Below are 389,886 nucleotides of genomic sequence, written 5' to 3' on the forward strand. Positions count from 1 at the left end.
GCGGATGACGTCGACCGGCGCGAAGGCTTCGGGCACGCCGCCGACCGCCGGCGGCGGAGGTACGGACGGATTCCTTGGTTCGACCATGTGCTGTGCTGTTGTGCAATCGACGGCGTCAACCAACTCGGCCTCGGGCCGTGCTGGTTCCCCCGGATCTCCCGGCAGCTGCCCGCAGGCCGCCAGGGTGCCCGCCGTCAGCACTGCCGCCATCACCGGCCCAAGCCTCCGGCCCCGGCTTCCCTGCCGCCGCTTCCGCTTCACCGCGCCCGTCCCCCGATCACCGTCGATGCCGTCAGTGTAGCGAGGCGCTTCGGAAAAGCATCGCCGGCGCGGCCGCCGGGCAGAGGGGTGAACCTGCGCCGGAGCGTTCAGGAAAGACGGCGGAACTCGCCCGCCCGGAGCTGGACATAGATCGGCAGGGTCATCTGGATGTGTGAAACGCCGACCGGCTCGTCCAGCAGTTCATTGATGGTGGTTTGCCCTTCCAACTCGGTCACTTCGCCATCCATGACTCGAGCCTACGTCGACCGGACGCTCCCCGGACCAAGACACGCGCCACCTGCTGCTTGGTGCCGCTCCTGCCGGGCATCCATGACGCTCGGGAGGGTTCACGTATCGTCCTCGGGCTATGGCGACAGTTGCTGTCGGTGATTAGAGTCGTCGACATGGAGAAGGTTCCGTGGGCAGCACCGTCCGGTTCCTGATCCTGCCGCTGATGCTGTTGGCGCTGCTTGCTGTGCCTGGATCCGTCGCCCCGCGATCGTATCCAAGCGCTATTGCGGGACTCGGAGATTCAATTACCCAGGCCGCAAACGCCTGCTGCCGGCCCGGCAACTACCCGGCCAAGTCCTGGTCAACCGGCGACGGGCGGTCCGACGACATCCGCAGCCACTACGAGCGGCTGGCGGCGCTGCACCCCCAGATCAACAACAACAACTTCAACGACTCGGCAAGCGGCGCCAAGGCGGCAGATCTTCCTGGACAGGCGTCCATGGCCGTGGCCCAGAAGGCGGACTACATCACCCTGCTCATCGGGGCCAACGACCTGTGTGCCTCGTCGGCATCAGCGATGACGTCCACCGCCGATTTCGCCAGGCACGTCGCGGCTGCCCTCGAGGCGCTGCACCGCGGGCTGCCGCAGGCCCGCATTTACGTCAGCAGCATTCCCGACCTTCATCGCCTGTGGTCCGTTCTGCGCACCGATCAGGAGGCCAGTCGCGTCTGGGCGGCCGCCGGAACCTGCCCGTCCATGCTCGGCGCAGCGGTCACCGAGGACCAGCGGCAGGAAGTGGTTGCCCGCGAGCGGGCCTTCAATGAGATCCTCGCGGAGACGTGTGCACGGTACGGGAACTGTCACTGGGACCGGGGCGCCGTGTACGCCTACAAGTTCTCCGCCGACGAGATCAGCACCCTGGACTACTTCCACCCCGGCCCCGCCGGCCAGGCCGCCCTGGCCGAGCTGACATGGCAGGCCTTCCAGGGACACCGCTGAACCTGCATGTCAGCCACCGGGCACCCCAGCACGGCCCCGTACCAGATGCCCAAGAGACATCTACCCAAAAGCGCGGCTGGGTTAGCAACTCTGCTGCTTTTCGTGCGGGGACGCCGCTACTCGTAAGATTTTGAAGTTCTTGTCAGCAACATCCGCCCTGCTTGATGACTCATTTTCTGCGCGTGTTAGCTTGATCACCGTCCTTTCCGGCGGGCCCGCCCGGAAAGCTGAACCACCGCTGCTACCTTCCGGAGGCACAATGGGACTCAGCTCCCCCACGCATACAGACGACAGTGATGTCGCGCCCACACCCGCTGCAGAAACACGACGCGGATCCTTGCCAGGGACAGGGGCGGGCCGCACCTCCGGCGAGGCCGGCAACGAACTCAAGCGCGGGCTGAGCAGCCGGCACCTGCAGATGATCGCCATCGGCGGTGCGATCGGCACGGGGCTGTTCGTGGCCTCGGGCGGCACGATTTCCCAGGCGGGTCCCGGCGGAGCCTTGGCCGCCTATGCGTTGGTCGGACTGATGGTGTTCCTGCTGATGCAGTCGCTGGGGGAAATGTCGGCCAAGATTCCGGTGGCCGGTTCCTTCCAGACCTTTGCGACCCGCTTTGTCTCGCCGTCCTTCGGGTTCGCGATCGGCTGGAACTACTGGTTCAACTGGGCCATCACGGTGGCCGCCGAGCTGGTCGCCGCCGGAATCATCATGGACTTCTGGTTCCCGGGAGTCCCGGGCTGGGTGTGGGCCGGGATCTTCCTGCTCGTCTTGACCGGGCTCAACGCTCTCTCCGCCAAGTCCTTCGGGGAGTCGGAGTTCTGGCTCTCGCTGATCAAGGTCGCCGCGGTGGTGCTCTTCCTGATCGCCGGTGTGCTGATGATCGTCGGCATCCTTGGGGACAACTCCCCGGGCCTGAGCAACTGGGAGAACCGCGATGATGTGTTCCACGGCGGTTGGGTCTCGATCATCTCGGTCTTCATGATTGCCGGGTTCTCCTTCCAGGGCACCGAACTGGTGGGCGTGGCCGCGGGCGAAGCCAAGAACCCGCGCCGCGAAGTGCCGAAGGCCATCCGCACCGTCTTCTGGCGCATCATGCTCTTCTACATTGGCGCCATCTTCATCATCGGCTGCCTGATCCCGTTCACCGATCCGAGTCTGCTGGCCTCCGGCGAGGCCGATGTCGCAGTATCCCCGTTCACGCTCGTCTTCTCGCGCGCCGGGATTGCCTTCGCGGCGGCTCTGATGAACGCGGTGATCCTGACCGCCATCCTCTCAGCGGGCAACTCCGGACTGTATGCCTCCACACGCATGCTTTACGCCATGGCTCATGACGGCAAGGCCCCGAAAATCTTCCGACGTACTAATGCGCGCGGCGTGCCGATTCCGGCGCTCCTGGCCACCGCGGCCGTGGGACTTTTCGGGTTCCTCTCCGCGATCGTCGGTCAGGGCGCGGCCTACTCCTGGCTGCTGAACATGTCCGGCCTGTGCGGCTTCATCGTCTGGGCGGGAATCGCCATCTCCCACTACCGCTTCAGGCGCGGCTTCCTGGCCCAGGGCAACAAGGTCAGCGACCTGCCGTACAAGGCCTCCCTGTTCCCCATCGGCCCGCTGCTGGCCTTCGCCATGCTGGTCCTGGTCATCGCCGGACAGAACTACGAGGCCGTGCTAGCCGGGCGGGGCATGGAAGTGCTTTCCTCCTACATCGGGCTGCCGGTCTTCATCGCCCTGTGGCTGGCCCACCGCCTCATCACCAAGTCCACGATGGTGCCGCTGCTCGAGATGGACCTCCGGGCGCCCGAGGACCTCGAGGACGAACCCGCCGGCGCCACCCGGTGACCCTGCTGCCCCAGGGCTACCCAGGCGCAGCGGGGCGCCGGCGGTACCCAGGCGCTGTGGGGCCCCGGCCGTAGCCGCTCGCCACGTGATGCCCGGCAGCGGCCGGGCATCACCCGCTCGGCGCCGGGGCGGGTTCGTCGGCGGGAGTGGGTGCGGGGGCAGGCTCCTGGGCGGGCGCGGGTTCGGGCTGGGGCGTGCCGGTGGGTATCGGTGTCGGGGACGTCGTTGCCGTTCCGGGGTCGGGTTCTCCGGCGGGCGCCTCTGCCGGGGCCGGCGGCTGGTCGCCGCCGGTGTCCGCCGGAGGTGTTGCCTCCGGAGACGAGCCCGTGTCGGCGGTCTCGTCTGTTTCGGACGCCGCGTCGTTGCCTGCGCCGGCGCTGCCGTCACCGACGGCGGCGTCCTGTTCGATGATGCCGAGGATGCGCATCTTGTAGTCGTTCAGCCGGACCTGGATTTCGTCCAGGGGGACGTCTTCGAGCGACCGGCCGTAGGCGGCGATCTCTTCCCACAGGGTTGCCAGTTTCTCCATGCCGGCGTCGCTGAGCGGGCCGTCGAGGGTGAGGACCAACTGGCTGGCGAGCGCGTAGGTAAGGCACTCGACGCAGTTGTAGTTGGCCGCCGCGGAAAGGTTTTGGGGGACCACGACGTCGGCCTGGCCGAGGATCAGGACAACCTGGAAGCCGACGGCTACTGCCGTGCAGCCCCGGCAGGACGCGAAGGCGTAGGCCTCGTTCGTGGCGTCTACCGGCCCGTCTTCGGCCCACACCAGGGCGAAGGCGACGTCGTAGACCACGGAGCCGTCCTCAACGTTGACGGCAAGGGCCTGGTTTCCGTCCTCCTCGGGGGCCAGCGGCCGGTCGAACGGGAAGACCCAGGCCGGGGGTGTGCCGGCGCCCGCGTCAGTACCGGTGGCGCCGGAACCGCCGTCGTGCAGTAAATCCTCGCCGGTGGCCGCCGTAGCGGTCTCCTGCTGCCCGGCCTGCAGGTCGCGGGGAACGAGGACCATCGCCAGTTGCGGATCCTCCGCCGTCGGCAGATCAGTACCGGAGGGCCACGCCGCCACCGTTTGCCCTGAGCGGCCTTCGGCCAGCCCCGCCGGTGATATCGGAGCGACGGAAGCCGCCGCATCGAACAGGGTTCCGCGTTCGTAGGGCTGCACCGGGCGATAGGCGCCGTCGTCGGGCCACCAGGCCCAGGCCAAGCCGGCGAGAACGGCCGCGGCGGCGGCCATGGCGGTCACCCGCCGGAGCGGCCGGCCACGGGTTTTCGCCCAGACCGCCGTGCCAAGCTGGCGGGCCATCCGCAGCAGGATGTAGGCAATCCCGAGAATGGGAAGCGCGACGGCGGTGATCGCCAGGACGCGCACGGCCATGCCGGCGACGTCGCCGTCCGAACCGGCGGCGGCCAGCAGCCTTTGTTGGTCCAAGATGCTGGCCCAGGCCGTCCCCAGGATCCGGGGAAGCGAGACCACCATCATGAAGAGGCAGAACAGGAGCAGCGGAACCGTGACCAGGACCCAGGCGGTCACGACGGCCCTGGCCCAGGGCTTGAGCAGCTTGGGTTCGGGATCGGACCACCGCCAGGGCAGCAGCCCCAGCAGGGTGGGCTTGATCCGTTGGAACAGGTCGGGAACCCCGGTGGCGTCGGCGAGGATGTGGTAGCCGTCGAAGCGGACCAGGGGCAGCAGTTGGCGCACCATCTGCAGTATCTGGGTCACCACCACCAGCAGCAGCGCATCGAAGCCGGTGAGCCACCAGGCGCCTATCGTGCCCACGACGACGATGGCGTTGAAGTACAGGCCGCCCAGATCCGTGCGGAGCCGGCCGCCGCGTCCCAGCCGGTAGGAGTCTGTGACATCGGTGTAGAAGGCGGGCCAGATCAGGTACAGGCCCACGCCCATGGCTCCCGGGGTTGCACCGCCGCGACGCGCGCCGGCGGCATGGCCGAACTCGTGGAAGCCGGCCGAAAGGATGGTGATGGCGAACACCAGGAGCAGCAGCCCGGGGTTGGCGAAGGCTTGGTGCGTTGCCGAGCCGAGGCCCTTGACCATGAGCACCCACCAGCACGCCGCCAGGAAGGCCAAGGTCACGGGCAGGGCGATCAGCGGATGGAACAGGACGGCGAACGGAGCGGTCAGCTTCCGGGTCAGCGCGGGATCCGTGACCGTGTAGCGGAACCGCATGCCCAGCAGCGGGCTGGCCTTTTTGACTTCGGGCTGAGAGCCGTCCGCGAGCCGCAGCAGGCCCAGCGGCAGCAACTGCTTTTCCATCAGGGTCTGCACGTTTCCAGCAGTGATCAGCCTGCCGGACGTCTCGCCGGCGTGTTCGGCAATTTGGTCGAGGCTTCGGGAGCCGTCGACGCCTTCCAGGACCGCATAGAGGAGCGGGGTCAGCTGGAGCGTCTGGCCGTCCGCGCGCCGGACCAGCGCGGGCGGCTCCCGGTAGCCGGATCCCTGCGCCAGTCCGAGGAGCTGCACGCCCTCGGCCAGCGCCGGGACGTCAACCGAAGGGGCAGCCGACCGGCCGCCGGGCAGCGGGTCGCTCGTGGCCGGCGGCCGGCTCGGACTGATGCTCATTCAGGGACTATTGTTCGAGATCGGACTGCTGGCCGGCGCTGGCCTCGGCGCTGCCGTCGATCTGCTGGTTGATGATGGCGTCCTGCTGCGCCACCGCGACGGCATTGCTGTCGATCGAGCCGATATTGGCGGCAACCGCGGCGTCGATCGGCGCGGCAACGTTGGCGTTGGCTGCCACCGCGCCGTTGATCGGGGCGGCAATATCGGCGTCCGCGGCCAGATTGACGTTGACGTTGAGCAGGTTCCCGTCGAGGGTCGACCCGAGGCCTTCCGTGACGGATCCGGTGTCGGGCAGGGTCCCGTCGGGGAGGGTGCCGTCGGGAAGCGTGCCGTCGGGCAGCAGCGCAGGGGCAGTTGCCTCCTGCCCGGTGGTGCCCTCCTGGGCAGCGCCGGAATCACCGACGGCGGTGCCCGTCCCGGCAGAGGAACCGGCCGTTGTCCCGGCGTCCTCCACGGTGTCATTGCCCTGGTCGATGGTGCTGTCCTGGGTGGACTCGGCGGTCGCGTCGGCGGTGATGCCCTGGTTGATGATGACTCCCTGGTCGGACAGGGCCTGCGCCGTGGAGCCGGCCGAGAGGAGGTTGGCCGAGGCGGCGGCATCGATGGGGGCCGCCACGTTGGCGTTCGCCGCGACGGCCAAGTCTATCGGCGCGGCCGCATCGATGGCCAGGTCGAGATCGGCATTCAAATCCAGGATGGACGCGACTTCCTTGTCCGGCAGCGCGGTCCCGGACTCGGATTCGAGTTCCTCCGGCGATAGCGGCGTGCGTCCCATGTCGTTGCTCATCAAAATCTCCGTCTCCGGCGCAAGGCGCCATTCGTTCCAACCCGTTGTCGAAACCTGTCGATTCTTGTCAACGGCGCGGCGGTACCGGCGCCTTGGTCATCAGCCTTCCTCTCGACGACATCAACGCAAAGCATACTGATGAATCCATTTATTGTGTAGGCGCCCGGCGTTGGCTCGGACGCGCGGCTGCCCATGGGACCTAGGATTGGCAGCCAGCGGGCGGAGAGTGGCGGCCGACGGGATCGCGGATTTGGCAACCGACGGAACCTCGGAGATAGGCGGTCGGCGCGGCCCTGGAGCGGCGACTCGACCTGACGTTCGGTGACGGCAATTTGGATCGCGTCGGCACTGTGTGTAGCGTGTGAGACGAATCACCCACAACTGAATGCCTTTCGAACCGTGGCGGGAGAGTCCTCTCCGCACACCATCCGGGCAGGCGCCGTAGGAGCAAATCCTCCCCAGGAATCTCTCAGGCCCATGTACCGCCGCGGCTAGGCAACTCTGGAAAGCAGCCAGGCAGCAGCCTGGCTCACCGACGGTGCAAGCGGAACACAATCCGCGGAATCTCTCAGGTCAAATACAGAGCGGGGAGGAACCCAATCCCAGCCGAGCCTTCGGGCCGGCCCAGTCTTGGAGTTCCTCATGATTTCCTACCTGCAGCGTCGCGTCTTCCACAGACACCGCTCAAACACTCGGTTGCCGGCCTTGGCCCGCACCTTAATCCCGCTGGGGTCCTGCACATCGATTCGGTGCTCTACATCGGCGAGGGCGGGCTCATGACCCACGGGTCCATCTTGGCCTGTGCGCGATCCGCACGTGCTTCCGCCCCACGAAGCTTTACGGCAAACACAAAAATGGGCGCCCTGCAGCGACCGGGCGCCCTCCCCTCATCTCAAAAAACGGCTTAAGAAAGGCATCACAGTGAGCAAAGTCAACGCCGAACTACGATACTCCGCGGAGCACGAGTGGGTGGCCGCCGACGGTTCCGGCCCGTCCAAAATCGGCGTTTCTGCCGTGGCAACCGAGGCGCTGGGCGACATCGTGTACGTAGATCTCCCCGAGGTCGGTACCGTCGTGACGGCCGGCGAGATCTGCGGTGAAATCGAGTCCACCAAGTCCGTTTCGGACCTCTACTCCCCGGTGACCGGCGAGGTCATCGAAGTCAACGGCGACGCCGTGGCCGATCCCGCCGTAATCAACGATGACCCCTACGGCGCCGGCTGGCTGTTCACCGTCCAGGTGTCGGAGGAAGGCCCCCTGCTCTCCGCGGAGGAGTACGCCTCCGCCAACGGTGGTGAAGTAGCGTGAGCGCGGCCATGGCGGCGGTCGCCAGCACCAGCCTGAACGTGGACCTGGGTGTCCTCGATCCGGAAATTGCCGCCCAGATCGACAACGAGTTGCGCCGCCAGCAGTCCGGGCTGGAGATGATCGCCTCCGAGAACCACACCCCCGTCGCCGTCATGCAGGCCCAGGGCTCGGTGCTGACCAACAAGTACGCCGAGGGTTACCCGGGGCGCCGGTACTACGGCGGCTGCGAGCACGTTGACGTGATCGAGCAGCTGGCTATCGACCGGGTCAAGGAGCTGTTCGGCGTCGGCTTCGCCAACGTCCAGCCGCACTCCGGCGCGCAGGCCAACGCCTCGGTGATGCACGCCCTGATCAAGCCCGGCGACACCATCCTGGGCCTGAACCTGGCCCACGGCGGACACCTGACCCACGGCATGAAGATCAACTTCTCCGGCAGGCTATACAACGTGGCCGCCTATGGCGTCTCCGAGGAGGACCACCGGGTCGACATGGCGGAGGTGGAGCGGTTGGCGCACGAGCACCAGCCGCAGCTGATCATCGCCGGCTGGTCCGCCTACCCGCGCGAGCTCGACTTCGCGGAATTCCGCCGGATCGCCGACGCCGTCGGGGCGTACCTGATGGTGGACATGGCGCACATCGCCGGCCTGGTGGCCGCCGGCCTGCACGCCAGCCCGGTGCCGCACGCCCACGTGGTCACGTCCACCACGCACAAGACGCTGGCAGGCCCGCGCGGCGGCATCATCCTGACCAACGAGGCGGACATCGCCAAAAAGATCAATTCCGCGGTGTTCCCCGGCCAGCAGGGCGGGCCGCTCGAACATGTCATCGCGGGCAAGGCCGTGGCCTTCAAGGTCGCCGCCTCCGAGGAATTCACCGACCGCCAGCAGCGCACGCTGGCGGGCGCACGGATCCTGGCCGAGCGGCTGTCGCAGCAGGACGTCGCGGAGAAGGGCATCACGGTGCTGACCGGCGGCACCGACGTGCATCTGGTCCTGGTTGACCTGCGCAATTCGAAGTTGGACGGCCAGCAGGGCGAGGACCTGCTGGCGGCCATCGACATCACGGTGAACCGCAACGCGGTGCCGTTCGACCCGCGGCCGCCCATGGTCACCTCCGGCCTGCGCATCGGCACGCCGGCGCTGGCCACCCGCGGCTTCGGCGACGAGGGGTTCCGCGAGGTCGCCGACATCATCGCCGAGGCCCTCATCGCGGGGCCGGCCGCGGACCTGTCCGGCCTGAAGGCCCGGGTGGAAGCTCTGGCCCAGGCGCATCCGCTCTACCCGGATCTGGCACCGGTCTCCACGCCCACCGAAGGGCGCTGAGGAGCCATCATGGCCGTCGGCGTCTTCGACCTCTTTACCGTGGGCATCGGTCCGTCCAGTTCGCACACCGTCGGTCCGATGCGGGCGGCCGCCGTCTTCGCCGGGGAACTGGTGTCAACCGGCGTGCTGGACCGGGTCGCCGGGCTGCGGGTGGACCTGTACGGGTCCCTCGCGGCCACCGGCCGCGGCCACGGAACGTTCACGGCGGTGATGCTCGGGCTGGAAGGTTTCCAGCCCGAGCAGATCCTGCCCGACGACGTCGAAACCCGGCTGGCCGAGATGGCCTCGACCGGCGAGCTGCAGTTATGCGCGCGGGTCGAGGGCTCGGCCGGACGGGTCCTGGACTACCGGGTCGAGGACATGGTGCAGCATCCGCTCACCGTGCTGCCCCGGCACACCAACGGGATGAAATTCCAGGTGACCGACGACGCCGGCGCCGTCCTTCACGAGGCGACGTTCTTTTCCGTGGGCGGCGGCTTCGTAGTCCGCGAGGGGGAGGAACGAGCGGCAGCCCAAGAAGCGGATGCCGCCCAGGAGGAGCTCCCCTATCCCTTCCGGACGGCGGCGGAACTGCTGGAACACTGCCGCAACACCGGCCTGGGCATCAGCGACATCATGATGCTCAACGAGAAGGCCTCGCGCTCGGAGGCGGAGATCCGTGCCGGCCTGATCCACATCTGGCACGTGATGGAGGACTGCAAGGACTCTGCCATCAAACGCGAAGGTGTCCTGCCCGGCGGGCTGAACGTCCGGCGCCGGGCCCCGGCCTGGCATGAGCGGCTGCGCAAGGAGGACAAGGACCGGGACCACAAGTACTGGCAGGAATGGGTCAACCTCGTGGCGCTGGCGGTGAACGAGGAGAACGCCTCGGGCGGCCGCGTCGTCACCGCACCGACCAACGGGGCGGCCGGCATCATCCCCGCGGTCATGTTCTACGCCACGCACTACGCGCCGGGCATGGACAAGGCGACGCAGGCGGACAAGGAAGACGTCATCGTGAAGTTCCTGCTGGCGGCCGCCGCCGTCGGGGTCCTCTACAAGGAGCAGGCCTCCATCTCCGGCGCCGAGGTCGGCTGCCAGGGCGAGGTGGGCTCCGCGTCCTCCATGGCCGCAGCGGGACTGGCGGAGGTGATGGGCGGCAGTCCCGCGCAGGTGGAAAACGCCGCCGAGATCGCCATGGAGCATAACCTGGGACTGACCTGCGACCCGATCGGCGGCCTGGTGCAGATCCCCTGCATCGAGCGCAACGCCATCGGCGCCGCCAAAGCCGTGAACGCGGCCAAGATGGCACTCTGGGGCGACGGCACGCACCGCGTCTCGCTGGACGAAGTCATCATCACGATGCGCGAAACCGGCAAGGACATGAGCTCCAAGTACAAGGAAACCGCGATGGGAGGCCTGGCCGTCAACGTCGTCGAATGCTAGGCGCGCCCGGTCAAGCGAAGACCCGCGGCCGGCGGTATTGCCCCGTATTCACTGTCCCTTTTCGGTGTGGCCCTTGATGTCGATCAGGTGCTCCTCCATGGCATCGAAGGCCCCGTCGCCGTCGCGTGCCAAAACTGCCTCAAAAATGCGGCCGTGCCACATGACAGAGCTCCGGACGCGTTCCAGCGTCAGGAATTCGTCGGCACGCGAGGGGGCCATCAGGTCGTTGGACATCGCCAACAATTCGGTCAGCAGCGGGTTCAGGGACAGCCGGGCCAGTTCCGCATGGAAATCCAGATCGAGTTTTCTTAATTCCGCGTTCGAGGGCTGGGAGCGGGCCGCCTCTTTGGTGGCCGCATCGAGGATCGACCGCAATTTGGATACCTGGCCACGCGCCCTGATGGCCGCCCGCTTGGCGATCCCCGGTTCGATGACAAGGCGGAGATCCATGACGTGATTCATCGGGTCACCGGCACCGGCGCTGCCGCCCAGCGACGAGGAGCCGAAGGCCAAAAGCGGTTCGTCGGCTACGTAGGTGCCGCTGCCAGGGCGGCGATACAGCAGGCCGACCGCCTCGAGCTCGCGCAGGGCTTCCCGCACCGTATTCCTGGACAAGCGGTAATTCTCGGCGATTTCCCGTTCGCTCGGAAGTTTAGCTCCGGGGCTCAGGGTACCGTCCTCAATCCGGGTCCGAATTGCCTCGGCGAGAACGTCTACGCGATCGCTGAATACCAATAAGGGCTCCTGCCTCAGGCTGCGCATATTCGTCCTCTCTATGGGTACCGGTTAGCGGGTTTCCCCCTGACCGCACAAGTTCCGGCAATTAAAAGTGTATTTCGCGGCCCCACACCCTTGTGGTTTAGTGACTCACCTCACTATGCTACCCAAAGTGGTCCAACCACCCTACCGGTTCTGTGAACTAGCAGAGGAAGCCCCAGCAATGAATCAAGCAGCAATCTCAACGCCGCACCACCTGGCCACGGAGGCCGGGTGGGCCGTTCTTCAGTCAGGCGGAAGCGCGGTCGACGCCGCCATCGCCGCGGCCGCCGTCCTGTCCGTCGTCTACCCGCACAACTGTTCCATCGGCGGCGATCTGGTGGCGCTGGTGAAGGAACCCGATGCAGAGCCTGAGTGCGTGCTTGCCGTAGGCCGAGCCCCCGGAGCCGGCCGCCTGGCGGACATGAGGGATCGGTTTGGCGAGAAGATGCCGGCCCGCGGACCGGCGACCCTCACGGTTCCCGGAGCCCCCGCCGGCTGGCAGCACCTGCATGAGCGGTACGGACGGCTGGCGCCCTCGACCCTGCTCGAAAGGGCGGCGGAACTCGCCGGCGGCTATCAGCTGTCCCGGTCGGTGACGATGGCAGCGGTCAAAGCAGCAGCTGCCGGCGGAATAAGTGCCGACCTGGTCTCCGCGTTGTTTGGTTCCTCGTTTGAGCCGGGCAAGCGCGTGTCGAACCTGGCGCTGGCGGAAACGCTGCGCCGCATGGGTTCGGCAGGGTTTCAGGAGTTCTACCGGGGCACGACGGGCGAGTCACTGCTCTCGTTCATGCAGGGCCACCGCGCCGAATTCAGTGCCGACGACTTCGCATCGGTCGTCCCGGTCACCGCCGCGCCGCTGTCACACCGCGGCGAAAGCCACACCGTGTACACCAGCCCGCCACCCACCCAGGGCTTCGCACTGATCCGGCTGCTGGAGAACCTGTCCGCGGCCACGGGCCACGCGGTGACCTCGGCGGATGTCGTCGAGGCCATGCAGGTCAATGCCCGGATCTGCAACCACCTCCGGGACAACATCCTCAGCGAAGACTCCGAACCGTACTTCTACCGCGATTACGGCCTGGAGGACCTGCCGTCATCCGGAACTCCCGCACTCGCCGCGGCACGGGCCGATGGAGACACGGTCGGAATTTCGTGCGTGGACAGCACGGGGTTGAGCGTGTCCTGGATCCAGAGCCTGTACTCGGCCTTCGGCTCGTACCTGATGGATCCGGCCACCGGCGTCATCCTGCAGTGCCGGGGCTCTATGTTCTCGCTGAACGACTCGCAGCCGAACGCCTTCCGGGGCGGAGCCATGCCGCCGCACACGCTGATGCCGGTCATGGTGACCGACGAGCACGAACGCATCCGCTATATCCAGTCGACCATGGGCGGCAAAGCCCAGCCGCAGATCCACGCCCAGGTCCTGCTGAGGCAGTGGGCGGGCGAATCGCCGGCGTCTGCGCTGCTGGGCCCGCGCTGGATGATCGTGCAGGACGACCAGGGTGCCGATGTGGCCGTCATTGAGCAGTCCGTGGATGCCGGGACGCGGGAGCACTTGGCGGATAGTCTCGGCCGGACCCGCATGGAGCCGGACTTCACCGACGGGCTGGGGCACATGCAGCTGGTCACGGTGGATTCCGCCGGCGCTCCGGTGGCGGCCAGCGATCCCCGATCGGACGGATCCGGACGCTACGGACCGCTCGGATGACGCTGACGGAAAGGCGCCCGGCAAAGAGTGTCAGGCGCGGCTGGCTGCTTCCCGATCCGCTCCTCTTGACGGTGCTCTCGTTCGGCACGGGCTTCCTGGATGCCCTGACCTACCTCGGACTGGACCGTATTTTCGGTGCCAACATGACCGGAAACCTGATTCTGGTGGGGATCGGACTGAGCGGGGACTGGGCCGATTTGATCCACCCGCTGGTCGCCCTCCTCGCGTTCTGCGTCGGATGCATGGTGGCGGGCTTGTGCAACAGGCTGCTGGAGGCAAAGAAGCGGGGATCCCCGGCCCCACGGATGCTGTTCCTCACCACCGGGGTGCTCCTGGCCGTGAGCACCGCCCTCGCTTTCATGAATGGGGGCGGATCTTTGGGACTGGTCATCACCGCCCTCATCGGGGTGGCCATGGGTTGCCAGAGCCTCGCCGCGAGACTTCTGGCGGTCCCCGAGATCAACACCGTGGTCGTCACCTCCACCCTCTCGCAATTCTTCGCCGAGGCCGGAGCGGGCCGAACCTGGCGCAAACGGCGCGTTTCGGCACGCCAGCTGGCAGCCGTTGGAAGCATGCTGGGCGGCGCCATCGTCGGTGCGGCCGTCGTACCCTTTGCCGGCCTCACGGCCCTCGCCGTTCCCACCGCCCTGGTTCTCCTGATGGCTCTTTTCTGCCGGCGGCTGGAACCCCAGGCGTCCTGACACCTGCCCGCTGCGAGCCCGATCGAGAAAGGGGAAAGAACCAGAGGCTGCCCTGACGGAACAAGCCTCACGTCGATTGCACCAATTCTTCCAAGAACAGGAAATCCAAATGTCTGAGTACAACGCGCCAACCGGAGCGGTGAACCACGCCGACCGGATTGACGACGACGGCGGCAAGCCCGCCAAATGGAAAATTGTCGGCCCCGGGCTCGTCGTAGCGGCCACCGGCGTGGGGGCAGGGGACATGGTCGCCACCCTGGTGGCCGGCACCCAATTCGGTTACCAGCTCTTCTGGGCCGTCATCGTCGGTGTCGTCATGAAAATCGTCCTGGTCGAAGGCGCCGGACGCTACACCCTGGCCACCGGCAAGACCATCTTTGAAGGCTGGCTGACGCTCGGCCGCTGGACCACCTGGTACTTCGGCCCTTACATCATCATCTGGGGCTTCGTCTACGGCGCCACCGCCACCTCCGCGGCAGCGCTGCCGTTGGCCGCCATGTTCCCGGTGCTCCCGCTGTGGGCGTGGGCCATCCTGAACAGCCTGGCCGGCTTCGTCATGATCTGGTTCGGCAAATATGCCACCTTCGAGAAAATCACCGCAGTGCTGGTCGGCATCATGTTCGTCACCGTCGTGGGCCTGGCCATCATTGCCGTTCCCAACATCCCCGAAATGCTCAAGGGGCTGATCCCCTCGATCCCGGCCGAAGGCGGCCTCCTGTCCACCCTGGCCCTCGCCGGCGGCGTCGGCGGCACCATCACGCTGGCAGCCTACGGCTACTGGCTGCGTGAAAAGGGCTGGTACACCCCCAAGTGGATGCGTGTCATGCGCATCGATAACTCCATGGCCTACGTCATGACCGGCATCTTCGTCATTGCCATGCTGATCGTCGGCGCGGAGGTCGTCCGCTCGGCCGGAGTCTCCATCAGCGGGAGCGATGAGGGCTTGCTGGATCTGGGCAACGTCCTCAACGATCGCTACGGCGAGGTCGTCGGCACCACCTTCCTGATCGGCTTCTGGGCGGCGTCGTTCTCCTCCATCATCGGCGTCTGGAACGGTGTGTCCCTGATGTTTGCCGACTTCTGGGGCCACATGCGCAAGAAGCCCTCCGGCCATCCGGACACCCGCATTGGGGGCAAGTACTTCAAGTTCTATGTGCTCTGGCTGACCTTCCCGCCCATGCTGCTGTTCATCATGGGCAAGCCGATCGCGCTGATCCTGGCCTACGGCGTCCTCGGCTCGCTGTTCATGCCGTTCCTTGCCCTGACCCTGCTCGGCCTGCTCAACGGCAAGCGGATCCCGAAGGCGTGGGCCAACCGACTGCACACCAACATCGCGCTGGGAATCTGTGCCCTGCTGTTCGGCGTCCTCGGTATCCAGCAGCTGGTCAAGTCGATCGCCCCGTTCTTCGGCGGCTGACACCCAGGGTGAGCCGGGTCAACGGCCGCCCAGCCCCGCCGGCACGCCCGGCAGGATAGCCGGGCTTGGCCGCAACAGCAGGCCCGAGGCAAAGACGCCTCGGTATTCATGGGAAGTAGTTACATCCGGAAGGCCCGCAACGTCGCGGGCCTTCCGTCTGCCCCTGGTGCGGAATACGTGCGGCATCCGGCCACGGTCTCAATCGCTCAGAGGGCTGCCTGGCCGCCGCCGCTGATGCGGTCAGGCCAGCCAGCGCCGCCAACGTGACTGCTCCGGTTCCGGCGTTGGTTCCGGCTCCGGCTCCTCGCCCAAGGCCAGCGCGGCCTCGACGATGTCGTCCTCGGTGAGCGTCATGACGGCCTCACGATCGAGCGCATCGAAACTTTGTTCCCCGTCCAGCGACAGCCGCAGCGCCTGACGGTTGAGCGCCTGCTCGAACAACGTGCGGGCGAACCGTGCGTTGCCGGAGTCCTCGCCCGCGTGGAGCCCGGTGAAGATGCGGCGCAGCATCTGGTCCGCGCCCGGCTCCAGCGTGTACTCGTGTTGGGCCAGCATCCGGTGGAAGATCGTCAGGAGTTCGTCGATGGAGTAGTCGGGGAACGTGATCTCGCGGGCGAATCGGGAGCGCAGTCCGGGGTTCGAGAGCAGGAAGGACTCCATCAGCTGCGGGTACCCGGCCACGATCACGACCAGGCGGTGGCGGTGGTCCTCCATCCGCTTAAGCAGGACCTCGATCGCCTCTGGTCCGAAGTCCGCCCGCCCGTCGTCCGTGGCCAGCGCGTAGGCCTCATCAATGAACAGGACGCCGTCCAGCGCACGCCGGATCACCCGGTCCGTCTTGATGGCGGTCGCGCCGACGTACTGCCCCACCAGGCCCGAACGGTCGACCTCGACCAGGTGGCCTTTCTGCAGTAGACCGACCGCGCGGTACATCTCGGCCAGGAGCCGCGCCACGGTGGTCTTGCCCGTGCCCGGGTTTCCGAGGAACACCAGATGCTGTGATGTGGCCACCTCCGGCAGGCCGTGCGCCTTTCGACGGGCCTGGACCTGGAGCAGTGCGACGAGGGCCCTCACCTGTTCCTTCACGGTCCCCAGCCCCACCAGCGTGTCGAGCTCGGCCTGCACCTCGGACAGCGGCCGGGCCGGCCCGGGCCTCGCACCGATGCGATCCCCGACCAGATCGTCGACGCGCTCCGAACCGTGCAGCTTGAGCTGATCGGCCAGATGGCCGATGGTTTCGCGCAGGTCGTCGAGCGGATTGCGGCTGGCAGCCATGCACCCACTGTAGTACCCGGTTCCCGACCGGGGAGCGGTTGGCCTCACGAGTATCCCCCTTTGGCCATAGTTCACGCGACACCGGGTCTCCGTTTGATATGCGGGCACTGGCCGGAGAACAATGAGCAGTGCCATACAAGTGGCCGCAATGGAGGAGCATGGTTATCTAAGTCGCATTCCTTCCCTGCTCAGGGCCGAACCCTGCGCGCCTCGGCCTGACAGTCTCGCAAGCCGGCCGCACACCGCGACAAAGATGAGCGGGAACTTATGAACGCCATGTCCACCAAGGTTCATGTATGTCCCGTTAGCGGATGCTTCATCGAGACACTGCCGGGACATACTCACGGTTATCGGCGGATTACTTTTCGGTCCATGTCCGGGATGCGTACAGGGTAACTCCGCACTTGCAGCGGTAGGTGCGGAGCCGGGCGGGCCGGTCCTGCCCGGGCTCCCCGTCCGGCACGGAGGGCAGGATCACGAGAAGCTGGGCGTACCGGTCGCCTGCCAACAGACCCGAAAACAACCGGCAACGGACCTGAGGACCGGCTTTGAAACCTTCACCCGGTCAGGGAGAGTCGTCGAGCCGGGTTACTCGTAGTCGTAGAATCCTTTCCCCGTGGCAAGTCCCAACCGGCCCTTGTCGATGAAGTCGCGTTTGAGGATATTCGCGAATTCCCGGAGTTCCGGGTCCTCACTATGGGTGTTGAGGTTGTATGGGGTTTCCATGCCGATGATGTCGTGGATTTCGAAGGGGCCGAAGGGTGCGCCCGTGGCCCTGCGCCAGGTCGCGTCGATGACCGCTACGTCGGCGACGTCCCGTACGTAGAGCTTCGCGGCCGAGGTCAGGAACGGAACCAGTAGCGAATTCAGGATGTATCCAGGCTGTTCCTTCTTCAGCTTAATGGGGACCATGCCGATCTCCTCGGCGAATTCAGCAACGTCGTTCAGGTACTGCGCGGCAGTGCCCGCATGTCCCATGATTTCGCCGGTGTTCAGGCGCCAGACCTCGTTGGCAAAGTGCAGTGCCAGGAATTTTTCCGGACGGCCCGTGGCATCTGCGATGTCACTGGGCAGGAGCGTTGAAGAGTTCGTAGCGAACACCGTGTTCGTGGGTGCCACTGCTCCGGCCTTCGCCCAGACATCGCGCTTAATCTGCAGAACCTCGGGGACCGCTTCAATGACGATCTCGGCGTCCTTCAGGGCATCGGTCAGGTCGCTGGAGGTGCGGATGCGTCCGACGGCGGCATCGAGCTTTTCGGCGGTGGCTTCGGGCAGATCGCGCAGGTAGAGCGGCTTGAGGTATTCCCAGCGGACAGCCAGTTTTGCAAGTATCTCGTCGCTGAGATCGTAGGCGACGACATCTTTGCCCCGATAGGCGGCCTGAAAGGCGATCTGCGATCCGAGGACACCTGTGCCGAGCACGGTGAGGTTTTGCATGGTTTCTCCTTGTCGTGGGTGGCTGTGCAGGTTCAGTCAGCCGGGGCGTTGCCTGGGCGTGGTCAGCGGGAGATCAGGGGGTCAGAGCGCCTCGAAGAGGCCTGCGGCGCCCATGCCACCGCCGATGCACATCGTCACCACGGCGTACTTTCCGCCGCGTCCCCGGGTGGCGTGCAGTGCGTGCCCGGTCATGCGGGCGCCGCTCATGCCGTATGGGTGGCCGATGGAGATCGCTCCGCCGTCGACGTTGAACCGTTCCGGGTCGATACCCAAGGTGTCGCGACAGTGCAGGGTCTGGGAGGCGAATGCTTCATTGAGTTCCCAGAGGTCAATGTCGTCGATGGCCAGCCCGTGCCGGGAAAGCAGTTTCGGAACGGCGGTGACCGGGCCGATGCCCATCTCGTCGGGTGCGCAGCCGGTGACGGCGACACCGTGGAAGATGCCCAGCGGTTCAAGGTCACGGCGGGAAGCCTCGGTGGCGTCCATGAGGACCACGGCGGCGGCCCCGTCGGAGAGTTGGGAGGCGTTGCCAGCGGTGACGCTGAACCGGCCCGGGTGCTTTCCGTCCCGGTCCAGGACCGGGCTGAGTTCGGCCAGAGTCTTAGCAGTGGTGTTGGGTCGGTTGCCCTCGTCGCGGGCTAATGTCCCGGCCGGGGCGGTGGCGTTCCTGTCCGGGTGTTGGGACAGTGGGACGATTTCGGCGTCGAAGGCCCCGCGTTGTTGGGCTGCGGCGGTGCGCCGCTGGGACTCGGCGGCGTAGTGGTCTTGGGCCTCGCGGGAGATCCCGTAGCGGTCGGCGACGAGTTCGGCAGTTTCGAGCATGCTGGAGTACAGGCCGGGAACATTGGCTTTCAGCCAAGGGTCATGGGCACGGTGGGTGTTGAAGTGTTGGTTTTGCACCAGGGACACGGACTCGGCTCCGCCGGCGACGATAATGTCGGCGTCCCCGGCTTCGATCATGCGGGCTCCCAGAGCGATGGCCATGAGTCCAGAGGCGCACTGGCGGTCCACCGTCATCCCGGGCACCGTGTCCGGTAGGCCGGCTCGCAGGGCGGCCTGCCGGGCCAGGTTCATTCCCTGGCTGCCCTGCTGCAGGGCTGCGCCCAGGATGACGTCGTCGATTTCGGCGGGGCCAAGCCCGGCACGCCGGACCGCGTGCTCGATAGCGTGGCCGGCCAGTGTCTGGGCCGGGGTGTCGTTGTAGGCCCCCTTGTATGCCCTGCCGATCGGGGTGCGGGCGTAGGACACGAGGACGGTTTGGCGCACGGTGGCTCTCCTGATGGGTTTCGCGGCGGGTGGATGTCGGGCGAAGGCGTTTCAGACGAAGGCGGAGATTCCGGTGAGGGCCCGGCCGACGATCAACGTGTTGATCTGGTGGGTGCCTTCAAAGGTGTAGATCGCCTCGGCGTCCATGAAGTGCTTCATCACTTTGTTTTCCAACTTGATGCCGTTGCCGCCGAGCACTTCCCGGCAGTGGGCGACGGTCTGGCGGGCCTGGGAGGCGGCCATCAGCTTCACCAGGGAGGCGTGTTCCTCTTCCAGTGCGTCCCGGTTGGCGAGTCGGGCGGCCTGGACCAGCGCCCCCAGGGAGGAGGTGATGTTGATTTCGGAACGGACGAGCAAATCCTGCACGAGTTGGAACCGTGCCACGGGGCGGCCGAACTGGTGGTGGCCCATGGCGTGGGCCAAGGCCGCGTCGAAGGCACCGATCGCATTGCCCAGTGCCGTCCACCCGACCTCCAGCCGCGTGGATTTCAGCACTTCGGAGATCTGCCGGAACGAGCTGACCCCAGGCAGCCGCGCGGTGTCCGGGATGCGGACGTCGGTGAGGGTGATGTGGGCGTTCTGCACGGTGCGCAGGCTGTACTTGCCTTCGATCTTCTCGGCCAACCATCCCGGGGTGTCGGTGGGGACGATGAAACCGAGGAAGCGGCCGTCTCCGCCTTGCTCCTTCGCCCACACGATGGCTTGGTGGCCCCAGGTGGCGTTGCCGATCCACCGTTTGGCACCGTTGATCACCCAGCCGGCTCCCTCCCGGCGGGCCGTGGTGGTCATGCCGCCGGCGATGTCGGAGCCTGAGCCCGGTTCGGTGAGCGCGAACGCGCCGATCAGTTCGCCGGTGGCGACGGCCGGCAGGATGTGGGCCTGTTGGGAGGGTGAGCCGAAGCGGCGCACCGACAGGGCGAACAACGAGCCGCTGACCCCTACGAAGGTGGCCAGGGAGGCGTCCTTGCGGGCGAGTTCTGCGGTGAGCATGCCGCGCAGCAGGTGGCTGGGTTCTTGCCCGGTGTGCAGGTGCCGGCCCAGTTGGCCGGATTCGGCCAGTGACTGGACGAGTTCGACCGGAAATTCCGCGTTCTCCCAGGCACGGTTCAGCGCGGTGTCATCCACGCCGGCCAGATAGGAACGGAAGTCTTCCAATACTGCTTGCTCCGCGGGATCCAACAATGTCTCAAAGAGCAGCAGGTCGTGGGACTGGACGGTGGTTGTGGCGGACAAGCTCATCGGGAAACTCCTTGGCGGGTGCGCAGATCGGTTTTCAGCAACTTGCCGGTGGAGGTGCGCGGCATCTGTTCGATGAACTCGATCTGCTTGGGGATTTTGAACCGGGACAGGGCAGGCGCGACGGCTGCGCGGATGTCCTCGGCCGTGAGCTCAACGCCGGCTTCGGGCACGATGAAGGCTTTGCCGACCTCGCCCCACTGCTCATCGGGTACTCCGATGACGGCGGCTTCGGCGACACCGGGCACGTTCAGCAGGGCGGACTCCACCTCCGCCGGGTACACGTTCTCCCCGCCCGAGACGTACATGTCCTTGTACCGGTCCCGGATCCAGTAGTAGCCCTCCTCGTCCCGCACCGCTGCGTCCCCGGTGCGGAACCAGCCGTCGGCAAACGCGGCGGCGGTGGCCTCGGGGCGCTGCCAGTACTCGCGGATCACATTCGGTCCCACCGTCTGGATCTCCCCGATTTCCCCGGGGGATGCCGGCTCGCCGTTCGGGGCGATGAGGCGGACATCGACAAGGAACTGCGGCTTGCCGGCCGATCCGGCCTTGCGGATCCCGTCCTCGGCGGCAAGCTTGAGCACCGCCGGGGCGGTTTCGGTGAGGCCGTAGCCCTGCTGGACGGCCACGCCCCGCGCGGCCCACGCCCGCAGAATGCGTTCGGGCACCGGGGCCCCGCCGACGACGATGGTGCGCAGCGAGGACAGGTCGGTCTGGCTGAACAGGCGGTGGTGGGCCAGGGCATCGAGCATGGCCGGGACGGCGAACAGGCTGGTCACCCCCCGGCCCTGGATCGCGGAGAAGATCGCTTCAGGTTCCACGCGCCGGTGCACCTCGATTGTTCCGCCCTTGAGGAACGTTGGCAGCACGAGCCCGTTGAGTCCGGCGATGTGGAACAGAGGGGCTGCCGCCAAGCACACCTCGTCTGGGCGTATGTCGTTTTCGATCAGGACGTTGATGTCATTGAAGAACAAGTTTCCGTGGGTCAGCACGGCGCCCTTGGGACGCCCGGTGGTGCCGGAGGTGTACATCAGCACGGCCGGATCATCGAGACCGCAGCAGGCTTCCGGCACCGGGCGAGCTTCCTCTTCCGGCATCTGCCCGTAAGGTGTCCCCGCGCCGGTGCCATCGACGTCGACCAACAGACGGGCGGGTATCCTCCCGGCGATCATTCTTGCTGCTTCTGCCTGCCCTTGGCCGAAGAACAGCAGAGCGGCGCCGCTGTCTTGCAGGATGTACTCCGCCTCTGCCGGCGCGAGCCGGGCGTTGACCAGCACGCAGATTGCTCCAATCCGAGTGGTGGCGAACAGCGTCTCTAGGAGTGCCACATTGTTTGCTCCCCAGTAGGCCACCCGGTCACCCGCATGGACGCCCTGATAGGCCAACCATGCGGATAGCGACTCCACCCGATCGGCGAACTGTGCGAATGTCAGCTCCGTTCCCTCGAAGACCAAGGCCACGCGGTCTGGACTGAGCATCGCCCGTCGACGCGGCCAGGATCCGAGCCCCAGGTTTTGAAGACTCGACATGTCGTATGTTCCTTTCGGTTTGCTGACTGGGCGCCGGACACCCGGAAAAGAGGCGCGGGACGGCGATCGTGCGCTTTGGGCGCTTATGCAGCGCCTTCGCCAACGGGCGCGAGCCGGGCTGGTGTATCGGCCCAAAAGCCGGTGGTCAGGTCGGCGAACTCCTTGGCCCGCTCGATCTGCGGCATGTGCCCGACCTTGGGCATGGCGTGTGTGCGGGCGTGCGGCAGGTGTTCGCCGGCGGCGGCGAGATGGGCGAACGGGAAAATATTGTCCTGCTCTCCCCAGATGACCAGGGTCGGTACACGCTGGGCGGCCAAGCCTTCCATGAGCTCCTTGCGCCAGGCCTCATTGGTACCGCGGAACGTGCCGAGGGCTGCGGCGGTGTCCAGGAACACGCGGCTCGCGTGTGGTCGGGAGGCCAGACGGTACCCCAGCTGCACCCGCTCGTCGGTGACCTGCGCCGGGTCGTTGAAGAGGCTGAGTTCCAGCCGGCGTGACGAGGCGGGGCTGGGCTTGCTCAGCAGCATCTTGCCTAGCGGCCGGACTGACATCAGACGGACCGGCAGTGCGACCTCCCTGCCGAAACCGGCGCTGCCGGCGAGTACGAGGCTGCGCACCCGCCGGGGCGCGTCCACGGCTAGCTGCATGGCGACGGCACCGCCCAGAGAGTTGCCCACTATGTGGGCGGGTTGGGTGATGCCCACCGCGTCCAGGAAGGCGCCGAGGAAACGGGCCAGAGCGGGCAGTGAGTATGGCTCGCTCAGCGGTTCGGACCCACCGTAGCCTGCCAAGTCGACGCTGATGAGGCGGTACCCCTGACCAGCAATCAACTCATGCTGCTCGTTCCAGTCCTCAAGGCTGCGGCCTATGCCATGCACCATGACGACAGGGGTTCCTTCCCCCTCATCGCGGTAGCGGACCTGCCCGCCGTTTACTGCAACCGTTTGCGTGGCGGGAGCGTAGAACGCCTCCACTGATGACTCCCCGGCTGCCCGCCGCCGTTGAAAGCTCATGCTCCCGTCCTCCAGTTGACGGCCGCTTAGCAGCCGAATGTCCTTCATGTAGTTCTGGTGCAACCGCCAAGGCACCTGCGTGCCCTGCTTGGCCATCCCGTCCACTCCACGCCGGATGTAGCCGGCGTCGAGGTCCAGGAAAGGGCGTGGGGTCTCGCCGAAGGGGGTGAGCGGGGTGGCGGAAACGTAACCGTTCGCGTCCAGATGTTGCAGGAGGCGGCACGCATACCGACTGACCAGGTCAGCCTTCAGCGTCCAGGAGTTGTTCGTGTAGCCCGTGACCATGCTCAGGTTGGGCACTCCTGAGATCATCATGCCTTTGTAAGCAAACCGCTCGCCGACGTCGACCTTCTCGCCGTCGACGCTCACAGTCATGCCGCCCAGCCATTGAAGGTTCAGCCCGGTAGCAGTCACGATGATGTCTGCGGGCAGGTCCTCGCCCGATTCAAGTACGATCCCGTCCTTGTTAAGAGTGCGGATTCGCCCGGTGGCAATCGATGCTTTGTCACCCCGCAGTGCCGTGAACAGGTCCCCGTCCGGGACCGCGCACAAACGCTGGTCCCAGGGGTTGTAGGGCGGGTTGAAGTGCGTGTCGACGTCGTAACCGGCGGGGAGCAACTTGACTGCATCCTTGCGGATCTTGGCGCGAACCATGTCCGGGTTTTTGCGGCTCAGTGTGTACTTCAGGTGCAGGTTCAGCATGTTCTTCCACCGCAAGGCGGGATATGCCACGGAGGCCGGCAGCACGCGTCTCAGCACATCGGCCAGCGGATCGACAGCCGGCACCGATGCGATGTACGTGGGGGTGCGTTGCAGCATGGTGACGTGCGCTGCCTTCTCCGCCAGGTTCGGTACCAGTGTCACGGCTGTGGCGCCGCTGCCGATGACGACGACGCGCTTGCCCGCGTAGTCCAGGTCTTCGGGCCAGTGCTGCGGGTGCACGATCTGACCGCGGAAGCGCTCCTCGCCCTCGAACGCCGGCCGGTAGCCTTCGTCGTAGCGGTAGTAGCCGGTGGCGCCAATAACCCAGAGGGCCGTAAAGACAACTGATTCCCCGGTATCGGACCGTTCGGCGGTAACCGTCCAGCGTCCGTCGGCGGTAGACCACTCCGCACACAACACCCGGTGGTGGAAGCGGATGTTCCCGGTGATTCCGTATTCCTCGGCAGTCTCCTCGACGTACCGTTTGATCGATGCCCCGTCAGAGATTGCCTTCGGCTCCGTCCATGGCTTGAAGGCGTAGCCGAAGGTGTACATGTCCGAATCGGAGCGGATACCGGGGTAGCGGAACAGGTCCCAGGTCCCGCCGATGGCGCCGCGCGACTCCAGGACGGCATACCGCTTACCGGGACACTCCCGAACCAGATGGGCGGCCGCACCGATGCCCGACAGGCCCGCACCTATGATCAAAACGTCTACATGCTCTGTGGCCACGGCCATCGTCTCTCCTTTAAAGCGGGTGCTCGGAACGGTCCCCCAATGCGCGGTACCGTCCACGCGGGCTAGAGCCCGTATGATCTAGGACACACGGTATGTCTGTTGCAGGGCCGGGCGCATGACTGCCCGTGCAGCCGGCCTTGCCCGTCTGTGCAAGTCTGGGCGTCCGCCGCGAAGCCTGACCTTGGGGCCGGCAGCGGACGGCAAGTCCCGTGAGGGTGTTGAAGGAGACGATCCATGACAAAGGTGCAGACCTGGTCCACCGACCGCTTGCCGGAGAAAGCCCGGTTCGAAGCGTGGGCGGAGAAGATGCGCGCGCTGCACATGGACTGGGACCTCTCCACGCCGGTCGAGGATACCTATGCCGCCCGTATCCGCTACCGGGGGGCCGGGAACCTCAACGTCGCCGACGTGCGCTGCGCGGCGTTCGGGGGTCAACACGCCCCTTCATCAAACACCCCTGACGTCGTGGGCATCCAGCTGCAGCTCAGTGGGCGGCTGACGTGCACCTATGGAGATGACCGGTTCACGCTCAATCCAGGCGACCTGTTCCTCTGGGACAGCGACCGAAAAGGCACCTTCGACAGCGTTGGGCAGCACCGCCAGCTGTCGCTGCTCGTCCCGATGGCGCGGGTCCCGCAATCCATCGCATCGATGCTCGGGAGCAGTCGTCCCCTCGCCGCGCGGCCCGGAGCCGGCGCACTTTCCATTGCTGCAAGCCAGATCCGCGCAATCGCCCGCGAGCTGGACCACCTCAGTGATGATGCCCTGCACCGGACGGTGAACGGGCTCCTCGATCTTCTCGACACCGCGGTGGCCCCCGCCCAAGGCACAGCCTCCGGGCAGCGCGCGCAGCTTCTCGCGGACATCCAGCAGTACATCCTGGAGCGGCTCGACGACCGGCAAATGTCTGTCAGCTCCATCGCAGCCGCCCACTGGATCTCGGTGCGCACCCTGCACCTCATCTTCTCCGAGTCGGGGACACCGGTGGCACGATGGATACGCCAGCAGCGGCTGGAGCGCTGCCGCCGCGATCTGGCCGGCGCCTCGGGCTCCACGACGGTCACCGCTGTCGCCTTTCGATGGGGCTTCAGCGACACGGCCCACTTCAGCCGCGCGTTCAAGCAGGCCTTCGGCGTCCCGCCGACGGCGGTCATGCCGCGGCCGGAGTAATACAGTGGCATTGATGGTGCCACCGGCACATCAACGCCACCTTTCAATGGACTAGCCGCCCTGCCGGCCTAAATCCCACCAAGGCGTCGCGGTCCTTTATCCCGGGTGCCACCTCGCACCGTTGGGCCCCAAATCAGGACGAGCAGGCAGCGGCCACCACGCACCGGGGCGTCCGGGTCACTGATACAGCGGCTCTCCATTTCCGCCGTTCAGCCGCCTGGCCCTAACAACGAGACGTCGATCCACTCGAGTGTGTGCCCGCAGCCAGGTCAAAATGGCACTGATTGTCATGGCCCCTGCACTCACTGACAAGCGGATTGCGCCACGCGCAAATAAGACTGGAGCATCAGTTGTAAGTGAGCTGCATCACCGCAGAGTTTGGGAGGCCAAAGATGGCAGCAGAGTTGGATTTCATCGTCATAGGTGCGGGATCGGCCGGGTCCGTCCTCGCACGCCGGCTCATCGACGCCGGCAAGCGCGTGGCCGTGCTGGAGGCCGGCGGCGAAGACACCAACCCGGTGATCGCCGACGTGTTCGCGGCCGGTGCACTCTGGCACGGGCCGGAGGACTGGGACTACTACACCACGGAGCAGGAGGGGTGCGCCGGCCGGCGACTGCACCTGCCGCGCGGGAAGGTCACCGGCGGCTCGCACGCGCTGAACGCCACTATCTGGGTCCGCGGCGCGAAGCAGGACTACGACACGTGGGCCTACCTGGGCTGCCCGGGCTGGAACTGGGACGAGGTCCTGCCTGTCTTCAAGGCGATCGAGAACTACGACGGCGGGGCCTCCGACACGCGCGGCGGTTCCGGCCTGCTCGACGTCGTTAAGGACTTCCCACGCAACCCGGTCCAGGACGACATCCTCGAAGCCGCGCAGGAAGTCGGGGTGAAGCTCAACGAGGACTACAACTCGGGCGACGTCGAGGGCGTCTCCAAGATGCAGCTCAACGTCCGCAGCGGCAAGCGCTTCAACACCTGGCACGCCTACCTCAAGCCCGTCATCGGACATGAAAACCTCACGCTCATCACCGGCGCCCACGTCCGCCGGCTGCTGATCCAGGACGGCACCGTGACCGGCGTCGAGTACGAAAAGGACGGCCGGCTGCTCACCCTGGCGGCGGCAGAAACCGTCCTCGCAGCCGGCGCGATCAACTCACCGGAACTGCTGCTGCGCTCGGGCATCGGGCCGGCCGACGAACTGCGCAGGGCCGGCATCGAACCCGTGCTGGACCTGCCCGGCGTCGGGAAGAACCTGCACGACCACCTGCTCTCGCCGGTCATCTTCACGACGACAAAGAAGGAAGTCCCGCCCTCGCAGGTTGCCGCCGCGGAGACCCACCACTTCTGGAAGAGCAGTCCGGACCTGGCCGTGCCGGACACGCAGCCGATCCACTTCTCCCTTCCGATGTACTTCCTCGACGACATGACCGGCCCGGAGAACGGCTTCTCGCTCATCGGCGGCATCGTCCGCCCGCTCAGCCGCGGCGAAATCACGCTCTCCGGCCCCAACCCGGAGGACCCGATCCGGATCGACCTCGGTGCGCTGAGCACCGAAGAGGACGTCCGCGCCCTGGCCGCCTCCGTCCGCCAGTGTCGCGAAATGGGCCGCACCACCGCCCTGGCCGAATGGGGCCCCGAAGAGATCTACCCCGGACCGGAGTACTCGGACAGCGACGAGGACCTCGAGCGCTACGTCCGCGAAACCGCCGTGACCTACCACCACCAGGTCGGCACCTGCAAGATGGGCCTGGACGAACTCGCCGTCGTCGACCCGCGCAGCCTGAAGGTCCGGGGCCTGAACGGCATCCGCGTCGCCGACGCCTCCATCATGCCGCTGGTGCCCACCGGCAACACCAACGCCCCGTCCGTACTCATTGGCGAAAAGGCCGCCGAATTCATCACCGGCAACCACTTCGGCGTCGCAGACACGCAGAAACCGCAATGACATTGGGCTGGGTCAGCAGATGACGTTCTTTGGACCCACGTCTGGGGTCGGCCGTCGTTATCACACAGGCGGCGGCTGGGAATCGGGGCCGCAACGGCCGAATGATACGCAGCCGTCGCGTTCTCACGCATCCCTGCCCAGCCGGATCTTCCTGCCTGAAATCCACCAACCACGAAGGACACGACATGACCACCCAGTCAGAAACCCTGACGATCACCTTCGCTGACCTCCTCGCCGCGATCCAGCCGGCCGAGGGCGGTCGCGAGATCAAAGACCCTGCCACGGGGGAGCTCGTGGGCTGCGCACCCGAGCACACCACCGCAGATCTGGAAGCCGCGGTCACCGCTGCCCGCGCGGCCCAGCCGGCATGGGCCGCGCTCGGCCACGAAAAGCGCAGCGAGTACCTGAACCGCGCCGCCGACGCCGTCGAAGCCTCCACCGAAGCCCTCGCCGAGCTGCTCTCCCGCGAGCAGGGCAAGCCCCTGAACGGCCCCAATGCCCGCTTCGAAGTCGGGGCGTGTGCCGCCTGGCTGCGCGCTACGGCTTCCTTCGAACTCGAGCCCGAAGTGCTGGTCGATGACGAGGGAGGCCGGGCCGAGCTGCACTACCGCCCCCTCGGCGTGGTCGGTGCGATCGGCCCGTGGAACTGGCCGATGATGATCGGCGTCTGGCAGCTGGCTCCGGCCCTGCGCATGGGCAACACCGTGGTGATGAAGCCCTCGAGCTCCACGCCGCTGTCGGTCCTCGCGCTGGTGCACGTCCTGAACACCGCGCTCCCGGACGACGTATTGCACGTGATCTCGGGAGACCGGACCGTCGGCAACTTACTGGTCGAACACCCAGGAATCGCGAAGATCATGTTCACCGGCTCTACGGCCGCGGGCAAGGCGATCATCCGTTCCTCTGCGGATACCGTGAAGCGTCTGACCATGGAACTCGGCGGAAACGACGCCGGCATCGTACTTCCGGATGCAGACCCACAGGCGATAGCGCAAGACCTGTTCTGGGGTGCGTTCATCAACACCGGCCAGACCTGCGCCGCGCTCAAGCGCCTCTATGTGCACGAGGATATTTACGAAAACGTTGTTTCCGCCCTGGCCGAGGTCGCGAAGGCCATGCCCATGGGTGTCGGCCTGGACGAGAACAATGTGCTCGGTCCGCTGCAGAACAAAAACCAGTACGACATCGTCTCGAACCTGGTCCAGGCGGCCAAGGACTCCGGAGCCCGCATCGTCCTCGGCGGCAACCCCGAACAGGGCCAGCCGGGCTACTTCTACCCGACCACCCTGGTCGCTGACATCAACAACGACAACCCGCTGGTCGCCGAGGAACAGTTCGGCCCGGCCCTGCCGATCGTCAAGTACTCCAGCGTGGACGAAGCCATCGAGATGGCCAACGCCCTCGAGGTCGGCCTCGGTGCCTCCGTTTGGTCCTCGGACAAGGACAAGGCCCGCGAAGTCGCCGCCCAGATCCAGGCCGGCACGGTGTGGATCAACAAGCACGGCGCCGTCGACCCCCGTGTACCGTTCGGCGGTGCCAAGCAGTCCGGCTACGGGCTGGAATTCGGCGTCGAAGGCCTCAAGCAGCTCGGCCAGCCCCACGTCATCAGCTACTAGCGATCACCTGCGCGTGGGGCTGCCATCCCTCGGTGGCAGCCCCACGCTCGCCTAACACCCAAAAGCCGCCTTCTGGGTCTTGTCTCATAAGCCGGTCCCCCACCGCGACACTTACGGACCGCTCTCTGGGCGGCAAATTTCCATACAGGTACTGGCATTTTGGATTCGCGTATACACGGCCCGCAAAAAAGCCCGGTGAAGCTAGCCTAAACGCTTCAGTTGAAGGATATCCGCGCACATCATCGGCTACGCCCGCGTCGCAAGCAACGAGCAGGACCTCACCGCCCAAAGAAACGGGCTCGCCGCGCTGGGTGTGCCCGAAGACAGGATCTACACCGACCACGGGCTCACCGGCACCAACCAGGACCGGCCGGCCTCCGTGAAGCCCTCGCCGCCGTCCGCGCCGGCGATACTCTGGTCATCACCAAACTCGACCGGCTCGCCCGTTCCCTGCCCGACGCCCGCGACATCGCTGAAGAATTCACGAAGAAGAAAGTGAATCTGAACAACCGCGGATCCGTCCACGACCCGACCGACCCGGTCGGCCAACTGCTCTTCAACGTTCTGGCCATGGTCGCCGAATTCGAATCCGGCCTCATCCGCGCCCTCACCCGCGAAGGCATGCAGGTCGCCAAAGCCAAGGGCAGGCTCCGCGGCAAACAGCCAAAAATAGGAATCCCACCTAGTCTCCTTATATATAGGAGGACAACACACCATCAAAGAGATCGCCGAGCCGTTCAAGGTCGCCCGCAGCACCGTCTATCGGATTGTGCAGGGAACTACATCGACACCACCCGCCGGATCGACGTAAGCAGGATCCATCAGTTGGCATCTGCCAGCATCGTCATCTTCGAGAGCACAGGCATGGTCTCCCGCCCGGATGTCGTCTCCTCTTCGCAGGATCTCGTCCCCCGCAGCGCTGTCGTAATAAACAGCCAGAACAGAATGACCGTCACGGGTTCGTGACGGTCATTCTGTCTGCTGTGATGCTTCGTTTAGTTCTCGACTGGTCGTCGTTGTCGGTCAGTCCTGATCATTCTGGAGGGCGAGCTCCACCACCTTGTTGCTCCGCTGAGCCTTTCGGCGCGCTCTCGACCGCAGAATGGCCGTGATAACGAAAGACAAGACGACGACGAGGACAATGCCACCGGACAGAGGACGCGAGACGAAGACCAGCGGATCGCCATTAGAAATTAGCAGTGATTGCCGCACACCCTGTTCCAGAATGGGGCCGAGGACGAAGGCGAGCACCATGGGAGCCGGTTCCAGCCCGACCAGTCGCATGAGGTAACCCACCAGGCCGAAGGCCAGGAGCACCCACATGTCGAACATACTGTTCGACAGGCTGTACGCACCGATGGCAGTGATGACGACGGCAAATGATGCGAGCAGGCCTGCCCGCACGTTCAACAATCGCACGAAGACGCCGACCATGGGAATGTTCAACACCAAGAGGATGAGGTTTCCGACGATCATGGAGGCGATGACGCCCCAGAACATTGCCGGCTGTTCTACCATCAACATCGGTCCGGGGGTAATGCCTTGAATAAGGAGTGCGCCGAAAATAACGGCCATGACCACGTTGGACGGAAGCCCGAGGGTCAGCAGCGGAATGAAGGCAGTAGTGGCAGACGCGTTGTTGGCAGATTCGGGGCCGGCCACACCTTCTATGGCACCCTTGCCGAACTCCGAGCGGTTGCGGCTGACCTTTTTCTCGAGCGCGTAGGATGCCATCGACGAGACGACGCCACCGCCGCCGGGCATGAGGCCGATCAGGGCGCCGAGGACGCTGCCCCGTCCAATGGGTCCGGCGATCCGGCGAATGTCCTTCCGGCCGGGAAGGATGGCCTTGACCTTGGTTCCCACCGATTGCGCCTTCTCGGTCTGGGTAACGCTGAAAATAAGCTCGCCGAGGCCGAAGACGCCCATGGCAACGGCAACGAGGTCAAGGCCGCCGCTGAGATTGATGTCCCCCATGGTGAACCGCCCGTCACCGAATATGGGATCTCGGCCAATGGTCGCGAAAAATAGGCCCAGACTGGCGGAAACCAGCGCTCTGGCAACTGACCGGCTCCCTATGTAACAGGTTAACAGGATGCCGCAGGCGGCTATGACGGCGAACTCCGGCGGTCCGAACTGGACGGCCAGAGTCGCGAACAACGGCGCCAGAAAGAACAGTGACAACGTCGAAACGGTGCCTCCGATGAAAGAGGAGATGGCCGCTGAGCTCAGCGCAACACCGGCTCGCCCCTTCTTGGCCATTTCGTGGCCGTCGATTGACGTTACGATGTTCGCTGCCTCGCCGGGTACCTTGAGAAGGATTGCCGTGATGGTGCCGCCGTACATCGATCCGTAGTAGATGCCGGCCAGCATGATAATGGCCGACGTCGGGTCCATTGAAAAAGTGATCGGCAGAAGAAGTGCGATGGTGGCTGTAGGGCCCAGGCCGGGAAGAACACCGATAATCGTTCCCAACACAACACCGACCAGCACCCAACCGAGGTTCGCCAGGGTCATGGCCGCGGCGAAACCTTCGCCGATAGCAGTAAATTCCACGGTTCTTCCTTGCTCAGATGAGGACGCCGCGGGGGAACGGGACGCCTAGTAGGACTTCGAAAAGTATGTAGAGAACGCCGACCCCGACCACGCTCAAAAGCAGCGTGAGGCGCAAGGATTCGCCAGCCAAGTACTTCAACCACAGGACTAGGAAGAAGAACGTCGAGATGGCCATGCCGAGGAAGCCGAAGGCGACCAGGTAGATGGCCAGGCTAGCGAAGGCGACGAACTCACGCCAAAATGAGGTTTCAGGCATCGCCTCGGGGTTCAAGCCTCGTTCACGGATGATGGCGTCCACGAGGGCCCCAAACAACAGCACTGCCACGACCAACGGCCACAATCCGGGCCCAGGAATGCCCTGATCCCAGATGCCCATGCGGTAGGACTCGGCCGCAATCCCTACTGACACGGCCATCAACAGCGCCATCGTCGCGAGTCGAGCCAGACGTGCCCTCCGGGTCAACCAGTATGGAGGTGCTCCGTCTGATGCGCTTTCTTCTGTGATGGCGGCGGCCCATAAGGAATCATGGACGGCCGCCTCGCCGGTGTCCTTCATCAGAGCTTTGCCAAGATTTCGGCAATCTCGTCAAATCGCTGCCCCAAAGCCTCAGAGCCCACGAACTCTTCCGGAACGTATGCTTCGCCGGTTGCCCTGATGAAATTCTCGTTTTGGATGCAAGACTCGAGCGTGGTTTCCAGGGTGCCCTGCACGTCGTCCGGGAGACCCGCGGGTCCAGCCAGGCTGAACAACGTGTCGCTGTACACCAACTCCGGGTAGCCGGATTCCGCCAAAGTCGGTACGCCCATGGCCTCGACCGGTGCGGCCGCACCCGTCGCCAATGCCTTGTACTGGCCCGACTCGATGGCGTCGAGGAAGTCTTTCGAAGCGGCGTCCCAAACTGCGTCCACGCTGCCTCCCAGCACCGCGGTACGGGCCTGGCTCCCACCCTCGAAGGGTACGCTCTGGAACTGGATGCCGTACTCGTTCGCCCAACGACCGAGTTCAATGCCGAATGCCGTCGTGGCACCAGGGACCGCAATGCTGACCGAATTAGGGTTCTTCTCGGCAGTGTCAATCAGCTCGTCGATGGAGGAGTACTTAGAATCCGGTGCGACCGCAATCACGCTGGGCACCTGTGCCAGGAGCGCCAACGGTTGTATGTCCGAGGTTTGGAAGTCGATGTCGGACTGCAGAATCGGGCCGGCAACCGCCGAAGTGTTCGACACCAACCCCAGGGTCTGGCCATCAGGTTTCGATTGGGCCATAACACTGGTGCCGATTGTGCCGGCCGCGCCGGGCTGGTTCTTCACCACGAACGGCTGGCCCAGCTCATCGCTTAGGCAATCTGAAATTGCCCGGGCCGTTGTATCGCTCGGTCCGCCGGCGCTGTAGGGCACGATCACGGTCACGGGTCCCTTTGGGTATTCGCCGCCACCATTGGCTGCGGCACCGCAGCCCGCCAATGCCAGTGATCCCACCACCAGGCATGATGCCTTCACCAGTCTTTTGGTTGGTTTCATCGATATCTCCCTAATCCGCTGTGAGCGGTCACGTATGACCGAATAAGTTCTGTGATGCACCACACGCTAGATTGTGCGCCCTTGAATAGTCAACACAAATAAGAAATATCGCTCAATAGGGTGACACTTGACGGTAAGGGGATGAACTGGCAGACTCGCCGATATTCGCTTACTTATGACCGAATATCGGATATGGAGGAATCAGATGGGCTTGGAGAATGAGAACCCGATCGTTATCGTGGGAGCGGGTCCTGCCGGGATGGGGCTCGCGGCGTTGCTGGTGCACAATGGCTTGCCGGTGTTGGTGATCGAAAAGGAAGATCACATAAGCCGGGAATGGCGGGCATCTACCTTCCACCCTCCGACGCTCGAAGGGTTTGCTCCTCTGGGGATCAGCCAAAAGATGGTGCAGAGCGGGCTGGTGGCCGACCGATACCAGGTGCGCGACCGAAAACTCGGCCTTGTCGCGGATTTCGACTATTCGACTATCCGCCAAGACACCGAGTTCCCGTTCCGCCTTCAACTCGAGCAGTACAAATTTGTGGAGCTTGTGGCCGAGTACCTCAAGGAGCGGCCGCTCGGCGAGCTTCGTCTGGGCACCGAACTATCCGGGATCGACGACCGTCAGGACGGCCCCGTCGTGACGGTCAAGGGTCCAGGCGGTACCGAGCAGATCCAGGCCTCGTTCGTCATCGGTGCCGATGGAGCACGGAGCGCTACCCGAAAGATGCTTGGCCTGGGGTTTGAGGGTTGGACCTACGAGCAAAAATTCCTCTTGATCAGCACGGACCTTCCATTCGAGGACTACATTGAGGATTTGTGCTACGTGAACTACGTAGCCGATCCCGAGGAATTCGTCATGTTGCTGCGCATTCCCGATGTTTGGCGCGTCCTGGTCCCGGTGGCACCGGACGCAGACGAAAACGACATAACCTCAACGGACAACCTGATCAGGGTGCTGGAAGGCGTGACTGGCCAGAAGCTAGAAGATGGGCAGGCCAGCATCTTTGCCCACCAGCTCTACAACGTGCATCAGCGGGTCGCGGAATCCCTTCACGGTAAACGCACGGCCCTGGTGGGCGACGCCGCTCACGTTAACAGTCCCATGGGCGGGTTTGGCCTCAATAGCGGGCTGCACGACGCATTGGATCTGGCACCGCGGCTGAAGCGCCTGGTAGAAGCAGGATTCCCCGAGGACCTGGTGGCCAGTGAGCTGAACAGCTATTCCGACTCGCGACGGGCCGTTGCCCTGGAGCATGTGCGTCGCATGAGCCATGGGAACACACAAATGCTCATGCAAACCGATGAGGACGAGCGGGCCAAGGACCGTGCCCGTCTGGCCGCGATCGCCGGTAGCCCGAAATCGACCCGCGAATTCCTTCTGGATGCGACGATGATTAATGCAGTCCGAGAGGTCGGATTCGGACGAGTTGCCTCGTGACTATTAGGAGCCGGTGTGGAAACTGCAGGTGAGTGGGGAGACGTTCAGGGCCCGAACGACGTGAGCAGACTCAATGGGGGCGAAGGCGTGGAGATCAACCGGGCGATTTCGCAGACCCTTGATCGCGGCCTCCAAGTGCTGGATATCGTGGCGTCCTCGGCCAGCGGGGTCACGATCAACGAAATCGTTGAGCGCCTGGGTTCCCATCGAACGAACGTCACCCGACTCCTCCACACCCTGGTTCTTCGCCGCTACATCGTGCGTGCCGAAAACGGCACCTATCTGATAGGCCCACACCTGTTGGAAATGGCCCGGTACGTCGAACCGATGATGCGAGTGGTGGCGCAACCTGTGCTGCAGCGCATGGCCGACCAGCTGAAAGCCACAACTCACCTGACGGTTGCACAAGGGCAAGACGCGCACGCGATTCTGGTGGTGGAGCCACGCACCGCCACCTACCACATCGCTTATCAGGCCGGCACCCGCCGCCCCCTCACCCGGGGAGCATCAGGGTTCGCCATCCTAGCGGGCCGGCCTGCCTCGAAGGCGGAGCTTCCAGAGGTGGCACTTGCCAGAAAGAAGGGGTGGGCGGCCAGTTCAGGACAGATCGAACGGGGAACCTGGGGTATAGCCGCCGCCCTGACCCACCCCGACTATCGCGACTACAGCATCGGCGCCATTTACCTCGGTGTACCGGACGACCCAGACGAGGTGGCGGGCAAAGTCATGGCTGCCGCCCAAGAGATTGTCGACGCGATCGGCTGAACGATCCCCCCACCACTGGTGGGGCATACCAAGGAGAGAACCATGGGCCCTGAACGCAGCGCAGCGAGGTCCCCGTCGCGTCCTTGGTGGGCGAGGCATCCCAAGCCAAGCGCAAACTGGTTGGCGTGACGGCCACGCCTACAGAACGGTGCACCGGCTCAGTCGACGGCAGGTTCCTCGCCGCCGGCGGGCCGGCCTAAACGAAGGAAGGAAAGCTGTGGGTTCCAGCCTGACCGAACTCGTGCTAATACCGCCTCGGCGGAACTGCTCCTTGTTTCCGGACGCCGTGAAAAAGGTGCCTCATGCGTGGCCGCGCCAAAGGGCGGTCCGCCGCCAGTGAGTGACTGCGATGGTTCCCCCTGGCGGCGGACCGCCCGACTTGGGCAGAGGGACAGGGCAAAATCCGGCGTGGAACAGCTGGGCCGCTTGCTGGCTTCGCCGTATTGATGCTACTGCGGCGCGCTTGGCAGAACTGCGGGACCTGCCTCGCACCACCCGCGACCGCCTGAGCGGCGTTCCGATGCCCATCCAAACGACAGGGGGCTCCTCGTCGGGGTGGGCTGGAGCGGCGAGGAGGGCTACGTCCCCACCCTCGTGGCCAAGGCCCGATACCGCGACCGATTTATCCCCGCAAGAAATTCGCGGCCCAGAACAGTGCCGCAGTGGCCCACATCCTGCGATCGACCAACCCGTCCACCGCGCTTCCCTGAACTGGTCGAGGCCTGCGCTGTGCTCACACGAGCGCTACAGGACGCAGTCTGCGACTGGCCGCACCATGACAATCGGACCCGTCCACTTTTGCCGGATACCGTCCATCGGCGCGTGCCGCTCTCTGCCAAGCGTGTCCGTCCGCACCCGCCCGCCATACTTTAGTAGCGGTGCCGCCTGCGGCATGTGGTTCGGCATAAGTTAGGCAGCATGTTTCCCCACCCCCTGTTTGCGGCGGTTTGGGCGCGGCCACAGGTTCCCGCCCTTTCAGTCCGAACTCCGGCCACTGCCGGTGGTAGCTGGCAAAATTGTGCCGGTACATTCTCCAAAGTCAATGACCGACCCGTTAGGTCCGGGTGCGGTGGCGGTAAGGGTGACGGTTTGGTCGTCTTGCAGGAAGGACATCTCGGTTCCGTCGGCGAGCGTGATGGGTTCCTTCCCGCCCCACGAGAGCTCCAGAAAAGATCCGCGTTGATTCTTCTCAGGACCGGAGATTGTGCCGGAACCGAAGAAGTCGCCCGGGCGTAAGCTAGCGCCGTTTGCCGTCATGTGGGCAACCATTTGAGGAGCCGTCCAATACATCGTACTTACCGGGGGCCGCGAGATAGTCTCGCCACCGAGTACGACCTCCAAAGTGATGTCCAGTCCCCACGGTCCGATTGCGGAGTCGTCGAGGTACTGGGCCAGTTGGTGGTCGCGCGCCGGCGGTGCGACCCGGGCTGTCTCAAGGGCTTGGAAGGGCACAACCCAGAGGGAGATCGATGAGGCGAAAGACTTGCCCAGGTAAGGACCCAGGGGAACGTACTCATAGGCCTGGATATCGCGGGCGGACCAGTCGTTAAAAAGCACCATGCCGAAGAGGTGTTCGTTGGCTGCCTTAGTGAGCGAAACCTCCCCTGCAGGGGCGGAGCCACCGAGCACGAAACCGATTTCCGCCTCGATGTCCAGACGCCTGGAGGGACCGAAGCTGGGAGTTCCAGTCTGTTCGGGGCGCAGGCCCTTGGGGCGGCGCACGCCACGTCCGGAGGGGATCACAGTCCCGGCGCGGCCGTGATATCCGACAGGCAAGTGCTTCCAGTTGGGCAGCAGCGGGGCCTGGTCCGGACGGAAGATTTTGCCCACGTTGGAGGCGTGGTGCTCCGAGGCGTAGTAGTCGACATAGTCGGCCACTGTGAAGGGCATGTGCAGCGTGATCTCCTCGACTAGGTAGGAGTTGGATTCCACCGCATCAGCCAATCCGGCTGTGTTCACCACGTTCACGAGCCAAGTCCTCAATGCGGACCAGACCTCGTGCCCGGCAGCCAGCAGCACGTCTAGGTTTGAACCCAGCACCGCAGGGCGGGCCCTCTCCGGCAGCACCGGACCGGTGGCGTCTAGAGCGGAGGCCAGCGCACTCACGTCGATCGCCCGGTCCCCCAGACGTACCCCCAGGCGGGGATCGCCGGCGGCGGGCGAGAAGGAAGCGTAGGGCAGGTTCTCAGGGCCAAAGCCCTCGGTGGCGAATCGGGCGGCGGCAGTAGTCACGGGTGGAACTCCTTCATGGCAGAAACAGTGGATTGAGGCACGGTCCCCGTCCCGCTTCCCGACACGGGCGGGGAAGCGGGACGGGCACCTCGGATTAGATCAGGCCGCGTGGGAAAAGGCCGAGGCGCTCCAGGCTTTCGGCTGGCTCGCCCACGCTGCACGTCCCGAAGGATGTGAACGACTCACGCCAAGACCCGTCAGAGGACTTCGCTAGGTCCACCAGCGGAGCCGGGTCGGTCTGGCTCAGCAGGTCTACTACCTGCTCGGCTGGCTCATGGGTTCGGGCAGCCGAGGTGGCCAGCGCGATATTGAGGAAGCCATGGTGGGTGAACCCCGTGGCGGAGTCCGTGAAGCGCACGGCCTCATGCAGCCCCGCGGTGAGCTTGAACGGGATCCGTGCAGCCACGGCCTCGGTGATCACACCGCCCAGCTGCTCGGGAGTCGGGAAGAGTTGAGACTGGATCCCCCCGGTGCGGTACTTCAAACACAAGCTGGTACCTTTCAGGAGCTCCAGCGCACTGCCACTGACCTGGTCCGCGGTCAGCTCCACGTACACCGGGAGTTCCTGTTCAGCCGCTGCCTCGCGGATCTGCGCCGACCATACCGCTTCGTCCTCGGGGTCAGTCTTCAGCTCGATCGAGACCACACGCAGTTCGGGACTGACCTCTCGGGCGGCATCCAGTGCTGCCCCCAATTGGCCGGCCGGAACGACGACGGAGACATCAACTGACCGGCCCCCCCGGTCCAATCCCGCAGCGATCCCGCAGGCCGCCGACAGGTCCTCCAGTTTGAGTACTGCAGGACCCACCGCGCCGGAAAGCGGATTGGCCCACCGCGCGACGTGGTCAGTGATCGCCTTGTCCAACGGGGCGAGCCCCGGAGGGAATGTCGCGGCGTCGTCGAAGAATCTGATGAATTCGACTGGGACAGTCCTCTCAATTGGGAAAGCGGTCACCGGCTGACCTCCGAAAGCCAGCGGCCACCAGTCCAGGAAGCGGCATAGGCGCCGTCGTCCGTGGCCAAGGCAGCTTCGCCCAGCTCGAGTGGGCGGAAGGTGTCCACCATAACTGCCGTCTCGTCGAAGTAGTCAACGCCCAGGGAGGCCTCGATGGCTCCGGGTTGGGGACCGTGGGGGTGGCCGCCCGGATGAATGGAGACTGACCCCTTGCCGATACCGGATCCCTTGCGCGCCTCGTAGTCCCCGTCGACGTAGAACATGATCTCGTCCGAATCCACGTTCGAGTGGTAATACGGAACCGGGACCGCGAGCTCGTGGTAGTCAACCTTGCGGGGCACGAAATTGCAGATCACGAAGTTCTGCCCCTCGAAGACCTGGTGGGAGGGCGGCGGCTGGTGGACCTTGCCGGTGATAGGCATGTAGTTCCTGATATTGAACACATAGGGGTACAGGCAGCCGTCCCAGCCGACCACGTCGAAGGGGTGGTTAGGCAGGACGTGGATGCTGCCCTGGATGCCCGAGGTGCCGCGGCCGCGGTGCTTGATGTACAGTTCGACGTCTTTTTCCTCCCGCAGAAGGACTTCCGATGGGCCGCGCAGGTCCCGCTCGGAGTAAGGGGCATGCTCGAGCAACTGTCCGTACCGGGAGAGGTAGCGCTTGGGCGGGGCGATGTGCGAGTTCGCCTCGATGAAGTACAGCCGGGCATTCTCGCCGTCCCGCAGCACCCACCTGTGGATAGTCGCCCGCGGGATCACAATGTAGTCCCCCTCCGACACCTCCAAGGCCCCAAACTGCGTTTCGACCAGAGCGGATCCCCGCTCGACGTAGACGCATTCATCGCCGATCCCGTTCTTGTACAGCGGGGAGGTCTTGCCGACATGACCATAGGAGATCCGGACGTCGGCATTGCCCAGCACGAGCCGGCGGCCCGTCACGGCATCGACCTCCGGCACTTGGTCGGCATCGAAGAGGTCATGAAGCTTTAGGTGTCGCGGCAACAGTGGGTCGTTGGGAGTGAGGCTCTGGTCCGGCACCTCCCAGGTTCCGGCACCAACCAGGGCCGACGGAATGTGCCGGTGGTACAGCAGGGCCGAGTCAAGAGAAAACCCCTCCTCTCCCATGAGTTCCTCGTAGAGAACATCTCCGTTTTCGTCCCTCAAGAGGGTGTGGCGCTGCTGCGGCACGATCCCCAACTGGCGGTAGTACGCCATGGTCTTCTCCTTCTTGACGCTCGAGACTGGTCATTTAGTAAAGGTATGTACTACCCAGATAGTAAAGCCGTGTACCACTCAAGGGCAACTCTCACCTAGAATTGGACTGTGCCTCCCAGCGACTTTTCAGACCCGATCAGCCACAAATCCAGCGGACTGCCGGGCTATTGGGCGTTCGTCGACGCGGCACAGCGCCATATCTCCGAGGAGTTTCCAGAAGCGGATCTCACCGCAAACCGAGTCTTCCTGTCCCTGAACCGCGCGTCCTCCACCGTGATTTACGACTTCGAATCCACCATTCACCGGCCGGCCAGTGGCAGCTGGCCCACTTTCCGACTGTTGCTGGCGCTGTGGGTCTCCGGGCCCCTCAGTCCGAATGAGGCGGCATCAATCACGGGCATGAGCCGCGCAGCTGTATCGAACCTCACCGCGCCCTTGGTGAAAAAGGGCCTGCTGGAACGGCGTAAATCACTCAATGACGGCCGCTCGGTCACGCTGCATCTCACTGCATCCGGCACGGAACGCATCCGTGCCGACTTCTCCAGGCAGAACGAACGGGAGAGCCAGTGGGCGGGTGCTCTCGGCGAAGATGAACGCAACACTCTGGTTCGGCTACTCGAAAAGCTTATGGCCCAAAGAGGAGCCGTCGGGGCGCGGCAGCGAAAATAACTCCGGACGCAGAAGGGTCTCGGAGCGCGGCAGTCAGCCCCGGGGCGTCAGCCCCGCTCAATAGCTCCGATCTTCGTCCGGCCTTCCATCAGCTTTTCCAGGAGCATGGTGAGCAAATTGCGCTCGATCGGCGTCAACGTAGAGGCCCATTCAGTTTCCCGTCGGTTGTGGGCAGCAAAAGACTCCGCAATGGCTGCCTCACCCTGTTTAGTAAGGTCCAGCGTCACTGCCCGGCCATCACTGGGGTCATTTCTTCGGTCGATGAGGCCGGCTTTCCGAAGGCTCGATGCCAGGCTCGAAACCGTTGGACGGGGCATCCCCGACAGCCGCGCCAGTCGATGGGGGCTCAACGGCCCGGCAGTCCATAACACGAAAAGCAGCCGGAAGACCGAGTCCGTGAGCCCTAATGGCTTCAACGTCTGCACCTCCAGGTCGTAGATAACGACTCGCATAGCACGGTTCAATGACATCACAAGGCGACTCGCCTCCATGTCGACATCGCTGAGCGCGGCCGGAACAATCGTTTGGGCCTTTTCGACCAACTCCCAGTAATCAATTTCGTCATTATGGCCGCCGCCTGTTAAGTCCTTATCCACAGCGCCAGCGTACACGGCTGCACTCTGGCCTGCGTTCGCACGAAACAGGACCAAACTCCGTTCGGTTCGAATTACATTTTGGAGCGTCAGACTGAACCCAGAGAGTCGCCTGTTCCAGACTCACGTGCTTTTGCCCTGCGTTTGGCCGGGTGTCAGTCAAATCTGTGAAGAACCAAAGTAATACACACATTGACAACCCTTTGGATATAGTTCAGACTCGACGTAAATTCTTGTGGCCCACCCCACACTCGCAGTGTGAGGTACGTGTTCTTACCACTCCCATAGGCGGGTGGTAAGAACACGGCGGCAGAACCTTCAGGAGGAATCAGCTCATGTATTACCAATGGGAACAGTTCGCCGTTTCAGCGGTGGACCCCACCGACGAGGACGTCATCCACGATGTGGCCATCGTTGGCGGAGGCCCCGTGGGACTGTCCCTGGCCGTATCGCTGCGCAATCAGGGCCTGGACGTCATCGTCCTTGAAGCTAGGACGCAGGTGTCCGATGGAAGCCGTGCGATCACCATGAATCGGGAGAGCCTCGGCTTCTTCTCCCAGATTGGCGTAGCCAACGACTACCTGAAAATGGCCCAGATACGGCAGCGCAGCATCGTCCTTCATGGCAACGAGGAACTCTGGCGTACTGAGTTCCTCCCTGAAGAAAACGAGCGGTGGCCCTCGCTGGCCCTGCTGCAACAGTGTTGGCTGGAAGACATCCTGATTGGCAAACTGGGCGACGATGCCAAAGACATCATCAGATGGGGGCATTCGGTAACGGACGTTTCCCAACAGGATGATTCGGCGACTGTCCAGGTCGAAGTGCAAGGACATACCTACCAGACCCGGGCCCGCTATGTCGTTGGGGCGGACGGCGCCCGGGGCATCACACGCAAGTCGCTGAACCTTGAATACCGGGAAATCATCCCCAAGCGGGGTGCGGATACAAACTTCGTGATCTGCGACTTCACCATGGACCACCCCTTGGAGTCCGGGCGCCGCCTGTTCATCGGCCCGGACTACGCCCCCAATTCAATTTCGCTGTTCCATTCGCAGCCGTTCGATGTCTGGAGACTGGACTACGAGGTGCCGGGCGGATTAACGCCCGAAGAAGCCGCGACGCCCGAGGCCGCCGAATCCAGGGTGCGCCAACACTTGGCAATGATGGGCATCGACGCCGATCCGGAGATTCTCTGGGTCACGACGTATCGGGCCATGGGGCGCACCCTCGACAGCTACCGTCACGGCCGGGTCCTGTTCGTTGGAGACGCGGCACACCAATCCCCCATCTTCGGTGGTCGCGGCCTGAACATGGGATTCGGCGATGTCAACGCCCTGGCCTGGCGGCTTCCGCTGGCGCTAGCCGGCGAATCAATCCAGCTCGATCACTACTCAAGGGAACGCACCTACGTCGTTCGACGCATGCTCCAGGCCTTGACCCCGGTATGCCTGTTCATGACCAGCGCCGACGAACAATCCCGGCTCCTTCGCCGTGCGGTCATGGACCTGCTTCCTGAAGTACCACGGCTAAAGGAGCTAGTCGATGGTCATGCTGCGGCCCAGGTCTCCGAATTTCCCCTCGACGACGCAAATCCCGGTGGCAGCGGTCGCCCCTTGCGGGAACTAGTGGTGGCCACAGCTTCACAGGAATCGAAGTATCTGAGTGAGTTGCTCCCGAAAGGGCACTTCAGCATCACAATGATGCCTGGCCTAACCGGTCCTGACGACATGGTCTCACTGCAACTGCAAAGGATGGAAGCGCCTTCGGGCGGTGAAGCACATGCCGACGAACCGGAACTCCGCGTGGTCCTGGCACCCCGCCAGGCGGTCTCTGAACGCTTGGGGCTGAACGCCGCGGGCGATGTCCTCTACGGACGCCCTGACAGGATTGTCACTTCGGTCTCCCGTCCGGATCACAAATCCCTGGACGGTCTACCTTTGACGGATCTGCAGCACGCTTTCGTCCGCTTGTCCCGGCTCATGGCCTCCGAGGAGGGCCGGCACCTGGAGCCGCCCGTGATCCGCACGATGCTCCGAGATTCAGTTTTGGAAGGGGCCGAAAAATGACGTCGACCCCGTCAACGGTGGCACATCTTGACGACCTGCATCTCGGCTTCGATTTCGACGAGCTCACCCTATTCAATGCGTTGTCTGCCCGCGCCGCGGCGGACCCCGACAAGGTCTTCCTGGTGGACCTGGACACCGGTGCCGAATACACCTATGGCCGGATAATCCACGAGTCGGTCCTTTATTCGCAGTGGATGCAACAGAACGGAATGGGTCCCCGGACGCACGTTGCCGTCCAGTTGCCCAACGGGGTAGAACACATCCTGACCTATGTGGCGCTGAGCCGGCTCGGAGCTGTAGCAATTCCGCTCAATACCCAGGCTAAAGACGACCTGCTGGCCTACTACCTGTCGAACTCTGATGCCGCATTCCTCCTGCACGATGCCAACAACCCCTCCGCGGCCGTCACCGCCCGCAGGGAGAACGTCACTCCCATCGGGTTCTCCGGCCCCTGGATGGATTCCCCGACACCGTCGGGGACCCCAGGAGTTTCCCACGAGGAAATCTGTGCGGCCGGCGACCAGCAGGGGACGCCTGTGGAGATGGTTGACCCCACACAGCTCGGCTACATCAATTACACCTCGGGGACTACGGGTCCCTCGAAGGGCGTGATGATGACTCATGTTCGGGCGATGCTATGGGGGTTCAGCCATGTAATCTCGTTTGGCTACGAGTCCACGGATCGGGTCTACATATGCTTGCCCCTGTTCCACGTAAATGCGTTTCAGGGCGCGTTAAACTGCGCCATCGGGGCAGACTCTACCGTCTTCCTGCGCCGTCGCTTTTCGGCCTCGAAGTTCTGGGCGGATATCCGGGACAACTCGATCACCGCAACCAACCTGCTCGGCTCCATGGCCGCAATCCTTTGGAAGCGGGAGCCCGATCCGCACGACGCCGATAACAACCTGCGCATGGTCATGACCGTCCCGCTTCCGGCCTACGCGAAAGACTTCGAGCGCCGGTTCGGGCTCCGCTTCACGTCGGGCTACAGTTTGACCGACTACGGGCCGAGCCACGCATACACGCTGAATGATCCTCCGGAGAAGCTGGGATCGGCCGGCCGCCTCCGCCCAACCATGGACGCGAAGATCGTCGATCAGCGCGACCTTGAGGTCGGCGTCGACGTCAAGGGTGAACTGCTGATCCGGACGAATGCCCCGTGGAACGAATCGAGCGGATATTACGGCATGCCAGACAAAACCTTGGAGAGCCGGCGCAACGGCTGGTTCCACACCGGTGACCTCTGCCGCATCGACGCCGACGGCTACATGTGGTTTGAGGACCGGCTGAAAGACGTCATCCGGCGCCGTGGCGAAAACATCTCCGCTTTCGAGCTGGAATCCCTGGTTTCCTCTTTGAACGGGGTTCGGGACGTGGCCGCCATAGCCGTCCCCTCAGAGTTGGAGGAAGACGAGATCGCCCTGTATGTCGAGTGCCTGGATAATTCTTCCGCCGGCATCGCCGCATTGCAGGTCCAGTGCGAGGCACGGCTGCCGCGCTATATGCATCCCGAGTTTTACATTCCTCTACCCTCGCTTCCCCGCAATGCCAGCCACAAGATTGAGAAGTTCAAGCTCAAGGAACACTTCTCTTCGCTGGGCAACAAGCAGCAGTTTAGGAGGTTGCCGTGACTGTTCACGAGTGGGCGCACGGCCGCCGTGCGCCCGGCGTGACTGCCGAAACCAGGGACTATTGGGAGGGCGGCGCCCAAGGTGAGCTTCGCATTCAGCATTGCAGTGCATGCAGCATCTGGCAGCACCCGCCGAGCCCGGTGTGCCGGACCTGCCACGGACGGTCGAACCTCAGTGCCCGAGCGGTCAGCGGTGTGGGGCACGTGGCTTCCTGGACCCAGAACAACCAGCCGTGGTACCCCGGCCAACCAGTGCCCTTCCGGATTGGCTATGTCGAATTGATTGAGCAGCCCGGCCTGTTCGTCTTCGGCGGCCTCAGCGGGTTCAACGACACGGACCCCATCGGCCGGGCGGTGGAGACGTTGTTCCATCAGCAGGGCTCAGCCTGGCTGCCGGTCTTTCGCATCAACGAAAAAACAGAACAATGATCTCAGAACGTAACATCGCCGTCACCGGCATCGGGCTGTCTGAAGTGGGGCGCCCGGCGCAGTCCAGCGCACTCAGCCTCACCGTCGACGCGGCCCTTGAAGCAGTCACAGACGCGGGGCTGAACGTGGCCGACATCGACGGAATCTCGACCTACCCCGGGGCGTCGAACACCGGTCCGGGCTTTGCCCCCGTTGGCGCACAGGACCTGCGGCTCGCGCTGGGAATGGACGTCAGCTGGTATTCTTCCGCCGCACTGGACTCTCCCAGTCAGTTCAGCGCCATCGTCAATGCCATTGGCGCCATTTCCGCCGGACTGGCCCGACACGTCCTGGTATTCCGCACCGTCTCGGAGGCCACTTCCCGGCTTCGCGACAAACAGCGTCAGACCTGGGCCGGGACGTCGGACGAAATTTGGGGATTCTGGGAGTGGACCGCGCCCTATGGGATCGAATCGCCCGTCCCGTGGTACGCAACGTACGCGCAACGGTACATGCACGACCATGGGCTGACGGAGAAACAACTGGGTGCTTTGGCCGTCAACGCCCGCAATATGGCCGCAGGCAATCCGGCGGCCATCTACCGGGATCCACTGTCGATGGAGGACTACCTGGCGAGCAGGGTCATCTCCTGGCCGCTTCGACTTTACGATTGCGACGTGCCGGTCGACGGCTCGGTGGCTTTCGTCCTGTCAAAGGTGGACGACGCACGCCACCTCAACAGGCCGCCCCTCCGTTTCGAAGCCATCGGCACCGCCATGGGGTCCGGCGGGCTCCGGGACCCGCTGAGCCTTTCCTCCTTTGGCGCGGAGAAGGCCGCAGCAATGCTATGGGAACGGTCCCGAGTCCCCAGGAGCGCAGTCAGGGTGGCCGAGATCTACGACGGCATGAGTATTCTCACCGTTCACTGGCTCGAGGCCTTGGGCTTCTGCCCCCCCGGCGCCGTCGGCCCCTTCATCGAAGGCGGGCACAACATCGGCTTGGCAGGCGAACTCCCCCTGAACACAGGTGGAGGCCAGCTCTCCGCCGGCCGTCTACATGGACTCGGCCACCTACACGAAGCTTGCATCCAATTATGGGGCCGCGGCGGAGCCCGCCAGGTCCCCAACGAACCAGACGTAGCTGCCATCAGCATGGGTGCCTACGGGCTCGGCTGTGCACTGCTCATGAGGGAGGACTAAGAGTGGCCCACCTATTTGACCCTATCCACATCGGTACGGCGGAGCTACCGAACCGCATCGTGATCCCACCGATGTGCCAGTACTCGGCCACGGACGGGCTGGCCTCCGACTGGCACCTCATTCATGTTGGCAGCCTCGCCCTTTCAGGTGCCGGGCTGCTCATCATGGAGGCAACCGCAGTCGCCCCGGAAGGCCGCATCACGCATGACTGTCTGGGGCTGTGGCGGGATGACCAAGCAAAGGCTCTCGAGGCACTCGTCAAATCCGTCAAGGCAAACTCAAACATCCGCCTTGGCATCCAGCTGTCGCATGCCGGCCGCAAGGCCTCTTCACATAGTCCTCGAACATCCCGGTCCGGGCCACTAGGCCCCGGCCAGTCCTGGCCAACCATCGGCCCCAGCCCGGTACCCGTCTCCGACCGGTGGCCAACGCCGCATCCGATGACCGAGGCAGACATGGACCGAATCGTCACTCAGCATGTAGCGGCGGCCAACCGTGCTGTTGAGGCGGGGTTCGATCTCATCGAGCTGCACGCTGCCCATGGATACCTGCTGAGTTCGTTCCTATCGCCCCTGGCCAATCAACGTTCGGACGCCTACGGCGGCCTTTACAACAACCGTGCACGCTTCCCCCTTCGGGTATTCGAGGCCGTGCGGGCGTCCGTTCCAAAGGACGTGGCAGTCGGCGTCCGGATCAACGGAACGGATTGGGCTGAAGGCGGAATCACCCCGGACGAGGCCTGCAGCTTCGCCGGTGACCTCGAGGCCCGGGGCGCCGACTACATTCACGTCAGCTCCGGGGGGAACGTACGGGGAGAGATCCCTTTATCCCCCGGTTACCAAGTGCCGGCCGCCGAGCTGATCCGCTGCCGGGTCAGCATTCCCGTGATCGGCGTGGGGCTGCTCAACGATCCCCGTTTCGCCAATGAACTCATCAGCCGCGGGTCCGTGGACCTCGTCGGCATCGGACGCGGACACCTCCACAATCCGCACTGGGCGTGGACAGCGGCGGAGGACCTCGGGCACACATTAGAGGTCCCCTACCAATACTCCCGAGCCCGCCTTAGCACTTTCGAGCCCCCAAAGTCCTGGAGCCACCTGGCTCGATAAGCCAATAAACCCACACCTATCCACCCATATCGGAGGACTCATGCTCATCCTTCTGGCAGTCGTCATGCTGCTGGCGATCTTCGTGATCGCGTCAGTATGGAAAATCAACATGGGATTGTTGATGCTGTTCGCAGCATCAGTAATTGCTTTCCTTGGCAACGTATCCGCCGAAGTCATCGGCGAGTCATTTCCCAGCGGGACTTTCATCCTCATCGCCGGGATCACGTATTTCTTCGTAGTAGTGGAGTCCAGCGGAACGATGGACTACATCGTCGACTCGCTACTGCGGCTGGTGCGAGGATCGGTCGCGGTGGTTCCGTTCCTGTTCTTCGGCCTGGCCGCGGCCACCACGGCGATCGGAGCCTACCCGCCGGCCGTAGCGGCACTGATTGTTCCCGTGGCCATGCGACTGGCCAGGGATCACGGAATCAACCGTTTCCTCATGGCCATCATGGTGATCCATGGCATTCTGGCCGGAAACTTCGGCCCCCTTGCCACGCCCGGCGTGTTTACTGCAAAGGTGCTCACTGATGCAGGAATCGACCCGATCATCATGCAGCTGTTCCTGAGTCATCTGTTGGTCAACGCCGTCGTCGCCACTGTCGCCTACCTCGCCTTTGGAGGAATGAAGCTTGTACGTGCCAAGCGAATTGTCATGGCGAAGCCCGAGCTGGTCACTGTGGGCGCAGGAGGAGCGCACTCGGCTTCCATCGCCTCCCGGGGGTCCGGCGGCGAAGGCGAACAGGATGCCGCGGGGACCGGCGCAAAGCTGGCACATCCCCGGCCCAACCGGTATCAGCTGGCCACAATCACGGCTCTGATCGCATTGGTCGTGCTGGCTCTGGGCCTCGGATGGGATATCGGATACACAGCCCTGGGCCTCGGCCTCGCCTTGACCCTGTGCTTCGAACGCAAGGACAACTCCTTCGTTGGCAAGATGCCCTGGGGTGTCATCCTCATGCTGGCAGGCGTTCTGGTGTACTTCGGCGTGCTGACGGAGATCGGCGCTGTCGATGCCATCAGCAACTTGCTGGCGAGCATGGGCTCTGACGTCGCCTCCGTCCTGGCACTGTCATTCCTCAGCGGCATCATCTCGGCCTTCGCGTCATCGATCACCACCATCGGGGCATCTTTGCAGCTGGCCACCCCGCTAATCGGTCCCGAGATGAGCACCCTGTCAGTTGTCGGGCCGGTGACCATCTCCTCCACGATCGTTGACGCAAGTCCCATTGGCATCATCGGGGCGCTTTCACTCGCCTCCGTTGAAACCGAAGCCCGCCCGAAACTCATGCGATCCATGCTGCTCTGGGCTGGCGCAATGGTCCTGCTGGGCCCGCCGTTGGCCTGGCTCGTTCTCACCGTCCTGTAGAGACGATGCAGGAACGAACGACATGGCAGGCACAATTTCTCAGGAGCGACATGATTACTGATTTCCGCGGAACTGCCGCTACGACCGACGATGTCGTGGCCACACATCAGCTCTACGGTTTCCAGAGTCATGCCATTGATTCCGGAGACGCCCTAGGGTGGGCGGCCACGTTCACAAAGGACGGAATTTTCAGCTCTCCGACCTACCCGGCACCTGCCGAGGGCCGGAGGGCCTTGACCAGGTTTGCCGAACAATTCGCGGCAGACTGCCGCCTGAACAATCAAGTCCTCCGCCACGTGGTCACCAACATGCAGGTGAAACGGATGTCGGGCGATTCCCTCAAGTGTCTCGCCTACCTGCAAATCATCGGCACGAAGGCGGGCCAGCCGCCACAACTGCATAGGATCACTGTGATTGAGGATGACCTGGCCCGCACGTCAGAAGGCCTGCTGGTAGCTTTCCGACGAGTGCGGCCAGACTAATCAGCGGCTCCATGCCAGGGCCATTGGGACATCGCGCAGGAACTGTCCGTAAACCATGAAACAGTAACTGCGTTGGGGGCAACCAGCACACCTTGATGGAACCAGCCGGCTTCATCGGAGGACCCGATCAACTCGACAGCGTTACAACGTTGCCGGGACGTGAAACGGGCTGGTGTAGGAACGTCGAACCCTGCCTGATGAAGTTCAGCCGCCTAGGCGGAAGAGATCGAGTAGTACGTCACCACGGACAAACGAGGCGGTACAGGTGGGTAACGTCTCCCCCGCAGCATTGTTTCCGGCATAAATGAGTGGGGCCCGCGCGGCGGGCCCCACTTTCTATTCTCGAGAGCCCTGGAATATCTTCGCCGCGGTTGGCATGTCCCGCACGGTCCTGGCTCCTACGAACTCGAGGCAGGCCAATGGGCCAACGCCCCTGCTGCATCGGCCCGACGGCGCGGGATCAGCGCTGGGAGTTCGGCAGTAGCTGGGTGCACTAGACATGCATTGGCGCCATGGCGTTTCGAGATCTTCCGGGGACCCGCCATTCGGCTCATGGTCAACTAACACGTCAGGCTAGAGCACACGCCTATCTGACGTCAGATAGGGAGCTGGATTAGTGCCCAAAAGGGTCTGATTTCCTTTTCTTTGACATGTCTCAGCGATGGTTTAGGCCTCAACCTGACAGCGAGACATAGAGGCCGGGTAGTGGGTGTTTCCAGATCTGCGAGGCATCTTCCCTGCGGATACTTCAGTCCGGCATCAGCAGGAGATGTCCTCGTCGTCAGGTATGAAGATGGACTCGATGGGTTGGGCGAAGAGCCGGGCGATGCGGAAGGCCAGCGGCAGCGCGGGGTCGTAGCGGCCCGTTTCGAGAGCGTTGACCGTCTGGCGCGAAACGCCGAGCCGATCGGCCAGTGCCCCCTGGGTCAGTCCGTGGCCCTCTCGCAGCGTCTTAAGGTTGTTCTTCATCGCCGTCCCAGGACGGCACCGGTGGCGAGCCACCCGAGCATCCCCGCGCCGTAGATGATCCACCCCGTTCCGGTCAGACCGAGTCCGGCGATCTCGAGGAAGGCCAGGGTGATGGACGCGATCATGGCCACGGCGAATCCCCCGCCGAGCCCCTGCAACAGTAGGAACCGTTGGTAGTCGTCAATCCGCCGCACGTGGCGCAGGACGGCCCGCACGATCCACAGTGCGGGGATCACCGGCAGGACCGCCCAGACGAATCTCCAGGGGCTGCCGCCATCCAGGCCTCCCCAGAGCAGCACGGCGGTGAGCACGACCGCGTACGCGGCGATGCCCGGCCAGAAGTCGAGATGATAGGCGCGGGCAGAGCCCGGTCGCCCTCGCTGCGGTCACTTCTGTCAAGTTTGCTTGTCATACTCTGATCTTGCCGTGGACCTCTTATGGTGTCAAGGATACTTGTCACCAGCCGCAGCGCACGGTCACTTCTGCTTGTGCGACTTCAAAGGGGCAAAGGCACGCAACGCCCGTCACGCATCGCCCAGTGATCAAACGCTCGGTTCCTGGCTGGATCCCCACGGAGCGTCTCGATTTTGCGGTTCTCCGGACCGCGGTGGATGTCTCGGACGCCACCCTGTCCAAGCATGTGAAGACGCTGGTCGCCTCCGGCTACGTCGTCTCCCACAAAGCAGCATCCGCGGACCGCGGCGATGCGCGCCGGATCACGTGGCTATCACTCTCCCCGACCGGAAGGCGCGCATTCGACGCCCATGTACGGGCCCTCCAAGAGATTGCCGGCACAGCAATAATCTGATCCTGTCCCGTTAAAGGCCTCGTTGGGCCTGATCGAGAATTACCTGCGTGAGACGAATTGATAAGACAGGACAATTCCTGGCAATACCTGGATCAAAGCAAGCCGTAGACCAACCGCCGGCCGTCTTATCTAACAAGGGGTCGTTAGATAAGACGGCCGGCGGCGTCTTCTTGGGAAGAATTGACCTCTACCTGCAGGACCCCTCAACTTCGGTCCCTGCATCCGTGGTCTCCGATCGGCGCCTGTCGGCTGCCAGGATCCCATCTCGGACGGCGGCTTTGATGACTCCGTAGAGGATGTAAAAAAAGATGGCCGCAGAAACCACGTAGAGGACCAGGCCAGTGACGTTACCCATGCATCGAGCCTAGTCGGAGGCGTCAGCACCATGATGAAATGACCCGTCTCCTTCCTCAGAAGGGGCGCCCGACTTTCGCACTCGGCCTGTGACGCTCGGACCGCCACACTCGGTAGGGGGGTCAAAAGTCAGCAGGCCGAAAACGAAACAGTCGTTTTTGGCCCTGGGTAGATGCAACACCAAACCCGCTCGACCCAAGGACCTTTGACGAGACGAGCGGCCCGCTCATGGCTGGTAGCTACATCGCAGTCTCCTGATTGACGCAGCCCGTCGTTGAGCAGGTCTTAGACGCAATCGGCATGATATCCCCCTTGATCATTTGCTTCCCGCGCATAAGCCAGACACCAGCTAGGGCTCACCGTTGAGATCACAGGTTATGCGCTCCGTCAGAACGTTTAGCGCCCGCACTCTGAAGCGAAGCCGTGCCTCGCTCGTTTGCGTCCGCTCTCAGTGGTCACTAACGCCTTCTCCCTTATTTTGACTGAATATGATTCCGGCAAGGAGTTCCTACAGCTCGATCTAGGCCATTTCTCGGGTGATCGTGGCGGTCGATCTGACAGGGTCTCAAACGGTCGTTTTTGATGAACCACAACAAGGGTCAGCCGCGATAGCGTGAAGGATGCTTCCTTCTTTGCCTCCGGTCCCAGAGCCGCACGATCTAACTTTCAAGTTTGAAGGCGACAACCACGATATGCGCTGTTTTGCCTTCAAAAACGGACAGGAGGTCGGTTTGATTGCGGCCACTCGATATTCATCCGACGGCCGCTGGCACATCCGCTCCCTCAATAGTTATGACGCGGGCCGAGGCATAGGAACCTGGCTCGTCAATCGCCTGTGGACAAAGCTGGGTTCAGAAGAACTTACGGTCATCCCAGTGAACCAAGGTGAGACTTGGTGGCCTAGATACAAACGCCGACACCCGGGACGCGTTCACCTTTTGCTCGGAAATGACACCATGCCAGATGGGTACTCGCCAAGTTAAGACGTAGTCAAAACGGTTGATATCGACTCAGCCCCAATCGCCCTCCTCGCTGAAAACGTGAACGAGATCCACCGCTCCCCGCTGCTATCCAGGAGCGCACTAAGAAACGGTCACTTTTGATCATGCCGCTTCAAAATGAGGACAAGGGCGGCGAGGCGGAGCGATTTAGAGCTAAACGGTCGGACCGTCGACGTACACTAGCGCCTATGGAAAACGCAGTCATTCAGGGCGACGTCCTTGAGTGGGCGTTGGAAGACGCGGGGGTAGATAGAGAAAAGGTTCTCGCGTCCCTCGATGCCAAAGAAGTCCGGGGCGCGCGACTCTCTGGCCCCATTCCTATCTCACCCGAAGACCTTCAGCGAATTGCCCAAGCGACTCGTCGTTCGACCTACTTCTTCGCCCTCCCAAAGCCCCCGCGGCAGGAGAAAGAATCGGTTGGCGCAAATTTTCGCGCTCCGGCATCGAATGATGGCAAACCAAGACCTCTGAACCCTGACGAACGGGCTGCGGTCCGGCAGGCAAAGCGACGCCAAGACATCGCCGCAAAACTCTCTGCAAGCCTTGAATTTGAGGCCGTCCGACTCATGGGACTGCGACCAAATGAATCACCCCAACACGCCGCGGCGCGCGCAGCCGAGTGGCTTGGTTGGGACCGCAGAACACAGTACACACTGCTGAAGAGCAAAACCAAGGTCTTCGTCGCCCTCCGCGAAGCGCTGGAAGCGCACGGTGTACTCACAAATCTAATCAAGGTAGAGGGCGACTCTTTCCGAGGTTTCGCACTCCATCACTCGCACGCGCCCTTAATCTTCGTTAACGCAGCAGTCAAGAGTCCCGCAGCCCGGTCATTCACACTTCTCCACGAACTAGCCCACCTCCTGCAAGGCGTCGACAAAGCCTGCGGTAAACATGATCTGCAGTCCCGTACCAGCTCCGAATCTTGGTGCAACCGCTTTGCCGCTTCGTTCCTCATGCCTCGATCTGATCTACAGCGCTACATGGAGAAGCAGCTCAAAAAGGACTGGGTTGCAGCAGGAGATGAATATTCGCTGGGGCGTATATCCAACTATTTCAAGGCCAGTTGGTTCTGCGTAGCGATTCGCCTCAAGGAAGAGGGATTCGCTGATGATTCCCTGGTCAAGTACGTTTCTGGGGACTTTCAGGAGCAGGAAAAACCAGGACGCGCTCCCGGAAAAACGCGCGCTCAGAAACGTCTCGCGGAATTTGGTTACGGTTTCGCCCGGCTGGTTGATGCCGGGCTTTCCAGCTCACGCGTTTCTGAGATAGAGGCGCGTAAGCTCTTCCGCCTGAACGGTCCGGAACTTCGCTCCTTGCTGGTCCTCGGTCAGGGGTCCGACTAGACATGGGCGAAGTTTACGTATTGGATAGCTCCGCCATGGAGACGCTCAATTCCTTGGTCATGACCGATCATTCGATCTTCGACAAGTTGGACGAGCTCAATGAAGACGAGGCCATACTGTTTTGCGACACCGTCAAGGAGGAGTGTCGAACGCTGTTTCAAGGCGAAAAAATCGCCGTTTGGGTCAACCCCGTCTGGCGTACTTTTCGTGGACGTGGAGCTGTTGCCTATGCGGACTGCCAGGAGGTGCTTGCCGAGGTTGAAGACCTCTTGGATGACAATCAGGATGAGTCTGAGGCTCAGGCCCTGAGGACGATGGCCTTGGCCTACAAGTGGGCAGAGCACCATAATGTTGTCGTCGTCTCAGATGAGGAGACGACCTTGGAGGATCGGTGCACCGTTAGTGAAGCGTGCGATGCTCTCCAGCTGAAGTGCATGACAGTTGCGGAGTTCCTCGCACGGATCTAAATCTGGCCTGCTACGGCCTCTCGACCAATCCGTCCTCTTGCGGTGGGTAACGAATGTGCTGTTGCTGGATTTTTTCCAGATAGCCAGCCAGCCAGTCTATTTCGGCGTGGTTTCGCTCGCTTAGTGCTTTTAGGGATTCACGAACAAACAAGAGCATGGCGGCACCATGGTCAACTCGCACTTGGTCACCTTTGGGTAAACCAATGGGCTTCCAGGAGCCCGGTCCTGCAGTAGCGGGATCATTGAAAGGATACGTGTCTGATTCTCCAGGGGCCGGTGCGATGGGCATCACGACGCGGTACCCACCATCTGTCGATGGATCAGCCACCCCGAAAACGGCAGAATCATTCACCAGGAAAAACTCAGGCCGATGCTGAGGATCGAGGTCAAAGAACCATTTGGCAATGGTTTTGGGGGTTCCGCCGGCTTTGTGTGCGAAGACAGCGAAAGCTGGAACTTCGCCCGTCGAGCTCTTAAGCTTCCGGTGCTTTTGAACCTTCTTCGCGATGTCGACAACCTCCTCCGACGTAAGAGTAGATTTCACTTCGACGCAGAGCAGCACCGATTCGACCGGGAATAGCATCTCTTCTGTCTGCGCAAAGAGTATGGGGTGAACCGTATTGGAGAGAACCAGGGTATCGATTTGAGGTGACGCCCCACCTTCTGCATCGATAATCTCACCTGTCGCTACCCGGACCGACGGAGGAAGCATTCTCACAAAAAGAGCACCAAAGGAATCCTCGTTGGCACGCCCTCGTTCGCCGTTATGGTTGATGAGCCCCGCCATCTCGCGTGATTCAATGCCAAGACGTTTGGCTACGGCGGCCCAGTAGCGCTGTACCTTTGGCTCACCCGGTTCCTGCTTCACATCACTAGTCACCACTGCACCTTACAAGTTCAGCTCCCGGGGGTGGCACCTTGGCAAGACTCCTAAACGGTGAGAACTACCTCTTAAAGATGCAGGGCCGGCGTATGCCGACCCTGCCGGGTTTGCCTCTGCAAAGGAAATCTATGTTTCAGCGTAGCTGAATTGTTGGTGGCGCTGCCCACGGGCTGGGGATCGTCATTGTTCCTGGTACCGCCGCATCGCCGATCTCGAAGCCGCCGGTGGTTTGAAACCCAGCTGGGATGACCACTGCCGGGAAACGACCGGACAAGCAATTCAAACGACCCCTGAGATGGGATCATGAGGCATGGCCCCTGATCCCATCTCCGCGACCGAGCTCCCTGAGCGAACCTTTACTATTCATGCTCTTGATTCGTACACGTACATGGGTCTGTCAGTCTTGGCTGACTCTCTGGGCTTCAAGCCGGCACATATGCAGAAGCACATCCGCACCCTGCACGACAATCTGGTGCGAAAGTTGGCCGCAGGCGGCATCGACTACTCGACTTTGCGACACGCTCTCACTCCTCAGCGTGGCCGGCATGAGGTCGCATTCGTGTTCGATTCAACAGCCGCCGGCAGCGACTTGTACGGCCATGCGATCTCGCAAGCATGGCTGCCAGCGCTACGCGACCATGGGCCTGCGAAGACCTCAATCCAACTGGGCGACATCCTGCATCTGTCCGCCGACTTTGTCTGGGCCAAGCTAGACGAACTGCTTGTGCGTCGCCAAGATTTTCCCCGCTTGTCGTCGGAACAGTACTACGTGGTGTATCTCACAAACTTGTCTTCCCCGCAGCTCAGCAACCTCGACTCGGCCCTTCAATCGCGTACCGACGCGTATCTCGGCTACGTCGACTGTTCGTCCTGGAACCCACTGAAGGCAGGGATGCTTCTCCCTCAGTTCGGACTCCGTCATGGCAGTGTGATCGTCACGGCTTGTGACGACGAGGGCTATGCCAACCCACCCGGGTATCCGGTCGAGGAGTTCGGCTTTACGGTTCTTGGAATTGACGAGGACTTGTACGGCCCTCTTCTCAGCTACCGTCTCGATAACGGTGTGCCCGAGTGGGCAGATGAGGATAGCGCGATGGCGCTCAGCGTTCTGGGAGGCTCTCGCCGTCCGGCCGTCGAGATGAACCTCATTATTGATGAGTCGCGGATCGAGTATCTGGCAAAGGATCACGCCGGGTCAATGGAAACTGCCGGGCTGAGCGGGCTCGATCGGACGGAGCTTATCAACGCGCTCAGGAGCAAATTCGCCAATAATCTCATCTTCAACTTGCGATTCATCCCTGGGGCACGAGAGGGGGTTCCCGCACCCGAGTTGGACGCGATGATGTTCACCGTTCAAGTTGAGTTCCCCGATAAAGCCACGGCAGCCGTGCGGCGCTATCAGGTTGGTATCAAGTACCTGCCCGCGTCGCATACTGGTGAGCTTGTCACTTTTTACTAAGGATCGCCCCCTGGCCTTGGAAGACGCAGTCGCTTGAGCTGGGCGGGCGCTCGGCCAGCGGCAGTTCCGCAACCTGCTGCTCCAGACCCACGCGCCCGAATGTGCCGTCTGTCTCTTCGATCAGGTGGAAATCCTCGAAGCGGTACACATCATTCCGGACAGCAACGGCGGGCCCTCCTCAGTCGAGAAACGGGTGGCTGCTCTGCCCCAATCACCACCGCGCGCAACTTTAGCCAATGGGCCAGAACCACTCGCCACATCAGTTGGTCAGAACATGAGGCGCCTTGGGCTAGGCGTCAGGCCCCCGCACCTACACCCACAAACCGGAGGACGGATGAGCCGAAGCCTCTGGAGAGTTGAAGGTCAGCCCTACCTCAGGGACCCCCAAACTCGAACCTAGAATCAAGGGATGACCGAGCACACTATTATCTTCCTGACCATGGTTGCGGGTTGGGTGACAGCAGTCGCAACTGGTGGTTTGGTGATTGGAGCGTATGTTGCATGGGACAACGCCCGCGACGCTCTGCGACAGTCCAAAGCGGACAGTATCCGCCAGACGCGCCCCTACGTATACGCGGTCTTAGTGCCAGGACTGTGGGGCGAGGGCACTTGGGATCTCAAAGTACACAACACGGGCCGTAGCGCAGCCCGCGGGTTAACGGTTGATCTCATGGGTTGGCCCGACGAGGACGATCTGATCACAGGGGCGCTCCGGAAACTTTTCGAGGAGGAGCAGATTTTGCCTCCGGGGATTTCATACCGCGTCCTGTGGCGAATCAAGACCGAGTCAGGCTCAGCTACCGGGCCGCTGTCGAACCCTGTAAACGGTATTCCTGGACGAGCCGTCCTCACTTTCAGGTACACGGGCGAGGATCCGGACGAGCCCGAGTACGCAGACACCTACATGCTCAACCCAGACATCATCGAACCGATCACCCCGATGGCATTTTCCGGGCACGAGCCGCCCCGTGAACTAGAACTATCTGACAAGCAGCGTCACAAGATGCTCCAGCATCTAGTCGCCGCAATTGGGGAACTTCGGCGATGAGTGGAAGCCACGGATACTCAGGAGCGGCCCATGCAGTTCAGTGACCAAATGGCTCTGCTGGCCAACATCATCGCCACTGTTGGGGGTCTGGCCGGCCTCGTTTCGCTTGGCATTTCCGTGCGAGCAGAACGTCGGGCCGGAGCAGCTGAAAAGACTGGCGAACGTGCCAAGCAACGTGAACTCTGGAGCGAGCTGATCGTCAGCGTTCAAGCCATTCTGGGAGCCAGCACCGCTCACGTCGAATTCCACCCGCTGCTGGTTCGAGTCAGAACTGCCATGACGGAATTGATCGACGACTACCCAGACCCGCAAGGCGACATCATCGGGCGTTGGCTATCCGCCGAACATCGCGTTCTCAACATCTTGCTTGAACGAGCAATGCTGGACCTCCAAAAAGTCCCCGTGACGATAGAAGCCGTGGAAGCAGCACACCAGCGACCGAATGCGTGGACAACAGCACTTCTGCAAAACCTCCGTGTGGCCCGAAAGCAAGAGATAGGCCCGGAGTTCGAGCGCGAGCTTAGGAAACTAGCAGTGCATGCAGAGAAGACGGAGGAAGAGTTGTGGCCAGGCAGCGAACGGCCGAGTGGGGTGCCCCGCGTCCCAAGTGACTGATCCGGGCAACCAGATCTCCGCTGCCTCAACCCATTAATGTTAATAAGGGTGACCCGAAGTAGGTGATTGATGGAAGGGCCATCTGCGGGAAGAAGAACGATGACCCGCGTGGGCCGCGCAGCGGTCCAGATCGGCGGCCGGAGGGGATGTTTCTATAGACAGGGCAGGTCCTCACCCCGCGGCTTTTAGCCGCCGGCGACCTAAACGCCGATAACAGCGCATATGTTCGTTGGGGTGTCCCCCGGGCGGAATTCTCCGCGTGCACGAACGAACCGACTCCTGCGCGGCGGAACGGGACTGCAGCCACAAGTGTGACGGGATTCGGTGGTAAGAAACTGCATAGGGATGGTTGTTAGTTTGTGGGCAACTCGTCCAAGCGGTGAGCTTGTCTTCCCCAGGCCCAAAGGCGACGTAAGCGGGGTCCGGCGGGTGACATCGCTGTGGGCCTCCGCCGCGCAACGACGGAATGATCAAAAGGCCGGAGACAGGACCGCACAGGCCAATGACGGCGGTACAGGAACACACGGGCGAAAGCGGTGCTGCGAGGTCTAATGATCCGCCCCGGTGCCGACATGGGCACCTCCGCAGGCCAGGCTTTGCCGCCCGTTCACCCGGTCGTGGCGGAACAGGGACCGGTCAGTCATACGGAAGTCCTAGCTTGAGGGATTGCTTCCAACAGCAATCACCTGGCGAAAGGAATCTGTATGTCTTCCCCTGTCTCCCGGCGTCGTCGTGCCCTGACGGGCGGCACCGCCCTGGCCCTGCTGGCACCGCTGGCGTTCTTCGGCGTGCAGATCGCTTCGGCGGATCCGCCGAAGCACTCCGGCGCGGAGGGCAACCCGCCGGCCCATGCCCCCGCCAAGGGTCACCGCGGAGACAAGCCCGTCGATGACGGGGTGGACCCCACGACGTACGTCGGCGGTCCCGACGTCGTCACCGAGGGCGAGACCGGAGGGGATGTCCTGGACGGTGTGGTCTTCGATGACGCCAACCAGAACTCGGTCCGGGATAAGGGCGAGAAGGGCGTCCCGGGGGTGACGGTGTCCAACGGCCGCGAGGTGGTCCAGACCGATGCGGAGGGCCGCTACGAGCTGCCGGCCCGGGACAAGGACACCTTCTTCGTCACCAAGCCCGCCGGCTGGGACACCCCGGTCGATGAGAACAACATCGCGCAGTTCTCCTACACCCACGCCCCCAACGGCACCGCGGAGCAGGAGCTGCGCTTCGGCGGCCTGGAGCCCACCGGGGAACTGCCCGCCGCGGTTAACTTTCCGCTGACCAAGAATCCCTCCTCGGCCGGCGAGGACATACGGTGCCTGGTGCTGGCCGATCCGCAGGCCTACTCCAACCAGGAGATCTCGCATGCACGCAACGGCGCCCTGCGCGAAGCAGCGGCCTATGATGCCGCCGACTGCGGCGCCCTGTTGCTGGGCGACATCGCCGGCGATGACCTGGGCATGTACGACCGGGCGAAGGAGGCCCTGGGTCTGATGGGCATGCCCGTGCGCGCGATCCCCGGCAACCACGACCTGGACTTCGACGCCACGGACGCCCGGTGGTCGTTCGATACCTACCGGCAGCACTGGGGACCGGAGAACTACTCCTACGATGTCGGCGAGGTACACGTGCTGGCGCTGAACAACGTGAAATACCCGTGCACACCCGAGAACGACAACGCCGACGGCAAGCGGCCGGCCTGCGAGGACCCGGCCGGCGCCCCGGCGTACAACGGTCGCCTCGGGGAAGACACCCTGGCCTGGATTAAGAAGGATCTGGCCACCGTGCCCAAGGACAAGCGCGTCGTGGTCGCCACGCACATCCCGCTGGTATCCCACTCCGGCGCCGACAGCGCCCAGCACCAGACCGACGACGTCCGCACACTCTACGAACTCCTCGAAGGACGCGAGGCGTTGTCCCTGTCCGGTCATTCGCACTGGGTCGAGTCGATGGCCGAGGGAGATTCCCTCGGGGCGTGGGAGGAGGCCGTTGGAGTGAAGGCGGTGCCGTTCGACCACATCGTCGCCGGCGCCGTGTCGGGAGACTGGTACGCCGGGGACTACGACGTCGACGGCCAGCCGATGAGCTTCCAGGGCGACGGCGCGCTGCCGGGCTTCTGGACCTTCGACTTCTCCGGCACGGACTACCGGCACGCCTTCCATGCCACCGGCCGGGACGGCGACCAGATGGGCCTGGGCCTGAGCTCCCCGCACTACCGCCACTGGGCGCAGACCCTGATCGACTGGCGCGACGAACACCCCGTCACCTGGGAGAACAAGCACAAGGACGCGGTGCCCCCGCTGACCCTGGGCGATCTCGGGGACCAGAACATGATTACCCGCGACGACCTGGACGGGGGCACCTACCTGACCGCCAACGTCTGGGCCGGCACCACCGACTCCACCGTCACCGTCTCGATTGACGGCTCCGAACCCGTCACCGCGGAGATCACCCAGCCCGCGGCGGGTGAAGAGGTCCGGCGCGGCGTCGAGTGGTCCGACCCGTCCGCGCTGATCCGCCAGCTCACCAGCGCCCGGATGTCCTACCAGTCGACCTCGGGGAACCGGGAGGCCCAGGGCCTGCACCTGTACAACGGCCAGGTCTACGGACCCTCCGCACCGCGCCCGGTGGAAGGCAACCTCGCCGATGGGTCCCCGCACCTGTGGCGCATCCCGCTGTCGGCCGACCTCGAGAACGGCATGCACCTGGCCGAGGTGGCCTGGACCGACCGCTACGGCAACCAACACACCGAGACCCTCGCCTTCGAGATCGTCGACGAACGGCCACAGCAGGGCTTCCGGCTGGACACCTTCGGCGAGGACGTCGTGTGGTGATTCAATGCCGCTTGCGCTAGTCCCGCGGGTGCCTGACAGCCGTGCTCACAGGAACGCCGGGGCTACGGCGAAGACGGCGGTCAGGACGTGCCGTCGGCGGCGGGAGACGTCGTGCATCAGCAGCGGCGCGTCTTCGTAGGGTACGACGTCGGAGATTAGGTGCTTGCGGATCGTGTCACCGTGGGTGCCGAGCAGCTTGATGGTTTCGGCCGAGAGCCGCGCCCGGTCCCATTGTGCCGTGAGGCCGCGCGGCACCCTGCCGATCTGCGCGCAGCGCAGGTTGAGCCCGTTGTGGTGGAATTCCTCGCCCAGCCGCACGGCGTCGGCTCCGCTGGTGTAGAAGGCCAGGTCGATGATGCTGCCCTGCGGGCGTGCCGCGCGGAGGGCGGCGTGGAGCGCCTCGGGGCGACCCCGGCATTGAAAGACGACGTCGGCGCCCCGGTCCCCGGGACCATGGCGCCATCGTGTTTTCAGGATTTTGCCGGGGTCGTCATTCAGGTCGAGGGCCAGGAAGCCCAGCTCTTCGGCCAACTGCCGACGGCGGGCGTCGGAGTCCGCAACGGCGACTTCGCGCGCGCCGAGAGACCGGGCGAACAGGGCGGTGACCAGCCCGATGGGGCCGGCGCCGGTGACGAGCACCAACCGGCCGTCCACCCCGTCACCCAACGCGCGGACCAGGCCGCCGGTTTCATCTGCCGCCGCGTGCAGCAGGCCGTTGGCGCAGATGGGCCCGAAGTGTGCGACGAAGACGCCCAGCAGCGGATCAAGGTCGTCGGGCAGCGGCACCAGATGCTCGCGCAACGGGTCGGCCACATGCGCGGTGGCGTGGCCATAAGCCGTGGCGAGGATGTCCCCCTCGGCGAAGGCCGGAGTGCGGGATTCGGCGACCCGGGCGACCTCCATGTAGCCCAGCCGGCGGATCGGATAGGCGGCCTCGGCTGAGTCCTGCAGGAACAGGCCGAGCTCGTGATCCAGGCGGGACCGCAGCGCGGGGTGGTCGCCCTTGACGAAGGCCAGTTCCGTGCCGGCGGACAGGCCGGTGACGAGGGTTTCGAGCAGGAGCCCGCCGTCGGGGACGTCGGGCAGCCGCTCCTCGACGATCTCCAGGGCTCCTGCCGCAGGAATGACGAGGTTGCGCCGCTTCCTCATGGCGCTGCCCCTGCCGTGGCCGGCCGCTCTTCCGGCAGCTTCACCGGCAGCCCGGTTCGTGCCGATTCGGCAATGGCACAGCCGAGCCGGTGGCTGCGCAGGGCCTCGGCATAGGGTGTGCGGGTGCTTTCCCGTTCGCCGCGGACTGCTTCGATGAATTCCCGGTCGACGGCGATGCGCGGGTCCTCGGCACAGCCCAGGTCCGTGCGCGACGTGCCGTCGAAACTGCTCAGGCCGGCCTCGGACAGCTCAAGGTAGAGGCCTCGACTCACGATGTGCAGGGCCGCGCGGTGCTTGGCGGCCAGCACCGAGGTCGCGGCCAGCGTGGCCACGGTCCCGGTGGCAAAGCGGACGGTGGCCGCGGTGGCGTCGTCGACGTCGTCCGGCTCCGGCCCTGATCCGTCGTCCGGCGGATGCCCGGTCTCCGTGCCGCGGACCCCGGCGGCGTACACCTCGACGGCTTCGCCGAGCAGGAAGCGGGCGGTGTCCAGGACGTGGGTGAGCTGCTCGACCACCTGACCGCCGGAGCGGTCCATGCGCCCCCACCAGGGGACCGGCGGCCGTTTGTCCAGCCAGTAGCCGTTGGCCAGCAGGGCCGGGGCCTCCTCGAGCAGGCCGCGGGCATGTCCGACGGCGTCCATGCAGCGCCAGTGGTAGCCGGTGCCGGTGACCACGCCGGCCGCTTCCACGAGCGCTCCAATTTCCTCCGCGGTTTCCCGGCCCAGGCCGACCGGCTTTTCCACGAACAGCGGCAGTCGCCTGGAAAGCGCGGCCCGTTCGCCCGGCCCGTGCGCGAACGGCGGAACGCACACGTAGACGGCGTCCGCTTCCGTCTGGTCGAGGGCCGTCTCGGGATTGGTGAAGGCGGGGGCGTCCACTTCCCGCCCCAGCTTCTCGGCCGCTGCCGCATGCGCGTCGGTGACGCTGGTGATGCGGGCGCCGAGTTGCTGCAGGACGCCGACGTGCCGGCGCCCGACGGCGCCGGCTCCGATCAGGGCTACTTTCACGCTCATCTGGCCTCCTGGAGGAGTTGGTCGTACAGGCGCAGGTAACTGGCAGCCATCGCCTCGGGTGTCCATGCCGCTGCCGCGTCGATGCAGTCCTGCGGGCGGATACCGTCCAGTTCCTGCAGGAACCGGGCCATTTCCTGCTCGTCGGCGGCGAGGAAGCCGGTGCGGCCGTGGTCCACCAGCGAGGGCAACACTCCCAGCGGTGTCCCCACCACGGGGATGCCGCGGGAGAGGGCTTCCACCACCCCGGTGGCTCCGGGTTCGGCCCACCGGTTGGGGGCCAGCAGCACCCGGGCCGAGCGCAGGACGTGCTCCTTGGCTTCGCCTTCGACCCCGCCGATCCAGCGGTACCGGCCGCCGTCGAGCAGCGGCCGGACCTCTTCCCGGAAGTATCTGGCATCCGGATGGGAGGCCAGGTGGGGGTCCCCTTCGGCCAGCCGGCGGTCCAGCTCGGCCGGGTCGTTGATTCCGGCGACGGGGCCGGCGAGTACCAGCGGCAGGCCCGCCAGGCGGCAGATCCTGAGCGCGGCGTCCTGCCCCTTGTCGCGGGTAATGCGGGCCAGCACCAGGGCATGCCCGGCTTTCTCCGCGTGGACGTCCAGGGCGGGCGGAGCGGCCAGCGGGACGACGCCGATCGTCTGGCGCTGCAGCGCTTTTGGTGCGCGCTCCAGCTGGGACTGCGAGACCGCCGCGAACCGGATGCGGCCGCGGCCGTTGAAGGAAGAATAGAACGCGCGGTGCTTGGCCAGGTCCCAGTGCAGGGTCTGCAGCACCGGCGGCGCAGCCGGTCCCATGGCGGCGAACACCGCCGGTCCCACCACCTCCAGGTGGTCGTGCACCAGGTCCCAGGCGCCGCCGTCGTGCATGGCCTGGACAACGCCCTGCATGTGCGCGTGGGCGATGCCCGAGACCTGGTTGTAGGGCAGGGCGATCGAGGGGAACTGGGGTTCGTCGAGGGGGCACAGGTAGGCGTCGGCCTCGATGGTGCTCGGACCCACCGTGGCGAGGGTGACATGCGCGCCGGCGCGGCGCAGCTCCGGAATCAGGGTGGCGATCACCGTTTCGATGCCCCCGTACCCGCGGGGCGGAACAGGCAACCAGGGGCCGGCGTTGATGAGGATCCGCACGGCTCAGGCCACGTGCCCGGTGGCGAGCCGGTACTGGCCCACGTCCAGCATCGCCGGACGTTCGGACAATTCCACGGTGCAGCTCTGCCCGACGTAGTCCTCCCCCTCGCGCATGAACTGAGTCAGCTCGACGGCGGGAGGGGCGGCCGGGGCCAGGCCACGGCGGTGCAGCCGGGCCTGCAGGGTGAGCTGGATCTGCAGGGCCATCCGGGCCAGCTCGGCGTCCGTGGAGTTGCGGTGGCAGCGCTCGCCAAGGTCCACCTGGGCCATCCCGTCCAGGCCCACGGCTTCCAACACGTCAATCAGCATGCCGGTTTCCACCCCGTAGCCGGAGACGAAGGGGATGCGTTCGAGCAGGCTGCGCCGGCCGGCGTATTCGCCGGCCAGCGGTTGGACGATCCCGGCCAGTTCGGGCCAGAACAGGTTCAGCAGCGGGCGTGCCACCAGTTCCGTGACCCGGCCTCCGCCCGCGGGCATGATCCTGACCCCGTCGTCGAGCGGCCGGTCATAGTAGCTCTTGACGAAGTGGGTCCGGGGATCGGTCAGCAGGGGGCCGATCAATCCGACGGCGAACTGCGCATCGAACCGGCGCAGGTCCGAGTCCATGAACACCAGAAGGTCGCCGCTGGCGACGGCCAGGGATTTCCACAAGGCTTCGCCCTTGCCCGGAGTGCATCCGGTGCCGGGCAGAATCAGGTCCTGGTGGGCTACTTTCGCGCCGGCGGCCGCGGCGACGGCGGAGGTGTCGTCCGTGGAGTTGGAGTCGATCACGATGATCTCGTCCAATAGCGGTACCGCCTCCATAAGTTCAGTGCGCAAAGCGGTCACGATCGACCCGACCGTCGCCGACTCGTTCTTGGCCGGAAGTACCACGCTGATCAGCTGGCCGGCCTTGCGTTTCACGAGTTCGTGCCGGTCGAAGCTTTTGCCTTGATAATTTTTGGCGGAGAACCACTCCAGAACGTCTGCCCGCATTCCGGCTTCCTCTCATCGAGCGCCGGTTCATCCCCCAAGGCCGGCTGTCGGTAGGATCAAGTCGAAGCCTACGGTCCGGATCCTGCCCTGTGAATAGTTTCCGCGAGATTGGCAGGGGCGGCCGTCCCCAGGAAAGGGGGGCGATACCGGTGCGGGCGGCTCGGAAACGTCTGCGCAAGGCCGCGGCAGGCGGCAGCAGTGAGGAGAATTGATGCAGCAGCAGGTCCCCGCGGGCGGCCGCGTCCATCGGCCCCGCCTGGTGCTGTGGCGGCACGGCCAAACCGACTGGAACGTGTTGGAAAAGGCCCAGGGCCATGCCGACATCCCGCTCAATGCGACCGGCCGTGTCCAGGCCAAGCAGGCTGCCCGGCTGCTGGCAACGTTCCAACCCGATTTCATCTGGTCCAGCGACCTGGAACGCGCCCGCCACACTGCTGCAGAGCTGGCCGCGTTAACCGGGCTGGAACCGGTGCTGGACAAGCGGCTGCGCGAGTACCATGTGGGCATCAGGCAAGGCACGACCTTTGCGGAGTTCCGGGAACAGCATCCGAGCATCTATGAGAGCTTCTTCCGTGAGGAGAACTACCGGGTTCCCGGGGCCGAGCTGCCCTCCGAAGTGAACGGGCGGATGAAGTCGGTCATGCAGGACGCCGCCGCAGAACTGGGCCAAAGCGGCACGGGCGTCCTGGTGGGACACGGGGCCGCCCTCCGAAGCGGGCTGTTGGCCTTCTTCGACGCGCCGGCCCACATGCGCGAGATGTTTGCCGGCATGGCAAACTGCGCCTGGACGGTGCTTGAAAAGCACCCGGACCGCGGGTGGCAGGTCGTCGACTACAACGCCCAAACCCTGCCCGATCCCTCCTCGGCACTGGCAGACGACATGCCGGCCGAACACGATGACCAGGGGTAGGATCCCTCCGGCAAATCCGAAGGTTGAGACGAGGACATCCATAGATCCACCGCGCCGTCGGGCCCGCCGAGAGCACTACGGCGGACTGGTGGCGACATCGCAAAGACTGCACCAACCCGGGCCCGGCGGAGAAGCCACGTCCACGGCATCGCCAACTTCGGCGCGCTGGTTGGTCGCGCGGTGCCTCCGCACAACCGGGGTGGATGCTGGAACAAGCTTTTTACAAGAGGACCAGCGAAGGATACGCCCTATGCCGCGCATCATGCCGGCATGTCCACGGCCGGTGACCGGCGAACCGAGGGAGACGTTAAGAATGGCGCGCACAACCGGGGTTCACGCAGTGCTCCTGTCCACAATGCTGATGCTCACAGCCTGCGGAGGTGAAGCAGCGCCAGAAGGGACCGCCGAGCCGGCCGCCTCCCCTACCGCCCAATCGCCGCAGGCCACCTCGGCGGCCAAAACATACACCAACGACGACCTCAAGGAAGTGATCGCGGGTCTGGAAGACGCGCAGGGCCAACAACTTTCAATCATTCCGGCGGCCCAAATCGATCAGGGACTCGTGGCCGCGAAGGAATTGCTGGCCAACGCGACCATCACCCCTGAAGCCTGTTCCATGTTCGCGACCGAACAGACCCAAATACCCGACGGCAGCACCTACGCCGCTGGAGCCAGCCAATCGGCCGAAGAAAAGTCCCAGACCGTCATCACCCTCGTCGCCGTCAAAGACCCGCAAGTCGTCGCCGACCAGTTCGAACAAGCACAAAAATCCATGCAGCAGTGCGCCGACTTCGAAATCGAAGCGGAAGGACAGAAAATCAGCAGCAAGATCACCCCACTGGACGTGACCACAGACGGTGAGCAGTCCCTCGGCTCCATCACCACCCAGAAGTTGCCGAACGGGCAAAGCCAGCAGGTCATGTCTGTAGCCGGAGCGCAAGGACCGCTCGCGGCCACCGCAGTGAAAATCGGACTCGACATCGAGGAAGAAGCACAGGACGAACTCATCAAACTCGTCAACGACGCCCTGGCCCATGGCGGGTAACCCACATAGCCTTCAGAACCGAATCAAGACCCACATGCCTCATCAGCAACAAGCTGAACCCGGTCACTCATTGGGAATAGCCGGGTTCATCTTGGCGTGAATCACCATAACTACGGCTCCGGATATCGTTACACATAGCATTCCCGGTGACCGAACTCAAAATCGGAACCAGCCCGAATCCGGAGAGTGCGCCCCCGGGCATTCCAGATACTTTGGAAGACTCAAGCCCTACTCGAAACGTGGAGGGGAAAGTTATGCAAGCAAGAGATGTTCTGAACCAGGAGCAAATCCAAGCAAATCTGCTCCAGTTGCCGGAATGGCGCTACGGTCTGGGTGCCTTGCGGACCGCATTTCGATGTGAATCATCCGCAGCTGCCTTGGACCTGCTTTCCACCATTGGCGGGCTGGCGCAGGAATCCGACCACCACCCTGACGTGGACTGGCGGTTCGACACTTTGTTCATCACGCTAACTTCGCACGATGCCGGAGACAGGGTGACGGAGCGCGACGTAACGCTGGCCCGCTCGATATCGAAGCAGGCCCACGCCCACAGCGCCACGCCCCTCCCGGGACTCTTGCGCACAGTGGAGATAGCCATAGACACAGATGCCCCGGAAGCCATTTCGGAAGTCTGGCGAACTGCACTGGGCTACAAGATGCACGAAGACGGAAGCCTGATAGATCCCTACGGCAGGGGTCCGGCCATCTGGTTTCAGGAGTCTCAGAGTCCCAGTGCAAATCGTTTCCACCTGGACGTCACTGTCCCCTTCAGCGAGAGCACCTCGACTCTGGATGCCCTGGTAAGCATTGGTGCCACACTCGATGATGAACATGCACCCATGTGGGTAGTGGCCACCGATGCCCAAGGCAACCGGTTATGCATCAGCACTGAAGCCGGACGCGGCGACTAGACGGGTCGGTCCACGCTGCTATGCGGCCATGAAAACATTCCATGTCCGTCCGAGGGCTAATGCCCCGGCCACAGCGCCAGACGGGATTAAGTTGATATCCGAAGCCATGGACATCCGCTCCCTTCGCAGGACTGGCAACCATCAGAAGGGGTTGTCAGCACTGACCGTCACCACAGGAAAAGCCCGGACCGACGGCGGTCCGGGCTTCTTTTCTCCTGTCAGCCGCAGTCGCCGCCACCGCCGCCTCCGGCATCCCCTCCGTAGGCAGTGGCTCCAAACGCTCCCGTGCTGGCCGCATCCGTGCTAACGGGAGCCCGGGCACCCTTTACTGGCCGGCGGTCGGCGCGGGCACCCAAGACCACCCAAGCGATACACGCCGCACAAAGGATCGCAACGATGATGGCGAATTCCATACCTAACTCCTGTCGTTGAGCTCAGGGTATGGGCGGAATACGTTTAGGGCAACAGTTTCAGGACGGGACAATTAGTGACTGCTGCGCCCGCGGCCGGAGGCTAACCTCGGGGGCAGCATTCGGTCGGCCGCCATTCCGGTCACCATCGAGAATATTGTTTTGTGGAGGATGTCCACTGCTTTCTCCTCGGCCGTCCAGGTGATTGGTGGGGAACCGGCCACCGGTGGCGTTCTCAATTGTTTGGTCAAAGCCCAGTCGCATCACGGTGTGCCACAGGTTGGCATGCAGTCCGCAAATGCCCGTGATGGCCCACACTCCCCTCAAAGCACCAAGGCTGGCACCGGTGCAGTAATGCATCAGATGGTTCCACAGAAAGGGCTTGGCATCGTTGGCGGGCAGATGGCCACATTGAAAGTCCCGGCAATCAAGGCCTCCCTTGCGGACCGCGAAAACCATGGCTAGCGTTTACCGAACAGTAAGCCTGCTTATAAAAACAGGTTGAGCACCACAAGGCTGCCCCGATCGGGCACCCGGCCCACCATCGAGGAGACATCGATGCGCATCAAGGATTCAGTCGTTGTGATCACCGGTGCGTCAAGCGGAATAGGCCGCGCCACTGCCCTCCGTTTCGCCCGGAAGGGCGCCCGCGTCGTGCTCGCGGCCCGCCGGGCACAGGCATTGGAAACGCTCGCCGCGGAATGTGAACGTCGCGGGGCGCAAGCACTGGCAGTGCCGACCGATGTCAGCGACGCCGCCGCCGTGCAGGAACTCGCCGACCGCGCGGTAGCACGCTTCGGCAGGATCGACGTCTGGATCAACAACGCCGCGGTAAGCTTCTTCGCTCCATTCCTGAAGGCACCTGTCGAGGACTTCCGGCGCCTCATCGACGTCAACGTGATGGGCTACGTGCACGGGTGCCGGGCCGCGCTGGCGCAGATGCAGCAGCAGGGAGCGGGCGTGGTCATCAACGTTTCCTCCGTCGTGGGGGAAATTGCCCAGCCCTACACCTCCGCCTATTCGATGTCCAAGGCCGCCATCCGCGCCCTGGGTGTTAGCCTGCGCTCGGAACTGCGGCTCACCGGCAGGAAAAACCTTAGGGTCTGCACGCTTCTGCCGGCGACCATCGATACCCCGTTCTTCCAGCACGCCGGTAACTACACCGGCCGCAAGGCGCTGGCCATGCCGCCTGTGTACACGGCGGAACGGGTTGCCAAAGCCATCACCGTATTGGCGGTCTCCCCCCGCGCCGAAGCCGTCGTCGGGCCACTCGGACGGGTCATGGCCTTGCAGCACAGGCTCACCCCGCGCTTGATCGAAGGCGCCATGGCAGCCCAGGTCAACAGGACACATCTTTCGCGCAGTGAGCCGGCGCCCACGACCGCGGGAAACCTCTACGCACCTCAGCCCTCGCACCCGAATCCAGCAACGGGAGGCGGCTGGCACGGAAGAAGAAAAACTGCGCTCCGCAGGACAGGCGCCACCCTGCTCGTCCTCACCGCCGCCGGAAAGCTCACCAGCGCCCTTGCCCGGCGCTACCTTGATTCCGGTGGGCCAGCAACGCGGAGCGCGTAATTTCGCCCCGCATTGGCGGCGCACTGCGCGGTCAGCACGTTCACCCCTTGTCCCCCGCCCCTCCGGTGGCGGCGGTGAGTTTTCCGTAGGCAACAAGGTTGTCTTCGAACTTGCCGTTTTGCGGGTTGTACCCGTCGCAGGTGATCAGCCGAATCTCTGCCTGCCTGGTATTCCCGTACACCTGCAGGGCCGGGAAGTTGTCCTTGGCATAGCGTTCGATCACCGTCAGCCGGAAGACCGCGGTCGTGCCGTCCTCACGCTCGACCCTGACTTCGTCTCCGGGGACCAGTTCCTGCAGCCTGGCGAAAACGCCCGGCCCCCCGCCCAGGGCGTTGACGTGGCCCAGGAGGATCGAGGGCCCCTTCTCCCCCGGCGTCGGGGAATTGATGTACCACCCGGCCGGGGAACCGGCCTCTTCGGGCGGCACCTCCAAGGTCCGATCCTCCCGCTGTGCGAGACCGATGATGTCGCTGCGAAGACCAATCCGGGGAATGCTCACAGCTGAAGGCCTGGCTTTCTCCAACACGAGGGAATCGCCGCCTGTAGCGGGAACGGCGGTTTGGGGAGCGGCCGTGTTTCTGGCAGCTTGCTCCGGCTTGTGCCCCGATTCAGCCCCTTGGGCCGCGCGGGGAGCCTGCTCGACGGCGGCGCTCGAGGGTGCGGAGGGCGGCAGCGACCCGGTAGCGGAGGGTGCAGCGCACCCCGCATTCATGGCCAGGACAAGGGCCAACCCGGCGAAGAAGGGCGGCCCTGTCCTTGCCGTCTTCACGCCGATCAGTCCCTGGGAGCGGAACGCCTGCGGGCAACGGCCGCCGTCGCGCCGGCGGCAAGCAGCACTCCGAGACCTGCGGCGAGGGACATCGCGCTTCCGTCTGTTTGCGCGGGCGTATCGATGCCTGTGTCGGGGGCAGCACCAGGCATCGGCCCGGTCATCTGGGAGGCGACCAGGGTTCCGCAGGCCGCGGACAGCGTGGCAGCGAGCGGCAGCCCCGGGGCTTCAGGGCTCATTTTTTGCTGGGCAGCCGGAGGAAGCCTGTTCGGGTCCACGCCGTGGACCTCCACCGTTGCAGATCCGGCCTGGATCGCCGCTATTGTTGCCGGATCTAAGGTCAGGGTCCGCTGATAGGTGTAGGCGCCGCCGGCGGGGAAGCGGTCGTTTGCCACTATCGAGGCGGGGCTGGTGTCCCCCTGGACCGTCAGCGACGTACTGACGGCACCGGCATACGGTTCGCCCTCGGGTGAACTGACGACGCCGTCGCCGTCGGTGTCTGCTGCTGGCCCCGGGCATAACCCCTGGCCGCCGATGTGAATGTGTTGGCCATGTGGGAACGGCGCGTTCATCCAGATTTCCGCGGCGCCCGAGACGTTCATGCTGACCGTTGCCTGCTGTCCGTGTATCTCGATCATCGCTTGTCCGGCGGTTCCGCTGTTGTTGGCCGGTGCAAGGTCAGCCTGCCACACGCCGTCTTGGGCTACGGCCGGCCCGGCCGCGAATGCCATGGCGCCAAGCGCGACGGCAGGGGCAATGAGAAGAGTCTGTGCCTTCATGATGTAGGCCTCTCAGAAAATAGTAAGGGTGCTTACGGTTCTCCCGTGCGTCACACCCTAATCCAACGCCCGCCATCTGAAAAGCCCTCGGCTCAGCCTTCGTCGCAGAGCAGGTGGTGCCAGCTTCCCGCGAGGACTCCGAGCGCCTGGTCACGGTCGGGTTTTGATGTGCGGTTCGTCCAGAGGGTGGAGACGTAGTTCAGCTGGGTGAACGCGAGCGTCCCGCGGACGTGGTGCGTCTCCCCCGAGAAGCGGCCGGCCTGCTGCATGCCGCGGACGAGGTCGGAGACTACTTCCTCACGCCAGTCCATCACCAGGGCCCGTACTTCGCGGTCGACGGCGGCAGCCTCGTCGAGGACGTCCAGATAGGGGCGGAAGACGGGCCAGAGCGCCGCGCGCGACTCAAGCCAGTCGAGGATGCCCGCGAGCTCGCCCACGCGGACCACGTCCACGAGCTCGGGGGCCGTCGAGGCGTCGTCGGGTCCGCCGGCGCGGTCAAGGACCGCATTCACCCGGGCCATGAAGTCCTTCATCAGGTCGCTCCGCGAGGGGTAGTACGCGTAGAAGGTCACCCGGGTGGTGCCGGCAGCGGCGGCGATATCGTCGATCGTCGTGGCGGCGTATCCCTTCTCGATACAGAGTTTGAGCGCCCGTTCGACGATCCTGTCGCGGGTCAGCTGTTTCCGGGCTTCTCGCAGCGACGGCATGAGGCATTCCTTTCCGTGGCGCAGGGACGCCTATCCGGGAGAACGGCATCCCTGCTTCCGCTGGAACCCCGACGTATCGTCAGGAGCGGCACCTGCTCACAGCTTTGCCGGCGTAGCCGGTTGCAGCGCCGACGGACCGCTATTGGCGAGCCGCCGCAGTTTGGGAATGGGGATGCGGTAGTTGAGCGCCGCCGCGGTTCCGGGGCCGCCGTCCGCGCCGTGCCAGCGCAGCAGCATCGAGTCGGCCTCCCCGCCCGGCTCCAGGTAGTCGGGCGCCCCGGTCACCGGCGTGAAGCCGATCGCCTTGAGCGACAGGCCGAATCCTTCGGTCCAGAAGTACGGTTGGAAGCCGAGCTCGGGCGCCGCGTCGCCTTTGAGCAGGCCGGCAGCCGCGGCCTTGGCCTGGTCGATGGCGCTGGTCCACAACGGCACCCGCCCTACCCCCCGGCCGGTCGGGAAGAACGCCACATCGCCGGCGGCAACAACGTCCGGCCGGACCCGGCCGCGCGAGTCGGCGCGCAGCGCCCCATCGACGAGGAGACCCGAACCGGCCAGCCACTCGATGTTCGGCTCGTCGCCGATGGCCGTGACGACGAGGCCGGCCTCGAGCCGGGTGCCGTCGCCAAGGGCAACCCGCGTCCCAGAGCCGGAGTCAACCAATCGCGCCCTGCTGCCGCTGACGAACCGCAGCCCGCGCCGGACGGCGGCGGCAGTGAAGACCCCGGACAGGTGGTCGCCGAGTTGACGCGAGAGGGGCTGCACGTCGGAGACCAGCGTGACCTCGCAGCCGACGTGCAGGCAGCCCGATGCGACCTCCATGCCCAACGGCCCGCCGCCGACCACGATCACCGAGGGGCGGCCCGCGACCCGCTGCTTGAGTTCCACCGCGTCCTCGATCGTGCGCAGCGTGAGCTCCGGGAACGCGCCCCCGGGCAGCGGACTGGCGCTGAGCCGCTTGGCCCGTGAACCGGAGGCGATGACCAGTCCGTCATACGGCAGCTCTTCGCCGCCGTCGGTCCGGACGACTTTCGCCTCCGGGTCGATACCTGTGGCGCTGACGCCGAGAAGTTCGGTCGCTTCGTGGGTTGGCTCGGGCAGCTCATGGGCTTGCAGCCCGCCGTCGTCGTGCAGCAGCGCCTTCGAGAGGGCCGGGCGGCTGTACGGGTGGTGCGCCTCGGCCCCGACGACGGTCAACTCGCCGTCGAATCCGTTCGAGCGCAGCGAGTCGCACGCGGTGAGCCCGGCGATGCCATTGCCGACGACGACGATTCGCCGCATGGTCACTTTTCCGCCAGCCGCAGCGCCGCTACCGGGCACACCCGTACCGCGGCTTTCGCGGCGGCCAGTTCCGCCCCGTCGACCTCGGGGACGTCGATCACCAGTTCGCCGTCGTCGTCGAGGTGCATGAGCTTGGGCGCGGCCTCCTCGCAGAGTCCGTGTCCTTCGCAGCGGGGGCGGTCAAGTTCGATCCTCACACTGCCACCGCCTTCACGACGTCGAGGCGTTCGTGGCTGCGGGTGATGTTGCTGGGCACCCGGACCTCGTCCCCGATCTCCAACACCTTCGTCCTGCGGGCCAGGGCCTCGATGATCGCGTGGGCCTCAAGCTTCGCCAGGCCCTGGCCGGCGCACCCGTGCGGCCCGTAGCCGAAACTGAGATGGTCCACCGGGTTGCGCGTGACGTCGAAGACGTCGGGATTCTCGTAGTGCCGCGGGTCGCGGTTGCCGGCGCCGAACAGGATGCCCAGCTGGGCTCCTGCGGGTACCGTTGCCCCATCAATTTCGACGTCGCGGGTCGCGGTCCTGCCCCAGATGTGGATCGGGGGCCAGTAGCGCAGCACCTCGGCGAATGCCGCGGGCACGAGCTCAGGGTTCTGGCGGACGAGCTCGAGCTGCTCCGGATGGCGGCCGAAGAGTGCGACGATGTTTCCGATGGAGGCGATCGTGGTGTCGACGCCGGCGCCCAGGTACTGGTGGATGATATGCCCGGCGGCCCCTTCCGGGATGTCGCCGCGGGTCTCGGCGTCGAAGATGCCGCGACCGATCGACCCCGGGGTGAGGTCTTCGGCGGTAACGGAGGAGCACCAGCCGTAGAGCTCGCCAGCGATCGGGAAGTTCTCCTGGGTGCGGTGGTTCATGGGTCCGAGGACCTGCATCGCGGCCTGCCCCCAGCGCAGCATGTTGTCCTTGACGTGGCCGCTGAAGCCGATGAGGTCGGCGACGATTTCGAGCGGGAAGGCGCGCGCCAACGAGTCAATGGCTTCGAAGCTGCCGCTGGCGACGAGCTCGGCGACGAGCTTGTCCGCCTTCTCGTCGATGGTGACCTTCAGCCCGCGCAGGGCGCGCGGCGTCAGGTTTTCCGACAGGGTCGCGCGCAACTGGGTGTGCGTGGGCGGGTCGGAGGCCAGCGAGGTGCCCTGCAGTGCATCGTTCACCATCGGGTTGAAGCCGAGGCTCGTTGAGGAGAACGTCTCCGGATCGGCGAGGGCATCGCGGATGATGTCGTAGCGGGTCAGGACGTAGAGGTCATTCTTCGGCAGGCGGACTACCCCGGCCTGCTCGCGCAGGGCGGCGTAGGTGCTGTAGGGGTCGACGAGGACGTCGTCATCCCAGATGTCGATGTCTGCTTCGATCGGTGCGGTCACGGTGTGCTCCTTTGATCGTCCTGGGTGCGGGTTCGGAAGCGGACGATGCGGACGCCCATAGCTTCGGAGAGCCGCGCCTCGGCAATGAGGCGTAGAACACAGTCTGCCCGGAAGCTTTACAGTGTGTCAAGTGAAATTATGGCGTGCATCACCGAGCGACGCCTTGTAAGGTTTTCTGGCCCGCGCGGACCGTTGGGGAGAGGCATCCAGACCGGGAAAACGACGGGCGTGCCGAAAGCGCAGTGGAAATATAAGAGGGCCTAGGCGTACCCGCGCCCAAGCCCTCTTTGTACGTAGTGGTCAGTTACATCTGGACGGCGCCGATCTGCTGAAGCATCTTCAGCGTGTCGGTCGATCCCCAGTGCTCGACCACCTTTCCGTCCTGGACTCGGACGATGTCGACGCCGCTGAACTCCACTGTATTTCCGGTGGGAGCCGTACCCATCAGCTCGCCCTGGTGAGTGCCGGTGAGGACGACACGGGCTGCCTCCAGGTCCCCGTCGACCATCGTAGGCTCGATGGACTTCACACTGATGTCCGGGAAGGCCGACCTGAACGATGTGACGTAGAACCTGATGCCTTCCAGGCCGGGCGGCTGCCCGGGGAAGGGCTCTTCATGATCCGTGTAGTTTTCGCTGCCCAACTCGTCGATCAGGTCAAGATTTCCTCTCTCCATGATTTCCCGGTAGAACCGCTCGATCAGTCCTGATCCGCCTGCCATTTCCGATTCCTTTCCTTGTTGGAAATTCCCCCCGGTTGCAATGCTCCCACCGGCGACACTGCGACACGCCGGGGGATAACGGGGCCTTCCCCGTACCGGGATGTTTCGGGAACGGGCCGACGGCCAAGGGACTTAATCCCCACCCCTTGCGGACCGGCCGCAAAGGTATCGCTCACCTGTACCGGGAGGTTAGACTGCCACCGTCTCCGTGTCGTACTGGATAGGGACGATATGAAGCTGAGCCAGCGCCTAAGATCAGGTCCCGTCATCTCACTGGGCAAGGTTCCCGCTGCCTACGAGCATCTGCAGAAGTTTCAGGCCCTGGCCGAGGAGTACGGCGACCGTGCCACCGGCACCTCCGGGTACGAGGCAGCGGCCCAGTACGTCGAACGCCAACTCGCCAGCGTCGGCTATCGCAGCACGCGTCAGTATTTCACCTTCAAACACCGCGGTGAGCGGATGGAGACCTTCAACATCCTCGCCGAGACCGCATCCGGCAGCGACGAGAACGTGATCATGCTCGGGGCCCACCTCGACGGGGTGCCGGGCTGTCCGGCGATCAATGACAACGGCTCAGGGGTGGCAGCCGTGTTGGAGGCCGCCAAAGCGCTCGGCCGGCAGGAGGGCCTCAGCAATACGGTGCGCTTCGCTTGGTGGGGTGCCGAGGAGTACAAGAAAGAGTACGGGTCCCGGCACTACGTCAAGCACCTGGCCAAGAGCGACAGCGAGGCACTCGACAGGATCGCGGCCTACTTGAACTTCGACATGATCGCCTCGCCCAACCCCATCATCGGGGTCTACGACGCACGGGACCCCAAGCCCCATTGCGACGTGCCGGAAGGCTCGACGGAGATCATGGACGTCTTCACCGACTACTTCGACGCCCACGACCAGCCCTGGGTCGCCACCGATTGGGACATGGACTCGGATCAGTTGTCTTTCGTCAGGAAAGGTGTCGCCGTGGGCGGGCTGTACAGCGGAGACGACGAGAAGAAAACCACCAAGCAGGCCCGCCTCTTCGGCGGCACCGCCAAGCGGCCCTGCGATCCGAACTACCATCAGCCGGGCGATGACCTCAGCAACGTCAATCTGGAGGCGCTGAGCATCATGACCGCCGCGATCACGCATGCCGCCACCCGCCTGGCCCACGACCGCGGCGCCCTCAAGCCAGCGGGGCACCGGTAGAACCCCTCCCTATAGGGAGGAGACCCTAAAGCTGCTAGCCGTGCTCGACCGCCATGTTGGCGAAGCGTGAGTAGTGGCCCTGGAAGCCGACCACGATCGTCTTGGTCGGGCCGTTACGGTGCTTGGCGACGATGACGTCGGCTTCGCCGGCCCGCGGAGATTCCTTGTCGTAGATGTCCTCGCGGTGGAGCAGGATGACCATGTCGGCGTCCTGCTCGATCGAACCGGATTCGCGCAGGTCGGAAACCATCGGCTTCTTGTCCGTGCGCTGCTCGGAGCCACGGTTCAGCTGGGAGAGCGCGATGACGGGGACTTCGAGTTCCTTGGCCAGCAGCTTGAGGGCACGGGAGAACTCCGAGACTTCCTGCTGGCGGGATTCGACGCGCTTGCCGGAGGACATCAGCTGGAGGTAGTCGAGCACCACCAGCTTCAGGTCGTGCCGCTGCTTGAGCCGCCGGCACTTGGCGCGGATTTCCATCAGCGACATGTTGGGGCTGTCGTCGATGAACAGGGGCGCGTCATTCATCCGGCCCATGGTGGTGGCAATCTTGCCCCACTGCTCGTCCTTGATGGTGCCCTTGCGCAGGTCCTGCAGGCCGATGGTGGCTTCCGCGGAGAGGAGGCGCATGGCGATTTCGTTCCGGCCCATTTCCAGGGAGAAGAAGACCGTGGTCATGTTGTTCTTGATCGCGGCGGACCGCGCAAAATCCAGTGCGAAGGTGGATTTGCCGACGGCCGGCCTCGCCGCGATGACGATCATCTGCCCGCCGTGCAGGCCCTGGGTGAGCTCGTCGAGTTCATAGAAGCCGGTGGGCACGCCGGTCATGCCTTCGCCGCGGTGGCCGGCGGATTCGATCTCGTCGACGGTGCCTTCGATGATGTCCTTGAGCGGTACGTAGTCTTCGGCGGTGCGGCGCTCGGCGACGGCGTAGATCTCCGCCTGGGCCTGGTTGACGATGGCGTCGACTTCGCCGTCCTGAGAGTAACCCAGCTGCACGATCTTGGTGCCGGCGTCGACCAGGCGCCGGAGCACGGCACGTTCCCGCACGATTTCCGCGTAGAAGCCAGCGTTGGCGGCCGTGGGCACGGACTGGATCAGGGTATGCAGGTAGGCGGGTCCGCCGATGCGGGAGATCTCGCCGCGCTTGGTCAGCAGGTCGGAAACGGTGACGGCGTCGGCCGGTTCGCCACGGCCGTAGAGGTCGATGATGGCCTCATAGATGCTTTCGTGGGCGGGGCGGTAGAAGTCCACGCCGCGGAGCACTTCAACGCAGTCGGCGATGGCGTCCTTGGAGAGCATCATGCCGCCCAGGACGGACTGCTCGGCCACGAGGTCTTGCGGCGGCGTGCGGCCGAATTCGGAATCCCGACCTGTTGCCGAATCCGCGTGCGCTAACGACACCGCTGCCTGCTTTCTTTGCTCCTCGAACCGGATACCGCATCCCCTCAGAGTCAGAACTACCAGCCGGATCGGACCATTTCGTCGGATCGCCGGAGGCGCGCCTACTGCAATTCAGCGAGCGGGCTGCGAGTGGGATACTCCGCAACGGTAACCCCCTTCCCCCTTCCCACCAAGCGAGTTATCCACTCCCCCTGTGGATAAAATGTGGATCAGTGGGCGTGTCTTGTGCACAGCCTGTGCGCAGAGCTGTGGAAACAATAGTTGACTCGCGAGTAACCCTGCCCTGACCTGCGGAAACGCTATCCACGGGGTGTGGACAAAAAGAAGTTTGCTGTTGATTTTCCCGCCATTTTTGCTGTTGACAGAATCGGAATAGGCGCGTACGGGCAAAAGTTATCCACTGGTTATCCACAGCCGTGAATTACAGAGGTGTGATGCCCGTTTTCGCAGGCTGTTGGCGCGCGGGCCATGGTGCGGGACGTACGATTCAAGTATGGAATTTGTGGTGCCGTTGCTCATCGCCGTACTGGTGGTCGTGATCGGCCTGGTCATTATGCGGTTGCTTTCGCGTAACAAAGCCCGCGGGCCCCGCCCGGGTAGCGGATTGTCGGCGAGGCCGGCAGCTGCCACGACCCGGGAGGCCGCCGCGGCGGCCAGCGGGCGCTTGAACCAGCAGCAACACACAGCCGTCTACGCGCTGATCGCGCAGGGGCAGGCTTTTGCTGCGATCCGGGAATACCGCACCGCCACCGGTACCGGGCTCCGGGAGGCTACCTCCGCCGTCGCGCAGATGTCCGCGCACCCGCAGCCCTACACGGCACCCGGCCGGGAGGCTGCCCCTACGCTCCGCCCGGAGGACGAGGGGTCCGGGGAGGCGTCCCCGGCAGGCCCGGAGGACAAGGTGGCCCGGGAGGCGTCCCCGGCCCGCCCGGAGGACGAGGCACCGCGGCCGGCAGCCGCTGCGCACCCGCCAGAGGACGAGGAGCCCCGGGCGGCGGCCCCCGCCTACCCCGCGGAAAAGGTCGTGCCGCCGGCGGAGCCAGCCCCCGCCCCGCTTCCCGAACCGGCCGGATACCGGTACCGGGCCATCGTGTCCAAGGGCAACACCATCAGGGAAGTGGCGAGCACCCGCCTGAACGACGACGTGTTTCGGCGCATCCGCACCGCGGCGCTGGGGGGAGATCGCGACGGCGCCGTCCGGTTGCTGCTGGAGCACTCGGAGGCGACCGAGCTGGAAGCGCGTGAATTCGTGGATTTGATTGAGCCGGACGAGGAGCCCTAACTACAGGTCCGGAGCACCCGACCGGCGCCGCGACGGCCCGGGTCTTGGCGTGCTGGCAGCGGGCAGGGCTTTGGCGGTGCTGGCAGCGGGCAGGGCTTTCTGGAACACTTCAGCCATGGCCGAGAACAAGACTGCACCCACGGACGTACCCGTCGACGTGTTCCTCGGGTCGGTGGAGCACCCCGTGCGGCGCCGCGACGGCGAAACCGTGGTGCGCCTCATGCGGGAGGTTACCGGGCAGGAGCCGGTCATGTGGGGCCCCTCGATCATCGGCTTTGGCAGCTACCACTACAAATATGCCAGCGGCCGGGAGGGTGACGCCGCCGCCGTGGGCTTCTCGCCGCGGAAGGCCAACCTGGCACTCTACGGCCTGACGTACGCGCCGGGCTCCGCACCGCTGCTTGAGCGCCTGGGCAAGCACAAAACCGGCGCCTCGTGCCTCTACGTCAACAGGCTCGAGGACATCGACGTCGACGTGCTCCGGGAACTGATCGAGCTCGGCTACCGGCACATGACCACCGCGGACCACGAGTCCCTGCAGAGCCAGCGCTAGGGCGGCCGGTTCAGAGCTCCACTGTCCCGCTGATCACTGTCTCGACCGACCCGCCGACCCAGACGTCCGCGCCGTCGGAGTCGATGTAGACGCGCGCGTCCCGGCCCAGCGCCGTTCCCTGGCGAACGGTGTAGGCGGCGGGTGCCGCTTTCTCATCGATCAGCCACTGGGCCAGCGCGGCGTTCAGGCTGCCCGTCGCCGGGTCCTCCGCCGGCAGGTCCTCGAAGCCCATCAGCCCGCGGACTTCAAAGTCGACGGCGGAGCCGCCGGGATGGGCGCCGATCAGGCCGACGCCAAACGGTGACAGGGCGGCATAGTCGGGCACGACGTCGAGGACGGCCCGGGCGTCCCGCAACTGCAGGGCCTGCCACTCGGGACCGTTGTCCGCCCACTGGTGGCGCAGCACGTCGTCTCGCTCAATCCCCAACGCGGCACAGATCTTCGCGACGTTCTCCTCGGGGAGCGGCCCGGTCCGGCGCCGCGGCGGCGCAGCGAAAGCCAGCCGTCCGCCGTCGTGCTTGACCTTGACCAGGCCGGCCCCGCACTCCTGGACGATCGCTCCCCCGGCCTGCGGCTGCCCGCCGGCGGCGAGCCAGACGTAGGCCGTGCCCAAGGTCGGATGGCCGGCGAAGGGCAGCTCGCCGCTGGGCGTGAAGATCCGGACCCGGTAGTCGGCCTCGGGACTGTCGGGCGGCAGGAGGAAGGTGGTCTCGGAGAGGTTGGTCCAGTTGGCGAAGCGCTGCATCTGCTCGCCGCTCAAATCGCCGGCACCCGACACGACCGCCAGCGGATTGCCCGTGCACGGTCCGGTCGCGAAGACGTCCACCTGGCTGAACTGATGTGTGCTCACGTCCTACAGCGTACCGGGCGTTAAACGCCGCAGGCCGGGTCCTGGACGGACCCGGCCTGCGGCGACAGTGAGGCTGTTAGCCTGCAACGACCTTCAGGTCGATGACGGCGGAGACCTCTTCGTGCAGACGCACGGTCGCCTGGTAGTCACCCACCGACTTGATGTGCTCGGTCAGTTCGACCTTGCGCTTGTCGATGGCGCCGAGGCCGGCGGCCTCGACAGCGGAAGCAACGTCGGACTGCTTGACGGTGCCGAACAGGCGTCCCGACTCGCCGGCCTTGACGGTCAGCGTGACCGGCTTGGCGGACAGCCGGGCAGCGAGCTGCTGCGCGTCTTCCAGGGATGCGATCTCGCGAGCGGCACGTGCAGCCTTGATGGACTCCACCTGCTTCTCGCCGCCCTTGGTCCAGGTCAGGGCGAAGCCGCGGGGCAGAAGGTAGTTACGGGCGTAACCGTTCTTTACCTCGACGACATCGCCAGCAGTGCCGAGACCGGTCACTTCGTGGGTCAGAATGAGCTTTGCCATGTCAGTACTCTCTCCTCTTCGCTTCGCTTAGCCGCGGCCAGCGCCGGAGTAGGGCAGCAGGGCAACTTCGCGGGCATTCTTGATTGCCAGTGCGATCTTGCGCTGCTCCTGCACGGTGACGCCAGTCACGCGGCGGGCGCGGATCTTTCCGCGGTCAGAGATGAACTTGCGCAGCAAAGCTACGTCCTTGTAGTCGATGACGGTGACGTCAGCGGCCTTCAAGGGATTGGACTTTGGTTTGGGCTTGCGAATTTCAGCCTTAGCCATCGTGGAGCTCCTTTATCTTGTGGAGCCCGTGGATCTTTTCCACGGGATGGGGTTTGTGTTTAGAAGGGCGGTTCGTTGGAGTCCGGACCGTTGCCCCAGCCGCCGGAGGTACCGCCGGCCGGTGCGCCCCAGGGGTCGTCCTGGGGTGCGGGCTGCTGGCCGGACTGCTGTCCGCCCCAACCGCCCTGGTTCTGGCCGCCGCCGAAGCCGCCGCCGCCAAAGCCGCCGCCTTGGCCGCCACCGAAGCCGCCCTGGCCACCGCCGGAGCGCTGGGTACGGGTGACCTTGGCAGAGGCGTAGCGCAGCGAGGGGCCGATCTCGTCGACCTCAAGCTCCATGACGGTACGCTTTTCGCCCTCTTTGGTTTCATACGACCGGGACTTCAGCCGGCCCTGAACGACGACGCGCATGCCCTTGGTCAGGGTTTCGGCGACGTTCTCGGCAGCTTCGCGCCATACCGACGCCCGGAGGAACAGGGTTTCCCCGTCCTTCCATTCGTTGGACTGGCGGTCGAAGGTCCGCGGCGTGGATGCAACGGTGAAGTTCGCTACCGCGGACCCGGACGGGGTGAACCGCAGCTCGGGATCGTTGGTGAGATTACCGACGAGCGTGATAACGGTTTCGCCTGCCATGTTGCCTCCTGATGTCCTGGTCCCGCTTGCCGGCGGCGCGCGGGAATGTCTTCGTCAATGCCGCTCTCGGAAAGGGGCGGCGATCACGGCTGATTACTCAGCGGAGATCTTCTGCTCCTCCGGGCGGATGATCTTGGTGCGCAGGATGGTCTCGTTCAGACCAAGCTGGCGGTCAAGCTCAGCAGCAGTGGCGGGAGTTGCGGTGAAATTGACCACCGCGTAGATGCCTTCGGACTTCTTCTGGATGTCGTAGGCGAGCCGGCGGCGTCCCCAGATGTCCACCTTGTCGATGGTTCCACCATCGTTGCGGACAACGTTGAGGAACTTGTCGAGCGAGGACTCTACGGTACGCTCTTCGACCTCGGGGTCGATGATTACCATCAGTTCATAAGCACGCATTGTGAACCCACCTCCTTTGGGCTAAGCGGTCACGGTCTTTCCGTAACAGGAGGTTCTGTTGCGTTGCCTGCCTGCCACCGCCGGCGACTTCCGTGTGTTTTGGCTATTGTCACAGGAAATACCGGCCGGCGCCGACAGCACAGACTTACCAATGGTACCGGACGGCGGTCCGGGCTCGTGAATCCGCCGCCCCGACCGGTCCTCCACAGCGCCGGCGGCCGGAAGCGCCCCGGGGATCGGCGGCCGGAGCGCCCCGGGGATCGGCGCCGTCAGTAGTCCAGCCCCAGGCTGGGCACCACCAGTCCGGTCTCGTACGCGTACACCACGGCCTGCACCCGGTCGCGCAGGTGCAGCTTGGCGAGGATCCGCCGGACATGCGTCTTGACGGTCGCCTCCGAGAGGAAGAACCGGTGGGCGATCTCCGCGTTGGAAAGACCCTCCGCGATGGTCCGCAGCACTTCCAGCTCGCGCGGCGTCAGGTCATCAAGCAACGGGTCGCGCTGCGGCGGCGCGGCTGGGCTGCCGCCTGGGGCCAGGCCGCGCACATAGGTCTCCAGCAGGCGCGCCGTCACCCGGGGCGCCACCACGGCGTCGCCGGTGGCGACCAGGCGCACCGCCTGGACCAGTTCCGCGGGTGCCACGTCCTTGAGCAGGAAGGCGCTGGCTCCGGCCTGCAGCCCGGCGAAGGCATACTCGTCCAGGTCGAAGGTGGTCAGGATGATCACCCGCGCGCACAGCCCGGCGGCCACGATCTGCCGGGTGGCTTCGATTCCGTCCATGACCGGCATCCGCACGTCCATCAGCACCACGTCGGGCGAAAGGTCATGCGCCAACCGCAGCGCCTCGGCCCCGTCGGACGCCTCCCCCACCACGGCGACGTCGTCCTCGCCCTCCAGGATGAGCTTGAAGCCCATCCGCAGCAGCGGCTGGTCGTCCACCAGCAGCACTTTCACCGGCCCGGCCGGGCTCCCATCGACGCTGTCAGACACTCGTGTTTTCCTCTCCGGGCCAATACAGGGTTGCCTCCACCATCCAACCACCGCCGGGCCGCGGACCGGCGGCAACGCGGCCGCCGTAAATGGCGGTCCGCTCGCGCATGCCGTGCAGGCCCTGCCCCGCGCCGAGCGAATCGGCCGGCCCGTCCGGCCGGCCGTCGTCGGCCACCGTGATGTGCACGGCGTCGCCGTCGCGGATCAACGCAACGTGCACCCGGGACGCGTCCTTGGCGTAGCGCAGCACGTTGGTCAAGGACTCCTGCACGATGCGGAACACGGTGAGCTTGAAATTCTGGTCCTCGGGCAAGGCCGGTCCTGCCATGACCGTGCGCAGCGGCAAGCCCGCGGCCCGGAAGCCGTCCAGCAGCCCGGTCAGTTGGTCCCCCGACGGCACCGGCATCAGCGGGGCCGCGTCGCTTCCGTTCTCGCTGCGCAACACCCCCAGCACCCTGCGCATGTCGGCCAGCGCCGACCGGCCGGTCGCCGACAGCTGGTCCAGGACCTGGCCGGCGCGTTCCGGATCCTTGCGCGCGACGACGGCGGCGCCGTCCGAGAGCGCGATCATCACCGAGAGCGAGTGAGCCACGACGTCGTGCATCTCCCGGGCGATCCGGGTGCGTTCGGTCGCCGACGCCAGCCGGGCGTTGTCATGGGCCCAACGCTGGAGTTCGGCGTCGTGGAGCCGGTCCCGGCGCACCGTGACCCCGATGCCCGCGGCGATGACGTTGGCCAGGATCAGCACCAGGCCGGTGACCAGTCCGACGTAGCTCGGGACCTGTCCGAGGGCAATCTGCTTGACGATCTCCGGCGGCATCCGGACACCCATCCCCACCAGCATGGGCACGGCGGCGAGGACCGCTGCGATGATGGCCTGGACCGCCGACCGGGCGGTGGCGACCGTGTAGACGGCGAACCACATGGCAAAGGAGCCGCTGCCGGTACTGGTCAGCACCACGATCAGAAAGTCCACCAGGGCGATGGCGGCCAGCACCAGCAGCGGCGACCGGCGCCGCCAGATCAGCGCGGCGCCGCCGGCCAGCAGCAAAAGCAACGGCGGCCATTCGCCGGCGACCGCCGTGATCAGGGCATTCGGCAGGCCGAACAGCACGTGGATGCCGACCAGCACCCAGTCCATCACCACGGGGTGGGTGTGGAAGTAGCGCCGGATCGGTCCCCGGCGCCTGGACGATATTTCGGTGAAGGAGACGGCGGCCGTTCGTTCCGCCGCCTCCTTCACCGAGGCCTGATGAGTCACGCGTCGAGCCCGCCGCGCCTAGACGTCCCGCGTCTTAGTCGTGACCGCCGCCCCGGCCAGCAGCACCGCGGCCCAGGCGGCCATGACCAGCCCGCCCTGCCATTGGGTCAGGTCGCGCTCGGCCGTCTCGAGCATGAGCATTTGGCGTCCCGCGTTGGAGGGCAGGTAGGGCATCACGCCGTCCTGCACCCAGTCGAAGGGGATGATCTGGGCGACGATCGGCAGCACCAGCAGCAGCACGACCAGTGTGACGATGCCGCCGGCACTGTTGCGCAGCAAGGATCCGAGCGCCAGCGCCATCAACGCCACCACCGCCAGGTAAAGGCCGGACAACAGCATGGACTGGACCAGATTCTCCACGTCGAGCCCGAATTCCCGGCCGTAATTGGCCAGGATCGGCTGCAGCAGGAAATAGGTGGCAAAGCTGGAAGCAATTCCGACGACGGCCGCGACGACGGCGACGACCAGCGCCTTGGCGAACAGCGGCGACAGCCGGGACGGCACGGCCGTCATGGTCGAGCGGATCATGCCAGTGGAGTATTCCGAGGCGATCAGCAGCACGCCCAAGGACCCGATGATCAGCTGGCCGAAGTCGATCCCGCCGCTGGTCATGAGGTACAGGAGGGACGCATCCATGCCGGCTGCCGCCGGATCCTGGCCGGCGGCCTCCATCTGCTCCATCCCGCTGGCGACGCCCCAGCCGCCGAGCAGCCCGATGCCGACCATCACCGCGACGGTGGTGGCCAGCAGCACCCAGGTGGAGCGCAGCGTGGTGAACTTGATCCACTCGCTCTTCAGCGTCCGGGGGAAGCTCACGCCGGGGCCGGTGACCCGGCCGACCTGCGGGGTCAGGGTTGCAGCGCTCATGGTCACTTTCCTTCCTGGCCGACGCCGGCGGCGACGGCAGCATGCCGTCCCGACCCTGCGGTGACGGCGTTATCGTGTATATCGGCCACCGGGCCGGAGTGGTATTCAACCTCGTCCTTGGTCAGGTCCATGTAGGCCTCCTCCAGGGACGCCTGCAGCGGGGTCAGCTCATAGACGAGCACCTGCTGGGCGAGGGCCGTCTCGGCGATCGCCCGCGCCGGGACGCCGCTGACCTCCAGCAGTTCCGGTTCGCGGGCTTCAACGGTGACCCCTTCCCCGGCCAGCGCGCGGGTGAGGACGTCGGGCCGGTCGGTGCGTACGCGCACCCGCTGCGCCCGGTTGTTGAGGATGTCCTGGATGGGCGCATCGGCGATGATCCGGCCGCGCCCGATGACGATCAGATGGTCTGCGGTGACCGACATTTCGCTCATCAGGTGCGAGGAGAGGAACACCGTCCGCCCCTCCGCGGCGAGTGCCTTGACCAGGTTGCGCATCCAGAGGACGCCTTCCGGGTCCAGCCCGTTCACCGGTTCGTCCAGAATGACGGTCTGCGGATCACCGAGCAGGGCCGCCGCGATGCCCAGCCGCTGCCCCATGCCCAGCGAAAATCCGCCGACCCGCTTCTTCGCCACCGCACCGAGGCCGGTCAACTCGATCACGTCGCCCACCCGCTTGGTGGGGATGCTGTGGGTCGCGGCCATGGCCCGGAGGTGGTTGTACGCGGTCCGGGAGGTGTGCACCGCCTTGGCGTCGAGCAGGGCACCGACTTCTCGCAGCGGGGCCCGGTGCTTGGCGTAGTGCTTGCCGTTGACCAGAACGTCACCCGAGGTGGGACGGTCCAGGCCCATGATCATGCGCATGGTGGTGGACTTGCCGGCGCCGTTCGGCCCCAGGAAGCCGGTCACCCGGCCCGGCTGCACGGTGAAGGAGACGCCCTGCACTGCCGGTTTGTTTCCATAGACCTTGACCAGGCCCTGTGCCTCGATCATCTGAACCGTCCTTCGTGGATTGGAGTAGCGCCCGGATTCCCGGGGCCACTGAATACGTTACGGAGTGCCGGCCGGCCGCACACCGCACTGCGGGATGATCTTCGCGTCCGGCCGGATCGTCCTTACGGATGACGCTACGTGCCGTGGGCAGGCGCGCGTTACCGGGGGAGGCCCTGAGCGGCCCCTGACCGTTCCCGGAACGCTGCTAGGTACTGGAAGAGGTGCCGGCGTGCTGCCGGGCCCCCGTTGGCACGGGGCCTCGCCAACATTGCTCAGACCGCGACAGCGGCAGGGGGCGACTGGTACCGGCGGCTTTCCAAGCGCAACTCCAAGTCGTCCATTACCAGGGCGGCCAAGTCCTCCAACGTCTGAGTGTCGTCGTCACCGAAGTCGCGCGGCTCGAAGTCCAGCACGCAAAGGGTGCCCAGGTTGAATCCGTCCCGGGTTCTCAGCGGGACGCCGGCATAAAACTTCAACCCGAAGTCGCTGGCCACCAGCGGGTTGGCAAACGCCCGGGGATCCGCGGGCGCATTATTGATGATCCAAGGTCCGTGCTGCAGGATGGCCGAGGCGCAGAGTCCGGGTTCCCGGTCGATTTGCTCGATGTCCAGGCCGTGGTGTGACTTGAACCAGATGCGATCGTGGTCCACCACGCTGACAATGGCAATCGGGGCGGCGAGAAGGCGGGAGGCCAGTGCGGTGATGCGGTCGTACGCTCCGTCCGGCGGCGTGTTCAGGATCTCGTAGCGTCGAACCGCTTCCATGCGTTGAGCTTCGTCTACGGGGATTATGGAGGCGTCCACCCTATGCCGGCCCCGGAGGGCGAGCCCCAAATCAGCCAATGCCAGTGCCACCTCCCGCCCTGTGGGCCGTTCCTCTGGTTCACGTGCCATCATGGCGGTCAGCAACCCCGCCCACTCCGGCCCGAATCCTGCGGGGACGTCCGGATCACGCAGCAAACGGGCAACAGCCGACTCCAGCGGCGGGCCGGGAAAGGCAGCCTGGCCGGTAAGGCATTCCAGCAGGACCAGGCCCAGCGAATAAATGTCGCTGGCCGGGCCTATCGGTTCGCCCCTCGCTTGCTCCGGGCTGAGGTAGGCAGCTGTCCCGTAGACCCCCGGAACATGGGCATCATCGGAAACCACCATGGCGACTCCGAAATCGGCGAGCTTGGCGCGCAGGCGCGAGCCGTCGTCGTCGTAATTGAAGAGCATGATGTTGCCCGGCTTTACGTCGCGGTGGACCACCGAGGCGTTGTGGATGTAGGCCAGTCCCTCGGCCAATTCGCGCCCGATTTGGGCAACGTGGCGGGGCGGGAGGGCACCTTCGGCCAGCCGCACCCTCAGGTCGGCGCCTTCAATTAGTTCCATCACCAGATAAATTTGCGGATGTCCGGCTTCGATCTTGTCGATGCCTGCGTCCAGCAGGGTCACCAGATTCGGGTGGTTTAGCCGGGCCAAAAGCTTGATCTCCGCGTTGTCGCGGTGGAATTCTTCCTCGTCCATCGTGGGCCGTTGAATAACCTTGACGGCTACCTCCCGCCCCAAAATCTCATCTCGAGCCCGGTAAACCTTGGCGTTCGCTCCGGTACCTGCCAACTCCCTGAGCAGGTAGCGCCCGTCGAGCAGCATTCCGGATCGATCTAAATGAGGCGCCAACGTCTCCTGCTTCCCGGCTGCCTGTTTAACAGCACCCTTAGCATCTTACGGTGCAGCGGCGGCCCGTCGTGGTAGCGGTTGGGTTCATCCGCGACGCGGCGTCACGGTCACGAGTCGCGAGAGGTCGGTGCCCGGGGCGGCGAGTCGGTCCACGGTTTCGAAGACGAACTGTTGCATGGCCGCTGCCGCGGCCGAGGGCGGGACGTCGGTACGCCGGGCCAAGTTGACAGTCCGAGTCAGGTGGGGGCTCACCAGGCGGGTGCTGTCCAGCGAGGGGCGGTCGATGACCACCATGGCCGGAACCACGGCCACCCCCAGCCCCCGTTCCACGAACCGGAGCACTGCGTCCATCTCGGCGCCCTCGACGGCGATCGTCGGGGTAAGTCCCGCAGCGGAGAAGGCCGCGTCGGTGGCCACGCGCAGGTCGTAGCTGCGGTTGAACGCGACTTGAGGGATCTCCGCCAGCTCCGCCAGGGTGAGCTCGGCCCGGTTCGGGCGTCCGCCCCGTTGCTCCTGCCCGTGTCCTGGCATCGGGGAGCCCGCGGCTGAGATCACCACCAGTTCCTCGGAAAGCAGGGGGATCAGCTCGGTGCCGGCTACGGATGGTTCGGCCCCGCGGGTGACCATCAGGGCAAGGTCCAGGGCGTTCTCGTTCAGGGCGTCCACCAGGGAGCGCGAGCCGCCCTCTGTGATGTGCAGGTCCACTCCGGGATGCGCGGCCCGGAAGGCCGCCAGCACGTCGGCAACCAGTGAGACGCACAGGGTAGGCGGGGCGCCGAGCCGGACGTGGCCGCGCCGAAGCCCGGCCAGTTCGTCCATCTGCTCGCGGGCGAACCGCGCGTCGCCCAGCATCCGCCGCGCGATGGGCAACAGCACCTCGCCCGCGTCGGTCAGCGTCACCCCGGCCGGTCCGCGGCGGAACAGTTTGGTGCCCACGTCGGCCTCCAGCGCGGCGATCTGTCGGCTCAGGGACGGTTGGGCCAGGAAGAGCTCCTCGGCGGCACGGGTGAAGTGGCCGTTCCGGGCCACGGCCTCAAAGGAGGACAATTGCTCGAGTTTCATCATAGCCTTTTCGCATCAGTTCTATCCAGACAATGCATTGGACTCATGATACCCGCCTTCCTAGCATGGGAGATATGAGCACAAAGCACGCCGCCGAGCAACTGTTGTCCACCTCTGTCCTCGTCATCGGTACCGGTGGTGCCGGATTGCGCGCCTCGATCGAACTGGCGCAGCGCGGGGTCCAGGTGCTGGCGGTGGGCAAGCGGCGCAAGCACGACGCCCACACCACGCTGGCGGCCGGCGGCATCAACGCGGCGCTGGCCACCATGGATCCCGAGGACAGCTGGCAGCAGCACGCCGCCGACACCTTGCGCGAGTCCTATTTCCTGGCCGATCCGGTCATCGTGGAAACCGTGGCGCGCAATGCGGCCGGCGGCATCGAGGACCTGGAGAGGTGGGGAATGCCCTTCGCCCGGGAGGAAGACGGCCGGATTTCCCAGCGCTTCTTCGGCGCCCATAAGTACCGCCGTACTGCCTACGCCGGCGACTACACCGGCCTGGAGATCCAGCGCACCCTGATGCGCCGCGCGGCCGAACTGAACGTGCAGATCATCGACAGCATCTACATCACCCGCCTGCTGGTGGCGGACGGCACCGTCTTCGGCGCTTACGGGTTCGACGTCGTGGACGGCACGCCCGTGCAGATCCACGCCGACGCGGTGATCCTGGCCGCCGGCGGGCACACCCGCATCTGGCGCCACACCTCCTCCCGGCGGGACGAGAACACCGGCGACTCCTTCCGCCTGGCGGCCCTGGCCGGAGCCCGGATCCGGGACGCCGAGCTGGTCCAGTTCCACCCCTCCGGACTGCTGGAGCCCGACGATGCTGCCGGCACCCTCGTCTCGGAGGCAGCACGCGGCGAAGGCGGCATCCTCACCAACGCGCTCGGCGAGCGCTACATGGAGCGCTACGATCCCGAACGCATGGAGCTCTCCACCCGCGACCGGGTGGCCCTGGCCGGATATACCGAGATCGCCTCGGGCCGGGGAACCGAGAAGGGCGGGGTCTATCTGGACGTGTCCCATCTGCCCCGGGAGGTTATCCTGCAGAAGCTGCCGCGGGTCTACCGCACCTTGATCGACCTGCAGATGGTGGACATCACGACCACGAAAATGGAGATCGCCCCGACCGCGCACTACTCCATGGGCGGGGTGTGGGTGGCCCCGGAGGACCACGGCACCGGCGTGGACGGGCTGTACGCGATCGGCGAGGCGTCCTCGGGTCTGCACGGGGCGAACCGCCTGGGCGGGAACTCGCTGATCGAACTGCTCGTCTACGGACGCATCACCGGCGGGCACGCCGCAGAGTACGCCGCCTCCCGCACCACCGTCCGCCGGGACCCCTCCGCCGTCGAGTCCGCCCGCGCCGAGATGCAGGCCCTGCTCAGTGAGCGCGGGACCGAGTCGGCCCGGCGACTGCAGCGCGAAGTGCGCAACCTGATGACGGAGCACGCCGGCGTCGTGCGCACCGGGCAGGGGCTGCAGGACGGCCTGAACAGGCTTGCCGCCCTCGAAGAACGGGCGCGGCACGTCACCGCGCACCCGGACATCGCCGGGTTCGACGACCTGGCGCACGCCTACGACCTGCTGGGCTCGCTCCTCGCGGCCCGGGCCACGCTCGAGTGCGCCCTCGAGCGGCGTGAGACGCGGGGCTGCCACAACCGTGCGGACTTCCCCGAGATGGATCCGTCATTGCAGGGCAACTTCGTGTGGTCCCCGACCGAGGGAGTCAGCTTCGAGGCCCTGCCCCCTGCCCCGGACTCCTTCCGGTCCCTAGCCGAAGCCGACGCCGACGACTCGATGGCCGGCAAGCTCGTCGAGTAGCCCTGCGCGAAGCTACACCTGAGCCTTGGGGATCATGATCCACAGCGCGATGTACACCAGTTCCCCGACACCGACCAGTCCGAAAATCACGAACCCGAGACGCACCAGCACTTTCGGCAGGCCGAAGCGGGCGGCCAGGGCCGCGCAGACACCGGCGATCAGCTTGCCGTTCCGGGGACGAACCAATGCAGCAGCCATGGCCACAGTCTAGTAACCGAAACCGGTTTCCGAACAGCATCCCGCGACGGAAACGGCCCGGAGGCACCGATCTGCTTCCCGGCCGCTAGTCCGGCGCGGTCACCTCTTGCGGGCCGTGAACAACAGATACTCCCATTCCATCCGGCCGTCGCCGAGATCGTGCCGGCGGGCCAGTTCTTCGAGTTCTTCATCGAGGGCTTTGACCCGGTCGTGTTGATCCGCGATGTAGCGGAACGTGTTGATGGTGGGGCCATAGGTGGCCTTGAAGAAGTCGCGGAACTCCGCGGCGGTGGCGAACCTGTCGACCGGCAGCTTTTCGCGCCTGGCCACGACGTCGGTGGCCCGGTCCCCGAGCAGGTCCAGCACGTGCTGCTCGTTGCCCCACAGTGGCGGGGGTTGCGCCCCCGGAGGAGGCGGGGGTGCGTAAGGCCTCATCGTCGCGAACATCTGGCCGATGAAGCCTTCCGGAGTCCAGTTGGCGAGGGCGATCGTGCCGCCGGACCGCAGCACGCGGACGAGTTCGTCGGCACTCGCCTGGTGGTTGGGGGCGAACATGATCCCCACGCAGGAGATCGCGGCATCGAACGTACCATCGCCGAACGGAAGGTTCTCGGCGTCGGCCTCCTGCCAGTCCACGGAAACCCCTGCCTCCTCGGCCAACCGGCGCCCTTTCTCAAACAGCTCGGGAGTGAGGTCGGCCGCGGTGACCTGTGCCCCGGCCTGCGCCGCGGGGATGGCCGCGTTGCCGGAACCGGCGGCAATGTCCAGAACACGGTCGCCCTTCCGGATGCCGCTGGCCTCGACGAGAGCGCTGCCCAGCGCCGGGATCACCTCGGTGGCGACGGCGGGATAGTCGCCGAGGGCCCACATGGCCCGGTGCTTTGCCTTGATCCCCGAATCTACCGGTTGATTGCTCATGGCCCTTCCTCCTGCGATTGAAGGCCCCTCGTTTGGGGTTCTTCAAGGATGGGTCCGGGGCCGGATAAATTCCAGTGAAAAGATCCGGACGCGGCGGCCGCGGGCGGAACCTGCGCTGCCGCCGCACATCACGGGCCGAGGACCTCCGCGGCCTTCGCGGGTGGTGGCTGGCGGCGCCTGGGCACAGGGCCGGCGCTGTTGGCCGGTGGCGGGGCTACTGAACCGGTTGGAAGTCGCGTCAACCCCAAATACGGAGTCTCCGCGCGACCCTTTGAGGTCGGTAGTACCGTGGGACCGTGGCAGAAGACTCATTGCGGGCAGAAAACGCAAACCCCTCGCGGGATAGTGAACGGGGTGCCAAACATCCGGCTGGCCCGCGTTCGCTTGTCGCAGCAACGGCGGTGCGGCTTTATGCGACCAACGGCTTCGAGGCAACCAGCGTGGAACAAATCGCGCAAGCCGCAGGAATATCACGCAGCACATTCTTCCGCCAGTTTCGTTCCAAGGAGGACGTGGTTTTTGCCGACCATGACGAATTGGTGGACCAGACGGAGGCCTTCCTAGCCAGTGGCCACCAGGACCCCTGGTTGGCGGTCTGCGAAGCCGCCGCCTTCGTGTTCGAGCATTACGCACAACAGGGCGAGCTTGCCAGGCAGCGCTATGCCGTGGTCAATGCCATCCCCGCACTGCGGAATAAGGAGTTGGTCACCGTCTTCCGGTACGAGCGCTTGTTCAACGTGTACCTGAACCGGACGCTGCCGGGACTGGCACCATTGGACGGGATCCGTTTTGCGTCAGCCGTTGTCAGCACCAACAATTACTTCCTCCGCGCTTTATTGAAGGGCGACGACGGCCCTCCCGCTGCTACTGAACTGTGGGCGGAACTCAACAAGGTCCGGCGCATGCATGGCGTCTTAACCGATTCCTCGGGCAGGCCTGATGACGTAGTCGTTGCGGTCTTTCCTCGCTCGACGCCGGGGGCCGAGATCGCCCGAGAGATTCAGCGGCGACTTCAGCAAGAGTAGCGGGGCATGAAACGGAGTCTTACTTGACGTGAGACTCCGTTTCACATCAGACTGGTCAGCAGTCGACCTGTGAGGGAGCACCATGGGCCAAAAGCCGGCCGGTACTGAAGGCCAACCAGCACATCCTGCGGTGAACGCCGAGATAACTACCCGGATTGATACTGCTTATGTCGACCATGCCGGCTTCCGCTTTGCCATTCTGACCCTCGCGACTTCTGGCGGCCGCCCCGCGACGCTGAGTCCGGCATCATTGGCCGAATTAGAAGCCGTAATTCAGGCCTTGGATTTGTCCCGTGCCGACGCAGTTGCCCTGACCGGTACGGGATCGGTGTTTTGTGCCGGAGCTGACCTGAAGAAAATGGTCGAGGCCACCACGCGGGAACAGGCCGAAGAAGTGGCCCGGCAGGGCCTGGAAACGTTTGCCCTGTTGGCTGCCCTTCCGGTGCCGACCTTTGCCTTCGCCAACGGGATTGCGCTGGGCGGCGGACTGGAACTGGCACTTCACGCGGACTACCGCACTGCCGCCGACTCGGTGCGCGCTTTGGGGTTTCCAGAGGTCCGGCTCGGCCTTGTCCCCGGCTGGGGTGGGATCTCCCGCGCAACCGCGCTGCTCGGTCCCGCCGAGACGGCCAAGCTAGTGGTCACTGACTCGTTGGCAGGCAGGAATCTCCACGCGAATGCCGCAGCTGATCTCGGCTTGATCGATGCCGTACTTCCCGAGACCGGCTTCCTGGCTGCCTCATTGGATTTTGCGGCGGGCATTCTCTCGGGCGCCGCCCCGGCGCCCACGCGAGCCGGCCTTGCTCCGGCGCCCGAGTTCATGGGTGCGGAGGGGCAGACATCGTTGGAGGCCGTCCGGACGAAACTGGACGAGCGGTTGCACGGCGCTGCCCCCGCTCCCTACCAAGCGTTGGAACTGATCGCCGCTACGGCTGAATCCGCGGGCGGTTTCGGGCAGCAGGCGGAGATCGAGGTGTTCGGCAAATTGTTGCTCTCAGATCAGGCCCGCGCCAGCATCTACGCCTTCCAGCTCACCCAGTCCCTTGCGAAGAAACCGGCCGGCAGGCCCTCGGTCGAACCTCGGCCAGTACGTTCGGTCGGCGTGGTCGGCGCCGGACTGATGGCCAGCCAACTCGCCCTCGTCTTTGCACAACGGCTGCGTGTCCCTGTGCGAATCACGGATCTGTCGCAGGAGCGCATCAACGCGGCGATGACCTGGATACTCGCGCAGTTGGAGAAGCAGGTGGCGCGCGGGAACATGCAAGACGCGGATGCCCAAGCCATAGGCAACCTCATTAGCGGAGGCACCGACAAGGCTGCCTTCTCGGATTGCGATGTGATCATTGAGGCGGTCTTCGAAGAACTGGAAGTAAAGCGCGCTGTGTTCGCCGAGCTGGAACCGCTCCTGCGGCCGGAGACTCTGCTGCTGACCAACACCTCCTCTCTATCGATTGAGGCGATGGGCACGTCCCTGACCAGGCCCGAGCGGTTGGTTGGCTTCCACTTCTTCAACCCGGTGGCCGTGCTGCCCCTGGTGGAAATCATCTCCGCACCGAAGACGGATGAAGCTACTCTTGCAACAGCATTTGAGCTCGCTGAACGGCTGGGTAAGACACCCGTACTAACCAAAGACAGGGCGGGGTTTGTGGTGAACCGCGTGCTGACGCGGCTCTTTGACGAGGCCCTTTCCCTGCTCGACGAAGGCGCGGATCCGGCTGGAGTCGATCATGCTCTGGATCCACTGGGCCTGCCCATGACTCCACTGGAACTCCTGCAGTTCATCGGCCCGGCTGTGCAATTGCATGTCTGCGAGACCATGCACCATGCTTATCCTCAGCGCTTCGGCGTGAGCCGGAGTTTGGCCGCGCTCGTCTCAGCGGGGCTGCCTGGCTATCTGGACAACGAGGGGTGTCTTTCCCCGGCCGCGGCCGCCCTGCTGCCGGCCTCACATCCCGTCGATCCCGCCATAGTCCGGGGCAGAATTCTGGCTGCGCTCGCTGAGGAAGTTCAGGAGATGCTGAACGAGTCAGTCGTTGCGGGACCGGAACAGATAGACCTGTGCTTAATCCTGGGCGCCAACTATCCCTTCCACACCGGCGGCCTGACCCCGCTTTTGGACCGAGAAGCAGGCACGGGCTTCCATCCGGGGTTGCGGGTTCCTGTCCCAGCAGCCCCATAGCCCTTGACCGGGCCGGTCCGTGACGCCGCCGCCAAGTCCGTCATCATGCGACATGTTCTTCAGGCCGATGCGGGACAAAACCCTGCGCTGCAGGCGTTGCTGCGGGATCCCGCTCACTGCCCGCGCCGCAACGGTTGATCATTTTTGTGCCGCTACTACCTCAAACGGCGCTGTTCGCGGGCGGCCGGGGCGGTCAACAGCGAGGCGACCATCACCGCGGCCACGGCCAGCAGGGCGTTGCGGAGGCCCACCTGTTCGCCCAGAAACCCGAGGAAAGGCGGTCCGGCCAGGAACGCCACATAGCCCAAGGTCGAGACCACCGACACCCGCCCGGCGGCTCGGGCCGGATCGTCCGCGGCCGCGGACATGCCCATCGGGAAGCCCAGCGCGGCGCCAGCGCCCCAGAGCACGGCCCCGGCAAAGGCCAGCGGCAGGTTCGGCGCTAGCACGAAGAGCAGCAAGCCGGCCAGGGCGGTGCCCAGGCTGACCCGCAGCACGGCCACGCGTCCCCAGCGGTCGATGAACCGCCCGCCGGCCAGGCGCAGCAGCGTCATGGCGGCCACGAAGACCCCGAACATGACCGCGCCCGTCGCCTCGGTGGCGCCGAGCCCGACGACGGTGGCCTGGGCGATCCAGTCGTTGGCGGCGCCCTCGGTCAGGGCGGCCCCGAGGACGACGACGCCGATCAGCACCGTGCGCCGTTCCCGCCAGGCGGCGAAGCGGCCGGGGCGGGCCCCGCCGTCGTCGTCATGCTGGGGGCGGTGGGGCAGGAAGGCCCGCGGCACCACCCACGTGGCGGCCGCGACTACCACCGCCAGCACCGCCAGATGGGCGGCCAGCGAGACCCCGAGCACCGAGAGCCAGGCGCCGATCATGGCTCCGGCGAACGCGCCCAGGCTGAAGGCGGCGTGGAACTTCGGCATGATCGTGCGCAGCAGCTTCCGCTCCACGTCCGCGCCCTCGATGTTCTGCGCCACGTCCCACCAGGCCACGCCCACGCCGTAGCAGAACAGCGCCGCCGCCGCGGCGGGAAAGGAGCCGGCCGCCAGCGCGGCGGCGAGTCCGGCCGCGCTGGCGGCTGCGATCAGCCCGCCGGCCCGGACGCTGTTGGCCGTGCCGATCCTGGCGGCAAGCGGGCCGGCCAAGGGCAGCGAGATGACCGAGCCGAGGCCGAGGGCCAGCAGGAGCGCGCCGATGCTGCCGGCGCTGATGTCCAGCGTCGCCGCCGCGGCCGGGATGCGGGCCGCCCAGCTGGCGAAGACCAGTCCGTTGAGCCCGAAGATGGCGAAGGTCGCGTAGGTGGCGGCCCGGACCGGGCGGGGCGGTTTGCCGGGCCGGCGCTTCGCGGCCTTGCTCAGCTCGACGTTCTCCCCGACGCCGGGCGGTTCAGCGCTCCCGGACAACGCGTTCCTCGTCCCAGACCGGGGTTTCGCTCTCGTAGACCCTGCCGTCGGAGCCGAAGACCAGGAACCGGTCGAAGCTGCGCGCGAACCAGCGGTCGTGGGTCACGGCCAGTACGGTGCCTTCGAAGGCGTCGATGGCCCGCTCCAGTGCTTCGGCGGAATGCAGGTCCAGGTTGTCGGTGGGCTCGTCGAGCAGCAGCAGGGTGGCGCCGGACAGCTCCAGCAGCAGGATCTGCAGTCGGGCCTGCTGGCCGCCCGAGAGCAAGTCGTACAGCTGCTCCGCCTGCCGGGCCAGGCCGTAGCGGTCCAGGACGGCGGCCGCGGCCTCGCGGCCCAGGCCGGAGCGGTGGTCGTCGCCGCGGTGCAGGATATCCACCAGCGACTTGCCCAGCAGGTCCGGCCGCACGTGGGTCTGCGCGAAGAAACCGGGGCGGATCCTGGCCCCGAGTTTGACCGTGCCGGTGTGTGGCACGTCGGCGATCTGCACCTCGGAGACCGGCAGGTGCTCCTTCTCCGGGTCGGTGCCGCCGCCGGCCAGCAGGCGCAGGAAGTGGGACTTGCCGGAGCCGTTGGACCCCAGCACGCCCACGCGGTCACCAAACCAGATCTCGGTGCTGAACGGCTTCATCAAACCGGTCAGCTCCAGCTTGCTGGCTACCACCGCCCGCTTGGCCGTGCGCCCGCCCTTGAGCCGCATCTGCACGTTCTGCTCGATCGGCACGGCCTCGGGCGGACCGGCCTCGAGGAACTTTTGCAGCCGGGTCGTGGCGGCGTGGTAGCGGTTGGCCATGTCGGAGCGGAAGGCGGCCTTGTTCTTGTACATGTTCACCAGCTCCTTGAGCTTGGTGTGCTCCTCGTCCCACCGCTTGCGCAGTTCTTCGAAGCGGGCGTTGCGGTCGTCCCGGGCCTGCAGGTAGCTCTCGAAGCCGCCGCCGTGAACCCAGGCGGTGGCCCCGAGCGCGCCGGGTTCGAGCGTGACGATCCTGGTGGCGGCATTGGCCAGCAGTTCACGGTCGTGGCTGACGAACAGCACCGACTTCCGGGATTCCCGCAGCTTCTCTTCCAGCCAGCGCTTGCCGGGCACGTCCAGATAGTTGTCCGGTTCGTCCAGCAGCAGCAAGTCGTCCGGGCCGGCGAAGAGCGCTTCCAGCACCAGGCGCTTTTGTTCGCCGCCGGACAGGGTCGATGCGGTGCGGTGCTGCGCCCGGTCGAAGGGCATGCCCAGGGCCGCCATGGTGACCTCGTCCCAGACGGTCTCCTGCTCGTAGCCGCCGGCGTCGCCCCAGTCCGCGAGTGCCTGCGCGTACCGCATCTGGGTGGGCTCGTCGTCGTGCTCCATCATGGCCAGTTCGGCTTCATCCACGGCCCGCGCCGCGGCGGCGAGGGCCGGCGGGGCTGCGCCGACCAAAAGGTCGCGTACCGTGGTCCCGTCCCGGACCTGGCCGACGAACTGCCGCATGATGCCCATGGCGCCGGAGCGTGCCACCGCGCCCTCGTCGGGGGCGATGTCGCCGGCGATGATGCGCAGCAGGGTGGTCTTGCCGGTGCCGTTGGGTCCGATCAGCGCGGTCTTGGCGCCGTCGGCGACCTTGAAGCCGACGCCGTTGAGCAGCTGGCGGCCGTCGGAGAGGAAATAGGCGATGTTGGAGACGTCGAGATGGGCCACGGATCCAGTCTGTCATGGTCGCGGGCATACGAAATGGCCCAAAGTCAGGCCTCCCCATTAGCCAACTCACTTCGAGCCATTTCGTGTGCGGCATCGGATCCACCGCCCGAAGGCAGGTCCCCCCAACACGGATCCCTGGTGCCGCCGCCTCCGGTGTGGTCTCCCGTTCCGGTTGCTGACACCTTCAATCATGGTCCCGGCGGCTTCGGTTTGCCAGATCAATCCACCCTAGTTAGGAAAACCTAGGGTGCTCCCTGATTGGATGCCCGCTTGTTGCAATACCCCCCGCGCTGTGCTTGGTCTTCGTCGAGTGGCGCCGAGATGGCCAGTCTTGGCTCCTGCCATTGGATGCCCATTGACGGAGCGCAGGTTGTTGGGGCCGCCCATAAATTCGAGCCCATCGCGCGCCCAGCACCGGGCAGGCGACCAGGAAGGCAGAGTGTAACCGCATGTCGGGCCTCGGCACGAACTCGCGAGCTGAGGGGCCAGCGTGCCTGACCACAGGTTGGCGTCGAAAAGTGCCGAAGCGCCTGGTCGGCCAAGATACGCCCCCATCCTTAATCTGCTCATGTATACACATACATCCTGCTTCGGCTGATTCTTTCACAATTAGCCCGTCTGTGTATACACTGATTTCCATGCGCGCCAGTGACAGGGCTTACATTGCCCTTCGTGAAGACATTGTGGAGTGGCGGCTGCCCCCGGGAACCGTCTTGGGCGAGGTGGAGCAGGCCGCCCGGCTCGGCGTCTCCCGCACTCCGCTCCGCGAGGCGCTGGGTCGGTTGACCGCGGAAGGGCTGGCCACGCCTCACGCCGGACGCGGCGTCGTCGTCGCCGACGTGTCGCTGGAGAACGTCACCGAGCTCTTCGAACTGCGCACGGCGCTGGAATGCCAGGCCGCGGCTTTGGCCGCCGTTCGCGGTAATCCGAGCGAATTTCGTCAGCTGCAGCAGGAGTTCCTCGCGTCCGCGGAAGCGATGCGCGATTCTGCGCCGGATCCGCGGGCTTACTACGAGTTGGTCGGCAGGCTGGACACCGCCGTGGACAATGCGGCTGGCAGCACTTATCTGCGGCAGGCGATGGCCAACCTGCGCGTCCACTTGATCAGGATCCGCCGGCTCGCGCGGGACAACCCGGCCCGCTTGCTGGCCTCGGCGGCCGAACATGCCAACATCGCCGGCGCCATCGCCGACGGCGACAGCCAGGTGGCAGCCGCGGCGACCCGCATCCACTTGCACCAAAGCTTGGAACATTTCAAGGACGCATCCCCAAAACAACACCCCGATCAGCCCTCCGAAAGGACTGTCTCATGACCGTCAACCATCACGTGCGCGTCTACCGCAGTGAAGAGAACCTGCCGCGCGAGGACCAGCTAGCCCAGAAGATTGCCCGCGTAGCCACCGACCCGGTGGAGGTTTCCACCGATGTAGCCGAGATGATCATCAACCGGATCATCGACAACGCCTCGGTGGCCATCGCGTCCCTGAACCGCGGGCCGATTATCGCCGCGCGTGCGCAGGCGCTGAGCCACCCGGTCTCCGGCGGCGGTCACGGCGCCGGGATCTTCGGCACCAATGAGAAGACCTCGCCGGAGTGGGCGGCGTGGGCCAACGGCGTGGCCGTGCGCGAACTGGATTACCACGACACGTTCCTGGCGGCCGACTACTCGCACCCGGGCGATAACATCCCGCCGATCCTCGCGGTGGCCCAGCACGTGGGCGCGAACGGCCGCGACGTGCTGCGCGGCATCGCCACCGGTTACGAGATCCAGGTGAACCTGGTCAAGGCCATCTGCCTGCACAAGCACAAGATCGACCACGTGGCCCATTTGGGGCCGTCGGCCGCCGCCGGGATCGGCACGCTGCTGGGCCTGGATACGGAGACCATTTTCCAGGCCGTGGGCCAGGCGCTGCATACGACGACGGCGACCCGCCAGTCGCGCAAGGGCGAGATTTCCACGTGGAAGGCGCACGCACCGGCCTTCGCCGGCAAGATGGCGGTGGAGGCCGTGGACCGGGCGATGCGCGGGCAGACCTCGCCCGTGCCGATCTACGAGGGCGAGGACGGCGTCATCGCCTGGCTGCTGGACGGCCCCGACGCCTCCTACGACGTGCCGCTGCCTGCCCCGGGAGAGCCGAAGCGGGCCATCCTGGACACCTACACCAAGGAGCACTCCGCCGAGTACCAGGCCCAGGCCTGGATCGACCTGGCCCGCAGGCTGCACCGCGAGCACCCGGAGGCCACCGACGCGCAGAACGTGAAGTCGGTGCTGATCAGGACCAGCCACCACACGCACTACGTGATCGGCTCCGGCGCGAACGATCCGCAAAAGTACAGCCCCACGGCGTCCCGCGAGACGCTGGACCACTCGATCCCGTACATCTTCACCGTGGCCCTGCAGGACGGCGCCTGGCACCACGTCGATTCGTACGCCCCGGAGCGGGCGGCCCGGCCGGACACCGTGGCGCTGTGGCAGAAGGTCAGCACCGAGGAAGACCCGGAATGGACCCGCCGCTACCATTCGCTGGACATCGCCGAGAAGGCCTTCGGCGGCTCCGTGGAGATCACGCTGGCCGACGGGACCGTGATCACCGACGAGATCGCCGTGGCCGATGCCCACCCGCTGGGCGCCCGCCCGTTCGCCCGGGAGCAGTACGTGTATAAGCTGCGGACCCTGGCCAAGGGCATCGTCGACGATGCCGAAATCGACAGGTTCCTGGCCGCCGCCGAGCGCCTGCCCGAACTGGCCGCCGGCGAGCTGGACCAGCTGAACATCCAGGCCGCCGACGGGGTCATCGACCCCGCGGCCGGACCGAAGGGGCTGTTCTAAATGCTCTACGCCGCAACCACACCGGAGCAAAAGCGCCGGACACTGCGCGAGGGGCTGGCCTCCGGGCAGCTGCAGCAGTTCCCCGGGGCGTTCAATCCCCTCTCGGCGCGGCTGATCCAGGAGAAGGGCTTCGACGGCGTGTACATCTCCGGCGCCGTGCTGGCCAACGACCTGGGGCTGCCGGACATCGGGCTGACCACGCTGACCGAAGTCGCCACCCGGGCCGGGCAGATCGCGCGGATGACCGACCTGCCGGCCCTGGTGGACGCCGACACCGGCTTCGGCGAGCCGATGAACGTGGCGCGCACCGTCCAGGAACTGGAAAACGCCGGCCTGGCCGGCTGCCACATCGAGGACCAGTTCAACCCCAAACGCTGCGGCCACCTGGACGGTAAGAACGTGGTGGACCTGGAGACCGCCAGCAAGCGGATCCGGGCCGCCGCCGACGCCCGCCGGGACCCGAACTTCCTGATCATGGCCCGGACCGACATCCGGGCCGTGGACGGCCTGGCCGCCGCGCAGGACCGCGCCCGCGCCCTCGTCGACGCCGGCGCGGACGCCATCTTCCCCGAGGCCATGCGCACCCTGGAAGAATTCGCCGCCATCCGCGAAGCCGTTGACGTGCCGGTGCTGGCCAACATGACCGAATTCGGCAAGAGCGACCTGTTCACCGCGGACCAACTGTCCTCCGCGGGGGTCACCATGGTGATCTACCCGGTGACCCTGCTGCGCAGCGCGATGGGCGCGGCCGAGCGCACCCTGGACGCGATCAGGGCCGACGGAACCCAGCAGTCACAGGTCGCGGACATGCTCACCCGTGCGCGTTTGTACGAATTGGTGGATTATGAGGCGTATAACCAGTTCGACACCTCTGTATTCAATTTCCACGTGCCCGGCCGGCACTGACAAGACACTGACCACAAGACATAGGAGTCGAGCTATGAGCACAGATGTATCAACCGCAGCACCGCAGATCCGCAAGGGGCTGGCCGGCGTCGTCGTCGACACCACGAAGATTTCCAAGGTCAACGCGGAGACCAACTCGCTGCTGTACCGCGGCTACCCGGTCCAGGACCTGGCCGCGCACTGCAGCTTCGAAGAAGTGGCCTACCTGCTGTGGAACTCGGAACTGCCCGACGCGGTGCAAATCCACGACTTCACCACGGCTGAACGCGGCGGGCGCGCCCTGGATCCCGTCGTGCGGTCGGTGATCGATGCGCTGCCGGTTGATGCGCACCCGATGGATGTCTGCCGCACGGCGGCCAGCGTGATCGGCGCGCTTCACCCGCTGGCCGGAGATTCCTCTCCGGAGGCGAACATGGCCAAGGCAGTGGAGCTGTTTGCGGCATTCCCGGCGGTCGTCGCCTACGACCAGCGCCGGCGCCGCGGCCAGGAGCTCGTGGAACCCCGCGAAGACCTGGGCTACGCCGCAAACTTCCTCTGGATGTCCTTCGGCGAGGAGGCCGCCCCGGAAGTCGTGGACGCGTTCAACGTCTCGATGATCCTATACGCCGAGCACTCGTTCAACGCCTCCACCTTCACCGCCCGAGTCATCACCTCCACCCTGTCCGACCTGCACTCGGCCGTAACCGGGGCGATCGGCGCGCTGAAGGGCCCGCTGCACGGCGGAGCCAACGAGGCGGTCATGCACACCTTCGAACAGATCGGCATCCGGGCCGACGAACCCCGCGAGGAAGCCGCCGCCCGCGCCCGGACCTGGATGGAGCAAGCGCTGGCCGGGAAGCAGAAGGTGATGGGCTTCGGCCACCGGGTCTACAAGCACGGCGACTCCCGGGTACCGACGATGAAGGCGGCCCTGGACAAGATGATCGAGCACTACGGGCGGCCCGAAATTCTCGGCCTCTACGACGGCCTGGAACAGGCTATGGCCGAGGCCAAGGACATCAAACCGAACCTGGATTACCCGGCCGGGCCCACCTACCACCTGATGGGGTTCGACACGGAAATATTCACTCCGCTGTTCGTGGCCAGCCGCATCACCGGCTGGACCGCCCACATCATGGAGCAACTGGAATCAAACTCACTGATCCGCCCGCTCAGCGAATACAACGGAATGGACGAGCGCTCCTTCTAGGGAGCGAACAGCAGTGTGCGTCACAACAACTCATACTGCTGCCCACTAGCTGCGGTGGGGCATCGGACGATCACCCGGATCGTCAATCCTAACGCCACGATTACGATGCTCCACCGCCCATTAGCCGCCCTCTATCACTACGCAAAGAGCAATGACAGAGGGTGCCAGCCAAACACACCCGAAACCTGATGCAACCTCAGCCGAGGGCACTAACTTGGAAAGCAGTTCCTCATGGACAAGATTTCACACTTGACTGCCATGAAGCCCAGACGAGTCGAGGATTGGACCGCGCTCAAGGGCGTTTCTATCGATGTTCGTCTGAACGGCAGGACAATTTGTTCAGGCATTGTGGACGCGGTAACAACGGATGGATCCATTCTTTGGGTGCACCCTGCCGGGTCCGAAAGAAGGCTCTTCCAGAAGAGTAATTCCTATGAAGCCTGGAGCGATGAGCAATCCGCCCCGTTCGTCTACAGGATTTCGGGTAAGTCCCAGTAATAGCCCACAGAGTACCGTTTGGCCGACAATACAGGCCGGGCAACGAGAAGGAGCAAAAATGAGTACTACCGCCGCCGTAGCGCGTCAGGGTGTCCTGGCCGACGCCCTGGTCCCCAGCACCGCCCTGGCCAACACCGCGCTGGTCGTCGGCGGTGCCGGCCTGACCGCCGTGATGGCGCAGCTGGCCGTACCACTGTGGCCGGTCCCGATCACCGGCCAAACCCTGGCCGTCCTGCTGGTCGGCAGCACGCTGGGCCCGGCCCGCGGCATGCTGTCGATGGCACTGTACTGGGTGGCCGGCGTGGCCGGCATGCCGGTGTTCTCCGAGGCCTCGTCCGGCCTGGCCGCCGCCGTTGGCCCGACCGGCGGCTACCTGGTGGGCTTCATCGCCGCCGCGGGGCTGACCGGATGGCTGGCCAAGCGCAACTGGGACAAAAAGTTCCTGGGCGCCACCGTCTCCTTCCTCGCCGGCACCGTGATCACCTTCGTCTTTGGCATGGCCTGGCTGGCCATCTCCCTGGGCGCCGACCTGCAGCAGACCCTCGAGTGGGGCCTGTACCCGTTCATCATCGGCGGCATCGTGAAGTCGCTGATCGCGGCAGCCGCCATGCCCGCCGCGTGGAAGCTGGCGGCCCGCCTGCCCAAAGACTCTTCCCGCGTGTAGCGTTGGGCTGCCTGCGGCCTGAATACTCGGGCGCCCTAGGGTGCTCGGCGCAGCTCAGTCCTGCCGGTCCAGCACGGCCGCCAGTTCCTTGCGGGACGCAATCCCGAGCTTGGCGAACGACCGGGACAGGTGCCACTCCACCGCCTTGATGGTGATGAACAGTTCGGCCGCGATCTTGCGGTTCGTGAGCCCCTTGGCCGCCAGGGAGCAGACCCGGTACTCGGCCGGCGTCAGCCGGTCGGCCTTGTTCTCCGCGATCAGCGGCAGGTGGTGATCCTGCTGCGCGAGCAGGCGGGTCATGCGCCGGGCCACCGCGGCGGCCCCGATCCGGTTTCCCAGGACCAGCGCCTTGCGCGCCGCCGCCAGCGCTTCCGTCCTGAACACCGCCAGCGCGTCGGCCTGCGCCGGCTGCAGGCAGATCTCGGCCAGGTCGGCCAGGGCGAGCGCCAGCTGGTAGCGGCCCTCGTGGGCTTCGAGGAGCGAGATGGCTTCGCGCAGCATGACGACGGCGCCCGGCCCGGGCTCGGCCAGCGCGGCGGCCCGCAGCACAGCGCCGGTCAGGCGCGGGGCGCCGAAGGAGCGGACCTCCTGGAGCAGTTCGGCGGCAACCGCGGCGGCGTATTCGGCCTGCCCGGCACGGGCGGCGGATTCGATGGCGCTGCGCGTCCACAGGTTCAGTGTCGGGCCCAGGCCGGCGCCGAGGTCCATGGCGGTGGCGAAGTACTCGAGCGCCAGCTGGTGGTCGCCGTGTCCGGCGGCCACCACTCCGTGCAGCTGGAGCGCCATCGCCTGGACCAGCGGCACGCGTTCTTCCGCCAGCGGGACCCGTTTGAGCAGGGCGTCGGCGGCGGCCAGGTCGTCCCGGGCAAGGTAGATTTCGGCCAGCGTCACGCAGGCTACCTCCAGGTACGTCCGCCAGCCGGTGTCCGCCGCCTCCATGCTCGTTTCCAGGTCCATCTGGGCCAGCCGCAGCCGCCCCCGGTTCAAGTGGATGGCGCCGCGGCAGTAGGTCAGGGTGGCGTTCGCCATCGGCGAGGAGTTGGCCCGCGCCTCCGCGATGGCCGCGTCCAGCAACTCGAGGGCCGCGGCGTCCTGTTCCGAGCCGTTGAGCGCACCGGTTGCGTAGTTGATGATGTTCGACTCCGCGCCGACCTCCGCCAGCAGCTTTCCGCCGGCGCACGCCCGCAGGGCCAGTTCCCCGCTGCGTTTGGCATCGATTCCGGTCACGGTCAGCCGCAGCGCCTCCTGCACCAGCAGCAGCCGGTCGCTCGGGCCGTCGTGCGCCGGGTCCTGCGCCAGGATGCTCGCCAGCTCCTGGCGGTACTCCGCCGAGAACTGCAGCTGCTGGAACCCCGCCCCTGTCGCCAGCGCAACCACCCGCCGCCTGAGCTCGGTGTGCGGGTCGCCGTCGTTGTCCAATTCGCTCAGGGCCTGGCTGTAGTAACGCGCACTTTCCTCGATCCGGTTGATCGAATACCGGGCCTCGGCGAACTCCAGCAGCAGCTCGACGCGCGCCCGGGTGCCGCGGGTCATGGCCAGCGCCCGTCGTCCCAGGACCTCCGCCTGCGGGAGGTGGCCGGCGTCCTGATGGGCCAGCGACGCTTCAATCACGATCCGGCGCTGCAGCTCCTGTGCCAGCCCGTTCTCCGCCATGGCCCGTTCGATGAGCCGGACGGCGAACTCCGCCGCGCCGATCCGGCGGGCTCCCCCGGCGGCATCGAGCAGGATCTCGGCCGAGGCAGGGTCGGCGCCCGGTTCGGTCGCCAGGAGGTGGCCCGCCACCACGGCGCTCTCGCTGCCCTGTGCGATCAGGGCGGCCGCCGCCCGGCCATGCAGTTCGGCCTGCCGTTCGGGCTCCAGCGAGGCGAGCACCGCTTCGGCCACCAGGGCGTGCTGGATCCGCGGGCGGGGACGCAGGGCGCTCAGGAACCGCGCGGCGGCCAGGCGTTTCAGCACCGGGGTCAGGCCCGCCGCCGACAGCCCCGTCATGCGCGCCAGGAGTTGGTGGCTCGCGTCCTCCCCCAGGACGACGACGGCGTCCAGCACGGCGCGCTCGGTCGCCGAGAGCCGGTCGAGGCGGTCTTGAAGGACGGCGGCTTCCGCCTGGTCCTTGCCGATTGCGGCGGTATCGAGAGGTGGGCCGGCGCCGCCCTCCAGGAGCTCGTGGACATAGAACGGCGTTCCCCCCGCCGCCGCGTGGATGCGCGCCGCCACGTCGTGGTCGGCGGCGGGCCTGCGGCTGGCCGTCCACTCGGTCACGGCCTGGCGGTCCAGCGGTTGCAGCGGCCAGTGCACGCGGCCATCGGCACGGGCGGCACTGCCCCGGGCACCGCCGTCGTCGGCATCCAACAGCAAAGAGTCCGCCAGGATGCCGTCGCCGCGCTCCGCACCCTGGCCGGTACGCACCCCGCGCAGCAGCAGCAGCGGGACGTCGATCAGCAGGCCCGCCATGTCGGACAGCGACTGGAGCGAAAGTTCGTCCAGCCACTGGGCGTCGTCCACCACGGCGGCCACCGGTCCCTCCTGCGCCAGCGAACGCAGGACCCAGGAGGCCGAATAGGTCAGGGCGTCCTTGTGCAGCGGACCGCCCGCGTAGGTCAGGAAGGAATGCAGCACCCGGCCCTGCCCGTCGAACGGCGGGCCGTGGACCGGCACCTGCTGGGCCAGCGGCGCGAACCACTGCCAGAACATGGATCCTGGCAGCGAACGGCGGGCGGCGCCAGCCGCCCGCAGCAGTTTCCAGCCGCGCGCGGAGGCCTCGGCGCACACCGTCTCCAGCAGGGATGTCTTACCGATTCCGGACGGGCCGCTGACGGTCAGTTCGATGCTGCGGCCGGATTCCACAGCAGTGGCGAGGTCGCGCCACTGCGCCACCTCCCGGTCACGCCCAAACAGCCGTGTTTGTGCCACTCCTTGATCCTAGGACGCCGGAGGGAGAAATTCGACGTTTCAGCGCGGCTCTTCGGCCACGCAGCGGTTATGCAATTCGCCGATTCCCTCGATCCTCGTCACCAGCTGCGCTCCGGCGGGAATCCATTCACGCGGTTTCCGGGCCAGTCCCACGCCGGCCGGGGTGCCGGTGGCCAGCAGGTCACCGGGTTCCAGGGTCATGAACTGGCTGACGTAGGAGACCAGCTGCGCGCAGGAGAAGATCAGGTCCGACGTGTTGCCCGACTGCTTGGACACGCCGTCAAGCTCGCATTCCACCGCCAGCCCTGCCTCCGGATCCAGCTCGTCTGCCGTGACGACGACGGGGCCCACCGGAGTCATCCGGTCCCAGTTCTTGCCCTGGAACCACTCCGAGGTGCGGCCCTGCCAGTCGCGGACGGAGACGTCGTTCATCACCGTGTAGCCGGCGATCGCGTCCCGGGCGGCGGCGTCATCGGCGTACCGGATCCGGGAACCGATCACCACGGTCAGCTCGGCCTCCCAGTCGATCTTCGTGCTGGCCGCGGGCAGCACCACGTCGTCCACCGGGCCGACCAGCGCGTTCGGGTACTTGGTGAAGATCGTGGGGTATTTGGGGACCTCCTGGCCCACTTCCTCGGCGTGCGCGTAATAGTTCAGGCCGGCGCAGAGGATCTTGCCCGGATGCAGGATCGGCATGTCCAGCTCCGACGCCGCCGGCGCGGGGCCCCGCTCGCCGGGCAGGGTCCGCCAGTCCCCGCCCCTCAGCAGTTCGCCGACGTCCCTGGCCGGCAGGTAGTCGGTGGCGCCGCCGTCCTGCCGGAACGCCTGCGTCGTCCCGTTCCGCCGTACTGTCCCCAGACGCATCTGTACCTCCTTGCGGCAGCCGTGCGCCGCCGTCGTGATGTTGTTGGGCCCTGGCAGCAGGGCCTCCTTGCACGATATACGGTGGGGCGCGCCGCACGGGGAGCGTTCAGAGGTTCCTTTCGGACTGGCGCTCCGATGCTCCGCCTGCTTCCTCGGGCAGTTCGGAGACCGGCACCAGGACCGTGTCGTGGATCATCCAATGCAGATCGATGCAGCCGTCCCGCGCCTCTTCGAGGACATCGACCGAGGGGACGCGTCCATCGCGGGGGACGACGAAGGCCTCAACGTGCAGCACATGGCCCTGGTCGCGGACACGCGAGCCCGCTTCTTCCACCCATTCCAGTTGGCGCAGATAATCATCGATGCGTTCGATCAGCGGGTGGGGCTCCGAGTCGTCAAAGGTGGTGGCCCGGCTGTCCATCAGGTCGGTGACGGAGCCCCGCATGTTTTTGTAGCCGTCGCGCAAAATTCCCCCGGCGATGAACAGCGCCGCGGCGGCGTCGGCCCACCACAGACCGATCCCGATGCCGGCGACCCCGACGATGGAGCCGACGGCCGTCTTCCAGTCCGCCTTGTTCATGTCCGCATCGGCATAGAGGACCTTGTCATGCAGTTGCTCGGCGAGTTTTTCCTTGGCCCGGCCCAGCAGGACCGGAGGAACGGCGGTCACTGCCATGACGACCATCATGAGCCAGCCGAGCCAGACGGTGTGGCCCAGCAGCTGGACCGATCCGATGGGCGGGTGCTCCCCTTTCAGCAGGCCCATGCCGGAGTCGACCACCAGGAACGCGCCCATGGTGCAGAGGGCCACCGCGGCCACGAGATGCGCAATCCCGGTCGACCGGTGGTACCCGTAGGGGTACTTCCGGGTGGGCGGCCGGTTGATGATCTTCATCGCCAGCAGGAACGCGATGGGCGGGGCGAGGGAGAGCATGTCTTCGATCCAGGCCGCCTTCATCGCCTGCGAATTGCCCATGACCAAGGCGACCAGGGTGACGGAGACCGCCAGCACGGCGATGGTGGTCCACTGGAGCCTGATGGCGCGCCGGAGGGCCTTTTCCTGCTCATCGGGCAGCTCGGTCCGGCCGAATTTGGTATTCATCCCTGTCCCTTCCGGTCGAGAAGGAACTTTTCCAGTTCCCGCAGGAAGGCGTTTTCGCCCATCCTGGCGGCCATGACGTATTCCACTTTGCCTCCGTCGGGGGCGCGGCCCTCGGCGTAGGGCTGGGTCAGGGCGGCCTTGTCCGACCACGGCGATTTTTTCGTCAGGCCTCCGATGACGAGGTCCAGGTCGCCGCCTTCGAGCTGCCCCATCAGGGATTCCTCGCCGGCCGCTGTCCAGGCGATGGTCGCTTCGCGGGTCGCGGCGAATTGCCTCACCAGGTCCGCCTCCGAGCCCGCGGGCTCCGCGCCGTCCCGGACCGCCGTCCAGGGCGGGTTGTGCGAGACACCCACCCGGAGGGTACCCCCGCTGATGCGCTCCAATGTCCCCTCCGGGTCCGCCGGCACCTGCAGCCCGCAGGAGGTCATCAGCAGCATGGCCAGCACCGCAAAAGCCGCCTTCGAGAAATTGTTCAGCATACTTGGGACCATAGCTAAACCGGCGCCGTTTTGGGGACGCCCGGGACGGCTTGCCGACGTCGGGCCCGGTCGGCGCTTCCGCCGGGGTCGGAAGCGATTACAGGCGGGCTACCGGCCCTCGCGGCACCACTCGAGCAGGCGCTCCACGGGCCAGGTGGTGATGATCCGTTCGGCCGGGACGCCGTTTGCGGCCGCCCGTTCGGCGCCGTAGTGGAGGAAGTCCAGCTGCCCGGGCGCGTGGGCGTCGCTGTCGATGCTGAACAGGCAGCCGGCATCGAGGGCCAGCTGGATGAGCTCGTCCGGAGGGTCCTGCCGCTCGGGCCGGGAGTTGATTTCGACCGCAACGTTGTTCTCCGCGCAGGCGGCGAACACGCGTTCGGCGTCGAACTCCGACTGCGGGCGGGTTCCCCGCGATCCCTTCACCAACCGCCCGGTGCAGTGGCCCAACACGTTCGTGCGCGGGTTCTCGATGGCCCCGAGCATCCTGCGGGTCATGGTGCCCCGGTCCGACCTCAGCTTGGAGTGCACGCTGGCGACCACCACGTCCAGCCGGTCGAGCATCTCCGGTGACTGGTCCAGTTGGCCGTTCTCCAGGATGTCGGCTTCAATCCCGGTCAGCACCCGGAAGCCGTCCGCCGCAGCGTTGAGCTCCGCGACCAGCTCAAGCTGCCGGGCCAGCCGCTCCGCGCTCAGGCCGTTGGCAACCGTGAGGTTCGGGGAGTGGTCGGTCAGGGCAAGGTAGTCGCGGCCAAGCCAGCGGGCGGCATCGGCCATGGCTTCCGGCGGCGAGCCGCCGTCGGACCAGTCGCTGTGGCTGTGCAGGTCGCCGCGGAGGGCCTGGTGCAGCTCGCGCCCGCCCTCGGCCAGGGGTGTCGCGGCGCGCTTGCGCACCTTCGCCAGGTAGTCGGGGACCTCGCCGTCGACCGCCTGCTGGATCACCACGAAGGTGCTGGAACCGATCCCTTTCATGCTCTTCAGCCGGCCGGTGCGCGCCCGCTCGGCCAGCTCGGCGGGCTCCAGCCCGCCGGCGACGGCGGCCGCCCTCCGGAACGCCTGCACTTTGTACGTGGGCGCGAGTTCGCGCTCCAGCCAGAAAGCGATTTCGTTCAGGGCCGCGACAGGATCCATGGGACCATCTTCCACCGGCACCGCCCGCTGTTCCATGGCTTACGGCCTCAGGGACGGCACAGCCAGTCCGAATTGCTCCCGCAGGGCCAGCTCGGCGGCGCGGTAGCCGGCCATGCCGTGCACGCCGGGGCCCGGTGGTGTCCCGGCCGAGCACAAATAGACACCGTGCAGCGGGGTCTGCCAGGGCGTCCGGCTCAGCACCGGGCGCGCCGCGAGCTGCAGCAGGCTGACGGCCCCGGTTCCGAAGTCGCCGCCGACGTAGTTGGGATTGTAGGCCTCGTAGTCCGCCGCGGACATGCTGGCCGAATCCACCACCAGGTCGGTGAAGCCGGGGGCGGCGCGCTCCAGCGCAGCGGTGATGACCGGCTCCATGTCCCGGGTGGAACCGCCCGGAACGTGGCAATAGGTCCAGAGCACGTGGCGCCCGGCCGGCGCCCGGGACGGATCGACCACGGCGGGCTGAGCGGTCAGGATCACCGGGTCTTCCGAGTGCCGGCCGCGGGCAATGTCCCGCTCGGAGGCTGCCATCTGTTCCCGTGTCCCGCCCAGATGAACGGTGCCGGCCCGGCGCAGGTCCGGATGGGCCCACGGAACCGGCCCGGACAGGATGTAGTCCACCTTGGCCGCCCCGGGTCCGTAGCGGAAACGCTGCAGGGCGCGCGCATAGCGGGACGGGAGCCGTCCGCCGGCCAGCCGCAGCAGTTCGGTGGGCGAGGTATCCAGCATCACCGCCTCGGCGCCGGTCAGCTCGGCGAGCGACGCGACCCGGTGCCCGGTCTCGAGCCGGCCGCCGTGGGCCCGCAGGTCCTCGGCCATGGCGTCGATGATGGCCTGCGACCCCCGGGCGGGCAGCGGGAAGCCCACGGCATGGGCGAGCGCGCCGAGCATCAAGCCCGCGCCCGCCGACGAGAGGCGGCGCACCCCGCCGGGGGTGTGCGCGGCGACTCCGGTCAGCAGGGCCGGTGCGAACTGTTCCTTGAAACGCAGGTTCCAGGCGGGAGAGCCCTGTTCCAGCGTGCGGAGCCCGTACCGGAACGCCGTCACCGGCCTCGCGGGCACCTGGAGCAGCTGGTCCATGGTGAACTCCAGCAGCGCATCGGTCCGCGCGACGAGCGGTTCCATCAACTGCCGGTACGCGCCGCCGTCGGCCCCCAGCCCGGCCACGGTCCGGTCGAGGTCGCGGTGGGCCACCGCCGCGGCGGCGCCGTCGATCACCTGCCCGTAGGAGACCTCCGGCACCAGCAGTTCGATCCGCTGGTCCAGCCCGAAGTCCCGGAAAAACGGCGAGGCCGCGGCCATCGGGTGTACCGCGGAACAGACGTCGTGCCAGTGGCCCGGCTCCATCAATTCCACCGTGCGGGAGCCCCCGCCGGGCGTGGCTGCCGCCTCGAAGACCGTGACCCCGAGGCCAGCACGCGCCATAATCACGGCCGCCGCCAACCCGTTGGGCCCGGCGCCGACTACCGCTACGTCCGTCACGTTAATCTCCTTCCCGCTGGGGCTTCCACCTTGTGGCCTGCGCGGCCTCACCGGCAAGGCCCGGCCAGGTCGAGGGCCGCCGCACGGCATCTATGCCCGACGAAGAATGTTCGGCCTGCCCGTTCCCGACGGCGGCCGCCGGGCCGGCGCCCCTCCCCCTGGCGGCACCCGGCAACGGCAGCGTGAACCTGTCCGGCGCGCCGTCGTAGTCCCCGCCCTGCGGGTCGTCGGTGTCCACCCGGCGGACCGGGTCATGCTCCGGCAGCCAGATGGCACGCACCACCTTCCCCGCTATGTATGCCGTTGCTGCTATATGCGCGACGACCGCCAGCACGTAGTACGGCGTGTCCAGGTTGCGTGCCGCTTCGCCCCCGCTCGTCACCTGGCCCAGATGCATCCAGGTGGCCCACCAGTGCATCGCCTCGAAGAACTGCCAGATCAGGAAGTCGCGCCAGCGCGGATGGGCCAGCACGGCCAGCGGGACCAGCCACACCACGAACTGCGGCGAGTAGACCTTGTTGGTGAGCACGAAGGCCGCCACCACCAGGAACACCAGCGACGCCATCCGCGGGCGCCGCGGCGCCGCCCAGGCCAGGAGCGCGATGCCCGCGCAGGCGGCCGCGAACAGCAAGAGGGAGGCGGCGTTGATGAATTCGGGGCTGAGGACGGGCAGTTGCTGCCGTTGCGCCATCAGGTTGTAGGCGTACCAGAGGGACGAGTGACCGGCTTCGCGCTGCCGGCTGTAGTCCAGGAAGTGGAACCAGCCGCCGAAGTCGCGCAGCATGAACGGCAGATTGACCGCCACCCATACCGCGGCCGCCGCCAGCGCGGCCCGGGCCAGGGGGCGGTACCTGCCGGTCCGCACCGCCAGCAGCACGATGGGACCGAGGATCAGCACCGGATACACCTTCAGCGCGGCACCGAGGCCGACGAGCACTCCGGCCAGGACCGGGCGGCGCCGGGCGAAGGCGAGCATCGCCAGCGCCGCCAGCATTGCCGCCCAGAGGTCCCAGTTGATCGTCCCGGCGAGCACAATGCCCGGTGCCAGCGCCACCATCGCCGCGTCCCAGGGCCGCCGGTGGCTCATCCGCGCCGTCGCGATGACGGTGACCAGCCAGACCACGGCCACCAGGGTGGCGTTGATATCGAAATAGGCCAGGGCCCGTTCCGGGGACGCGCCCTCGCCGGGCACCCACCACGCCGTGGCCCCGGCCACCAGACCCAGCAGCACCGGGTACTCGAAGGAACTTCCCGCGGTGACGAACGGGATCACGCCGCCAGCCAGCCCGCGGGACTCGAAGAGCACCGGCCAGTCCGAGTAGCAGCCCATGTAGAAGTAATCTGGCAACTCCCACCCGGCCAGCCGGCATGGCGTCTTGACCAGGACGGAAAGCAGCGCCGCGAGCGTTGTCATGATGATCAGCACCCGCTCCACGGTGAAAAATCCGGGCGATACCAGGCCCGGGGCGCTGTGCCGGCCCAGTGATCCGCCCACCATTTCGGTGAACTGCTTTAGGAACGGGTCGTTGCGGCTGGGCACCACGATGCGCAGCGGCGTGCGGCGCGAAGAGCGGGACCCGGGCATGTTCCAAGACTACTGTCGGCCGCCCGGCGGCCGCAGATCCGGGCCCAGGCGGCAGGTTACCCGTTTAGTCCGCTGCTGCACGCCTTCCCGTAACCTGGTCCACCCCGGGCCGTTACCGGTGCTTCCTACCGTGACTCCAATGAGTTACAACGATCCCCGGGAAGTTCTGGTCGTCATCCCGGCCCGCGGCGGTTCCAAGGGAATCCCGTTCAAGAATTTGATGTCCGTGGCCGGCCGGAGCCTGGTGGCCCGCGCCATCGACAGTGCGTTGGCGGCCCCTTCGGTGACCGACGTAGTGATCAGCACCGACCATCCGGACATCGCGGCCGAAGCCGAACGCTGCGGCGCCCGCGTCGTCGTCCGCCCCGCGGAGCTTTCCGGAGACACCGCCAGCAGCGAATCCGCCGTGCTCCACGTGCTCGCCACGCTGCCCCGGCAGCCGGCGGTCACCGTCCTGCTGCAGTGCACCTCGCCGTTCATCGAGCCGGAGCACCTGGACCGGGCCGTCCTGGACGTGCTGGAGGACCGGGCCGACGTCGCCTTCTCCGTCACCGAGAGCCACGCGTTCCATTGGTCGCTTGACGACGACGGTGCCGTCACCGCCGTCGGGCACCACGCCGACGTGCGGCCCCGCCGCCAGGACCGCCGGCCGCAGTACCGCGAAACAGGGGCGTTCTACGCCATGCGCACCGAGGGCTTCCTCGACCGCGGGCACCGCTTCTTCGGCCGGTTGAAGCTGCAGGAAGTGCCGGCCGGGCAGGCGATCGAAATCGACTCGCCCGAAGACCTGGCCGTGGTCCGGGCACTGGCCGGCCCGGCGGGAGCCGCGGCGGCCGGCGCCGTCGACGTTGACGCCCTGGTCATGGACTTCGACGGCGTCCACACCGACGACCACGCCTTCGTGAACGCCGAGGGCGAAGAGTTCGTCCGCGTCAGCCGCGAGGACGGCATGGGAATCTCCCGGCTGCGCAGCACCGGAATTCCGCAACTGATTTTGTCCACCGAACGCAACAAGGTGGTCAGCGCCCGGGCCGGGAAGCTCGGCATCGACGTCCTCCAGGACGTCTCGGACAAGGCCGGAGCGGTCCGCCAATGGATGGCCGTGAACCGGTTGGATCCCGACCGGGTTGCCTACGTGGGCAACGACGTCAACGACCTGCCCGCCATGGGCGTCGTTGGTTGGCCGGTGGCTGTGGGCGACGCCCGCGCCGAGGTCAAAGCCGCGGCACGGACCGTGCTGCAGCATCACGGCGGCGAGGGCGCGGTCCGCGAGATCTGCGAACTCATCCTCGCCGCCCACAGCGGTGCCGGCGGCCCGCGCCGCCTTCAACAAGCCACCACAGTAACAACCAGAGAGAGTGCACAGATGACTACCGAAGCTACCGTTTCCGTCAATGTTCCCGCCGGTTCCCCGGCGCCCGTCGCGATTGGCGACGTGCAGGTCGGTGCCGGACAGCCGGTTTACGTGATCGGCGAGATCGGCATCAACCACAACGGCGACATCGAGATCGCGAAGCAGCTGATCGACGTCGCCGCCGAGGCCGGCGCGAACGCGGTGAAGTTCCAGAAGCGCACCCCGGAGATCTCCACCCCCGCGGACATGCGGGACAAGATGCGATCCACCCCGTGGGGCGAGATGACCTACCTGGACTACCGGTACCGGGTCGAGTTCGACATGCCGATCTACCAGAAGCTCATCTCCCACGCCGCCGACCGGGGCCTGCACTGCTTCGCCTCGCCGTGGGACGTGCCCTCGGTCGCGTTCATGGAGGAAGCCGGCGCGCTGACCCACAAGGTCGCCTCCGCCTCCGTGACCGACACCGAACTGCTCACCGCGCTGCGCGAGACCGGCAAGCCGGTGATCCTGTCCACCGGCATGTCCACGATCGAACAGATTGACAAGGCCGTGGAAATCCTGGGCACGGACAAGCTGATCCTGATGCACGCCACCTCCACCTACCCGCTGCCGCCGGAAGAGGCGAACCTGCGCATGATCACCACACTGCAGGAGCGCTACCAGGTGCCGGTGGGCTACTCCGGGCACGAACGCGGCCTGCAGATCTCGCTGGCCGCCGTGGCCCTGGGCGCGGTGACGGTGGAACGGCACATCACCCTGGACCGGACCATGTGGGGCTCGGACCAGGCCTCTTCGCTGGAGCCCAAGGGCTTCGAGGCGCTGATCCGCGACATCCGGATCCTGGAAGAAGCCATGGGCGACGGCGTCAAGCGCGTCTTCCCGGGCGAGCTGGCGCCGCTGTCCCGCCTGCGCCGGGTGGACGGCTAAGCACACGCCATGAACCAGCCATTACTGAGCGTCATCATCCCGGCGAAAGACCAGGCCCCTTTCATCCGCGACGCGATGACCAGCCTGACCCGCCAGTTCGATGATCCCTCGGTCATGGAAATCATCGTCATCGATGACGGTTCCACCGACGGGACCGGGGAGCTGGCCGCCGCCTTCACCGGCCGGCTCCCCGGCCTGCACATCCTTCGAAACGACGCCGCGACCGGCCTGGCGGCGGCCCGCAACAAGGGGCTGGACGCCGCCACGGGACGCTACATCGCCTTCCTTGACCCGGACGACTGGTACGCGCCCGGCCACCTGTCACGCATCACGGCGGAGATCAGGCAGCTGGGGGTGGACTTCCTGCGGGTGGACCACGTGCGGCACGCCGGGGGAATCCGGACCATTCATCGGGCGCCTCAGGCCGTGCGCGGCGTCGCCCTCGATCCCCGCCGGGACATCGGACCCATGGACGCCTCATCCATGGTGGACTACCCGTTCGCGCCCTTCGGCATCTTCGACGGCGCGCTGCGGGAGGCCGGGCTGCTGCACTTTGTGGACGGCCTGCATACCGCCGAGGACCGTCCCTGGATCTGGCGGCTGCACCTGGAGGCAACCTCCTATGCGGTTTCGGACCAGTTGGGTGCCTTCTATCGCCGCGGCGTCGCGACCTCCTTGAGCCAGATCTTCGACCGCCGGCAGTTGGATTTCCTGCGCAGCTACGCCGAGGTCTTCCGGCTGGTGGCCGCAGACCGCGAGGCAGACCGCTTCCGGCCCAAGGCTATCCGGCAATTCCTGGCCATCGCCTGCCATCACCTCGATCGGTCGGAGAAGATGACCAGGGCCGTCCGCCGCGAACTGACGTCCGGGATCCGGGCTGTTGTGGCCGGCCTCCCGGCCCCCGCCGTCGGCAGCTGTCTGGCGGGCATGGACAAAAACCGGCGCCAGAAGCTGGAAACAGCGATCGGACCAGTGAAGTGAAAGAACTTTTCGTCGTATCAACGCTCTATCAGGTCGTCTCACTGGCCGCGGCCGTCGACGACGGGACCGTTCCGGCCACCGGTGCCGAACGCATCCTGGTGCTGACCAACAATGCCTTGATTCCAGAGATCACCGTTCCGTTCCACGAGTCGCCGGGCTTCGCCGATGCCGCTCGGAGGTTCGACCGCGTGGTGGACCTCGGCAAGCTGCTCTGGCCGCGGCGGCCGGGGCAGTTCAATCCCCGCGAGCAGGACCTGGATCTGTGGCAAAGGCTGCTGCGCTCGGAATGGGACTTGGGCGACGACCCGGTCCATCTCTACGTCGAGTCCATCCAGGTCAACCCTGCGGTCGCCCTGGCCCGAACCTTCGCCCAGGCAACCGTCTCGGTACACTCGGACGGCCTGATGAGCTACGGGCCCACCCGCAACCCCGTCCCGCTGGCCGTGGCCCAGCGGCTCGATTCCCTGCTGTACGTGGACCTCGTCCCCGGGCTGCGCCCGCAGTTGCTGCGCGAGCATGATCCCAAGCTGCTGCCGGTGGATCCGGCCTCCCTGCGCCGCGCGATGGAGGAGCTGGACCGGTCGGTGCCGCCCCTGGTACTTCCGGGGTCCCAACCGGATGCCGCCGGCAGCGCGCTGCTGCTGGGCCAATACCTGGCCGAGCTCGGGATCCTGTCGGCCGAGGAAGAAGCGGCGCTGCACCGCGGGATGATCGAAAAGGCCCTGGAGCGGGGGATCCGGCACTGCATCTTCAAGCCCCATCCCAACGCCGGACCGGCAGCCCTGCGCTCCGTCCAGTCGGCGGCCGGGGACCTCGGGGTACGGCTGGAGATCCTGGAGTCCCCGGTACCCGCGGAAGTGGTGATGCAGCGCCTGCAGCCCCGGTTGGTGGTCAGCTGTTTCTCCACCGCCCTCATGACCGCCAGGTACCTGTTCGGCATCGAGGCGGCGGCCGTAGGAACCGAACTGCTGCTGGAGCGGCTGACCCCGTACGAAAACAGCAACCGCGTGCCGGTCACCATCATCGACGCGATCCTGGAGCGGAACTTCCACGCCCCGGACCAGGAGGCGGCAGACACTCCCCCTGCCGGCCGCCTGCAGCATCTGGTCGAAGCCGTCTCCTACTGCATGCAGGGCGATACGCTGGCAGCAGGCCGCCCGAGTGCGGAAACGTATCTGCAGCACATCCAGGACGGACCCCACATGCGCTATTTCAAGCGGCGGCGGCTGACCAAGCTTCAGCTGCCGGGCGGATTGCCGCCGGCCGTGGCCGCCCGCCCGCTCGCCAAAGTCGGGCGGCTGGGCCGGCGTGCGGTCCGCACACTCCGGCGGGCCGCCTCGTGAGGCGGGCGCGATGACGGAAACGGCGATCACCGCGGCCTTCCTTCCCCAGCTGGGACCGGCGGCGGACGGTTATCCCACCCGTCCACCCGTCGGGTCCAAGGCACAGCGCGGGCGCCGGAGCGAACTGGTGCGCCCGCGCTTTGGCCGGGCCGCCGTCTGGGCCGAGTCGCCGTTGCAGTTGCTCAGCGCCGTGGAGGCGCACGGTGCCGGCCTGCTCGGCCGGGACACGCTCATCTACCCGCGCAGCGATGCCGTCGGCATGGACAGCACCCTGCAGTCGCTGATGGAACAGGTGCCAAGCGGCGTCCGGTTCGCGCCGCCGGCGGCCGCCCTCCCGGCGGTGCGCAACAAAAAGCTCGACCGCTGGGTCACCGGCGACGCCTACTCCGGCAAGGTCCAGGCGGAACTGTTGCGCGGCGTGGGCGCGGACGAACTGGTCATCGTGGACGACGGCCTGGCGACGCTGAGCCTGCTGCAGATGCTGGTCAGCGTGCGGCCCGTCCCGCTGATCAGGCCGCGGGCTGTGCCGACCACCCGCCGCAAGGCGCTGGGCCTGGCCACCTGGTGGACCCTGCGGAGGATGGCCGGCCAGGGCCGGCTCTTGGTGTTCACGGCCTTGACCGTGCAGCCGTCGGTGGAGAAAAAGTTCCGGGCCCTCGGCGGGCATTTGGAACGGCACCGCTTCGAGTGGCTGGGCACTCAGCCAGTCACCGAAAACATCAGTGAGCCGACCATCGTGGTGGGTTCGGCGATGCCCGCCGACGGGCTGATCCGGGCGGAGCCCTACCTGGAGTGGGTGCGGTCGCTGACCGAGGACGGCCCGATAGCGTATTTCCCACACCGCCGGGAACAGCCGGAACTGCTCGGCGCCTTGGCGGAGCATCCGCTGATCCACGTCAAGGAACACACCATTCCGGTGGAAATGCGCCTGCGCGGCCTCCGGCCCGGGCAGGCAGTCCGCGCCCTGCCCTCCACGGTACTGGCCTCGCTGCGCCTGATCCTGGCCCCGTCCGGCGTGCCGCTGAAAGGGCAGCCGGTACCGGACGACTGGTGGCTGCCCGGGACAACGGAAGAACTGCGCCGGCACCTGAGCAGCTCCCTGCGGGACGGAGGCAAGTGATGGCCCCCGAGCCGCGGCATTCCGCCGCGCCCGTCGCCGGCGGGCAGCACCCGGCCCAGCCGTTCCGTCTGCTGGCAGTCGCCGACAGCGACTCCTACCTGAAGTTCGCCTGCGCCACGCTGGATTCCGTCGGCGCCGGGTGGGAGCGTGAGGTGCTGCTGGTGCGCTCCCCCATCCTTCCGACCCTGGAGCAGACCCAGGCAGCCACCGCAGGGACCTTCCTGGCCGGCAAGGCGCCGCGCGTGATTCCCGCCTCGGGCCTGCGGGCCGCGCTGGCGGGTGCCGACGTCGTGCTGGCGGCAGCCACCGGACCCATCGTGGAAGAGATCTTCGCCCAGGCGTCCCGAATGCCGCGGCGGCCCGCCCTGGTGTCCGCGCTGCCGGGAGTGGCCTTCCCGGCCACCCGCAAGGCGCTGAACTACCGGGCGCTCGGGGACGCGTTCATCACCCACAGCCACGCCGAATGCCGGGCGTTCAGCGACTTGGCCGACGCCATGGGGCTGCCGCAGCGGATCCTGGTGTCACGGCTGCCGTTCCTGGCCTCGGCCGGGCGTCCGGAGCCACAGCAGAAGCCGCTGGATTCGGTGGTGTTCGCGCCGCAGGCCAAGGTTCCGGTGGAGCGGGAGCAGCGCGTGGCCATCCTGCAGGCCCTTGCTGCGTTGGCCAGGCGCCGGCCGGAGTTGTCGGTGCGGGTGAAGCTGCGGGCCTGGGCGGGCGAGCCGCAGACGCACACCGAGCAGTATCCGTTCGACCAGTTGTGGTCTGAATTGGTGGCGGCTCGGGCGGTGGGCGGGCACGAACTGCAGTTCTGCACCGGCCCCATGTCGGACCAGCTGACCCCGGGAGCCGCCATGGTGACCGTCAGCTCCACCGCGGCGCTGGAAGCGCTCGACGCCGGCCTGCCGGTGCTCATCCTGGACGACTTTGGACTCTCCGAGCAGATGTTGAACAAGGTGTTCGACGGTTCCGGGCTGGTCGGCAACCTGAAGGACCTGGTGGCCGGCCGGTTCGGGCATCCCGACCCGCGCTGGTTGCGGGACAACTACTTCCACGCCCAGTCGGTGCGGCTGGACGAAGTGCTGGCCAACTTCGCGGCACGCGCCAGGGCCGGAAAGCTCTCGACCGATCCGGATCGCCTGGCCGCGGTGCAGCGGCGCAAGCTGCGCTCCAGGCTGCGCACCGTCCTGCCCGCGCCGGCCTTGAGGCTGGTGCGGCGGCTGCGCAACGCCCGGCGGCTGCCCGCCTGAGCGATTAACCCGCGCTGCGTACCGTCCCGGGAATGGACGCGCCCGGCAATGTGTTGAAACACGGCGTAGACTGGATAGGCTGCCCGCCATCGGCGCGGCGGCCATACAGAAGTGTTTCGAAGGAGAACCGTGGCAGAGAACCCCATCCGGGTAGCGATCGTCGGTGTTGGAAACTGTGCGGCCTCGCTGGTCCAGGGCGTCCACTACTATCGTGGCGCCGACCCGAGCGCAACGATCCCCGGACTGATGCACGTTGAGTTCGGCGCCTACCACGTCGACGACGTGCAGTTCGTCGCCGCGTTCGACGTTGACGGCAAGAAGGTGGGGCTGGATCTCGCCGACGCTATCGGCGCCAGCGAGAACAACACCATCAAGATCGCCGATGTTCCGGCCACCGGCGTCAAGGTCCAGCGCGGCCACACCCTGGACGGCCTGGGCAAGTACTACCGCGAGACCATCGTGGAGTCCGACTACGAGCCCGTGGACGTGGTCGCTGCCTTGCGCAAGGCCGAGGTGGACGTCATGGTCTGCTACCTGCCGGTCGGCTCCGAGAAGGCCGCCAAGTTCTACGCGCAGTGCGCCATCGACGCCGGCGTCGCCTTCGTTAACGCCCTGCCGGTCTTCATCGCCGGCACCCAGGAATGGGCCGACAAGTTCACCGCGGCCGGGGTTCCGATCGTCGGCGACGACATCAAGAGCCAGATCGGTGCCACTATCACCCACCGCGTGATGGCCAAGCTGTTCGAAGACCGCGGCGTGGTGCTGGACCGCACCTACCAGTTGAACGTCGGCGGCAACATGGACTTCAAGAACATGCTCGAGCGCGAGCGCCTGGAATCCAAGAAGATCTCCAAGACCCAGGCCGTGACCTCCAACACGTCGGCCGTGCTCGGCGACGACGACGTGCACATCGGCCCCTCGGACTACGTGTCCTGGCTGGATGACCGCAAGTGGGCGTTCGTCCGCCTGGAGGGCCGCAACTTCGGTGACGCCCCCGTCTCGCTTGAATACAAGCTCGAGGTCTGGGACTCCCCCAACTCGGCCGGCGTGATCATCGACGCCATCCGTGCCGCCAAGATCGCCCTGGACCGCGGAGTCGGCGGACCGATCCTCTCGGCGTCCAGCTACTTCATGAAGTCCCCGCCGGAGCAGTACGACGACGACACCGCCCGCGCGAAGGTCGAAGCCTTCATCCGCGGCGACTCCGACCGCTAAGACGCACCGCAAGAACCGGGGCCGGCCCAATGGGGCCCGGCCCCGGTTCTTCTTTTGCCAGCCGGCGGCGGCTTCCGGGTAGATTGGGCTCATGGCCGTCCCCTCCCTGTCCCCCGCCGGGGAGCTCCGAGGACCGACCCCCCTCCGCCGCCGCAACTACGCGCTGGACATCCTGCGCATCTTCAGCATCGTCGGCGTGGTTGTCATCCACTCCTTCGGCGAGCTGGCCGGCGACGACGACCGCCGCCACCAGCCGGACTGGATCTGGGCGGCGATCATCGACATAGCCTTCATCTGGGTGGTGCCGGTCTTCGTCATCATCTCAGGCGCCCTGGTGCTGGCGCCGCGGACGCACAAGGAAGGCGCGCTGGCGTTCTACCGCAAACGCGCCCTGCGGCTGCTGCCCGCCCTCGTGGCCTGGCACCTGGCCTACATCTTCCTGGGCAGCCGCCTGATGCTCGGGCGCGAACTCGAACCGGTCGCCGTGCTGGTGTCCGTCTTCGACACCCACGTGTACCCGCACCTGTACTTCCTGTGGCTGATCCTGGGCCTGTACCTGGTGGCACCGCCGCTTGCCCGCTACCTGCAGTGGGTGAGGCTACGGCGGGCCGCCGCCGCAACCGGCGGCGTGCTGGTCCTGACCCTCGCGCTGTTCAGCCTCCAAGTCGCCAGCATCCAGTACGAGTGGGGCTGGCAGTACCCCTGGAACATCCTGACCCAGTGGTTTCCCTACCTGGGGTACTTCATGGCCGGCTGGGTGCTCACCCAGGTGCGCCTCCCGCGCGGTGCCGCCGCGGCGGCGGGAGGCGCCGCCGTCGTACTCTCCGTTTTCAACATCTGGCACTGGATTAACCAGGATTCCACGCCGCTGCTGAACGTCATCACGCCGTCCAGCTACGTGGGGCTCGGTGTCACCGCGGCGGCGCTGTGCATCTTTGCCGCCGTGTACCACCTGCTGGCCGGATGGCAGCCGCCGGGCTGGCTGGGCCGGTTGCTCGTCCAGCTGTCCAACGCCTCGTTCGGCGTGTTCCTGTGCCACTACCTGTTTCTGACGTGGCTCACCTTCCACGTCTTCCCGGACCGCGAGCCGACGCTGCCGCTCCTGTTCCTGAAGTTCTCGGTGGCCACGGCCTGCTCCTTCGCCCTGACCCTGGTTGCGTTGCGGATTCCCGTGCTGCGGCGGCTGTTCTAGGCCGCAGCCGCCGCAGCTAGGCCGCAGCGGCGCAGACTAGAAGAGTCCGGTGATGACGCCGTCGTCGTCCACGTCCATCCGGCCGGCCGCCGGTTCCTTCGGCAGGCCCGGCATGGTCATGACGTCGCCGGTCAGCGCCACGATGAAACCCGCCCCGGTCTTCGGGATCAGGTCGCGCACCGTGATGCTGAATCCGCTCGGGGCGCCCAGGACCGCAGGGTTGTCGGTGAAGGAATACTGCGTCTTGGCCATGCACACCGGAAGCTTGCCCCACCCGTTCGCCTCGATCTCGGCCAACCGCCTGCGGGCCGGGCTGGTGAACTCCACGTGGTCCGCCCCGTAGATTTGCTGGGCGATGGTCTCGATCTTCTTCTCCACGGTCAGGTCAAGGTCGTACAACGGGGAGAACGACTGCGGCTGCTGCAGGACGTCCGCCACCTTCGCCGCCAGCTCATCGCCGCCGGGGCCGCCGCCGCCCTGGCCCCAGACATCGGCAATGGCCGCCTCGACACCCTTCTGCCGGCACCAGTCCAGCACCCAGTCGAGTTCTTCGGCGCTGTCGGTGGTGAATTTGTTGATGCCCACCACGGGCGTGACTCCGAATTTGAGCGCGTTGTCCACGTGGCGCTCCAAGTTGGCGATGCCGGCCTGCACCGCTTCCAGGTTCGGTTCCTTCAACTGCTCCTTCGGGATGCCGCCGTGCATTTTCAGCGCCCGGATGGTGGCCAGCACCACGATGGCGGACGGGGCGAACCCGCCGGCGCGCGCCTTGATGTCCATGAACTTCTCGGCGCCCAGATCGGACCCGAACCCGGCTTCCGTGACGACGACGTCGGCGAGCCGGCGGGCGGTCTGCGTGGCCAGCAGCGAGTTGCAGCCGTGGGCGATATTGGCGAAGGGGCCGCCGTGCACGAAGGCGGGCGTGCCGGCGATGGTCTGGACCAGGTTCGGCTTGATGGCGTCTTTCAGCAGCATGGCAAGCGCGCCCTGCACACCCAGGTCCGCCACGGTGACCGGCTTACGGTCGTAGGTGTAGCCGACGGTGATCCGGGACAGCCGGGCTTTAAGGTCGGCGAGGTCGGACGAGAGGCAAAAGACCGCCATGACCTCGGAGGCGACGGTGATATCGAAGCCCGCCTCCCGCGGCACTCCCTGCGTCGGTCCGCCCAGACCGATCACTACCTGGCGCAGGGCCCGGTCGTTCATGTCCAGCACCCGCCGGAACGTCAGCCGGCGCGGGTCGATGCCCAGCGCGTTGCCCTGATAGATATGGTTGTCCACCAGCGCCATCAACGCGTTGTTCGCCGAGGTGATGGCGTGGAAGTCCCCGGTGAAATGCAGGTTGATGTCATCCATCGGGAGCACCTGCGAATAGCCGCCGCCGGTTGCACCGCCCTTCATGCCCAGGATCGGGCCGAGGGAAGGTTCACGGATGGCCACCATGGTCTTGTGCCCGGCCCTGGCCAGGGCGTCCGCCAGGCCCACGGTGAGGGTGGATTTGCCTTCACCGGCCGGGGTAGGCGACATCGCGGTCACCAAGACCACCTGGCCGCGCGGTTCCTTGTGGCCATCCCCCAGCTTGGCGGGATCAACCTTCGCCTTGTAGCTGCCGTAAAACTCCAGAGCCTCCGCCGGGATGCCGGCGGCGTCGGCAATGGCGGTGATGGGCCGCAGAGTGGCGCGGCGGGCAATCTCCAGGTCGGTCAGCGGAGCCGGTGCAGACATCGTCGTCCTTCTTCCTCGCATGGGCCATACAGGCGGCAGTACCGCCACAGCCAACGTATCAGCCGAAAAGGCCGCCGTCACCGGTCCCTTCGGGGGAGTAGGCGAACCGCGGAATGGGGCCTGGTGAGCTGGCAGGAACCACCTCAGCGCACCGCCGCAGCAGTTGGATTGGTCCGGCTCTCGGTCAGAGCATCAAAAAAATGGCCTGCCGCGCGATGATCGCGCGGCAGGCCATCTCCCTGTTTATTTGCAGCCGTTAGCGGCGGACGGCCCGCCGACCGGACAAGCTTTCTGCCACACCGATCAGAAGTACCGCGGCAATGACGGCGACGATGAATCCAAGTACGTTCAGTTCAAAGATGTCGCCTGTGCCCAGCAGGTTTGCGATGACACCACCGATGATTGCTCCGACTATGCCGAGCAGCAGCGTGGCCACGAGCCCCAGGTTCTGCTTTCCGGGCTTGATAAGGCGGGCGAGTGCTCCGATAACCAGCCCTGCAATGATGAAACCGATCATGTTGCCTCCTCAGGTTGCGATGAACCCACCATAAGCATACTTAGTGATCGGACGCAAAACGTTTCATCGTGGCGGAAACGGTCAGGCGCCACTGAGACGACGCTGCCGCGCGGCCTCCGGGATGCCGGTTTCAATGAAACACCACGGCACTTGAGCCTCGACAAATGCTTGAAGGCGGAGGTGTTTAAAGGCCGAGGCCCGCGCCTGGAGCAACCCGGGCGCGGGCCTGAAGCTACATCGGGTCCAATGCGACTCATCGGATCCTCCTCGCGGATGTGTCCCCTACAGGACGGCGTATTTATTTGCACTTGCCTGCTGGACCTCAGCGGATGAGCTGGCGGTGCGACAGCAATTCGTCGCGCACCTGTTCCAAGCGCTGTTCGTCAACACCCACGTTCTGTATTCGTTCCCACAGCGAGACGCTCTGGCGGAGCTTGCGGATCATGGCATTCACCTCCTGCCTGGCCAAGAAATTCGGCATGCCCGCTGCCGCGGAGCGTTTCGGGCTGTCCGGCGCCGGCACGGCGAAGCCCGCACCCCCGGGCACGGCACCGGCGTCGCCGCGACCGTCGCCGCGGGTGTCAAGGCCGCGCAGGCTTCCGGCGGTGATCACCTCGCCGTGGCCGCGCAGCTCCGTTTCCCGGGCCTGCGGCGGCTCGGGTGGACGGACGGATCGTTCCGGTGCAGGCAGCACGGCTGCATCCAGCGGTTTCATGAGGGGTTCCTCTCTGGGATGGGCGGAGTTTTCTCCGGAATGGGTTGGATTTCGGGCAGGACGCATGGCGGTATCCAGGCGGGTTGCCGTTGTCGGGGCGGGGCCGGTGGCCGTGCTCGAAGCAGCAGCGGGGGTCGCCGCGTCGGCAGCGGGTAATGCGGTAAGGGTGCTCATAGCGAAGTCCTCAAGGCGGAAGGTGAGGCCTCCGCGCGGAGGAGCTAGAGAAGTGCGGCGATTGACATACGGCAGCGGTTCAAGACTTGAACCGGCCCAATCAGCGAAGTTCTACTGCGCAGAAATGGCGGAGGCGGGTCGTCGGAGCGCGGCGAAGGAGTTAAACACTCCGCCCGGCGTCTTGGTCATATTCACGATTCCCACCTCCCTTTCCTGATAGCGCCAATAGATACGGTCCGGGTTGAAGCTCCTGATTGAGAAAGTTCAATCGGACTTGTCCAAGGTACCCGATTGCTCCCGCTTCTGCCTAGCCACGCCCGGGAACTTATTGATCTTTTTCCCGCTCAACCGGCGTGTCGCCCGCAACACGCCGTAGAACGACGGCGGGGCCTCCCCTTGACGAGCGTAGGCTTCCCCTTTCGGCGACCCCCTCGTTCGCGTTCCGTCCGCCTTGGCCCGGTTTGCCGCCCGTTCCGGCGGCCAGGCAGGGTCCCTAGACTGGACCCGGATGCGAGCACCCACCCCCGGACGGGACGACGACATGGAAACTGGAGCTCCGCCGGGACCCGTGACCGGACCTGCGGCCCCGAAGTCCCCGGCCCGCATTGACGAGCTTGACGCCCTGCGGGCCTTCGCGCTGCTGGGCATCCTGTGCGTGAACATCTGGTACTTCGCCGACCCGTATGCCGTCACCGGCGGCTCGAACCCAAAGTTCCAAGCCGGTGCGGACACCGCGCTCCGCTTCGCGGTCAGCCTCCTGTTCGAGGCCAAGTTCTACGTCCTGTTCTCGTTCCTGTTCGGCTACAGCTTCGTCCTGCAGTGGGCTTCGGCCGTGGCGGACGGCCAGCCGGTCGTCGTCAGGACCGTGCGCCGGGCCGCCGGCCTCGTGGTCCTCGGGCTGCTCCACGGCCTGCTCCTGTTCCACGGGGACATCCTGCTGGCCTACGGCCTGCTGAGCCTGGTGTTGCTCCGCACCCGCGCGCTCTCCGCGCGGGCCGCTGCCGCGGCCGGAGTGGCGGTCATCGGCTGCATGGGCGTGTTCGTCCTGTTGCTGGGACTCATCGCGGCGGCCGCGGGGCCGTTCGACGGCAGTGCCGCGGCGGGCGCCGCGCCGGCGTTCGGGCTGGCCGGCTCTCCCGCCGACGTTCTGGCCCAGAACGCGTCGCTGTATCCGCTGACGCAGCCTAATGCCGTGCTCCTCCAGGGCCCGATTGCCCTCGGCGCGTTCTACCTCGGCCTGGCGTGTGCCAAGGGACGGCTGCTCGAGCGGGGCATCGCACCACGCACGCTCCGCCGCATGGCTTTCACGGCGCTGCCGGCCGGGTTGGCCGCTTCTGCGCTGCAGGCGTGGTTACAGCACGGCGTCGGCGGTCCCGCGATGACCGTGGTGGCCTTTGGCATTTCCACGTTGACCGGGCCGCTGCTGACGGCCGGTTACGTCGGAGTGCTGCTGCTGTCCTTCCGCACCGCGGCCGGACGCGCCCTGTGCGCCGTGCTGGCTCCCGCGGGCCGCCTCGCGCTGACCAACTATCTGGGACAGTCGGTGCTGATGGCCCTGGTCTTCACGGGTTTCGGGCTGGCGTTGACCGGCCGGTTGGCCCCGCCCGCGGTGCTCGGGGTGGCGGGGCTCCTCTTTGTGGCGCAACTGCTGGCCAGCGCCTGGTGGGTGAAGAGGTTCCGGTACGGGCCGCTGGAGTGGCTGCTGCGCAGCCTCACCTACTGGCGGCGTCCGGCCATGCTCCGTTAGCGGCTAGAGGTTCCAGCCCGCAATCGCGGGCGTCTTCTTGTCCCACCCCAGCCGGCAGACGGCAGCGGTATCCAGCACGAAGTGCCGGCCCTCGATGGGTTCCAGGCCAAGCCAGCGGGCCGCAAGCACGCGGAGGAAGTGCCCGTGTGCCACCAGCAAGACCTGGCGGGGCCCCGGCGGTTCGGGCGACGGGGTGGGAAGCGGGGCGGTGCTCCCACCCGGGGCTGGGATGGCGGGGTCGCCGGCCGGGGCGGCGGTGGCGGGGTCGCCAGCCGCAGCCGGGCCGCCGCGCGCGGCAAGGCCGCCGAAGGGTGAACCGGCCGTGCTGTCCAGCACCTTGGCGATCACATGATCGGCCCGGTCAGCCACCTCTTGCAGCGACTCGCCGCCGCGGACGCCGTGGGTCCAGATCAGGTACGAGGGATCCTTGGCCCGGATGGCCGCGCTCTGGAGGCCTTCATAGTCTCCGTAGTCCCATTCATGCGCTTCGGCCACCACCTCCGCTTCGGGGTAGCCCGCTAGTTCGGCCGTCCGGCGGGCACGCGCCAAGGGGGAGGTCAAGACGGTGTGGAAACGGACTCCCGCCAGCTTTACCGCGGCGTCGCGGGCCTGCTGGACCCCGGCCGGAGTCAGCTCAAGGTCGGCCAACCCGGTGTACCGGTGGTTGCGCGACCACTCGGTTTCGCCGTGGCGCATCAGCCACAACACCGGAAAATCATGCGGTTCGGCCGCGGCCATGGCTATGCCTGCTCCGCGTATTCCGGCTGCGTTCGCCACCAGGCCAGCAGTTTCGCTTCTGCCTCTTCCTGCGCCGCCGGGCCGTTCTCCAGCCGCTCTTCCAGCAGGAATTTGTAGGCGCGGCCGACCAGCGGGCCGGGCCGGATTCCGAGCAGCGCCATGATCTGGGCGCCGTCCAGGTCCGGCCGGACGGCGTCCATTTGCTCCTGCTCCTTCAGCGTGGCGATCCGCTGCTCCAGGTCGTCGTAGGCGAAGGCGAGCCGCTCCGCCTTGCGCTTGTTTCGCGTGGTCACGTCGGAGCGGGTCAGCCGGTGCAGCCGCTCCAGCAGCGGTCCGGCGTCGTTGACGTAGCGGCGCACGGCCGAATCCGTCCAGCCGGCCTCCCCGTAGCCGTAGAAGCGCATGTGCAGTTCCACCAGCCGGGAGACGGCCTTGATGGTCTCGTTGTCGAAACGCAGCTTCTTCATCCGCTTGGCGGTGAGCTTGGAGCCCACCACGTCGTGGTGGCGGAAGCTGACCGCGCCGGAGGGTTCGAACCGGCGAGTAGCCGGCTTGCCGACGTCGTGCATCAGGGCCGCGAACCGCAGGACGAAGTCCGGGCCCGGCACCGCGCCGTCGTCGTCCGTCTCCAAGGCACAGGCCTGCTCCAACACGGTGAGCGAGTGCTGGTAGACGTCCTTGTGCCGGTGGTGCTCATCGATCTCCAGCCGCAGCGCCGCGACCTCCGGCAGCACGTAGTCCGCCAGGCCGGTGTCCACCAGCAGGTCCACGCCGGCGCGCGGGTCCTTGCCGTTGATCAGCTTGGTCAGTTCGTCGCGGACGCGTTCGGCGGAGATGATCTCGATCCGCGCGGCCATGTCCGTCATCGCCTCCTCCACCTCGGGTGCCACAGCCACGTTGAGCTGGGAGGCGAACCGCGCGGCACGCATCATCCGAAGGGGGTCATCAGAGAACGACGCCGACGGCGCGCCCGGGGTGCGCAGCACGCCCGCGTGGAGGTCCTTGACGCCGCCATGCGGATCCACCAGTTCCAGCGACGGCAGCCGCAACGCCATGGCATTCATGGTGAAGTCGCGGCGGAACAGGTCGTCCTCCAGGGACGTCCCAAACGCCACCACGGGCTTGCGGGAATCCGGGTCGTAGGCCTCGGCCCGGTAGGTGGTCACCTCGATCATGTGCTGGCCCTTGCGCAGGCCGATGGTCCCGAAATCGCGGCCGATCTCCCAGAACTTGTCCGCCCACTTCCCGACGACGGCGATGGTGGCATCCGGATCGGCGTCGGTCGTGAAATCGAGGTCCGGGGAGATCCGGCCGAGGAACAGGTCGCGCACCGGTCCGCCGACCAGCGAGAGTTCGTGGCCCGCTGCCGCAAACAGTTCTCCCAGTTCGATCACGACGTCCGGCAACGGCAGGGACGGGACGTTGGAACCGGGTGCTGATGCGAACTGCGAACCAAAAAGGTGAACCATAGTGACTTAAGCGTGCCAGATGCCGGGCGCGATGTTTAACAAAGTCCCGGCGGCTCGGCCCCGGCATCATCGGCCCCTAACAAAAATCGTTAGAGTGGACTGCATGGCACACCCGGTTCCGAGCGCCCCGAAGCGCACCCCGCTGACAGCGTCAGTGGGCAGCGCCGCGCCCGGACACCATTCCCTGCCCACCGTCGAGGAGATCTCAGCCGGCGGTGTGGTGGTCGATACGTCGACCCCGGACCTGAACGTGGCCATCATCGCGCGCTTCAACCGCGGCGGCCGGCTCGAGTGGTGCCTGCCCAAGGGCCACCCCGAGGGCCGGGAGACCAATGAAGAGGCCGCCGTCCGGGAAGTCGAAGAAGAAACAGGGATCAAGGGCCGCGTGCTGGCCACGCTGGGCAGCATCGATTACTGGTTCACCGTCAGCGGCCACCGCGTCCACAAGACCGTGCACCACTTCCTGCTCGAGGCCACCGGCGGCCTGTTGACCATCGAGAATGATCCGGACCATGAGGCAGTGGACGTGGCCTGGGTTCCGCTGGCGGAGCTGGGCCGGAAGCTGTCCTTCCCCAACGAGCGGCGGATCGTGGACCTGGCCCGGGAAGTCCTGCCCGGGCACCTTTGAGCCCCGGCCGGATCTGGCGGTCCGGCCGTTTTCAGGTGAGAACATAGAGGACGATGTCCGAGACCCAGACCCCCTCCCCCAGCCCGTCCGTGCAGCAGCACAGCACAGCCAAGTCCAGTGCCATCATGGCGGCCGGGACCATGGTGTCCCGCGTTCTGGGGTTTGTCCGCACCGCTTTGCTGGCGGTCGCGATCGGCGCCAACACGACGATGGGCGACATCTTCGAGAAGGCCAACACCATCCCGAACATCATCTACCTGCTGCTGGCGGGCGGGGTGTTCAACGTGGTGCTGGTGCCGCAGATCATCAAGGCCAGCCAGAAGAGCGACGGCGGGGCGGACTTCGTCAGCCGGCTGCTGAGCCTGACGCTGCTGGTGCTGGCCGGGATCGCGCTGCTGGCAACGCTGCTGGCCGCGCCGATCATCTCCGCCCTGACCCGCGGCTGGACGCCGGTCATGCTGGAACTCGGCACCGTCTTCGCCGTGTGGTGCCTGCCGCAGATCTTTTTCTACGGGCTGTACGCCGTGGTGGGCCAGGTGCTCAACGCTCACGGCCGGTTCGGCTGGTACATGTGGGCCCCCGCCCTGAACAACGTCGTCGCCATCGGCACGCTGGCGCTGTACATCGCACTGTACGGCCGCTATCTGCCCGGCAAGGACAACCCGGAGCTTTGGACCAGCGCCCAGACGATGGTGCTGGCCGGCGGCACCACGCTGGGCATCGTGCTGCAGGCGCTGATCCTGTTGTGGCCGCTGGGACGGCTGGGGATGGGCCTCAAGCTCAAGCTCGGCTGGCGCGGCATGGGCTTCGCCGCCACCGGAAAGGTGGCCATGTGGAGCCTGGCCACCATGGTCATCGCCAACACCGCCTACCTCTTCTACGGGTCGATCGCCTCCGGCGCCACGGCCGCGCGCGCCGAGTTGGCAGGGCCCGGCGCCTCGGTCCCCGGCGAGTACGCCCTGAATACCGCCCAACTGATCGCCATGCTGCCGCATTCGGTCTTCGTCCTCTCGGTGGCCACGGTGCTGTTCAACCAGTTGTCCCGCCAGCAATCGATCGGGGCGGTGGACGACGTGCGGCACACCGTGAACTCGGGGCTGCGCACCATCGGCGTCGCCACCGTCTTCGGGGCCGCCTCCGTGGTGGTGCTGGCCGGCCCGCTGGCCCGCTTGTTTGCCGGGTCGGGCCCCACCGCGGCGGCCTCCGCCGCGTCGATGGGCCAGGTGCTGACCATCCTCGCGGCCGGCATGCCCTTCATGAGCATCTACTTCTTCCTGGGCCGGGTGTTCTATGCGGAGGAAGACGCCAAAACGCCGTTGATCATGCAGGCGATCTGCTCCGGCGCGTCGGTGGTCCTGGCCGTGCTGATCGCCTGGTTGATCGATCCCACCTTGGTGGTCTACGCGCTGGCGCTGCTGTTCACGGTGTTCCACGTGGTCTCGGCGGTCCTTGCCCACTTCTTTGCCCGCCGCCGGCTGGGCGACTACGGCGCGGGCCGCGTCGTGGATACCTACATCCGGCTCGGTTATGCCGGACTGGGCTCCGGGTTGGTGGGCGCAGCGGTCCTGTGGCTGTTCGGCGGTTATGCCAACGGCGGATTCGCATGGCAGTCCATCGCCACCGCCATGGTGACCATCGCCGTCGTCGGACTGGTCATGGCCGCTGTGTACCTGCTGCTCCTGCGCGTGCTTCGGGTCGAGGAGCTGCAGGACTTCCTGCGGCCGATACTTAAACGGTTGCCCGGACGCGCCTGACAGAAGCGGGTATCGGGTCCGGCAGCGGATAGCATGGAAACCAAATTATCCAGTCACGGGCACCTGCCCAGGACATTTCGCCGGGAGGAACTAGTGCCGCAGCCAGTTGATGTGGGCATGCTGCTTGGTGGCCGTTACAAGGTCACTGCCCAAGTGCTTGCGTCCGCCGAGAACGATCTGGTCCTGGACGGCATTGACCAGGTGCTCAACCGGCCGGTCAGCATCCTGGTGGCAGCGCCGGAGAATGCCAGCCAGGTCGCCATGAGCGCCCGCGAGATAGCCACCGGCGAGCGGGCGGGCAACGTCCAGGTGCTGGACCTCGGCAATGCCGACGGGTTCACCTACTTGGTGACCAACGAGGCCCAGGCGGCCGACCTGCTGGACCTAGTCATTCAGCAGGACGGGCCGTATGTAGAGCCCTTCTTCACCGACACACTCGGTTCGGAGATCTTCGGCCAGGCCCGTTCCACGGAGCCGGAGCCGTATGAGGACGAATACGAGTATGAGGACTACGACGAGGAGCCTCGCCAGAGCCTGCGCGAGAGGCTGAACAAACTTGACCTGCCCAAATTGGGTCGGAACGGCGGCGACGGGACGTCCAAGCCCCGGTTCGGAGCCCGTCCTGAGGCCCCGGCCCGAGGCGCCGGGTCCGCTGCGGGAGCTGCGGCCGCCGCAGCATCTGCCGGGGCGATCGTGCCGCCGCCGCCCTCCGCTCCCCCGGCCCCACAGGTCGCGAGCCCGGCCACGGCGCCGGTGTCGCGGCAGGCTCCGGCGGCCGGCCGGCCGGCTGCCTCTCAGGCTCCGGCAGGCAAGCCCAAAGTCAGCTTGTGGCCCGGCGACGACGACGACAAGCCGGGTGTGCGGTCGGCCGGCATGTTCCCGTCCGCCGCCCGCACCAGCAGCGAACCCGCGGTCGATGACTACGAGTACGACGAATACGACGACGAAGAGCGCAACAGCCCGAGGTCTTCCAGGTTGCTGGTGGGCGGGTTGCTCGCCGTCTTGCTGGTGATCGCGATCGTGGTGGCCGTGAGCCAGCTGAATCTGTTCCGCGGCGGCCCGGTCGCCGACGGCTCGCAGGGCGGAAACGAAACCGCGGCCGCCGAACCGGCAGAGACGGGCGCGGCAGAAGAAACGTCGGCTCCGGCCGACGAAGTCGTCGAGCCGGTCATCGCCGGCCTCACCCGCCAGGTTCCGGACTTGCCGGAACTCGACGTGGAGAACGACGGCAAACTGCCCGAAGCCATCGACGGCAACCCCGCCACTTACTGGGCAAGTTACCAGTACGCGTCGGACCAGTTCGGCGGCTACGCCGGAAACATGGCGCTGGTTGTCGAGCTGGAAGAGTCCTCAAGCATCAGCTCGGTGGTGTTGACCCAACTGAGCGGCACCGGAGGAAACTTCTCCGTGCTCCTGAACGATGAACCCACGTTGGACGGTGCCGACCAGGTCGCGCAGGGAAGCTTCACGGCACAGAAGACCACTATTCCGGTCCCTGAACAGGATGGCGCCGCGCCCAAAGCGCAGTACGTCCTGATCAACTTCACGCAGTTGCCGAGGCTGTCCAACCCCATGGGCGGCATGCCGTTCGGCATCCGCATGGCCGAGATCGAAGTCTCCTAGCCCGTTCAGGGGCGGCTGCGCAATAAGCTCGCCGGAATAAGCCGGGGGCACCCGCCGTTGAGACAAGTGCCGGGCTAACCGCCCCTTTGGGGTGGCCGGCCTTAGGGTTACATCAACATCAGAGGAAGAGGTTCGCAGGCAGTGAGCACAGATACCACACCGTCCGTCCGCGACGTCATCATCGTTGGGTCCGGTCCGGCCGGCTACACGGCAGCTGTTTACACCGCGCGCGCCAATCTCAACCCACTGCTCATCGCCAGCTCCGTAGAGGCAGGCGGCGAGCTGATGAACACCACCGACGTGGAAAACTACCCCGGGTTCCCTGACGGCATCCTGGGTCCCGAGCTGATGGAGAACTTCCAGAAGCAGGCCGAACGCTTCGGCACCGAGATCCTGTTTGAAGACGTCACAAGCCTTGAACTGGAAGGTCCGGTCAAGAAGGTCACCATCGGCTCGGGCGAAACCTTCCTGGCCCGATCCGTGATTATCTCCACCGGTTCCGCCTACCGGGAACTCGGGCTGCCGGACGAAAAGCGCCTGGCCGGCCACGGCGTCAGCTGGTGCGCAACCTGTGACGGTTTCTTCTTCAAGGGCCAGAACATCGCCGTCATCGGCGGCGGCGACTCGGCGATGGAAGAAGCACTCTTCCTGACCAAGTTCGCGGAGTCTGTCACGGTGGTCCACCGGCGGGACACCCTGCGTGCCTCGAAGATCATGCAGGACCGTGCCCTGGCCCACGAGAAGATCAAGTTCGTGTGGAACTCGGAAGTCGTCGGGCTTGAAGGCGACACCAAGGTCACCGCGCTGAAGCTCAAGAACACGGTCGACGGTTCCGAGTCGGTGCTGCCGGTAACGGGCGTGTTCGTCGCCATCGGCAACGATCCCCGGGTCTCCCTGGTCAAGGACCAGCTGGAACTGACGCCCGAGGGCACGATCGCCGTCGAGGGCCGGTCGTCCCGCACCTCCCTGCCGGGTGTCTTCGCTGCCGGCGACGTTATTGACCCCACCTACCGCCAGGCCATCACCGCCTCGGGCAGCGGCTGTGCGGCTGCCATCGATGTGGAACACTATCTCGCCGAGCGCGCAGACACCCTGGCCGACGTCGCCGAACCCGCAACAGTCTGAATCGGTTGTAAAAGGAGAAAAGCATGAGCAACGCAAAAGATGTCACTGACGCTACTTTCGACGCGGATGTCCTGCAGTCCGCCAAACCCGTGATCGTCGATTTCTGGGCGGAGTGGTGCGGTCCTTGCCGCATGCTCTCGCCGATTCTCGATGACATCGCTGCTGAGCATTCCGACAAGGTAGAGGTCGTCAAGCTCAACGTGGACGACAACCCCGCCACCGCAGCCCAGTACGGTATCACTTCCATTCCAGCCGTCTATGTCTTCAAGGACGGCGCGGTGGCCGCGACATCCATCGGCGCCAAGCCGAAGCAGGTCATCGAGCAGGAATTCGCAGAATTCCTTAGCTAGCCAGATGGAAAACGACGCTGCAGACCAGAGCCTGCGCCGTTCAGACATTAGTCGACGCGTAGTAGCCCTTCGTGAAGGGCTACTACGCGCTGGCGTTTCCATGGCCTATTTGGCGCCGGATCAAGTAAACAACCCCACGGTCTTTGACGACCATGTGGATGCGGCCGTACGCACCTTCCAGCAGCACCGGGGACTGATGGTCGACGGCGTGGTCGATCAGGAAACCGAGCGCGCCCTGGCGGAGGCACAGTTCAAGCTCGGGGATCGTCCGCTGATATTCACGCTGGACGCGTCGCCTCTTCGTGGCGATGATGTCACCGAGCTGCAGCGCCAGTTGTCGTTCCTCGGCTTCTACTACGGTCACATCGATGGCGAGTATGGCGAACGGACCTACCACGCGGTCCGCGAGCTGCAGTTAAATCTGGGGCTCGAACCTTCCGGCGTCGCGGATCAACAACTGGCTGCCTCGATGGAACGCATTAATAGGACGATCAGTCCGAGCCAGGCGTTCTCGCTCCGGGATTACGAACGGCTCAACCAAGCCTCTGCGGCACTGCGCGGCCGGACTATCGCCCTCGCCCCCGGCGCCGGCGATGCGCACTGGGCAGACAGCCCCGACGTTGCCTCCGGCAGCCGCCTGACCGAGAAGCTCGTCGCCGGAGACGTCGCCAGCCGAGTGAAGAAGATCCTGACCGAACTCGGTGCCAGCGTGGAAATCGTTGACAAGGAAACCAAAGGCGGTGGTTTGGACCGCACTTCGCTTATCAAGAGGTCCTCTCCGAGCTTGAGCGTTGCCCTTCACTGTGACTGGTTGCCGCAAGAGGCAGCCAACGGCGTCAGCGCGTTCTTTTGGGGACGTCCTGAGTCAGGTGAAGTCCGTTCTCCCATTGGGCACCGCGCCGGCGAACTTATCCTGAAGGAGATCGTGGCCCGCACCGGGTCTACCAACCTGGGTATTCACGGTCGAAGCTGGGATATCCTGCGGCTGCCCAGCACCCCCTCGGTGCAACTGGATCTCGGTTATTTGAGCAGCCCGTTCGACTCCCGTCGCCTCGCTGATCCTGTTTACCGGCAGGTCTTGGCCGATTCCATTGTCATCGCCATTCAGAGGCTGTATCTACTAGAAGAGGACGACGAGCCGACAGGCACGTTGGCGCTCGACGACGTCCTCCGCTTCAACCCAGGGACCTGACTCCCGCGCGCCTCACTCCCCTGTTTCACGTGGAACGCCGGCGATCTACGTTGCACACCTGGGTTTTACGTGGAACACCTGGGTTTTACGGGGAACATCCGCTGGCATCTTTTGCCTTGTCGGTCGTTTCACGTGAAACCCCCTCCCCGCGAGCCACGCCGCCGAACCAACACACGTATGCGACCGGTCTGAAATGATCCAAACGCATCGCCGTTGCCGGCCCGGCAACGAATCAACGAGAGTGATCTGTTCGTCACCTGCCGGATCTGCGCCTGTCGCTGTTAATTCTGGTGTGGCCAGAAATGGAAAGTCCGCGTGGGCGCGTCCGAGTCGTCGTTGCTCCTCCATCTTTCCTGGCGCCTCGCTCCTGATAGCCGGGCGGTGGAAACCCTGCGCCCAGGTGCGTGCCTCACCGGCCACAACTTTGAGAGTACAGAATCTCTCAGCATTTCCGAGTACAAGCACTCTCGACATTTCCCCAGGTCCAAGCCGACCTCCTCTTGTCCGAACAGTCCTTCAGTCAAGAGACGACCGCGCCGGCCGAGCCGGGCTCGGCTCCCGCACAGTTCCACGTGAAACCTCGACACCGAAGGACCGATTACGTTTCTAGATCACTGTCGCACTTGCAATGAATAGCACGTCCGGTCACCGTCCGGGTCTGGGTGGATACTGGGGTCGCGACTACATGCCTGCTCAAGGGCCTGGGCTGTTGTTTACATCTAAGTGCGGCAAGAAGCGGCACCCCGGCCCCCCCTTTTAGTGGACCGGCAGATCATCTCTTGTGACATTGAGAGGGAACGCTCGACTGAAGCAGCCGAGAACGAATCTGGGAAAGAATCCGCGCAAACCATATCGTTCGCGTCAGCACGAAAGCCGCGCTGTAAGAGAGTGCGTCGGCCAGCCAAGCGGTGCCGCTGCGAGGATTCCTAGCTGGGGGCCTCCGCACGCGTATTTGAGCAGCGGGATCGCCACTCCCGGTCTAACGCGACGCCAACGCTTTTGGCAGCACACGTAGAGATCGATCCCTTCATCCCCAAGGGGGGTGCTCGCTCGATCTCTCGGTTTCTGCCGGTCCGCCTCTGCCAACCTGCTGTTCAGCACCGTCGGTCAACGGAGCTTCCGTCGCGACACGACTGTCCTCCATATCAGCGCCTGGTGGGCCGGCCCCATCCTGAGCCCGATCGGGTCCGGCGGCTGTTGAGGCGCCGGGAGTCCTGAGTGTTTCACGTGGAACCCCACGTCTCATCCGATCGGCACCGGCACGTTGTGGCCTCGGGAGTCGGGTTTGGACGTCTAAAGCCAGTTTGGGTCGTTCCACGTGAAACATACGGGCTCACTCCTTGGACCAGAAGCCCCACAGCATGCAATGCCACGTGCCAGCCGCAACTCGGACGAATGCTGCCGCGGCAGCTGGCCACTGTTTATGCGTCGCAAACACAGAGCTCCCCAACAAGAAAGGGGGAGCTCCATGCGGAGGCTTCCGGCAGGATCAGTCGGTGGGCGTTGCGCCTGTCCACTGGTGTTGCCTGCGGCTAACGTCCGGGGTATGAGTCGAAGCTAGCTGTGGATCCTTGCCTCGCCCAACACATAGCCCGCAAACACCCAAGGCCCGCCAAACATGTGGATCCTGTCGCCGTGCGCACGAATCGGCCTCCCCAGCAGGAGCAGGCACTCGACCGGTCTCCTAAGCGCAGACGAGGACTACGTGCCCTTGATGCTCCACTTGGCGCTCTTGCTCTACGAGCCCCAGATTCACGTAAAACACGCAAGCCAGCTCTGGGAGCGAGCAAAGATAGATCCCATAACCGCTCCTCTTGTCGGATTAACGCAGCGCCTGGGTCCCGTCCGGTCAGCGATAGAGATGGCGTGCCGACCCTCCCCTACTTGTGGGACGGCGCTCCTCGGCTTGCAGCGATGCGCTACCGCCACGAAGGCGGTCCGCAGTGACGGGCGTGGCCGGTGTAGGCAGCTACGCATCGTCCAGAAGAGTAGAACTACTGTGCAAGTTTCACGTTAAACACTTCGCTCCGTCGCTCCGGCGCTTGAGAGAACCGGTGGGCCTCGCCTACCGCAGCACGTTCAGGAGTAGCGGCTCCCTGTCCCCCCACTGCGCGATGGTCCCCCGCAAAGTCTGGCCCGAAAGGTCAGACCCATGAAGTGCAGGCCGCTGCCCACTGCCTGCATTTCATACGTGCGTGTCCTGGAGGGTATCGTCTTCGCACTAGGAACACCGCCAGCCCTGCGCGCGTTTCCTCACAGGGCTGGCCAGCGAAACAAAGGACCCTAGGCCTCAAGCGGCACGCACTATTGGCAGTAGTAACGGCCAGAGGGGGCAGCCACCCGGTTCATGCGAGGCCGGAACTGGGGGCACTCAGGTCATGCACTTGCGCCCGGGTCTCGAGTTTCACGTGAAACACATCGGTCCGCCGCAGGTTATTCTGCTGCCGGGGACGGTCCGATACGAACGTCATCCTTTGAAGCGAGCGATAGAGGCCACACAGTGACGGCCATCCTGCACGGAAGCGGCCTTGCCGCTACATTACAGAACTACCAGCCGCGTGTCCTGAATGCACATCTCCCAGCGTCGGATCAATACGTGCCCATAGGCTCTGCGAGATCCCTGTCTTACCTGCAACCGACAAGGAGCTGTGTGTGCAGAAATTTGGCGCCCTTACGGGTTTAGAGATGAGGGATCCAGCCATCCGAGACACCCTGTGGGACAGAGGCACATGATCATGTGCAGCAAAGTTGTGCGTCCTGGTGAATCTTCACCCCCCGAAGCCCGGAAGAGCCCAGGTATCGTGGCTCCACGTCGCGCCTCAGTTTCACGTGAAACACCTTGCATCGAATCAGCCCAATGACACGGCTCCGGTCATGGAACCACCGCGAAAGGCCTCCGCCGGGAACACCCGAGACGGCGCCGGCGTCCGGCACTGCGTCACGACGAGCGTCGCACCCGGGAACAATTGCACTTAAGCGACGATCCCAGCCCCTAGGTGGGAAAGCGGACTAGGCGCTCCCCTGCCCTTCCCACTAACTTCCACGTCACTAGTGCCGCTGCAAGAAGCCGGTCCGGCCTAGTTCAAGCCTCCTGGCAGGATTGGTCCGCCACGGCTAAGCGCGGCCATTCCCTCGTGCTTGCCTTAGCTAGACGCCTGGCGGTCGGTTTCCAGATGCCCTTGGATCTCACCAAAGCAATGGGCTCCGTCCTTGCGGAACGGAGCCCATGTTTCACGTGGAACGAAGGCTAGGGCGTCGCCGGGTTCAGCACGTCCATGATGCGGTTCAGGTCATCGACGCTGGCAAACTCGATGCTGACGCGGCCCTTCTTGGCACCCAGGGTGATCTTAACGCTGGTGTCCAGGCGGTCCGACAGGGAACTAGCCAGATAGTCTAGCCTCTCGTGCCGAGCTCCCTCCCGCGGCTTGCTTTCGCGTTTGGGCCGTCGCACGCCGTCGCTCAGGGAAACGATTTCCTCGGTCGCACGAACGGAAAGGCCCTCGGCGACAATCTTTTGCGCCAGCTTCTCCATTTCTCCAGGATCAGTGAGTCCCAAGAGGGCGCGCGCATGACCAGCGCTCAACACGCCGGCAGCAACCCGCCGCTGCACCAGCGGAGGGAGCTTCATCAACCGCAAAGTGTTGGACACCTGTGGCCTTGACCGACCGATCCGATCCGCAAGCTCATCATGCGTGCAACCGAAATCATCAAGCAACTGCTGATAGGCCGCAGCCTCTTCCAGCGGATTCAGCTGGCTGCGGTGCAGGTTCTCAAGCAGGGCGTCCCGTAACAGGTCATCGTCGGAGGTGGACCTGATGATCGCCGGAATCGTTTCCAGGCCAGCAGCCTTGGTGGCCCGCCAGCGGCGTTCGCCCATAACCAACTCGTACTGTGCGCCACCGTCATCGGAAGGACGCACAACGATCGGCTGGAGGACGCCGATCTCACGGATCGAATGCACCAGCTCCGCCATGTCTTCCTCGTCGAAGACCGTGCGAGGCTGTTTGCGGTTCGGCTGGATCGCGGTAACGAGGACTTCGGCAAAGGTGGCACCGGGGACCTCGACCAGGTCGGCGCCCGTCGTTTCACGTGGAACAGATACTTCTGTAGGAGCCGAGGGAGCTCCGGCGCCGTCCCCGCCGACGGGATCTGCCGCCACCTTAGCGGAAGGGTGCGTTTCGCCGGCAGCACCATTGCCATCGGCCCGGGAAGAATCGTCCTTCACAGATTTCTTAGCCGCCGGCTTCTTGCTGCCAGTGGTCGCAAGCTTGCGCGGGGCCCGCAACACTTCAGCTACCTGCGCGGCACTCGATCCGGTTACGGTCTCGGAGTCAGGCGTCGTGAGGACGGCGGTGTCCCCTTCTTCCCTCCGACTGGAAGCGGGAAAGAAAACGTCTACGGGTCGCTGAGTCCGACGTTTGACGGAGGCTTCCTGCCCCTCGGTTGACTCGGTCTCCTCTGGGGCCGGAGCACTGGGTATCAATGCGCCCAGGCCTCTTCCCAAGCCGCGACGTTTTTCACTCATCTGGACCCTCTTCCGTCATGCGCCGAGCTAGCATGCAAATGCTCGCTTAAGGCGTAATTCTACCGTTGCAGTACGGCTTCACAGCTACTTGCCGCGCTCGGCGATTTCGGCTGCGGCCTCCTGATAAGAAAGGGCCCCGCTGGACGACGGATCATAGGTGATCACCGTCTGCTGGTAACTCGGAGCCTCCGAGATGCGAACTGAGCGCGGTACGACCGCACTCAAGACTTCGTTCGGGAAATGTTCCCGCACTTCGGCTGCCACCTGAGCTGCGAGGTTTGTTCGTCCGTCGTACATGGTCAGCAAGATCGTAGAAACAACCAATCCAGCGTTGAGGTGCTTCTGGATCATCTCGATGTTCTTCAGGAGCTGGCTCAGCCCCTCCAAAGCGTAGTACTCGCACTGGATGGGAATCAGTACCTCTTGGGCGGCGACGAAAGCGTTAACTGTCAGCAGTCCCAGGCTGGGCGGGCAGTCGATAAAGACATAATCCAGCCGGGGTAGTCCTGCCGTCTCACGTTCCTGCGCGTAAACCTCGATGGCCCGGCGCAGGCGCTGTTCACGGGCCACCAACGAGACCAATTCAATCTCGGCTCCGGCCAGGTGAATCGTGGCGGGTGCGACGATGAGATGGGCTATATCGGGGCATTGAGCAATCACGTCCCCGAGCGGCATATCGTTGATCAGCACGTCGTAGATGCTGTCGACGTCAGCGTGGTGCTCGACCCCGAGCGCCGTTGACGCATTGCCCTGCGGGTCGATATCGATGACCAGGACGTTCAGGCCGGCCGTAGCAAGGGCAGCAGCGATATTGACCGTTGTCGTGGTTTTGCCGACCCCGCCCTTTTGGTTGCTGACTGTCAACACCCTGGTCTGGGCGGGCCTGGGAAGCTCTTTGGCCTTCAGCCTCTCACGCCTGCGGTTTTCGCTCGCCAATTCCTGGGCGAGCGGTGTGCTTTCGTCAATCGAATCCATAACGTTTGAAACCGTAGCCTCTATCTTCATGTCGGAGTTGGCTATCTCAGCCTCGTTCCCAGGGGAAGTTTCACGTGAAACAGGACCGCTATGGGGGATAAGCGCAACCGTATTCGGTTGTTCAGCCACTCCGCGTCGCGACGACCCTTCGGCTTCGGTCCCGGTGAAACCCGACACCGTGTTGTTGATCGCCACTTGGATTCCGCCCGCTTTCACTGTCCGCCACCGGCCTCTCCTAGCCTATCGTTGCGCGGCCGGATTCCCGGGGCGTTGCATGGGTGTGTGGGGGAATAGGTCACGCATCAACACGGATGCGGACTACCGTCGTCGGCTCTTCCAAGAGATCATCCCCGACGGTCAAGACCTCTGTTTTTCGGCCGCCGAGCTTCCTGATGACCTTTTCGGCCTTCTGGACCTCGTCAGCTGCGCTGCGGCCCTTGATTGCCAGCATTTCGCCCGTGCCATGCAACAGTGGAATTGAGAGGCGGGCGAGCTTGTCGAGTGCCGACACCGCTCGAGACGTCACGACGTCAGCTGTGACGTCGTCCCCCGCCAGCTCTGCCCGCGTCCGCAGCACCGTGACGTTGTCGAGCGCGAGATCCTCAATGACCTCGTTGAGCCAGACAACCCTTCGTTCCAACGGCTCGATCAGGGTCAAACGCAAGTCCGGTCGCGCCAACGCGAACGTCAGTCCAGGCAGGCCGGCCCCGCTTCCGACATCCGCGACCGCGGCGTCGCGCCCTATCAGGTTGGCGACGACGGCGCAGTTGAGGACGTGCCGGTTCCACAATCTCGGGACTTCCCGAGGGCCCAGCAAACCCCGTTCGATCCCTGAAGTGGCCAGATGCGCAACGTAGCGCTCCGCCAGGCCCAGACGTTCACCGAAAACCGTGTGGGCAGCTTTGGACTCCGCCACAGTCATTTCAACTACCGACATACCTCTGCCTATCAGACCAATCCGCCGGACATGATCAGGACTCTACCGACACCACGATGTGGCGGTTGGATCCTTCGCCCTCGGATTCACTGATCAGGCCTAGCTCGGCAACCGCGTCATGGACGATCTTGCGCTCGTACGCGCTCATCGGCTCGAGCGCTACATCGCGGCCCGTCTCCTTGGCTTCGGCGACGGCGTCTTCAGCGATCTTCTGCAGTTCTTCGCTGCGGCCTTCGCGGTAGCCGGTGATGTCCAAGACCAGGCGGGAACGGTTGCCGGTCGTCGTGAGAACCGACAACCGGGCCAGCTCCTGCAAGGCTTCGAGGACTTCGCCATCCGGTCCCACGAGCGCCTTGAGCGCGTCGTTGTCTTCCTCTTCGGAGACGATCGAGATGTAGGTGCGGCCGTTGCGGACCTCGATGTCGATGTCCCCATCGATATCGGCGATGTCGAGAAGCTCCTCAAGGTAGTCCGCAGCTACGTCTCCTTCTTCTTCCAGACGCTTGGCAGAATTCGAAACAGCTTCCTCCTGCTGTTCGTCCGCTGCAGCCTCTTCGTCGGGAAGTTCTTCAGTCACTTCGGATACGCTTTCGCTGCTCATTTTTTCTTCCTGTTCTTCCGCTGTGGCTGCTGGCGCTGGCCTTTCACCTCTGCCGGGGAATCGGCCGCCGGCGCCTCGGTCTTCCGCTCGCCCAGCAGCGGTACCATCGGCAGGCCCTTCTTGGCACGGCGTTCTGCCAGTTCGCGGGCAGCCTGCGAACCCGGAGTGGGCATGCGCCGGATCACGAAGAACTGCTGTGCCATGGTCCACACGTTGGTGGTTGTCCAGTAGATCAGCACACCGATGGGGAAGTTGATGCCGCCGATGCCGAACACGAGAGGCAGGATGTAGAGCATCATCTGCTGCTGCTTCATGAACGGGGATTGCATTGCTTCGGCGGACATGTTCTTCGCCATGATCTGCTTCTGCGTGATGAACTGCGAGGCAGTCATCGCCAAGATCATGATGATCGACAGGATGACCACGGCGACCTGCTGCTCGCCCCCGCCGCCGTGCAGGAGGGATGCGGAAAGCGGCGCACCGAAAATGGACGAGTCGTCGAACTGACGGATGAGTTCGGGCGACAGGGCGCCAATGCCCTCGCCGTTCTCGCTGGCGCGCGATGCGTTGTTCAACACGCTGAACAACGCGAAGAAGAACGGCATCTGCACCAGCATCGGCAGGCAGGCCGAGAACGGGTTGGTGCCGTGCTTCTTGTACAGCGCCATCTGCTCCTGCGTCATGGCCTGACGCGACAGCTGGTCGGTCTTTCCCTTGTACTTCTGCTGCAGCTTCCGGAGGTCGGGCTGCAGTGCCTGCATCCCCCGCTGGGCCTTGATCTGCTTGACGAAGACCGGAATGAGGGCTGCGCGGATCACCAGCACCAGCCCGATGATTGAGAACGTCCACGTCCAGCCGTTGGCCGGGTCCATCCCAAGCCAGGAGAAGCCGGCGTGGAAGGCCCACAGGATCCCGGAGACGACCCACGTGAACGGGGTCAGGATGGTGTTTAAGAAGTCCATTACTGATTTGCTCCTCGGGCCGCGCCGCGGCCTTCATCGTCGGCCGGAATGAGTGGGTGGTTAAGCTCCACGATCCGGGGGATTCTGGAAGGGTTCTCCTGCAGCCACAGGTTGAAGGATACAGACGCCGGAACATGATCCACGCCGCCGGGGTTCCATGGGTGGCAACGGAGCAGGCGGCGGGCGGCCAGCCAACTGCCCTTGGCGGCGCCGTGGACCGTCACTGCTTCCAATGCGTACGCGGAACAGGACGGGAAGAAACGGCAGACCTGGCCGTACAGGGGCGAAACGAGTTTGCGGTACACCCGCAGCACGCCGATCAGCGCATACTGCAGGGGACTCATGGTCCTCCTGGGCACGGCGGCATGGGCGGGAACCGGTACGGCACGGGCACTCATTCGGCTCTCCCCTTCTCTCCGTGCGCAGCTTCCGTCGTGGCGGTGCGCGTTAAGGTCAACTTGCCGAGGGCGGCCTTGAGAGCCTTCCGGTAATCCAGTTCCAAAGCGTTGAAGTCTGCGTCGGCAGCTGCCGGAAGGGCCCGCACAACCACGGTGATCCCTCGGGAATACCCATTCTCCCTTAAGCCGGCTGCTGCCAGCTCCCGCAGTCTCCTTTTAACGCGGTTGCGCATGACGGCGTTCCCGACGGCCTTCGAGACAATAAAGCCAAAAGATGCCGGTCGGGCCGGGTCTGCTGCCGCCGCATATAACACTAAGTTCCGGCGCCCTGAGCGGGCGCCGGAACGTACAGTTGTTGAGAAGTCCGCCGATGTGCGCATCCGGTGCTGGCTGGGAAGCATGTGCTACCCAGCCCGCCGAAACACGCCGCTGCGGGAACTGAACCTCACAGCCGGGTCGACAAACTGGCTATTTAGGCCGACAGTTCGGTGCGGCCCTTGCTGCGGCGTGCGGCCAGAATGGCGCGGCCGGCGCGAGTGCGCATGCGAAGGCGGAAGCCGTGCTTCTTGGCACGACGGCGGTTATTCGGCTGAAAAGTCCGCTTGCTCACGGTGGTTACTCCAAGACGATCGACAGATGCGGTTGGACCCATTGCAACAAGGGGGAAGAACAGGTCGGCGCTCTATATGGGGTCTATTCCATTGCCAGGGGCGTTGGACGCACAAGGACAACAAAGTAGACATGAAGGACTAGTCAACGTTAGGCGATGGCGGCGAGTACCGTCAAACCGGCCCTCTCCGCACCCGGGCGTTTCCGTGGATAACCCCTGTGGACAACTCCACGCCAAAGCCGCTTTGGGCGGCCGGAGCTCCTCCCTAAAGCGACGTCCACAGGGGCCTGGATCCCAACTGTCGTCCAGCAGATTCATGCTCTACTCTTGGCAGGAGCCCCTTATCCACCGTCTGTGAATAAGTCTGTGGATTTCGGGCGGGCTGTCGGCAAATGCCGAAGCATGCTGAGCATTTCTGAGGGGTACTACGTGGACACGGACCAGATAAATGACGTCGGAAGTTCCTGGCGCAAAGTGGTCCGGACGCTGGAACAGGACGACCGTGTCTCCCCCCGGCAGCGTGGCTTCATCGTGTTGGCGCAGGCCAAAGGCCTGATCGGTACAACCCTGCTGGTGGCCGTGCCCAACGAACTGACACGCGAAGTCTTCCAGTCGCAACAGCTCAAAGACCCTCTGCACGACGCCCTGTTCGAAGTCTTCAAGGACGACATTCTCTGCGCTTTCAGCGTCGACACGGATATGGCTCCGCAGGCGGAACCGGAACCTGAACAGGAGCCCCGCCCGGCCCCGGCCGTCGTGCGCAGCGAAGCACTGCCCCAGCCGGCGGCGCAGGCCGCTTCCCCGGAACTGGGCAGGCTCAACCCGAAATACATTTTTGACACCTTCGTCATCGGTTCCTCCAACCGCTTTGCCCACGCGGCGGCCGTCGCGGTGGCCGAAGCGCCGGCCAAGGCCTACAACCCGCTTTTCATCTATGGCGACTCGGGTCTGGGAAAAACCCACTTGCTGCACGCCATCGGGCACTATGCGCGCCATCTCTACAACAGCATCCGCGTCCGGTACGTGAATTCGGAAGAGTTCACGAATGACTTCATTAACTCCATCCGCGACGATGAGGGCGCCAGCTTCAAGCAGCTGTACCGCAACGTCGACATCCTGCTGATCGACGACATCCAGTTCCTGGCCAACAAGGATGCGACGCAGGAGGAGTTCTTCCATACCTTCAACGCCCTCCACAACCACAGCAAGCAAGTGGTCATCACTTCCGACCTGCCGCCGAAACAGCTCTCCGGCTTCGAGGAACGCATGCGGTCCCGGTTCGAGTGGGGACTGCTGACCGATATCCAGCCGCCGGAGCTGGAGACCCGTATTGCGATTCTGCGCAAGAAGGCCATCAGCGAGGGGCTGTCCGTCCCCGATGAGGTCCTCGAGTACATCGCCTCGAAGATCTCCACCAACATCCGCGAGCTCGAGGGTGCGCTCATCCGCGTCACTGCGTTCGCCAGCCTGAACCAGCAGGCAGTGGACATGGGTCTCGCCGAGATAGTCCTGAAAGACCTGATCACCGACGAAGGGGCACAGGAGATCACGTCGGCCACGATCCTTGGCCAGACCGCCGCGTACTTCAAGCTCAGCATGGAGGAGCTGACCAGCAAGTCCCGGACCAGGACGCTGGTAACTGCCCGCCAGATTGCCATGTACTTGTGCCGCGAACTGACCGACATGTCCCTGCCGAAAATCGGCCAGGAACTCGGCGGCCGCGACCACACGACCGTCATCCACGCCGACCGGAAGATCCGTGAGTTGATGGCCGAGCGTCGAGCCATCTACAACCAGGTCACGGAGCTGACCAACCGCATCAAGCAGCAACAGCGCGAAAGCTAGCTTCCCCGGCGGCTGCGGCGGCCCTGCCGGGTACTACACCGGTGAAATTAACAGGTGTGGATAAGGTTGTGGATTCTTAAGTGGACAACCCGAGTCCTTAAGAGGAAAAGTGCCCTGCCCCCTGTGGACGCCCGAAATTACAAGGATCTGCGTCCACAGGCTGTCAGTGCTTGCCACGACCGCCCTGCACATCTTGTGAACACCCAACTTCGGCTCAGGCACAGGCTGTACCGGGGTTTTCCACAGTATCCACAGCAGTTATTAACACTACGAATCCCATTTATTGATGTTCTTCCAAATAACATTTGACCCTGTTCCGGTTCCCACGCACCGTGCCGAATCGGCCGATCAGGACCTCTGCGCACTCTCGGTGCGCAATGACGGTTGCTGCGGCTAAGCTTGCACAGAGAATCGTTGCCATCTGCTTCAACCTGGTGTTCGCAGTCCCACTCGCTGCACCCCGGCCAGACGCAGGCGGTCTTCCCCGGCATGTTCGTTGTGAAAGGTGGCTTACTTCAGTGAAGTTCAGAGTTGATCGGGATGTTCTGGCGGAAGCCGTGACATGGACAGCCCGTTCCCTGTCACCACGTCCGCCTGTCCCCGTTCTGTCGGGCCTGCTCATCCGGGCCGAAGGCGGCATGGTGAGCCTTGCCAGCTTCGACTACGAGATTTCAGCCCGTCTCCAGATCCCGGCAGACGTCACTGAAGAAGGCACCATCCTGGTCTCCGGACGCCTCTTGGCGGACATCTGCCGAAGCTTGCCGTCGGCACCTGTCGATATCGAAACCGACGGTTCGAAGGTTGCCCTCACCTGCCGCAACAGCCGGTTCAACCTCGCCACCATGCCCGAAGGCGATTATCCGGAACTCCCTGCGCTGCCGGAAGTCAGCGGGGTCGTCGATGGAGAGGCGTTCGCCCAGGCCGTGAGCCAGGTAATCATCGCGGCCAGCCGCGATGACACCCTGCCCATCCTGACCGGCGTCCGGATGGAAATCGAAGACGACCTGATCACTCTGCTCTCCACCGACCGCTACCGCCTGGCCCTCCGGGAGCTGTCCTGGCGTCCGGCCACACCGGGCATTTCCACGAGCGCGCTGGTCAAAGCCAAGACTCTGAGCGAAGTAGCCAAAACGTTGGGCGGCTCCGGCGACCTGAACATCGCGCTTTCGGACAACAGCGAACTGATCGGTTTCGAAAGCGGCGGACGCCGCACCACCTCGCTGCTGGTGGACGGCGACTACCCCAAGATCCGCTCACTGTTCCCGGACAACACCCCGATCCATGCGACAGTCGAAACGACCACACTGATCGAAGCCGTCCGCCGCGTGTCGCTCGTGGCCGAGCGCAACACCCCGGTCCGGCTGGCCTTCACCGACGGTCTCCTGACCTTGGACGCGGGAACCGGCGAAGACGCCCAGGCGTCCGAGGCGATCGAAGCGTCGCTCTCCGGCGACGAAATCACCGTCGCCTTCAACCCGCACTACCTGTCCGAAGGCTTGAGCGCCTTTGACAGCAAGTACGTCCGGTTTTCCTTCACCACGCCGCCGAAGCCTGCGGTCATATCCGCCCAGGACGACCTCGAGGGCGACGACAAGGAAGACTACCGGTACCTGCTCATGCCGGTGAGGTTGCCCAACCAGTAATACCCCGCCGACCCATGGACGAGAGGAAAGAGTGACTCGGATGCACATCGGACTGATCGGCTTGGGCCGGATGGGTTTCAACATGCGGCAGCGGCTCCGGGACGGCGGCATCGAGGTAACCGGCTATGACCGGAACCCGGAGGTCAGTGACACCGCGACCGTTGACGAAATGATCCGGGCCCTGCCGGTTCCACGCACCGTGTGGGTCATGGTGCCCGCCGGTGAGGTCACCGACACGGTCATCACAGAGCTGGCCGGCAAGCTCTCCGCCGGAGACCTGGTGATCGACGGCGGCAACTCGAAGTTCACCGAAGACCAAAAGCACGAAGCCCTCCTGGCCGAAGGCGGGATAGGTTTCATTGATGTCGGCGTATCCGGCGGCGTCTGGGGCCTGGCGAACGGTTATGGCCTGATGGCCGGCGGAAGCGCCGACCTTGTCCAGGCAGCGATGCCGGTCTTCGACGCGTTGCGGCCGGAGGGCCCCCGGGAGGAAAGCTTCGCCCACGTGGGCGACGTCGGCGCCGGCCACTACACCAAGATGGTGCACAACGGGATCGAATACGGGCTGATGCAGGCGTACGCCGAAGGGTACGAACTGCTGGAAGCCAAGGACATCATCAAGGATGTTCCGGGCACCTTCCGGGCCTGGCAAAAGGGGACGGTGGTCCGGTCCTGGCTGCTGGACCTGATGGTGAAGGCCCTCGACGAGGATCCGGGGTTGAGCCAGGTCAGCGGTTACGTCGAGGATTCCGGTGAAGGCCGGTGGACTGTCGAGGAGGCCATCGAACACGGTGTCCCGGCCCCGGCCATCACCGCCGCCCTGTTCGCACGGTTCGCGTCGCGCCAAGACGACGCGCCCGCCATGAAAATGGTGGCTGCCCTCCGTAACCAGTTTGGCGGACACGCTGTCAGAAAGCCCGCACAAGACCAGGCCGGCCCCCGCAACGAGTCGAAGTAGCTGTAACGCATTGTTTGTTGAATACCTGTCCCTGACCGATTTCCGCACCTACCTGCAGCTCGACATCGCCCTGAAGCCCGGCATTACGGTGTTTGTCGGAGCCAACGGGGTCGGCAAGACCAACATTGTCGAGGCCATCGGCTATCTCGCGTCGCTCTCGTCACACCGGGTCAGCAATGACGCACCCCTCATCCGGTTCGACCAACCGCGTTCGCTGGTGCGGGCACGGGTGGACCGCGGCGGGCGCAGCACCTCGCTGGAACTGGAAATCACTCCGGGCAGGGCCAACAGGGCCCGGATCAACCGAGCCAACCCCGTGCGTGCGCGGGAAATTCTCGGGCACCTGCGCACGGTGCTCTTCGCCCCCGAAGACCTCGCGCTGGTCAAAGGCGACCCGTCCAACCGGCGCCGCTTCCTCGATGAGCTGCTGGCCAGCCTGGTTCCGCACCATGCGGCCACCCGCAGCGATTTTGAACGCGTCCTCAAACAGCGCAATGCCCTGCTCAAATCGGCGCGCGCCAGCGGACGGTTCACCGCCGCCCACGAAGCGACCTTGGAGGTGTGGGACCAGCACATGGCACAGGCCGGGGCCGCCCTGCTGAAGGCACGGCTGGAACTGGTGGACCTGCTGCAGCCGCACCTGGACGCGGCGTACGCCGCCCTCACCGATGGCTCCAAACATGCGGCCGCCGTCTACCGCTCCACCATCCACAGCCAGCTGTCGGATGACGGCGAGGTGGAGAACGACGGCGGGGCGGGCCTTCCGCCGCTGGCAAGCCTGGGAACGGCCGAACTGGCGGAACTCTACCTTGCCGCCTTCAAACAGCAGCGCAAGCGGGAAACGGAGCGGGGCATCTCGCTGGTGGGGCCGCACCGCGATGAGGTGGAGCTGCTGCTGGGACAGGCACCGGCCAAGGGCTACGCCTCGCACGGCGAAACCTGGTCCCTGGCGTTGGCCCTCCGGCTGGCCTCGTACTACGTCTTCTGCGACGACGACGCTACGCCCGGCGCGACTCCCGTCCTGATCCTGGACGATGTCTTCGCCGAACTGGACAACCAGCGTCGGTCAAGGCTCGCGGGCATCGTGGCCGGGGCGGAGCAGGTGATCGTCACTGCCGCGGTGGCCGAAGACATCCCCGACGCGTTGGCGGGGGAACAGTTCATGGTGGTGCCGGGAGGCGTGGCCAATGGCCAGGAAACCGCCTGACCGGGACCGGCCGCAGGAGCCGGCAGAGCCGGCGGGACGGCGGCCGGGCCTGCCCGATCCGGCGGTGCCTCCCCCGCCCGCGGGACCGGCGGGAGCGGAGCCGTCCCGTGACGAAGGAGCTGTCGAAGACCTGGACGCCGCGAAAGCCGTCCTGAACCGGGTGCGCCTTGCAGCGGCGGCCCGCGGCGACGTGCGCACGAGGGCCAACAGCCGCCGCCGCGCATCCCGGGGGGCGCGGCCGTCCGCCGGCCCGCAGGACTTCGGCCGCGACCCCCAGGGCTTGGGGCGCGTGTTCGACCGGTTTGTCGCGGAACGCGGCTGGAACTCCCCGGTGGCCGTCGGATCGGTCATTTCGCGGTGGGATGAATTGGTCGGCGCGGACATCGCCGCCCACTGCCGGCCGGAGAGCTTCGAGGAAACCACGGTGCAGGTCCGCTGCGACTCAACGGCTTGGGCCACGCAGCTGCGATTGCTCAGCAGTGCCCTGCTGAAGCGGTTCGACGAAAAGCTGGGCCCCGGCGTCGTCACTAAAATCCAGGTGCTGGCGCCGGCAGCGCCCAATTGGCGCAAGGGCAAGAGGTCCGTTAGCGGCCGCGGACCGCGGGACACTTACGGCTGATTTCGCCCCTCGCGGGAGGCCGGCCGGAAGCAGCCGGCACCGGCTCGCTTAGACGGCGTGTAGGACGCTGGAGACGTCCGCGGACATACACGGTCCCATCGGGCACCCGGCGGCGGCGTCAAAACCCGGTTTCCGTGCCGCATAGAGCCATGTTCGTGCAGGATTCACCGCCCTGACACGGTAGAATTGACTAGGCGGCGCCCGTCCTCTATCCGGAAGGGCGCCGACACACGAGTCCCCCGGACGGAACACAAGGAGTCAACGGCAACTGTGGCAGAGGACAATGAGCTGGAAAACACCGGCGCAGAACCCCAAATGACAGAGGGCAACGACGGCAAGCACTACGACGCCAGCGACATCACCGTCCTTGAAGGCCTGGAAGCCGTCCGCAAGCGCCCGGGCATGTACATCGGTTCCACCGGTCCGCGCGGGCTGCACCACCTCGTGTACGAGGTTGTGGACAACTCCGTCGACGAAGCGCTGGCCGGTTACTGCGACACCATCAACGTCACGCTGCTGGCCGATGGCGGCGTCCGGGTGGTGGACAACGGCCGCGGCATTCCCGTGGACATGCACCCGACCGAGGGCAAACCGACCGTCCAGGTCGTGATGACCATCCTGCACGCGGGCGGCAAGTTCGGCGGCGGCGGTTACGCGGTCTCCGGCGGCCTGCACGGCGTCGGCATCTCGGTGGTCAACGCGCTGTCCGCGCGGGTGGAGACCGAGATCCGCCGGCAGGGCTACGTGTGGCACCAGTCCTTCGCCAACGGCGGCCTCCCGGTGGGCGACCTGCGCCGCGGCGAGGAGACCACCGAGACCGGGACCTCGCAGACCTTCTGGGCGGACCCGGAGATTTTCGAATCAACCGAGTTCGACTTCGAAACGCTGCGCGCCCGCTTCCAGCAGATGGCCTTTTTGAACAAGGGCCTCAAAATCGTTTTGACCGATGAGCGCCGTCCGGAAGTCCACGCACCGGACGCCGAGGACGTGGACCTGGACACGACGCCCGGCACCGAGGTCGAGACCACGGCCGAACACCGCCAGGTGGTCTACAAGTACGACAACGGCCTGCTGGACTACGTCACGCACTTGAACTCCTCCAAGAAGGTGGAGGTCATCCACCCCGAGGTCATCGCGTTCGAGACCGAGGACACGGAGCGCAAGCTCTCGGTGGAAGTCGCGATGCAGTGGACCACCTCCTACTCGGAGAGCGTCCACACCTACGCGAACACCATCAACACGCACGAAGGCGGCACGCACGAAGAAGGCTTCCGCGCCGCGATGACCTCGTTGATCAACCGCTACGCGCGCGAGAAGAACCTGATCAAGGAGAAGGAAGAAAACCTCACCGGCGACGACATCCGCGAGGGCCTCACCGCCGTCATCTCCATGAAGCTGGGCGAGCCCCAGTTCGAGGGCCAGACCAAGACCAAGCTGGGCAACTCCGAGGCCAAGGGCTTTGTGCAGCGTGTGGTCACGGACGAACTCGGCGACTGGCTGGAGCGCAATCCCGGGCCGGCCCGCGACGTGATCCGCAAGTCGATCCAGGCCTCGCAGGCCCGGCTGGCCGCCCGGAAAGCGCGCGAATCCACCCGGCGCAAGGGGCTGCTCGAATCCGGCGGCATGCCGGGCAAGCTCAAGGACTGCTCGTCCCGTGATCCATCCAAGTCGGAAATCTACATCGTGGAGGGTGACTCCGCAGGCGGTTCGGCCGTCCGCGGCCGGAACCCGGAGACCCAGGCCATCCTGCCGCTGCGGGGCAAGATCCTGAACGTGGAGCGGGCCCGGCTGGACCGCGCGCTGGGCAACGCCGAGGTCCAGGCCATGATCACCGCGTTCGGCGCCGGCATCGGCGAGGACTTCGACGTGGAGAAGGCCCGGTACCACAAGATCGTGCTGATGGCCGACGCCGATGTGGACGGCCAGCACATCACCACGCTGCTCCTGACCCTGCTGTTCCGCTACATGCGACCGCTGATCGAGAACGGTTACGTCTACCTGGCGCAGCCGCCGCTCTACCGGATCAAATGGTCCAACCACCCCCACGACTATGTCTTCAGCGACCGTGAGCGGGACGAGACCGTCCGCCGCGGCCTGGCGAACAACCAGCGGCTGCCCAAGGAAAACGGCATCCAGCGGTACAAGGGCCTCGGTGAAATGGACTACACGGAGCTGTGGGACACCACCATGGACCCCGACCACCGGACACTGCTGCAGGTGACGATGGAGGATGCCGCCGCCGCGGACCAGACCTTCTCGATCCTGATGGGCGAAGACGTCGAATCCCGGCGCACCTTCATCCAGCAGAACGCCAAGGATGTCCGCTTCCTCGACATTTAGCCCCGCCGCAGCCGGCCACCGGCCGCTGACCGGGCCGCACCAAGTTTTGACGCAAAGGAAACTTAAACGATGAGCGACGAAGAGACGCCCGACCTGCCCGCAGGCACCGGCGATGAGCCGATCGAGGGCGAAATCCTGACCGACCGGGTGGAGCAGGTTGACCTCCAGACCGAAATGCAGCGGTCCTATTTGGACTATGCCATGGCGGTCATCGTCGGGCGCGCCCTGCCGGACGTCCGCGACGGCCTCAAGCCGGTGCACCGGCGGGTGCTGTATGCGATGTTCGACGGCGGCTACCGCCCCGAGCGTTCCTTCAACAAGTGCGCCCGCGTGGTGGGCGAGGTCATGGGCCAGTACCACCCGCACGGCGACATGGCCATCTACGATGCCCTGGTCCGCCTGATCCAGGACTGGACCATGCGCTACCCGCTGGCGCTGGGGCAGGGCAACTTCGGCTCGCCCGGCAACGACGGCGCGGCCGCCCCGCGGTACACCGAAACCAAGATGGCTCCGCTGGCGCTGGAAATGGTCCGCGACATCGACGAGGACACCGTCGATTTCCAGGACAACTACGACGGCAAGAACCAGGAACCGACCGTCCTGCCCGCCCGGTTCCCGAACCTGCTGGTCAACGGCTCCTCGGGCATCGCCGTCGGCATGGCCACCAACATCCCGCCGCACAACCTGCGTGAAGTGGCCGACGGCGTCCAGTGGTACCTGGACAATCCCACCGCCAGTCGTGAAGAACTCCTCGAAGCGCTGATCCAGCGGATCAAGGGCCCCGACTTCCCCACCGGCGCTCAGATCCTGGGCCATAAGGGCATCGAGGACGCCTACCGCACCGGCCGCGGCTCCATCACCATGCGCGCCGTGGTCAACGTGGAGGAAATCCAGGGCCGGACCTGCCTGGTGGTCACGGAACTTCCGTACCAGGCAAACCCGGACAACCTGGCCATGAAGATCGCCGAGCTGGCCAAGGAAGGCAGGGTCGCCGGCATCGCCGACCTGCGCGACGAGACCTCCGGCCGCACGGGCCAGCGCTTGGTGATCGTGCTCAAGCGCGACGCCGTGGCCAAGGTGGTGCTGAACAACCTCTACAAGCACACCTCGCTGCAGGAGAACTTCGCGGCCAACATGCTCGCGATCGTCGACGGGGTGCCCCGCACCCTGACCCTCGACGCCTTTATCCGCCACTGGGTTACCCACCAGCTGGAAGTCATCGTCCGGCGAACCCGCTTCAGGCTGCGCAAGGCCGAGGAAGAAGCGCATATCCTGCGCGGCCTGCTCAAGGCCCTGGATGCGCTCGATGAAGTCATCGCCCTGATCCGCGCCTCGTCCACCACGGAAGAAGCCCGCGACGGCCTGATGCATTTGCTGGACATCGACACGGACCAGGCCTCGGCCATCCTGAACATGCAGTTGCGCCGGCTGGCCGCGCTGGAACGGCAGAAGATCCAGGACCGCCACGCCGAACTCGAGCGGATGATCCAGGAGTTCAACCGCATCCTCGCGTCCGAAGAAGCCCAGCGCAGCATCGTCAGCGAGGAACTCGCCGAGATCACCGGCAAGTACGGTGACGACCGCCGGACCCAGATCATGATGGGCTACGGCGGGGACATGAGCATGGAAGACCTCATCCCCGAAGAGGAGATGGTGGTCACCATCACCCGCGGCGGGTACGTCAAGCGCACCCGCAGCGACAACTACCGGTCCCAGCAGCGAGGCGGCAAGGGAGTACGCGGCGCCCAGCTCCGCGGCGACGACGTGGTCGAGCACTTCTTCGTCACCACGACGCACCACTGGCTGCTGTTCTTCACGAACCTGGGCCGGGTATACCGGGCCAAGACGTACGAACTGGCCGAAGGCGGCCGCGACGCCAAGGGCCAGCACGTGGCGAACCTGCTGGCCTTCCAGCCGGACGAGCACATTGCCCAGGTCATGGACCTGAAGGACTACCAGCAGGCCCCCTACCTGGTGCTGGCCACCAAACGCGGCCTGATCAAGAAGACCCGGCTGGAGGACTACGACACGAACCGTTCCGCCGGCGTCATCGCGATCAACCTGCGCGACGGCGACGAGCTCGTTTCGGCACGGCTGGTCGCCGAGACCGACGACATGATGCTGGTGTCCCGGCGCGGCCAGTCCCTGCGCTTCACCGCGACGGACGAGGCACTGCGGCCCATGGGACGCGCCACGTCCGGTGTGACCGGCATGAAGTTCCGCGAGGACGACGAACTGCTGGTGGCCGGCGTGCTGCGCGAGGACTCCTACGTCTTCATCGTGACAGCCGGCGGTTACGCCAAGCGGACCAAGGCCGGCGAATACCGGGTCCAGGGCCGCGGCGGCCTGGGCATCAAGGTGGGCAAGTACCAGGAAGAACGCGGGCATCTGGTCGGCGCACTCATTGTGCAGGAGGAAGACGAGGTGCTGGTGGTGATGGAAAGCGGCAAGGTGGTCCGCTCCTCCGTGGCCGGTGTCCCCGTCAGGGGCCGCGACACCATGGGCGTCATCTTCGCCAAGCCGGATAAGAAGGACCGCATCATCGCCGTCGCCAGGAACTCCGAACGAGGCCTGGCCGCCGACGAGGAAGACACCGACACGCCGGAGGTGCCCCAAGGTCCCGAAACCGGCGGCACAACCGACGCCGAATCTGCGCAGCAGGCAACCGATGAAGTACCGTTGAACGCAGACATGACGCAGTCCGCAGCCGAAACGCCGGCGCCGGAAAACGGAGGTAACGAGTGAGTACACCTAAAACGCCACGGCCGGGCACGCGCCCGCAGCCGGCCAACGCGCCCCGGGCTACCACTCGCAGCGGCGGCACGCCGGCACGCCCGGCCCAGCGCCCGGCGAACGGCGGACAGCGTCCGGCCACCGGCGCACAGCGCCCGGCCGGCCAGCCCGCCCGTCCGGGACTCGTGCGCCCGGCTCCGAAGGCCAAGGTCCGCCGCGCCCGCCTGCTGGTCAGCAAGGTCGACCCGTGGTCGGTGCTGAAGATGGCCTTCCTGCTCTCCGTTGCCCTCGGCATCGTCACCGTGGTGGCCTCCATCGTCCTCTGGACCACGCTGGACATCACGGGCATCTTTGACCGGGTCAACGGGCTGCTGACGGAAGTCGCGGGCACCGAGGGCGGCGGATTCGACCTGCGGTCCTATGCCTCGCTGGGGCAGGTGGCGTCCTTCGCCACCATCATCGCCGTCGTGAACGTGGTCTTGCTGACCGCGCTGGCCATGCTGTCCGCGGTGCTTTACAACATCTCGGCGACGCTGGTCGGCGGCATCGGGGTCACGCTGACGGACGACTGAGCGGATTTGAAGTTCCGGCCCGGCGTACTGTAAAGTCGTATCTCGGCCCGCAAGGGCAGGGGGCGTATAGCTCAGGCGGTTAGAGCGCTTCGCTGATAACGAAGAGGTCCCAGGTTCAAGTCCTGGTACGCCCACGGATGACTGATCCCACCGATGTCGGGAGGACACCGTGAAGAAGTTGCTGCTGATGGCAGCCGCGGCCGCGGGTGTCTTCGTGTACAAGAAGTGGCAGGAATCCGAAGCGGAGAAATCCGCTTGGAGCCGCGCGACCGACAAGGTCGAGTGACTCTGGCATCATCCCGGTCCCACCGGCCGGACCCTCCGGGGGCATGGCGCAATTGGTAGCGCACCTGCTTTGCAAGCAGGGGGTTAGGGGTTCGAGTCCCCTTGCCTCCACCGGAAATGCGAGGCCCCGATCTACGGATCGGGGCCTCGCTGCGTTCGCGCCTCGCTGCGTTCGCGCCCCCCTGCTGCTCCCCCGCTGCGTTACCCCGCCCCCGCTGCGTCCGGTCCCCCGCTGCGTCCGCGGCGGGATGGGGGTTGGCCGGGTTCACCCCTAGGCTGAAGGTGTGATCATCTTCCTGGCCACGCTGGCTGTGCTCGGCATCTCCGCGTCCGGGCCCATCATGGCTGCCACTGCCGCCCCCGCCCTGGCCATCGCGTTCTGGCGGAACATCATCGGCGCCGTCGTGATGGGGGTACCCTCGGCGATCGGCCGGCGCCAGGAGTTCCGGAAGCTGACGACGTCGGACATCTGCTTCAGCGCGGTGGCGGCCGTCGCGCTGGCGCTCCACTTCGCCTGTTTCATCACCGCGTTGCAGCTGACCTCGGTGGCGGCGGCGACTGCTTTGGTCTGCCTGCAGTCGGCGTGGATCGTCCTGTTCAACCGGCTGCGCGGTATTAAGGCGTCCCGGCTGATCCTGTGCGGTGTTGGGCTCGCGTTCGCCGGCGTGCTGGTGATCTCCGGGTTCGATCTGCGGCTCTCCAGCGAGGCGCTGCTGGGCGACCTGCTCGGCCTGGTCGGCGGGGCCATGGCCGGGGTGTACACGATGGCCGGCGGCCGGGTGCGGCGCCGGCTGTCGACCGGGCCGTACACCACCATCTGTTACGGATTGTGCGCACTCATCCTGCTGGCTATGGCGCTGGCTTTCGGACAGCCGCTCACAGGGTTCCCGCCCCAGGCCTGGGCCGGGATCCTGGCCGTGACCGTGGTGGCCCAGTTGCTGGGTCACTCGGTGCTGAACCATCTGCTGGCTGTCTTGAGTCCGCTGGTGGTTTCAATGATCATCCTGCTGGAAATCCCCGGAGCCGCTGCCCTGGCGGGCGTGTTCCTCGGCGAGACCCTTCCGTGGGGCACCTACGCGGGGCTGGCACTGATCCTGGCGGGCCTGGCCGCCGTCGTGCTCTCCCAGAACAGGTCCAAGGTGCAGGCACGGAACCCGGTGCCGGAAGCCAGCGGACCCGGGACGGACTAGCGGCTACAGCCCGCCGCGCGTCACGCGGACCTGCGTGCGGGCCTGGTGAACCCGGCGCAGCAGCTTCGCGGGGTAGTAGACGCTCATGAAAATCAGCATCGGCACCCGCGCCATGCGGCGGTCGATCTTGTGGACGTTGTACGTCCGGTCGAAGCGCGTGACGTAATACCGGTAGTCCTTGGGCGAATCCTCCAGCCGCCGGGCCGACATTCCGCTGATCATTCCCGGCACGTACTGGATCCTGAGCGCGTGATCGGCCAGATGCACGGAGATATCGATGTCCTCGTGCATCTCGTCCGCCTCATCACGGCAGACCTCGTTGCGGATAATCTCCCAGGCGCCGCGGCGGATGGCCATGTTGGATCCGAAGAGGAAGTGATATTGCTTCTTGGCCAGTTTCAGGACGAAGCGGCGCAGGCGGTCGTCGGCCTGGAGGCCGAAGCGCCGCAGCGGCATGTCGTAGTACAGCACCGGACCGGTGCAGGCCATCACTTCCGGGTCGGCGAAAGCCGCTTGCACGCGCTCAACCCAGTCGGGCTCCAGGACGGAATCAGCGTCGATCCTGCCCAGGACTTCTCCGGTGGCATGGTCCAGACCGAAGTTGCGCGTGGGGATCAGGCCTTGCTCCGCATCCTGCTCGAGCAGGATCAGGGGAACATCGGGGTATTCGTCCTGCATCGCGCGGACCAGGTCCGCTGTCCCGTCGGTCGATTTGTTGTCCACGACGATGATTTCCCACGGCGGCACGGACTGGCACACCGCGGCGTAAATGCATTGGCGGATGACCGACTCTTCATTGAAGGCCGGGATGACGATCGACACGCTGGGCGCAGCACTTCTCACGGCATGAAATCTATCAGCAGGTTTGCCGGGAGGCCGGGAAGCCGGTCATGAAAGGGGTGGGACGGGAGAGCAAAATGGGAGCCCCCCATCGGGGAGCTCCCATTACCGCGTGTGCTGAAGGAAAACTACTTCTTGGTGTCCTTCTCGGCGGCAGCGTCGGCTGCTTCGGCGGCCTTCTGGCCGGCCGCCCGCGCGGAGCGGGTGGGGCCGTTGCCGGTCGTCTTGGCCGTGGCTGCCGCGGCCCCGGAACCCTTATCGGAGACCGAAGTTCCCGCTGCGGCATCCGACGCGGCCGGGGCTGCAGCATGTTTGGCTGTTGCGGTCTCGGCAGCCGCGGCGGTACCGGTCGAGGTCGAAGTCGACGTGGAGGTCGAGCTCGACGGAGCGGGGGTCGTGGAGGTTTGACCCGGTGCCGGAGTCGCAGCCGTCGGCTGGACCGGCGTCTTCCACGGATCTTCGACCGGCCGAGCAGCGCGCCATGCGGCCACTCCCGCCGTCACCGCCGCGGCCAGAATGCCCACGATCAGCCAACCCTTGCCGCCGCCGCCGGACTTCTGCTGGTTTTTCAGCTCCTTGGCAGCCTTCCTGGCATGCCCGGCGGCTGCCTTCTGGGCCTTCTTGAGGGCCCGCTTGGATCCGCCCGCCTTGACGACGGCGGCCTGCACCGAAACGGGCAGCGCAGTCTTGTCCAGCGTCTTGGCCACCTGGTCCGCGGTTGCGCCGAGCCGTGCGGAGACGGTCGGGATGTACTCGTCGACCACTTTGTCCCGGGCATGGGTGATGGCGGGGGCCGCCCGGTCCAGGGTCTCCTGAATGCGCGGAGCCGCCTCATCCACAGCGTGGGAAATCTTCGGCGCCAGGCTGTCCAGTCCCTCCTGGATCCTCGGCGTCACAGTCACTACGGAGTGGGAAAGATCCTTGGCGGCCTTCTGCAGTCCCCCCTGAATGCGCGGTGAAGCCGTCTCAATGCCCTTTTCGATCCGCGGGACGGCCCAGTTCCGCGCGGCTGCCATCTTGGGAGAGGCCCAGTCCTTGGCTGTTCCCACGAGGACAAAAACATTGCCTTCTGAGTCGTGCGCTATTCGTTTGGTCTTCTTCACTACTACCTCCCGGAAATGGTGACGGTCGTTCATCAGCCTACTTCCTGCACTTGCCGACGGCTACGCCGGCGATGAAACGCGCGGCATTTTCACTCATCGCGGAACCCGCCGCTGGCGGGAACCGTCGGGAATCGCCGTGGAAGAATGGTGCCATGACTGCTATCGCTACAGCTAAAGCCACTATCCACACCAACCACGGCGACATCGTGGTGAACCTGTTCGGCAACCACGCCCCGAAAACCGTGAAGAATTTCATCGGGCTGGCCACCGGCGAGATCACCTGGAAGCACCCGCAGACCGGCGAAGAGACCAACGCACCGCTCTACGACGGCGTCATCTTCCACCGCATTATCAAGGATTTCATGCTCCAGGGCGGCGACCCGCTGGGCCAGGGCATCGGCGGCCCGGGCTACCAGTTCGACGACGAAATCAACCCCGACCTGAACTTCAACGAGCCCTACAAGCTGGCCATGGCCAACGCCGGCATCCAGGGCGGCCGCGGCACCAACGGCTCGCAGTTCTTCATCACCACCGTCCCCACCACCTGGCTGCAGGGCAAGCACACGATCTTCGGCGACGTCACGGACGAAGCTTCGCGCGCCGTTGTCGATTCCCTCAACGCGGTGGCTACCGACCAGCGGGACAAGCCGCTGGAAGACGTGGTCATCAAGAACATCACGGTCGAGCAGCTCTAAGTTGCCTAATGTCCCCGCCCGGAACCCGGGCGGGGACCTTTTCCCAGCAGGAGCGCCTCCATGTCCTACGGAATGCCGGCCGAACCGCCGCAGACCGATGTCCCCGTCTGCCCGCGGCATCCGGACCGCGTCTCCTACGTGCGCTGCCAACGGTGCGGACGCCCGGCTTGCCCGGAATGCCAGCGCACGGCGTCGGTCGGCGTCCAGTGCGTCGACTGCGTCAACGAAGCGGCGCGCAGCATGCCGACTGTCCGGACCGTCTATGGCGGGGTGGCCGCAGTCGGCCGTCCGATGGTCACGCTGACCCTGATCGGCATCTGCGCCGTTGCCTATCTGCTGCAGTGGGTCGTTCCCGGCTTCACCGAAAAGTTTCTGTACGCGCCGGTCTACACCCTTCCGAATCCGTTCTACGCGCCGGAACCGTGGCGGATGATCACCTCGGCTTTCCTGCATTCGCCGAATTTCCTCCTGCACATTGCCTTCAACCTCTACGCCTTGTGGATCCTGGGCCGGCACCTGGAGCCCTTGTTGGGGCGGCTGAGGTTCCTTGCGCTGTACCTGCTGTCCGGCTTCGGCGGCTCGGTCGGCGTACTCCTGCTCTCCGCCCCCAACATCCCCGTGGTCGGCGCCTCCGGGGCCATCTTCGGCCTGTTCGGCGCACTGTTCATCGTGCAGCGGCAACGCGGCGGCGAGGTCAGATCGCTGTTGGTGCTGATCGGCATCAACGCGGTGCTCGGCTTCGTGGTCTCCGGCATTGCCTGGCAGGCGCACTTGGGCGGACTGCTGGTTGGTGCCTTGTCCGCCGTGGTGCTGGCCTACGCGCCGAGGGGAAAGAACCGAAGCGTTGTCCAGTTCACGGGGCTGGCCGCCATACTCCTGTTGCTGGTGGCGGTCACGGCCCTGAGGGCGCTGACGTAACCCAGGCCGGCTTTCCGCCAAGGCGGGCAGGAACAGTGTCCTCGTGGACGCGATTCCTGCCCGCCTTTCCTGTGTGGTCCCCGTTTGCCGGACTGGCAATCCCCGGGCCGTCCCCGCCCGGGGGCAACTGCAGGCTTCCGCTGTGCCCGCCGGGCACCCTCGCTCCCTCCCTCCGACTCCCCGGCGTGCGTGCTGTGCAACCGCGCGCTTTCCCCATCCTGTGGGTGAGCTGTGGAAAGTTCTGAGCCTCTCCCGTCGGTGAAACGATGTTATCCACAGGAGCTATCCACAGTGAGGATAAGTTACACACATGTAATTCCACAGCTGTGGATAACGCACTGGCGGCGGAGAGAAGGGATGGACGGAAGTAATCCCCAAAGTTATGCACGCCTGTGGATAACTTCGGTCTACAACTGTGAAAACGTGGACAACTAAGTCTGCAGCCCCTGCAAATGGCCAGGCACTACGGTGGAAAAAGCGAAACAAACGGCCGACCGAGGACATATGCAGACCCTGCGAACCGGCCGTCAGGTAGCCTTGAAATCCGGTCCCCTCGCTCGACCAGCCACGGGGCCACGCGGCCGTCCCGGACCCAGGCGATAGTCGGATCGAATGCGCCGCGCCCCATGCCTTGTGAACGGCCAGCCGCGGCCTCTCGGAGGATCTGCTTCCTGTCGGCCTGCCGCAGGCCGGGCCATCCACGCGCCCTCCCGTGAAGGGAAGGAACAACAGAAGGACACTACGTGACTACCGAAACCGGCAACTCCACACGAATCGACCTCACCCGCGAGCAGATCTTCAGCGCCCATGAGGGCGGCAAGCTGCAGATTGGCCTCACCGCACCGCTGGAGACCAAGCGCGATCTCTCCATCGCCTACACACCGGGTGTGGCCCAAGTCAGCCGTGCCATCAACGCCGACCCGGAAATGGCCGGGAAGTACACGTGGGCCTCGCGCCTGGTGGCGGTGGTCTCCGACGGCACCGCGGTGCTGGGGTTGGGCAACATCGGTGCGGCTGCCTCACTGCCGGTGATGGAGGGGAAGGCTGCCCTCTTCAAGCAGTTTGCCGGGCTGGACTCCATCCCGCTGGTACTCGAGACCACCGACGTCGACGAGATCATTGAGACCCTGGTGCGGCTGCGGTCGAGCTTCGGCGCCGTCAACCTTGAAGATATTTCGGCCCCACGCTGCTTCGAGCTCGAAGCCCGCCTCATCGAGGCCCTGGACATGCCGGTCATGCACGACGACCAGCACGGCACCGCCGTCGTAGCCCTTGCGGCGCTGACCAATGCCGCCCGGGTGGTCAACCGCGAGCTGGCGTCGCTCAAGGTGGTCATTTCCGGTGCGGGCGCGGCCGGCATCGCCGTCGCCGAAATCCTGCTGGCGGCCGGCGTTGCCGACGTTACCCTGCTCGATTCGCGCGGCATCATCCACAGCGACCGCGGCGATTTGACCGAGGTGAAGGCATCCTACGCTGCCCGCACCAACCCGCGCGGAGTCACCGGCGGCAGCGCGCAGGCACTCGACGGGGCCGACGTGCTGATCGGGGTCTCCTCCGGCACGATCCCGGAAGAGACCTTGGAGAAGATGTCCGACGACGCCATCATCTTCGCGCTGTCCAACCCGGATCCGGAAGTACACCCGGAGACCGCCGCAAAGTTCGCCAAGGTTGTGGCCACCGGCCGCAGCGATTTCCCCAACCAGATCAACAATGTCCTGGCTTTCCCGGGCATCTTCCGCGGCGCACTGGACGCGGGTGCCCGCCGCATCACCTCGACCATGAAGGTTGCCGCGGCCGAGGCAATCGCGGGAATCGTCGGGGAAGACCTAGCGGCCGATTACATCATCCCCAGCCCGCTGGACGCCCGGGTCGCCCCGGCCGTTACCGCTGCCGTGATGGCCGCCGCAGACGCCGGCTGAGCGTCCCCGGCAGCCGCCCTGACGGGGGCCCGTTCCCGTATCGCCGGGAGCGGGCTCCCGGCGCATCTGCCCCCGGCCAGGCGGGCCTTAGAGCCATCGGTTGCGCCTGAAGAACCAGTAAAGCCCGAGGGCCGTCAGGAACATCAGGACCAGCGACATCGGGTAGCCGAACGCCCAGTCCAGTTCCGGCATCACCGTGAAGTTCATCCCGTAGACGGACGCCACTAACGTCGGGGCGAAGAGTATGGCCGCCCAGGACGAGATGCGCTTGACCTGTTCGTTCTGGGCAACACTGGTTTCGGTGAGCTTCTGGGCCTGCAAGGTGGAGCTCAGGCTCAGGGCGTTCTGCAGGACGGCACGGAAGGCGTCGACGCGCTCGTTCAGCCGGATCACATGGTCTTCGACGTCGCGCAGGCCGCGGGCCACCTCAAGGTCCAGGTCAGGGTCTTTGGTGCCTCGTTCGAGGACAGCGATCATCCCCTCCAACGGGTGCAGGGCCCGCTGGAACTCGATTACTTCGCGCAGCAGCTCGTAGATCCGTCGGGAAACGTCGGGATCGCCGCCGAAGAGCTGGTCCTCGATCTCGTCGATGTCGTTCTCCAAACCGAGCACCACGGGTTCGTACTCGTCGACGACCTGGTCCAAAACCGCGTAAAGTGCCGCCTGCGGCCCCGTCGCCAGCAGGTCGGGCACGGCCTCCATCCGTTGCCGCACGTGCGCCAGATCCGGCGACTCCGCGTGCCTGACGGTGATCAGGAAGTCCCGCCCCATGAAGACGTGCAGTTCGCCGAACTCCACCTTCTCGGTCTCGTCGATGTAGCGCGCGGGCCGGAGGACGGTGAACAGCGTGCGGCCGTATTGTTCCAGCTTGGCGCGCTGGTGGCCGCGCAAGGCGTCCTCGACGGCCAGGTGGTGCAGGTCAAACTCCGCTGCCACAGAGGCCAGCTCCGTCTCGCTCGGCCGGTAGAGGCCTATCCACGCCATGCCCGAGTACCGGTGCAGCTCGCTGAACGTCTGCTCCAGGGTTTCGGGCGTGGCGGCACGGACGCCGTCGACGTAGATGCCGTTATCGACCAGCATGACTGCCTACGAGCGCCACCTGGTCGTCATCAGGAAGCCCGCGATGGCGATGCCGAACCCGATCATGATGTTCCAGGACCCTGCTGCCGGCAGCGGCCACGCTCCCTGCGTGATGTAGAAAACGATGATCCACAGCAGGCCGATGATCATGAGGCCGAACATGACCGGTTTAAACCACACGGGGTTGGGCTTATTGCCCTTGGCGGTCAATTCCTCGGGACGCCGTTCGGTCCTCTTGCGGCGCTTCGACTCGGGCACAGATCCTCCGGGGCATCAAGGGGTGGTTGGCACTGGCTGGCCGGGGCCGCGAGCTTCACGCGAGTCCGCCGCCGCCGACCGTCTAGCTGTTTAGTCTAGCCAATGTCTGTGACGTTCGCCGCCGCGCATTTGCCGGGATCACCGCGCGGGACCGATCATAGTGTGAGTGCTGCTGTTGCCGCCTTGGCTCCCGTTCCCCCGACGAGGTGCCGACCGGCCCCCGCAGTCCCCCCGTTCCGGAACCATTCCACGATTGGTACGACCGTCACATGAGCAAGACTCCGCGCATCCTCGTCATCGACAACTATGACAGCTTCGTCTACACCCTGGTCGGCTACCTGCAGGAACTCGGCGCGGAAACGACCGTGGTGCGCAACGACGACGTCACCCTCGAGGAAGCTGTTGAACTGGCCGGAGTCCGCGACGGGGTCTTGGTCTCCCCTGGCCCGGGAACGCCGTCCGAGGCGGGCATCTGCATCGAGCTAATCCGTTGGTGCGGCCGGGAAGCAAAGCCGATGTTCGGCGTGTGCCTGGGCCACCAGGCGCTGGCCGAGGCCTACGGCGCCACCGTCACCCATGCCCCCGAATTGATGCACGGGAAGACCTCGCACGTGACTCACGGCGACCAGAACGCCTTCCTGGGCGTGCCGAACCCGTTCACGGCCACCCGCTACCACTCGCTGGCGGCCGTGCGCAGCACCATCCCGGCCGAACTCGAAATCACCGCGGAGACGGACAGCGGAGTCGTGATGGGCCTGGCCCATCGGAGCGCGCCGCTGTGGGGCGTGCAGTTCCATCCAGAATCGGTGCTGACCGAAGGCGGCTACCTGATGCTCGGTAACTGGCTGGAGTCGCTCGGTGCGGAGGGAACGGCCGAACGCGCCGCCACGCTCAGCCCGCTCATCACCCACTGAACCGCTCCGGAACGCGGGACTGCACCCGAAGGCGGGCCGGTCCGTCCGGAACGCGGGAACCCTCCGAAGCGAAACGACCCCGAAGGCGGGACCATCCAAGGCGGGGCCGGTCGGGGGACCGGCTGCCCCGGATGCTGTCAGTCGTTGCTGTTCCCGTTGCCCCGGCCGCTGTCAGTCGTCGCTGTTCCCGTTGCCCCGGCTGTTCCCGTTGCCGCGGCTGTTCCCGTTGCCGGAGTTGTTTCCTCTGTCGGAGCCCTCATCCTCCTCCGGCGCAGCCGTCTCGGAGGGCTCGGGCGGCGGCGGTGCAACCGCAACGGTCAGGACGATCTCGGTCCCCTGTTCGACGTCAGTTCCCGCTTTAACGCTCTGGCCGACGACGGTGCCGGGTGCGACCACCTCGTTGTCGACCTCTTGTACCCGGTAGGGCAAGGCCACGGCCGCGTCTTCAAGCATCGTGCCGGCTTCTTCGACCGTTTTGTTCATCAGGGCTGGAACGCGCACCATGCCGTTCGAGATGACCAGGTCCACCGTGGAACCGGTCTTGACCTTCTCGCCCGGAGCGGGCTTGGTGGTCACCACGTTCCCGCGCGGCATGGTGGCGCTGTTCGCCGGGACGTTTTCCCCCGGTTCCAGGCTCAGGTTCCGGAGCTTGTCCCGGACCTCCGCTTCGGTGCGGCCGGCCAGGTCCTTGGGAATGGTGGCAAATTCGCTGCCCTCGGAGATGTAGACAACCACCTGGCTGCCCGGTTCCAGCTGTTCTCCGACGTCCGGATCGGTTCGGGTTGCCATGCCAGCCTCGACGTCATCGCTGAACTCCTGTTCGACCCGCGGCTGCAGGTCCGCTGCCCAGATGGCGTTGGTGGCTGCGTTTTGGTCCATCCCCGCCACAGCCGGAACCGCAACCGTATCCGGGACGGCGTTCTGCACCAGCATGTTGTAGACGTAGTAGCCCCCGCCGACCAGGACCAGCAGCAAGGCAATGATCAGCGTGACGATCCATGCCCGGCGCTTGGCCCGGCGCTCGGGTTCGATGTCGTGTTCACTGCCCACGGCCAAAGCCGTGGGAAGCTGCCCGCGGTCGTAGGAGGCCGTTTCCGGCCCGGCGTCGTCTTCAGGCGAGTAGGCGGTGTGGGACAGTTCCGAAGTTTCCCCTGCCACGGCGTTGGCCGGCTGGGTGATCAGTTCTGTAGCGGGAGCCAGTGCGGGAAACGCTTCCGTCGCCGGCCCGGCCGCCTGGTGCGGCGTCCCGCCCAGGGCCGCACGCAGCGCGTCCGCGAATGCGGCGGCCGTCTGGAACCGGTCCGCCTTGTCTTTTTGCAGCGCATGTTCCAGCACGGAATCCAAGGCAGGAGTGACGTCAGAATTAAAGCGGCTGGCCGGTTCGGGGAGCTCGCGGACGTGCTGGTAGGCCACGGACACCGGGCTGTCACCGATGAAGGGGGGACGGCCAGCAAGCATTTCGTAGAGCAGGCAGGCGGCCGAGTACAAGTCGCTGCGCGCGTCCACGGCTTCACCCCGGGCTTGCTCCGGGGAAAGGTACTGTGCGGTCCCCAGGACCGCCTGGGTCTGCGTCATCGTCGCGGCCGAATCGGCCAGCGCACGAGCGATGCCGAAGTCCATCACCTTCACGCTGCCCTCGTGCGTGACCATGACGTTGGCCGGCTTGATGTCGCGGTGCACAATGCCCGAGCGGTGGCTGTATTCGAGCGCGGCCAGGACGCCGAGGGCGTAGCGGACCGAGTCCTCGATGCTCAGCTCGCGGCCCTTGATGAATTCACGCAGCGTCCGGCCCCGGACGTACTCCATCACGATGAACGGGACCTTGACGTCGTGCTCCGCCGCGCCGGGAAGGTCCATGTCCCCCGTGTCGTACACGGCAACGATTGCCGGGTGGTTCAGCCCGGCCACCGCCTGGGCTTCACGCCGAAACCGGGACTGCAGCATCGGGTCGCGGGCCAGGTCGGTCCGCAGCTGCTTGACCGCCACCGAGCGGCCCAGGCGGATGTCACGGCCCAGCAGCACATCGGCCATCCCGCCGCGTCCGATGAGTTCCCCCACCTCGTAGCGGCCAGCCAAAATGTGCGGCGAGTCCACTGGTTGTCGTCCTTCCATCAGACCGACCAGGATCCGGTCACGGCTTACCGCCGCGCGTGTCGGGAGCGGAGGTCGGCAGGCCCTTGGCATCCGGCGAGCCCGTCTCTGTCGGGGCCGGAGTTTCTTCTTCTTCCGGCCCGCTGGAGACAACGTAGCTGACGGTCGACCCGACCGGAACGTCACCGCCGTCGGGAGACAGGCTGAGCACGGTGCCGGCCTCTTCATCGCTCGGCTGCTCGCCCGACTTCTGCGGAACCAGGTTCAGTCCGATCAGGGCCTCGCGGACCCGCTGCTCGGACTGCCCGGCCAGACCGTTGGGAATGGTGACAGTCCCGGGGCCGGTGGAGTAGGTGACGGTGATCGCTTCGCCAACGACGACGGCGCCGGTCGGCGCGATGTCGATGACGGTATTCTCGGCTTCGCCGCTCTCCACCGGATTGGGAACCACCTGGTAGCCCATGTTTTCGAGCTCGGCCCGGACGTCGCTGAAGGGTCGGCCCAGGAACGCATTCGCCGTCAGCTGGTTGGTCTCCGGCGTTGCCGTTTCGCTCGGTTGCTCGATCTCTTCTTCGGTTGGCGTGGCGGAGGTGGTCTTCGTCGCCGGCTTGGTGGTCGAGCTCGATGCCGACGACGACGACTCCGTACCGCCGGTGGGGGTCAGCATGGGCAGCAGGATCGCACCCGCCACTGCGAACAGAACCAACAGGATCAAACCGACCAACGGCCAGGTCCAGGGACTGCGTTTCTTCTGCTGGCGGCGCGGGGTTTCTTCAGGCTCATCGCTGTCCAGATCCTGATCGGTCCAGTCCCGTTCGGCGCCGAGGCCCGCTGCGGCTGCTGCACCGCCGACGGCGGGCAGCTGGGAGGTCCCGGCGCTGACGGCGCGGGTCGGAGCGGTTCCGGGGGCGGGGACCGGAGCAGTCATCAAACCGGTGCTGTCGTCCCCACCGAACAGCAACATCCCCGGGACAGCTGCCTCGGCGGCACGGATATTGCCGGCACGGATGGCGTCGGCCGCCTCGGCGAGCTTTTCCGCGTTGGCCGGCCGGTCGGCCGGGTCCTTGGCCAGCATGGACATCAGCAGAGCGCGTACCGGCCGGGGGAGGGACTCGGGCAGCGGCGGGGGAGTGTCGTTGACCTGGGCCAAGGCAATGGCAATCTGCGATTCACCGGAGAACGGCCGGGAACCGGAAAGGCACTCGTAGCCGATGACGCCGAGCGAATAGATGTCGCTCTGTCCGGTAGCAGTCTGTCCCGTCGCCTGCTCCGGCGCCAGATACTGGGCGGTGCCCATGACCTGCCCGGTCGCGGTCAGCGGGACCTGGTCGGCCAGCCGCGCAATGCCGAAGTCGGTGATCTTGACCCGGCCCTCGGGCGTGATCAGTAGGTTTCCGGGCTTGACGTCGCGATGCACCAGGCCCTGGGCATGGGCGACGGCCAGAGCCTTGGCGGTCTGGGTGATGATGGACAGCGTCCGGTCGGGCGAGAGCACGCGCTCGCGCTCGATGATGGCCGAGAGCGGATGCCCGGGCACGAGTTCCATCACGAGGTAGGCGGATCCGGCCTCTTCGCCGTAATCAAAGACATTGGCAATACCGGTGTGGTTCAGCAGCGCGGTGTGCCGGGCCTCTGCGCGGAAGCGGTTGAGGAAGCCCGGGTCGCCCGTGTACTCCTCTTTGAGGACCTTGATGGCGACGATGCGGCCCAGGACCTGGTCCTGCGCCTTCCAGACCTCACCCATGCCGCCGATGGCGATACGTTCAGTGAGCTGGTACCTGCCGCCTAAGGTGATACCCGAGGTAGGTCTCACTTATTTAACACCGCCTCTAGGAGTTGCCGAGCACTTGGACTTGAGAGTGAAGAACCGGTCGTGACATCGACGTCCTCGAAGACGACGGATACGACGGCCTGGGGGTCATCCGCCGGTGCGAATCCGGTGAACCACGAGTTGTTTCCTGCTTCGCCGGCCATCAGTTCTGCCGTTCCGGTCTTGCCGGCCACCTCGACGCCCGGAATGGCGGCCCCGCCGCCGATGCCCCTGCTGACCACATTGACCATCCAGTCCTGGATCAGCCGGGCGTTGTCTGCGGAAAGGGAACGCTGCAGTTCTTGGGGTTCGGGGCTGTCCATGACGCGCAGGTCGGGCGCGCGCACAGTGCGCACGAGGTTCGGCTTCATCAGGACACCGTCGTTGGCGATCGCACCGGTCATCATGGCCACCTGCAGGGGGGTCACGCGGACGTCGTACTGGCCGATGGCCGACTGGGCGAGCAGGTCATCACTCATGCCGGTCGGGAACTGGCTCGCGGTGACGTGGGTGGGGATCTGGTAGGACTCGCCGAATCCGAACTTGGCGGCCTGCTCCGCAATGGCGTCTTCCCCCAGGTCCATGGCGATCTGCGCGAAGGGCGTGTTGCAGGATTGCTCCAGGGCAAAGGAGAAGCCGACGGTTGTCCGCGCCGCACAGCCGCCGTTGACGTAGTTCGGCAGCTCAACGTTGGTGCCGGGAAGCGGCAGCGTCGGGGGATTGTCGAGCTTGCTGTCGGCGTCGTACTGGCCGGACTCCAAGGCGGCAGCGGTCACCGCGAGCTTGAACACCGAGCCCGGCGCCAGCAGGCTCTCGGTCGCCGGGTTCGTGAACGGGGACAGGCCCGGCACCTTCTCCAATTCGGCCATGTTCTGCGTGACCTCTTCGGTGTTGTGCCCCGCCAGATCATTCGGATCGAAGCTGGGCTTGGAGACCATCGCGAGGATGTTGCCGGTGTCCGGTTCCATCACCACGATCGAGCCCTTCACGCCGTCGGGAATCAGGTCCCAGGCCAACTGCTGCAGCTCGGCGTCCAAGGTCAGCTCCACCGAGGCGCCCTCGACCTGGCCGCCGGAGAACATCTGCACGATCTGTTCGTAGAAAAACTCGTCGCCGGAACCGGAGAGCTGATCGTTCATCGCCGACTCCATCTGGGTGGAGCCGTATACCAACGAGTAGAAACCGGTGATCGGCGCGTAGAGCGCGGGCTCGTTGTAGACGCGCTGATAGGCGAACTCGTCGTCCGAGGGAACCGATTCGGCGATCGGCTCGCCTCCCACCAGGATGGCGCCCCGGTTCTTGTCGAAGTCTTTGTAGATGGTCCGGCTGTTCCACGGGTTGGCATTGAGGTTTTCGGCCTCGAAGAATTGCACGACCGTGAGCGATCCAAACAGCAGCGCGAACATCGCGATGGCGACGATCCAGGTATTGCGGATGGCCTGGTTCATGGTTGGATCACCTCCGTGGATCCGGTGTTCCGTGCTTCGGTCTGGTTGCGTCGCGCCGGCCGGTCACCCGGCGGACGCCGGCCGGCGGCCGGGCCGGTCAGGGCAGGCCGGCGCGCGGCGTCGGAAATCAGCAGCAGTAGGGCGACGATCAGCCAGTTGGCCAGGAGGGAAGAGCCGCCGGCAGCCAGGAAGGGTGTGGTCAGGCCGGTCAGCGGAATCAGGCGGGTGACGCCCCCGATCACCACGAAGCACTGCAGCGCCAGGGTGAAGGAGAGTCCCGTGGCCAGGAGCTTGCCGAAGGCGTCCCGGCTGCCCAGCGCCGCCCGGATGCCGCGGCTGACCAGGAGGATGTAGAGCATCACGATGGCGCTGAGTCCGATGAGCCCCAACTCCTCGCCGAGTGCGGCGATGATCATGTCGCTGTTCGCGTAGGTCACCAGGTCCGGCCGGCCCTGCCCGAGCCCGGTGCCGGTGAGCGCGCCGCTGGCCAGGCCGAACAGCCCCTGGACGATCTGGTGGCTGCCGCCGATCCGGTTGTAAACCTCGGGGTCGAACGCGTTGATCCACCCGTCGATACGTGCGGTGACGTGCGGGAACAGCCGGAAAGCCACCACGCCGCCCACGGCGATCATGAGCAGGCCGATCAGGACCCAGCTGACGCGGCTGGTGGCCACATAGATCATGGCCATGAACAGGCCAAAGAACAGGATCGAGGAACCCAAATCGCGCTGGAAGACCAAGACGCCGATGCTGACCAGCCAGGCCACCACCATGGGCCCCATGTCCTGCCAGCGGGGCAGCTGCAGCGGGCCGATCTTCTTGCCCGCGAGCAGGATGAGGTCGCGGTTCGTCGATAAATACCCGGCGAAGAATATAGCGAGGGTGATCTTCGCGATTTCGCCCGGCTGGAAGGTGGCGAACCCCAAGCTCACCCAAATCCGGGCGCCGTTGATTTCCATTCCGATGAACGGCAGCAGCGGAAGGATGAGCAGGATGGCGCTGGTGATCAACGATATGTAGGTGAAGCGGCGCAGGACGCGGTGGTCGGGCAGCAGCCAGATGACGGCGACCACGGCGGCGATGGCAACGCCGGTCCACAGGAGCTGGCGCCCCGCGGCGGAGTCGTTGTTGGCAATGTCCAGCCGGTGGATCATCGCCAGCCCCACCCCGTTCAGGGCGGTCACGATCGGAAGTATTACCGGGTCGGCATATTTGGCGCGCAGGCGCAGGACCACGTGTACCACGAGGACCAGCACCACCAGGGTGCCGCCCTGGGTGAAGAAGTCGCTGTCGAAGGCCCGGTCCTGGTCGAGCCCTACCAGCATGTTGGCTCCGATGCCGACGATCAAGGCCAGCACGAGCAGGAGCAGTTCGGTGTTGCGCCGGGAACGCGGCACTGTCTGGATGTTACTCATGGCTTATCCACCTACACATTCCGGCGGCACGCTGGGCTGGGGGCTGGCAACGGGCCCCGGCGTCGCCCCCGGCGAGCCGCTGGGCCGGTCCGTCGGAACGGCACTGGGGCTGGGTTCGGGTTCCGGACAGTTCCGCTGGCTGCTGATCCGCAACTGTTCAACGATCTCCTCGGCATGCCCGAGGTCGCGTGCGGAGATGCTGGAATCCAGCCGCTGTTGTTGGTAGGCGGGCAGGCTTTCCAGCGGGATGTTGTAGACCGTGTCCACGTGGGAAAGCGCGATCGGCCCGAAGTTCTGGGAGACGCCGTTGAAGATGGCCACCCGTCCGTCCGCCGAACCCACGAAGTACTGGGTCTGCGTCCACAGGTAGCCAAACCACATGACCGCCACCAGCAGCAACGACATGACGGTCAGGAACGCCGGGATCAGCCAGGGCTTGCGGGCCGGGGCCGCGGTCTCGTTCTCGGGTGTTTCCGGTTCGTCCGGGGCCTTGTGGGTCAGCATTGCGGCCGCCCGGCGCTTGTTGGAGTGGGCCGTGACGATGGGGATCTGTCCGGTCTCGGTGGCCAATGCCGCGGCGCCCACCAGCACATGCGGGCGGGTCTCCAGCTCGCGGCGGATGGCGTCGGCGCGGATCGCCTCGTGCGGCTGAAGCTGTTCGTCGTCGGCGCCCGCTGCCGCTTGTGCCCCGGGAGAGGCTCCGTCGGCGGGCATTGCCGCGACAGGGGAGGCGGCGCCGTCGTGCTTTAAGGCCGATGCCTTCGGTCGTTTCGGGGCGAGGCCGAGGGAGGCGGTGTCAGCCGCCTCCGGCGCCGCTTCGGCGACCTCGATCATCACGATGGTCACGTTGTCCGGGGAACCGCCGTCAAGCGTTAGCTCCACGAGCTGATCGACGGCGTCCTGCAGCGTGGGCGCGTTGCGCACCACGGATTCCACCACACTGTCCGGTACGACTGCGTTGAGCCCATCGGAGCAGAGCAGCCATTTTTCCCCCGGCTCGGCCTGATGGCTGGCCAGGTCGAGTTCGGGACTGGCATCGACGTCGCCCAAGACGCGCATCAACACGTTGCGGTGCGGGTGGATTTCGGCTTCCGCGGGAAGGAGCCGCCCTTCGTCGATGAGCCGTTGGACGAAAGTGTGGTCGACGCTGATCTGCTCGAAGATGCCGTTTTTCAGCCGGTAGGCACGGGAGTCGCCGATATGGGCGAATTCGAGCCTGTCGTCATGCAGCAGCACGGCGGTGACGGTGGTGCCCATGCCCGCCAGCTTGGGACTGGTCTGCACCAGCTCCGACAGGATGGAGTTGGCGGTCTGGATCTCGTCGGCCAGCACGTTGGCCGGGTCCTGATGGCCCGAGCGGTCCAGGTGGACCAGGTCCAGCACCGTGGACGCCGAGGCCACGTCACCGCCGGCATGGCCGCCCATGCCGTCGGCCACCACGGCAAGATAACGCCCGGCGTAGGCGGAATCGTCGTTTTTGGACCGTGCCTTACCCACGTCAGACCGCGCCGCATAGCGCAGAACCAGAGCCACCGTCAGGGCCTCAACTCAATGACCGTCTTGCCGATCCGGATGGGAACGCCGGGATCAACGGGCAGCGCCCGCGTCAGCTGGTTCTCCGCCAGGTAGGTGCCGTTGGTGGAGCCGAGGTCCTCGATGAACCAGCGGCTGCCCTGCGGAAAGAGGCGGGCGTGCCGGCCGGAGGCGTAATCGTCCTCCAGCACCAGCGTTGCTTCCTGGGCCCGGCCCAACAGGATGGGGCTCGCGGCCAGTTCCAGCGAGTGACCCGCCAGCGGCCCTTCCGTGACCACCAGGCGGCGCGGAGCCACCCGGGGTGCCGGAGCGTCCGCCAGGTCGGGATTCTTCCGGACTTCGCGCGCGGTGGGGGATCCGGTGCGGCTGCGCTTGCCGATCTGCAGGTCCCGCCGCAGTGCGGAGACGATGCTGATGATCATGATCCAGAGGAGGATCAGGAAACCGAACCGCAGCGCGGTGACGACAAGCTCGCCCATTAGGCCCCGCCGCCCCGTGTCGGCAGCAGGCGGAAGGTAATGCGGGTGCGGCCCATCGTGATGACGGAGCCGTCGGTGAGGTCAATCCGGCCGTCGATCTTCTGGCCATTGACATAGCTGCCGTTGGTGGAACCGAGATCCACGGCCACGGCGGACCCGCCTTCGGTGCGAATCTCCAGATGGCGCCGCGAGACCCCGGTGTCGTCCACCATGATGTCGGCCTCGGAGGAGCGTCCGAGCACGATCGATGGCGCGTTGAGCGAGTAGCGCTGCCCGTTGATTTCCAGCACGGGCGTCAGCAGGGTGGGCTGGCGTGACGGCGCCGCGGGGGCACTGCGCTGCGTGGGCTGCGGCTGGTGGCCGTCGGACTTGACGACGGTGGCCTCGACTTCGAAGTCGCCGCCCTTGAGTGCGTCGTCCTTGGTGAAGGAAACACGCACCGGGCCCTGCAGGGTGTACTTCTGGCTGTTGACGTGGCGGATGACCACGTCGCACAGTTCTTCGGCCAGGGTAGCGCCCCATTGTTCAGCCATGGCGTAGTCGGAATCGCCCAGCCTGACGTCGAAGACGTTGGGAGCCAAGGTGCGGCCCTGGGCCAAGGTGATGGAACCGTTGTCCAGTTCGCGGCGCAGGCGGCTTGCGATCTCCACCGGCTGCACTTGGCCCTTGCCGCCGACAGAGAAGGCGCCGCGGACCATCTTTTCGATGCCGCGCTCCATACTGTCCAGAATGCCCATCGGGCCGCCTCCTCCCAGAGTTGTGGTCAGGTCTGCCCCCGCTGCGACAGCGGACAGGGCACACCTGTCTGGCGATTCTTCCCTTCGATACTACTTGGGCGTGTCCCAAAAGGCCCCATTCGGCAGCGATCGCCGCTGGCGCGGCGGCGCCGAGGCGTGGTGAAGCTCACCCTCACGGAATCACGACGGCGGGGCGTGCGGCCCGCGGCGCACACCCTCCGATCCCCGTCACTGCGCGGTATCCGGGGGGCCCGGCGCCCCGATTGGGAATTTGGGACTGTTTCACGCTACTATTGATCTCGCTGTTCTTGAGGAAAGCGAACCGGGAAACCGGTTGGCTCGCCGAGAGGGCAGGCGAGATGCGCGCGAGTGGCGGAACGGCAGACGCGCTGGCTTCAGGTGCCAGTGTCCGAAAGGGCGTGGGGGTTCAAATCCCCCCTCGCGCACGCAGAGCAAGAGCCCCGGTCTTCGGACCGGGGCTCTTGGCGTTAACGGATACCGGCCCTCTCGCAACCCCTTGGTCAGCGGGGGAGGAGGGGGCCGGTGCGCTTGGCGCCTGCTGATCAGCCTTGCTTGCCGGCGGCCTTCACGCGCTGCTCCTCGGCGCGCACGGCGGCGAACGAGGCACGTTCCGCCACCAGCCATTCCGGCGGATCCTGCAGCAACGCGGTGATTTCTGCCGTCGTCAGCGGCTCCGTGATGCCGCCGCGTGCCAGGCCGGAGATGGAGACGTTGAGTTTACGGGCTACCTCCGGCCGCGGATGCGGACCGTTGCGGCGCAGCTCCGCCAGCCATTCCGGCGGATCCGATTGCAGCTGATTGAATTCCTCCCGCGAGATCAGGCTGTCCTGGAACTCCTGCGGGGCCGCGGGCAGGTAGATGCCCAGTTTCTTGGCGGCCGTGGCCGGTTTCATGGACTGTGCCGATTTCGCGCTCATAAGTCCAGCCTAGCCGCCCTGCGCTACGGTGATGAAGTGCAGGATGCAGACCAGGAGCCGACGACCACGGCCCAGTTGGCCGGACTGAAGGTCGGCTATGTCCCGGGCGTGACACCGGGGAAGTGGACCCGCCGATGGGCGGAGCGGCTGCCCGACGTCCCGCTGACCGCCTTCCAATGCGGCGAGGAGGAGCAGACGGCCATCCTGCGCGACGGCCGGGCCGACCTGAGCTTCGTCCGGCTGCCGGTGGACCGCGAGGGCCTGAGCGTCATCCCGCTGTATGCCGAACTGCCCGTGGTGGTCGCGCCGAAGGAACACGATGTGGCCCTCTACGACGAGGAAGTCCCGTACCGGGAGATTGCGCACGAGAACTTCCTGGACCCCGGGGAAATGGGCGGCGCCAAGACCGGCATCGAGGTGGTGGCGTCCGGGGCGGGACTGATGATCCTGCCCATGTCCGTGGCCCGGCTCTACAACCGCAAGGACGTGGTGTACCGCACGGTCACCGATCACCCCGAGACGCAGATCGGCCTCGCGTGGCTGACCGACCGGACCGAGGCCGCCATCGAGGAGTTCATCGGGATTGTCCGCGGCCGCACGGCGCGCAGTTCGCGCCAGCCCTCGGTGCAGGAACAACAGGGCAAGGGCAAGACCCGCAAGACCACGGCGAAGAACGACGGCGGAGCCCCCGGCGCGGGGAAGGGCGCCGCCGCGGGAAAGGGCTCCGCATCGGGGCGGACGCCGGCATCCGGCAAGGGCGCGAACAAGCCGTCCGGCCAGGGCAAAGGCAGGCCGGGCGGCGGCCGCACGCCGAAGGGCCGCGGGCCGCGGCGGGGCCGCCGGTAGCAACTGCCCCCGCATGCCGTGTTCGCCGCGCCGTTGGCTAGGCTTCAGATATGACCGTGAGCAGCCCTGACCATCTAAACGACACCGAACTCGCGGCCTGGCTGGTGCGCGCCGCCGGAACGCTGGCCAACGGCATGCGGTCGGGGGTGACCACGTTCGAGGAGAAGACGAGCATCTCCGACGTGGTCACCGCCGCCGACCACGCCGCGGAGAAACTGGTCGTTGACACCCTGCGCGAGCTGCGGCCGGAGGACGCGATCCTGGGCGAGGAAGGCTCCAGCCACGAGGGGACCTCGGGCCGGACCTGGGTCATCGACCCGGTGGACGGCACCTACAACTTCTTCACCGGCGGGCACTACTGGTGCTCCGCGCTGGCGCTGACGGATGGGGCGGGGAGCCGGCTGGGGGCGGTCTACCACCCCGCCGAGGACGTCCTGTGGATCGGCGGACGCGACCTGCCCACCACCCGGAACGGCTTGCGCGTGGGCGAAATCGCCAGCGCTCCCTTGGCGGCCAGCTGCGCGGCGGCGTACCTGCATCACACGTATTTGCGCGACGACGCCGCGGGCGAGCCGTACCTGCGCACCCTGCTCGGTTCGGCCACCTACCGTACCTGGGGGTCGGCATCGTGTGAACTGGCGGCAACCTCCGCCGGGATTTTCGGCGTCTGGTACCAACAAGGGCTGCCGGACTGGGACTGGCTTCCGGGCAAGACCCTGGTCGAAGCGGCCGGAGGTTCCACCGCCGTCCTGGAGGTCGACGGCTACCGCTGGTCGGTGGCCGGGGGACACCGGCAGGTGGCCGACGTGGTCGCCCTGCTGGGGGGATGACACATCCGGTCTGGGGCCCGGCGTGGCATAGTGGGGCTGTGGAAAAGACCTACGAAACGATTCAGCTTGAATGCCTCGGCGAATTGGCCACCATCGTCATCAACCGCCCCGAGTCGCTCAACTCCCTGAACACCCAGGTCGTGGCAGACCTGGCGCAGTTCGTCGCGGACATCCGTTCGCCGGAAGGCCGGGAAGTGCGCAGCATCCTGATCACGGGTGCCGGCGGGAAGGCCTTCGCCGCCGGAGCCGACATCCGGGAACTGGCCTCCATGGGGCCGGCCGAAGCGGAAGCACACAGTGCGGCCATGCAGGACCTGACCCGGTTGCTGGAGACCCTGGACCTTCCGGTGATCGCCTGCGTCAACGGGTTTGCGCTGGGCGGAGGCTTGGAATTGGCGTTGGCCTGCGATTTCATCTACGCGACGGCCAACGCGAAGTTCGGCCTGCCGGAAGTCGGCCTGGGCCTCATTCCGGGCTTCGGCGGGACGGTCCGGCTGCCGCAGCGGGTGGGCCCCGGAATGGCCAGGGAACTGATTTTCACGGGCCGCAGCATCGGCGCCGAGGAAGCCCTGCGGATCGGGCTGGCCAACGCCGTCTTCGCCAGCAAAGACGACATGCTCGACGCCGCCGCCGCCACCTGCCGGGAGATCTCCGCCAAGTCCCCCGCCGCCGTGGCAAATGCGAAACGAACGGTCGATGCGGCGCTGGGCCGTCCCACCGCCGACGGGCTGCAGGTGGAGCGCCGGGCCTTCGGGCAGGCCTTCACCACTGAAGACTCGCGCATCGGCCGGGATGCCTTCCTGGCCAAGGAGGCGCCCGCCTTCACCGGGCACTGAAGGCGGGCGCGGGCAGGGAATTGATCAGCGACGGCGGTGCCACGCCGGATCGTACTGGGTGGCCAGCCGCGCGAGGGTCAGTCCCGCCAGCAGCAGGCCGACGTCACGCAGTGCCACGTCGTAGAACCCTGACAGCGTCAGCAGGTTGACGATGATGCCTGCCAGCCAGAGGGAAACGATGTAGGCGCCGTACCGCGGCTTGAACCAGACGACCAAACCCGCGGCTATTTCCACCACGCCGACGATCAGCATGGCGGTGTGGGCGCTGAAGGGCAGCAGGTTAACGACCCAAGGGGCCAAATACTGTTCCCAATCAGTGAGCAGATTGAAGAACTTGTCCAGCCCCATCAAAATCGGCAGGACGGTGAAGCCCAGCCTGAGCATCCAGAAAGCACCGTAGGCGGGCTCGGTCCGGACCCGTTGCAGCGCAGGAGTGGTGGTTGCCATGGGAACCTCCGGTAAATTCTAAAAACCGAATAAGTAGTTTTAGAATGCTCCGCTGCGGCGGGAAAGTCAATGGCCGTGCTGTTGCCGCTCAGGATCCCAAGATTCGGTCTGGGTCAGTCTCTTGACCAGGGCGGGGCTGCCGACACTGGTGAGGGCCGATCTTTCGCCCACGATGACCAGCAGGCTGCGCGCGCGGGAGAAGCCTGAATAGAGCATCTCCCGCGCCCGCTCAGGATCGCCGAAGCCGTTGACCGCCAGGACCACCACCGAGCGTTCGAGTCCCTTGAAGCCGAGCACGTCGCCGTAAAACACACCGTCGTCGTCAAAAAAGGCGTCCCAGTATCCGCGCCAGCCCAATGCGTCCACCGCTTGCTGATGGGCCGGATGCTTGCGCTTCGTGGTCAGCAACGCCACCTGCTGCGGGGCCCAGCCTTCACGCTCGACCAGCTGCGCCACCGCGTCGTCGGCCCGCTGGATGACGGTCCCGGCCGTCGCCTCCACCAGCCGGATGCGCGGGCCGGAGAGGCCCCGAGGAATCGACAGCTCGGTGGACAGTGCGCCGCAGAGCGCCGCGATCTGCTTGGTATTGCGCAGGTTTTCATTCAGCACCAAGGGAGGCACTTCAATCGGCGGCCAGCCGTCGCGGCCGAAAAGGCGCTGGTCTTCGTCCATAAACACATACAGGCCGCCGGCAGCAGGTTCCTTCAGGCACTCCAAGACGGCCTCCCACCACAGCGTGCCGAAGTCCTGGCCCTCGTCGACGACGATCGCGTCGAAGAGTTCGCGGACCGGCTGGTTCTTGGCCAGCCGTCTGAGTGTCCGGGGGAGGTAGTGCTCGTAGTACTGGTTGGTGAGCAACCGGGGATCCAGCGGATGGTGCGCGGCCCAGCGGACCGGCAGGTCATAGAACATGCCCACGTGTTCCGGGCGTTCTGCCGGCTTCCACCCGGCCGTCTCGGTCTCGAAGTACCGGGCCAGGCCGCGGCTGGAGCACAGCAGCGCCACCCGCTTTCCGTCGCGCGCCAACCGCCGGGCCTGTTCCAACGCGAGCCAGGTCTTGCCCGTGCCCGCGCCGCCGATGACGCGGGCCCGCGGCTGGTCCTTCAGGACATCAAGGATCGCCGATTGGTCCCGCGTCATCTGCTCGGCGCGGCTTTCGTGCTCGGCCGCCGCCGAGAGCGCCCCGTCGTTCGGCCGGGGGCGCGTCAACCATGCCACGATGCGGTCGGCGACATCCGGCGCGGTTTCGCCGTCCCCGTCGCCGCAGAAGTTGATGGCTTCCCTGACCGTGTCGTCCGGATACTTCAGGTCCTCGCTGCCGATCACCATGGAACGCCTGAGGCCGGGGATGTCCCAATGGCGCGGAAGCCGCGTCTCCGGAAAGGCCAGCAGGTGGGCGAACCGGACCCTGCGGCTGAGCCCCAACTGGGAGCCGAGGTAGCGCTGGAGCATGTGCCGGGCGTCCTGGGCGTGGACCAATGGATCCTTGATGCGGTGCTGCCGGCCGTTGCCGGACTGGTACCACTGGCCCGCGTCGTAGCTGATCTGCCCGCCTTTGACCTCGATGGCCGCGATGCCGACGCCGGGCCAGACAACGAGCAGATCGATCCGCCGGGCGGCGCCGTTTTCGACGATGTCGACCGAATGCAGCAGGGCGGCGGACGGCGGCAGGGTTCGCTTCAGCGCCTCCCAGACCTGCCGTTCGCCAGGCTGGTCCCGGCCGAACTCGGGCTGTTCCGGAAAACAGCGCGGCATACCGCCCCCTCAACATCAACGCAGTGGTTTACCACACAGACTACCCAATGCAGGACATCCTCCCTTCCGCCCCGGAACGCGGGGCCCGGTTGCAGCCAACCCTCCCGCGTGTGGAGGCGTGGCCGTTCATTGCCGCGCCACGGGCCGTTCTGTAGCGTTAACTGCAGGTGGCAAACTCATGGAGGCGGTGCCTGCGGCGCCGTTCCCTCGGCGGAATGAGGATCATCATGGCAACCATCGAAGAAACAGTCGAGATCTCGCTGCCCGCCGCAAAGGTTTATGACGAGTGGCTGCGCTTCGAGTACTTTCCCTCCTTCATGCACGGCGTGAAATCGGTGATCCGGACGTCCGACACCACGCACCATTGGGTCACGAAAGTCGGCGGCGTGCAGCGCGAATTCGATACGGCCGTGACCGAGGACGAGCCCGGAGAGCGGATCGTGTGGAGGAGCGAAGGCGGAATCAGGCACAGCGGAACCGTGACGTTCGGGAGAATCGACGCCGACACAACGTCGATGCACGTCCACCTCGATTGGGAGCCGCATTCCCTGCTGGAAAAGGCCGGTTCCGGACTGGGATCGGACCACCGGGAGGTGCGCAACGAGTTGTGGCGCTTCAAGACATTCGTCGAGTCCGGGGGATCGGACATGCACGAGCCGGGCAACCAGCAGTTCTACGGCGGAACCTTCGCCGGCGGATTTCCTCCCTCAGCCTCGGCCCAGCCGGACATTCCCCGAAACGAGGACGCCAACGCCTACGACCGGGAGCCGGACGTCCAGGAGCCTGAGGACCGGGAGAACCGCAGGCAAGGTTCCGGCAGCTAGCCCGCCGCTCGGGCGTGCAACGGCCGCTGAGGCGTGCGGCCGCTGTCAGGACCGGGCGCTGATCCGCTCCACGGAATCCACGGCACGCTTCGACAGCTCCTCGGACAGCGGCGCGCTCTTGGCCGAGTCCGCCGCGTCGTTTTGGCCCTCGGGGCTCAGGACATACTGCGCGAACGCCTTGACCAGGTCCACCTTCTCCTGGTCCTCGTACGTGGTGCAGTAGATGTGGTAGGAGACCAGCATCAGCGGGTAGGCGCCGGCGGCCGTAGTCGTCCGGTCCACTTCCAGGGCCAGATCGTATTCCGGCCGCCCCTCGACGGGTTTGGCTTCGTCCAACGCCTTCGCTGCCGCTTCCGCGCTCACCGGGACATAGTCCTGGCCAACCTTGAGGTTGACCTTGCCCAGGGGATCCCCGACGGCGGAATCGTCCGCATAGGTGACGGCGCCCGCCGTGCCAGCGACCATGCTCACAACGCCGGTAGTACCCTGCGCGTTTTCCCCGGCGTATTCTCCGGGCCAGGTGTCGCTCGGCTCCGGCGTCCAGACCTCGGGAACCACGGCGTGCAGGTACTCGGTGAAGGTCTCGGTGGTGCCGGAGTCCTCGGAACGGTTGACGGGAGTGACCGCAAGATCGGGCAGCTCCACGCCCGGGTTGTGTTCCGCGATGGCAGGGTCGTCCCAGGACCGGATTTCGCCCTGGAAAATCCTGGCGATGGTTTCGGCGTCCAGGTTCAGCTCGGTGATGCCCGGAAGGTTGAACGCCACGGTGATGGGGGAGATGTAGGACGGGACGTTGAAGCCGCCCTCGGGGCCGCAGACCTTGCGCGACTGGTCAACTTCTTCGTCGTCCAGGTAGGCATCCGAGCCGGCGAACTCGACGGCGCCGGCCAGGAAGGCGGTGCGTCCTGCGCCGGAGCCGTCCGGCGAATACTGGACCTGCGCGTCGGAATGGAGCAGGCCGAAGCCGGCCACCCATGCGTCCATCGCCGCGTTCTGGGATGATGCTCCGGCTCCTGTCAGCGTGCCCGACAGGGAGGAGCCCTGCCGGGCGGCGGCTTCCTGGGCCGGACCCAGCGGGTAGTCGGAGCCGCAGGCGGCCAGGGAGAAGGACAATAAGGCGGCGGTACCGAGGGCGGCCGCGCGGCGTTTCAACTGAGGCATCCGCACTAGACTACCGGTGCGGCGGCGTCAGTCCCAAGGGGGCTACCGTGCCTCGAGGTCCTTGACGGCGGGGCCTTCCAGCACCTTGCCGTCCGCGCTGAAGCGGGACCCGTGCAGGGGGCAGTCCCAGCTGCCCTCCGCGTCGTTCCAGGACAGCACGCCGCCCAGATGCGTGCAGACCGCGCTGACCCGGTGCGTGGCGGAGCCCACGGTACAAATGCCCACCGGCCGCGAATTTTCCCGCACCACAGTCCCCTGACCTTCCTGCGGTGCCGCATGCGTGGTCCGGGTCAATCCGCCCAGCCATCCGGACAGCAATTCCAACCCGACGGACAAATTGGTGCCGGCCGTGCTGGCGGCGTCCCGCCCGGAGATGCGTGACTTATAGAGATCCTTGGCCCAATGATTGTCGCCGCCCAGGATCGAGGCCGACAGCGCCAGTGCCGCCGCCACCCCGTTGGTCATGCCCCACTTGTTGAATCCGGTGGCCACCATGATCCGCTTTTCTGCGGGCAGGATCGGACCCACGTACGGCACCGCACCGGCCGGTTCATAGTCCTGCGCCGACCAGGTATGCGTGGGCTGGGCACCCGGAAAGTGCTGTTGGGTCCAACGGATCAGGTCATCGACCAGGCCCCGCGTATGGCCGTGGCGGCCGACGACGTGGCCGTTGCCGCCGGCCAGCAAGACCTCCCGGTCGCCGTGGCGCGCGGTCCGCAACGAGCGGGTCGGCCCGTCGATGGACAGGTACATCCCGGACGGGATGCGCCCGGGCACCGTCAGGGCGGCGGCGTAGGAACGCATGGGCTTGAGCACGCTGAAATGTCCGCCGCGGTTAAGCATGGGCGTCCCGGTAGCCAGCACCAGGATGCCGGTCTTAAGGTCGCCCAGCCCCGTGCGCACGGTGAGGTTTCGCGGCCCCGCCCCGGCACCGCCGTCGTCCGCGCGGCCGATGCCCGTGACCCGCATGCCCTCGAAGATCAGGCCTCCGCGGCTGCGCAGTTCTGCAACCAGCGCCGCCAGGAGGTGCATCGGATGGACCTGGGCCTGGTTGGCCAGCCGCAGCATCCCGGTGACCTCGAACGGCAGCTCGCCGGCACCGGAGACTTTTTCGACCGGCAGGCCGGCGGATTCGCTGGCGCGCTGCTCCGCCGCCAGATCCTCGGCGCCCTGGGGGGTGGTGGCGTAGGTGAAGGCGTCGCGCCGGTCGTATTCCACCCGGTGTTCGTCGCAGTACCGCAGGATCCACGCCTGGGCTTCACGCTGGCCGGCAACATAGGCTGCGGCGGTGCCGGAATCGTGATGGTTCGCGATGCGCGAAAGCTGGCTGCCCTGCAGCAGGGATACCTTGGCGGTCGTGTTGCCGGTAGTGGCGGCCCCGACCGACCGGGCCTCCGCCACGGCAACCCGCTGCCCGGCCCGCGCGAGCAGGACAGCAGTGGTGAGGCCGGTCAGCCCGGCTCCGGCGACGACGGAGTCGAACCCGGTCTGGCCGGAGTACGTGTCAACCGGAATCTCTTGGGCGGTATCGAGCCAGAGTGAATGCATGACGCTGTCCTTTCGGCCGGATGGTAGTACACACCACACCCTGTCCCTGCTGGCGCGTCAAGACCCAAACTGCGGGTGCACCTGACAGGATGGAAGCGAGGACGACCGGCGGAAGGCGGAGGGCATGAAAACTGCGGTGCTGATGATCGACTTGCAGAACGCGTACTTCGAGGACCCTGCCTTGGCCAAGCGGCAGGAAGCCGTGGTGGAGTCAGCCAATCTGTTGATCAGGACCGCGACGGCGGCGCAGGTGCCGGTGCTGCTCGTCTACACGCAACACCGCAGGGACCGTTCAACCTGGACCCTCAGCATGCTCGACGATGACCAGGGATTCCTGTTCGAGGGGACCGAGCAGGCCGAATTCCTGCCCGGGCTGCAAACAGAGGGCCTCGAGCGCGTCGTCAAGACACGCGACAGCGCGTTTTTCGGTACGGGCCTGGCCGAGCGGCTGCGGGACGCCGGGGTGGAACGGCTGGTCCTGGCAGGCGTGGCGACCCACAACTGCGTGGCGCAGACGGCGGCTGATGCGTTCGCCCACAACTTCCGGGTGGTCTTCGCCAAGGACATGATCGCCTCGACCAATGAGGACTATGCCGGTTCCATGCTGCAGATCCTCAGCGATGAGTACCGCCAGCCCGTGCTGGGCCGCGGCGCGCTGGCCGAATTGCTGGCGGGCGCGCGCGAAGGGTGATCCTGCCTCAGGCCTACCCCTCCGAGAGCAGGTGGCACCAGGAATCCGTCAAGGTTTCCAGGCACATCTCCCGGTCCATAATCCAGCCCGTCCGGATCCACCGCTGCGAGAGGTATTCCAGCTGGCCGAAGGCGAGGACGCAGCGGACCTGGCGGCTGGCCGGGTCGAACCGCCCCGAACGATCCAGCCCCGACGTCATGTCCGCCGCCACGTCGCGGAACCAGTCCTCCATGACCTTTGCGACCTCGGGCTCGACCGGGGCCGCCTGGTAGACGGCATGCAGATAGGGGCGGGTTGCTTCCCATTGGTCGAATTTCCGGCTGATCCAGGCGCGGATCAGGTCGCGGGTGCCCAGTTCCACCACGGTGGCCAGGGCCGGGTCGTCCACGCTGGTGAGAATGGAGTCAACCGTCTTCACGACGTCGCCCATTAGCTGCGCCTTCGACGCGAAGTGTAGGTAGAAGGTCGTCCTCGTAGTGCCGGCACGGGCGGCAATGTCATCGATCGTGGTGGCCGCGTAGCCCTTGGATTCGAAGAGGTCCAGGCCGGTGTCCAAAAGAAGTTGCCTGGTCTGCTGTTTCTGAGCCTCGCGGAGTGTTGCCATGCCACACAGAATAGCCGGTGACCGCGGCTCCTCCGGACCACCCGGGGCTCCCTCCGGATTTCCCGCACCGCTGCAGCACTTCCGCCCGCGGTTCTTGGCTCAGAGGCCTTTGAAACAACATGCTGAATTTTTACTTGACAGTGTGTATTTCGAATCACTACTGTTAGCCCCATCACGATGAGCCTGTCGCCTGCATCACACGATGCCGCGCGTAGCACAGGGCGGGCGGCAGGGTCTCGTCGACCAACCGGTTTTCAGCGAGTGCGGACGAATGCGGCCGCCATGCCCCGGCCGGTTCCGCCGAGCACCACCCGTTCATCACGCAGCTCACACCATGACAAGGAAGTTCATATGAGCCAGGACCAGGGGACCCACACGTCATCGCCGAAGTCCTATCCGCCGCCCCAGGCACCGCCCGTGCAAGTCACGCCCGCGCGCACCAGGGGCACACTGGTCGCTGCGTCGTTGGCGGTCATGGTGGCGCAGATCGCCAACGCGCTGCCCGGCGCGCTCAATGGCGAATTCCAGGTCACCTTCAACACGTTCGGTTCCCAGCTGACCTGGATCACCGCCGCGTTCATGATTCCGGTGGTGGTTTTCGAGCTGACCTTCGGTGTGCTCGGTGACAAGTACGGCCACCGCAAGCTCGTCGTGGGCGGCGCCGTGCTGGTCATGATCGGCTCGCTGATCTGTGCCATATCCCCGACGGTCCAGGCCATGTGGATCGGCTCCGCCATCAACGGCCTGGGTGCGGGTGCGATTTTCCCCGCATCGTTGGCCTTGGTTGCTTCCGTGGCGCGCTCCATGCAGGAGCGCGTGCGCGGCATCGCCATCTGGGCGGGCTTCCTTTCGGCGGGTTCGGCCCTGTCGCCCTTGCTCGGCGGCGTGTTTGCCGGCTTCGGCTGGTGGCGCGGGGCCTATGCGGTGGTGGTGTTGACTGCCCTCGCCGCACTGCTGCTGACCGCCCTGCGCTCCGCCGAGGCCAAGGTGGCCCGGGAGCGCCGGATGGACATCTGGGGCCAAATCACCTTCGCGCTGGGCCTGATCCTGGTTCTCTTCGGGCTGGTACAGGGTCCCGAAGACGGCTGGACCAGCACCCACGTGGTAGCCGCCCTCGCCGCCGGTGTGGTGCTGTTGGCGATCTTTGTGGCCATCGAACTGCGCGTCGAGTCTCCGCTGCTGGAGCTGAGGCTGTTTTTAAACCGCCAGTTCGCCATCGCGTCGATCGTGGCCGTGGTCGGCATGTTCGCTTTCCTGGGCGCCTGCTTCTCCACGAGCATGTGGCTGGGGCCGGTCCAGCACCAGAACCCGCTGTACCTCGGCCTGCTGTTCCTGCTGCTGCAGGGGCCGGCCTTCGTGTTGATCCCCGTGCTGTCCCGGCTGCAGGCCCGCGTCTCGTCCCGCTGGCTGATGACGTTCGGATTTCTGGCCATGGCGGCCGGCGCACTGATCAACTCCACTGCCGATGTCACCAGCCGCGACGTGACCGCCTTCATCCTGCCGTCCCTGCTGGTCGGACTTGGTTTCGCCTTCACGCTGAGCCCGATGACCGCTATTGCCGTGAACTCGGTGCCGCGTGAGATGACCGGCATGGCCAGCGCCACCACCAACCTGCTCCGCGACCTCGGGTTTGCGCTCGGACCGGTGCTGGTGGGCGCCATTGCCCTCTCCACCGCCGGCGGAAAGCTCATGACCTCCCTGCAGACCTCCGGTTTGGCTCCGGACCAGCTGGGTCCGGCGATGGGCATTGCGGAAGCGGGCGGTCCGATCGCGCTCAACAGCATCCCCGAGGGCGTTCCCGGATCGGGCGGCAGCCAGTTCGCGCTCGAGGCCCTGGGCAGCGGATTCACGCAGGCCTTCCTGGTGGTTGCCATCGCGGCCCTGGCCGCGGCATTGCTCAGCTTCTTTGGGTTGCACGGGTCAAGGAAACCGAACCGGAAGCAGCGGCACCGCATACGGCCGCGTAGCATCCCGCGGCAGTGGCACCGCATACGGCCGCGTAGCATCCCGCGGCGCGCGACCGAGACACAGGAAGCCGGCCATCCCGTGGGGGTGGCCGGCTTCCTTTAAGCATGCGGGCGGGGCAACCGGGCCCTAGTGGTCGGCGTTCTCCTGCAGGCGCCGAACGAACGGTGCGCACACGACGGCCGCGAGGCCGAGGATGCCGCCGACCGTGAAGGCGACCCGGACGCCGTCGACCAGGGCGACGTTCGCCGCGATGCCGCTGGCGGCTGCCGCCGCCGTACCGATGGTCATGGCGGCAATGAGAACCGCAGTACCCGCGGCGCCGGCCAACTGCTGCAGGGTATTCATGATCGCGCTGCCGTGGCCGTACTGCGCACGCGGCAGGGCGCCCAGGGCCACGGTCATCAGCGGCGTCATCAGCATGGCCATGCCGACGCAGAACACAGTATGGAAGATGACGATCGTCGTCACCGGGGTATCAATATGGACGCTGCACAGCAGCCACTGCCCGCCGGCCAGCAGGAAGGCGCCGGGAATGACGATGGGCCGGGGGCCCACCTTGTCGTAGATGCGGCCCACGATCGGGGACACGATGCCTTGGATCAGGCCGCCGGGCAGGAGGGCCAGGCCGATGGTCAACGTGCTCAGTCCCATGCCGTTCTGCATGAAGATCGGCATCACCATGACCGTGCCCAGCATGGTGGCCATGGCGATCATCACGATGATGACCGAGATGCGGAAGTTGTGCACCTTGAACGGACGGAGGTCCAGCAGGTCGGACTCGGTCTTGCGCAGGGCACGCTGGCGCTGAATGAAAAGGACCAGCGCGACGGCGCCGACAACCAGTGCCACGACCGGGGCCCAGGAGCCTTCCATCAGGTCGGCGATCGAGGACAGCGCATAGACGATGCCGCCGAAGGCGAAGGCGGAGAGGATGACCGAGAGGACATCCAGCGGAGCCTTGCGCGTCTCCTTGCCGGTCTTGATGGCAATGACGCCGAAGAGGAAGACGACGATGGCCACCGGGACCATCAGGCCGAAGACCCAGCGCCACGTCAAGGAGTTGATGACGGCGCCGGAGAGGGTGGGGCCGATGGCCGGAGCCACGGAGATGACCACGGAGTTAAGGCCCATGACGGTGCCGCGGTGCCGGACCGGCACGGAGGTGAGCGTGGTGGTCATCAGCAGCGGCAGAATGATGGCCGTGCCGGACGCTTGGACGATGCGCGCGATGAGCAGCACCGCGAACGTCGGGGCGATGGTCGCCAGCGCCGTGCCGACGATGAAGAGCAGCATGGCACTGACGAAGAGGCTCTTCGTGGTAAACCGCTGAAGCATGAAGCCGGTGGTCGGAATGACAACGGCCATCGTGAGCATGAAGCCCGTGGTCAGCCACTGCGCCGTTGTGGCCTGGACGCCCAGGTCCGCCATCAGGTCGGGCAGGGCGACGGTCAGCACGGTCTCGTTGAGGATCATGATCAGCGCTGACAGCACCAAGGCGGTGATCACGGCGGCGATGCGCTTGGGCGAGATCCTCTCGGGCTCCACGGCCTCCGCCGCCTCCACCTCTCCGGGCGGAATTTTCTCCTCTAGGACGTCTTTCATGGACACCTTTTCTGGTTGTGGGGTGCGGGCAGACACGGCTCCGCTAATACTTACAAAAGTATAAGTATAACGAAAAACTAAAGCCGGCCCGACGGTTCAGCGCTGGTCCGGCTCGTTGATCAGTGCCGCCAGGCGCTGGAGGGCGGGCAGGCTCGCGGCGATCTGCTCCCGTTCCCCGGGGTGCAGCCTGGCTGCCGCCGTCCCGAGGGTTTCCGCCCACGCGGTTTCCAGCATGATCCTGATCCGCTGGGACTCGTCGGTGGGGTGCAGCGTCACGTAGCGCTTGTCCGCCTCGTCGCGTATCCGCGTCACGAGCCCGCGGGCCACCAGTTCGCGCAGCTGGGTGCTCACGTTGCTGAACTGGCGGTCGAGCCTGGAGGCGACCTCGGCCACGGTTATGCCCGGGTGCGCTTCGATGACCCGCATGATGTCCACCATGCCGTTGGGCAGCAAGGGGACGCCGGAATTCTCGTGGGATTTTCGGCGGACATCGGAGGAGATGTCGATCAAGGCCACCGCCAGATCGCGGTTGTCCTCGACGGCTTTCCGCGCCTTGCCGCGCTCGGTTGTTTCCATTACCCAAGGATAAGAGGTGCGCCGGGCACCTCCGGCAGTGACGTTCAGGATCGCTGATCACCACGGCCGGGGTGAGGTCCTAGGTGCACCTCGAGGGCGGCCGGCCGGCAGCCGGGGCTGCCGTCGCGTCAGTTCGCCTCATCCTCCGCCGTGCGGGCGGTGAAGGGCAGGACCAGTCGGGACCGGTGCGCGGCGTCGCGGTAGATCTTGTGCGTGACGGGGCGTCCCACCGGGAGGTGGAAGGCGTCCGGCGGCAGCAGTGCGTTGTGCTCGTCGGCCAGCGGCTCGCCGTTGGAAAGTTCGGCCACCAGCCGGTGTCCCGGCTTGAAGGTGTTCGCGAACGGATAGAGGCGCAGGACGTACTCCTCGATCTTCCCCGGCTCCACCGGCACGGCACGGGTGTGCGGGTGGATCGGGTTGCCCTCGCTGGTGCGCTCCTCGTCGAGCTCGCGGTGCGAGGCCTTGAGGTACCCGGTGGTGATCAGCTGTCGCTTGCCGTTCGGGGCGTAGTCCCACAGGCGCAGGATGAAGTTCGAGTCCGGCTGGTCAATCTCGGCGAAAATGTGCGCTGCGCCGGTGCCGATCATCTCCGTGTCCTCTTCGAACGGCCCGGTGCTCCAGCTGATGATTTCCACCTTGTCGGTCACCGTCAGCGGCGCCTGGTAGAAGCCGTCCGGGGCCGCGTACTCGACGCCCATCAGCTCCGGCTCGGCCGACAGCTTGTGGCGCGGACGCAGGTAGAGGGATTTGTACTCGATCTCCTTCGGCGGCCACTGGTCCGCCTCGACGGTCTCGCGGGAACCTTCCACGAAAACGCTCACGGCCGGCTCGTCCATCACGCCGTTGTCGATGCCCTTGATCCAGTAGTCGTACCAGCGGAACATCTTGTCGTGCTCCTCGATGAAGGGGCGCGACTGCATGGGCGGGTAGGGGCCGATGGTCAGCTTCTTGGGTCCCTTGAGCGAGTTGTACAGCTCGATGGTGCCGTCCATGGTCCAGCCGCGGCCCTGGTCGATCTGGAGCCAGACCGGGATGTCGATGTTCGGGGCGAGCGTGATCGGGTTGCGCTCCTCGTACCACTCGCCGTCCAGCTCGTTCATGACAATGTCGAACCAGGCTTCGTGGTTCTTGGGGTAATGCAGCACGTGGACCAGGTTTGGCCACGCGGCGACGTCCGGGTCCTCGAGGCGCTTGGCGACCAGCTTCTTGAGCTCCTCGGGCGGGTACTTTTCGATCATGCGGGACTTGACGCCGTCGGTGAAGGCCCAGCCGGAGTCTCCGCCGCGGCCTTCGCGGGCGGCGCGGGGCATGAACCACATGATGCCGCCGTGGTAGGTGGTTTCGTAAAAGTCGTAGTGGCCGCCGCTGACGAAAATCGCCTTCAGGTGGGGCGGGCGTTCGGCCGCGGCCAGCACCTGCATGGAGCCGAAGTAGGAGATGCCGACCATGCCGACGTTGCCGTCGCACCACGGCTGTTCGGCAACCCATTCGATGAAGTCGTACGCATCCTGGCCCAGCGATACGCCGCCGGCGTTGTAGTTGCCGATGTGCTCGCCGCCGGAGTCGCCGGACCCCCGCAGGTCGCCGATGACGTGGACGTAGTCCTCCTTGACGATGCGGGCGATGTCGCCGGCCTCGATGCACCCGTCCCACATCGGGCTGGGACGCCGCTGCGGGGGAGTGGTCAGCGCCAGCGCCTGCAGCTCCTTGCCGTACGGGCTCAGGGCCACCAGTGCCGGCCGGGGCTTGTCCTCAAGGCCCTGGTAGGTGTCCGCGGCGAGCTCGACGCCGTCGCGCATCGGGATCCGCAGATCCTTGCGGATCTTGATCGTCTCCCCACCGGCATTCCACGTCGTGAAATCAGTCATGAGTGTGCACTTCCTTGTTGACGTTCGAGTGCCAGGTGTCCCGCTGGCAGGCGTGCTCTCCAGAGCGTGGCTCCATTATATTATTATAATAAAGTACGTGCAAACGATGGCGACCCCAGGTCCGGGCCGCGACGCCGAAAGGCCGCGCGAGGGCAGGGGTCCGCGGGACCCGTACCATCAGGACCGTGAACGGGTCCCGGAGCTGAGGAGAGAACAATGACGCAAGAAGTGACCATCCATCCGCTGGTCTCGCCCTGGGGCCGCTTCGGTCTCTACAGCTTCTTCATCGACGCGCCCGAGCCGGCCATCGTCGACACGGGCATCACCACGTCACCGGCCGAGGGCATGGTGCCGCAGCTGGAGAAGCTGGGCCGGCGCATCGAGGACGTCAGGTGGATCCTGCTGACGCACGGCCACATCGACCACCTCGGCGGCGCCCACGCCCTCTGGGAGCTCACCGGCCGGAAGGCAAAGGTCGTCATCCACCGGGCGGACGCCCCGTTGCTGCGCTCCCGGCAGGCGCACGTGCAGAACTACCTCGACGTCCGCCGGCAGTACCTGGACAACCCGAACGCCGTCGAGGAGCAGACGAAGGCAGCCGGGCATGCCATCTCGGGCGAGATGGAACCGGACATGCTCCTGGAGGGCGGCGAAACCCTCAGCCTTGGCGGGGACGTCACGGTCTCCGTGCACCACATCCCCGGCCACACCGCCGGCTCCGTGGCCTACGTGGTGGACGGGCAGGACGCGGTGTTTGTCGGCGACTCCGTCCAGGTCCACGGTGCCGCCAACCACTTCCCGGGCTACGAGGACCCGGATGCCTACCGGACCAGCCTCCTCTACTTGCGCGACGAGATCCGTCCCCAGCGCCTGTACCTTGGCCACCCCTACCGCAACACCGAGGGCGTCCCCTTCGACATCGGGATGGACGGCAGCACGGCCCGGCAGGCCCTGCAGGAGAGCCTGGACATCGAGGCCCGGGTCCGCGCCGCCGCCCGCCGCTCCGTGGAGGGCGGCCTGCGGGAGACCGGCTCGCCCTATTCGCCGTTCGCCTCGGTGGCCGAGGAACTCGGCTACACCGGCGATCCGACGCTGGAGCCTTCCCCGTTCTTCACGACGCTGCACGGCTACCGCAAGCTGTACGGCAAGACCGCCTGACCGGTCCCACGCCCCGAACGACGACGGCGGCGCGCACCTGTGGGTGCGCGCCGCCGCTGCGTTCGGGGTGGGTGGGGTCAGCCCCGGTTGAGGAACTCGCCCGTTTCCTGGTAGGCCCGGTACATGTTCGGGATCCAGAAGAAGTTCTGGACGAAGCCGTGGTTGGCGCCCGCGTAGCGGCTGACGGTGGTGTCCACGCCGGCGTCCTTCAGCCGCCGGCCGTAGAGTTCGCCCTCGTCGCGCAGGGGATCGTACTCGGCGGTGATGATCAGGGCCTTCGGCAGGCCGGTGAGGTCCTCGCGCTTGATCGGGGAGACCAGCGGGTCGGCCGGGTCCGCGCCGCTCTCGAGGTAGAAGGAGTTCCACGGCTTCAGCGCCGGGGTCTCCAGGCCGTAGCCGGTGGCGTTCTCCCACAGCGAGGAGTAGCGGTCCTCGTCGAAGTCCAAGTCCAGCGACGGGTAGTACAGGACCTGGTGCGTGATCCGGTCGAAGCCCTCGTCGTGGGCCATCGCCGTCACCGCCGCCACGAAGTTGGCGCCGGAGCTGTCGCCGGCCAAAGCCAGGTTCTTGCCGTCCCAGGCCAGGCTCCCGCCCTGCTCGACGGCCCAGCGGACCACGCCGTAGCACTCCTGCAGGCTGGTCGGGAAGGCGGCCTCGGGTGCCAGCTGATAGCCGACGGAGATGACCTTGTAACCGCTCTCCTTGGCCAGCGCCCGCGCGACATGGTCGTGCGTTTCCAGGCTGCCGGAGAAGAATGCGCCGCCGTGGAAGTACACCAGCAGCGCGAAGGACTCCGCCTCCGCCGGGGTGTAGATCCGCACCGGGACCTCGCCCGCCGCAGTGGCTGCAACGGTGTCCTCGACCAAGTGCAGCGGCAGCCGGTCCTCCAGCGGGGCGACGAACTGCAGGTCTCCGGCGCGCTTGGCCTCGGGGTCCGGCCGGGTACCGTGGTCGAACGGCGGCAGCGTGGCCAGGAGTTTGCCGATCTCGGGGTGGATGGTCACTCGACACCAGCTCCCTTCTCGAAGGACGTGGTCTCCGGGAAGGAGTCGCCGATGTCGAACGGCTTGCGGGAGATGTCCTGCAGCACATCGGTGATCGGCTTGCGCTTGGCCTGGTAGGTGCGCAGGGCATCCTGCAGGTCGGCGCCTTCCTTGATGGCGTCTGCCAGCCAGGCGGCGTCCTGCATGGCGGAGTTGGCGCCCTGGCCCTGATGGTGCAGCATGGCGTGCGCGGCGTCGCCCACCAGGGCAACGCTGTTGGTGTGCCAGGTCGGCTGCTTGTCGATGTCGTAGACGCCGCGGTTGGTCATCGAGGCGATGTCCAGCTCCTGGCCGATCTTCTGCAGCCGCTCGTCGAAGCCCTCCAGCAGCTGGCCGATGTACTCGTGGGTGACCTCCGGGGCCCAGACGGTGTCGTCGCTCGGGGCGGTGATGTCGAAGGACACCTGGTTGCGGTGGCGCAGCGGCAGGAAGTACACGGTGGTGCCGTTCTGGCCCACGTAGACGCGGAAGTTGTCGTTCTCCACCAGGCCGTAGGCATCGTCGGCGGAGATGACGGCGCGCATGGCGATGGTGTGGGAGAACACCGGCTGGACCTCGCCGAAGATCTGGTTACGGACGCTGGAGCGGATGCCGTCGGCGCCCAGGACCAGATCGGCGGTGACCTCGACGCCGTTCTCGAACTTCACGGTGGCGGAGTCGCCGTTGTCGGTGACGGTGATCATCTTGTGGCCGATGTGCACGCGCTCGGCCGGCAGCAGGCGCAGCAGGGTTTCGATGACGTCGCCGCGGTGGACCATGCGGCAGTGGTTGGTCTGCTCGTACTCGTTGATGCCCGGCCACGGATCGCGGGCGATCAGCTCGCCGTTGGCCTGGTAGACCTCGATGGCGTCGGAAGGGGCGGAGACCTTGGCGAACTCTTCGAACACGCCCCACTTGCGCAGCACCTCGACGGTCGGCGGCCGCAGGCCGATGCCGGCCCCTACTTCACCAAGCTCGGGGGCCTGCTCGTAGACGTGCACGTCGGCGCCGAGCTGCAGCAGTGCCAGGGCAGCGGAAGCGCCGGCGTAGCCGCCGCCCACGACGGCCACCTTCAGGTTCTGGATGTCGGAAGTCTGCATTGTTCTGTTGTTCCTTCACTGGACGCCGCGGGGCGACCTCGGGGGTGAAATTAATGGTGGGGTCCCGCAGCCGTCGTCTGTGGCGGGGCGGGTGGATGAATAGTGGGGCTTAGGCCTTGATGGATAGGAAGTCGGCCGGGTTGTCCTCGAGGAGGAGCTTGATGGTGGCGTCGTCGATGCCGGCGGCGCGCATGTCCGGGAGCATGTCATCGAAGATGTAGTTGATGGTGTGGCCCTTCACGCCCGGCCAGCCCAGCGGGCTGCAGTTGGCGTCGGCCGAGACGAGCAGCTTGTCCGCGTAGCCCTTGTTCACCAGCTTGACGAAGTGCTCCATGCGCTCGGCGCGTTTGCGGCCCCAGAACGGCGGGTCGGGCAGTTCGAGGTCGTAACCGAAGGTGTCGAAGCCGATGCGGCCGCCCTGCTCGTAAATCCAGTCGTGCGGCGTGATCGGTGCGTTCAGGCCGTCGTCGGCGTGCCCGAAGAGGACGCGATCCAACGGGAGGCCCTCCTCGTTGAAGATGTTCACGGCGGGCTCGGGGTCGATCGCCAGATGCGTGAGGATCGGGACCCCGGTGAGGACGGCGGCGCGGGCGGCCGCGCGGTAGATTCGCTTGTCGAGTTCGGTCATCTTGCCGCCGCGGCTCACGCCGACCTTGATGACGCCGGCCTTGGCGCCCGTGTTGCCGATCCCCACCGTGATTTCGTGGATGAACACCTTCGCCAGGTAGTCCACCGACGCCCGTGCGAAGTGGGGCAGGGCGGTGTCGCCGCCCACGAAGCCGGTGCAGGCCACGATGTGCACGCCGGTCTTGGCCGAGAGGGACTTGTAATAGTCGACGTCGCGGCCGTTGCAGATGCCGGTGGCGTCCACGAAGGTGCCGCCGCCGTTTTCGCGGAACCTGCGCAGCTTCGGCACGGTTTCCTCGTAGGCCTGCTCCGGCGACTTCCACCATCGCGTGTCGAGCTCGGAGCCGGGCATGCCGTAGCCGATGTGTTCGTGGACTGCCACGATTTCCAGTTCTTCAGCCGGGATTGTTCCCAGCACGGTGTTGACCTTGGTCATTCCTTCACCTCAGGGGTATCGAAAGCTTGTTGATGGCGGGCTGCTGTGCTCAGCGCACAGCCAGCAAGTTGCGCGGATTGTCCACCAGGATGCGGCGGGCGTCGTCGTCGCCCAGACCCAGTGATTTCAGGAAGGGGACGAAGGTGGTCAGCACGTGGCTGAACGGCAGGTCGTAGTCCGGCTGGCCCTTGGCCACGCCGATCGCGTTGGACGAGAGGATGATCTGGTCCGCGTGGCCGGCCCTGACCAGCTCGAGCACCAGTCCGGCCCGCTCGCGGTCGGTGAGATAGCCGCCGTCGTCGTCCAGTCCCACGTGGTCCAGGCCCACCAAGGCGCCGCGGCGGGCCACCTCAAGCGCCGCGCCGGCGTCCGCGACGTCCCGGCGGTCCAGGCCGCCGACGAGGACCCGCCCGGCGGGCAGTCCCTCGTCGAGGACGACGTCGAGGTCGTGCAGGGCGTCGGCGCCGTAGCGGATGGAGACCGGGATGCCGGTGGCCAGGGCGGTCCGGGCCGCCCCGCGGAACAGGCTCTCGTCGGTGGGGGTCATGCCCTCGCGCGTGGCGGTGCTGGTGACCAGGCCGGCGGCTCCGCGGCGCTCGACCCGCGGGACCACCATGCCCTCGCTGACTTCCTTCGAGAAGAGGTCGGCGAACTTTTCGGCCGGCCACGGGGTCGGCGGGTTGGTCTGCGGGGTGAGGAAGTAGCCGCCGAGCATTTCCTCCGGACCCATGCCGGTGGAGGCGATGATGTGCACGCCGGTCGAGCGCGAGAGCGCCTCGTACAGCTTCACGTCGCGGCCGTGGAACATGCCGGTGCTGTCCACGATCGTCTGGCCGCCGGCCCTGCGGAAGTCGGTCAGCTTTCCGGCCAGGACCTCGAAGATCTCCGCCCGGTCCATGCTGATGTCCGGGGCGTACTGGGCTCCCGGGACCACCGAGAGCAGGGCCTCGTGGACCGCGACCACACCCAGTTCGTGGGCGGGAACGGGGCCAAGAACGGTATTGGCCGTCGGGTGGGGGGTTGTTGTATCCGTCATGGCACAACCTTTCGTCTGACGCCACGCCATGGCAGACGTCACGCGGGGAAGGATCATGCACCGCGACCTCTGGATTCATTCCTCGCCGAAACCGGTGCAGGCGGTAGTAAACGAAGGAGGCAGTCCATCGGGGGGCCTGGCGTCCGCTACCGGCCGCGGGCCTCCCGCTGATGTGACCTTGATTACCTGTCAACTAGGTTTACATGATGTAGTGCCAAAGTCAAGGCAATTCATCGGAAAACATCCCCGGTCGGGGGTGGCGGATTGGGTGGATTTCCCGCACGGCCGCGGCCTACCGGCCGGTGCTGAACCGGTACTTGAATTTCTCTGCCTGGTGCACCGCGGAGCGCCATCCGGCGGGCAGGTCACCCGTGGTGAAGAAGACCGTCTCGATGACGAGCAACGGGCTCCCCACGGCTACCCCGAAGGTCGCGGCCTGTTCGGCGGTGGCCGCGGTTGCCCAGGCTTCGTGCTCGGCGCGGACGTGTGCGATGCCGAACTCTTTCTTGAGGAGTTCGAAGGCGGAGCCAACGCGTTCCAGTTCCGCGGCGGTGGGGGTGAAGTCCTCGGGCGCCCTAATGTAGACGTCGGCTTCGACGAGAGGCTCATCCTCGACCGAGATCAGGCGGGTGAAATGCAGGAGCCGCTCGTGCGCTTCGAGTCCGAGTAGGTCCCGAATCCGGCCGGGCGGTTCCACCCGTTCGATGCCGGCGACCTTCCCCGTCGGATGCAGTCCGCTCTCGGCGAGGTATTGGTACAGGGCCCCCGAGCGCACGTCGGCCGGCCGCTGGACCCTGGTGCCGACGACCGGGAACGTCCCCTTGCCTTGTTTCCGGTAAATGTACCCCTCGCTGGCAAGCTCCTGGAGTGCCTGCCGGATGGGGGCCCGGCTGACCTCGAACCGGCTGAGCAACTGCGCCTCGGTCATTGGCTTCCGGGGATCAGCGATCCCCTCGGCTATTTCCCTGCGCAGGATTTCCCTGATCTGGCGATACAGGGGTACCCCGGACGAGGTGTCGAGCTCGCCATATGCCATGAGTCTTCTGTTCCTCCACGTCGCCCGTCACCGGATTGCCCTGCAGGAAGTCAACCACAGAACGCAGTCCATTGAGGAGGCGGCAACCCTAGCCCGCGGATGGCGTGCGACGTAGCCTGAGGTGACTACCGCCGGGAGGGGCGTGCCATGGACCAGGACATCCAGAAGTACATCAGCGCGTTGGTCGAAAAGGAACAACAACTGCGCGACTCCGCGCCGGAGGAGCCGGACAAGGCCGCCGCCCGCGCCGCCGAGCTGCGCCGCCTGGAAGAGCAGCTGGACCAGTGCTGGGACTTGCTGCGCCAGCGCCGTGCCAAGCGCAAGGCCGGCGAGGACCCGGGCGAAGCAGAGACCCGGCCGGCCGAGGAAGTGGAAAACTACCGGCAGTAGCCGAACGGCAGGCGGTCCCGGCGGTGTGGGCACCGCCCCGCCGTCGTCGGCCGCCCCGCCGTCGTCAACCGCCCCGCCGTCGTCCGGTTACCGCGCGTCAGGCGCCCTTCGACGCCTCGGACTTGGAACCTGACTTCTTCTTGGACGGGGAGCCGGCGGAAGACTTGGCCTCCCGGTTCTGCTCCACGCTGCGGCGCAGCGCCTCCATCAGGTCCAGAACCTTGCCGCCTTCTTCCTCTTCGTCCGTGCCGAAGGTCTTTGCCGTATCCAGCGCCTCGCCTTGCTCCAGCTTCGCCTCGATCAGGGTCCGCAGCTGTTCCTGGTACTCGTCGGTGTAATCCCCGGGCGTGAAGTCGGAGGAGAACGACTCCACCAGCGCGGCGGACATCTCCTTCTCTTTCGCTGAGATCCGCACGGTTTCCTCGAGCGACGGGAAACTGGCCTCCCGTACCTCGTCCTCCCACAGCAGGGTCTGCAGCATCAGGACCTTGCCGCGGACCCGCAGCGCCGCCAGCCGGGTCTTCTGCCGCAGCGCGAACTGCACGATGGCCGTGCGGTCCGTTTCTTCCAGGGTCCGCCGGAGCAGGACGTAGGCCTTGGACGACTTCGAATCCGGCTCCAAATAGTAGCTGCGGTCAAACATGATCGGATCGATCTGGTCGCTCGGGACAAACTCGACGACCTCGATTTCGCGGCTCTTTTCGACCGGCAGGGACTTGAAATCCTCGTCCGTGATCACCACGGTGTGCTCGCCGTCGTCGTACGCCTTGTCGATGTTCTGGTAGTCGACGGTCTTGCCGCAAACCTCGCACCGGCGCTGGTAACGGATGCGCCCGCCGTCCTTGTCATGGACCTGGTGCAGGCTCACATCGTGGTCTTCGGTGGCGCTGTAGAGCTTGACCGGCACGTTGACCAGCCCGAACGCCACCGCGCCTTTCCAGATGGCTCTCATGCCACTAGTGAACACCCGCGGGCGGTACAAAGCCAGAGGCGAGGGCCTAGCCAAGCGGCCACGCGGCGGACAGACTGGCGGTATGGCCAGCCAGAATTCCAGCCGGAAAACCAGCCAAAAGGAGACCGTAGCCGTCGACGGGCGCCGGCTCAGGCTGACGAATTTGGACAAGGTGCTGTACCCGGAAACCGGAACTACCAAGGCCGAGGTGATCGCCTACTATTCGGAGATCGCCGAGTTCCTGGTTCCGCATGCGGCGGACCGGCCGGTGACGCGCAAACGCTGGGTCCACGGCGTCGGCACGGCGGAGGAACCGGGCGAGGTGTTTTTCCAAAAGAACCTGGACAAGTCCGCGCCGGACTGGGTCATGCGGCACACCATCGAGCACAAGAGCAACATCAATGTGTACCCGCTGGCCAATGACCGGGCCACCCTGACGTGGCTGGCGCAGATTGCGGCCCTGGAAATCCATGTTCCGCAGTGGAAGTTCGGCCCGCGCGGCAAGATCAACAATCCCGACCGGATGGTGCTGGACCTGGACCCGGGGGAAGGGGCCGGGCTGGCGGAGTGCGTCGAAGTGGCCTTCCTGATCAAGGACATCCTGGAAGGGATGGGGCTCGACCCGCGGCCGGTGACCTCCGGTTCCAAGGGCATCCACCTTTACGCCGGGCTGGACGGCAAGCAGACCTCGGAGGACGTCAGCCAGGTGGCGCACGAGCTGGCCCGCCTGCTGGAGGCCGACCATCCGGACCTCGTGGTCAGCGACATGAAGAAGTCGTTGCGCACGGGCAAGGTGCTGGTCGACTGGAGCCAGAACAACTGGGCCAAGACCACGATTGCCCCGTACTCCCTGCGCGGCCGGCCGCACCCCACCGTGGCGGTGCCACGCACCTGGGCCGAGCTGGAAGACCCGGACCTGGCTCACCTCGACTTCAGGCAGGTGCTGGAGCGCGTCAAGGAGATGGGCGACCCGCTGGCCGGCATGGCGGGCGGCACCGCCGACGAGCAGTCCCTGCAGGAGCCGGGGCGGGACCGGCTCAGCACGTACCGTTCGATGCGCGACCCGGACCGTACGCCCGAGCCGGTGCCGGCGGTGATCGAGCGGCGGGAGTCGGACGATGAACCGGTTTTCGTCATCCAGGAGCACCACGCACGCCGGCTGCACTACGACGTCCGGCTGGAGCATGACGGGGTGATGGTGTCCTGGGCCGTGCCCAAGGGCCCGCCGGTCACGACCGGTAAGAACCACCTGGCCGTCCACACCGAGGACCACCCCATGGAATACGCCACCTTCGAGGGCACCATCCCGAAGGGCGAATACGGCGCCGGGGTGATGACGATCTGGGACAGCGGCACCTACGAAGTGGAGAAGTGGCGCGAGGGCCAGGAAGTCATCATCGTGCTGCACGGGCGCCCCGACGGCGGCCTGGCGAACGACGGCGGGCCCCCCGGTCCGCGTCGCTACGCCCTGATCCGCACCGGCGGCGAGGACGGCAAGGACAATTGGCTGATGCACCTGATGAAGGACCAGCCGCGTCCTGCTGCCGAAACGGCGGACGGCGGCGGGTCCGGGCGCGCCGCGCGGGCGGCCGGCACCACCGCGCCGGCGGCCGGCACCACCGCGCCGGCGGATGATGCCGGCTCCGCACCGCAGGACGCCGGGGCGCCGCAAGCGGTGAAACCGATGCTGGCCGTGCAGGGCACCGAGGCCTCCATCGACGAGGAGGAGGGCTGGGCCTACGAATTGAAGTGGGACGGAATCCGGGCCGTCGCCGTCGTTGCCGACGGGGCCGTGCGGTTGGTCAGCCGCAACGGCATCGACATGACCAAGACCTACCCGGAACTGGCTAACCTGCCCGACCACGTCCTGGCCCAAACCGCGGTGCTGGACGGCGAGATCGTCGCGCTCGATGCCAAAGGGCGGCCGGATTTCGGCCGCCTGCAGAACCGCATGAACCTCACCAGGAAAGCGGATATCGAGCGCGCGGCCGCGAAATACCCGGTGGAGTATTTCCTCTTCGATTTGCTGGAACTGGACGGAACACCAACACTTGGGCTGGAATACTCCCAGCGGCGGGAAATCCTCAAGGAAGCGGTGGAGGCGCCGGACGACGGACATATCCAGGTGCCGCCGGAGCTGGATGCCAGCGTGGCCGAAGCGGTCGCAGCCAGCCGGGAGGTCGGCCTGGAAGGCATCATCGCCAAGCGCACGGACAGCAACTACGCGCCGGGCCTACGGACGAGGAGTTGGATCAAGATCAAGAACCAGCTGACGCAGGAAGTGGTCATCGTGGGCTGGCGGCCGGGCAAGGGCTCGCGGGCCCGGAAGGTCGGCTCGCTGCTGGTGGCCGTGCCCGACGGCGTGGAGCTGAGCTACCTCGGCCGCGTCGGCTCCGGCCTGACGGAACGTGAACTGGCCGAAATCGGTGCGCGGCTGAAGAAGATGTCACGCAAGACCCCGCCGCTGGAGGGCGTGCCGTCGGCGGACGCGTCCGACGCGCACTGGGTGCGGCCCGCGCTGGTCGGCGAGGTCCAGTTCAGCGAACGCACCGGGTCCGGAAAGCTCCGCCACCCGGTCTGGCGCGGCTTCCGGCCGGACAAGAAGCCGTCGGATGTCGTCGTCGAAATCCCGCAGGTCCAGGCCTGAGCCGCGGAGCTGCCGCTCAAAAATTTTGACCCTACCCCTATCATTCTGCCGATGAATCGTTAGTCTTTACCCAGGGGAACTTCTGGGGGGAAGTTTCGGGGGATGATTCTTGGGGAAGAAGGCAGAACTGCATCATGGGGAGTTCATTTAAGCCGACTATTCGCGACGTCGCCGAGCGGGCCGGCGTTTCGCTGGCAACGGTCTCATACGTCTTGTCCGGCCGGCACGGGGGTTCAACGAGGATCAGCGAACCGACCAAAGCCCGGGTCATCGAGGCGGCCAAGTCGCTGGGATATGTGCCCAACCACGCCGCCCGGGGCATGCGCCGCGGACGGACGGACACTGTGGCCGTCGTGGTGGAAAACCTGGATTCGGCCTGGGACCGGCAATTGGCGGAGGTTGCCAACCGTGTGCTGCCGGAGCACGGGTACCGGGTGGTGGTCCTGCTGGGCCAGGAGGCATGGCGGAACTTCATGCTCTCCGGCGGCGCGGACGGCGCCATCCTGGGTTTCAGCACCGAAACGCCCGAGGAAGACCACACCCTGCGGGACCTCGCCGACCGGGGCGTGGCGCAGGTGGTTGTGTCGCAGTTCCTCCAGCCTGACGGCTTCGACGTGCTGAAAGTGGACGCGGAGGTCGGCATCGCCGAGGCGGCTGCGTATCTTGCCGCCAGGCACCGCCGCATCGCCGTGCTGCACCGGGGCGGGCCGGCCCCGGGTCCCCGGGGTTCCCGGTTGGGGTTGTTCCGGCAGGCGATGGCCGACCTCGGCGCAGAACTGGACGAAAACCTGGTGCGGGCAACGCACGGGTCCTGGCGTGAATCCTACGAGGAGACCGGCAGGCTGCTGAAGTTGGCCGATCCGCCTACGGCGTTCTTCACCACGGCGGACCTGGAGGCCCTGTGCGTCTCCGGCTCCGCCACCGCGGCGGGGCTCCGGATTCCGGAGGAGATGGAGATCATCGGCGTGGACACCTCGGATCTGGGACACCACTCCGAACCGCCGCTGAGCTCGGTGGGTCCGGAGCCGCTGGTGGGTACCGTGGTGGACCTGCTGATCGACCGGCTGGAGGGGCGCGCCTCCGCCGGCGGGCGCCTGGTGCCGGCGCCGTGGAAGCTGAACCACCGGGGGACCACCGTGGCGGGGATGTCCGGCGATGGCAGCGCGGAAGGCTCGGGCGAGGTGGAGGACAGCGTCTCCAACGGGGCGCCGTAGCGGCGGGCGGCTACAGTGCAGGGATGGAGTACACCCGGCACAGCTACGGCCCGGATCCCAGCCAGTACGCGGAACTGTATGTGCCCGCCCGGCGGCGGCACACCGCCGTCGTCGTCATCATCCACGGCGGGTACTGGCGCGCTGCCTACGGTGCCGAGCTCGGACGCCCGCTGGCCCGGGACCTCGCCGGCCGCGGCTGGGTCTGCTGGAACATCGAGTACCGGCGCGCAGGCAACGGCGGCGGCTGGCCGGAGACGTTCGACGACGTTGCCTCCGGCATCGACCGGCTCGCCGACGTTGCGCACGAGTCCGGCTTCCCGCTCGAGCGGGTGGTGGGGATGGGCCATTCGGCCGGCGGCCACCTGGCGGTGTGGGCGGCCGGGCGGGGCCGGTTGCGGTCGGAGGAGTCGGGGGTGCGGGTGCCCGGCGCGGCCCCGCGGGTGGAGCTCGCTGCGGTGCTCAGCCAGTCCGGGGTGCTGGATGTGGCGCGCGCCCACGAGCTGGGTCTGAGCGACGGCGCCGTCGAAAACCTGCTCGGGCGGCCGGAGGACGCTGATCCAGGTGCTGCGCATCCCTACCGGCTCGCCGATCCCCTGCGGAACGTGCCGCTGCCGGTCCCCGTCTACGCCTTCCACGCCGACCAGGACGCCGACGTGCCGAGGGAACTGTCCGAGCGCTATGTCGCCGCCGCCCGGACCGCCGGCGGGACGGCCGAACTCGTGCTCGTTCCCGGTGACCACTATGCGCTGATCGATCCTGCCTCTGCTGCGTTTGCGCGCATCCGCGGGGTGCTGGCCGGCCTGGGCTGATGCCGGTGCCGCAACCGGCGGCGCTCTGCTACGTTGGCACTGTGCTCACGGTCATAGGCGAAGCCCTGGTGGACGTCGTCCGCTCCGACACGATGCCGCCGCGGGTGCACGTCGGCGGCAGCCCGATGAACGTGGCGGTGGGCCTGGCCCGGCTGGGCCACCCGGTCCAGTTCGTCGGCCGGTACGGCAAGGACCGGTTCGGGGACCTGGTCCACGGCCATCTGCGCCGCAACTCCGTGCTGGTGCCGCTGGATCCGGATGCGTCGGCGACCAGCGCTGCCACCGCTACCCTGGATCCCGCCGGCGCCGCCCATTACTCTTTTGACCTGCTCTGGGAACTGCCGGACCTCGAAAAAATTCGGCCCCGGCTGCTCGACGAGACGGTCTGGCTGCACACCGGCTCCGTCGCGGCCATGCTGGAGCCTGGCGCGCACACGGTGTACAGGACCGTCCAGCGGGCCCATCCGCGGGCCCTGGTCAGCTACGACCCGAACTGCCGGCCCACGCTGATCACGGACCGGGACTTCGCCCGGCGGCAGGCCGAAAAGTTCGTGGTTTTGGCCGACGTGGTCAAGGCCTCCGACGAAGACCTGCGGTGGCTGTACCCGGACCGTACTCTCGAAGAGACGGCCCGTGCGTGGTTGAAGCGGGGGCCGGCCGCGGTGGTGGTCACGCGCGGGGCGAAGGGCAGCTGGGGAGTGGTCCGTGCCGGGACGGCAGAGGTCGCGGCACCGGCGTCCGCCGTCGTTGACAGCGTAGGCGCCGGCGACGCGTACATGTCGGGGCTGCTCGATGCGCTGCTGAACGCGGGATTCTCCGGTTCGGCCCGCCGCGGGAAGCTGCGCGACATGGCCTCCGCCACGCTCGAAGACGTGATGGCGCACGCTGCCCGTGCCGCAGCCATCACGGTATCCCGGGCAGGGGCGAATCCGCCGCGCCGCCACGAGCTGGGCTAGCCGCCTGCGCCGCCGGCCGCATCCCTAGACTGGTGCAATGCGCCTTATCGCCAGCGACCTCGACGGAACCATCATCGGCCGGGACGGCAAAATCAGCCCCCGCACCGTCCGGGCGTTTCGCAGCGCCGCGGCCGCGGGAGTGGAAATCGTCTTCGTGACCGGCCGGCCCCCGCGCTGGCTGACTCCGCTGGCCGAGCAGATCGGACACCGCGGCCGGGTGATCTGCTCCAACGGCGCCGTGCTCTACGATCTGGTGGCCGAGCGGGTGCTCTCGGCGCAGACGCTGCCCCACGCGAACATCCTCGAGGTTCGCCGGATCATCCTCGGCCTGCACCCGGCGGTGACGTTCGCGGCGGAAACGACCGAGGGATTCCTGCTGGAACCGAACTTTCTGCAGCCCGGCTCGGTGGAGCTTCTGGACGGCATCGTGCCCAAACTGTTGCCGGAAAGCCTGCGCCGCTCCGACTCGGTCGTGAAACTGCTGGCCCGCGGGACGGACATCGACCCCGACGCCTTCCTGGCCGAGGTGGGCCCGGCGGTGGGGCATCTGGCCGCGGTGACGCATTCTGCCCCCGGCAACCCGCTGCTCGAGATGGCACGGCCGGGACTCAACAAAGCGGTGACCCTGGCCGAGTACGCCGGTTCGTTGGGCATCGGCCCCCAGGACGTGGTGGCCTTCGGCGACATGCCGAACGACATCGAAATGCTGCGGTGGGCCGGGGCCGGCTACGCGATGGCCTCCGGCCACCGCACCGCGCTGGAAGCAGCCCCGTTCCGCGCCCCGGCGTTCGCCGAGGACGGCGTCGCCCAGGTGATCGAGGAACGGCTGGCGGGCCGGCGGCAGGCCTCGCACGGGGCCTGAAACCCGCGGGGGTCCCGGGGTCAGGAGCCTCGCGCCGCTCCGGCGGGCGCCGCCTCCCGCCGGGTTTCGGGACGCTCGTCCAGATACCGGCGGGCGAACCAGCTGGGGCCGATGCTCCGGCCGCGCCGGGGCGGTTCTATGTCTGCAACTATCAGCTCTTCATACAGGCCGGCCTGGGCCACCACCCCCGTCTGCGGCGCAGCGATGAAGCTGTGGCCCGGTCCGCTCCAGGCCACCGCCGGCGCAGATGCTCCCCGGCGGGCCAGCGCACGGAACCAGCCGTCCCGGCCGCTGCTGCCGCCGGGCACCACGAGCAGTTGCGCGCCGTCGTCGGAGACCGACCGCCGGGACGTGCCGCCCGCCGGCAGGGCGACCGCGCCGGCGTCGTCCTCCGTAGCCAGCCCGATGAGCAGCCCCTCCAGCGGCACGACCGCGGCGGCGTCCGTGCAGGCCTGGAGCCCGCCGTACGCATCGAACAGCCACAGTTCGGGGCCGTTGCCGTGGGTGCTGCCGCCGGCCGCCACCGCGACCCCTTGTTCTGCCGCGAGGCCGCCCAATTCGCGGCGGAACTCCGGGGCGAACCCGGCGGGCAGCACCAGCAGCCGTGCCTCCAGGCCGGCCGCCTGTTCCAGCCACTTCCGGCACCGCCGCCGCGACCCGTCGCCGAGCAGCCCGGCAGCCTGCACTACGGCAAGACGCATGGATTCCTCCTCATCGGCGGTCGTGGCGGGCCCGGTAGAGTACCGAAGGTGAGCAGCGCCAGCCCGTACCTCAATCCTACGTTTCCCGGTTCCGGGCAGGGCCGGCCCCTGGCCATGTCGCACCGGGGTTTCTCGTTGGATGGTCGGGAGAACTCGATGGCGGCCTTCCGCGCGGCCGTCGATCTCGGTTACGCCTACCTGGAGACCGATGTCCGGTCCACCCGCGACGGCGTGCTGGTGGCCTTCCACGACCGGACACTGGAGCGTACTACCGACGGCCGCGGCGAACTGGCGGCGCACACGGCCGGCCAGCTGGCGCAGGTACGGATCTCCGGCGAGCCGATCCCCACGTTCGAGGAGTTGCTGGCCGCGTGGCCGGACGTGCGACTCAACGTGGACGTGAAAGACATGGCCGCCGCGGACGAACTGGCCCGGCTGATCGAGGCCTACGACGCGCACGACCGCGTGCTGGTGGCTTCCTTTTCCGACCGCCGCCGCTTCCGCGTGCTGCGCGGCCTGAGCCGCCCCGTCGCGGGATCCGGCGGCGTATATGCGACGCTGGCAATATATCTTTCGGGGTATATAGGTCTGGCGGGCCTGTTGGCCCGGCTGGTCCGCGTCCACGCGGTGCAGGTGCCGGTGAAGTACGGTCCGTTCACGGTAGTCACGCCCGGGTTCGTGCGGCGCTGCCGCCGGGCCGGCCTAAAGGTGCACGTGTGGACTATCAACGACCGCGCAGAGGTGGAACGGCTGCTGGCACTGGGAGTGGATGGCATAGTCTCCGACCGCGCCGATATTCTGGCCGAAGTGATGGCTGAACGCGGCAGCTGGCCGCAGAGGGAGTCCGCATGAAGGTCTTGATTGCACCGGACAAGTTCAAGGGAACCTTGACGGCCGCCGAGGCGGCCGCCGCAATGGCCGAAGGCGTGCTGCGGGTCTACCCGGACGCCCACGTGCAGCTGCTCCCGGTTGCCGACGGCGGCGAGGGCACCCTGGAGGCTGCCCTCTCCGCCGGTGCGGCCGAGCACACCGAACGCGTCGTGGGGCCGCTGGAGCGTGAGGTCACCGCGTCCTGGGCCATGCTGGAGCGGCCGGACGGCAAGACCGCCGTCATTGAAACCGCGCGGGCATCCGGCTTGCTGCTCACCGAGCCCAGCGTGCAGTCGGCGCTCACGGCCCACTCCTACGGGTCCGGCCAGCTGATTGAGGCGGCACTGAACGCCGGCGCCACCGAGATCGTGCTCGGGGTGGGCGGCTCCGCCATGACCGACGGCGGGTCCGGCGCCCTCCGCGCGCTGGGCCTGAAGGTGCTTACCGGCGGCGGCGCCGAAGTCCTGCTCGGCGGCGCGGCCCTGGCCACCGCGGACCACCTGGATACCTCCGGCCTGGACCCGCGCCTGGCGGAGACCGTGATCCGGATAGCGGCAGACGTCTCGAATCCGCTGTACGGGCCGGACGGGGCGGCGCACGCTTTCGGGGAACAGAAGGGCGCCGACGCGGTCTCGCGCCGCTTGCTCGACGAGGCGCTGCAGCACTGGGCCCAGCTGCTGCTGAAGGCAACCGGCCGCGACGTCAACGTGGCGGGCGCGGGCGCGGCCGGCGGCTTCCCCTCCGGCTTCCTGGCGCTGGCCGGGGTCCGGGTGGAGCCGGGGTTCGACGTCGTCGCCGATCTGGTGGGCCTCGAGGCCGCCCTGGCGGACGCAGACCTGGTGCTGACCGGCGAGGGGTCGCTGGATCGGCAGTCCGAATTCGGGAAAGCGCCGCTGGGCGTCGCCGGGCGTGCCCAGGCACGGGGCATCCCCGCCGTCGTCGTCGCCGGGCAGATCGACCTGGCGCCGGACCGGCTGGCCGAACACGGGGTGCATGCGGCCGCCAGCGTGGTCGAGGCGGCAGGCAGCCGGGAACAGGCCATGGCCCAGGCCGCGCGCTATGTCACGTTGGCCACGCAACAGGCGCTCGAAGGGGCTTGAGCCCGGGAACCACGCCTATCATGAGGGCATGAGCAGTACCGTCGTCCCGCCGCCCTCGGCCGTCCGCCAGGGTTTTCTCCGCACCCTGGTCCTTTGGCTGGCGATTCCGATGGCGGTGCTGGTGCCGCTGTGGGTGGTGGCCGGACGCGTGTTGTTTGGCATCGGCGGGCAGATGGTGCTCTGGCTGGGCATCAGCCTGGGCCCGGTGCTGCTGGTCTTGCTGTTGCTGACCGGCGTGAAGCTCCTCGAGACCGCCCGCCGGGGCCTGCTGCTCCCGGTGCGGGCCGTCGTGGCGCCGGCGCTGGCCTGGCTGCTGGCGTTCGCCTTCGGCTTCACCGTCCCGGACTTCGGCGGCGGCGCCGGAGAGGGCGCGTCCATCATGTCGCTGCTGGCCGGTCCGTCCGCCCTGGGAATGTCCACCGCGCTGTGCAACCCGTTCGGGATCATCGCCGCCGGGCTGGCCGTCGCGGCCACGGTTTTTGCCTACCGGGCCGCGGGCGAAGCGCGTCGCGGCGGCGGTGCCGACCGCGCCTGACGCAAGCGGGCCCGTTGGCGCGCCTTAGGCCTGCTGTGTGGGCCGGGTTTCACCGTTGCGCCGGACGTGACTGCGGGCATGCTCGACCGCCGCGTCCAGGTCGCCGAACAGGTGCCTGTCGTGGCGCAATGACTCCAAGACCCCCACCCGGCGGGCCAACTCCACATGGCGTTCCTGAATCCCCTTGATGAGCACGGTGACGCCGCGGCGTTCCAGCGCTGTGACCAGGTCGGCCACGACCTTTGCCCCGGTCGCGTCGAGGATCTGCAGCTGGGACATCCGGATGATCACCACCTGCACATTGCGGATGGAAGAGACTCGCTCCAGCACCCGGTCGGCGACGCCGAAGAACAGGGCGCCGTCGAGCCGGAAGACAGCGATCTGCTCGTCGCCGTCTGCGGCCGGTCCGGGAATCTCCTCCCGGTGGACTCCGCTGGAATTGCCCAACGCCCTCAGCGCGAAGAACCCAGCGAAGACGATGCCGATCACCACGGCTTGGATCAGGTCGAAGGACACCGTGACGACCGCGGTGACGATGAAGACCGTGGTGTCCGACCGGGTGGAGCCGAAGACGCTGCGCAAGGTGTTCAGCGAGACCATGCGGACGGCGGTCACCATCAGCACGCCGGACAGCGCCGCCAGCGGGATTTGGGAGACGGGCCCGGTCGCCAGGTACACGACGCCCAGCAGCACCAGGGAATGCACGACGACGGAGGCCCGGGTCCGCCCGCCGGCGCGGATGTTCACGGCCGTCCGGGCGATGGCTCCGGTGGCAGGCATCCCGCCGAAGAAGCCGGAGGCAACCGAGGCCAGGCCCTGGCCCACCAGCTCCCGGTCCGCGTCGTAAGGGCCCGTGTCGGAGATGGATGCGGCTACCCGGGCCGAGAGCAGCGACTCGATGGCAGCCAGTGCTGCGACGGTGAGGGCAGGCCCGGCCAGTGCGCCGATCAGGGCCAGGTCGACGGTGGGCAGGGACGGGGCCGGCAAGGAGCTGGGAAGTTCGCCGATCCGTGCAACGTCCAGATTCATCAGCTGGGCCACAAGCGTGGCGACGATGATCCCGATGATGGAGCCGGGCAGCTGGGGGTTGATCTTCGGCGCGGCCACCATGATGGCGGCCACGATCAACGCCAGGATGACGGGCCAGAACAAACCCGCCAAGGAAGCGGTGCCCAAGGCCTCGACCGCCGACACGGCCGCGTTGGAGCTGGGCCCCGGTGCGGTCCCGAAGGCGGCCGGCACCTGCTGCAGGAAGATGATGACGGCGATGCCCAGCGTGAAGCCCTCGATGACGGGCCACGGTATGAAGCTGACGGCACGGCCCAGTTTCAGCACGCCGGCGGCAGCCACCATGACGCCGGCCATGAGCGTCAGCAGCGCGAGCGACGATATCCCGTGGCTGGCGATGACCGGCGCAAGCACCACCACCATGGCGCCGGTGGGTCCCGACACCTGGATGTTGGAACCACCGAAAACGGCAGCAACGATGCCGGCGACGATCGCTGTGATCAATCCCGACGCGGCGCCGGCGCCCGAGCTGACGCCGAATGCCAAGGCCAGCGGCAGGGCGACGATACCCACGGTCACCCCCGCCACCAGGTCGTTCCGCCAGGTGCGCGGCAGCTGAGCGTAATCGGCCTTGCCGGGCAGCAGCGCGGCCGCCGCCCTTAACGACTTCATGGCGCCTCCTGCTTGGTGCCCGCCTCCCGGGCTGATGCCGTCGAGCCGTTGTCGGCCGCACCGAAGCCGGCCAGTTGCTGCGTGGCGGTGTGCAGGAGCTGCTGCAGGAGGCTGCGCGCCACGGTCAGCAGGTCGGCCACCTGAGGGTACGCCAGGCGGTAGAAGACCTGCACGCCCCGGCGTTCGGCCAGGACGAGGTTGTGCCGGCGCAAGACGGACAGGTGCTGGGACAGGTTGGAGGCCTCTTGGCCCGTCTCGTTCATCAGCTCGGTCACGGTTACCTCGGGAGCGTCCGCGAGCAGTTCCAGCACCCGGATCCTGACCGGATGGGACAGTCCCTTGAATAAGTTGGCCTTGACTTCGTACAGCGGGGCGTCGGCAGCGGCGAATGGGTTCACGAGGGCTCCCTAGAGTTCATTACTTTAGAAAGCCATCATATAGCGGGAGTGAAGGCTGCGCTAAGGCTCCGCGCACGGCTCACGTGGCGCCTAACAGCCAAGCGTCGCTCGGGCCCGCCGCTCGAAACGGCCGCGCGGTCCCCGCCGCGCGAACCCGCGTCTCGCGTTGCCGCGGTGCCTCGTGCCCGCCTGCTATCCCCCGGTGGAGGCGGAGGGGGGAACGAATCCGTCCTGTCCGGGTTCGTTCTCGTGCTCCGGGTCCTCGCTCTGGCGGTATTCGCCGTCCGGGCTCAGGCCCGGTACGCGCTGCCCCGCGTTGAGCAGGCTGGACGTGAAGTGCTCGCCGTCGAACTTGGCGGCGGAGTCGTTCTCCGGTTCGGGGGCGCCGATGTCGTCGCGCAGATGCTCGTCGTCGGGCAGTTTGTCCTCATCGCGTGGCTGGCTCATGGATCAAGCACACCACCGCATCGACCCGGGCACAATGGGCGAGGACGGCCCCCAGTGGCGGGCAGCCCCGTCCACCGTGGCCCGGCGGATGCGTGCACAGCCCGCCACGTCCGCAGGACACCGGGCGCGACCCCGCCCGCGTCGGTCAGCTTTCGTGCCGGAAACCGAGCTTGATGGTCACCTGCCAGTCCGCGATCCTGCCTTCGTTGAGGTGGCCGCGGACGGACTTTACTTCGAACCAGTCGAGGTTGCGCAGTGTCTTGGAGGCCTCGTTGATGGCGTTGGAGACCGCGGCATCGATCCCGTCGGGCGACGTACCCACAATTTCCGTGACGTTGTAGACGTGGTTGGCCATGCTTTCCTCCTCGTGAACGTCCCGGGCCGGACGCCGCGGGAGAGATGGCTGCAACGCTAGCCCCCGACGTCCCCACGGTCTAGGGCGCGGCGGCCCGGAGCACGCCCTCCCCTCCAGGCCGGCCGCCATGCCGGGCGGTCAGCCGAGCTTCGACGGCTTGACGCCCTCGTCTTCCACGGAATCCACGGGCTCGGTGTGACGCCAGCGGGCTACCGCGCTCATGCCGTGGAAAATCAGCAGTGCCGCTGCCGAACCCAGCGCGATGCCTTCGAACTGCAGCTCGCCTATCGCCCACTTGAAGTTGGCGATGCCGATGACCAGGGCCACCCCTGCCACGGAGAGGTTGATGGGGTTGGCGAAGTTCACCCGGTTCTGCACCCAGATCCGCACCCCCAAAATGCCGATCATGCCGTAGAGCACGACGCCGGCGCCGCCCAGGACGCCGACCGGAACGGTGGCGATGGCGGCACCGAACTTCGGGAGCAAGCTCAACAGGATGGCGACAATGCCGGCCACCCAGTATGCGGCGGTGGAGTAGACCTTGGAGGCGGCCATCACGCCGATGTTCTCGGCGTAGGTGGTGGTGCCGGAGCCGCCGCCGCTGCCGGCCAGCACGGTGGCCAGGCCGTCTGCCATCAGCGCGCGGCCGGTGACGGGGTCAAGGTCCTGCCCGGTCATCGCGGACACGGACTTCACATGGCCGATGTTCTCTGCCACCAGGACCAACACCACGGGGAGGAACAGCCCAATCAGGGAGATGTGGAATTCCGGCGCGTGGAATTCGGGCAAACCGATCCACGCCGCGTCGTTGATCCTGGAGAAATCCACCTCGCCCCGCAGGATGGCCACCACGTAGCCCACCAGCACGCCTATCAGGATGGACAGCCGGCCCAGCAGCCCGCGGAACAACACCGTGACGAGCAGGATCGCGACGACGGTGACCAGCGCCGTCACCGGCCCCTTCTCGAAGTTCTGCTTGGCGGTCGGCGCCAGATTGAGGCCGATCAACGCAACGATGGCGCCGGTGACCACCGGCGGCATCACCACGTTGATCCAACGCGTGCCGGCCTTGTGCACCACCGCGCCGACCAGGAAGAGCAAGGCGCCGGCCATGACGAGGCCGCCGAGCGCTCCGCCCATTCCGTGCTGGTTCATGGCGGCGCCGATCGGGGCGAGGAACGCGAAGCTGGAGCCCAGGTAACTGGGGACCCTGCCTGCCGTGATGATCAGGAACAGGATGGTGCCCACGCCGGAAAACAGCAGCGTGGTCGACGGCGGGAATCCGGTCAGCAGCGGGACCAGGAACGTGGCGCCGAACATGGCGACCACGTGCTGGGCCCCGATGCCCATGGTGCGCGGCCAGGTGAGGCGCTCCTGGGGACCCACTACCGTGCCCGGTGAAATGTTCTTGCCGTCGCCATGCACGGCCCAACGGAACGGGGAAGATTTTGCAGGCGTGCTCATGGGAGGCCTCTTCGGGGGGAGTCAGCGGGAGAATGTCCGGGGGACATCCTACCGCCGGAACGGCGGTGCCGGCTCGTCCCGACCGGTCGCGGAGGCCGGGCGGGACCGGCCCGACCTCCGTTTTCAGGCGATGATCAGCCGATCACCGCGTCCACGATTGCCTTCGCCTCGGCCTGCACCTGCCGCAGATGGTCCTGGCCGCGGAAGGATTCGGCGTAGATCTTGTAGACGTCTTCCGTCCCCGAGGGCCGGGCCGCGAACCACGCGTTGTCGGTGGTGACCTTAAGCCCGCCGATCGGGGCGCCGTTGCCGGGCGCTTCGGTCAGCTTGGCGGTAATCGCCTCGCCGGCCAGTTCGGTGGCGGCCACGTCGGCGGCGGAGAGTTTCGCCAGCGCGGCTTTCTGCTCCCGGGTCGCCGCCGCGTCAATGCGTGCGTAGGACGGCGCCCCGAACTTCTCGGTCAGTCCCGTATAGAGTTTCGACGGCGAGTTTCCGGTCACCGCCACGATTTCGGAGGCCAGCAGCGCCAGCAGGATGCCGTCCTTGTCGGTGGACCACGGCTTGCCGTCGAACCGCACGAAGGAGGCCCCGGCCGACTCCTCGCCGCCGAAAACGCCTTCCCCGGAGAGCAGCCCGGGAACGAACCACTTGAAGCCCACGGGGACTTCCACCAGCTGCCGGCCCAGGCCGGCCGCCACCCGGTCGATCATCGAGGAGGACACCAGCGTCTTGCCCACGGACGCGCCGGCCGGCCAGTCCGGCCGGTTCCTGTAGAGATAGTCGATGGCCACGGCAAGGTAGTGGTTCGGGTTCATCAGCCCGGCATCAGGGGTCACGATTCCGTGCCGGTCCGCGTCGGCGTCGTTGCCGGTGGCGATGTCGAAGGCGGCGCCGCCGCCGCGCACGGTGTTGATCAGCGAGGCCATTGCCGACGGCGACGAACAGTCCATCCGGATCTTCTCGTCCCAGTCCAGGGTCATGAACGCCCATTGCGGGTCCACCGCCGGATTGACCACGGTCAGGTCCAGCCGGTGCCGCTCGGCGATGGCGGCCCAGTAGTCCACCGAGGCCCCGCCCATCGGGTCGGCACCGATCCGCACGCCGGCGGAACGGATGGCGTCCAGGTCCAGCACCTTCGGCAGGTCGTCCACGTACGCGGCCAGGAAGTCGTACGTACCGATGGACCCGGAGAACCGGGCCTGTCCCAGCGTGATCCGGTTGACGCCGCGTAGGCCCGCCTCCAGCAGTTCGTTGGCGCGGGCGGCAATCCACCCGGTGGCATCCGAGTCGGCGGGGCCGCCGTGCGGCGGGTTGTACTTGAAGCCGCCGTCGCCGGGCGGGTTGTGCGAGGGGGTGATCACGATGCCGTCGGCCTGGGCGTCCGGATGGGCGGCGTTATGGGTGAGGATCGCGTGGCTGACCGCCGGCGTCGGGGTCCACCCGGTGCGGGAATCGACCAGCACTGCCACACCGTTTCCGGCCAGCACCTCGAGGGCGGTGTCCTGGGCCGGGTCCGAGAGGGAATGCGTGTCTTTGCCGACGAACAGCGGTCCGGCGATGCCCTGCCCGGCGCGGTACTCCACGATTGCCTGCGTGATGGCGGCAATGTGGTCCTCATTGAAGGATGCCTTCAGGCTGGAGCCGCGGTGCCCGGAGGTGCCGAAGACCACGCGCTGGGACGGGTCGGCCGGATCCGGCTTGACGTTGAAGTACGCGTCGCGGAGCGCGGTCAGGTCAACAAGGTCGCTGGGAAGGGCCACTGTGCCCGCACGGTTTGCCATCCCTCCAGCATGCCAAAAAACTATCGATCCGTGGCGATCGGGTGGCGGATCCGGCCCGATGGCCCCCGATCTTCCCGCGCGCCTAGACTGGTAAACAGCACTGAAGCTGCACAGCAGCGAATCAATCCCAGGGGGAATCAACAGTATGTCCGGCACGGAGAACAGGCCGCCCTTTAACGACCCGAAGCATCCGGGGTGGTACACCGATCCCAACGCAGGCCGGGCCGTGCCGCAGCCGCCGCCGCTGCCCGAAGCGGCGAACCCGTACTCCTACCAGCCCGGCCCCGGCGCGCAGCCGTACACCGGGCAGCAGCCGTACGGCGGACCGGACTACAACCAGCCGATGTACTACACGCCGCAGGCCGAGCCGAAGGGGCTGAGCATCGCGGCGCTGGTGCTGGGCATCGTCTCGGTGGTGACGTTCGGCTTCATGCTGGTCCCGCAGGTCCTGGCCATCGTGTTCGGCCACATCGCGCTGGGCAAGGAACCGGCCGGCCGCAGCATGGCGTTGGCCGGCCTGATCATGGGCTACGCGGTCACCGGCATCTGGTGCCTGCTGATCTTCATCGGAATCCTCGCCGGAGCGTAGGTCCCGCCGGCGCCTCGGTACACCCCCCGCTGGTCGGCTACCCCCGCTTCACCCCGCCGACTATCCAGCACCGGCCCTGCTGAACGCTCAGAAGGGCCGGAGCTGAATAGCGGATGAGGGAAAGGCTCCTCACGACGGCGATGCCCGGGCGGGAGTGAGTCCCGGCCCGGGCATCGCCGTCGTCGTTCAGTCCGTCCTAGCGGATGCCGCCCATCAGCTTCTTCAGCGACGGCACGGCCGCGGCCAGGCCGACGCCGAGGATGATCGCCGTTACCCCGATGAAGCCGAAGTACGGGGCTTCATTGGCCGGGTCGTAGTAGCCGGCCAGGATGCCCGCCAGCGTGGTGCCCAGCGAGATGGAGAGCAGGAACAGCGCCACCATCTGGGTCTGGAAGGCCTTCGGAGCCAGCTTGGTGGACACCGAGGAGCCGGTCGGGGAGAGGAACAGTTCCGCCATGGTGAACAGGAACAGGATGCCGACCATGGCCAGCAGCGGTGTGGAGTTGGCGCCGCCGCCGGTGAGCGGGATGAACGCCAGGAACGCCAGGCCCATCACGACCAGGCCCAGGGCGAACTTCAGCGGCGAGCTGGGCTGCTTCGGGCCGAGCTTGGTCCACAGGGCGGCGAAGATGCCGGCGAAGATGATGATGAAGACCGGGTTGATGGACTGCACCCAGCTGGCCGGCATCTCCCAGCCGCCCAGCGTGCGGTCCAGCTGCTTGTCCGCGTACAGGGCCACCACGGTGAACTGCTGCTGGAACAGCGCCCAGAACGCGGCGGAGGCGATGAACAGCGGGATGAAGGCGTAGACGCGCTTGCGCTCCACGGCGTCGACCTGCTTGCTGGAGAGGATCACCACGAAGTAGACCACGGCGGCGATGATTGCCAGCCAGGCCATGATCGGGGCCAGGTTCGAGGCGGTCACCAGGCCGAACGCCACCAGCAGCACCATGACGACGACGGCGGCCGCGGCCACGGCGGCCACCTTGCCGTAGTTGCCGCGGGGCAGCGGGTTGGCCACATGGTGCGCGGCCTCGGGCAGGTTCTTGCGGGTCAGGGCGTACTGGGTCAGGCCGATGGCCATGCCCAGCGCGGCCAGGCCGAAGCCGTAGTGGAAACCGAGCTGCACCTGGGCCAGGCCGGTGAGCAGCGGGCCGAAGAGGCCGCCGATGTTCACGCCCATGTAGAAGATGGAGAAGCCGGCGTCGCGGCGGTCGTCCTTCAGGCTGTAGAGCGAGCCGACCAGCGAGCTGGCGGTGGCCTTGAGGCCGCCGGAGCCGATGGCCACCAGGATCAGGCCGATGGCCAGCCCGACGCCGCCCGGGATCAGGGCCAGCGCGATGTGGCCCAGCATGACCATGATTCCGGTGTAGAAGAGGACCTTTTCGGACCCCAGGAGGCGGTCGGCCACCCACGCACCAAGGATCGAGGAGAGGTACACGCCGCCGCCGTAGGCGCCCACCAGGCCGGTGGCGATTCCCTCGTCGATCCCCAGGCCGCCCTCGGCGACCGAGTAGTACATGTAATAGAGCAGGATGCCCTGCATGCCGTAGAAGGAGAAACGCTCCCAGAGTTCTACGGAGAAAAGATTCGCCAGCATCCGTGGATGCCCGAAGAAGGTTTTGCCGGTTTGGGTGGACTGTTTTGTTGTTTCCGGCTGCGGATTCCCGGACTGCACGGTATTGCTCACGGTGTTCTATTCTGACAGTCCCCTACATGAAATGTCATATTCTGTGACCGGGACCGGGACGCGTGTTAGTGCAAAACCGCAAGTCAGGCCAGGGTTGCAGGATTCATCGCACGCCCTCCAGTTGCGCGGCGGCGGCCAGCAGCATGGCCTCCGAGCCGGGCTTGCCGATCAGCTGGACGCCCATGGACAGGCCCTCCTCGGTGGTGCTGACGGGAACGGCGATGGCGGGCAGCCCGCACACGTTGACCAGCGAGGTGTACGGCGAATACTGGCACTGGCGCATGTAGTCCACGTCCGCGCTGTTGGCGGTGTACCAGCCCACCGGCCGGGGGGTCTGTGCCAGCGCGGGCGTCAGAACCAGGTCGTACCGGCCGAACTGTGCCCGGGTGTCTTCCTGGAAACGCGCCAGCGCGGCCAAGGCGTCCGGCAGCGCCTCCGGCGCGCGCTTCAGGGCCCGGCGGCGGAAGGAGCGGGTGAGCGGCATGAGCTGCGGTTCGCGGCCGGCCGGCAGTTCCAGCCGGGCCAGGCCGGAGGTCCACACCGTGGCAAACGCCTCCGGGTAGCGGTTGTCATAGCGGATCTCCGCCTCGTCGAGCGCGTGGCCCAGCCCCAGTAGCAGCTCCACCGCGGTGTCCAACGCCTCGCGCGCCTCCGGCTCCAGCGACAGCGGGTAGGCGGACTCGAACGGAGAGTCGGTGCTGACGCCGATTCGGAAGCGCCCTTCGGCGCGTAGCGCTGCGGCCAGGAAACCGGGTTCCCCCGGGAAGGCCGCGCGGGCCAGCGGTTCGTCCGCCATGGCGTCCATCAGCAGCCCGGCATCGGCCGCCGTGCGGGCCAGGGGCCCGGCGACCACCAGCCGGCCGGCGTCGTCTCCGGTGCTGCCGGCCGGGAGCCGGCCGCGCCCCGGTTTCAACCCCACCAGCCCGGTGGCGGCCGCCGGAATCCGGACCGAGCCGCCGCCGTCCGACCCGGGGGCGAAGGGCAGCAGGCCGGCGGCCACGGCGGCCGCGCTTCCGCCGGAGGAACCGCCCGGGCTCAGCGCCGGGTCCAGCGGGTTGCGGGCCGGCGGCGCCACACGGTTCTCGCTGTAGGAGGTCAGGCCGAATTCGGGGACCTGGGTCTTGCCGAGGCTGATGCTGCCGGCGGATTCGAGTACGTCCACCAAGGGGTGGTTGGCCAGGGCGGGCCGGTGCTCCAGGGCCGCGCTGCCGTGGGTGGTCGGGACGCCGGCCACATCCGTGAGGTCCTTGTAGGCAACCGGCAGGCCGTGCAGCCGGCCCAGGGTCCCGCCGCGTGCCTGGTGGTCGTCCGCGGCGCGTGCCTGCTTGAGCGCCTGGTCGGCGGTGACGGTGATAAAGGCGCCGAGCCGGGGGTTGAGGGCATCAATGCGCTGGAGGTAATGCTCCGTCAGTTCGAGGGCGGACAGTTCGCCGCGCGCCACGGCGTCGCGCTGGGCGACGGCCGTCAAGTCATGCAAAGCAGTCATCGCCCGTAAGCGTAGCTCCGCCCGGCGGTGCGGGCTAATCCAAGCGCCCCACCGGCGCGCCGGGTCAGCCGAGAAACCTGGTGTCGATCGGCTCCTCCACGGCGACGGCGTCGGGCCCGTCCCCGGCCTGGGCCGTCACGCGGTAGGCGAGTTTCCCGTCGGTCTCGCTGACCGCCTCGGCCAGCTCGGTGCCGCGGTAGACCAGTCCGACGCCGTCGTCGGTGCAATGCGTCTCGCCCAGGATGCCGTCCGCCACGAGCCGGTGCACCAACGGCCTGCGCTGCGGTTCCGAGTCGTAATGGACGCCGTTGTCGTAGGGCAGCAACGCCAGCCCGTTCGTGACCGGCCGCAGCTCGGGGCCGAAGGAGTCGGTGGTGCCGCCGCGGAACCAGCAGATGGAACCGGCGGAGACCCCCGCCAGGACCACGCCGGCCTGCCAGACCCGCCTGAAAATGGCGTCCAGGCCGTGGACCCGCCACACCGCCAGCAGGTTAGCCACCGAACCGCCGCCCACCCACACCACATCTTGGCCCAACAGGTGTTCCTCGATGTCCGCCACGTTGGGCATGGTGAACAAGTTCAGATGGCTCAGGCCGTACCCGGCGGCCCTGGCCGCCTCGTCCAGCTCGGCCTGGAGCCAGCGTTGGTCGCCGCCGGCGGTGCCCACGTGGACCAGCCGCGGTGCCCGCCCCGTGGGCCCGGCCAGCTCGACGGCGTGGTGCACCAGGTGGTGGAACGCGATCCGGCTGCGAACGCCGGCCCTGATTCCCCCGGACGTAGCAAGGATGGTCGGCTGGTCTGCGGCCATGGGTGCCCCTGTCTCATTACGGTGCGGCGGACGATCCCACTATAGGCTTGGAAAGGGGGCAAAACGCGGGTGCGCCCGGAGCAGGAATTCACCAGCGGCGGCAGGGCCCGCCGCGGATCACGGAGGTTGCCATGAGCGATATCGAGAATGTGGATGTCAACAGCATCGGCGGCGACGCCACCATTCTGGACGTGCGCGAAGACTATGAATGGGAAGCCGGACACATTGCGGGCGCCGTGCACATCCCGCTCAACGAGCTGCCGCTGCGCCTGGACGAACTGGACCCCGACGTGGACCTGCATGTGGTGTGCCGCAGCGGCGGGCGGTCCTTCCGAGCCACCGAATGGCTGAACGGGAACGGATACTCGGCGGTGAACGTCGACGGCGGAATGGGTGCCTGGCTGGATGCCGGCAAGCCGATCGTTTCGGAGAACGGGCAGGAGCCCCGGGTCCAGTAATGGCAGGCGTCTACACCTTCCTGGGGCCGGAGGGAACCTTCACCGAGGCTGCCCTCCTCCAGGTTCCCGGGGCGGCTGCTGCGCGCCGGATTCCGGCCGCGAGTGTCGACGCCGCCGTGGACGCCGTCCGCGCGGGGGAAGCCGGCGCGGCCATGGTCCCGATCGAGAACTCGGTCGAGGGCGGCGTCAGCGCCACGTTGGATGCCATCGCGGGAGGCGAGCCGCTGCGCATCATCGGCGAGGAACTCGTGCCCATCCGCTTTGTGCTGGCGGTGCGGCCCGGGACCGAGCCGGGAGACGTCGCGGTGGTGTCCACCCATCCGCACGCCTGGGCGCAATGCCGCGCATGGTCCGGCGCGAATATTCCCAAAGCGGAATATCTGCCGGCCTCCTCGACGGCGGCGGCCGCGGTGGGACTCCTGGTGCCCGGGGCCGGCTACGAGGCGGCGATCTGCTCGCCGCTGGTGGCCCGGCAGCGCGGGCTGCAGGTGCTTGCCGAGGATATCGGTGACATTCCGGACGCCGTGACCCGATTCATTCTGGTGAGCCGTCCCGGTGCCCTGCCCGCGCCGACCGGCGCCGACAAGACCACCCTGGTGGTCCCGCTGCCGCAGGACCGTCCGGGTGCGCTGGGGGCAATCCTGGAACAATTCTCCAGCCGGGGCGTGAACCTGAGCCGGATCGAGTCCCGCCCAACCGGCCAGTTTTTGGGAGATTATTTCTTCAGCCTCGACGCCGAGGGCCACCTCGCCGAGGAGCGGGTGGCCGACGCCGTCCGCGGGCTGCACCGGCTCAGCCCGGGCATCCGGTTTTTGGGCTCCTACCCGCGCGCCGACCGCCGCGGACTGACTGTTCCGCGCCGCAACCAGGACGAGGCGTTCCGGACGGCCGACCGTTGGGTGCAGGACCTGCTGTTGGCCCGCTGACCGGCCCTGCCGGACTGTCGACCCGCGGTTATGGTCAGTATGCTGAGGAAAACCGCACCTGCAAACCAAGGATCGGAGCACCATGACGCAGCAGAACGACAGGGACCAGTACCAGGACGGGGAGCCGACGCCGGTGGAGGCGCTCAACCAGACCCCGAGTGAAAACCGCGCGGGCGACCTGGGGGACCAGGGCAACGACCTGCGCTTCGCCGAGGAGCAACAGCTGATCGACCAGCAGGCGGCCGGCCAATTCCCGGTTCCCCGGGACGAAGACCTGCAGCAGCCGGATGCGGATGTCCCGGCGCTTGAAGCAGACGAACAGCCCATCGACATTCCGGGCGAGGAACTGCACAACACGGACCGGGCCGATGCCAGCGACGATCCGCTCAACACCGGGGGCGACGACACGTAGGCGCCTCGGCGCTCCGGGCGGCCGCCGGCCCAGGTGGCCGCCCGGCCGCTGCAGGCCAAAGCCCGCCCGCCCTGACTGGCCGCCCGGCCGCTGCAGGCCAAAGCCCGCCCGCCCTGACTGGCCGCCCGGCCGCTGTCTGTCCTAGCCGGCCGCCCGGTGGCTGCCGGAGGAGGGAGCCGACTCGGTGCGCACCGCCAGCGACCGCGGCCTGACCTGGACGGTCAGCGACGTGACCGGCCCGGAGGGGTCGCCGTCGAGCTGGCTTCCCATCGGCTCGTGCGTGGTGATGCGGACCTTTCGCCCGCGGTGGTACTCGATCACCGGAATCGGCGCGCTGTGCCGCACCAGCGTCTTGGCGGCAATCCACAACCAGCCGATCGCGCTGCGCGGACTGAGCACCACGATGTCCAGTTCGCCGTCGTCGATTTCCGCGGTGGGGATGAAATCGATCCCCGCCGGCAACTTCCCGCAGTTGGCCAGCAGGATGCTGCGGACGCGGCGGGGCCGGGCGGGCCCGTCGTCGATGCTGACCATGACGCGCTCGCGCTGGCCGGCAAGGTGGCGGACGCCGGCTTCCGAATAGGCCATCCAGCCGAACCGGCGCTTCAGGTCGTCGCGGGTGGCGGCCAGCACATCCGCATCCACGCCGATGCCGGCGATCACCAGGAAGCTGTCCTGCGACCGTTCGCCGGTCGCCTCGTTCTCCAAGATGATGTCGGCGGTGTCGATCTTGCGGACGATCCCGTGCAGCGCCACGTGGATGTTGGCCCGCAGGGCCGCCGGATCGAGACCCAAATTGCGGGCCAGCAGGTTGCCGGTGCCCAGCGGCAGCACCGCCATCGGCACCTGGGTGCCCGCCAGCTCCGAGGCAACCACCCGGATCGTGCCGTCCCCGCCGCCGGCGATCACCACGTCGGCACGCTCGGCGATGGCCCGCCTCGCTTGGCCGTGGCCCGGGTCCTCGTGCGTGGTTTCCAACACCAGGGGCGGGCTCCAACCGGCCGCCGCGCAGGCTGCCTCCACCTCGCGGCGGGCCTCGGCGGCCGAGTTCTTGACCGGGTTCACGATGAAGACCACGCGCTGGTCGGGCAGGCCCGGGGAAGGCGCAAGCGCGGCCGGCACCGCTGTCCGGCGGCGCCCCAGCATGCCGCGGAGGCCCGGCCATCCCACCGCCAAGGCGGCCACCGCTAGCAGGATGATGAGGGCGGGCATCCATTCGGCAGTCATGTTGGTCATAGACTATCCAGCCGCGCCGCTTTGGCCCATTGAGGCCCGCGACCGGCTGCTGCGGGCGCGGATCGAGGCCGGAAAGCCTTTTTCGGTACCCTTAGCAGGTGATCGATGTAAACGAACTCCGCGCCAATCCAGAGATTTTCCGTGCCTCCCAGCGCGCCCGCGGCGCCGACGAGTCGGTGGTCGATGCCGTGATCGCCGCCGATACGGCCCGCCGGGAAGCGATCAACCGTTACGAGGGACTGCGCGCCGAACAGAATCTCTTCGGCAAGAAGGTGGCCCAGGCCACGGGCGGGGAGAAGGCAGAGCTCCTGGCGCAGGTCAAGGAGTTGGCGGCATCGGTCAAGGAAGCCCAGGCCGCGTCGGATGCCGCCCGCAACCAGCAGGAATCGCTGCTGCGCAGCATCCCCAACCGGATCGAAGACGGCGTTCCGGCCGGCGGCGAGGACGACTTCACCGTGCTCAAGACGGTCGGCGAGCCCCGGGACTTCGCCCGGGACGGGTTCGAGCCGAAGGACCACCTGGCCATCGGCGAGCTGATCGGCGCCATCGACATGGAACGCGGGGCCAAGGTTTCGGGCTCCCGCTTCTACTTCCTCAAGGGCGTGGGCGCCCGGCTGGAGATTGCCCTGATGAACATGGCGCTGGACCAGGCCGTGTCCAACGGCTTCATCCCCATGATCACCCCCACCCTGGTTCGCCCCGAAACCATGCAGGGGACCGGCTTCGACGTGGAGCACGACGACGAGATCTACCGGCTGGAACGGGACAACCTGTACCTGACGGGCACCTCGGAGGTGGCTCTCGCGGGCTACCACGCGGACGAGATCCTGGACCTGTCCGCCGGGCCGACGCGCTACGCCGGCTGGAGCTCCTGCTACCGCCGTGAGGCCGGGGCCGCCGGCAAGGACACCCGGGGCATCATCCGCGTGCACCAGTTCAACAAGCTGGAAATGTTTATCTACTGCCAGGTCGAGGAGGCCGCCGACGAGCACGCCCGTCTGCTCGCCTGGGAAGAAGAAATGCTGGCCAAGGTGGAGTTGCCCTACCGGGTCATCGACACCGCTGCGGGAGACCTGGGCATGAGCGCTGCCCGCAAGTTCGACTGCGAGGCCTGGGTGCCCACCCAGGAGGCCTACCGGGAGCTGACGTCCACCTCCAACTGCACGACCTTCCAGGCCCGCCGGTTGAACATCCGCGAACGCCAGGCGTCGGCGGACGGCGAAAAGAAGGGTACCAGGGCGGTGGCCACCCTGAACGGGACCTTGGCTACCACCCGCTGGATCGTCGCCATCCTGGAGCACCACCAGAACGCCGACGGCTCCGTGAATGTGCCGGCCGCGCTGCGGCCCTACCTGGGCGGCCTGGACGTCCTTCCGGTGCTCTCCTAGCGCGCCGTTCCGCCCCGCCGGCGGCACTGCGGTGCCGTCGCGGCGGGGGCGGCGTTCACCGGCACTTCATTCGCCCGTAGAAAATTTCCTACCCGGGTGTCTGCCGCCCATGTTTGACTAGGGACATGACAACTACAGCTGACAAGGCTAACGCTGGCATCGACGACCAGCGGATTGCTACGGAAGATATGACAAACGATAAAAACGAAGCCCGGCGCCACAATTTCGTGGAGAACGGGTCCCGCAAACTGGTCGCGCTGGATGTGGACGGCACCCTGGTCAACCACGACGGCCACATGAGCGATGCCGTGCGCGAAGCAGCGCGCGCCGTCGTCGACGCCGGCCACGAGGTGGTCGTCTCCACCGGGCGGTCCCTGAACGCAACGCTGCCGATCATCCAGCTGATCGGCGTCACCAAGGGGTACGCCGTCTGCTCCAACGGCGGTGTCACCCTTCGGATCGACACGTCGCTGGAGGACGGCTACGAGGTGATCGACCGGGTGACGTTCAACCCCGGACCGGCCTTGCGGGTGATGCGGTCCAAGCTGCCGACTGCCAAGTTTGCGCTCGAGGACGAAGAGGGCAATTTCCTGGCCACGGAGCGCTTCCAGGACGCCAGCTTCGGCATCGAGGCCAGGGGCGTAGACTTCGAGGCGCTGCTGGAGTCCACGGCCGTGCGCGTGGTGGTCTCCAGCGCCGAAAACACTCCCGAGGAGTTCAAGGAAGCCATCGACACGGCGGGGCTCAAGGGCGTGACGTACTCGGTGGGCTGGACCGCGTGGCTGGACATCGCGGCCAACGGCGTGACCAAAGCCAGCGCGCTGGAATCCCTGCGCCGGAAGCTGGACGTCGAGCCGTCGCATACTGTCGCCATGGGCGATGGCCGCAACGACATCGAAATGCTGGACTGGGCCGCCCGCGGCGTCGCGATGGGGCAGGCGCCCGAGGAGGTCCTGGCCGTCGCCCACGAGGTCACGGGAACCGTGGAGGAAGACGGGGCAGCAGTCGTGCTGCGCAGCCTGCTGGACTGAGGCTCCCGGCTGATCCACCCGGAGAAGGTGCCCGGATGAACCACACCGGGCAAACTGGTTGCCGCCGGCTGCCTTGTGGTGCGGTGCCGGTCCTCAGGCTCCGCTGATCCCGAAGAGGCCGATGACCAGTGCCATGACCAGGAAGGTCACGAGTTCGTGCACGATGTTCAGGACGGTCAGTCCGACCGGCCGGCCCTCGAAGGCATCGTGCGTGGCGAAGCGGGCGGCGGTGAAGCCGGCCCAGAGGATGATGGCGGTCAGCAACGTGTTCCACAGGAAGTTGCCGCCGTAGAAGTCCTGCGCGATGGCCGCCGAACCCGCCAGCACCCACGCGCTGATCAGGCTGACGATCACCGTGATGATGATCGGGCGTACGGCGCTTTTTCCTTCGCCGGGGCTGACGTTGGCGACCCTCATCCAGTAGTTGCCGAAGACCTTCGGCGTGTACCAGACAGATCCGACGATCAGGGTCGAAAGGGTGGCCACGATGACCGCCCAAATGTTGATCTCCGGAACCATATAAACACTCCTTTTGTCGTTGACCCGCCGGCGGAGGCGGGCGCCGTCTCCCTCGGAGTCTAGACGCCGCGGCCGGTATTGCCGTAGCAGCCGGGGCCGGTCAGCGCGGCGGGGCGACGGCGGCGGGGGAGGCGGGCCCGTGGACAAGGTCCAGCAGCCGGGCGGCTGCCGGACGGCAGGCCCACTCCTCCACCCACTGCGAACGGACCACCGCCTTGCTCACGGCCTGGCTGGTGATGCCCAGTTCTTCGGCAATGTACTTTTGCTGGCCGCGCGCTCCCGGCGTCATCAGGTCCAGCACCTTCCACTCCGCGTCGGTGCGGGTGGCGACGATGCGGCCGATGAGCCGCAGCACGGCCTCTGCTTCCGCGGCGACCTCCGCATCGGGCCCGGACACCGCCAGCGGAACGCGCTCGCCGGTTTTCCGGGCCCGGTTCACCGCGCGCCGTGCATAGACCAGGCCGTGCCCATCGGCGTCCTTGATGTCCTCCGGAAGCGGCGGCCGCAGTTCGCCCACGCCGATTCCCACATTCCAGCGCCGGCCGCGCAGCGCGATCAGGGCCGCGTCGATGGCCGTGGACGGCTTCTCGACCGCGCCGATCGCTTCGTCGCCGACAGACCGCTGAAAGGGGATCGCCGCGGGCAAGTGGCGCAGCGCCCTGATCAGGGCGGGCACCTGGTCGCCCGCCTCGCGGGAATCGCGCTGGTTGATGGTGAGCACGTACATGGCACCAGTATTGCGCCCGTCCGGGCAGGAACAACCGATTCCGGTTGGCTGGTGTGTCCCGCCGCCGGTCGCTCCGGGGCAAGCAAAAGCGGCCCGGACCTGAAGGGTCCGGACCGCCGTCGCCGTTCCCGCCGGTTTCCGGCGGCATGGCTTAGTTCAAGCCGGGCGTCGCTGCCCGGCCGTTCGTCGCCGGCCGGGCCCTAGCCCTGGGCGGCGAAGCGTCGGATGGAGGCTTCCAGTTCGGCCTCGGCGGCGGCGCGGTCGGCCCAGCCCTCGGCCTTGACCCACTTGCCCGGCTCCAGGTCCTTGTAGCGGGTGAAGAAGTGCTCGATTTCCTTGACCAGGAACTCCGGCACGTCGGACAGCTCCTGGATGTGGTCGAAGCGCTTGTCGGCCGGAACGCACAGCACCTTGGCGTCGCCGCCGCCGTCGTCGGTCATGTTGAAGACGGCGATCGGGCGGGATTCGACCACAACACCCGGCAGCAGGTCGTAGTCCTGCAGCATGACCATCGCGTCCAGCGGATCGCCGTCTTCGCCCAGCGTGTCCTCGAAGAAGCCGTAGTGGGTGGGGTACTGCATGGAGGTGAACAGCACCCGGTCCAGGCGGAGGCGGTGGGTTTCATGGTCGATCTCGTACTTGACGCGCGAACCCTTGGGGATCTCGATGGTGACGTCATGCTGCATGGCTTCGCTCCTTGGAGGCGTTCGGAAAATTGGCTTCGGCGCCGCCGCTGCACGGCCGTGGCCCGGCGCCGGACTACGCTTAACGATATAGGTCTTGCCCTTCCGTACCGGCATCGGGGTTGGAGCGGGGCGTTCCCAACACTTCAAGATCCTCAGGAGGGGCAGCATGGGGCGTGGCTTCCGCGTGCTCACCTCCGGGCTGCTGGCAGTCGTCTTCGCCGTGCTGGCCGTGCCCGCCGCCCTGAACCTCGGCCAGGCCATCGAGTGGCCGGAGCCGGAGCCGGTGATCAGCACCCCTGCGGCGCAGTTGCCGCCCACCGAGCTGGCGGAGCCGCTGCCGGTTAAGCCGGCGGGCGAGGCGCCGGTGCCGGATCCGGCCGTGCTGGGTCCGGCCCTGGACCGGGCCTTGGCGTTCGACGGCGCCGGCGGCTTCACCGGGATCGTCACCGACGCGGCCAGCGGCGACGTGCTGTACGACGAGGCCGCCGCCGAGCCGCTGGTGCCGGCGTCCAACCTAAAGCTGCTGACCGCCGTTGCCGCCCTGGACACCATCGGTGCCGGCCACCGGTTCACTACCTCGGTCAAGCGCGGCAGCAAGCCGGGCGTGGTGTACCTGGTCGGCGGCGGGGATGCCTTGCTGGGCGCCGGGGAATCCAGGCCCGGCGCGGTCTGGGGCGAAGCCGGGCTGGCAACGCTGGCGGCCGAAGCGGCCGGGCAGCTGGCCGCCGACGGGTACACAGGTGAACTCTCGGTGGCGGTGGACGAATCCCTCTACTCCGGGGCAGCCATCAGCGCCGCCTGGGATCCGGGCGACGTGAAGAACGGCGAAATCTCCGCCGTGTACCCGCTCGCCCTGTATGCCGGGCGGGAACAGGCCGACGGCGGCGGCGACCTGGTGGCCGATGCCGCCGCGCTGGCGGGGGCGGCGTTCCGCGACGCGCTGGCCGAAGCCGTGGCCGGGCAGGGACTCACCGTCAACGGCGCGGTGGCACGGGAGGCGGCACCGGCTGACGCGGACGTGTTGGCCGAGGCGGATTCCGCGCCGGTGGCCGACCAGGTGGCCTACATGATGCAGCACTCGGACAACTACGTGGCGGAGGTCCTCGCGCGCAACACGGCCGTGGCGGCGGGCAAGCCCGGCTCCTTCGCGGGCGGCACCGAAGCCGTCCGCGAGGCGGCGGCCCTGGCGGGCATTCCGGTGGAGGGCATGGTGCTCGCCGATGCCAGCGGCCTGTCGATGGAGAACCGGGTCAGTCCTGCCCAGCTGGCCGCGGCGGTCAGGCTGATGGCCTCCTCCGAGGACGCGGACCTGCGGGCCGGGATCGGCTCCCTGCCGGTCGCCGGCCTGACCGGCACCCTGTCCGGGCGCTACCTGGACAACAACCCCGCCGGCGCCGGGCTGGTCCGGGCCAAGACCGGCACCCTGAACACCGTGACGTCGCTCAGCGGCTATGTGGCCAGCGCCGACGGACGCCTGCTGGTGTTCGCCTTCGTGGCCAACGGCTTGAAAGGCTCGACCGACGCCGCGCGCGTCGCCGCCGACCGGGCGGCGACCGTGCTGGCCGGCTGCGGCTGCCGCTGAGCCGCGGCCGCCGGCCCACCCTCTCCGCCGGCCTCGGCCGCTCAGCCGCGGCCGCCGAGCTGCTTCACTCGAGGCCCGCCGGTAGTGACCGGCTCGCCGCTGATGTGATCTGATGGGACGCATGGACAGTAGCGCACCGACCCCCAGCGAATCCGGCGCCACCCCAGGCCCCGCCCCGCGGTTGGTCAACTGGGAACTGGCCGCGTCCACGGCAGCCACGCTGACCCCCGCCGGCCCCCGGATGAAGGCCGCGGAAATGCGCGCCGCCGTGGCCGAGATGCGCCGGCTGGCGGAAGAGTCGGTGGACCACGTGCACCGCATCACCGGGTTGGATGCCGCCCGCGACCTGCGCGACTCCGAGGTGCTGATCGTGGACCGCGCCGCCTGGTCCAGGGCAAACGCTCGCAGTTTCGAGGTCATGCTGGCCCCGGCCATCGCCGCGCTCGCCGAAAAGCGCCCGGACCAGCTCAAGAACGCCACCACGGCCGTGGGCAGCGTGCTCACCGGCACCCAGATGGGCGCCATCCTCTCCTTCCTCTCCAGCAAGGTGCTGGGCCAGTACGACCCCTTCTGCTCCCTGTTGCCCGGCGGCCCGGCAGCCGGGCGGCTGATGCTGGTGGCGCCGAACATCGTGACCGTGGAGCGGGAACTGAATGTGGTGCCCGCCGACTTCCGCCTCTGGGTGTGCCTGCACGAGCAGACCCACCGGGTGCAGTTCGCCGCAGCCCCCTGGCTGCGCGACCACATGATGGAGCAGATCGGCGGGCTGTCGTCGTCGCTGGTGGAAAAGGCGGACACCCTCGGCGAGCGGCTGCAGCAGACGGTCAAGGCGGCCGTCGCCGCGGCCAAGGACAGCGGAAAGGACGACGGCGGTGGGCCGGGTTCGGCGCTGAAGGGTTCCCTCCTCGATCTCATCCAGGGGCCGGAAGAGAAGGCCGTGTTCTCCCACCTGACCGCCGTGATGAGCCTGCTGGAGGGCCACGCCAACGTGGTGATGGACGCGGTCGACTCCTCGCTGGTCCCGACGGTCAAGACCATCCGCCAACGTTTCAACGCGCGCGGCAAGAGCCGCGGCGCGCTGGAAAACTGGATCCGCAAACTCATGGGCCTCGATGCCAAGGCCCGGCAGTACTCCGACGGCGCCAAGTTCGTCCGCGCGGTGACCCGTCAGATCGGCATGGAGGGTTTCAACCAGGTGTGGGAGCGCCCCGAAAACCTGCCCACGGAAGAGGAGATCCATCACCCCGACCTGTGGGTCAGCCGGATGGACCTCAGCCGCGCATGAGCGGTGTTGCAGCGGACCGGCGCAAGCCCCGGTTGCATCCGCGGGTGGCAGACGCCCGGCACCAGCTGCGCCAGGCGCTGGAACAGTTCGGTCCGCCGGCAGCGACCGCCGGGGGCGCCGAACCGCAGCTGTTGCTGGTGGCCTGCAGCGGGGGACCGGATTCGCTGGCCCTGGCCGTCGCGGCTGAATTCTTCAACCGGCCGGCCCGCAACGGCGTCCGTCCCTATCGCGTGGGGGCCGTCGTCGTCGACCATGGCCTGCAACAGGGCAGCGCGGAGGTGGCCGAGGGGGCCCGACTGCAGCTCGAAGCGCTGGGGCTGGCCCCGGTCCAGGTCCGCCGGGTGGCCGTGGAATCGTCCGGCATGGGGCCGGAGGCGGCCGCCAGGACGGCACGCTACGCGGCGCTGGATGCCGCCGCGGCGGAACTCGGGGCCGCGGCGGTGCTGCTGGGGCACACCCTGGACGACCAGGCCGAGCAGGTGCTGCTGGGCCTGGGCCGCGGTTCGGGCACGCGGTCGTTGGCCGGCATGCCGGTGCAGCGGGGCCGGTATCTGCGTCCGTTCCTGTCGCTGCGCCGGGAAGACACCGAGGAGGTGTGCGCGGTCGCCGGGCTGCAGCCCTGGCACGACCCCGCCAACAGTGATCCGCAGTACATGCGCTCCCGGATCCGGATGCGGGTGATGCCGTTCCTGGAGGACGAGATGGGTCCCGGCGTCGCCCAGGCGCTGTGGCGGTCGGCACAGATCCTGGCCGCCGACGCCGACTACCTGCAGGCACAGGCGGCCGAGGAATACCGCCGGCTGCGGGTGGCCACACCGGACGGGCTGGAGCTGCCACGGGAAGGCATGGAACAACTCCCGGCCGCCCTGAAGCACCGCGTGATCGCCCTGGCCGCCGCCGAACTGGGCGGCGAAAACCCCAGTTATGAACGGCTGCTGGCGGCCGAATCGCTGCTGCGCCGCCAAGGCTCGGCCGGCCCGGTGCAGTTGGCCGGATTCGTCAGCGTCTACCGCCGGACTGCTGCCAACGCGGTTCACCAAGATGGCACCGGCTATGGCAATCTTGTGTTGAGAACAACTGGCCGCAGCCCCGGCCAGACAGACCGCTAGACCCGGGAGCATGTGGTGGATTCCAACGACGTCCAGGCAGACCTCAAGCACGTCCTCTACACCAAGGAGCAGATCCAGCAGCGCGTCGCCGAGCTGGCTGCCGAAATCGACAGGGACTATGAAGGGCGCGACCTGCTGATCGTCGGCGTCCTCAAGGGCGCGGTGATGGTCATGGCGGACCTGGCCCGGGCACTGCACAGCCACGTCAAGATGGACTGGATGGCCGTCTCCTCCTACGGCTCCGGCACCCAGTCCTCCGGCGTCGTGCGGATCCTGAAGGACCTCGAGACGGACTTGATGGGCAAGCACGTGCTCATCGTGGAGGACATCATCGACTCCGGCCTCACCCTGTCCTGGCTGAAGACCAACCTGATTTCCCGCGGTCCGGCCAGCGTGGAAATCTGCACCCTGCTGCGCAAGCCCGATGCCGCCAAGGTGGAAATCGACGTCAAGTACGTCGGCTACGAGATCCCGAACGAGTTCGTAGTGGGCTACGGGCTGGACTACGCCGAGCGCTACCGCAACCTGGACTTCATCGGCACCCTGGCACCGCACATCTACGAATAACCGCCGCACCGTCCGCCGCAGGCTAGGCTACGCCCAGAGGGAACTAATGCCCTCCCTTGAGCGTGAAGGAAGACGGACAGTGTATAGCTGTAGTAGCCGAAGGGCTGCCATCACGCGCGGACAAGCAGGAGGGACGGGCGCAAGCCCCCAAGTCGCATGAAATTGAAGAACCTTTTCAAGGGACCGATCATCTGGATTGTCCTGGTCCTGGTCATCCTCCTGATCGCCGTGCCCAATCTAGCCGGTCCGCAGTCTTCACGGGTCGACACCAGCGTGGGACTTGAACTGCTGCGGGACAACAAGGCGGAACAGGCCCGGATGAACGACGGCGCCCAGAGCGTCGACCTGACGTTGCGCGAAGACCTGGTCATCGACGACGCCAACAAGGGCAAGTCGATCACCTTCTTCTACAGCCGCGACCGCGGTCCGGACATCGTGGACGCGATCAACGCCTCCGACGTGGACACCTTCACCGACCAGCCGGTGGAGAACAACTGGTTCATGAGCTTCATCAGCCTGATCCTGCCCATCCTGATCATCGGCCTGATCTTCTGGTTCCTGCTCTCGCGCATGCAGGGCGGCGGTTCCAAGGTCATGCAGTTCGGCAAGTCCAAGGCGAAGATGATCACCAAGGACATGCCGCAGGTGACCTTCGCCGACGTCGCGGGCGTGGACGAGGCCGTGGAGGAACTGCACGAGATCAAGGAGTTCCTCTCCGAACCGGCCAAATTCCAGGCCGTCGGGGCGAAGATCCCCAAGGGCGTGCTGCTCTACGGCCCGCCCGGTACCGGCAAGACCCTGTTGGCCCGGGCCGTGGCCGGCGAAGCCGGCGTCCCCTTCTTCTCGATCTCCGGCTCCGACTTCGTGGAAATGTTCGTAGGCGTCGGCGCCTCCCGCGTCCGCGACCTGTTCGAACAGGCCAAGACCAATTCGCCGGCCATCATCTTCGTGGACGAAATCGACGCGGTCGGCCGGCACCGCGGCGCCGGCGTGGGCGGCGGCAACGACGAGCGCGAACAGACGCTGAACCAGCTGCTGGTCGAGATGGACGGCTTCGACGTCAAGACCAACGTCATCCTGATCGCCGCCACCAACCGCCCCGACGTGCTGGACCCGGCGTTGCTGCGCCCGGGCCGGTTCGACCGGCAGATCGCCGTCGAGGCCCCCGACCTGGAAGGCCGCCACCAGATCCTGCAGGTGCACGCCGCGGGCAAGCCCATGGCCCCGGGCGTGGACCTGCGTTCCCTGGCCAAGCGTGCGCCCGGATTCACCGGCGCCGACCTGGCCAACGTGCTCAACGAAGCCGCCCTGCTGACCGCCCGGTCCAACGCCCAGCTGATCGACGACCGGGCGCTGGACGAAGCCATCGACCGCGTGATGGCCGGGCCGCAAAAGCGCTCCCGCGTCATGAAGGAACACGAGCGCAAGATCACCGCCTACCACGAAGGCGGACACGCCCTGGTCGCGGCCGCGCTGCGCTACTCCGCGCCGGTCACCAAGGTCACCATCCTGCCGCGCGGCCGCGCCCTGGGCTACACCATGGTGGTGCCGGAGGACGACAAGTACTCCGTGACCCGCAACGAACTGCTGGACCAGCTCGCCTACGCCATGGGCGGCCGCGTGGCCGAGGAGATCGTCTTCCACGATCCGTCCACCGGCGCGTCCAACGACATCGAGAAGGCCACCAGCACCGCCCGCCAGATGGTCACCCAGTACGGCATGAGCGAACGCGTGGGTGCCGTGAAGCTGGGCCAGGGCGGCGGCGAACCGTTCCTGGGCCGCGACATGTCGCACGAACGCAACTACTCCGACCACGTCGCCTTCGTGGTGGATGAGGAAGTGCGCCGGCTCATCGACGACGCCCACGACGAGGCCTACGCGATCCTGACCGAGAACCGCGACGTGCTGGACCGGCTGGCCCTGGCCCTGTTGGAACGCGAGACGCTGAACCAGCGTGAGATCGCCGAGATCTTCCACGACCTGCGCCGCCGCGAGCTGCGGGACGTGTGGCTGTCCAAGGAAACCCGGCCGGTACACAACATCCCGCCGGTGGTCTCCCGCCGGGAGCGGGAAGCGGCCGCCAACGGCCAGCAGCAGGAAGGAAGCCACGCGGCCGTGATCGTGGACCCCAATCCGGCCGGCGGGGACCTTCCCGGGGATGACGGCCGAAGCGGCGTACCCGGCGCCAGCAGCTAGGATCACATACGTGACCGAATACGATGACGTTGTCGCAGAGCTGGATTTTGACCCGCTGATCGACCTGCCCAGGATCGAGAAGGCGGTGCGCGAAATCCTCATCGCCGTCGGCGAAGATCCCGACCGCGAAGGCCTGCGGGACACCCCGCAGCGGGTCGCCCGTTCGTACGCGGAGGTGTTTGCCGGCCTGCATCAGGACCCGGCGGACATCCTCGGCACCACGTTCGACATCAACCATGAGGAAATGGTGCTGGTCAAGGACATTCCGTTCTATTCGACCTGCGAGCACCATCTGGTCCCGTTCCACGGCACCGCCCACATTGGCTACATTCCGTCCCATGACGGTAAAGTGACCGGGTTGAGCAAGCTCGCCCGCCTGGTGGAAATCTACGCCCGGCGCCCGCAGGTGCAGGAACGCCTCACCACGCAGATCGTCGAGGCCATGGTCAAGTACCTGGAGCCCAAGGGCGCGATCGTCGTCGTCGAATGCGAACACATGTGCATGTCCATGCGCGGGGTCCGCAAGCCGGGGGCGAAGACAGTCACCTCGGCCGTGCGCGGCCAATTGCGCGAGCAGGCCACCCGAGCCGAGGCCATGAGCCTGATTATCGGACGATAGCGAAGAGAAGAGACGGTACAGATAGATGGATTCACTCGCCGCAGTCCCCGGAACCGGGCCCGCCACGTCGCCGCTGCCCGTGCTGCGCAAGGCGCGCGAGCCGAAGAAGTTCGCGGACCTGCCCACCGACCGTGCCGTCGTCATGGCCATCCTGAACGTCACCCCGGACTCGTTCAGCGACGGCGGCGACCACGCCAACAAAGAAGCGGCGATCGCCTACGGGCTGAAGCTGCTGTACGGCGGCGCCGACATCATCGACGTCGGCGGTGAATCCACCCGCCCCAACGCCGACTCGATCACCCCGGAGGAAGAGCAGAAGCGCATCCTCCCGGTCATCGAGGCACTGGTCAAGGCCGGCGCCCTGATCAGCGTGGACACCATGCACGTGGACACGGCGGCCAAGGCGCTGGACGCCGGGGCGGCCATCGTCAACGACGTCTCCGGGATGACCCACGACCCGCACATGCCCGCCCTGGTGGCCGAGCGCAAGGTCCCCTACATCCTGATGCACCGGCGCGGGGACGCCCGGGAGGTCGACCCCAAGGCGGACTACCAGGACGTGGTGGCCGAGGTCCTCGCGGAGCTGACCGAACTGCGGGACAAGTTCGTCGCCGCCGGCGTGGCGCCGGAGCAGATCATCCTGGATCCGGGACTGGGCTTCTCCAAGAACGCCGAACATAACTGGGAGCTGCTGCGCGCCACGGACCGGATCGCGGAACTGGGGCACAAGGTGCTGGTCGGCGCGTCCCGCAAGCGGTTCCTCGGTTCCCTGCTGACCACCGCCGGCAAGGCCGCCGCACCCAAGGAACGCGACGAGGCCACGCTGGCGGTTTCCGCGCTGGCCGCCGCCAACGGCGCCTGGGGCGTGCGCGTGCACGACGCCGGGGCCTCGCTGGACGCGGTCAAAGTCGCCGCCGCCTGGACCAAGTAGGCCGGGACGTGACGCCAGCACCTCCGGCACGGCCGGACCTCATCAAGGTTTCCGGCATCAGGGCCACGGGCTACCACGGCGTGCTGGAGCATGAGCGCCGCGACGGCCAGCCGTTCATCGTCGACGTCACCCTGCACACCGACATCCGGGCCGCCGCGGCCGACGACGACCTGGCGAAAACCGCAAACTACGCCGAGCTCGCCGACCAGGTGGACGCGATCATCGCCGGCGAGGCCCTGCAGCTGATCGAAACACTGGCCGAACGGATAGCCGACCACGTGCTGCGCACGTTCGCGGTGGCGGCGGTCGAGGTCACGGTGCACAAGCCGCAGGCGCCCATCCAAGTGAAGTTTTCCGATGTCACGGTCAGCATCTACCGGGAGCAGCCATGAGCGTCCGCGCGGTCCTGGCGCTGGGCAGCAACCTTGGCGCACGCAGCGACACCCTCTCGCACGCGGTGGCGGACCTGGTGGACACCCCCCACGTGCGGCTGCGCGAAGTCTCGGCCGTGGTGCAGACGAAGCCGGTCGGCGGCCCCGAGGACCAGCCGGACTACCTGAACATGGTGCTCGAGGTGGAGACCGACCTGGACCCGCACCAGTTGCTGGCCCATTGCCAGGCCGTGGAAAACAAGCACCACCGCACCCGCGACGTGCGGTGGGGGCCGCGGACGCTGGACGTGGACATCATCACCTACGGCGACCTCACGCTGAACGACGAGGACCTGGTCATCCCGCACCCGCGCGCGCACGAACGCGCCTTCGTGCTGGCGCCCTGGGCCTGGATGGACTCGAACGCCACGCTCAACGGCGTCCCGGTCGGCGAACTGGCCCAGGCGGCCGGCGACCTGGACGGCGTGGAACCCTACGAGTCCGAGCCGTTCGAAGCCGGTCAATAGTGTCCGGCGGGGTGGGGGCTTCGTGAGGACCATCAGATACCGCTGGCTGGCGACCATCGCCGTCGTCACGGCAGTGCTGGGCTGGTTGGGCAACCTGCTCGCCGGGCGCGGCGGGCTGCCGGTGCCCGTCCTGCACCTCTCCTCGCTGGCCACGATGGCCGCCATCGCCGTCTTCACCCTGGTGCTCGGCCTCAAGGTGCGCCGCTGGCGCAACGGCAACCGGGACAAGGAGCTGAATCCGGTACTCGCCGCCCGCACGCTCGTGCTGGCCCAGGCCTGCGCCTATGCCGGGTCGCTGATCTTCGGCTGGCACAGCGGCATCATGGTGGATCAGCTCATGCTGCTGCTGTACCGGCCCGGCCTCGGGGCGCTGCCGGCCGTGCTGGCTATGATGGGCGGTGGCCTGGTCATGGTGGTGATCGGGCTGGTGGTGGAGCGTTTCTGCAAGCTTCCGCCCGAGGACACCGAAGCGGCCCAGGACAACGGTACCGAGGCCCAGGGCGAGGGGGAGTATGCCTAGCGAAGCGATCGATCCGGCCGGCATCAGCTGGATCCGGGTCTCGCCCAAGTACGTCACCGTGCGACTGGTCGGCTGGGCCATTTTCACGGTAGTCGCCGTCGCCCTGCTGTCCGCCCCGCTCGTCCTGGCGCTGACCGGCCTCTGGCCCGGCTTCCCGGCGTGGCTTGGCTGGCTGCTGAGCCTGGGCACGCTCGCGGTCTGCGTCTGGGCCGGGCTCCTGATCCCGCGCCAGGTCAGGGCCATCGGATATGCCGAACGCGACGAGGACCTGCTGATCCGGCGCGGACTGTTTTTCCAGCGCGTCATGGTGGTTCCCTACGGCCGGATGCAGTACGTGGATGTCGGCGTGGGGCCGTTGGAGCGGGCCTTCGGCCTGTGCTCGGTGAAGCTGCACACCGCCAGCCCGCAGACCAACGCCGGCATTCCGGGGGTGCCGGCGGCAGAAGGAGCCCGGCTGCGCGAACAACTCTCCGACCGCGGGCAGGCAAGGCTGGCCGGGCTATGACCGTTCCCGGCAGCAACGGGCAGGCCCCGCTGCCCGGGCAGGGGCCGGACGCGCCCGGCGAAGTAGTGCCGGCCTCCCAAGGGGTGCCCCTGACGCCGGACGCCACCGGCACCTGGCACCGCGTACACCCCGTCTCGCCGCTGGTCCGCGGCTGGCTGGCGCTCGCGGCGATCGCCTACTTCTTCGGCCGGGACTGGTTCGAGGCAATGTTCCGCGGCGACGAGTTCTGGGGCCTGAGCGGGGGCCGCGCCGTCTGGACCGTGCTGGTCATGGCCGTGGTCGCCGTGCTGCTGGTGGGCGGATTCTTCCTCTCCTGGTGGTTCACCCGGTATCAGGTCACCGACGACCATGTCCGGGTGAACTCCGGCGTCCTGTTCCGCCAGCACCGGCAGGCGCGGCTGGACCGGGTGCAGGCGATCGACGTCATCCAGCCGCTGCTGGCACGGATCTTCGGCCTGGCCGAACTCAAATTCGAAGTGGCCGACGCCGGCGAATCGGCCGTCCGGCTGGCCTACCTGCCGCTGGCCTCGGCGCAGCAGCTGCGTGCCACCATCCTGGCCCGGGCCGCCGGCCTGGGCAGCGATCCCGCGCACCCGCAGGAAGCGGTCGCCGAAGCCCCCGAACAGCAGATCCTGGCCATCCCGGGCGGCCGAATCCTCGGCGCGGTGTTGCTGTCCGGAACCACGCTGTTCCTGCTCATCATGCTGATCGCGGCCGGGCTCTCGACCTTTGTGTTCGGTGCCGCGTTCGGCCCGGCCTTTTTGGTCCCCGCGGCGTTCGGCGTGGTGGCCGGCTACTGGTCCACCTTCAGCACCGGCTACAACTTCCGCGCCGCCATCTCCCCGGACGGCATCCGGCTCCGCTACGGCCTGCTGGAGACCCGGGCGCAGACCGTCCCGCCCGGGCGCGTGCAGGCCGTGGAGATAATGCAGTCGCCGCTGTGGCGCCTCAAGGGCTGGTACCGGATGCGGGTGAACGTGGCCGGCTACGGCCTCAGCGCGGAGAACGCGGGCGCCCGCACCACGTTGCTGCCGGTGGGCACGCAGCAGGAAGTCATGCAGATGCTTGCGCTGGTGCTCCCGGACCCGGGCACCGAGGATCCGTTCACCGTCTTCGGGGCGGGCCTGGACGGGATAGCGGCCAAGGACCCGGACGACGCCGGTGCCTCCGACGGCGGATTCGTCACCTCGCCGCGGCGGGTGCGGTGGCTGTCCTGGATGACTTGGCGGCGCAACGGCTTCGCCGTCACCGGGACCGCCTTGCTGGCCCGCAGCGGCCGGCTCTGGCGCAGCCTCTCGGTGGTGCCGCACGAGCGGACCCAGTCCATCGCGCTGCACCAGGGCCCGCTGGCCCGCCGCCTGCGCGTGGCGGACCTGCGCCTGCACACGACGGCCGGACCGGTCACGCCGGTGATCTACCAGGTCGACGCCGACACCGCCCGCCGGCTCTTCGACGAGCAGTCGGTCCGGGCCGCCGCGGCCCGGCGCCGCAGCGTCCCGGAACGCTGGCTGGAAGCCCGGGGGGCCGGATCCGATCCCGTCCCCGACGCGGCGGAGGGGCCCCCGGGCGGCATCCGCGGGCCGGCGCAGCAGGACGAACCGGCGCAGCAGGACGAACCACAAGGGAACAAGGAGGGCCGCGATGGTGGGCAGGAGTAGGCCCGGACGGCTGGGCATCGGAGTCATCGGCGCCGGCAAGGTCGGCGCCGTCCTCGGTGCCGCGCTGCGCGGCGTGGGGCACGCCGTCGTCGGGGTGTCAGCGGTGTCTGAGGACAGTCGGGAACGAGCCGAAAACCTGCTGCCCGGCGTTCCGGTGCTGCAGATCCCCGAGATCGTGGAACGGGCCGAACTGGTGCTGTTGGCGGTACCGGACGACGCCCTGCCGGAACTGGTGGACGGCCTGGCCGCGGCCGGGGTTTGGCAGCCGGGCCAGCTCGTGGTGCATACCTCCGGGCGCTACGGCACCGCGGTGCTGGCGCCGGCCCGGGCCAAGGGCGCCATCCCGCTGGCCATCCACCCGGCCATGACCTTCACGGGCATGAGCCTGGACCTCGCCCGGCTGAATGACTGCAGCTTCGGGGTGACGGCCGAGGCCACGGTGCTGCCGATCGCCCAGGCGCTGGTCGTGGAGATGGGCGGCGAACCGGTGGTCATCGCCGAGAAGGACCGCACGCTCTACCACGCCGCCCTGGCGCACGCCTCGAACCACCTGGTGACCATCGCGGCCCAGTCGGCGCAACTGCTGGCCGAGGTTGGCGTGGAGCAGCCGGACCGGGTGCTCAGCGGGCTGATGCGGGCCTCCCTGGAGAACGCGCTGGCCTCCGGGGAAGCGGCCCTGACCGGGCCTGTGGCCCGCGGCGACGCCGGCACCGTCCGCAGCCACCACGAGGCGCTGCTGCGCCGCGAGGTGGATTCGGGCGGCACCGACATCCGGCTGGCCTACGAGGAACTGGCCCGGGCAACGGCCCAGCGGGCCCTGCAGCGCGGCCTGCTGAAAGAGGCCCGCGCAACCGAAATCCTGGACATCCTTGCCCAGTCCCGTCCGGAGGAGAACGCGTGACGACCCGCCCCCGACTGGTGAAAACCCGCAGCAAATTGAAGGACGCCACGGCCGGCCTGCTGGCGGCAGCGGGGGCCGCCGGGCGGCCTTCGCTGGGACTGGTCCCGACCATGGGAGCGCTGCATGCAGGCCACGCAGCGCTGGTGCGGGCCGCGCGGCAGGCGTGCGACGTCGTCGTGGTTTCCGTGTTCGTGAATCCGCTGCAATTTGGCGAGCAGCAGGACCTGGACCGCTACCCCCGCACGCTGGAAGCCGACCTGGACCTGCTGGCGGCGTGCGGGGCGGACGTGGTGTTCGCCCCCGCAGTCGAAGAGGTCTACCCGGACGGCGAGCCGCTGGTCAGAATCGACGCCGGCGCGCTGGGCGCGAAGTTCGAGGGCGCCTCCCGCCCTGGCCACTTCGACGGCGCCCTCACCGTGGTGGCCAAGCTGCTCCATTACGGGCTGCCCGCGGCGGCCGGCGCGGCCGGCTACCGCGCCTACTTCGGCCAGAAGGACGCGCAGCAGCTCGTGCTGGTGAAGCGGATGGTGGCCGACCTGAACTTTCCGGTGGACATTGTGGGTGTGCCCACGGTGCGCGACGACGACGGGCTCGCACTCTCCAGCCGCAACCGTTTCCTGAACGACGCCGAGCGGGAAGCGGCGCTGGTGCTTTCCCGCAGCCTGGCGTACCTCCGCGGACAGGCCGACCGGCACGAACCGCTGGACGTGGACGGCGCACTGGCCATGATCGAGTCGGTGCCGCTCGTCCGGCTGGACTACCTGGACGTGGTGGATCCCCGCACGCTCGAGCCGCTGGCCTTCAACTGCAGGGAAACCCCGTTCACCGGCGAGGCCCTGGTGCTGGTCGCCGCGCAGGTCGGCCCGGTTCGGCTGATCGACAACGCGCAGCTCGGCTACTGACGCCCACGGACGAAGGCCAGGGACGTTTGGCTGGCCCGGCCCCGGTACCGGTACCCTTAACTACCGTGACCCGCGATAATTCCCCCACCCCACATCCCGCAGCCGAGGCTGCCGACGCCTCCGAGCAGATGCACGTGCGCATGGCCAAGCGCGCCAAACTCCTGGAGCGCGGGGCCGAGGCGTACCCGGTGGGCGTGGACCGGACCCATACGCTGGCCGAGGTGCGCGAAAAGTACGGCCACCTCGAGGCAGACGAGACCACCGGCGACGTCGTGGGCGTGTCCGGGCGCGTGGTCTTCATTCGCAACACCGGCAAACTCTGCTTCGCGACCCTGCAGGAAGGCAGCGGGGTCCGCCTGCAGGCAATGTTGAGCCTGGCGAACATCGGCGAGGAAGCGCTCGCGGACTGGAAGGCCCTCGTGGACCTGGGCGACCATGTGTTCATCCGCGGCGAAGTCATCAGCTCCAAGCGCGGCGAACTGTCCGTGATGGCCGATAGCTGGCAGATGGCCTCCAAGGCGTTGCGTCCGCTGCCCGTGCTGCATGCCGGCCTGAGTGAAGAGACCCGCGTGCGGCAGCGGTACGTGGACCTCATGGTGCGCGACGAAGCACGCCAGATGGTTTACACCCGCGCCGCCGTCATCCGCTCCATCCGGGAGACCCTCCACTCCCACGGCTACGTGGAAGTGGAGACCCCCATGCTGCAACTGGTGCACGGAGGCGCGACGGCCCGTCCCTTCGAGACCCACCTGAACGCCTTTGACCAGGACATGACCCTGCGCATTGCCACGGAGCTTTACCTCAAGCGCGCTGTGGTCGGCGGCATAGACCGGGTCTTTGAGATCGGCCGGATCTTCCGCAATGAAGGCGTTGACTCCACCCACAGCCCCGAATTCACCACGCTGGAAAGCTACGAGGCGTATGCCGACCAGTTCGTCATGGGGGAGCGCATGAAGGAAATGATCCTGAATGTGGCCGACACCATCGGCACGCGCGTCATTGAAACCCCGCAGGGCACCATTGACCTGAATGGGGAATGGCGCTGGCTGGGCGTCTATCCCGGTTTGTCCGAAGCGGTGGGCCGGGAAATCACCCCGCAGACCGGCGGTGAAGAGCTGCGCGAAATAGCCGAGCAGCACGGCGTGAAGATCGACCCGAAGTGGGATACCCAGAAGGTGGTCGTCGAGCTGTTCGGCGAAATCGTCGAACCCACGCTGCTGCAGCCGACCTTCGTGTACGATTACCCGCCGGCAGCGCAGCCGCTCGCGCGCAACCACCGCGACAATCCGGAGTTGATTGAGGCCTGGGACCTGATCATTGGCGGAATGGAACGCGGGACCGCTTTCTCCGAGCTGATTGATCCGGTGATTCAGCGCGAACGCCTGACCGAGCAGTCGCGAATGGCGGCGGCAGGAGACGAGGAAGCGATGCAGCTGGACGAAGACTTCCTGCGTGCCCTCGAATACGGCGCGCCGCCGATGGGCGGAATCGGACTGGGCATCGACCGATTGGTGATGCTTTTCACCCAGGTGGGAATCCGCGAAACGATTCTGTTCCCGCTGCTGAAGCCGGAGCTGGGCTGAGCATGGAATATCTGTGGGTACTCGCGCCGTCGGTGGGTGTCGGGCTTTTGTTCTATTTCGTGATGAAAGCCATATTCAACGCCGACCGGAAAGAACGCGAAGCGCTGGCCGAGGCCGAGCGCGAAGCCGAAAGGCGCGCGGCCGAAGGCCGCGAGGAATAGGGGAAGGCCCCGGACAAGCATCAATTGTCCGGGGTTTTTCCTTTAATCACATTCGCGCGCGACATACCGGTATTTCCCACACGGTCAAATCCGCTCTGATCCATGCCGGATTGCAGGACGATCGAATCCGGCTGTATTGCCTTGAAATGGAGTGTAGGACATAATAAGCATGGTTCGGATTATGCCGGACATATAGATACACCCACCCAAAGGAGCCTTCTGTGGCGCAAGAAGTAAAAATCATTCTGGTTGATGATCTGGATGGTGGCTCGGCCGATGAAACGGTCCGGTTCAGCCTGGATTCCAGCAGCTACGAAATTGATCTTTCTTCATCGCATGCCGAGGCGCTTCGCGACGCGCTCAAGCCGTACATTTCTTCCGGCCGGAAGATTCCTGCCCGGGGCTCCAAGGCCGCCAAGCCGGCCGGCGGCACACGCAACCAGGACGCCTCGGCGATCCGCGCGTGGGCACGGGAGAACGGTTACAACGTTAGCGACCGCGGACGTGTGCAATCCGAAATCATCGAGGCCTACAAGGCCGCCCACGGGGGATAACGGGCGGCCCGTTCCATCACGGGCGGATCGATCGGCGGGGCGGACAGGCAACTGTCCGCCCCGTTTGCCGTCCTGCAGAGGGCATTACCCCTAGGGCGAACAGAACGCACAACAGCCATCCGGGCACGTAGCATCAAAGTACGCAGTAGCTAGGAGTGTGCGAGATGTTTGAGAGATTTACCGACCGTGCCCGTCGCGTTGTCGTGCTGGCTCAAGAAGAAGCCCGCATGCTCAACCACAACTACATCGGCACCGAACACATCCTCCTCGGATTGATCCACGAGGGTGAGGGCGTTGCCGCCAAAGCACTGGAGTTCCTCGGCGTCTCGCTGAACGGCGTTCGTGAGCAGGTCCAGGAGATCATCGGCCAGGGCCAGCAGGCTCCGAGCGGCCACATTCCGTTCACGCCGCGCGCCAAGAAGGTTTTGGAGCTGTCGCTGCGCGAGGCCCTCCAGCTCGGCCACAACTACATCGGCACCGAGCACATCCTGCTGGGTCTGATCCGCGAAGGCGAAGGCGTGGCCACGCAGGTGCTGGTCAAGCTGGGCGCCGACCTCAACCGCGTGCGCCAGCAGGTCATCCAGCTGCTCTCCGGCTACCAGGGCAAGGAGCCGGTCACCGCCGGCCAGCAGCAGGAAGGCACTCCTGCCGGATCGGTGGTGCTGGACCAGTTCGGCCGGAACCTCACACAGGCTGCGCGTGAATCCAAGCTCGACCCGGTCATCGGGCGCGAGCATGAAATGGAACGCGTCATGCAGGTGCTCTCCCGCCGCACCAAGAACAACCCGGTGTTGATCGGCGAGCCCGGCGTCGGCAAGACCGCCGTCGTGGAGGGCCTGGCCCAGGCGATTGTCCGCGGCGACGTGCCCGAGACCATCAAGGACAAGCAGCTCTACACTCTGGACCTGGGGTCCCTGGTGGCCGGGTCACGCTACCGCGGTGACTTCGAGGAGCGGCTGAAGAAGGTCCTGAAGGAAATCCGGACCCGTGGCGACATCATCCTGTTCATCGACGAGATCCACACCCTGGTGGGTGCCGGTGCCGCCGAGGGCGCGATCGACGCGGCCTCCATCCTGAAGCCGATGCTGGCGCGCGGCGAACTGCAGACCATCGGTGCCACCACCCTGGACGAGTACCGCAAGCACATCGAGAAGGACGCCGCGCTGGAGCGCCGGTTCCAGCCGATCCAGGTGGAAGAGCCGTCCGTGGAGCACGCCGTGCTGATCCTCAAGGGACTGCGGGACCGCTACGAGGCGCACCACCGCGTGTCCATCACCGACGGCGCCCTGGATGCCGCCGCGCATCTGGCCCACCGGTACATCTCGGACCGCTTCCTGCCGGACAAGGCAATCGACCTGATCGACGAGGCCGGGGCGCGGCTGCGCATCCGCCGGATGACCGCACCGCCGGAGCTCAAGGACATCGACGAGCGCATCGCCGAGCTGAAGAAGCAGAAGGAATCGGCCATCGACGCCCAGGACTTCGAGGGCGCCGCGACACTGCGGGACCAGGAAGGCAGGCTGCAGGACGAGCGGGCCGAAAAGGAACGCGCCTGGAAGTCCGGGGACCTGGATGAGATCGCCGAAGTGGACGAGGACTTGGTGGCAGAAGTGCTGGCCAACTCCACCGGCATCCCCGTGTTCAAGCTGACCGAGGAAGAGTCCAGCCGCCTGATGCACATGGAGGCCGAGCTGCACAAGCGCGTGATCGGCCAGGACGAGGCGATCAAGGCCATCTCGCAGGCGATCCGCCGTACCCGTGCCGGCCTGAAGGACCCCAACCGTCCCTCCGGCTCGTTCATCTTCGCCGGCCCCACCGGCGTCGGCAAGACCGAGCTCGCCAAGGCCCTGGCGGAATTCCTCTTCGGTGAGGAAGACGCGCTGATCACCCTGGACATGTCCGAGTACTCGGAGAAGCACACGGTCTCGCGGCTGTTCGGTGCCCCTCCGGGCTACGTGGGCTACGAAGAAGGCGGTCAGCTGACCGAAAAGGTCCGCCGTCGCCCGTTCTCCGTGGTGCTCTTCGACGAGGTGGAGAAGGCGCACGCCGACCTGTTCAACTCGCTGCTGCAGATCCTCGAGGACGGCCGCCTGACGGACAGTCAGGGACGCGTCGTGGACTTCAAGAACACGGTGATCATCATGACCACCAACCTTGGCACCCGCGACATCTCGAAGGGCGTCATGACCGGTTTCCAATCCGGCACGGACACCAAGACCGGGTACGAGCGGATGCGCGCCCGGGTCCAGGATGAGCTCAAGCAGCACTTCCGGCCCGAGTTCCTCAACCGCGTCGACGACACCGTGGTCTTCCCGCAGCTGAGCGAGGAAGAAATCGTCCAGATCGTGGACCTGTTCGTCGAGCGTCTGCGGAAGCGGCTCGCCGAGAAGAGCCTCAAGATCGACCTGACCGACGCGGCCAAGGTGCTGCTGGCCACCCGCGGCTACGATCCCACCATGGGTGCCCGGCCGCTGCGCCGGACCATCCAGCGGGAGATCGAGGACCAGCTCTCCGAGAAGATCCTCTTCGGCGAGTTCCACCCGGGCGAGACCATCCACGTGGATGTCGAGGGCGAAGACGACGCGGCGACGTTCGTCTTCAGCAGCACCGGAGCACCCAAGGCAATCGAGGGAGTCCCGGACACCCCGGCACTTTCCCAGTAGCCTGCACCGTACTGCGCAGGAAGAACCCCGGCTTCGGCCGGGGTTCTCCCGGTTAACCGGAGGGCGCCTCGTCGCAGGGCCTGCAGCGGCGTAGCAAAACCGCGAATTGCCGCCATTTCCTGTGATCCGTCACACAAGTAGTGTTTACTTACTCCATGCGTTCTGAAGCAATCACTTCCGAAATGCGGCCCGAGCTGCCCCTCCAGCAGGGTGCCGCCACCCCGTTCCACGACCTGGACCGCTTCATCGCGTTGCCGCGGCTCGGCTCCCTGGCCCTCAGCCCGGACGGCAGCCGCCTGGTGACCTGCGTCGGCGTGCTGAATCCCGCCTCCACCGACTACGTTTCGGCCCTCTGGGAGGTCGATCCGGCCGGTCAACGCCCGGCACGCCGGATTACGCGCAGCTCCAAGGGCGAGTCCGGCGCGGCTTTTGCCCGCAACGGCGACCTGTACTTCACGTCCGCGCGCCCGGATCCCGAGGACTCGGAGAAGGAACCGGTCCCGGCCCTGTGGCGCCTGCCGGCCGCCGGGGGTGAAGGCCGCGTGGTGCTCTCCCGGCCGGGCGGGGTCGCGGCGGTGCGCTGCGCGCGGGAGGCCGACACCGTGGTGGTCGACGCCCAGGTGTTGGGCGGGGCCGTCGACGAAGAGGACGACGCGGACCGCCGTGCCGCGCGGAAAGACAAGAAGGTCTCGGCGGTCCTGCATTCCGGGTACCCGGTGCGCTTCTGGGACCACGATCTGGGTCCGGGACAGAAGCGGCACTTCGTGCTGGAGGACAATGCGGAGGAGGCTGCCCGAACCATAACAGTGGACGACGAGCCGCAAGCCCGGCTGCGCAACATCACCGGCTGGGCGGGAAACGCCTTGCTGGAAACCGCCGCCGAGCTGAGCCCGGACGGCGCCACCCTGGTGGTCAATGTCCGCCGTGCGCTGGCGCGGGGCGACGCCCGCAGCGTGCTGGCCGCCGTGGACACGGCCACCGGCGGGCAGCGGATCCTGCTGGAGAGCCCGGACACCGATTATGCACCGGGCCCGGTCAGCCCCGACAACCGCACCGTAGTGGTGGTCTGCGAGACCGTCTCGGGGCCGCAGACCATTCCTTCCGTGACCCTGGGCCTGCTCCCGCTGGCCGGCGGCGAGCTGCGGCCGCTGGCTGCCGACTGGGACCGCTGGCCCAGCCCCGCAGCCTGGCTGCCCGACGGTTCGGGCCTGCTGGTCACCGCAGACGACTGCGGCCGCACCCCGGTGTTCTGCATCGACGTCGTCACCGGTACCGTGCGCCGGGTGACGCACGACGATGCGGCCTACACCGACGTCGTGGTCAGCCCGGACGGGCAGTTCGCCTACGCGCTGCGCAGCTCCTACCTGTTTCCGCCCGAGCCGGTGCGCATCGACCTGTCCTCCGGCGAGGCCACGGTCCTGCCCTCGCCCGCGCCCCGCCCGGAGGTGGGCGGGAGGCTGGAAGAGATTACGACGACGGTGACCGCCGGGGGCGCGGACATCCCGGTGCGTGCCTGGCTGGCCCTGCCCGCCGATGCGTCCGCGCAACAGCCGGCGCCGCTGGTGCTGTGGGTGCATGGCGGTCCGCTCGGCTCGTGGAATGCCTGGAGCTGGCGCTGGTGCCCCTGGCTGCTGGTGGCGCAGGGGTACGCGGTCCTGCTGCCGGACCCGGCCCTGTCCACCGGCTACGGCGACGACTTCATCCGCCGGGGCTGGGGGCAGTGGGGGCAGGCGCCCTATGAGGACCTGATGGCGATCACGGACGCCGCCGTGCAGCGCGAGGACATCGACGGGACGCGGACGGCCGCGATGGGCGGTTCCTTCGGCGGTTACATGGCCAACTGGATCGCCGGGCATACCGACAGGTTCCGGGCCATCGTGACCCACGCCAGCCTCTGGGCGCTGGACCAGTTCGGGCCGACGACGGATGTTTCCCCGTACTGGGAGCGGGAGATGACGCCGGAGATGGCGCTGGAGAACTCCCCGCACCTGCACGTGCAGAACATCAACACACCCATGCTGGTGGTGCACGGGGACAAGGACTACCGGGTGCCGATCGGGGAGGGGCTGCGGCTCTGGTACGAACTGTTGTCCCGCTCGCAGCTGGCCGCCGGAGCGGACGGGAAGACCCCGCACCGGTTCCTGTACTTCCCGGACGAGAACCACTGGGTGCTCTCACCGCAGCATGCCCGGATCTGGTATTCGGTGGTGTGCAACTTCCTCGCCCGCCACGTGCTGGACCAGGAGACGGAGTTGCCGGCCGAACTGGGGCTTTAGACTGACTGGGTGACCGACGCCTTCAGTATCCGCCCCGCCCGCACCTCCGACGTCGTCCAGATCCGCCGGCTGGTCAAGCCGCTGGCCGACAAGCGGGTGCTGCTGGAAAAGGAGGCGGTGGCGTACTTCGAAGGCATCCAGGAGTTCCGGGTCGCGGAGACCCCGGCGGGTGAAATCGTGGGCTGCGGGGCGGTGCACGTCATGTGGGAGGACATCGCCGAGGTGCGCACGCTGGCCACCGCCGCACACTGGCGCGGCAAGGGAGTGGGCCGGGCCCTGCTCGACGAGCTGATCGCCGCCGCGAAGGACCTGGGCGTCAGCCGCGTGTTCTGCCTGACCTTCGAGGTGGACTTTTTCACCCGGCACGGGTTCGAGGTGATGGCCGACCAGTCGGTGGTGGACCCCGAGGTGTATTCCGAGCTGCTGCGTTCCACGGACGAAGGCGTGGCGGAGTTCCTCGACCTGGCCCGGGTCAAGCCCAATACCTTGGGCAACACGCGGATGATCCGCAGGCTCTGATCGGCCGCCCGTCGACACGTTCCGCCCGGGCCCCTAGGGTGGAGGCGGTGGGGAGGGAACAGCCGGCCCCTCGCGCCGGCGCGACGGTAAGGATGACCATGGGTGTGGAAGATGTCCCCGGCGGCGGCAAGGCAGAGCAGCAGGACGGCGCCGCCAAACTGCAGGGAGACAAGCTGGACGGCCTCAAGGACAAGGCCGGTGACGCCGAAGACGACCAGCAGGAGCAGAGCGGCGCAGCCGGACCGGGCGGCGAGGACGACGAGGTTGTCGGGGGTCGGCAGGAGCCTTCCGGCGGCGGGGACAACTAGCGGACCCGCCGGGCCGCCGCGCAGGCTGCACTCCGAGCCGCTGGCCGGCAGGAACCGGTTTCCTACCCGGGCAGGCCGATGCCCCCGCCCGACGCGACGGCCAAACCGTCCGCGATCAGCCCGTCCAGGGCCCGGCCCAGTTGTTCGTCCCCGGCAGGCAGCGCGCGCAGGGCCGCGAGCGGCGTCCGGTAGGCCGCGGGCAGATCGGCCGGTTCAACGCTGCCGAGCAGGACCTCGCGCGGAACCGATGACTCGGCCTCGCGCAACACGGCCATCATGGCCCCGCGCACCTGCCGGTCGGTGCCCGCCCAGGCCTGGCCTCTGGGCACGTAGTGGGCTTCGGGCCGGCCGGCCCTGACCCAGGCGCAGCGGTCCAGCACCGGGCAGGCATCGCACTGCGGCGACCTCGCCGTGCAGATCAGCGCGCCGAGTTCCATGACGCCGGCATTCCACTCCTTGGTGCCGTGGACCGGCATCAGCTGGTGCGCCGTGCGCATTTCGGCCGCATTCAGCGATGGCGCGGGCAGCGCGGCTCCGGTGGCCAGCCGGGCGTGCACGCGACGGATGTTCGTGTCCACCACGGTTTCCGGCAGCCCGAACGCGAAGGAAGCGACGGCGGCCGCGGTGTAGGTTCCGACGCCGGGGAGCTGCAGCAGGCTGGCATGGTCATCCGGCACGCGGCCGCCGTGCCGGTCCACGATGGCGGCGGCTGCGGCATGCAGGCGCAGCGCGCGGCGCGGATACCCCAGCCTGCCCCAGGCCCGGACCGCTTCCCCGGCCGGATCGGCGGCGAGGTCGGCCGGGCGCGGCCAGCGCCGCATCCACTGCTCCCAGACAGGCAGCACCCGGACCACCGGGGTCTGCTGCAGCATGAATTCGCTGACGAGGATGCCCCAGGGGGTGCAGTCCGGGCGCCGCCAGGGCAGGTCCCGCGCATGGGCAGAGAACCAGGTCCGGATACGCGAATGCAGCAGTTCGGCTTCAGCCGGTTCGGTGGAAGGCGCCGGTGCGGCGGCGGGGCGGGGCATGGAACTCCTACGATGTGACCAACCAATACTGTACTGCCCGGCGTGGTGGTAACGGCACGGGCCGCCCCTGTCCTTAGCCTTAAGGCATGGCAGGCAACGGCACATCCGGCACCCGCGGGCAGGTTCCCGTCCGGCGGCCCAGCCCTGCCGTCTACCGCCGCCGTCGTTTGGTGGTGCTGGCCCTGGCCGTGCTGCTGCTGGCCGCCCTGGTGGCCGCGGGATGGTGGGTCGCCGGCCTGTTGGGCCGGGGAGAGCCCGAAGCAGCGGCGGAGGCGCCGGAACCGGCGGCCTCCAGCCCCGCGTCCGCCGGCCCGGCATCCCCGGGGCCGGCAGGCTGTGAGGACCGGGACGTCGTCGTCCGGGCGGAAACGGACGCCCCGGCGTACGGGAGCGGAGAGAACCCCACCCTGATCCTGGAGGTGGCCAACGAGGGCAAGGGGCCGTGCGAAGTCAACGTCGGCACGGACGCCATGGAATTCCTGGTCACCAGCGGAGAAGACCGGATCTTTTCCTCCAAGGACTGCCAGGTGGACCCCGAGCCGTTGATGATGACCCTTGAGCCGGGCAAGGCCGAGCAGGCCCGTTTCGTCTGGGAACGGAACCGCACCGCACCGGGCTGCACCCCGGTGGAAGCCAACCCGCAGCCGGGCACCTACGTCCTGGTCACCAAGCTGGACAAGAAAAGCAGCGACAAGACCGTGTTCGAACTGCGCTAGCGCACGCCCGAAGGGATCAGAGGAACCGGTCCAGCAGGCTGGTTTCGGCGATGCGCGACAGGCCCTCGCGGATCACGCGGGCCCGCTGTTCGCCGATGCCGTCCACCGCCATCAGGTCGTCGATATTGGCCGCCATCAGCGACTGCAGTCCGCCGAAGTGGTCGACCAGCCGGTCCGCCACCGCCCGCGGCACCGACTTGACTGCGGCCAGCAGCCGGTAGCCGCGCGGCTGGACCACGGCGTCGAGGGAGTCCTGCCCCACCTGGATACCGATCACGCTGGCGACGCGGCCCAGGTCGATCAGGTCGTTCGAGGTGAAACCGCGCAGCGTGTGCAGGGCGGCGTCGACGTCGATGCCGCCCTTGATGTCCGCGTAGTCGCGCAGGATCATCTCGCTGTCCGGGCCCAAGCCTGAGGTCAGTTCATCCAGCTGCAGGGAGAGCAGGCGCCCGTCCACGCCGAGCTCCAGCACGTACTGGGAGATCTCGTCGGAGATGCGGCGGACCATTTCCTGCCGCTGTAGGGTGACCGCCACGTCCCGCACGGTGACCATGGCCTCGATCTCCAGCGCGGACAAGGAGCTCGTGACCTGGTCCAACCGGGCGCGGTACCGCTCCAACGTGGCCAGCGCCTGGTTGGCGCGGGCGAGCACCGGCTCCGAGCCCTCCAGCACATGGCGGATGCCTTCCACATACAAGGCGATGATCTGCATGGACTGGCTGACCGAGATGACCGGCAGTCCGGTCTGGATGGCGACCCGTTCGGCGGTGCGGTGGCGGGTGCCCGACTCCTGCGTGGGAATCGACGGGTCGGGGACCAGCTGCACGGCGGCCTTGAGGATGTTCGCCGCGTCCTTGTCGCAGACGATCGCCCCGTCCATCTTCGCCAGTTCGCGCAGCCGGGTGGGGGAGAAGTCGATCCCGATGTCGAAGCCGCCGCTGCTGATCTTTTCCACCTGCTGGTCGTAGCCGAGCACGATGAGCGCGCCGGTGCGCCCGCGGAGAATCCGTTCCAACCCGTCGCGCAGCTGGGTTCCCGGAGCTACACGGGCCAGAGTCGCCTTGAGGGCGTCCTCGGGGCTCTTGACCATGGGGGAGTTTCCTTAGGGCCGGCGGGCATGGGGACGAGGCCGCCGTCCTGACAGCCCCAGGGTCCATAATAAGGCCGGACCTCGGCTAATCCGCTCCCGGCGCTCAGCGGAACAGCGTGGACAGCGCTTCGGAGACGGTATGAACTTCCTTGACGGTGAAGCCGGCCGGCACCTGGCCTGCCCCGTCGGGGGAGGCCGGCACGATCGCGTGCGTGAACCCGAGCCGTTCGGCCTCCTGGATCCGCCGCAATATTCCCGGGACCGGCCGCACTTCGCCGGCCAGGCCGACCTCGCCGAAGGCGATCAGCTGGGCCGGGAGCGGCTGGTTGGTCTTGGCCGAGGCGATGGCCAGCACGGTGGCCAGGTCGGTAGCGGGTTCGCTGAGCCGGACCCCGCCCACCGTCGCCACGTAGCTGTCGTCCTTGTGCAGCGACATGGAGGCGCGGCGCTGCAGCACGGCCATCATCATGGCCACCCGGGAGGAATCCAGCCCGCTGGTGGCGCGCCGCGGCTGGGCGTTGGAGGTCTCGGCCAGCAACGCCTGCACCTCGGCCACCAGTGGCCGCCGGCCCTCCAGCGTCACGGTGATGCAGGTGCCGGAGACCGGGTCCTTGGTCCGGGACACGAACAGACCGCTCGGGTCCGTCAGCCCTTCGATGCCGGCCTCGGTCAGGTCGAAGCAACCCACCTCGTCGGTCGGGCCGTAGCGGTTTTTGACCGCACGGACCAGCCGCAGGCGGGAGTGCCGGTCGCCGTCGAACTGGCAGACCACGTCCACGAGATGCTCCAGCAGCCGCGGCCCGGCGATCGAGCCGTCCTTGGTCACGTGCCCCACCAGGATGGTGGTCATGCCCTTGCGCTTGGCGGCGTTGATCAGCGAGGCCGCGACCTCGCGCACCTGCGTTACGCCGCCGGCGGCGCCCTCCACCGCGCTGCTGCTGAGCGTCTGGACCGAGTCCACGATCAGCAGCGCCGGCTCCAGTTGCTCCACGTGCCCCAGCGCTATGCCGAGGTCTGTCTCGGCGGTCAGGTACAGGTTGTCCGCCACCGCGGAAATCCGTTCGGCCCGCAACTTCACCTGGGCCGCCGACTCCTCGCCGGTGACGTAGAGCACGTCGCGGTCCAGCCGGGCCACCCGCGCGGCAACATCCAGCAGCAAGGTGGACTTTCCGATGCCCGGCTCGCCGGCCAGCAGGATGACCGCACCGGGGACCAGGCCGCCGCCGAGCACACGGTCGAGTTCGCCCACGCCGGTGGCCCGGAAGGCCGCGGTGGTGGCATCAACGTCGGCGATTCGTTCCGCGGGCCGCGAGACGGCGGCCGCGGCCGTGGTGCGCGCCACCACCTGGGTGGCCTCTTCAACCGTTCCCCAGGCCTGGCACTCGCCGCACCGGCCCACCCATTTAGCCGTGCTCCAGCCGCACTCGGCGCAGCGGTAGGCGGGGGCCTTGGAACGGGTCTTGGTGCTCATGGACCCACAGTAACCGGGGCACCGGACAATCAGAGCCTGGGCAGGTAGGACGTGGCGTCGTCCTGGCTGAGCCCGGCGGCCTTGAGCAGGTCCACCATGAGCGGGCGGAAGACCAGGATCAGGCCCTCGCCCTCCAGCGTGACGACGCCGAGGGTCTTGGGGTGCAGGCGCGTGGCAATCTCCGCCAAATCGTTGCGCGCGCCGGAAAGCCGGCGTTCGCGGGCGCCCGGGTCGCGGTCGGAGAGCCCGGCAGCGAGGATCTCGACGGCGTCGGCGGTCTCCTGGAGCACCTCGGAGAAGCCGGCGATCGCCTCGTCGGACATGGCCGCGTGGTTGATCACGGAGGTGAGGCGCCGGGAGAAGACCCGGCTGTTGCGCATGGCCAAATCCGCCATCTCCGCAGCATCCTGCAGGTCCCCCACTTCGTCCCGGTGGCGCCGGTGCACCGGCGAAATCCGGGCCACTTCCCGGGCCGAGCTGAAGCTGCCGCGGACGTCGTCGATCAGCTTTTGGCTGCCCCGAGCCCGGACCAGGGCGTGCCAGGCCTTGGTGGAGTCGCTGTGGGCGAGGGCGACGGAACACTCGCGCAGCACGGAGGCGAGTTCGTCCAGGAGCTTCTGCAGCTTGGAACGCGGTTCGGAGCGCGGGTCCCCGGGGATCAACATGGTCACGAGCATCGCGAAGGACCCGCCGATGACGGCATCGAGGCTACGGGTGAACGGCCCCCCGTCCGGGGCGGGCAGCAGCACCACCAGCACCGACTGCAGCGCCATCTGCGTGGTGAAGATGGTGCCGCTGTCCAGGAACCGGGCCAGAAGGATGGAAACCAGCAGCACGAGGGCCGCCTGCCAGATGCCCGGCCCGAGGAAGTGCAGCAGCAGATCGCCCACCGCGATGCCCAGGGTGCAGCCGATGGCGACTTCGAGCACTTTGCGCGCCCGGGGTCCGGTGGAGAAACCGAGCGCAATGATGGACGAGGTGGCGGCGAACAGCGGGCCTTCGTGGCCCAGAACCTGCTCGGCCACTACGTAAGCGGCTACGGCGCAGAAGGTGATCCGAACCGCCGGCATGACCGAGGACTTGCTGCGGCTGAAGCCGGCGCGCCCGCGTTTGCGCAGGAACGACCGGGCCTGTGCCAACCGGGTGCCTGCGCTCATGCCCCCAGTCTAGGCGGGGCTTGCGCGGCCCCCGGACGGCCTGCAAGACCCCCGCACGGCCCGGCCCGCGGCCCCCTCGCGGGCGCCCCGCCCGCCTCGGCCCCCGCCATTAGTATGAGTGCGCTCACAAAGGCAAGGCCCGCACGCCGTCTGTTAGCGAACCGTCCGGTGTTGTTCACCTTGCGTTCACTTTGGCCGTGCACATTCTTTACGTGGCGCCCATAGCCTCGAGGGAGCACGACGCCAGGGCGGAAACACGTCCGGTCGTCCTGATCCGTTCTCACCCTGAAAGGGACCATACACGTGAAGGCATTTCGCATCGGCCGCGCGGCCGCCGTCCTCTCCGTTGCAGCACTGGCGCTGACGGCCTGTGGCTCCGACAACGCCACCGGCAGCCAGGCCGCCGCCGGCAGCACCGAGGCGGCAGCAACCGTTTCGGGCACGCTCTCCGGCGCTGGCGCTTCCTCGCAGGATTCCGCCATGCAGGCCTGGATTGCTGGCTTTGGCGCCCAGAACCCCGAGGCCAGCGTGCAGTATTCGCCGGACGGCTCCGGCGCCGGCCGCGACGCCTTCCTGGCCGGCGGCGTGCAGTTCGCCGGCTCGGACGCCTACATGGACGAGGAAGAATGGGAGCAGGCCAAGGAGGTCTGCGGCCCCGACGGTGCCATGCACATCCCCGGCTACGTCTCTCCGATCGCCGTGGCCTTCAACCTCGAAGGCGTGGACTCCATCAACATGGACGCCGAGACCATCGCCAAGGTCTTCCGCGGCGAAATCGCCAAGTGGAACGACGAAGCCATCGCTTCGCAGAACGAGGGCGTGGAACTGCCCGACACCCCCATCACCGTGGTCCACCGCTCCGACGAGTCCGGCACCACCGAGAACTTCGTGGAGTACCTGGCTGCCGCCGCCGGCGACGTCTGGACCGACGAAGTGTCCGGCGAATGGCCCGCCAAGCTCCAGGCAGAGAACGCCCAGGGCACCTCCGGTGTGGTTTCCGCCACCACCGCGACCAACGGAGCCATCACCTACGCCGACGCTTCGGCCGTCGGCGACCTGGGCACCGTGGAGGTCAAGGTCGGCGAGGAATACGTCGAACTGAGCCCCGAGGCCGCGTCCAAGGCCGTTGAGGCTGCCACCCCGGTGGAGGGCCGCGGCGACGTTGATATGTCCCTGGACCTCGACCGCGACACTACCGAATCCGGCGCTTACCCGATCGTGCTGGTTTCCTACCACATCTACTGCTCGACATATGCTGATCAGAACACCGTTGACCTGGTGAAGGCCTTCGGCAACTACGTGATCAGCGAAGAAGGACAGCAGGCCGCGCAGGACTCGGCCGGCAACGCGCCGATCTCCGAGACCCTGCGCGAGCAGGCCAAGGCGGCTATCGACTCCATTTCGGTGAAGTCGTAGCCCTCACGAAGTCCGGTTGGCCCCGCGCTGTCGCAGTTTGACGCGCGGGGCGCAGCCGTGTTCCGGCCGGGGCGAAATTGCCCGGACGGAACGAAGCCGCAAGACTGGCAGAACAGCTAGACGAAGTACAGAACCCGAAGGGTTATGAAGTGTCCCAAACATTGACCGAGACCGGCCAGGGCCGCGCCGGCGACAAGGTCTTTTCCGGCCTTGCGCTTGCCGCGGGGTGCCTGATCCTCTTCGTGCTGTTCTGCGTGGCGGCGTTCCTGCTGTGGCAGGCCCTGCCGACGTTCGGGGCAGACCCGGCCGCCATTTCCGGCGGTAACGGCTTCTGGGGCTACATCTGGCCCATCGTCATCGGCACGCTGATCGCCGCGGCGATCGCCCTGCTGCTGGCGACCCCGGTCGGGGTGGGAGTCGCACTCTTCATCTCCCACTACGCACCGCGGCGGCTCTCTCAGGGCCTCGGCTACGTGGTGGACCTGCTGGCCGCCATCCCCTCGGTGGTCTACGGAGCCTGGGGCATGACCGTGCTGGCCCCCGCGCTCGTCGGTCCCTACACCTGGCTGGCGGAGAACGCCGGCTGGATCCCGATCTTCGAAGGCCCCGCTAGCCAGACCGGCAAGACCATGCTGACGGCCGGAATCGTGCTGTCCGTGATGATCCTGCCGATCATCACCTCGCTCAGCCGCGAAATCTTCCTGCAGGCGCCCAAGCTCCACGAGGAAGCGGCCCTGGCCATGGGTGCCACCCGGTGGGAAATGATCAAGATGGCCGTCTTCCCCTTCGCCCGGCCGGGCATCGTCAGCGCGGTGATGCTGGGCCTGGGACGTGCGCTCGGCGAGACGATGGCCGTGGCCATGGTGCTCTCCGGCGGCGGGCTCATCGCCAGCCTGATCAAGTCGGGCAACCAGACGATTGCCGCAGAGATCGCCCTGAACTTCCCTGAAGCATACGGGCTGCGCTTGTCCGAACTGATCGCCGCCGGCCTGGTCCTGTTCGTCATTACCCTGGCCGTGAACATGGTCGCCCGCTGGATCATCAGCCGGCACAAGGAATTCTCGGGAGCCAACTGATGTCCAAACTGCTGTATGAAACCCCCGCCCCGACCAAGCGCAACACGCTCACCAAGAACCAGCTGCCCGGCTGGGCCATCTGGGCCGTCGCCGCCGGCTCGCTCATCCTCGGCGCCGCGGCCTCGTCGCTGATCGGTTTCGGGCTCGTCTCCTGGGCCTTGTTCTCGGCCGTGATCTTCGTGGTCGCCGGCTACGTGGTGACGCTCTCGGTGGAGGGGGCGCGCAAGGCCAAGGACCGCTTCGCCACCAACCTGGTCTTCGCGGCGTTCATCATCGCCGTCGTGCCGCTGATCTCCGTGATCTGGACCGTGCTGCAGAACGGCGTCGCCGGACTCAGCTACAACCTGGTCTTCACGTCGATGAACGGCATGACCGGCATGATCGACAACGAAACGACCGCCAACGGAGGTGACGTGCTCGGCGGCGCCTACCACGGCATCGTCGGCACCCTGCTGATCACCCTCTGGGCCACCATCATTTCGGTGCCGATCGGGCTGCTCACCGCGGTCTACCTGGTCGAATACAGCAAGGGCGGAGCGCTCTCGCGCGGCATCACCTTCTTCGTGGACGTCATGACGGGCATCCCGTCCATCGTGGCGGGCCTGTTCGCTGCCGCGCTGTTCGGGCTGATTTTCGGGCCGAGCACCCGCACCGGTTTCGTCGCCGCCGTCGCCCTCTCGGTGCTGATGATCCCGGTGGTGGTCCGCTCGACCGAGGAAATGCTCAAGATCGTCCCGAACGAGCTCCGCGAAGCGTCCTACGCGCTGGGCGTGCGCAAGTGGCGCACCATCCTGAAGGTGGTGGTGCCGACGGCGATCTCCGGCATCGCCTCCGGCGTCACCCTGGCCATCGCCCGCATCATCGGCGAGACGGCCCCGCTGCTGGTCACCGCGGGCTTCGTGAACAGCATCAACTGGAACGTGTTCGGCGGCTGGATGACCACCCTGCCCACGTTCATCTACCGGCAGCTGATGAACCCGACCTCGCCCACCAACGTGGACCCCAGCATGCAGCGCGCCTGGGCCGCTGCGCTGATCCTGATCATCTTCGTCATGCTGCTGAACCTGATTGCCCGGCTGATCGCCCGCATCTTCGCCCCCAAGACCGGCCGCTGAGCCAGAACCAAAGAGAAGGAACCCCATGTCCAAACGCATCGACGTCAAGGACCTGAACGTCTACTACGGCAACTTCCGGGCGGTGGAAGACGTCAACATCAACATCGACGCCCGGTCCGTCACGGCTTTCATCGGCCCCTCCGGCTGCGGCAAGTCCACCTTCCTGCGCACGCTCAACCGGATGCACGAAGTGCTGCCCGGCGCCCGGGTGGAGGGCGAAGTCCTGCTCGACGGGGACAACCTCTACGGCCAGGGCGTGGACCCGGTGACAGTGCGCAGCCAGATCGGCATGGTCTTCCAGCGCCCCAACCCGTTCCCCACCATGTCCATCCGCGACAACGTGCTGGCCGGGGTCAAGCTGAACGACAAGCGCATTTCCAAGTCGGACGCGGACGCGCTGGTGGAGAAGTCGCTGACCGGCGCCAACCTGTGGAACGAGGTCAAGGACCGGCTGAACAAGCCCGGCTCGGGCCTTTCCGGCGGCCAGCAGCAGCGCCTGTGCATCGCCCGCGCCATCGCGGTGTCCCCGCAGGTGATCCTGATGGACGAGCCCTGCTCGGCGCTGGACCCCATTTCCACGCTGGCCATCGAGGACCTGATCGAGGAACTCAAGACGGAATACACCGTGGTGATCGTGACCCACAACATGCAGCAGGCGGCGCGCGTGTCGGACAAGACGGCGTTCTTCAATATCGCCGGCACCGGCAAGCCGGGCAAGCTGATCGAATACGGCGATACCCCGTCGATCTTCAGCAACCCCACCCAGAAGGCCACGGAAGACTACGTCTCCGGCCGCTTCGGCTAAGAAGGCGGCAGTACGACGGCGGTGCCTCCCCGCGGCGGGAGGCACCGCCGTCGCTGTTAACAGGCGCCAGGGAAGGCCGGGGCCCGGCTAGAGCATCGGATCCAGGGCCAGCAGCAGGATGGCCCCGACGAGCGAGGTTGCCAGCAGGGTCAGCACCCAGGTGGCCAGCACGCGGATGGCCACCCGCCAGCGCACCGCATGCATCCGCTGGGTGGACCCGGCGCCCAGGATGGCCGCAGTCATGGTGTGCGTGCTGGAGAGCGGCATGTGCAGCCCGATGGCCCCGACGAACAGCATGGCGGAGCTGACGCCCTGTGCGGTGGCGCCGTGCAGGGGATCGATCCGCACCAGCCGCGACCCGAGCGTGTGCGAGATCCGCCAGCCGCCGAAGAGCGCCCCCACAGCCAGCAGCACTGCCGCGAACAGCTGCACCCATAGCGGCATCCGGTCGCCGGAGGCATAGCCGGCCGCGGCCAGTCCCAACAGCACCACGGCCATGGTGCGCTGCCCGTCCTGCAGGCCGTGGCCCAGCGAAAAGGTACCGGCAAAGACCGCCTGCGCCAGCCTGGTGGTCCGGCCGACCTCGCGCGGCGTCCGGTAGCGGGCCAGCCACGTCAGCGGGACGATCGCCAGGTAGGAGAGCACGAACGCCACCAACGGCGACAAGAGCAGCGGCAGGATCAGCTGGCCCCAGATCGGGTTCTCCGTGGCACTGATGTTCTCGCCGCCCAGCAGGGTGGACGCCGCCCCCGCCCCGATCAGGCCGCCCAGCAGCGCGTGCGTGGACGACGACGGCATCCGCTGCCACCACGTGAAAACTCCCCACGCGCAGGCGCTCAGCAGCCCGGCCAACAGGATGCCCAGCCCCGACCGGCCTTCGGGCAGGCCGATCCAACCGGTACTGATCACCAGGGCCAGGGTGCTGGAGATCAGCGCACCGGCCAGGTTGCAGACGGACGCGAGCACGACGGCGACACCCGGGGTGAGCGCGCGCGTGCGGACCGAGGTGGCGACGGCGTTGGAGACATCATGGAAGCCGTTGATGAAGGCGAAGCAGCCGGCGAAAGCGACCACCAGCACCAGGAGGAACAGCTCCACCTACGATTCCTTGACCAGGATCTGGCCTACGTGGTGGGAAGCCTGGCGCAGTGTCTTGGTGGCGGCGATCAGCTGGTCGGCCACGTCGCGGTGCCGGGCCAACGTGGCGCCCTTGTGCTCCGACAAAAGCTCCGAGACCCACACCCGGTGGGTGCGTTCGGCCCGTTTGGCCAGCCGGACCATCTCGATGCAGTACTCCTCAAGGTCCTCAAGGGAGTTCAGCCGCGGCATGGCGTCCCGGGTCATTTCCGACATCCGCCCGATGACCTCAAGCTGCTCCGAGGCCCGGGTCGACAGGCGCTTCACGCGGTTGAGGGCGATCAGTTCCGCGGCGCCGTCGAGGTGTTCGAAGGTCTGCACCAGATGCAGCGAGAGCTGGAACATGTCCTCGCGGGGGAGCGGATTGACGAAGCTGGTCCGCAGCGTGGTCAGCAGGGCGTTGCGCAGCCGCGAGACGTTCGCGTCGCGGTCGTGCAGTTCTTCGGAGAGCTTGTCGTAGTCGTCCGCAGGCGCCCCGAGGATCTCCGAGAGGGTCTTGACTCCCGCCATCAGCTCGGCTGCTGTGAGGGCGAGCAATTCGAGGCTCTTGGTGTCCTGGGGGAAGAGGCTTAGCTTCATGTCACCGGCGGTTTCTCACTGGTCCGTACGGCGGAAGGGAAGCATCCGCCGTGCCTAGATTAGCGCCTCTTCGCGAACAAAAATTAATGGTGCCGAACTGGGAGCGCCTCTCGGCGGAAGGCCGCTCGAGGCGGCTAAGAGTTGGAGCCCGGGGCTGCCACAGTTCGACACCACCTTCAGTTTTCTACGCCTCACTGCGGATGTCAACAGCCCCGCAAATACGGGGAAAAACGTGTCAGCAGAAGCTAATTGTGGTACACGCGCGCGTCTTACGGGAGCGCCTTCTCCGGACGGTCCTGCCGTTCAGGGCACCACTGCGGGGCCGACGGCCGCTGGCGGTCATGGCGCCACCGCGGAGCCGCCGGCCGCTGGCGGTCGGGGCGGGTGCCGGCGGGCGGCTGGTCGGTGCGTGGGGTGCCGGCGGGGCGGCTGGTCGAGTTCGCCGCGCCGCCAGGTGGTCAGTCAGGTTCGCCGCGCCGCCAGGCGACGCAGTTTCGGGCCGTTGGCCCGTCCGGCCGCTAGTCGAGTTCGCCGCGCCGCCAGGCGACGGCGGCCGCTTCCAGATCCTCGGCGGTCTTCACGAGCCGGTGCGAGTTGAGCGTCAGCTTGGTGGCATGGTTCTCGTTGGCGGACTCGGCAGAGTCGGCGTGGTGGGTCTGGCCGAGCGCGACGATCCGGCAAAAGGCCGCCGACCGGTCAAGGGCCACATCGAAATCACCGTCGAAGGCGCCGGAGAGAATCGTGTCGGCCATGGCCCGGACTTCGTCGGCGCCGGGCGGTTCAGCTACTCCGGCGATGACTTTGGACACTTCTGCCGATGCCGTCCCGGCCTTGAAATAGGCTGCCAGCTTGTCCGGATGGGACTGGGCCGCGGCGCGGAGGGCGTAAAGGCGCCAGAGCGCGCCCGGCAGGGAACGGGCAGGGCTTTCAGCCCACATTTCAGCAATGGCCTCGAGCCCCTGTTGGTCTGCCAGCTTGACCAGCCTCGCGGTCACCTCGGGATCGTCCGATCCGCGCCCGCGGTGCACCAGGGCCTGAGCCGCGAGGTGGGCGGCCTCGGAGACACGCGCCGGGTCGGCACCCCCGGCGAAGTCCTCAAAATCCACCGGGGCGAAAGGCTTCGGCTTATGCGGCCGGGGGACATCGTTTCCGTTGTTCGGGCTCATGCCTCGACCTTACTCCCGCCTCTGACGCCGGTACAGAGAGGGGATGCCTCCCGGCGACGGGACGTTTTGGGCCGGCCGGCAAGGCGCAGGCAGGAGCAGATTCGGGTGGGCGGTGTGGGTGCGATAAACTGGGAACCGGCCAAATCCGGCCCCGCCTGGGTTTCAACCCGGGCAGGGTGGAGCGGCTGGCGGGCCTTTAGCTCAGTTGGTAGAGCATCGGACTTTTAATCCGCGGGTCGCGGGTTCGATCCCCGCAGGGCCCACCGCGAAGGCGGCTCCGACCGGTTTGCCGGTCGGAGCCGCCTTTTTCATGAGCCGCCCCGCCTTACAGGCCGGGTCAGCCGCCCACGTCACGCAAACTTGTCCACGTTCAGGCCAAACTGTCCACGTCTTGGCTATCCACAGGCGCGTGACCTGCGCTTATGTCCACAGGCGCTCCAAAAGATGGACAACGGCACGATGGCGCTTCCCCCGGCGCCCTCAATGGCTGCAGCCTGCTCGACTGGCCGGATCGGAAGGGCCTCCAGTCGGTGCGTCGGGCCCGGCCCACCCTGAAGGCCAGGAGCGCCGTGAGTATCCACTGCCACCGGGTTTCCAGTAGCCGGATTCCAGCAGCGTCGCCGTAACGGCCTCCAAGGCTTCCCGTGCGGCGTGGAGAAGCCCGGCAGCGGGCTCCTGTCGAGGCGCGGGTAACGGCCTGCCGGGCGCTCCTGGCACGGCCGGGGCCGCATTTTTGGCCGGCCGTCACACAGTCAATGTCACGAAATGGTAACGATAAAAACGCGCCCGGGTACCGCCGTCGTCATTCCGCCGGAGGGCAACTGGCACAAGGGATCCGGCGGAATCGGGCCGGGGCGGCAGGGCGTCGGAAGCGTCCGAACGGTTGTCAAGTCGGCAGAATTCGGGTTGATAACGGCTCTGATCTCGTTACGTTTGAAGGGATGGTTGAAGAACTAGCAGAAACCCAGACCAGACCGAGGATCGAAGCAAACTTCCGTAAACCAACCCTGAACGACGGGCAGTCCCTGTGGCGCATGGCCAGGGATTCCCAGGTCCTGGACCTGAACTCGTCCTACTCCTACCTGCTGTGGACCCGCGACTTCGCCGAGACGTCGATCATCGCCACGGTGGACGGCGAGCCGGCCGGTTTCATCACCGGCTACATGCGCCCCGACGAACCGGGCACCTTGATGGTGTGGCAGGTGGCCGTGGACCGGCGGTTCCGCGGCCGCAGGCTGGCGGCGGACATGCTGGACCGCTTGGCCTGGCAGGTCCTCGCCGAGCGGGTGGAAACCACCATCACGGCGGACAATGAGGCATCCGTCCGGCTGTTTGCCGGCTTTGCGTCGCGCCGCGAGGCGCCAATGGAACGCGAGCCGCTCTTCACCGAAGAGCTCTACCCGGACGGGCACGACACCGAGTACCTGTTCCGGATCGGGCCGCTCAATTAATCCCGCCGACCCCCGCGGCCGGCCAAGCACAACCTCCACCAACGCACATCCGCATGAATCGACCTGCGGCTGCTGTGGCGCTGTCCCGTACCCGGGGCCGCCCGCTGCCGCACTGAGGAAGGAAGCGTATTCCATGACTGATATTTTCGAGACCCTCGAGTCCGAGGTCCGCGGCTACTGCCGCAGCTGGCCCGCCGTCTTCACCCGCGGCGAGGGCGGCACCCTGACGGCCGAGGACGGGACCACCTACCTGGATTTCTTCTCCGGCGCCGGTGCGCTCAACTACGGCCACAACAACCCGAAGCTGCTGCAGCCGCTGCTGGAGTACCTGGCCAGCGGCGCCGTCGTGCACTCTTTGGATATGAAGACCCCCGCCAAGCGCACGTTCCTGGAAACCTTCCAAGAGGTCATCCTCGAGCCGCGGAACCTCGACTACAAGGTGATGTTCCCCGGCCCCACCGGCACCAACACCGTTGAGGCCGCCCTGAAGCTGGCCCGCAAGGTGACGGGCCGCCAGCACATCCTCTCCTTCACCAACGCGTTCCACGGCATGACGCTCGGTTCGCTGTCGGTGACCGGTAACTCGATGAAGCGCCGGGGTGCGGGCATTCCGCTGACCAACAGCTCCAAAATCCCCTACGACGACTACTTCTCCGGCGAAACCGCCGATTTCCTGTGGCTGGAGCGCGTGTTGGAGGACAGCGGCTCGGGCGTGGACAAGCCGGCGGGCATCATCGTGGAGACCGTCCAGGGCGAAGGCGGCCTCAACGCCGCCCGGGCGGGCTGGCTGCGCGGCCTGGCCGACCTGTGCAAGAAGCACGAGATCCTGCTGATCGTCGACGATGTGCAGGCCGGCTGCGGCCGCACCGGAACGTTCTTCAGCTTCGAGGAAGCCGGCATCACCCCGGACATCGTCTGCCTGTCCAAGTCCATCTCCGGCTACGGCCTGCCGATGGCGCTGACCCTGTTCCGCCCCGAGCTGGACGTCTGGGGCGCCGGCGAGCACAACGGCACCTTCCGCGGGCACAACCCGGCGTTCGTGACGGCGACGGCGGCGCTGGAGACCTACTGGCGGACCGGCGAGTTCCAGAAACAGATCCATGCCCGGGCCGTGCAGCTGCACGAGGGCCTGGAGCGGATCGCCGGTCTGGTGGAGGGCGCCAGCGTGCGCGGCCGCGGCCTGCTGGCCGGGGTGAAGTTCCCGGAGAACGAGACCGCCGGCAAGATCGCCGCGGAGGCCTACGACAACGGGCTGCTGGTGGAAACATCCGGCCCCGAGGGCGAAGTGGTGAAGCTGATGCCAGCCCTAACCATCAGCGCCGCCGAACTGGACCGCGGCCTCGACATTCTGATCGACGCGACCCGCGCGGTTACCGCGGTGCCGGAACTGGTCGGAGCGCTCTAGGGCGGGGCGGCCGCACGCTGACGCCCGCTCCGCGTGTGCGGCGCCCGTCGCGGAGTGTGGCCCAGCCGCCCAGGCGCACCCCCAACAAAACTTCCTGACGACCTACCCAAGGAGTACCGATGCTTGTTACCAATCTGAACGACCTGAACGACACCGACCGCGACGTAAAGTCCGAGACCTGGCGGAGCCGGCGCATGGTGCTGGCGGGAGAGGGCGTGGGCTTTTCGTTCCACGACACGGTGATCTACGCGGGCACTACCTCCACGTTCCACTACGCCAACCACATCGAGGCCGTCTACTGCGTCCAGGGCGAGGGAACGCTGACCAACGAGGTCACCGGCGAAGTCCACGAACTGCGCGACGGAACCATGTACCTGCTGGACGGGCACGAGAAGCACACCGTCCGTGCCACCACCGAACTGCGCATGGCCTGCGTGTTCAACCCGCCGGTCACCGGCCGCGAGGTCCACGACGAGAACGGCGTGTACCCGCTCATCGAGGCCGAGCCGGCTCACTGACCCCGGCAACAAAGGACCCGGCAGCACCGGTGCATTCACTGAACTGACGGCAGACAACGACGGCGGTGGCCCGCCTTCGGCAGGAATCCTGCGGAAGGCGGGCCATCGTCACGTCCGGGCCGTCCGTTTCACCTGTTCCGGGGCTTATCGCTGCAGGCGGGACATCGTCACGTCCGACCGCTGCCGGAGTCGAGTGTGCTTTCGCGCAGGATCAACCGGGCGGAAAGCTTCGCCGGAATGCCGGACTCCCCGAGCATTTTCCGGGACAGGTGGCTGACCGCGGCCGCCGCGATGAGCTCCGGTTCCAGGTCAATGGCGCTGATCGCGGGGCTGCTGTTGCGCGACTGTTCTGAATCCGAACCGGCGATCAGCTGGACCTGCCCGGGCACGGCGATGCCCCGCGCCGCCAGTTCCTCCAGGGCGCCGCGCGCATGCCGCCCGGTCAGGCAGTAGACCGCGTCCGGCATGTCCTCGCCTGCGTCCAGCAGTTCCCGCATGGCGGCCCTGCCGCCCTCGACGCCGTCGGACTCCGGCCGGCTGGCGATGCGTGGCCTCATGCCGTGACGCGCTGTCCAGCTGCCGTAGGCCGCCGTGGAGTCGAGGTTCCAAGCGTTGCGGTCCATGCCGGTGATGAGGCAGATGGACCGTGCCCCCGATCGGTGGAACCTGGACAGCACTGCCTCCGTTTCTCCCGAGTCGTGGGAACCGACCCAATCGAGAAAGTCGGGCCGTGCAGGATCGCGCCCAATGGTGACGAAAGGAGCGGCCAGCCCCAGTAACAGGTCGATGACCGGATCCTCCTCGAGCGGATCGTCAATGATGTAGCCGTCCAGCGACAAGGCGAGCGGGGAGCGCGGCAGCCGCGTCAGGTCTCGGACGAGCATGACGCTCAGCCCGCGCTCCAGGCACTCCACGGCGACGGCGCCGGAGAGCCTGGTGAAGTAGTCCACGCCGTGCGGGCGATACGTCCCGAGCGAATCCAGGGGCCGGAGCATCAGGCCAACGACCCCGATCGGGCTGTTGCGCAGTCCCCGCGCCATCGGATCGGGCTGGTACCCCAGCCTTTCTGCCGTCTGCCGCACGCGCTCGCGGGTTTCGGCCGACAGTGTGCCCTTGTTGTTCAGGCTGTGTGAGACAGCGGTGATGGACACGCCGGCTTCCCGGGCCACATCGTGGATCGTGACTCGCCGGCGCATCGTCCGCCCTCCGTGATTCAGGTCATAACGGTTGGATAACAGAACAGCTAAAACGTTATATAAAAGGTTTTGTCCCCGTAGCTTACTGGAATACGCAGAGCAAGCGTCCCATCGGAACCACACACTGTGAAGCAAAGGGGATTGCAGGATGAAGAAAGTCACGCTGGCCACGTCGGTGGCCCTCGCGATGCTGCTGACAGCATGCAGCAACGGCGGGGGCGGAGCGGCCGCCCCGGATGCGGAGGCGGGCGGCGGCCTGGGGGAACTGCAGACCACCACCGAACCGGCGGCGGGCGAACTGGATACCGTCACCTGGAACCTGCCGTTCGGCGAACCGGCGTCACTGGATCCGATCAAGGCCTTCAACTACCCGGAAAACACCGTCGTGGCCAACCTGTGCGAAGGCCTGATGGTGATGGAACCGGACTACACGATTGCACCCAACCTTGCCGAATCCTTCGAGAACGTCGACGGCAAGACCTACATCTACCAGCTGCGGGATGACGTGACCTTCTGGGACGGCACGCCGATGACCGCCCAGGACGTGGTCTTCAGCTTGAACCGGCACCTGGACCCTGACGAGGGCAGCTACTGGGCCAGCGACGCGGTCAGCGGCAACGTGGAATCGATCAAGGCCACGGGTGATTACGAAGTGACCGTGAGCCTGAGCTCTCCGGACGTCACGTTCAACTCCTACATGGCCACTCCGCTGGGCGTCATCGTGCAGGAGGCACAGCGCAAAGAGGCCGGCGAAGCGTATGGCACCCCGCAGGAGGGCGTCATGTGTACGGGACCCTTCTCGGTTGACCAGTGGGACAGCGGCCAGAGCATCTCCCTGGCCAAGAACGATGCCTACTGGAACAGCAACCGCATGCCGAAGGTGCAGAACCTCGACATCCAGTTCATCGTGGACCCCGCGGCCATCACCAACGCGCTCGCCTCCGGGGCAGTGGACGGGTCCTACGACGTCCCGCTCAGCGCGGTGCCGCAACTTCAGTCGGCGACCAACGGCGAGCTGATTCTCGGCAAGTCCCTGCAGCTTTCGGCCATCATCGCTACCGGCGACGGCCCGCTGGGCGATCCTGCTGTGCGCAAGGCACTGTGGACCGCCGCGAACACATCGGCGCTGGCGGAGACGGTGTACGAGGGAACGGCGATGCCCGCCCGGTCCCTGATTCCCGACGGCGGCTGGTCTTACGGCGACGACGTCTTCAGCGCAGCGCGCGAAGAACTGCCGCCGGTTGAAGCGAACGTCGAGGAAGCGAAGAAAATCCTCGCGGAGGCAGAAGCTGATCCGAGCGAGCCGATCACCATCGTCTACCCGAGCGAACGGTCGTTCTACGCGGACATCATTTCCGAACTGGCGCGCGCCGGCCAGGAAATCGGGCTGACGGTCAAGCCCCAGGGCGTGCCGAGCGCACAATTCGGCGCCTTCTTCTCGGACCCCGAGGCCCGTGCCGGGCATGGCGCCTTCGTCACCACCAATTACATGGACGTTCCGGATCCCTTGGTGTTCCTGCGCACCATCGTGAAGGAAGGCGGGTCGCAGAACTTCTCCGACTACAGCAACCCGGAGATTGAAAAACTCATCGCCGAGGCGGAGGTTCTGACCGACGACGCGGAGCGTGCCGCGAAGGTCGCCGAAATCGAGGCGCTGGCCATGGCCGACCTGCCCTGGCTGCCCATCGTCGATCCGGCAGGACGGCTCTTCCTGAACGAGCGGGTGACGGGCGTACCGGCGTCCTTCGTCTACCTCTACTACCCCTGGGGTGCGGACCTGGGCGCCGCGGAGTAACAGAAAGCCGTCATGATCTATATCGTCAAAAGGCTCTTGGCACTGGGAACGATCCTGTTGGCCTCCAGCTTCGCGGTCTTTGGCGGACTGTACCTTGCACCAGGAAGCCCCGAGCAGTTCCTGGTGCAAGGCCGGACCGTAACGCCGGAGGTACTGGCGTCCATCAGGGCCCAGTACTCCCTGGACGACCCCTTTCTGGTCCGCTACTTCAACTGGCTGTGGGGTGTCATCCAGGGAGACTTCGGCCAGTCGCTGGCCAACCGCCAGGAAGTCGCCGACCTCATTGCGGGCCGTTTGCCCACCACCCTGTCCCTCACCCTCTACGCCGCGCTGATCATCGTGATTGGCGGTATCGGACTCGGTTGCCTTGCCGGGCTTCGGCCGGGCTGGCTGGAGAACGTGGTGCTTTTCGGGTCGAATCTCGGCTTTGCCGTACCGACATTCTTCGCGGCCCTGCTGCTGATGAGCGTCTTCGGGGTCATGCTCGGCTGGTTTCCGGTCTTCGGCTCCGGCGAGGGCCTGGCCGGCAGGCTCCATCACCTGACCCTGCCGGCGTTGGCGTTGGCGTTGCCCTCGCTGGCGGTGGTCGCGCGCATTACCCGCACCGCGGTCAAGGAAGAGCGCGAGTCCGAGCACGCCCAGACGGCCCGATCCCGGGGAGTGCTGGAACGGATCGTCATACGGCGCCACGTCCTGCGCAATTCGATGCTTCCCGTATCCACGGTTTCCGGCGTCCACGTCGCGGCCTTGCTGGCCGGCGCCTTTGTGGTCGAGTACGCGTTCACACTCGACGGCATCGGCGCACTGCTGGTGGCAGCCGTCCAGCAGAAGGACTTCGCGGTGGTGCAGGCAGTGTCGTTGATCATGGTCGTTGCCTTCGGCCTCATCAACCTGGCCGTCGACTTGCTCTATGTCGTGATCGATCCAAGAGTGCGTTTGGGGGCGGCGTCATGAGCACGCTGGAAGAAACCGGACGCCCCGGAGCACTTAAGCGGAGCCTGTCACGGAAGACCCGGTCGAAGCCGGATGTCCTGACGGCCGTCTGTCTGGGCTGGGTAGTGCTGATTGGACTGTTCGCCCTGATCGGGCCGGCCCTCACACCGTTCGATCCGACAGCCGGCAACGTCGTGGAGCGCTATCTTCCTCCCGGAGCCGAACATTGGCTCGGAACGGACCAGGCCGGACGGGATCTGTTCTCCCGGCTCGCCACCGGCGCCCGCTCCAGCATTCTCGCCGCCCTCGCCGTCGCCGTGCTCACCGCCGTGATGGGCGGAACCCTCGCCCTGGTCGCCGTCTGGTTCGGCGGCTGGGTGGACAACCTCATCAGCAGGGTCCTGGATTTCCTGTTCGCGTTTCCGAACCTGCTGCTGGCCGTGCTGGCGGTGGCGGTGTTCGGCGCGAGGGTGGAGACCGCCGTGATTGCCCTGGCGATCGGCTTCACCCCGTATACCGCACGGGTGATCCGCAGCGTGGCCCTGCGCGAGCGGAATCTGCCCTATGTGAAATCGGCGGAGTTGCAGGGTATTTCCGGGTTTTCCATCACCGTGCGGCATCTGCTGCCGAACGTGAAACAGCAGGTCCTGACGGGAATGAGCATCAACTTCGGCTACGGCATGATCGACCTCGCCGCGCTGTCCTATCTCGGCTTCGGCGTGCAGCCGCCCGATGCGGACTGGGGGCTCATGGTTTCCTCCGGCCAGTCCTCGCTTCTGGCCGGCTACCCGCAAGAGAGCCTCTACGCGGGCCTGCTCATTGTGCTGACCGTTGCCGCGCTAGGGTTCCTGGGCGAAAAGCTCGGCGGGCGCCGGGCAGCAGGGAGGATCTAATGCTTGAACTGTCGAATGTGACCGTGAAGATCGGGCCGGAGCACCGCCGGTCGACGCTGCTGTCAGATATCAACATCACGGTGGAGAAGGGTGAGTCAGTCGGCCTGGTGGGGGAGTCCGGCTCCGGAAAATCAATGACCATGCGGACGATCCTCCAGACCCTGCCGCCGCGGACGGACATTGCCGGCCGGGTCCTCTACAAGGGGGAGGACACCCGGGCGTACTCCGGCGAGCGGCTCCGCGCCTTCCGGGCCGGTGCCGTCTCGATGATCTCCCAGAATCCGCAGGCCGCCCTTAATCCGGTGCTGCCGGTCAGCAAATTCCTAGTGGAAGGCATCCAGGCCGCCAGGCCTGCAGTGACGGCCCAGGAGGCCCTGCGGCTTTCCGGGGAAGTGCTCGAGCAGGTGGGCATCCACAACGTCGCCCGCTGCCTGCGTTCCTACCCGCACCAGCTCTCCGGCGGCATGCTCCAGCGGGTCGTCATTGCCGGCGCGGTGGCCAGGGGCACCGAGCTGCTGCTGGCGGACGAACCGACCACGGCGCTCGATGTCACGACGCAGTCCGACGTCATGGCCATCTTGGACGAGGCGCGGACCGAGGCCGGCATGGCGATGATCTTCGTGACCCACGACTTGGACCTGGCGGCGGCGGCGTGCGACCGGATCGCCGTCATGTCGGGGGGCCGGATCGTCGAATCCGGCCCCGCGGACCGGGTGCTGAACCGGCCGGAACACGAATACACCCGGAAGCTGGTCGCGGCCAAGCCCAGCCTGGATCACCGCATCGACGCCGGCCCAGGCGCCGACCCCCAAATCCAGGCCAGACCTCGCACCGGGACAAGCGTCCCCGGTCCACCAAGCCGCGAGGCATCCCGAGAGGTGAAGCCATGACCGGCGTGCAGACGCAGCCCACGGCCCCCGCCGTCGTCATCAGCAATCTGAACAAGAAGTTCACCGTTGGTTCCGGCCGCAACCGCACGCACGTCCACGCCGTCAAAGACGCGTCCCTGGCCATCGAGCGCGGACACTGCCTGGCCGTGGTGGGGGAATCCGGTTCGGGAAAGAGCACGTTGGCCAGGATGCTCGTGGGGCTGGAAACCCCGGACAGCGGGTCCGTCTTCCTCAACGGCAAACCGGTCAACCCGCGGACCAGCCGCCGCATCCGGCGGGAACGGTCGAAGGACGTCCAAATGGTCTTCCAAGACCCGCAGGGGTCGTTGAACCGCCGGCTGCCGGTCTCCGAGGCAGTTGCCGAGGTGTTGAAGGCCCACACCTCCCTGGACCCGGCGGCACGACGCAGGCGCTGCCGCGAGTTATTCCTGGAAGTCGGACTGACCGAAACCCACATGTCCGCGCTGCCGGACGAGCTCTCGGGCGGGCAGAAGCAGCGCGTGGCGATAGCGCGGGCGCTGGCGGCCTCGCCGGGGGTTATCGTGCTCGACGAGGCCGTCTCCGCGCTGGACGTCACCGTCCAGGCGCAAATCCTGCGGATGCTCGAACAGTTGCGGCTGGAAAAACAGCTGACCTATCTCTTCATCACGCATGACCTGGCGGTGGCGCGCCAGATAGCCCACTCCATCGTGGTGATGCGCCGCGGGGTCATCGTCGAAGCCGGAAGCGCCGACCAGATCCTCGACCACCCGGCACACCCGTACACCCGCCGGTTGATCGACAGCGCGCCGCGGCCCGGCTGGAAGCCGCGGCGCCGCGACAGCGAGACATTGGATGAGGAGCACGACATTGACTGACCCCGCAGGCACCATCCCGCAGGTGCTGACGCTTCGAGGCGGGGACCCCCGCCAGCTGGGCGTGCAGCGTGGCACCGAAGGACGCAGCGGCATCGCCGGCTGCTGGGACGTCTACCGCCGGTTGTTCCAGGCCCACGGCATCAGCGAAACCGTCGTGGAGCGGGAAGCCACCCGCAGCCTGGCCGCCATCGAAGCCTGGGCGACGCACTTGGCGGCCGAAATCCGCGGCACCGCAGAGGGAGCGGGCCTGCCCGTCTGGAAGGTCAGCGCCCTCAATGCCCGGACCGAGATCCTGTCCCTCTCGGAACTGGCCCGGCCGGGGGAGTGTTCTACCGTCGTCAGCGCCGGAGCCCGGCCCTTCTCCTTGCAGACCTGGGACTGGCACGAAGAACTCGCCGGTGCCTGGCACCTGCAGTCGGTTGACGCCGGCCAGGGCCGGTTCGTGGGACTGACCGAGTACGGAATCCTCGCCAAGATCGGGCTGAACGACGCCGGTGTCGGCGTGCACCTGAACGTGCTGGGTCACAGGCAGGACCGTCCGGGGGCGGTGCCCGTCCACATCGCGGCCACCCAGGTGCTGCACCGGGCAGCTTCGCTGGACGAGGCGGTGGACATACTCCTCGACGCGCCGGTACAGACCTCCAGCGCCATCACCGTGGTCACCAGGGCCGGCACAGCAATCGTGGAGCTCAGCCCCGAGGGGGCCGAAGTGATTAAGCCGACCGACGGCCATCTGCTGCACACCAACCATTTCCTGGCCCCACGGCTGGCGAAAGGGGAGAAGACCGAGCTGTACCAGCCGGACTCCCAGCAGCGGATCGACTTGCTGGACAGGCGGGTCGGCGCAGTGTTCCAGCCCCGTCAGCCGCAGGATCTCGTGCCCTACCTGTGCTCCGTTCCCGGTGACGGGGCCGAACTGTGCTGCGTGCCGGATCCGGGTGCCGGCCTGGGGTCCCGCTGGGCGACCCTGGCAACCGTGGGCATCGACCCGGCGACCGGCACCCTGCTCGCGTCCCCCGGCGCGCCCACCGACGTGACGGCGAACAGCTGGTTCCGCCTGAGTCCCGGGCCTGCCGGCAGCGACAGCCACGACAACCCCAAGGGAGCATGATGCGGATTCTGTGTATAGGCGCAGGCGGAGTGGGTGGCGCCGCCGCAGGCATTGCCGCCCGGCGGGAATTCTTTGAGGCCTTCGTCCTGGCCGACTACGACCCGGCACGGGCCCACGCCGTCGTCGAGGCACTGCCGCAGGGCCGGCGCGGACGGTTCAGCGCGATTGCCCTGGACGCGTCAAGCAGGGAGGCCGTTGCCGGTGCCATCAGGGACCACGGCATTACCCACGTGCTCAACGCCGTTGACCCCCGTTTCGTCATGCCGGTCTTCGAAGGTGCCGCGGACGCCGGAGCCACCTACCTGGACATGGCCATGTCGCTGTCCACGCCGCACCCGGAACGACCCTACGAGCTCACCGGCATCAAGCTGGGGGACCAGCAGTTCGACCGCGCCGCTGAGTGGGAGGAAGCCGGACGGCTGGCTCTGGTCGGGATCGGCGTGGAACCGGGACTCTCCGACGTCCTGGCCCGGTACGCCCGGGACCACCTCTTCTCCGTCATCGACGAAATCGGCGTCCGCGACGGCGCCAACCTGAAGGTCGAAGGCTACGATTTCGCGCCGTCCTTCTCCATCTGGACCACCATCGAGGAATGCCTCAACCCGCCGGTGATCTATTCCGCCGACAGCGGTTGGAGCACCACAGAGCCCTTCAGCGACCCCGAAGTCTTCGACTTTCCCGAAGGCATCGGCCCCGTGGAGTGCGTCAACGTCGAACACGAGGAAGTCCTGCTGATGCCCCGGTGGCTGGACGCCGGGAAGGTCAATTTCAAGTACGGGCTGGGCGATGAATTCATCGAGGTGCTCAAGGTCCTGCACAAGCTCGGACTCGATTCCACCACACCGGTCAACGTCAAGGGAACGTCGGTCAGTCCCCGCGACGTCGTGGCCGCCTGCCTGCCGGATCCTGCCACGCTCGGGCCCAGGATCACCGGCAAAACATGCGCAGGCGTCCTGGTGACAGGCAAGGACAAGGACGGCGCCCCGCGGCGGACCTACCTCTACCATGTCGCCGACAACGCCGACACGATGGCCGAATACGGCAGCCAGTGCGTGGTGTGGCAGACGGCCCTGAACCCGATTATTGCCCTGGAACTCCTGGCCTCGGGCGCCTGGAGCGGAGCCGGCGTCCTGGGCCCGGAGGCCTTCGACGCTAAGCCCTTCCTGGACCTGATGTCGGCGCCCGCACCCGAGGGCTACGGTTCCCCGTGGGGGATGCGGGAGGAAAGGGTATAGGGGTCCCGGAAGCCGGCCGCAGGGCCCGAGGCGTTGCCGGACAAGCTGGCACCGATTTTGTACGAGGTGCTGCCGCTCCTTGGTTAATGGTTGCAGTGCGCGCAGGTGCGCTGCAGAATGCAGTAACGGCAGCAGTCAAAGGGGACGGGGCAGACCGGTGGCAACAAATTCACGGACCGAGCCAAAGCGGACCGTGCTCAAGGAAAAGTCGGGCACGTGGACAGCAATCCTGATCTGGGTCTCCGCCGCGGCGGCGCTCGTGTTGCTCTTCGCCCAGTCGCAGGAAGAGTCCTTCCTGCGGTGGATGGTGTGGCCCTTGCTGGCGGCCTCGTTCGCCTATATCTTCCTGTGGCTTCCTCGCCTTGCCTATGATGACGAGTCCGTTCTCATCACCAATAGCTTTCGGTCCCACGCCGTTCCCTTTGCCGTCGTTGATGACGTCAGCGTAGGCAGTGCCGTGAGGATCAGGACCGGAGCCAGGACCTACACAAGCTGGGGTGCGCCCTTTCCTCAGAATGCACGGGCCGCCGGCAACGAGCACAGTGCGTCAGTGGGACCGGCCACGATCACCCCTTGGGACCGAACTGCCTCCTCCGGCCAACGGCAGGGGCTGGAGCAGCATCCGCTCGTCCGCGCGTGGACAAGATCCAGGTCCAGCCTCCTGAAGTCCGAACCGTCACTGGGACCTGCAGTCGTCACCAGTTGGAACAAATCGGCCTTTGTGATGGCTGTCCTGTGCGTCCTCGTGGTCAGCGGACAGCAGGTCGCGCTCTTGGTGCTCAAGAGCTGAGAGCAGTTCGTGCCGCGCGCGGCCCTTTGCTGCGGAAACTCCGTCACGATTCCGCTTTCAAGGGCCTTCGGCCGATCGCAGTGGCAGAATGCATTAACTGCTGCCGATCAAAGGGGACCGAGTGGCCATCAAGGACAAACTGGCAGGCGCACGGCGCAAGCTGAAAAGGATCGCGGCGCGCGCCGGGCAGTTTCGCGTGCGCGAGAGTGATTCCGGGCCGACGGCCAGCGCGCAGACCGCGCGGGTGGCCGTGGTGATCCCGGTGTTCAACGCGTTGCCCTACCTGAGGGAACTGCTGGAATCGCTGGTTGCACAGGACCTGGACCCGTCGCTTTTCGAGGTTATCGCCGTGGACGACGGCTCCACGGACGGCGGAGGCAAGCTGCTGGACGAGTACGCCGCGCAGCATCCGAACTGGCGGGTCATCCACCAGCAGAACAGCGGCTGGCCGGGAAAACCCCGCAACGTAGGCATCGCCGCCAGCAGTTCCGACTACGTCTTCTTTTGCGATGCGGACGACAAGCTGGGGCCCGAAGCGCTGCGCCGGATGGTCGAATTTGCCGACAAGCACCAGGTCGACGTGCTGGCCCCACGCATGGTCGGAATCGGTGGCCGGCGCGTGCAGTCCTCGCTCTTCACCGAGACCGTGCCGGACGTGCCCGTGCGCAGGATCCTGGGCACGCTCTCACCGCAAAAGCTGATCCGGCGTGAGCTGCTGGACACACACGGCATCCGCTTCCCGGAGGGCAAAGTCCGGCTGGAAGACGGCATGATGCTCACCCGCTGCTATCTGGCCTCCCGGAGGAACGCGATCGCGGCCGACTACGACTATTACTTCATCCGCACCCGCGACGACGGAACCAACATCAGCTCCGAGCGCGCCATCCCCGAGGGGTACACCGGATCCGTCGCCGAAATCGCCCGGATCATCAGGGAGAACCATCCGGACCCTGAACATGCCGAGCTTTTGGTGCTGGACCTGTACCGGCGCAAACTCCTTCGCTTCTACGTGCCCGACCGCTACCGCTCGATGTCCCCGGGCACGCGGCAGCGGTGGGTGGCGGCGCATGCCGCCTTCGTGGACCAAAACATTCCGCAACGGCTGGAGGAGCAGCTGTCATTTCCCTACCGGCAGCGCTCGCAGCTGGTCCGGGCGCGGGATGCGGAAGGCCTGCTAAAGCTGGCCGCCACCGAGGAAGCACTGAAACCGGCGCCGCGGGCCCTGCAGCCCCGGCTCGACGGGGAGTCCGTGTCGTTCGGGCTGGTGTTCGAACCGGCGGCGGAGTACGAATCGGTCCGGCTGGTGGCACGCGCCCGCGGGACAGACGCCGAAGTCGGCTTTGACGTCCGGCACGACGGCGGCGGCTACCGTGCCGTCCTGCCTCGGAGCGAACTGGCCGGCCTGGGCCCGGTGCTGGTGGACCTGTTCGTGCAGCTCCGGTTGGACGGCATAACCGGTCCGGCCCGCAGGATCTTGGCACCGGAACAGGGGTTGCCCCTCATTGCCGCAGGCCTGCGCGCGTACGCCACGGTGCATGGGAACCTCAGCTTGGACCAGCGCAAACAGCACGCGGCGCAGGGCATGGCCTAGGGGAGGCGCCGGCCCGCACCTCAGACCGCGACCTCACGGGCCGTTGCCTCCAGGACTGCCCGGAAGGCCAGGATGGCCGGTCGGTTGGCAGAGCCGCGGCGGACCGAGGTGAAGACCGTGCGCCGCGGCAGGCCCGGCAGGTCCAGCAGCAGGCAGGTGGTGTCCCGGCCGGTCCAGACCAGGTCCGGCATGAACGCCACCGCGTTGCCAGATTCAATCAGCCGGATCTGCGCCTGCAGGTCGGCCGTTTCATACCGCACATCCGGCTCGAATCCGGCCTGGCGGCACGCCTGTTCCGCCCAATGCCGGGAAGCTGCGCCATGCGGCTCCATCACCCACGGCAGGCTCCGGGCGTCGTCGACCGAGGTGACGGCGGTTCCGGCCACGGCGGCGGGCGGTGCCGCGAGCCGGATGGCGTCGCTGGTCAGTTTCTGCCGATCCAGCTCCGCATGGTGCGGCGCCGCGTGGCCGGGGTATTGCTCGGCGATGACCAAGTCGAAGTCGCGCGCCCACGTCTCGTACAGCGCCGTCTCCGGTTCACGCTGGACCATCTCGATCCGCACGTCCGGGTGCCGCTGCCGCATGGCGGTGAGGGCCTCCGGCAGCAGGGCCAGCGCCGCGGATTGGAACGCCGCCAGCCGGACGGTTCCGGTTACCGCGGTCAGCGACGCCGCCAAGTCCGTTTCGGCCTGCTCGAGGGTGGACAGCAGCGACTCGGTGTGCCCCACGAGGATCTCGGCCTGCGGCGTGAGCTGCACCCGGCGTCCGGCCTTTCGCAGCAGCGCCACCCCTGCTTCCTTTTCCAGCAAGGCCAGCTGCTGGGAGACGGATGACGGGCTCAGGCTCAGCGCGGCGGCCGCCTCCGCCAAGGTGCCGCGGACTTTGACCTCGCGCAGCAGCCGCAGTCTCCGGACATCCAGCACGGCAACTCCACTCATCAGGAAAACCAATGATTATCGGTCGGAAAAGATCGCTTTTACTTCACGAAGTCTAGTTCCATACTGGTCCTGAGGGAACATTGCAATTTCGTTGAAGGGACAGATGCTGCCATGAACGATGCCCTGAAGGAGGCTCCGGTGCAGACCACTAAGCTGCCCGATGAGCAGATGGCCGACCTCGCCGCCGACTCCATCAAACTGGTCCGCCACTGGCTGACCGAGGCCGAGAAAGTCCCCGCCGACGCCTCCGCCCGCCAGCTGGCCGGCGTCTTGAATGATCCGAACGGGCTGGATTTCACCGTGGGATTCGTCGACGGCGTGATCCGCCCCGAGGACCTGAGCGTTGCCGCCCGCAACCTGTCCGCACTGGCACCGAAGGTTCCGGCCTTCCTGCCCTGGTACATGCGGGCCGCGGTGCGCGTGGGAGGCACCATGGCCCCGGTCCTCCCGCACGTGGTCATTCCGGTGGCCCGGCGGGTGCTGCGCGAAATGGTGGGCCACCTGATCGTGGACGCGACCGATGCCAAGCTGGGCCCGGCCATCGCCAGGATCCGCGGGGAAGACGTCAGGCTGAACATCAACCTGTTGGGCGAGGCCGTCCTGGGGAGCCGCGAGGCGGAACGCCGGCTCGAAGGCACCAAACGCCTGCTGGCCCGCGACGACGTCGACTACGTTTCCATCAAGGTCTCCTCTACCGTGGCACCGCACTCGCACTGGGCCTTCGACGAGGCCGTGGAGCACGTCGTCGACAGCCTGACCCCGCTGTACCGGCAGGCGGCCAACTCCCCGAAGCCCAAGTTCATCAACCTGGATATGGAGGAGTACAAGGACCTGGAGATGACCATGGCGGTCTTCACCAAGATCCTGGACAAGCCGGAGTTCGAGCAGCTGGAGGCCGGCATTGTGCTGCAGGCCTATCTGCCGGACGCGCTGCAGGCCATGATCCGGTTGCAGGAGTGGTCCGCCGCCCGCCGCGCCCGCGGCGGCGCCGCGATCAAGGTCCGCGTGGTCAAGGGCGCCAACCTGCCCATGGAGCACGTGGAAGCGTCGCTGCACGGCTGGCCGCTGGCCACCTGGGGAACCAAGCAGGACTCGGACACCAACTACAAGCGCGTGATCAACTACGCCCTGCACCCGGACCGGATCGGCAACGTGCGGATCGGCGTCGCCGGGCACAACCTGTTCGACGTCGCGTTCGCCTGGCTGCTGGCCAAGCAGCGCGGCATCGGACACCTCGCGGGGGCCATCGACTTCGAGATGCTGCTGGGCATGGCGCAGGGCCAGGCCGAGGCGGTGAAGAAGGACGTCGGGTCGCTGCTGCTCTACACCCCGGTGGTCCACCCCGGCGAGTTCGACGTGGCCATCGCCTACCTGATCCGGCGGCTCGAAGAGGGCGCCAGTAGCGAGAACTTCATGTCCGCAGTCTTCGAGCTCAGCAAGAACGAGCACCTCTTCGAGCGCGAGAAGCAGCGCTTCCTCGCCTCGCTCGAGAACCTCGACGACGACGTCCCGGAACCGAACCGGCAGCAGGACCGCACCAAGCCCGAACCGGCCCGGCCCGCCGACTCCTTCGATAACATCCCGGACACCGATCCGTCGCTGCCCGCCAACCTGGCCTGGGGCCGGGAGATCCTGTCCCGCGTACCGGGCTCGAGGCTCGGCATCGACACCGTTGCCGCCGCCGAGGTCACGGATGAAGCGCAGCTGGCGCAGGTCGTGGCCACGGCCGTCGACCAGTCCAAGAGCTGGGGGGCGATGAGCGGCGCCGAACGTGCCGAGGTGCTGCACAAGGCCGGCGACAAACTGAATGCCCACCGCGCCCGGCTGTTAGAGGTCATGGCTGCCGAGGCGGGCAAGACCCTGGACCAGGGCGACCCGGAGGTGTCCGAGGCCGCCGACTTCGCGCACTTCTACGCCGAGCTGGCGCGCATGCTGGACACGGTGGACGGCGCCGAATTCGTTCCGTCCCGGCTGACCGTGGTCACCCCGCCGTGGAACTTCCCGACGGCGATCCCCGCCGGAGGCGCGTTGGCGGCGCTGGCCGCGGGCTCCGCCGTCGTGATCAAGCCTGCGAAGCAGGCGGCCCGCACCGGGGCCGTGATGGTGGAAGCGCTGTGGGAGGCATTTGACGAAGCCGGGGTGCCGCGCGATGTGCTGCAGCTGGTGCAGCTGGGCGAGCGCGAACTGGGCCGGCAGCTGGTCTCGCACCCGGAGGTGGACCGCGTGATCCTCACCGGCGCCTACGAGACCGCCGAGCTGTTCCGCTCCTTCCGCCCGGACCTGCCGCTGCTGGCCGAGACCTCCGGCAAGAACGCCATCATCGTCACGCCCAGCGCCGACTTCGACCTGGCCGCCAGGGACGTCGCCTACTCCGCGTTCGGCCATGCCGGGCAGAAGTGCTCCGCGGCCTCGCTGGTGATCCTGGTGGGATCCGCCGCCACGTCGCCGCGCTTCCGCAACCAGTTGGTGGACGCGGTCACCTCGATGAAGGTGGGCTATCCCCAGGATCCGGCCACCCAGATGGGCCCGGTCATCGCCCCGGCCGAAGGCAAGCTGCTGGACGGGCTGACGACGCTGGGCGCCGGCGAGAGCTGGCTGATCCGGCCGGAACAGCTGGACGAGACCGGCAAGCTCTGGAGTCCGGGCGTGCGCACCGGGGTAAAGCGCGGCTCGCGCTATCACCTGACCGAGTTCTTCGGCCCGATCCTCGGGGTGATGACCGCCGAAACGCTCGAAGAGGCGGTCGCCATCACCAACGACATCGAGTACGGCCTGACCTCGGGCCTGCATTCACTGGACCGGGACGAGCTGGACTACTGGCTGCAGAACATCCAGGCCGGCAACCTCTACGTGAACCGGGGCATCACCGGCGCCATCGTCCGGCGCCAACCCTTCGGCGGCTGGAAGAAGTCCTCGGTGGGGGCCGGAACCAAGGCCGGCGGACCGAACTACCTGGTCGGGCTCGGCGACTGGGAGACCGCACCGTCGACGGCCACCGCCGACATCACCGGCGCGGCGGCGAAGCTGCTGGAGGCTGCCCGGCGCGCGGGCCAGGCGCTGTCCGCCGACGAGCTCGCCGGGCTGGAACGCTCGCTGCGCTCGGACGCTGCCGCCTGGGCCGCCGAGTTCGGCGCGGCCAAGGACGTGTCCGGCCTGACCGCCGAGCGCAACGTGTTCCGCTACCTGCCCGTGCCGGTCACGGTCCGGCTGTCCGACGGCGAGCCGCTGGCCAAGCTGGTCCGCGTGCTGGCCGCCGGCGTGCGGGCCGGCTCCGCGGTCACGGTGTCCACCGCCGTCGAGCTTCCCGCGGCACTGCGGGCCGTGGCCACGGAGCTGGATCTTGCCGTGGCCGTGGAGGACGACGCCGACTGGCTGACCCGGGTGCCACGGATCGGCGCCGGGCGGATCCGGCTGATCGGCGGGGACGCCACGGCGCTCGCCGTCGCCGCCGGCGGGCGGCCGGATGTGGCTGTCTACGCCCACGACGTGACCGAAGCCGGCCGGGTGGAAATGCTGCCGTTCCTGCACGAGCAGGCCGTCAGCATCACCGCGCATCGCTTCGGTACGCCCAACCACCTGGCCGACGGCTTGATCTAGCCTGCGGCAGCCCATGCGGGCGGCGGTGTGTTTGCACCGCCGCCCGCGTGTGTCAGGCTCGGGCTATGGCTGACAACCTCTCTTTCCGGCTGAACGAGGATCTAAGGCGCTACGAGGTGCTGGCCGCCCGGTCCCTGGCAGGGTTCACCGAGTTTCAGGCGCACGGCGGGACCGTGGCGTTCACCCATACGCGGGTGTTCGATGACTTTGCCGGCCAGGGCCTGGCCGGCAAGCTGGTGCGCCATGCGCTGGACGACGTGGTCGCCGGCGGGAGGAAGATCGTTCCGTACTGCGAGTACGTTGCGGGCTGGCTGCACAAGCACCCGGAGTACGAGCCGCATGTCGAGTGGCCCGAAAGCCCCGAATAGGATCCACCACGCGCACGGCGGATTACTGCTGCGGGCTGCGGGCTGCGGGGTGGGGTCAGGGGTGCCGGCGCATCCAGCTGACGGCGTGCAAGGTCAAGGTGGCGACGACGGTGAGCAGCCCGGCGATCAGGATCGTGGGCGCGACGGAGCTGAAGATGAAAATCCACGGCGGCCCGTAGCTGCCCGTGGGCCCGAGCATGGCGTCCAGCTCGATGAAGTGCGGTGCCAGCGAGCCCCAGGCCCCGAACCCGGCCAGCCCCAGGCCCAGCACCCACATCGCTGCTAGGAACGGATTGACCTTTCGGCGGAGCGGCGCCGCACCCGCCGGCCTCGCCGTCACGACGGCGTCGGGCGGAATGACCTCGGCGATGCCGGTCGCCTGGGCTGTGCTGTGGTCGGCGCGGGGGTCCGTCGCGGGCGCCGCATGCGTCGCGGCCGCAGGAAATGCCGGGCTCACCCGGGTGTCCGCCGGGGTGTCCGGTGGGGTGACGGGCCGGGGGAGCCGCGCCGCCGGCGGTACCGCCGCCTGCTGGCCCGCCGCCTGCTGGCCCGCCGTCGGCCGGGCCCCGGCGGTGCGCGGGGTGCCGCCCGTCGTTGCGGCGCCAGCCGTTTCGCCGCCGCGCTGGTAGATCGCGTCGTACCGCTGGTCGAACTGTGATGCGGACATGGTCCCCCTTCTCGCCGGCCTTTGCTTGAATCTACCGGATGCCCTGCGGCGCTGTTAGGCTGTGCGCCATGGGAATTCTGATTTTCGAGTAACCAGGTCTTGGACCGGTCAATCCGACCACCACACAAGGCTTGCTGAGGCTGTACCTCGCGAGTGGTTCCCTGATCCCACCCCCGCTCACGCCCGGATGATGCTCCGGGTATTGTGGCGTCCTGTCTTGACGACAGGTGCGGCGGACCAGTTCCCGGCAGGCTCCTGAAAATACCGAAGGAGAGCCATGACTGACATCGATCCGCGGGCACCAAAACCCGCCGAATCCCGTGAACCAAACATCCACCTCGCCCCGGCCGCCGCGGCCAAACTGACCGAGGACCAACAGGCGAGGCTGGCTTCCCGCCGTGCGGCCAAGGCCGGCGACCTGGCCGGCTGGCACAGCATCGGCAACAGCCACAAGCCGAAGCACGCCAGCGGCCGGCAGGGACCGCCCGAGAAAAAGATCCGCTGGTAACGCCTGCCCGCGAGGGCGCCGGCCAGTGCCCCGGTGGAAGATTCCGCCGGGGCACTGCCCTGTCCAACCGGGCCACGGTGTATGCGGCAGGCCGGTCCTGAAGGCGACGCCCGCTGGGCCGGGCGCCCTGGGCCTGATATCGCCCTAATGCCTTATATAGGGTGGCAGGAGAGGGAGCCCTGAGCGGGCGGAGCTACGGGAGGAAAACGGCATGAGGCCAGATGTGCGGCGGATGTTGCTGATCCAGGCCGGTAACGTCTTGCAGTTCGCCATCGCCGTTGGTGTCATCGTCGTGGCCATCGACACCATGACGGCCTTCTCGCTGGGCTCGCGGCAGGACCCGGAGGGCGGCGGCACGCTGGCGGGCTTCGCCCTGGCCGGAGCCATCGCCGTCGTTGTCCTCGCGGTTTTTGCCTACCGCTGGACGGCGCGCGGCGAGCGGTATGCGCCGCTGTTCGCGGTGCTCGGCTGGGCCGTGCTCTGGCTGCCGCTCAGCCTGACGCTGGGCATGGGCGGCGAGGACGGCGTGGGCCTGGCCTATCTGGCCACGCTGGTGTGCGGGGCGGGGATTGTGCTGTCGCTCGTGGCGCTGGGCAGCAAAAAACCCCGCTGATCGGCGAGGCCGGCCGGCACGCGGGCCGTGGAGGCCGCGTGCCGGCTGCCTCAGCCTGTGGGCCTAGAGGCCGCGGGTTTCGTCGCGCCGGATGGTCTCGCCGGTGTGCGGATCCTCGATGCGGCGGCTTTCCGTCACGCGGTGCTCGCGGCGTGGGACGGCCATGATGATGGAGACGATCAGGCCGAGCACGCCTACGCCCATCAGGATCCAGCCGATCAGCGTCAGGTCGATGAAATCCACGACGTCGGCAACGGCGAAGGCCAGAATTGCGCCGATGGCAATCAAGGCGATTGATGATCCGATTCTCATAGCCAGCAACTCCTTTAGGTTGGGCGGCCGGCGCAGCTGGCGCTGCATCCGGCCGTCGTACAGGAAGTACGCGGTGCTTTGTCAGCATACTTGGTGTTTTGGGGAACGTCCCGCAACCCGTGACTTACGCTTAAGGCCGGAACACCATCACGGTGCTGATTGCTCCAGGAGGGTTTGTGGCCAGAGGACGGAAGATCAACCCAGCCATGCGGGTCGCCGCCGACGCGGCTTTCGACAAGCACGGCAACCCAAAGCCGGGCGTAACGACCGCCATCATGAAGGCGCTGGACGTCCAGCGGCCGCTGGTGCTGGCCAACCTGGACCGGCTGCGGCGCAAGAACCCGGACGCGACGCCGGCCGAGCTGGCCGCGAAGCTGGAAAAGAGATACCTGGCAGCGGTGACCACCGGCGGCGCGGCGGTGGGGGCTTCGGCCGTCGTGCCAGGTGTTGGCACGGTGGCGGCACTGGGCTTCTCCGCGGTGGCGACGGTGGGCTTCCTGGAAGCCACCGCCCTGTTCGCCCAGTCCATCGCCGAACTGCATGGCATCGATACCGAGAACCCCGAGCGCTCCCAGGCCCTGGTGATGGCCATCCTGATGGGCGACGAGGGCAGCTCCCTGATCCGTGAGTTCGCCGGGCAGGCCGGCGGGCGCGGCGGAAACCCGTCGCGGGCTTGGGGCAGCGCGGTGGGCAGCAGCATGCCCTCCGGCATGGTCAGCTCGCTCGTGGACAGCCTGAAAAAGCGTTTCCTGACCAAACTGCTGGCCAAGCAGGGGACGGCGATGCTCGGCCGCGCGGTTCCCTTCGGCATCGGCGCGGCCGTTGGTGGTGCCGGTAACCATGTGATGGGCCGGCGCGTCATCGAAGCCACCAGGACCGCCTTCGGGGAGCCGCCGATGGTGCTGCCGATGTCCCTGGTGGAGGACCTCGCCGACAACCGGTACCGGCTGGGCGAGCTGCCGGCGGTGCCCGGCCGGGTCGCCGGCCGGATGCTGGAGAGGCTGCCCGGCCGCAGGCGGACGGCGCCGGCGGCCCTCGAGGCGTCCGGCGACCAGGACGGCGATGGCCGCAGCCGCCCCGCCGGCGGACCCGACGACGGGACCGGGCCGTGACAGCACCCGGCGGCCGCCCTGCCCGCCAAGGCGATCCGGTTCGAGCTGAGTCGGGGGGCCGGCCGGGGATCGACCTGAACAGCGATCTTGGAGAATCGGTCGACGGTCGGCTGATGGGCGACGACGCCGCGATGTTTCCGCTGATCACCAGCGCGAACATCGCCTGCGGCTACCATGCCGGCGACGACGAGACGATGCTGGCCAGTTGCCGCCGCGCCGTGGAGCACGGGGTGGCGGTGGGCGCGCACGTTTCCTACCGGGACCGGGCCGGGTTTGGCCGCCGAAGCCTGGACGTCGCCGCGGCCGACCTGACCGCCGACGTGGCTGCCCAGCTGGCCGCCCTCGACCGGATCGCCAGGGGCGCGGGGGCACGAGTGGCTTACGTGAAGCCGCATGGCGCGCTCTATAACCGGATAGTCCACGACCGCAGCCAGGCCGCGGCGGTGGTCGAAGCCATCGGCGCCTTCGAGCCGCGGCTTCCCCTCCTCGGGCTGCCCGGATCGGCGGCGCTCGAACTGGCGGCCGCCGCCGGACTGCCGGTGTTCCGGGAGGCTTTCGTGGATCGCGGTTACCGGGCGGACGGAACACTCATTCCGCGCGGCGAGCCCGGCGCCCTGCTGGAAGACCTGGAGGAAATTGCGGACCGGGCCGTGGACTTCGCCCGCGACGGGGCGGCGGATTCCCTCTGCGTCCACGGCGATACCCCGGGCGCGGTGGCGATGGCGCGGCTGGTCCGGGAACGGCTGGCCGCCGCCGGGATCCCACTGCGTCCCTTCACGGGGGCTGCCGGCCACCGGTCCGGCCGGCGCCCCGCCGCCGGCGATTCCCGCACCGCCGGCGCGGCACCCGTTCCCGCTCCCTCCGGGCCCCGCACCACTGGACGGTAGGGTGCGGATCCTGCCCTTCGGCGCGAACGCCCTGCTCGCCGAATTCGACACCCTCGACGACGTCCTGGCGCACTACAACGCACTCTCGGTTGCGCCGCTGCCGGGCGTGACGGAGCTGGTTCCCGCGGCCCGCACCATCCTGGCGGCCTTCGACGACCCGGCGGCCGCCGCCGTCGTCCGCCGCTGGCTGGAACAGACCCCACCGCACGACGGCGGCGCACGCACCACCGGGGACGAGGTCACGGTCGAGGTGGACTACTCGGGGGAGGACCTGCCGGCGGTGGCACGGATCCTGGGCGTGAGTGAGGCGGACGTCGTGCGGCGCCACCAGCAGTGCGAATGGGTAGCCGCTTTCACCGGCTTTGCGCCGGGCTTCGCCTACCTGGTGGCACCCGGGAACTCGCTGCAGGTACCGCGGCTGGCCGAACCGCGGACCCGGGTGCCGGCCGGATCGGTGGGCCTGGCGGGCGAGTTCACCGGCATCTACCCCTCCGCGTCACCCGGCGGCTGGCAGCTGATCGGCAGGACCGATGAGCGGCTGTGGGACGCCGCGCGGGAGCAGCCGGCGCTGATTGCGCCGGGAACGCGCGTGCGGTTCAGGGCGGTGTAGCCGGTGATCACCGTAGTCACGGCGGGACCGCAACTTCTGGTGCAGGACCTCGGCCGGCCGGGCCACGCCGCGATCGGGCTGAGCCCGTCCGGCGCGCTGGACGCCCGGGCACTGCGCACGGCCAACCGCCTGGTCGGAAACCCCGACACCGCGGCGGGGCTGGAGTTGCTGCTGGGCGGCGCCGTGCTGCGGTTCGACGCCGACACGGTGGTGGCGGTGGCCGGGGCCTCCGGCAAACTCTCGGTGACGGGCCCGGGAAACGCGGCGGCTAAGCCTGCGTCCGCGGGCCGGCCGCGGAAGGACCGACCGGATCTTTATCGGCCCATCCGCGTCCGTGCCGGCCAGCGGCTGGAGATCGCCCCCGCCGCGTCCGGGCTCAGGTATTACCTGGCGGTGGCTGGCGGCATCGTGGCCGAGACCCTGATGGGATCGGCGGCCACGGATCTGCTCTCCGGCATGGGGCCGGCTCCGCTGCGGGACGGGGACGTGGTGGAGACCGGGGTTGTTCCACCGGCCGGACGGACCGGCTCGAACCCCGCCGCCGCGCTCGCCGGCGAGGGCCCAGGACACGCCAAGCACCAAGGGCCCGCCGTCGATTCGCGCTGGACGCCGGTGCCGCTGCCGCCCGCCGCCGCCGTGACCGTGCGGCTCCGCCCCGGGCCGCGGCTGGACTGGTTCACCGCCGAGGCGCGCCAGCGGCTGGTGCTGGGCCGGTGGACGGTCAGCGCCGAGAGCAACCGGATCGGACTGCGCCTGCTGGGCCGGCCGCTGCGGCGCGCGGTCGACCGGGAATTGCCCAGCGAAGGCATGGTTACCGGCGCGGTGCAGGTGCCGCCGTCGGGCTTGCCCACCGTATTCCTGGCCGACCATCCGGTGACCGGCGGCTATCCGGTGCCGGCCGTGGTGGAAGCGGCCGACCTCCCGGCGCTGGCCCAGGCCCGGCCCGGCCAACGTCTCCGCTTTCTCTGGGCGGGCTAGGGCCCGAAGTGGACCTTGTGCTCCGTTTCGGGCTCGGGCTCCGGTTCAAACCGGAGCATTAGTCACGAACTGGAGCGGATGCTCCACCGGGAGCCTAGCGCCGGCTAGCCGAAGGCGGCGGTGGCCACCGTGAAGATCGCCAGCCCGGCCAGGGAGCCGACCACAGTGCCGTTGATCCGGATGAACTGCAGGTCCCGGCCCACCTGGAGTTCGATCTTCCGCGACGTCTCCTGCGCATCCCAGCGCTCCACCGTTTCGGTGATGACCGCGGCAATCTGCGAACGATAGGTGCGGACCAGGTACCCGGCCGCCTCCTCGATCCAGCCGTCGATCTTGGCCGCCAGTTCCGCGTCGGTGGCCAGCCGGTGGCCGAAGTCTCCGACCGCCCGCTTGAACGTCAGGCTCAACCCGCTCTGGGGGTCCTCCACCGCCTCCAGCAGGGCGGTCTTCAGCGTCTCCCACGTGCGGGCCGCCAGTGAACGCACTTCGGGGTCGCCGAAGGCGTTGTGCTTGATCGCCTCCACCCGTGCCATCATTTCGGGATCGTGCTGCAGGTCCTGTGCCAGGGAGTTCAGGTACCCGTCTAACTGCTGGCGCATCGGATGATCCGGGTCGGCCTGCACCGCGATGAGGAACTTGTACAGCTCCAGATGGACCTTGTCGCCCACCAGCGAATCCAGGAAGGGCGGGACCCAGGTCGGTGAGCGGTCGGACACCAGCCGCGCCACCGTGTCCTGGTTGTCCAGGACCCAGTCGGCGGCGCGGTCCAGCAGCAGATCCACCAGCTTCAGGTGGTGGCCGTCGCGCAGCACGTGCTCGGCCAGCCGGCCCAGCGGCGGTCCCCACTGCGGGTCGATCAGATGCCGGCGCGCCAGTGACTCAATCAGTTCCTGCACGTCCTCGTCATTGAGGACCGTCAAGGCTCCGCGGATGGCCGTGGCGCCCTCGCGGGCAATCCGCTCGGTGTTTTCCGGCCGTTCCAGCCAGAGGCCGGCCTTGGCAGTGATCCCAAGGGAACCGATCTTGGCCTTGACCACGTCCTCGGCCAGGAAATTCTCTTCCACGAACTGGCCCAGGCTCGCGCCGATCTGGTCCTTGCGGCGCGGGATGATCGCGGTGTGCGGAATTTTCAGCCCCATCGGGTGTTTGAACAGCGCGGTCACGGCGAACCAGTCCGCGAGTGCACCCACCATTCCGCCCTCGGCCGCGGCCCGAACATAGCTCAGCCACGGGTAGCGGTCCTGCAGCGCAAAGGACACCACGAAGATCACCGCCAGCACCAGCAGCAAACCCGTGGCGAGCAGTTTCATCCGCCGCAGGCCTGCGGCACGAACGCTGTCCGGCAGCACGGAAAGCTGGCTCTTTCCGCCACCCGGGAGGCTTCCGGGGATGTTGTGCGCCGCGTGTCCGGCCGCCGTCCGCCCTTCCGCCGTGTCAGGTGCGACGCCGCCGCCCGTCTGAGTGCCCATGTTGCCTCCGAAACCGAATCGCCGAACGATCATCGTTCGTTCACCCACCAGTCAACCCTACGGCGGGTCCCGATGTCCGGTCATCGCGTACGGTGAATTCATGCACCAGAGGATCTACGCCCACCGTGGTTCCAGTGAGCAGTATGCGGAGAATACGCGGGCCGCTTACCTGCAGGCGATCGCCGACGGCGCCGACGGGATCGAGTGCGACCTCCACCTGACCAAAGACCGCCGGCTGGTCTGTTTCCACGACTTCACGCTGGACCGCACCTCCACCGGCACCGGCAACGTGTCCGATCACACGCTGGACGAACTGCTGCAACTGGACGTCAGTTCGTGGAAGGGCACGCCGATTCCGGCCGAGTACGGCGGCACCGCCGACCAACTGGTGACGCTGGACGACCTCGTCGATCTCATGCGCGACGCCGGCCGGCCGCTGGGCCTGGCCGTAGAGCTCAAGCACCCGAGCCCGTACGGGCAGGAGCTGGAAGACGAGGTGCTCAGGTACCTGATGGCGGAGGGCTGGGATCCGGAAACCTCCCGGCTGGACAACATCCAGGTATCCTTCATGAGCTTCCACCCGGACGCCGTGAAGTACCTGGCCGACCACATACCGGGCCAGTATCTGTGCCAACTCCTGGATGACATCGACGCCGAAGAACTCAAAGCCAGCCTCCTGATGGGCGAGTTGACCGTCGGCGCAGTTGCAGTACTGCTGCGACGGGCGCTGTCTGAAGGCGAAGGCCTGATCGAATCGCACCGCGTAGGCTGGGCCGGACCCGGCATCGACTACGTGCGCTCGCATCTGCCGCTCGTCCGGCGATGGCTCGACGCCGGCACGCAGTTCCGCGTCTGGACGGTGGACGATCCGCAGGACGTGGAGCTGTGCCGCGAGTTGGGTTTCGGCGAAATCACCACCAACCGGCCGGCCGCGGTTCGCCGGCAGCTGCAGGCTGCACCGGCCTAGACAGCCGCTGCCGTAACCGGGTCCCTTGTGATTGAGTGGAGAGATGGCATCTCCCATTGAGGACTACGCACTCATATCGGATCTGCATACTGGAGCCCTGGTGTCCCGGTCCGGGAGCATGGACTGGCTCTGCCTTCCCCGCTTCGATTCTCCCAGCGTCTTCAGTGCGCTGCTCGGGCACCCCGGGCACGGCCGCTGGCTGCTGGCGCCGGACGGCGCGCATCCGCAGAGCGGGGAAGCGATGGGGACGGGTGTGCACGGCGGACTGAGCAGCGACCCGTTGGAGGTCCAGCGCAGCCAGCCGCCGGTCTCGACGCGCGAACAAAATGAAGCAGTTTCGGCGGCCGCGGAGAGCCCCGGCCGGTCCGCAACGGACGAGGCGAAAAAGTCCGCCGGTGCGGGGCCCGGGGCCGAGGAAGCCGGACAAATTGGCGACGCGGCCGGCACCGCCGAAGCTGGCGCATCCCCGGCCGCCACCGGCGCCACCGAGGCCGGCGTTTCCGTGGCTGCGACTGGCGCCACCGAGGCCGGCGTATCCGTGGCTGCAACCGGCGGCACGGGCGGCCCGACGGCGGCCGGGTCGACGTCGGCACGCCCTACCCTCACGGACACCTTGCCCCGCGGCAACGTTGTGTCCGCGCCGGCTGCAACCGAGGCTGCAGGGGGCGGCCGCACCGGCACCCCGGTCGTCGCAGAGGCGGCAGAGGCAACAGAGGCGCCGTCCGCCGTCGTCGTTGAACGCTCCTATATTCAGTCGACGTTTGTGCTGCAGACCCGCTGGAAGAGCGAAACCGGCGAGGCACTGGTGACCGAGTTCATGCCGGTGGGCGACCGCCGGGCATCACTTGTCCGCCGCGTCGAGGGCCTTTCCGGCGAAATGACCATCCGGCAGGAACTGATCATGCGGTTCCACTACGGGGACGTGGTGCCGTGGGTGAACCGCGTGCACGAGGAAGCCACCGGCCGGGAATCGATCGTCGCCATCGCCGGCCCGGACGCGCTGGTGCTGCACGGGGAGCGCCTGCCGCGCGCCGCCAACCGCCGGCACGAAGGCGAATTCACGGTCAAGGCCGGCGAAACGGTCGATTTCGAGCTGTGCTGGTTCCCGTCCCACCGGACGGTGCCGCCGGCGATCGACGTCGACACAGCGCTGGCGGAAACGGTGCGCTACTGGCAGACCTGGTGCTCACGGTTCCCGCCGCAGGGGGATTACCACGGCATCGTCAAGCGTTCCCTGCTGGTGCTGCGCGCCATGACGCACGAGACCACCGGCGGGATCGTCGCCGCGCCGACTACCTCGTTGCCGGAGTCCTTCGGCGGGGAACGGAACTGGGACTACCGCTACGTCTGGCTCCGTGATGCGGCGCTGACGCTCGAATCGATGATGACCCACGGCTACGAAGACGAGGCGCTACAGTGGCGCAACTGGCTGCTGCGCGCGGTGGCCGGCGATCCGGAAGACCTGCAGATCATGTACGGGGTGGCCGGGGAACGCGACCTGGAGGAACGGATCATCCCGCACCTGCCCGGCTATGAAGGGTCGGCACCGGTGCGGGTGGGAAACGGCGCGGTGGGCCAGTACCAGGCGGATGTGATCGGCGAGGTCATGGTCGCGCTGGAGAAGCTGCGCAACATGGGCGGCACCGAGGACCACTTCTCCTGGCCGCTGCAGAAGGCCATGCTGCACTACATCGAGAAGCACTTCGACCAGAAGGACCAGGGCATCTGGGAGATGCGGGGCGAACGGCGCTACTTCACCCACTCCCGGGTGATGATGTGGGCGGCGTTCGACCGCGGTGTGCGGGCGGTGCAGGAGCACGGCCTGGACGGCGAAGCCGAGCACTGGGCGCAGCTGCGGGACACGCTGCGCGAAGAGATCATGGAGCACGGCTTCAACCGGGAGATCAACTCCTTCACCCAGACCTATGACGGCACCGAGGTGGACGCCTCGCTGCTGGTGCTGCCGCAGGTGGGCTTCGTGAAGTACGACGACGACCTGATGCTGGGGACCGTCGCCCGCCTGGAGCAGGAGCTCGTGGATGCGGACGGACTGATCCTGCGCTACCGGACCGAGTCGGGGCTGGACGGGCTGGCTCCGGGCGAGCACCCGTTCCTGGCCTGCTGCTTCTGGCTGGTGGAACAGTATGCCCGTTCCGGGCGGATCGGCGACGCCCGGGACCTGATGGACCGGCTGGTCGGTTACGCCAACGACCTGGGGCTGATGGCCGAGGAGTACGACAGCGAGAACAAACGGATGACCGGCAACTTCCCGCAGGCGTTCTCGCACCTGGCCTTGATCCGGGCGGCGGACGCGATTAACGGCCACGCGCAGGAAGCCGTGTAGGCGCAAGCCGTTTAGCCGCAGCCGCGTCACCCGGCCGTTTGCACAGTTTCCACAGCGATATCCACGGCTGGGGGCAGCGGCGCCGCGGCAGTCTTCCCGGCTACTGTAGACGGGTGAAGTTTCTCCAGTCCCCGGCCGTGAAAGTGGGGCTGTCCATCTCCATCGCCACCGGGCTGTACGGGGTGTCGTTTGGCGCATTGTCGGTGGCATCGGGACTCGACCTCTGGCAGACCATGGCGCTGAGCCTGCTGCTCTTTAGCGGCGGCTCCCAGTTCGCGTTCATCGGAGTGATCGGCGGCGGCGGCACCGGCATGGCCGCGATGACCGCTTCCGCCCTGTTGGGTATCCGCAACGGCATCTATGGCATGCAGATGAACGCGCTCGTCTCCCCGTCCCGCTGGTGGCGGCCGCTGGCCGCCCATGTGACCATCGACGAATCCACCGCCACGGCCTCCGGCCAGGACCACCCGGGCGAGCAGCGGCGCGGTTTTTGGACCGCCGGCGTGGGTATATTCCTGCTCTGGAATCTATTCACGTTGGTGGGGGCACTGGCCGGCAACGCCCTGGGTGATCCGAGGCAGTGGGGGCTGGACGGAGCCGCCGTCGCCGCGTTCCTGGCGCTGCTGTGGCCGCGGCTGAAAGGCAAGGAACCGGCCGCCATCGCGGTTGCCTGCGCCCTGGCCACGCTGCTGGCCGTGCCATTCGTGCCCAGCGGAGTGCCCATCCTGGTGGCCGCGGCGGTCGCGGCCGCCATCGGCTGGTTCACCCATAAACCCATTCCCGCCGGGATGGCGCCGGACATCGAGCCCTACGACGAGCCGTATTCCGAGCACGACGGACCCCACACGCTCGCCAGGTCGGAGCGCCGGGCGGCGGGCGGCGACGATCCGGCCGGCAGCGGGGACGGAAGGGAGGCGCCATGAGCCTGTGGATTTGGATAGTGGCCGCCTGCGTCATCTCCTACCTCACGAAGCTGGCCGGCTATCTGGTGCCCGCCAAGTGGATGAAGAACCAGCGGATGTCGCGGGTCGCCGCCACCATGACCATCGGCTTGCTCGCGTCGCTGACCGTCGTCAACGCCTTCTCCACCGGCCAGCACTTGGCGCTCGACGCCCGGGTCGGGGCGCTGCTGGCCGCCGCGGTCGCCCTGCTGCTGCGCGCGCCGTTCCTGGTGGTGGTCATCGCCGGCGCGGCCGCGGCCGCACTGCTCCGCCTGGCCGGCTGGGGATAACCGCGGGCGGCGCACCGAGGCGCGGCTTAAGGCAAATTGACGACGGCGGTTCGCACCGCCGTCGTCAATCATTCGGTTAGGGGTCAGTCAGCGATCTTGGCGACCAGCCGGCCGACGACTTCGCCCTTCTTCAGCTTCTCCAGGCCCTCCGGGATTTCCTCGAAGGTGATCTCGGTGATGGTCGGAGTGAGCTTGCCGGTGGCGAAGTAATCGTAGACGCCCTGTACGTCGTCCCGGGTGCCGCCCTGCGAGCCGACCAGGGTGACCTCGGAGAGGATCAGCGCCTTGGTGCTGATGGTCGATTCCAGCCGGCCCATGCCGACCTGGACCACGCGGCCGCCGCGGCGGACCGTCTCGATGGCCTCGGCGGTGGTTGTGCCGAAGCCGGCAAAATCGACGATGACGTCCAGGCCGATCTCCTTGAACTCGGCGATGGACTTCGCCACGTCCTTGGCGCCGGTCTCCTTGGCCTGGTCCCAGATCTTCTCGTTGACCTCGGCGACGTAGACCTCTGCGCCGGCCAACACGGCCACGCGGGCGCCAATGGAGCCAAGGCCGCCGAAGCCGATGATGCCGACCTTGTCGCCGGCCTTGACCTGGCCGTTGGCGATGACGGCGTGGTGGCTGGTCATGCCGGCATCGGTGCCGGCCGCGCCCTGGGCGAAGCTGACGTTGTCCGGGATGCGGACCAGGGCCTGCTGGTCGATGGCAGTCTTAAAGGAGAAGCCGCCGTCGAAGGCGTAGCCGGGAGCGCCGGCCGGAGTGGTCGGGCAGCAGCCGACGCGGTCGCCGACCTTCCAGTCGGTGACGCCTTCCCCGACCTCGGTGATGACGCCGGCCACCTCATGGCCGAGGGTTATGGGGCGCTTGGCCAGCGTCGAGAGCCAGCCCTCGTCCTCAAGCATGCCGACATCGGAGTGGCACAACCCGGCCGACTTGATGTCGATGACGACGCCGCCGGGTGCGGCGGTCGGCTCCTCGACTTCGTTCAGTTCAAGCGGCTCGTGGGTATTGGTAAACTGCCAGGCTTTCATGGGGTCTCCTGTGGCTCGGCTGCGGATGGTGCATTCCGCAGGCGACCGGTGGAACGGACCGGCGGAACGGTGCGGGTGCGAAACCCGTATGTCCAGCCTAGCCCCAAAACCCGCCATATTTTATGCAAATGCATGTAAAGTGCGTCACGTGCAGTGCGGGCCGAGGCCCCGCGGTTGCGGCAGGTGACACCGGACCTGTGCGCCGGCACGGGTGCTGTGGAAGACTGAAGCCATGCTTGTAGCCTTCTCTGTTGCACCCTCCGGGGTGCCTGTCGCCGGTCCCGCACCCCACGATGCCTCGGTCCATGACGCGGTTGCCGAGGCCGTCCGGATCGTCCGCGAATCCGGGCTGCCCAACCATACGGACGCGATGTTCACCACCATCGAGGGCGAGTGGGACGAGGTAATGGACGTGATCAAGCGTGCCACCGAGGCCGTGGGCCGCCACGGATCGCGCGTGTCCCTGGTGCTCAAGGCGGACATCCGTCCGGGATACTACGGCGAGCTCAACGGCAAGGTCGACCGCCTGGAGTCTGCCATCGCCGAACAGGAGCAGCAGTGACCGTCCAGCCGGGCCTGCCGGACGTCCATTCGGAAGCGGCGTGGACCGCCGTCGAAGATTACCTGACCGTCACCTTGGTGGGGGAGGACCAGTCCCAGGTCGCCGCCAGGGAGGGCGCCGCGCAAGAAGGCCTGCCGGCCATCGAGGTGAGCGCAACCCAGGGCAAGCTGCTGATGCTGCTGGCCAGGCTGAGCGGTGCCCGCAAGGTGCTGGAAATCGGCACGCTCGGCGGGTACAGCACCATCTGGCTGGCCCACGGACTGCCGGACGACGGCGAAGTGGTCAGCTGCGAGTACGAACCGCGGCACGCCGAGGTGGCGCAGCGGAACCTGGAGGCCGCCGGCGTCGCGGACAAGGCCAGCATCCGGGTGGGCGCCGCACTGGAAACCCTGCCGCGGCTCGCCGAAGAGGGCGTCGGGCCGTTCGACCTGGTGTTTATCGACGCGGACAAGGAAAACAACCGGCACTACGTCGAGTGGGCCCTGCGGTTGACGCGTCCCGGCAGCCTGATTGTAGTGGACAACGTGGTCCGGTCGGGCCAGGTGCTGACCGACGGCGGCGACGCGGAGGACCGCGACATCCGCGGCACCCGCGATGCGCTGGCGCTGCTGGGCTCCGACCCGCGTTTGGACGCCACAGCGATCCAGACCGTGGGCGGCAAGGGCTGGGACGGCTTCGCGCTGGCGCTGGTCAAGTAGCCGATGACGCGGCGGAGCACCCGTGCCGAGGCGGCACGGGAGCCGGAGGCTTCCGGCGGGCCGGCCGAGGGACGCTATGAGATTTCCTCCGGGATAGCCGAGCTGGTCCGCGAGCCTGACTCGGCGGACAGCTGGCTGCTCAAGATCAACGGCGTCCAGTCCTCCCACGTGGTGGTCGGCGATCCGTTGCGGTTGGACTTCGAATACATGCGCTGGATGGCGGCGCTGATCGCATCCCGCTGGGGGCCCGGGGCTAAGCTGCGGGCCCTGCACCTGGGCGGCGGGGCGTGCTCGATGGCCCGCTACCTGGCGGCCGCGTACCCGGAGGCGCGCCAGGTCGTGGTCGAGATCGACGCGAAGCTGGCCGACCTCGTGCGCCAGTGGTTCGACATCCCGCGTGCGCCGTTGGTACGCATCCGGGTGGGTGAAGCACGGGCGGTCACCGAATCACTGAGCGAGGACAGCCGGGACCTGCTGGTCCGCGACGTCTTCTCCGGCAGCGAGACCCCGTACGGACTGACCACGCTGGAATTCACCCGCGCGGTGCGGCGCGTCCTCTCGCCCGGCGGGGTCTATCTGGTGAACTGCGGCGACACACCCCGGCTGATCGGTGCCCGCGAGGAGGCGGCGACCATCGGCGAGGTGTTCGAGCACCGGGTGATCATTGCCGATCCGCCGATGCTCAAGGGCCGCCGGCACGGAAACGTGGTCATCGCTGCCAGCGACCAGCCGCTGGAAAACGGTCCGGGACTCGTCCGGGAGTTGCTGCACGGTGCCATGCCGGCACAGCTGTGGGACGGGCCGAGGGTAGAGAAGTTTTGCAGAGGATCGGCGATCCGGCAAGACCGGCCGGCCAATTAGTACCCTTTCCCGGAACGTTATGACTTCGGCCGGAAATTGTTTGTAAGATGGACACGAACGGCCGCGCAGCGGCCGTACTAGGCCCGGGAGTGAGCCGCTTGCGGCTGGCTCTCCGGAGGCAGGCATAGAAAGAACGGCTTCGACACTATGGATGGTGGCTGGAGCGCTATGTCTGCTCAGCCGGATTTAATCCGGCGCCGGATGCCGGGTGCTGACAACCTAATCCCCCCAAGTTAGGTGCAGTGCCCGGCATCTCGGTCATTAATCCTTTCACCGTGTGCCGGTCCCCTTCCCCAGGAGCTCGGCTTCCCGGCTGCGGGTCTCGCGCCTGAGCGCATCAACGACCGCCGCCACCGCCGGTTGCCGCAGCGACTCCGGGCGGGCCACCAGCCAGTACCCGAGCCGCTCCTCCAGTTCCCCCGGCAGGATACGGACCAGATCCGGGTGGCGGTTGGCCATGAAGCAGGGCAGCAGGCCGAGGCCGGCGCCGGCGCGGGTTGCCTCTACGTGGACGAAAACGTTGGTGGAACCCAGGGCGGTGGCCATCGCCGGCAGCAAGCGGCGCGCGGCGTCGAGATCGTCGACCTGCAGCATGGAGTCCACGAAATAGACCAGCGGGTGGTTCATGGCCGCGCGCACGCTGTCCGGTGCGCCGTGTTCCGCGAGATAGTCCCGGGAACCGTAGAGGCCCAGTACATAGTTGCCCAGCCGAATGGATCGGGCACGGATAACCTGCGGCCGCCCGACGACGACTTCGAAATCCAGGCCCGGCCGGTGTTGCGAGGCCTGGCGGGCAGCCGTAACGATCTCCACGCTGAGCCTGGGATGGTGCTGCTGCAGGCGGGCAATCGCCGGGGCGGCGACGAACGCGCTGAAACCGTCGGTGGCAGACATCCTCACGACCCCGGCCAACCGGTCGGCCTGATCCGGCGTGCGCCCGAGCTCCGTCAGCGATTCTTCGATCCGCTCGGCCACCGCTGCCGCCTTCCGGCCCAGGTCGGTCAGCTCCCAGCCCCCCGGCGCCCCGGAGAACACGCGGCCGCCCAGGGCCTTTTCGACGGCGGCGATGCGACGCGAGACGGTGGTGTGGTTCAGGCCCAGGTTCTCGGCGGCAACGGTATACCGGCCGGTGCGTGCGACGGCGAGGAGGATGATCAGGTCGTCCGGCTTGGCGGACTGCGGCGCGGGTGGCATATCTGCATCTTTGCAGACCATGCCTGCAAAGTTTGTCATTGATGCACATGCGGGAGCGGGGAATACTCGGCTACGTCTGTTTGTGACCACACTCACAGCGTGCGGGGGGAGTCCCGGCCGAAAACGCCGCAATAAACCGCACGCCATGCAAGGAGAATGATGAGCGCCCACGCTACCCCCACCGGACCCGGATCCGGCACGACGCACGAGTCGCCGCCGTCGGTCCTGCGCAAGGTCGTCACCGCTTCCATGGCCGGCACGGTCGTGGAATGGTACGAGTTCTTCCTCTATGCCACCGCGGCCACGCTGGTCTTCGGCGCCCTGTTCTTCCCGGATGCGGGTACCGAACTGGACGCGATCATCGCCGCGTTCGTCACGTTCGCCGTCGGCTTCATCGCCCGGCCGCTGGGCGGGATCGTGTTCGGCCACTTCGGCGACAAGCTGGGCCGGAAGAAGCTGCTGCAGGTGAGCATCATCCTGATCGGTGCCGCCACGTTCTTGATGGGCTGCCTGCCCGGGTTCGACCAGATCGGTTACTGGGCCCCGGGCCTGCTGGTGGTGCTGCGGTTCGTCCAGGGCTTTGCCATCGGCGGCGAATGGGGCGGCGCGGTCCTCCTGGTGGCCGAGCACAGCCCGGCTGCCAAGCGCGGCTTCTGGGCGTCCTGGCCGCAGGCGGGTGTGCCGATGGGCAACATGCTGGCCACGGTAGTGCTGTGGGTGATGTCCGGCATCCTTTCCGAGGCCGAGTTCCAGGCCTGGGGCTGGCGCGTTGCCTTCTGGCTCTCTGCGGTCATCGTGCTCGTCGGCTACTACATCCGCACCAAGGTCACCGAGGCGCCGATCTTCCTGGAAGCCCAGGCCGAGTCCGCCAAGGTGAAGGCCACGTCCTACGGCGTCGTGGAAGTGATGAAGAAGTACCCGCGCGGCGTGTTCACTGCCATGGGGCTGCGCGTGGCGGAGAACATCATCTACTACATCGTGGTGGCCTTCTCCATCACGTATCTGAAGACCGTTCACGACTTCGATGTCACCACGGTGCTGGGCCTGCTGATCCTGGCGCACGCCTTCCACTTCGTCGTGATCCCGTTCTACGGACGCCTGTCGGACACCATTGGCCGCCGCCCGGTCTACATGGCCGGCGCCGTGCTGTCGGGGGTCTGGGCCTTCGTCGCCTTCCCGATGTTCGACACGCAGAACCCGATCATCATCCTGGCCGCGATCTTCCTGGGCCTTGCCGTGCACGGGCTGATGTATGCGGGGCAGCCGGCCATCATGGCCGAGATGTTCCCGACCCGGATGCGCTACTCCGGTGTCTCGCTGGGCTACCAGGTGACGTCGATCTTCGCCGGTTCGCTCGCCCCGATCATCGCCTCCACGCTGCTGAAGGACTTCGAGCACTGGCTGCCGGTTGCCCTGTACCTGGTGGTCGCCTCGGCCATCACCGTCGTGGCGGTGATCTTCACCCGCGAAACGAAGGGCGCCTCCCTCCGCGACCTGGACCGGGCCGACCTGGCACGCACGGAAGCGGAAGTGCGGGCCCAGGCCTAGACGCGCCGGCGCGAGCCAAGCGACTAAAACCGAAGGGACCGGTGCCACCCGTTGCGGCGGTACCGGTCCCTTTCGCCTCGGCGGACCTGCGGTCAGCGGAAGCCGATGAGCTGCTCGATCGGCCCGATGCCGAAGAAGAGCACGAAGGCGGCGGCCACTATCCACATCAGCGGGTGGATCTCCCTGGCCCGGCCCTGGAACGTGCGCACCAGCACGTAGGCGATGAAACCTGCGCCCAGGCCGTTGGCGATGGAATACGTGAACGGCATCAGCGTGAAGGTCAGGAAGGCCGGGATGGCCACGCCCCAGTCGGACCAGTCGATCTTGCCCACCTGGGACACCATCATGAAACCGACGACGACGAGCGCCGGCGCCACTGCCTCGAACGGCACCAACGAAATCAGCGGTGTGAAGAACATGGCGATGAGGAACAGCAGGCCGGTGACGACGTTGGCCAGGCCGGTACGCGCACCTTCGCCGATGCCTGCGCCGGATTCCACGTAGATCTGGTTGGAAGAGACCGATCCGGCGCCGCCGGCAATCGCGCCCACGGCGTCGACGATCAGCACCCGGTCCACGTGCGGAATATTGCCCTGCTTGTCGGTCAGTCCTGCCTCGTTGGCCAGGCCCACCATGGTGCCCATGGCGTCGAAGAAGATGCTCAGCAGGATCGCAAAGGCCAGCAGGGAAGCAGCCGTGAAGCCCAGCGTTCCGAAGGAGCCGAAGAGGCTGACCTGGCCGACCAGGCTCAGGTCGGGCAGCCCCACCCAGTTGCCGTTCGGCAGCTCGGGCACCACCAGGGACCAGCCCTGGGGGTTGAAGCCGTCCGGACCCACCGACGGGCCGACATCGGCCACGGCTTCGATGACCACCGCGAGCACGGTAGCGGAGAGTACGCCGATCAGGATGCCGCCCTTGACCTTGCGCACCACCAGGGCGATGGTCAGGATCAGGCCGACGACGAAGACCAGGGTCGGCCAGCCGAGCAGCACGCCGTCGAACCCGAGGCCCACTGGAACGGTGGTGCCCGCAGCGTCCGGAATGCGGCGGATGAAGCCGGCGTTGACCAGGCCGATCAGGGCGATGAACATGCCGATGCCCACCACAATGGCGGTTTTCAGGCTGGGCGGCACGGCGTTGAACACCGCGGTCCGGAACCCGGTCAGCACCAGGATCAGCATGGTAATGCCGGACAGCACCACCAGGCCCATGACGTCGGGCCAGGTCAGGCCCGGATTGGTCGCGACCGTGATGGCAACGAAGGCGTTGACACCCAGACCGGTCGCCAGGGCGAACGGGTACTTGGCCCATGCGCCCATCGCAATGGTCAGCACGCCGGCCACCAGTGCCGTCACCGCCGCGACGCGCTCGGCACCAAGCATGGCACCGGTCGAATCAGCGCCGCCCAGGATCAGCGGGTTCAGCACCACGATGTAGCTCATCGCGAAGAACGTGGCCAAGCCGCCGCGGATTTCGCGCGAATAGTTGGAGCCGCGCTTGGTGATCTCGAAGTAGCGGTCGAGCACCGAAGTCTTGGCGGCTACTGCTCCCTTTTGGGGCATGGGGGTGTCCTCCACAGGTAAGTGGTATGGTCAGGGATTTCCCCAAAATTCTAGCCCCTCGCGGCACGCGCCGGCGTACGGCGCCGCTGCTTCCCGCCTGCACGGGGTCCAGCGACGAGCGTACGCCGCCGCTGTTCTCCGCCTGCCGGGGGTGTCAGGCGACGGCCGGCCGGGAGGTGGAGGCGATGGCGCTGCCGGCCACCTTCGCCTGCCGGATGATCTCCCGTGTGCTCGGGGCCAGCAGATCCGCAACGCCGACCAGGTAGAGGCCGATCGCCTTCAGGACGGAGGCAAGGTTTTCGCCGGCCGCGATGCCCAGGCTGCGGAGCAGCCGGCGCATCTGGTTCTGCGCGCAGCCCGTCAGGACGACGGAATCGGCGACCAGCAAGCCGTTTTCGGTGCGGATGACCCACTTCTGGTTCTTGTCCCTGCTGATCGCGGGCGCGTGGGCCGCGGAGGCAGCCGTCGGCCTGGACGCCTCCGCCTGAGCGGCCGACGCTGTTTTCTCCGACGTCTTGGTGACGCCGCAGACATGGGTGCTGTGGCGGATGTCCAGCGCATGGCTGGCGGCGTACGCCTGCAGCAACCGCAGCAGGTCGTTGCGTTCGCTCCGGTGCGCCGAGTCCGCCAGCGGGGACCTGCGTCCTTGGTCGGCCGGCTGGGGGAGCAACCCCTCCACGACGATCGACGACACGCCCTGGCGGCTGAGTTCACTCGCCACGGCCAGTCCGGGCAGCCCGGAACCGATGACCACCGTGGTGGTGTATTCGGTAGGCACTTCTGGTACGGAAACGCCACTCACTGCACGGACTCCTTGTACGGTAGCGAGAACCTCGGGCGGCGAACGGACCGCCCGCACACGCATTGTGAAACTGTTATTTAACACAATTTTCATCGAAGCCTACATAACTTTTCGGCCACTGAGAAGCGCTTTGTTGCAGAGTAAGCTGAGGGTAGCGGGCGAGGATGCCCGTGCGACGTTGAGGGAGGCGGAACGAATGACAGAAGCCACAGGTTCAGACGCCGGACAGGGCGCGGCACCCCGCGGCATTGTCGTCGGAGTTGACGGCTCCGATCAGAGCATCTGCGCGTTGGTTTGGGCTGCGGAAGAGGCGCAACGGCGCAGGACCCCGCTGCACGTCGTGACCGCCTACACCGTTCCGGTCTTCGCTGCCTCCAGCATGGATGCCGGCTATGCCACGCTGGATGATTCCGTGATCCGCGAAGGCGCCGAAGCCGTGCTCGAGCAGGCGGTGTCCAAAGTTACCGGCTACGGCCTGGACATCGATGCCCGGGTGGAAACCGGCGACGCCGCCGGGGTGCTGCTGGAGCTCTCGGAACAGGCCGAGCTGGTCGTGGTCGGTACGCGCGGCCGCGGCGGGTTCATGGGCCGGTTGCTGGGCTCTGTGAGCAGTGCCGTGCCGGCCCACGCTTCCTGCCCGACGGTGACGATTCCGCTGGCCTGCGCGCCGCGCCTCGGCGACCTGGACATCGAGCTTCCCCGGTCCAAGGACCAGGCAATCCGCCCCGAGGACGTCCAGAAGGTCGTCGTGGTGGGGGTCGACGGTTCCGAGCAGGCACGCAACGCCACCTTGGTCGCCGCAGAGCAGGCCGAGCGGCTCGGCTATCCGCTGAAGGTCATCTGCGCCATGCCGCCGTTCACCGGCTCGCTGGCGTGGGTACCGGCACCGCTGGACCGCGAGGCGCTCTATGCGGATATCCGTGAGCAGCTCGACGCCGGCGTGGCATGGCTCAAGAGCCACTTCCCCGATCTGCGCGTCACCGGTGAAGTACTGGACGGCTCCCCGGTGGAACTGTTGATCGAGGCGTCACGCACCGCCGAACTGCTGGTGGTTGGTACCCGCGGCCGCGGCGGCTTCGCCGGCATGCTGCTGGGCTCCACCAGCCAGGGCGTGCTGCACCATGCCAAGGGCCCCGTCATGGTGGTGCCGGACAAGCATGACCCTCGCTTGGACGACCGCCGCAACTTCGGCCCCCTGCCGGACGCCGAATAACCGCAGGTTGCAGAAGGGCGGGCCCGGAACCCCAAAGGTTCCGGGCCCGCCCCTTTTAAGCTGTGCAGGCTGTTTAAGCAGTGCAGGCTAGACGGCCCAGCGGGCGCCGACCGTGTGCAGCTTGCCGTACATGTGGCTGATGTTCGTCACCGTCAGACCATCCTGCTCGTTTAGCGCGTGGACGACTTGCCAGTTGCCGATGTAGATCGCCACGTGCCAGATGGCGTTCGGTTCGCCCCAGAAAACAAGGTCGCCCGGCTGAAGTTGGGCGAGCGGCACCTTGTGCGGTGCGTCGTCGAGCTGGGCCTGCGCCACGCGGGGGAGATAGCGACCGGCGCTGCCGAACGCCGCCTGCGTCAGTCCGGAGCAGTCATAGCCCCATGGGCCGCTGCCGCCCCAATCGTAGAAGCTCTTGTTGTTCGCCTGCTTGGCCATGGAGAAGTTGATCGCGGCGTTGGCGATGCCCGCGTTGCTGCCGGGGGCCGGTGCCGGTGCCGGCGGTGCCGGATCCGGCTTGGGCTTCGGGGCCGGTTGAGGGGCCGGCGGCGGAGGCGGGGCCGGGGCAGGCGTCGAGGGCCGGGACGGCGCAGGCGTCGAGGGCCGTGACGCCGATGGCGGGGTTGACGGGGTTGCCGGCCGGGAGGTTGCCGGCGGGGTTGACGGGGCTGCCGGCCGAGAGGTTGCCGGCGGCGCGGCCGGCCGGGCCGGCGTGATGTCTTCACTGGCCGCTGCAACGGTGGAGCCCTGCGGGTTTGAACTGCCGCCGGCGGGCCGCTGGGCGGCGGCGGCCTCCTGTGCCGACTGCTCGACCAGGGCCTGGAGCTGACGTTCCTGCTCGGCGCGCTCCAGGGCGGTGATGCGTGCGTCCTCTTCGCCGGTGCTGGTCCCGCGCAGTTCGGCCAGGTGTTCCAGGAGCGCCTGCCGCTGTTCCTCGTAACGGACCACCAACTGCTCCTGCGAGGCGCTGGCGGCCTTCGCGTCCGACTCAGCGGCCTCCGCGGCTACTGCCGCGTCCCGGGCGGCCTCTTCGGCCTGGGTGACATAGAGCTCCCAGGCTGCCCACAGCTGGGCGGCCTGCTGGGATTCGCTCAGGGTCTGCGAGCGGTTCGCCGTCAGCGCATTGAGCGTGGAGGCCTTGTACAGCACGTCGCCGGCGTCCTTGCTGTCCAGCAGCGAGCTGAGACCGGGGTTGACGCCGCCGTTCCGGTAGAGTTCACCGGCCAGCTGCCCCACCTGATTCTTGACTGAATCGAAGTACTGCGCTGCCTGCGACGCCTTGGCCTTGGCATCAGCAAGTTCGGTGGTCCGCTCCTGCTGCCTCAGCAGCGACTCGCTGTAGGCGTTCTGGGAACGCATTGAATCGAACTGCGCGTCCGCAAGGTTTCCCGAAGCCGCCTTGAGCTGCTCTTCGATCCGGTCCACCAGGGCCTGGGTCGCCGCTGCATCGCCCTTGGCGTCGTCGATCTCCTCGCCGGAAGGCAGCGTGGGCGCCGCCGGCAGGATGATCCGCTGCGACGTCACCTGCGGCAACTGTCCCGCCGGTGCGGCGATGGCCGGCGCCAGGGCCGGAACGCAGATCAACAGGGCGGTAGCCGAGAAGAGCGCGACGGCGCGCCTCGGCGTCGTCGATCGATGCGGGGCAGGACGCCCCGAGGGAAGCAGCCTCATCCGAACGGGTCCTTACTAGGAGCGCAGTAAATGCACGCGCCCTATCAGGACGGCCGGCCTTGGGGCCGGAACGGTCAATGTGCGAACGGGTGGCACCCCAACTAGACCGAACTGCATTCACACAGCACGTTGAGGATATGCAACATCAGTCACAGTTGCAACATTTGTCCCACAGATAACATAAACAACACCAGTGTCATTTGAACAGCATTGCCGAGGAACCGGCGTGTCACCGGAGAGAATTCAGGGCAAATTGGATCGCCGGAGAGGGAGGCGCGCCGGCCCGGAGGGCCGGCGGGATACGGCGGTCACCGGGACTGGCTGTATCCGGCGGCCACCGGGCCTGCTGGATTCGGCGGCAACCTGTGTCCCACCCGTTGGAGGGGGCGGTCAGCCCCAGCCCAGCTCGTGCAGGCGGGCGTCGTCGATGCCGAAGTGGTGGGCAACCTCGTGGATCACGGTCACTAGGACCTCGTGGACCAATTCTTCACGGGAAGAGCACATCCGTTGGAGGGGACCGCGGAAGACGACGATGCGGTCCGGCATGGATCCGGCGGCCCACCAGTGGTCCCTCTCGGTGAGCGGCGTGCCTTCGTAGACGCCCAGCAGTTCCGTCTCGGGGTCTTCCCAGGGTTGCGGGGTGTATTCGTCTTCGACGAAGATGCCCACGTTGGTCATCTCGCGCATGATGTCTTCCGGGATCTGGTCGATCGCGTCGTTTACCGCGTCCTCGAATTCCGGCAGGGACATCTCCATCGGCATGCAGCCGACTTTACCCGCGGGCCGGGCCTCGAAAGCGCCCGGGTGTCGGCCGCGGCAGGCCGCGGCGGCCGGTTTTGGTTTTTCCCGGGACAGGCCCTATAGTTTTATAGGTCCACAGCGGGGAAATGAATCCCAAGTGGTCCTGGCCCCCATCGTCTAGCGGCCTAGGACACCGCCCTTTCACGGCGGCGGCACGGGTTCGAATCCCGTTGGGGGTACGCGAGACGTCATGAATGGCAGCCCGCTGGAGTGGTCAGAACCGCTTCGAAAGGCTGGTAGGATTGAGTCTCGTAAAAAATGCAAGGCCCTGTAGCGCAGTTGGTTAGCGCGCCGCCCTGTCACGGCGGAGGTCGCGGGTTCAAGTCCCGTCAGGGTCGCTTTGGTTTCCGGAGCGATTTCGGAACGCCATCGGTGATCATCGCAAGATGTTGCCACGGCTCTGTAGCTCAGTTGGTAGAGCGTTCGACTGAAAATCGAAAGGTCACCGGATCGACGCCGGTCGGAGCCACCAGCAAAAACGAAGCCCCGCAGTCCTGGTTCAGGACGCGGGGCTTCGTCGTGTCCGCCCGCTCTGTCCACCTCCGGCTTAGTCGGGCACCATGGGTGCATGAACGAAACCGCAATAACCCACATTGGCGGTCCGACAGCGTTGCTGGAGTTCGGCGGCTGGACGTTCCTGACCGACCCCACCTTTGATAAACCCAGCGAGTACCCGACAACAGCCGGAACGCTGGTGAAAACCTCCGGGCCTGCCGTTCAAGTCGCAGATCTGCCGGTGGTGGACGCCATCCTCCTCTCGCATGACCAGCATGCGGACAACCTGGATACGTCCGGCCGCCGTCTGGTGGAATCCGGCGACGCCAAGGTCCTCGGAACCCTGGAGGCAGCAGACCGGCTCACGACGGTTACCGGGATGGCCCCGTGGGAGCGGACAGTTCTCGAGGCCGCTGATCGGACCACTGTCACGGTCACCGCCGTCCCGGCCCGGCACGGACCGGAAGGATGCGAACCGGTGACCGGCACCGTGACCGGATTCGTCCTGACAGGATTCGACCTCCCGACCGTTTACATCAGCGGCGATAACGCCTCGCTGGACGTTGTCGACGCCGTCGCGGCACGTTTCGCGCCGATCGCCACGGCGGTGCTCTTCGCCGGTGCCGCCCGCGTGGGAGTCTTCGACAACGCCCCGCTAACCCTCACCGCCGACGCCGCGGTCGAGGCCGCGCGCGCACTGGACGCGACCACCGTCGTGCCGGTCCATGCAGAGGGGTGGCAGCACTTCAGCGAAGGCCACGAAGAACTCCGCGCCCGGTTCTCCGCCAACGGCCTCGAAGACCGGCTCCGCATCCCCACTCCGGGGCGGAAACTGGCCCTGTAAGTCCACGCTCCGGCGGCCGGGCCGCCCGTCGGCCAGCGGCACCGGCAGGCGTCGGTACAGTAAGGGCGTGCCTACTCTTTCCTTCGTGTCCTCAGGGCCCGAATCCGCGGAGACCATCCTCTTCCTGCACGGGGCGGGATGGCCGGGCCTCACCTGGCACCGGCAAACCCGGCACTTCTCCGGGGCGTACCGTTGCCTTGCCGCGGACATGCCCGGGCATGGAGCCAGCCATGGAATCCACTGGCAGAGCCTGGACGCTACCGCCGGACTGGTCGCCGAACTCATTGAGTCGACCACCGACAAGCCGGTCCACGTGGTAGGTCTTTCAATGGGCGGCGACGTGGCGCTTCGGCTGTTGGCTCAACGCCCGGAGCTGGTCCAGAGCGCGTTCCTGACCGGGGTGCTGGTACTCCCGGTGCCGAGGTGGATGCTGAAGGCGCAACTTGCCTTGGCCGGCCTGACCCGGAATCCCGTCCTGTGGCGGGCGTCCGCCAAGTACCTGCGGCTCGAACCCGAACAAATCGCCGCGCACCTGGCCGAGAACCGGCCGCTGGATCCCCGGCACTACCGCGCGATCAATCTCGGAGATCTTCGGGGGCACCGACGTCGCGGGTACCGACAAGGCAACCTGCCCGGGAATCGGCGGCAGTCCTGGCCGGGCTGTTGCCGAACGCCCGTGCCGGGTTGGCTCCGAAGTCGCCGCACGAATGGCCGATGAACCGTCCGCAAACCTTTAACCGGACCTTGGAGGAGTGGCTGGCAGACCCCACGGTGCTGCCCCGGACGCTGCTGCCCGTCTAACCACCCCGACTGAAGCGGGGCCGTCTCGATCCGACCGCTCACCAATACCGGCAGTTGAAGTGGAAACAGATGCATAGTGGGGCAGAAGCTCCTAACGCGCCCGCTCCAACCCCCACCCCCACGCACGACGGAAGGAACCGGGTCCCATGGCCGCGAAGACAAAGATCCCCACAGCACCAATTCACGGACCCTACGGCCAGGTGGAGAAGTGGCTCAAGGCGGCCGGCGCTGCAGACCTATTTGCCGAGGCCGCATATTCACCGGTGTTCAGTGAGCAGTCATTCGAACCGGGCGACGCCGAGTTGCGCGAGGTCTGGCCTGAGGGGGCATGGATTAGTTGGCTCGGGGGACCCGCCGTTGCCCCACTGCCCGAATGGCCCCGGCGGGCCGACGGCAGGCCGTTGGCTCATGTGGCGGCCGTTCACCTCGCCGACGTCGATGCAGCAGTGGACGCTGAAGGCAAGGCCGCTTGGCCAGTGTCCGGCCTCCGTGAGGGTCTGCCGAAGGAGGGCGTTCTCGAGGTTTTCCATGACCTTGAGTCCTTCGGCTACGGGTCCGAAGAGGGACAATCCGGAGCATGGTTGGTGCGGTGGGTCGAAGACCCTGACCGCACTGGTCTTATCGATGCCCCTTTGGACTTCGATCCTCCTTCCGAAGTGTGCCAGGTCGTGATGCCCCTACCCGGGTTTACGCTGCCGGCCGCTTCCGACTCTGCCTCGGCACCCGAGCCCCAATTCGACAAAATCGAGGCCCTGGAGATTGCCCTGCAGCGGGGCTGGCTGGCCCAGCGGACCGGGTCGGCCAAGGGGATCCCGATTCCGTTCAGCCACATCTACGGCCACAGTCATCGGGGTCACATCACTGCGGTGGAAGAGATCCTGCCCGCAGTTTTGCCTTTGGAACCCGGTGACGAATACCGCCTTCTGTTGGATCTGGAATCCTGGACCGCGCTGGAAGGATGGTTCGGGGACGCCGGAAATCTCGAAGTGTGGATGCGTGAATCGGATCTGCGAAACCGTGACTTCAACCGGGCATGGTGCCTGATCCGGACTGACTGACCAGCGGGCGCCCGGGTGCTCCTGCCGCCGAGGCACGGGCCTGCGCCGATCGGATCCGCCCGCGGCCGCCGCTGCGGGCTCCCAGTTTCCACTCAGGGTCACTGGCCTACCATGGAAGGGATTTTCCGTGCCGCCTGCACCTGATGAGGCACCGGACCAGGGGGACGATTGGAGCGAGGAGCATCGTGCAGGCCCTTTTGAAGGCGACGGCCGTCGGCCTGGCCACCGCCGTTCTGCTGACGTCCTGCAGCGACGCGGGCCGAACGTCGGAATCAGCGACGACGGCGCCCGCCCCCGTCGCTTCGGACGACACCGAAGCGACGGCCCCCGCGGAAACACCCCCAGCACCTGCCCCCGCCCCTGATCAAACGCCCACGGCGCCGCCCGGCCAGGCGCCGCCGTCGGACGCGGCAGGCCCCGCGGACGGAAGCGGGGGACCCGGCGGAGGCGCCGCCCACTGGGGCAGCTACAAAAGCCGGGACCACGCGTGCGCCGCCGTGGCCGCAAACGTCGCTTCACTGCTGCTGGTCCCGCTCGGCTTCATGACTGGCGTGGAGGACTCCGACCTGGAGGCGCTGCAGGATGAGCTGGACGAATTCAGCCGCGACGTTCCGCCCCGGCTGGGGGACCACCTGGACAGGGTGGAGGCCCAGCTGGATCACGCGTCCGCAACCGGCCGCTTCGACGCCGCCGGGTTTGCCCAAGCCCTGCAACCGGTGAAGGACTGGCTGTCCGAACACTGCGGGGAATGAGGCGTTAGGCTTGCCCTGAGAGTCATCACAGCGTCAGGGGAGAACAGATGCACAACGAGGATCGGCCGGCTGCCCCGTCCGCGGGAGAATCGTCCGGGGCACACCCGGTGACCGCACCTGTCGGCGTCCCGGACGCGCCGGCGTCGGCGCCGGCAGCGGTTGACCCGCATCAGGCTGCAGGCCTCGGCATCCCGGACGCCCCCGGACGCACCACCATTTCCGAAGCCGCCGTGGCAAAGGTCGCGGCCGTCGCCGCCCGCTCCGTCCCCGGGGTCTACGCGCTGGGCAGCGGCACGGCACGGGCGCTGAGTGCGCTGCGGGATGTCGTGGGCGGCAGCGACGCCGGCCAGGGCGTACACGTGGAGGTCGGCCAGACGCAGGTTGCCGTGGACATCAGCCTCGTGGCCGTTTACGGCAAGCCGCTGCAGGAGTTGGCGGGCGCCGTGCGCGCGGCGGTGTACACCGCCGTCGGGCAATTGGTGGGGCTGGACGTGATTGAGGTGAACGTGGAGATCAATGACGTCCACGTGCCCGGCCTGGACGCCAAGGCTCCGGCGGAGAAGCCGGTGCGGCAGGCGGCCCAGTAACCGGATGTTCGGGACGGCGAGAGGAACAAGGATGAGCTACACGGTAGTCGGCATGGGCGTCGGCGCGGTGCTGGCGTGGGCCGCGCTGGTGTTTAACTTCTGGGGCTTCCTGCTGATGGCGGTCTTCCTGGTGGTGGGGGCGTTGCTGGGCCGCGCCGCGGAGGGCAAGCTTGACTGGCGCAGCATCCGCGATGCGCTGACCGGACGCCGCTCGTCTTCATGACGGAACCCGTTGTGGGCGCGGACGAACTGCCTCCCCGCCCGGAAGGACCGCCGCCGGCCGGGCGGCCGGACGGACCGCCCCCGGCGTCGCTCCCGACCGACCCGCCGGGGCAACACTATGCCGGACATACCCGGGTCAGCACGCAGGCGTTGACCAGCACCGCGCAGGGGGTTGCAGCGGAGGTGCTGGGCATTGCACCTGCCCTGGTCCGTGCGACGTGGCGGGACGATGCCGGTTCCCTCGCGTTGTCCCTGGCCCTTCCCCTCGGCATTCCCTCGCTGAACCGGGTAGTGCGGGACCCGCACCTGGTGGACGGCTTCGGCGGATCGGTCTGGGACCGGGCGCATGCCGCCAAGGGAGCCATCCTGGAGAGGATCTCCCGGATCAGCGGGTCGAGGTTGAGCCGGGTGGACATCAGGGTCACCGGCATCCGCGTGCAGGAAGGAGGCCGGGTCCGGTGAGCACCAACGTCAAAACCGGCGGGGGGCCGGCTGATCTGCGCCCGGGCGACGAGCGCCTGGCCGGCCGGGAACTGCGCAGCTCCCGCGCCATCGCCGCGGTGATCGCCGCCGTCCTCGTCGGGTTGGCCTGCCTCTACCTGCTGCTCGAAGCGGCGTTGAAGGCGATCGGGCAGCGCCCGTGGCTGGCCTCGCCGGAAGAGATGGCGGGCTGGATCCACCAACTGCCGGGAAACGTCGCGCCGACCGTCCTGGGCGCCTCCGGAGCGCTGATCCTGTTCCTCGGTCTGCTCTTCTTCCTGCAGGGCGTGCTCCCCGGACACCTGCACCGGCACCGCATTCCCGGCCGCCGCGGCGTCGTGGTGGCGGACGATGAGGTCATCGCCGCGTCGCTGGCGCGACGCGCGCGCATCGAGGCGCAGGTGACGCGCGAGCAGGTGCTGGTGGTCGTCTCGCGCGGGCTGGTGGATGTCCGGCTCCGGCCGACCTCCGGCCAGCCGGTGGACGCCGACGCCGTCCAGGCCGCGGTGGAAGACGAGGTCCGCAGGGCGCGGATCAGCCCGGTTCCGCAGGTCCGCGTGTTCGTGTCCAGTTCGGGAGTGGTGGGACAGTGAACCAGACGCCCCGGACACTGAACCGCATCCTGATCACCCTTCTGGGGCTGCTGCTCATGCTGGCCGGCGGCACCGCGCTGGCGCTGGCGCTGGTTCCCGCGCTCGCCGGCCGGTGGCAGGCCGCCACGGAGCAGGCCGGCGCCAACCTGCAGACGGTCCTGGACGCCACCACCTTGGCCGGGCAGCGGGACAGCTGGCTGTGGATTGTGGTGGCGCTGGTGCTGCTCCTGATGGTGCTGCTGATGATCGCGTGGGCCGCTCAGCAGGGCAAGGGCCGCACCGGCACCATCGCCGCTGATTACGACGGCGCGGGCGACCCAGGCGCCGTCTGGCTCAGTGCCGCCGTGGCCGAGCAGGCGCTGCGCGATGCGCTGCGGGAACGCGACAACATCCTGCAGGCAACGGTCACCGCCTACGACTACGAGGGCGGCGGCGGCCTGCGCGTTCGGGTGGCTCCGCGCCTCGGGGTGTCCCCGCAGGCCGTGGCGGACGAAGTCTCCGACCTCGTGGAGGCGCTGGACCTGACCGTCGGAGTCAGCTTCCCGGTGGTCATCCACCTGGTGGCCGGCGCGCGCTCGCGGCTGGTCCGCGCCGACCGCGTCCGCTAGCCGGACTGCCCGTCGGCGGCAGGGGTAAGCCAGACGGCCCCGTCGGGCTGCAGCAACCCGTCGGAGACTGCGCCCTCCTGCGACGCCAGCACCAGGGAGGCGCCGTCGGGCAGCCGGACGGCGGAAGAGCCCATGTTGGCCAGCACCTGCAGCGTCCCGTTGCGGTAGCTCAGGATGCCCGCCGCCGGATCGTGCCCGGCGGCCCATTCCAGGCTGCCTTGGCCCAGCTTCTGCTCCGCCCGCAGGCGCAGCGCCGCCCGATACAGCTCGTAGGTGGAAGCGGCTACTCCCACCTGCTGATCCACCGCATAGCGCGCAAAGCTCTCGGGCTGCGGCAGCCAGGGTTCATGTTGGGTGGAGCCCCAGCCGTAGCCGTGCGCCTCCGCGCGCCAGGGGATCGGCACCCGGCAGCCGTCGCGGCCCCGCTCTTCGCCGCCGGTGCGGAAGAACGCCGGGTCCTGGCGCACCTCGGCCGGCAGGGCGGTGTGCTCCGGAAGGCCCAGCTCATCGCCCTGGTAAATGTAGGCGGAGCCGGGCAGCGCCAGCATCACCAGCGCCGCGGCACGGCCACGGGCGTGGCCGAGTTCCTCGTCGGGGTGCTCGTCGTCCGGGCCGATGCCCTTGGGGAACGTGGTGGGGTCCGCCAGGCCGTACCGGGTGCTGTGGCGGACAGTGTCGTGATTGGACAGCACCCACGTGCTCGGCGCACCCACCGATGCTGCAGCGGCGAGCGAATCCTCGATGCTGCGGGCCATCCGTCGGGCATCCCAGCCCGCGAGCAGGAAGTCGAAGTTGAAGGCCTGCTGCATCTCGTCGGGCCGGACGTAGGCAAAGAGCCGCTCGGCAGGCTCGACCCAGGCCTCGGCGACCAGCATGCGGTCGCCGTCGTACTCGGCCAGGACCTTGTGCCACTCGCGGTAGATCTCGTGCACGCCGTCCTGGTCGAAGTAGGGCGGGGTCTCCGGATGGATCCGCTCCTCCTCCCGGGCACCTGCCGGCTGTGCCGCCGCTCCGCGGGCATCCGCCCCGGCGGGTTCCAGCACCTGTTCCTCGGCCGCGCGGGCGTCGGGGGTGGGCGAGGCGCCCGCGGGCCGGCCGACCGCCGTTTCGTCGCCGCCGGGCAGCGCATCTTCGCCCGGCAGCCGCTCGCTGCCGGCCACCATCGAGGTCTTGGCCGCCCAATCCGGCAGACCCTCGGCCTTGACCAGGCCATGGGCCACGTCGATCCGGAACCCGTCCACGCCGCGGTCCAGCCAGAACCGCAGGACGGAGACCATTTCGGCCCGGACCTCGGGGTTCTCCCAGTTCAGGTCCGGCTGCGTGGAGTCGAACAGGTGCAGGTACCACTGGCCGGGCGTCCCGTCCGGTTCGGTGATGCGGGTCCAGGCCTCGCCGCCGAACACCGACTGCCAGTTGTTGGGCGGCTCGTTGCCGTCCGGGCCCTTGCCGTCCCGGAAAACATAGCGGGCACGTTCGGGCGATCCGGCCTTGGACGCCAGCGCGCTCACGAACCATTCGTGCCGGTCGGACGTGTGGTTCGGCACCAGATCGACAATCACCCGCAGGCCCAGCTCGTGGGCGCGCGCCAGCAACGAGTCAAAGTCGTCCAGGCTGCCGAACAGCGGGTCGACGTCGCGGTAGTCGGCCACGTCGTAGCCGGCATCGTTTTGCGGGGAGACGTAGAAGGGCGAAAGCCAGATGGCGTCCACCCCCAGGTTCTTCAGGTAGGGGATCTTGGCGCTGATTCCGGCCAGGTCGCCCATTCCGTCGCCGTTGTGGTCTGCGAAGGAGCGCGGATAGATCTGGTAGATGACGGCGTCGCGCCACCAGGGAGCGTTTGCTGCGGTCATTGGCTCTCCTCGATTCGGGGGGTCAGGACCACTTCCAGCCTAATGATCTTTGGTGCCTAACAGGCAGCGAAGGCCAAGGATGCGGCGCAGATCACGATTCGGCATCGAACGCTGCGGCCCCGAAAATGTGCCTTGCGACACACCGCGTAAGCGTTTACGTTACGAGTTATCAGATGGGTACTTGGTGGCTTCTTCTGACCTGTTCAGCTCTGTCGGGGCCACCGGACAAAGGAGTCACACCATGCACTATGCACGCTCCAGAAAGGCCGTCCTGCCGGTGGCCGCGCTCGGCGCCATGGCACTGACACTGTCCGCCTGCGGGGGAGGAACAGAATCCGAGGAGTCGCCGGCGCCTGCCGCAGACTGCGCCGCCTACGAGGCCTACGGCACCTTCGACGGCGCCGAGGTCAGCGTCTACTCGACCATCACCGATGCCGAGCAGGATCTGCTGGAGAACTCCTGGGTGGACTTTGAGGAGTGCACCGGGATCGACGTGGTGTACGAGGGGTCCAACGAGTTCGAGACGCAGATCGGTGTGCGCGCCCAGGCGGGCAATCCGCCGGACGTGGCGATCTTCCCGCAGCCCGGACTGCTGGCCGCGCAGGCCCAGGCCGGCTACCTGAAGCCCGCGCCGCAGGAGGTGTCCGACCTGGTCGACGAAAACTGGTCCGAGGACTGGAAGACCTACGGCACCGTGGACGGCACCTTCTACGCCGCCCCCATGCTGGCCAGCGTGAAGGGCTACGTGTGGTACGTTCCGGCCACGTTCCAGGAGAAGGGCTGGGAAGTTCCGCAGACCTGGGACGAGATGATGGAACTCACCCAGACCATCGCCGACGAGGGCACCATGAAGCCGTGGTGCGCCGGGTTCGAGTCCGGCGAGGCCACGGGCTGGCCGGGCACCGACTGGATCGAGGACGCGCTGCTGCGCCAGGCCGGACCGGATGTCTACGACCAGTGGGTCAACCACGAGATCCCGTTCAACGATCCGCAGGTGGCCGAGGCCTTCGATGCCGTCGGCGACATCCTGAAGAACGAGGACTACGTCAACGGCGGCATCGGCGACGTCCGCTCGATCATCTCCACCTCGGTGGACGACGGCGGCATCCCGGTGATCGACGGCACCTGCGCCATGCACCACCAGGCCACGTTCCAGGCGGCCAACTGGCCGGAAGGCACCAACGTGGCCGAGGACGGCGACGTCTGGGCCTTCATCACTCCCGGCCAGGAGGCCGGCGCCAGCGCGATCACCGGCGGCGGCGAGTTCGTGGCCGCCTACACCGAAAGCGAAGAGGTCTCGGCCTACCTGCAGTTCATGGCCTCGGCCGAGTTCGCCAACAACCGGGTGGAGCAGGGCGCCGCGATCAGCGCCAACAAGGGCCTCGACCCGGCGCTGGCCGCCAGCGACCTGGACCGCCAGTCCATCGAACTGCTGCAGTCGGAGGACACCACCTTCCGGTTCGACGGTTCGGACCTGATGCCGGGCGCGGTCGGCGCCAACTCCTTCTGGAGCGGCATCGTGGAGTGGATCAACGGCAAGTCGACGCAAGAGGTCGTGGACTCCATCGAGGCCAGCTGGCCCTCCGACTAGGCAGCCGCCGGCAGCCCGGCCGCACCGCCTGCGACCCGATGCAGGCGGTGCGGCCGGGCACGGCCTGTCCCTTCCACGCACCTAGGAGGTAAGTGCCATGGAGGACGTTGGCGAAAAGCTCGTGCAGGTGGCGGCCGCCCTGGCGGTCTTCGCCGCGATCATCGCCCTGATCATGCTGTTGGTGGACCGGGCCCCGAAGTCGTTCCGCGACAAGGCGACGATCATCGGATTCCTGGCCCCCGCCGTCGTACTCCTGGGCATCGGGTTGGTGTGGCCGGCCATCCAGACCACGTACCTGGCGTTCACGGACCGCACCGGAACGCCGAACGGCATGGACAACTTCCTGTGGATGTTCACCCAGCCCGAAGCGCTGGTCACGCTGCGCAACACGCTGCTGTGGGTGGTCCTGGTGCCGCTGCTGTCGACCGGCATCGGCCTGGCTTACGCGGTGTTCATCGACCGGGCGCGCGGCGAGAAGGCGCTGAAGGCGCTGGTGTTCATGCCGATGGCCATCTCCATGGTGGGCGCGGGCGTGATCTGGAAATTCATGTACACGTACCGCGGCGGCGAACGCGAACAGATCGGCCTGCTGAACCAGGTGTTGGTGTGGTTTGGCGGCGAACCCAAGCAGTTCCTGCTGGACGCGCCGGAGAACACGTTCTTCCTGATCGCGGTCATGGTCTGGATCCAGACCGGCTTCGCCATGGTGATCCTCTCCGCGGCGATCAAGGGCATCCCCACCGAAATCGTGGAGGCGGCGCGGCTGGACGGGGCCAGCGCCTGGCAGCAGTTCCGCTCCATCACCATCCCGTCCATCCGAGGGGCCCTGATCGTGGTGGTCACCACCATCACCATCGGCACGCTGAAGGTCTTCGACATCGTGCGGACCATGACCGCCGGAAACTTCGAGACCTCGGTGGTGGCCAACGAGATGTACACCCAGGCGTTCCGCGCTAATGAACCCGGACGCGGCGCCGCGCTGGCCTTGATCCTGTTCCTGATGGTGCTGCCGATCGTCGTCTACAACGCCCGGCAGCTGAAGAAGCAGAGGGAAATTCGATGAGCGCAACGCCTGCCATCCCCACCGCTCCCGACGCCGTCCTGGCCAGCACCACCGAACAGCAGATCCCGATCACCCGGCGGGTCAAGCAGCGCCTGACCTCGCGCGGAGCCACCGCGGCAGCCATCATCATCGCCGTCATCTGGACCGTGCCGACCTTCGGCCTGTTCATTTCCTCGCTGCGCCCGGAAGACAACATCCAGGCCAACGGCTGGTGGAACATCCTGGGCGACCTGCAGTTCACCACCGAGAACTACACCGACGTGCTGGCCTCCAAGGGCGGGTCCGCGTCCAACCTGGGGCAGTACTTCATCAATTCGCTGGCGATCGTCATCCCGGGCACCCTGATCCCCCTGGTGATCGCCTCGATGGCGGCCTACGTTTTCGCCTGGGGCAGGTTCCGCGGCAAGGACACCCTGTTCATTGTGGTGTTCGCGCTGCAGATCGTGCCGCTGCAGATGGCGCTGATCCCGCTGCTCTCGCTGTTCATCAACCTCAAGATCGGCGAGTTCCAGCTGCTGCCGGCCGGAACCTACGCCCAGCTGTGGATCGCGCACACCATCTTCGCGCTGCCGCTGGCCATCTTCCTGCTGCACAACTTCATCTCCGAGATCCCCGGCGAGGTCATCGAGGCAGCGCGGGTGGACGGCGCCGGGCACGCGACCATCTTCTGGCGGATCATCCTGCCGCTGTCCGTGCCGGCGATCGCCTCCTTCGGCATTTTCCAGTTCCTGTGGGTCTGGAACGACCTGCTGGTAGCCCTGGTGTTCTCCGGGGGAACCGCCGACGTCGCGCCGATCACCCAGCGGCTGGCCGAGCTGACGGGCACCCGCGGCGACGAGTGGCACCGGTTGACCGCCGGCGCGTTCGTTTCCATGATCGTGCCGCTGGCGGTGTTCTTCGGCCTGCAGCGCTACTTTGTCCGCGGCCTGCTGGCTGGTGGCCTTAAGGGGTGAGCGCGCCGTGACCGGGATCGACGACGTCGCGCGGGCCGCCGGCGTCTCGACCGCAACGGTTTCCCGTGCCCTGCGCGGCTTGTCCGGAGTCTCCATGGCCACCCGCGACCGCGTGCTGGCGACAGCCGACTCGCTGGGCTACGTGCCGTCGTCGTCGGCGGCCCACCTGGCATCGGGCCGCACGAGGGCCATGGGCGTGCTGCTGCCGGTGATCGACCGGTGGTACTTCGCGTCCGCCCTGGAAGGCGTGGACCGGGTGTTGCGGGCGGCCGGCTACGACCTGATCGTGTTCAGTCTGGGCGGCACCGGCACCAACCGCGAACGGGTGTTCCACCGGTCCATGTTGCGCAAGCGGATCGACGCGCTGTTGGTGATGTGCATGGAGCTGACCGCGGACGAACTGGCGGCGCTGCAGGCTCTGGAGTATCCGAACGTGATCGTCGGCGGCCAGGTGGACGGTCTGCGCAGCGTGAGCGTGGATGACACCGCCGCGGCCGCCGAGGCCGTCGAGCATCTCATCGGGCTCGGGCACACGCGGATCGCGCACCTGCAGGGCGGCGGCGCCTACGGGATCGACTTCGACGTGCCGCGCCGCCGCGAGCTGGCCTTCCGGGACACGATGGCCCGGCACGGGCTGCGGGTACGGCCGGAATGGCTGGCCATGGGCGACTTCCGGTTCGCAGGCGGCAGGACTGCCGCCGGCAGGCTTCTCGACACACCCGGGGAGCGGCCGACGGCGATCTTCGCCTCCGCGGACGAGATGGCCTTCGGCGCCCTGAGGGCCGCGCAGGAGCGCGGGCTGCGGGTCCCCGAGGACGTTTCCGTGGTGGGCATCGACGACCACGAGTTCGCCGAGCCGATGGGGCTGACGACCGTCCGGCAGCGGCCGGACCAACAGGGAGGCTACGCGGCCCGGCTGCTGCTGGCAGAACTGCAGGGGAAGGCGCGGCTGGACGTGCCGCGGATCCAGCCCCACGAGCTGGTGATCCGGGCCTCGACCGCCCCGCCGTCGTCGTGATTGCCGGGCGGCTCCGGGCCGACCGTTAGGACGCGCGGGCCAGCTGGCGGATCTTGATCCAGCGGCCGGCGAGGCGGCGGTACGCGGCGGCGGCGCCGGTCATGTCGCCGTCGGCCAGCGATTCGATCCCGGCGTGCACGTCCGAGGGTGATTCGTCCGGGTAGACCAGCTCTGCCACGCGGCCGTAATCGAGCTCCACGATGCCGTCCGCGGTGAAGGTTTCCAGCCACTCGGTCAGCTCGGTCAGTTCTTCCAGCAGGTCCAGGCCCGGGGCGGCGAGGGCCAGGGAAGCGGCTGCGTAACGGGCCCGGTCGATGCACTGCGGGACCGGGGCGGCCAGCCGGACCGTCCTCAGCGTGTGGTCGCTTTCCACCTTTTCGGTGTGGTCGTCCTCGCGGAACAGCACGAACCAGCCGAACGGGATGCCCCAGGTGGAGCTGCGGGTGTGCAGCTTGGCCAAGGCGTCCACAAAGTTGTCCGGGTCCAGCCGGGACTGCTGGGCGTCCCGCGCCGCTTCGGGCACCAGCAGCCCCAGCAGCGGATCGCGCAGGCTGCTGGAGAGCGACTCGGCGGCCAAGGTGCTGCGGACGGCCAGCTGGTTGGGGCAGTACCGCGGCGTGGTGATGCCCTCGGGCGTCGGATAGTGGAGGACCCGGATCAGGTCGTCGCTGGAGTGCGGAAACGGGTCCGACACGGTGCGGGTGATCCGGCGCAGCGAGTCACCGCGGTCCAGGTCCTCCGTGACGTCCCTGCCGCGACCGCGCTGGCTCATGATGAGCAGCTGCTGGTCGTCGTCGAACACATCCAGTGGTTCGAAGACCCGCAGGTAGGAGACGTACGGGAACTTCATCTCAGTCCAGCTCCGCGATGACCGGCGCGTGGTCCGAGGCGCCCTTGCCCTTGCGCTCTTCGCGGTCGATCATCGCCCCGGTGACCCGGGAGGCCAGCGCCGGGGAGCCCAGGATGAAGTCGATGCGCATGCCTTCCTTTTTGGGGAAGCGCAGCTGCGTGTAGTCCCAGTAGGTGTAGACGCCTGGCCCGGGCGTGTGCGGGCGGACGACGTCGACGAATCCGGCCTCTTCGAACGCGCGGAAGGCGGCGCGCTCGGGTTCGGTCACGTGCGTCGCGTTCTGCGCCCGAAACCAATCGATGTCCCAGACGTCGTCGTCGGTGGGAGCGATGTTCCAGTCGCCCATCAGTGCGACGGGGAGCGTCGGATCTGCCTGGATCCAGCCGGCGGCCTCTTCCTTGAGGGCCTTGAGCCAGTTCAACTTGTAGGGCATGTGGGGATCGTCGACCGTGCGGCCGTTGGGGACATACAGGCTCCACACGCGCACGCCGCCGCAGGTCGCCCCGATGGCCCGGGCCTCGGCAGCGGTGGTGTCCTCGGTCTTGCCAAAGTGCGGCTGCCCGTCGAACGTCCGTTCCACGTCATCCAGGCCCACCCGGGAGGCGATGGCCACGCCGTTCCACTGGTTGAGGCCGAAGTGGGCCACCTCGTAGCCGTTCTTCTCGAACAGGTCCCACGGGAAGTTCTCATCCTTGGCCTTGGTTTCCTGAATGGCCAGCACATCCACGTCGGAGCGTTGCAGCCAGGACTCAACGCGGTCGGCGCGGGCACGGATCGAGTTCACATTCCAGGTAGCAATCTTCACAACAGCTACGTTACCCAACGGCGGCAGGCTGTGCTCGCCGCTCGGGGCGGCTGGACCCTCGGGCGGCGGCAGGCTGTGCTCGGCTCTCGGGCGGCTGGGCCCGCCGCACCGGGGCGGCTGGGATCGCCGTCGGATCGGGTGCGCTCGCTGCCCGGGCGGCTGGGATCGCCCTCAAATCCCTCACGGCCCCAGGGCTTGGATCGCCGTCGTATCCCTCACCGCCCCAAGGCATCGGGGGTATGTTGGAGAGATGTTTGCTGATAAGCCGCAGTCTTTAGCAGATCCACTCGAACAGCAGCGGCGGCAAGCCATGCTGCAATCCGAGCCGGCCATACAGAAGCTTGAGGAATGGCGGGACGCCTACGCGCGGACCCGCAAGGAGCCCGTCCCGCATTTTGATCCGGCGGATGCGGGCGTTGAGGCGCGGGTGCTCTTTCTGCTCGATAGCCCGGGAAGCCAAACGGTCACCGCAGAGGGGCCGGGATTCGTCTCCGTAGACAACCCCGACCAGGCGGCCGAGCGGTGCTGGAACGAACGCCAGGAAGCGGACCTGCACGAGGGGGTTCTCCTCTGGAATACGGTGCCGTTTTTCCTCAACGGCGCCGAGCCGACACCGGTCCAGACGATAGCCGGCGTCAAGGCCCTGAAGTCCGTCCTGGGGCTGCTGCCTCGGCTCCAAGCCGTCGTGCTGTGCGGGACCTTCACCAAGACCCAGTGGGCGAAACACATGGGTGCGTTCACCCGCCCGACCGTCATCAAGGCGCCCAGCCCCGGTGGCCGGGCGATGATCAGCCGGAAGAACCAGGACGAGTTCCGCAAGGCAGTGATGCGGGCGAAGAGCCTGGTCGGCTGACGCTTCAGCCGCCCGGCCGCGCTTTGCCTGAGCGGGAGACGGGCCCGCAGACCGGCCGTGCTTCGCCTGAGCGGGTAACGGTCAGCGGGTGCCCGGGCCAACGGTGTCAAAGGCTTCGGCCAGCAGCGCCTCGATGGTTTCGTCCAGCTGGTCCGCTGCGGTGATGGACAGCCGGTGCGTCATGACCTTCCGGGTGGTCGGGAAGGCCTGCAGCAGTTGCGGGTGGTCGACCCGCCGCAGCAGATGGACGGCAACTTCCAGCCGGTTGGAGATGGTGAACGCGTCCGCGAAGACCCGTTTGTCCGCCCACGCGACTTCCGTCCGATGCACCCGTTCGTGGACGGGACCGAGGGACAGCACGGTCCCGCGGAACGCGTGGAACAGCGCGACCGCTTCCGGGTTCCTGCCGGCGAGGAACTCATCCAGCTCCACGGGCCCGGCCCCTCCCGCTCAGCCAAACCCGCCCACGTGGAGAGGGTTTAGCCCTGCCACCATTTGTCGAGGATGGACACCGGGGTGGTCCGCTTGTGCCGGGTCATCAGGTAGCGCTGCTCGATCTTCTCGGCGACCTCGTCGGGGATGTCGCGGCCCTCAAGGTAGTCGTCGATGTGGTCGTAGCTGATCCCCAGCTCGTCCTCGTCGGTGCGGCCGGGCGTGGTGTCCAACAGGTCTGCCGTCGGCACCTTGTGTGCCACCTGGTCGCTGGCGCCAAGGTGCTCCAGCAGTTGCCGGTTTTGGCGCTTGTTGAGTCCGAACAGGGGCAGCACGTCGGCGGCGCCGTCGCCGAACTTGGTGAAGAAGCCGGTGACCGACTCGGCGCCGTGGTCCGTGCCCAGCACCAGGTAGTTGTGCTGGCCGGCCAGCGCGTACTGGGCCATCATCCGTGCCCGGGCCTTGATGTTGCCCTTGTTGAAGTCGGTGATCTCTTCGCCGGTCGTCGTCGTGAATTCGGACTCGAAGCCGTCCACGGCCGACTTGATGTTGAACGTCCACGAGGTTTTCGGCCGGATGAAATCCATGGCTGCCTGCGCGTCGGCTTCATCATGCTGGACTCCGTGGGGCAGGCGCACCGCGACGAAGTTGGCTTCGACGCCTTCTGCTTCGAGTTCGTCGACCGCCAGTTGGGCCAGCTTGCCGGCGAGGCTGGAGTCGACGCCGCCGCTGATGCCCAGCACAAAACCTTTGCTGCCGGTGGTCTTGAGGTAGTCCTTCAGGAATTCGACGCGCCGTGCGACTTCCTGCGACGGGTCGATGGAGGGCTGGACGCCCATTTCGTCAATGATCGTGGCCTGGAGTTCGCGCATGGCCACAGCCTACTAAAGGACCCGGGCCGGTTGCAGGGCGTCCGGCGGGCAGGTCCTCACCGCTCAACCCAGACGCGCCGGTTGTCCTTGTTTTGGGCGGCCGTTCGGCATCGCCGCAGGTCAGGGCCGCGGGTCCCTCCAAAACATGGACAATTCCGGCTGAACATGGACAGCTAGCGCAATCGGAAGGTGTGGGCCCCAGCCCTACTGCTTGAACGCGGCGTCGAAGGAGGCCTGCGGCGGATCGAAGTCGAACCCCTTGAGGAACCTGAGGGCTTCCGGCGCCCCCTGCAACCGGTCCATCCCGGCGTCTTCCCACTCCACCGAGATCGGCCCGTCGTAGCCGATCGCCGCCAGCGCCCGGAAGCTGGCCTCCCAGGGCACGTCGCCGCGCCCGGTGGAGACGAAGTCCCAGCCACGCCGCGGGTCGCCCCACGGCAGATGCGATCCCAGCCGCGTGTTGCGCCCGGTGATCCGCAGCTTCGTGTCCTTGCAGTCCACGTGGTAGATCCGGTCCTTGAAGTCCCAGATCAACGAGACCGGGTCGATGTCCTGCCACATCATGTGGCTGGGATCCCAGTTGATGCCGAACGCTTCGCGGTGCTCCAGGGCCTCCAGCGCCCGCACGGTCGACCAGTAGTCGTACGCGATCTCGGAGGGGTGGATCTCGTGCGCGAACCGGACGCCGCACTCGTCGAAGACGTCCAGGATCGGGTTCCACCGGTCGGCGAAGTCCCGGTAGCCGGCGTCGATCACGTCGGCGGGCACCGGCGGAAACATCGCCACGTACTGCCAAATCGAGGACCCGGTGAACCCCACCACGGTCTTGACCCCGAGCCGCTGCGCCAGCCGCGCAGTGTGCTTCATCTCCTCGGCCGCCCGCGACCGCACGCCCTCCGGCTCGCCGTCGCCCCACACGCGCTCGCCGACGATCGCCTGATGGCGGAAGTCGATCGGGTCGTCACACACCGCCTGGCCCTTCAGGTGGTTGGAGATCGCCCACACGCCCAACCCGTTTCGCTCCAGGATGCCGAGACGGTCGGCGATGTAGTCGTCGTCGTCCCAGCGCCACGCATCCAGGTGGTCGCCGGACACCGCGATCTCCAGGCCGTCGTAGCCCCAGCCCGCGGCCAGTTCGGCCACTTTCTCCAGGGGCAGGTCCGCCCACTGGCCGGTGAACAGCGTGAAATTACGGGCCATCGGTTGCTCCTGCATAGTCGGCGCGGGTGTCGGTTTCGGCAAAGACGACGGCGGCGCCCGCCTGCCCGGCGCTGCGCACCATGGCGTCCAGCACCTTCTGCACCGCCAGGCCGTCCTCGAAGCTTGGACTCGGTGCCCGGCCGGATGCCACCGCCGCCAGGAAATCGGCCGCCTGGCTGGTGAACGTGTGGTCCCAGCCGAGCACGTGCCCGGGCGGCCACCAAGCCTGCAGGTACGGGTGCGTCTCCTCGGTGACCAGGATCCTCGCCGCACCCGCGAGCCCCGGCGGGGCCCCGGCGTCGTAATAGGAGAGCTCGTTGAGCCGCTCCAGGTCGAAGCCCAGGTGCCCGGCGGATCCGTAGACCTCGATCCGCAGCGCGTTCTTGCGGCCCGCGGCCATCCGGCTGACCTCCAGGCTGGCCACCGCGCCGGAATCGAGCCGCAGGGTGGCCCAGGCGGCGTCGTCGACCGTCACCGGTTCGGGCCCGTCCGGGCCCTGCCGGGTTTCGACGAAGGTGTTGAGCGTGGCGGAGACCGACGTGACCTGGGCGCCGAGTAGGAAGTGGATCTGGTCCACCGCGTGCGAAGCCAGGTCGCCGAGCGCGCCGGAGCCGGCGGTCTCCCGGCGCAACCGCCAGGTCATCGGGGCGGTGTCATCGGCTAGCCAGTCCTGCAGGTACGCGACCCGCACCTGCCGCACGGCGCCGATCCTGCCTTCGGCGATCAATTGGCGCGCCAGGGCCAGCGCCGGCACCCGCCGGTAGTTGAAGCCGACCATCGACTGGACGCCGGCCGCTTCGGCGGCGCGGGCCGCGGCGGCCATGCGCTCGGCTTCGGCCACCGAGTTGGCCAGAGGCTTCTCCACCATCACGTGCTTGCCCGCCTCCAGCGCGGCCACGGCCAGGTCGGCATGCAGGTGGCCGGGGGTGCAGATGTCCACGATCTGCACATCGTCGCGCTCGAGGACGGCCCGCCAGTCAGTGGAGCCCTCCGCCCAGCCGTACCGGGCCGCGTCCGTTGCCACGCCGTCGGCGTTCCGGCCGACCAGCACCCGCCGGGCCACCGCCGGCCCGCCGGGATAGAAGGCGGACACGTTGCGCCAGGCATTGGAGTGCGCCTTGCCCATGAAGGCATGCCCCAGCACCGCCACCCCCAGCGGCGGCGAGTCCGGATTGGCGGTCATCGTCTTCTCCTTCGTGCTCGTCGGTCGGTGCTGCGGCGGGATGGGCTGCGGTCCGGTCCGGGCGGCAGCCCGACGCCGGGACGAACGGCTAGAGGCTGCGCAGGAATGCCAGCCCGTCCTTTGCCAGTTGATCCTGGCTCGGCGCCAGCGGGCGCCAGATCGATGCGGCCGTCGCGATAGCCGCGTTGTCCGCGGTGAAACTCTCGATGTTCAGCGGGCCGGCGTAGCCCACGTCGTCCAGCGCGTTCACCAGCGCCGGCCAGTCGGTCTGGTCACCGCCCGGCGCCCCACGGTCGTTGCCGCACACTTGCAGGTGGACCAGGTGTGCGCCGGCCGCGCGGATAGCGGCGGCGCTGGAGCGTTCCTCGATGTTCAGGTGATAGCTGTCCAGCGCCAGCCCCACCCCGTGCCCGAGCAGCGGTCCCAGCGCGTCGAGCGCCTGTTCCACGGTGTTGACCAGCGAGGTCTCGTACCGGTTGAGTGGCTCAATTCCCAGTACGACGCCGGCCGCCTCGGCTTGGGCGGCCAGCGGCGCCAGGTTCTCCCGCAGCTGGCGGTACGCTGTGGCTCGGTCTTCGGCGTCGATCCGCCACACCCGCCCCGTGCTGGCGTAGAACGGGCCGCACACCGCCGGCGCGCCGACGTCGTGTGCCAGGTCGATGCAGGCCGCCAGATAGCCCTGGGTGGCCTGCACCGACCCGGCGTCGGCCAGGACCAATTCGCGGCCGGGTGCCATGGCGCCCACGATGTAGGGCTTCAGGCCCGTGGCCGCGAGGGCGTCCCGGGCGGTGCCGGCGGTGAAGTCGCCGACGTTCTCCAGCGGCAGTTCGACGCCGTCAAAGCCCATGCCGGCGATCTTCGCCAGCAGCCCAGGCAGCTCGGCGTCGCGCAGCGGCGACTGCCACACCCAGGTGTTGACGCCGATCGGCCGGTCCATGATCCGTCTCCTTTGTCTGCCGCTGCTGGTGCAGCTCGTCCGGTTGCCGCCGGACGCTGCCGCGCCGCCGGTGCGTTCCCGCGGGAACATGCGGGGATGCTGGCGCAAACGGCCCGCGCCCGCGCCGGGTCCGGCGATCGCGTGTCCTTGCGGGAGTTGGCGGGCCGGCCGGGCACCCTCCCCCGGGCCCGGCCGGCCCGCACGTTCTACGGAATCTGGCGTTCCTGCCAGACCTCCGGATAGCCGGGCAGGTCTTCGCCGCCGAACTTCGCGTAGTGCCCGTCCGGCATGCCGTCGTTGCGCTCCAGCCAGTCGTCCAGCTCGTCGGCGGGGATCGGAACCTGCGGCAGCACCCACTCGGTCGGGACTTCCTCGCCGGCGAAGATCTTCTGCACGGCCAGCAGCGGCGTGCGCCACTGGAAGTTGGAGTAGACCGGAGCCAGCGCGTCGATGCCGGTGTCCTTCCACTTGCGCAGGAAGCTCAGCTCGTCCTCGCCGGTCATCACCGGCAGGTCCTTGCCGGCGTCCTCGAACGCCTCGATCGCAGCGACCGCGCCGTCGCCGGCATCCATCCAGACACCCTGGACATCGCCGGTGGCGAGCTCGTCGGAGATGATCTTCTTGATCTCGGTCGGGTCGGCGCCGGTGAAGTAGTCGGTGGCTTCGATGCCGTTCTCCTCGAAGATTTTCTCCGCGGCCGCCCAGCGCTGCTCCAGCACGTCCACGCCGGGCAGGATGCGCAGCGCCACCACCTTGTCGCCTTCCTGCAGCCGTTCGGTCAGGAAGTTGGCGGTGTCGATGCCCCAAGCGAACCCGCCGATCGGGTGGATGAACGTGGTGGCACAGTCGGTTTCCACGCCGCGGTCGAACACGACCACCGGCTTGCCCGTCTCGCAGGCGCGCTCCACCGCCGGCGTCAGCGCCGCGGTGGCGTTCGGCGAGATGATGAACGCGTCGCAGTCGCCTTCACTGATGAAGTAATCGATGTCGGCAATCTGGGTGTTCGAGTCGTCCTGCGCGTCGCGGGTTTCCATCTCGGAAATCACGCCTTCGTCCTGCAGCACCTGCAGTTGCTGGTTCATGGTGATCCAGCCGGTCTGCCGCCACGGGTTGGAGATCGACGCGTTGGCGAAGCAGACCTTCTTGGCGCCCTCGGAGGCGAAGTCGGCCGTGTCGGTCATCTCGCCGTCGATGTACTGAAGCCACGGCTGCTCCGGGTCGCCCTGGAATTCGGCGGTCCGCTGTTCGAACTGTTCGTCGTAGACGGCCTGGTCGAACCATTCCGTGGAGGCCTCCGTGGTTTCCGCCGGTGACGGGCTGGCCGCGCCGCCGGGTCCGCCGGTCTCCTCGGTGATTGACGGATCGGTGGTACAGCCGGTCATGGCCATTAACGACGCGGCCGCTGTGAGCGCGACCGCGGTACTTAGACGTTTTCCCGTCATGTCAGTTCCCTCCCTTGTCGGTGCCCTCAGCGGGCTCTGGTGCCGCGATGATGTGTTGTTCGGAATGCGCGGCCGCAGAGCCCCCGCGCCGCTTGCGCTGCCAGGACTGCGCGGCGGCAGCAACAGCGACGATGATGATGGCGCCCTGCACGGTGTCCCGCCAGGTGGACGCCACGCCCAGGAAATTCAGCAGCGTGAACAGCAACTCCAGGGCGAACGCGCCGGCCGCCGCAGAGAGCACCCAGCCGCGGCCGCCGCCCAGCACCACCCCACCCAGTACGACGGCGGTGATCGCCGTGAACTCGTAGCCCTGGCCCACCGACGGATGGACCCCGGCGTACCCGACCAGCAGGATCCCCGAGACGGTGGCGGCCAGCGACGAAAGCATGAAGGCCCGCGTGCGCACCCACCAGACCCGCGCGCCGGTCAGGGCCGCGGCCACGTCGTTGTCGCCGACGGCGACCAGCGTGCGCCCGTAGGGCCGGCGCATCATCCAGACGGCGAGCACGGCGACGGCCGCCAGGATGATGACCGGATAGGGGATGACCTCCAGCACCGGCACGTTTTCGATGCCGCCGCGGCCTATTTGCCGGAAGCTGTCCGCCGGGTTGCCCTGGGCGGCGCCGCCGGTCCAGTTGAGCACCAGGCCCAGCAGCGCCAGCATCATGCCCAGGGTCACGATGAAGCTGGGGACCTTGAGCAAGGTGGTGACCAGGCCGTTGATCAGCCCGATGACCGCCCCGAGGACGAACATCAGCACCAGCACGGGGATGACCTTGGCGTCGTCCTGGCCGATCAGGTTGCCGGCCACGATTACCTGCATGGTCACTACCGATCCCATGGACAGGTCGAACTCGCCGGAAACGATCACGAAGTACTGCCCGATGGCGGCGATCGCAATCGGGGCCGTCCTGCCGATGAACCGGATGAAGGACCCCGGCTCGCCGAACGACGGGTTCAGGATGATGATGGCGACCAGCAGCGCGACCAGGAGCACGAAGATGCCGCCGCCGGGAGTCCGCAGGCTGCGCAGGAAGCGCTGGCCGCGTCCTGCCCGGTTCTGCTGCAGGACCCTGCCGCCGGCCTCCGAATCCAGAACCGTGCTCATGCCTGCACCTCCTGCTGTTGGCCGCCGTGCCCGTAGCGCGGCGGCCGGGCGACGATGGTGCGGCGGGCATAGACGGCGACGGCGACGACGATCACCACGCCGCGGACCACGTCCTTCAGGAACGGGTTGATCTGGAGCACGGACATGATGTTGTCCAGCATCGCGAAGATCAGCACGCCGCCCAGGGTGCCGGTAACGGATCCCTTGCCGCCGGCCAGCAGCGTCCCGCCCAGGACGACGGCGGCGATCGAGAGCAGGTCATAACCGCCTTGCGAGCCGACCGTTGGGCTGCCGACGCCCAGCCGGCTGGCCAGCAGCAGTCCGGCCATGCCGGAGAGGGTGGAGCAGATGACGTGGGCGGTGATCACCGCGCCTGGGACGCGGATGCCGGACATCCGGGCCACGTTGCTGTCGCCGCCGACGGCGTAGATGTGGTGCCCCATGCGGGTGCGGTGCAGCATCAGCAGCACCAGGGCGGCGCAGGCGAGCATGATGAGGGTGGAGATCGGCACCGGCCCTATCCCGGTGGCGCCGATCAGCCGGAAGGAGAAGGGGGTCTGGCCGAAACTGCCCTTGTAGTTGGTGCCCAGGTAGCCGCTGATCACCAGGCCCATCCCGAGCGTGGCGATGAATCCGTGCACCTTGAGGCCGGCAACGATCAGTCCGTTTGCCAGGCCGATGACGGCGGAGACGCCCAGTGCCAGCAGCACGGCGGCCGGCACGTTTTCGCTCCGGTTGGCCATCACCCCGGCCGCTATCAGGCTGGCCAGGCTGGTCACGTAGGGCACCGAGAGGTCCAGGCTGCCGACCAGGATCACCAGGGTCTGGCCGATGGCGATGAAGCCCAGCACGCTGGTGCCGGTCAGGATGGCGGAAATGTTGCCCGGGCTGAAGAAGTTCCGGCCGGCGGTGGCCACCAGGATGCTGCCGGCGATCAGGGTCAGCAGGGCCACCAGGTACACGATCTGGGTGGAGGTCAGCCGCGCGAAGAAGCCGCTGCCGGCCCGGGCCCGCCGGGTGCGGGCCGGGGTTTGCGTGGTCGTCATGGTGTCCCTCCCGTGGTGCCGCGGTCCTCCGCCAGATGTGACCCGCCAACGCGGCCTGCGTCCCCAAGGCGGGCGCCGCCGTCGTGCCCTGCGGCTGGGAGAGGGGCGCCGCCGTCGTGGTCCGAAGCCGGCGGCGGGGCGTCGGAGGCCGCGCCCGGTACGCGCGCGCCGGTGGCCAGCCGCAGGATTTCCTCCTCGGTGGCGCCGGCCGGCAGCTCGCCGGCAATCTGCCCGTCGCGCATCACGAGGATCCGGTCGGACATCCCGATCACCTCGGGCAGCTCGCTGGAAACCATCAGGACGCCCTTCCCCTCGGCCGCCAGCTGGCGCATCAGCCGGTACACCGCCACCTTGGCACCGACGTCGATGCCCCGGGTCGGTTCGTCCAGCAGCACCACGCCGGGGGACACCGCCAGCCACTTGGCCAGCACGATTTTTTGCTGGTTGCCGCCGGAGAGGTACTGCACCTCCTGGTCCAGGTCCCGGGCGACGACTTCCAGCGCGCTGAACGACCCGGCGACGGCGCGGCGCACGGTCGCGGTGCGCTTGGGGAAGACGGCGCGGACCACGCCCAGCGCGTTGTCCAGCAGGGATTGGTTCAGGCTCAGGCCCTGCGCCTTGCGGTCCTCGGTGATCAGCGCGATGCCGTGCCGCACCGCCTGGCGCGGAGAATGCGGACGGACCGGACGGCCGGCCAGCTGCATGCTGCCGCGGTTGAACGGCGCGGCCCCGAAAATCGCCTGCAGCAGTTCGGTGCGGCCGGACCCCTGCAGGCCGGCGACGCCGACGATTTCGCCGGGCATGAGGCGCAGGCTGATGCCGTCCAGTTGGTCGTTGCCGGCGTCGGCGAGTTCGAGCAACGGGGCATTGCGGTCGGTGCTCTGTGCAGCGGGCGCGGGCGGGAGCTTGTCCGGAAAGTAGGCGGAGATGGGGCGGCCGACCATCATCCGGACCAGCGAGGCATCATCGAGTTCGGCGGCCGGTTTGGTACCCACGACACGCCCGTCCTTGAGTACGGTGATGGTCTGGCAGAGGTCGAAGACCTCGCGCAGCCGGTGCGAGACGTAGAGGATGCCGGTGCCGCGTTCGGCCAGTCTCCGCACGATCCCGTACAACAGGGACACCTCCGGGCCGGACAACGCGGCGGTCGGCTCGTCCATCGAAATGATCCGGGCCTCGTAGCTGACGGCCTTGGCGATCTCGACGATCTGCTGCTCGGCCACGGAGAGCGACCGGACCAGCGCCGTGGGCCGGATGGAGCCGATGCCCAGCGACTCCAGCAGTTCCGCGGTGGCGGCGTTCATCTTGGCCCGGTTGACCAGCAGCCCCTTGCGGGGCTCGCGGCCCAGGTAGATGTTCTCGGCCACCGTGCGGTCCGGCAGCAGGTTGAATTCCTGGAAGACGGTGGACAGGCCGGCTTCGTGCGCCTGGGTGGGATGGCTGAACTGGACGCTTTCGCCGTCCAGCAGCACCGTTCCCGAGTCACGCTGGTACACGCCCGCCAGGATCTTCATCAGCGTCGACTTTCCCGCGCCGTTTTCCCCGACGACGCCGTGGACCTCGCCGGCGTGCAGCGTCAGTGACGCGTCCTGCAGCACGGGATTGCCAAAGAAACTCTTGGTCAGCCCGCGGACTTCGAGAACGGGTTTCTCCCGTCCGGCGCCGCTGTCGGCCACGGTGTTGCTCGTCTGCTCCACCCACTCACTGTGGCACGCGTCACATAGTTTTGTCGAGAGTGAGGCAAAAGTTGTTTGACCATGAATTGTTAGTTTCGCTAGAGACAAACAGAAGTGCTGCGTGCTGTACTGAAAGCGTGTTGAAGTCCGATGTCGCCCCGCCGCAACGCCTGGCCGCCCAGCCGGCCGCCGGAGCAAGCGAGGTATTCCAACTGCTGCGCGACGGCCAGCCGCGCACCCGGGCCGAACTGGCGCAGTTGACCGGCTTGGCGCGGTCCACGGTGACCGCCCGCGTGGATGCGCTGAAGCGGCTGGGACTGATTGCCCCCATTGGGGGAGCGACCTCGACCGGCGGAAGGCCGCCGTCGTTGTTTGCTCTCAACCCGGCCGCACGGCTGGTGATCGGCGCCGACCTCGGCGCCACGCACGCCCGGGTCGTGGTGGCGGACCTCTCCGGCGACGTGCTGGCCGAGGAACGTGCCGAGCTGAGCATCGCCAGCGGCCCGGACATTGTGCTCGGTTGGCTGACCGATGCCGTGGGGAGGCTGCTGAAGGACGCGGGGCGGAGCGCGGCGGACCTGGGCGCGTTCGGCATCGGGCTGCCCGGACCGGTCGAACACGACACGGGGCGGCCGATCAATCCGCCGATCATGCCCGGCTGGGACCGGGTGGACGTCCCGGCGCGGGTGCAGCAGCATTTCGACGTGCCGGTGCTGGTGGACAACGACGTCAACATCATGGCACTGGGCGAGCAGGCCATGGCCTGGCCCGACACCGCCGACCTGATGTTGATCAAGGTGGCCACGGGGATCGGGGCCGGCATCATTTCCTCGGGGCAGCTGCAACGCGGCGCCCAGGGCACCGCCGGGGACTTGGGGCATGTGCGGGTGCCCCGAGGCGACGACGTGGTGTGCCGGTGCGGGAACACCGGCTGCCTGGAGGCGCTCGCCGGCGGGCCCGCCCTGGCGGCCGTGCTTGCGGCCGGGGGAAAGAAGGCCGAAAGCAGCCAGGACGTGATCGAACTGGTCCGCGCCGGCGACCCGCAGGCGATCCAGGCGGTGCGCCAGGCCGGCCGGGACATCGGCGACGTGCTGGCCACCTGCGTGAACCTGATTAACCCGTCGGTCATCGTAATCGGCGGGCGGCTGGCGCAGGCGGGCGAACACCTGCTGGCCGGGATCCGCGAAGTGGTCTACCGGCGCTCGCTGCCGTTGGCGACCGAGCATCTGCGGATCGCCCCGTCCGTGGCCGGGCAGCGCGCCGGCGTGCTGGGGGCGGTGGCGCTGGCCATCGGGCACGTGCTCTCGCCCGAAGCGATTGAAGCGGCCGCGTCCGCCTGACTGCAAAGTTATCGCTTCGTAACGGAGCGGGCGTCCCGTCCTCGTCTTTCCGCGGCTAGCGTGGGACAAACATCTTTCGAGGGGGCAGGGCGTCATGCGCACATTGACCACGCTGGCTGCCGGTGGCGCCGTCCTGCTGGCGCTCGCCGGTTGCGCCGGGTCGACGTCCGGGATCGGGGCGCTGGAGGCCCCGGCCGGCCCGAAGGACAAGCTGGCGGGTAGTGCCGAGGTCCTGCGCGTGGCGCCCGGCAGCGTCCGGTCGTTGGCGGAAACGGGCGACTTCGCCTTCTATGCCGCAGTCCCGGACAACCCGGCGGACCGCGGCGTGTGCGTGATCATCGTGGAGGTGGGGGCTTCCGGGGCGGCGAGCGGCTGCGGCGGTACGGGGCCGGAGCCGGTCGAACTCGGCACGGCCGGGGTGGTAGCCAAGCTAATCCAGGACAACTACGACGCCGCCAAGGACCTGGCCGAGGGCTGGGAGCAGCTGCACCCGAACCTGCTGGTCCGCGGGCTCTGACCGGCTCCGGCGCCTTCCGGCGGAGTTTGGCGCAGCCGGCGGCGGCCCGATCCAGGGGTTGGCGGCGTTGGGTCTGGGGGTCGGCGGCCTACGGCGGCGCCCGGCCTGGGGGCTCCGGTGGGGCCGCGAGGCCTGTCATGGATTCCCGGTGCGGCGGGGGCAACCCCATAGACTAAGAGCCATGACCCAGACTCCCGTGGCCGATCCAGCGGCCGACCGCGCCCGCCTGCTCGAACTGATTAAGGAACTGGCCGTGGTGCGCGGCAGGGTCACCCTCTCCAGCGGCGCCGAAGCCGACTACTACATCGACCTGCGGCGGGTCACCCTGCACCATGAAGCGTCCCGGCTGGTCGGCAGGGTCATGCTGGCCATGCTCGACGAGGCCGGCATCGAATTCCAGGCCGCCGGCGGCCTGACCATGGGGGCCGATCCGGTGGGGACGGCACTGATGCACGCGGCCGGGGCCGACGGACGGGCCGTCGACGCCTTCGTGGTGCGCAAGGCGCAGAAGTCCTACGGCATGGGCCGCCAGGTGGAGGGCCCGGAGGTGAAGGATCGCCCCGTCGTCGTGCTGGAGGATACTTCCACGACCGGTGGATCCGCGCTGACCGCGGTCGAAGGCGTGCGCCAGGCCGGCGGGCAGGTCCAGGCCGTGGCCGTCATTGTGGACCGCGACACCGGAGCGAAGGAACGCATCGAGGCCGAAGCCGGCGTGCCCTATCTCTTCGCTTTCGGCAAGGACGAACTGGAGCTGAACTAGCCGCCGGTGGCCGGCCAGCTCGAATGATGGATCTCCGCCGGAACCACGCCTTCCGCCAGCTGCGCCTGGCCAGCAACCTGCACCGGGTTTCGCGCCGCTCGTTCCTGATCGGTGCCGCCTTCGGGGTGGGCACCGCCGCCGACCTGGCGGCCACCCGGGCCATCCAGGAGATGCGCAACGAAGCGCAGATCCTCACGCTGGACGACGAACGCGCGGACCGGCGCTTCCCCCGCAGCAGCTGGGTGCTTTTCCCCGGGTACAAGACCAGCTGGGAAGAGGGGCTGTGGATCTTGAACGCGTTGCGCGGCGGCCTCGTGGACCGCGGCCGGCTGGCGGTGGCGGGGTATTCGAACCGCGGCCTGGATCTGGCCGAATTGACCGAGGTGCTGCAGAAGCACATCCAGGACAATGACCTGCAGCGGCTTTACTTCTACGGGCACAGCTTCGGCGGCATGGTCGCCGTGGAAATGACCGCGCGGCTGCGTGCCAAGGGCTTCCCGGTGGAGCTGATCCTGATGGATTCGTCCCCGTACAGCCGCTTCGACGTGTTGGACAAAACCATGTTCGAAGGCGTGGTCTTCCTCTACGAGGCCGGCTACCGGGTGCCCAGCTACCTGCGAGGCGGATACGAGCTGGGCGAGCGCATTGTGCACAAGGACGAGCGCACCTGGCGGCAGATCGTGGAGCAGACCATGGAACAGCTGTCGCCGCTGGCCGTGTCCAGCACGCTGATCCAGTCCCAGTCCTCGTACATCTACCACTTTGACGCGTATCGCTTCCGCCACAGCATCGGCGACACCCGCATCGCCTGGATGGGCAACCCCGGAGACCAGACGGTCAACTACTCAACGGCCCGGCGCAGCTGGCTCGTGAACTATGAGGACAACTTCCTCACCAACAACCTGGTCACCGAAGGCGCCCGGCCGGCCCACGCCAGCCCGCAGTGGAATTCAGCGATCTACGTGCCGATCGTCCAGCAGGTGGCGGACGAATTCTTCCCGCTGCCTGTGGTCGGCGGGCGCAAAACCTACTACTAGTAGCGGACCGGCGGCAGGTTACTTCCGCTGCGCGCGACGGGAAGCGGAGCGGCACGCAGCGGAGGGGACGGCAGGCGCGCGGGGGAAGAGGGGCCGCCGACACCGAAAGGGAGCGCGGACACGCCAAGCGGAGCGGCAGGCACGCGAAAGGGAGCGGTGCCGCCCACGCAGCTCCGCTCCCTTTCGCTGTTTACCCGTGCGCCGGCGGCCATCGCGCCGGTTGGCCGCGCTACTTGGCGGCGGCTTCCTGGGCGAGCTTTCGGCCGAACTCGATCAGCTTGTCCCGAGTGCTTTCTTCCTGGCCCAGGATCTGCTGAAGCAGCTCCACGACTTCGGTCTGGCCCTGGGCCTGCGCCGAGGTGATCAGCGTGGTGTAGCAGGCGACCTCATGGTGTTCCGTGTCCAGCGCGCCGGCCACGATGACCATGTCCACCAGGCTCGGGTCCACCTTGTCCAAGGCGGCCTGCGCTTCCTCGGCCAGGCCCTTGCTCACCGGGGAGCGCTGCTCCTTGGCCTCCAAGCCCAAAGCCTTGAAGCATTTTTCGATATACGTGATCTGTTCACGCGTCTCGTCCTGGTGGTGGCTGAGCATGTCCTTCAGCTCTTGGCTCCGTGCAACCTTCTGGTTCTCTTCGAGCATCTTGAGCACGTCATGTTCCGACCGAAGGGCGACGCCCAGCTTGAAAGCGAAAAGTTCCTCGGGGGTGGTCAATTCAGCCATTGAAACTCCTTTTCCGATGGATCGTTATTCAGCATGCTTATCATTCCTGGTTGATCGTTTACAACCCGCTGCAGCTCCGTCGGCGGCTCCCGCCGCGGTCCTTCCGCATCACCCTGCGGCGGCCCTTCCCCGCCACGGTGCCTGAGGCTGCCGTCTGTCCCCTAGGCTTGTGGGGTGGAAGAAAAAGCAGGTGAAACCGGGGCCGGACCGAGGTTGACCGATGGGGTCGGCGAACGGCCGGATACCCCGGCGGACACCCCGAACGGCTCCGAAACCCGCGCGCCGGATGCCGCCCCGAACGGCTCCGAAACCGGCGCGCCGGATGCTGCCCCGAACGGCTCCGAGGCTGGCGGACCGGAGCCGGCCATCGGCGTCGGACCGTGGGAGGGGCCGTTGCCCGATGGCGACCATTGGGACCCGCAGTTGCTGGCCGACGGCGACCGGCGCAACGTGACTGACCAGTACCGCTACTGGAAGCACGAGGCGATCGTCGCTGACCTGGACACCCGCCGGCACAACTTCCACGTGGCCATCGAGAACTGGCAGCACGACCTCAACATCGGCTCCGTGGTGCGGTGCGCCAACGCCTTCCTGGCCAAGGAAGTGCACATCATCGGACGACGGCGGTGGAACCGGCGCGGGGCCATGGTCACCGACCGCTACCAGCACGTCCGGCACCATCCCACCGTGGAGGACTTCGTGGCGTGGGCGCAGGGCGAGGGGCTGCGGATCATCGGGATCGACAACTTCCCCGACTCGGTGCCGCTGGAGACTTACGACCTCCCGGAGAACGCCGTGCTGGTGTTCGGGCAGGAGGGGCCCGGGCTGACCCCGGAGGTCCACGCCGCAGCCGACGCCACGCTGTCCATCGCGCAATTCGGCTCGACCCGGTCGATCAATGCCTCAGCCGCCGCGGCCATCGCGATGCACGCGTGGGTTCGGCGCCACGTTTTCGCCCAGCCGGTAATTCCGACTGCCCCTTAGCGTTAAGGCCACGCGTCCCGACCTGTGTCCGGCTGAGTCCGATACGCGTCCGGCCTGTCTCCGGCGTCGGGTAGCAGGCCGCGCTCGGTCCCGTAGCTAACTTCCCATGTATAGCCGTATCTCCCCATGTTTCGGGCTGTCCATCTGCCCCTGACGTGCGGAAACGTTCTGGGGGCCGTCCCAAACGTGGGAGCGAAGGGAGTGGGTGCAGGGGCGGGCCGGGCGCCGCTGCGGGCGGCCGGGCGGCGTTGACCGGCGGTTTCAGGGGGTGGCGCGTCGTCGTCGGCGGTTTCAGGAGTGAGGCGGGAGCCAGCAGTCAGCCGAGCAGCTCCAGTAATGCTCCGGCGCCGACGGTGCGGGCGCCGAGGGCTCCAACCCGTTCGCGCAGCCCGCGGTCGGAGCTGACCACGGTCACCGGCGCCTCCGGATCCGTGCCGAAGGCCTTCTCCACCTGGGCCACAATCTCGTCGTCGCCCGACCCGGCAGCATGCACCACTTCCAACTCCACACCTCGGCGGCGCGCTGCCGAGGCCTGCGCTGCTGTTTCGCCATCCTGCGCCGTCGCCGGGGAAGTCGCCGGGAAGTCCGCGGCGACGCCGGCCCGCGCCCGGTTCGCCCCGCCGTCGCGCCCACCCGGGCTTGCCCCATCCACCGGGCGTGCCTGCCCGTCCGGGCTCCCCGCGCCTGCCGGGCCCGCCAGCCCAGCGGGGACGGCCTCCTTCGCGGCGCCCTCCAGTACGACGACGGTGCGCGGCCACACCGTGCCGGCGGGCACTTCCAGCAGGCCCGCGGGAAGCCCCGCCGCCAGGCTGGCGTGGAGCGATGAAAGCAGCCGGCGGGCGGCGCCGGGGCGGTCCTTCCACCAGCCGTCCGGCCGGGAGCCGACCACGTTCGCCGCGTCGACCACGAGCACCGGCGGGTGCTCCAGCAGCGTGCGGAGCCGAGGCCATGCCTCGCCAAAGTGCGGGTGCAGCGGCAACTGGTCCACCTCGTCCAGCGGGACCCAGGCCAGGGCCAGGCTCTCGGCGTCGGTGATTTCCGGTTCGAACGGGCGGACGGTCCTGGCTGCGGCGGTGGTGTAGGACCAGAAGCCCAGGTCCAGGACGGTAGTGAACAGCGGGGCCAGCGCGTCGAGCGGGACGTCGGCTTCCTCGTTGGCCTCGCGCAGAGCGGCATCGACGGCAGGTTCGTCCTGATGCCTCGCCCCGCCGGGGATTCCCCAGGTGCCGCCGAAATGGCTCCACTTTGCGCGGTGCTGGAGCAGGATGCCGCGCTCGCGGTCCACCGCCAGCAGCCCGGCGGAGCCGAACCGGCCCCACATCCGGGTACCGTCCGGCCCCTCCACCCAGGCGTCGCCGGGATCGCGCGGACCGTGGAATGGCGGCGGAGTTTCAGTCATGATTCCAGCTTGCCACGGTCGGCGGCGTGAGGTGGAGGGCGAGGAGCGGCCCGTGGCGGCGTCAGGTGGAAGGCGAGGCCCGGACCGTGGCGCGGCCCGGCCGAGGTTGCAAGCGAGCAACGGCCCGTCGTCCCCGCCGGCCGACGGGGGTAACCCGGCTTCACAGTCGTCGCGGCGGCTGCTGCCCCGACACGAGTCGATAGGATGGGCTCAGAGGCAACGCCTTCGAATCCGTATCGCTAGCCAAGGAGTCAGCATGCCCGTTGCAACCCCTGAGATCTACGCCGACATGATCGACCGCGCCAAGGCGGGCGGCTTCGCCTACCCTGCGATCAACGTGACCTCCTCGCAGACCCTCAACGCTGCCCTGCAGGGCTTTGCCGACGCCGGTTCCGACGGCATCATCCAGGTGTCCACCGGCGGCGCCGCCTACTGGTCCGGCGCCGGGGTCAAGGACATGGTCGCCGGCTCCCTGGGCTTCGCGGCCTTCGCCCGCGAAGTCGCCAAGAAGTACCCGGTCAACGTGGCGCTGCACACCGACCACTGCCCGAAGGACAAGCTGGACGGCTTCGTGCTGCCGCTGCTGGCCGAGTCCGAGGCTGCCGTCAAGCGCGGCGAGGACCCGATCTTCCAGTCGCACATGTGGGACGGGTCGGCCGAGACGCTGGAGGAGAACCTGCGCATCGCCGAGGACCTGCTGGCCCGCACCGCCGCGGCCAAGATCATCCTGGAAGTGGAAATCGGCACCGTCGGCGGCGAGGAAGACGGCGTCGAAAACGAGATCAACGAAAAGCTCTACACCACGGTCGACGACGGCCTGAAGACCATCGAGGCGCTCGGCGCGGGGGAGAAGGGCCGCTACATCACCGCGCTGACCTTCGGCAACGTGCACGGCGTGTACAAGCCGGGCGGCGTGAAGCTGCGTCCCGAGCTGCTCAAGCAGATCCAGGCCGAGGTCGGTGCCAAGATCGGCAAGACCAATCCGTTCGACCTGGTCTTCCACGGCGGCTCCGGCTCCTCCGAGCAGGAGATCGCCGACGCCGTGGCCTACGGCGTCATCAAGATGAACGTGGATACCGATACCCAGTACGCCTTCACCCGCCCGGTCGCCGGCCACATGTTCAGCAATTACGACGGCGTGCTGAAGGTGGACGGCGAGGTCGGCAACAAGAAGGCCTACGACCCGCGTGTCTGGGGCGCCGCCGCCGAGAAGTCGATGGCCGCCCGGGTCGTCGAGGCCGCTGAGCGCCTGGGCTCGGCCGGAAAGTCGGTGAAGTAAGTGACCGAATCGTTCCGCACCAACCTGCTGGGCCCGGAGCCAACCTACCTGCCGGAGGAGACCGACGTCCTAGCCCGGCTGGAGGCCGGCGACGAAGCCTTGGACCTGGCCGCGAAGTTCCCCACCTCCTCGCTGGTCTGGGCGATCCTTGCCGACGAGGCCTACTCCGAGGGCCGGACCATCGAGTCGTACGCCTACGCCCGCGTGGGCTACCACCGCGGCCTGGACGCCCTGCGCCGGGCGGGCTGGCGCGGAGCCGGCCCCATCCCCTGGGAGCATGAGCCCAACCGCGGCTTCCTGCGCGCGCTCTACGCGCTGGGCCGCGCCGCCGGCGCGATCGGAGAGGCGGAAGAAGTGGACCGGATCGGCAAGTTCCTGGCCGACTCGGACCCCACCGCCCGGGCGGCCATCGAAGGCGCCTGATCAGCACGGCCGCTTGGACTATTCGTCCGGGCGGCCGTCGTTTTTTCCAGTCTTACCCGGGCGGAAGACGGCTTCGGATCTCGGGGCGTAGGCATACCAGTCGCCCGCCCCGCCGCTGGGGCCGTCCTCGGCCCTTAGGCGCGCCAGCCGTTCCCGGTTTTCGCTCAGGGCAGCGACCCGCTGGCGAAAGGCTCTGGCTGCGGCAGGAGAGCCGGGCCCGCTGCCGCGGAACCGGCTCACGCCCGGACCTTCCTCGTACGACTGGAACTCCACCGCAAAGGCCTCGCCCAGTTCCCCGGCCACACGCTGGGCCAACCGTATTCCGTCCCGGGTGAACTGCGCGGCCAGTTCCGGCGTTCTCCACTCCAAGTCGACGACGGCGTCATAGTAGCCCTGCTCCCAACGCCGAAGGTCCTGGATCAGGCGAGGAGTCAGGCCGGAGGCCGCGTAGTCCACGGGACCGCCGAGCCAGAGAACGGTATCCGCGTAGTCCGGGAACAGACGCACTACCGGAACACTTATGGCCTCATCCGGGTTCATGCGCTGACTCTATCGCCCCGTGCCAACGGGCCTGCCATGACCGGGCTCGGGGCGCTGGCGCTTCACGCTCCAGCGCCTGCCCCTTCCCAGGCGGACGAACCTTCGGCATGATGCGTGAATGGGAATGAAAGCTTTCGAGACAGCTGTAGCAGCAACAGCGGGGCCAGGAATATGACGGGTTCGGAGACCATCGACGAGTACCTGGGCCGGCTCGGTTCCAACCAGCCAACGCCCGGCGCCGGAGCGGTCGGTGCGATCCACGCGGCGCAGGCAGCGGCGCTGATCGGCATGGTGACGCGGTTTACCGAGCGGAGCGCGGCGAAGGACAACGACGGCGGTGGCTCGGCAGGCTCGGCTGGCAAAGGCGGCTCCACGGGCTCAGCGCGCAACGACGGCGGTGCGTCCGCCGGCTCCAGCCCGGATCCGGACCTGGAGGCCATACTGGCCGAGGCCGGCGAACTGACCCGGGCGGCGGTGCACGCGGCGGTGTCCGACGAGGAGAAGTTCCGCAGGGTCGTCGACTGCTACAAGCTCCCGACCGCAACGGACGACGAACGCAGCCGTCGCAGCTCGGCCATCCGGGAAGCGCTCGTGGAGGCGACGCTCCCGGCGAGGGCCCAGCTGGACCTGGCCTCCGCCGTCGTGCGCCTGGGCACAGAGCTGGTGGGCGTGTGCAATCCAAACGTGCTGAGCGACATTGCCGTGGCCGCCGAAGCGGCGCGGGCCGCCGCGGCGACGGCGCGGATCACGGTCGAGGCCAATCTGACGTCCATCCGGGAGGACTCCATCCAGGAGTCGCTGCAAGACCACACGCAGAAGGCGGACGACGTGGTGCGCCGCGCCGAGGAGTTGTCAGCGTCGGTCCGGCGCCGCGTCCTGGACTAAACGAGCGCCATCGACAGGGCACGACTCCGCCGCGGGCTTGACGGAGCGAGGCCCCGGCTACGCCTCCTTCATGCTGGCGATTTGAATGAGGTTGCCGCAGGTGTCGTCCAACACGGCCGTGACAACCGGTCCCATGTCGGCCGGCTCCTGAACGAACTGCACTCCCAGCGCTGTCAGGCGCTCGTACTCAGCGTGCACGTCGTCGACCCCGAAGCTGTTGAAGGGGATGCCGTCGGCGACCAGGGCTTCCTTGAACGGCTTGACCGCCGGATGGCCGGAGGGTTCCAGGAGCAGTTCCACGCCGTCCGGGGCCGAGGGTGAGACAACGGTCAGCCACCGGTCGTCGCCTACTGGCACATCGTTCTTGAGCTGGAACCCCAGCTTCTCGGTGTAAAACTCCAGGGCTTTCTGCTGGTCGTCAACAAAAACGCTGGTTGTCGTGATGATCATGATGATTCCTTCGAAGACGGCGGGAGATTGGCTAGCCATTCCCTCGCGGGGGTGAGCGGGGCGGTGTTCAGATGGTGGATGGTGGTGCGTCCACGATTGCTGGCGGTCACCAGGCCGGCCTCGCGCAGGATCGCGAGATGCTTGGTGACAGCCTGACGGGTGATCGCGAGATGGTGGTTGTTGATCAGGCGCACGGTCAGCTCGAACAGCGTCTGGTCGTTGTGCGCGGCCAGTTCGTCCAGCAAAATCCGCCGAGTCGGATGACTTAAGGCTTGGAAGACCGTGTCCACCCGTCCATAATAGGCAACCCCTAGGTTGCCAATCAAGGGGGCGGGTTTTCTTGGCGCTCGGCCGCGTGGTCTTTCGCCGCGGCAGCCGGGCAGGCATGATGCAGGTATGGGTGCGACCACGGCATTCACGGCCTCCGAGCAGGTCTTTGTGCCACCGGCGCGGGCCTGGGCGCTGTTGACGGATTGGGCCGCTGCGCCCGCATGGATGCCCGGCGTGAACGAGATGCACGCCGAGGGGCCGCTGGCGGTCGGCCAAACCATCAGCTTCCGCTCCCAGGGCCACGAGCGCAGCAGCACGGTGACCGAGCTCGACGTCGGCCGCAGCATCACCATTACCTCGTCGCAGGGGGACGTGCGGGCCGACTACCGCTATGAACTGGACGGCGAGGCCGGGGCGACCCGGCTGACGCTGACCGCCGACGTCGTGGTGAGCGAGGAACTGGCCGCCATGGCAGAACAGATCCGCCGGGCGATCGCGGAGGCCGACTCTGGCCAACTGGCCAGCTTCAAGCAATTTGCGGAAGCGGCACCGTGATCCCGGTGGTGTCCTTCGCGGGAGCCGCGCGCCGACACTCCTGCCGCCCACCCGGCTTCCGGCTCAGTAGAATCGACTGCTGGGACCGCTTGAAAGGACTGTGTTGGCCAAGCTCTACTTCCGCTACGGGGCGATGAACTCCGGCAAATCCACCGGACTGCTCCAAGTAGCCTTCAACTATGAGGAGCGCGGGCAGCGCGTGCTGCTGGCCAAGCCGCAGATGGACACCAAGGGGGACAGCAAGATCGTCTCCCGGCTGGGCATGGCCCGGGACGTGGACTTCCTGATCCGCCCGGGCGAATCCGTGCGCGAACACTTCGGCCGGGTGGCCGCCGGCGAGGACCCCGAAGCCCTCCTGGAACATGTGGACGTGCAGCCGGTGGCCTGCCTGCTGGTGGACGAGGCACAGTTCCTGGAACCGGAACAGATCGACGACCTGTTCCGCATCGCGGTGATGGACAACGTTCCGGTGCTGGCCTATGGCATCCGCACCGACTTCCGCACTCAGGCCTTCCCGGGTGCCCGGAGGCTGCTGGAAATCTCGCACTCCCTCGAGGAGCTGAAGACCATCTGCCGCTGCGGCCGCAAGGCAGTCTTTAACACGCGCCGCGTGGGCGGGGAAATTGTGTTCGACGGCGAGCAGGTCGCCATCGACGGCGAGGACGTCTGGTACGAATCGCTCTGCGGCACCTGTTATCTTGAGGCCTCGGGCGGTGCGCTCTAGGTCTGGCTGCGGTGGCGCAGCCCCGTCACGGGCCGGCTGGAATGCCGAGCCGTCCGGCCGGCCGTTCTTCCAGCCGCCGGGTCACTGGCCGGCTGGAATGCCCGGCCATTCTGCCAGCTGTTCTGCCAGCAGCCGGGTCATCGGCCCGCTGGAATGCCGAGCCGTTCGGCCAGCCCGATCGCGTTGAACGGTGCGTGGACCTTGACGTCGTTGTCGAAGTACACGTAGGCATCCCTGCCCGCGCCGTCGGGGCAGCCCGAGCCGTCCAGCCATCCGCCGACCGTCGAGGCCAGCCGGTCCAGGTCTTCGTCCCGGTAACCGCTGACGTAGAGTTCGTCCTTTCCGTGCAGCCGGACGTAGGCGAAGTCGGCCGTGATCTCGTCCAACATCGGCCACTTTCCGGCGCTGTCGGCCAGCACCAGGGCCGTGTTGTGCCGGCGCAGTTGGTCGTAGAACTCCTCGTTGATGAACGTGGTGCTGCGGATCTCGAGGGCGTGGCGCAGCGGCCGGTCGGCGCCGCCGTCGGGGATCCAGGTCCTGTCCTTCATCAGTTCGGTGTGCCCGGCGGCCAAGGCGGCGGCAGCGTGCGTGCTGCGCGGCAGTTGGACCAGGAACTTCTCCATCACCTCGGCGTCGTAGTTGGCGCGTTCGGGCAGCTGCCACAGGAACGGTCCGAGCTTTTCGCCCAGGCCCAGGACCCCCGATGCGTAGAAATTCGCCAAGGCGTCCCGGACGTCCTTCAGGCCCTTCATGTGGGTGATGTACCGCCCGCCCTTGACCGCGAACACGAAGTCCGAAGGCGTCTCGGCGTGCCACTGCCGGAAGCTGGAGGGGCGCTGCAGCGAATAGAAGGTGCCGTTGATTTCGACTGAATTCAGGCGGCCGGAGGCATATTCCAGCTCGCGGCGCTGGGGCAGGCCCTTCGGGTAGAACGTGCCGCGCCACCGCGGGTATCGCCAGCCGGAAATGCCGATCCGTGCCATCGGTTGAGAGGCGGCCATGTCCCGCAGGCTACCCGGCCCCGGCGGTGCAGGCCAGAGCAAGCCGCCCTCCGCCGTCGTGCTGTGGGGCGTTGCGTATCCGTTGAAGCGCTGCCGTAGCCGGGCACGAGAGCCTTCGCCTGATCGAGTGGTGAGAAGATGCAGCCAAACGGCCGGTTTCGCTGCATCTTCCCGCCACTCGAATCTGGCGTCCCGGTTTCGGCTGGGCTCGACGTCGAGCGACGGGCCGCTCCCGGGAGCCGCATGGCCCGCCACCGCGCACCGGTTTCCGCCCCGAAACCGCATCCGGCCCCGCGGATTCCGGTCGATTGTGGCCCATCCGCTAAACTTGGCGGGTAAGAGCCCCAAATACTCCATCCGGAGTGAGGGGCGTTCTCATGCGCGGCAGCGGCTCCTTGATGTGCAGTCTGTCCGGGGCTTCCGCCGCATCGAATGGGGGAGGATCCCATGCCAGCAATTGTGATCGTCGGAGCCCAGTGGGGCGACGAAGGAAAAGGCAAGGCTACCGACCTGCTCGGCGGCCGCGTGGATTACGTGGTTAAGCCGAACGGCGGCAACAACGCCGGGCACACCGTCGTCGTCGGCGGGGAGAAGTACGAGCTGAAGCTGTTGCCGGCCGGCATCCTGTCCCCCAACGCCACTCCGATCATCGGCAACGGCTGCGTGGTCAACCTGGAGGCCCTCTTCGAGGAGATCGACGGGCTCGAGGCCCGCGGCGCGGACACCTCGCGGCTGCGCGTCTCGGCCAACGCCCACCTGGTGGCCCCGTTCCACCAGACCATGGACAAGGTGACCGAACGCTTCCTGGGCAAGCGCGCGATCGGCACCACGGGCCGGGGCATCGGCCCCGCCTACATGGACAAGGTGGCCCGGCTGGGCATCCGCGTGCAGGACGTGTTCGACGAATCGATCCTGCGGCAGAAGGTCGAAGGCTCGCTGCGGCAGAAGAACGAACTGCTGGTCAAGGTCTACAACCGCCGGGACGTGCACGTCGAGGAGGTCGTGGAGTACTTCCTCTCCTTCGCCGAGCGGCTGCGCCCGATGGTCATCGACTCCACCTACGTGCTGAACAAGGCGCTGGACGAGGGCAAGGTCGTACTGATGGAGGGCGGACAGGCAACGTTCCTGGACGTGGACCACGGCACCTACCCGTTCGTGACCTCCTCCAACCCGACCGCCGGCGGCGCGTCCGTGGGCTCGGGCATCGGCCCCACCCGGATCAACCGTGTGGTGGGCATCATCAAGGCATACACCACCCGCGTGGGCGCCGGGCCGTTCCCCACCGAGCTGTTCGATGACATGGGCGAGTACCTGCAGAAGAAGGGCGGGGAGTTCGGCGTGAACACCGGCCGGCCGCGGCGCTGCGGCTGGTACGACGCCGTGCTGGCCCGCCACGCCGCCCGGGTCAACGGCTTCACCGACTACTTCGTGACCAAGCTGGACGTCCTCACCGGCATCGAACAGATCCCGGTCTGCGTCGCCTACGACGTGGACGGCATCCGGCACGACGAAATGCCGATGACCCAGACCGAGTTCCACCACGCCAAGCCGATCTTCGAGTACTTCGAGGGCTGGACCGAGGACATCACCGGCGCCAGAACCCTGGAAGACCTGCCCGAGAACGCCCGCAACTACGTGCTGGCGCTCGAAAAGCTCTCCGGCACCCGGTTCTCCGCCATCGGCGTTGGCCCCGACCGCGACCAGACCATCGTGGTGCGGGACCTGATCAACGAATAGCAGGACCAATGACGGCGGTGCGTCCGGTTCGGCGTCGGGCCGTCACCGCTGGATGACGACGGCGGGGCGATCGGTTCGGCGTCGGGCCGTTACCGCTGGATGACGACGGCGGTGCGTCCGGTTCGGTGTCGGGCCGTTACCGCTGGATGACGACGGCGGGGGCGCGGGCAGTGATGTCCGCGCCCCCGCCGCATCCCCGCCTTCACAGCCCCTTTCAAGCCGTTGAAACCTTTCGCCACTACCGCGCCCGATGGGTTAGACTCGTGGGCAACACGGGAGTCCGGTGAGCCGGGCTGAGAGGAAACTTCTCAAGTTTCGACCGTCGAACCTGATCTGGATCATGCCAGCGCAGGGACGTTGACTCTTTACTACCCGTGCCCCGTTTAACAAACCTAAGGGCGCGACATGCGAACATCAGACTCGATCGTCACAGCGACGAACACCCCCATTGCTGCCGTCGGCAGCGACAAGTTCACCGCCACTCCCCGCGAGTTCGGCGTGGGCGCGAGATTGACCCTGGCGGTCATGGCCGACAACTACGCCGACGTCATCCTGGCGGCACTGGGCCAGGCCGACTCCACCGGCCTCGACGTGCAGACCGGCAAGGTGAGCACCTACCTGACCGGCGCCGAGCAGGATGTGCTGCGCTACCTGAGCCAGGTCATTGCCGCGGCGGGACGCACCGGGGCGCATGTCTCGGCCTCCGTGCTCCTGTCCCGGGGCTGCCCGGGCGGGGTCAGCTGCGAGATACCCGAGGGCGGCGCGGCCCTGTACTCCGAGATCCCGGAACTGGAACCCACGGGAATCGAGGCCGCCGCCGACTGGGCGCTTTACCCCCTGGCCGACGGCGGTACCGGCGGCGCCTCGGCGGACCACATGCGCGATATCTACGCCGCCATCGACTACGCCAAGTCCACGGGCGTCGTGGTGCAGGCGGAGCATTTCGTCACCCGCTTGGACGGCGACGTCGCCCAGGTGCTGCAGACCATTGCCGCCGGCTGGATCCTGGTGGGCCGGTCCGTCCAGCACGTGACGACCCACGCCACGCTCTCCATCAACAGCCCCAGCGCCTCCTGAAGCGGAAGGACCAGTCATGCCATCATCGACTTCGCAGCAGCATGCCCTCCCGCGCGGTGCCTGGACCCTGAAGGACCTCGTCCTCCTGGTTGTCCTGGGCGTCGTCTTCGGTTTCCTCTACTGGGTCTTCGTCCAGGCCTGGACTGCCCTGTCCCTGCTGATGGGCCCGGCCGGAGACCTGTCGCAGCACTTCCTGGCCGGAAGCTGGCTGCTGGTGGCTCCGATCGCCATCGCCATCGTCCAACGTCCCTTCGCCGGCGTCCTGGCCGAGGTTTTGGCCTCGGTGATAGAGGTGGTGTTCCTGGGCTCCGCCGTCGGTCCGCTGCTCTTCATCGCGGCCGCCATTCAGGGCATTGGCAGCGAGATCCCGTTCGCGGCCACCCGCTACCGTTCCTACGGCTGGCTTACCTACGCCCTGTCCGGGCTGTTCGGCGCCGGTCTGGTCTTCTTCTATTCGGCCTTCCGGTCCGGCTGGTACGGCCAGGACTTGTTCTGGACCCGCCTGGTCATCCACCTGATCTCCGGTGTAATTGTGGGCGGGCTGCTGGGCAAGATCATCGTCGACGGGCTGGCGAAGACCGGCGTGGTGGATAACTTTGCGATTGGCCGCGCCCGGCTGGGCACAACCGATGCGCACCGCTGACCCGGTCCTGGAGCTCGATGACGTATCCGTAGGCTTCCCCCGGCGGGACACGGCCGTGCTGCGCAACATCACGCTGCGGCTTGGGTTCGGGGAACACCTGATCGTGTTCGGGGCTTCCGGGTCGGGTAAGTCCACGCTGCTGCAGGCGGTCACGGGGGTGGTCCCGCACTCGGTGGTCGCCACCCTGGCCGGCACGGTGTCGGTGAACGGCGTGGCCACCACCGATTCCTCGGTCGCCGAGCTTTCCCGGCACGTCGGCGTGCTGGCCCAGGATCCCTCCTCCGGAGTCTGCCTTCCCGACGTCGAACAGGAGCTGGCGCTGCCGCTGGAGAACCGCGCGGTGCCTCCGGAGGAGATATCCGCACGGATCGACGCCGCGCTGGCCTCCGTTGGTGCCGCCGGCCTGCGCGGCCGCCCGACAGCCCAGCTGTCCGGCGGAGAAGGCCAGCGGGTGGCGCTGGCCGCGAGCCTCATCGCCGAACCGGACCTGCTGCTGCTCGACGAACCCACCTCCATGCTGGACCCGGCAGGCCTGGCCGCGGTGCGGGACGCCGTCAGCGCTGCCACGGCCGCCTACGGGCCGGCAGTGGTGCTGGTCGAACACCGGCTGGACGACTACGCCGGCGTGGCCGGCATAGCCGGCCTGCCGCGCCGGGCGGTCGTCCTGGGCGACGCGGGCCAGGTCCTGGCCGACGGCGCGACCGCCGACGTGCTGGGGACCCATGCCGTCCAGCTGAACACGGCCGGATGCTGGCTGCCGCTGGAGACGGAATTGCTGGCCGTCACCGGCCGGCCCGGCGGCCTCGGCGCGCCCGACGTCTGTTCGGACCTGCGGCAGCTGGCGGCGCCGGACCCCGAGGACGTAACCCCGCCTGTCCCCGAGGGGGAGGCCGCGGTGCCCGCTGCCGCGGTGCCCGCGACCGGCGAGACGGTGCTGGCCGCCGAGAGCCTGTCCGTCTCGCGGACGATGCCCGGGCGGAAGAAGCGCCGGAATGCAGGCGATGTCCCGCCGGAGGCTGCGATTCTTAAGGATGTGACGCTCCGGTTGAGGCGCGGCGAAATCGCGGCCCTGCTGGGAGCGAACGGGGCCGGCAAAACCTCCTTGCTGCTCACCTTGGCCCGGCTCCTTCCGCCGGCGGCCGGAACCGTCGGCGGGGAACGTCCGGGGATGGTGTTCCAGAATCCCGAGCACCAGTTCGTGGCGCACACCGTCCGGGACGAAGTCCGGCACGGCCTTCCCGACGCCCCCGCCGAACGGTTCGGGCGTCTCCTGGCGCGGCACCGGCTCACCCATGTGGCGGACCAGAGCCCCTTCCGGTTGTCGGGCGGCGAGAAGCGCCGCCTGAGCGTGGCGGCCATGCTGGCCCACGAGCGGCCCGCGCTCCTGGCCGATGAACCCACGTTCGGCCTCGACCGGCGGGACACCATCGCCACGGTGGCAGCCTTCCGGGATGCCGCCGCCGCTGGCCGCGGCATCCTCTTCTCCAGCCATGACCTGCGGACCGTCGCCACGCTGGCCGACCGGGCCATCGTGATCGCGGACCGAAAGGTGATTGCCGACGGCCCCGTCTTCGACATCCTGCGCGACCCCGCCGTCCTGCACCGCGCCGGCCTGCGGCTACCACCGCTGATCGACTGGCTGCTGGCCGAGTTCGCCTCCGCGGACGAGATCCGGCGCGTCCTCGACCGGCTCGATGCCGCCGTTACCGGCGGCGTTACCCGCGCCGGTGCCGCGCACCCGCAGATCGGCAGCCGGGCATGAGCGCGGACTTCGCCGCCGGCCCGGCTTCCGCCGTCGTCGGCGGCGTCCTGGCCCGGCGCAATCCCACCATCAAGCTCGCGCTCCTGTTCGTCGTGTCGCTGGCCCTGGTCTTCATTTTCGATCCGGTGACGCCCGCCGTCCTCTACCTGGTGGCCCTGGCCGCGGTCGCCGCCTCCACGCGCCTGAGGCTGAGGACTATGGCGCTGGCGCACGTGCCCTTCGTCGCCTTCGGGCTGGGGGTTTTCATGGTCAATGCGCTGAGCCGGCCCGGCGAGGTGTTATGGACCTCCGGGCCGCTGCGGATCACGGTCGAAGGCCTCGCCGTCGGCGGTTCCCTGGCCCTGCGCACCCTGGTCATCGGGATCCTGGCCATCGGTTTCCTCGCCTCGACCGACGGCGTCGCGCTGATGGGCAGCCTGCACCAGCACGCCGGGCTCGGGCCCCGGATCACCTACGCCGTCCTGGCCGGGTACCGCATGCTGCAGGAGATGCCGCGGGAGTGGCTGACCATTCGGCAGGCCCACGCCGTCCGGGCCCGGCTCCGTCCGGACGGCTCACTGCCGCGCGGCCTGCGCGCCTACGGGAACGCGGCGTTTGCCCTGCTGGTCGTCTCCGTGCGCAAGGGCGAGCGGATGGCCCAGGCGCTGGAGTCGCGGGGCCTGGGCCTGAGCCCGCGGACCATCTGGCGGAAAATCCCGCTGAGCAGGGCGGACTGGCTGATGGTTGCCGGCGTCCTGGGGGTTCTCGCGGCCATCCTGCTCACCAGCCATGCCCTGGGGTACCTGGCCGGCTTCGAAGCGCTCGTGAACTGAGGCGCCGCTCGTGAACTGAGACGCCGCTCGACGACCGGCCTGCCCGTATGCCCTGGCCGGCCCATGAACGCCGCGGGATCCGTCATGAGTGCTGCGGGACCTGCCCTGCTTGCCGCGGGATCTGCCCGCGGCCAGCGCGTTCGGGCCCGCCGCCTGTCGCAGGGCAGGGCCGCGGCGTAACATGCTCGTCATGGGGGACGACGAACTGCTCCACCGCACGGCCGAGCTAGCGGCGAAATACCTGCAATCCCTGCCCGGGCGACCGGTGAAATCGGGGCTGGATGTGGTTGCCCTGCGCCGTGAACTGGCGGGGGACCTGCCGCAGCAGGGCGAAGACCCGCAAGCGGTCATTGAGCACCTGGCCGACGTCGGCGGGCGGGCCGCCGTGGCGATGGCCGGTCCGCGTTACTTCGGCTTCGTGATCGGCGGCGCCCAGCCCGCCGCGCTCGCGGCCGACTGGCTGACCTCCACCTGGGACCAGAACGCCGGGCTGTATGTGGCCGGTCCGGCCGCCTCCGTGGTGGAAGAGGCAGTGGGCGCCTGGCTGCTGGACCTGTTCGGGCTGCCCGCGGATGCCGGCTTCGGCCTGGTGACCGGCTGCCAGATGGCACACTTCACCTGCCTGGCTGCGGCACGGACGGCAGTGCTGGAACGGGTGGGCTGGGACGTGGTGGGCGACGGCCTGTTCGGCGCGCCGGAAATCGCCGTCGTCGTAGGGGAAGAAGCCCACAGCACCGTGCTGACCGCGCTGCAGTACCTGGGCCTGGGTCGCCGCAGGATCTACTCGGTGGCCACCGACGCGCAGGGCAGCATCACGCTGGACTCGCTCGACGCCGTGCTGGACCGGATTCCCGCCGACATGCCGCTGATCGTCAACCTGCAGGCCGGCAACGTGAACACCGGGTCCTTCGATCCCATCCGTCCGGCGGTGGAACGAGTACGACGGCGGGACGGCGCCTGGATCCATGTCGACGGCGCGTTCGGGCTGTGGGCCGCTGCCAGCCCGGATCACCGGCACCTGTTGGACGGCGTGGAGCTGGCCGACTCCTGGGCCACCGACGCGCACAAGTGGCTCAACGTCCCGTACGACTCCGGTGTGGCCTTTGTCCGCGACGCCGAGGTGCACCAGCGCACGATGTCCCCGCCGCATGCCGCCTATCTGGAGTACGGCGCCGAACGGGACGAGGTCGCGTGGGTGCCGGAGTTCTCCCGCCGTGCCCGCGGCTTCCCGGCCTACGCCGCGCTGCGGACGCTCGGCCGCGAAGGGGTGGCGGACCTCGTGGGGCGCTGCTGTTCGCTGGCGTCGCGGATGGCAGGACGGCTGGCGGAGGCGGACGGCGTGCAGATCCTCAACGAGGTGGTGCTCAACCAGGTGCTGGTCCGGTTTACGCCGGAGGACGGCTCGGACCCGGACGACTTCACCCGCGAGGTGGTGCGCCGGGTGCAGGAGGAGGGAACACTCTGGCTCTCCGGGACCACATGGCACGGGAAGGTCGCCATGAGGATCAGCGTCAGCAACTGGTCCACTACGGAGGAAGACGCCGACCGCTCTGTGGAGGCGATCCTGCGCTGCGCCGGTAAACACTGAGCCCTGCCGAGGTATTGGCGGAGCACGCCGCGCAAAGCCCTCCCGGCCAAGGACTGGCAGGGCACTCCGCAAGTCGGCCCAAGGAGTGGCACCGTTACCCCGTTGAAGTCGCCCCGGGGATTGACGCCATTAACCCACTGAGCCGGCGCGCCGCCGTCGGGCAGTGAATCCACTGCCCCCGCGGAAGCGCCGGGCAGGTTGGTCTTAGGTAGGCTGGAAGGACACACACCGCCATCAAGACGGGAGCGCAGTATGAAGATCAGCGTCGGACAGCTCAACCCCAGCGGGGACGTGACGGAGAACCTCCAGACGGTGCGCTCACTCGCGGAAGAAGCCAAGGCCGACGGCGCCGAGCTGGTCGTGTTTCCCGAGGAATCGATGTTCACCGTGCGCCACGTCGAGGGCGACCTGGCCGCGGCCGTCGACGCCAACTGGAGCAAGTTCGTGCAGCAGCTGTCCTTCATCGCCGCTGAAGTCGGCATCGCGATCATCGCCGGCGGCTACGAATCCAGCGGCGAGGAACGGCCGTACAACACGCTGGTGATCGTCGATGCCACGGGCCGGATCGTCGACACCTACCGCAAGCTCCACCTCTACGACGCGTTCTCCTACCAGGAGTCCAAGCGGATCAAGCCTGGTGACGGCGGCCTGAAGATCGTGCAGCTGGGCGACCTGAACATCGGGGTGCTCACGTGCTACGACCTGCGCTTCCCCGAGCTCGCCCGCGCGCTGGCGTCCGAGGGCGCCGACGTGCTGTGCGTGCCCGCCGCCTGGTTCAAGGGAGACCACAAGATCGACCACTGGGAAACGCTGCTGCGCGCCCGTGCCATCGAGAACACTTGCTGGGTGGCCGCGGCCGGGACGTCGAGCACCAACACAGTGGGACATTCGGCGATCCTGGACCCGATGGGCATTCCTAAGGGCTTCCTGGACGATGAACTCCGCGGCGTGGTCACCGTTGACGTGACCAGGCGACGGATCGACGAGGTGCGCGAGTTCCTGCCGGTGCTGAAGAACCGGCGACTCGCCAGCAGCGTGGAGATCGTCTCGGCGCACTGATGCTGCGGCGGCCGGCAGCGGCCGAAAAAACTTTTCAAAAAGTTTCACCGGACCCGTAACTTTCTCGTACCCGCCCGCGATTACGTAGATGAGGAAGCCGCGCCAGAGCTTATCCCCCCAACAAGCTGTGGCGCGGCTTCTGCCATCCCGCCGGACGGGGACATGTTGGCGACGGTGAAGCTCCGGGCTCTTGGGCCCGGAAAAGAGTCCAGGCCCCGGATTTCTCCGAAGCCTGGACTCTTTACTGGTTGAGGCGGTTATTTACCGTCCGGTCTTGAAGGACCAGCTGGTGGCTGACAGCCCGTTGCCCGAGGCATCCTTGATGCTGCTGCTCAGCCGAACTTTGTAGCTGGCATTAGCTTTCAGCTTGCTCGACGGATTCAGGGTCGCCGTCTTGGTGCGCGAGTTGTAGCTGATCTTGGCCGAAACGGTCTTGCCCTTGCTGTCGACCAGCTTGAAGCTGGACCGGTTGACTCCGGAGACAGCCTCGCTGAACTTCACGTAGACGTTGCCGCTCCGGCTGACCGACTTGGCTCCGGCCGCGGGTGTCCGCTTGGACACCGTGGGCCGGCTCTCCGTCTTGAAGCTCCAGCTGGAAGCCGTCAGGCGGTTGCCATTGACGTCGGTGATGCCGTTGCTGAGGCGCACCGTGAAGCGGGTGCTGCTCGGCAGGATCGCCTTCGGGTCCACCGTGGCCGTGCGCTTCGCAGCGTCGTACTTGACGGTGGCCGGTACCAGCTTGCCCGCCGAGGTCTTCAGCGTCACGGTGCTGGCGCTGACGCCCTTGACCGGTTCGCTGAACTTCACCGTCAGGTTCCGGTTGGTGGCCACGTTGGTGCCGTTCACCGCCGGAGTCCGTCCGGTGATGGACGGCCCGGCTTCGGTGGTGAATTTCCACGTGGTTGCCGTGATCGGGTTACCCGCCAGGTTCCTGATGCCATTGGTCAACTGCACGGTGTAGGTGCGGCCGGTCAACAGGTTGGAGTTCGGGTTGAGGGTGGCCGTCCGGTTTGCAGCGTTGTAGCTCACTGCGCCAGTCACTGTCTGGCCTGCCGAGTTGGTGACCCGGAAGGTGTTGGCGTTGACTCCGGTGACCGCTTCGCTGAAGGTAGCGGTGACGTTGCCGTTGGCTGCCACGTTGGCGGCGTTCGCCCCCGGTGCCTGTCCTGCGATGCGAGGAGCGGCAGCGGTGGTGAAGTTCCAGGTGGTCGCCTGAAGGGCGTTGCCCTGCAGATCCCGGATGCCATTGGTCAACGCCACGGTGTAGGTGGTGTTGGTCAGCAGGTTGGCACTCGGGTTGAGCGTGGCCGTCCGGGTGAAAAGGTTGTAGCTTACTGCTGCAGCCACTGCCTGGCCGGCCGGGTTGGTGACCCGAAAGGTGGTGCCGTTGACTCCGGTGACCTGTTCGCTGAAGGTAGCGGTGATGTTGCTGTTGGTGGCCACGTTGGTGGCGTTCGCCGCCGGAGTCCGCCCGGTGATGACCGGTGCAGTCCCGATGGTGGTGAAATCCCACGTGGTTGCCGGAAGGGCACCGCCCTGCAGATTCCGGATGCCATTCGTCAACGTCACGGTGTAGGTGGTGTTGTTCAGCAGATTGGCATTCGGGTTGAGCGTGGCCGTTCTGGTGAAAAGGTTGTAGCTTACTGTCGCAGCCACCGCCTGGCCGGCCGAGTCGGTGACCCGGAAGGTTGTGCCGTTGACTCCGGTGACCTGTTCGTTGAAGGTAGCGGTGATGTTGCTGTTGACCGCCACGTTGGTGGCGTTCGCCGCCGGGGTGCGTCCGGTGACCGACGGAACCGGTCCGACAGTAGTGAACGTCCAGCTGGTATCGGCGAGGGTGTTGCGCCCCGCGTCCCGGATTCCGTTGGTGAGCCGAACCGTGTAGACCCTGTTGAGCGCCAGGTTCGCCTGCGGGTCCAGCGTCGCCGTCCGGGTGGCCGGATCGTAGGTCACGGTGGCGGCGATGGGTGCGGTTGCTCCCGTGGCCGTCAACGTCGCCGTTGTCCCGTTGACCCCGGTGACGGCCTCGCTAAACGTTGCCGTGATGTTGGTGTCCACCGGCACATTAGTAGCTCCGGCAGCCGGCGCGCGGTCCGTCACCGTGGGGGCTACCTTGTCCGTCAGATCAATCGTCTGGTCGGTGAACCGGAGGCGCTCGACGTTGGTGATGGTGTCGGTGCCGTCGTCTCCGGTGCCGCGGACGTGGGCCACAGTTGTGACTCCGTCGACGGTGGTGATGTCGTACTCATCGAATGCGCCGGAGAAGTTGGCGGTGTCGATGTCCGTGGCAGCCGCGGTGTTCAGGATTTCCCTGACGATGGCAACGTTGCCCGGGTCGATCCGGCCGGCCATGATGTCGGCCTGGATGCTCTTCAGGCTGGTGACAGAGCGCAGTTCAGCGCCCTGGGCGTCGCGTACGCTCAAACGCACGTTCAGCCACTTGTCGCCATCGATAACGTCATCCGCGCCGTTGCCCCAGATCTGGTCACTACCGGAACCGCCGATGATGATGTTGCCGGCGCCGAATTCCGTGGCACCGGCGGGCAGCAGGTCGGCCAGGCCGGTAATCCGCTTGATGCCCTCAGCATCGAGAGTATTGGTGAGTCCGGGCACGGCGACCTCGTTGTCGGGATCGGCCGGAACGACGTCATCACCGCGCAGGACGTCGTCCTTGTCCCAGCCGGAGAGGGCCTCGACCAGCAGGAACCGGTCCTTGAGGGCGTTCGGGCCCTCCACAACGACCATGCGCATATCGGAATCGGCCGCCTCGACCGACCGGGCGTGGGTCACCCAGTCGAAGCCGTAAACGCCGTGATTGCGCTCGATGCCCGGGCCAGCGACCATGATGTCGTCCCCGCCCTCGGCATCGTAGTCGTCCTCGCCGCTGTCGCCGATGAGGACGTCGTGGCCGGGGTTGTTGATGTCGTCGAAGAACGGTGCGCCGCTGTCGCCCTGGAGCAGGTCGTTTGCGTTGCCGCCTTCCGCCCAGTCATCACCGCCGCCGCCAAACACGGTGTCCGGGCCGTCGCCGGCGATGATGAGGTCATTGCCCTCACCGGCGAAGGTTTCGTTACCGTTGAGCCCGCCGTTGGAGAAGTCGTCTCCCTCGCCGGACATGATGATGTCCAGGCCGGGACCGGCGTCGATCGCGTCGTTGCCCGGTCCGCCCTTGAGCACGTCGTCCCCGTGGGAGTCGGTGATCCGGTCGTTGCCGGCGCCGCCCAGGATGGTGTCCGCGCCGTCGTTGCCTTCGATGATGTCATCACCGCCGTTGCCCCAGACGGTGTCATTGTCGACGCCGCCCCAGATCCGGTCGGTCCCGTCGGCGCCGTCGGTGTCGTCCCTGCCGTTGTAGGTCGCCTGGGCGTTCAGGCCCGGGCGGTCCACGGTGTTGGAAACGCGGTAGCGGATGGTGCCGTCGGCCATGCGGAGCAGCAGCGCTGACTCGTCACAGGCGGAGGCGGGGTCATCGGCCACGTTGTTGCCCGAGGTGTGGACGATATTGCCCATCTCGAACTCGCAGTCTGCGACGCCGAAGACATCCGCCTTGAGGGCGGCGGCGTCGGTATTGCGCATCACCAGCTCTGCCATGGAGTTGCCTTCGAGCTGGGTCCGCAGGTTCAGGCCCGAGGTGCGGGACAGGTAGTACAACCGGTCCCCGTCCTGCAGTTCCGTCATTTGGCGTTCGAAGATGTAGTTGAAGGTGGAACCGAGCAGCCCGCCGAAGAGGTTTTGGGCTTCGGCCAGGCCTCCCACCCACAGATCGACCGCGTCGAGGCCGGTCTTGGAGGCGGCGCCGTCGTTCTCCCAGTCCCCGTTGCTGTTGACGAAGTCATAGGCGTCGGCCGGTGTTTCCGCCGCCGGGTCGGGGCTCATGTCGAAGAGCTTCTGCGCCGCGGCGCGCTTGGCATCGATGGTCGTGGCCTCGGTGATGCTGGGGTGCGTCCCGTAAGCGGCCATGAAGTTGACCACCGAATCCGGATGCTTCAGCGCCTGCCCAAAGTCCACCCAGCTGCTGTAGGGCTTCAGGGACGATTCGCTGGTTTTCGCGTACAGATCCTTGCGGAAATTGTTCAGCGACGGAACGCCCGTGTCCCGCCCCCGGGCGATGTTGAGTGCGGCCAGGTCCAGGGGCAGGCCGAGAACGCTGTTGCGCAGCGTGTCGGTGACGAACTCGTCGAGTTCGGCGCCCACCTGGTCCGTCATGCCCATCGCGATCGCGCCGGCGGCCTGTTCGGGGGTCATCGTGCTGTCCCCGTTTGCGTAGTAGGCCGGTGGATTCAGGAATGCGTCCAGCAGCGGGAGGCCGATATCGGCGCCGCCGTTGGTCTTCCGGTCCACCGTTTCCGTCAGCATGGAGTGTCCGAACCGGTAGGTCGCGTGGGCGAATTCTGCCTCAATCGCCGGGTCGATTCCCGTGTCCGCCTGAGTGAAGACGTTGAACGGATTGATGCCCGGTTGGATCTTCCGCGCGAAGTCCTCGAAGACGATGTGCTGGTACTCCATCTCCGTGACGAACCGTGCGGCCTGAAAGAGACGCTCCCCGTTCCATTCGCCGTTGGGGAGCTTCCACTCGTTCAGGTCCAGGTTCAGGGACGTCAGCAGTTCTTCCATGTAGGTGACCAGTCGGTTGTGCTCCGAGTGGAAGACCTGGTGGACGGCGGTGAGTCCGATGTTCTCGTTCACGCGGCCGTCGCCGGCAACGAAGTGCGCGTTGAGCATTTCGTCGTCGTAAGTGCCTGCGGCCTGCTGGCCGATCGTGGGGGTGATGTCGGTGTCGCCGTCGGCAGTCAGGGCCGCGCCCCGCGAGTCGAACGGTGCCGCGTTGTGCGAGATGTCGTCCAAGAACGCGATGCCGATCCGCTGGACATCGGCCGGCGGCGCCACGGGATCTTCCAGGTTTCCTTCCACGAACTGCTTGTCCTGGGTGATGTACTGCGGCAAGCCGTTAGGACCACGCAGGAAGCGCCCGTACTGGTCAGTGGCCAGCATCGGGATGTTCACGACGTCCTTATCGGAGAGCTTCAGGCCGAGCAGGGATGCGGCCTGGTCCTTGATATCCGCCCAAGTCGCCATACCGCCTGGGCCGCCCTCAAGCAGTTCACCGGTCGAGACCGGATCGCCGTTTTCGTTCAGCTCGTACTCGCGGAGGAAGACGTGGTGGGACGGGTTCGAGGAGTACGTCTGGCTCTGGTCCACCCACGGGGAATCCGTGTTTGTGGCGTCCTGGATATCGTCCGGCGTGCCGAGCACGCCGTCAGGCCCGGGCTGGTTCTCCGCCCGGTTGAGCATCATGAAGTTGGTTGGTGAGCCCTCCACGTACAACGGATCGCCCGGTAGCAGCGGCATCATGACGACGTTGCTGGTCTTCTTGGTGAAGTCGATGCCGTGGTCGAAGAACTGGCCGAACAGGGCAAAAAAGCCGTTGTATGGCGGCGAGAGCCCAAAGTCGGTGGTGACATTCGGGATGTCAAGTGTTTCGCCTTCGGGCACGCAGTTTTCGGGCTTGCCATCGGCGTCACAAGGAATCGCCGTCGGGCCGTCGTTCACCGACCGGTGCGCCTTGCCGGCCGCAGCGATCGCGGCCGGATTGCTGGAGGTCTGGTCCACGATGACGTTGCTGACAAAGCGCGGGTCGGCGTCCCGGATCATCGGAACGTTGACCGACTTGTACGACTGCCCACCGGCGGTGGTCCGCCATTCCGGTTCTGCCAGTCGCGGGAAGGGCAGGCTGGCCGCGCCGAAGTGCCCTTGGTTGGGCACCAGGTTGTTGTCGGACCCGTCCACGGTGCGCAGCCCGTAGGGCAGCAGCGGATTGGCTATCTGGTTGGGGCCGGGGCCCAGGAGCGGCTGGCCCGGCACGGGCTTGCCGTCGGCGTCTTCCTTGGTGGCGTGGTTTTCCGCGATCTTGATCTGCTTAAGGATGAACCGCATGTCCCCGGCGTTGAGGGTCAGGCCCTGGCCTACCGGCGCTGCCAAGGCCGCCGGGGCGAGGGCGGAGGGCAGTACGCCCGCGCCCAACACCAGCGCGGCGAGCCCGGCCGTGACTTTTTGGGGGAAGGATGGCTTCCCCTTGCGGGCACGTTCGGTGCCCCTCCTGGGTTGTGGATCGGTTGGTGCAGTAAACACGGTGACTCCCCCTAGTCGTGTGATGTGTGGCTGGCCACAGCATCCGACGAGGACCTTGGGGAAATCCTGAAGGCTCTTTCTGCCTACCTCCGGGCAGGAAAAACCCGCCCCTTGCTTCGGCGGATCCACGTGGAAGGCCGGGGGACAAGGGGCGGGCTTTTCGCTGCGGGCGGCGGGCCTCGCCCAGGGCCGCCTAGGCGGTCAGCTGCCGCTTGGAGGAGATCACACCCGTGTCGAAACCGGCCAGGTGCAGGCCGCCGTGGAATCGGGCGTGCTCGATCTTCACGCAGCGGTCCATCACCACGTTCAGGCCGGCGGCCTCGGCCTCGGCCGCGACCTCCTCGTGCCAGGAGCCCAGCTGCAGCCAGAGGGTCTTGGCTCCGACGGCCAGGGTTTCCTCCAGCACGGTGGGCAGGTCGTCGTGCCGGCGGAACACGTCCACGAGATCCGGCACTTCGGGCAGGTCGGCCAGCGACTTGTACACCGGCTGGCCCAGAATTTCCTTGGCCACCGGGTTCACGAAGTACACCTTGTACGGCGAGCTGGACAGCAGGTAGGTGGCCACGAAGTAGCTGGCCCGGCTCGGCTTGTCCGAGGCGCCGACAATGGCGATCGACTTGGTGTTGCGCAGGATGTTCAGCCGCTCCGGGGCGGACGGTCCCACCCAGGTACGTTCTGGTGTGGCGGTCACTTGGCGGCTCCTTCTTCGGCTTCGATCAGTTCCTCCACGGACTCGACTACACGCGTTCCGGGCTCTGTCCGGGCGGCGCGCTCTGCCGGGATCGTGCAGGACTCACCGGCGTAGCTGGGGGAGGCGAACTCGGAGGTGTCGAACGTGTCGTCCTCATGGTCCCGGCTCGGGCCGTGCTCGGCGCCAGCCTGCTGCGAGGCGGCCAGCGCCTGGTCCAGGTCCCAGAGAATGTCGTCCACGTCTTCCAGGCCCACGGAAATGCGGATCAGGTCCTCGGGCACGCCGGCAGCCACCAGCTGGTCGGCGGTGAGCTGCTGGTGGGTGGTCGATCCCGGGTGCAGCACCAAGGTCCGGGCGTCGCCGATGTTGGCCAGGTGGCTGGCCAGCTGCAGCGACTCGATGAACTTCTGGCCCGCGGTGCGGCCGCCCTTGACGCCGAAGCTGAACACGGAGCCCACGCCCTTGGGCAGGTACTTCCGGCCCCGCTCGTAATGCGGGTGCGCGGGCAGGCCGGCGTAGCTGACCCAGGAGACGCGCTCGTCGGCTTCCAGCCACTCGGCCACGGTGCGGGCGTTGGCCAGGTGCTCGTCCATCCGCTGCGCCAGCGTTTCCACGCCCTGCAGCAGCTGGAACGCGGACTGCGCGGACAGCGACGGGCCGATGTCGCGCAGCTGCTCGGACCGGAGCTTGGTGAGGAAGCCGTACTCGCCGAAGTTGCCCCACCAGGACACGTTGCCGTAGCTGGGCACCGGTTCGGTCATCTGCGGGAACTTGCCGTTGCCCCAGTTAAAACGGCCGGATTCGACGACGACGCCGCCCAAAGTGGTGCCGTGGCCGCCCAGGAACTTGGTGGCGGAGTGGATGACGATGTCCGCGCCGTGCTCGATCGGGCGGATCAGGTAGGGCGTGCTCAAGGTGGCGTCCACGACCAAGGGGATCCCGGCGTCGTGCGCCACCGCGGCCAGGCCGGCGAGGTCCGCGATGTCGCCCGACGGGTTGGCCACGATCTCCGTGTAGACGGCCTTGGTGTTCTCCCCGATGGCCGCGGCGAAGTCGGCCGGATCGTTGGAGTCGACGAAGGTGGTCTCCACCCCGAACCGGCGCAGCGTCACGTCCAGCTGCGTGATGGTGCCGCCGTAGAGCTTGGAGGAGGCCACGATGTGGTCGCCGGCGCCGGCCAGGGCCGCGAAGGTGATGAACTCGGCGGCCATGCCCGACGACGTGGCCACCGCGCCGATGCCGCCCTCGAGCGAGGCGATGCGCTCCTCGAACGCGGCGACCGTGGGGTTGCCGATGCGGGAGTAGATGTTGCCGTACTTCTGCAGCGCGAAGAGGTTCGCGGCGTCGTCGGTGTCCTTGAACACGAACGAGGTGCTCTGGTAGATCGGTACGGCCCGGGCACCGTGCTCGGCGTCGGGCGTGCCGCCGGCGTGCAGGGCACGGGTGCGGAAACCGAATGTGCGTTCAGCCATCAGGCGCTTGCTCCTTCAAAACTTGGGTTCCCGGGCAATGACGCTCCTGGCGGCACCGGGCAGGCACCGTCCGGATCAAAGATTGCTTGCGCTCTCTCCATCGCTTCTGGCGGTAGCACCTTTCCGGTGGCGTCCGGATGGTTGCTGCGGTGTCAAAGAGCCAGATCTCTCAACCGCTCGGGATGGTCCCGTCCATTCTTGCAACCTACCGCCGCGGCAGCAAAGAATGTTGAGCCGCGTTGCGTCCGGGGGTTTGAGCGCCTTCGGACTTGGGGTGGGCGCCTTGCGGTTACCCCTGGCCTGCGGTTGACCGGCACGACGGCGGTGCCCGCCGCGCGTCGGGCCACGATCTTGGCCGTCCCGGCGTGACGGACGTTCCCGGGTCCGGATAGTTCACCGTAGATTGGGTCTATGGCTGAACTTTCGGCGCTGCAGCGCCTCGCGGGGAAACATGGCGTTGGCATTACCTTCCACGGATGGGATGGGGGCGAGAAAACAGTCAGCGAGGCAACGCTGGTTTCCGTCCTCACCGCGCTGGGCGTCCCCTGCGCCACCGACGACGATGTCACGGCTTCCCTCCGGGCCGCTGAGCTGGCACCGGTGCAGCGCACGCTGCCACCCGCCGTCGTCGTTCGCCAAGGCACTGCCACCGAGGTTCCGGTCAATGGGCGGCCCGGGGTCCGTCCGCGGGTGCGGATCCTGCTGGAGGACGGCTCCCGGCGCGCCGTCGAGGTGCTGGCCGGCGGGTCGGAGGAAGCGGAAGATGCTCCGCCTGTTCGTTTCACGGCGGTGGTGCCGGCCGACATCCCGCTGGGTTGGCACACGCTGGAGGTTGCGGAGCAGTCGGAGGCGATGGAGCCCGGAACCGGCGCGGCCGCGGAAAGATTCGAGACAGTGGAGCCCGGGACCGGCGCGGCCGCGGAACCGTCCGATAGCCAGGCACGGTGCGCCCTCGTGGTCACCCCGCGGCGCCTGACCACCGCCGACCGCCTGCCCCGCACGTGGGGGTTGATGGCACAGCTGTACTCCGTGCGCTCGCGGTCCTCCTGGGGCATCGGCGACCTGCATGACCTGGCCACCCTCGCCGAGACGGCCGCCGCGAAGGGGGCGGGGTTCGTCCTGATCAACCCGCTGCACGCGGCCCAGCCGAAACCGCCGGTGGAGCCCTCGCCCTACCTGCCCTCCACGCGCCGGTTCGTCAATCCGCTGTACCTGCGGGTCGAGGACGTGCCCGAAGCCCGCGGCTTCCCGCTGGCCAACAACTTCCACGACGCGAACCTGGACGCCGGCATTCTGGACCGCGACCCGGTGTTTGCGGCCAAGCTGCAGGCGCTGGAAACGGTCTTCTCGGTGCCCCGGTCCGCGGAACGGCAGCAGCGGTTCGAAGCCTTCCGCGCGCAGGAAGGCGAGGGGCTGGAGCGCTTTGCCCTGTGGTGCGCCATGGCCGAAACTGTTCCGGCCGGGGCTCCCGAGTGGTCCGATGCCGCGTTCGTCGAAGCGCAGCGCAGCGAGCTGAAGGACCGCATCGAGTTCCATCAATGGCTGCAGTGGCTGTGCGACGAGCAGCTCGAGGCGGCACAGGGCAGCGCCCTCGACGCCGGAATGAACATCGGGATAGTGCATGATCTCGCCGTCGGCGTCCATCCCGCCGGCGCCGATGCCTGGGCGCTGCAGGATGTGCTCACCCCCGGCATCTCCGTGGGCGCGCCGCCGGACATGTTCAACCAGCAGGGCCAGGACTGGTCACAGCCCCCGTGGCATCCGCAACGCCTGGCCGAATCCGGCTACGTTGCCTACCGCGACATGCTGCGGACCGTCCTGCGGCATGCCGGCGGCATCCGCGTGGACCACATTCTCGGTCTGTTCCGGCTGTGGTGGATCCCCGCCGGCAGCCCTCCCGGCGAAGGCGCCTACGTGTATTACGACCACGAGGCCTTGATCGGCATCCTCGCCCTGGAAGCGGAACGGGCCGGCGTCGTCGTCATTGGTGAGGACCTCGGGGTGTTCGAGCCGGGCGTGCAGGACTACCTGGCCGAGCGCGGCATCCTGGGCACCTCCATCCTGCGGTTTGAGTACGAGGACGGCAGCCCCCGCGCACCCGAGCGCTACCGCCGTTCCTGCCTGACCAGCGTCACCACGCACGACCTGCCGCCCACCGCCGGCTACCTGGCGGGCAAGCACGTGGAGTTGCGCGAATCGCTGGGCCTGCTGAACCGGCCGGTGGAGGAGGAACGGGCTTTGGACCAGGCAGCCCAAGAGGCAGTGCTCTCCACGGTGCGCTCGCGCGTTCCGGCCGCCCCACAGCACGACGACGGCGCCGGCCCCACCGCCGAACAACGCACCGTCGAGGCGCTGCACGCGTTCATCACGCAGACCCCGTCGGTGCTGCTGGGCGTTGCGCTCACTGACGCGGTGGGGGAGCTGCGGACCCAGAACCAGCCGGGCACCGCGGACGAATACCCGAACTGGCGGATCCCGCTGGCCGGGCCGGACGGGGCGTCGGTCCTGATCGAGGACCTGGCCGCCAGCGAGCGGTTCGACTCGCTGGTGCGCGCCCTGCGTCAGGACTAGGCAGGTTCAAGCCGAGCGGGCAGCTTCGGCGCCGGCCGGGTTACCCTGGACGGAAGCGCGCCGTCGCCCGCGACGAAAGGCGCCGCCCCGCCAAGGAACGGGACGCTGCTGAACGTCACCAGTTGTCCACGTTCAGCAGGAACTGTCCATGTCTTGGAACGGGGTCTGGCGCTGACTAGGCCAAACGTAAAAGCTTCCCGCAAAACGTGGACAGTCCCGGGGCCGTGGCCGGGTCTCTACAGCCGGGCCAGCAGCGCTTCGCCGGTTTCGGCCCGCCGATAGAACACTTCGCGGCCCGATCGCATGGTGGCCGCCAAACCGCTCTCGGACATGACCTTGAGATGCTCGTTGACCGTCCCGGCGGCGAGGTCCAGGCAGCGGGCGAGCTGCGTCGTCGTCATCGGGACATCGAGTTGGGCGAGGATCTGCGCCCGGGTCTTGCCGAGCAGCCGGGCGACCGGGCTGTGCGTCGCTTCGCGGCTGGCTTCCCAAAGCCGGCCGACGCCGCGTGGCGCGTAGGTCAGCGTGGGCACGAAAGGCCGGACGTTGAGCACCAGGGTGTTGGGCCAGACGAACGCGTTGGGCACCAGCAGCAGCCCGCCGCCGGGTTCGGGCACGTCGTCGGCCTCGCAACCGCGCATGATCTCCAAACCGGTGGGCGTGGGACGGACGCTGGGATGCAGGCTCTTGAACACTTCCAGGATGCCGTCGCGTGCCAGCTGGGCCAAGCGGCTGTCGATGTCAGCCAGCAGCAGGGACCGGAGGCGCGGCCATACCGGCTCGACGGCGGTGCCCCAGTACCACTCGAGGGCTGCGGTAATGCGCGGGATGCCCGCGTCGATATCCTCCGCGAGACGCTGCAGTTCCCCGCGCGCGTAGTCGGCCGGGTTCTGGGCCAGCAGGTGGGCGACGTCGCGCTGCCACAGCTCCGGCGCAACCTCGGCGACGGCCGCGAGTCCTTCGGCGAAGGTGGTCTGGTGCTTGGGGGTGGGCGTGATGGAGTCGGCCAGGAAGCCCTTCGGTGGAACCAGCGCAGTCAGCAGGCGCAGGTGCGCCCTGGCTTGTGGATCGGCCGACTCGGCGATGCGCCGCTTGGTGGCCTCGATCCATGGGCGGTGGATGGGGGTGCCCACCTGCAGGGCGCGCAAACTGGCGACGGTTTCGCCCAGCGGCGCCGCCTCGAACCGGACCTTGGTGAGGTCCTCGCTGCTGAGCGTAATGTGCATGGAAACAGCGTAAGGTTGCCGGTCGCGCCGGTCGAGGATTCGGGCTGCACCGAATCCGGGAGGGCCGGGGTGGGTGGCGTCGTTGCTTCGGCCTTCCGGCTTCCTGTGGCCTTCCGCTCGCGTGGGCCTGCCGCTTCCTCGATCCCTCGGCCTCAGTGGCCCTCCGCTTTCCCGTCCCCACGGGTCCGCCGTTTCCCGGTTTTCTATCCACCAGGGGCTCCCGGGATTATTCCCGGATTCGGGTTGGGCCGAATCGTGGCCGGCGAGGGCCGATCCGCGGACTCTGAAGGCATGACTACTTCAACCCATACCCCGCACCACACACTCGACGCTGATGGCCGGACCTACGGCACCAGCCAGTCCTCCACTGCCGCCTTACTCCATCCCACGACTGCAACGGGCCGTCCGGCCACTGCCACCGCTCGCCCGAGCAATGCAGGCGCGCCCTTGAGCCTGACGAGGCCGGTGCACTCGGCTACACGGACTGGCGTCTTGAGCGCTAACGGATATTTCGCAGCCGCCACTTTCCATGGCCTGGCCGCGGCCGCCCGCTGGCTCCGTTCAGCCTGGCAAGCCGGGACCGCTAAGGAAGCCTTGATGGAGGAGCACCGGGACAAGGTCCGTACGCAGATCTACCAATTCGGCGGCCGCTACTGACGCGCACGTCCTGGGCCCCTCCTGTAAAGGCACTCCCACCTCACATCCCAAGCTCTGCCCAGGCCATTCAGCACGTTATCCACAGGGAGTGCGGCGATCTAGCTGTCCGCCGCCGCAGCCTACATGCTCGTGGATATGGACGAGGCGATAGCTGGTTACGTTAAACGGCGCGGTGGAACACTCCCGGCCAGCGAACTGGCCCGCTGCGGTTTCAGCCGGGACCAGATCCAGGCAGCCGTCAAGAACGGCGCGATCACTGTGCTCCGCCAAGGAATCGTCGGCACGGAGAAAGCTGATGCGAACGTACGCGTAGCCGTGCTCGCCAACGGATTGAATACCTGCGTTTCAGCGGCTCGGGAACTAGGGCTTTGGACGCTCAAGGACCCGGACCAACTGCACCTGTGGACGCGGCATAGCCGGCAGCCGCCGTCCACTGTGAAGCACCGAGGCGAATTGCTGGGGAGGCAGCGGCCTGGGAGCTACGTGAGCATCCTGGACTGCGTACTGCACGCCATCCGATGCCGGCCTCGGCTGGAGGCGTTGGTCGTAGCGGAATCGGCCGTGCGCAGGGGTGTCGTCACCAAAGCCGAACTGGTGGAGCTGCTTCCTGGCAAACGCAACGGCATGCGTCGAGCAGTCGTTTTGAGCATCGGTGACGACGCCGATTCGCCGCTTGAGGTTATCGCTCGCGACCTGTTCCGCGCGGTCGGGCTTCGGGTGGAAACCCAGGTACCGATTCAGGGGCTTGGACGAGTGGACATGGTGGTGGAAGGCCGGATCATCATCGAGCTCGATGGGTTCGACTTCCACTGGGACCGGGTGACTTTCAGGAAGGACCGCAAAAGGAACAATGCCGGCATGCTCAGCGGGTTTCCAACACTGCGGTACGTGTACGAGGATCTCGTCTTCACGCCCCAGAACGTTGTCGCCGAAGTCATGACGATGCTGCGGCGTGTTGCCTGAGTGCCAAAGGTTCCCCCGGAGTCATGCAGGGGCCGGCTGTCCAAGTTCTGCAGCAACTGTCCATCTTCTGGAGCGGCCTCTGGCGCTGACTAGGGAAAACGCTCGGCGGTCCGCCAAGACATGGACAGCCCTGACCTGGGAAGGCGGAAAACTTTACCGTGCCCCGCAGATGGCCTGGATTTCCGCGATGCACGGCTCGTTCTGCAGGCTGGTCGTGTCGCCCAGCTCCGTCCCCTCGAACAGCTGGGTCAGCAGCCGGCGCATGATCTTGCCGCTGCGGGTCTTGGGCACGTCGGGCACGAACACCACGTCGCGGGGCTTGGCGATCGGCCCGATCTGCGTGGCCACGTGGTCCCGCAAGGCCGCAATCGCCGCGGCCTGCTCCGCCGCCGCCTCCACGGCCGTCAGCCGAACCGACCCTCCGATCAGCGACTTGTTGCGCGGCACCACGAAAGCCGTGGCCGCGTGTCCCGTTTTGGCGTCGTAGGTCGGGCAGACGCCGGCCTCCACCACCGCCGGGTGTGAGACCAGTGCGGACTCGATCTCGATCGTGGACAGCCGGTGCCCCGAGATGTTGATGACGTCGTCCGTCCGGCCCAGGATCCAGGTGTCGCCGTCAGCGTCGAAGCGGGCGCCGTCGCCGGCCAGGAACCAGCCCTGCGCCGCGTACATTTCCCAGTAGGACGTGAAGTAGCGCTCCGGGTTGCCCCACACGGTCCGCGCCATAGCCGGCCCGGTGCTGGTGACCACAATGTTGCCCTGCTCCCCGGCACCCACCCGGGCGCCGCCGTCGTCCACGATGTCCGTGGCTAGCCCCGGCAAGGCGCGGGTGGCGCAGCCGGGCTTGAAGGACGGATCGGTCTGGCGCGGCGAGAGCACAGTGGCCCCGGTCTCCGACTGCCACCAGGTATCCACCATCGGCACGCCCGACGACGGGTCCCCGGCGACCAGCGAATCCCGCCCCACCTGGGTGCGCAGCCAGCGCCAGGCCTCCGGGTTCACGGCCTCGCCCACCGTGCCGCACAGGCGGATGGAGCTGAGGTCATACTCGGCCGGGACGCCGTCGGGGAACCAGCCCATCAGCGACCGGACCAGCGTGGGCGCGGTGTAGTAGCTGGTCACGCCGTAGCGCTCGATGACCTCGAAGTGCCGGCCGGGGTGCGGGGCGTTCGGCACGCCCTCGTAGATCACCTGCGTGACGCCGTTGCTCAGCGGACCGTAGATCTCGTAGGTGTGCGCGGTGACCCAGGCCAGGTCCGCGGTGCACCAGTGCACGTCGTCCTCGCGCGCGTCCGGGTCCGGGTTGCTGAACAGGTACGTGTGGCTGAACGAGGCCTGCGTCAGGTAGCCACCGGTGGTGTGGACCAGGCCCTTGGGCTGGCCGGTGGTCCCGGAGGTGTACATGATGAACAGCGGCGTCTCGGCGTCGAACGCCTCGGCCTGGTGGACGCGCGGCTGGGTCTCGACGACGTCGTGCCACCAGACGTCGCGGCCTTCCACCCAGTTGATGTCCGTGTGGCCGGTGCGGTTGATCACCAGCACGTGCTCGATCGCGTTCTCGCCGGCGACGGCCGCGTCCGCGTTGGCCTTGACCGGGACGGCGGTGCCGCGGCGGTACTGGCCGTCGGTGGTGACCAGGAGTTTGGCGCGGGTGTCCTCCACCCGGAACTTCAGGGCCTCCGCGGAGAACCCGCCGAAGACCAGCGAGTGCACCGCTCCGATCCGCGCGCAGGCCAGCGTCATGACCACGGTTTCCACCAGCACCGGCAGGTAGATGACCACCCGGTCGCCCCTGCCGACGCCCAGCGCCAGCAGCGCGTTGGCGGCCTGCGAGACCAGCTCCTGCAGTTCGCGGTAGGTCACCGTCCGGCGGTCGCCGGGCTCGCCTTCGAAGTGCAGCGCCACCTTGTCGCCCAAGCCGGCTTCGACGTGCCGGTCCGCGCAGTTGACCGCGGCGTTCAGCTTGCCGCCGTCGAACCAGCGCAGCTCCGGTCCCCGCCGCGCCGCGGTGTCCACCGGGGTGGCGGAGTGCGCGGTGTGCCACGGCTCGGCCCACTGGAGCCGGGCCGCCGCGCGCTCCCAGAACGCAATCCGCTCGGCCTCGGTCTGCGGCTCCGGCCACTCGGTCACCCGGTCGCGGTACGGCTCCGACCCTTCCTGACCGACGACGGCGGTGCTCCCGGCGGCGCGGCGGCCGCCGGCGGTTTCGGCTACTTCTATGCCCATCTCTTGACTGCCCATTTCTCCGCGACTCCCAGGAGCGCGTCCGTGATCTTGCCGATGATGGCCAACAGGACGATGGCCAGCAGCAGCCGGTCGGTGCGGCCGTTGTTTTGCGAATCCGTGAGCAGGAAGCCCAGGCCCATGGAGGAGGCGATCAGTTCCGCCGCCACCAGGAACAGCCACGCCTGGGCCAGGGCCAGCCGCAGCCCGGAGAACACGGCGGGCACTACGGCCGGCAGCTGCACGGTGGTCAGCAGCTTTACGCCCTTGAGCCCGAACGCGCGGCCGGCCTCCACCAGGTTCTTGTCCACGTGGCGCAGCGCCAGCGAGACGGTGGTGAACACGGGGAAGAACGCGCCGATCAGGATCAGCGTGACCTTGGAGTCCTCGCCGATCTTCATCCACAGGATCAGCAGCGGCACCCAGGCCAGCGACGGCACCGCGCGCAGCGCCCCGATGGTGGGGGAGAGCAGCACGTCGGCCACCTTGGACAGCCCGATCAGCGCGCCGAAGACCAGGCCGAGGGCGGCGCCAAAGGCGAAGCCGAGCAGCACCCGCTGCGTGGAGATGGCCACGTGCTGGGCCAGTTCGCCGCGCTGGATCAGGTCAACCGCGGCCTCGACGACAGCCGCCGGTGCCGGCAGCTGGACCGAGCTGAACAGGCCGGCGGAGGTGCTCCACTGCCAGGCGGCGAGCAGGACGGCGGGCAGCAGCAGGCCCAGGAGCAGGCGGGCCCAGCCGTTGCCGAGCACCCCGGTCCGGGACCATCCGCCGGCGGGCGACCGCTCGGGCGAGGGGCCGTCCTGGTCCGGCCGGGGCACGCCCGCGGTCTTGAGGACACCGGCGGCCGAGAGGCCTTCCTGGCTAGTGGAGTAAGCGCTGGCGCCGGATGCGCCGGAATTGCCGAGGTGCGTCATCAGGATTCCTTGATGGCCGACGGATCGGCCTTCTTCACCAGCGAGTCGTCGAGCAGGGTGGCGAGGGCCTCGTCGATGTCGGCCTGGCTCTTCACATCGCCGGTCTCGACGAACGCCGGGCCGACCTTCGCCAGCACCGCGCGCTGCTTCTCGCCCGGGGCAGCCTCAACGTCCAGGTTGCTGCGCTCGGCGATCACCTTGGTGGCAACCTCGAGGTCCAGTCCGGCAACATCGGCCAGGATCTGAGCGGTTTCCTCCGGGTTCTCGGCGGCCCAGGCGCGGGCCTTCTCGTAGGCGCTCACCACGGCCTGCGCCAGCTCGGGCTCCTCCTCCAGGAAGGACTCGGTGGCGTTCAGGAAGCCGTAGGTGTTGAAGTCCAGATTCCGGTAGAACAGCTCGGCGCCGTCCTGCTCGGCGCCGGCCATGATCGGATCCAGGCCGGACCAGGCATCAACCGAGCCCTGCTTCAGCGCGGTCAAGCCGTCGGCGTGCTGCAGGTTCTCCACAGTCACGTCGTCGGCGGAGAGTCCGGCCTCTTCCAGCGACTGGAGCAGGAAGAAGTAGGGGTCGGTGCCCTTGGTGGCCGCCACAGACTTGCCCTTGAGGTCCTCGACCGACTCGATGCCGGAGTCGGGCAACGCCACGAGGGCCGCCCATTCCGGCTGCGAGTACAGGCTGATGGTCTTGATCGGCGAGCCGTTGGCACGGGCCAGCAGCGCTGCGGAACCGGCGGTGGAGCCGACGTCGACCGCTCCGGAGCGCAGCGCCTCGTTGGCCTTGTTGGAACCGGCCGACTGCACCCAGTTCACCTCGACGCCGTCGTCGGCCAAGGTGGCCTCCAGCCAGCCCTTTTCCTTGATGACCAGGCTCAGCGGGTTGTAGGTGGCGAAGTCGATGTTGAGCACGCCATCTCCGGCGCCCTGGGCGGCGGTGGCTTCGGAATCCTCGCCGGCAACGCAGCCGGTCAGGGCCAGCGAGGCGGTGGCCACGACGGCGGCAGTGCCGAGGAGCGGGCGGCGGGAGAAACGGCTGGCAAGAGACATGGTGGTTCCTTTGGACGGTGTGCGGAACAGGAGAAATTCCGCGGCGGATGATTTTTGGGCGCGAACGGCCCGGGAAATGTTCGATCTGTTGAGTGGCGGCGGCGGCCCTAATGGCCGTCGACGCCGAGGCTTTCGAGCAGCGAGCGGCGCATTCGGGCCAGCTCGACCGAACCGCGGTCCCGCGGACGGATGCCGGGAACATCGACGGTGCGCACGATCGTGGCGCCGTCGTCCTCGCGGCCTTCTTCCTTGCCGAGCACGATGATCCTGTCCGCCAGTTGCAGGGCCTCGTCCACATCGTGGGTCACCAGCAGCACGGTGGTGGGTTCCGCCGCGTGGATATCGAGCAGCAGGTCCTGCATCTTGATCCGGGTCAGCGCGTCCAGCGCGCCGAACGGTTCGTCCAGCAACAGCACGCCCGGGTTGCGGGCCAGGGCGCGGGCGAGGGATGCCCGTTGGGCCATGCCGCCGGAGACCTCGCGCGGCCGGTGCTTGGCGAAGGCGGCCAGCCCGACCAGGTCCAGCAGCCGGGCGACCTTGGACTTGCCCTGCTTGGCGCTGCAGCTCTTGGGCAGGCCGATGGCCACGTTGGCCTGCAGGGTGTGCCACGGCAGCAGCCGGGGTTCCTGGAACGCGACGGCGCAGCGGGAGTCGATACCCTGGACCGGCGTGCCGTCGATTTCCACGGCGCCGGCGCTGGGCGCGTCGAGGCCGGCGGCGGCGCGGAGCAAGGTGGACTTGCCGCAGCCGGACGGGCCCAGGATGGCGAGCACCTCGCCGGAACGGACCTCGAAGTTCACGTCGCGCAGCACGGTGTGGGCCTGGGCCCCCGTGCCGAAGGTCCGGTTCAGGCCGCGGAAGGAAACGGCCAGGGCGGAGTCGGAACGGGCCGGGGGTGCAGCGGAAGCGGGAGCCGCGTGGCGGGACGACGACAGTACTGCAGTCATGGGATCACTCCATCGATCCTGGCAGTAGCACCCTACGGATCAAGCCGTGCGTCCGGCTTCCGCCGGCCGTACCCGTGGCTTGTCACCTCGTTACCACCGGCAGTCTGGGTGGACTTCCGGTGACCAGGGTTGCTGCGGCGTCGTCGATCCAGGTCTCTCGGCCGCTCGGGATGGTCACCACTAACTAAACGGCACCCGCGGCGCTCCCGGCAAACCGCCCGTAATAATGACCCGTAACAAAGGCGCGACGACAATCTGCCGTAACACTGGCGCGAACCGCTCGTGGGGGGAGCTGGCCGGGGAGACAACCGCGGCACGGCTATCCATGGACGCAGCTTCGGCGCGATGGCAGGATGGCCGCATGAAAATCAGCCGACAGATCATCGTATTCGACGCCGCCGATCTCGCGGCGGAGAGCACGTTTTGGGCCAGCCTCCTGGACGGGACGGTCGAGGCCGAAGACGACTGGCACACGGTCATGGTGGAAGGCGAACCACGGTTGGGATTCCAGCTTGCACCCAACCACATTCCGCCCGACTGGCCGGACGGGACGCCGCAGCAGATCCACCTGGACCTCTACATCGACGATCTCGCGGCCGCCCATGAACAGGCGACCTCGCTGGGCGCCAAGCTGCTGAAGCCGGCCGATGACCCGGCGGCCGCTTCGGGGTTCCAGGTGTACGCCGACCCTGCCGGACACCCGTTCTGCCTCTGCTGGGACGCGTAAGGCCGCTCTCCCGGGGCATCACGACGGCGATGCCTCCGTTCGTTCGGGAGGCGCCGACGGCGGTCCCTCCCCCCCCCGCCCATGGGCCGCCGACGTCTGACGCTGCTCCCGGTGCGGGCCCGGCGGACAAGCGGGCCTGGCGATCAGGCGGGCGGATCCGCCGGGATGAGGACCGTGGAGAACAGGCGGCGGTGCCGCCCCTCCTCCGGGCCATTGGCCGCCACCTTCTCTGCGGCGGCCCTGATGGTGGAGGTGAATTCCTCGAACTCTTCGTCCGTCATCCAGAGGGCGGTCTGCCGGTAGCCGGCCCCGTCGCGCACGAAGTCCGGATTCCCCCCGGCGATGTATTGGTCGAAGGCCCCCAGCAGCCCGGCCGCGAAGGCCATGAAGCCGCGCCGGTGGTCCTCGGCCGTCATGGAGGCCAAGTCGTCCTCGGCCACTGAACTCCTGGCCACGTCCAGCCGATAGGTGCGTTCGGTGGTGCCTCGAACCGGCCTCTCTTGGGCCACCGCCAGCACGCCGGCCTTGGAGAGGGTGCCGATGTGTCGGTAAAGCGTCGCGGTGGGAATGTCGGGGAGTTCGGCGGAGATCTCCGCCGTGGTCAGCTCACGGTTGCCCAGCAGCGCCTGGACGATCCGCAGGCGTACCGGGTGCAGGATCAGGTCGGCGCTCGGGGAGGAGGACATGGCTCAACGTTCTCATAGTTGACATTGTTCCCACAACTGAGAATAATCGTACTGTCCGGCAAACAGGCCGCGATCAAACGACCAAGACACGAGCAATAAACGACACGAAGGGAGGCGCAGTGGCGGCGATAGTGGTGGGGAACAAGGAGGTTCTGCTGGAGCTGGACCGGTTTGAGAAAATCGCGGGGCTGCTTGGCGACCAGCGATTCCCCTTGTCCGCGGTGACCTCCGTGCGGGTGCTCTCGGACGCGTTCGATGGCGTCCACGGCCTGCGCGCTCCCGGGCTTGCGATCCCGGGACGGACCCGGGTGGGAACCTGGCGCGGCCGCGGCAGGACCCTCGCCGTCGCCCGCCGCGGCACCCCGGCGGTGCAGCTGGACCTTGACGGGCAAAAGTACGCCCGGGTAGTTGTGTCGATTCCCGACGCCGAGGATGTTGCGGCCCGGATCCGTGCCGCCGCCGGCCTGCCCGCCGGTCAGGCGTTCGCCGAAGAAGTGGTCACCTTCCCGTCCGGGACCGTTCAGTTGGCGGGAACCTGGGCCGCGCCAGCCGGAACGATCCGCGGCGCCGCGCTGATCCTGCCCGGCTCCGGACCGATCGACCGCAATGCAGATCACAAACGGATGCCGTTGGGCATCAGCCGTGACCTGGCGACGGCGCTTGCCGGCCATGGAATCGCGTCTCTGCGCTACGACAAGCGCGGTACCGGCGCTTCGGAAGGAACCTTCTGGGCGGCCGGTTTCCGTCAGAACACCGACGACGCGGCAGCCGCCCTCCGCTGGATGACCGCCCAGAAGGCCGCGGGCGTGCCGGTGTTCCTGGTCGGCCACAGCGAAGGCAGCTACCACGCGGCGGCCCTGGCGGCAGAGCCCGGCACACGGGTGGATGGGGCTGTGCTGCTTTCGGCCTCGGCACAGACGGGCTTTGAGACAGGCAGATGGCAGACAGCCCAGATCAGCGACTCGCTGCCCGCATTCCCGCGTTTGCTGCTGAAGCTCTTCCGCCAGGACCTGGTCAAGATGCAGGCGAAATCGGTGGAAAAACTTCGCACCACCACCGAGGACGTGGTGCGCATGCAGGGCCGCAAGATCAACGCGCTCTGGCACCGGGAGTTCCTCGACTTCGACCCCGTTCCGAACTTGGAGCGCTTGCAGGTGCCGGTTCTGGCTGTCACAGGAGCCAAGGACGTGCAGGTGGACCCGGCCGACCTGGACATCATCGCGGCGACCGTTCCCGGCCCGGTGACCACGAGGAAAATCGAGGACCTGTCACACCTGCTGCGCCGCGACCCGAAGGCTCCGACCCTCTCCGACTACAAGCGCCAGATCCGCGAGCCCGTGGACGCTGAACTGCTGGAGCTGGTGGGACGTTGGATCTCCGAGCAGGCGGACTCGGCTTCCGGCGCGGCTGGAACGCCTGCCACCGGGCAGTTGGCTGGCTAGTCACCGGCTGCCCGGATGGCCCGGGCTGCCGGGGGAGGGGTTTATCCGCCTCTCGGTGATGCGGGGTGTGCGGGCGGTTCCGGTGCCGAAGAGTCGCAGGTAGGGTGGCGCCATGGCACACCAAAATGACCCCGAGGTCGTCTACCGGCTGCTGAGCACGCCGGGCCGCTGGGCCGTCGTCGGCCTGTCCACGAACCCGCACCGGGTGGCCATGCGCATCTCCCGGTACCTGATGGACCAACTGGACATGGAAGTCATCCCCGTCAACCTGCAGGGCGACGACGTCCTCGGTCTGACCGGTTACCAATCGCTCGGGGACATTCCCGGCGAGATCGACGTGGTGGACTGCTTCGTGAACTCGCAGAAGGTGGGCCCGGTGGTGGACCAGGCTATCGAAATCGGCGCCAAGGCGGTGTGGCTCCAACTGGGCGTGGTCGACGAAGCCGCCGCGGAACGGGCCAGGGCGGCGGGCCTGGACGTCGTCATGGATACCTGCCCAGCCATCGAGGCCCCGCGCCTCGGCCTCTAGGTCGGGCGCCCGTAACATTGCGCCGCGGAACGTCACGGCCTGTCACGTGCTTCCGTGCGCCGGATCGGCCCCGGCATACTCGACTCCGAGATCAAGAGTCCCAACGACAAGCTCTGGCTGGTTGGGCGGCAACCCTCTCCCGTAGCGGGGTGCCCCAGATGAGGATCCGGCCGCGCACAACACCGTGCCCGGCAAGTACGGCCCCCTCCGGGCTGCGTCCCCAACCGTGACGGTTGCTGCGCCGCGGCCCTGCGGGAGCCCCGCCTTGAGGAGCCGACATGACCGCCGTCGTGACCGAAAACAACTCGCAGACCCGCCGATCCCCGTGGACCGGACAGGCCACCGCCGAGGAACTGGCCCACTGGCAGCAGATAGCCGAAGGCGTTGCCGCCGCGCTGGCACCGGACGTGCTGGAGCGCGACCGCCGCAACGCCGACCCACACGCCGAGGTGGAACTGCTGCGCAACTCCGGGCTGCTCAACCTGATCATCCCGGCCGCATGGGGCGGCGAGGGCGGGCACTGGGAAAGCGCGCTGCACGCCGTGCGCATCCTGGCCCGCACCGACGCGTCGATCGCGCAAATACTCGGTTACCACTACGCCAATCAGGGCGCGGTCGTCTTCTACGGTGATCCGCAGGTGCAGGAGCGCCTGCTCCGCCGCTCCGCACGGGGACGCTGGTCCTGGGGCGACTCCGTAAACCCGGTGGACCCGAATTTAGAACTGGTTCCCGACGGCGACGGCTACCGGCTGAATGGCACCAAGCACTTCTCCACCGGCGCCTCCGTCGGCGACGCCATCCTGGTCAACGCCGTGATCGCGGCCGGACTGCAGCAGGGCAAGTTCCTGGCCCTCGCGCTGGAGCATGACCGGACGGGGATCGGATACCTCGGGGACTGGGATGCGCTCGGCCAGCGGCTCTCGGCCAGTGGTTCGGTGAAGTACGACGGCGTGCAGGTCACCGCCGCGGACATCATCGGCGAGGTAGGGGAGGAGCCTTTCTCGACGCTGGTCACCCCCTACATCCAGCTGGCCTTCGGCAACCTCTACCTGGGCATCGCGCAGGGGGCGCTGGACCGCGGGCGCCGGATCACGCTGGCGCGCCGGAACTCCTGGTTCCTCAGCACGCAGGAGACCTATGCCCAGGATCCGCTGACGCAGCGGGTTTACGGCGAGCTGGTCTCGCGGGTTGCCGCGGTGGAAGCCCTGGCCGACCGAACGAACGCCAGGTTCGACGCTGTTATTGCCGCCGGCGCGCAGCTGAGCGCGGAAGCCCGGGCGGACATCGCGCTCGAGATTGCGCGGCTCAAGGTTGTGTCCACCGAGGTGGGTGTGGACGTGGCGAACCGCATCTTCGAGACCACTGGCTCGTCCTCCGCGAAAACCGAGGTCGGGCTGGACATCTTCTGGCGCAACATCCGCACCCACACGCTGCACGACCCGGTCGACTACAAGAAGGTCGAGGTCGGCGCCAACTACCTGCTCGGCGACGTCCAACCGATTTCGCTCTACACCTGAGCGGAGCAGCCCGCGCCTGCGGGTCACCTCCTGACCGTCCGCAGCCCGCGGGCCGGTCATGACTGCTGCGACTCGCAGGCCGCATCAGGGCTGCCCGAATCTGCGGTCACCACCGCTGCCCCCGTTACCTTCTTCGTAAGCCCTGAATAGGCAAGAATCAGGGTTGCTGGCCTGTCGGCCCCGGCATGATGTCTGCCCCCAGTCGTTCATGATCCGGGGGGTGTTGTCACCGGGGTCCGATAGGCGCCAGAGGATCGCTGATGGGGACAAGACCAGCCGAAGCTTTGACCATGGCAGGTCGGCCGTAACGTGGATGCCGAACTCTGCCGCCGCAGGACATGCCAGCACTCGTACTGGATTAATGTCTGGAGGCGGCGTGATCAAAGAGCACCATCTTGTTGATGTCTTTATCGGCATTGACGTGGGCAAGACCAACCATCACGCGGTCGCCCTCGACCGCGACGGCAAGAAACTGCTGGACAAGGCGCTGCCCCAGGACGAGGCGAAACTGCGTGAAATCATCGCCGCCCTCGCACGGCACGGGACCCTGCTTTTGGTGGTCGATCAACCGGCCACGATCGGTGCCCTGCCGGTCGCCGTAGCCCAGTCCGAAGGCATCATGGTCGGTTATCTGCCCGGACTGGCGATGCGCCGCATCGCGGACCTGCACCCGGGCGAGGCGAAAACCGATGCGCGGGACGCGGCGATCATCGCCGAGGCTGCCCGGACCATGCCCCAAACCCTGCGCGCCATCGCCTTAGCCGATGAGCAGGCTGCGGAGCTGTCGATGCTTTGCGGCTTCGACGATGACCTGGCGCAGCAGGCCACGGCAGCTTCGAACCGGATCCGGGGCCTGCTCACCCAAATACACCCGGCATTGGAGCGGGTGGTCGGACCGCATCTGGATCATCCGGCGATGGCGGAACTGCTGATCAAATACCCGACCCCGGATGCCCTGCGAAAGGCCGGTCAGGCCCGCGTGACCGCATTGCTGGGCAAGTTTGCTCCGCGGGCAGGAAAGCGCTGGGCGGCCGAGGTGTTCGCGGCGTTAGGTGAGCAGACCGTGGTGGTATCCGGCACCGGCGCGGCCGGCATCGTATTGCCGCAGTTGGCCGCGCAACTGGCGCAACTGCGGACGTCCCGCGCCCAGGTGCTGGCCCGGGTGGAAGAACTCGTGGAGGCCCACCCTCTTCACCTCGTCCTGACCTCCATGCCGGCGGTCGGTGTCAGGACGGAAGCACGGATCATCACCGAGATCGTCGGCAAGGAATTCGCCTCCGCAGGACATCTGGCCTCCTACTCCGGATTCGCGCCGGTGACTTGGAGATCGGGCACCTCGATCCGCGGCGACCACCCGTCGAAGAAGGGAAACAAATTCCTCAAACGCGCCTTGTTCCTCTCCGCGTTCGCGGCACTGAAGGACCCGGTTTCACGCGCCTACTACGACCGGAAACGCGCCGAGGGGAAACGACACAACCAAGCCCTAATCGCCCTGGCCAGACGGCGCTGCGACGTCCTCTTCGCCATGCTCCGCGACATGACCCTCTACGAAACGCCTCAGCTCAAGGCAGCCTGACCCCTTGACGAAGAACATAGGGACACCCCCCCCCCAATCCGCAGGCCCCATCACCGCTGCCTTCAACCCGAACCCCATCAGCGCTGCCCTCAACCCGGGCCCCATCTCGCGCCCACGCGCCGAACCCCCAGGAGAACCACCATGACTGAAACCATCGACAACCTCGCCACGGTTTTCGACGCCGCGGCCGCCAAATACCGCCCGATCTTCGCGCGCATCGCCGCCGGGGCATTGAGCCGCGAGCTCACCCGCGAACTGCCGGTTGACCAGATCGGCTGGCTGAAGGACGCCGGCTTCGGCGCCGCCCGGATTCCGGCCGAGTTCGGCGGCGACGGGCTGGACTGGGAAGAGTTCACCCGACTCCTGATCGAGCTGGCCACGGCGGACAGCAACATTCCGCAGGCGCTGCGTTCGCACATCGCCTTGGTGGAGGAGAACCTGTACCACCACGGCCGCACCTCGGATCGCAGCGCCTGGCTGCGGCGCTTCGCGTCCGGCGAGCTGGCCGGCAATGCCTGGACCGAACCGGGCGCCGGGGGAACCGCCACCGTGCTGTCCGAGACCGGCGGCAAACTGCTGCTGAACGGCCGCAAGTTCTACACCACCGGCACCATCTTCGCCGACTGGATCGATGTTACCGCCAAGCGCCCGGACGGCTCCGATGTCTCGGTGATCATCTCCACCACGTCGCCGGGCGTAGAAACCTTCGACGACTGGGACGGTTTCGGCCAGCGTCTAACCGGCAGCGGCACCACCGTGTTTACTGACGCGGTGGTGGACCCCGCCAACGTGTCCGCCTTCGCCGACCGCTTCCCGTACCAGACGGCCCTCTACCAGCACATCCTGCTGGTCACTCTGGCCGGCATCGCCCAGGCCGTCACCAGCGAAGCCGCAGACAACGTGCGGGACCGCAAGCGGGTGTTCGGCCACGGAAACGCTCCGCTGGTCCGGCACGACGCGCAGGTCCTGCAAGTGGTCGGCGAAATCAGCGCCAAGTCCTACGCGGCGACGGCGACAACCCTGAGCGTGGCCCGAAGCCTGGACAGGGTTTTCGAGGCGCGGCTGCACGGTGGCGCGGTCGAAAAGGCCGCCAACATCGACGTCGAACTGGAATCGGGCCGGGCGCAGATAGTGCTCAGCACCCTGGTCCCGGACGCCGCGGGCGCCCTCTTCAACGCCCTCGGTGCTTCCTCCACCAGCACTGACAAGGCGCTGGACCGGCACTGGCGCAACGCCCGCACCGTGGCGACGCACAACCCGTTCATCTACAAGTCACGGATCGTCGGCGACTGGGAGGTCAACGCCGCCGAACCCCCGTTCGTCTGGACGATTGGCGAGGCCAATGCCGACGCCGCCCTTCAGCCACACAGTGACGCAGCCCGTCAGCCACACAGCCCCGCCGCCCGTTCCGCGGCCGTCTAGGAGGAAGGCAAACCATGTCTGTTTCCAACCTCCAAACCCTCGCGGCTCCACCAGCCGATCCCGTCAACGGAGCCACACCGCGGCTCTCCGGCCGGCTGGGCGTCGCCAGTATCGTGCTCATCGTGCTGGCCGCCGCGTCGCCGCTGGGCGTCATCGGCGGAACCGTCCCGCTGGCCATCGCCAGCGGCAACGGCGCCGGCCTGCCCTTCATCTACCTGCTGGCCATGGCCATCCTGCTGTTGTTTGCCGTCGGCTTCACCACCATGACACCGCATGTGCCAACGGCCGGCGCGTTCTTCAGCTACGTGCAAAAGGGACTCGGCCGCCGGGCGGGCCTGGGGGCGGCCTTCGTGGCACTGCTCTCCTATCTCGCCCTGGAGGCGGGTGTCTACGGACTCTTCGCGCCGGCCGTTGACGAAGTGGTCCGGGCCTACGGCGGCCCCGAACTGCCCTGGTGGGTATGGGCGGCCGCCGCACTGGCAGCCGTCGCTTGGCTGGGGCACCGCAACATCGAACTCTCCGGCAAGGTGCTGGCCGTGCTGCTGGTCGCAGAGGTGCTGATCGTGCTGGTCCTAGACGCCTTCATCATCTTTGGCGGCGGCGGACCCGAGGGCCTGTCCACCGGTTTCGCCACCCCGTCCACCGTGCTGTCGGGGGCGCCCGGAATCGCGCTGCTGTTCGCCATCCTGAGCTTCATCGGCTTCGAGGCCACCGCCGTCTTCCGCGACGAAGCACGCGACCCGGACAAGACCATCCCGCGGGCCACCTATCTGGCACTCCTCGTGGTGGGCGGTTTCTACGCGCTGTCCAGCTGGCTGCTGATCAGCGTCTGGGGCGATGCCGGCATTGTCCAGAAGGCCACGGATGCTCCGGGCACGCTGCTCTCGGAAACCACTGCGCTCTATCTGGGTACGGCCAGCAGCCATGTGATCCAGGTGTTGCTGGCAACCAGCCTCTTCGCCTGCATCCTGTCCTTCCACAACATCGGGTCACGCTATTTCTTCCAGCTGTCCGGGCAGGGCATCTTCCCCGCCAAGCTGTCCGCAACCCACGCCCGGCACCGCTCCCCGCATCTGGCCTCCGCAGCGGCCAACGCGGTGGTGGCCCTGTTCCTGCTGGCCGCGGTCGTGGCCGGGTGGGACCCGATCGTGCAGTTCTACACTTGGTTCGCGGGCTTCGCATCGCTGGGGATCGTGGTGCTGATGACGCTGACCAGCGCCGCCGTCCTGGTCTTCTTCCGGAGAACCGGCGCGCCGGTCCGGGACTGGAAGCGCTCCGTCGCCCCGGCGCTCGGTTTGATCGGGCTGCTGGGGATCCTGGGGCTGATCCTGCAGAACCTCCCCACCCTGGTGGGCAACAGCGTGCCGCTGGCGATCGCCGTCGTCGTGCTGATCCTGCTCTGCTTCGCATCCGGAGCAATAGTGGGGGCGAAGAGGCGGGAGGGCGCACCGGCGTCGTAATTCATACCCCGCGTGAGGGCGAGCGCACCGGCGTCGTAATTCTTACCTCGCGTGACGGCGAACATTTCCCTCCGGGACGCCCCCGGGTGTCAAATGGAGGGGTACCCATCCAGAGCGGCCGAGAGACCTGGCTTGTTGACGCCGCAGCAACCCCCTCCCTGAGGAAGGTGCTACCGCCAGGACCGATGGAGAAGCTCGATCTCTCGTTGGTCTTCCGTTGGCAGTCGCATGCCCAACGGAGGACCGGCGCGGGCTCTTCTCATCAGAAAAGGAGCCTGACATGACCGTGAACAACCCGCAGCCCAACCCCCGGCGCCAGATTCGTTTCAACGCCTTCGACATGAACTGCGTGGGCCACCAGTCGCCCGGACTGTGGCGCCACCCGCAGGACAAGTCCGCCAACTACAACACCATCGGCTACTGGACCCACTTGGCCAAGGTGCTGGAAAAGGGCCTCTTCGACGGCCTGTTCATCGCCGACGTGCTCGGCACCTACGACGTGTTCGGGTCCTCCAACGAGACCACGCTGCGCGCCGGCACCCAGGTCCCGGTGAATGATCCGTTCATGCTTGTCTCGGCCATGGCCGCGGTGACCGAGAACCTCGGCTTCGGCCTCACCGCCGGCACCGCCTACGAGCACCCGTACCCGTTCGCCCGCCGCCTGGCCACGCTGGACCACCTGACCAACGGGCGGGTCGGCTGGAACGTGGTAACCGGTTACCTGCCCTCGGCGGCGCGCAACATGGGCCAGGAAGACCAGCTGGAGCACGACGAGCGGTACAACCACGCGGACGAATACCTCGAGGTCATCTACAAGCTGCTCGAGGGCTCGTGGGAGGACGACGCCGTGGTCAAGGACGTCGAGACCGGCGTCTTCACCGACCCGGCCAAGGTCCACGAGATCCGGCACGAGGGCAAGTACTTCAAGGTTCCCGGCATCGCGATCACCGAGCCGAGCCCGCAGCGCACCCCGGTCATCTTCCAGGCCGGCGCCTCCAAGCGCGGCACCGAGTTCGCCGCCGGAAACGCCGAGGCGGTGTTCGTGACCTGCCCGACCAAGGAGATGCTCGCGGCGTCGGTGAAGAAGATCCGCGACGCCGTGGAAGCGGCGGGCCGCGACCGGTACGACGTGCGCATCTACGCGATGCAGACCGTGGTGACCGGACCGGACACCGCCACCGCGCAGGCCAAATTCGAGGACTACAAGTCCTACGCGGACATCAACGGCGCGCTGGCGCTGATCTCCGGCTGGATGGGCATCGACCTCTCCACCTACGGCCCGGACGACGTGATCGGCGGAAACGTGAAGTCCAATGCCATCCAGTCCTCGGTGGAGACGTTCCAGAAGGCGTCCGGCGACAGCGGCAAGCCGTGGACCATCCGCCAGCTGGCCGAATGGGTCGGCGTCGGCGGTTTCGGCCCGATCACCGTCGGCTCCGGCGCGGAGGTGGCCGCCAAGCTCGTGGAGTGGGTCGACGAGACCGACGTGGACGGGTTCAACCTGGCCTACGCCATCACCCCGGGCACCTTCGAGGACATCGTGGAATTCGTCGTGCCGGAGCTGCAGAAGCTGGGCGCCTACCCCACGGAGTACGCGCCGGGGACCCTGCGCAACAAGCTCTTCGGCCGCGGCGACAAGCTGCCGGAGAACCACCGGGCCGCCGGCTTCCGCCTGCAGAACGCGCTGGCCCACCGGGTGTAGGCACAGCAGAACCATCTGAACAACGACGCCGGTGCGCCGCCCCTTCAGGGGGGCGGGCACCGCCGTCGGCAAGAACCATCCAGAGCGGCCGAGAGATCTGGCTCGATGACGCCGCAGCAACCCCGGCAAATGCCGCACGGTGCTAACGCCAGAACCGATGGAGAACCCGGGCGGACCGGAACCGGCCGCGCCATGCCGGCGCGCCGTGATCGGCTGTGCCCCGGGGCTCCCTGACCTTCAGGAGCAGCATGAAAAGTTATGCCGCGGGTGGCCCGCAATGATTGAAATCCGCAATCTGCACAAGAGCTACGACACACGACGCGGGACGGTCGAGGTGCTCAAGGGCATCGACCTCACCATCGAGCAGGGGGCGATCACCGCCGTCGTCGGCCCGTCCGGCGCCGGCAAGACGACCCTCTCCCACTGCATCTCCCTGCTGGAGAAACCGACCTCCGGCCAGGTGCTGGTGGACGGCCGTGACCTCTCCGCCCTGTCCGGGCGGGCCTTGCGCGGCGAACGCCGCGCCATCGGCACGATCTTCCAACACTCGGCGCTGCTGCGCCGGATGACGGTGGCGGAGAACGTGGCGCTGCCGCTGCGCAACCTGGGCGTGGTGCACTCGCAGATGGAGGACCGCGTGGCCGAACTGCTGGACCGGGTGGGCCTGCTGCAGAAGGCCGGCGCCTACCCCGGCCAGCTGTCCGGCGGCCAGAAGCAACGGGTCGGCATCGCCCGGGCGCTGGCACTTCGCCCCCGGATCCTGCTCTCCGACGAATCGACGTCGGGCCTGGACCCGGAATCCACGCAGCAGATCCTGGACCTGCTGGACGACGTGCGCACCGAACTGGGGCTGTCGGTCATCCTGATCACCCACGAGATGGACGTGGTGCGCCACGTCGCCGACCAGGTGGCCGTGCTCGCCGGCGGTCGCGTGGCGGAGTACGGGCCGATCGGCGCCCTGGTGGCCGATCCGGCCTCCGCCGCCGGCCGCCAACTGCTGCCAATCCGCGCCCTCCCGCTGCCGGCCGGCTTCGACTACGCGCTGTCCGTCTCGTACCGGCACGGGCCGGTGGACCCGGAGTGGATGTCCCGCCTGTCCACCGGCCTCGGTGTACGCGTGGCGCTGCTCGGCGGTTCGGTGGAAGCCCACGGCGAAGCGGTGCTGGGCCGTGCCGACATCGGGATTGCCGGCCGTCCGGAGGCCGATGTCCGCGCCTACCTGGCCAGCCTGGGCCTCACCGCAGAGGCACGCTACCGTGCCGCGGACGCGGGGGCAATGCCGCCGTCGGACGTGAAGGAAGACGCAAGGAACGAGAAAATCGGGGTGCGCGCATGAAGCCGGCAGAAACCGCCGCCGTCGGGCTGGACACGCCGTGGGCTGACCTGCCCGCGCTGCTGCTGCCGGCCTACGGCGAAACCTGGGCGATGGTCGGCATCGTGATGCTCATGGTGATCCTGGTCGGCGGCGCCACAGGCGTGCTGCTGTACAACACGGACGGCCGCGGCCTGTTCCCGCGGCCGCGCCTGCACGGCACGCTCAGCTGGCTCGTCAACATCGGCCGCTCGCTCCCGTTCCTGGTGCTGATGGCCGCCATCATCCCGCTGACCAAGTGGGTTACCGGAACGACCATCGGCATCGCGGCAGCCGTGGTCCCGATGACACTGGCCGGCATTCCGTTCTTCGCCAGGCTGGTGCAGAACGCACTCAACGATCTGCCGCGCGAGAACATGGCCGTCGGGCTGGTCACGGGCAGTTCCACCGGGCAGATCATCCGCCAGACGCAGTTGCGCGAGGCCCTGCCCGGCCTTACGTCTGCGGTCACGCTCAACACTATTTCGATGATCGAATACTCGGCGATCGCCGGAACCATCGGCGCTGGCGGCATCGGCTACCTGGCCGTCACCTACGGCTACCAACGGTTCGACACCCATGTCATGGCGGCCACCATCGTTGTCCTGATCATCACGGTGCAGCTGGTGCAGTTTGCCGGCGACCGAATCTCCCGCGCGCTGCTGCGCCCCTAGCAACTGACCAACAGGAGCACTACATCATGAGCACCCCTTCCGCCGGGTCCGGCCACGACCACGGCTTCACCCTGCGCAAGCAAACCACCGCCCTGCCGTGGAGCATTGCCGCCCTTGCCGCCGTCGTCGCACTGGTCCTGGGACTGCTGCTGGTGCAGCAGCAGTCCCGGCCGGCTGTCGCGGCTGCCGGCAGCGAGGTCACCTCGCCGCTGAAAGTCCACTTTGAACCGGCGATGGCGGGGGAGGAGAAGATCCTGAAGTTCGTCGCCGAGGAAATCGCCCCCGACTACGGCGTGGAGATCGAGGCAGTGGGCCTGCAGGACCCGGTCCAAGCCAACCGCGCGGTGGCCGATGGGCAGTTCCACGCCACCATCTTCGAGCACCAGTGGTACATGCAGCAGTCCGCCGACGCCAATGGGTTGGAACTGACGCCGACGGTGGAGCTGTACCAGTGGGGTTTCGGCCTCTACTCAACCCGCTACGGCTCGGTGGAAGACCTGCCGCGCGGAGCCGTGCTGCTGCTGCCCAACGACGCCGCCAACCAGGGCCAGGCGCTGTGGCTGCTGCAGCGCGAGGGACTGCTGGAGCTGGATCCGGCGGTGGAGCCGCGAACGGCAAAAATCCGGGACGTTACCGGCAACCCGCGCGGCTTCGAGCTGAAGGAAGCCGACCTGCTGGCGATGCCGCGAATGCTCGACTCAGTCGATGCCGCGATCGGCTACGTCTCCCAGTTCGACGCCGGCAAGATCGGACGCGACAAGGGCATCCTGTTCCCTTCGGCCCCGAAGACATTCGCCTCCCGCCTGGTGATCGGCACCCAGTTCAAGGACAGCGCGGAGAGCAAGAAACTGATCGAGATCTTCTCGGATCCGCGGCTGGAGGAGTACCTGCACACCACTGAGGATCCGCTGGTCAAGGACGTGCTGACGCCGGTCTCCGCGGAGTAGGGCCTCCCGGGCGCGCTACATTTTGGCGTAGCGCGCCCGGGCACCCAGATACAGCCCGTAGCAGATCAGCCCGACGGCCACCACGGACAGCGCCGTCGAACCAAACGGCTGCTCACGCAGCGCCTTCAGGGCGCCGTCGAGGCCCTTCACATCCTGCGGGTCGTTCTGCACAGCGGCGACTGCCAGGAGCAGCCCGAGCACAAACAACGCCAGCCCCTTGCCGACAAAACCGACAATGCCGAGCCAGGTCACGGCCGTGCCGGTGCTGCCCGGGGGCAGCCGCTTGAGGTCGCCCAGGAACTTCTTGGTCAGGCCCTTGAACACGTAGTAGACGCCGGACCCGATGATCACCGCGCCGATCAGGAACAGCACAACGGCACCGCCCGGCCACTGCATCAGCTTGGCGCTGGCGTCCTGCGAGCTCTCGCTGCTGTTGCTGCCGGAGCCCAGGGCAAAGCTGCCGAAAGTCACCGCTATCGCCCCGTACACGATGGCCAGGCCCACGCACTTCGCCCGGTAGCCCCACTTTTTCTTTTTGTCAGCCCGGCCGCGTCCGCCGAACACCGCTTCGCTGACCTGCCACAGGGCCAACGCCGCGGCGCCCAGCATGCCCGCCCAGAGCAGGAATTGTCCTCCCGGGCGCTGCGCCAGGCTTGAGGCTGCACCGGACTGGTCCGCCTCGCCACCTCCGCCGAAGGCGAGCCGGAGCGCGATCGCGCCAATCAGCACGTGCAGCAGGCCGCTGGCCACGTAGCCGAACCGAGCCACCCGCTCGAACACCTTGGAATTGGCGGCGTCCTCGGTCTTGTCCTTCGCCCTGCCGGCCGCCCGCTTCGCTTCCCTGCCGGTGTCTGCCATGGGTCTCCTCTCCAAAGCCGTCGCCCGTTCCGAAACCAGCCGGCGGCACGGAAGCCCCGCCGTCGTTCCCCGTGAAACAACTGTGAAACCATCCTGCCACCGAAGTTGCCGTCGCGCACCGGGCCGGACTCGGGCGGGACTCGGGTCGGACGCGGCCCGGGGCGCGCGCGGGGGCTCGGGCGGCGCGGGGGATCCGAGCGGGACCCGGGGACACCGTGGCACGCGGCTGCGGAAGGGATTAGAGCGCAGCAGGGCCGGGAGTGGGCACGTCGTTCTCTCCGGACGGTGACCGGCGCGGACGGGGAGCAGTAGGCTCGTGCCTATGGACGCAACCGCGCTGCGCGCCTTCTGCCTGTCCCTGCCCGGGGCGTTCGAGGACTTCCCGTTTGGGCCCGAGTCGTCGGTGTTCAAGGTCCGGGCGGCGGGGCGGGCGGCGAAGATGTTCGCGCTCTCGGACCTGCAGGCGCCGCGGCTGAGCATCAGCCTCAAGTGCGATCCGGTGCTGGCGCAGCAGCTGCGCGCGGCGCACCCGGAGATCACGGGCGCCTATCACATGAACAAAACGCACTGGAACGGCGTGCGCTGCGACGGCGGGCTGCCCGACGACATGCTGCGCGACATGATCGAGGACTCCTACGACCTGGTGGTGGCATCGCTGCCGCGCCGCGACCGCGAGATGCTGGGCTGGATGGGCCTGGCCCGGGGCGACGATGCGCGGCAGGACTGAGGGGTGAAGGCCAAGGACCTGGGCGGGGTTCCGCTGACATACGACGGCGTGGGGCTGACCCGGGAGCGCACCTCGCCGCCGGGATACCGGGTCGTCGACGAACGGGTCGGCGTCGGGATGGGGGAAGAAGCCTTTCACCGGCTGGCCGAAGGGTTGATGGGGTGGGAAGTGCATCGCCTGGCCGGGCTGCGGGTGGATGCCACGGAGCCGGTGGCCGCCGAAGGCGTGGAGATCGTCTCCGGGTTCGGAGTCGGGCCGCTGCGGATGGCCATCCCGTGCCGCGTGGTGTGGACGGAACGGACGCCAGCCCGGACGGGCTTCGGCTACGGCACGCTGCCCGGGCATCCGGAGTCGGGGGAGGAAGGCTTTGTGGCTGTGCTGGAGGGGAGCGGGCGGGTGGTCTTCGAGGTGTTCGCGTTCAGCCGGCATGCCAACTGGTTCTACCGGACGGGCGCGCCGGTGGCGGAGGCCGCCCAGCGGCTGGTCACGCGGCGCTATATTGCCGCGGCCAAGGCGCTCGCCGGCGGGCTGGCGGGCTGACTCCCTCTCATCCGGACCCCGTCTCCCCTTGGTGGTAACCCCCCTCTCATCCGGACCCCGTCTCCCCTTGGCGGTAACCCCCTCATCCGGACCCCGTCTCCCCTGGCCGGTGACCCCCGTCCACTCTTCAGAAAGCGGCCTTCTCAGCGTCGGAAAGGGCATTAGTTGAGTAGTCGATTTTGGGCATGACAGGATGAAAAGACACCCCAACAGAAGAAAGGCCGATACCGCGTGATTTTTATTGTGGTCAAGTTCAAGGTCAAGGACGAGTACGCCGACAGCTTCCCCGAACTCGTGCGGGAGTTCACCGAAGCAACGCGTGCCGAGCCGGGCAACCTGTGGTTCGACTGGTCACGAAGCGTGGACGACGCCAACACCTACGTGCTGGTGGAGGCCTTCCGGGACGACGCGGCCGAAGCACACGTGAAGAGCGACCACTTCAAGAAGGCCATGCAGGAGCAGCCGCAGTACCTGCAGGAAACCCCGCGGATCATCAGCCGCCAGGTCGAGGGCGACGACTGGGACCTGATGGGCGAAATGACCGTCGCGTAGCAATTGCAGTGCGTGGGGCAGGCAGCGCCTTCCCCACGCACGTTTATGAGGCCGCGGCGGCGACGCGTAACGCGGTACGGGCCCGGATTCCTATCTCTAAATTTCGCGAAGGCGCTGACGTTTTCTCGGGTTGTGGCGGCGGTTTGAGGGGGGTGATCAGCGTGCTGTGACCTTGCCGGAGAGTTTCGCGATCGGGGCGAGT

354 protein-coding genes, 7 tRNA genes, 2 pseudogenes and 6 riboswitches (1 of these 369 running past the window's edge) are annotated in these 389,886 nt (G+C 67.0%); of the genes and pseudogenes, 207 read left to right on the forward strand and 156 right to left on the reverse strand.

From position 1 onward, the window contains the following. Positions 1 to 213, reverse strand: the beginning of a protein-coding gene (locus AC5RUP_RS01925) for a hypothetical protein (RefSeq protein WP_494154550.1). It extends 855 nt beyond the left edge of the window; only the first 213 of its 1,068 coding nucleotides appear in the window; it begins with the start codon at positions 211 to 213; its stop codon lies off the left edge, out of view. Between the two features lie 155 nt (positions 214 to 368). Beyond that, positions 369 to 509, reverse strand: coding sequence for a hypothetical protein (locus AC5RUP_RS01930; RefSeq protein ID WP_493979801.1), 141 nt, complete (start codon positions 507 to 509; stop codon positions 369 to 371). 170 nt (positions 510 to 679) lie between these two features. On the opposite strand from AC5RUP_RS01930, the gene AC5RUP_RS01935 reads away from it, so the two are divergent. After that, the gene (locus AC5RUP_RS01935; protein WP_494013542.1) at positions 680 to 1,492 is read left to right on the forward strand and encodes an SGNH/GDSL hydrolase family protein; all 813 of its coding nucleotides are present in this window, start codon (positions 680 to 682) and stop codon (positions 1,490 to 1,492) included. Positions 1,493 to 1,751: 259 nt separating this feature from the next. Then, on the forward strand, positions 1,752 to 3,329 hold the full coding sequence (locus AC5RUP_RS01940; protein WP_494154551.1) for an amino acid permease: 1,578 nt from the start codon (positions 1,752 to 1,754) through the stop codon (positions 3,327 to 3,329). Between the two features lie 109 nt (positions 3,330 to 3,438). Here AC5RUP_RS01940 and AC5RUP_RS01945 read toward each other — a convergent pair whose 3' ends face one another. Together AC5RUP_RS01945 and AC5RUP_RS01950 are read right to left on the reverse strand one after the other, a co-directional pair. Further along, on the reverse strand, positions 3,439 to 5,904 hold the full coding sequence (locus AC5RUP_RS01945; RefSeq protein ID WP_494158231.1) for a hypothetical protein: 2,466 nt from the start codon (positions 5,902 to 5,904) through the stop codon (positions 3,439 to 3,441). A gap of 7 nt (positions 5,905 to 5,911) precedes the next feature. After that, complete coding sequence (locus tag AC5RUP_RS01950; RefSeq protein ID WP_494153115.1) at positions 5,912 to 6,691, reverse strand: peptidoglycan-binding protein; 780 nt, start codon at positions 6,689 to 6,691, stop codon at positions 5,912 to 5,914. 393 nt (positions 6,692 to 7,084) lie between these two features. Then, positions 7,085 to 7,186: riboswitch (glycine riboswitch) on the forward strand. 426 nt (positions 7,187 to 7,612) lie between these two features. Here AC5RUP_RS01950 and gcvH point away from each other — a divergent pair. From gcvH to AC5RUP_RS01965, 3 genes are read left to right on the forward strand one after another with little or no spacing between them, the layout of a single operon-like run. Further along, positions 7,613 to 7,999, forward strand: a complete 387-nt coding sequence (gene gcvH / locus AC5RUP_RS01955; RefSeq protein WP_494153114.1) for a glycine cleavage system protein GcvH — start codon at positions 7,613 to 7,615, stop codon at positions 7,997 to 7,999. Positions 8,000 to 8,007: 8 nt separating this feature from the next. Beyond that, positions 8,008 to 9,321: a serine hydroxymethyltransferase gene (glyA, locus tag AC5RUP_RS01960; RefSeq protein ID WP_494153119.1), complete on the forward strand. Its 1,314-nt coding sequence runs from the start codon at positions 8,008 to 8,010 to the stop codon at positions 9,319 to 9,321. Between the two features lie 9 nt (positions 9,322 to 9,330). After that, positions 9,331 to 10,746 (forward strand): L-serine ammonia-lyase, encoded by a 1,416-nt coding sequence (locus AC5RUP_RS01965; RefSeq protein WP_494153113.1) that lies wholly within the window; start codon positions 9,331 to 9,333, stop codon positions 10,744 to 10,746. A gap of 48 nt (positions 10,747 to 10,794) precedes the next feature. Here the strand turns inward: AC5RUP_RS01965 and AC5RUP_RS01970 are convergent, their stop codons facing one another. Then, a complete protein-coding gene (locus tag AC5RUP_RS01970) occupies positions 10,795 to 11,508 on the reverse strand; it encodes a FadR/GntR family transcriptional regulator (RefSeq protein ID WP_494065288.1) in 714 nt (237 codons plus the stop codon). 178 nt (positions 11,509 to 11,686) lie between these two features. On the opposite strand from AC5RUP_RS01970, the gene AC5RUP_RS01975 reads away from it, so the two are divergent. The 3 genes from AC5RUP_RS01975 to AC5RUP_RS01985 all read left to right on the forward strand — a co-directional run bounded on the left by AC5RUP_RS01975 (position 11,687) and on the right by AC5RUP_RS01985 (position 15,331). After that, a complete protein-coding gene (locus tag AC5RUP_RS01975; RefSeq protein WP_494153112.1) occupies positions 11,687 to 13,213 on the forward strand; it encodes a gamma-glutamyltransferase in 1,527 nt (508 codons plus the stop codon). Then, complete coding sequence (locus AC5RUP_RS01980) at positions 13,210 to 13,914, forward strand: YoaK family protein (RefSeq protein WP_494153111.1); 705 nt, start codon at positions 13,210 to 13,212, stop codon at positions 13,912 to 13,914. The genes AC5RUP_RS01975 and AC5RUP_RS01980 overlap by 4 nt, the downstream gene beginning before the upstream one ends. A 109-nt stretch (positions 13,915 to 14,023) precedes the next feature. Beyond that, positions 14,024 to 15,331: an Nramp family divalent metal transporter gene (locus tag AC5RUP_RS01985; protein ID WP_494065291.1), complete on the forward strand. Its 1,308-nt coding sequence runs from the start codon at positions 14,024 to 14,026 to the stop codon at positions 15,329 to 15,331. Positions 15,332 to 15,571: 240 nt separating this feature from the next. Here the strand turns inward: AC5RUP_RS01985 and AC5RUP_RS01990 are convergent, their stop codons facing one another. The 6 genes from AC5RUP_RS01990 to AC5RUP_RS02015 all read right to left on the reverse strand — a co-directional run bounded on the left by AC5RUP_RS01990 (position 15,572) and on the right by AC5RUP_RS02015 (position 24,527). Continuing rightward, the gene (locus AC5RUP_RS01990; RefSeq protein ID WP_494153110.1) at positions 15,572 to 16,606 is read right to left on the reverse strand and encodes an AAA family ATPase; all 1,035 of its coding nucleotides are present in this window, start codon (positions 16,604 to 16,606) and stop codon (positions 15,572 to 15,574) included. A gap of 588 nt (positions 16,607 to 17,194) precedes the next feature. After that, on the reverse strand, positions 17,195 to 18,043 hold the full coding sequence (locus AC5RUP_RS01995; protein WP_494153109.1) for a 3-hydroxyacyl-CoA dehydrogenase: 849 nt from the start codon (positions 18,041 to 18,043) through the stop codon (positions 17,195 to 17,197). 81 nt (positions 18,044 to 18,124) lie between these two features. After that, a complete protein-coding gene (locus AC5RUP_RS02000) occupies positions 18,125 to 19,309 on the reverse strand; it encodes a thiolase family protein (protein ID WP_494013532.1) in 1,185 nt (394 codons plus the stop codon). A 51-nt stretch (positions 19,310 to 19,360) separates the two neighbouring features. Continuing rightward, positions 19,361 to 20,548 (reverse strand): acyl-CoA dehydrogenase family protein, encoded by a 1,188-nt coding sequence (locus AC5RUP_RS02005; protein ID WP_494065294.1) that lies wholly within the window; start codon positions 20,546 to 20,548, stop codon positions 19,361 to 19,363. Beyond that, entirely contained in the window at positions 20,545 to 22,074 is a 1,530-nt protein-coding gene (locus AC5RUP_RS02010) for an acyl-CoA synthetase (protein ID WP_494065295.1), read from the reverse strand. Before AC5RUP_RS02010 ends, AC5RUP_RS02005 begins: the two co-directional genes overlap by 4 nt. 83 nt (positions 22,075 to 22,157) lie before the next feature. After that, positions 22,158 to 24,527, reverse strand: a complete 2,370-nt coding sequence (locus tag AC5RUP_RS02015) for an alpha/beta fold hydrolase (protein ID WP_494153108.1) — start codon at positions 24,525 to 24,527, stop codon at positions 22,158 to 22,160. Between the two features lie 234 nt (positions 24,528 to 24,761). Here AC5RUP_RS02015 and AC5RUP_RS02020 point away from each other — a divergent pair, with 234 nt between their 5' ends. From AC5RUP_RS02020 to AC5RUP_RS02035, 4 genes and pseudogenes are all read left to right on the forward strand, one after another. After that, a complete protein-coding gene (locus AC5RUP_RS02020; protein WP_494153107.1) occupies positions 24,762 to 25,697 on the forward strand; it encodes a helix-turn-helix domain-containing protein in 936 nt (311 codons plus the stop codon). Between the two features lie 392 nt (positions 25,698 to 26,089). Next, entirely contained in the window at positions 26,090 to 27,643 is a 1,554-nt protein-coding gene (locus tag AC5RUP_RS02025) for a GMC family oxidoreductase (RefSeq protein WP_494153106.1), read from the forward strand. A gap of 185 nt (positions 27,644 to 27,828) precedes the next feature. Beyond that, entirely contained in the window at positions 27,829 to 29,259 is a 1,431-nt protein-coding gene (locus AC5RUP_RS02030; RefSeq protein ID WP_494153105.1) for an aldehyde dehydrogenase family protein, read from the forward strand. 226 nt (positions 29,260 to 29,485) lie between these two features. Beyond that, positions 29,486 to 30,070 (forward strand): annotated as a pseudogene (locus tag AC5RUP_RS02035) (recombinase family protein). Positions 30,071 to 30,282: 212 nt separating this feature from the next. Here the strand turns inward: AC5RUP_RS02035 and AC5RUP_RS02040 are convergent. The 3 genes from AC5RUP_RS02040 to AC5RUP_RS02050 form a co-directional block, all read right to left on the reverse strand. Further along, on the reverse strand, positions 30,283 to 31,815 hold the full coding sequence (locus tag AC5RUP_RS02040) for a tripartite tricarboxylate transporter permease (protein WP_494153104.1): 1,533 nt from the start codon (positions 31,813 to 31,815) through the stop codon (positions 30,283 to 30,285). 13 nt (positions 31,816 to 31,828) lie between these two features. Beyond that, the gene (locus tag AC5RUP_RS02045) at positions 31,829 to 32,230 is read right to left on the reverse strand and encodes a tripartite tricarboxylate transporter TctB family protein (protein ID WP_494153103.1); all 402 of its coding nucleotides are present in this window, start codon (positions 32,228 to 32,230) and stop codon (positions 31,829 to 31,831) included. A 140-nt stretch (positions 32,231 to 32,370) separates the two neighbouring features. Next, on the reverse strand, positions 32,371 to 33,336 hold the full coding sequence (locus AC5RUP_RS02050) for a tripartite tricarboxylate transporter substrate binding protein (RefSeq protein WP_494153102.1): 966 nt from the start codon (positions 33,334 to 33,336) through the stop codon (positions 32,371 to 32,373). Positions 33,337 to 33,541: 205 nt separating this feature from the next. On the opposite strand from AC5RUP_RS02050, the gene AC5RUP_RS02055 reads away from it, so the two are divergent. Then, on the forward strand, positions 33,542 to 34,777 hold the full coding sequence (locus tag AC5RUP_RS02055; protein WP_494153101.1) for an FAD-dependent oxidoreductase: 1,236 nt from the start codon (positions 33,542 to 33,544) through the stop codon (positions 34,775 to 34,777). A gap of 15 nt (positions 34,778 to 34,792) precedes the next feature. Then, positions 34,793 to 35,542, forward strand: coding sequence for an IclR family transcriptional regulator (locus AC5RUP_RS02060; protein ID WP_494153100.1), 750 nt, complete (start codon positions 34,793 to 34,795; stop codon positions 35,540 to 35,542). Between the two features lie 975 nt (positions 35,543 to 36,517). Here the strand turns inward: AC5RUP_RS02060 and fahA are convergent. The 3 genes from fahA to AC5RUP_RS02075 all read right to left on the reverse strand — a co-directional run bounded on the left by fahA (position 36,518) and on the right by AC5RUP_RS02075 (position 39,943). Continuing rightward, positions 36,518 to 37,774: a fumarylacetoacetase gene (gene fahA, locus AC5RUP_RS02065; RefSeq protein WP_494153099.1), complete on the reverse strand. Its 1,257-nt coding sequence runs from the start codon at positions 37,772 to 37,774 to the stop codon at positions 36,518 to 36,520. A gap of 94 nt (positions 37,775 to 37,868) precedes the next feature. Beyond that, positions 37,869 to 38,639, reverse strand: coding sequence for a hypothetical protein (locus AC5RUP_RS02070; protein ID WP_494158232.1), 771 nt, complete (start codon positions 38,637 to 38,639; stop codon positions 37,869 to 37,871). Between the two features lie 86 nt (positions 38,640 to 38,725). Next, entirely contained in the window at positions 38,726 to 39,943 is a 1,218-nt protein-coding gene (locus AC5RUP_RS02075) for a homogentisate 1,2-dioxygenase (RefSeq protein ID WP_494153097.1), read from the reverse strand. A gap of 108 nt (positions 39,944 to 40,051) precedes the next feature. Here AC5RUP_RS02075 and AC5RUP_RS02080 point away from each other — a divergent pair, with 108 nt between their 5' ends. Next, complete coding sequence (locus AC5RUP_RS02080) at positions 40,052 to 40,612, forward strand: MarR family winged helix-turn-helix transcriptional regulator (protein WP_494153096.1); 561 nt, start codon at positions 40,052 to 40,054, stop codon at positions 40,610 to 40,612. Positions 40,613 to 40,659: 47 nt separating this feature from the next. On the opposite strand, the gene AC5RUP_RS02085 is transcribed toward AC5RUP_RS02080, so the two are convergent. Continuing rightward, positions 40,660 to 41,208, reverse strand: a complete 549-nt coding sequence (locus AC5RUP_RS02085) for a MarR family winged helix-turn-helix transcriptional regulator (protein ID WP_494153095.1) — start codon at positions 41,206 to 41,208, stop codon at positions 40,660 to 40,662. Between the two features lie 332 nt (positions 41,209 to 41,540). Here AC5RUP_RS02085 and AC5RUP_RS02090 point away from each other — a divergent pair, with 332 nt between their 5' ends. From AC5RUP_RS02090 to AC5RUP_RS02120, 7 genes are read left to right on the forward strand one after another with little or no spacing between them, the layout of a single operon-like run. Beyond that, entirely contained in the window at positions 41,541 to 43,271 is a 1,731-nt protein-coding gene (locus AC5RUP_RS02090) for an FAD-dependent oxidoreductase (RefSeq protein ID WP_494153094.1), read from the forward strand. Then, on the forward strand, positions 43,268 to 44,902 hold the full coding sequence (locus AC5RUP_RS02095) for an AMP-binding protein (RefSeq protein WP_494153093.1): 1,635 nt from the start codon (positions 43,268 to 43,270) through the stop codon (positions 44,900 to 44,902). The genes AC5RUP_RS02090 and AC5RUP_RS02095 overlap by 4 nt, the downstream gene beginning before the upstream one ends. Further along, positions 44,899 to 45,330 (forward strand): Zn-ribbon domain-containing OB-fold protein, encoded by a 432-nt coding sequence (locus AC5RUP_RS02100; protein ID WP_494158233.1) that lies wholly within the window; start codon positions 44,899 to 44,901, stop codon positions 45,328 to 45,330. Before AC5RUP_RS02095 ends, AC5RUP_RS02100 begins: the two co-directional genes overlap by 4 nt. Then, positions 45,327 to 46,508: a thiolase family protein gene (locus tag AC5RUP_RS02105; protein WP_494153091.1), complete on the forward strand. Its 1,182-nt coding sequence runs from the start codon at positions 45,327 to 45,329 to the stop codon at positions 46,506 to 46,508. The genes AC5RUP_RS02100 and AC5RUP_RS02105 overlap by 4 nt, the downstream gene beginning before the upstream one ends. 2 nt (positions 46,509 to 46,510) lie before the next feature. Further along, the gene (locus tag AC5RUP_RS02110) at positions 46,511 to 47,617 is read left to right on the forward strand and encodes an NADH:flavin oxidoreductase/NADH oxidase (protein WP_494158234.1); all 1,107 of its coding nucleotides are present in this window, start codon (positions 46,511 to 46,513) and stop codon (positions 47,615 to 47,617) included. Positions 47,618 to 47,657: 40 nt separating this feature from the next. Beyond that, complete coding sequence (locus AC5RUP_RS02115) at positions 47,658 to 48,986, forward strand: SLC13 family permease (RefSeq protein WP_494153089.1); 1,329 nt, start codon at positions 47,658 to 47,660, stop codon at positions 48,984 to 48,986. A gap of 50 nt (positions 48,987 to 49,036) precedes the next feature. Continuing rightward, positions 49,037 to 49,468, forward strand: coding sequence for a nuclear transport factor 2 family protein (locus tag AC5RUP_RS02120; protein ID WP_494153088.1), 432 nt, complete (start codon positions 49,037 to 49,039; stop codon positions 49,466 to 49,468). 759 nt (positions 49,469 to 50,227) lie between these two features. On the opposite strand, the gene AC5RUP_RS02125 is transcribed toward AC5RUP_RS02120, so the two are convergent. Together AC5RUP_RS02125 and AC5RUP_RS02130 are read right to left on the reverse strand one after the other, a co-directional pair. Then, positions 50,228 to 50,437, reverse strand: coding sequence for a helix-turn-helix transcriptional regulator (locus tag AC5RUP_RS02125; RefSeq protein ID WP_494153087.1), 210 nt, complete (start codon positions 50,435 to 50,437; stop codon positions 50,228 to 50,230). Beyond that, positions 50,434 to 50,748, reverse strand: coding sequence for a hypothetical protein (locus AC5RUP_RS02130; RefSeq protein ID WP_494153086.1), 315 nt, complete (start codon positions 50,746 to 50,748; stop codon positions 50,434 to 50,436). Before AC5RUP_RS02130 ends, AC5RUP_RS02125 begins: the two co-directional genes overlap by 4 nt. A gap of 227 nt (positions 50,749 to 50,975) precedes the next feature. On the opposite strand from AC5RUP_RS02130, the gene AC5RUP_RS02135 reads away from it, so the two are divergent. Then, on the forward strand, positions 50,976 to 51,245 hold the full coding sequence (locus tag AC5RUP_RS02135; RefSeq protein WP_494153085.1) for a transcriptional regulator: 270 nt from the start codon (positions 50,976 to 50,978) through the stop codon (positions 51,243 to 51,245). A gap of 187 nt (positions 51,246 to 51,432) precedes the next feature. Here the strand turns inward: AC5RUP_RS02135 and AC5RUP_RS02140 are convergent, their stop codons facing one another. Next, a complete protein-coding gene (locus AC5RUP_RS02140) occupies positions 51,433 to 51,600 on the reverse strand; it encodes a hypothetical protein (RefSeq protein WP_494153084.1) in 168 nt (55 codons plus the stop codon). 1,188 nt (positions 51,601 to 52,788) lie between these two features. Between AC5RUP_RS02140 and AC5RUP_RS02145 the strand changes: the two genes are divergently transcribed. Both AC5RUP_RS02145 and AC5RUP_RS02150 read left to right on the forward strand, forming a co-directional pair. Further along, the gene (locus AC5RUP_RS02145) at positions 52,789 to 53,943 is read left to right on the forward strand and encodes an ImmA/IrrE family metallo-endopeptidase (protein ID WP_494153083.1); all 1,155 of its coding nucleotides are present in this window, start codon (positions 52,789 to 52,791) and stop codon (positions 53,941 to 53,943) included. A 2-nt stretch (positions 53,944 to 53,945) separates the two neighbouring features. Further along, positions 53,946 to 54,410 (forward strand): DUF4411 family protein, encoded by a 465-nt coding sequence (locus AC5RUP_RS02150; protein ID WP_494153082.1) that lies wholly within the window; start codon positions 53,946 to 53,948, stop codon positions 54,408 to 54,410. A 10-nt stretch (positions 54,411 to 54,420) separates the two neighbouring features. Here AC5RUP_RS02150 and AC5RUP_RS02155 read toward each other — a convergent pair whose 3' ends face one another. Then, positions 54,421 to 55,290: a DUF6602 domain-containing protein gene (locus AC5RUP_RS02155; protein WP_494153081.1), complete on the reverse strand. Its 870-nt coding sequence runs from the start codon at positions 55,288 to 55,290 to the stop codon at positions 54,421 to 54,423. A gap of 313 nt (positions 55,291 to 55,603) precedes the next feature. Between AC5RUP_RS02155 and AC5RUP_RS02160 the strand changes: the two genes are divergently transcribed. Next, complete coding sequence (locus tag AC5RUP_RS02160; protein WP_494158235.1) at positions 55,604 to 56,752, forward strand: hypothetical protein; 1,149 nt, start codon at positions 55,604 to 55,606, stop codon at positions 56,750 to 56,752. Here AC5RUP_RS02160 and AC5RUP_RS02165 read toward each other — a convergent pair. After that, entirely contained in the window at positions 56,739 to 56,900 is a 162-nt protein-coding gene (locus AC5RUP_RS02165; protein ID WP_494153079.1) for a hypothetical protein, read from the reverse strand. The two genes, AC5RUP_RS02160 and AC5RUP_RS02165, sit on opposite strands and share 14 nt — an antisense overlap. A gap of 261 nt (positions 56,901 to 57,161) precedes the next feature. On the opposite strand from AC5RUP_RS02165, the gene AC5RUP_RS02170 reads away from it, so the two are divergent. From AC5RUP_RS02170 to AC5RUP_RS02180, 3 genes are all read left to right on the forward strand, one after another. Beyond that, the gene (locus AC5RUP_RS02170; RefSeq protein WP_494153078.1) at positions 57,162 to 57,800 is read left to right on the forward strand and encodes a DUF8453 domain-containing protein; all 639 of its coding nucleotides are present in this window, start codon (positions 57,162 to 57,164) and stop codon (positions 57,798 to 57,800) included. 30 nt (positions 57,801 to 57,830) lie between these two features. Next, positions 57,831 to 58,415 carry a hypothetical protein gene (locus AC5RUP_RS02175; RefSeq protein ID WP_494153077.1) on the forward strand — a complete coding sequence of 195 codons (585 nt, stop codon included), beginning with the start codon at positions 57,831 to 57,833 and terminating at the stop codon, positions 58,413 to 58,415. Positions 58,416 to 59,119: 704 nt separating this feature from the next. Next, positions 59,120 to 61,246, forward strand: a complete 2,127-nt coding sequence (locus AC5RUP_RS02180; protein WP_494153076.1) for a calcineurin-like phosphoesterase C-terminal domain-containing protein — start codon at positions 59,120 to 59,122, stop codon at positions 61,244 to 61,246. Between the two features lie 45 nt (positions 61,247 to 61,291). On the opposite strand, the gene AC5RUP_RS02185 is transcribed toward AC5RUP_RS02180, so the two are convergent. From AC5RUP_RS02185 to AC5RUP_RS02200, 4 genes are read right to left on the reverse strand one after another with little or no spacing between them, the layout of a single operon-like run. Then, positions 61,292 to 62,395: a zinc-binding dehydrogenase gene (locus AC5RUP_RS02185; protein WP_494153075.1), complete on the reverse strand. Its 1,104-nt coding sequence runs from the start codon at positions 62,393 to 62,395 to the stop codon at positions 61,292 to 61,294. Beyond that, positions 62,392 to 63,408, reverse strand: a complete 1,017-nt coding sequence (locus tag AC5RUP_RS02190) for a Gfo/Idh/MocA family protein (protein ID WP_494153074.1) — start codon at positions 63,406 to 63,408, stop codon at positions 62,392 to 62,394. Before AC5RUP_RS02190 ends, AC5RUP_RS02185 begins: the two co-directional genes overlap by 4 nt. Then, the gene (locus AC5RUP_RS02195) at positions 63,405 to 64,532 is read right to left on the reverse strand and encodes a glycosyltransferase (RefSeq protein WP_494153073.1); all 1,128 of its coding nucleotides are present in this window, start codon (positions 64,530 to 64,532) and stop codon (positions 63,405 to 63,407) included. Before AC5RUP_RS02195 ends, AC5RUP_RS02190 begins: the two co-directional genes overlap by 4 nt. A gap of 3 nt (positions 64,533 to 64,535) precedes the next feature. Then, on the reverse strand, positions 64,536 to 65,507 hold the full coding sequence (locus tag AC5RUP_RS02200; protein WP_494153072.1) for a glucosyl-3-phosphoglycerate synthase: 972 nt from the start codon (positions 65,505 to 65,507) through the stop codon (positions 64,536 to 64,538). A 211-nt stretch (positions 65,508 to 65,718) separates the two neighbouring features. Between AC5RUP_RS02200 and AC5RUP_RS02205 the strand changes: the two genes are divergently transcribed. The 5 genes from AC5RUP_RS02205 to AC5RUP_RS02225 all read left to right on the forward strand — a co-directional run bounded on the left by AC5RUP_RS02205 (position 65,719) and on the right by AC5RUP_RS02225 (position 70,358). After that, positions 65,719 to 66,417 carry a histidine phosphatase family protein gene (locus AC5RUP_RS02205; RefSeq protein ID WP_494153071.1) on the forward strand — a complete coding sequence of 233 codons (699 nt, stop codon included), beginning with the start codon at positions 65,719 to 65,721 and terminating at the stop codon, positions 66,415 to 66,417. Positions 66,418 to 66,730: 313 nt separating this feature from the next. Beyond that, positions 66,731 to 67,462, forward strand: coding sequence for a hypothetical protein (locus AC5RUP_RS02210; RefSeq protein ID WP_494139116.1), 732 nt, complete (start codon positions 66,731 to 66,733; stop codon positions 67,460 to 67,462). Positions 67,463 to 67,608: 146 nt separating this feature from the next. After that, positions 67,609 to 68,373 carry a 4a-hydroxytetrahydrobiopterin dehydratase gene (locus tag AC5RUP_RS02215; protein WP_494139117.1) on the forward strand — a complete coding sequence of 255 codons (765 nt, stop codon included), beginning with the start codon at positions 67,609 to 67,611 and terminating at the stop codon, positions 68,371 to 68,373. Between the two features lie 581 nt (positions 68,374 to 68,954). Continuing rightward, a complete protein-coding gene (locus AC5RUP_RS02220; protein ID WP_494158236.1) occupies positions 68,955 to 69,248 on the forward strand; it encodes a hypothetical protein in 294 nt (97 codons plus the stop codon). 36 nt (positions 69,249 to 69,284) lie between these two features. Then, a complete protein-coding gene (locus AC5RUP_RS02225; protein WP_494153070.1) occupies positions 69,285 to 70,358 on the forward strand; it encodes an SDR family oxidoreductase in 1,074 nt (357 codons plus the stop codon). 40 nt (positions 70,359 to 70,398) lie between these two features. Here AC5RUP_RS02225 and AC5RUP_RS02230 read toward each other — a convergent pair whose 3' ends face one another. The 7 genes from AC5RUP_RS02230 to AC5RUP_RS02260 all read right to left on the reverse strand — a co-directional run bounded on the left by AC5RUP_RS02230 (position 70,399) and on the right by AC5RUP_RS02260 (position 75,978). Then, positions 70,399 to 70,857, reverse strand: a complete 459-nt coding sequence (locus AC5RUP_RS02230) for a sortase domain-containing protein (RefSeq protein ID WP_494153069.1) — start codon at positions 70,855 to 70,857, stop codon at positions 70,399 to 70,401. Positions 70,858 to 71,132: 275 nt separating this feature from the next. Continuing rightward, positions 71,133 to 71,906 carry a hypothetical protein gene (locus tag AC5RUP_RS02235; RefSeq protein ID WP_494153068.1) on the reverse strand — a complete coding sequence of 258 codons (774 nt, stop codon included), beginning with the start codon at positions 71,904 to 71,906 and terminating at the stop codon, positions 71,133 to 71,135. Between the two features lie 92 nt (positions 71,907 to 71,998). Continuing rightward, complete coding sequence (locus AC5RUP_RS02240; RefSeq protein WP_494139121.1) at positions 71,999 to 72,613, reverse strand: TetR/AcrR family transcriptional regulator; 615 nt, start codon at positions 72,611 to 72,613, stop codon at positions 71,999 to 72,001. Positions 72,614 to 72,709: 96 nt separating this feature from the next. After that, positions 72,710 to 73,891, reverse strand: coding sequence for an NAD(P)/FAD-dependent oxidoreductase (locus tag AC5RUP_RS02245; protein WP_494153118.1), 1,182 nt, complete (start codon positions 73,889 to 73,891; stop codon positions 72,710 to 72,712). Between the two features lie 2 nt (positions 73,892 to 73,893). Next, on the reverse strand, positions 73,894 to 74,088 hold the full coding sequence (locus AC5RUP_RS02250; protein ID WP_493979670.1) for a ferredoxin: 195 nt from the start codon (positions 74,086 to 74,088) through the stop codon (positions 73,894 to 73,896). After that, entirely contained in the window at positions 74,085 to 75,257 is a 1,173-nt protein-coding gene (locus tag AC5RUP_RS02255) for a cytochrome P450 (RefSeq protein ID WP_494139122.1), read from the reverse strand. Before AC5RUP_RS02255 ends, AC5RUP_RS02250 begins: the two co-directional genes overlap by 4 nt. Positions 75,258 to 75,561: 304 nt before the next feature. Beyond that, positions 75,562 to 75,978, reverse strand: a complete 417-nt coding sequence (locus AC5RUP_RS02260) for an ester cyclase (RefSeq protein ID WP_494024961.1) — start codon at positions 75,976 to 75,978, stop codon at positions 75,562 to 75,564. A 231-nt stretch (positions 75,979 to 76,209) separates the two neighbouring features. Between AC5RUP_RS02260 and AC5RUP_RS02265 the strand changes: the two genes are divergently transcribed. After that, positions 76,210 to 77,163 (forward strand): M20/M25/M40 family metallo-hydrolase, encoded by a 954-nt coding sequence (locus AC5RUP_RS02265; RefSeq protein WP_494153067.1) that lies wholly within the window; start codon positions 76,210 to 76,212, stop codon positions 77,161 to 77,163. Between the two features lie 34 nt (positions 77,164 to 77,197). Here the strand turns inward: AC5RUP_RS02265 and dnaB are convergent, their stop codons facing one another. After that, a complete protein-coding gene (gene dnaB / locus AC5RUP_RS02270; protein WP_493941666.1) occupies positions 77,198 to 78,565 on the reverse strand; it encodes a replicative DNA helicase in 1,368 nt (455 codons plus the stop codon). Between the two features lie 493 nt (positions 78,566 to 79,058). Here dnaB and AC5RUP_RS02275 point away from each other — a divergent pair, with 493 nt between their 5' ends. Together AC5RUP_RS02275 and AC5RUP_RS02280 are read left to right on the forward strand one after the other, a co-directional pair. Beyond that, positions 79,059 to 79,847 (forward strand): hypothetical protein, encoded by a 789-nt coding sequence (locus AC5RUP_RS02275; protein WP_494158237.1) that lies wholly within the window; start codon positions 79,059 to 79,061, stop codon positions 79,845 to 79,847. Positions 79,848 to 79,962: 115 nt separating this feature from the next. Further along, complete coding sequence (locus tag AC5RUP_RS02280) at positions 79,963 to 80,400, forward strand: DUF1801 domain-containing protein (protein ID WP_494154964.1); 438 nt, start codon at positions 79,963 to 79,965, stop codon at positions 80,398 to 80,400. 10 nt (positions 80,401 to 80,410) lie between these two features. Here AC5RUP_RS02280 and AC5RUP_RS02285 read toward each other — a convergent pair whose 3' ends face one another. The 11 genes from AC5RUP_RS02285 to AC5RUP_RS02335 form a co-directional block, all read right to left on the reverse strand. Continuing rightward, complete coding sequence (locus AC5RUP_RS02285) at positions 80,411 to 81,250, reverse strand: PhzF family phenazine biosynthesis protein (protein ID WP_494154963.1); 840 nt, start codon at positions 81,248 to 81,250, stop codon at positions 80,411 to 80,413. Positions 81,251 to 81,326: 76 nt separating this feature from the next. Next, positions 81,327 to 81,776 carry a 50S ribosomal protein L9 gene (rplI, locus tag AC5RUP_RS02290; RefSeq protein ID WP_494024956.1) on the reverse strand — a complete coding sequence of 150 codons (450 nt, stop codon included), beginning with the start codon at positions 81,774 to 81,776 and terminating at the stop codon, positions 81,327 to 81,329. 27 nt (positions 81,777 to 81,803) lie between these two features. Next, positions 81,804 to 82,043, reverse strand: a complete 240-nt coding sequence (gene rpsR, locus AC5RUP_RS02295) for a 30S ribosomal protein S18 (RefSeq protein ID WP_136787674.1) — start codon at positions 82,041 to 82,043, stop codon at positions 81,804 to 81,806. Positions 82,044 to 82,102: 59 nt separating this feature from the next. Further along, the gene (locus tag AC5RUP_RS02300; RefSeq protein WP_494065333.1) at positions 82,103 to 82,675 is read right to left on the reverse strand and encodes a single-stranded DNA-binding protein; all 573 of its coding nucleotides are present in this window, start codon (positions 82,673 to 82,675) and stop codon (positions 82,103 to 82,105) included. Positions 82,676 to 82,768: 93 nt separating this feature from the next. Then, complete coding sequence (gene rpsF, locus AC5RUP_RS02305; protein ID WP_494024955.1) at positions 82,769 to 83,074, reverse strand: 30S ribosomal protein S6; 306 nt, start codon at positions 83,072 to 83,074, stop codon at positions 82,769 to 82,771. Between the two features lie 269 nt (positions 83,075 to 83,343). Further along, positions 83,344 to 84,063, reverse strand: coding sequence for a response regulator (locus AC5RUP_RS02310; protein ID WP_494158238.1), 720 nt, complete (start codon positions 84,061 to 84,063; stop codon positions 83,344 to 83,346). Then, complete coding sequence (locus AC5RUP_RS02315) at positions 84,056 to 85,324, reverse strand: sensor histidine kinase (RefSeq protein WP_494158239.1); 1,269 nt, start codon at positions 85,322 to 85,324, stop codon at positions 84,056 to 84,058. The genes AC5RUP_RS02310 and AC5RUP_RS02315 overlap by 8 nt, the downstream gene beginning before the upstream one ends. A gap of 18 nt (positions 85,325 to 85,342) precedes the next feature. Beyond that, entirely contained in the window at positions 85,343 to 86,191 is an 849-nt protein-coding gene (locus tag AC5RUP_RS02320) for an ABC transporter permease (protein ID WP_494153874.1), read from the reverse strand. Positions 86,192 to 86,193: 2 nt separating this feature from the next. Further along, positions 86,194 to 87,180: an ABC transporter ATP-binding protein gene (locus AC5RUP_RS02325; RefSeq protein WP_494153873.1), complete on the reverse strand. Its 987-nt coding sequence runs from the start codon at positions 87,178 to 87,180 to the stop codon at positions 86,194 to 86,196. A gap of 272 nt (positions 87,181 to 87,452) precedes the next feature. Then, positions 87,453 to 88,811 (reverse strand): protein kinase domain-containing protein, encoded by a 1,359-nt coding sequence (locus AC5RUP_RS02330; RefSeq protein ID WP_494153872.1) that lies wholly within the window; start codon positions 88,809 to 88,811, stop codon positions 87,453 to 87,455. Positions 88,812 to 88,922: 111 nt separating this feature from the next. Next, entirely contained in the window at positions 88,923 to 89,900 is a 978-nt protein-coding gene (locus tag AC5RUP_RS02335) for a LysR family transcriptional regulator (RefSeq protein ID WP_494153871.1), read from the reverse strand. 74 nt (positions 89,901 to 89,974) lie between these two features. On the opposite strand from AC5RUP_RS02335, the gene AC5RUP_RS02340 reads away from it, so the two are divergent. After that, the gene (locus AC5RUP_RS02340; protein ID WP_494153870.1) at positions 89,975 to 91,723 is read left to right on the forward strand and encodes an L-aspartate oxidase; all 1,749 of its coding nucleotides are present in this window, start codon (positions 89,975 to 89,977) and stop codon (positions 91,721 to 91,723) included. 12 nt (positions 91,724 to 91,735) lie between these two features. On the opposite strand, the gene AC5RUP_RS02345 is transcribed toward AC5RUP_RS02340, so the two are convergent. After that, complete coding sequence (locus tag AC5RUP_RS02345) at positions 91,736 to 91,921, reverse strand: PspC domain-containing protein (protein ID WP_494065340.1); 186 nt, start codon at positions 91,919 to 91,921, stop codon at positions 91,736 to 91,738. Between the two features lie 99 nt (positions 91,922 to 92,020). Then, positions 92,021 to 92,839: a class I SAM-dependent methyltransferase gene (locus tag AC5RUP_RS02350; protein WP_494153869.1), complete on the reverse strand. Its 819-nt coding sequence runs from the start codon at positions 92,837 to 92,839 to the stop codon at positions 92,021 to 92,023. Between the two features lie 296 nt (positions 92,840 to 93,135). On the opposite strand from AC5RUP_RS02350, the gene AC5RUP_RS02355 reads away from it, so the two are divergent. Further along, positions 93,136 to 93,864 carry a TetR/AcrR family transcriptional regulator gene (locus AC5RUP_RS02355; RefSeq protein ID WP_494153868.1) on the forward strand — a complete coding sequence of 243 codons (729 nt, stop codon included), beginning with the start codon at positions 93,136 to 93,138 and terminating at the stop codon, positions 93,862 to 93,864. An 82-nt stretch (positions 93,865 to 93,946) separates the two neighbouring features. After that, the gene (locus AC5RUP_RS02360; protein ID WP_494153867.1) at positions 93,947 to 96,043 is read left to right on the forward strand and encodes a 3-hydroxyacyl-CoA dehydrogenase NAD-binding domain-containing protein; all 2,097 of its coding nucleotides are present in this window, start codon (positions 93,947 to 93,949) and stop codon (positions 96,041 to 96,043) included. A 155-nt stretch (positions 96,044 to 96,198) separates the two neighbouring features. Here the strand turns inward: AC5RUP_RS02360 and AC5RUP_RS02365 are convergent, their stop codons facing one another. Then, positions 96,199 to 97,401 carry an MFS transporter gene (locus tag AC5RUP_RS02365; RefSeq protein ID WP_494158280.1) on the reverse strand — a complete coding sequence of 401 codons (1,203 nt, stop codon included), beginning with the start codon at positions 97,399 to 97,401 and terminating at the stop codon, positions 96,199 to 96,201. Positions 97,402 to 97,429: 28 nt separating this feature from the next. Beyond that, positions 97,430 to 99,112: an ATP-binding cassette domain-containing protein gene (locus tag AC5RUP_RS02370; RefSeq protein ID WP_494154211.1), complete on the reverse strand. Its 1,683-nt coding sequence runs from the start codon at positions 99,110 to 99,112 to the stop codon at positions 97,430 to 97,432. A gap of 638 nt (positions 99,113 to 99,750) precedes the next feature. Between AC5RUP_RS02370 and AC5RUP_RS02375 the strand changes: the two genes are divergently transcribed. The 6 genes from AC5RUP_RS02375 to AC5RUP_RS02400 all read left to right on the forward strand — a co-directional run bounded on the left by AC5RUP_RS02375 (position 99,751) and on the right by AC5RUP_RS02400 (position 105,199). Further along, positions 99,751 to 100,425, forward strand: a complete 675-nt coding sequence (locus AC5RUP_RS02375; protein WP_494154212.1) for a GntR family transcriptional regulator — start codon at positions 99,751 to 99,753, stop codon at positions 100,423 to 100,425. Then, positions 100,422 to 101,942, forward strand: a complete 1,521-nt coding sequence (locus AC5RUP_RS02380) for an MmgE/PrpD family protein (protein ID WP_494154210.1) — start codon at positions 100,422 to 100,424, stop codon at positions 101,940 to 101,942. Before AC5RUP_RS02375 ends, AC5RUP_RS02380 begins: the two co-directional genes overlap by 4 nt. Continuing rightward, positions 101,943 to 102,848: a methylisocitrate lyase gene (prpB, locus tag AC5RUP_RS02385; RefSeq protein WP_494154209.1), complete on the forward strand. Its 906-nt coding sequence runs from the start codon at positions 101,943 to 101,945 to the stop codon at positions 102,846 to 102,848. It abuts the gene before it with no gap. Between the two features lie 34 nt (positions 102,849 to 102,882). Beyond that, entirely contained in the window at positions 102,883 to 104,037 is a 1,155-nt protein-coding gene (locus AC5RUP_RS02390; RefSeq protein ID WP_494154208.1) for a bifunctional 2-methylcitrate synthase/citrate synthase, read from the forward strand. A gap of 231 nt (positions 104,038 to 104,268) precedes the next feature. Continuing rightward, on the forward strand, positions 104,269 to 104,535 hold the full coding sequence (locus AC5RUP_RS02395; protein ID WP_494154207.1) for a hypothetical protein: 267 nt from the start codon (positions 104,269 to 104,271) through the stop codon (positions 104,533 to 104,535). Positions 104,536 to 104,593: 58 nt separating this feature from the next. Further along, positions 104,594 to 105,199 (forward strand): biotin transporter BioY, encoded by a 606-nt coding sequence (locus AC5RUP_RS02400; RefSeq protein ID WP_494154206.1) that lies wholly within the window; start codon positions 104,594 to 104,596, stop codon positions 105,197 to 105,199. Positions 105,200 to 105,253: 54 nt separating this feature from the next. Here AC5RUP_RS02400 and AC5RUP_RS02405 read toward each other — a convergent pair whose 3' ends face one another. From AC5RUP_RS02405 to AC5RUP_RS02435, 7 genes are all read right to left on the reverse strand, one after another. After that, positions 105,254 to 108,109: a helix-turn-helix transcriptional regulator gene (locus AC5RUP_RS02405; RefSeq protein ID WP_494158240.1), complete on the reverse strand. Its 2,856-nt coding sequence runs from the start codon at positions 108,107 to 108,109 to the stop codon at positions 105,254 to 105,256. A 39-nt stretch (positions 108,110 to 108,148) separates the two neighbouring features. After that, a complete protein-coding gene (locus AC5RUP_RS02410; RefSeq protein ID WP_494133142.1) occupies positions 108,149 to 108,973 on the reverse strand; it encodes a fumarylacetoacetate hydrolase family protein in 825 nt (274 codons plus the stop codon). Positions 108,974 to 109,079: 106 nt separating this feature from the next. Beyond that, positions 109,080 to 110,075 carry a cation diffusion facilitator family transporter gene (locus tag AC5RUP_RS02415; protein WP_494154621.1) on the reverse strand — a complete coding sequence of 332 codons (996 nt, stop codon included), beginning with the start codon at positions 110,073 to 110,075 and terminating at the stop codon, positions 109,080 to 109,082. Next, positions 110,072 to 110,554: a transporter substrate-binding domain-containing protein gene (locus AC5RUP_RS02420; protein WP_494154620.1), complete on the reverse strand. Its 483-nt coding sequence runs from the start codon at positions 110,552 to 110,554 to the stop codon at positions 110,072 to 110,074. The genes AC5RUP_RS02415 and AC5RUP_RS02420 overlap by 4 nt, the downstream gene beginning before the upstream one ends. 108 nt (positions 110,555 to 110,662) lie before the next feature. Then, on the reverse strand, positions 110,663 to 111,682 hold the full coding sequence (locus AC5RUP_RS02425; protein ID WP_494154619.1) for a PHP domain-containing protein: 1,020 nt from the start codon (positions 111,680 to 111,682) through the stop codon (positions 110,663 to 110,665). Between the two features lie 39 nt (positions 111,683 to 111,721). Next, on the reverse strand, positions 111,722 to 113,161 hold the full coding sequence (locus AC5RUP_RS02430; protein WP_494158241.1) for a phytoene desaturase family protein: 1,440 nt from the start codon (positions 113,159 to 113,161) through the stop codon (positions 111,722 to 111,724). 1 nt (position 113,162) lies between these two features. Beyond that, positions 113,163 to 114,746, reverse strand: coding sequence for a glycosyltransferase family 87 protein (locus AC5RUP_RS02435; protein WP_494158242.1), 1,584 nt, complete (start codon positions 114,744 to 114,746; stop codon positions 113,163 to 113,165). Positions 114,747 to 114,885: 139 nt separating this feature from the next. Here AC5RUP_RS02435 and AC5RUP_RS02440 point away from each other — a divergent pair. From AC5RUP_RS02440 to AC5RUP_RS02475, 8 genes and pseudogenes are all read left to right on the forward strand, one after another. Continuing rightward, positions 114,886 to 115,998, forward strand: a pseudogene (locus AC5RUP_RS02440) (cytidylyltransferase domain-containing protein); the annotation flags it as partial. 114 nt (positions 115,999 to 116,112) lie between these two features. Continuing rightward, positions 116,113 to 117,030 (forward strand): N-acetylneuraminate synthase family protein, encoded by a 918-nt coding sequence (locus AC5RUP_RS02445; protein ID WP_494092119.1) that lies wholly within the window; start codon positions 116,113 to 116,115, stop codon positions 117,028 to 117,030. A gap of 9 nt (positions 117,031 to 117,039) precedes the next feature. Then, positions 117,040 to 118,011, forward strand: coding sequence for a glycosyltransferase (locus tag AC5RUP_RS02450; protein ID WP_494153802.1), 972 nt, complete (start codon positions 117,040 to 117,042; stop codon positions 118,009 to 118,011). Continuing rightward, a complete protein-coding gene (locus tag AC5RUP_RS02455; protein ID WP_494153801.1) occupies positions 118,008 to 119,354 on the forward strand; it encodes a polysialyltransferase family glycosyltransferase in 1,347 nt (448 codons plus the stop codon). Before AC5RUP_RS02450 ends, AC5RUP_RS02455 begins: the two co-directional genes overlap by 4 nt. A 10-nt stretch (positions 119,355 to 119,364) precedes the next feature. Further along, positions 119,365 to 120,474 carry a hypothetical protein gene (locus AC5RUP_RS02460; RefSeq protein ID WP_494153800.1) on the forward strand — a complete coding sequence of 370 codons (1,110 nt, stop codon included), beginning with the start codon at positions 119,365 to 119,367 and terminating at the stop codon, positions 120,472 to 120,474. Then, entirely contained in the window at positions 120,474 to 121,721 is a 1,248-nt protein-coding gene (locus tag AC5RUP_RS02465) for a DUF6716 putative glycosyltransferase (RefSeq protein ID WP_494153799.1), read from the forward strand. Before AC5RUP_RS02460 ends, AC5RUP_RS02465 begins: the two co-directional genes overlap by 1 nt. A 129-nt stretch (positions 121,722 to 121,850) precedes the next feature. Continuing rightward, positions 121,851 to 122,936, forward strand: coding sequence for an inositol-3-phosphate synthase (locus AC5RUP_RS02470; protein ID WP_494065354.1), 1,086 nt, complete (start codon positions 121,851 to 121,853; stop codon positions 122,934 to 122,936). A gap of 91 nt (positions 122,937 to 123,027) precedes the next feature. Then, entirely contained in the window at positions 123,028 to 124,128 is a 1,101-nt protein-coding gene (locus AC5RUP_RS02475; RefSeq protein WP_494153798.1) for an acyltransferase, read from the forward strand. A 36-nt stretch (positions 124,129 to 124,164) separates the two neighbouring features. Here the strand turns inward: AC5RUP_RS02475 and AC5RUP_RS02480 are convergent, their stop codons facing one another. From AC5RUP_RS02480 to AC5RUP_RS02490, 3 genes are all read right to left on the reverse strand, one after another. Then, positions 124,165 to 125,853, reverse strand: coding sequence for a formate--tetrahydrofolate ligase (locus AC5RUP_RS02480; protein WP_494153797.1), 1,689 nt, complete (start codon positions 125,851 to 125,853; stop codon positions 124,165 to 124,167). A 256-nt stretch (positions 125,854 to 126,109) separates the two neighbouring features. Further along, a complete protein-coding gene (locus AC5RUP_RS02485; protein ID WP_493978224.1) occupies positions 126,110 to 126,370 on the reverse strand; it encodes a GlsB/YeaQ/YmgE family stress response membrane protein in 261 nt (86 codons plus the stop codon). Between the two features lie 322 nt (positions 126,371 to 126,692). After that, positions 126,693 to 127,085 carry a hypothetical protein gene (locus AC5RUP_RS02490; protein ID WP_494158243.1) on the reverse strand — a complete coding sequence of 131 codons (393 nt, stop codon included), beginning with the start codon at positions 127,083 to 127,085 and terminating at the stop codon, positions 126,693 to 126,695. Between the two features lie 682 nt (positions 127,086 to 127,767). On the opposite strand from AC5RUP_RS02490, the gene AC5RUP_RS02495 reads away from it, so the two are divergent. Next, entirely contained in the window at positions 127,768 to 129,006 is a 1,239-nt protein-coding gene (locus tag AC5RUP_RS02495) for a DUF418 domain-containing protein (RefSeq protein WP_494158244.1), read from the forward strand. A 3-nt stretch (positions 129,007 to 129,009) separates the two neighbouring features. Here AC5RUP_RS02495 and AC5RUP_RS02500 read toward each other — a convergent pair whose 3' ends face one another. Together AC5RUP_RS02500 and AC5RUP_RS02505 are read right to left on the reverse strand one after the other, a co-directional pair. After that, positions 129,010 to 129,744, reverse strand: coding sequence for a histidine phosphatase family protein (locus AC5RUP_RS02500; RefSeq protein WP_494158245.1), 735 nt, complete (start codon positions 129,742 to 129,744; stop codon positions 129,010 to 129,012). A 2-nt stretch (positions 129,745 to 129,746) separates the two neighbouring features. After that, positions 129,747 to 131,213 carry a CCA tRNA nucleotidyltransferase gene (locus AC5RUP_RS02505; RefSeq protein WP_494092821.1) on the reverse strand — a complete coding sequence of 489 codons (1,467 nt, stop codon included), beginning with the start codon at positions 131,211 to 131,213 and terminating at the stop codon, positions 129,747 to 129,749. 103 nt (positions 131,214 to 131,316) lie between these two features. Between AC5RUP_RS02505 and AC5RUP_RS02510 the strand changes: the two genes are divergently transcribed. From AC5RUP_RS02510 to AC5RUP_RS02535, 6 genes are all read left to right on the forward strand, one after another. Next, positions 131,317 to 131,841: an NUDIX hydrolase gene (locus AC5RUP_RS02510; RefSeq protein WP_493978228.1), complete on the forward strand. Its 525-nt coding sequence runs from the start codon at positions 131,317 to 131,319 to the stop codon at positions 131,839 to 131,841. A gap of 53 nt (positions 131,842 to 131,894) precedes the next feature. Beyond that, the gene (gene murJ, locus AC5RUP_RS02515) at positions 131,895 to 133,595 is read left to right on the forward strand and encodes a murein biosynthesis integral membrane protein MurJ (RefSeq protein WP_494154617.1); all 1,701 of its coding nucleotides are present in this window, start codon (positions 131,895 to 131,897) and stop codon (positions 133,593 to 133,595) included. 93 nt (positions 133,596 to 133,688) lie between these two features. After that, the gene (locus AC5RUP_RS02520) at positions 133,689 to 135,218 is read left to right on the forward strand and encodes an ABC transporter substrate-binding protein (RefSeq protein WP_494158246.1); all 1,530 of its coding nucleotides are present in this window, start codon (positions 133,689 to 133,691) and stop codon (positions 135,216 to 135,218) included. A 141-nt stretch (positions 135,219 to 135,359) separates the two neighbouring features. Beyond that, on the forward strand, positions 135,360 to 136,343 hold the full coding sequence (trxB, locus tag AC5RUP_RS02525) for a thioredoxin-disulfide reductase (RefSeq protein ID WP_494091525.1): 984 nt from the start codon (positions 135,360 to 135,362) through the stop codon (positions 136,341 to 136,343). A gap of 23 nt (positions 136,344 to 136,366) precedes the next feature. Beyond that, the gene (trxA, locus tag AC5RUP_RS02530; RefSeq protein WP_494153607.1) at positions 136,367 to 136,693 is read left to right on the forward strand and encodes a thioredoxin; all 327 of its coding nucleotides are present in this window, start codon (positions 136,367 to 136,369) and stop codon (positions 136,691 to 136,693) included. Positions 136,694 to 136,697: 4 nt separating this feature from the next. Next, positions 136,698 to 137,885 (forward strand): N-acetylmuramoyl-L-alanine amidase, encoded by a 1,188-nt coding sequence (locus AC5RUP_RS02535; protein WP_494153608.1) that lies wholly within the window; start codon positions 136,698 to 136,700, stop codon positions 137,883 to 137,885. A gap of 3,247 nt (positions 137,886 to 141,132) precedes the next feature. Here AC5RUP_RS02535 and AC5RUP_RS02540 read toward each other — a convergent pair. The 8 genes from AC5RUP_RS02540 to rpmH all read right to left on the reverse strand — a co-directional run bounded on the left by AC5RUP_RS02540 (position 141,133) and on the right by rpmH (position 146,893). Next, on the reverse strand, positions 141,133 to 142,410 hold the full coding sequence (locus AC5RUP_RS02540; protein WP_494153609.1) for a ParB/RepB/Spo0J family partition protein: 1,278 nt from the start codon (positions 142,408 to 142,410) through the stop codon (positions 141,133 to 141,135). 84 nt (positions 142,411 to 142,494) lie between these two features. Next, the gene (locus AC5RUP_RS02545; RefSeq protein ID WP_494153613.1) at positions 142,495 to 143,430 is read right to left on the reverse strand and encodes a ParA family protein; all 936 of its coding nucleotides are present in this window, start codon (positions 143,428 to 143,430) and stop codon (positions 142,495 to 142,497) included. Between the two features lie 250 nt (positions 143,431 to 143,680). Next, on the reverse strand, positions 143,681 to 144,322 hold the full coding sequence (gene rsmG, locus AC5RUP_RS02550; RefSeq protein WP_494158247.1) for a 16S rRNA (guanine(527)-N(7))-methyltransferase RsmG: 642 nt from the start codon (positions 144,320 to 144,322) through the stop codon (positions 143,681 to 143,683). A gap of 34 nt (positions 144,323 to 144,356) precedes the next feature. After that, the gene (locus AC5RUP_RS02555; protein ID WP_494001196.1) at positions 144,357 to 144,923 is read right to left on the reverse strand and encodes a Jag family protein; all 567 of its coding nucleotides are present in this window, start codon (positions 144,921 to 144,923) and stop codon (positions 144,357 to 144,359) included. Continuing rightward, positions 144,920 to 145,885, reverse strand: a complete 966-nt coding sequence (yidC, locus tag AC5RUP_RS02560; RefSeq protein ID WP_494001197.1) for a membrane protein insertase YidC — start codon at positions 145,883 to 145,885, stop codon at positions 144,920 to 144,922. The genes AC5RUP_RS02555 and yidC overlap by 4 nt, the downstream gene beginning before the upstream one ends. Next, entirely contained in the window at positions 145,885 to 146,229 is a 345-nt protein-coding gene (gene yidD, locus AC5RUP_RS02565; RefSeq protein WP_494065369.1) for a membrane protein insertion efficiency factor YidD, read from the reverse strand. The genes yidC and yidD overlap by 1 nt, the downstream gene beginning before the upstream one ends. Positions 146,230 to 146,279: 50 nt before the next feature. Continuing rightward, positions 146,280 to 146,684, reverse strand: a complete 405-nt coding sequence (gene rnpA, locus AC5RUP_RS02570) for a ribonuclease P protein component (protein WP_494001199.1) — start codon at positions 146,682 to 146,684, stop codon at positions 146,280 to 146,282. 71 nt (positions 146,685 to 146,755) lie between these two features. Then, the gene (gene rpmH, locus AC5RUP_RS02575) at positions 146,756 to 146,893 is read right to left on the reverse strand and encodes a 50S ribosomal protein L34 (RefSeq protein WP_127513203.1); all 138 of its coding nucleotides are present in this window, start codon (positions 146,891 to 146,893) and stop codon (positions 146,756 to 146,758) included. Positions 146,894 to 147,295: 402 nt separating this feature from the next. Between rpmH and dnaA the strand changes: the two genes are divergently transcribed. From dnaA to AC5RUP_RS02635, 12 genes are all read left to right on the forward strand, one after another. Then, entirely contained in the window at positions 147,296 to 148,738 is a 1,443-nt protein-coding gene (gene dnaA, locus AC5RUP_RS02580; protein WP_494065519.1) for a chromosomal replication initiator protein DnaA, read from the forward strand. Between the two features lie 518 nt (positions 148,739 to 149,256). Beyond that, positions 149,257 to 150,381 (forward strand): DNA polymerase III subunit beta, encoded by a 1,125-nt coding sequence (gene dnaN / locus AC5RUP_RS02585; protein ID WP_494001329.1) that lies wholly within the window; start codon positions 149,257 to 149,259, stop codon positions 150,379 to 150,381. Between the two features lie 31 nt (positions 150,382 to 150,412). Further along, positions 150,413 to 151,339, forward strand: a complete 927-nt coding sequence (gene gnd / locus AC5RUP_RS02590; protein WP_494153611.1) for a phosphogluconate dehydrogenase (NAD(+)-dependent, decarboxylating) — start codon at positions 150,413 to 150,415, stop codon at positions 151,337 to 151,339. Positions 151,340 to 151,349: 10 nt separating this feature from the next. Beyond that, entirely contained in the window at positions 151,350 to 152,546 is a 1,197-nt protein-coding gene (gene recF, locus AC5RUP_RS02595) for a DNA replication/repair protein RecF (protein WP_494153612.1), read from the forward strand. After that, on the forward strand, positions 152,527 to 153,165 hold the full coding sequence (locus AC5RUP_RS02600) for a DciA family protein (protein WP_494158248.1): 639 nt from the start codon (positions 152,527 to 152,529) through the stop codon (positions 153,163 to 153,165). Before recF ends, AC5RUP_RS02600 begins: the two co-directional genes overlap by 20 nt. A 315-nt stretch (positions 153,166 to 153,480) precedes the next feature. Continuing rightward, positions 153,481 to 155,505 (forward strand): DNA topoisomerase (ATP-hydrolyzing) subunit B, encoded by a 2,025-nt coding sequence (gene gyrB / locus AC5RUP_RS02605; protein WP_494013768.1) that lies wholly within the window; start codon positions 153,481 to 153,483, stop codon positions 155,503 to 155,505. Positions 155,506 to 155,574: 69 nt separating this feature from the next. Next, positions 155,575 to 158,250 carry a DNA gyrase subunit A gene (gene gyrA, locus AC5RUP_RS02610; protein WP_494154113.1) on the forward strand — a complete coding sequence of 892 codons (2,676 nt, stop codon included), beginning with the start codon at positions 155,575 to 155,577 and terminating at the stop codon, positions 158,248 to 158,250. Next, positions 158,247 to 158,810, forward strand: a complete 564-nt coding sequence (locus AC5RUP_RS02615; protein WP_494126420.1) for a DUF3566 domain-containing protein — start codon at positions 158,247 to 158,249, stop codon at positions 158,808 to 158,810. Before gyrA ends, AC5RUP_RS02615 begins: the two co-directional genes overlap by 4 nt. A gap of 60 nt (positions 158,811 to 158,870) precedes the next feature. Then, positions 158,871 to 158,944 (forward strand) — tRNA-Ile (locus tag AC5RUP_RS02620). A 35-nt stretch (positions 158,945 to 158,979) separates the two neighbouring features. Continuing rightward, positions 158,980 to 159,096, forward strand: a complete 117-nt coding sequence (locus AC5RUP_RS02625; RefSeq protein ID WP_493978246.1) for a DLW-39 family protein — start codon at positions 158,980 to 158,982, stop codon at positions 159,094 to 159,096. A 37-nt stretch (positions 159,097 to 159,133) separates the two neighbouring features. Further along, a tRNA-Ala gene (locus AC5RUP_RS02630) sits at positions 159,134 to 159,206 on the forward strand. Positions 159,207 to 159,379: 173 nt separating this feature from the next. After that, on the forward strand, positions 159,380 to 160,285 hold the full coding sequence (locus AC5RUP_RS02635; protein WP_494153489.1) for a DMT family transporter: 906 nt from the start codon (positions 159,380 to 159,382) through the stop codon (positions 160,283 to 160,285). A 3-nt stretch (positions 160,286 to 160,288) separates the two neighbouring features. On the opposite strand, the gene AC5RUP_RS02640 is transcribed toward AC5RUP_RS02635, so the two are convergent. Continuing rightward, positions 160,289 to 161,128: a glycosyltransferase family 2 protein gene (locus AC5RUP_RS02640; RefSeq protein WP_494153490.1), complete on the reverse strand. Its 840-nt coding sequence runs from the start codon at positions 161,126 to 161,128 to the stop codon at positions 160,289 to 160,291. Positions 161,129 to 161,253: 125 nt separating this feature from the next. Continuing rightward, complete coding sequence (locus tag AC5RUP_RS02645) at positions 161,254 to 162,261, reverse strand: hypothetical protein (protein WP_494153491.1); 1,008 nt, start codon at positions 162,259 to 162,261, stop codon at positions 161,254 to 161,256. A gap of 119 nt (positions 162,262 to 162,380) precedes the next feature. Between AC5RUP_RS02645 and AC5RUP_RS02650 the strand changes: the two genes are divergently transcribed. The 3 genes from AC5RUP_RS02650 to AC5RUP_RS02660 all read left to right on the forward strand — a co-directional run bounded on the left by AC5RUP_RS02650 (position 162,381) and on the right by AC5RUP_RS02660 (position 165,760). Beyond that, the gene (locus tag AC5RUP_RS02650) at positions 162,381 to 162,923 is read left to right on the forward strand and encodes a peptidylprolyl isomerase (protein ID WP_494001209.1); all 543 of its coding nucleotides are present in this window, start codon (positions 162,381 to 162,383) and stop codon (positions 162,921 to 162,923) included. A gap of 60 nt (positions 162,924 to 162,983) precedes the next feature. Next, positions 162,984 to 163,841 carry a rhomboid family intramembrane serine protease gene (locus AC5RUP_RS02655; RefSeq protein WP_494153492.1) on the forward strand — a complete coding sequence of 286 codons (858 nt, stop codon included), beginning with the start codon at positions 162,984 to 162,986 and terminating at the stop codon, positions 163,839 to 163,841. A gap of 743 nt (positions 163,842 to 164,584) precedes the next feature. Continuing rightward, entirely contained in the window at positions 164,585 to 165,760 is a 1,176-nt protein-coding gene (locus AC5RUP_RS02660) for an NAD(P)-dependent malic enzyme (RefSeq protein WP_494153493.1), read from the forward strand. 87 nt (positions 165,761 to 165,847) lie between these two features. Here the strand turns inward: AC5RUP_RS02660 and AC5RUP_RS02665 are convergent, their stop codons facing one another. Further along, positions 165,848 to 166,840, reverse strand: coding sequence for a magnesium and cobalt transport protein CorA (locus AC5RUP_RS02665; RefSeq protein ID WP_494133115.1), 993 nt, complete (start codon positions 166,838 to 166,840; stop codon positions 165,848 to 165,850). Between the two features lie 6 nt (positions 166,841 to 166,846). Beyond that, a complete protein-coding gene (locus AC5RUP_RS02670; RefSeq protein WP_494001213.1) occupies positions 166,847 to 167,098 on the reverse strand; it encodes a cell division protein CrgA in 252 nt (83 codons plus the stop codon). Between the two features lie 269 nt (positions 167,099 to 167,367). On the opposite strand from AC5RUP_RS02670, the gene AC5RUP_RS02675 reads away from it, so the two are divergent. Further along, positions 167,368 to 168,012 carry an anthranilate synthase component II gene (locus tag AC5RUP_RS02675; protein ID WP_494001214.1) on the forward strand — a complete coding sequence of 215 codons (645 nt, stop codon included), beginning with the start codon at positions 167,368 to 167,370 and terminating at the stop codon, positions 168,010 to 168,012. Between the two features lie 171 nt (positions 168,013 to 168,183). Here the strand turns inward: AC5RUP_RS02675 and pknB are convergent, their stop codons facing one another. The 7 genes from pknB to AC5RUP_RS02710 are packed head-to-tail and all read right to left on the reverse strand — an operon-like array spanning position 168,184 to position 177,525. Continuing rightward, a complete protein-coding gene (pknB, locus tag AC5RUP_RS02680; protein ID WP_494153494.1) occupies positions 168,184 to 170,106 on the reverse strand; it encodes a Stk1 family PASTA domain-containing Ser/Thr kinase in 1,923 nt (640 codons plus the stop codon). A 37-nt stretch (positions 170,107 to 170,143) separates the two neighbouring features. Further along, positions 170,144 to 171,916, reverse strand: coding sequence for a protein kinase domain-containing protein (locus AC5RUP_RS02685; RefSeq protein WP_494153495.1), 1,773 nt, complete (start codon positions 171,914 to 171,916; stop codon positions 170,144 to 170,146). Continuing rightward, a complete protein-coding gene (locus AC5RUP_RS02690; RefSeq protein WP_494091120.1) occupies positions 171,913 to 173,361 on the reverse strand; it encodes a peptidoglycan D,D-transpeptidase FtsI family protein in 1,449 nt (482 codons plus the stop codon). The genes AC5RUP_RS02685 and AC5RUP_RS02690 overlap by 4 nt, the downstream gene beginning before the upstream one ends. After that, complete coding sequence (locus AC5RUP_RS02695; protein ID WP_494065385.1) at positions 173,358 to 174,776, reverse strand: FtsW/RodA/SpoVE family cell cycle protein; 1,419 nt, start codon at positions 174,774 to 174,776, stop codon at positions 173,358 to 173,360. Before AC5RUP_RS02695 ends, AC5RUP_RS02690 begins: the two co-directional genes overlap by 4 nt. 3 nt (positions 174,777 to 174,779) lie before the next feature. Next, complete coding sequence (locus AC5RUP_RS02700; protein ID WP_494153496.1) at positions 174,780 to 176,309, reverse strand: PP2C family protein-serine/threonine phosphatase; 1,530 nt, start codon at positions 176,307 to 176,309, stop codon at positions 174,780 to 174,782. A gap of 2 nt (positions 176,310 to 176,311) precedes the next feature. Next, positions 176,312 to 176,788 (reverse strand): FHA domain-containing protein FhaB/FipA, encoded by a 477-nt coding sequence (locus tag AC5RUP_RS02705; protein WP_493978260.1) that lies wholly within the window; start codon positions 176,786 to 176,788, stop codon positions 176,312 to 176,314. Further along, positions 176,788 to 177,525 (reverse strand): FHA domain-containing protein, encoded by a 738-nt coding sequence (locus AC5RUP_RS02710; RefSeq protein ID WP_494065387.1) that lies wholly within the window; start codon positions 177,523 to 177,525, stop codon positions 176,788 to 176,790. The genes AC5RUP_RS02705 and AC5RUP_RS02710 overlap by 1 nt, the downstream gene beginning before the upstream one ends. A gap of 363 nt (positions 177,526 to 177,888) precedes the next feature. Between AC5RUP_RS02710 and AC5RUP_RS02715 the strand changes: the two genes are divergently transcribed. Continuing rightward, a tRNA-Leu gene (locus AC5RUP_RS02715) sits at positions 177,889 to 177,971 on the forward strand. Positions 177,972 to 178,088: 117 nt separating this feature from the next. Here AC5RUP_RS02715 and AC5RUP_RS02720 read toward each other — a convergent pair. Continuing rightward, positions 178,089 to 178,439, reverse strand: coding sequence for a DUF5997 family protein (locus AC5RUP_RS02720; RefSeq protein ID WP_494001331.1), 351 nt, complete (start codon positions 178,437 to 178,439; stop codon positions 178,089 to 178,091). Between the two features lie 60 nt (positions 178,440 to 178,499). Here AC5RUP_RS02720 and AC5RUP_RS02725 point away from each other — a divergent pair, with 60 nt between their 5' ends. The 3 genes from AC5RUP_RS02725 to AC5RUP_RS02735 are packed head-to-tail and all read left to right on the forward strand — an operon-like array spanning position 178,500 to position 180,975. Continuing rightward, entirely contained in the window at positions 178,500 to 179,309 is an 810-nt protein-coding gene (locus AC5RUP_RS02725) for a LysR family substrate-binding domain-containing protein (protein WP_494065388.1), read from the forward strand. Between the two features lie 50 nt (positions 179,310 to 179,359). Next, a complete protein-coding gene (locus AC5RUP_RS02730; protein ID WP_494153556.1) occupies positions 179,360 to 180,139 on the forward strand; it encodes an inositol monophosphatase family protein in 780 nt (259 codons plus the stop codon). Between the two features lie 38 nt (positions 180,140 to 180,177). Next, positions 180,178 to 180,975, forward strand: coding sequence for an enoyl-CoA hydratase/isomerase family protein (locus AC5RUP_RS02735; protein WP_494133113.1), 798 nt, complete (start codon positions 180,178 to 180,180; stop codon positions 180,973 to 180,975). A 24-nt stretch (positions 180,976 to 180,999) separates the two neighbouring features. On the opposite strand, the gene AC5RUP_RS02740 is transcribed toward AC5RUP_RS02735, so the two are convergent. Both AC5RUP_RS02740 and AC5RUP_RS02745 read right to left on the reverse strand, forming a co-directional pair. Next, the gene (locus tag AC5RUP_RS02740) at positions 181,000 to 181,422 is read right to left on the reverse strand and encodes a hypothetical protein (RefSeq protein ID WP_494133112.1); all 423 of its coding nucleotides are present in this window, start codon (positions 181,420 to 181,422) and stop codon (positions 181,000 to 181,002) included. A 66-nt stretch (positions 181,423 to 181,488) separates the two neighbouring features. Next, positions 181,489 to 183,177 carry a nuclease-related domain-containing DEAD/DEAH box helicase gene (locus AC5RUP_RS02745; protein ID WP_494065392.1) on the reverse strand — a complete coding sequence of 563 codons (1,689 nt, stop codon included), beginning with the start codon at positions 183,175 to 183,177 and terminating at the stop codon, positions 181,489 to 181,491. Positions 183,178 to 183,404: 227 nt separating this feature from the next. On the opposite strand from AC5RUP_RS02745, the gene AC5RUP_RS02750 reads away from it, so the two are divergent. Beyond that, positions 183,405 to 184,001 carry an SRPBCC family protein gene (locus AC5RUP_RS02750; protein ID WP_494153555.1) on the forward strand — a complete coding sequence of 199 codons (597 nt, stop codon included), beginning with the start codon at positions 183,405 to 183,407 and terminating at the stop codon, positions 183,999 to 184,001. Between the two features lie 45 nt (positions 184,002 to 184,046). Here the strand turns inward: AC5RUP_RS02750 and pstS (AC5RUP_RS02755) are convergent, their stop codons facing one another. Further along, positions 184,047 to 185,162 carry a phosphate ABC transporter substrate-binding protein PstS gene (gene pstS / locus AC5RUP_RS02755; RefSeq protein ID WP_494153554.1) on the reverse strand — a complete coding sequence of 372 codons (1,116 nt, stop codon included), beginning with the start codon at positions 185,160 to 185,162 and terminating at the stop codon, positions 184,047 to 184,049. Between the two features lie 42 nt (positions 185,163 to 185,204). Further along, a complete protein-coding gene (locus tag AC5RUP_RS02760) occupies positions 185,205 to 186,710 on the reverse strand; it encodes an FAD-dependent oxidoreductase (RefSeq protein WP_494153553.1) in 1,506 nt (501 codons plus the stop codon). A 124-nt stretch (positions 186,711 to 186,834) separates the two neighbouring features. Here AC5RUP_RS02760 and AC5RUP_RS02765 point away from each other — a divergent pair, with 124 nt between their 5' ends. Continuing rightward, on the forward strand, positions 186,835 to 187,401 hold the full coding sequence (locus tag AC5RUP_RS02765; RefSeq protein WP_494065396.1) for a cysteine hydrolase family protein: 567 nt from the start codon (positions 186,835 to 186,837) through the stop codon (positions 187,399 to 187,401). A 13-nt stretch (positions 187,402 to 187,414) separates the two neighbouring features. Here AC5RUP_RS02765 and AC5RUP_RS02770 read toward each other — a convergent pair whose 3' ends face one another. Next, on the reverse strand, positions 187,415 to 188,005 hold the full coding sequence (locus AC5RUP_RS02770; RefSeq protein ID WP_494065397.1) for a TetR/AcrR family transcriptional regulator: 591 nt from the start codon (positions 188,003 to 188,005) through the stop codon (positions 187,415 to 187,417). Between the two features lie 351 nt (positions 188,006 to 188,356). Between AC5RUP_RS02770 and AC5RUP_RS02775 the strand changes: the two genes are divergently transcribed. Next, a complete protein-coding gene (locus tag AC5RUP_RS02775; protein ID WP_494153552.1) occupies positions 188,357 to 190,075 on the forward strand; it encodes an MFS transporter in 1,719 nt (572 codons plus the stop codon). 24 nt (positions 190,076 to 190,099) lie between these two features. Here AC5RUP_RS02775 and AC5RUP_RS02780 read toward each other — a convergent pair whose 3' ends face one another. The 3 genes from AC5RUP_RS02780 to AC5RUP_RS02790 all read right to left on the reverse strand — a co-directional run bounded on the left by AC5RUP_RS02780 (position 190,100) and on the right by AC5RUP_RS02790 (position 194,019). Next, a complete protein-coding gene (locus AC5RUP_RS02780) occupies positions 190,100 to 191,575 on the reverse strand; it encodes an MDR family MFS transporter (RefSeq protein WP_494153551.1) in 1,476 nt (491 codons plus the stop codon). A 96-nt stretch (positions 191,576 to 191,671) separates the two neighbouring features. Beyond that, positions 191,672 to 192,151 carry a MarR family winged helix-turn-helix transcriptional regulator gene (locus tag AC5RUP_RS02785; RefSeq protein ID WP_494153550.1) on the reverse strand — a complete coding sequence of 160 codons (480 nt, stop codon included), beginning with the start codon at positions 192,149 to 192,151 and terminating at the stop codon, positions 191,672 to 191,674. Positions 192,152 to 192,279: 128 nt separating this feature from the next. Beyond that, entirely contained in the window at positions 192,280 to 194,019 is a 1,740-nt protein-coding gene (locus AC5RUP_RS02790; protein WP_494065401.1) for a CocE/NonD family hydrolase, read from the reverse strand. Positions 194,020 to 194,235: 216 nt separating this feature from the next. Here AC5RUP_RS02790 and AC5RUP_RS02795 point away from each other — a divergent pair, with 216 nt between their 5' ends. Continuing rightward, on the forward strand, positions 194,236 to 195,177 hold the full coding sequence (locus AC5RUP_RS02795) for an MBL fold metallo-hydrolase (protein ID WP_494153549.1): 942 nt from the start codon (positions 194,236 to 194,238) through the stop codon (positions 195,175 to 195,177). A 77-nt stretch (positions 195,178 to 195,254) separates the two neighbouring features. Here the strand turns inward: AC5RUP_RS02795 and AC5RUP_RS02800 are convergent, their stop codons facing one another. The 5 genes from AC5RUP_RS02800 to AC5RUP_RS02820 form a co-directional block, all read right to left on the reverse strand. Next, a complete protein-coding gene (locus AC5RUP_RS02800) occupies positions 195,255 to 196,181 on the reverse strand; it encodes an alpha/beta hydrolase (RefSeq protein ID WP_494153548.1) in 927 nt (308 codons plus the stop codon). Beyond that, complete coding sequence (locus AC5RUP_RS02805) at positions 196,178 to 197,299, reverse strand: FAD-dependent oxidoreductase (protein WP_494153547.1); 1,122 nt, start codon at positions 197,297 to 197,299, stop codon at positions 196,178 to 196,180. The genes AC5RUP_RS02800 and AC5RUP_RS02805 overlap by 4 nt, the downstream gene beginning before the upstream one ends. A 109-nt stretch (positions 197,300 to 197,408) precedes the next feature. Next, positions 197,409 to 198,362 (reverse strand): phosphotriesterase family protein, encoded by a 954-nt coding sequence (locus AC5RUP_RS02810; protein WP_494153546.1) that lies wholly within the window; start codon positions 198,360 to 198,362, stop codon positions 197,409 to 197,411. A 49-nt stretch (positions 198,363 to 198,411) separates the two neighbouring features. Next, on the reverse strand, positions 198,412 to 199,398 hold the full coding sequence (locus AC5RUP_RS02815) for a phosphotriesterase family protein (RefSeq protein WP_494158249.1): 987 nt from the start codon (positions 199,396 to 199,398) through the stop codon (positions 198,412 to 198,414). Positions 199,399 to 199,690: 292 nt separating this feature from the next. Further along, entirely contained in the window at positions 199,691 to 200,434 is a 744-nt protein-coding gene (locus tag AC5RUP_RS02820; RefSeq protein WP_494154671.1) for a GntR family transcriptional regulator, read from the reverse strand. A 147-nt stretch (positions 200,435 to 200,581) separates the two neighbouring features. Between AC5RUP_RS02820 and AC5RUP_RS02825 the strand changes: the two genes are divergently transcribed. After that, entirely contained in the window at positions 200,582 to 200,824 is a 243-nt protein-coding gene (locus AC5RUP_RS02825; RefSeq protein ID WP_494154672.1) for a DUF2630 family protein, read from the forward strand. 97 nt (positions 200,825 to 200,921) lie between these two features. On the opposite strand, the gene ku is transcribed toward AC5RUP_RS02825, so the two are convergent. Continuing rightward, positions 200,922 to 201,776 (reverse strand): non-homologous end joining protein Ku, encoded by an 855-nt coding sequence (ku, locus tag AC5RUP_RS02830; RefSeq protein ID WP_494065409.1) that lies wholly within the window; start codon positions 201,774 to 201,776, stop codon positions 200,922 to 200,924. 82 nt (positions 201,777 to 201,858) lie between these two features. Here ku and AC5RUP_RS02835 point away from each other — a divergent pair, with 82 nt between their 5' ends. From AC5RUP_RS02835 to AC5RUP_RS02855, 5 genes are all read left to right on the forward strand, one after another. Then, complete coding sequence (locus tag AC5RUP_RS02835; RefSeq protein WP_494158250.1) at positions 201,859 to 204,423, forward strand: ATP-dependent DNA ligase; 2,565 nt, start codon at positions 201,859 to 201,861, stop codon at positions 204,421 to 204,423. A 134-nt stretch (positions 204,424 to 204,557) separates the two neighbouring features. Continuing rightward, positions 204,558 to 205,637, forward strand: a complete 1,080-nt coding sequence (locus AC5RUP_RS02840) for a LacI family DNA-binding transcriptional regulator (RefSeq protein WP_494065411.1) — start codon at positions 204,558 to 204,560, stop codon at positions 205,635 to 205,637. Positions 205,638 to 205,660: 23 nt separating this feature from the next. Beyond that, on the forward strand, positions 205,661 to 206,446 hold the full coding sequence (locus AC5RUP_RS02845; protein WP_494065412.1) for an alpha/beta hydrolase: 786 nt from the start codon (positions 205,661 to 205,663) through the stop codon (positions 206,444 to 206,446). A gap of 41 nt (positions 206,447 to 206,487) precedes the next feature. After that, complete coding sequence (locus tag AC5RUP_RS02850; RefSeq protein WP_494155047.1) at positions 206,488 to 207,402, forward strand: carbohydrate kinase family protein; 915 nt, start codon at positions 206,488 to 206,490, stop codon at positions 207,400 to 207,402. A 37-nt stretch (positions 207,403 to 207,439) separates the two neighbouring features. After that, a complete protein-coding gene (locus AC5RUP_RS02855) occupies positions 207,440 to 208,264 on the forward strand; it encodes an HAD family hydrolase (RefSeq protein ID WP_494065414.1) in 825 nt (274 codons plus the stop codon). Between the two features lie 20 nt (positions 208,265 to 208,284). Here the strand turns inward: AC5RUP_RS02855 and AC5RUP_RS02860 are convergent, their stop codons facing one another. After that, positions 208,285 to 208,965 (reverse strand): hypothetical protein, encoded by a 681-nt coding sequence (locus AC5RUP_RS02860; RefSeq protein ID WP_494158251.1) that lies wholly within the window; start codon positions 208,963 to 208,965, stop codon positions 208,285 to 208,287. Positions 208,966 to 209,013: 48 nt separating this feature from the next. Between AC5RUP_RS02860 and AC5RUP_RS02865 the strand changes: the two genes are divergently transcribed. Genes AC5RUP_RS02865 through AC5RUP_RS02875 form a run of 3 tightly spaced genes read left to right on the forward strand, consistent with a single transcriptional unit; the run spans position 209,014 to position 211,470 of the window. Then, a complete protein-coding gene (locus AC5RUP_RS02865) occupies positions 209,014 to 209,817 on the forward strand; it encodes a glycerophosphodiester phosphodiesterase family protein (RefSeq protein ID WP_494155112.1) in 804 nt (267 codons plus the stop codon). Continuing rightward, positions 209,814 to 210,935, forward strand: coding sequence for a glycerate kinase (locus tag AC5RUP_RS02870; RefSeq protein WP_494158252.1), 1,122 nt, complete (start codon positions 209,814 to 209,816; stop codon positions 210,933 to 210,935). Before AC5RUP_RS02865 ends, AC5RUP_RS02870 begins: the two co-directional genes overlap by 4 nt. Before the next feature lie 28 nt (positions 210,936 to 210,963). After that, positions 210,964 to 211,470: a hypothetical protein gene (locus AC5RUP_RS02875; protein WP_494158253.1), complete on the forward strand. Its 507-nt coding sequence runs from the start codon at positions 210,964 to 210,966 to the stop codon at positions 211,468 to 211,470. A 24-nt stretch (positions 211,471 to 211,494) separates the two neighbouring features. Here the strand turns inward: AC5RUP_RS02875 and AC5RUP_RS02880 are convergent, their stop codons facing one another. From AC5RUP_RS02880 to pgm, 6 genes are all read right to left on the reverse strand, one after another. Beyond that, positions 211,495 to 213,150, reverse strand: coding sequence for a SulP family inorganic anion transporter (locus tag AC5RUP_RS02880; protein ID WP_494154163.1), 1,656 nt, complete (start codon positions 213,148 to 213,150; stop codon positions 211,495 to 211,497). Continuing rightward, complete coding sequence (locus tag AC5RUP_RS02885; RefSeq protein WP_494133092.1) at positions 213,147 to 213,548, reverse strand: ArsR/SmtB family transcription factor; 402 nt, start codon at positions 213,546 to 213,548, stop codon at positions 213,147 to 213,149. Before AC5RUP_RS02885 ends, AC5RUP_RS02880 begins: the two co-directional genes overlap by 4 nt. A gap of 192 nt (positions 213,549 to 213,740) precedes the next feature. Beyond that, positions 213,741 to 213,995, reverse strand: coding sequence for a hypothetical protein (locus AC5RUP_RS02890; protein ID WP_494065420.1), 255 nt, complete (start codon positions 213,993 to 213,995; stop codon positions 213,741 to 213,743). Between the two features lie 145 nt (positions 213,996 to 214,140). Next, positions 214,141 to 214,350 carry a dodecin gene (locus AC5RUP_RS02895; protein WP_494065421.1) on the reverse strand — a complete coding sequence of 70 codons (210 nt, stop codon included), beginning with the start codon at positions 214,348 to 214,350 and terminating at the stop codon, positions 214,141 to 214,143. A 138-nt stretch (positions 214,351 to 214,488) separates the two neighbouring features. Further along, positions 214,489 to 215,814, reverse strand: coding sequence for a uracil-xanthine permease family protein (locus tag AC5RUP_RS02900; protein WP_494092636.1), 1,326 nt, complete (start codon positions 215,812 to 215,814; stop codon positions 214,489 to 214,491). A 134-nt stretch (positions 215,815 to 215,948) separates the two neighbouring features. Beyond that, positions 215,949 to 217,595, reverse strand: a complete 1,647-nt coding sequence (gene pgm, locus AC5RUP_RS02905) for a phosphoglucomutase (alpha-D-glucose-1,6-bisphosphate-dependent) (protein ID WP_494154164.1) — start codon at positions 217,593 to 217,595, stop codon at positions 215,949 to 215,951. A gap of 145 nt (positions 217,596 to 217,740) precedes the next feature. Between pgm and AC5RUP_RS02910 the strand changes: the two genes are divergently transcribed. Further along, the gene (locus AC5RUP_RS02910) at positions 217,741 to 218,184 is read left to right on the forward strand and encodes a DUF4190 domain-containing protein (RefSeq protein ID WP_494154165.1); all 444 of its coding nucleotides are present in this window, start codon (positions 217,741 to 217,743) and stop codon (positions 218,182 to 218,184) included. 196 nt (positions 218,185 to 218,380) lie between these two features. Here the strand turns inward: AC5RUP_RS02910 and AC5RUP_RS02915 are convergent, their stop codons facing one another. The 3 genes from AC5RUP_RS02915 to AC5RUP_RS02925 form a co-directional block, all read right to left on the reverse strand. Beyond that, positions 218,381 to 219,874 carry a peptide MFS transporter gene (locus tag AC5RUP_RS02915; RefSeq protein WP_494133088.1) on the reverse strand — a complete coding sequence of 498 codons (1,494 nt, stop codon included), beginning with the start codon at positions 219,872 to 219,874 and terminating at the stop codon, positions 218,381 to 218,383. Between the two features lie 103 nt (positions 219,875 to 219,977). After that, positions 219,978 to 221,360, reverse strand: coding sequence for an amidase (locus AC5RUP_RS02920; RefSeq protein WP_494158254.1), 1,383 nt, complete (start codon positions 221,358 to 221,360; stop codon positions 219,978 to 219,980). Positions 221,361 to 221,424: 64 nt separating this feature from the next. After that, positions 221,425 to 222,168, reverse strand: a complete 744-nt coding sequence (locus tag AC5RUP_RS02925; protein WP_494154885.1) for a Type 1 glutamine amidotransferase-like domain-containing protein — start codon at positions 222,166 to 222,168, stop codon at positions 221,425 to 221,427. A gap of 131 nt (positions 222,169 to 222,299) precedes the next feature. On the opposite strand from AC5RUP_RS02925, the gene AC5RUP_RS02930 reads away from it, so the two are divergent. The 3 genes from AC5RUP_RS02930 to AC5RUP_RS02940 all read left to right on the forward strand — a co-directional run bounded on the left by AC5RUP_RS02930 (position 222,300) and on the right by AC5RUP_RS02940 (position 223,964). Next, on the forward strand, positions 222,300 to 222,626 hold the full coding sequence (locus tag AC5RUP_RS02930) for a rhodanese-like domain-containing protein (protein WP_494065428.1): 327 nt from the start codon (positions 222,300 to 222,302) through the stop codon (positions 222,624 to 222,626). Next, on the forward strand, positions 222,626 to 223,552 hold the full coding sequence (pheA, locus tag AC5RUP_RS02935) for a prephenate dehydratase (RefSeq protein WP_494154886.1): 927 nt from the start codon (positions 222,626 to 222,628) through the stop codon (positions 223,550 to 223,552). Before AC5RUP_RS02930 ends, pheA begins: the two co-directional genes overlap by 1 nt. A gap of 82 nt (positions 223,553 to 223,634) precedes the next feature. Then, on the forward strand, positions 223,635 to 223,964 hold the full coding sequence (locus AC5RUP_RS02940) for a hypothetical protein (RefSeq protein WP_494065430.1): 330 nt from the start codon (positions 223,635 to 223,637) through the stop codon (positions 223,962 to 223,964). Between the two features lie 141 nt (positions 223,965 to 224,105). On the opposite strand, the gene AC5RUP_RS02945 is transcribed toward AC5RUP_RS02940, so the two are convergent. Further along, positions 224,106 to 225,200 (reverse strand): diacylglycerol/lipid kinase family protein, encoded by a 1,095-nt coding sequence (locus AC5RUP_RS02945; RefSeq protein WP_494154528.1) that lies wholly within the window; start codon positions 225,198 to 225,200, stop codon positions 224,106 to 224,108. Between the two features lie 98 nt (positions 225,201 to 225,298). Here AC5RUP_RS02945 and serS point away from each other — a divergent pair, with 98 nt between their 5' ends. Both serS and AC5RUP_RS02955 read left to right on the forward strand, forming a co-directional pair. Further along, the gene (gene serS, locus AC5RUP_RS02950) at positions 225,299 to 226,588 is read left to right on the forward strand and encodes a serine--tRNA ligase (RefSeq protein WP_494149510.1); all 1,290 of its coding nucleotides are present in this window, start codon (positions 225,299 to 225,301) and stop codon (positions 226,586 to 226,588) included. Between the two features lie 188 nt (positions 226,589 to 226,776). Continuing rightward, positions 226,777 to 227,619, forward strand: coding sequence for an HAD family hydrolase (locus AC5RUP_RS02955; RefSeq protein ID WP_494154527.1), 843 nt, complete (start codon positions 226,777 to 226,779; stop codon positions 227,617 to 227,619). A gap of 93 nt (positions 227,620 to 227,712) precedes the next feature. On the opposite strand, the gene AC5RUP_RS02960 is transcribed toward AC5RUP_RS02955, so the two are convergent. The 3 genes from AC5RUP_RS02960 to AC5RUP_RS02970 form a co-directional block, all read right to left on the reverse strand. After that, on the reverse strand, positions 227,713 to 228,138 hold the full coding sequence (locus AC5RUP_RS02960; RefSeq protein ID WP_494154526.1) for a DUF1761 domain-containing protein: 426 nt from the start codon (positions 228,136 to 228,138) through the stop codon (positions 227,713 to 227,715). Positions 228,139 to 228,238: 100 nt separating this feature from the next. Further along, complete coding sequence (locus AC5RUP_RS02965) at positions 228,239 to 228,865, reverse strand: hypothetical protein (protein WP_494154525.1); 627 nt, start codon at positions 228,863 to 228,865, stop codon at positions 228,239 to 228,241. Positions 228,866 to 229,065: 200 nt separating this feature from the next. Continuing rightward, positions 229,066 to 229,551, reverse strand: a complete 486-nt coding sequence (locus AC5RUP_RS02970; RefSeq protein WP_494001923.1) for an inorganic diphosphatase — start codon at positions 229,549 to 229,551, stop codon at positions 229,066 to 229,068. Between the two features lie 166 nt (positions 229,552 to 229,717). Here AC5RUP_RS02970 and dacB point away from each other — a divergent pair, with 166 nt between their 5' ends. The 21 genes from dacB (at position 229,718) to AC5RUP_RS03075 (ending at position 251,288) form a co-directional block, all read left to right on the forward strand. Beyond that, entirely contained in the window at positions 229,718 to 231,133 is a 1,416-nt protein-coding gene (gene dacB, locus AC5RUP_RS02975; RefSeq protein ID WP_494158255.1) for a D-alanyl-D-alanine carboxypeptidase/D-alanyl-D-alanine endopeptidase, read from the forward strand. Positions 231,134 to 231,254: 121 nt separating this feature from the next. Beyond that, positions 231,255 to 232,418: a zinc-dependent metalloprotease gene (locus AC5RUP_RS02980; protein ID WP_494149507.1), complete on the forward strand. Its 1,164-nt coding sequence runs from the start codon at positions 231,255 to 231,257 to the stop codon at positions 232,416 to 232,418. After that, entirely contained in the window at positions 232,415 to 233,527 is a 1,113-nt protein-coding gene (gene tilS, locus AC5RUP_RS02985) for a tRNA lysidine(34) synthetase TilS (RefSeq protein WP_494158256.1), read from the forward strand. Before AC5RUP_RS02980 ends, tilS begins: the two co-directional genes overlap by 4 nt. A 15-nt stretch (positions 233,528 to 233,542) precedes the next feature. Then, the gene (hpt, locus tag AC5RUP_RS02990) at positions 233,543 to 234,094 is read left to right on the forward strand and encodes a hypoxanthine phosphoribosyltransferase (protein WP_494001927.1); all 552 of its coding nucleotides are present in this window, start codon (positions 233,543 to 233,545) and stop codon (positions 234,092 to 234,094) included. A gap of 156 nt (positions 234,095 to 234,250) precedes the next feature. Beyond that, positions 234,251 to 236,290 (forward strand): ATP-dependent zinc metalloprotease FtsH, encoded by a 2,040-nt coding sequence (gene ftsH / locus AC5RUP_RS02995; RefSeq protein WP_494065439.1) that lies wholly within the window; start codon positions 234,251 to 234,253, stop codon positions 236,288 to 236,290. Between the two features lie 58 nt (positions 236,291 to 236,348). Next, a complete protein-coding gene (gene folE, locus AC5RUP_RS03000) occupies positions 236,349 to 236,909 on the forward strand; it encodes a GTP cyclohydrolase I FolE (protein WP_494065521.1) in 561 nt (186 codons plus the stop codon). 25 nt (positions 236,910 to 236,934) lie between these two features. Further along, positions 236,935 to 237,840 carry a dihydropteroate synthase gene (gene folP / locus AC5RUP_RS03005; protein ID WP_494065440.1) on the forward strand — a complete coding sequence of 302 codons (906 nt, stop codon included), beginning with the start codon at positions 236,935 to 236,937 and terminating at the stop codon, positions 237,838 to 237,840. A gap of 8 nt (positions 237,841 to 237,848) precedes the next feature. Then, positions 237,849 to 238,232 carry a dihydroneopterin aldolase gene (gene folB / locus AC5RUP_RS03010; protein WP_494065441.1) on the forward strand — a complete coding sequence of 128 codons (384 nt, stop codon included), beginning with the start codon at positions 237,849 to 237,851 and terminating at the stop codon, positions 238,230 to 238,232. After that, complete coding sequence (gene folK, locus AC5RUP_RS03015; RefSeq protein WP_494065442.1) at positions 238,229 to 238,738, forward strand: 2-amino-4-hydroxy-6-hydroxymethyldihydropteridine diphosphokinase; 510 nt, start codon at positions 238,229 to 238,231, stop codon at positions 238,736 to 238,738. The genes folB and folK overlap by 4 nt, the downstream gene beginning before the upstream one ends. A 22-nt stretch (positions 238,739 to 238,760) precedes the next feature. Further along, positions 238,761 to 239,258, forward strand: a complete 498-nt coding sequence (locus tag AC5RUP_RS03020; protein ID WP_494001933.1) for a DUF3180 domain-containing protein — start codon at positions 238,761 to 238,763, stop codon at positions 239,256 to 239,258. After that, on the forward strand, positions 239,251 to 239,763 hold the full coding sequence (locus tag AC5RUP_RS03025; RefSeq protein ID WP_494154214.1) for a PH domain-containing protein: 513 nt from the start codon (positions 239,251 to 239,253) through the stop codon (positions 239,761 to 239,763). Before AC5RUP_RS03020 ends, AC5RUP_RS03025 begins: the two co-directional genes overlap by 8 nt. Beyond that, a complete protein-coding gene (locus tag AC5RUP_RS03030) occupies positions 239,760 to 241,421 on the forward strand; it encodes a PH domain-containing protein (RefSeq protein WP_494158257.1) in 1,662 nt (553 codons plus the stop codon). Before AC5RUP_RS03025 ends, AC5RUP_RS03030 begins: the two co-directional genes overlap by 4 nt. Continuing rightward, positions 241,405 to 242,322, forward strand: a complete 918-nt coding sequence (locus AC5RUP_RS03035) for a Rossmann-like and DUF2520 domain-containing protein (RefSeq protein ID WP_494065446.1) — start codon at positions 241,405 to 241,407, stop codon at positions 242,320 to 242,322. The genes AC5RUP_RS03030 and AC5RUP_RS03035 overlap by 17 nt, the downstream gene beginning before the upstream one ends. Further along, positions 242,319 to 243,224, forward strand: a complete 906-nt coding sequence (gene panC / locus AC5RUP_RS03040; protein ID WP_494154408.1) for a pantoate--beta-alanine ligase — start codon at positions 242,319 to 242,321, stop codon at positions 243,222 to 243,224. The genes AC5RUP_RS03035 and panC overlap by 4 nt, the downstream gene beginning before the upstream one ends. Positions 243,225 to 243,289: 65 nt before the next feature. After that, positions 243,290 to 244,807: a lysine--tRNA ligase gene (gene lysS, locus AC5RUP_RS03045; protein ID WP_494154407.1), complete on the forward strand. Its 1,518-nt coding sequence runs from the start codon at positions 243,290 to 243,292 to the stop codon at positions 244,805 to 244,807. 2 nt (positions 244,808 to 244,809) lie between these two features. Further along, positions 244,810 to 244,968, forward strand: coding sequence for a hypothetical protein (locus AC5RUP_RS03050; RefSeq protein ID WP_494065448.1), 159 nt, complete (start codon positions 244,810 to 244,812; stop codon positions 244,966 to 244,968). Between the two features lie 221 nt (positions 244,969 to 245,189). Then, complete coding sequence (locus AC5RUP_RS03055; protein ID WP_493978319.1) at positions 245,190 to 245,522, forward strand: histone-like nucleoid-structuring protein Lsr2; 333 nt, start codon at positions 245,190 to 245,192, stop codon at positions 245,520 to 245,522. Positions 245,523 to 245,686: 164 nt separating this feature from the next. Further along, the gene (locus tag AC5RUP_RS03060) at positions 245,687 to 248,185 is read left to right on the forward strand and encodes an ATP-dependent Clp protease ATP-binding subunit (protein ID WP_493978320.1); all 2,499 of its coding nucleotides are present in this window, start codon (positions 245,687 to 245,689) and stop codon (positions 248,183 to 248,185) included. A gap of 155 nt (positions 248,186 to 248,340) precedes the next feature. After that, on the forward strand, positions 248,341 to 250,461 hold the full coding sequence (locus tag AC5RUP_RS03065) for a S9 family peptidase (RefSeq protein WP_494158258.1): 2,121 nt from the start codon (positions 248,341 to 248,343) through the stop codon (positions 250,459 to 250,461). A 9-nt stretch (positions 250,462 to 250,470) separates the two neighbouring features. After that, positions 250,471 to 250,980, forward strand: a complete 510-nt coding sequence (locus AC5RUP_RS03070; protein ID WP_493978321.1) for an amino-acid N-acetyltransferase — start codon at positions 250,471 to 250,473, stop codon at positions 250,978 to 250,980. 98 nt (positions 250,981 to 251,078) lie between these two features. After that, positions 251,079 to 251,288: a hypothetical protein gene (locus AC5RUP_RS03075; protein WP_494133071.1), complete on the forward strand. Its 210-nt coding sequence runs from the start codon at positions 251,079 to 251,081 to the stop codon at positions 251,286 to 251,288. A gap of 62 nt (positions 251,289 to 251,350) precedes the next feature. Here AC5RUP_RS03075 and AC5RUP_RS03080 read toward each other — a convergent pair whose 3' ends face one another. Beyond that, entirely contained in the window at positions 251,351 to 252,316 is a 966-nt protein-coding gene (locus tag AC5RUP_RS03080) for an HhH-GPD family protein (protein WP_494158259.1), read from the reverse strand. An 86-nt stretch (positions 252,317 to 252,402) separates the two neighbouring features. Between AC5RUP_RS03080 and AC5RUP_RS03085 the strand changes: the two genes are divergently transcribed. Continuing rightward, entirely contained in the window at positions 252,403 to 253,032 is a 630-nt protein-coding gene (locus AC5RUP_RS03085) for a hypothetical protein (protein ID WP_494133069.1), read from the forward strand. A 16-nt stretch (positions 253,033 to 253,048) separates the two neighbouring features. On the opposite strand, the gene disA is transcribed toward AC5RUP_RS03085, so the two are convergent. The 3 genes from disA to AC5RUP_RS03100 form a co-directional block, all read right to left on the reverse strand. Then, a complete protein-coding gene (disA, locus tag AC5RUP_RS03090) occupies positions 253,049 to 254,122 on the reverse strand; it encodes a DNA integrity scanning diadenylate cyclase DisA (protein ID WP_494001944.1) in 1,074 nt (357 codons plus the stop codon). A gap of 103 nt (positions 254,123 to 254,225) precedes the next feature. Continuing rightward, positions 254,226 to 255,593, reverse strand: coding sequence for a DNA repair protein RadA (gene radA, locus AC5RUP_RS03095; protein ID WP_493978326.1), 1,368 nt, complete (start codon positions 255,591 to 255,593; stop codon positions 254,226 to 254,228). Positions 255,594 to 255,622: 29 nt separating this feature from the next. After that, positions 255,623 to 256,750, reverse strand: coding sequence for an FUSC family protein (locus AC5RUP_RS03100; protein WP_494133068.1), 1,128 nt, complete (start codon positions 256,748 to 256,750; stop codon positions 255,623 to 255,625). 303 nt (positions 256,751 to 257,053) lie between these two features. Here AC5RUP_RS03100 and pstS (AC5RUP_RS03105) point away from each other — a divergent pair, with 303 nt between their 5' ends. From pstS (AC5RUP_RS03105) to pstB, 4 genes are all read left to right on the forward strand, one after another. Continuing rightward, the gene (gene pstS, locus AC5RUP_RS03105; RefSeq protein WP_494133067.1) at positions 257,054 to 258,166 is read left to right on the forward strand and encodes a phosphate ABC transporter substrate-binding protein PstS; all 1,113 of its coding nucleotides are present in this window, start codon (positions 257,054 to 257,056) and stop codon (positions 258,164 to 258,166) included. Between the two features lie 149 nt (positions 258,167 to 258,315). Further along, positions 258,316 to 259,242: a phosphate ABC transporter permease subunit PstC gene (pstC, locus tag AC5RUP_RS03110; RefSeq protein ID WP_493978329.1), complete on the forward strand. Its 927-nt coding sequence runs from the start codon at positions 258,316 to 258,318 to the stop codon at positions 259,240 to 259,242. Beyond that, positions 259,242 to 260,357: a phosphate ABC transporter permease PstA gene (gene pstA, locus AC5RUP_RS03115; protein WP_494154431.1), complete on the forward strand. Its 1,116-nt coding sequence runs from the start codon at positions 259,242 to 259,244 to the stop codon at positions 260,355 to 260,357. The genes pstC and pstA overlap by 1 nt, the downstream gene beginning before the upstream one ends. Positions 260,358 to 260,382: 25 nt before the next feature. Then, positions 260,383 to 261,162, forward strand: a complete 780-nt coding sequence (gene pstB, locus AC5RUP_RS03120; protein WP_494001949.1) for a phosphate ABC transporter ATP-binding protein PstB — start codon at positions 260,383 to 260,385, stop codon at positions 261,160 to 261,162. Positions 261,163 to 261,249: 87 nt separating this feature from the next. Here the strand turns inward: pstB and AC5RUP_RS03125 are convergent, their stop codons facing one another. The 3 genes from AC5RUP_RS03125 to AC5RUP_RS03135 all read right to left on the reverse strand — a co-directional run bounded on the left by AC5RUP_RS03125 (position 261,250) and on the right by AC5RUP_RS03135 (position 264,044). After that, complete coding sequence (locus tag AC5RUP_RS03125) at positions 261,250 to 262,260, reverse strand: inorganic phosphate transporter (protein ID WP_494065457.1); 1,011 nt, start codon at positions 262,258 to 262,260, stop codon at positions 261,250 to 261,252. Further along, complete coding sequence (locus AC5RUP_RS03130) at positions 262,261 to 262,878, reverse strand: nuclease PIN (protein WP_494154432.1); 618 nt, start codon at positions 262,876 to 262,878, stop codon at positions 262,261 to 262,263. A gap of 518 nt (positions 262,879 to 263,396) precedes the next feature. Next, the gene (locus AC5RUP_RS03135) at positions 263,397 to 264,044 is read right to left on the reverse strand and encodes a hypothetical protein (RefSeq protein ID WP_494001952.1); all 648 of its coding nucleotides are present in this window, start codon (positions 264,042 to 264,044) and stop codon (positions 263,397 to 263,399) included. Between the two features lie 190 nt (positions 264,045 to 264,234). On the opposite strand from AC5RUP_RS03135, the gene AC5RUP_RS03140 reads away from it, so the two are divergent. From AC5RUP_RS03140 to AC5RUP_RS03155, 4 genes are all read left to right on the forward strand, one after another. Beyond that, positions 264,235 to 264,307: transfer RNA gene (locus AC5RUP_RS03140), tRNA-Lys, on the forward strand. 678 nt (positions 264,308 to 264,985) lie between these two features. Next, complete coding sequence (ectA, locus tag AC5RUP_RS03145; RefSeq protein WP_494091147.1) at positions 264,986 to 265,495, forward strand: diaminobutyrate acetyltransferase; 510 nt, start codon at positions 264,986 to 264,988, stop codon at positions 265,493 to 265,495. A 133-nt stretch (positions 265,496 to 265,628) separates the two neighbouring features. Further along, positions 265,629 to 266,900, forward strand: coding sequence for a diaminobutyrate--2-oxoglutarate transaminase (gene ectB, locus AC5RUP_RS03150; RefSeq protein ID WP_494153557.1), 1,272 nt, complete (start codon positions 265,629 to 265,631; stop codon positions 266,898 to 266,900). A 119-nt stretch (positions 266,901 to 267,019) separates the two neighbouring features. Next, positions 267,020 to 267,418 (forward strand): ectoine synthase, encoded by a 399-nt coding sequence (locus AC5RUP_RS03155; RefSeq protein ID WP_494065461.1) that lies wholly within the window; start codon positions 267,020 to 267,022, stop codon positions 267,416 to 267,418. 167 nt (positions 267,419 to 267,585) lie between these two features. Here AC5RUP_RS03155 and AC5RUP_RS03160 read toward each other — a convergent pair whose 3' ends face one another. After that, a complete protein-coding gene (locus AC5RUP_RS03160; RefSeq protein WP_494133063.1) occupies positions 267,586 to 268,614 on the reverse strand; it encodes a LacI family DNA-binding transcriptional regulator in 1,029 nt (342 codons plus the stop codon). 148 nt (positions 268,615 to 268,762) lie between these two features. Between AC5RUP_RS03160 and AC5RUP_RS03165 the strand changes: the two genes are divergently transcribed. From AC5RUP_RS03165 to AC5RUP_RS03205, 9 genes are all read left to right on the forward strand, one after another. Next, the gene (locus AC5RUP_RS03165; protein ID WP_494153558.1) at positions 268,763 to 270,409 is read left to right on the forward strand and encodes an ABC transporter substrate-binding protein; all 1,647 of its coding nucleotides are present in this window, start codon (positions 268,763 to 268,765) and stop codon (positions 270,407 to 270,409) included. Between the two features lie 12 nt (positions 270,410 to 270,421). After that, on the forward strand, positions 270,422 to 271,363 hold the full coding sequence (locus tag AC5RUP_RS03170) for an ABC transporter permease (protein WP_494153559.1): 942 nt from the start codon (positions 270,422 to 270,424) through the stop codon (positions 271,361 to 271,363). After that, entirely contained in the window at positions 271,360 to 272,235 is an 876-nt protein-coding gene (locus AC5RUP_RS03175) for an ABC transporter permease (protein ID WP_494133060.1), read from the forward strand. Before AC5RUP_RS03170 ends, AC5RUP_RS03175 begins: the two co-directional genes overlap by 4 nt. Further along, positions 272,235 to 273,125, forward strand: coding sequence for an ABC transporter ATP-binding protein (locus AC5RUP_RS03180; RefSeq protein WP_494153560.1), 891 nt, complete (start codon positions 272,235 to 272,237; stop codon positions 273,123 to 273,125). Before AC5RUP_RS03175 ends, AC5RUP_RS03180 begins: the two co-directional genes overlap by 1 nt. Next, on the forward strand, positions 273,122 to 273,982 hold the full coding sequence (locus AC5RUP_RS03185; RefSeq protein WP_494133058.1) for an ABC transporter ATP-binding protein: 861 nt from the start codon (positions 273,122 to 273,124) through the stop codon (positions 273,980 to 273,982). Before AC5RUP_RS03180 ends, AC5RUP_RS03185 begins: the two co-directional genes overlap by 4 nt. Continuing rightward, entirely contained in the window at positions 273,975 to 275,093 is a 1,119-nt protein-coding gene (locus tag AC5RUP_RS03190) for a C45 family autoproteolytic acyltransferase/hydrolase (RefSeq protein WP_494153561.1), read from the forward strand. The genes AC5RUP_RS03185 and AC5RUP_RS03190 overlap by 8 nt, the downstream gene beginning before the upstream one ends. After that, on the forward strand, positions 275,093 to 276,328 hold the full coding sequence (locus AC5RUP_RS03195; RefSeq protein ID WP_494153563.1) for a saccharopine dehydrogenase family protein: 1,236 nt from the start codon (positions 275,093 to 275,095) through the stop codon (positions 276,326 to 276,328). The genes AC5RUP_RS03190 and AC5RUP_RS03195 overlap by 1 nt, the downstream gene beginning before the upstream one ends. 157 nt (positions 276,329 to 276,485) lie before the next feature. Further along, the gene (locus tag AC5RUP_RS03200; RefSeq protein WP_494133056.1) at positions 276,486 to 277,118 is read left to right on the forward strand and encodes a hypothetical protein; all 633 of its coding nucleotides are present in this window, start codon (positions 276,486 to 276,488) and stop codon (positions 277,116 to 277,118) included. 121 nt (positions 277,119 to 277,239) lie between these two features. Then, entirely contained in the window at positions 277,240 to 278,709 is a 1,470-nt protein-coding gene (locus AC5RUP_RS03205; RefSeq protein WP_494153562.1) for a glycosyltransferase family 2 protein, read from the forward strand. A gap of 20 nt (positions 278,710 to 278,729) precedes the next feature. Here the strand turns inward: AC5RUP_RS03205 and AC5RUP_RS03210 are convergent, their stop codons facing one another. Then, entirely contained in the window at positions 278,730 to 279,632 is a 903-nt protein-coding gene (locus tag AC5RUP_RS03210) for a LysR family transcriptional regulator (RefSeq protein WP_494133192.1), read from the reverse strand. Positions 279,633 to 279,815: 183 nt separating this feature from the next. Here AC5RUP_RS03210 and AC5RUP_RS03215 point away from each other — a divergent pair, with 183 nt between their 5' ends. Then, positions 279,816 to 283,244 (forward strand): bifunctional proline dehydrogenase/L-glutamate gamma-semialdehyde dehydrogenase, encoded by a 3,429-nt coding sequence (locus AC5RUP_RS03215; RefSeq protein ID WP_494158281.1) that lies wholly within the window; start codon positions 279,816 to 279,818, stop codon positions 283,242 to 283,244. Positions 283,245 to 283,309: 65 nt separating this feature from the next. Then, on the forward strand, positions 283,310 to 283,612 hold the full coding sequence (locus AC5RUP_RS03220) for a GNAT family N-acetyltransferase (RefSeq protein WP_494133054.1): 303 nt from the start codon (positions 283,310 to 283,312) through the stop codon (positions 283,610 to 283,612). A gap of 55 nt (positions 283,613 to 283,667) precedes the next feature. Here AC5RUP_RS03220 and AC5RUP_RS03225 read toward each other — a convergent pair whose 3' ends face one another. Continuing rightward, positions 283,668 to 284,279, reverse strand: a complete 612-nt coding sequence (locus AC5RUP_RS03225; RefSeq protein ID WP_494158260.1) for a hypothetical protein — start codon at positions 284,277 to 284,279, stop codon at positions 283,668 to 283,670. 277 nt (positions 284,280 to 284,556) lie between these two features. Here AC5RUP_RS03225 and AC5RUP_RS03230 point away from each other — a divergent pair, with 277 nt between their 5' ends. Together AC5RUP_RS03230 and AC5RUP_RS03235 are read left to right on the forward strand one after the other, a co-directional pair. Beyond that, complete coding sequence (locus tag AC5RUP_RS03230; protein WP_494133052.1) at positions 284,557 to 284,787, forward strand: hypothetical protein; 231 nt, start codon at positions 284,557 to 284,559, stop codon at positions 284,785 to 284,787. 211 nt (positions 284,788 to 284,998) lie between these two features. After that, on the forward strand, positions 284,999 to 285,400 hold the full coding sequence (locus AC5RUP_RS03235; protein ID WP_494133051.1) for a hypothetical protein: 402 nt from the start codon (positions 284,999 to 285,001) through the stop codon (positions 285,398 to 285,400). Positions 285,401 to 285,463: 63 nt separating this feature from the next. Here the strand turns inward: AC5RUP_RS03235 and AC5RUP_RS03240 are convergent, their stop codons facing one another. Then, positions 285,464 to 285,712, reverse strand: coding sequence for a DUF6458 family protein (locus AC5RUP_RS03240; RefSeq protein WP_494093310.1), 249 nt, complete (start codon positions 285,710 to 285,712; stop codon positions 285,464 to 285,466). Between the two features lie 176 nt (positions 285,713 to 285,888). On the opposite strand from AC5RUP_RS03240, the gene AC5RUP_RS03245 reads away from it, so the two are divergent. The 4 genes from AC5RUP_RS03245 (at position 285,889) to AC5RUP_RS03260 (ending at position 289,299) form a co-directional block, all read left to right on the forward strand. Next, the gene (locus AC5RUP_RS03245; RefSeq protein WP_494133050.1) at positions 285,889 to 286,824 is read left to right on the forward strand and encodes a hypothetical protein; all 936 of its coding nucleotides are present in this window, start codon (positions 285,889 to 285,891) and stop codon (positions 286,822 to 286,824) included. Between the two features lie 68 nt (positions 286,825 to 286,892). Beyond that, positions 286,893 to 287,711 (forward strand): LamB/YcsF family protein, encoded by an 819-nt coding sequence (locus tag AC5RUP_RS03250; protein WP_494158282.1) that lies wholly within the window; start codon positions 286,893 to 286,895, stop codon positions 287,709 to 287,711. 1 nt (position 287,712) lies between these two features. Next, positions 287,713 to 288,321 (forward strand): 5-oxoprolinase subunit B family protein, encoded by a 609-nt coding sequence (locus tag AC5RUP_RS03255; protein WP_494133049.1) that lies wholly within the window; start codon positions 287,713 to 287,715, stop codon positions 288,319 to 288,321. A gap of 3 nt (positions 288,322 to 288,324) precedes the next feature. Further along, complete coding sequence (locus AC5RUP_RS03260; RefSeq protein ID WP_494158261.1) at positions 288,325 to 289,299, forward strand: 5-oxoprolinase subunit C family protein; 975 nt, start codon at positions 288,325 to 288,327, stop codon at positions 289,297 to 289,299. A gap of 104 nt (positions 289,300 to 289,403) precedes the next feature. On the opposite strand, the gene AC5RUP_RS03265 is transcribed toward AC5RUP_RS03260, so the two are convergent. Next, positions 289,404 to 290,768 carry a DUF445 domain-containing protein gene (locus AC5RUP_RS03265; protein ID WP_494154455.1) on the reverse strand — a complete coding sequence of 455 codons (1,365 nt, stop codon included), beginning with the start codon at positions 290,766 to 290,768 and terminating at the stop codon, positions 289,404 to 289,406. Between the two features lie 100 nt (positions 290,769 to 290,868). Here AC5RUP_RS03265 and AC5RUP_RS03270 point away from each other — a divergent pair, with 100 nt between their 5' ends. The 4 genes from AC5RUP_RS03270 to AC5RUP_RS03285 all read left to right on the forward strand — a co-directional run bounded on the left by AC5RUP_RS03270 (position 290,869) and on the right by AC5RUP_RS03285 (position 295,310). Next, complete coding sequence (locus AC5RUP_RS03270; RefSeq protein WP_494065480.1) at positions 290,869 to 291,735, forward strand: glycerophosphodiester phosphodiesterase family protein; 867 nt, start codon at positions 290,869 to 290,871, stop codon at positions 291,733 to 291,735. A gap of 43 nt (positions 291,736 to 291,778) precedes the next feature. After that, entirely contained in the window at positions 291,779 to 294,079 is a 2,301-nt protein-coding gene (locus AC5RUP_RS03275; protein WP_494154454.1) for a glycoside hydrolase family 15 protein, read from the forward strand. Between the two features lie 113 nt (positions 294,080 to 294,192). Continuing rightward, entirely contained in the window at positions 294,193 to 295,002 is an 810-nt protein-coding gene (locus tag AC5RUP_RS03280) for an AzlC family ABC transporter permease (RefSeq protein WP_494154453.1), read from the forward strand. Next, positions 294,999 to 295,310 carry an AzlD domain-containing protein gene (locus tag AC5RUP_RS03285; protein ID WP_494149480.1) on the forward strand — a complete coding sequence of 104 codons (312 nt, stop codon included), beginning with the start codon at positions 294,999 to 295,001 and terminating at the stop codon, positions 295,308 to 295,310. The genes AC5RUP_RS03280 and AC5RUP_RS03285 overlap by 4 nt, the downstream gene beginning before the upstream one ends. Positions 295,311 to 295,393: 83 nt before the next feature. Here the strand turns inward: AC5RUP_RS03285 and AC5RUP_RS03290 are convergent, their stop codons facing one another. After that, positions 295,394 to 296,344, reverse strand: a complete 951-nt coding sequence (locus tag AC5RUP_RS03290) for a zinc-binding dehydrogenase (protein ID WP_493978363.1) — start codon at positions 296,342 to 296,344, stop codon at positions 295,394 to 295,396. Between the two features lie 232 nt (positions 296,345 to 296,576). Here AC5RUP_RS03290 and AC5RUP_RS03295 point away from each other — a divergent pair, with 232 nt between their 5' ends. Genes AC5RUP_RS03295 through AC5RUP_RS03305 form a run of 3 tightly spaced genes read left to right on the forward strand, consistent with a single transcriptional unit; the run spans position 296,577 to position 298,465 of the window. After that, the gene (locus AC5RUP_RS03295) at positions 296,577 to 296,906 is read left to right on the forward strand and encodes a thiamine-binding protein (protein WP_494065485.1); all 330 of its coding nucleotides are present in this window, start codon (positions 296,577 to 296,579) and stop codon (positions 296,904 to 296,906) included. Beyond that, positions 296,903 to 297,604, forward strand: a complete 702-nt coding sequence (locus AC5RUP_RS03300) for an O-methyltransferase (protein WP_494065486.1) — start codon at positions 296,903 to 296,905, stop codon at positions 297,602 to 297,604. The genes AC5RUP_RS03295 and AC5RUP_RS03300 overlap by 4 nt, the downstream gene beginning before the upstream one ends. A gap of 3 nt (positions 297,605 to 297,607) precedes the next feature. After that, entirely contained in the window at positions 297,608 to 298,465 is an 858-nt protein-coding gene (locus tag AC5RUP_RS03305; RefSeq protein WP_494154075.1) for a spermidine synthase, read from the forward strand. A 270-nt stretch (positions 298,466 to 298,735) separates the two neighbouring features. Here AC5RUP_RS03305 and AC5RUP_RS03310 read toward each other — a convergent pair whose 3' ends face one another. After that, the gene (locus AC5RUP_RS03310) at positions 298,736 to 299,659 is read right to left on the reverse strand and encodes a LysR family transcriptional regulator (RefSeq protein ID WP_494092008.1); all 924 of its coding nucleotides are present in this window, start codon (positions 299,657 to 299,659) and stop codon (positions 298,736 to 298,738) included. 159 nt (positions 299,660 to 299,818) lie between these two features. On the opposite strand from AC5RUP_RS03310, the gene AC5RUP_RS03315 reads away from it, so the two are divergent. Next, on the forward strand, positions 299,819 to 301,207 hold the full coding sequence (locus AC5RUP_RS03315) for an MFS transporter (RefSeq protein WP_494092007.1): 1,389 nt from the start codon (positions 299,819 to 299,821) through the stop codon (positions 301,205 to 301,207). Between the two features lie 92 nt (positions 301,208 to 301,299). On the opposite strand, the gene AC5RUP_RS03320 is transcribed toward AC5RUP_RS03315, so the two are convergent. Together AC5RUP_RS03320 and AC5RUP_RS03325 are read right to left on the reverse strand one after the other, a co-directional pair. Further along, a complete protein-coding gene (locus tag AC5RUP_RS03320) occupies positions 301,300 to 302,769 on the reverse strand; it encodes an NCS2 family permease (protein ID WP_494092006.1) in 1,470 nt (489 codons plus the stop codon). Between the two features lie 154 nt (positions 302,770 to 302,923). After that, on the reverse strand, positions 302,924 to 303,571 hold the full coding sequence (locus AC5RUP_RS03325) for an FAD-binding protein (protein ID WP_494149477.1): 648 nt from the start codon (positions 303,569 to 303,571) through the stop codon (positions 302,924 to 302,926). A 196-nt stretch (positions 303,572 to 303,767) separates the two neighbouring features. On the opposite strand from AC5RUP_RS03325, the gene AC5RUP_RS03330 reads away from it, so the two are divergent. Next, a complete protein-coding gene (locus tag AC5RUP_RS03330; protein ID WP_494065491.1) occupies positions 303,768 to 304,784 on the forward strand; it encodes a universal stress protein in 1,017 nt (338 codons plus the stop codon). A gap of 87 nt (positions 304,785 to 304,871) precedes the next feature. Here the strand turns inward: AC5RUP_RS03330 and AC5RUP_RS03335 are convergent, their stop codons facing one another. After that, on the reverse strand, positions 304,872 to 306,452 hold the full coding sequence (locus AC5RUP_RS03335) for a C40 family peptidase (protein WP_494158262.1): 1,581 nt from the start codon (positions 306,450 to 306,452) through the stop codon (positions 304,872 to 304,874). Between the two features lie 390 nt (positions 306,453 to 306,842). After that, the gene (locus tag AC5RUP_RS03340; protein WP_494154573.1) at positions 306,843 to 307,208 is read right to left on the reverse strand and encodes a metallopeptidase family protein; all 366 of its coding nucleotides are present in this window, start codon (positions 307,206 to 307,208) and stop codon (positions 306,843 to 306,845) included. Between the two features lie 151 nt (positions 307,209 to 307,359). Between AC5RUP_RS03340 and AC5RUP_RS03345 the strand changes: the two genes are divergently transcribed. The 12 genes from AC5RUP_RS03345 (at position 307,360) to AC5RUP_RS03400 (ending at position 313,693) form a co-directional block, all read left to right on the forward strand. Further along, positions 307,360 to 307,432, forward strand: a tRNA-Glu gene (locus AC5RUP_RS03345). 85 nt (positions 307,433 to 307,517) lie between these two features. Next, positions 307,518 to 307,591, forward strand: a tRNA-Asp gene (locus tag AC5RUP_RS03350). 58 nt (positions 307,592 to 307,649) lie between these two features. Continuing rightward, positions 307,650 to 307,725, forward strand: a tRNA-Phe gene (locus AC5RUP_RS03355). A gap of 96 nt (positions 307,726 to 307,821) precedes the next feature. Beyond that, a complete protein-coding gene (locus AC5RUP_RS03360; RefSeq protein WP_494154570.1) occupies positions 307,822 to 308,592 on the forward strand; it encodes an MBL fold metallo-hydrolase in 771 nt (256 codons plus the stop codon). Positions 308,593 to 308,659: 67 nt separating this feature from the next. Then, positions 308,660 to 309,310, forward strand: coding sequence for an alpha/beta fold hydrolase (locus AC5RUP_RS03365; RefSeq protein WP_494154571.1), 651 nt, complete (start codon positions 308,660 to 308,662; stop codon positions 309,308 to 309,310). Positions 309,311 to 309,539: 229 nt separating this feature from the next. Continuing rightward, entirely contained in the window at positions 309,540 to 310,451 is a 912-nt protein-coding gene (locus tag AC5RUP_RS03370; protein ID WP_494154572.1) for a YwqG family protein, read from the forward strand. A gap of 185 nt (positions 310,452 to 310,636) precedes the next feature. After that, the gene (locus tag AC5RUP_RS03375) at positions 310,637 to 311,203 is read left to right on the forward strand and encodes a hypothetical protein (protein WP_494158263.1); all 567 of its coding nucleotides are present in this window, start codon (positions 310,637 to 310,639) and stop codon (positions 311,201 to 311,203) included. Positions 311,204 to 311,250: 47 nt separating this feature from the next. Then, positions 311,251 to 311,790 carry an Asp23/Gls24 family envelope stress response protein gene (locus tag AC5RUP_RS03380; protein WP_494155082.1) on the forward strand — a complete coding sequence of 180 codons (540 nt, stop codon included), beginning with the start codon at positions 311,251 to 311,253 and terminating at the stop codon, positions 311,788 to 311,790. A 31-nt stretch (positions 311,791 to 311,821) separates the two neighbouring features. Then, positions 311,822 to 312,013: a hypothetical protein gene (locus AC5RUP_RS03385; protein ID WP_494069428.1), complete on the forward strand. Its 192-nt coding sequence runs from the start codon at positions 311,822 to 311,824 to the stop codon at positions 312,011 to 312,013. Further along, positions 312,010 to 312,474: a hypothetical protein gene (locus AC5RUP_RS03390; RefSeq protein WP_494133031.1), complete on the forward strand. Its 465-nt coding sequence runs from the start codon at positions 312,010 to 312,012 to the stop codon at positions 312,472 to 312,474. Before AC5RUP_RS03385 ends, AC5RUP_RS03390 begins: the two co-directional genes overlap by 4 nt. After that, positions 312,471 to 313,085 carry a hypothetical protein gene (locus tag AC5RUP_RS03395; RefSeq protein WP_494069430.1) on the forward strand — a complete coding sequence of 205 codons (615 nt, stop codon included), beginning with the start codon at positions 312,471 to 312,473 and terminating at the stop codon, positions 313,083 to 313,085. The genes AC5RUP_RS03390 and AC5RUP_RS03395 overlap by 4 nt, the downstream gene beginning before the upstream one ends. Further along, on the forward strand, positions 313,082 to 313,693 hold the full coding sequence (locus tag AC5RUP_RS03400; RefSeq protein WP_494158264.1) for a hypothetical protein: 612 nt from the start codon (positions 313,082 to 313,084) through the stop codon (positions 313,691 to 313,693). The genes AC5RUP_RS03395 and AC5RUP_RS03400 overlap by 4 nt, the downstream gene beginning before the upstream one ends. Here the strand turns inward: AC5RUP_RS03400 and AC5RUP_RS03405 are convergent. After that, complete coding sequence (locus AC5RUP_RS03405; RefSeq protein ID WP_494158265.1) at positions 313,690 to 315,543, reverse strand: glycoside hydrolase family 13 protein; 1,854 nt, start codon at positions 315,541 to 315,543, stop codon at positions 313,690 to 313,692. The two genes, AC5RUP_RS03400 and AC5RUP_RS03405, sit on opposite strands and share 4 nt — an antisense overlap. A gap of 241 nt (positions 315,544 to 315,784) precedes the next feature. Here AC5RUP_RS03405 and AC5RUP_RS03410 point away from each other — a divergent pair, with 241 nt between their 5' ends. The 4 genes from AC5RUP_RS03410 (at position 315,785) to AC5RUP_RS03425 (ending at position 320,168) form a co-directional block, all read left to right on the forward strand. Further along, positions 315,785 to 317,134: an ABC transporter substrate-binding protein gene (locus tag AC5RUP_RS03410; protein WP_494091749.1), complete on the forward strand. Its 1,350-nt coding sequence runs from the start codon at positions 315,785 to 315,787 to the stop codon at positions 317,132 to 317,134. Positions 317,135 to 317,231: 97 nt separating this feature from the next. Then, complete coding sequence (locus tag AC5RUP_RS03415; protein WP_494154632.1) at positions 317,232 to 318,197, forward strand: carbohydrate ABC transporter permease; 966 nt, start codon at positions 317,232 to 317,234, stop codon at positions 318,195 to 318,197. Next, complete coding sequence (locus AC5RUP_RS03420; RefSeq protein WP_493977240.1) at positions 318,194 to 319,150, forward strand: carbohydrate ABC transporter permease; 957 nt, start codon at positions 318,194 to 318,196, stop codon at positions 319,148 to 319,150. The genes AC5RUP_RS03415 and AC5RUP_RS03420 overlap by 4 nt, the downstream gene beginning before the upstream one ends. Before the next feature lie 7 nt (positions 319,151 to 319,157). Next, positions 319,158 to 320,168, forward strand: coding sequence for a LacI family DNA-binding transcriptional regulator (locus AC5RUP_RS03425; RefSeq protein ID WP_494158266.1), 1,011 nt, complete (start codon positions 319,158 to 319,160; stop codon positions 320,166 to 320,168). Between the two features lie 25 nt (positions 320,169 to 320,193). Here AC5RUP_RS03425 and AC5RUP_RS03430 read toward each other — a convergent pair whose 3' ends face one another. Next, the gene (locus AC5RUP_RS03430; RefSeq protein WP_494069436.1) at positions 320,194 to 321,018 is read right to left on the reverse strand and encodes a DUF8083 family protein; all 825 of its coding nucleotides are present in this window, start codon (positions 321,016 to 321,018) and stop codon (positions 320,194 to 320,196) included. A 1-nt stretch (position 321,019) separates the two neighbouring features. Continuing rightward, the gene (locus tag AC5RUP_RS03435) at positions 321,020 to 321,823 is read right to left on the reverse strand and encodes an exodeoxyribonuclease III (protein ID WP_494074400.1); all 804 of its coding nucleotides are present in this window, start codon (positions 321,821 to 321,823) and stop codon (positions 321,020 to 321,022) included. A gap of 310 nt (positions 321,824 to 322,133) precedes the next feature. On the opposite strand from AC5RUP_RS03435, the gene AC5RUP_RS03440 reads away from it, so the two are divergent. After that, positions 322,134 to 322,676, forward strand: a complete 543-nt coding sequence (locus AC5RUP_RS03440) for a uracil-DNA glycosylase family protein (protein WP_494154279.1) — start codon at positions 322,134 to 322,136, stop codon at positions 322,674 to 322,676. Positions 322,677 to 322,757: 81 nt separating this feature from the next. Here AC5RUP_RS03440 and AC5RUP_RS03445 read toward each other — a convergent pair whose 3' ends face one another. The 9 genes from AC5RUP_RS03445 to AC5RUP_RS03485 form a co-directional block, all read right to left on the reverse strand. After that, positions 322,758 to 323,108: a DUF5655 domain-containing protein gene (locus AC5RUP_RS03445; protein WP_494154278.1), complete on the reverse strand. Its 351-nt coding sequence runs from the start codon at positions 323,106 to 323,108 to the stop codon at positions 322,758 to 322,760. 47 nt (positions 323,109 to 323,155) lie between these two features. Then, positions 323,156 to 323,980 (reverse strand): NAD(+) synthase, encoded by an 825-nt coding sequence (gene nadE / locus AC5RUP_RS03450; protein ID WP_494154277.1) that lies wholly within the window; start codon positions 323,978 to 323,980, stop codon positions 323,156 to 323,158. A 204-nt stretch (positions 323,981 to 324,184) separates the two neighbouring features. Next, complete coding sequence (locus tag AC5RUP_RS03455) at positions 324,185 to 325,180, reverse strand: sugar phosphate isomerase/epimerase family protein (protein ID WP_494154276.1); 996 nt, start codon at positions 325,178 to 325,180, stop codon at positions 324,185 to 324,187. Then, entirely contained in the window at positions 325,170 to 326,363 is a 1,194-nt protein-coding gene (locus AC5RUP_RS03460) for a Gfo/Idh/MocA family protein (protein ID WP_494154275.1), read from the reverse strand. Before AC5RUP_RS03460 ends, AC5RUP_RS03455 begins: the two co-directional genes overlap by 11 nt. 88 nt (positions 326,364 to 326,451) lie before the next feature. Continuing rightward, a complete protein-coding gene (locus AC5RUP_RS03465) occupies positions 326,452 to 327,300 on the reverse strand; it encodes a sugar phosphate isomerase/epimerase family protein (RefSeq protein WP_494158267.1) in 849 nt (282 codons plus the stop codon). A gap of 206 nt (positions 327,301 to 327,506) precedes the next feature. Further along, the gene (locus AC5RUP_RS03470) at positions 327,507 to 328,742 is read right to left on the reverse strand and encodes a substrate-binding domain-containing protein (RefSeq protein WP_494154827.1); all 1,236 of its coding nucleotides are present in this window, start codon (positions 328,740 to 328,742) and stop codon (positions 327,507 to 327,509) included. Position 328,743: 1 nt separating this feature from the next. After that, positions 328,744 to 329,850 (reverse strand): ABC transporter permease, encoded by a 1,107-nt coding sequence (locus AC5RUP_RS03475; RefSeq protein WP_494154828.1) that lies wholly within the window; start codon positions 329,848 to 329,850, stop codon positions 328,744 to 328,746. Continuing rightward, on the reverse strand, positions 329,847 to 330,896 hold the full coding sequence (locus AC5RUP_RS03480) for an ABC transporter permease (RefSeq protein ID WP_494154829.1): 1,050 nt from the start codon (positions 330,894 to 330,896) through the stop codon (positions 329,847 to 329,849). The genes AC5RUP_RS03475 and AC5RUP_RS03480 overlap by 4 nt, the downstream gene beginning before the upstream one ends. After that, positions 330,893 to 332,593, reverse strand: coding sequence for a sugar ABC transporter ATP-binding protein (locus AC5RUP_RS03485; protein ID WP_494158268.1), 1,701 nt, complete (start codon positions 332,591 to 332,593; stop codon positions 330,893 to 330,895). Before AC5RUP_RS03485 ends, AC5RUP_RS03480 begins: the two co-directional genes overlap by 4 nt. A 116-nt stretch (positions 332,594 to 332,709) precedes the next feature. Between AC5RUP_RS03485 and AC5RUP_RS03490 the strand changes: the two genes are divergently transcribed. The 4 genes from AC5RUP_RS03490 (at position 332,710) to AC5RUP_RS03505 (ending at position 336,226) form a co-directional block, all read left to right on the forward strand. After that, the gene (locus tag AC5RUP_RS03490) at positions 332,710 to 333,912 is read left to right on the forward strand and encodes an ROK family protein (protein WP_494154283.1); all 1,203 of its coding nucleotides are present in this window, start codon (positions 332,710 to 332,712) and stop codon (positions 333,910 to 333,912) included. 94 nt (positions 333,913 to 334,006) lie between these two features. Beyond that, positions 334,007 to 334,429: a hypothetical protein gene (locus tag AC5RUP_RS03495; RefSeq protein WP_494133012.1), complete on the forward strand. Its 423-nt coding sequence runs from the start codon at positions 334,007 to 334,009 to the stop codon at positions 334,427 to 334,429. 181 nt (positions 334,430 to 334,610) lie between these two features. Beyond that, positions 334,611 to 335,189, forward strand: coding sequence for an orotate phosphoribosyltransferase (gene pyrE, locus AC5RUP_RS03500; protein ID WP_494154282.1), 579 nt, complete (start codon positions 334,611 to 334,613; stop codon positions 335,187 to 335,189). 26 nt (positions 335,190 to 335,215) lie between these two features. Further along, positions 335,216 to 336,226, forward strand: a complete 1,011-nt coding sequence (locus tag AC5RUP_RS03505; protein WP_494158269.1) for a thioesterase domain-containing protein — start codon at positions 335,216 to 335,218, stop codon at positions 336,224 to 336,226. Positions 336,227 to 336,455: 229 nt separating this feature from the next. On the opposite strand, the gene AC5RUP_RS03510 is transcribed toward AC5RUP_RS03505, so the two are convergent. Next, positions 336,456 to 336,947 (reverse strand): YciE/YciF ferroxidase family protein, encoded by a 492-nt coding sequence (locus AC5RUP_RS03510; protein ID WP_494093085.1) that lies wholly within the window; start codon positions 336,945 to 336,947, stop codon positions 336,456 to 336,458. A gap of 366 nt (positions 336,948 to 337,313) precedes the next feature. On the opposite strand from AC5RUP_RS03510, the gene AC5RUP_RS03515 reads away from it, so the two are divergent. Then, positions 337,314 to 337,931: a TrmH family RNA methyltransferase gene (locus tag AC5RUP_RS03515; RefSeq protein ID WP_494154285.1), complete on the forward strand. Its 618-nt coding sequence runs from the start codon at positions 337,314 to 337,316 to the stop codon at positions 337,929 to 337,931. Positions 337,932 to 338,247: 316 nt separating this feature from the next. Here the strand turns inward: AC5RUP_RS03515 and AC5RUP_RS03520 are convergent, their stop codons facing one another. Beyond that, positions 338,248 to 339,330: an NUDIX domain-containing protein gene (locus AC5RUP_RS03520; protein WP_494158270.1), complete on the reverse strand. Its 1,083-nt coding sequence runs from the start codon at positions 339,328 to 339,330 to the stop codon at positions 338,248 to 338,250. Between the two features lie 256 nt (positions 339,331 to 339,586). Here AC5RUP_RS03520 and fbaA point away from each other — a divergent pair, with 256 nt between their 5' ends. Together fbaA and AC5RUP_RS03530 are read left to right on the forward strand one after the other, a co-directional pair. Beyond that, positions 339,587 to 340,609 (forward strand): class II fructose-bisphosphate aldolase, encoded by a 1,023-nt coding sequence (gene fbaA, locus AC5RUP_RS03525; RefSeq protein WP_493977221.1) that lies wholly within the window; start codon positions 339,587 to 339,589, stop codon positions 340,607 to 340,609. Further along, positions 340,610 to 341,032 (forward strand): DUF3151 domain-containing protein, encoded by a 423-nt coding sequence (locus AC5RUP_RS03530; RefSeq protein WP_494069455.1) that lies wholly within the window; start codon positions 340,610 to 340,612, stop codon positions 341,030 to 341,032. Between the two features lie 18 nt (positions 341,033 to 341,050). Here AC5RUP_RS03530 and AC5RUP_RS03535 read toward each other — a convergent pair whose 3' ends face one another. Beyond that, positions 341,051 to 341,572, reverse strand: coding sequence for an immunity protein CdiI family protein (locus AC5RUP_RS03535; protein ID WP_494153991.1), 522 nt, complete (start codon positions 341,570 to 341,572; stop codon positions 341,051 to 341,053). A gap of 171 nt (positions 341,573 to 341,743) precedes the next feature. On the opposite strand from AC5RUP_RS03535, the gene AC5RUP_RS03540 reads away from it, so the two are divergent. Continuing rightward, positions 341,744 to 342,457 carry a cyclodeaminase/cyclohydrolase family protein gene (locus AC5RUP_RS03540; protein ID WP_494153992.1) on the forward strand — a complete coding sequence of 238 codons (714 nt, stop codon included), beginning with the start codon at positions 341,744 to 341,746 and terminating at the stop codon, positions 342,455 to 342,457. Between the two features lie 57 nt (positions 342,458 to 342,514). On the opposite strand, the gene AC5RUP_RS03545 is transcribed toward AC5RUP_RS03540, so the two are convergent. Together AC5RUP_RS03545 and AC5RUP_RS03550 are read right to left on the reverse strand one after the other, a co-directional pair. Continuing rightward, entirely contained in the window at positions 342,515 to 342,907 is a 393-nt protein-coding gene (locus tag AC5RUP_RS03545) for a VOC family protein (protein ID WP_494133003.1), read from the reverse strand. Next, on the reverse strand, positions 342,904 to 343,197 hold the full coding sequence (locus AC5RUP_RS03550) for an ArsR/SmtB family transcription factor (RefSeq protein ID WP_494069459.1): 294 nt from the start codon (positions 343,195 to 343,197) through the stop codon (positions 342,904 to 342,906). Before AC5RUP_RS03550 ends, AC5RUP_RS03545 begins: the two co-directional genes overlap by 4 nt. A gap of 106 nt (positions 343,198 to 343,303) precedes the next feature. Here AC5RUP_RS03550 and AC5RUP_RS03555 point away from each other — a divergent pair, with 106 nt between their 5' ends. Beyond that, complete coding sequence (locus AC5RUP_RS03555; protein ID WP_494153993.1) at positions 343,304 to 343,732, forward strand: SRPBCC family protein; 429 nt, start codon at positions 343,304 to 343,306, stop codon at positions 343,730 to 343,732. Between the two features lie 103 nt (positions 343,733 to 343,835). Further along, positions 343,836 to 344,456 (forward strand): thymidine kinase, encoded by a 621-nt coding sequence (locus tag AC5RUP_RS03560; protein WP_494074387.1) that lies wholly within the window; start codon positions 343,836 to 343,838, stop codon positions 344,454 to 344,456. Positions 344,457 to 344,593: 137 nt separating this feature from the next. Here AC5RUP_RS03560 and AC5RUP_RS03565 read toward each other — a convergent pair whose 3' ends face one another. Next, on the reverse strand, positions 344,594 to 345,457 hold the full coding sequence (locus AC5RUP_RS03565) for a DUF72 domain-containing protein (RefSeq protein WP_494153994.1): 864 nt from the start codon (positions 345,455 to 345,457) through the stop codon (positions 344,594 to 344,596). Positions 345,458 to 345,904: 447 nt separating this feature from the next. On the opposite strand from AC5RUP_RS03565, the gene AC5RUP_RS03570 reads away from it, so the two are divergent. From AC5RUP_RS03570 to AC5RUP_RS03600, 7 genes are all read left to right on the forward strand, one after another. After that, positions 345,905 to 347,194 carry an adenylosuccinate synthase gene (locus AC5RUP_RS03570; protein ID WP_494069464.1) on the forward strand — a complete coding sequence of 430 codons (1,290 nt, stop codon included), beginning with the start codon at positions 345,905 to 345,907 and terminating at the stop codon, positions 347,192 to 347,194. Between the two features lie 262 nt (positions 347,195 to 347,456). After that, positions 347,457 to 347,567, forward strand: a riboswitch (TPP riboswitch). Between the two features lie 32 nt (positions 347,568 to 347,599). Next, a complete protein-coding gene (locus AC5RUP_RS03575) occupies positions 347,600 to 348,271 on the forward strand; it encodes a YkoF family thiamine/hydroxymethylpyrimidine-binding protein (RefSeq protein ID WP_494153995.1) in 672 nt (223 codons plus the stop codon). 16 nt (positions 348,272 to 348,287) lie between these two features. Continuing rightward, a complete protein-coding gene (locus AC5RUP_RS03580; RefSeq protein ID WP_494150797.1) occupies positions 348,288 to 348,914 on the forward strand; it encodes an ECF transporter S component in 627 nt (208 codons plus the stop codon). Continuing rightward, entirely contained in the window at positions 348,901 to 350,676 is a 1,776-nt protein-coding gene (locus AC5RUP_RS03585) for an ABC transporter ATP-binding protein (protein ID WP_494158271.1), read from the forward strand. Before AC5RUP_RS03580 ends, AC5RUP_RS03585 begins: the two co-directional genes overlap by 14 nt. Further along, a complete protein-coding gene (locus tag AC5RUP_RS03590; RefSeq protein WP_494158272.1) occupies positions 350,673 to 351,488 on the forward strand; it encodes an energy-coupling factor transporter transmembrane component T family protein in 816 nt (271 codons plus the stop codon). The genes AC5RUP_RS03585 and AC5RUP_RS03590 overlap by 4 nt, the downstream gene beginning before the upstream one ends. Positions 351,489 to 351,678: 190 nt before the next feature. Beyond that, positions 351,679 to 353,076 carry a pyridoxal phosphate-dependent decarboxylase family protein gene (locus tag AC5RUP_RS03595; RefSeq protein ID WP_494153570.1) on the forward strand — a complete coding sequence of 466 codons (1,398 nt, stop codon included), beginning with the start codon at positions 351,679 to 351,681 and terminating at the stop codon, positions 353,074 to 353,076. A gap of 252 nt (positions 353,077 to 353,328) precedes the next feature. After that, a complete protein-coding gene (locus AC5RUP_RS03600) occupies positions 353,329 to 354,135 on the forward strand; it encodes a carbon-nitrogen hydrolase family protein (RefSeq protein ID WP_494153569.1) in 807 nt (268 codons plus the stop codon). Between the two features lie 261 nt (positions 354,136 to 354,396). Here the strand turns inward: AC5RUP_RS03600 and AC5RUP_RS03605 are convergent, their stop codons facing one another. The 3 genes from AC5RUP_RS03605 to AC5RUP_RS03615 form a co-directional block, all read right to left on the reverse strand. After that, a complete protein-coding gene (locus tag AC5RUP_RS03605) occupies positions 354,397 to 360,264 on the reverse strand; it encodes an Ig-like domain-containing protein (protein WP_494153568.1) in 5,868 nt (1,955 codons plus the stop codon). Positions 360,265 to 360,457: 193 nt separating this feature from the next. Next, complete coding sequence (locus AC5RUP_RS03610) at positions 360,458 to 360,955, reverse strand: CoA-binding protein (protein WP_494091784.1); 498 nt, start codon at positions 360,953 to 360,955, stop codon at positions 360,458 to 360,460. Further along, a complete protein-coding gene (locus AC5RUP_RS03615; RefSeq protein WP_494132991.1) occupies positions 360,952 to 362,427 on the reverse strand; it encodes an O-acetylhomoserine aminocarboxypropyltransferase/cysteine synthase family protein in 1,476 nt (491 codons plus the stop codon). Before AC5RUP_RS03615 ends, AC5RUP_RS03610 begins: the two co-directional genes overlap by 4 nt. A 94-nt stretch (positions 362,428 to 362,521) precedes the next feature. Next, positions 362,522 to 362,616: riboswitch (SAM riboswitch) on the reverse strand. A gap of 222 nt (positions 362,617 to 362,838) precedes the next feature. On the opposite strand from AC5RUP_RS03615, the gene malQ reads away from it, so the two are divergent. Further along, entirely contained in the window at positions 362,839 to 364,998 is a 2,160-nt protein-coding gene (gene malQ, locus AC5RUP_RS03620; RefSeq protein ID WP_494153567.1) for a 4-alpha-glucanotransferase, read from the forward strand. A 236-nt stretch (positions 364,999 to 365,234) separates the two neighbouring features. Here the strand turns inward: malQ and AC5RUP_RS03625 are convergent, their stop codons facing one another. Beyond that, positions 365,235 to 366,224, reverse strand: coding sequence for an ArsR/SmtB family transcription factor (locus AC5RUP_RS03625; RefSeq protein ID WP_494153566.1), 990 nt, complete (start codon positions 366,222 to 366,224; stop codon positions 365,235 to 365,237). Positions 366,225 to 366,716: 492 nt separating this feature from the next. Between AC5RUP_RS03625 and AC5RUP_RS03630 the strand changes: the two genes are divergently transcribed. Both AC5RUP_RS03630 and AC5RUP_RS03635 read left to right on the forward strand, forming a co-directional pair. Further along, positions 366,717 to 366,881 carry a hypothetical protein gene (locus AC5RUP_RS03630; RefSeq protein ID WP_494158273.1) on the forward strand — a complete coding sequence of 55 codons (165 nt, stop codon included), beginning with the start codon at positions 366,717 to 366,719 and terminating at the stop codon, positions 366,879 to 366,881. Between the two features lie 135 nt (positions 366,882 to 367,016). Next, the gene (locus AC5RUP_RS03635) at positions 367,017 to 367,844 is read left to right on the forward strand and encodes an endonuclease domain-containing protein (RefSeq protein WP_494153572.1); all 828 of its coding nucleotides are present in this window, start codon (positions 367,017 to 367,019) and stop codon (positions 367,842 to 367,844) included. A gap of 153 nt (positions 367,845 to 367,997) precedes the next feature. Here the strand turns inward: AC5RUP_RS03635 and acs are convergent, their stop codons facing one another. The 4 genes from acs to AC5RUP_RS03655 all read right to left on the reverse strand — a co-directional run bounded on the left by acs (position 367,998) and on the right by AC5RUP_RS03655 (position 372,974). Further along, positions 367,998 to 370,085, reverse strand: coding sequence for an acetate--CoA ligase (gene acs, locus AC5RUP_RS03640; RefSeq protein WP_494158274.1), 2,088 nt, complete (start codon positions 370,083 to 370,085; stop codon positions 367,998 to 368,000). Beyond that, positions 370,061 to 370,984, reverse strand: coding sequence for an ABC transporter permease (locus tag AC5RUP_RS03645; protein ID WP_494158275.1), 924 nt, complete (start codon positions 370,982 to 370,984; stop codon positions 370,061 to 370,063). Before AC5RUP_RS03645 ends, acs begins: the two co-directional genes overlap by 25 nt. After that, positions 370,984 to 372,027 (reverse strand): aliphatic sulfonate ABC transporter substrate-binding protein, encoded by a 1,044-nt coding sequence (locus tag AC5RUP_RS03650; RefSeq protein ID WP_494153782.1) that lies wholly within the window; start codon positions 372,025 to 372,027, stop codon positions 370,984 to 370,986. The genes AC5RUP_RS03645 and AC5RUP_RS03650 overlap by 1 nt, the downstream gene beginning before the upstream one ends. Before the next feature lie 107 nt (positions 372,028 to 372,134). Next, positions 372,135 to 372,974, reverse strand: a complete 840-nt coding sequence (locus AC5RUP_RS03655) for an ABC transporter ATP-binding protein (protein ID WP_494153781.1) — start codon at positions 372,972 to 372,974, stop codon at positions 372,135 to 372,137. A gap of 361 nt (positions 372,975 to 373,335) precedes the next feature. Here AC5RUP_RS03655 and AC5RUP_RS03660 point away from each other — a divergent pair, with 361 nt between their 5' ends. Beyond that, positions 373,336 to 373,701 carry a VOC family protein gene (locus AC5RUP_RS03660; RefSeq protein WP_494153780.1) on the forward strand — a complete coding sequence of 122 codons (366 nt, stop codon included), beginning with the start codon at positions 373,336 to 373,338 and terminating at the stop codon, positions 373,699 to 373,701. Between the two features lie 143 nt (positions 373,702 to 373,844). Here the strand turns inward: AC5RUP_RS03660 and AC5RUP_RS03665 are convergent, their stop codons facing one another. Further along, positions 373,845 to 374,387, reverse strand: coding sequence for a helix-turn-helix domain-containing protein (locus AC5RUP_RS03665; protein WP_494153779.1), 543 nt, complete (start codon positions 374,385 to 374,387; stop codon positions 373,845 to 373,847). 119 nt (positions 374,388 to 374,506) lie between these two features. Here AC5RUP_RS03665 and AC5RUP_RS03670 point away from each other — a divergent pair, with 119 nt between their 5' ends. The 10 genes from AC5RUP_RS03670 to AC5RUP_RS03715 all read left to right on the forward strand — a co-directional run bounded on the left by AC5RUP_RS03670 (position 374,507) and on the right by AC5RUP_RS03715 (position 387,007). After that, a complete protein-coding gene (locus tag AC5RUP_RS03670) occupies positions 374,507 to 375,829 on the forward strand; it encodes an alpha/beta hydrolase (protein WP_494153778.1) in 1,323 nt (440 codons plus the stop codon). 112 nt (positions 375,830 to 375,941) lie between these two features. Beyond that, positions 375,942 to 376,358 (forward strand): CoA-binding protein, encoded by a 417-nt coding sequence (locus AC5RUP_RS03675; protein ID WP_494153777.1) that lies wholly within the window; start codon positions 375,942 to 375,944, stop codon positions 376,356 to 376,358. Positions 376,359 to 376,447: 89 nt separating this feature from the next. After that, positions 376,448 to 376,562: riboswitch (SAM riboswitch) on the forward strand. Between the two features lie 74 nt (positions 376,563 to 376,636). Then, positions 376,637 to 377,875, forward strand: coding sequence for an acyl-CoA dehydrogenase family protein (locus tag AC5RUP_RS03680; RefSeq protein ID WP_494153776.1), 1,239 nt, complete (start codon positions 376,637 to 376,639; stop codon positions 377,873 to 377,875). A gap of 361 nt (positions 377,876 to 378,236) precedes the next feature. Then, complete coding sequence (locus tag AC5RUP_RS03685; protein WP_494153775.1) at positions 378,237 to 379,451, forward strand: IS110 family RNA-guided transposase; 1,215 nt, start codon at positions 378,237 to 378,239, stop codon at positions 379,449 to 379,451. A gap of 141 nt (positions 379,452 to 379,592) precedes the next feature. Continuing rightward, the gene (locus AC5RUP_RS03690) at positions 379,593 to 380,873 is read left to right on the forward strand and encodes an acyl-CoA dehydrogenase family protein (protein WP_494153774.1); all 1,281 of its coding nucleotides are present in this window, start codon (positions 379,593 to 379,595) and stop codon (positions 380,871 to 380,873) included. 14 nt (positions 380,874 to 380,887) lie between these two features. Beyond that, positions 380,888 to 382,333 (forward strand): APC family permease, encoded by a 1,446-nt coding sequence (locus AC5RUP_RS03695; RefSeq protein ID WP_494153773.1) that lies wholly within the window; start codon positions 380,888 to 380,890, stop codon positions 382,331 to 382,333. Between the two features lie 102 nt (positions 382,334 to 382,435). Beyond that, positions 382,436 to 382,525: riboswitch (SAM riboswitch) on the forward strand. Positions 382,526 to 382,613: 88 nt separating this feature from the next. Beyond that, complete coding sequence (locus tag AC5RUP_RS03700; RefSeq protein WP_494153772.1) at positions 382,614 to 384,035, forward strand: LLM class flavin-dependent oxidoreductase; 1,422 nt, start codon at positions 382,614 to 382,616, stop codon at positions 384,033 to 384,035. A gap of 72 nt (positions 384,036 to 384,107) precedes the next feature. Then, positions 384,108 to 384,199, forward strand: a riboswitch (SAM riboswitch). A 113-nt stretch (positions 384,200 to 384,312) separates the two neighbouring features. Next, complete coding sequence (locus AC5RUP_RS03705) at positions 384,313 to 385,371, forward strand: methionine ABC transporter ATP-binding protein (RefSeq protein ID WP_494158276.1); 1,059 nt, start codon at positions 384,313 to 384,315, stop codon at positions 385,369 to 385,371. Further along, positions 385,368 to 386,060: a methionine ABC transporter permease gene (locus tag AC5RUP_RS03710; protein ID WP_494154899.1), complete on the forward strand. Its 693-nt coding sequence runs from the start codon at positions 385,368 to 385,370 to the stop codon at positions 386,058 to 386,060. The genes AC5RUP_RS03705 and AC5RUP_RS03710 overlap by 4 nt, the downstream gene beginning before the upstream one ends. Positions 386,061 to 386,086: 26 nt before the next feature. After that, a complete protein-coding gene (locus tag AC5RUP_RS03715; RefSeq protein ID WP_494154900.1) occupies positions 386,087 to 387,007 on the forward strand; it encodes a MetQ/NlpA family ABC transporter substrate-binding protein in 921 nt (306 codons plus the stop codon). Between the two features lie 15 nt (positions 387,008 to 387,022). Here the strand turns inward: AC5RUP_RS03715 and AC5RUP_RS03720 are convergent, their stop codons facing one another. Next, positions 387,023 to 387,865 (reverse strand): DUF1206 domain-containing protein, encoded by an 843-nt coding sequence (locus tag AC5RUP_RS03720; protein WP_494154901.1) that lies wholly within the window; start codon positions 387,863 to 387,865, stop codon positions 387,023 to 387,025. 322 nt (positions 387,866 to 388,187) lie between these two features. Between AC5RUP_RS03720 and AC5RUP_RS03725 the strand changes: the two genes are divergently transcribed. From AC5RUP_RS03725 to AC5RUP_RS03735, 3 genes are all read left to right on the forward strand, one after another. Further along, the gene (locus tag AC5RUP_RS03725; protein ID WP_494154950.1) at positions 388,188 to 388,592 is read left to right on the forward strand and encodes an MmcQ/YjbR family DNA-binding protein; all 405 of its coding nucleotides are present in this window, start codon (positions 388,188 to 388,190) and stop codon (positions 388,590 to 388,592) included. A 3-nt stretch (positions 388,593 to 388,595) separates the two neighbouring features. Then, the gene (locus AC5RUP_RS03730) at positions 388,596 to 389,132 is read left to right on the forward strand and encodes a DUF1990 domain-containing protein (protein ID WP_494154951.1); all 537 of its coding nucleotides are present in this window, start codon (positions 388,596 to 388,598) and stop codon (positions 389,130 to 389,132) included. A 231-nt stretch (positions 389,133 to 389,363) separates the two neighbouring features. After that, positions 389,364 to 389,684 (forward strand): putative quinol monooxygenase, encoded by a 321-nt coding sequence (locus AC5RUP_RS03735; RefSeq protein ID WP_494154952.1) that lies wholly within the window; start codon positions 389,364 to 389,366, stop codon positions 389,682 to 389,684. The last annotated feature ends 202 nt before the right edge of the window (positions 389,685 to 389,886 follow it).

The sequence above is a fragment of the Arthrobacter sp. Y3223151 genome, assembly GCF_059091125.1.

What these genes read in the sequence shown, in the direction of transcription:
- AC5RUP_RS03085 (WP_494133069.1), top strand. Translation starts at nt 252,403, where the DNA reads ATGGCAGGCAACGGCACATCCGGCACCCGCGGGCAGGTTCCCGTCCGG.
- AC5RUP_RS02015 (WP_494153108.1), bottom strand. Translation starts at nt 24,527, where the DNA reads ATGGCCGTGGCCACAGAGCATGTAGACGTTTTGATCATAGGTGCGGGC.
- rnpA (WP_494001199.1), bottom strand. Translation starts at nt 146,684, where the DNA reads ATGCTTCCCAGCCAGCACCGGATGCGCACATCGGCGGACTTCTCAACA.
- AC5RUP_RS02780 (WP_494153551.1), bottom strand. Translation starts at nt 191,575, where the DNA reads ATGAAAGACGTCCTAGAGGAGAAAATTCCGCCCGGAGAGGTGGAGGCG.
- AC5RUP_RS03430 (WP_494069436.1), bottom strand. Translation starts at nt 321,018, where the DNA reads ATGAAGTTCCCGTACGTCTCCTACCTGCGGGTCTTCGAACCACTGGAT.
- AC5RUP_RS02675 (WP_494001214.1), top strand. Translation starts at nt 167,368, where the DNA reads ATGAGCAAGACTCCGCGCATCCTCGTCATCGACAACTATGACAGCTTC.
- AC5RUP_RS02945 (WP_494154528.1), bottom strand. Translation starts at nt 225,200, where the DNA reads ATGACCAACATGACTGCCGAATGGATGCCCGCCCTCATCATCCTGCTA.
- AC5RUP_RS03555 (WP_494153993.1), top strand. Translation starts at nt 343,304, where the DNA reads ATGGGTGCGACCACGGCATTCACGGCCTCCGAGCAGGTCTTTGTGCCA.
- AC5RUP_RS03165 (WP_494153558.1), top strand. Translation starts at nt 268,763, where the DNA reads ATGAAGAAAGTCACGCTGGCCACGTCGGTGGCCCTCGCGATGCTGCTG.
- AC5RUP_RS02205 (WP_494153071.1), top strand. Translation starts at nt 65,719, where the DNA reads ATGCAGCAGCAGGTCCCCGCGGGCGGCCGCGTCCATCGGCCCCGCCTG.
- AC5RUP_RS03665 (WP_494153779.1), bottom strand. Translation starts at nt 374,387, where the DNA reads ATGTCCTCCTCCCCGAGCGCCGACCTGATCCTGCACCCGGTACGCCTG.
- AC5RUP_RS02200 (WP_494153072.1), bottom strand. Translation starts at nt 65,507, where the DNA reads ATGCGGGCAGACGTTCTGGAGTGGTTCTCCGCCAAAAATTATCAAGGC.
- AC5RUP_RS03655 (WP_494153781.1), bottom strand. Translation starts at nt 372,974, where the DNA reads ATGACTGCAGTACTGTCGTCGTCCCGCCACGCGGCTCCCGCTTCCGCT.
- AC5RUP_RS03360 (WP_494154570.1), top strand. Translation starts at nt 307,822, where the DNA reads ATGAACGAAACCGCAATAACCCACATTGGCGGTCCGACAGCGTTGCTG.
- AC5RUP_RS02435 (WP_494158242.1), bottom strand. Translation starts at nt 114,746, where the DNA reads ATGCCCGGGTCCCGCTCTTCGCGCCGCACGCCGCTGCGCATCGTGGTG.
- AC5RUP_RS03380 (WP_494155082.1), top strand. Translation starts at nt 311,251, where the DNA reads ATGCACAACGAGGATCGGCCGGCTGCCCCGTCCGCGGGAGAATCGTCC.
- AC5RUP_RS02340 (WP_494153870.1), top strand. Translation starts at nt 89,975, where the DNA reads ATGAGCACAAAGCACGCCGCCGAGCAACTGTTGTCCACCTCTGTCCTC.
- trxA (WP_494153607.1), top strand. Translation starts at nt 136,367, where the DNA reads ATGAGCAACGCAAAAGATGTCACTGACGCTACTTTCGACGCGGATGTC.
- AC5RUP_RS02375 (WP_494154212.1), top strand. Translation starts at nt 99,751, where the DNA reads ATGCGCGCCAGTGACAGGGCTTACATTGCCCTTCGTGAAGACATTGTG.
- gyrB (WP_494013768.1), top strand. Translation starts at nt 153,481, where the DNA reads ATGACAGAGGGCAACGACGGCAAGCACTACGACGCCAGCGACATCACC.
- tilS (WP_494158256.1), top strand. Translation starts at nt 232,415, where the DNA reads ATGAGCGGTGTTGCAGCGGACCGGCGCAAGCCCCGGTTGCATCCGCGG.
- AC5RUP_RS02505 (WP_494092821.1), bottom strand. Translation starts at nt 131,213, where the DNA reads ATGGTTCACCTTTTTGGTTCGCAGTTCGCATCAGCACCCGGTTCCAAC.
- AC5RUP_RS02030 (WP_494153105.1), top strand. Translation starts at nt 27,829, where the DNA reads ATGACCACCCAGTCAGAAACCCTGACGATCACCTTCGCTGACCTCCTC.
- AC5RUP_RS01995 (WP_494153109.1), bottom strand. Translation starts at nt 18,043, where the DNA reads ATGCAAAACCTCACCGTGCTCGGCACAGGTGTCCTCGGATCGCAGATC.
- AC5RUP_RS02475 (WP_494153798.1), top strand. Translation starts at nt 123,028, where the DNA reads ATGGCCGTCCCCTCCCTGTCCCCCGCCGGGGAGCTCCGAGGACCGACC.
- AC5RUP_RS02860 (WP_494158251.1), bottom strand. Translation starts at nt 208,965, where the DNA reads ATGCGTCTTGCCGTAGTGCAGGCTGCCGGGCTGCTCGGCGACGGGTCG.
- AC5RUP_RS02825 (WP_494154672.1), top strand. Translation starts at nt 200,582, where the DNA reads ATGGACCAGGACATCCAGAAGTACATCAGCGCGTTGGTCGAAAAGGAA.
- AC5RUP_RS02120 (WP_494153088.1), top strand. Translation starts at nt 49,037, where the DNA reads ATGATTACTGATTTCCGCGGAACTGCCGCTACGACCGACGATGTCGTG.
- AC5RUP_RS03505 (WP_494158269.1), top strand. Translation starts at nt 335,216, where the DNA reads ATGGATCTCCGCCGGAACCACGCCTTCCGCCAGCTGCGCCTGGCCAGC.
- dacB (WP_494158255.1), top strand. Translation starts at nt 229,718, where the DNA reads ATGGGGCGTGGCTTCCGCGTGCTCACCTCCGGGCTGCTGGCAGTCGTC.
- AC5RUP_RS02790 (WP_494065401.1), bottom strand. Translation starts at nt 194,019, where the DNA reads ATGACTGATTTCACGACGTGGAATGCCGGTGGGGAGACGATCAAGATC.
- AC5RUP_RS03215 (WP_494158281.1), top strand. Translation starts at nt 279,816, where the DNA reads ATGGCCGACCTCGCCGCCGACTCCATCAAACTGGTCCGCCACTGGCTG.
- AC5RUP_RS03535 (WP_494153991.1), bottom strand. Translation starts at nt 341,572, where the DNA reads ATGAACCCGGATGAGGCCATAAGTGTTCCGGTAGTGCGTCTGTTCCCG.
- rsmG (WP_494158247.1), bottom strand. Translation starts at nt 144,322, where the DNA reads ATGTCGGTAGTTGAAATGACTGTGGCGGAGTCCAAAGCTGCCCACACG.
- AC5RUP_RS02970 (WP_494001923.1), bottom strand. Translation starts at nt 229,551, where the DNA reads ATGCAGCATGACGTCACCATCGAGATCCCCAAGGGTTCGCGCGTCAAG.
- AC5RUP_RS02750 (WP_494153555.1), top strand. Translation starts at nt 183,405, where the DNA reads ATGGCAACCATCGAAGAAACAGTCGAGATCTCGCTGCCCGCCGCAAAG.
- AC5RUP_RS02690 (WP_494091120.1), bottom strand. Translation starts at nt 173,361, where the DNA reads ATGAACCAGGCCATCCGCAATACCTGGATCGTCGCCATCGCGATGTTC.
- AC5RUP_RS03455 (WP_494154276.1), bottom strand. Translation starts at nt 325,180, where the DNA reads ATGGCCCGTAATTTCACGCTGTTCACCGGCCAGTGGGCGGACCTGCCC.
- rpsR (WP_136787674.1), bottom strand. Translation starts at nt 82,043, where the DNA reads ATGGCTAAGGCTGAAATTCGCAAGCCCAAACCAAAGTCCAATCCCTTG.
- AC5RUP_RS02235 (WP_494153068.1), bottom strand. Translation starts at nt 71,906, where the DNA reads ATGAAGGCACAGACTCTTCTCATTGCCCCTGCCGTCGCGCTTGGCGCC.
- AC5RUP_RS02105 (WP_494153091.1), top strand. Translation starts at nt 45,327, where the DNA reads ATGATCTCAGAACGTAACATCGCCGTCACCGGCATCGGGCTGTCTGAA.
- AC5RUP_RS02055 (WP_494153101.1), top strand. Translation starts at nt 33,542, where the DNA reads ATGGGCTTGGAGAATGAGAACCCGATCGTTATCGTGGGAGCGGGTCCT.
- AC5RUP_RS03475 (WP_494154828.1), bottom strand. Translation starts at nt 329,850, where the DNA reads ATGAGCACGGTTCTGGATTCGGAGGCCGGCGGCAGGGTCCTGCAGCAG.
- AC5RUP_RS02415 (WP_494154621.1), bottom strand. Translation starts at nt 110,075, where the DNA reads ATGAATACCAAATTCGGCCGGACCGAGCTGCCCGATGAGCAGGAAAAG.
- AC5RUP_RS02555 (WP_494001196.1), bottom strand. Translation starts at nt 144,923, where the DNA reads ATGAGCAGCGAAAGCGTATCCGAAGTGACTGAAGAACTTCCCGACGAA.
- AC5RUP_RS02220 (WP_494158236.1), top strand. Translation starts at nt 68,955, where the DNA reads ATGTCCACTGCTTTCTCCTCGGCCGTCCAGGTGATTGGTGGGGAACCG.
- AC5RUP_RS03370 (WP_494154572.1), top strand. Translation starts at nt 309,540, where the DNA reads ATGGCCGCGAAGACAAAGATCCCCACAGCACCAATTCACGGACCCTAC.
- AC5RUP_RS02730 (WP_494153556.1), top strand. Translation starts at nt 179,360, where the DNA reads ATGACCGTGAGCAGCCCTGACCATCTAAACGACACCGAACTCGCGGCC.
- AC5RUP_RS02420 (WP_494154620.1), bottom strand. Translation starts at nt 110,554, where the DNA reads ATGCTGAACAATTTCTCGAAGGCGGCTTTTGCGGTGCTGGCCATGCTG.
- pgm (WP_494154164.1), bottom strand. Translation starts at nt 217,595, where the DNA reads ATGGCAAACCGTGCGGGCACAGTGGCCCTTCCCAGCGACCTTGTTGAC.
- AC5RUP_RS03470 (WP_494154827.1), bottom strand. Translation starts at nt 328,742, where the DNA reads ATGACGGGAAAACGTCTAAGTACCGCGGTCGCGCTCACAGCGGCCGCG.
- AC5RUP_RS02160 (WP_494158235.1), top strand. Translation starts at nt 55,604, where the DNA reads ATGGCCCCTGATCCCATCTCCGCGACCGAGCTCCCTGAGCGAACCTTT.
- AC5RUP_RS02125 (WP_494153087.1), bottom strand. Translation starts at nt 50,437, where the DNA reads ATGAAGAACAACCTTAAGACGCTGCGAGAGGGCCACGGACTGACCCAG.
- ftsH (WP_494065439.1), top strand. Translation starts at nt 234,251, where the DNA reads ATGAAATTGAAGAACCTTTTCAAGGGACCGATCATCTGGATTGTCCTG.
- AC5RUP_RS01930 (WP_493979801.1), bottom strand. Translation starts at nt 509, where the DNA reads ATGGATGGCGAAGTGACCGAGTTGGAAGGGCAAACCACCATCAATGAA.
- AC5RUP_RS03060 (WP_493978320.1), top strand. Translation starts at nt 245,687, where the DNA reads ATGTTTGAGAGATTTACCGACCGTGCCCGTCGCGTTGTCGTGCTGGCT.
- AC5RUP_RS02870 (WP_494158252.1), top strand. Translation starts at nt 209,814, where the DNA reads ATGAAGGTCTTGATTGCACCGGACAAGTTCAAGGGAACCTTGACGGCC.
- AC5RUP_RS03235 (WP_494133051.1), top strand. Translation starts at nt 284,999, where the DNA reads ATGAGGCCAGATGTGCGGCGGATGTTGCTGATCCAGGCCGGTAACGTC.
- AC5RUP_RS02965 (WP_494154525.1), bottom strand. Translation starts at nt 228,865, where the DNA reads ATGTACGTGCTCACCATCAACCAGCGCGATTCCCGCGAGGCGGGCGAC.
- AC5RUP_RS01980 (WP_494153111.1), top strand. Translation starts at nt 13,210, where the DNA reads ATGACGCTGACGGAAAGGCGCCCGGCAAAGAGTGTCAGGCGCGGCTGG.
- AC5RUP_RS02955 (WP_494154527.1), top strand. Translation starts at nt 226,777, where the DNA reads ATGACAAACGATAAAAACGAAGCCCGGCGCCACAATTTCGTGGAGAAC.
- AC5RUP_RS03520 (WP_494158270.1), bottom strand. Translation starts at nt 339,330, where the DNA reads ATGACTGAAACTCCGCCGCCATTCCACGGTCCGCGCGATCCCGGCGAC.
- AC5RUP_RS03565 (WP_494153994.1), bottom strand. Translation starts at nt 345,457, where the DNA reads ATGGCCGCCTCTCAACCGATGGCACGGATCGGCATTTCCGGCTGGCGA.
- folP (WP_494065440.1), top strand. Translation starts at nt 236,935, where the DNA reads ATGGATTCACTCGCCGCAGTCCCCGGAACCGGGCCCGCCACGTCGCCG.
- AC5RUP_RS03335 (WP_494158262.1), bottom strand. Translation starts at nt 306,452, where the DNA reads ATGAGGCTGCTTCCCTCGGGGCGTCCTGCCCCGCATCGATCGACGACG.
- AC5RUP_RS03285 (WP_494149480.1), top strand. Translation starts at nt 294,999, where the DNA reads ATGAGCCTGTGGATTTGGATAGTGGCCGCCTGCGTCATCTCCTACCTC.
- AC5RUP_RS03695 (WP_494153773.1), top strand. Translation starts at nt 380,888, where the DNA reads ATGTCTGTTTCCAACCTCCAAACCCTCGCGGCTCCACCAGCCGATCCC.
- AC5RUP_RS03460 (WP_494154275.1), bottom strand. Translation starts at nt 326,363, where the DNA reads ATGACCGCCAATCCGGACTCGCCGCCGCTGGGGGTGGCGGTGCTGGGG.
- AC5RUP_RS03025 (WP_494154214.1), top strand. Translation starts at nt 239,251, where the DNA reads ATGCCTAGCGAAGCGATCGATCCGGCCGGCATCAGCTGGATCCGGGTC.
- AC5RUP_RS03275 (WP_494154454.1), top strand. Translation starts at nt 291,779, where the DNA reads ATGGCATCTCCCATTGAGGACTACGCACTCATATCGGATCTGCATACT.
- AC5RUP_RS03585 (WP_494158271.1), top strand. Translation starts at nt 348,901, where the DNA reads ATGCGCACCGCTGACCCGGTCCTGGAGCTCGATGACGTATCCGTAGGC.
- AC5RUP_RS03690 (WP_494153774.1), top strand. Translation starts at nt 379,593, where the DNA reads ATGACTGAAACCATCGACAACCTCGCCACGGTTTTCGACGCCGCGGCC.
- AC5RUP_RS03675 (WP_494153777.1), top strand. Translation starts at nt 375,942, where the DNA reads ATGGCACACCAAAATGACCCCGAGGTCGTCTACCGGCTGCTGAGCACG.
- AC5RUP_RS03195 (WP_494153563.1), top strand. Translation starts at nt 275,093, where the DNA reads ATGCGGATTCTGTGTATAGGCGCAGGCGGAGTGGGTGGCGCCGCCGCA.
- AC5RUP_RS03625 (WP_494153566.1), bottom strand. Translation starts at nt 366,224, where the DNA reads ATGCACATTACGCTCAGCAGCGAGGACCTCACCAAGGTCCGGTTCGAG.
- AC5RUP_RS03180 (WP_494153560.1), top strand. Translation starts at nt 272,235, where the DNA reads ATGCTTGAACTGTCGAATGTGACCGTGAAGATCGGGCCGGAGCACCGC.
- gyrA (WP_494154113.1), top strand. Translation starts at nt 155,575, where the DNA reads ATGAGCGACGAAGAGACGCCCGACCTGCCCGCAGGCACCGGCGATGAG.
- AC5RUP_RS02765 (WP_494065396.1), top strand. Translation starts at nt 186,835, where the DNA reads ATGAAAACTGCGGTGCTGATGATCGACTTGCAGAACGCGTACTTCGAG.
- ectA (WP_494091147.1), top strand. Translation starts at nt 264,986, where the DNA reads ATGGTTGAAGAACTAGCAGAAACCCAGACCAGACCGAGGATCGAAGCA.
- AC5RUP_RS03660 (WP_494153780.1), top strand. Translation starts at nt 373,336, where the DNA reads ATGAAAATCAGCCGACAGATCATCGTATTCGACGCCGCCGATCTCGCG.
- AC5RUP_RS03035 (WP_494065446.1), top strand. Translation starts at nt 241,405, where the DNA reads ATGGTGGGCAGGAGTAGGCCCGGACGGCTGGGCATCGGAGTCATCGGC.
- AC5RUP_RS02115 (WP_494153089.1), top strand. Translation starts at nt 47,658, where the DNA reads ATGCTCATCCTTCTGGCAGTCGTCATGCTGCTGGCGATCTTCGTGATC.
- AC5RUP_RS02170 (WP_494153078.1), top strand. Translation starts at nt 57,162, where the DNA reads ATGACCGAGCACACTATTATCTTCCTGACCATGGTTGCGGGTTGGGTG.
- AC5RUP_RS03185 (WP_494133058.1), top strand. Translation starts at nt 273,122, where the DNA reads ATGACCGGCGTGCAGACGCAGCCCACGGCCCCCGCCGTCGTCATCAGC.
- AC5RUP_RS02855 (WP_494065414.1), top strand. Translation starts at nt 207,440, where the DNA reads ATGCGCCTTATCGCCAGCGACCTCGACGGAACCATCATCGGCCGGGAC.
- AC5RUP_RS02980 (WP_494149507.1), top strand. Translation starts at nt 231,255, where the DNA reads ATGGACAGTAGCGCACCGACCCCCAGCGAATCCGGCGCCACCCCAGGC.
- AC5RUP_RS02875 (WP_494158253.1), top strand. Translation starts at nt 210,964, where the DNA reads ATGAGCAGTACCGTCGTCCCGCCGCCCTCGGCCGTCCGCCAGGGTTTT.
- AC5RUP_RS02325 (WP_494153873.1), bottom strand. Translation starts at nt 87,180, where the DNA reads ATGATCGAGGCACAGGGCCTGGTCAAGGTCTATGGAAACAAACCGGCA.
- AC5RUP_RS03615 (WP_494132991.1), bottom strand. Translation starts at nt 362,427, where the DNA reads ATGGCTGAACGCACATTCGGTTTCCGCACCCGTGCCCTGCACGCCGGC.
- AC5RUP_RS03420 (WP_493977240.1), top strand. Translation starts at nt 318,194, where the DNA reads ATGAGCGCAACGCCTGCCATCCCCACCGCTCCCGACGCCGTCCTGGCC.
- AC5RUP_RS02460 (WP_494153800.1), top strand. Translation starts at nt 119,365, where the DNA reads ATGACGGAAACGGCGATCACCGCGGCCTTCCTTCCCCAGCTGGGACCG.
- AC5RUP_RS02650 (WP_494001209.1), top strand. Translation starts at nt 162,381, where the DNA reads ATGACTGCTATCGCTACAGCTAAAGCCACTATCCACACCAACCACGGC.
- AC5RUP_RS02795 (WP_494153549.1), top strand. Translation starts at nt 194,236, where the DNA reads ATGACGCAAGAAGTGACCATCCATCCGCTGGTCTCGCCCTGGGGCCGC.
- AC5RUP_RS02910 (WP_494154165.1), top strand. Translation starts at nt 217,741, where the DNA reads ATGTCCGGCACGGAGAACAGGCCGCCCTTTAACGACCCGAAGCATCCG.
- AC5RUP_RS02280 (WP_494154964.1), top strand. Translation starts at nt 79,963, where the DNA reads ATGGCCGAGAACAAGACTGCACCCACGGACGTACCCGTCGACGTGTTC.
- rpsF (WP_494024955.1), bottom strand. Translation starts at nt 83,074, where the DNA reads ATGCGTGCTTATGAACTGATGGTAATCATCGACCCCGAGGTCGAAGAG.
- AC5RUP_RS02005 (WP_494065294.1), bottom strand. Translation starts at nt 20,548, where the DNA reads ATGAGCTTGTCCGCCACAACCACCGTCCAGTCCCACGACCTGCTGCTC.
- AC5RUP_RS03725 (WP_494154950.1), top strand. Translation starts at nt 388,188, where the DNA reads ATGGACGCAACCGCGCTGCGCGCCTTCTGCCTGTCCCTGCCCGGGGCG.
- AC5RUP_RS02180 (WP_494153076.1), top strand. Translation starts at nt 59,120, where the DNA reads ATGTCTTCCCCTGTCTCCCGGCGTCGTCGTGCCCTGACGGGCGGCACC.
- AC5RUP_RS03175 (WP_494133060.1), top strand. Translation starts at nt 271,360, where the DNA reads ATGAGCACGCTGGAAGAAACCGGACGCCCCGGAGCACTTAAGCGGAGC.
- AC5RUP_RS02240 (WP_494139121.1), bottom strand. Translation starts at nt 72,613, where the DNA reads ATGCCGTCGCTGCGAGAAGCCCGGAAACAGCTGACCCGCGACAGGATC.
- AC5RUP_RS02185 (WP_494153075.1), bottom strand. Translation starts at nt 62,395, where the DNA reads ATGAGGAAGCGGCGCAACCTCGTCATTCCTGCGGCAGGAGCCCTGGAG.
- AC5RUP_RS03155 (WP_494065461.1), top strand. Translation starts at nt 267,020, where the DNA reads ATGCTTGTTACCAATCTGAACGACCTGAACGACACCGACCGCGACGTA.
- AC5RUP_RS02330 (WP_494153872.1), bottom strand. Translation starts at nt 88,811, where the DNA reads ATGCTGCTCGACGGGCGCTACCTGCTCAGGGAGTTGGCAGGTACCGGA.
- AC5RUP_RS02175 (WP_494153077.1), top strand. Translation starts at nt 57,831, where the DNA reads ATGCAGTTCAGTGACCAAATGGCTCTGCTGGCCAACATCATCGCCACT.
- AC5RUP_RS02535 (WP_494153608.1), top strand. Translation starts at nt 136,698, where the DNA reads ATGGAAAACGACGCTGCAGACCAGAGCCTGCGCCGTTCAGACATTAGT.
- AC5RUP_RS03465 (WP_494158267.1), bottom strand. Translation starts at nt 327,300, where the DNA reads ATGGACCGGCCGATCGGCGTCAACACCTGGGTGTGGCAGTCGCCGCTG.
- AC5RUP_RS03340 (WP_494154573.1), bottom strand. Translation starts at nt 307,208, where the DNA reads ATGGAGATGTCCCTGCCGGAATTCGAGGACGCGGTAAACGACGCGATC.
- AC5RUP_RS02880 (WP_494154163.1), bottom strand. Translation starts at nt 213,150, where the DNA reads ATGAAGTCGTTAAGGGCGGCGGCCGCGCTGCTGCCCGGCAAGGCCGAT.
- ku (WP_494065409.1), bottom strand. Translation starts at nt 201,776, where the DNA reads ATGAGAGCCATCTGGAAAGGCGCGGTGGCGTTCGGGCTGGTCAACGTG.
- AC5RUP_RS03135 (WP_494001952.1), bottom strand. Translation starts at nt 264,044, where the DNA reads ATGAGCCCGAACAACGGAAACGATGTCCCCCGGCCGCATAAGCCGAAG.
- AC5RUP_RS02600 (WP_494158248.1), top strand. Translation starts at nt 152,527, where the DNA reads ATGGCCAGGAAACCGCCTGACCGGGACCGGCCGCAGGAGCCGGCAGAG.
- AC5RUP_RS02050 (WP_494153102.1), bottom strand. Translation starts at nt 33,336, where the DNA reads ATGAAACCAACCAAAAGACTGGTGAAGGCATCATGCCTGGTGGTGGGA.
- AC5RUP_RS03495 (WP_494133012.1), top strand. Translation starts at nt 334,007, where the DNA reads ATGCGCACATTGACCACGCTGGCTGCCGGTGGCGCCGTCCTGCTGGCG.
- acs (WP_494158274.1), bottom strand. Translation starts at nt 370,085, where the DNA reads ATGGGCAGTCAAGAGATGGGCATAGAAGTAGCCGAAACCGCCGGCGGC.
- AC5RUP_RS03480 (WP_494154829.1), bottom strand. Translation starts at nt 330,896, where the DNA reads ATGACGACCACGCAAACCCCGGCCCGCACCCGGCGGGCCCGGGCCGGC.
- AC5RUP_RS02350 (WP_494153869.1), bottom strand. Translation starts at nt 92,839, where the DNA reads ATGAGCAATCAACCGGTAGATTCGGGGATCAAGGCAAAGCACCGGGCC.
- yidD (WP_494065369.1), bottom strand. Translation starts at nt 146,229, where the DNA reads ATGAGTCCCCTGCAGTATGCGCTGATCGGCGTGCTGCGGGTGTACCGC.
- AC5RUP_RS02090 (WP_494153094.1), top strand. Translation starts at nt 41,541, where the DNA reads ATGTATTACCAATGGGAACAGTTCGCCGTTTCAGCGGTGGACCCCACC.
- AC5RUP_RS02075 (WP_494153097.1), bottom strand. Translation starts at nt 39,943, where the DNA reads ATGGCGTACTACCGCCAGTTGGGGATCGTGCCGCAGCAGCGCCACACC.
- AC5RUP_RS03700 (WP_494153772.1), top strand. Translation starts at nt 382,614, where the DNA reads ATGACCGTGAACAACCCGCAGCCCAACCCCCGGCGCCAGATTCGTTTC.
- AC5RUP_RS02335 (WP_494153871.1), bottom strand. Translation starts at nt 89,900, where the DNA reads ATGAAACTCGAGCAATTGTCCTCCTTTGAGGCCGTGGCCCGGAACGGC.
- AC5RUP_RS02345 (WP_494065340.1), bottom strand. Translation starts at nt 91,921, where the DNA reads ATGGCTGCTGCATTGGTTCGTCCCCGGAACGGCAAGCTGATCGCCGGT.
- AC5RUP_RS03390 (WP_494133031.1), top strand. Translation starts at nt 312,010, where the DNA reads ATGACGGAACCCGTTGTGGGCGCGGACGAACTGCCTCCCCGCCCGGAA.
- AC5RUP_RS02655 (WP_494153492.1), top strand. Translation starts at nt 162,984, where the DNA reads ATGTCCTACGGAATGCCGGCCGAACCGCCGCAGACCGATGTCCCCGTC.
- AC5RUP_RS03220 (WP_494133054.1), top strand. Translation starts at nt 283,310, where the DNA reads ATGGCTGACAACCTCTCTTTCCGGCTGAACGAGGATCTAAGGCGCTAC.
- AC5RUP_RS02400 (WP_494154206.1), top strand. Translation starts at nt 104,594, where the DNA reads ATGAGTACTACCGCCGCCGTAGCGCGTCAGGGTGTCCTGGCCGACGCC.
- AC5RUP_RS03440 (WP_494154279.1), top strand. Translation starts at nt 322,134, where the DNA reads ATGCTGCAATCCGAGCCGGCCATACAGAAGCTTGAGGAATGGCGGGAC.
- AC5RUP_RS02245 (WP_494153118.1), bottom strand. Translation starts at nt 73,891, where the DNA reads ATGCGGCGAATCGTCGTCGTCGGCAATGGCATCGCCGGGCTCACCGCG.
- AC5RUP_RS02145 (WP_494153083.1), top strand. Translation starts at nt 52,789, where the DNA reads ATGGAAAACGCAGTCATTCAGGGCGACGTCCTTGAGTGGGCGTTGGAA.
- AC5RUP_RS02845 (WP_494065412.1), top strand. Translation starts at nt 205,661, where the DNA reads ATGGAGTACACCCGGCACAGCTACGGCCCGGATCCCAGCCAGTACGCG.
- AC5RUP_RS03290 (WP_493978363.1), bottom strand. Translation starts at nt 296,344, where the DNA reads ATGAAAGCCTGGCAGTTTACCAATACCCACGAGCCGCTTGAACTGAAC.
- AC5RUP_RS03650 (WP_494153782.1), bottom strand. Translation starts at nt 372,027, where the DNA reads ATGTCTCTTGCCAGCCGTTTCTCCCGCCGCCCGCTCCTCGGCACTGCC.
- pyrE (WP_494154282.1), top strand. Translation starts at nt 334,611, where the DNA reads ATGACCCAGACTCCCGTGGCCGATCCAGCGGCCGACCGCGCCCGCCTG.
- glyA (WP_494153119.1), top strand. Translation starts at nt 8,008, where the DNA reads ATGGCGGCGGTCGCCAGCACCAGCCTGAACGTGGACCTGGGTGTCCTC.
- AC5RUP_RS03265 (WP_494154455.1), bottom strand. Translation starts at nt 290,768, where the DNA reads ATGGGCACTCAGACGGGCGGCGGCGTCGCACCTGACACGGCGGAAGGG.
- AC5RUP_RS03305 (WP_494154075.1), top strand. Translation starts at nt 297,608, where the DNA reads ATGACGCGGCGGAGCACCCGTGCCGAGGCGGCACGGGAGCCGGAGGCT.
- AC5RUP_RS02815 (WP_494158249.1), bottom strand. Translation starts at nt 199,398, where the DNA reads ATGACGGATACAACAACCCCCCACCCGACGGCCAATACCGTTCTTGGC.
- AC5RUP_RS03580 (WP_494150797.1), top strand. Translation starts at nt 348,288, where the DNA reads ATGCCATCATCGACTTCGCAGCAGCATGCCCTCCCGCGCGGTGCCTGG.
- AC5RUP_RS03545 (WP_494133003.1), bottom strand. Translation starts at nt 342,907, where the DNA reads ATGATCATCACGACAACCAGCGTTTTTGTTGACGACCAGCAGAAAGCC.
- ectB (WP_494153557.1), top strand. Translation starts at nt 265,629, where the DNA reads ATGACTGATATTTTCGAGACCCTCGAGTCCGAGGTCCGCGGCTACTGC.
- dnaA (WP_494065519.1), top strand. Translation starts at nt 147,296, where the DNA reads ATGCTGAGCATTTCTGAGGGGTACTACGTGGACACGGACCAGATAAAT.
- AC5RUP_RS01985 (WP_494065291.1), top strand. Translation starts at nt 14,024, where the DNA reads ATGTCTGAGTACAACGCGCCAACCGGAGCGGTGAACCACGCCGACCGG.
- AC5RUP_RS03330 (WP_494065491.1), top strand. Translation starts at nt 303,768, where the DNA reads ATGACAGAAGCCACAGGTTCAGACGCCGGACAGGGCGCGGCACCCCGC.
- AC5RUP_RS02010 (WP_494065295.1), bottom strand. Translation starts at nt 22,074, where the DNA reads ATGTCGAGTCTTCAAAACCTGGGGCTCGGATCCTGGCCGCGTCGACGG.
- AC5RUP_RS02840 (WP_494065411.1), top strand. Translation starts at nt 204,558, where the DNA reads ATGGGGAGTTCATTTAAGCCGACTATTCGCGACGTCGCCGAGCGGGCC.
- AC5RUP_RS02490 (WP_494158243.1), bottom strand. Translation starts at nt 127,085, where the DNA reads ATGAAACCGCTGGATGCAGCCGTGCTGCCTGCACCGGAACGATCCGTC.
- AC5RUP_RS02710 (WP_494065387.1), bottom strand. Translation starts at nt 177,525, where the DNA reads ATGGGCATTCTGGACAGTATGGAGCGCGGCATCGAAAAGATGGTCCGC.
- AC5RUP_RS02665 (WP_494133115.1), bottom strand. Translation starts at nt 166,840, where the DNA reads ATGCTGGTCGATAACGGCATCTACGTCGACGGCGTCCGTGCCGCCACG.
- AC5RUP_RS02190 (WP_494153074.1), bottom strand. Translation starts at nt 63,408, where the DNA reads ATGAGCGTGAAAGTAGCCCTGATCGGAGCCGGCGCCGTCGGGCGCCGG.
- AC5RUP_RS02745 (WP_494065392.1), bottom strand. Translation starts at nt 183,177, where the DNA reads ATGCCGCGCTGTTTTCCGGAACAGCCCGAGTTCGGCCGGGACCAGCCT.
- AC5RUP_RS01940 (WP_494154551.1), top strand. Translation starts at nt 1,752, where the DNA reads ATGGGACTCAGCTCCCCCACGCATACAGACGACAGTGATGTCGCGCCC.
- AC5RUP_RS02960 (WP_494154526.1), bottom strand. Translation starts at nt 228,138, where the DNA reads ATGGTTCCGGAGATCAACATTTGGGCGGTCATCGTGGCCACCCTTTCG.
- AC5RUP_RS03680 (WP_494153776.1), top strand. Translation starts at nt 376,637, where the DNA reads ATGACCGCCGTCGTGACCGAAAACAACTCGCAGACCCGCCGATCCCCG.
- AC5RUP_RS02540 (WP_494153609.1), bottom strand. Translation starts at nt 142,410, where the DNA reads ATGAGTGAAAAACGTCGCGGCTTGGGAAGAGGCCTGGGCGCATTGATA.
- AC5RUP_RS02895 (WP_494065421.1), bottom strand. Translation starts at nt 214,350, where the DNA reads ATGGCCAACCACGTCTACAACGTCACGGAAATTGTGGGTACGTCGCCC.
- AC5RUP_RS02380 (WP_494154210.1), top strand. Translation starts at nt 100,422, where the DNA reads ATGACCGTCAACCATCACGTGCGCGTCTACCGCAGTGAAGAGAACCTG.
- AC5RUP_RS01965 (WP_494153113.1), top strand. Translation starts at nt 9,331, where the DNA reads ATGGCCGTCGGCGTCTTCGACCTCTTTACCGTGGGCATCGGTCCGTCC.
- murJ (WP_494154617.1), top strand. Translation starts at nt 131,895, where the DNA reads ATGTCCGAGACCCAGACCCCCTCCCCCAGCCCGTCCGTGCAGCAGCAC.
- AC5RUP_RS02705 (WP_493978260.1), bottom strand. Translation starts at nt 176,788, where the DNA reads ATGGGCGAGCTTGTCGTCACCGCGCTGCGGTTCGGTTTCCTGATCCTC.
- AC5RUP_RS02095 (WP_494153093.1), top strand. Translation starts at nt 43,268, where the DNA reads ATGACGTCGACCCCGTCAACGGTGGCACATCTTGACGACCTGCATCTC.
- AC5RUP_RS02890 (WP_494065420.1), bottom strand. Translation starts at nt 213,995, where the DNA reads ATGAGCCAGCCACGCGATGAGGACAAACTGCCCGACGACGAGCATCTG.
- fbaA (WP_493977221.1), top strand. Translation starts at nt 339,587, where the DNA reads ATGCCCGTTGCAACCCCTGAGATCTACGCCGACATGATCGACCGCGCC.
- pheA (WP_494154886.1), top strand. Translation starts at nt 222,626, where the DNA reads ATGGCAGGCGTCTACACCTTCCTGGGGCCGGAGGGAACCTTCACCGAG.
- AC5RUP_RS02500 (WP_494158245.1), bottom strand. Translation starts at nt 129,744, where the DNA reads ATGGCCGCGGCCGAACCGCATGATTTTCCGGTGTTGTGGCTGATGCGC.
- AC5RUP_RS02940 (WP_494065430.1), top strand. Translation starts at nt 223,635, where the DNA reads ATGACGCAGCAGAACGACAGGGACCAGTACCAGGACGGGGAGCCGACG.
- AC5RUP_RS03595 (WP_494153570.1), top strand. Translation starts at nt 351,679, where the DNA reads ATGGGGGACGACGAACTGCTCCACCGCACGGCCGAGCTAGCGGCGAAA.
- AC5RUP_RS02390 (WP_494154208.1), top strand. Translation starts at nt 102,883, where the DNA reads ATGAGCACAGATGTATCAACCGCAGCACCGCAGATCCGCAAGGGGCTG.
- AC5RUP_RS02925 (WP_494154885.1), bottom strand. Translation starts at nt 222,168, where the DNA reads ATGGCCGCAGACCAGCCGACCATCCTTGCTACGTCCGGGGGAATCAGG.
- AC5RUP_RS02510 (WP_493978228.1), top strand. Translation starts at nt 131,317, where the DNA reads ATGGCACACCCGGTTCCGAGCGCCCCGAAGCGCACCCCGCTGACAGCG.
- AC5RUP_RS03705 (WP_494158276.1), top strand. Translation starts at nt 384,313, where the DNA reads ATGATTGAAATCCGCAATCTGCACAAGAGCTACGACACACGACGCGGG.
- AC5RUP_RS03645 (WP_494158275.1), bottom strand. Translation starts at nt 370,984, where the DNA reads ATGACGCACCTCGGCAATTCCGGCGCATCCGGCGCCAGCGCTTACTCC.
- AC5RUP_RS02450 (WP_494153802.1), top strand. Translation starts at nt 117,040, where the DNA reads ATGAACCAGCCATTACTGAGCGTCATCATCCCGGCGAAAGACCAGGCC.
- AC5RUP_RS03575 (WP_494153995.1), top strand. Translation starts at nt 347,600, where the DNA reads ATGCGAACATCAGACTCGATCGTCACAGCGACGAACACCCCCATTGCT.
- AC5RUP_RS02300 (WP_494065333.1), bottom strand. Translation starts at nt 82,675, where the DNA reads ATGGCAGGCGAAACCGTTATCACGCTCGTCGGTAATCTCACCAACGAT.
- AC5RUP_RS02645 (WP_494153491.1), bottom strand. Translation starts at nt 162,261, where the DNA reads ATGAACGACCGTCACCATTTCCGGGAGGTAGTAGTGAAGAAGACCAAA.
- AC5RUP_RS03720 (WP_494154901.1), bottom strand. Translation starts at nt 387,865, where the DNA reads ATGGCAGACACCGGCAGGGAAGCGAAGCGGGCGGCCGGCAGGGCGAAG.
- pstB (WP_494001949.1), top strand. Translation starts at nt 260,383, where the DNA reads ATGTCCAAACGCATCGACGTCAAGGACCTGAACGTCTACTACGGCAAC.
- pstS (WP_494153554.1), bottom strand. Translation starts at nt 185,162, where the DNA reads ATGCCTCAGTTGAAACGCCGCGCGGCCGCCCTCGGTACCGCCGCCTTA.
- nadE (WP_494154277.1), bottom strand. Translation starts at nt 323,980, where the DNA reads ATGCGCGAACTCCAGGCCACGATCATTGACGAAATGGGCGTCCAGCCC.
- AC5RUP_RS03230 (WP_494133052.1), top strand. Translation starts at nt 284,557, where the DNA reads ATGACTGACATCGATCCGCGGGCACCAAAACCCGCCGAATCCCGTGAA.
- AC5RUP_RS03315 (WP_494092007.1), top strand. Translation starts at nt 299,819, where the DNA reads ATGAGCGCCCACGCTACCCCCACCGGACCCGGATCCGGCACGACGCAC.
- pstA (WP_494154431.1), top strand. Translation starts at nt 259,242, where the DNA reads ATGTCCAAACTGCTGTATGAAACCCCCGCCCCGACCAAGCGCAACACG.
- AC5RUP_RS03270 (WP_494065480.1), top strand. Translation starts at nt 290,869, where the DNA reads ATGCACCAGAGGATCTACGCCCACCGTGGTTCCAGTGAGCAGTATGCG.
- AC5RUP_RS03715 (WP_494154900.1), top strand. Translation starts at nt 386,087, where the DNA reads ATGAGCACCCCTTCCGCCGGGTCCGGCCACGACCACGGCTTCACCCTG.
- folK (WP_494065442.1), top strand. Translation starts at nt 238,229, where the DNA reads ATGAGCGTCCGCGCGGTCCTGGCGCTGGGCAGCAACCTTGGCGCACGC.
- AC5RUP_RS02320 (WP_494153874.1), bottom strand. Translation starts at nt 86,191, where the DNA reads ATGAGCGCTGCAACCCTGACCCCGCAGGTCGGCCGGGTCACCGGCCCC.
- AC5RUP_RS03295 (WP_494065485.1), top strand. Translation starts at nt 296,577, where the DNA reads ATGCTTGTAGCCTTCTCTGTTGCACCCTCCGGGGTGCCTGTCGCCGGT.
- AC5RUP_RS03570 (WP_494069464.1), top strand. Translation starts at nt 345,905, where the DNA reads ATGCCAGCAATTGTGATCGTCGGAGCCCAGTGGGGCGACGAAGGAAAA.
- AC5RUP_RS02485 (WP_493978224.1), bottom strand. Translation starts at nt 126,370, where the DNA reads ATGATCGGTTTCATCATTGCAGGGCTGGTTATCGGAGCACTCGCCCGC.
- AC5RUP_RS02410 (WP_494133142.1), bottom strand. Translation starts at nt 108,973, where the DNA reads ATGCGTCTGGGGACAGTACGGCGGAACGGGACGACGCAGGCGTTCCGG.
- AC5RUP_RS02395 (WP_494154207.1), top strand. Translation starts at nt 104,269, where the DNA reads ATGGACAAGATTTCACACTTGACTGCCATGAAGCCCAGACGAGTCGAG.
- AC5RUP_RS02025 (WP_494153106.1), top strand. Translation starts at nt 26,090, where the DNA reads ATGGCAGCAGAGTTGGATTTCATCGTCATAGGTGCGGGATCGGCCGGG.
- AC5RUP_RS03385 (WP_494069428.1), top strand. Translation starts at nt 311,822, where the DNA reads ATGAGCTACACGGTAGTCGGCATGGGCGTCGGCGCGGTGCTGGCGTGG.
- AC5RUP_RS02140 (WP_494153084.1), bottom strand. Translation starts at nt 51,600, where the DNA reads ATGGGTAACGTCACTGGCCTGGTCCTCTACGTGGTTTCTGCGGCCATC.
- AC5RUP_RS02045 (WP_494153103.1), bottom strand. Translation starts at nt 32,230, where the DNA reads ATGGCCGTGTCAGTAGGGATTGCGGCCGAGTCCTACCGCATGGGCATC.
- AC5RUP_RS02920 (WP_494158254.1), bottom strand. Translation starts at nt 221,360, where the DNA reads ATGACTGCTTTGCATGACTTGACGGCCGTCGCCCAGCGCGACGCCGTG.
- AC5RUP_RS01990 (WP_494153110.1), bottom strand. Translation starts at nt 16,606, where the DNA reads ATGGCTGCCAGCCGCAATCCGCTCGACGACCTGCGCGAAACCATCGGC.
- AC5RUP_RS02930 (WP_494065428.1), top strand. Translation starts at nt 222,300, where the DNA reads ATGAGCGATATCGAGAATGTGGATGTCAACAGCATCGGCGGCGACGCC.
- AC5RUP_RS01945 (WP_494158231.1), bottom strand. Translation starts at nt 5,904, where the DNA reads ATGAGCATCAGTCCGAGCCGGCCGCCGGCCACGAGCGACCCGCTGCCC.
- AC5RUP_RS02210 (WP_494139116.1), top strand. Translation starts at nt 66,731, where the DNA reads ATGGCGCGCACAACCGGGGTTCACGCAGTGCTCCTGTCCACAATGCTG.
- AC5RUP_RS02480 (WP_494153797.1), bottom strand. Translation starts at nt 125,853, where the DNA reads ATGTCTGCACCGGCTCCGCTGACCGACCTGGAGATTGCCCGCCGCGCC.
- AC5RUP_RS02275 (WP_494158237.1), top strand. Translation starts at nt 79,059, where the DNA reads ATGGAATTTGTGGTGCCGTTGCTCATCGCCGTACTGGTGGTCGTGATC.
- AC5RUP_RS02150 (WP_494153082.1), top strand. Translation starts at nt 53,946, where the DNA reads ATGGGCGAAGTTTACGTATTGGATAGCTCCGCCATGGAGACGCTCAAT.
- AC5RUP_RS03600 (WP_494153569.1), top strand. Translation starts at nt 353,329, where the DNA reads ATGAAGATCAGCGTCGGACAGCTCAACCCCAGCGGGGACGTGACGGAG.
- AC5RUP_RS02720 (WP_494001331.1), bottom strand. Translation starts at nt 178,439, where the DNA reads ATGAAACCGGCCACGGCCGCCAAGAAACTGGGCATCTACCTGCCCGCG.
- AC5RUP_RS03540 (WP_494153992.1), top strand. Translation starts at nt 341,744, where the DNA reads ATGACGGGTTCGGAGACCATCGACGAGTACCTGGGCCGGCTCGGTTCC.
- AC5RUP_RS03590 (WP_494158272.1), top strand. Translation starts at nt 350,673, where the DNA reads ATGAGCGCGGACTTCGCCGCCGGCCCGGCTTCCGCCGTCGTCGGCGGC.
- AC5RUP_RS02820 (WP_494154671.1), bottom strand. Translation starts at nt 200,434, where the DNA reads ATGGCATATGGCGAGCTCGACACCTCGTCCGGGGTACCCCTGTATCGC.
- AC5RUP_RS03635 (WP_494153572.1), top strand. Translation starts at nt 367,017, where the DNA reads ATGGACGAGGCGATAGCTGGTTACGTTAAACGGCGCGGTGGAACACTC.
- AC5RUP_RS03225 (WP_494158260.1), bottom strand. Translation starts at nt 284,279, where the DNA reads ATGTCCGCATCACAGTTCGACCAGCGGTACGACGCGATCTACCAGCGC.
- AC5RUP_RS02465 (WP_494153799.1), top strand. Translation starts at nt 120,474, where the DNA reads ATGGCCCCCGAGCCGCGGCATTCCGCCGCGCCCGTCGCCGGCGGGCAG.
- AC5RUP_RS01950 (WP_494153115.1), bottom strand. Translation starts at nt 6,691, where the DNA reads ATGAGCAACGACATGGGACGCACGCCGCTATCGCCGGAGGAACTCGAA.
- AC5RUP_RS03320 (WP_494092006.1), bottom strand. Translation starts at nt 302,769, where the DNA reads ATGCCCCAAAAGGGAGCAGTAGCCGCCAAGACTTCGGTGCTCGACCGC.
- AC5RUP_RS02425 (WP_494154619.1), bottom strand. Translation starts at nt 111,682, where the DNA reads ATGGATCCTGTCGCGGCCCTGAACGAAATCGCTTTCTGGCTGGAGCGC.
- AC5RUP_RS03050 (WP_494065448.1), top strand. Translation starts at nt 244,810, where the DNA reads ATGGAATATCTGTGGGTACTCGCGCCGTCGGTGGGTGTCGGGCTTTTG.
- AC5RUP_RS02900 (WP_494092636.1), bottom strand. Translation starts at nt 215,814, where the DNA reads ATGAGCACGCCTGCAAAATCTTCCCCGTTCCGTTGGGCCGTGCATGGC.
- AC5RUP_RS02810 (WP_494153546.1), bottom strand. Translation starts at nt 198,362, where the DNA reads ATGACCAAGGTCAACACCGTGCTGGGAACAATCCCGGCTGAAGAACTG.
- AC5RUP_RS02835 (WP_494158250.1), top strand. Translation starts at nt 201,859, where the DNA reads ATGGCCAGCCAGAATTCCAGCCGGAAAACCAGCCAAAAGGAGACCGTA.
- disA (WP_494001944.1), bottom strand. Translation starts at nt 254,122, where the DNA reads ATGGTCAAGAGCCCCGAGGACGCCCTCAAGGCGACTCTGGCCCGTGTA.
- AC5RUP_RS02760 (WP_494153553.1), bottom strand. Translation starts at nt 186,710, where the DNA reads ATGCATTCACTCTGGCTCGATACCGCCCAAGAGATTCCGGTTGACACG.
- prpB (WP_494154209.1), top strand. Translation starts at nt 101,943, where the DNA reads ATGCTCTACGCCGCAACCACACCGGAGCAAAAGCGCCGGACACTGCGC.
- AC5RUP_RS02360 (WP_494153867.1), top strand. Translation starts at nt 93,947, where the DNA reads ATGGGCCAAAAGCCGGCCGGTACTGAAGGCCAACCAGCACATCCTGCG.
- AC5RUP_RS03160 (WP_494133063.1), bottom strand. Translation starts at nt 268,614, where the DNA reads ATGCGCCGGCGAGTCACGATCCACGATGTGGCCCGGGAAGCCGGCGTG.
- AC5RUP_RS03130 (WP_494154432.1), bottom strand. Translation starts at nt 262,878, where the DNA reads ATGAAGCTAAGCCTCTTCCCCCAGGACACCAAGAGCCTCGAATTGCTC.
- AC5RUP_RS03065 (WP_494158258.1), top strand. Translation starts at nt 248,341, where the DNA reads ATGCGTTCTGAAGCAATCACTTCCGAAATGCGGCCCGAGCTGCCCCTC.
- AC5RUP_RS02265 (WP_494153067.1), top strand. Translation starts at nt 76,210, where the DNA reads ATGAAGCTGAGCCAGCGCCTAAGATCAGGTCCCGTCATCTCACTGGGC.
- AC5RUP_RS03310 (WP_494092008.1), bottom strand. Translation starts at nt 299,659, where the DNA reads ATGCCACCCGCGCCGCAGTCCGCCAAGCCGGACGACCTGATCATCCTC.
- AC5RUP_RS02260 (WP_494024961.1), bottom strand. Translation starts at nt 75,978, where the DNA reads ATGGCAGGCGGATCAGGACTGATCGAGCGGTTCTACCGGGAAATCATG.
- AC5RUP_RS03030 (WP_494158257.1), top strand. Translation starts at nt 239,760, where the DNA reads ATGACCGTTCCCGGCAGCAACGGGCAGGCCCCGCTGCCCGGGCAGGGG.
- AC5RUP_RS02445 (WP_494092119.1), top strand. Translation starts at nt 116,113, where the DNA reads ATGACTACCGAAGCTACCGTTTCCGTCAATGTTCCCGCCGGTTCCCCG.
- AC5RUP_RS02020 (WP_494153107.1), top strand. Translation starts at nt 24,762, where the DNA reads ATGACAAAGGTGCAGACCTGGTCCACCGACCGCTTGCCGGAGAAAGCC.
- AC5RUP_RS03100 (WP_494133068.1), bottom strand. Translation starts at nt 256,750, where the DNA reads ATGAGCGCAGGCACCCGGTTGGCACAGGCCCGGTCGTTCCTGCGCAAA.
- AC5RUP_RS03170 (WP_494153559.1), top strand. Translation starts at nt 270,422, where the DNA reads ATGATCTATATCGTCAAAAGGCTCTTGGCACTGGGAACGATCCTGTTG.
- AC5RUP_RS03710 (WP_494154899.1), top strand. Translation starts at nt 385,368, where the DNA reads ATGAAGCCGGCAGAAACCGCCGCCGTCGGGCTGGACACGCCGTGGGCT.
- AC5RUP_RS02495 (WP_494158244.1), top strand. Translation starts at nt 127,768, where the DNA reads ATGCGAGCACCCACCCCCGGACGGGACGACGACATGGAAACTGGAGCT.
- radA (WP_493978326.1), bottom strand. Translation starts at nt 255,593, where the DNA reads ATGAGCACCAAGACCCGTTCCAAGGCCCCCGCCTACCGCTGCGCCGAG.
- AC5RUP_RS02775 (WP_494153552.1), top strand. Translation starts at nt 188,357, where the DNA reads ATGAGCCAGGACCAGGGGACCCACACGTCATCGCCGAAGTCCTATCCG.
- rplI (WP_494024956.1), bottom strand. Translation starts at nt 81,776, where the DNA reads ATGGCAAAGCTCATTCTGACCCACGAAGTGACCGGTCTCGGCACTGCT.
- AC5RUP_RS03410 (WP_494091749.1), top strand. Translation starts at nt 315,785, where the DNA reads ATGCACTATGCACGCTCCAGAAAGGCCGTCCTGCCGGTGGCCGCGCTC.
- AC5RUP_RS03405 (WP_494158265.1), bottom strand. Translation starts at nt 315,543, where the DNA reads ATGACCGCAGCAAACGCTCCCTGGTGGCGCGACGCCGTCATCTACCAG.
- malQ (WP_494153567.1), top strand. Translation starts at nt 362,839, where the DNA reads ATGGCTGAACTTTCGGCGCTGCAGCGCCTCGCGGGGAAACATGGCGTT.
- AC5RUP_RS02740 (WP_494133112.1), bottom strand. Translation starts at nt 181,422, where the DNA reads ATGGCAACCACCACTCCTGCGCTGCAACGGGTCCGGACCGAGCCCGCC.
- AC5RUP_RS03415 (WP_494154632.1), top strand. Translation starts at nt 317,232, where the DNA reads ATGGAGGACGTTGGCGAAAAGCTCGTGCAGGTGGCGGCCGCCCTGGCG.
- AC5RUP_RS01975 (WP_494153112.1), top strand. Translation starts at nt 11,687, where the DNA reads ATGAATCAAGCAGCAATCTCAACGCCGCACCACCTGGCCACGGAGGCC.
- yidC (WP_494001197.1), bottom strand. Translation starts at nt 145,885, where the DNA reads ATGGACTTCTTAAACACCATCCTGACCCCGTTCACGTGGGTCGTCTCC.
- AC5RUP_RS03075 (WP_494133071.1), top strand. Translation starts at nt 251,079, where the DNA reads ATGGGTGTGGAAGATGTCCCCGGCGGCGGCAAGGCAGAGCAGCAGGAC.
- AC5RUP_RS02770 (WP_494065397.1), bottom strand. Translation starts at nt 188,005, where the DNA reads ATGGCAACACTCCGCGAGGCTCAGAAACAGCAGACCAGGCAACTTCTT.
- AC5RUP_RS02805 (WP_494153547.1), bottom strand. Translation starts at nt 197,299, where the DNA reads ATGCAGACTTCCGACATCCAGAACCTGAAGGTGGCCGTCGTGGGCGGC.
- AC5RUP_RS03510 (WP_494093085.1), bottom strand. Translation starts at nt 336,947, where the DNA reads ATGGCTGAATTGACCACCCCCGAGGAACTTTTCGCTTTCAAGCTGGGC.
- AC5RUP_RS03240 (WP_494093310.1), bottom strand. Translation starts at nt 285,712, where the DNA reads ATGAGAATCGGATCATCAATCGCCTTGATTGCCATCGGCGCAATTCTG.
- AC5RUP_RS01970 (WP_494065288.1), bottom strand. Translation starts at nt 11,508, where the DNA reads ATGCGCAGCCTGAGGCAGGAGCCCTTATTGGTATTCAGCGATCGCGTA.
- AC5RUP_RS02785 (WP_494153550.1), bottom strand. Translation starts at nt 192,151, where the DNA reads ATGGAAACAACCGAGCGCGGCAAGGCGCGGAAAGCCGTCGAGGACAAC.
- AC5RUP_RS02695 (WP_494065385.1), bottom strand. Translation starts at nt 174,776, where the DNA reads ATGAGTAACATCCAGACAGTGCCGCGTTCCCGGCGCAACACCGAACTG.
- AC5RUP_RS03685 (WP_494153775.1), top strand. Translation starts at nt 378,237, where the DNA reads ATGTCTGGAGGCGGCGTGATCAAAGAGCACCATCTTGTTGATGTCTTT.
- AC5RUP_RS03080 (WP_494158259.1), bottom strand. Translation starts at nt 252,316, where the DNA reads ATGCCCCGCCCCGCCGCCGCACCGGCGCCTTCCACCGAACCGGCTGAA.